General features: G+C 39.0%; 417 protein-coding genes, 18 tRNA genes, 3 rRNA genes, 6 pseudogenes, 3 riboswitches and 2 other annotated features (2 of these 449 running past the window's edge). Of the genes and pseudogenes, 77 read left to right on the top strand and 367 right to left on the bottom strand.

Annotated elements, in window-relative coordinates; translation table 11 throughout:
* On the bottom strand, window positions 1-493 hold the 5' portion of the coding sequence (locus tag DOK79_RS11965) for a hypothetical protein (RefSeq protein WP_206857970.1). The gene continues 44 nt to the left of window position 1, outside the view; the window shows 493 of its 537 coding nt (coding positions 1-493); it begins with the start codon at window positions 491-493; its stop codon lies off the left edge, out of view.
* Between the two features lie 193 nt (window positions 494-686).
* On the opposite strand from DOK79_RS11965, the gene DOK79_RS11960 reads away from it, so the two are divergent.
* On the top strand, window positions 687-1,646 hold the full coding sequence (locus DOK79_RS11960; protein WP_206857972.1) for a Gfo/Idh/MocA family protein: 960 nt from the start codon (window positions 687-689) through the stop codon (window positions 1,644-1,646).
* Between the two features lie 56 nt (window positions 1,647-1,702).
* Here DOK79_RS11960 and DOK79_RS11955 read toward each other — a convergent pair whose 3' ends face one another.
* Window positions 1,703-2,668, bottom strand: a complete 966-nt coding sequence (locus DOK79_RS11955) for an aromatic acid exporter family protein (protein ID WP_206857974.1) — start codon at window positions 2,666-2,668, stop codon at window positions 1,703-1,705.
* A 109-nt stretch (window positions 2,669-2,777) separates the two neighbouring features.
* Between DOK79_RS11955 and DOK79_RS11950 the strand changes: the two genes are divergently transcribed.
* On the top strand, window positions 2,778-3,374 hold the full coding sequence (locus tag DOK79_RS11950) for an FUSC family protein (protein ID WP_206857976.1): 597 nt from the start codon (window positions 2,778-2,780) through the stop codon (window positions 3,372-3,374).
* 108 nt (window positions 3,375-3,482) lie between these two features.
* On the opposite strand, the gene DOK79_RS11945 is transcribed toward DOK79_RS11950, so the two are convergent.
* Together DOK79_RS11945 and DOK79_RS11940 are read right to left on the bottom strand one after the other, a co-directional pair.
* Window positions 3,483-4,964, bottom strand: coding sequence for a flotillin family protein (locus DOK79_RS11945; RefSeq protein ID WP_206857978.1), 1,482 nt, complete (start codon window positions 4,962-4,964; stop codon window positions 3,483-3,485).
* A 13-nt stretch (window positions 4,965-4,977) separates the two neighbouring features.
* Window positions 4,978-5,502, bottom strand: coding sequence for an NfeD family protein (locus DOK79_RS11940; RefSeq protein ID WP_206857979.1), 525 nt, complete (start codon window positions 5,500-5,502; stop codon window positions 4,978-4,980).
* 126 nt (window positions 5,503-5,628) lie between these two features.
* Between DOK79_RS11940 and DOK79_RS11935 the strand changes: the two genes are divergently transcribed.
* Both DOK79_RS11935 and DOK79_RS11930 read left to right on the top strand, forming a co-directional pair.
* Complete coding sequence (locus DOK79_RS11935) at window positions 5,629-6,357, top strand: DNA/RNA non-specific endonuclease (RefSeq protein WP_206857980.1); 729 nt, start codon at window positions 5,629-5,631, stop codon at window positions 6,355-6,357.
* 9 nt (window positions 6,358-6,366) lie between these two features.
* A complete protein-coding gene (locus DOK79_RS11930) occupies window positions 6,367-6,741 on the top strand; it encodes a hypothetical protein (protein WP_206857982.1) in 375 nt (124 codons plus the stop codon).
* Window positions 6,742-7,074: 333 nt separating this feature from the next.
* Here the strand turns inward: DOK79_RS11930 and DOK79_RS11925 are convergent, their stop codons facing one another.
* Window positions 7,075-9,666, bottom strand: coding sequence for an HAD-IC family P-type ATPase (locus tag DOK79_RS11925; protein WP_206857983.1), 2,592 nt, complete (start codon window positions 9,664-9,666; stop codon window positions 7,075-7,077).
* 162 nt (window positions 9,667-9,828) lie between these two features.
* Here DOK79_RS11925 and DOK79_RS11920 point away from each other — a divergent pair, with 162 nt between their 5' ends.
* The gene (locus DOK79_RS11920) at window positions 9,829-10,617 is read left to right on the top strand and encodes a MerR family transcriptional regulator (protein ID WP_339093327.1); all 789 of its coding nucleotides are present in this window, start codon (window positions 9,829-9,831) and stop codon (window positions 10,615-10,617) included.
* 83 nt (window positions 10,618-10,700) lie between these two features.
* Here the strand turns inward: DOK79_RS11920 and nagA are convergent, their stop codons facing one another.
* The 4 genes from nagA to DOK79_RS11900 form a co-directional block, all read right to left on the bottom strand.
* Entirely contained in the window at window positions 10,701-11,849 is a 1,149-nt protein-coding gene (gene nagA, locus DOK79_RS11915; RefSeq protein ID WP_206857995.1) for an N-acetylglucosamine-6-phosphate deacetylase, read from the bottom strand.
* A gap of 74 nt (window positions 11,850-11,923) precedes the next feature.
* Window positions 11,924-12,760 (bottom strand): helix-turn-helix domain-containing protein, encoded by an 837-nt coding sequence (locus tag DOK79_RS11910; RefSeq protein ID WP_206858003.1) that lies wholly within the window; start codon window positions 12,758-12,760, stop codon window positions 11,924-11,926.
* Between the two features lie 390 nt (window positions 12,761-13,150).
* On the bottom strand, window positions 13,151-14,368 hold the full coding sequence (locus DOK79_RS11905; RefSeq protein ID WP_206858006.1) for a pyridoxal phosphate-dependent aminotransferase: 1,218 nt from the start codon (window positions 14,366-14,368) through the stop codon (window positions 13,151-13,153).
* A gap of 135 nt (window positions 14,369-14,503) precedes the next feature.
* Complete coding sequence (locus DOK79_RS11900) at window positions 14,504-14,665, bottom strand: hypothetical protein (RefSeq protein ID WP_206858007.1); 162 nt, start codon at window positions 14,663-14,665, stop codon at window positions 14,504-14,506.
* A 64-nt stretch (window positions 14,666-14,729) separates the two neighbouring features.
* On the opposite strand from DOK79_RS11900, the gene DOK79_RS11895 reads away from it, so the two are divergent.
* Window positions 14,730-14,812, top strand: a tRNA-Leu gene (locus DOK79_RS11895).
* Window positions 14,813-14,954: 142 nt separating this feature from the next.
* Here DOK79_RS11895 and DOK79_RS11890 read toward each other — a convergent pair.
* Window positions 14,955-15,230 (bottom strand): hypothetical protein, encoded by a 276-nt coding sequence (locus DOK79_RS11890; RefSeq protein ID WP_206858009.1) that lies wholly within the window; start codon window positions 15,228-15,230, stop codon window positions 14,955-14,957.
* Between the two features lie 154 nt (window positions 15,231-15,384).
* Window positions 15,385-16,077, bottom strand: a complete 693-nt coding sequence (locus DOK79_RS11885; protein ID WP_206858010.1) for a DNA-directed RNA polymerase subunit omega — start codon at window positions 16,075-16,077, stop codon at window positions 15,385-15,387.
* Between the two features lie 212 nt (window positions 16,078-16,289).
* On the opposite strand from DOK79_RS11885, the gene DOK79_RS11880 reads away from it, so the two are divergent.
* Both DOK79_RS11880 and DOK79_RS11875 read left to right on the top strand, forming a co-directional pair.
* Window positions 16,290-16,499, top strand: coding sequence for a DUF378 domain-containing protein (locus tag DOK79_RS11880; protein ID WP_206858012.1), 210 nt, complete (start codon window positions 16,290-16,292; stop codon window positions 16,497-16,499).
* Between the two features lie 405 nt (window positions 16,500-16,904).
* Complete coding sequence (locus DOK79_RS11875) at window positions 16,905-17,519, top strand: LysM peptidoglycan-binding domain-containing protein (RefSeq protein ID WP_207699347.1); 615 nt, start codon at window positions 16,905-16,907, stop codon at window positions 17,517-17,519.
* Window positions 17,520-17,637: 118 nt separating this feature from the next.
* Here DOK79_RS11875 and DOK79_RS11870 read toward each other — a convergent pair whose 3' ends face one another.
* From DOK79_RS11870 to DOK79_RS11835, 8 genes are all read right to left on the bottom strand, one after another.
* Window positions 17,638-18,159 carry a hypothetical protein gene (locus DOK79_RS11870; protein ID WP_206857404.1) on the bottom strand — a complete coding sequence of 174 codons (522 nt, stop codon included), beginning with the start codon at window positions 18,157-18,159 and terminating at the stop codon, window positions 17,638-17,640.
* Window positions 18,160-18,258: 99 nt separating this feature from the next.
* The gene (locus tag DOK79_RS11865; protein WP_206857405.1) at window positions 18,259-18,861 is read right to left on the bottom strand and encodes a hypothetical protein; all 603 of its coding nucleotides are present in this window, start codon (window positions 18,859-18,861) and stop codon (window positions 18,259-18,261) included.
* Between the two features lie 38 nt (window positions 18,862-18,899).
* Entirely contained in the window at window positions 18,900-19,256 is a 357-nt protein-coding gene (locus DOK79_RS11860; RefSeq protein WP_242542582.1) for an LPXTG cell wall anchor domain-containing protein, read from the bottom strand.
* A gap of 372 nt (window positions 19,257-19,628) precedes the next feature.
* Window positions 19,629-21,101, bottom strand: coding sequence for a helix-turn-helix domain-containing protein (locus DOK79_RS11855; RefSeq protein ID WP_206857407.1), 1,473 nt, complete (start codon window positions 21,099-21,101; stop codon window positions 19,629-19,631).
* Between the two features lie 312 nt (window positions 21,102-21,413).
* Window positions 21,414-22,898: a helix-turn-helix domain-containing protein gene (locus DOK79_RS11850; protein ID WP_206857409.1), complete on the bottom strand. Its 1,485-nt coding sequence runs from the start codon at window positions 22,896-22,898 to the stop codon at window positions 21,414-21,416.
* A gap of 413 nt (window positions 22,899-23,311) precedes the next feature.
* Entirely contained in the window at window positions 23,312-24,259 is a 948-nt protein-coding gene (locus tag DOK79_RS11845; protein ID WP_206857410.1) for an ABC transporter ATP-binding protein, read from the bottom strand.
* A complete protein-coding gene (locus DOK79_RS11840; RefSeq protein ID WP_206857412.1) occupies window positions 24,256-25,794 on the bottom strand; it encodes an ABC transporter permease/substrate-binding protein in 1,539 nt (512 codons plus the stop codon). Before DOK79_RS11840 ends, DOK79_RS11845 begins: the two co-directional genes overlap by 4 nt.
* A gap of 129 nt (window positions 25,795-25,923) precedes the next feature.
* On the bottom strand, window positions 25,924-26,139 hold the full coding sequence (locus tag DOK79_RS11835) for a hypothetical protein (RefSeq protein ID WP_206857414.1): 216 nt from the start codon (window positions 26,137-26,139) through the stop codon (window positions 25,924-25,926).
* A gap of 489 nt (window positions 26,140-26,628) precedes the next feature.
* Here DOK79_RS11835 and DOK79_RS11830 point away from each other — a divergent pair, with 489 nt between their 5' ends.
* Entirely contained in the window at window positions 26,629-27,294 is a 666-nt protein-coding gene (locus DOK79_RS11830) for a YitT family protein (protein WP_206857416.1), read from the top strand.
* A 90-nt stretch (window positions 27,295-27,384) separates the two neighbouring features.
* Here the strand turns inward: DOK79_RS11830 and DOK79_RS11825 are convergent, their stop codons facing one another.
* The 5 genes from DOK79_RS11825 to DOK79_RS11805 all read right to left on the bottom strand — a co-directional run bounded on the left by DOK79_RS11825 (window position 27,385) and on the right by DOK79_RS11805 (window position 31,612).
* Entirely contained in the window at window positions 27,385-28,419 is a 1,035-nt protein-coding gene (locus DOK79_RS11825) for a zinc-binding alcohol dehydrogenase family protein (protein WP_422392103.1), read from the bottom strand.
* A 152-nt stretch (window positions 28,420-28,571) separates the two neighbouring features.
* Window positions 28,572-29,264, bottom strand: a complete 693-nt coding sequence (locus DOK79_RS11820) for a hypothetical protein (protein ID WP_206857420.1) — start codon at window positions 29,262-29,264, stop codon at window positions 28,572-28,574.
* A 77-nt stretch (window positions 29,265-29,341) separates the two neighbouring features.
* A complete protein-coding gene (locus tag DOK79_RS11815) occupies window positions 29,342-30,295 on the bottom strand; it encodes a LacI family DNA-binding transcriptional regulator (protein ID WP_206857422.1) in 954 nt (317 codons plus the stop codon).
* 157 nt (window positions 30,296-30,452) lie between these two features.
* A complete protein-coding gene (locus tag DOK79_RS11810; RefSeq protein ID WP_206857432.1) occupies window positions 30,453-31,217 on the bottom strand; it encodes an alpha/beta fold hydrolase in 765 nt (254 codons plus the stop codon).
* Between the two features lie 8 nt (window positions 31,218-31,225).
* Window positions 31,226-31,612: a hypothetical protein gene (locus tag DOK79_RS11805; protein ID WP_206857434.1), complete on the bottom strand. Its 387-nt coding sequence runs from the start codon at window positions 31,610-31,612 to the stop codon at window positions 31,226-31,228.
* Window positions 31,613-31,749: 137 nt separating this feature from the next.
* Between DOK79_RS11805 and DOK79_RS11800 the strand changes: the two genes are divergently transcribed.
* Both DOK79_RS11800 and DOK79_RS11795 read left to right on the top strand, forming a co-directional pair.
* Window positions 31,750-32,298, top strand: a complete 549-nt coding sequence (locus DOK79_RS11800; RefSeq protein WP_206857435.1) for a DUF2179 domain-containing protein — start codon at window positions 31,750-31,752, stop codon at window positions 32,296-32,298.
* A 137-nt stretch (window positions 32,299-32,435) separates the two neighbouring features.
* Window positions 32,436-33,047, top strand: coding sequence for a hypothetical protein (locus DOK79_RS11795; protein ID WP_206857438.1), 612 nt, complete (start codon window positions 32,436-32,438; stop codon window positions 33,045-33,047).
* Window positions 33,048-33,091: 44 nt separating this feature from the next.
* Here the strand turns inward: DOK79_RS11795 and DOK79_RS11790 are convergent, their stop codons facing one another.
* The 7 genes from DOK79_RS11790 to DOK79_RS11760 form a co-directional block, all read right to left on the bottom strand.
* Window positions 33,092-33,940: a DUF1803 domain-containing protein gene (locus DOK79_RS11790; protein WP_206857440.1), complete on the bottom strand. Its 849-nt coding sequence runs from the start codon at window positions 33,938-33,940 to the stop codon at window positions 33,092-33,094.
* 91 nt (window positions 33,941-34,031) lie between these two features.
* Window positions 34,032-34,958 (bottom strand): manganese-dependent inorganic pyrophosphatase, encoded by a 927-nt coding sequence (locus DOK79_RS11785; protein ID WP_206857442.1) that lies wholly within the window; start codon window positions 34,956-34,958, stop codon window positions 34,032-34,034.
* Window positions 34,959-35,042: 84 nt separating this feature from the next.
* Window positions 35,043-35,804: a pyruvate formate-lyase-activating protein gene (pflA, locus tag DOK79_RS11780; protein ID WP_206857444.1), complete on the bottom strand. Its 762-nt coding sequence runs from the start codon at window positions 35,802-35,804 to the stop codon at window positions 35,043-35,045.
* Window positions 35,805-35,940: 136 nt separating this feature from the next.
* Window positions 35,941-38,172: a formate C-acetyltransferase gene (gene pflB / locus DOK79_RS11775; RefSeq protein ID WP_206857446.1), complete on the bottom strand. Its 2,232-nt coding sequence runs from the start codon at window positions 38,170-38,172 to the stop codon at window positions 35,941-35,943.
* Between the two features lie 273 nt (window positions 38,173-38,445).
* Window positions 38,446-40,896 (bottom strand): DNA topoisomerase IV subunit A, encoded by a 2,451-nt coding sequence (gene parC / locus DOK79_RS11770; RefSeq protein WP_206857448.1) that lies wholly within the window; start codon window positions 40,894-40,896, stop codon window positions 38,446-38,448.
* Window positions 40,897-40,907: 11 nt separating this feature from the next.
* Window positions 40,908-42,953, bottom strand: a complete 2,046-nt coding sequence (gene parE / locus DOK79_RS11765; protein ID WP_206857451.1) for a DNA topoisomerase IV subunit B — start codon at window positions 42,951-42,953, stop codon at window positions 40,908-40,910.
* Window positions 42,954-43,233: 280 nt separating this feature from the next.
* On the bottom strand, window positions 43,234-43,659 hold the full coding sequence (locus tag DOK79_RS11760; protein WP_206857452.1) for a CoA-binding protein: 426 nt from the start codon (window positions 43,657-43,659) through the stop codon (window positions 43,234-43,236).
* 98 nt (window positions 43,660-43,757) lie between these two features.
* Here DOK79_RS11760 and plsY point away from each other — a divergent pair, with 98 nt between their 5' ends.
* Entirely contained in the window at window positions 43,758-44,393 is a 636-nt protein-coding gene (gene plsY / locus DOK79_RS11755; RefSeq protein WP_206857453.1) for a glycerol-3-phosphate 1-O-acyltransferase PlsY, read from the top strand.
* Window positions 44,394-44,518: 125 nt separating this feature from the next.
* On the opposite strand, the gene DOK79_RS11750 is transcribed toward plsY, so the two are convergent.
* The 12 genes from DOK79_RS11750 to DOK79_RS11695 all read right to left on the bottom strand — a co-directional run bounded on the left by DOK79_RS11750 (window position 44,519) and on the right by DOK79_RS11695 (window position 59,221).
* On the bottom strand, window positions 44,519-45,394 hold the full coding sequence (locus tag DOK79_RS11750; RefSeq protein ID WP_206857454.1) for an aldose 1-epimerase family protein: 876 nt from the start codon (window positions 45,392-45,394) through the stop codon (window positions 44,519-44,521).
* Between the two features lie 66 nt (window positions 45,395-45,460).
* Window positions 45,461-46,252, bottom strand: coding sequence for a GTP-sensing pleiotropic transcriptional regulator CodY (gene codY / locus DOK79_RS11745; protein ID WP_206857456.1), 792 nt, complete (start codon window positions 46,250-46,252; stop codon window positions 45,461-45,463).
* A gap of 15 nt (window positions 46,253-46,267) precedes the next feature.
* Entirely contained in the window at window positions 46,268-47,665 is a 1,398-nt protein-coding gene (gene hslU, locus DOK79_RS11740; RefSeq protein WP_206857458.1) for an ATP-dependent protease ATPase subunit HslU, read from the bottom strand.
* An 11-nt stretch (window positions 47,666-47,676) separates the two neighbouring features.
* The gene (hslV, locus tag DOK79_RS11735; RefSeq protein ID WP_206857465.1) at window positions 47,677-48,225 is read right to left on the bottom strand and encodes an HslVU peptidase proteolytic subunit; all 549 of its coding nucleotides are present in this window, start codon (window positions 48,223-48,225) and stop codon (window positions 47,677-47,679) included.
* A 24-nt stretch (window positions 48,226-48,249) separates the two neighbouring features.
* Window positions 48,250-49,188 (bottom strand): tyrosine recombinase XerC, encoded by a 939-nt coding sequence (gene xerC, locus DOK79_RS11730; protein ID WP_206857475.1) that lies wholly within the window; start codon window positions 49,186-49,188, stop codon window positions 48,250-48,252.
* A 235-nt stretch (window positions 49,189-49,423) separates the two neighbouring features.
* A complete protein-coding gene (gene trmFO, locus DOK79_RS11725) occupies window positions 49,424-50,749 on the bottom strand; it encodes an FADH(2)-oxidizing methylenetetrahydrofolate--tRNA-(uracil(54)-C(5))-methyltransferase TrmFO (RefSeq protein WP_206857484.1) in 1,326 nt (441 codons plus the stop codon).
* A 22-nt stretch (window positions 50,750-50,771) separates the two neighbouring features.
* Window positions 50,772-52,850, bottom strand: a complete 2,079-nt coding sequence (topA, locus tag DOK79_RS11720; protein ID WP_206857486.1) for a type I DNA topoisomerase — start codon at window positions 52,848-52,850, stop codon at window positions 50,772-50,774.
* Between the two features lie 127 nt (window positions 52,851-52,977).
* Window positions 52,978-53,835, bottom strand: a complete 858-nt coding sequence (dprA, locus tag DOK79_RS11715) for a DNA-processing protein DprA (RefSeq protein ID WP_206857500.1) — start codon at window positions 53,833-53,835, stop codon at window positions 52,978-52,980.
* A 55-nt stretch (window positions 53,836-53,890) separates the two neighbouring features.
* Window positions 53,891-54,658 (bottom strand): ribonuclease HII, encoded by a 768-nt coding sequence (locus DOK79_RS11710; RefSeq protein WP_206857502.1) that lies wholly within the window; start codon window positions 54,656-54,658, stop codon window positions 53,891-53,893.
* A complete protein-coding gene (gene ylqF / locus DOK79_RS11705; protein WP_206857504.1) occupies window positions 54,651-55,511 on the bottom strand; it encodes a ribosome biogenesis GTPase YlqF in 861 nt (286 codons plus the stop codon). The genes DOK79_RS11710 and ylqF overlap by 8 nt, the downstream gene beginning before the upstream one ends.
* Window positions 55,512-56,007: 496 nt before the next feature.
* Window positions 56,008-57,789: a glycoside hydrolase family 35 protein gene (locus DOK79_RS11700; RefSeq protein WP_206857506.1), complete on the bottom strand. Its 1,782-nt coding sequence runs from the start codon at window positions 57,787-57,789 to the stop codon at window positions 56,008-56,010.
* Between the two features lie 91 nt (window positions 57,790-57,880).
* Window positions 57,881-59,221 carry a PTS sugar transporter subunit IIC gene (locus tag DOK79_RS11695; RefSeq protein ID WP_206857576.1) on the bottom strand — a complete coding sequence of 447 codons (1,341 nt, stop codon included), beginning with the start codon at window positions 59,219-59,221 and terminating at the stop codon, window positions 57,881-57,883.
* Window positions 59,222-59,385: 164 nt separating this feature from the next.
* Here DOK79_RS11695 and DOK79_RS11690 point away from each other — a divergent pair, with 164 nt between their 5' ends.
* Window positions 59,386-60,243, top strand: a complete 858-nt coding sequence (locus DOK79_RS11690) for an AraC family transcriptional regulator (protein ID WP_206857515.1) — start codon at window positions 59,386-59,388, stop codon at window positions 60,241-60,243.
* Window positions 60,244-60,339: 96 nt separating this feature from the next.
* Here DOK79_RS11690 and DOK79_RS11685 read toward each other — a convergent pair whose 3' ends face one another.
* Window positions 60,340-61,110 carry an aminoglycoside phosphotransferase family protein gene (locus DOK79_RS11685; RefSeq protein ID WP_206857524.1) on the bottom strand — a complete coding sequence of 257 codons (771 nt, stop codon included), beginning with the start codon at window positions 61,108-61,110 and terminating at the stop codon, window positions 60,340-60,342.
* 224 nt (window positions 61,111-61,334) lie between these two features.
* On the opposite strand from DOK79_RS11685, the gene DOK79_RS11680 reads away from it, so the two are divergent.
* Entirely contained in the window at window positions 61,335-61,679 is a 345-nt protein-coding gene (locus DOK79_RS11680) for a DUF3788 family protein (RefSeq protein WP_206857526.1), read from the top strand.
* 132 nt (window positions 61,680-61,811) lie between these two features.
* Here DOK79_RS11680 and DOK79_RS11675 read toward each other — a convergent pair whose 3' ends face one another.
* Complete coding sequence (locus DOK79_RS11675; protein WP_206857528.1) at window positions 61,812-62,444, bottom strand: helix-turn-helix domain-containing protein; 633 nt, start codon at window positions 62,442-62,444, stop codon at window positions 61,812-61,814.
* A gap of 210 nt (window positions 62,445-62,654) precedes the next feature.
* Between DOK79_RS11675 and DOK79_RS11670 the strand changes: the two genes are divergently transcribed.
* A complete protein-coding gene (locus DOK79_RS11670) occupies window positions 62,655-63,134 on the top strand; it encodes a hypothetical protein (RefSeq protein WP_206857530.1) in 480 nt (159 codons plus the stop codon).
* An 87-nt stretch (window positions 63,135-63,221) separates the two neighbouring features.
* Window positions 63,222-63,620, top strand: coding sequence for a VOC family protein (locus DOK79_RS11665; RefSeq protein ID WP_206857541.1), 399 nt, complete (start codon window positions 63,222-63,224; stop codon window positions 63,618-63,620).
* 53 nt (window positions 63,621-63,673) lie between these two features.
* Here DOK79_RS11665 and lepB read toward each other — a convergent pair whose 3' ends face one another.
* The 14 genes from lepB to DOK79_RS11595 all read right to left on the bottom strand — a co-directional run bounded on the left by lepB (window position 63,674) and on the right by DOK79_RS11595 (window position 76,564).
* On the bottom strand, window positions 63,674-64,225 hold the full coding sequence (lepB, locus tag DOK79_RS11660) for a signal peptidase I (protein ID WP_206857543.1): 552 nt from the start codon (window positions 64,223-64,225) through the stop codon (window positions 63,674-63,676).
* 258 nt (window positions 64,226-64,483) lie between these two features.
* Window positions 64,484-64,711, bottom strand: a complete 228-nt coding sequence (locus DOK79_RS11655) for a YozE family protein (protein ID WP_206857545.1) — start codon at window positions 64,709-64,711, stop codon at window positions 64,484-64,486.
* A complete protein-coding gene (gene msrA / locus DOK79_RS11650) occupies window positions 64,708-65,226 on the bottom strand; it encodes a peptide-methionine (S)-S-oxide reductase MsrA (protein WP_206857547.1) in 519 nt (172 codons plus the stop codon). Before msrA ends, DOK79_RS11655 begins: the two co-directional genes overlap by 4 nt.
* Before the next feature lie 31 nt (window positions 65,227-65,257).
* On the bottom strand, window positions 65,258-65,914 hold the full coding sequence (locus DOK79_RS11645) for a YpmS family protein (protein ID WP_206857548.1): 657 nt from the start codon (window positions 65,912-65,914) through the stop codon (window positions 65,258-65,260).
* Window positions 65,907-66,803, bottom strand: a complete 897-nt coding sequence (locus DOK79_RS11640; RefSeq protein WP_206857550.1) for an SGNH/GDSL hydrolase family protein — start codon at window positions 66,801-66,803, stop codon at window positions 65,907-65,909. Before DOK79_RS11640 ends, DOK79_RS11645 begins: the two co-directional genes overlap by 8 nt.
* 247 nt (window positions 66,804-67,050) lie before the next feature.
* Window positions 67,051-67,893, bottom strand: a complete 843-nt coding sequence (locus DOK79_RS11635; RefSeq protein WP_206857552.1) for a DegV family protein — start codon at window positions 67,891-67,893, stop codon at window positions 67,051-67,053.
* Window positions 67,894-68,142: 249 nt separating this feature from the next.
* Window positions 68,143-68,655, bottom strand: a complete 513-nt coding sequence (locus DOK79_RS11630; RefSeq protein ID WP_206857555.1) for a dihydrofolate reductase — start codon at window positions 68,653-68,655, stop codon at window positions 68,143-68,145.
* Between the two features lie 14 nt (window positions 68,656-68,669).
* On the bottom strand, window positions 68,670-69,617 hold the full coding sequence (locus tag DOK79_RS11625) for a thymidylate synthase (protein WP_206857557.1): 948 nt from the start codon (window positions 69,615-69,617) through the stop codon (window positions 68,670-68,672).
* Window positions 69,618-69,628: 11 nt separating this feature from the next.
* Window positions 69,629-71,515, bottom strand: coding sequence for an ABC-F family ATP-binding cassette domain-containing protein (locus DOK79_RS11620; protein ID WP_339092129.1), 1,887 nt, complete (start codon window positions 71,513-71,515; stop codon window positions 69,629-69,631).
* A gap of 204 nt (window positions 71,516-71,719) precedes the next feature.
* Complete coding sequence (locus tag DOK79_RS11615; RefSeq protein WP_206857566.1) at window positions 71,720-73,816, bottom strand: cation:proton antiporter; 2,097 nt, start codon at window positions 73,814-73,816, stop codon at window positions 71,720-71,722.
* Between the two features lie 12 nt (window positions 73,817-73,828).
* Window positions 73,829-74,104: a hypothetical protein gene (locus DOK79_RS11610; protein ID WP_206857568.1), complete on the bottom strand. Its 276-nt coding sequence runs from the start codon at window positions 74,102-74,104 to the stop codon at window positions 73,829-73,831.
* A 224-nt stretch (window positions 74,105-74,328) separates the two neighbouring features.
* Complete coding sequence (locus DOK79_RS11605; RefSeq protein ID WP_010735761.1) at window positions 74,329-74,784, bottom strand: hypothetical protein; 456 nt, start codon at window positions 74,782-74,784, stop codon at window positions 74,329-74,331.
* Window positions 74,785-75,000: 216 nt separating this feature from the next.
* Window positions 75,001-76,206, bottom strand: coding sequence for a CCA tRNA nucleotidyltransferase (locus tag DOK79_RS11600; RefSeq protein ID WP_206857569.1), 1,206 nt, complete (start codon window positions 76,204-76,206; stop codon window positions 75,001-75,003).
* A complete protein-coding gene (locus tag DOK79_RS11595) occupies window positions 76,193-76,564 on the bottom strand; it encodes a nucleotide pyrophosphohydrolase (protein ID WP_206857571.1) in 372 nt (123 codons plus the stop codon). Before DOK79_RS11595 ends, DOK79_RS11600 begins: the two co-directional genes overlap by 14 nt.
* Before the next feature lie 239 nt (window positions 76,565-76,803).
* On the opposite strand from DOK79_RS11595, the gene DOK79_RS11590 reads away from it, so the two are divergent.
* Both DOK79_RS11590 and DOK79_RS11585 read left to right on the top strand, forming a co-directional pair.
* Complete coding sequence (locus tag DOK79_RS11590; protein ID WP_206857573.1) at window positions 76,804-77,685, top strand: YitT family protein; 882 nt, start codon at window positions 76,804-76,806, stop codon at window positions 77,683-77,685.
* A 210-nt stretch (window positions 77,686-77,895) separates the two neighbouring features.
* Complete coding sequence (locus DOK79_RS11585; protein ID WP_206859623.1) at window positions 77,896-79,191, top strand: ISL3 family transposase; 1,296 nt, start codon at window positions 77,896-77,898, stop codon at window positions 79,189-79,191.
* A 142-nt stretch (window positions 79,192-79,333) separates the two neighbouring features.
* On the opposite strand, the gene DOK79_RS11580 is transcribed toward DOK79_RS11585, so the two are convergent.
* The 3 genes from DOK79_RS11580 to DOK79_RS11570 form a co-directional block, all read right to left on the bottom strand.
* The gene (locus tag DOK79_RS11580; RefSeq protein ID WP_206859311.1) at window positions 79,334-80,095 is read right to left on the bottom strand and encodes a class I SAM-dependent DNA methyltransferase; all 762 of its coding nucleotides are present in this window, start codon (window positions 80,093-80,095) and stop codon (window positions 79,334-79,336) included.
* 42 nt (window positions 80,096-80,137) lie between these two features.
* Window positions 80,138-80,521 carry a GNAT family N-acetyltransferase gene (locus DOK79_RS11575; protein WP_206859312.1) on the bottom strand — a complete coding sequence of 128 codons (384 nt, stop codon included), beginning with the start codon at window positions 80,519-80,521 and terminating at the stop codon, window positions 80,138-80,140.
* Window positions 80,522-80,605: 84 nt separating this feature from the next.
* Entirely contained in the window at window positions 80,606-81,112 is a 507-nt protein-coding gene (locus tag DOK79_RS11570; protein WP_206859313.1) for a GNAT family N-acetyltransferase, read from the bottom strand.
* Between the two features lie 791 nt (window positions 81,113-81,903).
* Here DOK79_RS11570 and DOK79_RS11565 point away from each other — a divergent pair.
* Window positions 81,904-82,839, top strand: a complete 936-nt coding sequence (locus tag DOK79_RS11565) for an alpha/beta fold hydrolase (RefSeq protein WP_206859314.1) — start codon at window positions 81,904-81,906, stop codon at window positions 82,837-82,839.
* A 185-nt stretch (window positions 82,840-83,024) separates the two neighbouring features.
* On the opposite strand, the gene DOK79_RS11560 is transcribed toward DOK79_RS11565, so the two are convergent.
* The 10 genes from DOK79_RS11560 to DOK79_RS11515 all read right to left on the bottom strand — a co-directional run bounded on the left by DOK79_RS11560 (window position 83,025) and on the right by DOK79_RS11515 (window position 93,470).
* On the bottom strand, window positions 83,025-83,585 hold the full coding sequence (locus DOK79_RS11560; protein WP_206859315.1) for a YpiB family protein: 561 nt from the start codon (window positions 83,583-83,585) through the stop codon (window positions 83,025-83,027).
* Window positions 83,586-83,590: 5 nt separating this feature from the next.
* A complete protein-coding gene (locus tag DOK79_RS11555; RefSeq protein WP_206859317.1) occupies window positions 83,591-84,865 on the bottom strand; it encodes a tetratricopeptide repeat protein in 1,275 nt (424 codons plus the stop codon).
* Window positions 84,866-85,912 carry a hypothetical protein gene (locus tag DOK79_RS11550; RefSeq protein WP_206859319.1) on the bottom strand — a complete coding sequence of 349 codons (1,047 nt, stop codon included), beginning with the start codon at window positions 85,910-85,912 and terminating at the stop codon, window positions 84,866-84,868.
* Between the two features lie 223 nt (window positions 85,913-86,135).
* The gene (locus tag DOK79_RS11545; protein ID WP_002290178.1) at window positions 86,136-86,411 is read right to left on the bottom strand and encodes an HU family DNA-binding protein; all 276 of its coding nucleotides are present in this window, start codon (window positions 86,409-86,411) and stop codon (window positions 86,136-86,138) included.
* A 244-nt stretch (window positions 86,412-86,655) separates the two neighbouring features.
* Window positions 86,656-87,966 carry a ribosome biogenesis GTPase Der gene (gene der, locus DOK79_RS11540; protein WP_206859321.1) on the bottom strand — a complete coding sequence of 437 codons (1,311 nt, stop codon included), beginning with the start codon at window positions 87,964-87,966 and terminating at the stop codon, window positions 86,656-86,658.
* A gap of 213 nt (window positions 87,967-88,179) precedes the next feature.
* On the bottom strand, window positions 88,180-89,412 hold the full coding sequence (gene rpsA, locus DOK79_RS11535) for a 30S ribosomal protein S1 (RefSeq protein ID WP_206859322.1): 1,233 nt from the start codon (window positions 89,410-89,412) through the stop codon (window positions 88,180-88,182).
* A 135-nt stretch (window positions 89,413-89,547) separates the two neighbouring features.
* Window positions 89,548-90,228 (bottom strand): (d)CMP kinase, encoded by a 681-nt coding sequence (gene cmk, locus DOK79_RS11530; protein ID WP_206859325.1) that lies wholly within the window; start codon window positions 90,226-90,228, stop codon window positions 89,548-89,550.
* A gap of 124 nt (window positions 90,229-90,352) precedes the next feature.
* The gene (locus tag DOK79_RS11525) at window positions 90,353-90,988 is read right to left on the bottom strand and encodes an SAG1386/EF1546 family surface-associated protein (protein WP_206859330.1); all 636 of its coding nucleotides are present in this window, start codon (window positions 90,986-90,988) and stop codon (window positions 90,353-90,355) included.
* Window positions 90,989-91,072: 84 nt separating this feature from the next.
* Window positions 91,073-92,464, bottom strand: a complete 1,392-nt coding sequence (locus tag DOK79_RS11520; protein WP_206859332.1) for a RecQ family ATP-dependent DNA helicase — start codon at window positions 92,462-92,464, stop codon at window positions 91,073-91,075.
* The gene (locus DOK79_RS11515) at window positions 92,451-93,470 is read right to left on the bottom strand and encodes a helix-turn-helix domain-containing protein (RefSeq protein WP_206859334.1); all 1,020 of its coding nucleotides are present in this window, start codon (window positions 93,468-93,470) and stop codon (window positions 92,451-92,453) included. The genes DOK79_RS11520 and DOK79_RS11515 overlap by 14 nt, the downstream gene beginning before the upstream one ends.
* A 29-nt stretch (window positions 93,471-93,499) precedes the next feature.
* Here DOK79_RS11515 and DOK79_RS11510 point away from each other — a divergent pair, with 29 nt between their 5' ends.
* Entirely contained in the window at window positions 93,500-93,721 is a 222-nt protein-coding gene (locus DOK79_RS11510) for a ferredoxin (protein WP_206859335.1), read from the top strand.
* A gap of 199 nt (window positions 93,722-93,920) precedes the next feature.
* Here DOK79_RS11510 and DOK79_RS11505 read toward each other — a convergent pair whose 3' ends face one another.
* The 5 genes from DOK79_RS11505 to DOK79_RS11485 form a co-directional block, all read right to left on the bottom strand.
* Window positions 93,921-94,652 (bottom strand): alpha/beta hydrolase, encoded by a 732-nt coding sequence (locus tag DOK79_RS11505; protein ID WP_206859336.1) that lies wholly within the window; start codon window positions 94,650-94,652, stop codon window positions 93,921-93,923.
* A gap of 280 nt (window positions 94,653-94,932) precedes the next feature.
* Window positions 94,933-95,316: a type II toxin-antitoxin system death-on-curing family toxin gene (locus DOK79_RS11500; protein ID WP_339093325.1), complete on the bottom strand. Its 384-nt coding sequence runs from the start codon at window positions 95,314-95,316 to the stop codon at window positions 94,933-94,935.
* Between the two features lie 20 nt (window positions 95,317-95,336).
* Entirely contained in the window at window positions 95,337-95,573 is a 237-nt protein-coding gene (locus tag DOK79_RS11495) for an AbrB/MazE/SpoVT family DNA-binding domain-containing protein (protein WP_104775664.1), read from the bottom strand.
* 223 nt (window positions 95,574-95,796) lie between these two features.
* Entirely contained in the window at window positions 95,797-97,137 is a 1,341-nt protein-coding gene (locus tag DOK79_RS11490; protein ID WP_206859339.1) for a M20 family metallopeptidase, read from the bottom strand.
* Between the two features lie 375 nt (window positions 97,138-97,512).
* Entirely contained in the window at window positions 97,513-99,036 is a 1,524-nt protein-coding gene (locus tag DOK79_RS11485) for a YfcC family protein (RefSeq protein ID WP_206859341.1), read from the bottom strand.
* Between the two features lie 519 nt (window positions 99,037-99,555).
* Between DOK79_RS11485 and DOK79_RS11480 the strand changes: the two genes are divergently transcribed.
* Window positions 99,556-100,851: an ISL3 family transposase gene (locus DOK79_RS11480; RefSeq protein WP_206859623.1), complete on the top strand. Its 1,296-nt coding sequence runs from the start codon at window positions 99,556-99,558 to the stop codon at window positions 100,849-100,851.
* Between the two features lie 261 nt (window positions 100,852-101,112).
* Here DOK79_RS11480 and DOK79_RS11475 read toward each other — a convergent pair whose 3' ends face one another.
* The 14 genes from DOK79_RS11475 to DOK79_RS11410 all read right to left on the bottom strand — a co-directional run bounded on the left by DOK79_RS11475 (window position 101,113) and on the right by DOK79_RS11410 (window position 116,785).
* Window positions 101,113-101,724: an ECF transporter S component gene (locus DOK79_RS11475; RefSeq protein ID WP_206858857.1), complete on the bottom strand. Its 612-nt coding sequence runs from the start codon at window positions 101,722-101,724 to the stop codon at window positions 101,113-101,115.
* Window positions 101,725-101,851: 127 nt separating this feature from the next.
* Window positions 101,852-101,974: riboswitch (FMN riboswitch) on the bottom strand.
* An 83-nt stretch (window positions 101,975-102,057) separates the two neighbouring features.
* On the bottom strand, window positions 102,058-102,774 hold the full coding sequence (locus DOK79_RS11470) for a pseudouridine synthase (RefSeq protein WP_206858859.1): 717 nt from the start codon (window positions 102,772-102,774) through the stop codon (window positions 102,058-102,060).
* Window positions 102,774-103,349, bottom strand: coding sequence for an SMC-Scp complex subunit ScpB (gene scpB, locus DOK79_RS11465; protein WP_206858852.1), 576 nt, complete (start codon window positions 103,347-103,349; stop codon window positions 102,774-102,776). The genes DOK79_RS11470 and scpB overlap by 1 nt, the downstream gene beginning before the upstream one ends.
* The gene (locus tag DOK79_RS11460; protein WP_339093323.1) at window positions 103,333-104,103 is read right to left on the bottom strand and encodes a segregation/condensation protein A; all 771 of its coding nucleotides are present in this window, start codon (window positions 104,101-104,103) and stop codon (window positions 103,333-103,335) included. Before DOK79_RS11460 ends, scpB begins: the two co-directional genes overlap by 17 nt.
* The gene (locus tag DOK79_RS11455) at window positions 104,096-104,464 is read right to left on the bottom strand and encodes a GNAT family N-acetyltransferase (RefSeq protein ID WP_206858841.1); all 369 of its coding nucleotides are present in this window, start codon (window positions 104,462-104,464) and stop codon (window positions 104,096-104,098) included. Before DOK79_RS11455 ends, DOK79_RS11460 begins: the two co-directional genes overlap by 8 nt.
* Window positions 104,465-104,482: 18 nt before the next feature.
* Window positions 104,483-105,370 carry a site-specific tyrosine recombinase XerD gene (xerD, locus tag DOK79_RS11450; protein WP_206858858.1) on the bottom strand — a complete coding sequence of 296 codons (888 nt, stop codon included), beginning with the start codon at window positions 105,368-105,370 and terminating at the stop codon, window positions 104,483-104,485.
* A 96-nt stretch (window positions 105,371-105,466) separates the two neighbouring features.
* On the bottom strand, window positions 105,467-105,940 hold the full coding sequence (locus DOK79_RS11445; protein WP_206858839.1) for a Fur family transcriptional regulator: 474 nt from the start codon (window positions 105,938-105,940) through the stop codon (window positions 105,467-105,469).
* Between the two features lie 104 nt (window positions 105,941-106,044).
* The gene (locus DOK79_RS11440; protein ID WP_206858838.1) at window positions 106,045-106,908 is read right to left on the bottom strand and encodes a CvfB family protein; all 864 of its coding nucleotides are present in this window, start codon (window positions 106,906-106,908) and stop codon (window positions 106,045-106,047) included.
* 224 nt (window positions 106,909-107,132) lie between these two features.
* Complete coding sequence (locus tag DOK79_RS11435) at window positions 107,133-109,175, bottom strand: cell division site-positioning protein MapZ family protein (RefSeq protein ID WP_206858837.1); 2,043 nt, start codon at window positions 109,173-109,175, stop codon at window positions 107,133-107,135.
* Between the two features lie 289 nt (window positions 109,176-109,464).
* Entirely contained in the window at window positions 109,465-110,574 is a 1,110-nt protein-coding gene (rpoD, locus tag DOK79_RS11430; RefSeq protein WP_010735787.1) for an RNA polymerase sigma factor RpoD, read from the bottom strand.
* Window positions 110,575-110,597: 23 nt separating this feature from the next.
* A complete protein-coding gene (gene dnaG, locus DOK79_RS11425) occupies window positions 110,598-112,436 on the bottom strand; it encodes a DNA primase (protein WP_206858836.1) in 1,839 nt (612 codons plus the stop codon).
* 168 nt (window positions 112,437-112,604) lie between these two features.
* On the bottom strand, window positions 112,605-114,974 hold the full coding sequence (locus tag DOK79_RS11420) for a cation-translocating P-type ATPase (RefSeq protein ID WP_206858835.1): 2,370 nt from the start codon (window positions 114,972-114,974) through the stop codon (window positions 112,605-112,607).
* A 242-nt stretch (window positions 114,975-115,216) separates the two neighbouring features.
* On the bottom strand, window positions 115,217-115,999 hold the full coding sequence (locus DOK79_RS11415) for a DUF368 domain-containing protein (protein WP_242543335.1): 783 nt from the start codon (window positions 115,997-115,999) through the stop codon (window positions 115,217-115,219).
* A 156-nt stretch (window positions 116,000-116,155) separates the two neighbouring features.
* Window positions 116,156-116,785 carry a lysozyme family protein gene (locus DOK79_RS11410; protein ID WP_206858832.1) on the bottom strand — a complete coding sequence of 210 codons (630 nt, stop codon included), beginning with the start codon at window positions 116,783-116,785 and terminating at the stop codon, window positions 116,156-116,158.
* A 211-nt stretch (window positions 116,786-116,996) separates the two neighbouring features.
* Here DOK79_RS11410 and DOK79_RS11405 point away from each other — a divergent pair, with 211 nt between their 5' ends.
* Both DOK79_RS11405 and mprF read left to right on the top strand, forming a co-directional pair.
* Window positions 116,997-117,713 (top strand): alpha/beta fold hydrolase, encoded by a 717-nt coding sequence (locus DOK79_RS11405; RefSeq protein WP_206858830.1) that lies wholly within the window; start codon window positions 116,997-116,999, stop codon window positions 117,711-117,713.
* 24 nt (window positions 117,714-117,737) lie between these two features.
* Window positions 117,738-120,323, top strand: a complete 2,586-nt coding sequence (mprF, locus tag DOK79_RS11400; protein ID WP_206858828.1) for a bifunctional lysylphosphatidylglycerol flippase/synthetase MprF — start codon at window positions 117,738-117,740, stop codon at window positions 120,321-120,323.
* An 80-nt stretch (window positions 120,324-120,403) separates the two neighbouring features.
* Here the strand turns inward: mprF and fic are convergent.
* Both fic and tuf read right to left on the bottom strand, forming a co-directional pair.
* Window positions 120,404-121,003, bottom strand: a pseudogene (fic, locus tag DOK79_RS11395) (protein adenylyltransferase Fic).
* A gap of 286 nt (window positions 121,004-121,289) precedes the next feature.
* Window positions 121,290-122,477, bottom strand: a complete 1,188-nt coding sequence (gene tuf / locus DOK79_RS11390; RefSeq protein WP_206858827.1) for an elongation factor Tu — start codon at window positions 122,475-122,477, stop codon at window positions 121,290-121,292.
* A 500-nt stretch (window positions 122,478-122,977) separates the two neighbouring features.
* On the opposite strand from tuf, the pseudogene DOK79_RS11385 reads away from it, so the two are divergent.
* A pseudogene (locus tag DOK79_RS11385) lies at window positions 122,978-123,335 on the top strand (YxeA family protein).
* 144 nt (window positions 123,336-123,479) lie between these two features.
* On the opposite strand, the gene DOK79_RS11380 reads toward DOK79_RS11385, so the two are convergent.
* On the bottom strand, window positions 123,480-124,484 hold the full coding sequence (locus DOK79_RS11380; RefSeq protein ID WP_206858826.1) for a nucleoid-associated protein: 1,005 nt from the start codon (window positions 124,482-124,484) through the stop codon (window positions 123,480-123,482).
* A gap of 159 nt (window positions 124,485-124,643) precedes the next feature.
* Between DOK79_RS11380 and DOK79_RS11375 the strand changes: the two genes are divergently transcribed.
* From DOK79_RS11375 to DOK79_RS15525, 4 genes and pseudogenes are all read left to right on the top strand, one after another.
* Window positions 124,644-125,495: an aldo/keto reductase gene (locus tag DOK79_RS11375; RefSeq protein WP_206858825.1), complete on the top strand. Its 852-nt coding sequence runs from the start codon at window positions 124,644-124,646 to the stop codon at window positions 125,493-125,495.
* 22 nt (window positions 125,496-125,517) lie between these two features.
* Window positions 125,518-125,763 carry a hypothetical protein gene (locus tag DOK79_RS11370; RefSeq protein ID WP_206858824.1) on the top strand — a complete coding sequence of 82 codons (246 nt, stop codon included), beginning with the start codon at window positions 125,518-125,520 and terminating at the stop codon, window positions 125,761-125,763.
* Window positions 125,764-125,949: 186 nt separating this feature from the next.
* Window positions 125,950-126,324, top strand: a pseudogene (locus tag DOK79_RS15530) (hypothetical protein); the annotation flags it as partial.
* Window positions 126,325-126,432: 108 nt separating this feature from the next.
* Window positions 126,433-126,690: pseudogene (locus tag DOK79_RS15525) on the top strand (hypothetical protein); the annotation flags it as partial.
* 94 nt (window positions 126,691-126,784) lie between these two features.
* Here DOK79_RS15525 and DOK79_RS11360 read toward each other — a convergent pair.
* From DOK79_RS11360 to DOK79_RS11340, 5 genes are all read right to left on the bottom strand, one after another.
* Window positions 126,785-128,389 carry a phosphatase PAP2/LCP family protein gene (locus DOK79_RS11360; protein ID WP_206858822.1) on the bottom strand — a complete coding sequence of 535 codons (1,605 nt, stop codon included), beginning with the start codon at window positions 128,387-128,389 and terminating at the stop codon, window positions 126,785-126,787.
* 20 nt (window positions 128,390-128,409) lie between these two features.
* Complete coding sequence (locus DOK79_RS11355) at window positions 128,410-129,549, bottom strand: FtsW/RodA/SpoVE family cell cycle protein (protein WP_206858821.1); 1,140 nt, start codon at window positions 129,547-129,549, stop codon at window positions 128,410-128,412.
* Window positions 129,539-130,684 (bottom strand): FtsW/RodA/SpoVE family cell cycle protein, encoded by a 1,146-nt coding sequence (locus DOK79_RS11350; RefSeq protein WP_206858819.1) that lies wholly within the window; start codon window positions 130,682-130,684, stop codon window positions 129,539-129,541. The genes DOK79_RS11355 and DOK79_RS11350 overlap by 11 nt, the downstream gene beginning before the upstream one ends.
* 84 nt (window positions 130,685-130,768) lie before the next feature.
* A riboswitch (M-box (ykoK) riboswitch) is annotated at window positions 130,769-130,936 on the bottom strand.
* Window positions 130,937-131,172: 236 nt separating this feature from the next.
* Window positions 131,173-132,468 (bottom strand): ISL3 family transposase, encoded by a 1,296-nt coding sequence (locus tag DOK79_RS11345; protein WP_207115953.1) that lies wholly within the window; start codon window positions 132,466-132,468, stop codon window positions 131,173-131,175.
* 382 nt (window positions 132,469-132,850) lie between these two features.
* Entirely contained in the window at window positions 132,851-135,295 is a 2,445-nt protein-coding gene (locus tag DOK79_RS11340; RefSeq protein ID WP_206857679.1) for a hydroxymethylglutaryl-CoA reductase, degradative, read from the bottom strand.
* Window positions 135,296-135,749: 454 nt separating this feature from the next.
* Between DOK79_RS11340 and DOK79_RS11335 the strand changes: the two genes are divergently transcribed.
* Window positions 135,750-136,907, top strand: coding sequence for a hydroxymethylglutaryl-CoA synthase (locus DOK79_RS11335; protein WP_206857688.1), 1,158 nt, complete (start codon window positions 135,750-135,752; stop codon window positions 136,905-136,907).
* Between the two features lie 31 nt (window positions 136,908-136,938).
* Here the strand turns inward: DOK79_RS11335 and DOK79_RS11330 are convergent, their stop codons facing one another.
* Window positions 136,939-137,661: a class I SAM-dependent methyltransferase gene (locus DOK79_RS11330; RefSeq protein ID WP_206857691.1), complete on the bottom strand. Its 723-nt coding sequence runs from the start codon at window positions 137,659-137,661 to the stop codon at window positions 136,939-136,941.
* A 198-nt stretch (window positions 137,662-137,859) separates the two neighbouring features.
* Window positions 137,860-140,526 carry a cation-translocating P-type ATPase gene (locus DOK79_RS11325; RefSeq protein ID WP_206857693.1) on the bottom strand — a complete coding sequence of 889 codons (2,667 nt, stop codon included), beginning with the start codon at window positions 140,524-140,526 and terminating at the stop codon, window positions 137,860-137,862.
* Window positions 140,527-140,863: 337 nt separating this feature from the next.
* On the opposite strand from DOK79_RS11325, the gene cls reads away from it, so the two are divergent.
* On the top strand, window positions 140,864-142,315 hold the full coding sequence (gene cls / locus DOK79_RS11320; protein WP_206857695.1) for a cardiolipin synthase: 1,452 nt from the start codon (window positions 140,864-140,866) through the stop codon (window positions 142,313-142,315).
* A gap of 81 nt (window positions 142,316-142,396) precedes the next feature.
* Here cls and thiD read toward each other — a convergent pair whose 3' ends face one another.
* From thiD to DOK79_RS11305, 3 genes are all read right to left on the bottom strand, one after another.
* Window positions 142,397-143,212, bottom strand: coding sequence for a bifunctional hydroxymethylpyrimidine kinase/phosphomethylpyrimidine kinase (gene thiD / locus DOK79_RS11315; protein WP_206856446.1), 816 nt, complete (start codon window positions 143,210-143,212; stop codon window positions 142,397-142,399).
* A gap of 172 nt (window positions 143,213-143,384) precedes the next feature.
* A complete protein-coding gene (locus tag DOK79_RS11310) occupies window positions 143,385-143,825 on the bottom strand; it encodes a universal stress protein (protein WP_206856444.1) in 441 nt (146 codons plus the stop codon).
* 192 nt (window positions 143,826-144,017) lie between these two features.
* Window positions 144,018-145,415, bottom strand: a complete 1,398-nt coding sequence (locus DOK79_RS11305) for a glycoside hydrolase family 1 protein (RefSeq protein WP_206856442.1) — start codon at window positions 145,413-145,415, stop codon at window positions 144,018-144,020.
* 153 nt (window positions 145,416-145,568) lie between these two features.
* Between DOK79_RS11305 and celB the strand changes: the two genes are divergently transcribed.
* Window positions 145,569-146,840: a PTS cellobiose transporter subunit IIC gene (gene celB / locus DOK79_RS11300; protein WP_019723475.1), complete on the top strand. Its 1,272-nt coding sequence runs from the start codon at window positions 145,569-145,571 to the stop codon at window positions 146,838-146,840.
* A 133-nt stretch (window positions 146,841-146,973) separates the two neighbouring features.
* On the opposite strand, the gene DOK79_RS11295 is transcribed toward celB, so the two are convergent.
* The 5 genes from DOK79_RS11295 to DOK79_RS11275 form a co-directional block, all read right to left on the bottom strand.
* Entirely contained in the window at window positions 146,974-147,951 is a 978-nt protein-coding gene (locus DOK79_RS11295; protein ID WP_206856440.1) for an ABC transporter ATP-binding protein, read from the bottom strand.
* Window positions 147,952-148,060: 109 nt separating this feature from the next.
* Window positions 148,061-149,488, bottom strand: a complete 1,428-nt coding sequence (locus DOK79_RS11290; protein WP_206856436.1) for an ATP-binding cassette domain-containing protein — start codon at window positions 149,486-149,488, stop codon at window positions 148,061-148,063.
* A 6-nt stretch (window positions 149,489-149,494) separates the two neighbouring features.
* The gene (locus tag DOK79_RS11285; protein ID WP_206856432.1) at window positions 149,495-150,391 is read right to left on the bottom strand and encodes an ABC transporter permease; all 897 of its coding nucleotides are present in this window, start codon (window positions 150,389-150,391) and stop codon (window positions 149,495-149,497) included.
* Window positions 150,392-150,402: 11 nt separating this feature from the next.
* Window positions 150,403-151,332 (bottom strand): ABC transporter permease, encoded by a 930-nt coding sequence (locus tag DOK79_RS11280; RefSeq protein ID WP_206856431.1) that lies wholly within the window; start codon window positions 151,330-151,332, stop codon window positions 150,403-150,405.
* Between the two features lie 190 nt (window positions 151,333-151,522).
* Window positions 151,523-153,079 carry an ABC transporter substrate-binding protein gene (locus DOK79_RS11275; RefSeq protein WP_206856430.1) on the bottom strand — a complete coding sequence of 519 codons (1,557 nt, stop codon included), beginning with the start codon at window positions 153,077-153,079 and terminating at the stop codon, window positions 151,523-151,525.
* A 654-nt stretch (window positions 153,080-153,733) separates the two neighbouring features.
* Between DOK79_RS11275 and DOK79_RS11270 the strand changes: the two genes are divergently transcribed.
* The 3 genes from DOK79_RS11270 to DOK79_RS11260 all read left to right on the top strand — a co-directional run bounded on the left by DOK79_RS11270 (window position 153,734) and on the right by DOK79_RS11260 (window position 156,347).
* Window positions 153,734-154,456: a UTRA domain-containing protein gene (locus tag DOK79_RS11270; RefSeq protein ID WP_206856428.1), complete on the top strand. Its 723-nt coding sequence runs from the start codon at window positions 153,734-153,736 to the stop codon at window positions 154,454-154,456.
* A gap of 293 nt (window positions 154,457-154,749) precedes the next feature.
* Window positions 154,750-155,730: a ring-cleaving dioxygenase gene (locus DOK79_RS11265; RefSeq protein ID WP_206856427.1), complete on the top strand. Its 981-nt coding sequence runs from the start codon at window positions 154,750-154,752 to the stop codon at window positions 155,728-155,730.
* 14 nt (window positions 155,731-155,744) lie between these two features.
* A complete protein-coding gene (locus tag DOK79_RS11260) occupies window positions 155,745-156,347 on the top strand; it encodes an alpha/beta hydrolase (protein WP_206856422.1) in 603 nt (200 codons plus the stop codon).
* Between the two features lie 235 nt (window positions 156,348-156,582).
* Here the strand turns inward: DOK79_RS11260 and DOK79_RS11255 are convergent, their stop codons facing one another.
* From DOK79_RS11255 to DOK79_RS11220, 9 genes and pseudogenes are all read right to left on the bottom strand, one after another.
* Window positions 156,583-156,846, bottom strand: a complete 264-nt coding sequence (locus tag DOK79_RS11255) for a hypothetical protein (RefSeq protein WP_206856420.1) — start codon at window positions 156,844-156,846, stop codon at window positions 156,583-156,585.
* Between the two features lie 381 nt (window positions 156,847-157,227).
* A complete protein-coding gene (locus DOK79_RS11250; RefSeq protein ID WP_206856417.1) occupies window positions 157,228-157,533 on the bottom strand; it encodes a hypothetical protein in 306 nt (101 codons plus the stop codon).
* A gap of 9 nt (window positions 157,534-157,542) precedes the next feature.
* On the bottom strand, window positions 157,543-158,787 hold the full coding sequence (locus tag DOK79_RS11245; protein ID WP_206856415.1) for a lipase: 1,245 nt from the start codon (window positions 158,785-158,787) through the stop codon (window positions 157,543-157,545).
* Window positions 158,784-159,191: a hypothetical protein gene (locus tag DOK79_RS11240; protein WP_206856413.1), complete on the bottom strand. Its 408-nt coding sequence runs from the start codon at window positions 159,189-159,191 to the stop codon at window positions 158,784-158,786. The genes DOK79_RS11245 and DOK79_RS11240 overlap by 4 nt, the downstream gene beginning before the upstream one ends.
* A gap of 74 nt (window positions 159,192-159,265) precedes the next feature.
* Window positions 159,266-159,546 (bottom strand): annotated as a pseudogene (locus DOK79_RS15520) (lipase); the annotation flags it as partial.
* Window positions 159,543-159,950 carry a hypothetical protein gene (locus DOK79_RS11235; RefSeq protein WP_206856410.1) on the bottom strand — a complete coding sequence of 136 codons (408 nt, stop codon included), beginning with the start codon at window positions 159,948-159,950 and terminating at the stop codon, window positions 159,543-159,545. The gene DOK79_RS11235 and the pseudogene DOK79_RS15520, both read right to left, overlap by 4 nt.
* A gap of 55 nt (window positions 159,951-160,005) precedes the next feature.
* The gene (locus tag DOK79_RS11230; protein WP_206856407.1) at window positions 160,006-160,413 is read right to left on the bottom strand and encodes a hypothetical protein; all 408 of its coding nucleotides are present in this window, start codon (window positions 160,411-160,413) and stop codon (window positions 160,006-160,008) included.
* A gap of 69 nt (window positions 160,414-160,482) precedes the next feature.
* Window positions 160,483-160,659, bottom strand: coding sequence for a hypothetical protein (locus DOK79_RS11225; protein ID WP_206856449.1), 177 nt, complete (start codon window positions 160,657-160,659; stop codon window positions 160,483-160,485).
* Complete coding sequence (locus DOK79_RS11220; protein ID WP_206856406.1) at window positions 160,656-161,027, bottom strand: hypothetical protein; 372 nt, start codon at window positions 161,025-161,027, stop codon at window positions 160,656-160,658. Before DOK79_RS11220 ends, DOK79_RS11225 begins: the two co-directional genes overlap by 4 nt.
* A gap of 505 nt (window positions 161,028-161,532) precedes the next feature.
* On the opposite strand from DOK79_RS11220, the gene DOK79_RS11215 reads away from it, so the two are divergent.
* The gene (locus tag DOK79_RS11215; RefSeq protein WP_206856404.1) at window positions 161,533-162,753 is read left to right on the top strand and encodes an MFS transporter; all 1,221 of its coding nucleotides are present in this window, start codon (window positions 161,533-161,535) and stop codon (window positions 162,751-162,753) included.
* Window positions 162,754-162,870: 117 nt separating this feature from the next.
* On the opposite strand, the gene DOK79_RS11210 is transcribed toward DOK79_RS11215, so the two are convergent.
* From DOK79_RS11210 to DOK79_RS11180, 7 genes are all read right to left on the bottom strand, one after another.
* Entirely contained in the window at window positions 162,871-163,533 is a 663-nt protein-coding gene (locus tag DOK79_RS11210) for a DUF624 domain-containing protein (RefSeq protein ID WP_206856402.1), read from the bottom strand.
* 12 nt (window positions 163,534-163,545) lie between these two features.
* The gene (locus DOK79_RS11205; protein ID WP_422392102.1) at window positions 163,546-164,286 is read right to left on the bottom strand and encodes a carbohydrate ABC transporter permease; all 741 of its coding nucleotides are present in this window, start codon (window positions 164,284-164,286) and stop codon (window positions 163,546-163,548) included.
* 109 nt (window positions 164,287-164,395) lie between these two features.
* A complete protein-coding gene (locus DOK79_RS11200; protein WP_206856399.1) occupies window positions 164,396-165,292 on the bottom strand; it encodes a carbohydrate ABC transporter permease in 897 nt (298 codons plus the stop codon).
* 207 nt (window positions 165,293-165,499) lie between these two features.
* The gene (locus DOK79_RS11195; RefSeq protein ID WP_206856397.1) at window positions 165,500-166,765 is read right to left on the bottom strand and encodes an ABC transporter substrate-binding protein; all 1,266 of its coding nucleotides are present in this window, start codon (window positions 166,763-166,765) and stop codon (window positions 165,500-165,502) included.
* Window positions 166,766-166,800: 35 nt separating this feature from the next.
* Window positions 166,801-167,934 carry a glycoside hydrolase family 88 protein gene (locus DOK79_RS11190; RefSeq protein WP_206856396.1) on the bottom strand — a complete coding sequence of 378 codons (1,134 nt, stop codon included), beginning with the start codon at window positions 167,932-167,934 and terminating at the stop codon, window positions 166,801-166,803.
* 11 nt (window positions 167,935-167,945) lie between these two features.
* Window positions 167,946-169,733, bottom strand: a complete 1,788-nt coding sequence (locus tag DOK79_RS11185; protein WP_206856394.1) for a DUF2264 domain-containing protein — start codon at window positions 169,731-169,733, stop codon at window positions 167,946-167,948.
* Complete coding sequence (locus tag DOK79_RS11180) at window positions 169,651-170,079, bottom strand: hypothetical protein (protein ID WP_206856392.1); 429 nt, start codon at window positions 170,077-170,079, stop codon at window positions 169,651-169,653. The genes DOK79_RS11185 and DOK79_RS11180 overlap by 83 nt, the downstream gene beginning before the upstream one ends.
* 199 nt (window positions 170,080-170,278) lie before the next feature.
* Between DOK79_RS11180 and DOK79_RS11175 the strand changes: the two genes are divergently transcribed.
* Entirely contained in the window at window positions 170,279-171,334 is a 1,056-nt protein-coding gene (locus DOK79_RS11175; protein WP_206856390.1) for a LacI family DNA-binding transcriptional regulator, read from the top strand.
* A 132-nt stretch (window positions 171,335-171,466) separates the two neighbouring features.
* On the opposite strand, the gene DOK79_RS11170 is transcribed toward DOK79_RS11175, so the two are convergent.
* Together DOK79_RS11170 and DOK79_RS11165 are read right to left on the bottom strand one after the other, a co-directional pair.
* Window positions 171,467-173,140 (bottom strand): heparinase II/III family protein, encoded by a 1,674-nt coding sequence (locus DOK79_RS11170; protein WP_206856388.1) that lies wholly within the window; start codon window positions 173,138-173,140, stop codon window positions 171,467-171,469.
* 3 nt (window positions 173,141-173,143) lie between these two features.
* Window positions 173,144-173,992, bottom strand: coding sequence for a discoidin domain-containing protein (locus DOK79_RS11165; RefSeq protein ID WP_206856386.1), 849 nt, complete (start codon window positions 173,990-173,992; stop codon window positions 173,144-173,146).
* Between the two features lie 698 nt (window positions 173,993-174,690).
* On the opposite strand from DOK79_RS11165, the gene DOK79_RS11160 reads away from it, so the two are divergent.
* A complete protein-coding gene (locus tag DOK79_RS11160) occupies window positions 174,691-176,202 on the top strand; it encodes a helix-turn-helix domain-containing protein (protein WP_206856384.1) in 1,512 nt (503 codons plus the stop codon).
* A 320-nt stretch (window positions 176,203-176,522) separates the two neighbouring features.
* Here DOK79_RS11160 and DOK79_RS11155 read toward each other — a convergent pair whose 3' ends face one another.
* The 24 genes from DOK79_RS11155 to DOK79_RS11040 form a co-directional block, all read right to left on the bottom strand.
* Window positions 176,523-177,521, bottom strand: a complete 999-nt coding sequence (locus DOK79_RS11155; RefSeq protein WP_206859611.1) for a hypothetical protein — start codon at window positions 177,519-177,521, stop codon at window positions 176,523-176,525.
* 862 nt (window positions 177,522-178,383) lie between these two features.
* A tRNA-Leu gene (locus DOK79_RS11150) sits at window positions 178,384-178,467 on the bottom strand.
* A 12-nt stretch (window positions 178,468-178,479) separates the two neighbouring features.
* Window positions 178,480-178,551: transfer RNA gene (locus DOK79_RS11145), tRNA-Gln, on the bottom strand.
* A gap of 9 nt (window positions 178,552-178,560) precedes the next feature.
* Window positions 178,561-178,633, bottom strand: a tRNA-His gene (locus DOK79_RS11140).
* 64 nt (window positions 178,634-178,697) lie between these two features.
* A tRNA-Leu gene (locus tag DOK79_RS11135) sits at window positions 178,698-178,782 on the bottom strand.
* 16 nt (window positions 178,783-178,798) lie between these two features.
* A tRNA-Cys gene (locus DOK79_RS11130) sits at window positions 178,799-178,869 on the bottom strand.
* 38 nt (window positions 178,870-178,907) lie between these two features.
* Window positions 178,908-178,979 (bottom strand) — tRNA-Gln (locus tag DOK79_RS11125).
* Window positions 178,980-178,988: 9 nt separating this feature from the next.
* Window positions 178,989-179,061: transfer RNA gene (locus tag DOK79_RS11120), tRNA-His, on the bottom strand.
* Window positions 179,062-179,063: 2 nt separating this feature from the next.
* Window positions 179,064-179,137, bottom strand: a tRNA-Trp gene (locus DOK79_RS11115).
* Window positions 179,138-179,143: 6 nt separating this feature from the next.
* Window positions 179,144-179,224: transfer RNA gene (locus DOK79_RS11110), tRNA-Tyr, on the bottom strand.
* A 1-nt stretch (window position 179,225) separates the two neighbouring features.
* A tRNA-Phe gene (locus DOK79_RS11105) sits at window positions 179,226-179,301 on the bottom strand.
* Window positions 179,302-179,346: 45 nt separating this feature from the next.
* Window positions 179,347-179,419 (bottom strand) — tRNA-Asp (locus tag DOK79_RS11100).
* Between the two features lie 9 nt (window positions 179,420-179,428).
* A tRNA-Val gene (locus DOK79_RS11095) sits at window positions 179,429-179,501 on the bottom strand.
* A gap of 15 nt (window positions 179,502-179,516) precedes the next feature.
* Window positions 179,517-179,588 (bottom strand) — tRNA-Glu (locus tag DOK79_RS11090).
* Between the two features lie 16 nt (window positions 179,589-179,604).
* Window positions 179,605-179,693, bottom strand: a tRNA-Ser gene (locus DOK79_RS11085).
* A gap of 39 nt (window positions 179,694-179,732) precedes the next feature.
* Window positions 179,733-179,806 (bottom strand) — tRNA-Asn (locus DOK79_RS11080).
* 12 nt (window positions 179,807-179,818) lie between these two features.
* Window positions 179,819-179,934: ribosomal RNA gene (rrf, locus tag DOK79_RS11075) — 5S ribosomal RNA — on the bottom strand.
* Between the two features lie 90 nt (window positions 179,935-180,024).
* Window positions 180,025-182,939, bottom strand: a 23S ribosomal RNA gene (locus tag DOK79_RS11070).
* Window positions 182,940-183,171: 232 nt separating this feature from the next.
* Window positions 183,172-184,731: ribosomal RNA gene (locus tag DOK79_RS11065) — 16S ribosomal RNA — on the bottom strand.
* The 16S, 23S and 5S rRNA genes sit together here with 15 tRNA genes alongside, the layout of an rRNA operon.
* 736 nt (window positions 184,732-185,467) lie before the next feature.
* Window positions 185,468-186,970: an ATP-binding protein gene (locus DOK79_RS11060; RefSeq protein ID WP_206858440.1), complete on the bottom strand. Its 1,503-nt coding sequence runs from the start codon at window positions 186,968-186,970 to the stop codon at window positions 185,468-185,470.
* Complete coding sequence (locus DOK79_RS11055; protein WP_010735834.1) at window positions 186,967-187,653, bottom strand: response regulator transcription factor; 687 nt, start codon at window positions 187,651-187,653, stop codon at window positions 186,967-186,969. Before DOK79_RS11055 ends, DOK79_RS11060 begins: the two co-directional genes overlap by 4 nt.
* Before the next feature lie 178 nt (window positions 187,654-187,831).
* Complete coding sequence (gene gndA / locus DOK79_RS11050; protein WP_206858437.1) at window positions 187,832-189,253, bottom strand: NADP-dependent phosphogluconate dehydrogenase; 1,422 nt, start codon at window positions 189,251-189,253, stop codon at window positions 187,832-187,834.
* Window positions 189,254-189,456: 203 nt separating this feature from the next.
* Entirely contained in the window at window positions 189,457-189,636 is a 180-nt protein-coding gene (gene rpmF / locus DOK79_RS11045) for a 50S ribosomal protein L32 (protein ID WP_010735836.1), read from the bottom strand.
* Window positions 189,637-189,693: 57 nt separating this feature from the next.
* Entirely contained in the window at window positions 189,694-190,263 is a 570-nt protein-coding gene (locus DOK79_RS11040; RefSeq protein ID WP_206858433.1) for a YceD family protein, read from the bottom strand.
* 231 nt (window positions 190,264-190,494) lie between these two features.
* Between DOK79_RS11040 and DOK79_RS11035 the strand changes: the two genes are divergently transcribed.
* Window positions 190,495-191,385 (top strand): LysR substrate-binding domain-containing protein, encoded by an 891-nt coding sequence (locus DOK79_RS11035; protein ID WP_206858473.1) that lies wholly within the window; start codon window positions 190,495-190,497, stop codon window positions 191,383-191,385.
* A 74-nt stretch (window positions 191,386-191,459) separates the two neighbouring features.
* Here the strand turns inward: DOK79_RS11035 and pyk are convergent, their stop codons facing one another.
* The 3 genes from pyk to dnaE all read right to left on the bottom strand — a co-directional run bounded on the left by pyk (window position 191,460) and on the right by dnaE (window position 197,816).
* Window positions 191,460-193,244 (bottom strand): pyruvate kinase, encoded by a 1,785-nt coding sequence (gene pyk / locus DOK79_RS11030; RefSeq protein ID WP_206858430.1) that lies wholly within the window; start codon window positions 193,242-193,244, stop codon window positions 191,460-191,462.
* A 128-nt stretch (window positions 193,245-193,372) separates the two neighbouring features.
* Window positions 193,373-194,335, bottom strand: a complete 963-nt coding sequence (gene pfkA, locus DOK79_RS11025; protein ID WP_206858461.1) for a 6-phosphofructokinase — start codon at window positions 194,333-194,335, stop codon at window positions 193,373-193,375.
* A gap of 166 nt (window positions 194,336-194,501) precedes the next feature.
* On the bottom strand, window positions 194,502-197,816 hold the full coding sequence (gene dnaE, locus DOK79_RS11020; RefSeq protein ID WP_206858428.1) for a DNA polymerase III subunit alpha: 3,315 nt from the start codon (window positions 197,814-197,816) through the stop codon (window positions 194,502-194,504).
* 177 nt (window positions 197,817-197,993) lie between these two features.
* On the opposite strand from dnaE, the gene DOK79_RS11015 reads away from it, so the two are divergent.
* Complete coding sequence (locus tag DOK79_RS11015; protein ID WP_206858426.1) at window positions 197,994-198,185, top strand: YjzD family protein; 192 nt, start codon at window positions 197,994-197,996, stop codon at window positions 198,183-198,185.
* Between the two features lie 49 nt (window positions 198,186-198,234).
* On the opposite strand, the gene DOK79_RS11010 is transcribed toward DOK79_RS11015, so the two are convergent.
* The gene (locus DOK79_RS11010; RefSeq protein ID WP_206858424.1) at window positions 198,235-199,431 is read right to left on the bottom strand and encodes a multidrug efflux MFS transporter; all 1,197 of its coding nucleotides are present in this window, start codon (window positions 199,429-199,431) and stop codon (window positions 198,235-198,237) included.
* Window positions 199,432-199,582: 151 nt separating this feature from the next.
* Window positions 199,583-201,019 (bottom strand): NCS2 family permease, encoded by a 1,437-nt coding sequence (locus DOK79_RS11005; protein ID WP_206858422.1) that lies wholly within the window; start codon window positions 201,017-201,019, stop codon window positions 199,583-199,585.
* A 294-nt stretch (window positions 201,020-201,313) separates the two neighbouring features.
* On the opposite strand from DOK79_RS11005, the gene DOK79_RS11000 reads away from it, so the two are divergent.
* Window positions 201,314-202,123: a Cof-type HAD-IIB family hydrolase gene (locus DOK79_RS11000; RefSeq protein ID WP_206858419.1), complete on the top strand. Its 810-nt coding sequence runs from the start codon at window positions 201,314-201,316 to the stop codon at window positions 202,121-202,123.
* A 46-nt stretch (window positions 202,124-202,169) separates the two neighbouring features.
* On the opposite strand, the gene DOK79_RS10995 is transcribed toward DOK79_RS11000, so the two are convergent.
* The 7 genes from DOK79_RS10995 to DOK79_RS10965 all read right to left on the bottom strand — a co-directional run bounded on the left by DOK79_RS10995 (window position 202,170) and on the right by DOK79_RS10965 (window position 211,500).
* Complete coding sequence (locus tag DOK79_RS10995; RefSeq protein ID WP_206858416.1) at window positions 202,170-204,326, bottom strand: peptidoglycan D,D-transpeptidase FtsI family protein; 2,157 nt, start codon at window positions 204,324-204,326, stop codon at window positions 202,170-202,172.
* 400 nt (window positions 204,327-204,726) lie between these two features.
* On the bottom strand, window positions 204,727-205,572 hold the full coding sequence (locus tag DOK79_RS10990) for a MurR/RpiR family transcriptional regulator (protein ID WP_206858414.1): 846 nt from the start codon (window positions 205,570-205,572) through the stop codon (window positions 204,727-204,729).
* A 177-nt stretch (window positions 205,573-205,749) separates the two neighbouring features.
* On the bottom strand, window positions 205,750-206,154 hold the full coding sequence (locus tag DOK79_RS10985; protein ID WP_206858412.1) for a VOC family protein: 405 nt from the start codon (window positions 206,152-206,154) through the stop codon (window positions 205,750-205,752).
* Between the two features lie 42 nt (window positions 206,155-206,196).
* On the bottom strand, window positions 206,197-207,000 hold the full coding sequence (locus DOK79_RS10980; RefSeq protein WP_206858403.1) for a helix-turn-helix domain-containing protein: 804 nt from the start codon (window positions 206,998-207,000) through the stop codon (window positions 206,197-206,199).
* A 146-nt stretch (window positions 207,001-207,146) separates the two neighbouring features.
* Window positions 207,147-209,081: a threonine--tRNA ligase gene (gene thrS / locus DOK79_RS10975; protein WP_206858401.1), complete on the bottom strand. Its 1,935-nt coding sequence runs from the start codon at window positions 209,079-209,081 to the stop codon at window positions 207,147-207,149.
* Window positions 209,082-209,398: 317 nt separating this feature from the next.
* The gene (locus DOK79_RS10970) at window positions 209,399-209,578 is read right to left on the bottom strand and encodes a 2-hydroxymuconate tautomerase (protein ID WP_002287649.1); all 180 of its coding nucleotides are present in this window, start codon (window positions 209,576-209,578) and stop codon (window positions 209,399-209,401) included.
* A 110-nt stretch (window positions 209,579-209,688) separates the two neighbouring features.
* Window positions 209,689-211,500: a heavy metal translocating P-type ATPase gene (locus tag DOK79_RS10965; RefSeq protein WP_206858400.1), complete on the bottom strand. Its 1,812-nt coding sequence runs from the start codon at window positions 211,498-211,500 to the stop codon at window positions 209,689-209,691.
* 195 nt (window positions 211,501-211,695) lie between these two features.
* Here DOK79_RS10965 and helD point away from each other — a divergent pair, with 195 nt between their 5' ends.
* Entirely contained in the window at window positions 211,696-213,978 is a 2,283-nt protein-coding gene (gene helD, locus DOK79_RS10960) for an RNA polymerase recycling motor HelD (RefSeq protein WP_206858398.1), read from the top strand.
* Window positions 213,979-214,050: 72 nt separating this feature from the next.
* Here the strand turns inward: helD and DOK79_RS10955 are convergent, their stop codons facing one another.
* The 13 genes from DOK79_RS10955 to DOK79_RS10895 form a co-directional block, all read right to left on the bottom strand.
* Window positions 214,051-214,689, bottom strand: a complete 639-nt coding sequence (locus DOK79_RS10955; protein ID WP_206858396.1) for a hypothetical protein — start codon at window positions 214,687-214,689, stop codon at window positions 214,051-214,053.
* Between the two features lie 351 nt (window positions 214,690-215,040).
* Complete coding sequence (locus tag DOK79_RS10950; RefSeq protein WP_206858394.1) at window positions 215,041-215,760, bottom strand: YebC/PmpR family DNA-binding transcriptional regulator; 720 nt, start codon at window positions 215,758-215,760, stop codon at window positions 215,041-215,043.
* Between the two features lie 97 nt (window positions 215,761-215,857).
* Window positions 215,858-217,039 carry a nucleotidyltransferase gene (locus tag DOK79_RS10945; protein ID WP_206858391.1) on the bottom strand — a complete coding sequence of 394 codons (1,182 nt, stop codon included), beginning with the start codon at window positions 217,037-217,039 and terminating at the stop codon, window positions 215,858-215,860.
* Between the two features lie 77 nt (window positions 217,040-217,116).
* Window positions 217,117-217,878: a class I SAM-dependent DNA methyltransferase gene (locus DOK79_RS10940; RefSeq protein ID WP_206858388.1), complete on the bottom strand. Its 762-nt coding sequence runs from the start codon at window positions 217,876-217,878 to the stop codon at window positions 217,117-217,119.
* A 1-nt stretch (window position 217,879) separates the two neighbouring features.
* Window positions 217,880-218,239 carry a ribosome silencing factor gene (gene rsfS / locus DOK79_RS10935; RefSeq protein ID WP_206858452.1) on the bottom strand — a complete coding sequence of 120 codons (360 nt, stop codon included), beginning with the start codon at window positions 218,237-218,239 and terminating at the stop codon, window positions 217,880-217,882.
* Window positions 218,240-218,258: 19 nt separating this feature from the next.
* Window positions 218,259-218,843 carry a bis(5'-nucleosyl)-tetraphosphatase (symmetrical) YqeK gene (yqeK, locus tag DOK79_RS10930; protein ID WP_206858386.1) on the bottom strand — a complete coding sequence of 195 codons (585 nt, stop codon included), beginning with the start codon at window positions 218,841-218,843 and terminating at the stop codon, window positions 218,259-218,261.
* On the bottom strand, window positions 218,833-219,480 hold the full coding sequence (locus DOK79_RS10925) for a nicotinate-nucleotide adenylyltransferase (protein WP_206858379.1): 648 nt from the start codon (window positions 219,478-219,480) through the stop codon (window positions 218,833-218,835). Before DOK79_RS10925 ends, yqeK begins: the two co-directional genes overlap by 11 nt.
* Before the next feature lie 12 nt (window positions 219,481-219,492).
* Complete coding sequence (gene yhbY / locus DOK79_RS10920; protein WP_206858376.1) at window positions 219,493-219,804, bottom strand: ribosome assembly RNA-binding protein YhbY; 312 nt, start codon at window positions 219,802-219,804, stop codon at window positions 219,493-219,495.
* Window positions 219,805-219,819: 15 nt separating this feature from the next.
* The gene (yqeH, locus tag DOK79_RS10915) at window positions 219,820-220,929 is read right to left on the bottom strand and encodes a ribosome biogenesis GTPase YqeH (protein ID WP_206858366.1); all 1,110 of its coding nucleotides are present in this window, start codon (window positions 220,927-220,929) and stop codon (window positions 219,820-219,822) included.
* Window positions 220,926-221,453, bottom strand: a complete 528-nt coding sequence (locus DOK79_RS10910) for a YqeG family HAD IIIA-type phosphatase (RefSeq protein WP_206858336.1) — start codon at window positions 221,451-221,453, stop codon at window positions 220,926-220,928. Before DOK79_RS10910 ends, yqeH begins: the two co-directional genes overlap by 4 nt.
* A gap of 312 nt (window positions 221,454-221,765) precedes the next feature.
* Complete coding sequence (locus DOK79_RS10905; protein WP_242543327.1) at window positions 221,766-222,500, bottom strand: amino acid ABC transporter ATP-binding protein; 735 nt, start codon at window positions 222,498-222,500, stop codon at window positions 221,766-221,768.
* A gap of 13 nt (window positions 222,501-222,513) precedes the next feature.
* Complete coding sequence (locus DOK79_RS10900; RefSeq protein ID WP_206858335.1) at window positions 222,514-223,203, bottom strand: ABC transporter permease subunit; 690 nt, start codon at window positions 223,201-223,203, stop codon at window positions 222,514-222,516.
* An 11-nt stretch (window positions 223,204-223,214) separates the two neighbouring features.
* On the bottom strand, window positions 223,215-224,033 hold the full coding sequence (locus DOK79_RS10895) for a transporter substrate-binding domain-containing protein (protein WP_206858332.1): 819 nt from the start codon (window positions 224,031-224,033) through the stop codon (window positions 223,215-223,217).
* Window positions 224,034-224,377: 344 nt separating this feature from the next.
* On the opposite strand from DOK79_RS10895, the gene DOK79_RS10890 reads away from it, so the two are divergent.
* Window positions 224,378-225,673, top strand: a complete 1,296-nt coding sequence (locus DOK79_RS10890; protein WP_206859623.1) for an ISL3 family transposase — start codon at window positions 224,378-224,380, stop codon at window positions 225,671-225,673.
* Between the two features lie 112 nt (window positions 225,674-225,785).
* Here DOK79_RS10890 and DOK79_RS10885 read toward each other — a convergent pair whose 3' ends face one another.
* The 13 genes from DOK79_RS10885 to DOK79_RS10825 form a co-directional block, all read right to left on the bottom strand.
* Entirely contained in the window at window positions 225,786-226,241 is a 456-nt protein-coding gene (locus DOK79_RS10885) for a hypothetical protein (protein ID WP_206859610.1), read from the bottom strand.
* A 329-nt stretch (window positions 226,242-226,570) separates the two neighbouring features.
* Complete coding sequence (locus DOK79_RS10880) at window positions 226,571-226,741, bottom strand: hypothetical protein (RefSeq protein WP_206859609.1); 171 nt, start codon at window positions 226,739-226,741, stop codon at window positions 226,571-226,573.
* Window positions 226,742-226,975: 234 nt separating this feature from the next.
* Window positions 226,976-227,761, bottom strand: a complete 786-nt coding sequence (locus DOK79_RS10875) for an acetyl-CoA carboxylase carboxyl transferase subunit alpha (protein WP_206859607.1) — start codon at window positions 227,759-227,761, stop codon at window positions 226,976-226,978.
* A complete protein-coding gene (accD, locus tag DOK79_RS10870) occupies window positions 227,754-228,623 on the bottom strand; it encodes an acetyl-CoA carboxylase, carboxyltransferase subunit beta (RefSeq protein ID WP_206859606.1) in 870 nt (289 codons plus the stop codon). Before accD ends, DOK79_RS10875 begins: the two co-directional genes overlap by 8 nt.
* A gap of 1 nt (window position 228,624) precedes the next feature.
* Complete coding sequence (locus DOK79_RS10865) at window positions 228,625-230,004, bottom strand: acetyl-CoA carboxylase biotin carboxylase subunit (RefSeq protein ID WP_206859604.1); 1,380 nt, start codon at window positions 230,002-230,004, stop codon at window positions 228,625-228,627.
* A 7-nt stretch (window positions 230,005-230,011) separates the two neighbouring features.
* Window positions 230,012-230,431, bottom strand: a complete 420-nt coding sequence (fabZ, locus tag DOK79_RS10860; protein ID WP_206859602.1) for a 3-hydroxyacyl-ACP dehydratase FabZ — start codon at window positions 230,429-230,431, stop codon at window positions 230,012-230,014.
* A 19-nt stretch (window positions 230,432-230,450) separates the two neighbouring features.
* Window positions 230,451-230,933 carry an acetyl-CoA carboxylase biotin carboxyl carrier protein gene (accB, locus tag DOK79_RS10855; RefSeq protein ID WP_339092070.1) on the bottom strand — a complete coding sequence of 161 codons (483 nt, stop codon included), beginning with the start codon at window positions 230,931-230,933 and terminating at the stop codon, window positions 230,451-230,453.
* A gap of 2 nt (window positions 230,934-230,935) precedes the next feature.
* Complete coding sequence (gene fabF, locus DOK79_RS10850) at window positions 230,936-232,171, bottom strand: beta-ketoacyl-ACP synthase II (RefSeq protein ID WP_206859593.1); 1,236 nt, start codon at window positions 232,169-232,171, stop codon at window positions 230,936-230,938.
* 12 nt (window positions 232,172-232,183) lie between these two features.
* The gene (gene fabG / locus DOK79_RS10845) at window positions 232,184-232,921 is read right to left on the bottom strand and encodes a 3-oxoacyl-[acyl-carrier-protein] reductase (protein ID WP_206859588.1); all 738 of its coding nucleotides are present in this window, start codon (window positions 232,919-232,921) and stop codon (window positions 232,184-232,186) included.
* Window positions 232,922-232,931: 10 nt separating this feature from the next.
* Entirely contained in the window at window positions 232,932-233,852 is a 921-nt protein-coding gene (fabD, locus tag DOK79_RS10840) for an ACP S-malonyltransferase (protein WP_206859587.1), read from the bottom strand.
* Window positions 233,853-233,960: 108 nt separating this feature from the next.
* Window positions 233,961-234,185, bottom strand: a complete 225-nt coding sequence (locus DOK79_RS10835; protein ID WP_034688440.1) for an acyl carrier protein — start codon at window positions 234,183-234,185, stop codon at window positions 233,961-233,963.
* A 51-nt stretch (window positions 234,186-234,236) separates the two neighbouring features.
* Complete coding sequence (locus tag DOK79_RS10830) at window positions 234,237-235,199, bottom strand: beta-ketoacyl-ACP synthase III (RefSeq protein WP_206859586.1); 963 nt, start codon at window positions 235,197-235,199, stop codon at window positions 234,237-234,239.
* Window positions 235,200-235,208: 9 nt separating this feature from the next.
* A complete protein-coding gene (locus tag DOK79_RS10825) occupies window positions 235,209-235,649 on the bottom strand; it encodes a MarR family winged helix-turn-helix transcriptional regulator (RefSeq protein ID WP_206859584.1) in 441 nt (146 codons plus the stop codon).
* Between the two features lie 310 nt (window positions 235,650-235,959).
* On the opposite strand from DOK79_RS10825, the gene DOK79_RS10820 reads away from it, so the two are divergent.
* Window positions 235,960-236,916: a GIY-YIG nuclease family protein gene (locus DOK79_RS10820; protein WP_206859582.1), complete on the top strand. Its 957-nt coding sequence runs from the start codon at window positions 235,960-235,962 to the stop codon at window positions 236,914-236,916.
* Window positions 236,917-236,946: 30 nt separating this feature from the next.
* On the opposite strand, the gene DOK79_RS10815 is transcribed toward DOK79_RS10820, so the two are convergent.
* The 6 genes from DOK79_RS10815 to DOK79_RS10790 form a co-directional block, all read right to left on the bottom strand.
* Window positions 236,947-237,177 carry a YkuJ family protein gene (locus DOK79_RS10815; protein ID WP_206859581.1) on the bottom strand — a complete coding sequence of 77 codons (231 nt, stop codon included), beginning with the start codon at window positions 237,175-237,177 and terminating at the stop codon, window positions 236,947-236,949.
* Between the two features lie 85 nt (window positions 237,178-237,262).
* Entirely contained in the window at window positions 237,263-238,150 is an 888-nt protein-coding gene (locus tag DOK79_RS10810; protein ID WP_206859579.1) for an NAD(P)-dependent oxidoreductase, read from the bottom strand.
* 87 nt (window positions 238,151-238,237) lie between these two features.
* Window positions 238,238-239,461: a glycosyltransferase family 4 protein gene (locus tag DOK79_RS10805; RefSeq protein WP_206859577.1), complete on the bottom strand. Its 1,224-nt coding sequence runs from the start codon at window positions 239,459-239,461 to the stop codon at window positions 238,238-238,240.
* A 24-nt stretch (window positions 239,462-239,485) separates the two neighbouring features.
* Complete coding sequence (locus DOK79_RS10800; RefSeq protein WP_206859575.1) at window positions 239,486-240,526, bottom strand: glycosyltransferase family 4 protein; 1,041 nt, start codon at window positions 240,524-240,526, stop codon at window positions 239,486-239,488.
* A gap of 168 nt (window positions 240,527-240,694) precedes the next feature.
* On the bottom strand, window positions 240,695-242,422 hold the full coding sequence (gene ptsP / locus DOK79_RS10795; RefSeq protein WP_206859573.1) for a phosphoenolpyruvate--protein phosphotransferase: 1,728 nt from the start codon (window positions 242,420-242,422) through the stop codon (window positions 240,695-240,697).
* Entirely contained in the window at window positions 242,422-242,688 is a 267-nt protein-coding gene (locus DOK79_RS10790) for a phosphocarrier protein HPr (RefSeq protein ID WP_002287602.1), read from the bottom strand. Before DOK79_RS10790 ends, ptsP begins: the two co-directional genes overlap by 1 nt.
* Window positions 242,689-243,219: 531 nt before the next feature.
* On the opposite strand from DOK79_RS10790, the gene DOK79_RS10785 reads away from it, so the two are divergent.
* Window positions 243,220-245,457: an ATP-dependent Clp protease ATP-binding subunit gene (locus DOK79_RS10785; protein WP_206859571.1), complete on the top strand. Its 2,238-nt coding sequence runs from the start codon at window positions 243,220-243,222 to the stop codon at window positions 245,455-245,457.
* A gap of 196 nt (window positions 245,458-245,653) precedes the next feature.
* Entirely contained in the window at window positions 245,654-245,974 is a 321-nt protein-coding gene (locus DOK79_RS10780; RefSeq protein WP_206859565.1) for a DUF1827 family protein, read from the top strand.
* Window positions 245,975-245,995: 21 nt separating this feature from the next.
* On the opposite strand, the gene DOK79_RS10775 is transcribed toward DOK79_RS10780, so the two are convergent.
* The 5 genes from DOK79_RS10775 to DOK79_RS10755 form a co-directional block, all read right to left on the bottom strand.
* Window positions 245,996-246,217, bottom strand: a complete 222-nt coding sequence (locus tag DOK79_RS10775) for a flagellar motor switch protein (RefSeq protein ID WP_206859564.1) — start codon at window positions 246,215-246,217, stop codon at window positions 245,996-245,998.
* A 233-nt stretch (window positions 246,218-246,450) separates the two neighbouring features.
* Window positions 246,451-247,746, bottom strand: a complete 1,296-nt coding sequence (locus tag DOK79_RS10770; RefSeq protein WP_206859623.1) for an ISL3 family transposase — start codon at window positions 247,744-247,746, stop codon at window positions 246,451-246,453.
* Between the two features lie 240 nt (window positions 247,747-247,986).
* Window positions 247,987-249,567 (bottom strand): peptide chain release factor 3, encoded by a 1,581-nt coding sequence (locus DOK79_RS10765; protein ID WP_206859471.1) that lies wholly within the window; start codon window positions 249,565-249,567, stop codon window positions 247,987-247,989.
* A gap of 245 nt (window positions 249,568-249,812) precedes the next feature.
* The gene (locus DOK79_RS10760) at window positions 249,813-251,189 is read right to left on the bottom strand and encodes a hemolysin family protein (RefSeq protein ID WP_206859472.1); all 1,377 of its coding nucleotides are present in this window, start codon (window positions 251,187-251,189) and stop codon (window positions 249,813-249,815) included.
* Window positions 251,190-251,316: 127 nt separating this feature from the next.
* A complete protein-coding gene (locus DOK79_RS10755) occupies window positions 251,317-252,441 on the bottom strand; it encodes an AI-2E family transporter (protein WP_206859473.1) in 1,125 nt (374 codons plus the stop codon).
* A 133-nt stretch (window positions 252,442-252,574) separates the two neighbouring features.
* Between DOK79_RS10755 and DOK79_RS10750 the strand changes: the two genes are divergently transcribed.
* Window positions 252,575-253,009, top strand: coding sequence for a GNAT family N-acetyltransferase (locus tag DOK79_RS10750; RefSeq protein WP_206859479.1), 435 nt, complete (start codon window positions 252,575-252,577; stop codon window positions 253,007-253,009).
* Between the two features lie 60 nt (window positions 253,010-253,069).
* On the opposite strand, the gene DOK79_RS10745 is transcribed toward DOK79_RS10750, so the two are convergent.
* The 3 genes from DOK79_RS10745 to recX all read right to left on the bottom strand — a co-directional run bounded on the left by DOK79_RS10745 (window position 253,070) and on the right by recX (window position 255,670).
* Window positions 253,070-253,603 carry a nucleoside tri-diphosphate phosphatase gene (locus tag DOK79_RS10745; RefSeq protein WP_206859481.1) on the bottom strand — a complete coding sequence of 178 codons (534 nt, stop codon included), beginning with the start codon at window positions 253,601-253,603 and terminating at the stop codon, window positions 253,070-253,072.
* 92 nt (window positions 253,604-253,695) lie between these two features.
* Window positions 253,696-254,877 (bottom strand): A/G-specific adenine glycosylase, encoded by a 1,182-nt coding sequence (mutY, locus tag DOK79_RS10740; protein ID WP_206859483.1) that lies wholly within the window; start codon window positions 254,875-254,877, stop codon window positions 253,696-253,698.
* Window positions 254,870-255,670 carry a recombination regulator RecX gene (recX, locus tag DOK79_RS10735; protein ID WP_206859485.1) on the bottom strand — a complete coding sequence of 267 codons (801 nt, stop codon included), beginning with the start codon at window positions 255,668-255,670 and terminating at the stop codon, window positions 254,870-254,872. The genes mutY and recX overlap by 8 nt, the downstream gene beginning before the upstream one ends.
* 105 nt (window positions 255,671-255,775) lie before the next feature.
* On the opposite strand from recX, the gene rlmD reads away from it, so the two are divergent.
* The gene (rlmD, locus tag DOK79_RS10730) at window positions 255,776-257,152 is read left to right on the top strand and encodes a 23S rRNA (uracil(1939)-C(5))-methyltransferase RlmD (RefSeq protein ID WP_206859487.1); all 1,377 of its coding nucleotides are present in this window, start codon (window positions 255,776-255,778) and stop codon (window positions 257,150-257,152) included.
* A gap of 108 nt (window positions 257,153-257,260) precedes the next feature.
* Here the strand turns inward: rlmD and DOK79_RS10725 are convergent, their stop codons facing one another.
* From DOK79_RS10725 to DOK79_RS10715, 3 genes are all read right to left on the bottom strand, one after another.
* Window positions 257,261-257,977, bottom strand: coding sequence for a YcjF family protein (locus tag DOK79_RS10725; RefSeq protein WP_206859489.1), 717 nt, complete (start codon window positions 257,975-257,977; stop codon window positions 257,261-257,263).
* Between the two features lie 183 nt (window positions 257,978-258,160).
* Window positions 258,161-258,739, bottom strand: a complete 579-nt coding sequence (locus tag DOK79_RS10720) for a lytic polysaccharide monooxygenase (protein WP_206859492.1) — start codon at window positions 258,737-258,739, stop codon at window positions 258,161-258,163.
* 367 nt (window positions 258,740-259,106) lie between these two features.
* Complete coding sequence (locus DOK79_RS10715) at window positions 259,107-260,657, bottom strand: fibronectin type III domain-containing protein (RefSeq protein WP_206859500.1); 1,551 nt, start codon at window positions 260,655-260,657, stop codon at window positions 259,107-259,109.
* A gap of 380 nt (window positions 260,658-261,037) precedes the next feature.
* Between DOK79_RS10715 and DOK79_RS10710 the strand changes: the two genes are divergently transcribed.
* Window positions 261,038-261,508, top strand: a complete 471-nt coding sequence (locus DOK79_RS10710; protein ID WP_206859507.1) for a TspO/MBR family protein — start codon at window positions 261,038-261,040, stop codon at window positions 261,506-261,508.
* Window positions 261,509-261,616: 108 nt separating this feature from the next.
* Here DOK79_RS10710 and DOK79_RS10705 read toward each other — a convergent pair whose 3' ends face one another.
* The 8 genes and pseudogenes from DOK79_RS10705 to DOK79_RS15510 all read right to left on the bottom strand — a co-directional run.
* Window positions 261,617-262,162 carry a carbohydrate-binding protein gene (locus DOK79_RS10705; protein WP_422392101.1) on the bottom strand — a complete coding sequence of 182 codons (546 nt, stop codon included), beginning with the start codon at window positions 262,160-262,162 and terminating at the stop codon, window positions 261,617-261,619.
* Entirely contained in the window at window positions 262,141-262,857 is a 717-nt protein-coding gene (locus DOK79_RS10700; RefSeq protein WP_242543365.1) for a hypothetical protein, read from the bottom strand. The genes DOK79_RS10705 and DOK79_RS10700 overlap by 22 nt, the downstream gene beginning before the upstream one ends.
* A 395-nt stretch (window positions 262,858-263,252) precedes the next feature.
* Window positions 263,253-264,461: an LCP family protein gene (locus tag DOK79_RS10695; protein WP_206859502.1), complete on the bottom strand. Its 1,209-nt coding sequence runs from the start codon at window positions 264,459-264,461 to the stop codon at window positions 263,253-263,255.
* Window positions 264,462-264,885: 424 nt separating this feature from the next.
* A complete protein-coding gene (locus DOK79_RS10690; RefSeq protein WP_206859503.1) occupies window positions 264,886-266,358 on the bottom strand; it encodes a Mur ligase family protein in 1,473 nt (490 codons plus the stop codon).
* Between the two features lie 17 nt (window positions 266,359-266,375).
* Window positions 266,376-266,615, bottom strand: coding sequence for a hypothetical protein (locus DOK79_RS10685; RefSeq protein WP_206859504.1), 240 nt, complete (start codon window positions 266,613-266,615; stop codon window positions 266,376-266,378).
* 11 nt (window positions 266,616-266,626) lie between these two features.
* Window positions 266,627-268,297 (bottom strand): hypothetical protein, encoded by a 1,671-nt coding sequence (locus DOK79_RS10680; RefSeq protein ID WP_206859505.1) that lies wholly within the window; start codon window positions 268,295-268,297, stop codon window positions 266,627-266,629.
* 78 nt (window positions 268,298-268,375) lie between these two features.
* Complete coding sequence (locus tag DOK79_RS15515) at window positions 268,376-268,744, bottom strand: LPXTG cell wall anchor domain-containing protein (RefSeq protein ID WP_422392107.1); 369 nt, start codon at window positions 268,742-268,744, stop codon at window positions 268,376-268,378.
* A 1,014-nt stretch (window positions 268,745-269,758) separates the two neighbouring features.
* Window positions 269,759-271,609: pseudogene (locus DOK79_RS15510) on the bottom strand (adhesive domain-containing protein); the annotation flags it as partial.
* Window positions 271,610-272,137: 528 nt separating this feature from the next.
* Here DOK79_RS15510 and DOK79_RS10670 point away from each other — a divergent pair.
* Window positions 272,138-273,592, top strand: coding sequence for a helix-turn-helix domain-containing protein (locus tag DOK79_RS10670; protein WP_206858320.1), 1,455 nt, complete (start codon window positions 272,138-272,140; stop codon window positions 273,590-273,592).
* A 134-nt stretch (window positions 273,593-273,726) separates the two neighbouring features.
* Here the strand turns inward: DOK79_RS10670 and DOK79_RS10665 are convergent, their stop codons facing one another.
* From DOK79_RS10665 to DOK79_RS10655, 3 genes are all read right to left on the bottom strand, one after another.
* Window positions 273,727-273,927: a cold-shock protein gene (locus tag DOK79_RS10665; protein ID WP_010735910.1), complete on the bottom strand. Its 201-nt coding sequence runs from the start codon at window positions 273,925-273,927 to the stop codon at window positions 273,727-273,729.
* A gap of 126 nt (window positions 273,928-274,053) precedes the next feature.
* Window positions 274,054-274,656: a superoxide dismutase gene (locus DOK79_RS10660; protein ID WP_206858307.1), complete on the bottom strand. Its 603-nt coding sequence runs from the start codon at window positions 274,654-274,656 to the stop codon at window positions 274,054-274,056.
* Between the two features lie 80 nt (window positions 274,657-274,736).
* The gene (locus tag DOK79_RS10655; protein ID WP_206858305.1) at window positions 274,737-275,210 is read right to left on the bottom strand and encodes a GtrA family protein; all 474 of its coding nucleotides are present in this window, start codon (window positions 275,208-275,210) and stop codon (window positions 274,737-274,739) included.
* 188 nt (window positions 275,211-275,398) lie between these two features.
* Between DOK79_RS10655 and DOK79_RS10650 the strand changes: the two genes are divergently transcribed.
* Complete coding sequence (locus tag DOK79_RS10650; protein ID WP_206858303.1) at window positions 275,399-276,208, top strand: DUF1189 domain-containing protein; 810 nt, start codon at window positions 275,399-275,401, stop codon at window positions 276,206-276,208.
* A 37-nt stretch (window positions 276,209-276,245) separates the two neighbouring features.
* Here DOK79_RS10650 and DOK79_RS10645 read toward each other — a convergent pair whose 3' ends face one another.
* The 9 genes from DOK79_RS10645 to mltG all read right to left on the bottom strand — a co-directional run bounded on the left by DOK79_RS10645 (window position 276,246) and on the right by mltG (window position 284,826).
* The gene (locus tag DOK79_RS10645; RefSeq protein ID WP_206858301.1) at window positions 276,246-277,193 is read right to left on the bottom strand and encodes a phosphoglycerate dehydrogenase; all 948 of its coding nucleotides are present in this window, start codon (window positions 277,191-277,193) and stop codon (window positions 276,246-276,248) included.
* A 222-nt stretch (window positions 277,194-277,415) separates the two neighbouring features.
* Complete coding sequence (locus tag DOK79_RS10640) at window positions 277,416-277,718, bottom strand: HesB/YadR/YfhF family protein (RefSeq protein ID WP_206858298.1); 303 nt, start codon at window positions 277,716-277,718, stop codon at window positions 277,416-277,418.
* Window positions 277,719-277,733: 15 nt separating this feature from the next.
* Entirely contained in the window at window positions 277,734-278,399 is a 666-nt protein-coding gene (locus tag DOK79_RS10635) for an NAD-binding protein (RefSeq protein ID WP_206858275.1), read from the bottom strand.
* 189 nt (window positions 278,400-278,588) lie between these two features.
* The gene (mgtE, locus tag DOK79_RS10630; protein ID WP_206858271.1) at window positions 278,589-279,980 is read right to left on the bottom strand and encodes a magnesium transporter; all 1,392 of its coding nucleotides are present in this window, start codon (window positions 279,978-279,980) and stop codon (window positions 278,589-278,591) included.
* Between the two features lie 147 nt (window positions 279,981-280,127).
* Window positions 280,128-280,302: riboswitch (M-box (ykoK) riboswitch) on the bottom strand.
* A 122-nt stretch (window positions 280,303-280,424) separates the two neighbouring features.
* A complete protein-coding gene (locus tag DOK79_RS10625) occupies window positions 280,425-281,057 on the bottom strand; it encodes a response regulator transcription factor (RefSeq protein ID WP_206858255.1) in 633 nt (210 codons plus the stop codon).
* Window positions 281,054-282,127 carry a two-component system sensor histidine kinase LiaS gene (gene liaS / locus DOK79_RS10620; protein ID WP_206858251.1) on the bottom strand — a complete coding sequence of 358 codons (1,074 nt, stop codon included), beginning with the start codon at window positions 282,125-282,127 and terminating at the stop codon, window positions 281,054-281,056. The genes DOK79_RS10625 and liaS overlap by 4 nt, the downstream gene beginning before the upstream one ends.
* A complete protein-coding gene (gene liaF, locus DOK79_RS10615) occupies window positions 282,124-282,855 on the bottom strand; it encodes a cell wall-active antibiotics response protein LiaF (RefSeq protein WP_206858249.1) in 732 nt (243 codons plus the stop codon). Before liaF ends, liaS begins: the two co-directional genes overlap by 4 nt.
* Window positions 282,856-283,029: 174 nt before the next feature.
* Complete coding sequence (greA, locus tag DOK79_RS10610) at window positions 283,030-283,509, bottom strand: transcription elongation factor GreA (RefSeq protein ID WP_206858238.1); 480 nt, start codon at window positions 283,507-283,509, stop codon at window positions 283,030-283,032.
* A gap of 141 nt (window positions 283,510-283,650) precedes the next feature.
* Complete coding sequence (mltG, locus tag DOK79_RS10605; RefSeq protein WP_206858235.1) at window positions 283,651-284,826, bottom strand: endolytic transglycosylase MltG; 1,176 nt, start codon at window positions 284,824-284,826, stop codon at window positions 283,651-283,653.
* Window positions 284,827-285,044: 218 nt separating this feature from the next.
* Between mltG and DOK79_RS10600 the strand changes: the two genes are divergently transcribed.
* Window positions 285,045-286,199 carry a serine hydrolase domain-containing protein gene (locus DOK79_RS10600; RefSeq protein WP_206858226.1) on the top strand — a complete coding sequence of 385 codons (1,155 nt, stop codon included), beginning with the start codon at window positions 285,045-285,047 and terminating at the stop codon, window positions 286,197-286,199.
* A gap of 110 nt (window positions 286,200-286,309) precedes the next feature.
* Here DOK79_RS10600 and DOK79_RS10595 read toward each other — a convergent pair whose 3' ends face one another.
* From DOK79_RS10595 to map, 27 genes are all read right to left on the bottom strand, one after another.
* Window positions 286,310-287,269, bottom strand: coding sequence for an NAD-dependent epimerase/dehydratase family protein (locus tag DOK79_RS10595; RefSeq protein WP_206858224.1), 960 nt, complete (start codon window positions 287,267-287,269; stop codon window positions 286,310-286,312).
* A 28-nt stretch (window positions 287,270-287,297) separates the two neighbouring features.
* Entirely contained in the window at window positions 287,298-288,704 is a 1,407-nt protein-coding gene (locus DOK79_RS10590) for a lipopolysaccharide biosynthesis protein (RefSeq protein ID WP_206858217.1), read from the bottom strand.
* 202 nt (window positions 288,705-288,906) lie between these two features.
* Window positions 288,907-290,124 carry a CDP-glycerol glycerophosphotransferase family protein gene (locus DOK79_RS10585; RefSeq protein ID WP_206858211.1) on the bottom strand — a complete coding sequence of 406 codons (1,218 nt, stop codon included), beginning with the start codon at window positions 290,122-290,124 and terminating at the stop codon, window positions 288,907-288,909.
* A gap of 19 nt (window positions 290,125-290,143) precedes the next feature.
* Window positions 290,144-291,538: an O-antigen ligase family protein gene (locus DOK79_RS10580; protein WP_242542410.1), complete on the bottom strand. Its 1,395-nt coding sequence runs from the start codon at window positions 291,536-291,538 to the stop codon at window positions 290,144-290,146.
* Between the two features lie 39 nt (window positions 291,539-291,577).
* Entirely contained in the window at window positions 291,578-292,558 is a 981-nt protein-coding gene (locus DOK79_RS10575; protein ID WP_206858195.1) for a glycosyltransferase family 2 protein, read from the bottom strand.
* The gene (locus DOK79_RS10570) at window positions 292,558-293,613 is read right to left on the bottom strand and encodes an NAD-dependent epimerase/dehydratase family protein (RefSeq protein ID WP_206858193.1); all 1,056 of its coding nucleotides are present in this window, start codon (window positions 293,611-293,613) and stop codon (window positions 292,558-292,560) included. The genes DOK79_RS10575 and DOK79_RS10570 overlap by 1 nt, the downstream gene beginning before the upstream one ends.
* A 12-nt stretch (window positions 293,614-293,625) precedes the next feature.
* Window positions 293,626-294,327, bottom strand: a complete 702-nt coding sequence (locus DOK79_RS10565) for an IspD/TarI family cytidylyltransferase (RefSeq protein ID WP_206858190.1) — start codon at window positions 294,325-294,327, stop codon at window positions 293,626-293,628.
* 251 nt (window positions 294,328-294,578) lie between these two features.
* Window positions 294,579-297,314: a DUF5776 domain-containing protein gene (locus tag DOK79_RS10560; RefSeq protein WP_242542411.1), complete on the bottom strand. Its 2,736-nt coding sequence runs from the start codon at window positions 297,312-297,314 to the stop codon at window positions 294,579-294,581.
* Entirely contained in the window at window positions 297,315-298,172 is an 858-nt protein-coding gene (locus DOK79_RS10555; protein WP_206858188.1) for a LicD family protein, read from the bottom strand. It lies immediately after the preceding gene.
* A gap of 122 nt (window positions 298,173-298,294) precedes the next feature.
* Window positions 298,295-299,335: a glycosyltransferase family 2 protein gene (locus DOK79_RS10550; RefSeq protein WP_206858181.1), complete on the bottom strand. Its 1,041-nt coding sequence runs from the start codon at window positions 299,333-299,335 to the stop codon at window positions 298,295-298,297.
* A 17-nt stretch (window positions 299,336-299,352) separates the two neighbouring features.
* Entirely contained in the window at window positions 299,353-300,744 is a 1,392-nt protein-coding gene (locus DOK79_RS10545) for a sugar transferase (protein WP_206858180.1), read from the bottom strand.
* Window positions 300,745-300,953: 209 nt separating this feature from the next.
* Window positions 300,954-303,092 (bottom strand): glycosyltransferase, encoded by a 2,139-nt coding sequence (locus DOK79_RS10540; protein ID WP_206858178.1) that lies wholly within the window; start codon window positions 303,090-303,092, stop codon window positions 300,954-300,956.
* A gap of 31 nt (window positions 303,093-303,123) precedes the next feature.
* On the bottom strand, window positions 303,124-304,710 hold the full coding sequence (locus DOK79_RS10535; RefSeq protein WP_206858176.1) for a methyltransferase domain-containing protein: 1,587 nt from the start codon (window positions 304,708-304,710) through the stop codon (window positions 303,124-303,126).
* On the bottom strand, window positions 304,700-305,920 hold the full coding sequence (locus DOK79_RS10530) for an ABC transporter ATP-binding protein (RefSeq protein WP_206858174.1): 1,221 nt from the start codon (window positions 305,918-305,920) through the stop codon (window positions 304,700-304,702). The genes DOK79_RS10535 and DOK79_RS10530 overlap by 11 nt, the downstream gene beginning before the upstream one ends.
* An 11-nt stretch (window positions 305,921-305,931) precedes the next feature.
* Window positions 305,932-306,738: an ABC transporter permease gene (locus DOK79_RS10525; protein ID WP_206858173.1), complete on the bottom strand. Its 807-nt coding sequence runs from the start codon at window positions 306,736-306,738 to the stop codon at window positions 305,932-305,934.
* A 261-nt stretch (window positions 306,739-306,999) separates the two neighbouring features.
* Window positions 307,000-308,229: an EpaQ family protein gene (locus DOK79_RS10520; RefSeq protein WP_206858171.1), complete on the bottom strand. Its 1,230-nt coding sequence runs from the start codon at window positions 308,227-308,229 to the stop codon at window positions 307,000-307,002.
* Between the two features lie 119 nt (window positions 308,230-308,348).
* Entirely contained in the window at window positions 308,349-310,379 is a 2,031-nt protein-coding gene (locus tag DOK79_RS10515; protein WP_206858164.1) for a DUF7657 domain-containing protein, read from the bottom strand.
* A gap of 46 nt (window positions 310,380-310,425) precedes the next feature.
* Window positions 310,426-311,277, bottom strand: coding sequence for a dTDP-4-dehydrorhamnose reductase (gene rfbD / locus DOK79_RS10510; RefSeq protein ID WP_206858162.1), 852 nt, complete (start codon window positions 311,275-311,277; stop codon window positions 310,426-310,428).
* A 383-nt stretch (window positions 311,278-311,660) separates the two neighbouring features.
* Window positions 311,661-312,689: a dTDP-glucose 4,6-dehydratase gene (gene rfbB, locus DOK79_RS10505; protein ID WP_206858160.1), complete on the bottom strand. Its 1,029-nt coding sequence runs from the start codon at window positions 312,687-312,689 to the stop codon at window positions 311,661-311,663.
* Between the two features lie 23 nt (window positions 312,690-312,712).
* Window positions 312,713-313,285 (bottom strand): dTDP-4-dehydrorhamnose 3,5-epimerase, encoded by a 573-nt coding sequence (gene rfbC / locus DOK79_RS10500; RefSeq protein ID WP_206858158.1) that lies wholly within the window; start codon window positions 313,283-313,285, stop codon window positions 312,713-312,715.
* A 13-nt stretch (window positions 313,286-313,298) separates the two neighbouring features.
* The gene (gene rfbA / locus DOK79_RS10495) at window positions 313,299-314,165 is read right to left on the bottom strand and encodes a glucose-1-phosphate thymidylyltransferase RfbA (protein ID WP_206858151.1); all 867 of its coding nucleotides are present in this window, start codon (window positions 314,163-314,165) and stop codon (window positions 313,299-313,301) included.
* Window positions 314,166-314,262: 97 nt separating this feature from the next.
* A complete protein-coding gene (locus DOK79_RS10490; RefSeq protein WP_206858328.1) occupies window positions 314,263-314,973 on the bottom strand; it encodes a glycosyltransferase family 2 protein in 711 nt (236 codons plus the stop codon).
* A 4-nt stretch (window positions 314,974-314,977) separates the two neighbouring features.
* The gene (locus tag DOK79_RS10485; RefSeq protein ID WP_206858144.1) at window positions 314,978-315,805 is read right to left on the bottom strand and encodes a glycosyltransferase; all 828 of its coding nucleotides are present in this window, start codon (window positions 315,803-315,805) and stop codon (window positions 314,978-314,980) included.
* Window positions 315,805-316,605 carry a glycosyltransferase gene (locus tag DOK79_RS10480; RefSeq protein WP_206858141.1) on the bottom strand — a complete coding sequence of 267 codons (801 nt, stop codon included), beginning with the start codon at window positions 316,603-316,605 and terminating at the stop codon, window positions 315,805-315,807. The genes DOK79_RS10485 and DOK79_RS10480 overlap by 1 nt, the downstream gene beginning before the upstream one ends.
* Entirely contained in the window at window positions 316,605-317,735 is a 1,131-nt protein-coding gene (locus DOK79_RS10475; protein ID WP_206858133.1) for an MraY family glycosyltransferase, read from the bottom strand. Before DOK79_RS10475 ends, DOK79_RS10480 begins: the two co-directional genes overlap by 1 nt.
* Before the next feature lie 77 nt (window positions 317,736-317,812).
* Window positions 317,813-318,736, bottom strand: coding sequence for a YihY/virulence factor BrkB family protein (locus DOK79_RS10470; RefSeq protein ID WP_206858130.1), 924 nt, complete (start codon window positions 318,734-318,736; stop codon window positions 317,813-317,815).
* Window positions 318,737-319,419: 683 nt separating this feature from the next.
* On the bottom strand, window positions 319,420-320,184 hold the full coding sequence (gene map / locus DOK79_RS10465) for a type I methionyl aminopeptidase (protein ID WP_206858129.1): 765 nt from the start codon (window positions 320,182-320,184) through the stop codon (window positions 319,420-319,422).
* Between the two features lie 162 nt (window positions 320,185-320,346).
* Between map and DOK79_RS10460 the strand changes: the two genes are divergently transcribed.
* On the top strand, window positions 320,347-320,790 hold the full coding sequence (locus DOK79_RS10460; protein WP_206858114.1) for a flavodoxin: 444 nt from the start codon (window positions 320,347-320,349) through the stop codon (window positions 320,788-320,790).
* A 112-nt stretch (window positions 320,791-320,902) separates the two neighbouring features.
* Here the strand turns inward: DOK79_RS10460 and DOK79_RS10455 are convergent, their stop codons facing one another.
* Window positions 320,903-321,472 (bottom strand): TetR/AcrR family transcriptional regulator, encoded by a 570-nt coding sequence (locus DOK79_RS10455; protein ID WP_206858113.1) that lies wholly within the window; start codon window positions 321,470-321,472, stop codon window positions 320,903-320,905.
* A gap of 261 nt (window positions 321,473-321,733) precedes the next feature.
* Between DOK79_RS10455 and DOK79_RS10450 the strand changes: the two genes are divergently transcribed.
* The gene (locus DOK79_RS10450; RefSeq protein ID WP_206858111.1) at window positions 321,734-322,966 is read left to right on the top strand and encodes an aminopeptidase; all 1,233 of its coding nucleotides are present in this window, start codon (window positions 321,734-321,736) and stop codon (window positions 322,964-322,966) included.
* A 53-nt stretch (window positions 322,967-323,019) separates the two neighbouring features.
* Here DOK79_RS10450 and DOK79_RS10445 read toward each other — a convergent pair whose 3' ends face one another.
* Window positions 323,020-323,184, bottom strand: a complete 165-nt coding sequence (locus DOK79_RS10445) for a hypothetical protein (protein WP_206858109.1) — start codon at window positions 323,182-323,184, stop codon at window positions 323,020-323,022.
* Between the two features lie 121 nt (window positions 323,185-323,305).
* On the opposite strand from DOK79_RS10445, the gene DOK79_RS10440 reads away from it, so the two are divergent.
* A tRNA-Arg gene (locus DOK79_RS10440) sits at window positions 323,306-323,379 on the top strand.
* 158 nt (window positions 323,380-323,537) lie between these two features.
* Here DOK79_RS10440 and DOK79_RS10435 read toward each other — a convergent pair.
* The 13 genes from DOK79_RS10435 to sfsA all read right to left on the bottom strand — a co-directional run bounded on the left by DOK79_RS10435 (window position 323,538) and on the right by sfsA (window position 335,461).
* Window positions 323,538-323,816, bottom strand: coding sequence for a zinc ribbon domain-containing protein (locus tag DOK79_RS10435; protein ID WP_206858107.1), 279 nt, complete (start codon window positions 323,814-323,816; stop codon window positions 323,538-323,540).
* Window positions 323,817-323,850: 34 nt separating this feature from the next.
* Window positions 323,851-325,029: a GNAT family N-acetyltransferase gene (locus tag DOK79_RS10430; protein ID WP_206858105.1), complete on the bottom strand. Its 1,179-nt coding sequence runs from the start codon at window positions 325,027-325,029 to the stop codon at window positions 323,851-323,853.
* Between the two features lie 262 nt (window positions 325,030-325,291).
* A complete protein-coding gene (locus tag DOK79_RS10425) occupies window positions 325,292-325,705 on the bottom strand; it encodes a DUF3284 domain-containing protein (protein ID WP_206858104.1) in 414 nt (137 codons plus the stop codon).
* Window positions 325,705-325,887, bottom strand: coding sequence for a DUF3188 domain-containing protein (locus tag DOK79_RS10420; RefSeq protein ID WP_010735959.1), 183 nt, complete (start codon window positions 325,885-325,887; stop codon window positions 325,705-325,707). The genes DOK79_RS10425 and DOK79_RS10420 overlap by 1 nt, the downstream gene beginning before the upstream one ends.
* Before the next feature lie 23 nt (window positions 325,888-325,910).
* A complete protein-coding gene (locus DOK79_RS10415; RefSeq protein ID WP_206858102.1) occupies window positions 325,911-326,132 on the bottom strand; it encodes a hypothetical protein in 222 nt (73 codons plus the stop codon).
* Window positions 326,133-326,270: 138 nt separating this feature from the next.
* The gene (locus tag DOK79_RS10410; RefSeq protein WP_206858100.1) at window positions 326,271-327,731 is read right to left on the bottom strand and encodes a PTS sugar transporter subunit IIC; all 1,461 of its coding nucleotides are present in this window, start codon (window positions 327,729-327,731) and stop codon (window positions 326,271-326,273) included.
* A 112-nt stretch (window positions 327,732-327,843) separates the two neighbouring features.
* Window positions 327,844-328,164 carry a PTS lactose/cellobiose transporter subunit IIA gene (locus DOK79_RS10405; protein ID WP_206858098.1) on the bottom strand — a complete coding sequence of 107 codons (321 nt, stop codon included), beginning with the start codon at window positions 328,162-328,164 and terminating at the stop codon, window positions 327,844-327,846.
* Window positions 328,165-328,190: 26 nt separating this feature from the next.
* Window positions 328,191-328,508 carry a PTS sugar transporter subunit IIB gene (locus DOK79_RS10400; RefSeq protein ID WP_206858096.1) on the bottom strand — a complete coding sequence of 106 codons (318 nt, stop codon included), beginning with the start codon at window positions 328,506-328,508 and terminating at the stop codon, window positions 328,191-328,193.
* 151 nt (window positions 328,509-328,659) lie between these two features.
* A complete protein-coding gene (locus DOK79_RS10395; RefSeq protein ID WP_206858093.1) occupies window positions 328,660-331,362 on the bottom strand; it encodes a sigma 54-interacting transcriptional regulator in 2,703 nt (900 codons plus the stop codon).
* Window positions 331,363-331,546: 184 nt separating this feature from the next.
* On the bottom strand, window positions 331,547-332,047 hold the full coding sequence (locus DOK79_RS10390; protein ID WP_242543326.1) for an RNA-guided endonuclease InsQ/TnpB family protein: 501 nt from the start codon (window positions 332,045-332,047) through the stop codon (window positions 331,547-331,549).
* Between the two features lie 379 nt (window positions 332,048-332,426).
* Window positions 332,427-333,704 (bottom strand): DEAD/DEAH box helicase, encoded by a 1,278-nt coding sequence (locus DOK79_RS10380; RefSeq protein ID WP_206858086.1) that lies wholly within the window; start codon window positions 333,702-333,704, stop codon window positions 332,427-332,429.
* Complete coding sequence (locus DOK79_RS10375) at window positions 333,701-334,717, bottom strand: Gfo/Idh/MocA family protein (RefSeq protein ID WP_206858084.1); 1,017 nt, start codon at window positions 334,715-334,717, stop codon at window positions 333,701-333,703. The genes DOK79_RS10380 and DOK79_RS10375 overlap by 4 nt, the downstream gene beginning before the upstream one ends.
* A gap of 15 nt (window positions 334,718-334,732) precedes the next feature.
* Window positions 334,733-335,461 (bottom strand): DNA/RNA nuclease SfsA, encoded by a 729-nt coding sequence (gene sfsA, locus DOK79_RS10370; protein WP_206858082.1) that lies wholly within the window; start codon window positions 335,459-335,461, stop codon window positions 334,733-334,735.
* Window positions 335,462-335,632: 171 nt separating this feature from the next.
* Here sfsA and DOK79_RS10365 point away from each other — a divergent pair, with 171 nt between their 5' ends.
* The 3 genes from DOK79_RS10365 (at window position 335,633) to zwf (ending at window position 338,564) form a co-directional block, all read left to right on the top strand.
* Entirely contained in the window at window positions 335,633-335,977 is a 345-nt protein-coding gene (locus tag DOK79_RS10365; RefSeq protein ID WP_206858071.1) for a DUF4828 domain-containing protein, read from the top strand.
* A gap of 401 nt (window positions 335,978-336,378) precedes the next feature.
* Entirely contained in the window at window positions 336,379-337,026 is a 648-nt protein-coding gene (locus DOK79_RS10360; protein ID WP_071865938.1) for a metal-dependent transcriptional regulator, read from the top strand.
* A gap of 14 nt (window positions 337,027-337,040) precedes the next feature.
* The gene (gene zwf, locus DOK79_RS10355) at window positions 337,041-338,564 is read left to right on the top strand and encodes a glucose-6-phosphate dehydrogenase (RefSeq protein ID WP_206858325.1); all 1,524 of its coding nucleotides are present in this window, start codon (window positions 337,041-337,043) and stop codon (window positions 338,562-338,564) included.
* Between the two features lie 81 nt (window positions 338,565-338,645).
* Here zwf and ileS read toward each other — a convergent pair whose 3' ends face one another.
* The 17 genes from ileS to DOK79_RS10270 all read right to left on the bottom strand — a co-directional run bounded on the left by ileS (window position 338,646) and on the right by DOK79_RS10270 (window position 356,782).
* Window positions 338,646-341,444: an isoleucine--tRNA ligase gene (ileS, locus tag DOK79_RS10350; RefSeq protein WP_206858069.1), complete on the bottom strand. Its 2,799-nt coding sequence runs from the start codon at window positions 341,442-341,444 to the stop codon at window positions 338,646-338,648.
* 244 nt (window positions 341,445-341,688) lie between these two features.
* On the bottom strand, window positions 341,689-342,396 hold the full coding sequence (locus DOK79_RS10345) for a DivIVA domain-containing protein (protein WP_010735972.1): 708 nt from the start codon (window positions 342,394-342,396) through the stop codon (window positions 341,689-341,691).
* A 20-nt stretch (window positions 342,397-342,416) separates the two neighbouring features.
* Window positions 342,417-343,199 carry an RNA-binding protein gene (locus DOK79_RS10340; protein ID WP_206858061.1) on the bottom strand — a complete coding sequence of 261 codons (783 nt, stop codon included), beginning with the start codon at window positions 343,197-343,199 and terminating at the stop codon, window positions 342,417-342,419.
* Between the two features lie 33 nt (window positions 343,200-343,232).
* On the bottom strand, window positions 343,233-343,502 hold the full coding sequence (locus DOK79_RS10335) for a YggT family protein (protein ID WP_206858059.1): 270 nt from the start codon (window positions 343,500-343,502) through the stop codon (window positions 343,233-343,235).
* A 30-nt stretch (window positions 343,503-343,532) separates the two neighbouring features.
* Window positions 343,533-344,135 carry a cell division protein SepF gene (locus DOK79_RS10330; RefSeq protein ID WP_206858057.1) on the bottom strand — a complete coding sequence of 201 codons (603 nt, stop codon included), beginning with the start codon at window positions 344,133-344,135 and terminating at the stop codon, window positions 343,533-343,535.
* Window positions 344,135-344,821, bottom strand: a complete 687-nt coding sequence (locus tag DOK79_RS10325; protein ID WP_206858055.1) for a YggS family pyridoxal phosphate-dependent enzyme — start codon at window positions 344,819-344,821, stop codon at window positions 344,135-344,137. The genes DOK79_RS10330 and DOK79_RS10325 overlap by 1 nt, the downstream gene beginning before the upstream one ends.
* Before the next feature lie 15 nt (window positions 344,822-344,836).
* A complete protein-coding gene (gene ftsZ, locus DOK79_RS10320) occupies window positions 344,837-346,084 on the bottom strand; it encodes a cell division protein FtsZ (RefSeq protein ID WP_206858049.1) in 1,248 nt (415 codons plus the stop codon).
* A 21-nt stretch (window positions 346,085-346,105) separates the two neighbouring features.
* Window positions 346,106-347,434 carry a cell division protein FtsA gene (gene ftsA, locus DOK79_RS10315; protein ID WP_206858048.1) on the bottom strand — a complete coding sequence of 443 codons (1,329 nt, stop codon included), beginning with the start codon at window positions 347,432-347,434 and terminating at the stop codon, window positions 346,106-346,108.
* 154 nt (window positions 347,435-347,588) lie between these two features.
* Window positions 347,589-348,752: a cell division protein FtsQ/DivIB gene (locus tag DOK79_RS10310; RefSeq protein WP_206858046.1), complete on the bottom strand. Its 1,164-nt coding sequence runs from the start codon at window positions 348,750-348,752 to the stop codon at window positions 347,589-347,591.
* A 14-nt stretch (window positions 348,753-348,766) separates the two neighbouring features.
* Window positions 348,767-349,855 (bottom strand): undecaprenyldiphospho-muramoylpentapeptide beta-N-acetylglucosaminyltransferase, encoded by a 1,089-nt coding sequence (gene murG, locus DOK79_RS10305; protein ID WP_206858044.1) that lies wholly within the window; start codon window positions 349,853-349,855, stop codon window positions 348,767-348,769.
* A 26-nt stretch (window positions 349,856-349,881) separates the two neighbouring features.
* Window positions 349,882-351,243: a UDP-N-acetylmuramoyl-L-alanine--D-glutamate ligase gene (murD, locus tag DOK79_RS10300; protein WP_206858043.1), complete on the bottom strand. Its 1,362-nt coding sequence runs from the start codon at window positions 351,241-351,243 to the stop codon at window positions 349,882-349,884.
* Window positions 351,244-351,255: 12 nt separating this feature from the next.
* Window positions 351,256-352,218: a phospho-N-acetylmuramoyl-pentapeptide-transferase gene (mraY, locus tag DOK79_RS10295; protein ID WP_206858041.1), complete on the bottom strand. Its 963-nt coding sequence runs from the start codon at window positions 352,216-352,218 to the stop codon at window positions 351,256-351,258.
* A 16-nt stretch (window positions 352,219-352,234) separates the two neighbouring features.
* A complete protein-coding gene (locus tag DOK79_RS10290) occupies window positions 352,235-354,427 on the bottom strand; it encodes a penicillin-binding transpeptidase domain-containing protein (protein ID WP_206858039.1) in 2,193 nt (730 codons plus the stop codon).
* A complete protein-coding gene (ftsL, locus tag DOK79_RS10285; RefSeq protein ID WP_206858037.1) occupies window positions 354,428-354,826 on the bottom strand; it encodes a cell division protein FtsL in 399 nt (132 codons plus the stop codon). It lies immediately after the preceding gene.
* Window positions 354,827-354,830: 4 nt separating this feature from the next.
* Entirely contained in the window at window positions 354,831-355,790 is a 960-nt protein-coding gene (gene rsmH, locus DOK79_RS10280) for a 16S rRNA (cytosine(1402)-N(4))-methyltransferase RsmH (protein WP_206858028.1), read from the bottom strand.
* A gap of 21 nt (window positions 355,791-355,811) precedes the next feature.
* The gene (mraZ, locus tag DOK79_RS10275) at window positions 355,812-356,243 is read right to left on the bottom strand and encodes a division/cell wall cluster transcriptional repressor MraZ (RefSeq protein WP_206858322.1); all 432 of its coding nucleotides are present in this window, start codon (window positions 356,241-356,243) and stop codon (window positions 355,812-355,814) included.
* Window positions 356,244-356,413: 170 nt separating this feature from the next.
* On the bottom strand, window positions 356,414-356,782 hold the full coding sequence (locus tag DOK79_RS10270; RefSeq protein WP_206858021.1) for a DUF3397 domain-containing protein: 369 nt from the start codon (window positions 356,780-356,782) through the stop codon (window positions 356,414-356,416).
* A 210-nt stretch (window positions 356,783-356,992) separates the two neighbouring features.
* On the opposite strand from DOK79_RS10270, the gene DOK79_RS10265 reads away from it, so the two are divergent.
* Window positions 356,993-357,949 carry a magnesium transporter CorA family protein gene (locus DOK79_RS10265; RefSeq protein WP_206858019.1) on the top strand — a complete coding sequence of 319 codons (957 nt, stop codon included), beginning with the start codon at window positions 356,993-356,995 and terminating at the stop codon, window positions 357,947-357,949.
* A 71-nt stretch (window positions 357,950-358,020) separates the two neighbouring features.
* A complete protein-coding gene (locus tag DOK79_RS10260) occupies window positions 358,021-358,137 on the top strand; it encodes a DUF4044 domain-containing protein (protein ID WP_010735989.1) in 117 nt (38 codons plus the stop codon).
* Window positions 358,138-358,250: 113 nt separating this feature from the next.
* Here DOK79_RS10260 and recN read toward each other — a convergent pair whose 3' ends face one another.
* The 20 genes from recN to rplU form a co-directional block, all read right to left on the bottom strand.
* Entirely contained in the window at window positions 358,251-359,930 is a 1,680-nt protein-coding gene (gene recN / locus DOK79_RS10255; RefSeq protein WP_206856670.1) for a DNA repair protein RecN, read from the bottom strand.
* Between the two features lie 17 nt (window positions 359,931-359,947).
* Entirely contained in the window at window positions 359,948-360,397 is a 450-nt protein-coding gene (locus DOK79_RS10250) for an arginine repressor (RefSeq protein WP_206856668.1), read from the bottom strand.
* Between the two features lie 101 nt (window positions 360,398-360,498).
* Complete coding sequence (locus DOK79_RS10245) at window positions 360,499-361,320, bottom strand: TlyA family RNA methyltransferase (protein ID WP_206856666.1); 822 nt, start codon at window positions 361,318-361,320, stop codon at window positions 360,499-360,501.
* Between the two features lie 8 nt (window positions 361,321-361,328).
* Entirely contained in the window at window positions 361,329-362,216 is an 888-nt protein-coding gene (locus DOK79_RS10240; protein WP_206856664.1) for a polyprenyl synthetase family protein, read from the bottom strand.
* On the bottom strand, window positions 362,216-362,440 hold the full coding sequence (locus DOK79_RS10235) for an exodeoxyribonuclease VII small subunit (RefSeq protein WP_206856663.1): 225 nt from the start codon (window positions 362,438-362,440) through the stop codon (window positions 362,216-362,218). Before DOK79_RS10235 ends, DOK79_RS10240 begins: the two co-directional genes overlap by 1 nt.
* 1 nt (window position 362,441) lies before the next feature.
* Window positions 362,442-363,782, bottom strand: a complete 1,341-nt coding sequence (gene xseA / locus DOK79_RS10230; protein WP_206856661.1) for an exodeoxyribonuclease VII large subunit — start codon at window positions 363,780-363,782, stop codon at window positions 362,442-362,444.
* Window positions 363,779-364,633, bottom strand: coding sequence for a bifunctional methylenetetrahydrofolate dehydrogenase/methenyltetrahydrofolate cyclohydrolase (locus tag DOK79_RS10225; RefSeq protein ID WP_206856658.1), 855 nt, complete (start codon window positions 364,631-364,633; stop codon window positions 363,779-363,781). The genes xseA and DOK79_RS10225 overlap by 4 nt, the downstream gene beginning before the upstream one ends.
* A 94-nt stretch (window positions 364,634-364,727) precedes the next feature.
* On the bottom strand, window positions 364,728-365,177 hold the full coding sequence (gene nusB / locus DOK79_RS10220) for a transcription antitermination factor NusB (protein WP_206856657.1): 450 nt from the start codon (window positions 365,175-365,177) through the stop codon (window positions 364,728-364,730).
* Complete coding sequence (locus DOK79_RS10215; RefSeq protein ID WP_206856656.1) at window positions 365,170-365,595, bottom strand: Asp23/Gls24 family envelope stress response protein; 426 nt, start codon at window positions 365,593-365,595, stop codon at window positions 365,170-365,172. The genes nusB and DOK79_RS10215 overlap by 8 nt, the downstream gene beginning before the upstream one ends.
* 214 nt (window positions 365,596-365,809) lie before the next feature.
* A complete protein-coding gene (locus tag DOK79_RS10210) occupies window positions 365,810-366,874 on the bottom strand; it encodes a M24 family metallopeptidase (protein ID WP_206856655.1) in 1,065 nt (354 codons plus the stop codon).
* A 151-nt stretch (window positions 366,875-367,025) separates the two neighbouring features.
* The gene (locus DOK79_RS10205) at window positions 367,026-367,271 is read right to left on the bottom strand and encodes a GlsB/YeaQ/YmgE family stress response membrane protein (RefSeq protein ID WP_010736004.1); all 246 of its coding nucleotides are present in this window, start codon (window positions 367,269-367,271) and stop codon (window positions 367,026-367,028) included.
* Window positions 367,272-367,348: 77 nt separating this feature from the next.
* The gene (locus tag DOK79_RS10200) at window positions 367,349-367,723 is read right to left on the bottom strand and encodes a DUF956 family protein (RefSeq protein WP_206856654.1); all 375 of its coding nucleotides are present in this window, start codon (window positions 367,721-367,723) and stop codon (window positions 367,349-367,351) included.
* A 292-nt stretch (window positions 367,724-368,015) separates the two neighbouring features.
* Window positions 368,016-368,930: a PTS system mannose/fructose/sorbose family transporter subunit IID gene (locus DOK79_RS10195; RefSeq protein ID WP_206856653.1), complete on the bottom strand. Its 915-nt coding sequence runs from the start codon at window positions 368,928-368,930 to the stop codon at window positions 368,016-368,018.
* 16 nt (window positions 368,931-368,946) lie between these two features.
* Window positions 368,947-369,753, bottom strand: coding sequence for a PTS mannose/fructose/sorbose transporter subunit IIC (locus DOK79_RS10190; RefSeq protein WP_206856651.1), 807 nt, complete (start codon window positions 369,751-369,753; stop codon window positions 368,947-368,949).
* A gap of 32 nt (window positions 369,754-369,785) precedes the next feature.
* On the bottom strand, window positions 369,786-370,757 hold the full coding sequence (locus DOK79_RS10185) for a mannose/fructose/sorbose PTS transporter subunit IIA (protein ID WP_206856648.1): 972 nt from the start codon (window positions 370,755-370,757) through the stop codon (window positions 369,786-369,788).
* A gap of 102 nt (window positions 370,758-370,859) precedes the next feature.
* Entirely contained in the window at window positions 370,860-371,351 is a 492-nt protein-coding gene (locus tag DOK79_RS10180; protein ID WP_206856647.1) for a mannose/fructose/sorbose PTS transporter subunit IIB, read from the bottom strand.
* A 163-nt stretch (window positions 371,352-371,514) separates the two neighbouring features.
* The gene (locus DOK79_RS10175; RefSeq protein WP_206856644.1) at window positions 371,515-374,373 is read right to left on the bottom strand and encodes a sigma-54-dependent transcriptional regulator; all 2,859 of its coding nucleotides are present in this window, start codon (window positions 374,371-374,373) and stop codon (window positions 371,515-371,517) included.
* Window positions 374,374-374,764: 391 nt separating this feature from the next.
* Window positions 374,765-375,058, bottom strand: coding sequence for a 50S ribosomal protein L27 (gene rpmA, locus DOK79_RS10170; protein WP_010736011.1), 294 nt, complete (start codon window positions 375,056-375,058; stop codon window positions 374,765-374,767).
* An 18-nt stretch (window positions 375,059-375,076) separates the two neighbouring features.
* Entirely contained in the window at window positions 375,077-375,415 is a 339-nt protein-coding gene (locus DOK79_RS10165) for a ribosomal-processing cysteine protease Prp (protein ID WP_206856642.1), read from the bottom strand.
* Between the two features lie 28 nt (window positions 375,416-375,443).
* Entirely contained in the window at window positions 375,444-375,752 is a 309-nt protein-coding gene (gene rplU, locus DOK79_RS10160; RefSeq protein ID WP_019723824.1) for a 50S ribosomal protein L21, read from the bottom strand.
* 20 nt (window positions 375,753-375,772) lie between these two features.
* Window positions 375,773-375,852 (bottom strand) — a sequence feature (ribosomal protein L21 leader region).
* Between the two features lie 127 nt (window positions 375,853-375,979).
* Between rplU and DOK79_RS10155 the strand changes: the two genes are divergently transcribed.
* Window positions 375,980-376,624, top strand: coding sequence for a uracil-DNA glycosylase (locus tag DOK79_RS10155; RefSeq protein ID WP_206856640.1), 645 nt, complete (start codon window positions 375,980-375,982; stop codon window positions 376,622-376,624).
* A 69-nt stretch (window positions 376,625-376,693) separates the two neighbouring features.
* On the opposite strand, the gene DOK79_RS10150 is transcribed toward DOK79_RS10155, so the two are convergent.
* The 4 genes from DOK79_RS10150 to DOK79_RS10135 all read right to left on the bottom strand — a co-directional run bounded on the left by DOK79_RS10150 (window position 376,694) and on the right by DOK79_RS10135 (window position 380,103).
* Window positions 376,694-377,068: a MerR family transcriptional regulator gene (locus DOK79_RS10150; protein ID WP_206856638.1), complete on the bottom strand. Its 375-nt coding sequence runs from the start codon at window positions 377,066-377,068 to the stop codon at window positions 376,694-376,696.
* 91 nt (window positions 377,069-377,159) lie between these two features.
* The gene (locus DOK79_RS10145) at window positions 377,160-378,794 is read right to left on the bottom strand and encodes a SulP family inorganic anion transporter (protein WP_206856636.1); all 1,635 of its coding nucleotides are present in this window, start codon (window positions 378,792-378,794) and stop codon (window positions 377,160-377,162) included.
* Between the two features lie 124 nt (window positions 378,795-378,918).
* Window positions 378,919-379,278: a DUF1304 domain-containing protein gene (locus DOK79_RS10140; RefSeq protein WP_206856635.1), complete on the bottom strand. Its 360-nt coding sequence runs from the start codon at window positions 379,276-379,278 to the stop codon at window positions 378,919-378,921.
* Between the two features lie 219 nt (window positions 379,279-379,497).
* On the bottom strand, window positions 379,498-380,103 hold the full coding sequence (locus DOK79_RS10135) for a GNAT family N-acetyltransferase (RefSeq protein WP_206856633.1): 606 nt from the start codon (window positions 380,101-380,103) through the stop codon (window positions 379,498-379,500).
* Between the two features lie 145 nt (window positions 380,104-380,248).
* Between DOK79_RS10135 and DOK79_RS10130 the strand changes: the two genes are divergently transcribed.
* Window positions 380,249-380,785: a TetR/AcrR family transcriptional regulator gene (locus DOK79_RS10130; protein ID WP_206856631.1), complete on the top strand. Its 537-nt coding sequence runs from the start codon at window positions 380,249-380,251 to the stop codon at window positions 380,783-380,785.
* Between the two features lie 77 nt (window positions 380,786-380,862).
* Here the strand turns inward: DOK79_RS10130 and DOK79_RS10125 are convergent, their stop codons facing one another.
* Entirely contained in the window at window positions 380,863-381,213 is a 351-nt protein-coding gene (locus DOK79_RS10125) for a hypothetical protein (protein WP_206856630.1), read from the bottom strand.
* Window positions 381,214-381,454: 241 nt separating this feature from the next.
* Between DOK79_RS10125 and DOK79_RS10120 the strand changes: the two genes are divergently transcribed.
* Window positions 381,455-382,144 (top strand): type II CAAX prenyl endopeptidase Rce1 family protein, encoded by a 690-nt coding sequence (locus tag DOK79_RS10120; RefSeq protein ID WP_206856628.1) that lies wholly within the window; start codon window positions 381,455-381,457, stop codon window positions 382,142-382,144.
* Window positions 382,145-382,406: 262 nt separating this feature from the next.
* On the opposite strand, the gene DOK79_RS10115 is transcribed toward DOK79_RS10120, so the two are convergent.
* The 3 genes from DOK79_RS10115 to DOK79_RS10105 all read right to left on the bottom strand — a co-directional run bounded on the left by DOK79_RS10115 (window position 382,407) and on the right by DOK79_RS10105 (window position 384,060).
* Window positions 382,407-382,480, bottom strand: a tRNA-Arg gene (locus tag DOK79_RS10115).
* A 286-nt stretch (window positions 382,481-382,766) separates the two neighbouring features.
* Window positions 382,767-383,450: an O-methyltransferase gene (locus tag DOK79_RS10110; RefSeq protein WP_206856625.1), complete on the bottom strand. Its 684-nt coding sequence runs from the start codon at window positions 383,448-383,450 to the stop codon at window positions 382,767-382,769.
* A 79-nt stretch (window positions 383,451-383,529) separates the two neighbouring features.
* On the bottom strand, window positions 383,530-384,060 hold the full coding sequence (locus DOK79_RS10105) for a signal peptidase I (RefSeq protein WP_206856623.1): 531 nt from the start codon (window positions 384,058-384,060) through the stop codon (window positions 383,530-383,532).
* Window positions 384,061-384,260: 200 nt separating this feature from the next.
* Here DOK79_RS10105 and DOK79_RS10100 point away from each other — a divergent pair, with 200 nt between their 5' ends.
* Window positions 384,261-386,093: a hypothetical protein gene (locus DOK79_RS10100; protein ID WP_206856616.1), complete on the top strand. Its 1,833-nt coding sequence runs from the start codon at window positions 384,261-384,263 to the stop codon at window positions 386,091-386,093.
* A gap of 78 nt (window positions 386,094-386,171) precedes the next feature.
* On the opposite strand, the gene DOK79_RS10095 is transcribed toward DOK79_RS10100, so the two are convergent.
* From DOK79_RS10095 to DOK79_RS10045, 11 genes are all read right to left on the bottom strand, one after another.
* Window positions 386,172-387,176 carry a lipoate--protein ligase gene (locus tag DOK79_RS10095; protein WP_206856614.1) on the bottom strand — a complete coding sequence of 335 codons (1,005 nt, stop codon included), beginning with the start codon at window positions 387,174-387,176 and terminating at the stop codon, window positions 386,172-386,174.
* A gap of 13 nt (window positions 387,177-387,189) precedes the next feature.
* Window positions 387,190-387,930 (bottom strand): MBL fold metallo-hydrolase, encoded by a 741-nt coding sequence (locus DOK79_RS10090; protein ID WP_206856610.1) that lies wholly within the window; start codon window positions 387,928-387,930, stop codon window positions 387,190-387,192.
* Window positions 387,931-387,991: 61 nt separating this feature from the next.
* A complete protein-coding gene (locus DOK79_RS10085) occupies window positions 387,992-388,789 on the bottom strand; it encodes a DUF975 family protein (protein ID WP_206856609.1) in 798 nt (265 codons plus the stop codon).
* Entirely contained in the window at window positions 388,789-389,871 is a 1,083-nt protein-coding gene (locus DOK79_RS10080) for a M42 family metallopeptidase (protein WP_206856608.1), read from the bottom strand. Before DOK79_RS10080 ends, DOK79_RS10085 begins: the two co-directional genes overlap by 1 nt.
* A gap of 213 nt (window positions 389,872-390,084) precedes the next feature.
* Window positions 390,085-391,350 (bottom strand): D-alanyl-lipoteichoic acid biosynthesis protein DltD, encoded by a 1,266-nt coding sequence (dltD, locus tag DOK79_RS10075; RefSeq protein WP_206856607.1) that lies wholly within the window; start codon window positions 391,348-391,350, stop codon window positions 390,085-390,087.
* Between the two features lie 2 nt (window positions 391,351-391,352).
* Window positions 391,353-391,586: a D-alanine--poly(phosphoribitol) ligase subunit DltC gene (gene dltC, locus DOK79_RS10070; RefSeq protein WP_206856604.1), complete on the bottom strand. Its 234-nt coding sequence runs from the start codon at window positions 391,584-391,586 to the stop codon at window positions 391,353-391,355.
* Window positions 391,587-391,613: 27 nt separating this feature from the next.
* Complete coding sequence (gene dltB / locus DOK79_RS10065) at window positions 391,614-392,819, bottom strand: D-alanyl-lipoteichoic acid biosynthesis protein DltB (protein ID WP_206856601.1); 1,206 nt, start codon at window positions 392,817-392,819, stop codon at window positions 391,614-391,616.
* Window positions 392,819-394,321, bottom strand: coding sequence for a D-alanine--poly(phosphoribitol) ligase subunit DltA (dltA, locus tag DOK79_RS10060; protein ID WP_206856599.1), 1,503 nt, complete (start codon window positions 394,319-394,321; stop codon window positions 392,819-392,821). The genes dltB and dltA overlap by 1 nt, the downstream gene beginning before the upstream one ends.
* 10 nt (window positions 394,322-394,331) lie before the next feature.
* Complete coding sequence (locus DOK79_RS10055; RefSeq protein WP_206856597.1) at window positions 394,332-394,481, bottom strand: teichoic acid D-Ala incorporation-associated protein DltX; 150 nt, start codon at window positions 394,479-394,481, stop codon at window positions 394,332-394,334.
* Window positions 394,482-394,711: 230 nt separating this feature from the next.
* Window positions 394,712-396,772, bottom strand: coding sequence for an ABC transporter permease (locus tag DOK79_RS10050; protein ID WP_206856595.1), 2,061 nt, complete (start codon window positions 396,770-396,772; stop codon window positions 394,712-394,714).
* Complete coding sequence (locus tag DOK79_RS10045) at window positions 396,762-397,529, bottom strand: ABC transporter ATP-binding protein (protein WP_206856594.1); 768 nt, start codon at window positions 397,527-397,529, stop codon at window positions 396,762-396,764. Before DOK79_RS10045 ends, DOK79_RS10050 begins: the two co-directional genes overlap by 11 nt.
* 323 nt (window positions 397,530-397,852) lie before the next feature.
* On the opposite strand from DOK79_RS10045, the gene nrdD reads away from it, so the two are divergent.
* Window positions 397,853-400,042: an anaerobic ribonucleoside-triphosphate reductase gene (nrdD, locus tag DOK79_RS10040; protein WP_206856593.1), complete on the top strand. Its 2,190-nt coding sequence runs from the start codon at window positions 397,853-397,855 to the stop codon at window positions 400,040-400,042.
* A gap of 161 nt (window positions 400,043-400,203) precedes the next feature.
* The gene (gene nrdG / locus DOK79_RS10035; RefSeq protein WP_206856592.1) at window positions 400,204-400,806 is read left to right on the top strand and encodes an anaerobic ribonucleoside-triphosphate reductase activating protein; all 603 of its coding nucleotides are present in this window, start codon (window positions 400,204-400,206) and stop codon (window positions 400,804-400,806) included.
* An 83-nt stretch (window positions 400,807-400,889) separates the two neighbouring features.
* Here the strand turns inward: nrdG and dinB are convergent, their stop codons facing one another.
* The 10 genes from dinB to dnaX all read right to left on the bottom strand — a co-directional run bounded on the left by dinB (window position 400,890) and on the right by dnaX (window position 409,152).
* Window positions 400,890-402,026: a DNA polymerase IV gene (gene dinB, locus DOK79_RS10030; protein WP_206856676.1), complete on the bottom strand. Its 1,137-nt coding sequence runs from the start codon at window positions 402,024-402,026 to the stop codon at window positions 400,890-400,892.
* Between the two features lie 203 nt (window positions 402,027-402,229).
* Window positions 402,230-403,099 carry a 16S rRNA (cytidine(1402)-2'-O)-methyltransferase gene (gene rsmI / locus DOK79_RS10025; protein WP_206856591.1) on the bottom strand — a complete coding sequence of 290 codons (870 nt, stop codon included), beginning with the start codon at window positions 403,097-403,099 and terminating at the stop codon, window positions 402,230-402,232.
* Between the two features lie 137 nt (window positions 403,100-403,236).
* Window positions 403,237-403,584 (bottom strand): DNA replication initiation control protein YabA, encoded by a 348-nt coding sequence (locus DOK79_RS10020; protein WP_010736045.1) that lies wholly within the window; start codon window positions 403,582-403,584, stop codon window positions 403,237-403,239.
* Window positions 403,577-404,401 carry a PSP1 domain-containing protein gene (locus DOK79_RS10015; protein WP_206856590.1) on the bottom strand — a complete coding sequence of 275 codons (825 nt, stop codon included), beginning with the start codon at window positions 404,399-404,401 and terminating at the stop codon, window positions 403,577-403,579. The genes DOK79_RS10020 and DOK79_RS10015 overlap by 8 nt, the downstream gene beginning before the upstream one ends.
* 39 nt (window positions 404,402-404,440) lie before the next feature.
* Window positions 404,441-405,379 carry a DNA polymerase III subunit delta' gene (holB, locus tag DOK79_RS10010; protein WP_206856589.1) on the bottom strand — a complete coding sequence of 313 codons (939 nt, stop codon included), beginning with the start codon at window positions 405,377-405,379 and terminating at the stop codon, window positions 404,441-404,443.
* An 8-nt stretch (window positions 405,380-405,387) separates the two neighbouring features.
* Window positions 405,388-405,717: a cyclic-di-AMP receptor gene (locus DOK79_RS10005; RefSeq protein WP_010736048.1), complete on the bottom strand. Its 330-nt coding sequence runs from the start codon at window positions 405,715-405,717 to the stop codon at window positions 405,388-405,390.
* Complete coding sequence (tmk, locus tag DOK79_RS10000) at window positions 405,714-406,376, bottom strand: dTMP kinase (protein ID WP_206856588.1); 663 nt, start codon at window positions 406,374-406,376, stop codon at window positions 405,714-405,716. Before tmk ends, DOK79_RS10005 begins: the two co-directional genes overlap by 4 nt.
* Before the next feature lie 89 nt (window positions 406,377-406,465).
* Window positions 406,466-407,062 carry a recombination mediator RecR gene (gene recR, locus DOK79_RS09995; protein WP_206856587.1) on the bottom strand — a complete coding sequence of 199 codons (597 nt, stop codon included), beginning with the start codon at window positions 407,060-407,062 and terminating at the stop codon, window positions 406,466-406,468.
* A gap of 23 nt (window positions 407,063-407,085) precedes the next feature.
* Complete coding sequence (locus tag DOK79_RS09990; RefSeq protein WP_206856585.1) at window positions 407,086-407,397, bottom strand: YbaB/EbfC family nucleoid-associated protein; 312 nt, start codon at window positions 407,395-407,397, stop codon at window positions 407,086-407,088.
* Window positions 407,398-407,415: 18 nt separating this feature from the next.
* On the bottom strand, window positions 407,416-409,152 hold the full coding sequence (gene dnaX / locus DOK79_RS09985; protein ID WP_206856583.1) for a DNA polymerase III subunit gamma/tau: 1,737 nt from the start codon (window positions 409,150-409,152) through the stop codon (window positions 407,416-407,418).
* Between the two features lie 673 nt (window positions 409,153-409,825).
* On the opposite strand from dnaX, the gene DOK79_RS09980 reads away from it, so the two are divergent.
* The 5 genes from DOK79_RS09980 to DOK79_RS09960 all read left to right on the top strand — a co-directional run bounded on the left by DOK79_RS09980 (window position 409,826) and on the right by DOK79_RS09960 (window position 415,044).
* Window positions 409,826-411,073, top strand: coding sequence for an SPFH domain-containing protein (locus DOK79_RS09980; RefSeq protein ID WP_206856581.1), 1,248 nt, complete (start codon window positions 409,826-409,828; stop codon window positions 411,071-411,073).
* Window positions 411,074-411,090: 17 nt separating this feature from the next.
* Window positions 411,091-412,284, top strand: a complete 1,194-nt coding sequence (locus DOK79_RS09975; RefSeq protein ID WP_206856577.1) for a TFIIB-type zinc ribbon-containing protein — start codon at window positions 411,091-411,093, stop codon at window positions 412,282-412,284.
* The gene (locus DOK79_RS09970; protein WP_206856576.1) at window positions 412,281-413,087 is read left to right on the top strand and encodes a TPM domain-containing protein; all 807 of its coding nucleotides are present in this window, start codon (window positions 412,281-412,283) and stop codon (window positions 413,085-413,087) included. The genes DOK79_RS09975 and DOK79_RS09970 overlap by 4 nt, the downstream gene beginning before the upstream one ends.
* A gap of 304 nt (window positions 413,088-413,391) precedes the next feature.
* The gene (locus tag DOK79_RS09965; RefSeq protein WP_206856574.1) at window positions 413,392-413,697 is read left to right on the top strand and encodes a hypothetical protein; all 306 of its coding nucleotides are present in this window, start codon (window positions 413,392-413,394) and stop codon (window positions 413,695-413,697) included.
* 27 nt (window positions 413,698-413,724) lie between these two features.
* Window positions 413,725-415,044, top strand: coding sequence for a PTS sugar transporter subunit IIC (locus DOK79_RS09960; protein ID WP_206856572.1), 1,320 nt, complete (start codon window positions 413,725-413,727; stop codon window positions 415,042-415,044).
* Window positions 415,045-415,156: 112 nt separating this feature from the next.
* Here the strand turns inward: DOK79_RS09960 and DOK79_RS09955 are convergent, their stop codons facing one another.
* The 4 genes from DOK79_RS09955 to DOK79_RS09940 all read right to left on the bottom strand — a co-directional run bounded on the left by DOK79_RS09955 (window position 415,157) and on the right by DOK79_RS09940 (window position 421,779).
* On the bottom strand, window positions 415,157-417,367 hold the full coding sequence (locus DOK79_RS09955) for a M60 family metallopeptidase (protein WP_206856569.1): 2,211 nt from the start codon (window positions 417,365-417,367) through the stop codon (window positions 415,157-415,159).
* A gap of 48 nt (window positions 417,368-417,415) precedes the next feature.
* Window positions 417,416-419,620, bottom strand: a complete 2,205-nt coding sequence (locus tag DOK79_RS09950) for a M60 family metallopeptidase (protein WP_206856567.1) — start codon at window positions 419,618-419,620, stop codon at window positions 417,416-417,418.
* A gap of 281 nt (window positions 419,621-419,901) precedes the next feature.
* The gene (locus tag DOK79_RS09945; protein WP_206856565.1) at window positions 419,902-421,092 is read right to left on the bottom strand and encodes an MFS transporter; all 1,191 of its coding nucleotides are present in this window, start codon (window positions 421,090-421,092) and stop codon (window positions 419,902-419,904) included.
* Window positions 421,093-421,191: 99 nt separating this feature from the next.
* Window positions 421,192-421,779, bottom strand: coding sequence for a nucleotidyltransferase family protein (locus tag DOK79_RS09940; RefSeq protein WP_206856563.1), 588 nt, complete (start codon window positions 421,777-421,779; stop codon window positions 421,192-421,194).
* Window positions 421,780-422,206: 427 nt separating this feature from the next.
* On the opposite strand from DOK79_RS09940, the gene DOK79_RS09935 reads away from it, so the two are divergent.
* Together DOK79_RS09935 and DOK79_RS09930 are read left to right on the top strand one after the other, a co-directional pair.
* Window positions 422,207-422,944: a winged helix-turn-helix domain-containing protein gene (locus DOK79_RS09935; protein ID WP_206856562.1), complete on the top strand. Its 738-nt coding sequence runs from the start codon at window positions 422,207-422,209 to the stop codon at window positions 422,942-422,944.
* A complete protein-coding gene (locus DOK79_RS09930; protein WP_206856561.1) occupies window positions 422,941-424,020 on the top strand; it encodes a nucleotidyl transferase AbiEii/AbiGii toxin family protein in 1,080 nt (359 codons plus the stop codon). Before DOK79_RS09935 ends, DOK79_RS09930 begins: the two co-directional genes overlap by 4 nt.
* 117 nt (window positions 424,021-424,137) lie before the next feature.
* Here the strand turns inward: DOK79_RS09930 and DOK79_RS09925 are convergent, their stop codons facing one another.
* The 5 genes from DOK79_RS09925 to DOK79_RS09905 form a co-directional block, all read right to left on the bottom strand.
* Window positions 424,138-424,401 carry a type B 50S ribosomal protein L31 gene (locus DOK79_RS09925; RefSeq protein ID WP_010718705.1) on the bottom strand — a complete coding sequence of 88 codons (264 nt, stop codon included), beginning with the start codon at window positions 424,399-424,401 and terminating at the stop codon, window positions 424,138-424,140.
* Between the two features lie 96 nt (window positions 424,402-424,497).
* The gene (gene rho, locus DOK79_RS09920; RefSeq protein ID WP_206856560.1) at window positions 424,498-425,793 is read right to left on the bottom strand and encodes a transcription termination factor Rho; all 1,296 of its coding nucleotides are present in this window, start codon (window positions 425,791-425,793) and stop codon (window positions 424,498-424,500) included.
* Window positions 425,790-427,061, bottom strand: a complete 1,272-nt coding sequence (locus DOK79_RS09915) for a UDP-N-acetylglucosamine 1-carboxyvinyltransferase (RefSeq protein ID WP_206856559.1) — start codon at window positions 427,059-427,061, stop codon at window positions 425,790-425,792. The genes rho and DOK79_RS09915 overlap by 4 nt, the downstream gene beginning before the upstream one ends.
* Window positions 427,062-427,236: 175 nt before the next feature.
* A complete protein-coding gene (locus DOK79_RS09910) occupies window positions 427,237-428,106 on the bottom strand; it encodes a class II fructose-bisphosphate aldolase (RefSeq protein ID WP_206856558.1) in 870 nt (289 codons plus the stop codon).
* A gap of 263 nt (window positions 428,107-428,369) precedes the next feature.
* Window positions 428,370-429,980: a CTP synthase gene (locus tag DOK79_RS09905; RefSeq protein WP_206856557.1), complete on the bottom strand. Its 1,611-nt coding sequence runs from the start codon at window positions 429,978-429,980 to the stop codon at window positions 428,370-428,372.
* Between the two features lie 342 nt (window positions 429,981-430,322).
* Between DOK79_RS09905 and DOK79_RS09900 the strand changes: the two genes are divergently transcribed.
* Window positions 430,323-430,628 carry a DUF898 family protein gene (locus DOK79_RS09900; RefSeq protein WP_206856555.1) on the top strand — a complete coding sequence of 102 codons (306 nt, stop codon included), beginning with the start codon at window positions 430,323-430,325 and terminating at the stop codon, window positions 430,626-430,628.
* Window positions 430,629-430,773: 145 nt separating this feature from the next.
* On the opposite strand, the gene glnA is transcribed toward DOK79_RS09900, so the two are convergent.
* From glnA to DOK79_RS09870, 6 genes are all read right to left on the bottom strand, one after another.
* On the bottom strand, window positions 430,774-432,114 hold the full coding sequence (gene glnA / locus DOK79_RS09895; RefSeq protein WP_206856554.1) for a type I glutamate--ammonia ligase: 1,341 nt from the start codon (window positions 432,112-432,114) through the stop codon (window positions 430,774-430,776).
* A 35-nt stretch (window positions 432,115-432,149) separates the two neighbouring features.
* Window positions 432,150-432,545 (bottom strand): MerR family transcriptional regulator, encoded by a 396-nt coding sequence (locus DOK79_RS09890; protein WP_010736065.1) that lies wholly within the window; start codon window positions 432,543-432,545, stop codon window positions 432,150-432,152.
* Between the two features lie 169 nt (window positions 432,546-432,714).
* Complete coding sequence (hflX, locus tag DOK79_RS09885) at window positions 432,715-433,959, bottom strand: GTPase HflX (RefSeq protein WP_206856553.1); 1,245 nt, start codon at window positions 433,957-433,959, stop codon at window positions 432,715-432,717.
* The gene (gene miaA / locus DOK79_RS09880) at window positions 433,956-434,879 is read right to left on the bottom strand and encodes a tRNA (adenosine(37)-N6)-dimethylallyltransferase MiaA (RefSeq protein ID WP_206856552.1); all 924 of its coding nucleotides are present in this window, start codon (window positions 434,877-434,879) and stop codon (window positions 433,956-433,958) included. Before miaA ends, hflX begins: the two co-directional genes overlap by 4 nt.
* Window positions 434,880-434,886: 7 nt before the next feature.
* The gene (locus tag DOK79_RS09875; protein ID WP_206856551.1) at window positions 434,887-435,621 is read right to left on the bottom strand and encodes a glycerophosphodiester phosphodiesterase; all 735 of its coding nucleotides are present in this window, start codon (window positions 435,619-435,621) and stop codon (window positions 434,887-434,889) included.
* A 140-nt stretch (window positions 435,622-435,761) separates the two neighbouring features.
* Window positions 435,762-436,226, bottom strand: a complete 465-nt coding sequence (locus DOK79_RS09870; RefSeq protein WP_371740687.1) for a hypothetical protein — start codon at window positions 436,224-436,226, stop codon at window positions 435,762-435,764.
* 244 nt (window positions 436,227-436,470) lie between these two features.
* Here DOK79_RS09870 and clpP point away from each other — a divergent pair, with 244 nt between their 5' ends.
* A complete protein-coding gene (gene clpP / locus DOK79_RS09865; RefSeq protein ID WP_010736070.1) occupies window positions 436,471-437,064 on the top strand; it encodes an ATP-dependent Clp endopeptidase proteolytic subunit ClpP in 594 nt (197 codons plus the stop codon).
* 83 nt (window positions 437,065-437,147) lie between these two features.
* On the opposite strand, the gene DOK79_RS09860 is transcribed toward clpP, so the two are convergent.
* The 3 genes from DOK79_RS09860 to DOK79_RS09850 form a co-directional block, all read right to left on the bottom strand.
* Window positions 437,148-437,636 carry a gamma carbonic anhydrase family protein gene (locus tag DOK79_RS09860; protein WP_206856549.1) on the bottom strand — a complete coding sequence of 163 codons (489 nt, stop codon included), beginning with the start codon at window positions 437,634-437,636 and terminating at the stop codon, window positions 437,148-437,150.
* A 74-nt stretch (window positions 437,637-437,710) separates the two neighbouring features.
* Window positions 437,711-439,471, bottom strand: coding sequence for an ABC transporter ATP-binding protein (gene efrB / locus DOK79_RS09855; protein WP_206856548.1), 1,761 nt, complete (start codon window positions 439,469-439,471; stop codon window positions 437,711-437,713).
* Window positions 439,468-441,198, bottom strand: a complete 1,731-nt coding sequence (locus tag DOK79_RS09850) for an ABC transporter transmembrane domain-containing protein (RefSeq protein WP_206856546.1) — start codon at window positions 441,196-441,198, stop codon at window positions 439,468-439,470. Before DOK79_RS09850 ends, efrB begins: the two co-directional genes overlap by 4 nt.
* Window positions 441,199-441,588: 390 nt before the next feature.
* On the opposite strand from DOK79_RS09850, the gene DOK79_RS09845 reads away from it, so the two are divergent.
* Window positions 441,589-441,801, top strand: coding sequence for a DNA-directed RNA polymerase subunit epsilon (locus DOK79_RS09845; RefSeq protein ID WP_206856544.1), 213 nt, complete (start codon window positions 441,589-441,591; stop codon window positions 441,799-441,801).
* Between the two features lies 1 nt (window position 441,802).
* Window positions 441,803-443,482: a ribonuclease J1 gene (gene rnjA / locus DOK79_RS09840; RefSeq protein WP_206856543.1), complete on the top strand. Its 1,680-nt coding sequence runs from the start codon at window positions 441,803-441,805 to the stop codon at window positions 443,480-443,482.
* 144 nt (window positions 443,483-443,626) lie between these two features.
* Here the strand turns inward: rnjA and DOK79_RS09835 are convergent, their stop codons facing one another.
* From DOK79_RS09835 to DOK79_RS09780, 12 genes are all read right to left on the bottom strand, one after another.
* Complete coding sequence (locus tag DOK79_RS09835) at window positions 443,627-443,827, bottom strand: cold-shock protein (RefSeq protein ID WP_206856542.1); 201 nt, start codon at window positions 443,825-443,827, stop codon at window positions 443,627-443,629.
* 149 nt (window positions 443,828-443,976) lie between these two features.
* The gene (gene radC / locus DOK79_RS09830; protein WP_206856541.1) at window positions 443,977-444,669 is read right to left on the bottom strand and encodes a RadC family protein; all 693 of its coding nucleotides are present in this window, start codon (window positions 444,667-444,669) and stop codon (window positions 443,977-443,979) included.
* Between the two features lie 58 nt (window positions 444,670-444,727).
* A complete protein-coding gene (locus tag DOK79_RS09825; protein WP_206856540.1) occupies window positions 444,728-445,387 on the bottom strand; it encodes an HAD family hydrolase in 660 nt (219 codons plus the stop codon).
* Window positions 445,377-446,690, bottom strand: coding sequence for a glutamate ligase domain-containing protein (locus DOK79_RS09820; RefSeq protein ID WP_206856539.1), 1,314 nt, complete (start codon window positions 446,688-446,690; stop codon window positions 445,377-445,379). The genes DOK79_RS09825 and DOK79_RS09820 overlap by 11 nt, the downstream gene beginning before the upstream one ends.
* A 122-nt stretch (window positions 446,691-446,812) precedes the next feature.
* Window positions 446,813-449,458, bottom strand: a complete 2,646-nt coding sequence (locus DOK79_RS09815; RefSeq protein WP_206856538.1) for a valine--tRNA ligase — start codon at window positions 449,456-449,458, stop codon at window positions 446,813-446,815.
* Between the two features lie 47 nt (window positions 449,459-449,505).
* Window positions 449,506-449,718: a binding site (T-box leader), on the bottom strand.
* Window positions 449,719-449,828: 110 nt separating this feature from the next.
* Complete coding sequence (locus tag DOK79_RS09810) at window positions 449,829-450,482, bottom strand: redox-sensing transcriptional repressor Rex (protein ID WP_206856533.1); 654 nt, start codon at window positions 450,480-450,482, stop codon at window positions 449,829-449,831.
* Window positions 450,483-450,671: 189 nt separating this feature from the next.
* Window positions 450,672-451,883 carry a tRNA uracil 4-sulfurtransferase ThiI gene (gene thiI / locus DOK79_RS09805; protein ID WP_206856531.1) on the bottom strand — a complete coding sequence of 404 codons (1,212 nt, stop codon included), beginning with the start codon at window positions 451,881-451,883 and terminating at the stop codon, window positions 450,672-450,674.
* 19 nt (window positions 451,884-451,902) lie between these two features.
* On the bottom strand, window positions 451,903-453,045 hold the full coding sequence (locus DOK79_RS09800; RefSeq protein WP_206856528.1) for a cysteine desulfurase family protein: 1,143 nt from the start codon (window positions 453,043-453,045) through the stop codon (window positions 451,903-451,905).
* 185 nt (window positions 453,046-453,230) lie between these two features.
* Window positions 453,231-454,952, bottom strand: coding sequence for a septation ring formation regulator EzrA (locus DOK79_RS09795; RefSeq protein ID WP_206856525.1), 1,722 nt, complete (start codon window positions 454,950-454,952; stop codon window positions 453,231-453,233).
* Window positions 454,953-455,149: 197 nt separating this feature from the next.
* The gene (locus tag DOK79_RS09790) at window positions 455,150-455,704 is read right to left on the bottom strand and encodes an HAD family hydrolase (protein ID WP_206856522.1); all 555 of its coding nucleotides are present in this window, start codon (window positions 455,702-455,704) and stop codon (window positions 455,150-455,152) included.
* 31 nt (window positions 455,705-455,735) lie between these two features.
* Window positions 455,736-456,575, bottom strand: a complete 840-nt coding sequence (locus DOK79_RS09785) for a Cof-type HAD-IIB family hydrolase (protein ID WP_206856519.1) — start codon at window positions 456,573-456,575, stop codon at window positions 455,736-455,738.
* Between the two features lie 124 nt (window positions 456,576-456,699).
* Window positions 456,700-457,533 (bottom strand): DUF72 domain-containing protein, encoded by an 834-nt coding sequence (locus tag DOK79_RS09780; RefSeq protein ID WP_206856517.1) that lies wholly within the window; start codon window positions 457,531-457,533, stop codon window positions 456,700-456,702.
* Between the two features lie 153 nt (window positions 457,534-457,686).
* Between DOK79_RS09780 and DOK79_RS09775 the strand changes: the two genes are divergently transcribed.
* Window positions 457,687-458,655: an asparaginase gene (locus DOK79_RS09775; RefSeq protein ID WP_206856515.1), complete on the top strand. Its 969-nt coding sequence runs from the start codon at window positions 457,687-457,689 to the stop codon at window positions 458,653-458,655.
* A 94-nt stretch (window positions 458,656-458,749) separates the two neighbouring features.
* Here the strand turns inward: DOK79_RS09775 and DOK79_RS09770 are convergent, their stop codons facing one another.
* From DOK79_RS09770 to DOK79_RS09760, 3 genes are all read right to left on the bottom strand, one after another.
* Window positions 458,750-459,499 carry an acyl-ACP thioesterase domain-containing protein gene (locus DOK79_RS09770; protein WP_206856513.1) on the bottom strand — a complete coding sequence of 250 codons (750 nt, stop codon included), beginning with the start codon at window positions 459,497-459,499 and terminating at the stop codon, window positions 458,750-458,752.
* 16 nt (window positions 459,500-459,515) lie between these two features.
* Entirely contained in the window at window positions 459,516-460,349 is an 834-nt protein-coding gene (locus DOK79_RS09765) for a fructosamine kinase family protein (RefSeq protein WP_206856511.1), read from the bottom strand.
* A 182-nt stretch (window positions 460,350-460,531) separates the two neighbouring features.
* Window positions 460,532-461,373, bottom strand: the 3' portion of a protein-coding gene (locus DOK79_RS09760; protein ID WP_206856509.1) for an aminopeptidase C. Its footprint extends 487 nt past the window's final position; 842 of the gene's 1,329 nt are visible here — the last part of the coding sequence; its start codon lies beyond the right edge, outside the window — the gene reads right to left on this strand; it ends in the stop codon at window positions 460,532-460,534.

Here is a 461,373-nt window from a genome sequence, read left to right as displayed (position 1 = left end):
CCAGATTTTCATTTACCCAATCTAATAACTCGATTTTCTCTCCTTCGATTTGCTTTTGAACTTCTGCTGGTAATCGGAAATTCAAAATATCATCATAGCCCCACTCATCATATTGAATACTGACTTTCAAGTCAAGATATCCATTGGAAATTTGATCATTTTTTAAAGGAACCAATTCGACATCCGCACTGCCGCTGCCAACCCATTTCTGAGCAATACGAGTTTTGATTTGCTTATATTCTGCTACTGCAACATTTCTTTTTTCAGGGAAAATGATGGTTTGACGTAAAATTTTCTGTGTCAGCATCCACTCATAATCTGTAAAGAGGTTTTTAACTTTTTGCATTGCTTCTGATGGCAGATTTTGTTCGCCACGCTTCCAGCCTTGCCAAGTTCCTTCGTCCACCAATAGATAAGTATCTAAGAAATTTTGTTCTGTTTCAAATTGTTCGAGTAAAACACTCATAATAAGATCAACGTATACTTGATGCATGGTAATTCCCTCCTCGTAATTATTTTACTTAAATTAAATTGAAAAATCATCCACTTGTACATTTTTTTCCTCTTTTTTTAGAAAGCGAATCGGCAAAACGAACGAATCCCCTTTTTTTGTTATAATAATAGTGAACCCAAGGTTATTCAACTAAATACCCTTACAATAACTATAGCATGAGGAGAGATGAAAAATGAAAAAATTTCACTGGGGCATCGTTGGTCTAGGATCGATTGCCCAAGAATTTGCAGAAAGCTTCAATCAGCAATCAAGTGAATTGGTTGCTGTCGCATCACGTACACTCGAAAAAGCACAAACGTTTGCTACCCGTCATGCCATTAAAAAAGCTTATGGCGATTACCAAGATATGTTACAAGATCCTGAAGTGGATATCGTCTATATCGCCGTTCCTAATCGTCAACATATCGATTACATCCTTCCTGCCTTAGAAGCAGGAAAACATGTTTTATGCGAAAAAGCGATCACTATGAATAAAGCAGAACTTCAAAAGGCCATCCAGTTAGCAGAACAAAAAAATCTGATTTTGGCAGAAGCAATGACGATTTTCAATATGCCTTTATATCAGCAACTTCGTTCAATGATCGACTCAGGCAAATTAGGGGCACTGAAAATGATCCAAGCGCCTTTTGGCAGTTACAAAGAACCTGATCCAACCAACCGTTTTTTCAATCCTGATTTAGCAGGCGGTGCTTTGCTGGATATTGGGACTTACGCTGTTTCATTTGCACGTTTCTTTTTAAGTTCACAACCTGAAGTCATCGCTTCTCGAATGATTCCATTCAAAACAGGCGTCGATGAACAATCCGTGACCATTTTACAAAATAAAGAAAATGAATTAGCGACGATCAGCCTCACTTTCCAGGCAAAAATGCCAAAAGTTGGTATTGTCGCTTTTGAAAATGGCTATCTTTCGATCAATGATTATCCTCGCGCAGATCAAGCCGAAATCATCTATACAGATGGCACAAAAGAATTGATTGAAAGTGGCAATCGTGCACAAGCAATGAATTATGAAATTGAGAATATGGTAAAAATGATCGAAGGCGAACTCCCTAATCGCTCGCTGTATTTAACCGCCGAAGTCATTGCACTGTTAGACGAGATGCAAGAACAGTGGAAGAAAAACGGATAAATAAATATAAAATAAGACGAAGCAGATGGTCATTAGTATCGCTTCGTCTTATTTCTTCACTTTTCAGCATCTACGATCATCTGCTGAGAAAATTCTACTTTTATTTCAATAAAACTTTTAAATGATTGTAAAAACTGGAATAACTCCGCACGAGCTTCAAATTCACTCCGAGTAGTAGGTAATGGCATTTGACGATACAATCCATACACCTCTTCGATACGTGCTAATATTTCTTTCCCATCATTCGACTCAGAAAATGTTTCGGCTGTATAAATCAATAATCCATAGATATGGTCGCTATACGGTACCGGCTCATGGATATACTCTAAATTCTCTTGCATGTCTTGGATCACATTGATCTGTGCTCGACGCATGGAAAAATAAGTTTCATAGTATTGATTTTGTCTGAGCAAGTTATTCTCTTGATGATCCCGCGCATATGCTTGACTTTCTCGAATAAAAACTTGCAATTCTTTACATAATCCTTGATTCTCGTAGACACCATCAGAAATCAGAAAATCTGCCATATTCCTCAAGAGTTGTCGAAAACGCTCTTCAATGATCACTTGATTTTCTTTTAGTCGTTTTTTACTATCTGGCATGTAAACATTTGACAACAAAGCGAAACCTACCCCAATCATCATCAGAGCCGCTTCATTTGCAATCAATTGCCAACTCATACTTTGTTCACTTAGATAATGCGTGATCAAGACTGAATTCACAACGATTCCTTCTGTCAATTTGAACCGCACAGCGATCGGAATAAAAAATAAAAGAAAGACACTGAAACTGATGATTCGATAGCCTAAAAAAGTAAAACACAAAAAGGCAATAAATGTAGCAATGATAAATGCAGCGATTCGATAAATACCAGTCATCAATGTCGAGCGACGAGTATTCCCCACACTCAACAAGGCTATAATCCCGGCAGACGGCCAGAAGAGCAAGGAAAAATAGTTGGCAACTACCATCGAAGCAAAAACGCTAATGACCGTTTTTACCGTTCTCATTCCAATTCGCATGATCGGCTCCTTTCTTTTTCTTGAATTATACTAAATTCATCCATGAAAAACTAGCAATCCAAGGTAAGTTTAGTTATGATATTGTAAAGAACATAAAGGAGAGTATACTATGCAATTTGGACGCTTTCGACTTGGTATGCGTACAATGAAGAGCGCTTTAGCTGTTTTCTTATGTATTTTGATCTTCCATCTCTTTAATCGTGGCATTCCAATGATTGCTGCCCTATCTGCTGTTTTTTCCTTACGCCAAGATTTGACGACTACCTTTTCTTTTGGTCGCTCACGAATCATCGGGAATCTACTTGGTGGCGGATTAGGAATTTTCTATTTTTTTGTCAAAAGTTACTTCCACAATGATTTTTTAGTTGAACTGATCGTGCTCCCACTGTTAGTGATCATCGTAATCGTCTTATCTGACGGGATCAATAATAATTCTGGAATCATTGCTGCTATCGCAACATTATTGCTGATCTCTTTAAGCATCCCCCAAGGCGAATCAGTCTTCTATGCTGTTGAGCGGGTTTTTGACACCTTTATCGGGACATTTATCGCCATCGGGATCAATTTCTTCTTACGTCCACCAGAAGTAGAAAAAAAAGAAGAGATTGTCGAAGACTTAGAAGAATTAAGAAAAAAAGAGCAAGCCTTGCTTGAAAATCTTGAAGAAGTAAAAGCGCAGATCCGTAAACAAAACGAACAAAAATAGCAAACGATAAAAAAACTCAGAGAAAAATTGTAGTGACCTTCAAAAGTTAGTATCTTGGTCTAACTTTTGTGGTCAGTACAACTCCTCTGAGTTTTTTTCATTCAACGCCTATTCTTTCGGTTCGTTTGATCCTTCATAGACATTCAATTGTCGAGAATTTCCGCGAGTAGAAAGATTTTCTATAATGTCTTTGATGTCCAATCCAGTTGTTTCTTTCAATGTTTCTTGTGTCGTAGACAACAAGTTTGTGGCATAGCTCGTTACCCGATTAGCACCGCCTGTTTCACCTGAGGCACTACCTGTATCAACGACAGAGATTTTTTCAATATTTCCAAGAGGTTGTGCCGCTTCACGCATCAATTGAGGCAACATTTCGATCACCATGCTAAGCACAGCCGCTTCTCCATATTCTTTGAACGCATCTGCGATTTTTTGTTTTGCTTCAGCTTCGGCTTTCCCTCTTGCTAATGTTGCTTCCGCCTCAGCTTGCCCAGCTAAACGAGTCTGATTTGCCTGAGCTTGCGCTAATGCTTCGATTCTAAATTGTTCCGCTTCTGCCTCTGTCACTTCTTTGACTTTTTGCGCTTGCGCTTCTTGTTCTTTCGCATAACGATCAGCATCTGCTTTTTTCTTCACTTCAGAATCATATTGTTTTTCACGACGAATGATTTCTTTTTCTTCTAGTTCGATTTGTTTTTGACGTTCAACGACTTTTACTTGCATTTCTTGTTCGATTACTTGTTGTTGCTCCCTTGCGCTTTCTAAATTATACGCTTGGTCAGCTTTTGCTCGTGCCACATCTTGCTCTTGCTTGTAAGCAGCTAGTTTCAATTCTTTTTCTTTCAGAGACTCAGCGATCTCTGTTTGACGTTGTAATTCGGCAGCTTGTGATTCTTTTTCTGCTTCCGCTTTTTTGATCCGTGTCTCTTTTAGTGCTTCCGCTTCTGCAATATCTGCATCACGTTTGACCTGAGCAATCCGTGGTTTCCCTAATGAATCCAAGTAACCATTCTTATCACGTACTTCTTTGATCGTGAAGGAAACAATGATCAAGCCCATTTTCGCTAGATCCACAGAGGCCACTTCTTGTACGCTTTGGCTGAATTTGTCACGATTTTGATAAATTTCTTCCACTGTCATCGAACCTAAGATCGAACGTAGATGACCTTCTAAGACTTCACGAGCCTCATTTTCAAGTTCTTCACGCGTTTTCCCTAAAAATTGTTCCGCAGCTGTCGCAATTTCTTCTACAGAAGAACCGATTTTGATGATCGACGTGCCGTCACACATTACTGGAACCCCTTGTTCGGTATAAACTTCTGGGGTAGATACATCTAATTTACTTGATAATAAACTGATGCGATTCGAACGTTGAAAAACTGGCAGTACGAATGCCCCGCCACCACGAACGATCTTGATTTTGTTGTTGCTCTCATCCGCATGGACATTTTTACTTCCTAAATAACTACCACTGATGATCAATGCTTCGTCTGGTTTTGCCGTTTGGTACTTGGCTACAAAGACGATCAATAGCATCAAAACGATCAATACTGCTAAAACAATTGCTACAAACACTCCAGATATTTCCATTTTTTCCACTCCTTCACATTTTCAACATACTTTCGTACGGCGTAACGTAACAAACACGATCTTTTACTTCAATGATCAGTACCTTTTCTCCTCGTTTGATCATTGTCTCCTGAGGCGCATAAAAGCAAGCGGGACGACTGATCGAACCAGTAACACTTTTCAGTTGGATCTCACCCATTCCTTGGATCGGTATCGGCGTCACCACCGTAGCGATTTGACCTTCCAATGATTTTTCAGAAGCCGATAGCGATGACTCTGCATGCTTCATTGGCATCAAGACATAAAAATTCAACAAAAAGACTAAAACGGTTGCAATAATGGCGCTGATAACGAAAATCACTAACGAGGACTGGTCGGTCAAGGATTCGCCCAAATACCCTAACAAGCTAGTAAAAGTCAACCAAGGAACGATCAGCATCGGATCGATAGGTCCATCGAAATCAAAGACATCTCCAAAAATAACAAGTAACACTGCAATCCCGGCACATATGAGTAGAACGTACCAGTAAATCGTGATGATTGCGATTCCTCCTATCATCTCATTCGCCTCCTTTGTGTACAAGAATATCATATCATAATCACCTATATAATTACTCTACTTTGGATAAAGTTTTTACTTTTAGTCCTTTTTATTTTGCCTTATACTAATAAGCGAGGTGAAAGAATGAAAAATTTAAAAAAACTATGGGGAACATTGATTTCTTTAGTTGTTTTGGGTGCAATCGGATTTATCGGAATGGACTTAGTGAACGAAGAGCCAACAGTCACCACTGACTACAGTGAATCTGCTTCTTTAAATAAAGAATCTGGTGAGAGCGTAACAGAAAAAGAAAATGCAACACAGAACTCATCTGAACAAAGAAACAATGGCCTACCGCAAGAAGAAGACTTAGCACCAACTGGAAACAATCCTGGGCCGCAAGACTTAGGGCAAGCATCATTCACCGCAAATGATTTTTCAACGAACCATGGATGGATCGAGTATCATGCGCTTGATCAGCTAGGACGACCAACTGGTGCGGATGCCTTACTGGAAAAATCAATGATCAACACAGGAACTAGTGCAAATCGTGACATCCGCCCTCCTGGATTTATTTCTGGGCCGAGATATGATCATTCTCGGGGACATCTGATCGCTAAACAATTCGGTGGCAGTGGCGACGATAAGCGAAATTTAGTTACTTTGTTTCAATTTCCCGTCAACGATCCTTATATGAATTTTTATGAACTAAAGATCCGTAAAGCATTGAACCATGGGGAAACTGTTCGTTATCGTGTTACTCCGCATTACGCTGGCGATGAACTGATCCCTGAAAGTGTCGAGTTAGAGGCAAAAGGAACAGGCAATAATCCAACGATCGACTTTACTGTGTTGATCCCAAATAAAAAGTAGGTGAAACGATTGTTTGAACAATTGAACAAAAACGGTACATTGGCACAAACACTTACATGGCTTGAAGAGAAAGAACTGACCGATTATGAAGAACTTGTCTTTTTTCCTTCTTCAAAACATTTTAAAGCTAGTATTCTACGGACGATCGATTATACATCACTTAATGAAGAGGATCTCGCGAAGCTCCTTTCATCCTTTCACTTGGTTGCTCGTACGATCGATGGCGATTACGTCTTGGCAAATGATGATACGGTCTATTTACTTCCTCGCTCGCACCAGAAAGAAGAAATCCAGCAATTCAATGGGAGTTTAGCCGATCTACTTATAAGATACGCAAACTCTTCAAAATCGATCGTCGATTTTTTTGATTTTCCCGCTAATTAGATTAGAGTAATCTACAAATAAAAAAATCGGAAAAAAACCTTTATTCTCGAAAAACAAAATGTCGTCCACGAAATCTTCCTTGCGAATTTCGTGGATGACATTTTTTGATGTTCCATGTGCTTGCTAATATTTCCTTAGAAATTAGCGAGAAATGAAGCTTATCTATGGATTGATGATTTGAATGTTTACACAAAAAAGCGATCGAAATGACCCATCATTTCGATCGCTTTGCATTTTTTTAGCTCTACATTCGTTGTAGAAGTATTTAACAGCTACTTTTTCGAAGAAATTCTCTCTAGTTTACCTATCTGGTTTCATGGAGAAAGTAGACGATCAAGCATCAACTCTGTAACTTCTAGCTGATAAAATATATTTTTCGATTTCTACTAAGAAGAATAAAAGTAATCCTGGTAAAAGACTGATGACTACTTCTGCATTTGATAACAAGTTAGTTCCTAATGCCATTCGCAATGGTGGGAACCAGATCATCGCTGCTTGAAGCAAGACCATGATCCCAATTGAATAAAACAATGCTGTATTTTTCCATAATCCTTTGTCCAAGCTAAACTCACTGATTCGGCGGCAATTGATCATATAGAAGGCTTGACCAAAGACCATCGCATTGATCAACACCGTTTGACGGGCATCATTTGAGACATATTCCATCGCAGTCAAACCTAAGATCGTTAAGATCATGCCCACATATAAGATACGCATCAACGCATATCGCGAAAGGATTCGCTCATCTAGTGGTCGTGGTCGGCGACTCATTACTTCTTTTTCCGCTCGTTCAAATCCTAACGCATAAGATAAAGTGATTGAAGCCACTAGGTTTAACCAAAGAATTTGAACAGTCGTTAATGGTAATGGGAAGTTTCCAATCAATGAGAACAGCAACAATAACCCTTGTGCCAAACAGGTTGGCAAGTAAAAGAGAATGGTTTTCTTCAAGTTATCGAAAATCCGACGACCTTCTTTTACTGCGTAAGCAATCGTCTCAAAATTATCATCGACTAAGACCATATCCGCCGCTTGCTTACTCACATCGCTCCCTTTGATTCCCATAGCGATCCCTACATCGGCTTTCTTCAATGCCGGTGCATCATTTACACCATCTCCGGTCATTCCTACAATTTCACCTTGTTCTTGCAGATAAGACACGATCGCTAATTTATGTTCTGGTGTCGTTCGAGCAAACACATCATTTTCACTTACTGCTTGTTGCCATTGTTGCTCTGAAAGTTGATTCAGCTCTTTTCCTGTGATCGCAGTTTGATGATTTTGCAATCCTAATTGTTTTGCGATGGCTTTAGCCGTCAATGGATGATCGCCAGTGATCATTTTCACACGGATTCCTGCTTGCTGCATCGATTTTACAGCTTCGATCGCTGATTCTTTCGGTGGATCGATCACACCACACAGACCGATCATTGTTAACTCTGCATCTAATGAATCATGTGATAAGTCTGCATCACCGATTTCTTTCATAGCGAAAGCTAGAACACGTTGCCCTTGACTTGCCAAATCTTCATTTTTCTTATTCCAACGTTTTTTATCGATGGCTTGAATCGTACCTCTAGCATCCATTTGTTGGCCAGCTTTTTCAATCAATACATCAGGCGCCCCTTTGACGAACAGGATGTTTTTGCCATTGATCTCATGGACGGTACTCATATACTTATACGCTGAATCGAATGGGATCTTAGCGATTGGCGAATAAATCTTTGCCTGTTGCGTGTTTGTATAACGTAATAATGCAAGTTCAGTTGCATTTCCAGTTTCAGGACAAGCGCCATCTGCTAATTGTGTTTCTTGACAATTGTGCATCGCTTGGAACAAATACTCCTCAACTTTTGTACGTGATGCTTTTGTAAATGATTGAGGCGTGTACCAATCATTCAATGTCGCAATGTGGACCAAAGACATTTCATTTTTTGTCAATGTTCCTGTCTTATCTGAACAAATAACCGTCATTGCTCCTAATGTTTCTACAGTAGGTAATGTTTTTACGATCGCATTTTGTTTTGCCATTCGATTCACACCGACCGATAAAATAATGGTTAAGATCGATGGCAAGCCTTCTGGAATCGAAGAAACGATCAAAGCGATGATCGCCGTCGCTATATAGCCCCACGTCATGCCGTAGTAAAAATAAGAAACGATCGCAATCAATAAAATCAACGCACTGATTCCTTTAAAAATACTTGTATTCATTTCTTTGATTTTTTTCAATAATGGTGTTTCTTGCTCTTCAACCGTCGATAACGAATGACTGATCTTACCGATTTGAGTATTCGGACCTACTTCAACAACGACGCCTAGCCCATTTCCAGATTCAACTTTTGTGCCAGAAAAAGCCATATTGATTTGTTCCGCTAATTCTGTGTTTTCTGGTAAACTCTCGCTAGTTTTGCTGACAGAATGTGTTTCTCCTGTTAAAATTGCTTCATCCACTTGCAGGTTGAATGATTCAATGATCCGAACATCCGCTGGTACGATATCTCCAGCAGTCAAAACTACTTGATCGCCAACGACCAACTCAGTCGGATCGATTTCACGTTTTTTACCGTCTTCCAAAATCACTGCTTTATCACTCAATAATCCTTTGATACTATCTAAAGATGAGGCTGCTTTCCGTTCTTGGAAATAACCGATCATTGCATTTAGAAAAACAACTAAAAAAATCATCCCGCCTTCCATCAATGCTCCGGTTGCTACTTTCAAGATTGCAGCACCTAATAAGATGTACATCAAAGCATCGTGGAAATAAGATAAGAATTTTTGCCATTCAGGCGTTTGGTCTTGCTCTTCCATTTTATTTTTTCCAAATTTTTGTTGTCGTTCAAGACGATCACTTTCTGAAATAAAATCTGTGACTTGAACCCGTTCGAATGTTTCCTCAGTTGACTTGTTATACCACTCCATACTTTTTCTCCTCCAACAATTACTAATCTAAAATAAGCTTACAGGTTAGAGTAGCTCTAAGGTCAATGCTTTTTTTGACATTTTTTTAAATAACTCGCTTTTTCTAACCAACTAATAGTAAAATGAGAAACAGAGACAAGCTATAAATAAAATCAAATGGAAGTGAATCGATTGAAAATCAATGAATTAGCAAAATTATATGATATTACCCCACATACTTTACGGTACTATGAAAAAATCGGTTTGATCCAACCAGATTATGACGATAATGGCTATCGTAACTATTCTTATAAAGAACTAGAACAACTAAACACGATTCGAGATTTGCGATATTTCGATGTTTCTCTACCAGATATCGTCGAATACCTTAAAAATAAAAACATTGAACGCACAAAAGAACTTTTACGTTTTGAAATTGATTCTTTGCATCGCTTGATTGAAGAATCTAAAGAAAAAATCGCCTTACTGGATGATCGCTTACAGTTGATCTATGAAGTAGAAGACACTCCTTTTCATCAACCGATCGTGATGGAGCATCAATTGCGTCAAGTGATCAAAGACGATGAGATGACGACAAGTGATGATGTCGATTATGCGTTGAAGCAACTGCACAAAAAGCATGAAAAACATCTTAGTGCCAATAATCAAAATCTATTTGGAAGTATTTTACATGAAGATACGGATCCTATTGCCTATCAAGTCTTCTATTTCTATCCAGAAACTGCCTCGCTGATCAATGAAGTATCCACTTTGCCCTCAGGGAAATACTTGACTTACACATACCAAGGAGGCTATGAGCAACAAATCATCGGTATTCAAGAAATGAGAAAATATGCGGAAACACACAAACTAGAACTAAAAAGTCCATTTTATGAACTATACCTCGTTGATTTCCATGAAACGAATGACCAAGATGAATTTATTACTCGTTTAGAAGTATTGATCCAGTAACGATCCTATAAAAACAACACAAAAATAGCCAAAAGAGAATGAAGCTACGATCTGCTTCTTCCCTTTTGGCTGTTTTTCATTTTTTATGCATGGTAACGTTCTACACCATCTAAATAAGTGGCATCTAAAGTCATGTCAGGATTCAAGACGATGAAATCAGCATCTCTTCCTTTAGCAATCTTTCCACATGTATCGTCGATCTTACAGCTGACCGCTGGAACGTAAGTAGCCATCATGATGGCTTGCTCAGGCGTAGCTAAGCCCCAATCAACTACATTCTTGATTGCTTCTTTTAATCTTAAAATACTTCCAGCTAGATTACCAGATTCTAAACGAGCTGTTCCGTCTTTAACGACAACTGGAAACTCACCTAGATTATAGTTGCCATCTGGCATGCCGCCAGCCATCATACAATCCGTGATCAATGCAACATGATCATGTCCTGCTTTTTCCATCAAGATTTGAGCAGCATTTGGATGGACATGGTGACCGTCACAAATCAATTCAGAAAACACGTGGTCTAATGACAATAATGCACCAACCATCCCAGGTTCACGATGATTCAATCCACGCATACCATTAAATGCATGAACAAACACGCTTGCTCCTGCTTCAACTGCGGCTTGCGCTTCGTTGATCGTCGCATTACTATGACCTAACGCCACGACAACGCCTTCATCGGTCACTTGTTTGACAAACTCTTCAACACCTGAACGCTCTGGAGCTAAGGCGATTTTTTTGATCAAACCACCAGAAGCTTCTTGCCATTCATTGAAGACAGCTAGATCTGGATCGCCAAAATAACTTGGGTTTTGTGCGCCTTTGTGTTCCTCTGTAAAGAATGGGCCTTCAAAATAGATTCCTTTGATTTTAGCACCAGGAGCTTCGTGATACATTTTTCCAATGGTTTCTGCTACGTCTTTTAGACGTTCTTTGCTAGAAGTCAATGTGGTAGGTAAAAATGCAGTGACTCCACAAGATAATAATCCTTCTGACATGGCTTTAATACCTTCAGCGTCATTATCCATAACGTCGTGATTCATAAACCCATGAATATGCGTGTCTACAAGTCCAGGGGCAATCCATTTGCCAGTTTGATCAATGATTTTTACTTCTCCTGTTGGTTTTTCTGAAAGATACTCTCCAAAAAGTCCATCAGTGATTTCAAGATATCCAGCATTTTTCACACCAGATGCCAAAAAGAATTTGTCAGCATAGATATAAGTTCTCATTCTATTCTCTCCTTTGATGATCTACCTTTAAATTACTCTTATTTACGAGAGAAGTCAAGAATGGTCTACACCATTTATATACTTTTTGCGATTTTTTTTACAGCTTGAGCTAATTCTTCATAAAACAACGCTTTTGATAGTTCATTTTGTTGCTTATATATCAAACTTTTCAGAATAAATAAATCATTTAAATAATAATAGCTATTTTTTTCTTGTGCCCAGCGAATGCCTTGATTCACTTGTTCAAGCGCTGCTTCACTTTCTCCTTGATGAAATAAAAAACTTCCGTAATTATAAAAAATTTGTGTCAGCTCGCTTTTGTTATGATCGTTCATTGTCTCATGCAACAGTTGAACGCTACGGCTTAAATAATATCTTGCTTCCGTACTTCTCCCCGCTACACCATAGACTTTACCAATACAGCTGATCAATTGGATCTCAATATCGCAGACGTGGATTCGATCTTTTTGACTTGAATAAGTCAATGCTTCTTTTAAGTAGCTGAGCGCCTGTACTAAGTTTTTCCTTAACGTAAATTCACAAACGCCTAAATAATAGTAATACCGTTGAAAATCTTCAGCGGAATACAGGTTCTCTGTTACTTTCGCTGATTTTAGTTCTTGCTCTAATTTACGATAATCTCTTTTTAGAAAATAAAGATCTAGAAGATCAAATTGTCTCGTTGCTGCTCGAAATTTATCTTTGGATAAATTCATCACATAATCGATCGTCACTCCAAGTCGATGGCAGATTTGCGCCATTACCAATACATTCGGTAACTCTTCGTTATTTTCAATTCTACTCAGCACACTTTGAGAACAAATGCCTTGTGAAAGCATTTGTTGGGTCATTTTTTGTTCTTTTCGGATTTCTTTGATGATCGTACCAAAGGAATCGACTAACGCTTCCATAAGTATCCTCCTCTAAAAAATATGCGTATTCGCATGACTACATGTATTGTACTTGACTACTTTGCAAACTTCAAGAAAAGACCAACAGCAACATTTTTGGTTTTCAAATAGTTGGCATTAAAAAAGCGTCTCGGTGTCGGGACGGCTTTTAGGTAAAGTCATATTTACTTGTAAATAGGTTAAAACAAACACTTATTCCCACAAGTTCAGTAAACCCATGGATCAAATGAACGCATTGGATTTTTAAGAAGTAAGCAATCACCCACAAAAATCACTGTGTTCCATTTTCATCGGTCACCACTTACTTCTTAAAATCCGCTTTGTCCCGCGAGTTATCCACTCACGAGTCAAGTGCTTTGCGTACATGTAATCGTTAAGCTATCAACTTTCCTATCTTTGTTGATACGTTGTCAGGAATTCGCGCATTTTTTTTGCTGTCACTTTTAAGTCATCTAATTTAGGCAAGTACACGATTCTGAAATGATCAGGATCTGGCCAATTAAAGCCACCTCCATGAACAAGCAAGATTTTATGCTCATGTAGAAAATCTAAGACGAACTGCTCATCATTTGAAATATTGAAGCGTTTCGTGTCGATTTTCGGGAAGATATAAAAGGCTGCTTTTGGCTTAACTGCTGATAGTCCAGGTATATCATTGATCGCATTATAGATATATTCTCTTTGTTCGTAGATCCGTCCGCCTGGCAACAATAATTCATCCACGCTTTGGTAGCCACCTAAAGCAGTTTGGATGATCTGTTGCGACAAGACATTGGAACAAAGACGCATCGAAGATAACATGTTCAACCCTTCAATGTAACCTTTGACATTTGATTTGTCTCCACTTAATACCATCCAACCAACACGGAATCCTGCCACACGATGAGATTTTGATAATCCATTCAAGGTCACAACAAACAAGTCAGGTGCCAACGTTGCAATTGGAATATGCTCTAATCCGTCCATCACTAAACGGTCGTAGATTTCATCTGAATAAATGATCAATTGATATTCTCGGGCAATTTTCACGATTTCTTCAAGTAGCTCTTTTGGATATAAAGCCCCCGTTGGATTGTTTGGATTGATGATCACGATCGCTTTTGTTCGACTCGTTACTTTTGATTTGATATCGTCAATATCTGGATACCACTCTGCTTGCTCATCACACACATAATGAACGGGCTTTCCTCCAGCTAACGAAACGGAAGCGGTCCATAAAGGATAATCTGGCATAGGAACCAATACTTCATCACCATTGTCAAGCAACCCTTGCATACACATCGTGATCAACTCACTGACGCCATTACCAGTATAAATATCATTGATCGTCACATTTGGGAATTTTTTTAACTGGCAATACTGTTCGATTGCCTTTCGCGCAGAAAAAATCCCTTTTGAGTCTGAATAGCCTTCTGAATCTCTGGCATTCATGATCAAATCTCGGATCACTTCATTTGGTGCTTCAAATCCAAACGGAGCTGGATTTCCAGTGTTCAATTTCAAAATACTGATACCCTCTTCTTGCATTCGTTCTGCTTCTTCAAGAACAGGCCCGCGGACATCGTAGCTTACGCCTTCTAATTTATTGGATTTTTCAAATTCTCTCATAGTGATCCAATCCCTCGTTTCAAAAAAAGTTAGAAATTTCTGATTATACTCATTTATTTCCATATCATACTCCATTCATCTGGATTTTGCCACCGTTTTAAAAAAATCCTAGATGAAAATCAACTTTTTTTGAGTTTACTTCTCTTGGCGATCATTCCAAAGATTTGCTGCCCAATCCATAGCGATCCCAATGATCACCCCTAAAAATATCCCCATGGCTAACTTCCCAAATGCTAATCCGATGATGATGCCTGCTATCATTCCTAAAATCGAGAATTCTCCATCATACTTATTCATGATTTTCCTCTTTCTTATCTTGACATCTATTTCGTTACTCGCTATGATTATATTGTTGTTTCTTGCAGACGTGATGGAACGGCAGACATGCAAGATTGAGGGTCTTGTGAGCGTAAGCTCGTGTGGGTTCAAATCCCATCGTCTGCATAATGAACAAAACTCATGGTTCAAGCCATGAGTTTTTTTGTTTTCATTTTTAAAAGAGGCAACGCATCAGAACATTATTTATCTTCTACCTATATATAGGTAAACTTATTGGCTACTTCTTTCACCATTTATTCTTGTTGAATCACTTTACTAGTTTTTGTCTAGGAAAGGGGCTATTTTCAAAAGCGACGACAATGTTTGGTTTTTCTAATACCGTGTAGTCTTTGACAACAAATTGTTTGCGGTTGTTATAGTAGCCTTTTACAAAGATTTTCATCCCATCATCGACATCGGCAATAAAATTCAAGCTATGGCTCGCAATCAAGCAATTCTCTGTTCCTAAAGTAAAACGGATCAATGGTTTTTCTCCTAATTTTAACAATCTGATTTTCGAGACCGTTCCATATTTTCTTTCCATTGTCATCTCCCCCTCCCTTACTATTATACGAACAAACGTTCAGTTTTTCAAGTTTTATTCTCTACTAGGAAACAACTTTTACAGCGTACTTACTATCTATATAAATACGTCACGACCGTTTCTTCTCGCTTTTCTTTTATCGATTTAGATCTCATTACTTGCTGACTTGTCGATCAACGATTTGTTGAGACTTTGCCGCTGTCAACTTCGCATCACTTCTCGCTTTTTCTAATTGAGCAATATAACTTCTTAAACTACTATTTTCTGCTGAAATAGTTTCTAATTGTTTTTTAGTGGTTGCTAACTCGGATTGTAAGTTTGTTTTCTCTCGGCTTAGTTGAGCGATTTGTTCATTTAACTGATTGACGCTATTTTGCATTTCCGTATATTTTACTTGGATCTCTTGGAGTCTTGTATTCCATTGGCTGTTCAAATTATTGATTTCGCTTATTTTTTGACTAATTTCATTGATTTTATTGTTGATTTCAGTTTGTTTGTCTTTTAGTTGGTTTTCTTTACTAGTTAACTGATTTTGTAAGTTTGTTTGCTCTGCAACTAATTGACTTTTTTGCGTTTCTAGATCAGAGATTTTAGACTGATATTCTTGTGCTTTCGTTTGTGACTCTTGAAGTTCTTGATTTTTAGTCGCTAATACACTAGTTAAATCGGTGATTTTTTGTTGATGACTTGTTAATTGCTGATCAAGTTTATCAAGATTCTCGTTGATTTTCGCGATATCAGCTTCACCTCCCCAAAATAAAACTTCTCCTGCAAAACGCGTACCTGTATAACCAATAGCTCCCAACAACAACGCAATCAATCCACCAATAATCCATTTCTTTTTCATGTTCTTCTCCTTAATGAAATAATTATTTTATAACCAGATAAATCTAATCTTTTGCCTTCCTAATGTCAAGACATATCTGTATCACATTTCTATGATTCTGTATAAACGTTGAAATAAAGGCACCTAAGGATTAAATTACAAGCAGTATTTTAGTAGTAATCCTTTAATTGTTTTATAATGGTAGTAAGTCATATAGGAAAGGGGTAATTTCAATGAAAACGTTAGATATGATTGCTTTAACATTATTGATCGTTGGAGGATTGAACTGGTTATTGGTTGGTTTATTAGAATTTGATTTAGTGGCGATGATTGCTGGTGGTTCAACAACAATTTTGGCTAAAGCTATTTATATAATTGTCGGGATTTGCGCTATTTACTGTTTGAAATTCTTTCCAATGATCTCCAATCGTGTTGAAAACTAATAGTTGGGATTTGATTTTTAGAACATGGAGCATCTAGTTGCTCTATGTTCTATTTTTATTTTCAAAAATCTCTGATTATCCTCTCGAAAGAGCATCTTCATGAGTCCAGATGATTACTTTATATCGCCTTTTTTACTCTTTTCAATCAAAAAATCACTTATTTATTGTTAGCTTAATACTTTCTTAACTATATCATTCTTCAAAAAATGAGAACATACATTCTTTTATTCAAGCGAAAGAAAGCGTTTTTCAATTACATATGTTTCGTTAATTATTACAAAAAAGGTAGTTTTGTCATAAACTGTTACGTTTCTATCACCTATGAAATGTTGCATCATGTTAAAGTATTACTCGTTAGCGAAACAGCTAATCAAATAACTTTTTAAAACACGAAGGAGATCTTTCATGAAATCACTTAAAACAATTCTTTTTGGAACAACTTTGGCTGCCGGCGCTGCTTTATTTATGGGTACTTCTGCACATGCAGACGAAGCCTACACTGTTCAATCAGGTGATACTTTATCAACGATTTCTCAAAAATACGTTGGTGACAACTCCTTGATCCAAACAATTGCCGAAGCAAACTCAATCTCAAACATTCACCTGATCTTTTCAGGTCAAGAACTAACTATTCCTACTGGCGAACAAAAAACAGCTCCTGTAGCTACTCAAGCTCCTGCTGCTCCTGTTCAAGAAACTACTCCAGTTGTGGAAACACCTGTAGTGGAACAAACTCCAGTAGTTGAACAAGCACCAGTTGTTGAACAAGCTCCTGCTGCTGAAGTGGCAGTTTCGACTGGTACAAACGATGCGAAAGAATGGATCGCACAAAAAGAATCTAGCGGTTCTTACACAGCAACAAACGGACGCTACATCGGCCGTTACCAATTAGACTCTTCTTACTTGAATGGTGACTACTCAGCTGCCAACCAAGAAAGAGTTGCAGAACAATATGTTGCCTCTCGTTATGGCTCTTGGGACGCAGCAAAAGCTTTCTGGTTAGCTAACGGTTGGTACTAAGAACGAGTGATTTTATCACTTAATAATGAGCTAAAATAAAAAAAGGAAGGACCGAAAATAGATAATCTATTTTCCGATCCTTCCTTTTTTTTTATAAGATTTCTTTATTTGACGACCATCAACTAATGGTAATCGTACCGTCAATCGTCGTTGTATTGACCAATTGTTGTTCGTTATAAATATTGTATAAGATTCTGACATCATGGCTGCCCTCATCAGGTAGATTCTCAAAAGGAATAGAGTCTATTCGATTGTTTGGTGGAATCAATCCTGATTTGTACAATATTTTATTGTTTGAGACTAAATAATACTCTACTTGGATATTGAATGCGTTCTGTCCGTTATTACGTACATCGACACTCGCTTTTCCTTGTGCATCGATTTCTATATCATGCTTCAAGAGGATACGCATTTTGTCTTTGTCCACTTGATCTTGCATTGCTTTTAAAATATCTTCATTACTCAATCTTGTCAGGTTATCATCTAAATCTGGCAATCCTACCACTACTTGAGGAGGAGATTGATTAAAATAAAGGTATCCGCCAATCCCTGCAATCAAACTAAAGATAAGCAAGGAAAATAAGATATATGTTCTCTTCTTTTTACTACGATTGTTGTTTTTAATATTACTATGTGCCATTTCTCTCAACCTCCTTTCTCAATTTCTAGTTGAAAAGTATATTTATTTAGATCCTTTTCTAAAAAATTAGGTAATGGATACTTCTCAATATTTCTGAACTTAGTTAGCTAATGCAGTGAAATGGAATGACATCGTATATGCAGGTGTCACGATCACGTTTTGTTGGAATGGACTAGTGATCGCCCCTTCAAATCTTAAAGCTTTTGTTTGTCCTGTTCCGATTGTTGTTAAATAAGTACGAGTATTCAAGAATTGTCCAGAAGCACTTTGCAAGCGAACTGCCGCTTCATTTAGTGGTGTAAAGAACAAGTCTTGAGTGATACCAGTTGAGCTTGTCTCCGCAAAACTATCTACTTCGATCATTACTCTATGTGAAGTTGAATTATTTGTCATTGAATATAACGGCGAAACGATTTCTGGTTGAGGCGTGCCGTCATCTGCCATCGAATTCGCATATCTTACAGTCGTAGGAACCGTGATATCGATATAGCGTTTATCTTCCGGATCAACTGGATCCCACTCACCGATCCAACCTGAAACTTGAACGTCTGCTTTATCGTCACCTTTGATCGTCTGACCAGGTGTATTGTCAGGTTGTCCAGGGATCCAGCCCAAATCAGCAGCAGCAGCATTTAAAGATCCAAGTCCTAAACCACTCAATAAGATAGTTGATACGATCGCTAAATTACTTAGCTTTTTCATATTATGTTTCTCTCCTTGCAGAAATAATAAACATTATTTCAATTAATTTTTTGTAGTCGATCTTCCTTTTGATTGAACGTATAAAACGATCCTATCGAAAAAAGAGTAAGCAATAAACCGATCAAGGCAATTCCATTGGTCAAATGTTCACCAGTTTGTGGGAATTTAGAGGAAGAACCTTTACTTTTACTTGACACTGGAACTGTAGCTTGTTGTTCCTTTTTTTGTTCTCCATTTTGGGTATCCTGCCCTGTGTCGTCTTGATTTTCGGAACTATTTCCTAAATCGCCGATCGTTGCTTCGACATGAACCGTTTGTATTTCTGATTGTTGAGCATGATAGATCGTTGGACTCATAACACATAACAGCAACGCACCTACCATGTAGTACATCATTTTTTTTATCTTACCCTTCACCTCCTATGTAAACGACACGTTTCCCACAAAACAATTATCCTTAAAAAACTAGCACTTTTAAAACCAAGTTTAACCGTTAGTTTGGTAAATAAAATAAGAATATGCAGTTATTTTTACTGCAGATAAATATAAAATACAATTGCTATTATCAACTATTTAACCACATATAACAGCGTTAAAATAGCATTCTTGTATTTCTAAGAACCTTCGCTAAATTTAATAACATATTATTTTAACCAACCAGTCCGAACTTTTCTCAATATTTCCCTATTTGAGAAATAGTTGTGTCATGAAATGCAAATTTTAATAGAATGTCCCTTATTAAGGATGTAGCCGTTTTTTCAAACCGTCTTATATCTCTGCAAGTTCATCCACTTTGATATGATAATAATCCACCAATTTGTTGATGATTGCTTCATCTAAGTAGTTAGATATTCCAAGAGTAGGCACTTCAAAAAAATCATTTGAATAGATGTCTGTCAGGACACAATCAAATTTTTGTAAATAGCCATTTTGTATTTTCGTCGCAGGATTTAAAATCTCAATATCAATATTATGTCTAAAGTAAAACTGGATTTCTTCTTTGAGCATACGCATATGATCATAAGAACTATCTAACAGCAGTGCGACATGAAGTTTCACCTTTTGTTTACGTACTTGAATCCATAGATCTGACCATGATGTCAATAATTTAAAGACAGATTGATGGATCATTTCATCTATGTAAATGTGAAATGATGGTCCTAATGTTTGATAGATCTCAAAAAAACGGTCTTCTAAATCTTTGACAAGTGTTGAACTATCTCTTTTTACATTTAGGTAAAATTCTTTTTTCTTATTATGTAAAATATAGGTTGGCTTTACTGTGTTCATCGTTGTCCAATAAATATCATGAGTCAATTGATCTCGATTCTCACAAACGACCCCGAACTGTTTTTCTAAATAGCCGATCACTTTATTAATTTTATTTTTTTGATCCACTGCATCAACTTCAATATTTAGATATTGTAAACGCAAAGTCGGATGGATCGGTTGATAAAACTCGTAGAATAGCTGTTGGAGATTCTCCTCTTTCAAATGAACAGCGAAATTTTCATTGATTCGGCCTAATAATTCTGTTTCATTGGCGAAATGCTGGAAAATAAAAGGCACGTTCCATGAGAGTAAATTATATCCTTGCTTTAGTCGGATAAAACAGATGAATAAGTGGAATTTCATATTTCCTAAAAACAAATGATTGTCATTATTGACTAATGCCCAAATCGTATTCTCTTTCACAAACACTTCGATAATATCATTGATCAATGAGATATCTTTCATTTCCATCATATTCTCAGGCAAATTATATTTTTCTGAAAAAAACGCAGAAAAAAAATCTCTGATATTCCCTTCATTTCCAACAATTTCAAGATGATTATTGATTTTAAAATCATACTTACTGATCACTTGATTGATTCGATTGATAATACGCGATACCTGTGTTTCAGATATATATAGACTATCACTTAGGTCATCTTTTGAAGCTACTTTCTTAAAAAACAACGTTTCAAGTAAGGTATATTCCAAACTTTTACTTAATATTTTTGAATATATGAATGCTTTTGGTGTAGTTAAATTTTTCTTTAACAATACTCCTGATCTAAAGGAGGTTTCAATCGTCAGTGGTTCGATCATCTCGTTGATTTGTGAAAGATCATTTCTTGTCGTCTTCTCTGAGCTTTCGATCATTTCAGCTAATTCGGCTGTTGTCACCCACTGAGTTTCCCATAATATTTCCAAAATCTTCAACTGACGTTTTAAACGTCCATCTAAGATTTCTCTCATTTCTTTTCCACCTCTCCAAACAAAAAATATTGAACGTCTACATCATTTTTAACATAGTGATTTCTCTAAAAATAATCTCAATCTACCGACTGCTTGGTAAAATAACGCTAAAAGTCATGAAAATTTGTTTTATCAATGTCAATAATTCTATCATTTAAAAAATGGTATAGTTAATAAAAAGACAGACCACTTCTCTATATCGACCATCAGAATTCGTGTATATCTCCTTTCTACCCTATTACGATTGCTAAAAAACAAGAAAAGATATGCCAGTTTATGGCATATCTAATAAATTGGATTTTAAAGTATATTTTAAATCACTAGCTCTTTCCTAAATAACTGGATACTTTCTTTTCTCTTTATAATAAAAGTATGTAATTTGTTGATAAATTCATTATCGAAATAATGTGGGATGCCAATGACCCTTGATTGCTCGATTGCGCCGCGAATCGTAAAAATATCCGTTAGTACACAGTCGTATTTCTCTAACTTAGCCTGACTGAATTGATCGAACGGCGATAAGATGTCAACCGAATAAGCACTTCTGAAGTGCATTTCAATTTCTTCTTTCAACATGCGCAAATGACCGATTGGAACATCCAAGATCAATGCTGCTTTGATTCTATGCGTTTTTTTCATCTCGATACGAAAATCCGACCACTGAGTCACCAAACTGTATATCGATTGATACACCATATTTTTCTTGTCAAAAGGTTTGAGATCAAGATCTTCATAGATTGCTGCAAAACTTTCTTTTAATTCAAACATGATCGTTTGATTTTCACTCATCAATTCCAAGACGAATTCTTCAATCACATTGTTCAAAATAAAAGTTGGCCCAATGATTCGAAAACTACTCCATAAAATATCACTGATCAAAGTATCGATATGGCCACACTCAATGTTGAATCGTTGTGATAAATCTTTGATCAGTTGTTCCATTTGATTATGTAATGATGATTGTTCGATACCTAACTGATGACAGGTTTTTGTCACTTTGAAAGGTTCGCAATAATTTGCAAATAAGTTATATAATATGTCTTCGTTCAATTCTATCTCAAAGCATTCTTGACATTTTTGTTTCAATCCATCGTCATCCAAAATAGTTTGATAGTTAAACACGGTTGCTTTCTTCTCTATAAATTCTCCCTGCCGACAACGGTATAATGCAGCTAGTACTTTTAAATGGATTTTATTCAACAGAAAATGATGTTGATCATTCATTTCAATGATCGTTGCGTTTTCTTCATAGAAACGTTGGATCAACCGATCGATCAACTTGAATTCTTCTTTTAAAAGCAAATTTTCCGCTGAAAGATATTTTTCATACATCAGGCTAGCAAACAATTTGCGAATATTTATCTCTGAACCTTCGATTTTCAATTCATGACTGATTTGTATTGAAAATTTATCTAATACTGAATTTAGCTTTGTCAGTAATCGATTTAACTGCGTTTCTGAAATAAATAGCCGATCGCATAACTCGCCTTTAGTCAGATTCGGATGGATAAAAATTTCTTCGATGATCTGACATTCGATGCAGTTTTGTAAGAACAAAGAATAAAGATGTGTCTTTGATACACCCAGTGTTTTATCTAAGAAAACACCATGTTTAAAAGAAGTCTCAATTTTAAGTGGCTTGATTATTTCATTCAAATGTTTGATATCTGTTCGTATCGTCTTCTCCACTCCCCCGATGACCTGGACGATTTCTGATACAGTTAACCATTCATTTTCCCACAGCAATTCTAGTAATGCTAATTGCCTTGTACTTTGTTTATTTAATATTCCTTTCATTTTACTCCCCCAAATCTAATAAAAAAGCACAGTTATAATCAAAAAAATAACACCCCACCTGTGTCTTTTTTCATTTTTTTATGATATTAAAATTCAAAACTATCCCCTTGTTACTACTTATACTACATTATTTTAAAAAGTATGTACTATTACTTAATCATAATTTTAGAATATAAATCTTCTTATGTCTACAGAAAAATGAAGATAACATGAGATATTTTTAATTATTAATTAAAATACATCCATCACACTAAAAGATCGAGTAAAAGCTGCGTTCATTTCAACTTTTACTCGACCATTTATTTATTTCGTTATCTTAAAGATGTTTTAAATAACTTTAGATGATTCCTCCGTTATCTGGTTAAAGTTATATACATAGAAAATCCACTTTATCACAGAAGTATTCAAGTGAATCAACCTTTCTTCCCACTTAAAAACGCAAATACATTTTTTCTAGAGATTTCTCCAATCGGTGTCTCTTGTTTATATACGCTGACTTTTTCTACTTCTTCCAATTGAGCAAACAATTGCTGTAAAGGTGTATCAAGTTCTACCGCTCTTTGTTGTTCAGTGATTTCCTTTTCAAAAAAACCAGCCAAAATGACTTGTTCAACTGTCTGAGCTTTGTCTTGGATCGATTCCTCGAAGAAGCTACGAACAAAATCATTCTCAGGGTGTAGTAATAATCGTTCTGGGGTATCACATTGGATCAATTCGCCTTCTTTCATTACGGCGATTCGATTGCCTAATTTTATGGCTTCTTCCATATTATGTGTGACAAAAACAATGGTTGTCCCTAACTCTTTATGAAGTGAAAGAACTAGCTCTTGCAAGGAAGCTCGGGAAAGTGGATCAAGCGCACTGAACGGTTCATCCATCAAAATCACCTCAGGATTAGCAGCCAATGCTCGGACGATCCCGACACGTTGTTGTTCTCCTCCTGATAATTCTTGGGGCATTCGATCACGATAGATGTCTGGATCTAAGCCAACTTTCGCCAGTAACTGATCCGACGTTTCAGAACGTTTCTGTTTTTCCCAACCTAACATCTCAGGGATCACTTCAATGTTTTGTTTCACAGTCATGGTTGGGAACAATGCGATTTGTTGCAAGACATACCCCATTTGCCAACGCATTTTTTGCAAATTATAGTTTTTCAAAGATTTACCTTTGAAAAACACCTCTCCGTTACTTGGTAAAGAAAGTCCATTGATCATTTTTAGCGAAGTCGTCTTCCCGCTTCCAGAAGGACCGACCAACACAAAGATCTCCCCTTCTTCAATGGAAAGATCTAATTGCCTAATGGCGTACTTGTCACCAAAGTTTTTTTGTACGTTTTTAAATTCAATCAGCTCGGTCAATTATTTCCCTCCTTCACCAATCCTTGGTCAACTAGAAATTGTCGTGCGACTTCAGCAGGTTGTTTTTTCTCGACATTTACTTGATAATTCATCGTTTGCATCTGTTCTTCCGTGATTTTTCCGCTAAGCTTTTCTAAAGCAGTCACAACTTCCGGATGTTCATTTGCAAAATCTTCATTCATCAATGGTGCACCTTGATAAGTTGGGAACAAGCCGCGATCATCTTCCAGAACGATTAAATCATATTGCTTTAATTCACTGTCGGTCGAATAGGCATCAACGACATTCACGTCACCATTATTTATTGCTTGATAGCGTAAACTTGGCTCCATACTTTGAACGCTAAGGAAGTCCAATTGGTAAAGCTCTTGTATTCCTTTATAGCCATCTGCACGGTCAATAAACTCTAAAGTGAAACCTGCTCTGATTTGATTTTCAATTTTAGCTAGATCAGAGATCGTACGCAACTGATTTTCTTCTGCAAAGTCACGTTTCACAGCAAGTGCATAGGTGTTTTGGTATGCCATTGGTTTTAATAGTGTCATTGAGAACTGTTCACTCAACAGTTTATTGGCTTCTTGATAGGTTTCCTCTTTTGTTAATTTTTTCTCCCTTAATGTATCTGGAACTTGAACTAAACTCTCCAATACTGTTCCTGTAAATTCCGGGTAGATATCGATTTGTTGATTTTCTAAAGCACTGAATAAGAAACTCGTTTTCCCGAAATTAGGTTTTAACTCGACTTCCGCGTCAGTTTCTTCTTCAATCAGTCCTTTATACATTTGGATCAAGATATCTGGTTCGGCACCGAGTTTACCAGCAATCGTGATTTTTTCTTGCTTAAAGAAGCTGGTCTGATAAATGGAAGCCCCGGCGACCACAGTCAAGATCAACCCTAATACAAGCATTGTATAACGTGGTCTCAGATGTTGTAGTAAACGGATCAAACTACTGAAAATGATCGCTAATAGCGCAGAGCTGATCGCCCCGATCAATGTTAATACCGGTGTATTCCGATCGATCCCTAGTAAGATAAACGTTCCTAGTCCACCAGCACCGATCAATGCAGCTAATGTTGCCGTCCCGATGATCAACACTAAAGCTGTTCGAATTCCTGAGATGATTACAGGAAGTGCAATGGGTAATTCTACTTTGATCAATCTTCTAAAACGCGACATGCCAAAAGCAACCGCAGCTTCTTCAATTGACGGATCAATCTCTGCTAAGCCAATATAGGTACTTTGAAAGATGGGTAATAATGCATATAAGATCAAAGCAATCAATGCTGGTAATGTCCCGATCCCCACAAATGGGATCAATAATCCTAAAAGTGCAAGTGAGGGAATGGTTTGCAGTACACTTGTGACTTGTAATAAAAATTCTGCCATTCGTTTGTGGCTTACTGCCCAAATAGCCAATGGGATCGCAATCACTGCGGCGATCAGTAAGGCAATCAATGATATAGATAAGTGCTGGAATGTAGCTGCAAGTAACTCTTCTTTTCTCTCACTGAGCGTTTCGATAAACGTATTCATATGACCTTCCTTTCCGTTCTCCTTTAAGTATAAACATAGCCAAGCAAATTCCCAACTAAGTTGTTTTAAAAAAAAACTTGCAATCGAGTCGTTGGTGAGAACCGATTGCAAGTGGCGTTTTCTATTGAGTTATTTGGAATGATAGGGTGTTCCCTGCTGATAAAAATTTTCTTCATATCTGCGTTTTCGTTCGGTTTGTCGATACTTTTTTTCATCCCACATTACAAACCACAGTACAAATGAAGGCAGAAAAATCAACAATGCTGTTTGTAACCCATAATTACCTATAATAATACCAAAAAATAAAATCAACAACATTGCACCTAAACGTCTCATTGATTGCATATTCGATCACCTCTAAGATTTTATACCGAACGATTGTTCGCACTTTTATTATACGAACAATCGTTCCCTTTGTAAAGTAGAAGTTTTCTTTTTGAGCAAAAAAAAACAGCCAGTAACGTTTAAAATCTCGTGGGGGAGATACTTGTTTACTGGCTTGTTCAATAAATATTATACTTTATCTTGAGTGTCCGTGACCAAAAAAGTAAAAATCGGTTGTTTTGACATCATAATCGTTAAATTTCATAAGATAATCGCTGTTTTTTATATAGAAATGCTTCTTTTTTACTCATGCACTACTTTTCTGGTTTTCAAAATAAAGGACGATGGGATGTTTACCAAGAATTTTTCCAGTTTTCATCGAGAAAATCTTGAAGGAAATAAAATATACTTCTTTATGTATATTTTTTTCCATTTTCCTATTGAATAAATAGAGTTGTTCAGTGTAATATAAAGATTGCTGAAAATTTTCAAAAAGAAAAGAGGTTAGAGATGAAACATATCAAATTTTTATTAGACTTATGCGGAATTATTTTAGGGGCAGCTCTTTACGGATTGGCAGTCACTGGAATCAATCTCCCTTCAAAATTAGCTGACGGTGGTGTTACAGGTATTGCTCTTTTACTAAATCATTTATTTGGCTTTGCGCCCTCTATCACCTCGCTGATCATAAATTTACCTTTATTGCTGGTTTCCTTATTTATTTTTGGAAAACATTCATTTATTCGAACGATAGTCGGAACATTTTCTTTGGTCTTCTTTTTACATGTATGGGAAAATCTGAACGTTCATTTTGCTGTCGGAAACTTGCTTGTGAATAGTCTAATGACCGGGGTTCTTTCGGGGATCGGTTGCGGGCTAGTCTTTCGTTTTGGAGGAAGTACAGGCGGAACAGATATCATTTATCAAGCGATTGAAAAATACTACCATGTAAATATTGGCAAAAGCCTATTTATTATCACTTTTGGTATTTTAATTGTCTCTTTGATGTATTTGGATTTCACTCATTTTGCGTATACTCTTTTAAGCTGTTCGATTTTATCTTATACATTGAATAAAGTGAAGTATCTCAGAATCTCAAATCCTTTCAAAAAAATCACATCTACAACAGCAACAGTGAATCCATTAGAACCTATGGAAGAACCTTACTTAGATTAAGCCATTTTCATACAATAAGAGCTACCTCCTTTAAATAGCATGACTATTTAAGGATGTAGCTCTTTTTTTCTTGTCAGTTGTTTTGTTGAATCAGTGAGCCGCCTTTGGGAATCCACCAGAGACTACTAATTTTCCTTGTTGGCTTCCTTTACTAACTGCCGCCATCGCTTGTTCAAGTGAAGCTCTGGTGATGCCCTTTGAGTAAACCGTTGTGACATGACTATGGAGCTGGTTCGCTTCAAAGAGTTGCGCCAATTTCTTTAAAATCGCTCCTTGTGTGGCGATTTCTTTGTCATGATCCGTTTTTGTAAACACATACTCCCAATGGAAGCTGATCGAGTCATTTTTAAAGCCATTTAGATCGATTTTTTCTTTTGTATTGACGATCATCCCGATATGCCCGAGTGGTTGAATGATTCTTTCAATTTCTGATACATAGGGTTCGATATCATAGAGTACAGCGATATGATCCACACCTTCGACCCCAACTTCTGCTAATTGGTCATAGAGAGAATGATGGTAATCCAGAGGAACATCTACACCATTTTTTTCCAGCCATCCAAAGTTTTGCGGGCTAGCGGTAGCATAGACTTTCATACCTGCCCATTTTGCTAACTGTGTCATGATCGAACCGACACCACCGCCTCCGTTGATCACCAATAACTCTTTGCCTTCATTTCCTCCTTTTTGCGGAATCAGATGAAATTTTTCAAATAGCAGTTCATACGCAGTCAATGCAGTCAGCGGGATCGCAGCGACTTCTTCGTCCGTCAGATTCTGTGGTGCTTTCGCAACGATGCGCGCATCAACTAATTGATACTCTTGCTGACTGCCTCCGCGTTGCGTCGTACCGGCATAATAGACACGATCATTCACTTCAAAATCCGTCACAGCTGTACCTACTTTTCGTACATAACCCACGCTATCATAACCTAAGACTGTAAAGGTTTCTGCTTTAACGATTTCTCTTCGCTTTGTATCTACAGGGTTGATTGAGAGAGCAACGACTTCAATCAACAAGTCATGTTCGCCAGGTTCTGGCGTCACGATTTCTTCTTCAACCAATCCTGGGTAAGGTGTGTCACGAGTAAAACCAAATCTTTTCATTGATGAGGAAACAGCCATCATCTTTCGCCTTCTTTCCGTTCAAGTTATCTGATCGATCGACAAAAAAGCTGTTTCACTCCAACATTCAAACAATTTAGCACAAGCCTTGCCTGTTTTTCATTTGACTGAATCGTTGAAGGAATCAACTTTTTTTCGTAATTGATTGATTCTTAGTTGAAATAGCCATTCCCGTTCAAAGAATCGCCTTGTTCATTGATCAAGCCTTCCAATGAACGATCTAGTACCCCATGACTTTTTTTACTTGGATGTTTCTTTTCGTCCATTGTTACGCTTTGTTTTCCATCATATGGGGTGTTTTCTGCTTCAAATAGAAGATACGCATTCTTTTCTTTTTTGATCGAAGCAATCAGTTCTTCTTCAGAGATTTTATTTTTCTTCTGATCAGGAATGATTGAAGCTGGCACATATTTAGGTACAAAATAAGACCGTTCTCTTACAGAGCTATTGAATACGCTTCGCGATGAAGACTTTTTCTCTTGTGGTGGTCTTTGCTCTGACGTGCTGTTCCGACGAGCATAACCGAAACTCGTCTGACTGTTTCGTTTTGTTTTCGTCGTATTGCTTTGTCTGTAATCTGGCAAATTTTGTTTATGTTTGGCTAGATTTTCTTTTTGTGTCGAAGCATGTCGAACATTGACTGTCGCATGACTGTTTTTTTCTTTTTTTGAGTAATCCTCAAAATGAAATTCATTGATTTGTTCAAACAATGGCTTGTCGCTCGTATCTGTCATCAGATCATCTTGACCGTCGAACAATACGCGTCTATTTTCATTTTTCAACTTCACGCCGATGTGATCATCATAGGCAGGGAAGCGAAAATGTTTTCGTTTGATTTCTGTCATGTAAACCATCCTTTATAAGTGGACTTTCTCTTATAATAGCATAAATCTTGTATTTTCTATAGCTAAGCGTTAGTCGCTTATCGCTTTCTTGTCGTTTCACGAATGATCAACTCGGGGAAAAAATGGCGATAGCCTTGACTCGCTCCTTTTTCGCTAATTTTTTTCAGTAGCATTTCGCCGCAAACTTCACCCATCCGAATAATGTCTTGCTTGACGGTCGTCAGCTTGGGCGAACTGATTTGATCAAGAAATACGCCATCAAAACCAATCACTCCAAATTGTTCTGGTAATTGCCCGCCTACTTGCGTGATACCACGAACGATGCCTAGTGCCAAGCGATCAGAGCTACAAACAAAACAAGTCTTATCTGTAAATTCATCCCAATGCTCGGTGATATATTTTTCTGGTGTGGTCGAATGATTATCAAAACGTAACATTCTCGGTATTAAGCCAGCTTCTTCCATTACTTTTAAATAACCCGCTTCTCTAGATAATTCAAAAGGCTCTGCTTCATCGATACCAATATACACGACCGTTTGGTAACCAACTTCTAAAGCATATTGGGTCGCTTTGGCAGTTCCATATTGATTGTCGCTATCGACATAATCGTAGCCCATGCGATTCTCGCCAAATAAGACGACTGGCTTTTCCAAGCGATTGATCCAATCAAAATCTCTTTCACGCACACCCGTAATGATATAGCCATCACAAGACCCCACATCAAACGCATCATTGGTCACTAATTGTAAGGAATAATGTTCTTTCCCAATTCTTTTGGCGATTCCCATAAGTAAATTCATATAATAAGGTTCTGTCGTATCGATTTCTTCAAGAATAAACAACTTGATGATTTGCGAACGGTTTGAAACTAAGGCTTTTGCTGCAATATTTGGGCGATAATCAAGCTCAGCCATCGCTGTAAAAACTAATTCTTTTAGTTCATCCGTCACTTGCTCTGGATGATTGATCACCCGAGAAACTGTCATTTTTGAGACATTTGCTCGTTTAGCTACATCTGCTAACGTTGGCATAAAATCTCCCCTTCCATGCCTAAATACATAACTATAGTCATTATAGCAAAGAATCAAGAGAAAAATGAGCGAATCTTATGTAAGAACAAAAAATAAACCGTCTACCATAGAGAAAACATCTTTCTCATTGATAGGCGATTCTTCCTGCTTTTTTCTTTTATTGTAAAGTACTCTCCATCATGTCACTCAAAAACTCTGCAGCTTCTTCCATCAATGGGACTTCTACCATATGACGTTTCTCCGAAGAGGCACGAAAGACGATGCCCTTGCCGTAAGACTCATCCTTATTTTTTTCTACAAATTTAGCTACTTGCTGATAAGGGATTTTCTCATCTTTTTCGCCATGCCAGAAAAACAAAGGACGTCCGGCTAATTTTTCTGGGTGCATCGATAGATCGTAATGATTGACCCATGAAATCAAGTCGAAGTAATCATCTGGCAACTTGTAGTGGTATTCTTGCGCTCTACGTGAGATTTCTTTACCATATTCAGGTGGTGCTGGTGATCCCATCAAGCAGATACCGCCAGTGATCTCAGGGTGCTTTGCCAATAAGGCACATGTGGTCATGCCACCCATCGATACACCACCCACTGCCAATTTGTCTGAAAGAAGTTCACGTTTTCTTAAATGTTCGATCAATGTATCGAATTCAAATAGATTCCCGTAAATACTACTCCAAAAAGTAAAGGAAGGGATTTTTGACACCGGTTGCTTCCGTTCTCCATGATTCATGGCATCGGGGAGTAAGACTCTCATTCCTTTTTTTGCCATTTTTCTTCCTTGCGTCAACACAAGTTCCTTACTCGTCTGCCAGCCATGATAATAGATCACTACTGGGATTTTTTCTGACTTCAACTCTTTTTGGACCACTTCTAAGACTGGGATATTTTTTATTGTTCGTTTCAAAATAATTGGATTCACTGATCGATTCACCTGATTTTCATAAGATTGGCTGAACGTAATGACAGCCATAGACCTAACATCACTTGTACAAGACATAATAGTCCAAATGTAGTTGTGTAAACATCCATTCTTTTTACAAAGAATAGCATGGCGAATACTCCTGTGATCCCTAACCCTATTGATAGTACTGGGTAAATAGACATTTTAAAAAAACTAGCAAAACTGCCAAAAATATTTCCAATAAATACCATTAAGAATAGAAAAATACTTAATATTACCCCGTCTGTCAATGAGATTGGGAATAACAAAGCATTCGCTTCGACTGGTTGTTGGATTGCATTGTTGCCTAAATACATACTAAGAAAAATACTACATATATGACTGACTCCAACGACCTTGTTCATTCGCTTCATCGCGCTCACCTGACTCTCTTTATAATTCTATTATAATCATTTTATCATTTTTTTAAAGTAATAAACGTTTATTCTTTTCTTCATTTGAATTATTTCTGATATGATGAGTATAGAGAAATCAGAAAGGAGTTCTTACCATGTTCGATCCAAAAATGTTAGCGATGATCTTTTTCATCAATTTCGCTTACATCACATTAAATACATTACGCTTTATGCTGACCATGAAAGGCTATCGTTATATCGCGCCTTTAGTTAGTATGGTTGAGATCATTATTTACATCGTTGGTTTGTCGCTGGTCTTAGACCGCTTAGATAACCCTTTGAACTTATTCGTTTACGCACTAGGTTATGCTGTGGGTATCAGTGTCGGGATCGCCATCGAAGATAAATTAGCACTAGGCTATATCATGGTAACAACGATCTTGCCAGCGAATACGTCTGAAGATAAGAACTTACCGATCATTCTTAGAGAAAATGGCTTTGGTGTGACACAAACTTCTGCGACAGGACTTGAAGGTGAGCGTTTAGTATTAGAGATTCTTTCTCCACGTAAAAGTGAGCGCGAACTTTACCGATTGATCAAAGAAGTGGAAGAGCGGGCTTTTATTATCTCTTATGAACCAAAATATATTTCTGGTGGGTTCTGGACAAAAAAAGTGCGCAAACGCCGAAGCAATGTAAAATAAATAAATGTGAAGTAAATGATGATCTGATGAAGCCCTTTCATCAAATCATCGTTTATTTATTTGTTTTATTAAAAATGTCGACAATTCCTCATCATTTTGTTATTATAATGTATATCATTAAATTTATGGGAGTCCTTATGCAAATACAACAAAGAACAACGACCTATTTACATTGGGGATCTGTTTTTGCCTTTTTGAGTGCCTTGCTTTTTTTCTTTTACGCTTACTTCAAGACATCCAGCATACCTTGCAACTCATTTGGCTGGTTACTACTAGACCATTCTGAGCTTAACCAATCGAGCGACAATCCAACATTCTTGATTTTGTCTACCTTATGTGGTCTCATTTTCTCGTTATGCTTCGCGGCCTACTTTGCAAAGAAAAAAATGAATACATTTAATGAAGTGAACATCATTTTCGTCATACTGAAATCACTGAATCTCTTAACCGCTATGTTGTATACGTTCAATCAAGATTCACTATTTTTCTTCATCATCAATGGTTTAGTGGTGATTTTGACGATATTCACTTTCTTTATTTTTTCATTGATCACTAAGCAATTAAGGATGCCGATGCTTATCCAAATGAGTACTTTTTTCTGTTTTTGCTATAGTATCGTCGCATTGTTCATCTTGGCATTTGCACCATCGATCAATTCTGCAAATATTCAAATCACTAGTAATATACTAGATATCTTGTTTATCGGTAATTTAGCTTATATGATGTGGCACTTTCGAAAAACAGCATGACTAAAAAATCACTGTTCATCCAAATAGGGAGAACAGTGATTTTTTTAAATCATTTTTTTGATGTAAGAATAAGATTTTACCTCTAGCTCCTTCATCAGCGCAACCAACGCTTGTTCTTTGATAAAGGCACGTTCCACACTCGTTTGAGCCAATAGTCGCTCTTCCAACAATGAATCTTTCTTATTATCGACTACAGGCAGCAGTAAGTGATACTGCTCATTGTGAGCCAAGACATTTGCTAATAATAACGCATCTAAAAAAATCGACTCACGGCGTTTTTTGTATTTGTTTTCACAAACCCGTTCGATGATCACTTCTACTTGATCAAAAAAATATGCTTCGTTCACATCGCCGATCAACTGCCCCAACGCCTGGAACTCTTCAGGTAATGTCGTCTGCTGTTTTTGAAGATGGAAATAAGTTGGCAAAGAAACTTCGTTCTCTTGTTGGAGCGTTACAAATCGGTAATTTTCATTGCCTGCTTCTAATCGTTCGATCGTTGGAACTGAAAAGGCGGTCGCATAAAAATAATCTGTTTCAGTCTCACGACAGAAATGCCAGATCTCTTCTGCCAAAAAGAGCGCTCTTTGACTTTCTGGCTGCTTCAGCAATTCTTGCATCAATTCTTGGGTTAACTGAGCGATTTCCTCTCGAAAATCTTTTTGATCATACACTGGAAAGGCACAGCGATAACGCCGATTCTCTCGAATGATCAAGCCGTTGTCGATCATTTGGTCAAGAAAATGTTCCATTTTTTTCTGGGGAAATTCTTTTTTTAGTTGTCGCAAGATGATATCTTGTGTGCCTTGACTGATCAGATAGTCGATCATTGGTTGAAATAGTGGCTGTGCGATCAGTTTCCGCCGATCATCTTGAGAATGAAAATATTGCATCGATTTACCTGCTTTCTATGTGGACGTTTAAATAAAAAAGTGAGAGGTTCCAGTCAACTGGTCACACTCCCACTTCTTTCAATCTCGTCGCTTAATTGAAAACTTCTGTCAATTGAGGGACCACTTGTTTTTTACGTGAAACGACCCCTTGTAAAAATGCGCGATTGTTTTCTAACTTCACATTAAATGCTTGTTCAACTTCTGCTTTTCTTTCACCGGCAATCAATAATTCTGAATTGCTGTTCAAGATGTCCGTTACTACAAGGACGAAAAGATCATAACCGTTTTCAGCAATCTCAGCGTTCATCGCTGCTTCAAGCTCTGCTTGACGGTCCATCACTTCGTTTAAATCAACTGTATTGACTTGAGCGATGCGCACGCTTGAGCTCGCCATTGGGAAACTTTTTGCATCTAGGTCAAGTAATACTTCGGCTGCTTTATCGCTAAGGTTTGTCCCTGCTTTTAGCATCTCCAAGCCGTATGCTTCTAAATCTACACCCGAGATCTCAACTAGTTCTTTTGCAGCCAACTGATCTTCTTCTGTTGATGTTGGTGATTTGAACAATAAAGTATCTGAAATGATCGCAGATAACATGATTCCAGCGATTTCTTTAGGGATCTCAATTTGGTTTTCTTTGAATAGTTTTAAAACAATAGTACTTGTGCAACCAACTGGTTCAGCACGATAGTACAATGGATTTGCTGTTTCAAAGTTTGCGATACGATGGTGGTCAACTACTGCTAAGATCGTTGCTTCCGCAATGTCAGCTACACTTTGTTGGAATTCATTATGATCCACTAGCATCACATCTGCTTGTTCTTCTTTGATTGATGAGATCACACGTGGTGCATCTAATTTGAAGTAATCTAGTGCAAATTGTGTTTCTTCACTTGGTGTGCCTAAAGCAACAGGCTCCGCATTTACTCCTAATTGATTTTGCAAATATGAAAATGCAATCGCTGCTCCAATTGCATCTGTATCAGGATTTTGATGACCAAAAACTAAAACTTTTGACATTTGACTCGCTCCTTTTTCTTTTCTCCTATTCAATAATAGCAAAAAAACGGAAAGAAGCAATACTTATCTTCCTTCCGTTAACGTCTATCTAGTTAAATATTTTGTGTAATCTTCTATATGAAGAAGACGTTTCGCATTTTCAACTCGCTCTTTTGTCGGCGGTTCGATCCCTTCAAGTGGATACGCCAAACCAAGAGTCTCCCATTTGTATCTACCCATTGTATGATAAGGAAGGATTTCCACTCGATCGACATTCTCAAGTGTTTTGATGAACGCATCTAGGCGAATCAAATATTCATCATAGTCACTACGTTCAGGGACTAAGACATGACGGATCCAGACTGGTTTTTTGATATCTGAAAGATACTGAGCCATCTCCAGAATATTTTCATTGCCCCAGTGAGTCAATTTCTTGTGTGCTTCATTATCAATATGTTTGATGTCAAATAACAGTAAGTCCGTATAGTTCATCAACTCTTCAAAACGAGAAAAGAAAGGCTCATCATACGAAAATGGTTTCCCACACGTATCGATCGTTGTATGGATGCCACGTTCTTGCGCTTTTTGGAATAATTCGATCAGGAAATCGATCTGCAATAAAGGTTCACCACCACTGATCGTGATCCCTCCTTGCTTGCCCCAATAAGAACGATAGCGCTCTGCTTGATCTAAAATCGCCTCTGCGGTATATTCTTTTCCTCCACCGATATTCCAAGTGTCTGGATTATGGCAAAATTCACAACGCATCCGACAACCTTGCATGAAGACGACAAAGCGAACGCCTGGTCCATCTACAGACCCAAATGTTTCAATCGAATGGACATAGCCTATTGTTTGTTCTTCCATCTTAATCACTTCTTTTCTTTAATTTCTTTCGTCTCGAGCCACGGACAATGTTTTTCAACCACAACCTCTTTGTAAAAAAGGAAGACAAAAGCTCATGCGGAACTTTTGTCTTTCCTTTTACACTACGTTGGTTGTCTTACATTCTGTCGTGTGACGTTCTCATCAATACATCTAATTGTTGTTCTCTTGTCAAGTCACGGAATTTAACGGCATATCCAGAAACACGGATCGTTAAGTTTGGATATTTCATTGGGTTTTCCATTGCATCACGTAACAAGTCGTTACTGAATACGTTCACGTTCAAGTGGTATGCGCCTCTTGAGAAGTAACCATCTAATACGTTACGTAAGTTGTCGATTCTTGTTTCTTCGTCTTTCCCTAACCCAGAAGGATTGATCGTTTGTGTGTTAGAGATTCCATCTCTAGCATGTGCATAATTGAATTTCGCTGTTGAATTCAAGCTTGCAAGCAAACCATTTTGTTCTGCTTGGTAACTTGGGTTTGCACCAGGTGCCAACGGTTTACCAGCTTCACGTCCATCTGGTGTATTACCTGTATTTTTTCCGTAAACAACGTTTGACGTGATTGTCAATAATGAAGTTGTCGGAGTTGAATTACGGTAAGTTTTGTGACGTTTGATTTGGCCCATGAAGTATTCTAATACCCATTCAGCGATTTCATCAGCACGGTCATCGTCATTTCCATATTTAGGGAAGTCGCCAGTCACTTCAAAGTCAACTGTGATCCCTTGTTCATTACGGATTGGTTTTACTTGTGCATATTTGATTGCAGACAAGCTATCTGCTGCGTGAGAGATCCCTGCAATACCTGTGGCAAATGTACGTTTCAAGTCAGTATCCATTACAGCTAATTGTGCAGCTTCATAAGAATATTTGTCGTGCATATAGTGGATGATGTTTAGCGTATTTACATAAAGCTCAGCTAACCAATCCATGATATTCATGAAGTTGTGTTTCACTTCTTCAAAGTCTAATGTGTCGCTTGTGATTGGACGATATTCAGGACCTACTTGCGCTCCTGTCATCTCATCAACACCACCGTTGATCGCGTATAACAATGCTTTCGCTAAGTTTGCGCGTGCTCCGAAGAATTGCATATCTTTACCAACAACAGTTCCAGATACACAACATGCGATCGCACAGTCATCTGAACCCCATTGTTCGCGAAGTAAGTTATCATTTTCAAATTGGATCGAAGAACTTTCGATCGCAATTTTACTTGCATACGTTCTGAATCCTTCAGGTAAGTTTTCTGAATATAAAACAGTCAAGTTTGGTTCTGGTGAAGGTCCCATGTTTGTTAATGTATGCAACATACGGAAATCATTTTTCGTTACTAATGAACGTCCGTCTAAGCCCATACCAGCAATTGATAATGTCGCCCAGATCGGGAAACCAGAGAACAATTGATTGTATTCAGGCGTACGTGCAAATTTCACCATACGTAATTTCATCACAAGATGGTCGATCAATTCTTGTGCTTCTCTTTCAGTGATCACGCCGTTATCTAAGTCGCGTTGGATATAGATATCTAAGAAAGCAGAGATACGTCCGATAGACATTGCTGCTCCGTTTTGAGATTTGATTGCTGCTAGGTAACCAAAGTATAACCATTGAACAGCTTCTTTCGCATTTGCAGCTGGTTTTGAAATATCATAGCCATATTTTGCAGCCATTTCTTTCATTTGAGCCAATGCACGATATTGTTCTGAGATTTCTTCACGAAGACGGATCACTTCTTCGCTCATTGTATGGTAGCCAGTATTGTCATGGTCTTTTTTCTTTTGAGCCATTAAATAATCGATTCCGTACAATGCGATACGACGATAGTCACCGATGATTCGGCCACGTCCGTATGCGTCAGGAAGTCCAGTGATGATCTTGTTTTTACGTGCAGCACGCATTTCTGCTGTATAAGCATCGAACACACCTTGGTTATGTGTTTTTCTCCAGTCTGTGAAAATATGTGTCAACTCTTCTTTTGGCTCATAGCCATTACTTGTCAACGCATGGTTTGCCATGTTGATACCGCCAAATGGCATGAAGGCTTGTTTTAATGGTGTTTCTGTTTGTAGACCTACGACTTGTTCTAAGTCTTTGTCTAAGTAGCCAGCTTCGTGAGAAGTGATCGTTGACACGACATCTGTATCCATATCGTAAACACCGTTGCGTTCAAATTGGATATCATTCAATTTTTGTAATTTTTCCCACAAGTTGTCAGTTGCTTCAGTCGGTTTTTCTAAAAAGCTATCATCACCGCGGTATTCTGTATAGTTGTTTTGGATAAAATCGCGTGTATCCACGCCTTCTTTCCACTTCGTTCCTTTAAATCCATTCCATTGTTCCATCGTATGGACCTCCCGTTTCTGTTTTATGTAACAGTTTTTACGTGATAAGTATAACACATGTTGCTCCCAATGCAAGGGTTTTCTTGTTTTTTTAGTAACAAATAAAGTGTATATAAAATAATATTAGTTATTAAAGTTGTTAAATCAACATTTACAGCTTGTGAATCTATTCATATTTTGTTTGTGCAAGTATTAATTTTCTTTTAATATAAAAAGAATAGCCCGAAACTGTAATAATACAGTTTCGGGCTATTCCATAAAAAACTATAACAGTTAATCCTCAATCTCGATCATTGGTGAATCGATGACCATCTGCACTTCTCCACCTTTTTTCTCGTCGATGACAAAAGAGCCATTAGATGTACGGTCTCCGATCGGATAGTCCGTCGGATCGATCGTAGTTTCTTGTCCTTTTTGATTGATCATAGTGATCGTTTTCGCGTGTCCTTCAGACATATAAACGACTCGATGTGGTTGTTTCTTCAGTTCTCGTAAAACAGCTACGCCTCGTTTGGCACGAGAAGTCTGACTGATTTCTTGCGCAAGCATGCGTTTTACAGCACCTCGCTGACTAATGATGACGATTGGCGTATCGCCTTCTGCCAAGACGAGTAAGCCATTCACAACATAATCTTCTTCTTTCAAGTTGATCGATTTGACACCTGCGGCTTTTGTGCCAACAACAGGTACTTCCGTCAATGGGTAACGTAGGCCCATGCCTTGATGAGTAACTAAGAAAACATCCCGATCTGTCTGTTCTTTTTCAAGATAGACAGCTACTAATTCATCTTCCCCAGCTTTAAACTTCATCCCACTCAACGGACGGCTCTTATACGTACGCCATGGTTCAAAATCGGTCATCCGTGTCTGTTTGATCAAGCCATTTTTACTGATGAATACAAATGTTTTTTCAGAATCGATCTTCTGATATGGGAAGACCGCTAAAATCGATTCATCGACCGCAAGATTCAAAATCGTTTGAGAAATGTGCTCCCCAGCATCTTTCCATTTCAAATCTGGCAGTTCATGGACGGGACGATAGATCACATTGGCTTTATTCGTGACTAACAAAACGTGATCCAAGGTGTTCAGTTCACCTGCATATAGCAGATAGTCCCCTTCACGCATTCCGATTTCTTCTGGTTTTGAGGCACTGTAAGAACGGAGACTCGTCCGTTTCACATACCCTTCACGCGTCACACTGACGATGACATCTTCTTGTGCAACCAGTACTTGTGTGTCGATCTTGATTTCTTCGATTTCCTCTTCGATCATCGTCAAACGAGAGGAAGCGTACTTCTTCTTGACTTCACGAAGTTCTTTTTTCATGACAGAAAACAGCTCTTTATCATTTGAAAGAATTTTATTCAATTCTGTGATCAGAGCGATCAATTCTTGCGATTCACGACGCAACTCTGTGATGTCTGTATTCGTTAAACGGTACAGTTGTAACGTAACGATGGCTTCCGCTTGTTCTTCTGTAAACTGGAACATTTGGACTAAATTAAGTTTTGCGTCTTTTTTATCTTTACTTTCACGGATCGTTGCGATCACTTCATCTAAAATCGATAAAGCTTTCATCAGACCTTCGACGATATGTTGTCTTTTTTGAGCTTTCTCTAGGTCAAATTGACTACGCTTAGTGATTACTTGTTTACGATGCTCGATATAACTACTTAAAATATCTTTCAAGCCCACTTGATGAGGCGTCATGTGATCGATTGCGACCATATTGAAGTTATAGTTGATCTGCAATTCGGTATTCTTGAATAAATAGTTCAAGATCCCTTGAGCATTTGCATCTTTTTTCAATTCAACAACGATCTGTAGACCTGTACGATCACTTTCGTCACGAACTTCTGCGATCCCATCGATTTTTTTATTCAAGCGGATCTCATCCATTTTTTTGACAAGTGTCGCCTTGTTCACTTCATAAGGGATCTCAGTGATCACGATCTGTTGTTTGTTTCCTTTGATTGATTCAATCGAGGTCTTTGAGCGTAAGATGACTTTGCCACGACCGGTTTCATAAGCTTTCTTGATTTCATCTTTTCCTTGCAAAATACCTCCTGTTGGAAAATCAGGACCAGGAATGAATTCCATCAATTTGTCTAAGCTTGCTTGTGGATGGTCGATCATATAGACCGTCCCATCGATGACTTCAGCAAGATTATGTGTTGGGATCTCAGTCGCATACCCCGCAGAAATACCCGTTGAGCCGTTAACTAACAGATTGGGATATCTTGCTGGTAATACGGTCGGTTCTTTTTCAGTATCATCAAAGTTCCAAACAAGATCGACCGTATTCTTTTCGATATCAGCGAGCATCTCACCACTGAGCTGCGATAAACGCGCTTCTGTATAACGCATGGCCGCTGGTGGATCACCATCCATACTTCCGTTGTTGCCGTGCATCTCCACAAGTACTTCTCGCAGCTTCCAATCTTGACTCATACGAACCATTGCATCATAGATACTACTATCTCCATGAGGGTGGTAATTACCCATGATATTCCCAACAGATTTCGCTGATTTACGGAATCCTTTGTCAAACGTATTGCCGTCCTTGTTCATCGCAAATAAAATACGGCGTTGAACAGGCTTCAAGCCATCTCGGATATCGGGCAACGCACGTTCTTGGATGATATATTTCGAGTAACGTCCGAAGCGGTCACCCATCACTTCTTCTAACGTTAACTCTTGGATTTCTTGACGTTCTTCCATTAGGTGACCTCCTATTCTACATCAACTGATTGTTCATTTTGGTTTTCTTCTATGCGTTCTTCATCTAGCAATTCATTAGAGACTGAAGAGGAAGTATCCGTTTCTTCTTTTTTGTCTAAAATGCTGCGTTCTTCTTCTAAGCTGAATTGCACATGGTTTTCGATCCATTTACGACGTGGTTCGACTTTATCGCCCATCAGCGTTGTTACTCGTCGCTCTGCTTGTGCGGCATCGTCGATCCTAACACGGATCAATGTCCGAGTCGCTGGATCCATCGTTGTTTCCCATAATTGTTCGGCATTCATTTCACCAAGACCTTTATACCGTTGCAACATATAACCTTTGCCGATGTTTTTGATCACTGCCGCTAATTCATCATCCGTCCAAGCATATTCGATCACTTGTTTTTTCCCTTGGCCTTTTGAGACTTTATACAAAGGAGGTAATGCAATGTAAACTTTGCCTGCTTCGATCAAAGGTTTCATATAGCGATAGAAAAATGTCAACAATAAGACTTGGATATGGGCACCATCGGTATCCGCATCGGTCATGATGATGATTTTGTCATAGTTACAATCTTCAATGGAAAATTCAGGGCCAACGCCCGCACCGATCGTATAGATCATCGTATTGATTTCTTCATTTTTCAAAATGTCTTGCATCTTAGCTTTTTCGGTATTGATGACTTTTCCTCGAAGTGGTAAGATCGCTTGGAATTTCCGATCTCTTCCTTGTTTGGCTGAACCACCAGCTGAATCTCCTTCGACAAGATACAATTCATTTTTCTTAGGATTTCTCGACTGTGCTGGTGTCAATTTTCCAGAAAGCAAAGATTCGCCTTTTTTCCGTTTTTTGCCATTACGGCTTTCTTCTCTCGCCTTACGAGCCGCTTCACGTGCTTCTCTGGCTTTGATTGCCTTGCGGACCAACATCTGACTCATCTCGCTGTTTTCCTGCAAGTAGAAGCCCATTTGCTCGCTCATGACATTATCAACGACGGAACGAGCGATCGGTGTCCCCAATTTTTCTTTTGTTTGCCCTTCAAACTGAAGCAAATGTTCAGGTACACGGATCGATAAGACTGTTGCAAGACCTTCTCGGAAGTCACTACCTTCTAAGTTCTTATCTCTTTCTTTCAACAAGCCGACTTTTCGGGCATATTCATTGTATGCTTTGGTCATCGCTGTTTTCATACCGACTTCATGCGTACCGCCATCTTTCGTTCGAACGTTGTTGACAAACGATAGCACATTTTCAGAATAACCGTCGTTATATTGATAAGCCACTTCGACTTCGATGCCTTCTTTTTCGCCAGAGAAATAGACCACTGGAGTCAACGTATCTTTTTCTTCATTTAGATACGCAACAAATTCTTTGATTCCTTCTTCGTAATGAAAGACTTCTTGAACCTTTTCGTCGCCTCTTAGATCGGTTAATGTGATTTTTACACCTTTCAACAGAAACGCTGATTCTCTTAAACGTTCAGACAAGGTATCATAAGAGAATTTAGTGGTTGAGAAAATACTATCATCTGGTAAGAAATGAACAGACGTACCATTAGCTTTTTTCGTTTTACCGATTTTTTTCAATGTTCCGTCTGGTTTTCCACCTTGCTTGAATGTTTGTTGATATTCGATGCCATCACGAACGATCGTCACCGTTAACCATTTAGACAACGCATTGACGACACTGGCACCGACACCATGCAGCCCACCAGAAGTTTTATATCCTCCTTGGCCAAACTTACCGCCAGCATGCAATACGGTGAAGATGACTTCAACCGTTGGAATCCCTGAAGCGTGCATTCCAACTGGCATTCCACGACCACTATCTGTAACAGTCACACTGTTGTCTTCGTGGATCGTTACAGCGATTTCATTCCCGTAGCCTGATAAAGCTTCATCTACGGCATTATCAACGATTTCATAGACTAAATGATGCAAGCCTCGGCTATCAGTCGACCCGATATACATCCCTGGTCGTTTTCTTACTGCTTCTAATCCTTCAAGAACTTGGATCGAGGCATCATTGTATTCATTTTTAATTTTCTTTGCCAAGGCAAACGCTCCTTCAATAATACTTGCGGGATAACCGCACCACGCTTATCATACTAGAAAAGTCCTCAAAAAAAAAGAGGGAAGGTCAGAATTACAAGAAACAACCAACTCTCCCGCTTTTTCATCCTTTTCTATCAACTAGACCGATGGCAACGATCCTTTACTCTTTTTTAAAAATCAACAATCGGTCAACATGCGTTCTTCTCATACTTAGTTAACAGGTTTCCGAGAAGTTACTTTATTGCGTATCTGAACGTGCTCTTCTGATACTTCTCGTGTTTTATTGTTCCATCTTCGCTAGCTCGATCTTGATGCAGCGATCCATGACGATGTCATTTCTTCCAGCAGCTTGGAGCATTTCAGCAGCTTCTTCATTTTCAATACCTAGCTGTGCCCAGAAGACCTTCGCATCTGTTTTCAAGAAATCGGCTGCCACTTCCGGTAAAAACTCACTACGACGGAAAATATCCACGATATCGATCGGTTCATTGATATCCGTCAGTTGTGCAACAACAGGTTCACCAAGCACTTCTTCACCTGCTAAAACAGGATTGACCGGAATGATACGATAGCCGTGTTCTTGTAATAATTGCGCAATTTGGTAACTTGTCCGTTCAGGCTTATTACTTAAACCAACGACTGCGATCGTTTTTGCTTCTTGGAGATAACGGAAGATGGTTGCTTGTTCTGGATTTTTAAATGACATATGGATGACTCCTTTCGATCGTTCAATTTTTTTCGATTGTTTGAAGCATTCTTTCATGCTAAAATATACATTAGTTTCAACTTGAAAGAGGTTAAAAAATGAAAATAATCTTATTGTTTATTGTAGCATATCTTTTGGGTTCCATTCCATCCGGAGTATGGGTTGGTAAAATCTTTTTTAAAAAAGACATCCGCGAACATGGTAGTGGGAATATGGGCACGACGAATACTTTCCGTGTTTTAGGAAAAACTGCTGGAACAGTTGTATTGTTCATGGACATTTTAAAAGGAACTTTAGCCACTGCTTTACCAGTCATTTTCCATGTTACTTCCGTCAATCCACTATGGTTTGGGGTATGCGCGATCTTAGGACATACATTTCCGATCTTCGCAAAGTTCAAAGGTGGCAAAGCGGTAGCAACAAGTGCCGGTATGTTGTTAGGCTTCAATCCACTCTTCTTTATTTACTCGTCTGCGATCTTTGTGATCAGTTTATATTGTACAAGTATGGTGAGCTTAACGAGTATGATCAGTGCGGTCTTGATCACTTTATCCACGATCTTTTTGCCGTACGTTGCGCCAGCGATCTTGCCAGAACCAAATTTACTTTTGACACTCATTGCTTGTGGTGTCTCCGCTTTTATTTTTTACCGTCATAAAGACAACATCAAACGAATCAAGAATAAAACAGAAAGCCGGATCCCATTCGGTTTGAATAGCAGTAAAAAGAAATGATCGCTTTCGATCAATGAAAAACAATGCCTTCTAACACATTTGAGCGCCAACTAGCGACTCATTTGTTCAGAAGGCATTTTTTATTGTCGAACTAACTGAAAGCGAAAGGTTTGCTAGAGCTTAGGTTATTTCACAGTGATCGAATATTTCGTCTTGAATAATTCGTGCGCACCCAATTGATTGATTCCCGCTTTTTCGATCAACTGACCAGTACTGTTGACGGTATCAGCAATCCCGAACCAAGGCTCGATGCAGACAAAGGGCGCTTCTTTTGGATACGGCGACCAAATGCCGACATAAGGCATGTCTTTGTAGCTTAGGGTGACACTGTGACTTGATTTTTCACTACGGATACTATACGCATTCAAGCCTCTTGTTTCGAATACTAACGCATCTTGATCAAACAGATCACGCATCAATGCAAGATTCGTATTCGTTTGACCGATCGTTTTTTGTTCCATATCGATGAATGGTCCAGATAATGGTAAACGTAAACGTGATTTTCTAGGAGAAAAAGCCAAATAGAAATCTTCAAACGTCAACCCTTCTTCTAATGGCACATTGAATGCCGGATGACCGCCAATGGAGAAATACATCTCTTCTTCCCCAATATTTTCAACTTGGTAATGAACAGTGATCCCATCTCCGCCTAGTTCATAAACTAATACTAGTTCAAAATCAAACGGATAGTTTTCTTTTGTTTCAGGGGTACTTTTCAGTACGAACTTCGCACGTTCTTTGTCGTGTTCAGCAACTTCAAAATCCATGTCACGAGCAAAACCGTGTTGTCCCATCGAATACGTTTTTCCTTGATACGTATACTGATCGTTTTTCAAACGTCCAACGATAGGAAAAAGAACGGGGGCATGTCTTCCCCAGTACTTAGGATCGCCTTGCCATATATATTCCAGATCATGTTCTTTCGATTTCAAACTGATCAATTCTGCTCCATGTTCCGAAATCTCAGCAATCAGCTGATCATTTTGAATTATAACAGTCATCGTCATCCTCCATCTTTTCTCAGACATTTACTGCGTCAAGTAGTAAATGTCTGAGAAAGTTTCCATTTAATAACTATGCTTCGTTAGCTCGTCTTTAAACCGAGCATTCAATACTTTTAAATACGTCCCTTTCATGCCTAGTGAGCGAGATTCAATGATACCAGCTGATTCAAGTTTACGTAAGGCATTCACGATCACCGAGCGAGTGATGCCGATCTTATCTGCAATATTTGAGGCAGTCAAACGTCCTTCGTTGCCTTCTAACGCATCAAAAATGGCTTGTACTGCTTTCAATTCGCTGTATGATAACGTATTGATCGCCATTTGGACAGCAGTCGTACTACGGACATCTGCTTCGATATCTCGTGATTTTTGATAAAGGATCTGCATACCTACTACCGTTGCGCCATATTCTGCTAACACAAGGTCTTCATCGGTAAATGCTTGCTCCATTCTTGCTAAAATAATGGTTCCCAATCGTTCACCGGCACCAAAGATCGGCACAACTGTCGTTAAGCCAAAAGGATATTTTTCACGGCTTTCAAAAGGAAATGCCGTCATATCACTTGTAATTGGGATATTTGCTTCTGTTTTTGTGATCAAATCGACCGTTTCCGTGTACGCATCAGGAAATTGTTTTTGTACAAACATTGTCTTCACACGATCATTATTCACATCGTGTCGTTCATTGTAACCAAGTAGAACCCCTTCACTGCCAATGATATACGTATTGCTATCTAAAACAGCACCTAAAGTGACCGCCATTTTATCGTAAGGTAAATCCGCCTGCATATCAAACGTATTTTTTTGTTGCAATAATTTGTTTATCTTTCGAGTGTTCGTCAACAAATCCGTCATTTTTTTCCTCCGATTTTATAATATATAGCGACTCAAGTCTTCATTCGCCGCAATTGATCCTAATTTATCATCGACATAGGCTTCTGTAATGGTGATTTCTCCCATTTGCATTTCTGGTGCTTCAAACAACAAGTCTTCCAACAATTTCTCTAAAATCGTGTGCAAACGACGTGCGCCGATATTGTCTGTATCACGGTTCACATCATAAGCGATCTGAGCAATGCGTTCGATGGCTTCTTTCGTAAACGTAACAGTTACATTTTCGGTACCGATCAATGCAATATATTGTTTGACTAACGCATTGTTTGGTTCAGTCAAGATCTTGACAAAATCCTCAGCTGTTAAATCATCTAACTCAACACGGATCGGGAATCGACCTTGTAATTCAGGAATCAAGTCACTTGGTTTTGACAAGTGGAACGCTCCTGAAGCGATAAACAGAATATGGTCTGTTTGTAATGCGCCGTATTTCGTATTGACTTGTGATCCTTCTACGATCGGCAAGATATCTCTTTGCACACCTTCTCTTGATACTTCCCCAGATTGTTGGGATTTAGAGGTGATCTTATCGATTTCATCAATGAAGATGATTCCGCTTGATTCAGCCAATTTGATTGCTTCGCTGTGGATATCCGCATCATTGACTAATTTGGCAGACTCTTCTTTGATCAATAACTCCAATGCTTCTTTGACTGTCACTGTACGTTCGATTTTTTTCTTAGGTGTCAAAGCACCTAGTGTTTCGTTCAAATCGATCCCCATTTGTTCCAGTCCATTGTTCATCATTGGTGCAGGTTTCTTTTGATCTTGTACTTCGATCGTCACTTCTCGGTTGTCAAGCAAGCCTTTTTGCAATTGCTCTAACACTGTGCGACGATTCACTCGAATCTCTTCGGTCACTTCTTCTTGCGTTTCTGCCGGTTGTTGCGAAGCGTTGAACATATTCATCATTTGTTCAAATTGGTTGTTTGATTGTTTTTGCTCTTTTTTGATGCCAGGTACAAGAATTTTCACTAATTGTTTTTCCGCATTTTTCTTCGCTTGCGGGCGAACGCGGCTATATTGACTTTTTTCAACGATTTGGATCGCATTTTCGACAAGGTCACGAACCATTGACTCAACGTCACGTCCTACATATCCAACTTCCGTAAACTTCGTTGCTTCAACTTTGACAAAAGGCGCATTGACGATCTTCGCCAAACGACGCGCGATCTCTGTTTTACCAACCCCAGTTGGTCCGATCATCAACATGTTTTTTGGTGTGATGTCTTGTTGCATTTTTTCGTCTAATTGCAGACGGCGATAACGATTTCTAAGGGCAACTGCCACTGATTTTTTTGCTGCTTGTTGGCCAATGATATATTGATCTAACTCACTGACGATTTGTTTTGGTGTTTGTTTTAATTCATACATATCCTTCACCTCTATAATTCTTCCACAATAATGTTGTGATTTGTAAAGACACAGATATCTGCGGCAATATTCAGCGCATTTTCAGCAATTTCTTTTGCACTCATGTCATTTTGAGCATAGTTCTTCATTGCTCGTGCGGCAGCTAAAGCAAAGTTTCCACCAGAACCGATGGCTAAGATGCCATCATCCGGTGTGATGACTTCACCTGTACCTGAAACAAGCAACATTTCTTTATCGTTCATCACGATCAGCATCGCTTCTAATTTTTGCATCGATTGTTGTGTGCGCCATTCTTGGGCTAATTCAACGGCTGCTCTTTGCAAATTTCCGTTATATTCATTGAGTTTGCCTTCAAATTTTTCTTCTAAAGTAAACGCGTCGGCAACACTTCCAGCAAAGCCGACAACTACTTCTCCATTGTAGATACGACGTACTTTTCTAGCACTGCCTTTCATGACGACTGATTCGCCCATTGTGACTTGACCATCGCCAGCCATCGCGAATTTACCGTTTTTTTCAACTGCACAAATGGTTGTTGAATGAAACTGTGATTCTACCATAGTTGTTTCCTCCTAAAAATGTGGTCACGCTCGTGGATGGAACGAGCGATAATTTTTTTGTAAACTTTCTTTTGTAACATGCGCATAGATTTGGGTCGTTGATAAATTTGCGTGACCTAAAAGTTCTTGCACCGTACGCATATCCGCACCGTTGTTTAATAAGTGTGTCGCAAAAGTATGACGTAGCATGTGAGGATGGATATCGCTATCCAAACTACTTTTTTTGATGATTTGGTTTAATACATATTCAATACCAGTAGGTGTGATCGGTTCTCCATGATGATTTACAAAGACATGGTCATGTGACTTATGGTATTTCGTCATTAAGAAGCTGCGTCCCTTGGCAAAATACTCTTGCAAAGCATCTTGCGCAAATGAACCCAACGGCGCATAACGTTCTTTATTTCCTTTTCCATGGATCAACATCACCTCTGTCCCAAAGTCGATGGCAGACATCGTCAATTGGCTACATTCACTCAGACGGATACCTGATCCGTAGAGAACTTCAAGTAACGCTCGATCTCTAAGTGCTAGAGGACTATCCCCAGTGACACTTTCGAATAAACTTTGCATCTCATTCTCATAAAAAAAACGCGGTAGTTTGACATTTTTTTTCTTTAAGTGAACATACGAAAATGGGTTTTCTGCAATTTTTTCTTCACGCAGAAGGTATTGATAAAAGGAACGTAAACTTGCGATTTTTCGACTGACTGAATTTCGACTGTATGATTTATCTGACAGATAGCTCAAATACACTCTCACGTCCAAATAGCTTACTTTCAGCAGATCAGATTCGCCCGATTCCGCTAAGAATCGCTGAAAATCGTTGATATCTTCTTCATAGGCTGATTTTGTTTTTTCTGAATAACCACGCTCAATAATTAAATAACGTAAAAAATCTTCTTGCAAAGTTGATTTCATTCTTTTTACACCTACCTTTTGATCCCAAAATAAATTTAGCATAGCCCTAGAGAAAAAACAAACAAATTGTCAGAATTTAATCAATATTTCTAAGTTTGTTCACAATTTAACCAATTTACTTGACAAATAAGGGGTGAGGCAACTAAAAACCGCATTAAAGAACCTTTGTTATCTTAAATAGTGACTCAATTCAAGAGGACTGCCGAGAAATAAGCCGAAGCACTCAGAAATGGTGAACACCATTCAGAGAAACTTCGACTTATTACATAACATCCGTTTAACGAGAAGCAAATTCCTCATTCAATAATTCTTGCTTCACTTTTTCATTGGCTGCTAAAGCACGTTCGGCAATTGCTTCGTAACGAGACTTCTTATCACGGATACGTTCAGGCAATTCTGGGAACAATCCATAGTTTGCATTCATTGGTTGGAAATGTTTGCCTTCTGCATGGGTAATGTAGTACGCCATACTTCCCATCGCTGTTTCCTGCGGTAAAACGACAGGTTCCAGTCCTTTGGCTAGACGAGCAGCATTGATTCCTGCAAGTAAGCCACTTGCCGCACTTTCAACATAACCTTCTACACCGGTCATTTGTCCTGCGAAAAACAGATCCTCACGCTTTGTTGATTGGTAGGTCGGTTTCAATAGCTCTGGTGAGTTCATGAAACTATTTCGGTGCATTACACCGTAGCGTACGAACTCTGCATTCTCTAAACCCGGGATCATACGGAATACACGCTTTTGTTCGCCCCATTTCAAATGGGTTTGGAAACCTACGATATTGTAAAGAGAAGCGGCCGCATTGTCTTGTCTTAGCTGGATGACTGCGTAAGGTCTTTTGCCTGTTTTTGGATCTTCCAAGCCAACTGGTTTCATTGGACCAAACAACATTGTCTTAAAGCCGCGTTGCGCCATTACTTCGATTGGCATACAGCCTTCAAAATATTTTTCTTTTTCGAAGGATTTCAATTCTGCGACTTCAGCATTCACTAACGCGTCATGGAAAGCTTTGAATTCTTCTTCTGTCATTGGACAGTTCAAGTAAGCAGCTTCCCCTTTGTCATAACGTGATTTTAAATATACTTTGTCCATGTCGATCGTTGCTTTATCAACGATCGGTGCAGCAGCATCATAGAAATAAAAGCCGTCTGAGCCATTAAATGCTTTGATGCTTTCTGCTAAAGGATGAGAAGTCAAAGGTCCTGTAGCAACTACTGTGATCCCCTCTGGAATCTCAGTGATCTCTTCATTCACTACTGTGACTAGAGGATGCTCTTTGACCTTACGAGTGATCGTTTCAGAAAATGAATCACGGTCAACCGCTAACGCACCACCCGCAGGAACTGCTGTTTCATCGGCAGAATGGATGATCACTGAATCTAAGCGACGCATTTCTTCTTTTAATAAGCCAACTGCGTTCGCCAGACTATTCCCTCTCAAAGAATTTGAACAGACTAATTCAGCAAAATTATCTGTATGATGGGCTTCTGTCTTTTTCACTGGTCTCATTTCATATAACTTCACAGGTACACCTGCTTGAGCGATTTGCCATGCTGCTTCGCTTCCTGCTAGGCCTGCACCTACAACATTCACGTTTTCCAACTAAAAACCTCTTCTCATTTCTTTATTTTTGCACATCTTCTTCGTAATCACCATTCGTACAAACGACTTGTTTACCGCCTTTGACTTTTTTCTCGACTAGATAATGATCACATTTCGGACAATTTCTGCCGATTGGTTTTTCCCATGACGTGAATTCACATTCAGGGAAGCGAGAACAGCCATAGAAAAGACGATTTTTCTTAGATTTACGTTCGATAACTTGTCCTTCATGACAAACTGGACAAGTGACTCCGATCTCTTTAACGATCGGTTTGGTATTACGGCAATCCGGAAAATTACTACATGCATAGAATTTACCATACTTCCCTAATTTTATCACCATAGGATGCCCACACAAATCACAATCAAAGCCAGCTGGTTCATCTTTGATCTGGATTTTCTCGATTTTTTCTTCGGCATTCGATAATTCTTTTTCAAATGGTTTATAAAAACGATCGACGACTTCGATCCACTCTTCTTTTCCTTCTTCGACTTTATCCAAGTCATCTTCCATTTCAGCTGTGAAATGGATATCCACGATTTGCGGGAAGAATTCGCAGATCAACGAATTGACGATTTCTCCTAATTCGGTCGGTTCAAAACGTTTTTGTGTCAATTTCACATAATAACGTCGTTGGATCGTATCTAATGTTGGCGCATAAGTCGATGGACGACCTACCCCATTTTCTTCCAACGCACGGATCAATGTCGCTTCACTATAGCGTGCAGGTGGTTGAGTGAAATGTTGTTTCGGTTCGATATCGACCGATTGCACTGTATCGCCTTCTGCTAACTCTGGTAAAATATTTTCTTTGTCTTCTTTCCCATCATCGCGACCTTCAACATAGACTTGCATAAATCCTTTGAACTTGATCTTTGAGCCGTTCGCAATGAATCTGACATCGTTTTGTTCCAACGTCACTTTCATCGTATCTAAGACAGCTGGTGTCATTTGACTGGCAACAAAACGTGACCAGATCAACGTATACAATTTTAATTGGTCTTTATCCAAGTATTGTTTCAAGTCATCAGGTGTACGCAAAGCACTTGTCGGACGGACCGCTTCATGGGCATCTTGTGCGCCTTTAGAATTTGCTGCTTTACGTTCTGAATGACTCGAGAATTCTTTCCCATAAGTTTCTTCGATAAATGTTGCGACTTCCGCTTTTGCAGTGTCAGCGATCCGTGTGGAATCGGTACGCATATAAGTGATCAACCCGATTGTTCCTTGTTTACCGAGTGAGATTCCTTCATACAACTGTTGCGCGACCATCATCGTTTTACGTGTTCTGAAATTCAGTTTACGTGCCGCTTCTTGTTGCAGACTACTTGTCGTAAAAGGATTCGCTGGGTTTCGCTTGCGTTCTTTCTTTTCGACTTTTGTCACAGCAAACTCTTTGCCAGTGATACGGTCAGTCACTTCTTTTACAGTTTCAGCATCAGAAAGTTTTTTCTTTTTCCCGTCAACTCCCCAAAAGTTCGCTTTGAATTTCTTGCGTTCTTTCTTAAAGTTTCCGTCAATACTCCAATACTCTTCCGGTGTGAAATCACGGATTTCTTTTTCGCGTTCAATGATGATCTTCAATGCAATCGATTGAACCCGACCAGCACTCAATCCTTTTTTCACTTTACGCCATAAGATCGGACTAATCGAATAACCAACGATACGGTCAAGCGTTCGACGTGCTTGTTGCGCATCAACAAGATCCACATCGATCGAACGTGGCTCTTTAAATGCCGCCTTGACTGCATCCTTGGTGATTTCATTGAAGACAACCCGATTCTTATCGTTTAGATCCAAGCCTAATAAATAGGCCAAATGCCAAGCAATTGCTTCCCCTTCTCTATCCGGGTCACTTGCGAGGTAAACTTTTTGTGCTTTTTTTGCCGCTGCTTTGAGACTCTTTATTACATCGCCTTTACCTCGAATCGAGATATAATGCGGTTCATAATTATTTTCAAAATCGATCCCCATCTTACTCTTAGGTAAGTCACGAATATGTCCTACACTAGCCATTACTTTATAATTACGGCCAAGATATTTTTCAATCGTCTTGGCTTTTGCAGGTGATTCTACGATCACTAAATATTTATATGCCATTCCTGAATGGACTCCTTTCCATTTTCGGGTTCCTACTATATATATGCCACAAGGACTTTTTACAAATCGTAGCTTATCATATCCATTCAGAAAACGTTTGTCAAGGAAAGCAATAATAAATCAATCGTTATGATTCCAATTCATTCAGGATATCTTGGCCCGAAAATGTACATATTGCTCCATCTTGGATCAATTGGTGACAGCCAGTCGATTGTCCTGTCAAAATATTCCCAGGGATAGAAAAAATTGGTCGTCCGATTTCTAACCCTTGCTCTGCGGTAATCAGCGATCCGCTTTTTGCTCTTGCCTCAATCACGCAAATCCCTTGCGACAAAGCAGCAATCAGTCGGTTTCTCATTGGGAAATGAAATTTTTGAGGACGCGCATCTGGTAGAAACTCACTCAATAAAAGATGATTACGCGCAATCTCTCGTTGCAGTTGTTGGTTTTCTTTCGGATAACTCTGGTTGATCCCGGTACCGATCACTGCGATCGTCCTACCTGATCGACGCATCGTTACTTGATGCGCATAAGTATCCACGCCTTTTGCACAACCGCTAACGATCACATAGTGTTGATCGATCACTGGGGCAAGAACTTCTTCAACTATTTTTTTCGCGTACCCAGAAGTTTCTCTACCCCCAACAACAGCAATCATTTTTCGTTGCAACAACGAAAGGTCTCCTTGGTAAAACAAGATGATCGGAGGATTTGCCAAGTGAAGCAGTTGGGGAGGGTAAATCGGATCAAGAAAAGTTATGTACGGGTTCCCTCTTATTACTTGCCGCCACGTATCGTTGATCTGCTGCCAATTTTCATAAAATTGCTCTTTTGAACGATGGAAACGAACGACTGTCAGTATTTCATCGATCGAAAGCCACGCTTTCTTCTCCACCAATAGATGCTGGATTACAAGCCATTTTTGTGGTCCGCTCAGACCTTTGACCAGTGCTAATTTCGTAATAAATTCATTGTGAAAAATCATAAAGCGCCACCTTTTCTAATCTTTTTAATAAGATACGTGAAAAGCGGCGCATTGTTTATGATAAATATTGTTTGACTGGTGCAAAGCTTTTACGATGGATCGGTGTAATACCGTGTTGCGCTAATCCTAAGAGATGCTCTTTGGTACCGTAACCTGCATTTTTCGCAAAACCGTAGCCAGGGTATTGTTCCTCATATTCCTTCATCAATCGATCACGATAGACTTTCGCAATAATACTTGCAGCTGCGATCGAGATCGAGCGAGCATCCCCTTTGATCAGTTTATTTTGTGCAATCGGTAAATCTAACGTCATTGCATCGATCAATAAATACGTAGGTTGAGGGGTCAATTGTTTCACCGCTTCACACATCGCTAATTTACTTGCTTCGTAAATATTGACACGATCGATCGTCTGTTCATCGATCACACCGATACCGATCGAGAGAGCTTTTTCTTGGATCTGCTCGTACAATTCTTCCCGCTTTTTCTCCGAAAGTTGCTTTGAATCATTCAAACCATAGATTGAAACATCGTTAGGTAAAATAACTGCTGCGGAGACAACAGGACCAGCTAACGGACCTCTGCCGACTTCATCGATGCCAGCAATCAGTTGATGCCCTTGTGCGTACCCTTCTTTTTCATAGAAAGACATCGTTTCATATTTTTCTCGGATCAGTGCTTCTTTTGCCAAGCGCTTTTCAAAAGAGAGCAACGCTTGCTGCACACCTTTTCGCTCATCCAATCTTAGTTGAGTGACCACTGGATCATCTAAGGTTGTGATTTGTTTCAGTCTTTCTTTGATGCTTTGGATGGATTCACTCATGCGTAGTCTCTTCCATTTCCTCACAGCGATCCAAAGTATAGCGGCCTAGTTTTCCTTGGCGAATATCAAAGACCACTAGCTCGCTCCCACGGTCATAATCATCTCGATACCCTCTACGTTGCGTGATCGTCATCAAAAGTTCAGGTGCGATTTGTTGCTCTTCTTCTGGTGACAATCCATAACGTTCACTGATTTTATTTGGGTAATAACGGGCAAAGAAATCTAAACCGTAAATCGCTAGATCATCAAGATGGACCAATTGATCTTTGATCGCGCCAGTCAATGCTAATTTCTTCCCGATTTCCTCATCTTCAAACTTAGGCCATAAAATCCCCGGTGTATCTAAGAGTTCTAATTCACTACCTAAACGAAGCCATTGTTGCCCTTTCGTCACACCAGGTTTATTTCCTGTCTGCGCGATTTTTTTACCAACTAATCGATTCATCAAGGTCGATTTCCCTACATTGGGGATACCTAAAACCATCGCGCGGATCGCTCGAGGTTTGATCCCACGAGCTGCATCTCTTTCCCGCTTTTCTTTCAGTGCTTCTTTTGCAGCAGGAATCAACGCCTTGATTCCTTTACTTTCCTGTGCAGTGATTGCTAAGGCTTGATGTCCTTGTTTTCTAAAATATTGTTGCCATAATTTTGTTTGTTGTGGATCGGCTAAATCTGCTTTGTTCAACAGAACAAGTCTTGGTTTTTGTTGAATGATCTGGTCTAGCATTGGATTACGTGAAGATAAAGGCAAGCGTGCATCGACTAGTTCAAAAACGATATCGACATACTTCATTTTTTCTGAAACTTCACGTCTGGCTTTCGCCATATGCCCTGGAAACCATTGGATAGTCATTACTTTAAGGCCACTCCTTTCATATCAAGGTTTTAAGAGCGTTTTTCCCATAAATCCAAGTAACGTGTAACTGGGGAGAACGATGGATAACTTATCTTTTCCATAAAATAAAAAGATTATCCCTGAACAATCTCTTATAACCAAGTATCTTTCGCATTTTACCATAAATCAGTTAAATAGTGAATATCTGCCATCTTTCCCTTCATACAGCAAGCTTCCCCCTGATCGTTCGACTATTCCCACGATTCATCCTCAAGTAATCCGTAGAATCAACTATACTACGTTCTAAGCGCAGCTATGTTTTAAGGACTAGAACTTTTAAAAAAGAAAAAACACGTAGTTTCTTGTCTACGTGTTTCCAGCAATGTCATATATCTTTTTTTAAACGTCTTTCCATCCAAATATATAAGAGTTAGTTGCCGTTATCCACTCCATAGCCTCGATAAAGTCAAAAGGAGAAGGACACATTCCCTAGTTGAAACCCTAACGTTCAAATTTACTTTTTGCTGATCATTGGTTGCTCACAAAAGATAAGTTCCTTGATCTCTACCCCATCGGTTTCAAAAATCACGATTTCGTTTGATCCTTTTTTCAAAAATTCTTTTGGGCAGTACAAAGAATGGATCGGGCCATTTTGCCAGTACCGTCCTAGATTGATGCCATTGACGATCACTACACCTTTACCATAATCACTACAATCGATAAAAGTATCACTAAGGGTTTCCAACGCGAATTCAACCTGATAAAAAGAAGGTTGTGTGGCATTTTTATTTGCTGTGTAATCGATTTTTTGTAGTTGCTCTTCGGACAACGTCAACGCATATTGCAAATATCCTTGATGGAAATGGATATCGTGCATGATTCCACCACGTATGCCCTTTGCTTGCGTAGGACTATTTAATTTGAAGCCATAGTTTACCCGACCTAAGTTTTCCACTAAAACGTCCAGTTCAATCCACTCTGTCTCCGGCATACCATTGATCATCATTTCTTCGCCGAGCGTTTCTTGATATTGGATTGCTTGTAGCCTGCCGTCAACGAAAATATGCAAACGATCACCGGCGTCAACGACTTTTAATTTGTTTTCATGATGATAGTTTTTGATACTGGCTGAATAAAGTATGTAGCCATAGCCAGTACCTGCTTCTTCCATCGTTAATGGATATATCGTCTCTTGTGGTGTCATGATCTGATCTTTGATTGCGAGTAACGATACACTGTTGGTCACTGGATAAGTTCCTAATGTACCGAAAACCTTCTTGCGAGGCTCAGCTTGCCATACTTCAGGACAGACTTCTTTAATCGCTCTTTGCACATGGAAATATTTCTCAGTTGGCTCACCAGCTTCGGTCAATAACGCATCATAGTCATAACTTGTTATTTGCGGCAAATCAAGAACCCCACGAGCGGAACAACCATTGTAAAAACCAAAGTTAGTTCCTCCATGAAACATATAAAGATTCAAAGAACCTAACGTCAACATCTCTTTGACTTCATTCGCTAGCTCTTGCCCGTCACGCTTGATGATCGGTTCGCCCCAACGATTGAACCAGCCATCCCAGTATTCCATGCACATTATTGGCCAATTTTTCTCATGCTTTGCCATAAATGCTTTCATCACTGCAACATTTTCTTTGGAATGACTCCCAAAATTTCCAGTCACGAATACATCCTCTTCAATCAATGTACCCGCATCCAATGCTTCTTCCCATGCCCCGTCTGAGGTAAATAACGGAACATCGATCCCAAACTCTTCCATCAATTGCTTAGTTTGGCGCAAGTATTCTTTTTCCATCCCATAAGAACCGTACTCATTTTCGACTTGCATCATGATGACTGGTCCACCATGAGTCACCTGTAGAGGTACTAATTTGGGCAAAAGTACACTGAAATAGGTGCGTACTTTTGCCATGAAATGTGGATCAGTCGAGCGTAATCGTCTTTTTTCTTTCAAGAGCCATGCTGGTAACCCACCGAATTCCCATTCGGCACAAATGTAGACGGATGGTCTTAGGATGACCATCAAGCCCAGTTCTTGTGCCAATGACACAAAAGCAACGATATCTTTCATCCCCTCAAAATCATAGACCCCTTCGATCGGTTCATGTAAATTCCAAGGAATATAGGTTTCTACCGTGTTCGCACCGAGAGCTTTCAAATTGTATAAACTGTCTTCCCACTGTTCCGGTGTCATTCGAAAATAGTGGATCGCTCCACTGATCAATTTTACTGGTTTTCCATCTAATAAAAACTCTTCTTGTATCTCAAACATTTGCATATTTACTTCTTTCTGGTCAAAATTTCCATTTTTTAATTTAAAAAGTTACTTTTTCACTTGGGTGATTTGTTTATTTATCAAGTAACTAAAATTATACCGCTTCCTTATCCGCCATTTTGACAAATGGTAAATAGATCAGAGTAGCTAAAGTTAAGTTTACAAGTGATAAGACAATGGCTCGCCAATCAAAACCGGTTGAAAAGAAGCCATATAAAACAGGGGGCATGACCCACGTGACATTCTGTGTCACTGGAGAAACCCAGCCTAGATCAGTTGCTAAATATGCCACACTAGACATTACAGCTGGACAAAGAATGAAAGGAATAAACAAAAGTGGATTCAATACTGTAGGTAGTCCATACATCACTGGTTCCCCAATATTGAACAGACATGGAGCAACGCCTAATTTAGCCACTTCTTTGTAATGACCATTTTTTGAGAACCAAAAAATAGCGATCAACAAACCTAACGTCGCATACCAAACATACGAACCATATGAGGCACTTGTCCAAACATATGGAATTGGTTCATTGTTTTGGAAAGCTTCTAAGTTAGCTAGCAAAGCGACGCCAAAAACGCCCTCCATGATCGGTGCCATCACATTTCCACCGTGAATACCAAAAAACCAGAAAAATTGCGTCAATACAGCGACTAACACTACAGCAAAGAAGCTTTGCGATAAACCTAACAATGGCGTTTGTAACACTCTATAGATCCAATCGATCAGTAACGAGCCAGTGATTTGGCTGAAGAAATAAGTGATAACACCAACTATATATAAAGAAACAAGAGCCGGAATGATCGATAAAAAAGGTTTGGCAATCGCAGGAGGAACTGTCTCTGGTAATTTTATCGTCCAATTTTTCCCCATTAATTTACAGAAAACAATCGAAGAAAGAAAACCTACGATTATCGCTGTAAAGTATCCATTTGAATTGATTTGCGCACCAGGCAGTAAACCTGTGATCGTCACATTCAAGTTATTTCCTGTTACTGTTATGCCATCGATTCCTTTAAATAGACTTGAAAGATCAGCATTCCCAGTATTCGTTAGACTATAAGTTGAAGTCATAGAATTTCCAATCGAAATAATAAAGGCCGATAAAGCAACTAAACCAGAAGATAATGTATCGATATTGTATATTTTCGCAATATTTACACCTAAACAATAAATAAAGAGTAAAGCAACAACTGAGATACTTCCTTTAAAAACTAAACTATTGATATCCACCCACCATTGGAACATCGCTGTGATATTTTCTAAATTGAATTGACTAGGAATGTCAACTAAAAATGCATTGATCAGTATAGCAATCGAACCTGTCATTACTACAGGCATCGTTCCTATAAAAGAATCTCTAAGCGCAACTAAAAATCGTTGGTTACCAATTTTAGTCGCAATGGGTAAAATTTTATTCTGAATCCCATCCATTATTTTACTACTCACTCTATTCACCACTTTCAAAAATATAAAAAAACATATTGGAAGCGCTATCCATGAAAAGAGTATACATTCGAATTGAACTTTTGAACATGATATTTTATACTTAAAACATGGAATTTTCTTCATAAATGATAATTTAAAGGATGGAAGTAATGGAAGATTTTTGGTACCATAGTCAATCAATTGCAACCCCTATTTCGCTCTCTCAATGCGGATATGAATCTTACCAAGCAAACTCTACTGTTCGCAGGTATACTGTTCAGCAAAAATGGATATTTCATTATGTCTTATCTGGCAAAGGTTTCTTAGAAGTAGATGGACAACATTATGAACTAAAAAAAAATAATGTTTTCTTCTTTTTCCAAGGACAAAAAGTGAGATATTATACAGATAAAGCACAGCCATGGACACTGATTTGGTTAGGTGTTCAAGGAGAAAAAATTTTTGATTTTCTAGACGAAACAACACTCGTAAATAAGCATACCGCAACCTTAACTGATGATATGACGAGCAATATAAAAAAAATCATGCTAGAGATCATACAAGATAACAGAGAACAGATCGATGAATCTGAGTCTTTAAAAGAGCTTCGAAATACAGCCGCTTTATATGATTTTTTGTACCGGATCAAAAAGACTTTTTTACTACCTTCTTTAAACACAAATAGACCTACTGAGGTTAATATTGTTGATTACATAAATAATCATTATATGGACAATATTTCCCCGCTAAACATCGCTGAACATTTTAATATAAGTTATAGCCAATTGTACAAATTATGTATGTCTAAATTTCATTCGAGCCCTAAAAAAATAATCACTAACCACAGAATGAGAGTCTCTGTCGATCTACTACTCGATTCTGATGCAACCATCAAAGAAATCGCGCACAGGATTGGCTACAAAGATGAGTTTTTGTTTTCAAAAACTTTTTCCAAAAACATGGGTTACTGTCCTTCCAAATTCAGAAAACTAGATAAAGAGCAATTGAAAAATATCCGATTTAAGTAAACGTGATTTCTAAACGACTTCAACCAGGCGGCACCCACCAATATTCGTGGATGTCGCCTGGTTACTCGAGTATGCTTCTTCAAGCAAGTTCATCTTTTATTTTCTTTGTAACTCTTTTAAAATCTTTTCCTCATTTTCTAGCAACCAATGAATATCTTGTTCATATTTTTTGGTATGCCCATCTTGAATATTTGTTTGAAAATTTGCTTCGCCACTTTCGGCTGCATAAGTAATGAACGCAATCATATAAGCGAGGCGTTTGACCATCGTAGGAATCAAGTCTGGATAGGCAGATTCATGAAGGCCATAAGCTTCAATAAATTTTTTCAACCGAAGACAAGCTTCGTCCGTGATCAGGGTTTCTTGTGCCGACTCCAAAGGTACCCAACGATAGGCACCATAGCTCACATCCCAAATTCTTGAACCGGGAGCTATTGTGTCAAAATCAATGATACCAATGGCTAGACCATTTTCTGTTGTCACATTATATGGAGCAAAGTCATTATGGCACATCACCTCAGGCTCCCCGAATGACTGGAGCATCCATTTTTCTTCCCCGCTCAAAAAAGCAAGATAGGCTTGATTTTGATCGTGAAAATTTCTTAGCAATCGCCCTGCGGAACAAATAGCAGCATCCGTCAACAGTTGTGGTGGTAACGGATAGTCATAGACCTCACCAGCCAGATAAGAAACCACTTCATTTCCTTGTTCATCATAGCCATACGGTTCTGGGACATAATCTACACCTTTTTCTCTCAGATACCTTAAAAACTTTTGAACATCCTCTGACCAAACTTTTTTTGGACGAATCACATGCTCTTCTTGGATAACTACACCGTCACGTCCTTTTGGTTTCTTTTCGATCATCTGAATCCTCACTTTCAGCTCTTTTAATCAGTTTACCATATTGATTCCCCTATATATTTGAAAAACATGCGAATGGACGATGGTTTTTCAAATGATCTCTCATTTGTTATAATCATTTTAAGAAATCGTTTACATTAAAACGAAAGAAGCTGACTCTTCTATGCAACGACTGAGTTAATTTCTGAAGATCTCTCTACTTAATAAATAAAAAAAGGAGAAAGTATATGCTTAATTACGAAAACTTTGATAAAGAAACTCAACCTACAGAAGCTGAAATCAAGGAATTTACCGATCCCGAGCTTTTTTCGAAACTAAATGAGTACCTGACTGAAGGATATAAGATCAAACCCAAGTATGCTTACTCAAACTGTAGAATGGACAAAAATATTTGGCGAGGTTGGAATATCAAATACCGCAAACATGGTAAAATACTTTGCACCATTTACCCTCAAGCAGGATACCTTTTGGTTCTGATCCCTGGCCGTTCCTTTGAAGTTCGTGATGAGAAAGTTTTGGAAGAAGCAAAACTGGCAGTCATTCAGCGTTATGAGGAAATAAGCACAAAATGATCCTATCCTGACATCGACCAAAAAACTCTGCATAATCTAAAAAAGCAAGTTTCGTGCAGTGATTGAATCAGCGATCACTTCACGAAGCTTGCTTTTCTAACTAAATTTTTTCACTAGTACTTGATATTTTTTCTATTGTGCATGATTGATATTGACTTTTTTTACTCTTGTAAAATTGCTAAGGTCGATCTCAACAAGACCGTCGTGATCGACTCCATGCTTGCTGATCTCAGAATTTTGCATTTTATAAATATCCAAGTTAACTTCTCCCAATTGCTCACTACCATCTACGTAATAACCTGCATAGTGATTTTCATCCGGTAAATCAAAGACGATCGATAATTTTTTATCTGATAGATTGATCTCTTTAATATCTTTTTTGTTGAAAAGCACCACTTCACCAGATGTAGTCGTCTTTGCTTGAGCCCATTCGATTTTTGGTTGATTCGTCACAAAATACAAAATCCCCATTGCCAAAAAGATCGCAAAACAAGTTGATATACCGACCACCATTTTCTTCAGTCGTCGTTTCTGTTTCAGCTCCGATTCGACTGCTTCCTCAATTGCATCTGTATTCTCTAGTAGTTCATCTAAAGAAACAGCTAAAAGTGCCGATATTTCTACTAAGGTATGTATATCTGGATAGTTTCTACCTATTTCCCAATTTGAGATCGCTGATCGACTGACATTCAATTTTTTTGCCAAATCTTCTTGAGTGATCCCTAACTGTTTTCTTTTTTCTTTTAAGATTTTTCCAAACTCCATTTCATCTCCTCCTTCACTCTATCTAACATTTAACCATTTAATAAAAAAACTTGAAAGATATTTCTAGTGTCTAGTATGATCTTTCGAAAAAATCGGATGCCACAATCTGTGACACACGTTAAAATAAGGTTTTTCTGGTTGAAATCTAGCAGTTTGACGCTTATCATTTAGTAGTAAACGTTTACCAAAAAATAACAGTAAGGAGAATTTATGAGAAAACTATTCTTGACACTAATGCCTCTTTTATTTTTTTACGGATCAATGATAGGCCCCTCTGTTTCTGCCAATGAATTAGTGAGTCCACCAGAAAACGTCGAAATGCAAACGGAGGTCATGTTGTACAATTTGACTCCTGGGCTTACAAGAGGTACCAGTTTACCAACAGCCAATTGGAATGTCGCGTCATCAGGTAGAAATACGATGTCTGGCACTTATAGTGGCGGATATTACCTTTATTCTAACTACAATATCTTAGGTAAGAATACGTATAATTATTACTTCCATAACCAAGGTCGTGGAACATTGGAAATTCGAATGAGAAACTCAGTGAACCATGCGGTCTTAAAAACACACTTTGTTTCCTCTGGTTCTACAATCACTAGTAGCCTAAATATGACGGACCGAAATTCAAGATTCTACTACGAATTTTACAGCACAGTTGATTATGTTTTTTCTGGATATGTCCAGTAAGAAAAGAGTCTCTTCCCCAAGCTGAATCTTTTGACAACGCTTACTTATTGGCGCATGATAGAGGAAAATTGAAAGGAGCTGTATCAAATGGACACAATGGTTTTAGTCAATTTCCCTGTACATGATGTTAGTCGATCAGTCGAATTTTACACTAAACTTGGATTCAAGCAAAACAAAGAATTTTCAACTGAGGATGCTAGTGCAATGGTTTGGAATGACACATTTTGGATCATGCTCTTGACACATGACTTTTACAAAAAATTCTTGAAAGATAAAGATATCGCAGATACAAAGAAAACAAGTGGCGCACTGATTGCTTTTAGCTTAGCTAATGCCGCTGAAGTCAAACGTTTTGGTGAAATCGCAAAAGAAAATGGTGGTAGCTACCATACAGTTGATATGGGGATGCCTGAGGAAGAAATGTTCTCCCTCGAAGTCCAAGATCCCGATGGAAACACGTTGGAACCAATGTGGATGAATATGTAAAAAAGAAGAAACATCTCCAATAAGCGACATATTGGGGATGTTTCTTCTCTTTTTTATCTGATCCATTTGATTTCATGTAATGGATAATAAACAAATCTGGCTTTGCCTAAAATATCCTCTCGTGCGATTGTCCCAAACGAGCGGCTGTCTTTTGAGACTCGACGGTTGTCTCCTAGAACGAAATAGCTATCTTCTGATAATTCAGTGTAACCTGTCAATTCTTCCAATGTGAAATCCGTGGTATAAGGCGCGCTCTCATGATCTGAGCGGATGTTTTTGCTTAAATAGGGTTCTTCGATTGGTTGTCCATCGATTTTTAGTTGATCGTTCTCATAACTAATCGTTTCTCCGGGTAGACCAATGACCCTTTTGATATAGATCGTTCCATCAGCTAGTTGGAAAACAACAACATCAAATCGTCGGATTTCTGAGAACTTTTCCATGACAACCATGTCTCCTTGTTTAAGGACATTCTCCATTGAGTTTCCTTCCACTGGTACTGGGATCAGAATAAATCCACGCAAAATAAAGGCAATCACTATGGAACAAAGTAAAAATTTGAAAAATAACCAAAAACGGTCAATATAACGTTGCTTTTTTGTCAAAGCTAATCAATCCATCCCTCGTAAAATCTAAACCTATTAGTAGTATTATATAAAATAAATACAGAAAAAGCGAATGGTTCAATAGCCATTCACAAACTAGTATAAAAAAAGACAGACAAAAGCCCCCATTTATGGAAATGTTTGGGCTCAATCAAAATATCTTTTTTCCAATGTTTTGATCGAGCCAAATTGGTTTCCAAAGCAGGACTTGTCTGCCTCACCACATCCATTTGATCGCTTAGTTCGTATGTTCAGCTACTAAGCAGGATGGTTATTTTCTAAATAATGATCCCAAGCGGTATCAAAGATATCCATAGAGGGTAAATAGTCAACATTCATTTCTAAATAATCAGAGATTTCTTCATAACTTGTACTGTGTTTGGGAAACTGGATGTCCTTGCCCGCTTCTGTCGCAAAAGTCGATAGTGCATCCGTCGGTTTTCCGCCACGAAGAGTCATCAGATAGTGATAGAAGCTACGATTCATTCGTTCCCCTCCCAGTTGGCAGCAATAAATGCCGCCCGACGTGCATGATTACGCTCAAAATTTTCTGGATTTTTTTTGTAGTAATCTTGATGTTCTTCTTCTGCTAAATAAAACGTCTCAGCTGGTTCGATCGTTGTCACGATCGGGTCAATAAAACGACCACTTTCAGCAAGTTGTTGCTTGCTTTGTTCAGCTTTTTGTCGTTGTTCTTCTGTGGTATAAAAAATCACAGGGCGATAATTGTCGCCACGGTCTTCAAATTGACCAAACGCATCTGTCGGATCTGTTTGTTGCCAATAAAGTTCAAGCAATTCTTCGTATGAGATCAATGCTGGATCATACAAGATCTCAACTGCTTCGGTGTGTCCTGTTGTTTTAGCTTTCACTTGTTCGTATGTTGGATTTGGCACATTCCCTCCAGTGTATCCAGACATGATCGTATGGATGCCAGGTAATGTATCAAAAGGTTGGATCATACACCAAAAACAACCTCCTGCAAATATTGCTCGTTCCATGCTGATTCCTCCTTTAAAATAAAGATTTCGCTTAATTGGTACTTGATTCAGTTGTTTCTTCTGTCGTTGAGGAATCTTTTGGTAAATACAAACTAAATCGGATATCATCATTCACTAAGTCGATTTTATCCGCTTTGATATACATTCCGTTTTGCATACGGAATTGATCTAAGCGCAACATGATCGTTAAGTCTTCCGTATTGATCTCGATCCATTCAGGTAGTTTGTAATTTCGTTTGATCATATTCATCACATCTCTGATTGGTAAATTCAACGTACCGATCGATAAGCTTTTTGCTTTTAACTGAACATTGCCATTTTCCATTACATAAGGATCAAAATACAAGTAAAAATCAATCGGAAATCCTAACACTTCAAATGTTCCATTAAGTAATGCTTCATTTTCTAAATAAAATTTGTACTTGATATCTTGCCCTTCTTGAAAATCGGTCAAGAAAAAGCTGATGAGTTGATTGACTTTTTCTTTTTGTGTATTGATTGTTAATACTGGATCGCCTTGTCTTTCCGTGATCGCTGGCACTTCTGGCAAATCAGGTTCGCGATTGGCAAAGATCCGTGTACCTAAAAATATCGTTGAACCGATAATAACGCCTAATAAGATCAAAAATGCGTATTTCCAATAGTTACGCTTTTTTGGTGTTTCAACTGTCGTACTGCGTTTATCCATCCTTGTTTCCTCCCTTGACCAGCCATTTTTCATGCGTTTCGATCAATTGATCTCTTACGGCATTAGCCATCAATTGATAACCTAAGTTATTAGGATGAAAATGATCTTCTTCATATAATACATTATTTCTAGTCCCGCTAGAGCTATCACTTGAAGTTGTCTGATCAGAAGCTTCGGTGATACCAACCTCTTGATTCAACCCTTGATACAGTAAATCATTAATGGGGATAAAATAGCTATTCGCGGACTCATCTACTACTTGTTGTGTCCCTTCATTCCAATTATCCACGATCGTTTGCATGTCCGTGATCTCAGGGAAATTCAAATAAAAAGGATTGTAGATCCCTAAAATATAGATCGGTACTTGTTTATTCAATGAACGGATCTCTTCAATGATTTCTTTGACATTTTCTTGATACTTCTTGATTGGTTTATCGAATGAGTCAATACTGATACCAAAAAGATTGTTTTGGATCACTTTCATTAAATCATTCCCACCAACAGTCAAAGTAATGATATCTGCTGTTTCGATATTGCTTTTTATCTCTTCATTTTTTTTCAGTCTTTTTAAAATTTGATCGCTTCGTTCTCCATTTACCCCGTAGTTTTCAATTTCAATGGCTGTCAAACCATATCTGTCTTTGATATCATTTGCGACTAACGGAACAAAACCACCTTGTTTCGTTTGGTCACCTACGCCTTCTGTCAACGAATCGCCGATAGCGACATAGTGTAGCTTGTCTTTTTGATTCGATTCAGAAGTCACAGATGATGCCGGCTTTAACAAAGGCTGAGCTTTGGGCACACTCAAAGATAGTCCGACAAACAGAAAAACTGCGGTCAATAAAGGAATCAAAACGATCATCAATCGTTGATTGTTTCGTTTCATTCTTTCACCTCTAGACCATGATTGTTACTTATATTACCAAAAATTCGATTAAAAAAATAGCCCTTTTCTGAAAAAAGAAAGAGCTTGTTTCTCATTTGCCAAAGGAAGCGCAGTCTGTTAAATCTTTCAGTTGCCTCTTCCTTTTCATATACTGTTATCGCTCGGACAAATTAGAAAATACAGATCATTAAAAAACAAAATTGTCTGTCTTTTAATGATCTGTCCCTTTATGCTTTTTTACCTTCCATCAATCAACGTAATACATGATTGCGAAAGCATTTTCCCCTGTATGGGTAGCAATCACTGGATTTGTATGCAATACGGGGATATCCATATCGGGGAACAATTCTTTCAATCCCTCTTCGAATTCACGTGCAAGCTCTTTTGCTCCTGCGTGAGAGATACCGATTTGGCGAACGTTTGGCAAAGCCTTCAGTTCTTTTTTCAAGCTTTCGAACCACTTGTCGAAAGTCTTTTTCCCACGACCTTTTGTCACAGGAATCAACTCTGAATGAGCAAAATTCATTACGACACGAATATTCAACATACTTGATAATAACCCAGTTGCACGACTGATACGTCCACCTTTCACCAAGTTATCCAATGTAGAAATACCGATATAAAGCTTTGTATTATTTTTGATCTTCTCGATTTCAGCAAGAATCTCTTCCGCTGACTTTCCTTCTTTTGCCATTTCAGCCGCGCGGATCACTTGGAATGATAATCCTTGGTCTGTCGTGTCACTATCGATGACTGTTACTTTTGTTTTTGTTAAGTTGCTCGCTTGTCTTGCTGCTTCAACCGTTCCACTTAGACCTTTAGTCATATGGATAGAGATCACTTCACTCCCGTCTTGACCTAATTCGTCATAAGTTGAGATAAATTCTCCGATCGGCGGTTGGCTTGTTTTAGGCAATGCCTTTGACTTCGCCATCATTTCCATAAATTTCTCTCCGCCTAATTGATCGTCATCAGGATATACAACACCATCGATCATTATTGATAATGGCATAACATGGATGTTCAAATGATCTCGTACTGCTTTTTCCATTGTACAAGAAGAATCTGTTACTATTTTTACGTTTGTCATTATTTCACACTCTTTCTTTCACAAAGTGCCTATCATTTTTCAGGCAGGTCCTCTTCCAGTATACCAAAGAACTTCTGTTTTTTCATCAAATTCGATAAGGTTGTGACAGAAGTAGGCAGCTGTGAGAAATAACCGTGCGAAACCAAAAATCAACCTTCTTTTTAGTCGAATGAAAAAAGCGGCAGCAACCTAGATGAATGAAAATCTTTCTCGGTTGCTGCCGCTTATATCGATAAATGCGAGGAGATGCTACATCTCTTCAGCTGCGTGTTCTTCTTTTCGTTTATACGTCTCGAACTGATGCGCATAACTATTTTTTTCGTCGATTTCTCCCGGACTGATGTTGATCAATGACCAAGCTTCCCAGTCAACGGCAGGAAAATACGTATCTCCTTCGAAAGAATGATGGATCACTGTCCGATATAAAATCGTGCAGTATGGTAAGAATTCTTCATAGATTGCTGATCCTCCAGCAACGAATAAAATCCCATCTGCTTCTTTTTCATACGCTAATACTTCATTGACATCATGCATCACTTGTACGCCCTCAGCTGTAAATTCACGGTCCCTAGTCAAAACAATCGTTTTACGATTGGGTAATGGTCTACCGCCCATCCCCATAAATGTTTTTCGTCCCATGATCAATACATTCGCTTCGGTCATTTGCTTAAAAAATTTTAAATCATTCGGCAAATGCCATGGAAGTTTGTCTTCTTTTCCAATCAGACCATTTTCATCCTGTGCCCAGATTGCAGCGAACATCTTCTCATCCTTTCTTAGACCGCGATAGGTGCCTTGATTGAAGGATGCGGCTCATATCCTTCAACTTTGATATCATCCATTTCAAAATCGAACACAGAATCCTTTTCTGTATTCAATACAAGTGTCGGAAACGAACGAACTTCTCGAGATAATTGCTCTTTCATTTGTTCTACATGATTTGAATAAAGATGAGCATCCCCTAAAGTATGGATAAATTCACCGACTTCTAACCCAGTTTCATGCGCAATCAGATGTGTCAGTAAAGCATAACTAGCAATATTGAACGGCACACCTAAAAATACATCACCACTGCGTTGGTACAATTGACAGCTCAATTTGTTGTCATTCACATAAAACTGGAACATCGTGTGACAAGGCGGTAAAGCCATCGTTGGCACATCTTCTGGATTCCAAGCTGAAACGATCAATCTTCTTGAATCAGGTGTTTTCTTGATTGCTTCGATCACTTCTTTGATTTGATCGATGAAACTGCCTTCTTTCGTTTCCCAATGGCGCCATTGATACCCGTAAATATGACCAAGATCACCATATTTCGCTGCAAAATCTTCATCTTCGACGATTTTTTCACAAAACTTCTTGCTTTCTTCCTGATACACTTTATTGAATTCTGGATCAGACAAACTGCGATGACCAAAATCTGTCATGTCTGGACCTTGATAGTCCTCGCTTTTGATATAGCGCTCAAATGCCCATTCATCCCAGATATGGTTATTATTTTGTAAAAGATAGCGGATATTCGTATCTCCTTTTAAAAACCATAACAGTTCACTTTTGATCAAGCCAAAAGGAACACGTTTTGTCGTTAATAAAGGGAAGCCCTTTTGAAGGTCAAACCGCATTTGATAACCAAATAAACTCAATGTTCCAGTCCCCGTACGATCACCTTTTACATGTCCTTCAGATAACAACTTTTCACCTAGTTCAAGATATGCTTGCTCCATCTTATGCCCTCCTAATTATCTGCCCATTCACTTAAATATTCCCAACGTGACATTTTTTCTTCTAGCATTTCCTCAGTTGTGGTCACTTCTTTTTGTAACTCTTGCAAACGTGTGAAATCATCACCTTGATGGTTCATTTCTTCTTGTAATTCATCCAAACGATTTTCTAGTTCTGCAATATCATCTTCGATCGTTGCCCATTCTTTTTGTTCCATATAAGAAAGTTTTTTCTTTGGCTCAGATTTTTTTTCTTCGGTCTTCACTTTGACTTTTTCCGGTTGCGCTTGTTGGTCTTCTTTACGTTTGACTAAGTAGCTCGACATGTCGCCATAGTAAAGCTCTTGTTTGCCATCCCCTTGAAAGACTAGTAGTTTATCAACTACCTTATCCAAGAAATAACGGTCATGGGAAACAGTGATCACTGCCCCTGGGAAGGTACGGAAATAATCTTCCAAAATCGTCAAGGTGGCAATATCTAAATCATTTGTCGGTTCATCTAGCAACAAAACATTCGGTTGCTGGATCAATAATTTGAGTAAATACAAGCGGCGTTTTTCTCCACCTGATAGCTTCCGGATCAATGTCCCGTGCATGAATCTAGGGAACAAGAAGCGCTCCAATAGTTCAGCAACACCAATTTGCGTCCCATCAGCTGTCTGGACTTCTTCTGCCGCTTCTTGTAAATAAGCGATCATCCGTTTATCTGGAGACATTTTTTCATTTTCTTGCGTATAGTAGGCTAATCGCACCGTTTCACCGATCGAATAGCTGCCACTATCTAAAGATAATTTTCCTGCTAAGATATTCAACAGCGTTGATTTTCCTGCGCCGTTTTCTCCAGTGATCCCTAACCGTTCGCGCGATTGGATCAATAAATCTAAGTGTTGGAGCAATGGTTTTCCCTCGATCGAATAGGAACCATCCTTGATCTCGATCACTTTTTTCCCTAAACGCTGTGTGGCGATATTTAATTCAATATCTGTGTCATGATTGACTTGATATAAGTTCTCTTTTAAGTCTTCAAAGCGATTGATACGTGCTTGCTGTTTCGTGCCGCGAGCTTGTACACCCGCACGCATCCAAGAAAGCTCTTGCTTATATAACCGTTTACGCTTTTCTTCTTGTTCAACTTCGACACGGTCTCGCTCGGCTTTTTCTATAAGGTAGGCTTCGTAATTGCCTTTGTATTCATAAAGATTTCCAAAAGCAAGTTCGAAGATCCGATTCGTCACACGATCTAAGAAATAACGATCATGGGTCACCATCAATAAGGCCCCACGATATTGTTTCAAATACGATTCCAACCATTCGATCGCTGCATAATCTAAGTGGTTCGTCGGCTCATCAAGTAACAAAAGATCCGGTTCATCGATTAAGACTTGTGCTAAGCTAACACGCTTTTTTTGCCCACCCGAAAGCTCTCCGATTTTCTTTTCTAATTGGTTGATCCCTAATTTTTGTAAAATGATCTTGGCATTCGTATCCGTTGTCCAAGCATCGTCTTTATTCATTCGCTCTTCTGCCAATGCGTATCGTCTTTGGACTGCTTCATCATCACCATTTTCGGCTAATGCAATCAACGCTTCCTCATAGAGTCGCACGGTTTGGATCAATGGGCTCTTGCCCTGAAAAACAGCTTGTAGGACCGTATCATCTTCTGAAAAAGAATCGGTTTGCGACAAATATCCGATACGGTAATCATTTGGATAAAAAACAGTCTGTTGATCACCATCTCCACTGTCAAGTCCAGCAATAATATTCAAAAGACTTGTTTTACCAGTTCCGTTGGTGCCAATCAAACCAATACGATCATGTTCATGGATCAAAAAGGAAATCTGATTGAATAACTCTTTTTCTCCATATGTTTTTTTGAGGTCAGTTATTTTTAGCTCTTTCACCAGTACTCCCCCTTATCTTGGATATTGTAACATAAATCAATTGGATAAAAGATAATTTTTTTTTTCGATTATTCTATTTTTTGATTTAGTCGGAGACATTCGTCCTCTCTCCCTATTTAAAACCCAATAAACTAGATTACAGACGCGCCCAGTTCAACCCTTTTTCTGTCACATTTTCAGCAAAAAAAGAGGCGCTGTGTTTTGTCACAGCTTCCTCTCTTGATCTTGTTTTAATTGAAGTTTTTTGGCTTTCGCTTGAAAAGCAAATCGGAATGAAAAACGTTCTGTTGGCTGATTCATGGTATAAGACTCCAACAGATTGATATTTCTTCTGTACTCATTCGCAGAAAAAGTCGTGATCGTTTCTGCTACTTCATACTCATCAATCACTTTTCTTTCTAAATAATAGCCTCTTAACAGTTTTTTCGTAAATAACCGATCTTGTTGGATCATCCAAGTGGAAATCAAGTTGCCACTCATCATCCGAATGCCTTGAGCTTTTCTTTGTTCGATAAAGAACCCAATCATCGTATCATCGTACACGTCCGTAAGATTCTCTAAACTTTCGATGATCAATTGTGTATTCTTTTGATACGTCTCTCGGATTTCTTGAATATCTTTTTCTGAGATCATCGTTTGCCGATCGGTTTGACGTCTTTGCCAAAACATCTTAGGATGAAGAACGATACGCATCAATCTGCGTACAACAATGAACCAAAAACCAATGAACGACAATATTTGGCTCGTGATCGAATGCTCGAAATTTGCAAGAAATCTTGAATAAAAACGATAACCGTTGGAAGACAGCTTACCAGAACGATAACGTTCATCCAACCCATCTCGTTCAATGGATAAAATCAATGCTTGGATTTCTTGTACTTCTTGTTTCTCGTCCCCACTTAAATCAGATAAATAAAGTTCACTGATTCTTTCCTGATAGGTCTCAATCACTGCTTCTATCGCTAAATATTCTTTTGATCCTGGTTCTTCCACTTCTTTTTCGACACGTAATGTTTCAATGACTTCTTCTAAGATCATCAATGCTTTTAAGTCAGTCGTTGCTGCTTCTTCTGTTTCAGTCAACATCGGCAACACGATGATCCCAATGATCAATGTCACTAAAATAACTCCCGCAGTTAAAAACAAGAGCAATGAACGTTGATTAAATGCCATTTGATTGATCGTGAATGGCAAAATGAAAATAGTTGCTAAACTGACTGTTCCTTTTACCCCGCCAAAGGTTAAAATCAAGACTTCATTCAATTGTTTTTTGAAGCTTTTAAAGCCGCCTTTGAACATGTAAAACAAACTGATCGAAACAAAGCGAATCACGAACAGCATGATCGAGATCAATAAGATGATCATCAACAACAAGTGATTCGGATATAAGCCATCTCCCCAAACTGGCGTAAAGACTTGTGTTAGTTCGATTCCTAAAAAGATAAATACCAGCGCATTCAATGTGAAGGCGATCGTTGTCCAGGTACTATTTGACAACGTTGATAACTCCGCATCAAACACCGATATTTTTTTGAATCCTGAGGCTTGCAATACCCCTGCAACCACTGCTGCAATAATTCCTGAAACATGAAAGACTTCGGCTAAAACATACGCTAAGAAAGGTAACAACAATTCAATCAATAAGTAACCAGTCACGTCGCGTGCAGAAGCCTTCTCGATCAAACCAATGATCTTTCTTTTCACCCATACAAGTAAAAAGCCGACGACTGCCCCGCCAATACTTGATAAGATCAATGTCACGCCTGCATTTACCGCAGAAAACGATCCCGTGATCAAAGCAGCTAAAGCAAATTGGAAGGCTGTTACACCAGAAGCATCATTCAGTAACCCTTCACCTTCTAAAATATGCATCGCTTTTTTCGGAATGTTCACGCGCGTAGAGAGCGAACTGACTGCGACCGCATCTGTCGGACCTAACGCCGCACCAAAAGCAAAACAAGCGGCTAAAGGAACACTCGGTAACAGAAAGGACAACGTTGCTCCAACGCCAATCAAAGTCAAAATCACGCCACCAAAAGCTAGAAATAATATCGTATCGAAATTTTTCAAGATCGAAGCGATATCTGCTTTTTCTCCTTCTCTAAAAAGTAAGGGTGCGATAATCATCACTAAAAATAACTCGGGTTCAAAATTAATGGATTCACCCCATTCGGTCAATCCTAAGACCACGCCAAGAAATATTTGGATCAGTGGTGCAGGGATCATCGGCAAGATACGACTTGCTATATTGGATAGCGTGATCGTGACTGCAAAGACAATCACTAACTCTGCAAATTCCATGCTTGATCCCCTTTATTTTTTATTTTGTGCAAGAACTTTCAAATATTGCTCTTTTTTCTTTAAAATTTTACTTTCTACAACTTCAGCTTGAGTCACTCGTCCATCTAACTCACATTGCACACGTTTTGACTCCAAACGTAACAAGTCATGTTTCAAACGTTCCAATTGACGATACATCAAAATATTTCTTTTACGCAATTTACACAAGATTTGACGACGATCTTCCATTGAAAAAGAACCATAATGATCTACCAACCGTTTTTTTTGTTCTTCAAAACTTTCTCTCATTTTCAAGATCTCCTATATTCAAACTGCACCAATTATAGCAAAATGTTTTTAGAATGCAACTAAAAACTTCCTACCTTTACGATTACTTATTGGTTTTGATTCCAGAAGCTCATTCTAGTCCAATCACCATAAAATATCAATTGTAATTTTAAAAAAATAGAAGAAAAGCACGTACAAAACCTATTCAAAAGTTTTGTACGTGCTATTTTTATTGATGAGCGATCCTATTCGAAATACTCACCGTAAACATCGTCAACACGTTGTTCCGGGTTGATCACAATATATAGGTTACCAGTTTTTTCACTGATTTTTGTTGATTGGTATTGGTTATCTAATCCCTCTGTTCCTTTGTCCAAGTAAGGGAAGTATACAAGGTCAGGTGTACCATTGCGATACAAGATTTCCATACGTTCGATATCTTCATATTTCAATGCGCGATTGAACATACCCATTTCCAAACCACCTAGATTGATATCATGAGTAGCTACTGAATCGCCTTCATGGAAAATCTCGATTTTAAAGCCTGCACATGGATGGATCTCGATAAATTCGCTCCCATTGATACGGCCAAAACTTGTTGTGATTTGTTTGATCCAAAGGTCGCCGATATGACGACGATTGATTGTCCATGTTTCGCCGTTACGGAAATAAAATTTTAGCGCTGTCATTTCTTTGCTCATTAAAAAAATCTCCTTTTTTGACGCATTATATTCTGTTCCATTACTAGTTTAGCATAAAACAACAAGAGTGGTCATCTCTCATGTTTGCTTTTCTGCATGCTTTTTTGATAACAATCCTCATCTAAAAGAAAAGGAGGGCATGGGGAAACATCTTGAATAAAAGAAAGATGCTTCTATAGATAACTTCCATGTCCCCTCTTACTCAACAAATGATCACTAGACTTGTTGCTCTTTCAGGTAAGCCAGTAAATCAGCCTCTTCATTTTTTACCTGATTATTCACTACAGCTGATTCCGCAAGTCCTAAAGCCTCACTGACCCATTTTCCTGGTTTTTTCTCACTTGCAGCTAATAGGACTTTTCCATCGATCGCTAACTCACTCAGTGACTTGATCGGTAGCGCCTCATAGCTATCGATGACAGTTGTTGTATCCGGTGTTTGGTCAAAGTAGATCATCAATTCTTCCACATCAAGCGATGCTTCTTTGCCAAGATGATAGATCTCTAAAGGCGTTAAAGGCCGTTCTAATCGTTTCGTCAATCCCTTGACCAAACGCTGTACCTCACGGATCATTTGGTTTGAACATTTCCATGCTTTCAAGAACGGTGCTACCTCTTGCTCTGAACGACCGATTTGATTAAGCAGTAACGCCCATGCTTGGCTTTCTTTTTTTAATGGCACAGACGGTAAATCAGCAAACCGCAATAATCCTTCGCCCTCTTCCTTCAATTGCGGACAATAGATGTAACATTTCGTTTCAACAAAAGCTGTCAATCCGTTCGTACGAAAATTCCCCAAAAGCATTTTGATAAATTCAACATTCATTCGTTCAACAGAAATTTTTTCCAACAAGGCATGATTATCTTCAATCGCCTTGGCGGTTTCCGCTTCCAACTTGAATCCTAATTGACTAACAAAACGAAGGCCACGCATCATGCGCAATGCATCTTCGTGGAATCGCTCAAAAGGTCGACCAACAGCTCGTAATACCTGATTTTCCAAATCAGCTAAGCCATCGAATAAATCAATGATCTCCCCATCCTCTTTCAGCGCAAACGCATTGATCGTAAAATCTCGCCGTTTCAGATCCTCTTCTAATGTACGAACAAACGAAACGCTATCCGGACGTCGATAATCCTGATACGTTGATTCTGTACGAAATGTCGTGATCTCATACTGTTCCTCTTCATGCAAGACAAGGACCGTGCCATGTTCGATCCCGATATCGATCGTTTTGGGGAACAGTTGCTTGATTTCTTCTGGAAAAGCACTCGTCGCAATATCGACGTCGTGGATTTTTTGACCTAATAAAGTATCACGCACACTGCCACCCACAAAGTACGCTTCAAATCCAGCAGCTTCTATTTTTTTTAATACTGGGATCGCTTTTTGGTATTCGATCGGTAATTCACTTAGTCTCATTTTTACTCCTTCTATCTTCAGTTTGTTCGTCATCTTTTCGAGCAAACCGATGGTGGTCTCTTTGATTGAACTTCGCCATATTTTTTTCAAATACTGTTGTTAAATCAATATCTAATGAATTCGCCATGATCATTGTTACAAATAAAACATCGCCTAATTCTTCTGCAACTGAGTTACTAGGCTCTGTCGCTTTTTTGCTCTTTTCTCCATATGAGTGGTTGACTTCTCGTGCCAACTCTCCTACTTCTTCAGTTAACCGTGCCATCTGAGCCAATGGCGAAAAGTACCCAACCTTGAATTGCTGGATGTATGCATCGACTTCTTGCTGCATACTTTTTAGTGAACGCTCTTCATTCATTAAGAATCCTCCAATCCTCTCTTCCTAAAAAACTTTACAGCAAAACCCCAAGAAGTGCAATTGTGAAAACAAAGAATACGTGCTACATTATGTTAGGTATACTTAATTAATTCTTAGTGCCAAGCGAACTTAGTCTTTCTATTTAAAATAAAAAAGACCAATTTCCCGATCGAACGTTTCATGTCAAAGGTCGCTTGTTGCAGGATCAATCATATTAAATAGTAGAAAGTGGGGATTCGATGACATCATTGAAAACGATGAAAGAAGTTTTTTTTATTATTTTAGGAACAAGTATTTATGCTTTTGGACTAGTGTATTTAAACATTGCCAATAATTTAGCAGAAGGCGGAGTTTCAGGTATCACACTGATTTTACGTGCTCTTTTTCATATCGACCCGGCTTATTCTACTTTGGTGATCAATATCCCTTTGATTCTACTAGGCGGAAAAATCTTAGGCAGACGCGCACTCGCCTATACTGTCTTAGGTACCGTTTCGCTCTCTGTCTTTTTATGGATTTGGCAAAGGATTCCTTTACAAATCAACTTAGAACATGACTTACTGATCGTCTCCTTACTTGCCGGGCTGATTGCCGGTGTCGGCAGTGGAATCGTCTATCGCATGGGTGGTACAACTGGAGGAAGTGATATCATCGCTCGCATTCTCGAAAAAAATCACGGGATCTCCATGGGACGTTCGCTCTTAGCTTTAGACGTCATGGTTTTACTTGCTTCATTGACGTATATCGACTTGAAGCGCATGATGTATACCTTGATCGTCTCCTACGTCTTTAGCCGTGTGATCGACTCGATTCTTGACGGCGGTTATTCTGCAAAAGGAATCTTGGTTGTCTCAAATAAAAGCGAAGAAATCGCACCGTTGTTGATGACTGGGCTACAACGAGGGGTCACATTTTTACATGGAGAAGGCGGCTTTTCTGGTATCGACAAAAAAATGATCTATATGGTCGTTAGTTCACGTGAATTGAACGAAGTGAAACGTATCATCAACGAAATAGATGAACATGCCTTTCTTTCGGTCTTGAATGTTCATGAAGTCGAAGGAGAAGGTTTTACGTATCTCAAGCCCCAGACAAAGCGGTTTAAAAAAATGATGAATTAAACCCTATAGCTTTTATTTTCTGATCAAAAGTTGCATATGAGACTAATAATATTTTTATATCAAGTAGAAAAACGGCTCTATAATAAAGTGGACTGATGAATCAATTCTGATTCGTCAGTCCACTTTTTCTTTTTGGGTATTAAAAAACATATCGTTCTCTAGTATGATTAAATCACCACAAAATAAACAACTGAGAGGACGATATGCTCTATGGAAAATTCTATCAAAAAAATGCTCCGATTAACAGATAAATATTTAACCATCCAAGATGTTTCTTACGAAACGTTCCATCAAACCAATACTTTAGTTATTGACGCAGTGTTAGCTCCTCCTACTTCTGCTTGTTTGACTTGTGGCTCTGCCGTGAGAGATTCGAAGGGGAAAACGGTCATTGTCAAAAATGGCAAGAAAATGACCTGCATTCGTTTCGATCAATTCAACCATTTACCGCTAATCATGCGGCTGAAGAAACAACGTTATCACTGTAGAAACTGCCATACCCATTGGACAGCCCAAAGCTATTTTGTTCGGCCAAATCATTCGATTGCCGAGCATGTAAAAATGAAAATCATTGCTTTACTCACCGAAAAGGTCTCCTTATCTTTTATCGCAAAGCATTGCCAGGTGTCTATTCCAACGGTGACGCGTATTTTGAAGTCGTTAAAAACCTATTTACCAAAACAAGCCAAGCGCCACCTGCCCAAAGTATTGATGGTCGATGAATTTCGTTCCCATGTATCCTCAGAAGATAAGATGAGTTTTATTTGTGCCGATGGGGAAACCGGGCAATTAGTTGATATCTTACCCACTCGAAAATTGTCTCGGTTGACCACTTATTTCCAGACATGTGTGAATCCATCTGACGTCGACTATTTAGTTACTGATATGAATGCGGCGTATTTTCAACTAACAAAAAAAGTATTTCCTCATGCCAAACTGGTCATTGATCGTTTTCATGTGATCAAACACATGAATCAAGCGTTCCAAGATTTTCGTGTCCGTGAAATGAAACGCCTGATTGCTTCGGGCAATCGGACAATGCCAAGGAAATTAAAAAGCCATTGGCGCTTACTCACCAAAAATCGGAAGAATATCAACCACACAGAATATAAAACTTGGCGTAGCTTTCGTGCCCCAAAGTATCCTTACCTGACAGAAGCCATGGTGCTTGACCGTTTATTAAGTGCTTCAACTGCCTTGAAAGTCGCCTATCAAGCGTTCCATGAACTAGCGGATGCCTTTCGTGACAAAGACCACGAGTCATTTTTCACTCTCTTGCATCAGTTACCAGAAACATTAGATAAAGAATTTCGGCTAAAACTACAAAATCTTCTGAGCTATGAAGAAGGGATTCGTCATTCTTTGATTTATCCTTACTCTAATGGGAAAATTGAAGCAAAAAACACCCACATCAAAACACTCAAACGAGTGTCTTATGGCTTTAAATCATTTGAGAACATGCGCATCCGAATCTTTTTGACGAATCAAGTCATTCACGTCAAATAACGAAGAAAATCCGGAGAAGAAGTGTTCACTTCTTCTTCCGGATTTCACTTGATTGCACTCATCAGTCCTTATTGACAAAGAGCCAGAAAAACTACTATCTTGACCATTAAGATAGTAGCTTTTTTCGTTATTCATGCGAAGCTTATTCTATGATTTTCGTAGCTTCAAACGTGATTGTCTGAGAATTATTTTGCGGATATTCTCGGAAGTGATGGTCTGCTGAAACCACAATATCTTTGAAACCGACTTTTTCCAAAAGCAAACGAAACTCTTCTACTCCGTACCATTTTAATGGAAAGATCTCAAGCTCTGATTCAGTCATCTTGCCTTCCTGATACTTTTCATAACGATTGTGGTAAGTTATCACTTGCTTGATTGGATCAACCTTTACTAATTTTTCTTCTAACGTAATCAGATCATTTTGCGCATTCGTAAAGATTCTTTCGCCAACAAAACCTTTTTCAAAGCTCTCCGGCAGAAAAATATCCAAGATCAGCTTACCATTATTTTCAAGATGCTGGTAGAAGCACGTCAATGCAGCCATGGCTTTCTCTAATTCATCCAACAGCAAAAAAGAACCAATAGGAACAATCACAGCTTCATAGGTTTGATCCAGTGAGAAATTAGTCATATCTAATTGATAGATTTTAGGGTCAAGTCCTTTTTTGCGACAGTTTTCTTTTAATAAAGCCAACATGTACTCTGAAAAATCAAACCCTTCAATGTCCAAACCTTTTTCCAACAATGGAATCAAAATCCGACCATTTCCAGCTGCCGGCTCCAAGATTTTTCCTCGGACATCTTTTAATCGTTCATAATAATAATCAACATCACTGTATGGTCGATCAATATCTTTATCGATTTCATATACCTCTGCGGATAGTTTCCCATATGAATTAGCCATTATTTCACTCCTCGTACTTGATTTGATGTAAAAAACAAGTGCTTACGCTTTGACCTGATAAACGACACCTTCTGGTTCATAGCCTAATTTCTTATAATAAGGAAGTGCATCATTCGCTCCCGAAACATAGACCTCTTTATTAGGAAACTGTTCACAGACGTAGGTCATCAATTGTTTGCCAATAGCTCTCCCTCGATGCTCCTTATGAACGAGTAAATCGACGATCCAAATCACAAAATCATTGAGTGTTCTAACAAAACCAATAATTTGATCGTTTTCTACTACGATATACGTGACGGATTTCTCTAAAGCCTCCACGTAGTTTGCTTGATTTTCTGGCAACCAGTAGCCCCACTCCTCCCCTTCCTTTTTGAATAGCTCAAATAGCTGATCTTGGTAGTCTGAGGTATATTCTTTTATTTTCATTTCTTTTTTCTCCCCTATGAAAAAGTAGATTTTTAGTTTTAAACATGAAAGTGGAAACTAAAAACAGAAACACTTGCTTACTTTCTAAAGATCCTTCCGATAATCGCCATCTTTGAATTTAACAAAACCATTGCTCACCAAAACTCGGACGGAAGGAGTATTCTCTTCTCCTGGGTCAGCTAATACTAGACGACCACCCCTCTTTTTCACTTCTTCAACCAAGCGTTGGATCATCATTTTGCCTAAACCTTTTCCCAACAAAGATTCTTCCCCGATGAGATAGCTCAACTCATAAGCTTGGTTTTCTACGAGTGTTCCAGTTAAATCACTATAAACTTCCTCCACATAATCTGGAACTGTAGAGATATCGATACATTGCGCAAATCCAATCTTTTGATTATTCAAAACAATCACAAATTGATTGATCTGTTCACTTTCTGAAATATCAGCCATTTCATCTAACCAATCTTGTTTATCCGCTTCTCCAGAAGGACAAAACCATTTGTAAATAAACGGTTTCTCCAACCAGCTTTCGAATAGGGGTAAATCTGAGGGTGTAAAAGGCTGTATCAGAACATTTTGATTTTTCATTTGTAAAAATCTCCTTGGATAGAATTTATGCTACATTTAACTTAACACTATAAATAGGTATGAAAAAGGGATTTCATTCTAGAAAGGCTAAAACTTTATCATGCTAATCTTATTAATTTTATATAAAAATTTGCCTAAATTGAATTCATCTTTTTCATACGTCAATAAAATAGATGAGATACCACGATTATATTTTTTTAAATAACCTCAATAAAAATAATGGAGTATATTTCTTTATAGAACATGCTCTGACATTCCCACCATGGAATACCAATTCATACACTTTTTTACTTTATGTAGTATCTCCTTTGTATGAATAGGTAAAATCAGTAGCACTTCCTTATACAGGATCGTACCATATAGTACTTTCAATTTGATTCATATTTTTTTATCCGAAGAGAAAGCTTTATGAACTACATTGATAACTCTCATAAAAATCTTTAACGTGCGAGGTACCAAGAATATAACCTAGAATTCGTTCAAACAGTCAACTATGTCAGTATTCATAACATTCTAACTTATTTTTAAAAACCTTTTTAAAGTCTTTTTATTTGGGAGTCCTCGAAACTAGGTACTGTACTTGAATAATTTTTTGCCAGTTTCTCGGATTTATCTGAGTGGTAACTTTTTAAAATCATTTGTCAGATGAAATTAATTCCGCTATCATGATATTTATAGTGTATGATTTCTCAACATTTTTTTGTTAGAAATTAAATAAACCAACTTTTGTACAGAGTGTTGAAAACGTTTCACAAAAGAAAGAAGGATGCAGACGATACGGAGGAAAAGCAATGACAACCAAAAACTTTCAAACAGAGTACATAAACATCAATGGACTTTCACAATACATGTTGCACTATCCAAAAGAAGGAAGCAAAGATGTTTTATTGATGCTACATGGTGGACCTGGTGCCCCAAATTCTTATATTAGCTATTATCTCGAGCCTTATCTTAATTTTTGTCATGTGGTTTATTATGATCAGCGCGGTTCTGGAAAGACACAAATCAAAAGTAAAACAAAACTCAAGCACCACACATGGAAATTGATGATCGAAGACCTACGAGAAACCGTTCGACACTTGAAACGAAAATATAAAACTGACAGAGTGATCTTATGCGGGCACTCTTTTGGAAGCATGTTAGGCGCAAGCTTCTTAGAAAAATATCCAGAGGAAGTACTGGCATTTATCGCTTATGGCGTAGTCACTGATGTAAACGCACAAGATCAGCACTTTTATACAACTTTAAAAAGTAATGTTTTAAAAAATGGTAGTAAAAAAGATATCAAAAAAATTAATACTGTGAACCCATCATTTCCTTCTGTCAACAGAGAAGAATTTACCAAAGGCGTCAATGTATTATCCGAACTTCAACTGAAGTATGGCTATTACTACAACGACTACATGGCGATTTTCAAAAAAAGCCCCATCTTAGGTTTCAAAGATTTCCTTCAATTTCCTAAAGGTGCAAAGTATGATTCAAAACTAATCGCAGAAGTTGAGTACCAATATGACATCACACATATGACAACTTATCAGGTACCTGTATTTTATATTCTTGGCGAAAAAGATGATTGGACTTCAAGCGTTATCGCAAAAAAATACTTTGATACGATCAACGCCCCTGTCAAAGATCTTTACTGGATCAGCAATGCCGGCCATTTCGTAGATACCGATCAACCGCAGGAATTTAGCGAAGCAATCAAAGATATTTTGACACAAATTTGATGATATATACTTCTATAGGAAATTCGCAACCGAAAGCCTTCAAATGATCTAAAAAACATGATAAAACCTAGCACACCTCTACAAAGTATATGCAAGGTGTGCTAGGTTTATAGATTCTATAGTTTTTTATGTTGATACTTACTTGTCAGAGCTATACATTCCTGTAACTCGACCTTTTCTCACCCTCAACTCTTACTCTTCTGAGGAGATTGAAGGATCATCCGATTCACTTCATCTGATAGTTCTAAGAACGCATCTTTGTTGCCTTCTTCTAATGCTTGATCGATTTGTTGATAGAGCATGTTCAGCTTTGCTTCTTGCTCTTTTTCTTGGAAATAATGCTCGACTATTTCTGTTGATTCTTCGCTGATTGCATCTTCCCACGAGGCTAACGGATTATCTTCGATGATTGCTAAATATTCTTTCGTTTGCCACGCATTCTCAAAGAGACATTCGACGTAGAGCGGGTTTTTCCAGTTCAGACGGATCTCATGGAAAATCTGATCGGTATCAGTAAACTCTTTTCCGTCTAAAAATAACTTCATCGGCTCTCCTTCATAAGAAAGATCGGTGATCTGTAAACCACGTCTTGTTAGGTTTGCTCCTTCAACAAAACGTACATTGTGTAAGATTGCTTCATGATTTGCCAGATAGTTCAAAATCCAAAATACTTCTCTGCGACTGAAAGAAACATGGTTAACCATCCAAGTTAAGAAATTCTTCTTTTCTTTGACATCAATCAACATTTTCATCACCTCTCTGTTAAATCATCTAATAGGGACAATACCTCCATATCACCTGGTTCATAAGTTAAATATTTTGCCAGTAATTCACGTGTTTTCGCTAATTGACCTTCTTCACGTAAGAACAAGGCATATTCTTTTAAGAAATCTGGTTCATGGTCTAATTCATTTGCAGCTTGTTCATAATGGACTGCTGCTACTGCAAAGTCTTCGAGTTCATTATAGGCATGTGCGAGATTCCATTCTGCATATGGATTGGCTACTTCTTCCATTTGATTGACGGTTTGAACAACGTCTTCATAACGCTCTTGATCCAAGTAAAGATTACTCAACGTCAACAATGTCTCATCTTGCTTGTCACCAACATTCAAAGCATCAAGCAATAATTGCTCTGCTTTTTCTGTGTCGTGTAAGCGAAACGCATTTTCAGAAGCTAAGTGATAAAGTTCCACTTGGAAAGGATTTTCTTTGATCCCGTCTTCTAAGACTTGTTGTGCTTCTTCGATCATTTCTTCTTCTTGAAGTGCCTGACCTAGATAGAGATACAAAGATTGATACTGTGGATTCAATTCACGTAATTCTTGTAAATAATTGATTGCTTTTTCGTTCTCATTCAATTGAAGATTCGTGAACGCTAATTGGAACAAGCGATCATCTGTCCGTTCTTCGGCTAACGCAGCTTCTAACGGTGGGATTGCTTCTTCAAAATTCCCTTGCATGCTCAATGATTGCCCTAAGCGTTCTTGCATGGAAATGTTAGAGATTTCCTCGATGCCATTTGCGAGCAACATTTCGTAAAGTGCAGAAGCTTCATTGAAGCGATCAACTGAGAAGCGATCAACTGAAAAATACAGTTCAGCTAATGCAAATTGGATCAATGGTTCTTCTGGTAATAATTTTGCTGCTTCTTTTAATTTTGCTTCACTTACTTCAGGAATGCCGATTACTTGATACAAGTCGGCGATTGCTAATAATGCTTGTGGATAGTACTCACTATCTTGCTGGATTTTTTCTAAATAGTCAAATGCTTGATCGATCTCATTGTCTTCGATGGCAATCTCAGCCAACGGAATATTCCATTCATCATTTTCAGGTGATACAGTTAGCAAGTGTTCAAAGATTGATTTTGCTTCTTCTAAAAAACCGATCGCTAATAATTCTTCACCTAATTCATGTAAGACATCTGCTGGATCATCTTGGAGTGCCTTTGCCAAATATTCGTTTGCTTGTGTCAAATTTTCGTCTGCTAATGCTTGCAGCATTTTTTCACTATTTGTCATCATCTAAATCCCTCTAATCTCTTGGACGATCCGTTCATAGGATGCCATTGTTTTCAATAGTTCTTGCTCATTTGGCAACTGATATCCATCTATTATACCAATTTTTTCCAAAACGAGAATTTTTTTGCTCTTTTCTGCTAAAAGCAGCACATTTTCCAGATAGCCCATTTTAGGTATTTCTTCAGGCCACATGATAGGATAGCCTAGATGCTGTAACCAGATGAAAAAGTTCTTCAACTGGAATGAGAGTGTTTTGATTTCTGAATTCCAGACAAGCTGCATCAAGATACCTAGAAATTTTTTCATACTCGCTGAAAGTAAGTGCCCATTTTCAGTCAGATAAAAAGCTTGCTCAAATAGTTTACCATAATTTGAGACCTGTTCAGCATCTTCTTGATAAAAATAGATGATTTCTTCTAGCATACCAGCAAAGGGACGATTGAATAATTTTTCGCGATTCGGATAATTTTTGTAAAGATTCTGGAGAAATGGATGATCACAAACTAGCCCGCAACAAATAAAAATCAAAAAGTCGATTTGCTTTCCTTCAATTTGTTTTTCGCTGATCGTTCGATCATAAATGATCCGTTCTGGAAGGTTCGTTGTTTGAAGCGCCGATTGGTTCGGGCCATGTAAAATGTCACGTTGTGGATTCAATGCCCGCGCCATTGAACGAATCGAAACGGGAATCAGCCAAAGTGTGGACTGAAGATAGGTATGTTTTTGAAAAAAGCCAGCCAAGTCCATGATTCCTTCATTGCCAAAACCAATCACTAAAAGTGCTTGATTTTCGGGGTACCGTTGCGCAAATGATAAGAGACTATGCAATTCAGATAACTGATTACACTGCGTATTGCCACAAATATACCAATCAATCGCTAACTTGTTAGGAAACGACTGGGTCATTTTTTCAGCATACAGATCATAGTAACGTTGGTTCGTCAAAAATAAAATCGGTTGATTGATCGCTTCTTTTTTCAACTGGCTGACGAATGTCTCGCCATAAAAAATGGTTGTATGTTCTTCTTGGTAGTGATAGGATAACTCCATGTTGTCCTCCCCTTTTCTTTTATTCTACCATTAGTAAGTAAAATAAAAAAAGAATAAGAAAATCTAGCTATTCTTCTAGTAAAAATCCGTTTATTTTTTATATGTACATACATTCATTAGGTGTGCCAGAATATTGAGCTGCTACTTTTTTGCTACTTTTATCCCTTTATATAAACAATAAAGCGCCTGTAGCCTTAGCCACAAGCGCTTTTTTTCAACTGTCTTATTTAACAGCATCTTTTAATGCTTTACCTGGTTTAAATGCAGGTACTTTGCTAGCTGGGATTTCGATTTCTTCACCAGTTTGTGGGTTACGTCCTTTACGAGCCGCGCGTTCGCGTACTTCAAAGTTACCAAAACCGATTAATTGAACTTTTTCGCCGTTAGCTAAAGCATCTTGAATAGTTGAAAATACAGCGTCTACTGCTGCAGTTGCGTCTTTTTTAGTTAAATCTGTAGCTGAAGCAACTTTTTCGATTAATTCTGCTTTATTTGCCATGGATAGATTCACCTCCTCCAACAAGAGATATGATAGGAACATCATTTAGTTAAAAACTTTCTGAGTGGTCCAGAAGTTTAAAAGAAATATTGATTAAGTTTCAATATTCTGTTATCACGATATCATATGAATCGCTTAATAGCAAGGTTTTTGGCATTATTTAACCGCTTTTTTTAGTCATAAAAACGTAATACAAAAATATGCTTATTTTTTTTGAAAAAAACGGTCCACTATGGTAAAATGCCTATTTTCTTCGACGTGGGATGATTCGGATCGAAGTTCCTTCAAATGTAAATGCTTTTCTGATTTGATTTTCTAAAAAGCGCTCATATGAAAAATGCATCAATTCTTCTTCATTGACGAAAACAACAAAGGTTGGTGGTTTTACTGCGACTTGCGTAGCATAGAAAATCTTCAAACGTTTTCCTTTATCCGTTGGTGTTGGATTGATTGCCACAGCGTCCATGATCACATCATTCAAGACGGCGGAAGAAACACGTAAGTTTTGGTTCATGCTGACTTCTTCGATCATTTCAGGCAAACGCTCTAATCGTTGTTTTGTCACAGCTGAAACAAATATGATCGGTGCATAATCTAAATAACGAAATTCTTCTCGGATCTCTTGCTCGAAGTCACGCATCGTGTTGGTTTCTTTTTTGACTAGATCCCACTTGTTGACCACGATGATCACACCACGGCCTGCTTCGTGCGCGTAGCCCGCTACTCGTTTGTCTTGTTCACGAATGCCTTCTTCTGCGTTCAAGACCATTAAAACGATGTCTGAGCGGTCAATGGCACGCATGGCACGCATCACGCTATATTTCTCCGTCGTTTCATAGACTTTCCCACGTTTACGCATACCGGCTGTATCGATCATCATGAATTTTTGTCCATCTTCAGAAACAAAATGCGTATCGATCGCATCACGCGTTGTGCCTTCGATATCAGAAACGATCACGCGATCTTCACCTAAGATCGCATTGATCAAGGAAGATTTCCCAACATTTGGGCGACCGATCAAACTGAATTTGATAGTATCGTCCTCTTCTTCTTCGGCTTCTTCATCGAAGAATTTCACCGCTTCATCTAAGATATCTCCGATACCTAATCCATGACTTCCTGACACTGGATAAGGGTCTCCTAGTCCTAGTGCATAAAATTCATAGATGTCATTTCTCATTTCAGGATTATCGACTTTGTTAACGGCTAAGATCACCGGTTTGTTGCTGCGGTATAAAATTTTTGCTACGACTTCATCTGCATCGGTGATTCCTTCGCGTCCACTAACGACACAAACGATCACATCAGCTTCATCGATCGCGATTTCTGCTTGGTGTTTGATTTGATCCATAAATGGTTCATCGCCTAAGTCGATCCCACCAGTATCAATAATACTGAAATCACGACCTAACCATTCCCCTTTAGCATAAATACGATCACGAGTAACTCCTGGAGTATCTTCGACAATCGAAATACGCTCTCCGGCGATACGGTTAAAAATCGTCGACTTACCGACGTTTGGGCGACCAACGATTGCAATTGTTGGATTTGCCATATTTTTTCCTCCTCACATGTTTCCAATCTCACTTAGTGTACCGAATACTTCACGAACTTTCAAGCTTAGATCGGTGAACATTTAAGTATTTTTCAGGATCGTGGTTTATTACAAAAAGAAAATGGTCCGGGGCGTAATCCCCAGACCACTTGTTTCGCACATGTACAACTTCCCTTGATGCTGAAAATTCGCGCTTCAGGAACGATCATTCATTTATTTTTCAGAATCATCCGTTGCTGTTTCTTCTACTTCCCCTTTTAATGCTTCACCTAAGATATCGCCCATCGTAAATCCTGTATTTTCTTCAGGCAACTCATACGATTCAACTTCTTTCGGTTCTTTTTCAGAAGTAGGTTTTTCTTCTAATGCTTTGATACTTAAAGCAATTCGATGTTCTTCTGGATTGACTTCTAAAACTTTCACTTGAACATCGTCACCTTCATGAAGTACTTCATGTGGTGTTGCGATATGTTTATGAGAGATTTGTGAAATGTGGACAAGTCCTTCAACTGTTGGGAACACTTCAACAAACGCACCAAAGCTTGTTAGTCGTTTGACTTTTCCATCAAGTACAGCGCCTACTGGAGCTTTTGTTTCGATATCTGTCCAAGGTCCAGGCAATGTGTCTTTGATCGATAATGAGATACGTCCTTGCTCAGGATTGATTGAAAGAACTTTTACTTTCACTTCATCGCCTACAGCTAAAACGTCACCAGGTTTAGCAACATGTCCGTGAGAGATCTCAGAAACGTGTACTAAGCCATCGATCCCACCTAAATCAACAAACGCACCAAAATCTGTGATACGAGCGACGCGTCCTTCGATCACATCGTCTTCTTTGATCGTTGATAGTAATTCTTTTTTCTGTGCTTCTTTTTCCGTTTCAACGACTGCTTTGTGTGAAAGGATCAAGCGATTTTCTGATGGTTCGATCTCAACGATTTTGAATGTCATTGTTTTTCCTTTGTATTCAGAAAAATCAGCAACGAAGTGATCTTCTACCATTGATGCTGGAACAAATCCACGAACACCGACATCGACCACTAATCCACCTTTGACAACATTTGTCACTGGTGCTTCAATGATATTTCCAGCTTGGAAATCTTTTTCGATATCCTCCCAAACTTTTTTCGCATCTAAACGTCGTTTTGATAAAAGGTAACTTCCGTTTTCTTTGTCTTTTCCGATCGTGCTGATCACGACTAGATCTAACGTATCGCCAACCTTTACCACTTCGTTGATATCTTCGACTGGTAAAGTAGATAATTCTTTTGCAGGAACTACACCTTCAACACCCGTTCCTTCGATTCCAACGATGGCTTGTTTGTCTTCAATGACTAAAACTTCTCCTTTGACGACATCACCAACGTTCACTTCTTGAACGCTATTCATTGCATCTTCCATTGATTGGTTGTTTTCTGTCTGATTTTGTTCAAATTCTGTCATAACACTTGTCCTCCTAACCAACATTCTGCCGTTACCTACTACGGTACTGCTTTTAGTTTAATTGATTATTAAAAAAAAATAAAGCGATTTCGTTTGTTTTCCTCCAAAATGGTCGTATTCCCACGTTTTTGTCCATTAATCACGACAATATCCCTTTTGATTGATGACTTCTTTGATTTCTTGGACCACTTCTGGGATCGATTTACCTGTTGTATCGATCCGTATTGCATCGTCTGCTTGCTTCAGCGGTGACACTTTTCGCGTCGAATCGTATTCATCGCGTGCTTGTATTTCTTTTGTCAACTCTTCTAAGTCTGTCGGAATGTTTTTTTCAAGGTTTTCCTTGTGTCGTCTTTGTGCTCGTTCCGTTACACTAGCTACTAAGAAAATCTTCACTTCTGCTTTTGGTAAAACAGCTGTGCCAATATCACGACCGTCCATGACCACGCCGCCATCTTCCCCGATCCTTTGTTGGATACTCACTAACGCTTTGCGTACATTTGAATGTGCAGCAACTTCAGAGACCGCTCGTGTGACATCTGGTTGTCGAATCGCTGAAGTCACATCTTGCCCAGCCACAAGGACATGTTGACCATCTGCCTGTTGTTCAAATGAAATAGGGTATTGGTTGATCAAATCGACTAATCCTGTTTCATCAGAGAAAGCGACTTGATGTTTGATGGCTAAATAGGTAACTGCACGATACATCGCTCCTGTATCTGTATAGATATAGTTTAGTTCATTGGCGATGATCTTTGCTACCGTACTTTTGCCTGAAGAGGCAGGTCCATCAATTGCAATACTAATTCGTGTCATTTTTCATAACTCCCTTTTCTCAAAAAAAAGGGGCTGTGGCTAAAGCCACTGCTCCTTATTTAATTACATTTTATGAAGATACTCTGAGGAAAAACAACTCTTCAGTATTATCTTTTTGCTTCGCTTATTGGACTCTTAGTTCTTGTCCTGGATATAGCATGTAGTTGTTTGGATCGATTCCATTCAATTGGAACAATTGATCGACTGTGATGCCGGCACGTTCAGCAACTTGTCTAGGACCTTCACCAGCTTGAACGACTGTTGTCGAACCTGAAACGCCAGTACCTGCTTCTGGTGTTGAAGTTGGTGTTGTTTCTTCTGGTGCAACAGTAGTTGGTGTCGTTTGTTCTGGTTCTGGCACTGTTGAAGTTGGTGTTGTTTCTGGTGTCACAGCACTTGTTGGTGTTGTTTCTCCAGCTACAGATTGTGTTTCTGATGTTGGTTCACTTGAAACTGTTGTTGATTCCACCGTTGATTCGACAGTTGAACTTTCTACGATCGATGAAGTCGTTTCAGTAGAAGAAGCTTCTGTCGCACTGTTATTCGACCCATTTCTGATCCAGAAGTAAGCTCCTGCTGGAATCGCAATACATAAAACAAGCAAAATCAAAAATAGCGATAAGAATAATGTGTTCCCTTTCTTTTGCTGTCTTTGAGTACTTCTTGAAGATGCTTCATCCTCTGTATCATAAATTGGTTGTTCCCATGGTTCTTGTGTTTCGTTATTTTCTGATGATTGATGTCTATCTTTTCTACTCACCTTATTGACCTCCTAAATTCTTTCCCAGTTATTATACCATAGGATAAACTTGATTGTACGAAAAAAATACTTCGCAACATTTTTTTAAAATAAATTTAGTAAAATTGTTTGCCAGTCTCCTGCTTCTGCAATTGGACTAGTTTGCCTCGTCTCACTTTGAATGAATAACGCCCCGTCTCGGTCACAACAGTTTTTAGTTTTGTCTTTGAGCGTTTCACCGAAATAGGACAATAGTCGTTCTCGTCTACAGCCCGTTTCGTGAATATAGGCAAGCATCTCTTGCAGCTGTTTTATTTTGACTTTCTCTTGTTTTTTTAATTCTCGCAGCCAAACATCAGGGCTTTGCATTTCATTGACTACAGTAAGCCATTTTTGTTGGATCTCATCGAAATGGGTCGCATCTGACTGTCCGGCTAACAGATGTTCTTCAAAAATCTGGCGTTGTTCTTTGGATAGTTGTTGGAAAAAGTAATGAATCCCTTCATCTCCTGGCTTGTATAGTAATACAGCGCTACTTGGACGTTGATCCCTACCCGCTCGCCCAATCTCTTGCATGTAGTTTTCCAAACTATCTGGCAGATCATAATGGACTACATATCGAATATCGGCTTTATCGATCCCCATGCCGAATGCATTCGTCGCAAATAGAAATCGCAGTTGATTTTTACTGAATTGTTGTTGGAGTTGCCGGCGTTGTGAAGCATCTAAGCCTCCATGATAGTAGCCTACTGCATAATCCTTACGAAACAATTGATAAAGACGTTCGACTTCTTTTTTGGTCGCACAATAAATGATCATTGCGCCATCAGCTTGTGCCATCAACTGGCGTAATTGTTGCTCTTTCTCCTCTGTTTGGCTGACAAATAAAGCGATATTTTCTCGGTTGACTGAATGCTTGACGACGACTGGTTTTGTTTGGAAGAGAATGTTTTCAATCTCTTGTTGTACCGGAAGAGTCGCTGTTGCGGTCAAGGCTAAAGTCGTTGGCGAACCTAACTCTTTTCCGATTCGTCCGAGCGATTGATATTCAGGACGAAAATCGATCCCCCACTGTGAGACACAATGCGCTTCATCGATGACATATAAAGCAATTTTTTGTTGCTTCAATGCATAAAGTAATTCAGATTGATTCAACATCTCTGGACTAACAAAAACAAATTTATACTCGAACAAATGGGCTAAGACATATTTCTTTTCGCTTTTGCTAAGTAAACTGTTATATGCAATTACTCTTTTTTCTCCTCGCTTTTGCAGTTGCCCGACTTGGTCTTCCATTAAAGAAAGTAAAGGAGAAACGATCAATACCAATCCTTCTTGTAAATATCCTGTCAATTGATAACATAGACTTTTGCCGTTTCCAGTTGGTAGGATCGCTAATACATCTTTTTGATTCAAAAGAGTCGAAATAATTTCTTCTTGTCCTGGACGAAAAGAGGAAAAACCAAAGTATTGTTTTAGTGGATCAACTAACTCCATATTTACTTCCTCCTTTGAATCTCTCGATTTGTGCTAAACGAAACTCTCCATAATCGACCGTTTGAACATCAAGGTCTTTATATTTGAGTGTGAGAAGGGGGCGATCTAAAGAAGCTAAAGCTTTCCTTGTCTCTGAATGAATTAGACGCTCAAAAGGAAAATCGTCAAAAAAGATCGCCCATTCGATCAAGTGATCGTTGATCGTCCCTTTCTTCAAAGCTCGTTTCGTCATCACTTCTTCGACTGGATCACCCGCTAAAATCAATGCTCTTGTTGTCAGCATGCTTTGATTATAGTTTTGGGAAAGCAAGGTTGAAAGCAAATCGTATAACAGGAAATCTTTGTGCTGTTCGATGATTACTAGTAATCCATGAATACACTGATCTTGGTAAATTTGCTGTTCCACCGCATCTTCCAATGTGGTCAATTGGTAGGCAAGCAAACCTGTTTGCTTTTTGCCAGAAAATTGATTCGCTAAGAAATTTGCTTGTTTCTCGGTCATCTGTGAAAAAACAGTTGAAAGCTCACTTGGCAATCGAGTGATCAACTCCGTTCTGGAACATTTTGTTTCTTTCAGCCATTTCTTGACTTGATAGGAATAAAAGGGGCCAGTCTCAGCTGGTAGATAAGTGGTTTCATTCGCTGATAAATGTGATACTACTTGTACAGCAAATTTCAGTAAACGCCAGCTCGTCTGAGCGGTGCGGCCATACTTATCATAATGTAATCCAGTCAATGATTTACTGCTTCCTCGCAGTCTGCCTTTTTCTGTCAGTTGTAATTCATTGCCCTCCCGTGACAAAAGTCTTTCATCGATCATTTGTTGGATTTGCGCATCAAATACCGTTTGTTTGAGTGAAGGAAAACAGCCATGTGCAAACAATAAACCATTGAAAAAACCAAAAAGCAATACTGATGATGTACGCTTACCAGTCAATAATTGATAGAGTGAGCTTGCGCGTAACTTGTCACTCGAAGAAAATAAAGATAAAATAAACTCAGTCATAGTAATCCCCTTACGTTAGGATGGTGAATATGTCATTATTATGTAAATTAGTTCCTGAGCGTTGTATCGCATGTGGTCTATGTCAAATCGAGGCGTCTGATATCTTCGATTATGACGAAGAAGGAATCGTCTTATTTGCACAAGAGCCAGAAGCACATCAACAATTCGTTCAGCCTTTAGAAGAAGTCAATGTAACCAAAGCTTATCAAAAATGTCCGGTTCGAGCAATCTTACTCGAAAAAGAACATTGATACTTTTCGTTCAACTAACTCCTAAATGAGCGGGTGTGACAAATCAGTGACCCTTTCTTATAACCGAATTGGCGACAAAAGAATAGAACCTCGATCAATGAGGCGGTATCCCTAAAAATTATTTTTCCATTTTTAGGGATACCGTCTTGTTTTTGCAGTAACTGCTTTTGTTCGATCCATTTACTTTACATGATCGTTCTCACTTGATGTGGTTCAACCAATTCATCATGGTCGTCACAATTGCTGTCTGTTGGTCTTGATTGCTGATCGTTGCTTCGCCATCACCTTTTTGATGACCATAACTACCAAAACCACCATGGTTTCCGCCGGCAATCGAAACAAATTCTGTTTGTTCAGGCAAGTAAGCTTTTGCTTCTTCAGCGGCTTCTCGGTTCATTACTTCATCTTCACTTCCAGTAATACTGATGACTGGAAAATCTGTTTCGGCCAACGTTCCCTTTTCATCTGGATAACTTGCCATGAAATAAACACCTTTTAGTTGCTCATCATCCAAGTTTGCATTCGCATAACGACTCGCCATTACGCCACCTAACGAATGACCGCCAATCACAAAATCTCGGTCTTTGAAATCCTCTCTGATTTTGTCCGCTTTATTTCCACTTAGAATGGCTAATTCAAAAGGCATTTTAGCAATTGCTACGGTGTAGCCATTTTCTGCCAATTGCTCTGCCCATATGCTATAACTTTCTGGTTCAACGAGCGCTCCAGGATAAAAAATCACGACTGGCCGTTCCTCCGTTTTTTGTGATTCGAATAATAAATAATCCTCTTTATCTACTCCTTGCTTGAACGATTGCTCTGCTTGAGCAGTTGGTTCGTAGACACTTTGCTGCCAATAAACATACCCTCCTACAGCACCTAATCCAAGCACGATCACTAATCCCAGCAGGACTCGTTTGAATATTTTCAAAAAATCACCTTCCATCCATCATCTTTCATTTGGTACTTCTATACACTAAATAAAATACGAAAAAAATGCAAATGATTTTATGCAAGTTGTTATTATTGGATCGAATCGTTAGGAGCAACAATGCAAAATGAAAGCCACCACTATTTTGATAAAGTTCCTCAAATAGTGGTGGCTTTCCTACATTGTTATATCAGATTCAATTTATGTATTCACTGTTGTGCATGACCGCATCTCATTTACTCTAGAAAATGATCAATCAACTAGAAATTCGATGTGGGGACTACTTTGAAGTAACTTTCCCTGACTGAATTAGGTAAGTCGAAACAGTTCGTTTTAATTCATCAAATTCTTTTTTACTAGTAGTAATATCTAAAATGAATTTAACTGCCTCTTGCTGGCTAAAATTTGTTGTATATCCATTTGCTTGAAAAAAAGTAATCATCGATACAAATGCTGTACGTTTATTTCCATTATAAAAAGGATGCTTTGTAGCTAAATTAATTGTAAGTATAGATGCTTTATCAAATATCGTAGGATACAAATCTTTACCAAAAACTGACTGTGCAGGTTGATTTATTGCCATATCTAGTGCAGTAGCATCTTTTATACCGATTGTCTCACCTTGAGAATATGCTAAAATTACTTTAGCATTTATCTTTATGATATGATTTTAAGTCAAATATATCATAGGTCGACCAAATCTTTCAATGCTTGATCATATTGATTCATCACAGAGTCAACAATAGTATCAATATCAATTTCCTCTTGTGCTTTTACTATCCTTACTGCTCCATCTGTATCAAATATATAACTAATAGACTCTCCAGTTTTAACTCCAATATACTCTTTTACTTCATTTGGTATTGTTGTTACATCACTATTTCCAGATTTTCTGATTTTATATTTACGAATTTTGTCCATTAACTTTTTCCTTTCTGTTTATAATACATTTAATATGTAGATACATATTATCATAGTATCTACATTCCAACAAATTTCTAAGTATGAGAAATAGCTATTATTCTTGTTACTTAATTATGGATATTTAGTTCTTAAAGAAAGCCACCACTATTTTGATAAACTTCCTCAAAATAGTGGTGGTTGCTTTTTATGACTATTCTTAGTTTCTCAACTAATGAATGGCTTACTTCCCACACAAGCGATAAACCGCTTCTGCGTAAATTTCCATCGCTTTGTACATGCTGCTCAATTCCCAGCGTTCATTCGCTTGGTGCATGAAGTCTGGTGTATCAGGGAACATGGCTCCGAAAGCGACACATTGGTTCATCGTACGTGCAAATGTTGCTCCACCAGAGACAAATGGTTCCGTCATATCTCCTGTGATTTCGCGATATGTTCCTAATAAGTTTTGGATCAATTCGCTATCTAAAGGAACATATAATGAATCTAGGAAGTCAAATTCTTCATAAGATAAATCGTATGCTTTGATTTTTTCTGTCATTTTTTCAACAAGATCATCTTTCTTGAAAGTGACAGGAATACGCATGTCCACACCGATTTTTGTTTGTTCAGGTGTGATTTCCAAGCTGGCAAAGTTCATTGTCAATTCACCGGATTGTTCGTCGACAGTCTTGCCAACCACATTTTCACCAGTCGCATTTTCTTGAACTACTTCGCCTAAAAACGCGATTGGGGCGAAATCAAAGACTTCACTTAAAGCAATCGCTAAACGAGAAATCGCATTGACACCTTCGGCTGCATCTTTTGCGTGGATACTTTTTCCTAAAACAGTGATCGAGTCACCATGATCTTCAAAATCGAAGTTGTGCTTCGTCAATGCTTCTTTTACTTCTGCTAATTTTTCACCTGAATATGGTGCTGAATCAGGCACTACGTTTAGGGCGCCACCTGCATTCACACTGAATTCGTTTGTTCCAGGACCTGTCAAGTAAGCTTGCAATAAGCCTTTTTCTGCATAGATCAATGGAAATTCTGCATCTGGTGCAAAACCTTGAGTGATGCCTTCTTCTTTTTCATTGTATTTATCTAAACAACGCCAAAGATTTTCTTCATCCGTTCCGAAGATAAACCGAATGCGTGTATTAAATTCTACTCCAGCATCCATCAATGCTTTTACCGCGTACATTGCAGCAATTGACGGGCCTTTATCATCTTGTGAGCCACGGCCGACTAACCAACCCTCTTTGATTGTTGGATCAAAAGGTTTAGATTCCCAGTTTTTTTCATCGCCCGCAGGAACTACGTCCATATGGCATAAGATTCCAAATAATTCATCACCTGAACCTACTTCAGCATAACCATAGTAGCCTTCAGGGTCTTTAAATGTTTTGAAACCTAAGCCTTCACTGATTTCCAACACTTTATCTAATGCTTCGACTACTTTTTTCCCAAAAGGATGTCCTTCTCCAGAATCAGACTCATCTAATACAGATGGAATTCTGATCAATTCACTTAATGATTCTAATGCTTGTTCATGATGTTGTTCTGTTACAAATTGTTTCATCAACTTTGCCTCCTCATTATTTTAAAAAAGATGACGCTAGAAAATACTGCTTTGTTCCGATACTCTCTTGTTAGAATCATTGTGACATCAGTTATCCAAAAACCTAGATGTGTAAAAGCTCACTCCTTCGGAAATAAGCGACAAAAACCCAAAAATCTAGTTTCGGGTTTTGTCGCTTATTTCTTAGAGCTGAGCGTTTCTGTCACCATTTCATCAACAGGATCACTCGTTTTTTCAAAGGCCTTATTTCTATCGACGATCGCTTACCTATAAGTGATACATCGTGTAGGTCGAATAAAGTGTTCGTATCATTTTATCCAACCATAACTATTGTTCATTATTTATCATAGAACTTTCTTTGCTATTTGTCTAGGATTAGAACATTGCTGCTACGCCCAAGATCACACAGATTGCAACGAATAAAATAGCAATCAGTTTTCCAGTGAATTTCCACCAGATTGAGATATCAAAGCGAGCGATCGCGATCGCACCCATTACGATAGCAGAAGTTGGCGTGATCAAGTTAACTAAACCAGATGCTGATTGATATGCAGTGATAACTAGATCTTTACCAACACCAGCAAATTCTCCCATTGGTCCCATGATACCCATTGTCGCAGCTGCTAAGCCTGAAGTTGATGGAATCAAGAATGACATAGGGATGTAGAAGATAAATGTCAGAATCAAGAAGACGCTTGATGACAATGAGCTTAATCCTTGTTCTCCCCAATGTAGGATCGTATCAGTGATCAACCCGTTATTCATTACTACTTGGATACCACGAGCAACAGCTACAACGATCGCTACACCGATCAAGTCTGAAGCTCCTGCTAAAAATTCTTTAACAAAATCAGATTCTTTCATACCGTAAGTGATCGCTACAACGATTGACATCACTAAGAATAACATAGTGATTTCAGGGAAGTACCAGTCACCTAAAGGCAACATGTTTTTACCTAATACAGTACCAACTACTGGCAGACCAGTGATCCAGTTTGTCAATGATTCAAAAATCGTGAAGTTTTCGTTCAATGTTGTCCATGGAATCAAACTAATGATCATGATACCAAAAGTAAGGAAGAACAAAACATTTACATGTTTTTGTTTCTTCGTGATCATTTCTTGACGGTTGATTGCTTCAATATCAAAATGTTTCATGTCTTCTTTACGTTGGTCGTAGACTAAAGATTTGGTTGGATCTTTTTCTATTTTCGAAGCATAACGGTAAACGTAAATAATCGAGATTGCTAGTAAGACAACAAACATGAAGAAACGTAAACCGATTCCTTCACCCATTGAAATACCAACTGCTTGTGAAGCTACCCCAGTTGCAAATGGGTTAACTGTCGATGCCAAACAGCCGACTTGAGAACCAACTAATACGATAGCGACCGCTGTAACAGTATCAAAACCAACTGCCATCATTACAGGGATCAATAATGCATAAAATGGAATTGTTTCTTCTGCCATTCCATAAGTTGATCCACCTAAAGCGAATAATAGCATCAAAACAGGGATCAACATTTTTTCTTTTCCTTTGAAGCGTTTGACAACACTTGCGATCCCAGCATCTAAAGCGCCGGTTTTATTGATGATTCCTAGGAAGCCACCGACAATCAAGATAAAGAATGAAATTGGAATTGCCGCAGGGGTTTCTTTTGTTAATTCACCAGCTGGCACACCTAACATTCCGTTGACCGGAGCCATAAAGATATCCCAAAGTCCTTGTGGATTTTGTGGGACTCTTTCATAAGATCCCGCGATAATTCTTCCTGCTTCATCCACACTGTAATGTCCAGCTGGGATGAACCATGTTAGCACAGCGATGATGGCAATAATAATGAATAAGACCGAATACGCTGAAGGCATTTGAAATTTCTTCTTCGTTGTTTGTTCCATTTTCTTCTTCCTTTCTCGTTTCAAAAAATCAGTAATACATCGTTATTTTATCAAAAAGATGATAAGAACAAAAATAATAACTAGTAGATTTGAGAAGTTTTATTCAAAACCCTCGTTTTTTGCCCCTCCTTTGTTAAAATAGTTGAAATGCTTTACTCGTACTAATTGTAGCGTTTTCGTCCGGTGTTATATCTTGTCCATTTAACAAACAAAAAGAGAAGGATTTCACATAAAAACGTATAAAATACATTTTTATACAAAAACCCAAAAAATACTCAGACACGATTTATAAAACGCTTACACAATGTCAGTTATTGAATTTTTTTTCATATAAAAATATTAAGAAAAACTTTAGAAAATAGATGATAACTACAATAAATTCGGCTCTATAATAAAGTGGACTGATGAATCAATTCTGATTCGTCAGTCCACTTTTTCTTTTTGGGTATTAAAAAACATATCGTTCTCTAGTATGATTAAATCACCACAAAATAAACAACTGAGAGGACGATATGCTCTATGGAAAATTCTATCAAAAAAATGCTCCGATTAACAGATAAATATTTAACCATCCAAGATGTTTCTTACGAAACGTTCCATCAAACCAATACTTTAGTTATTGACGCAGTGTTAGCTCCTCCTACTTCTGCTTGTTTGACTTGTGGCTCTGCCGTGAGAGATTCGAAGGGGAAAACGGTCATTGTCAAAAATGGCAAGAAAATGACCTGCATTCGTTTCGATCAATTCAACCATTTACCGCTAATCATGCGGCTGAAGAAACAACGTTATCACTGTAGAAACTGCCATACCCATTGGACAGCCCAAAGCTATTTTGTTCGGCCAAATCATTCGATTGCCGAGCATGTAAAAATGAAAATCATTGCTTTACTCACCGAAAAGGTCTCCTTATCTTTTATCGCAAAGCATTGCCAGGTGTCTATTCCAACGGTGACGCGTATTTTGAAGTCGTTAAAAACCTATTTACCAAAACAAGCCAAGCGCCACCTGCCCAAAGTATTGATGGTCGATGAATTTCGTTCCCATGTATCCTCAGAAGATAAGATGAGTTTTATTTGTGCCGATGGGGAAACCGGGCAATTAGTTGATATCTTACCCACTCGAAAATTGTCTCGGTTGACCACTTATTTCCAGACATGTGTGAATCCATCTGACGTCGACTATTTAGTTACTGATATGAATGCGGCGTATTTTCAACTAACAAAAAAAGTATTTCCTCATGCCAAACTGGTCATTGATCGTTTTCATGTGATCAAACACATGAATCAAGCGTTCCAAGATTTTCGTGTCCGTGAAATGAAACGCCTGATTGCTTCGGGCAATCGGACAATGCCAAGGAAATTAAAAAGCCATTGGCGCTTACTCACCAAAAATCGGAAGAATATCAACCACACAGAATATAAAACTTGGCGTAGCTTTCGTGCCCCAAAGTATCCTTACCTGACAGAAGCCATGGTGCTTGACCGTTTATTAAGTGCTTCAACTGCCTTGAAAGTCGCCTATCAAGCGTTCCATGAACTAGCGGATGCCTTTCGTGACAAAGACCACGAGTCATTTTTCACTCTCTTGCATCAGTTACCAGAAACATTAGATAAAGAATTTCGGCTAAAACTACAAAATCTTCTGAGCTATGAAGAAGGGATTCGTCATTCTTTGATTTATCCTTACTCTAATGGGAAAATTGAAGCAAAAAACACCCACATCAAAACACTCAAACGAGTGTCTTATGGCTTTAAATCATTTGAGAACATGCGCATCCGAATCTTTTTGACGAATCAAGTCATTCACGTCAAATAACGAAGAAAATCCGGAGAAGAAGTGTTCACTTCTTCTTCCGGATTTCACTTGATTGCACTCATCAGTCCTTATTGACAAAGAGCCATAAATTCTCCTATGTATCTTATTTTTTGTATCAAAATATACTTGTTTATATTCTTTATAAATAACTTGATAACTTTTTTAGCAAAAAAAACTTGAAAGCAGCAACTGCCACTTTCAAGTTTACTTGTATATTCTAGCGTAAGATGTAAAGTATCTTTTGGAAGAGTTTCTTACTTTTTATTTTGCCATACTCTGGCGTTTTTCTAGTTGGTGTTGTTTTCTACTTAACCAAGGTAGTAATTTTGCGTGTAAGACTAGGAATGCAACACTTACTAGGAAACCTTTTATCAGGTTGAATGGTACAATACCGATTGCAATATAATTAGCCATCGTTGTATTTAACATTTGATCCGCTGACAACCCAAAAAATAGTAAATAAAGTGGTGTGATCACAAAATAGTTCGCAATACTCATGAAAATAGTCAATGAAAGTGTTCCAGCGATTACTCCCAAAATTTGATTTTTTCCTTTTTTCATTCTGTTTCTTTGGAAAATGTAGTAGATCGGTAAAGTGAAAACTGTTGTTGAAAAGAAACTAGCTACGTCGCCGACTAGATTCGCTGGACTAAAACCGGTCGTGATCAAATGTAAGAGCGAACGCAAAAATGCTGTAACGATTCCTGCGAATGGTCCAAATAAAAACATACTGATCAATACTGGGATATCACTAAAATCGATTTTCAAGAAATTAAACGCTGGCATGATTGGAAATGAAAAAAGTTGCAAAACCAATCCGATTGCAGCAAATAATGCGACTGCAACCATTTTTTGTACTCGGGTGTTCTTCATGTTGAAATCCTCCTGTTGGGATTCCTCTTCAGCGAACTATTTAGCAATGCAAACACAAACAAAAAAACTCTATTTTCGCAGGGGAAAATAGAGTTAGAGTCATTTGTACACACGGATGCCAAATAAGCTCTATCTTCTTTATCCAGACTTTACTGTCGGTATCGGAATTTCACCGATTCAGCTACTCGCAAAAGTAGGTCGTGGACTATAACCACCGGTCGGGAATTTCACCCTGCCCCTGAAGACGAACCATATCTAATTTTTGTTTACTTTTTTATTATACTTAGTTCATCCCAAAAAAGCAAGGGATTTAGTCTTACAAAAAGTAAGTTGTTACTTTGATTGATTCAATAGCTGACTGATTTCTTTTTTATTCAGCTCACGATACTCACCAGGACGCAAGCCTTGTAAAGTCAATTCACCGTATTTTTCACGTTTTAATTTTTGGACAGGTAAACCAACGGCTTGCAGCATATTTTTTACTTGGTGGTTCCGTCCTTCGTGGATCGTTAATTCTACGATGCTATGATTGGTATGCGGATCAACAGATAAAATGGCATACTTTGCAGGTGCAGTTTTCTTGCCTTCGATCTTGATCCCTTTTGTCAAAGGATTCAACGCTGATTTAGTGGCGATCCCTTTGACTTTGGCAACATATACTTTATCGACTTCATGTTTTGGATGGGTCAATCGTTGTGCAAAATCGCCATCATTCGTTAGTAAAAGAATGCCCGAAGTATCATAATCTAGTCGTCCAACTGGGTAGATGCGTTCCTTGACCATTGGTAAAAGATCAGTCACTACTTTACGGCCTTTGTCGTCTGCTACAGCAGAAATGACGCCTTTTGGTTTATAAAGTAAATAATAACCATATTCTTCTTGATAGATCGGCACTTGGTCTACTTCCACTGTATCGTGTTTGCCTACTTTCACACCAAGCTCTTTTACGACTTGACCATTTACTTTCACTCGACCAGCTAAAATATATTCTTCAGCTTTACGGCGAGAGGTGATTCCCGCATGAGCAATTACTTTTTGTAATCTTTCCATCATTCATTTTCTCCTTCATGCACGCCATCGAAAAATAAATCAAGAGGTGCGTCTTCTTCCAGTGAACGTTCGATATCTTGAATATCAGGTAGATCGGTTAATGATCTTAGCCCAAAATAATCTAAAAAATGATTCGTTGTCCCGTATAAAATCGGTCGACCAGGTCCATCGACCCGACCTTTTTCTTCGATCAATTGGTGCGCCGTCAAGCGTTGGATTGCTCCAGAAACTTGAACGCCACGAATCAGCTCGACCTCGCTTCGCGTGATCGGCTGTTTATAAGCGATGATTGCTAATGTTTCAACAGCTGCCTGGGATAAAGTATTCGATGTCCCTTGCGCATATCTTTTGACGATCGGCGCCAACTCTTTTTTTGTCGTTAACACGATTTGTTTTTCTGTTTCAAAAAGATGCAACGCCGTATTGTCATTTGCTTCATAACTAGCTGCTAATTCCGCCACTAAAGCAGCAGTTTCTTCTCGTGTATGGCCCAACAAGGCACTTAATTCTTCGATTGTGGTTCCTTCTTCTCCTACTATAAAGAGGATTGCTTCAAGTTCACTTAATTTCGTCATGTTGTGTATCTCCTACTGCTGGATAAAGCATGATTGATTCGTAATTTTTTTCTTGCTGTGCCACGATCTGTCCGTTTTTCATCAACTCTAGAATGGCCAAAAATGTCGTAACGACTTCATTTCGCGAAGGTGTTTCAAAAAACGATTCAAACGAACAACCACTCTTCAAAGAAATGATCCGTTGTTGGATGAATGTCATTCGTTCTTCGATCGTCGCATCATCGGGCGCAATCGTCTTCTCTTCTTTTTGGGCAAATTTCTTTCGTTCTAAAATCTTTTGCATCGCCTGAAATAAATCGATTTTTTTCACTTGTCCGCGTTTCAATGGTTTTTCTTGCCCTAATAATTCATCGATGGCAGAAGGTTCTTTGGTGAAATACAGACTACGTTCTTCTGCTTTTTCTGTGAGTTTCTCTGCTGCATACTTGAATTTACGGTATTCTAACAGCTGATTGACTAATTCCTCACGAGGATCTTCTTCCCAAAATTCTTCTTCGTCATTAAACGCTTCTTGGATTGGCAATAAGGTTTTACTTTTGATCGCCATCAGCGTCGCTGCCATTACAAGATATTCTCCTGCGACAGCTAACTCAAGTGTTTTCATCGTATGGATATAGTTCATATATTGCTCCGTGATCGTAGCGATCGGGATATCGTAAATATCGATCGACATATCTTGGATCAAATGAAGGAGTAGATCTAATGGACCTTCAAAGACATCTAACTTGATATTGATTTCTGTCACATCATTCACTCTTTCCTTCATTGATCCATCTGCTTAAATAAGCTTCCGTGATATCGGTTGGGTGGATCAGTACATCTGGGTATTTTTCTTGCAATTCATTCAACATTTGAAAACCAATATTTTCGCCACGATAGGAAGGATTCAGTGAAATATCATGAATCGTCATCTGGTCTTTTTCGTTCCATTGCACGCCAATGATTCCTTGGATATTTGTGGAATCTTCAGGTGTATAGAAAAAAAGTTCATGATCTTCAGCAGATTCATACGTATCGATCTCTTTTAGTAAACTTGATTCTGCATTCAACTTCTTATGAAAGCTTAATAGTCCCATCGCGATTTTACGGTTTTCTTTACGATAATGTGTTAACATTTTCTCACCATCCTATAACTATGCCCTTGGGAAATGCTGCTTGTAGACATCTGTCATTCTTTTTTTCGTGATATGTGTATAGATTTGTGTCGTTGAAATATCTGCATGGCCTAAAAGTTCCTGAACTGTACGCAAATCTGCCCCGTTCTCTAATAAATGGGTCGCAAAACTATGTCTTAACGTATGGGGCGTAACTTCTTTGAAAATCCCCGCTTCTCGAACGAGTTGTTTTAAATTTTTCCATATTCCTTGTCGCGAGAGGCCCGAGCCGTGATGATTCAAAAAGACATGCATTTCGGATGGGTTTTTGACCAACAAAGGTCGGACTTCATCTAAATAACGTTCTAACCATTGGATCGCATAATCACCTAATGGAATGATCCGTTCTTTATCTCCTTTTCCTAAAGTCTGTACAAGTCCTAAAGATAAATGTAAGTCACCTAACTTCAGCCCGACTAGTTCACTGACACGCATCCCAGTCGCATACATAACTTCTAAAATCGCGCGATCTCTGATCCCTAAACTTTTTGTTATATCAGGGGTTTCAATCAAGCGCTCGACTTCTTTTAGAGATAACGTATTTGGTAATTTTTGTGCTTTCTTTGGTGTCTCGATGTGTTGCATTGGATCTTGTTCTGTATATCGTTCTTGTCGCAAAAATTGATGGAATTTTCTTAAACTTGTGATCATACGTGTAATCGTTGCAGAAGCTTTATTTTCTTCATGCAACGTTTCTAAATACTGAATGACGATAAACCGATCAATCTTTTGCCAAGACGTTATATCGTGTTCTTTCAAATAGCGTAAGTATTGATTCAAATCTCGTTCGTAACTTTTTCGAGTATTGAACGATAACCCACGTTCGATACTTAAATAGCGAAGATATTCATTGATTTCTTCTTCCATCATTCTCACCTCATGCTTCTTTATCATATCAGATAGCCTTTGGTTTCGGTAGTCTATTTTTTGGTAGACACTTCAAAGAAAAAGCCGTCTATCAATTCAGACGGTCTTTCTTTCTTTTTTCTTATTATAGCATTCTTGGCAAATGCCATGAAAGGTCAAACGATGATCTTTGACAAAAAAGTGATAGCGTTGCTCGATGACTTGTTCCACTTCACTCAGCAAGTCTTCTTCCACTTCCTCGATCGTTCCACATTCTAAGCATAGTAGATGATGATGAAAATGCTTCGCCCCTTCTTTTCGCAGATCATAACGTGCCACGCCATCATTGAAGCTGACTTTATCGATGATCTTTAGATCTGTCAAAATCTCTAACGTTCGATAAACCGTAGCCAAGCCGATCTCTGAGTTTTTCTTTTTAACTAAAAAGAAAACTTCTTCTGCTGACAAATGTTCTTTTTCATTCTCTAAGAGGACAAGCAAAGTTGCTTCTCGTTGTGGGGTCAGTTTAAACCCTGATTCATGTAGCTGTTGCTTTGTTTTTTTCATTACTGACATTGTATTCATGCCCATTTTCTCAACCCCGACAATTTATAATGATTATAATTAAGATATCCATTCAACCGTTCTAGATTAAAATTATTATAAGCTAGACGAGAAAAACATGCAAGTCATTCTCAATTAGATTTTTTTGCTAATTTTGTCACACCATCTTCTTGTTTGATCAATCCTTGTTTCAACAAATTACCTAAAGCTCGCTTAAACGCACCTTTACTAATACCAAACGCACGTAGAATTTCTTCTGGGTCTGATTTGTCCGTAAAGGCAATTTGTTGATCTGCTGAACGTTCTAAGATCGTCAAGATCATTTGTGCATCATCAGAGATCGTTTCGTGTGCACGTGGTTTCAACGAAATATTCAACACGCCATCCGGTCTAGCACCAACGACACGTCCTTCTAGTTTCTCACCTAAACGTGGTTCACGGAAACGTTCGGAAGGATGAATGAACCCAATATAAAAATCATCCGTCAATAAATACGTACCAGTCAGTTTTAAACGATAAGCCGTACCTGAAATATTTTTGTTTTTTAGTTCTTCCGATCCATGCTTACTTAGTGATTTGAAGATTCTCTCTTCTGCAAGACTTCCCCAAATGCGGTCTTTTGCATCTACTCGTAAAGCAATCATCAATTGATCGCCTTTTTTCGGCCACAATTCAGTCATTGTTGGCAATTCGTCTAAAGAAACAACAAAATCTTTGTCTGGTAGACCAATATCAACAAAGACACCTAAATCTTTTCTTGAAGAAGTGACAGTTCCAAAGGCATAATGTCCGATACGACTTTTAGGAATCACCGTTGTAAAACGATTTTCTTGTTTTTGGTTTTGATAACCAAACCCTTCGACTGCTTCGCCGATCGTATGCTCCCCTTCCTCTTTACTCAATCGGAAAGTTTGTCCGTTTTTTTGGACAAAATAGTTTTTTTCATTTTCGTCAATTACCATTGCGGTAAATACGTTTGCTAATAATTCGTTCATTTTCTTCTCCTTTTCTAAAAGGCCTCTGTATTCCAACATTTCTTTGCTATCATAACATAACGGCTTCTTAATGGATAGAGATTCTCCATAAAAGGTTGCGTTGACAATGTTCAGTCAGAATAAGCCGTAAAATCCGAAATATCCTCATATTTTGGATTCTACGGCCTATTTTTAATGTTGTAACAGAAGCATTCATGCGTTTTGGAGGCTATCAGACCACTGATCTAATTACTCCCGTTGCCGCCAAACCAGCCAGTTTTACAATTTATCGTAACGATATAAAATGGTAACGCACTCTCGCCGATGCCATTCATCAAGGATGATTTAGTAGAAGTCGCATAAAGGTTATAGTAGCCTTCGCCGTTTTCGATGCGAGCTTTCTCTAATCTATAGCCACCTTCAACGATATATCCTCGGGCAATGCTAGTTGCGATCACTTGTTCTTTGACTCCAGGCGCCCAATTCCAAGCCGGATTTGAAGCATCTGCCACGTCACTAGCCCTTGTTTCCATGATTGGTCGGTTTGCTGCGTTTGTCGCTGGAGTCGTTTGTGTTGACTCCGTTTGCTGTTGGGCAGCTGCGTCGGCTTGTTCTTGTGCTTCAGCTTGTGCTTGCGCTTGTTTTGCTTCTTCTGCTTTTCTGGCTTCTTCTGCTTTCTTCGCTTCTTCAGCCTTTTTCGCTTCTTCTTTTTTCGTTAATGTTTCATTGACTTTATCTAGTTGAGTCACAAGTTCTTTGACTAACTCTGCATTTTTCACTTTCGCAACTTCGGCTTTTGCAGAATCGTACTGCTCTTTCGTCGCTGAATCTTTGACTTTTCCATCTGCATAAACAACCGCAGTCTTTTCTTTAGCTGTTTGTAGTTGTTGGTATTGGTCTGTTGCTTCAGCGACTGCTTTGTCGATCAATTGTCCAAAAGCTGTATCTTCTGTATCGATTGTTTGGACTGCTTGATCAGCTTTTAGTTTTGGTTCTGCAATCAATTGGTCATCTTCGATCACAGGTGTCGTAAACCATTCGTTGACAGTTTGGATCTGTTTGATCTTTGATTGGATGTCTTCAAAGTTATTTTCCAGCTCTTCATAGCCTTTTTCGTCTTTGACTTCATTCAATGAAGCTCTTAATTTTGACAAGTCTTGATTGATCATACTTGTACGAATAAACTGTTCATCATCATCTAGATAAAAGGCAGATAAGTCTGATTGTAAATCAGCTATTTTATCTTGTTTTCGTTGTGTTTCTGCCGCGATTTCTGCTTGGACTTTTTGCTGATGATCATAATAGAACCAACCACCTGCACCAAGCAAAAGTACTGCCGCACTTGTCAGATATAGACCTTTTTTAGATTTCTTTGGTCCTCGATCATTTGGTGATTCTTCGTTTTTGATCGATGCACTACTTGCTTCTTGTTTCTCCACTATTGGCTGTTCAGCGGGTGTTTCCACCGCCTCAGTTGTTTCAGGAGATTCTATCGTTTGCGGCGCATCGGTTAACTCAGCTTCTGTACTTTCAACCTTAGAAATTTCCTCTTCTGTCGGTTCTTCCGTAGAAACTGGATCATTTTCTTCTATGTTTGTCGTTACGTCTACTTTTTCTACTGTACTTGTTGAAGAATCTTCGACCGCTTTATCTTCAATGATTGTTTCTTCTTCAGTTGTTTCTTCTACTGGTAACTCTTTTGTTGCATCCGCTTGAGATTTTTCAGGAACAACTTGGTCGCTTGTGTCTTCCGACAAACGAATATCGACTGAATCCTCACCCGTTGCCGCCGCTGTTTCGATCATTCGAAGCAGCTCTTTGGCATGTTCTTCTGTTGTATCTTCTCGGTGTGCTTTGATATAAGCAGCTAAAATGGAATTTTCTTCTTCACTATTCACTGCCTCTTTTAGTTCAGCCACCCGTTTTTTCTGTTGGGCTTTTTCGATTTGCTCAGATGTAGCAACGCTGTCTGCATCCGCCTTTTTTTCGTCAAGATGGGTGGTTTCTTTTTTATCTGTTGGTTCATCCTTAGATTCATTGCTCGTGTCAGTTGAGTCAAATAATTCCATGACAGACTCCAATGGCAGATCTTTTAGTTCTGACCATTCGATTGGATCATTTACGATACTGTCTGGATAAACTTCCTCAGATGTTTCATCTGACGATTGATTATCATCTGATTCAGGTAATTGTGTCAGTTCATCTTGTTGTGGTTCAAAGTCACATTTTGGACATTTCGTTTGATCTTTGATTTCTTCTGATCCACATTTTGGACATTTCTTAATCACTTAGCGATCGGCTCCTTTACTAGGTTTTCGCTACCATTAAATCTACCATAATCTTACCCACACGCCAATAGGATATCATGAGGATTTTATAAAAAAACAAATAAGTTATTCAACGAAAAATAAATAACCGATGTAATAAACTAACCTGTTTAAACGAACGTTTGTTGAAAGTCATTTGAATCGTTCGATAAAAAACAAACCCTCAACAGCCGGAGAGATCTCCTACTTTGAGGGTTTACGATCATTCAAGCAAAATAGTTTGCCTTTTTGCTAAAAAATCATTTCTTGCTTATTCCAAGAAATCTTTTAATTGTTTTGAACGAGATGGATGGCGAAGTTTTCTCAACGCTTTTGCTTCGATTTGTCGGATACGTTCACGAGTTACCCCAAAGACTTTACCCACTTCTTCCAAGGTACGTGTACGGCCGTCATCTAAGCCAAAACGCAAACGTAAGACATTCTCTTCACGGTCAGTCAAAGTATCTAAAACATCTTCTAATTGCTCTTTTAACAATTCATATGCCGCATGTTCCGCAGGACTAGTTGCTTCTTGGTCCTCGATAAAATCGCCTAAGTGTGAGTCGTCCTCTTCACCGATCGGCGTTTCTAATGAAACAGGCTCTTGAGCGATTTTTAAGATCTCGCGTACTTTTTCTGTAGGAAGGTCCATTTCAGCACCGATCTCTTCTGGCGTTGGTTCTCTTCCTAAGTCTTGTAGTAACTGACGTTGGATACGAATCAATTTATTGATTGTTTCGACCATATGCACCGGGATACGGATCGTACGAGCTTGGTCAGCGATCGCACGTGTGATGGCTTGACGGATCCACCAAGTAGCGTAAGTTGAAAATTTGAATCCTTTACGATAGTCAAATTTCTCAACAGCTTTCATCAATCCCATGTTACCTTCTTGGATCAGATCTAAGAACTGCATACCACGACCAACATATCTTTTGGCAATACTTACGACTAAACGAAGGTTAGCTTCAGCCAAGCGTTGTTTTGCTTCTTGGTCACCTTCTTCGATCTTCAATGCTAATGCTACTTCTTCTTCTGCAGTTAAAAGGGAGACGCGGCCAATTTCTTTGAGGTACATCCGAACAGGATCATTGATTTTTACGCCTGTCGGTGCAGAAAGGTCTTCTGTTTTTGCTTGTTCTGCTTTTTTCTCTGCACTTTTCAGACTATGGATCGATGGTTCACCATTTTCGTCAACGACGCTGATACCTGCGTCCTCCACTTTTTGGATCAACTTATCCATTTCATCTGCATTTAAAGTGAATGGTGTCGCAAGTTTATTTGATAAATCATCATAAATCACTTGCCCTTTTGGTTTATTTTCTTTAATGAATGCTGCCACTGCTGCTTCATATTTTTTAACATCTGTTCCATTTGCCATAAAAGAAGGCCCCCTTTAAGTAGCTATTCGGCTTGTTTTAACTGTTTCGTTAAATTAATGATCTCAATCGTCAATTCCAATTCTAACTGCTTGTTCCCTGTTCGTCGTGCTTCTTGCTGCATCTGTTTTTTCGTTATGATTTCTTCAGCTAAGCCCGATTTACTGATCACTCTCAGCAAGTCTTGGATCTCACGTGGCGTACTTTCTTCAGCCATTCGCATATATTCGATCTCGACCACTATCCGCCTTAAATTTTCATCTTGCAAAAAGTCTAAAAACTCCGCAAGTTTGAATTCTCCATTTTGAGATACGTACGCATCAAATAAAAAATAAATCTCTGCGTAAGTATCATGAATAAATTGAACGCCTTGTTCCTTGAGTAGATTACGCACAGCAAGTTCTTTGAACGCTCGATACAACAGCATCTGTTCTGCCTTTTCAACCTGCGATAATGGTCGTTTTTGTCTGACTGTACCAGATTTTACGACCGGCGCTTCTGCTGCTGGTTGCGATGGCTCTTGCTTACTTGGCTGATTCTTTCGTCGCAGATCCCGTATTTGTTTTTGCATCGTTTCACGACTCAGCTGAAATTCTGCTGATAACTGCGTCAAATACATGTCTTGCTCAATCGGCGAAACAACCTTACTCAACTCACTTAATACTGCTTCAAGATATTCGATTTTGTCTTTTTCATTTTCTAGGTTTTTTTCATGCTTCAAATAACGTGATTTAAAAGCAAAAATGGTTTCTCGTCCATGTAAAACCAATTCTTGAAAAGCCTCTTCCCCGTACTTTCTCAAATATTCATCCGGATCGAGCTTTTCTGGGATCGCCACAACGGACAGTTGCATTCGGCTATTTTGACGCAGCAATTCGATTCCTCGATTGGTTGCTTCGACGCCGGCACGGTCACCATCATAACAAAACACTAATTCTTTTGTTAATTTTTCCATCTGTTGGATCTGTTGCGTTGTTAAACTTGTTCCCATGGAGGCCAAACCAGTCTTCACACCCGCTTGCCAAGCAGCGATAACATCCATGAAGCCTTCGAATAAGATGATCTCACCCGACTTGCGGATCTCACTACGGGCTTTGTCTAAGTTGAACAATACTTGCCTTTTGTTGAACAGTTCCGTTTCAGGGCTGTTCAAATATTTGGGTTGATCTTTCGTATCATGTTCACCAGGCAAATAACGACCAGAAAAACCGATCGTACGACCTTGTCCATTACGAAGCGGAAACATGATCCGCTGATAAAAACGATCCGACATCCGACCATCATCATGCGTAACAAACAAACCGGATTGTTTGAGCACTTCCTCAGAGTACGCTTCATTTTGGAATACTTGCTGTAAAAATGAGCGTTCATTTGGTGAAAAACCGATGTTGAATTCTTCGATCAATTCGATCGTCAAGCCACGTTCGAGTAAGTAGTTTAAGGCTGGCTCACCTACTTTAGTGTGTAACAGCATGTGATGATACACTTCAACCGCTTTTTCATGGGCCGCAATCAGTTTGCCGGTTGCTGTATCTGTTGGAGTAGTCAGCGTTTGTTGACGCCATTGATCTTCGAGCTGGATCTGTTCTAGATCCGCTACCTTGATCACTGCTTCAGGAAACGACAAACCTTCCAATTCTTGAAGAAACGTAAAGACATTACCACCTTTTCCACAGCCAAAGCAATGAAAAATCTGCTTATCTTCTGCAACCGAAAACGACGGTGTGCGTTCTTCGTGAAAAGGACAGAGACCTAAATAATTTTTCCCAGATTTTTTTAACTGGACGTATTGCCCAATCACCTCAACGATATTCGTTTGATTACGAATCGTTTCAATGGTCTCTTGAGGAATCCTTTGAGCCATCTTCTCACCCCCTGCATTAGTTGATATCTCATACTCATTGACAAGACATTTCAGGAGAATAACCGGTAAAAAATCGCACTAACGAAAATCAGTGCGATTTTAAAGGACACAATTATACATGTTTCATTGTACCATAATCCTATACTTTTTCAAGTGATAGATACCGGATTAAATGACATTTTCTTTTACTTTGATTTGAGGTGCTTTATTCGCATTTACTTTATTCAATAATCTGTTTTGAATGCCTAATTTCCAGTAGCCCAAACGTAACGCGACATTTAAAATCATGAAGCCAATAAAGTAAGGCCAAGTGCTTCCTAGTCCAAGGTTGACTTCTAATAGATGATGGAAAAGTAGTGCCGCCACATAGATACCGACCACTGTTGTCACTGCCAAAAAGATCCGTAATGGATTGAATGGCAAGCAGGCCTTGATAACTGCTAGACAGCTGATTCCAATCAACAAATAATACATCAGTGTGGTCGTTTCTCCAGACGTCCATCCTTGACTATGTCCAATCAAGTAGATTGCCACAGTATTGAAAGCGACAAGCAACGCATTCGGTAAAGCATTGACCAACGCAGTAGGCAGATAACGATAATCGACTTTTCGTTTGTCATTTTCAAACGATAAGAAGAAAGATGGATATCCTTCAATCGCAAGATCGATCAACGTGATCTGGATCGGGATAAACGGAAATCCGATCGCTGTTACTGCACATAAAATCGATAAGATAAATGAATAGATCGTCTTGATAAAGAAGATCCCCGAAACTTTCGTCACATTATTCACGACACGACGTCCTTCAAATAACACTTCAGGTAATGTCGTGAAATCTGAATCAAGCAAGACAAGATTGGCGATTTGACGGGTCGCTCCGTCTCCTTCTGCCATGGCAATGCTACAGTCAGCTTCACGTAAAGCTAATACGTCATTTACACCATCACCTGTCATTGCAACGGTTCGTCCACTTGCTTTCAGCTCGTTGACCAACAATTTCTTCTGTTGCGGACTTACTCGTCCGAAGACGGTGTATTGGTGCGCTGCTTTTCTTACTTCTGCTTCTTCTGTCAAATCAGACAGATCGACATAAGATTGATAATTCGGCAAACCAGCACGGCGAGCAATATTAGACACTGTAAAAGGATTGTCTCCAGAAATTACTTTCAGGTCTACTCCTTCTTCGTGCAAGTATGCTAACGTTTCTTGTGCGTTCTTACGGATTGGGTCATCGATTTCAAATAATGCAATTGGTTCGACTCCTTGAGGTTCAGCTGACGACAACGTTTGATTCGGCGCCAGTCCTAACATCAAGACACGAAATCCATTTGCTTGTGCTTCAACTAAACTTTCTGGCAATTGATCTTCTGCTACCAATCGTTCAGGGGCACCGACATAGATGACACCTAGTTCAGGAAATTCCATCGCTCCCCATTTGCGGTCCGATGAAAAAGCTAATTTTTCGCCGACATCGTAGCGATTAGAAATCTCGAAGTACTCTCTTAACGCACGCATCGTTACGTTGTTATCGCTACTTTCAGCAAGATACGTACCCATGATCGTAGGGATCATCTTTTCATAAGCTTCATTTAATGGTTCTACTCGTTGGATGCTCATTTTCCCTTCAGTGATCGTCCCTGTTTTATCAAGACATAATGTATCTACGTGTGCCAAGGTTTCGATCGAGTACATATCTTGTACTAAGATCCGCTTCTTCGCTAGTTTAGTGACACCAGTCGTCAAAGCAATACTGATCAATAAGACTAATCCTTTTGGCAACATTCCCAGTAAGGCTGCCGCAGAGGCCACAACTGACAATTGGATCGACGCATTGCGGATGAACAAAGCTTCCAAGAATAAGATGATCCCTAAAGGAATGATCACAAAACTTGTAAATTTCGATACTTTTCTGATTGATTCCACAAGTTCTGAACGAATCTCTTTGTGGGTTTTTGCTTCATTAGTCAATCGGACAGCATAATTATCTGCCCCGACACGAATCACGGTCGCAAAAACAGACCCGCTGGTAAGGAAACTACCTGAAAGCAATTCCGCCCCTGTCTCTTTGACGATCAGATCAGATTCACCAGTCAATAAGGCTTCATTCGCTTCTGCTCGTCCACTAACTACTTGTAGATCTGACGGGATTTGTTCTCCCGCACCGATTTTTACAAGATCGCCTAAGACCAGTTCTTTTGTTGCGATCTTCTGCTCTTTTCCATCACGTATTACGGTTACTTCAGCTTGAGAAACAATCGATAAACGACGGACAAGATTTCTCGCATGGATCTCCTGATAGATCCCCATGGTGATATTTACAAAAATGATTGCTAAGTAAGCCATATTTGAATAAGCGCCAACTAATAACAAGCAGAGCCCTATTCCTAAGTTCAAAAAATTGAATAACGTTAAAATATTATCGCTGAAAATCTGTTTCGTACTTTTCGTTGCATCCTCTTGGTAATCATTTTGCTGACCAGAGGCACGTCTTTGACTCACTTCATTTTCTGTAAGTCCCTTTAATTCTTTCATATCCATATCACGCCAACTTTCAAAAATAATCACTCCAATTAGTCTAGCTGTTTCTACGATTAAAAACAACTTGTTTTTTTTACTTTTAAAAAAAGATAGAAAAATCAAAAACAGTATGTCTGTTTCCTATCTTTCTATCTAATATGATGTATGACTTAAAATTAACCATAGCATACGTGGATCTTACAGCTGATTGATCGTCTATCTGAAAAGCGACGAAATACACGACTTTTTCCGCTCATATGATTTTACTTGTACTGCTCTTCTAAACGGCTCATCCACCAACCTAACGCAGCACCAGCAACGAATAGTACAGGACAAGCTAAGATACCTAAAATCCCAAGTCCACTGTAATTTGTTGGGATGATCATGATCGTTGATGCAAAAACAATGCCTAGAATAAAATGGAATAACTTGCTGTAAGCTTTCGAGAAAATAAAGTCCATCACTTTAGATAAACCTAAGACACACACGATCCCACCGATCGCAATAGGAATGATGACTTCTAGACGCACTTCCTTAAATCCATCCGCCATGGCTTTGTACAGCCCCATATAGACTAAAAAATTCGATGGGCTTAACCCAGGAACGATCATTCCTAGACCAATCAAACCGCCTGCCATCAACCAAGTATAGACATTTTGTTCTACTTGACCATCGAAAAGGCGTGCGCCATATAATAAGAAAAGATAGCCTAAAATAAATGTCACGACCATGATGAGTAAATCTGTTTTATTTCGTCCTTTTTTACCTGATTCTTTCCACAATGCTGGTACCGTTCCGGCGATACAACCGACAAAAAACCACAATATCGTTGTCTCATAGGCACCTAGTAAAAAACTAACTAAAAAAGACAATAAGAATACACCAGTGACACCGCCTAAACCAACTGGTAAAAAGAACAAGAAATTTTCTTTAAAGTTTCTCGTGATGTGCGCCAAGAAAGAAATCAACCGTTCGTACATCCCGAATACTGCTGCTAAAGCACCGCCACTGACTCCTGGCAGGATAAACCCTGAACCGATAAACATCCCTTTGAAGAATCTTAATCCCCAATCTTTCGATGTATTCTCTCTTTTCTCTATTATTTTCTGATTTTCTTCCACTCGTCCAAGCACTCCTTCTTTCTATTCATTGTATTTCACTTTTTGTCATACTTTCATTTGCAGTCCGTTCGATCAAAGAGCCTAAAAGATTTTTTCGTACCATTCAAGCAACTCTTGATTCATCTTGACTACATCTGCATAAAACATATTACCACCATTATGGTATAAATATCCGCCATTATAAAGTAATGACTGGATTCGCCAATAGCGATAGGTTTTTTTATCATGATTTCCTAAAAGCGGACTCAGCACATCTCTTGAATACTCTTCAGCTAGACTGACTGTATTCTTTCCGCCTCTTTCTTTGACATAAGCAATATAATCTTTGCCAAAATTGTACGCTTGGATCGCTGTCGGAAGGTCGCAACCTAATGCTTCTGCCTCAGCTATCATCTCTGAGAGGTACTTCACCCCTTGGTCAATACTTCCCGCTTGTGTCGTGATCGCACCCATTTGGCCATAGGCACTCTCTGAACTTTGCATCAAATCGATGCCCTTTCCTCTTGATTCAGTCAGTATGATTGCCTTCACTAGATTCTCGTGCTCTTGCATTTGATACTTTTCTAGCGCTGTCGAAATTTCTGTCTGATAGTTTTCGACACGCTTGATCGATTGATACGTTCTACCTAACAGAAAAAGAATCGTTGCCAAAATCGTGAAGACAAATAGACCTACGATCATGCGGAAGATTGATTTTCTTTTTTTCTTCATCCAAACCCACCTAGCTATTTGACATCTTTTTTTATCTTACTATTTCTTTTCATTCTTGGCTATTTTTTATCTGTTTTTTCTTATTTAATTTAATAAAAAATGAATGTTTTATTTCCACTCTCATCTTACGAAAATGATCGTTCGTTTTATAGTGTTTCGATTTCTAAAATTAGATAAAGAGCGTTATAATCCAAAATAGTAGGTGATAAATGTGAAAAGAGAAAAGAAATTTGCAAAAATGCCAGATGGAACTGACATCTATTATGAGAAAAGTGGAAATGGCTTTCCCCTGTTTCTACTTCATGGAAATGACGGAAGTGGTGATTTTTTTTCAAAGCAAGTCCCTGTTCTAGAACAATATTTTACGATCTATCTCATAGATAGTCGTGGCCATGGACATTCAACTAATCAAGCGGGAACGTTGAATTTTCGTTTGATGGCAGATGATCTATTGACAGTGATGCTAGTAGAACAGATTGCCCAAGCAAATATTTTAGGATTTAGCGATGGCGCCAATCTTGCCTTAGTTTTTTCAAGTAATTATCCCGATAGAGTCCACCGCTTGATTTTGAATTCCGGGAATACACTGTTGAATGGGGTCCTTTGGTCTTCTCGACTACTCAGTGCTTTTCACTACTTCTTTGTGTGGCTGCGCTCGTTGTTCCAGCCTAAATTGCGTCAGCATTTATTAGTCATTGATTTATTACTTCATGATATTGGGCTCACAACACAGGATTTAGAAAATATCGCTTGCCCCGCACTGATCATTGTCGGAAAAAAAGATGTGATCAAACTGAAACACTCGCTTTATCTAGCGAAAACGATGCCTAACGCTTCATTTGTCCTCGTTTCAGGACAAGGACACCAATTGGCACGTCAAGATCCAGAACGCTTCAATCAGGAAGTTTTAGACTTCTTGACAAAATAAATTTGAAAAACAGTAGGTGATTTTTTGTTCAAGCAAATCATCGAGTGGTTCAAAAGCCACTTGAGACTTATCAAAACGATTTTTTTGATTTCCGTATTAGTTATTATTATTCGCGAATTGATGACGATCAGCACATTGTTATCTGCTGACCAGTTAGCTCAAACTTTTTCTACGATCCCTCTTTGGAAAATCGGCGTGATGTTTTTGATTGGGTTGATTTCGATACTTCCCATGATTGGTTATGATTTGATTTTCAACAAGTTACTCGATCAAAAGCAAAAGCCATTATACTTATTTGAAACAAGCTGGATGATCAACACGATCAATAACATTGCGGGATTTGGCGGCTTCGTCAGCATCGGGTTACGTTCCGAATTATATGGTCAAAGAAAAGACAGTAAAAAAGTCATGCAAGCTTTATCTAAAGTATTTTTGTTTTTGATGGCTGGTTTATCCCTTTATAGTTTAGTTTCTTTTTTCATGGTCTTTTTCACACCTGTCGCGCCATTTCTAAAACAATATTGGATCTGGTTGATTGCCGGCGGATTGTACTTCCCAGTCGTGTTTCTTTTTACGACGCTCAAAAAAGAAGGCTACGTTGGCGGCCTTTCATTCAAAATCCAAAATCAATTGTTACTTGTGTCCTTACTTGAATGGACGGGTGTCTTAGGGTCATTTCTTGCCGTTGGTTATTTGATGGAGATCCCCATCGATTTATGGCAGACGATTCCTTTATTCATCGCCGCTTCCGTTATTGGGATCATCTCTATGATCCCAGGAGAAATCGGTAGTTTCGATGTAATGATGATCTTTGGTTTATCGGCTTTAGGCATTCCAAAAGAAACCGTCGTGATCTGGATCTTGCTTTACCGGATCTTCTACTACTTTATTCCATTTTTCATTGGATTGATTTTCTTCTTCAAAAATGTCGGTGTTTCGATCGATCAACGTTACTCTGGTATTCCAAAACAATTGGCGACACAGATTGCTCGAAAGATCCTTGTCGTCTTGATGTACTTTTCTGGCATCATGTTGGTTCTTTCGGCAACGATCCCGCAAGCATTTGCTGAGTTTCGTTGGTTGCATCATCTCAATCCAATAAAGTTGCATTTTATCGTACAGTTCCCAAGCATTTTGCTAGGTTTCTTGTTTGTCATCATGGGACGAGGGATCGCTGCCAGAGTCAAACGGGTGTATTGGCCAACCATTTTGCTGATCCTTATTTCATTGGTCTATGTTGGATTGAATGATCTAAGCACGACTGGGATCATATTCCTACTGTTGCTGTTAGGGATCGTGATTGCTTCACGCAATGAATTATTTAGAGATCAATTCATCTACTCATGGGAATGGCTGACGATCGATGGATTGATCGTCGGTGCCTTGACCGTTTTATATATCGTGATCGGTGTGTATAATATGCCGACTTTCCCTCATCGCAATCATCGATTTATTTCATTTTTTCTGTTCCCATCAGAAAAAATCTGGTTGTCAGGTTTCCTAGCAATCTTAGCAGTTACCTTTATCCTGATTTTGTTCGTCCACTATCTCCAAGGGAAAAAAGCGCAGGTCGGACAGGAATTAGATGAAGAGGTTGCACGAACTATTTTAGAAACTTACGGCGGTAATTCGGATAGTCAATTGATTTTCTTAAAAGATAAACGAATGTTTACTTATGAAAAAAATGGCGAAGCCACAGTTTTATTGCAATTTGCTAGTTATAACAATAAATGCGTAGTGATGGGCGACCCTTCAGGTAAAAAAGAAGATTTCCCTGAAGCAATTGAAGCGTTTATTGCAGAAACAGATCGCTTATGTTATTTACCAGTCTTTTATGAAACGAGTCAAGAACTAGTCATGATCCTCCATGAATTTGGCTATGACTTTATCAAAATGGGCGAAGAAGGACATGTATCGTTAGCGGACTTTACGACTTCTGGGAAAAAAATGAAAGGAACTCGCGCGATCCTAAATCGTATCGAACGAGAAGGCTTTACGTTTGAAGTATTACAACCCCCATTTTCTTCCCAACAAATGGCTGAGCTAAAAAGAATCTCCGACCGTTGGTTAGGTAGTCGTAAAGAAAAAGGCTTTTCACTAGGATTCTTTTCAGAAGACTATCTACAACGCGCACCGATTGCGGTCGTTAAAAACGAACAAGATGAACTAGTCGCTTTTGCTTCGATCATGCCGACTTATACGAATGATAAAGTAGGAACCATTGATTTGATGCGCTACGATCCAGATACTGCCCCTTCTGGCAGCATGGACTATTTGTTCATCCATCTCTTTGAATATATGAAAGAAGAAAATATCCAATGGTTCAATTTAGGGATGGCACCTCTTTCTAATGTTGGAACTTCAAGAAAAAGTTTCATCCAAGAACGAATCGCTTATTTGGTTTATGAATTTGGTTCTCACTTTTATTCATTCCAAGGATTGAGAGAATATAAAGACAAGTATGCGACCAACTGGAAATCTCGCTATACACTTTATTCAAGAGATAGCTGGATCGCTTATGTGATGATCACCTTATTGATCATTGATAATGCACCTGTTGATCAAAAATCAAAGCCATTGAATGGCGTAAAAAAATGGTTTCGTAAATAAAAAAGGATGTCTGATTTTGTCGTTTTAAAGCAAAATCAGGCATCTTTTTATTCATAAAAATTATTTTGTTTCATCTTCAATCAAAGCTCATCAATGGTATATTCAGAATAACCTTCATAAAAATAACTCACATCGATGCCTTTCATATAAAGTTCACGATCGGAAATTTTATCCGTCAACGCGTTAGAGATCAAATAGCTGATTTCTAAGTCATTGATCGGACTACGTTCCATTGCAGATAAATAATCAGACTTATCAATCAAATTCCAGTCAACCACTTTCTGTATCTCAGATTTCAAAATGATAGCTAACCAAATTCTCGTACTTCTACCGTTCCCTTCACGAAAAGGATGAGCAATGTTCATCTCTACATATTTTTTGATGATTTCTTCAAAAAGTAGATTGGGGCATTTCATCGATATGTCTTAAAGCATGTTCCAAATACATAACCGGCGCAAATCGAAAATTTCCCTTGGCAATATTTACTGAGCGAATTTCCCCAGCAAAATCATAGATTTCAGAAAATAAATAGTCATGGATTTCGCATAGCCCTTTGAATGTTCCAATCGCTACTTCATCTATTCTTCCAGAATCATATAATTTTTTTGCTTACTGATTTTTTCTTCAGCTTTTGCTAACTCAACTTGACTGGTCAAGCCTAATTTATTTTCTAAAATCATTGAATTCCCCCTCACTTTTTGTCATATTTTTTAGAAACACAGATAAATCTATTATAACAAATTTATAGACATCGTAAAAACAAGAAAAATCGATGGAAAGCAACAGCTCTGATACGAGTCGTTTTGTGCTTTTAAAAAAATAAAGCGGGAAACCCCAAAAATCCGAAAATTTTAGAGGTCTCTCGCTTATTGATTGGAGCTGAACACTTCTGTTACAACCCCCGGACATACTATTCGAGCAAATACTATGTCCAAGTTTTTTAATTGTTGCTTTTATGAAAACGACTTACGCTTCGATTTCTGTTACCATTCCTGAACCGACCGTACGTCCACCTTCACGAATGGAGAAAGTGGTTCCTTGTTCAATTGCCACAGGATGGATCAACTCAACATCGATCGTCACATTGTCTCCAGGCATAACCATTTCTGTTCCTTCTGGTAACAAAATAGTACCTGTTACGTCTGTTGTACGGAAATAAAATTGTGGACGGTAGTTATTGAAGAACGGTGTATGACGTCCGCCTTCTTCTTTCGTCAATACATATACTTCCGCTTTGAATTTTGTATGTGGTGTGATTGAACCTGGTTTTGCGATAACTTGTCCACGTTCAATATCTTCTCTTTGGATACCACGTAATAAGATTCCTACGTTGTCTCCTGCTTCACCGTAATCCAATGTTTTACGGAACATTTCTACTCCTGTCACCACCGCTTTTTGTGTTTCAGGTTTGATTCCGATGATTTCAACTTCATCCCCCACACGAACAGCTCCACGGTCGATTCGACCAGATGCGACGGTGCCTCGGCCAGTGATTGAAAAGACATCTTCCACTGGTAAAAGCAATGGTTTATCTGTATCACGTTCTGGCGTTGGGATATATTCATCGACTGTATCCATCAACTCATTGATTGCTGCTTCTGCGTCTGGATCACCTTGCAATGCTTTCAATGCAGAGCCTTTGATAACAGGTGTATCATCACCAGGGAAACCATATTCACTCAATAGTTCACGGACTTCCATTTCTACAAGATCGATCAATTCTTCATCATCGACCAAATCAACTTTATTTAAGAAAACAATCAAATATTTCACACCGACTTGACGAGACAAAAGGATATGCTCACGTGTTTGTGGCATTGGTCCGTCTGTCGCAGAAACGACTAAGATCGCACCGTCCATTTGAGCGGCACCTGTGATCATGTTCTTCACATAATCCGCATGTCCTGGTGCATCGATATGCGCATAGTGACGTTTATCCGTTTCATATTCAACGTGTGCCGTATTGATCGTGATCCCACGTTCACGTTCTTCCGGAGCTGCATCAATGCTTGCATAATCTTGAGGATTTGCTAAGCCTTTTTTCCCTAATACTGTCGTGATTGCAGCAGTTAATGTGGTTTTCCCATGGTCGACGTGGCCAATGGTCCCGATGTTTACATGTGCTTTACTTCTATCAAAATGTTCTTTTGCCATAATTAACAAACCTCCTAAATAGTCTTATGCACTGAATGATTTCAGCTCATCGTCCATCACAACCTTTTTCCGATCGAACTCGAAAGCCAGTCGAGCTTACTTTTTGTAAGTTATGAACAAAAACTATTATACGTCAAACTTGGTCAAAGTCAACCAAGTTGTCTCGAGCAATCAAAGACCTGAAAACACTAAAGTGATCCAAGGATTCAGACCCCAAAAATAAGTGTTAAAAAAGCAAACAATGCTTATTGTCCTTTTCTTTTATTCTGTGTTATCATTCGTCTATAAAAGCCGTTACTTTTCACAAAACACGACTCTAAAGAGATTGAACATCAATTAGCTAGCTGGTTGCTAACTTGTCACCTATTCTTCCAGTACAGGAAGAAGAAGCCAAGAAACACTTAAAAATTCATGATTTGACTTGACCCATTTGTCAGATGCTTCATAATTAAGAGAGCAACCAAGTAAACTGATAACTAGTATCTGAGGTGGAAAAAATGATGAAAAAACTAATCGGGGTATTCGTTGTACTAGGAATTTTCTTAGGAGGAAGCTTTATCGCCTATGATTATTTTTATGGGTGGCGAAACCTATTATACAAAAATCACAACAAACGGAGAAAAAGAAGTCGATTCAGCGGATGATGGCATGGACATATCAGTATATGTCTATGATCAAAATGCATATAACGCACAAGGGGAAGAAAAAGCAATCACTTTACGAGAAGCACGAGAACGACCTTTGAAGATGGATGCCTATTTAAAACTACTCGTCAATCCACGTAAAGGCGTGATCAGTTGGGAAGAAGTAAAAGCGCCTGACGTCCCTGAGAAAGCCTTAGATCAATTAGATCAATGATCGACAACTCTCCATTAAAACAAAAAATGATGATCTAGCAATCGCTCACTTACAAAAAAGCCACCACCCACAAAATTCTGAAGATTTCGTGGGTGGTGGCTTTTTCTTGCATCTAGACACTTTGTTCTGGACTGCTAGCTAGCTTTATAAACGATTCAGTACTTCATCAACGTTTTTGATCATCACTGAGATCGTGCCGTCAGGATTATTGACAAATTCAATCAGATCCGGATTACGATAAACATCGACTGGCACGATCAATTCAATGCCGTTAGATAAACGGAATTTTTGTTTACCAAATTTTTTCTCTGAAATTTCTTGCACTTCTCTGACTGGTGGTGCTTCTGGGATAAATCCTTGCTCTTGGACTTCTTCTTGGAATGCCAACTTAGCGGTGATATTTTCTTTGAAGACTTTTTCTGCAATCAGTTCATGATCCAGTCGCCCTTTTTCTTCGATCGTATCATACACCGCCTCTTTTAAGTCAGCCATGATATCGAACTCTTCCGCTTCAAATTTTTTGCCAAGTTGCTTTGCGACTTTTTTGATCACTTTGACATTATCTTCTAAAGAAGGCGCTGGCACGCTCTCGATCACTTTACCAGAGAAGTACCATTCTTTTTTACCAGAAAATTCATAGCGCTTTTCAATCAATTCATAAGTCAAATCGGATAAATTGACTGCCAATGCTTCGTCTGCTTTCTGCGATTTCGACCCAAGAATCGCTCGATTCAAAATCAAACGATTGTCTATGCCTGCTTCATCTGCTTCTACAAAATGAGTATACGCATCCCGATAATTGACTTTCAATAAAGCTAAATACATCACTGTATCCACTTCATACAAAACAACGAAGACATCCGCACTAGGGGCTTCTTCACTTTCCGCATAAATGTCAAACCACCGCTGCACCAAGCGTTCGCTTTCTTCAATAAAATTTTCTTGGCACTGTTTCAAGTTTTGTGAAAAAGGACTTTCTTCCGTTAGTTGCCCTGTTTTCGTTTGTGCAGAAGAGATTTTTTGGATTTTCTTTTGTAGGAAATCACGGACAAACTCTTTCGTAAGATCCAATTCTTGTTGTGAAAATACAGGGGAACCTGTTTCTCGATCAATAATATGCAAAATTGCTTTTTTTAAATAGATATCCATCGTTTCATTCCTTTCTGCTCTAGTTTACGGAAATTCAACCAAAAATGCCAGAGACAAAATAGCTCGAGCAAAAAAAAATTATATAACAAACAAAATACATTTCTTTTTTTTGAAAATAAGCTACACTTAAAGTGTACTAAAATCAAAGGAGCTGAAAGTATGAATTCATTAACATCTACTTATCGTTTATCAAACGGCTATGAAATCCCTGTTGTCGGTTTCGGTACTTGGCAAACCCCTGATGGAGACGTTGCTGTTTCCTCAGTAAAAGAAGCTTTAGCTGCGGGTTATCGTCACATTGATACCGCTCAAGGTTACAAAAATGAAGAAAGTGTTGGACAAGCTATCAAAGAAAGTGGCATTCCCCGCGAAGAGATTTTCTTGACAACTAAGCTTTGGAATTCAAACCACAGCTATGATTTAGTGATGTCCTCATTTGAAGACTCTTTAACAAAATTACAAACAGACTACGTGGATCTATTCTTGATCCATTGGCCTAATCCAGTCTCATTCCGTGAGAATTGGCAAGAAGCTAATGCCGAAACATGGCGTGCGTTTGAGGAATTATATGAAGCCGGTAAAATCAAAGCAATCGGTGTCAGCAACTTCTTACCTCATCACATGGATGAATTAGCTAAAACAGCAAAAATCATGCCGATGGTCAATCAAGTCTTTCTTGCACCTGGTGAATTACAACCACCTGTTGTTGAGTATGCGCAAAAACATGACATCGTTCTTGAAGCTTACAGCCCTCTTGGAACGGGTAAAATCTTCGATGTTCCAGAAATGAAAGAAATCGCTGAAACTCACAACAAGAGCATTGCCCAAGTAGCACTGCGTTGGTCATTACAACATGGCTTCTTGCCATTACCTAAATCTGTTACACCAAGCAGAATCAAAGAAAATACTGAATTATTTGATTTTGAACTGACAGAAGAAGAAATGAAAACGATCGACCAATTAGATGGCGTCGTTGGTAAAGCAAAAGATCCAGATACTGCACAATTCTAAAGATAAAGGATAGTGATATTTTATGAACCCCGTGGACCGCTTAAATCGTTTACCAAAAACTGTGACCCAAACATTTGATCCAGATTTTATCTTTTTGATCCGACCAGAAAAAATCCAGCATTTTCCAGCTAGAAACTGGTCAAGAGATGAAAAACTTGCGGAAATAAAAAAGCGCTTGGATCATTCATTGATGACGATGCAATGGCAAGGACACGAGGTCATCTATTCACCTGAATTAGTCACCTTTGTCTTACTGCCCAAAAAATAACTCTATTAGCGGGCTGTCAAATCAGTCAACATGCTTTTTACAGCTCCGTTTGGAACTGGGATTTTTCATTAAATCCCGGTTCTTTTTTCTTTTCTATAGGAGGAATAAAAGTTTTTTCTTGATAAACCTTTTCATTTGCTCATTTTTTTCTTATAATCGAAAGGGTATGAATGAAGGAGAGTATTTATGAAGAAAAAACAAAAACAGAAATTATTAAAACAATTCCGTCCTTCTTTAGATGGAATTCGCACACAATTATTCCGCTCATTGGAAGAAGAAAGTTTACGTCGTTATGGGTTACCATTGCAAGTTATGCTTGATCCCAAAAACCGTCATGTCCTAACAATTGGCTTAGCTGGACAAGCAAATGAAGACACACGTATCAATGTCCCGATCGACGATAATTTTACAGCTGTCTTGAAACGTATTCGTTCAGGTGAATCAACGATTTTTGAACGTTTCCGTGATAACTTGTTGATTGAGATCGTTTCTTACTGGAATGATCAACGGATGAAAAAAGATCAACCAACTGCTCAACCCGTAGCAACACCAGTTACTAACGAAGCGCCAGTAAAAGAAGCACCATCAAAAGAAGTCGATAAAGTAGAGACAGCTTCTCAACCAGTCAGTGAAGAAGTAAAAACGGATGGACAAGCAAGTGACGAAAACGCTTCGACAGATGCGTTGACTTTTGATGACTTTGCCAAACAAGTAGCAGAATATCCAAAATTCTCTGCTGAAAAAACAGCAGATGCTGTCGTGATCAACGAAACAGTCAAAGATGACACACGTAAACTAGCGGAGATCTCTATGTCCGCAGTCAATGAGTTTACGATCGAAAAAGCGTTGGAACGCAAATACAAAGTGAAATTGACACTCGTTCCACTGATCGAACAATTTGCTGCTACACCGATCAACGAAAGATAAACGTGAACAAATAGATTTCTAATTAAAAAGCAACGGAAATGACAAAAATCGGTCATTTCCGTTGCTTTTTTTCTTTCACAGGTTTGATCAAGAGTTACTCTTGATAAGAGAGGCTCTGGCCATTTATTTCTAATTGTTCATGAAGCAGTTGCATCACTCTCATCCGTTCCTCTTCTGGAATCTTTTCATAGTAGATCCCTGCTTCTCCTAAGATTCCATCGCCAATATACTGCTCCCCTTGTAACTGATGATTGGTGATATTTGATAACGCGGTATGATAGTCATTCATCATTTCGATCATTTGATCTAAGGACATATCTGTCGTACCATTTTCACCTACTACTTCTAACAGTTGACGATAGTTGAACAGACTTTTAACGGATAGAAACTCATTGACGAGAATATTGACCACTTCTCTTTGCCTTTTTTGTCGACCGTAGTCCGACTCTGGATCTTCTGCCCGCATTCTCGCATATTGCAAGCCTTCCCAACCATTTAATTCCAACTCACCTTCCGGATAATGGATATCTTCTGCTGTAAATTCAAACGCATTATTGACAGTGATTCCTCCCACAGCATCGATCAAGGCTTCTAATCCATCCATATTCAAGGACACATAGTGATGGATCGGTACTTCGAGGTAACGTTCAACGGTATCCACCATCTTATCGATCCCGCCATATGAATGGGCGTGATTGATTTTGTCGATCTTCCCGTCCATATCTGCAAGCTCAACAAACGAGTCTCTAGGAATACTCGTGATCGTTGTTGTTTTCTTTTGATTATTCAAAGTGACTAACATGATCGTATTCGCCCGATAATCCGTTTTTCGGATGGAATTATTGGCGATACCTAAAACTAAAATACTAACTGGCGTATCTTTTTCACGTTGGACGGTTTCTCTTTTCAATGGCTGTTGCATCGAGGTCACCGTCTGTTTTGCATCATAATAAAAGCGAACACCATAGGCGACGCCAGAGGCTACCAAGAAAAAAAGAACCAACATGAAGGCTAACAACCCTTTTTGCTTTCTACTGAACACTCGTTTTTGCTGATGTTTTTTTCTGACCGTTTTTTTAGTGATAAAAGAGAAAAATAAACTATAGCATAAGAAAACGACTAAAAAACTGAGCAGGAAACCTGCGAAGATATCACTTGGATAATGTACGCGCAAATAGATCCTAGAACAAGCGATCAATACTGGATAAAGAGCAGCTACCCAAACGAATTTACTTACCTTTTGTTCTCGATAAATAATGTACATCGTGATCAAAAAAACTAAGAATAATGTCATCGACAAAATCGAATGACCACTTGGAAAGGAGTAAGACGATCTAGAAACCAATTGTTCCACATCCGGTCGCGTCCGATGAATCGCTTGTTTCAGAACATAACCGACAAAACTCAATGTTAAAACCATAGAAACTGACCAAACCGCCAGTTTATGGTACTGCTTCCTCCAACTAACTATCGCAAGCAAGCCAGTGAAAAATAAAGTAGGTAAAATCGTTGCAAGCTTTGCAAAATTGCTGAAAAAAGTGGTTAATCCAGGGATTTCTATTAAATGATCTCGCTGATAAATCGCTAAATCGAGTTGGTTGAATGCTGTATTTTCTGTGATAACTAGTGTGGATAAAGTCGCCAATAAGACGAATGATACAAGTGCTACCACCAATGTTCCTTTTGGTATCTGTTTCATAATAACTTCCCTTCTACTTCTCAATCATACTTTTTAAACCCTAAAATAATACCCAGTCCACAACCAATGACCAAAAGGGAAGTTCCTCCCTGACTTAAAAATGGTAAAGGAATCCCTGTTAGTGGAAGTAAACCAATCGCCGCTCCTATGTTTTCAAACACTTGGAATAGCAACCCGAAAACAAAGACGACTGCGAGATATACGTTTCCTTTATTGTTTGTTTCGATTGCGCTATAAATGATTTGATAAAAAAGATAAAAATATAAAAAGAGTACTGAAACACTTCCTAAAAAACCAAATGACTCAGCAACTACCGTAAAGATCATATCTGATTCACGAACCGGTACGTATACTGGATTGATCGATGAAGCTCGTCCACTAAATCCGCCTGCCCCAATCGAAAGCAAACTTTGTGATTGCTGATAGCCAATTGATTGACTATATGCAAATGGATCGACCCATGCCCGTACCCGATCTAACTGATAAGTCTTAAAATTCAGACGATATAAAATCTGGTTGCCGTATTCAGTAAATACTAATGCAATCAAAATGGCCCCGAGAATCACTAGAACAGCAGTCATTGTCGTCATGATCTTCCAATGGACCCCAGCGATCATGAATAATGCCCCCAAGCAAATGACAAAGACTAAACTTGTTCCAAAATCTTTTTGCATGTACATCAATAAGAAGGTCGGCACACTAACGAGTAAAATCTTGCCGACATAAAACAGATCTGTTTTGACAGTCCGGTGCTTGACATTTTGTTCATAGATCAACGTCACATAAACCACGACTAGAATAAACGTCAACTTTACTAGCTCGGAAGGCTGAAAGGAGAAACCACCGATTCTTAGCCAACGTTTTGTTCCTGTGATTTGAAACATCACCGGGTCATAAAAGCGATGCAAAAGTGCCATCACTACTAGAGAAAAAGCATAAAAATACGGAGAATATTTTAAAAAAACAACTGTTTTCACGCGCTGCATGATCAATAACAACGCTAAGGACATCAGACAAAAGACAATTTGTTTGAACACAACACTTCTGACTGGAACTTGATCATATACTGCTGCACCATATTGTACGGCAACACTCAATAGATAAAAAAGAAAAATCGGTAAAAATAGTGCGTAGTTGAATTCATTGAATTTAAATTTCATTTCTGGCACCTCGTGAAGACAGTTTCAGGCACACTCCTAATAGCAGTGATAAAATCAAATAACTTGATCCCCCATAACTGATAAAAGGTAATGGGATACCGGTCATTGGGATCATGCCACTGATACTCGCAATATTGATGCTCGTCTGTAACAATAGCAGCATTCCTGTTCCCAAATAGATCAAGCCGATTTGTTGGTTTGGCTCGTTGGCGCTTAAAACAAATAAGCGCAAGATGATTGAAAATAGCAATGCCAAAATCAGTAGGCCAACAATCAGCCCTAACTCTTCCAAAATAATCGAAAAAATAAAATCCGTTTCCGCTACTGGTAAATATCCTTTTTTGGTAATACTATTCCCTAGCCCTAACCCAAAAAGTCCACCGTTATACATGGCATAATAAGATTGGCTCATCTGGAATCCTTTGCCATATGGATCTAAAAAGGGATTAAATGCAATCGTCAAACGATCATATGTGTGTGCAAAAAGGCTTGGTAATAAATCATTGCTTCCTAGCAAGTAGATGATTCCTCCGAGAACCAAAAAAAGACTGAGTAATCCTGCAAAAAACACTAAGATATAACGAACTGGTAATTGCACCGTGGTGATCATGATTGCTGCTAATAAAATCAATAAAATTGCACCAGTTACCTTTGGTTGGAATAAAATCAGCAGAGTACATAAAGAGATGATCAAAAATGGTTTTTTCAGTTCATTCAATGATTGCTTCGATGTTCTAAAATAATGAGCTAAATAAAAGATCATACCGACATTCACGATTTCTGCGGGTTGGAATTGAAAGCCAGCAATGGAGATCCACCGTTGCGCCCCACTGATATTGACACCGATTCCTGGTACTTTCGTCAACATCAATCCGACGATACCGATCCCCATCATTATTTTTACGATTCGATGATCGAGTATGAATGCAGGTCTGATTCGATAAATGAAAAAAATCATTCCCCAACTCAGTCCTACGAATACCAATTGTCGAACTAAAAGCTGTTTCGTACTTTGATCGAATGACATCAGACGAAACGTACTCGCACTATAGATCATCAGCAGACCGATCACACTGATCAGCAGATATGGTACGAGTAAATATAAGTCTAATTTTTTAATATCTTTTACACCCATCCTATATTTCTCCTTTGTGTTACAGCGGAGATACGTCACTTACCCATCTTGAATAAAAAAAGCCAAACGAAAAATACGATTGGCTTTTCAGTCTCATCGTGTGAGTTTTGACACTAAACAACGTAAAGATTTCTCTTAGCTATCTTATGAAGAGCCTTAATCCGACAATTCCTGTTTTACACATTGGCGTCTTTCGACGTTTCTGCGCAATAGCCTATGTTTGTTTAGGAGTCTCGCCTAACAAGTTATTCTATTTGAAAAAAAGTATACCTGTTTGATTATTCATTCACAAGAAAAGCTCGAATAACCATATGAAACTTTAGCTTTTTTTAATTAAATATAAATTATTTTTAAAATTTAATAATAACTGTTCTATAATTTCTGGTTGAAATATACAAAAAAACGGCTCTTTGTCAATAAGGACTGATGAGTGCAATCAAGTGAAATCCGGAAGAAGAAGTGAACACTTCTTCTCCGGATTTTCTTCGTTATTTGACGTGAATGACTTGATTCGTCAAAAAGATTCGGATGCGCATGTTCTCAAATGATTTAAAGCCATAAGACACTCGTTTGAGTGTTTTGATGTGGGTGTTTTTTGCTTCAATTTTCCCATTAGAGTAAGGATAAATCAAAGAATGACGAATCCCTTCTTCATAGCTCAGAAGATTTTGTAGTTTTAGCCGAAATTCTTTATCTAATGTTTCTGGTAACTGATGCAAGAGAGTGAAAAATGACTCGTGGTCTTTGTCACGAAAGGCATCCGCTAGTTCATGGAACGCTTGATAGGCGACTTTCAAGGCAGTTGAAGCACTTAATAAACGGTCAAGCACCATGGCTTCTGTCAGGTAAGGATACTTTGGGGCACGAAAGCTACGCCAAGTTTTATATTCTGTGTGGTTGATATTCTTCCGATTTTTGGTGAGTAAGCGCCAATGGCTTTTTAATTTCCTTGGCATTGTCCGATTGCCCGAAGCAATCAGGCGTTTCATTTCACGGACACGAAAATCTTGGAACGCTTGATTCATGTGTTTGACCACATGAAAACGATCAATGACCAGTTTGGCATGAGGAAATACTTTTTTTGTTAGTTGAAAATACGCCGCATTCATATCAGTAACTAAATAGTCGACGTCAGATGGATTCACACATGTCTGGAAATAAGTGGTCAACCGAGACAATTTTCGAGTGGGTAAGATATCAACTAATTGCCCGGTTTCCCCATCGGCACAAATAAAACTCATCTTATCTTCTGAGGATACATGGGAACGAAATTCATCGACCATCAATACTTTGGGCAGGTGGCGCTTGGCTTGTTTTGGTAAATAGGTTTTTAACGACTTCAAAATACGCGTCACCGTTGGAATAGACACCTGGCAATGCTTTGCGATAAAAGATAAGGAGACCTTTTCGGTGAGTAAAGCAATGATTTTCATTTTTACATGCTCGGCAATCGAATGATTTGGCCGAACAAAATAGCTTTGGGCTGTCCAATGGGTATGGCAGTTTCTACAGTGATAACGTTGTTTCTTCAGCCGCATGATTAGCGGTAAATGGTTGAATTGATCGAAACGAATGCAGGTCATTTTCTTGCCATTTTTGACAATGACCGTTTTCCCCTTCGAATCTCTCACGGCAGAGCCACAAGTCAAACAAGCAGAAGTAGGAGGAGCTAACACTGCGTCAATAACTAAAGTATTGGTTTGATGGAACGTTTCGTAAGAAACATCTTGGATGGTTAAATATTTATCTGTTAATCGGAGCATTTTTTTGATAGAATTTTCCATAGAGCATATCGTCCTCTCAGTTGTTTATTTTGTGGTGATTTAATCATACTAGAGAACGATATGTTTTTTAATACCCAAAAAGAAAAAGTGGACTGACGAATCAGAATTGATTCATCAGTCCACTTTATTATAGAGCCAAAAAAACGTAACAAAATCCTTGTAATAACAAGGACTGTTACGTTTAATCAGAACTATTGAAACTCCACCAAAGATGATAAAACAAAAAAGATGTTATGTTTGTTTATGAAAAACCTTAAATTCAGATGATAAACATTTGATGCCAAGTATTCGTTGATGTTTTTGTTCATCCAAGGTGAGCCGTTATAATAATGATAATTATTTGCAATCATTGCCTTGCTGTCCACCTTGCGTGAACTGACCGCTACTTTTTATCCGTACGAAGAGCTTCTAAGGCAGCTAAAGCGTTTTGTTGATTGATGTTGCCTGATTCTCTCAGTTTTGCTGCTACTTGTTCGATCTCTTCCCCTTTTGCACCAACTGTGATCGCCAATGCTCTGGCTTGTAACGACATATGTCCCTTTTGGATGCCGTCACTGACAAGAGCACGTAATGCAGCAAGATTTTGCGCTAACCCGACTGCTGCGATCACTTGCGCCAATTCTTGTGCAGAATCGATCGCTAACATGTCTAAAGAAGCTTTCGCTTTAGGCAAGACTCTAGACGCCCCTCCGACAGTTGCCACAGCCAAAGGAACAGTCAATTTTCCTACTAAATGATCCTCTTTGATCTGCCAGTCGGTCAATCCTTGGTAATGCCAATGCCCATTTCTGGCAGCATACGCATGGATTGCCGCTGCAGCTGCCCGTGTATCATTTCCTGTTGCCAAAATGACCGCTTCGATACCATTCATGATTCCCTTATTATGGGTCGTTGCCCGATACGGATCTAACTTAGCATATTCGCTTGCTTGACGAATCTTTTCAGCAATCAACTGACCCGTTTCTTTGTTCTTTGCTAACCGCTCAAAAGGAATCGTACAAGTGGCGATCGCTAAAGATTCTGTCGCTAGATTGCTCAAGATACTAAACAAGATTTCTTCTTCCGGAAACCATTCTTTCAGTCGAAGGGCAACACCTTCCAAAATCGAATTGATGATATTGGCACCCATCGCATCTTTGACGTCAACTAAAAAATCCAATGAAAGATAGGCATGTTCACTTCCCATAAATTCACGAGTAGAGATTTCACGCACACCTCCGCCACGCTTGACGATCGAAGGGTAACTTTCGTTTGCACAACTGAATAGTTCTGCTTTTCTTTCTTCAATGACTTCAGTGATTTTTCGATAATCACAACGTCCGGTCATAACGATTTGCCCACGCATCAAGCGTTGCGGGATTTGGACGCTGATATCGCCACACATCTTTGCGCCATTGCTCGCTGCCGCAATCACAGAAGGCTCTTCTGTTGCCATTGGTATCCATTTTTTCTGTCCATTCAACTGGAAATTCAATGCGACACCTAATGGGATCTCTACTTGACTGATTTGATTTTCGATCAAATGATTGGCGATGTCTTCTGCTAACACAGATTCTTTCAAATGTGTCGCGTCTTCTTGCGAGATCACTTTTTCTTGAACTAAACGCTGTCTACGTTGTTCCGGTGTCAGCTCATAAAACTTTTTTTTTTGATCGTCACCAGCTTCTTGCAGATTGGCTTCTAAAAGAACCGCTAATCCAAGACCCCCACCAATACATAAAGAGGCAACGCCATAGCGTTGTTGTGTTCTTCTCAACGCATAGCTTAACGTTGTCAAGATACGCGCACCACTAGCGCCGATCGGGTGACCTAAGGCGATCGCGCCACCATAAATATTGACTTTATCTGCTGGGATATTCAATTCACGATTCACAACGATCGATGACGCCGCAAACGCTTCGTTGATTTCAAATAGATCGATTTCATCAATAGAAAGTTCTGATTTTTCCAACAACGTATTGATTGCTTTGATTGGTGCAACGCCCATGATACTTGGATCGATACCGACTTCAGCCACTCCTTTGATCGTAGCTAAATACGGTAACCCATACGCAATTGCATAATCTTTAGAGGCTAAAATCAAGACAGAGCCTCCATCGTTCAAAGGAGAAGCATTGCCGGCAGTAACCGTACCGTCCTCTGCAAAAACGGTCCGTAACGTACTTAATTTCTCTAACGTACTATTGCCTCGTACGGCTTCATCCGTCGCAAATACTTCTTCATTTTTTGAGATTGGAACGATCTCTTCCTTGAAAATCCCTGCTTCACTCGCTTTTGCCGCTTTTAATTGCGAGTTGAGTGCATATTGATCTTGCTCATTTCTTGTCACAGAAAATTGTTGTGCCACATTTTCTGCAGTCAATCCCATATGTGTATTGGAGAATGCATCAGTCAACCCATCATTCACCATGCTTGAGATTTCTTCAGTCTTCTCATTTTCTAGATCTGCCACTTGTAACATTGGCGCTCTAGTCATACTTTCAACGCCACCGGCTATTACGAGATCCGCTTCGCCTAATTGGATCTGTTGCCGTGCAAGAATCACAGATTTCATACCTGATCCGCAAACTTCATTGATTGTCATTGCTGGCACGCTCACAGGAATCCCGCTATTGATCGCAATCTGTCTTGCAACATTTTGACCGTTTCCTGCTTGAAGCACATTACCAAAAATGACTTGATCGATTGCTTCTTTTTTGACTCCCGTTCTTTCAAGAATCTCTGTGGTGATCATTGTTCCCAACTCAACAGCAGAATAACTGCTTAAACTGCCACGATACTTTCCAATTGGTGTTCGTGCAGCATCTATAATAACGACTTCCTTCAAGTTAAGCCACCCGTTGCCAAAACTATAAATCGTCTAAATGTATCTTAAAATGTACTGATGATTTATAGGTGTTACAATCTTTTGAGCAAACGGATTTCCTCCTTATTTCTCTCAGATTTACGAAAAACGTCACGCTGTAACCGACGAGACGTCCTTCAAAAAATGTTTATCTATATCAAATGGATAGAAAAAATATTAATATTTTCGTAAAAAATGAAAAGACACTTCCTATATAACAGGAAAAAATGGACAGTTGCTCACTATGCTAACTATCGATTGTCTCCTACAAAAATATACCATTCTTTACCGGAAATACAAATATAACATACACCTTTTAAAAAAAGCGCTATATTTTTTTACAAATCCTTAAAAATTAGCTTTTTTGTATTTCTTTTTAGGATTTTGTGATACTTTAATAAAGTAAGTTTTTTATCATGAGTAAAGAGGTGTTGAAATGAAAATAGGGATTGATCGTCTTTCCTTTTTTATTCCTAATTTATTTTTAGATATGACTGAATTAGCAAACAGACGTGGAGATGATCCTGCCAAATACCATATTGGGATCGGTCAAGATCAAATGGCTGTCAATCAGGTTTTTGAAGACATCGTCACGCTAGGAGCAAACGCAGCCAGCAAAATCGTCACAGAAGAAGATCGTGAGAAAATCGATATGGTCATTGTAGGTACCGAGTCAGGTATCGACCAGTCAAAAGCAAGTGCTGTAATTATCCATCATTTGTTAAAGGTCCAACCTTTTGCTCGTTCATTCGAAGTAAAAGAAGCTTGCTACGGGGGAACAGCAGCTTTGCATATGGCAAAAGAATATGTAAAAAATCATCCAGATCGTAAAGTTTTAGTGATTGCCAGCGATATCGCTCGCTACGGTCTAGCAAGTGCTGGTGAAGTGACTCAAGGTGTTGGTGCGGTCGCGATGATGATCACACAAAACCCTCGAATTTTATCCCTTGAAGACCATAGTGTCTTTTTGACCGAAGATATCTATGATTTCTGGCGTCCAAGCTATAGCCAATATCCGGTAGTTGATGGCCCTTTATCCAACTCTACCTATATTGAATCTTTCCAAAAAGTTTGGAATAGATATAAAGAAACAACCGGTCGAACACTTGCTGATTTTGATGCGCTTACGTTCCATATCCCTTATACAAAAATGGGGAAAAAAGCGTTACAAAGTGTGATCGAAGAAACAGATGAAACAACACAAACACGTTTGATGTCCCGTTATGAAGAAGGCATCACCTATAGTCGTCGGATAGGTAATCTATACACTGGTTCACTTTATTTAGGCTTGATTTCTTTACTAGAAAACTCCCAAGCATTAAAAGCCGGTGACCGCATTGGCTTATTCAGCTATGGCTCTGGTGCTGTGAGTGAATTTTTCTCTGGCTATCTAGAAGCAGACTATCAAAACTTCTTATTCAAAGAAGAGAATCAAGCAATGTTAGATAACCGTGAAGCATTAACGGTTGATCAATATGAAGAAATCTTTAACCAAACATTACCTGGACACGGTGAATCAGCTGAATATCATTCAGACCTACCTTATTCGATCTATAAAGTTGAGAATGATATTCGTTTCTATAAAGAGAAATAACTAATATAAAAAAACTGACCTTGATCATTGACTAATAGATAGTCAATAATCGATAGGTCAGTTTATTTGTACTTAGAATTGTTTCATCAGATTGAAATAGTTCTTGAAGATACGATTGAAAGCGTGGATCATCTTGGATTTCTGCGTAATAAGCGCGTAAAAATGAAAGATTTATTTCTTCTTGGGAAACATAAGTAAATTCTTTCCTCTTATACGGAATATGCTTTTTGGACAAATACTCTTCAAATCGGTCCATTACAACCGGTGAACTGTTAGGATCAGATTCCTCGATATCAAAATCCCTTTCAAGCGGCACGAACACATCATCTTCTGATAAAACTACTCGTAAGATCAAACATGCTTTCGTCGCTTTTCTACGTAATTTTTCCAATTGCTCACAGGACACCAACGCAGGATTTGCTGCTGAAAAAACAAGCTCATACGTCTTATTTTCATGTAAAAATTCCGTAAATTCTTGAAGAATGAACTGACAGTTTGTGATACTCATTTGTCTTGCTTCATGCTTTGCATAAGAAAGCATTTCCTCTGAAAAATCAATCAACTCATATTGCTCTATTTCTTTTGCCAATGAAAGATAGCGCCCTGCGCCACCCGCTACATCTACGAAGGATTTCGCTGGCAATAACTCTTCATCTCGTAAATAAGCAGCAAGATCCTGTACGATCATCGTATTGGATTCTTTCTGCGAATCATAATAGTCTTGTGCAAACTCATTCCAATCTTCTTTATTCATTGGAGGTTTTTACTCCTTTCGTTTTCACTTTTCGGAATAAATGTCTTTGGTGCAAAAAAGAAACATTTCAAGTATAAGTATAAACCAAAATCCACGAAAATCGAATGATCTCCGTGGATTTCTTTTTGATTATAGAAGCTGAAACGATTGTTTTAGTCTCGGCTACACGTTATCGAGAAAAATCCCTCTCGTCCGTGATTATTTATTTCCTTGCACACGTACCAAAATCATCTTAGTGATTTCCATCAATACGATCGTTACAAGCGCGATTCCGATACAAGTGAATACTTCAGTCAATCCAAATGCTGCTGGGATCGAGAAGACTTCTTTTAATCCTGGAATCATGGCAATGCAGTATAGTGCGCTACATACAGCCACCGCTAACAACACACTGCGGTTTGAGAAGAAACCAGCTTGGATCGCTGTTTGCGTGTTTGAACGTGCAGGGAATGTTTGCAATGTACGACACCAAATCAAGGTAGAAAATGACATTGCTACACCGAATTCAGGTGAATGTTGCATCCCTAACCATTGAGCAAAAATAACCGCAATACCGATCAAGATCCCACGATAAGTCACAGAGATCAATGTTTTATCCGTAAAGATACCTGAATTTGGATCTCTTGGCGGACGTTTCATTGTCGCAGGTTCTGCTTTTTCTGTTCCTAAGGCAATTGCTGGCAACGAGTCATTGACTAAGTTGATGAACAACAATTGTAACGCTGTAAATGGATTTGACCAATCCGCAACTAAAGCAAAGATGATTGCGATGATCGCACCTAAGTTTCCTGAGAACAAGTAAGAGATGGCTTTTTTGATATTATCAAAAACATTACGTCCTACTTCTACCGCGCTAACGATCGATGCAAAGTTATCATCTGTCAGAACCATTGCCGCAGCATCTTTCGCTACGTCAGTACCTGTACCCATGGCAATACCAATATCTGCTTGTTTCAAGGCTGGCGCATCGTTTACTCCGTCACCAGTCATTGCAGAGATATGGCCTTTTGTTTGCCAAGCACGCACGATACGGATTTTATTTTCCGGTGATACACGTGCATAAACCGTTACTTTTTCTAACACTTCATTTAATTGGTCTTCTGTAAGATCATCTAATTCTGTACCAGTCAATGCTTGGTCACCTTCAGCAAAAATACCGATTTCTTTTGCAATGGCTACCGCAGTCGTTTTGTGGTCTCCAGTGATCATGATCGTTTTGATCCCAGCACTTTTCGCTTCTTTGACCGCTTGAGTGACTTCGTCTCTTGGCGGATCGATCATTGCCATGATCCCCACTAAGATCAAATCATCTTCATCATCAAATGATAAGTCCAAGCTATTGATTGGACGATAAGCAAAGGCTAAAACACGCAATGCACGTTTTGAAAATGCTTCGTTTTGTTCTTGGAATTTTTTCATCAATTCATCTGTCATTGGCACGACTTCGCCATTTACTAATGCCTTCGTACTGCGACCAAAGACGATATCTGGTCCACCTTTGACAAATAAGAATTTGTCTTGATCGATTTCATGGGCAGTTGACATCAATTTTCGATCGGAGTCAAACGGTAATTCTGCTTGTCTAGGATTGCTTTGACGGATCTCACGGTAAGGTTGATTCAATTTTTCACTGAAGTCAATAAAAGCAACTTCTGTTGGATCCCCTAATTTTGAACCATCTTCACTGATTGATGCATCATTTGCTAACACACTGATTTCAATCAAACGACGTTCATCGACCGACCAGTTTTTCGGATCATTTGAAAAATCACCCGTTGCTCCATTCGCTAAGTAATAGTCAACAACTGTCATTTTGTTTTGTGTCAATGTTCCTGTTTTATCTGTACAAATGATACTCGTTGAACCTAATGTTTCCACCGCTGGTAATTTACGGATGATCGCATGTCGCTTCGCCATTTTATTTGTTCCTAATGACAACACGATCGTTACGATCGATTGCAATGCTTCTGGGATCGCTGCTACCGCAACCGCTACAGCAAACATGATCGCACTAACGATATCCGCCGTCATATCTCCAGTTCCGCCACCCATGTAGATACGGAATAACTGGATACCTAAGATCACCAATGATAAGCCTAAAATGGCTAAACTTAACTTCTTACTGAATTTATCTAAACCACGCTGTAATGGTGTAACTTGTTCCGTTGTTGATTCTAACAAACCAGCAACTTCACCGATTTCGGTGTTGTTTCCTGTTGCCGTAACTAAAAATTTCCCACGACCGTAAGTAATGATCGTTCCACTAAACACCATGTTCGAGCGATCACCGATCGGCACAGTCTGAGTGATTTCTACGACTTCTTTTTCTGCTGATGTCGATTCACCAGTCAACATACCTTCATCGACTTTCAATGAACCAGCTTCTAATAGACGTCCATCCGCCGGCACATAGTCACCAGCATCAAGTAAAACGATATCGCCAACTACTAATTCATTCGCCGGAATCGTCATTTCTTTTCCGTCACGGATCACTTTTGCATCCGGTGCAGACAGGTTTTTCAATGCTTCAAGTGAACCTTCTGCTTTTTTCGTTTGGATCACACTGATCACTGAGTTCAACATCAACACGGCAAAGATAACGAAAAATTCGATGTAGTCGCCCATTACCATTTGAATCAATGCAACCACGAGTAACACGATGACCATAGCATCTTTGAATGTTTCCAAAAACAGCTTCCAGGTTGGCTTCTTAGGTGCTTCCTTCAGTTGGTTCAAGCCATCTCTTTCTAATTTTTCTTTTGCTTGCGTACTACTCAACCCGTCAGGTGAGCTTTGCGTTTGTTGCATCAACGTGTCGATCGATTCTTTGTAGACCGTTGATTGAGTGTGTTCCTTGTTTTCCAACTTTCATCCCCCATTTTAGTTAGTGTTTCCGCTATCGCCTGAAAAAAAAGAGACCTAAGACAAATGCGGATTTGTCTTAGGTCTCACCATTTCATACAATACCAGAAAACCATTTGGTTAACTTACTGTTGATATTATCACAACAAATGTTGTCGGTTACTCCCCTAAGGAGATATTCAACTGTATTTTTATACTACATGATTCATTTTTAAAATGCAACAACTTTCGCTTATCGTGCCTGATATTTTCAAAAAATTTCCATCTTTATTTTCTTGATAATAGGCTTCTCCCCTTTCTCATGCTATACTGATGTTATTAAATAAAGGAGGTTTCACTCGTGGTAGGAAGCATTATTACTTTTTTATATGTACTGAACGCACTTATTGCACTTGTAACTATCTTGATCAAGCCTCGAGATGTCGCTGCGATCTGGGCATGGTTGCTCGTTTTGTTCGCTTTACCTGGTTTTGGCTTCGTTCTCTATCTTTTCTTTGGTCGCGGATTGACTGACAAGAAAAAATTCCACCTTCGTCAGAGTGATCTAACAGAACTGGAAAATTTCCAAGACTTCAAGGGAGATACCTTAGAACATTATGACCCCATCATCCAAAATGAAGAACATCAACATTTCGTTGATTTCTTCTCATCCTTGAATCAAATGCCCCTCACCCGAAAAAATGCAGTCACACTGCTGACAGACGGCCAAGAAAAATTAACTGCTGTGCTAAAAGATATTGAAGCAGCTAAGCATTCCATTCACATTGAATATTATGCTTTCGTGACTGACAATATCGGACAGCAGATCTTGACACTATTAGAAAAGAAAGCCGCAGAAGGCGTGGAAGTTCGCTTACTTTACGATGCGTTTGGTTCACATGGCACAAAAACAAAAGATTTCAAGAAGTTGGTCGAAAATGGTGGGCATGTCCACACGTTCATCACTTCGCAACGCGCACTTTTACGCTTTCGTTTGAATTACCATGATCACCGAAAAATCATTGTGGTTGACGGCAAGATCGGCTACACCGGTGGCTTCAATATTGCCAATCAATACGTCAATCATACAAAAAAATTCGGCTACTGGCGTGATACACATATTCGTATCTATGGTGCCGCAGCCTCTTTACTACAACTACGCTTTTTAATGGATTGGAACGTCTCTGTTCCAGATCAAAAAAAAGTCGGTTATCATTTAGATTATTTTTACAAAGTCGACAAAAAAGATCAGGATCAACTATACCAGACATCGATCCAACTTGTTTCTAGTGGACCGAACAATGAGCGTGAACAAATCAAGTTATCATTTATCAAGCTGATCAGTTCAGCAAAAAAACGGGTCTGGATCCAAACACCTTATTTAGTTCCTGATGAAAGTGTGATTGCTGCGTTAAAAATCGCGGCGGCTTCAGGTGTAGAAGTAAAAATCATGATCCCAAACAAGCCAGATCATCCATTCATCTATCGCGCGACACAGTACTATGCACGTCAACTGATCAAAGAAAATATCCAGATCTTGGTTTATGAGAATGGTTTTTTACATGCAAAAACACTGATCATGGACGACGAAATCTGCATGGTCGGCTCAGCCAACCAGGATATCCGCAGCTACCGCTTGAATTTTGAAAGTAGTGCGATCATCTATGATCCAGCTTTCCTACAACAATTAGCTGATCAATTCGTACTTGATGAAAAAGCAAGTATCCCGATGACGACTGAAACAGTCAAAGAAATGTCAAATTGGTTGTTGTTCAAGCAACAGATTTCAAGGCTTTTCTCACCGATTTTGTAATCCTTGATGCGACAAAACAAGCTGGACTACTCAAACTATTTTTGAGCAGTCCAGCTTGTTTTGTCGCATCATACTTTCATCTTATTCGACCGCTTCAGCCGCCCAATGATTGATCGGGCCATATTTATGTCCGACAAAAATTTCTTCTTTGATTGCTTGATTGACATATTGTTTCGCCGTACGAATCGCTGCTTCAACAGTTTCACCTTTTGCTAATTCAGCAGCAATACAGGCAGACAAAGAGTCACCCGTGCCATTGATGCGATCGGTTGCGTAAAATGGAGCTTCCAACCAAAATGTTTTTCCTGAAGCCAAACGAACATAATCCTTGACTGTTTGTTGGTTTGTATCGCTCGCATGATGGCCTTTGATCAAAACATTTTTAGGTCCCATCTTTTGGAGAATTTGAGCCGCTTTGGCATAATCTTCTTCTGTGTTCAATTTGAGACCCGTCAGTTTCTCCGCTTCATAAAAATTAGGTGTCACTACTTCCGCCAGTGGTAAAAGTGCTGTTTTCAACGTACTCAATGCTTCTTTTTCCAATAACTGGTTGCCATGCTTCGTCATTATCACTGGATCAACGACTAAAGGACCAAAATCATACTTCTGAACATTTTTGACCACTGTATTGATCAATGCAGCATCCGCCAACATCCCGGTCTTTGCTGCTTTGACCTGATAATCCTCTGCGATCAGTTCAAACTCTTTGTCGATAAAATCCGTTGGTAAAGGGACACTCGCACCGATCCCATAAGAATTCCCAGCTACACAAGCAGTCAAAACAGATACTCCATAGACCTTTCTGGTAAAAAACGTATGCAGATCGGCTTGCATGCCTGCACTTCCATCGCTATCTGATCCAGCAATCGTCATTACTTGGACATATTGTTGTTCCATTTTATCCATCTCCTATTTGAAATACGTTTGTCTTTTTTATCCTAACGCATTTTCTGTTGGAAAACAAAAAAAGGGATGTGCGTTGGGTCACGCGACATCCCTTAAATAGATAAATCGTATGGGAAAGCTTGCTCCTACAAGGATCATGTAGAAGTCCTCGCTTCAACATCACTTATTTTACAACTAACACATTACATGGCGCATGGTTGACCACATAAGAAGTGGTTGAACCTACTAATGCACGTTCGACAGCGTTCAAACCAGTCGCGCCCATGACGATCAAATCGATCGGCTCTTCTGACTCGTTGAAGTTTGCGATCAATGTTTTTGGATAACCGTATAATACATACGTTTTAATATCGGTCAATCCTTTTTCGATCGCTAAATTTTGGTGTTCCTTCATTTGTTTATCTGCCACTTCATCTAATTCTTCTTGTAAACTTGTTGTGACAAAAGCAAAATCACCAAAATAGTTTCCTGACACCTCATTCACATACAAAATATGCAATTTCGCTTGATTGCGTTTTGCTGTGGCAATTGCCTCAATAAATGCTTTTTCTGATTTTTCTGAACCGTCGATTGCTACTAAAATATTTTTATACGTATCTACCATTGGAACCGCCTCCTTCTTTACTTTTAGTGTAGCACGATTAGAACCGAAGGACAATTCTTAAGGATATTGCATAATAAGAGTGAACGAGTACATAAAAAATAAGGCGGAAAATCTTATTTTGGGATTTTCCGCCTTATTTCAAACAATTTATCGTATTTATTCAGTGATGTTTCTTATTTATTTAATGATCGATCACGCGTCAAAGCCATTATTATCCGCTACTTCTTTGAACCAATGACCAGATTTTTTGATCGTCCGCTTACCATCTTGATCTAGATCGACCGCGATAAAGCCATAACGGTTTTTATAAGCATTTGTCCAAGACCAGTTATCCATACAAGTCCACATATGGTACCCTAAACAATTTGTGCCTTCTTGAATCGCTTGATGCACATATTTTAAATGATCTGTCACAAACTCGATGCGATAATCATCTTCAATCATTCCTTGTTCATTGACATAACGCTCTTCTCCTTCAACACCCATGCCGTTTTCAGAGATGAAACATTTGATATTGCCGTAATTTTCTCGCGTATTTGTCAAGATATCATAGATACCTTTTTCATAGATTTCCCAACCGCGATAAGGATTCATTTTTTTATTCGGCATATCATAGTTGTCAAAATAATCATCTGGTAATGGTGCGCGATCTTTGTCGATTGGCGTTTCTTTCGCTTTGATACGTCGTGGCTGATAATAATTGATCCCTAAAAGATCCACTTTATTTTCTTGGATGATCGTCAAATCTCCTTCTTCCATGACAGGCATGATATCCAATTCTTTAACGATATCGATCAACTCTTGTGGGAACTCACCTTTAACAGCTGGATCAAGGAATGAACGATTGAAAAAGGCATCCGCAATTGCCGCAGCTTTCACATCTTCAGCGTTATTTTCATCACGTGGGTAACTTGGTGTCAAGTTCAGGATAATACCGATCTCTCCATCTTGTCCTGTTTCATGGTAGATTTGTATCGCCTTTGCACTTGCCAAGTTTTCATGGAACCCTACTTGAACTGCTTCTTTGAAGTCCACATGATTAGGATAATGGAATTGATAAAGGTAGCCACCTTCTACAGGTACGATTGGTTCATTATGCGTAAACCATTTCTTCACAAGATCTCCGAACAATTCAAAACATGTTTTGGCATACTCAGCATAAGCTTCGACAGTTTCTCTTGCTAACCAACCACCCTTTTCTTGTAAAGGCATCGGCATATCAAAATGGAAAAGATTGACGAATGGTTCAATACCTTGTGCAATCAGTTCTTCAAAGTACGTGCGATAGAAAGTCACTGCTTGTTCATTTACTTCTCCTGTACCATTAGGAAGCAAACGGCTCCACTGGATCGATGTGCGGAACGTATTATGACCAGTCGCTTTCATCAATGCAACATCTTCTTTATATTTCGTATACACTTGAGAAGTCTTGCTTGGTCCTACTTGATTGAAAAACTTCTCAGGTTCCAAGTCGTACCAATGATCCCAAATGTTTTCTCCTTTGCCATCTCCTGTAACACGTCCTTCTGTCTGCGGGCCGCTAGCAGCTGAACCCCACCAAAAATTTTCTGGAAATACATATTTTGTCATGTTTTGTCCCTCACTTAATTTTCTTTTGATAACGTAATCATACCAAACCATAAAAATAAATCAATACTTTTTAAATAAATGACTAGACATTTATCCAGTTTGAAGTTATACTCATTTTGTAATCGATTGCAAATTATAATAGAGGTGAATAAAATGAACGGTTTTATGGATAAACTAGCTCAGAAAATCATGCCTTTAGCGAACCTTCTAGGGCAAAATCGTTACTTGACAGTGTTACGGGATGCATTTATGTTATCTTTCCCTTTAACAATGTTCGGATCGATTGTTGTCGTTTTCAATAACTTACCATTCTTTAGTGATGCAACTAAAGGAACGCTATCAAGCTTATTTGGAAATGGGCAAAATGCAACAATGAGTATCATGTCAGTCTTTGTTACTTTTGGTATTGGCTATTATTTATCTAAATCATATGATGTTGAAGGTATTTTTGGAGGCGCTGTCTCATTTGCCAGCTTCTTGATCTTAACGCCTTTCGTCATGACAACTGTCGGTGGCGAAGAAGTATCTGGTGTGTTGACTCTTGATCGCTTAGGCGCAAAAGGAATGTTCATCGGTATGATCGCTGCTTTCATCGCAGGTGAAATCTACTGCCGCATCACAAAACGTGGTTGGCAGATCAAAATGCCCGCAAGTGTCCCACCAGCTGTAACAAAATCATTTGCTGCATTGATCCCAGCGGTTGTGACTTTGACTGTTTTCTTGATCATCAATGCAGTTATGACTGGCGTTTTCCATGCAAACTTACATGATGTCGTTTATGAAGTCATCCAGAAACCATTGACTGGTTTAGGAAGTAGTTTACCTGCTACTTTGATTGCTTTGTTCTTTGTACAATTCCTATGGTTCTTTGGTCTTCATGGTCAAATCATCGTCAACTCTGTAATGGACCCTATTTGGAACACGTTGATGCTTGATAACTTAGAAGCTTACCAAAATGGTCAAGAATTGCCTCATATCATCACGAAACCATTTATGGAAACATTCACTGTAGGAATCGGTGGATCAGGGATGACTTTAGCAGTCGTTCTATTGATGGCATTTGTTTTGAAGAAAAAACAATACCGTGATGTTGGTCGTTTAGCTCTTGCTCCAGGAATTTTCAACGTCAATGAACCAGCCATTTTCGGTTTGCCGATCGTATTGAATGCAACGATCTTGATTCCTTGGGTTGTCGCACCATTAGTCGTAACAACTTTCAACTATCTAGTGATGGCAGCAGGAATCGTACCCGCTCCAACTGGTGTCTCCGTTCCATGGACAGTACCGATCATTGCGAGCGGTGTGTTAGCTACAAACTCATGGTTAGGCGGCTTGCTACAAGTCATCGATTTTGTGATCGTCGCTGTCATCTGGTATCCGTTCTTGATGATCTTAGATAAACAACCTGATATGGATGTTGTCTGATTTGACGAGATCAGAAGCTAATTTTTGAAGTCGAAACAAACATTTTTTTAATGACAATCAAAAAGGCCTCCACGAAATTTGCTCATTGCATTTTCGTGGAGGCTTTTTTATTAATTAAATAGTATCTAAATCCTTATTTCTCTTGCTTGTACATTCGACTGTCCTCCCAATCGGGTACGATTTCTTTCAAACTTGCTGCGACATAATGGTTTTCGCCGACTTTTACCCAATCAGGATCAACAGATTCAGTTGCTTTGAAATTTGTGAAATCAAATCGTTTATTTTCTTTATTATAAAAATCAATTGGTTCAGATTGTTTTTGTTGGATATCCGTTCTTAAAAACGCTGCTAATAAGCGACGTGTATATGGATGATGTGCATTTTTGAAAATGTCTTCGATTGATGCACTTTCTACGATTTTTCCGCCATGCATGACGATCACATCATCTGCCATTTTACTGATGACACCAAGGTCATGCGTAATGAATAAAATACTCGTTCCTAGCTTATTTTTCAACTCATCCATCAACTTTAATATATCCGCTTGGATGATGACATCTAAAGCAGTCGTCGGCTCATCAGCAATCAATAGTTTCGGATTACAAGCTAACGCCATCGCAATCATCACTCGCTGGCTCATCCCACCTGAAAGCTGATGCGGATATTGCTTTGCCACCCGATTGACATCGGTGATCTTGACTGCTTCTAACAACTCATACGCTCTCATTAAAGCTGCTTTTTTACTTAGATCCTGATGTAACCTCAACGCTTCGATCAACTGTGCTTTGATTGTGAAAACCGGATTCAAACTCGTCATTGGCTCTTGGAAAATCATCGAAATCTCATTTCCGCGAATCTGTAGAAGCTCTTTCTTTGAAAAATCCCGAATATTTTTACCTTCAAAGCGGATCTCCCCTTCAGCAATGTATTGATTGCGCTGAAAGAGTTGCAAGATCGACATCGCAGTTTGACTTTTCCCACTCCCACTTTCGCCAACGATGCCCAGCGTTTTTCCTTTTTCAAGAGAAAAAGTAACACCTTTGACCGCTTTGACTGTTCCACGTTTTGTATCAAAATAGGTGTGTAGATTATTTACCTCGAGTAACTTCATCCAAACCTCCTTCTTAATCTGTTGTGACAATGCCACCCAGTTTCTTATAAGATTTCAGCCACACAGATTATTTCTACTTCGAATGGTATCGATTGTCTCTTTTCTGTCATTAGTTTAATGTGCATTTTACAAAATGATCTGGTTCTACTTCGACCCAATCGGGATCTGTATCTTGCTCTTTTGAATAGTAAAAGGCAAACTCAGGGTAGGTTTCTTGAAGATCCCACTGCTGCTGATCCTCATCAAGTGTCGGGATCGCATTTAGCAATTGTCTTGTATAAGGATGGACAGGATTTTTGAAGATCATGCTTGCTGGTGCTATTTCTACGATATGTCCAAAATACATGACTGCGATACGATCGGAAATAAATCTCACGACACCGAGGTCATGCGTAATAAATAAATAGGTCAGGTTAAGTTCCTCACGTAACTCTTGAAGCAAGTTGATGATTTGCGACTGAATAGAAACATCTAATGCAGAGACTGCCTCATCACAAACAATAAATTTCGGTTTAAGAGCGAGTGCTCTTGCAATGCCGATCCTTTGACGTTGCCCACCGGAAAATTGGTGTGGATATCGATCAATAAATTCTTTCTTCAGCCCACATTTTTCCATAATATCAATGATATACGCCTCATACTTTGGATCTTTTTTATTTTTGAAAAACTGATGGATCAATAGTCCTTCTCCGATGATCTCCCCGACAGTCAAGCGTGGGTCCAACGAGGAATATGGATCTTGAAAAATGATTTGTAAATCCTTGCGTAATGCTTGCGATTCCTTCGAAGTTAAATTAGCAAGGTCAATCCCTGAGTCTAACTGTTGCTCAAAGTACTCAAAATCTTTATTGCCCATTACTTCTTTTCTCAGTTGTGAAACTGTTTGGTTGATAACCGCTAACTCTTCTTGTTGCTGTTGAAGCGTTTCTTCGATCCGGTCAATTTCTTTCTGATCGACAGATGCCCCCATTAATTGTTTCTGTTGGTTGAAAGTAAGACTTCTTTTACTTTTAGCAATACTCGATGCCACTTGATAGTGAGCCAATAATGTCTTACTCACTTTTTTTAGATCTTCGTGTAAAATCAATCCTCCTACAAGTCGTAACATATTGCCATAGTCATTTTCAAAAACAGCCTTTTTTAGACGTAATTGCTCCGTTACATGATCCGCTTCTGAGCTATTTCTACTACGCTTATTTTCAAGTTCAGCTATCACACTTCTTGCTTTCTCAAAAGACTTCATTTTTTGTGGAAGTTCTTGATAGATTTTTTTCATATATAAAGGTGTAAAGTCCTCTAAGGTTTCTCCGTAATAAAGAGTAGAGCCGCTCGTTTGTCGTTGTAATTGGATGATGGTACGACCAAATGTTGACTTGCCACAGCCACTTTCACCAACAATCCCTAGTGTCTCGCCTTTTAGGATATCTACTGAAATATCCTTGTTGGCTTTTACATAATCTTTCCCAATACTAAAAGGATTTTTTTTCTTGATAGGAAAATGTTTTTCTAGATTTTTGATGCGCAAAATAGTTTCCATAGCCAATCACCTCTCTCTCATTTTCGGATCAATGGCATCACGAATACCATCTCCGATCAAATTAAAGGATAAGATTGTCAAAACAATCGCCATTCCTGGATAGATCGTTAAATAAGAATGCGTACGAATATAACTACGGCCAAAATTCAACATCGTTCCCCACTCCGCTACAGAAGCTTCCATCCCTAAACCAATAAAGCCTAAGCCGACCGCTGATAAGATCGCCGTTGCAACTCCCATTGAAGCTTGAACAATCACTGGTGACATCACATTTGGCAGAATATGCTTGAAAATCAATAAATTGGCATTTGCACCTAACGCGGTTCCTGCTTCAATAAACTGCTTTTCTTTGACAGACATTACACTGGCTCGAATGATCCGAGCAAATATGGGGATATTCGCTAAACCAATCGCAATAATCATATTCATTAAACTTGAACCAAAGGAAGAAACGATCGCAATCGCTAATAAGATGGAGGGAATCGACAACAAGATATCACAAAACCGCATGATCAATGTATCGATCCAACCTCTAAAGTAGCCAGATAGTACGCCTAAGATCCCGCCAAAAAACAAAGCCAACAAGACCGAGCAACCCCCAACTGTCAATGAGACACGTGTACCATAAATCAGTCGGCTCAAAACATCACGACCTAAATCATCTGTCCCTAACCAATGCGTACGATTGGGAGACTGCAAAGCATTACTAAGATCCTGCTCTCTCATTCCATAAGGTGCAATAAAATCAGCGAAAATCGCAACAAAGATCAATAAACAGATAAAAAATAAGCCGAACATAGCACGTCGATTGGATTTCAACGCTTGCCAAATCTCTTGTCTAGATCCTTCAGACTTGCCGGCAATCGATTCTGTTTTTGCTAAATTATTTTTTCTAAGAAACATAATTTCCTCCTTTAGTCATATGAGGTTTTTATTCGTGGGTCTATATAGGCATAAAGAATGTCTACACATAGATTGACCAACGTGAAAATAAATGCGATAAACAGGACCCCACCTTGAACGATCATCGTATCTCTTGTTCTGATCGCATTGACCATCAAGGTACCGATCCCATTGATACTGAAAACAGTCTCTGTTAGAACTGCGCCTCCTAACAAAGCGCCAAATTGCAGCCCAATGATCGTCACGACAGGGATCAATGCATTTCTCAACGCATGATGAAACGTCACCGTCGAGTCGCCGACTCCCTTAGCTTTTGCTGTTCGAATATAATCTTGATCTAAAACATCCATCATACTTGACCGAGTAATACGGGCAATGCTTCCAATGGAAGAAGAGGCTAATGCAAACACAGGCATGATCATTTGTTGCCAATTACTAAAACCCGTTGCAGGCAACCAGCCAAGTGTTGATGTAAATAAAATGATCAATAACAAGGCTTGCCAAAATGTTGGCATTGAGACGCCTAATAATGAAATGAACATAACGACGTTGTCGATTTTTGAATACGGTCGAGTCGCCGATACGACCCCCATCGGAATCCCGATCAACGAAGCAATTAAAATACTCCACGTCGATAGTTTGAGCGTATTCGGTAGACGAGTAAGAATTTCGTCAAGCACCACTCGTCCTGAAACATACGATCTACCGAGATCAAAATCGATGAACACATTCCTGATATAGCGGAAAAATTGTTCGATAAAGTGACGATCGAGTCCCATTTGGCGCCTCATTGCCTCATATTGTTCTTGCGTTGCTCCTTCACCTAAAACCATCGTTACTGGATCGCCAGGTGATAAGTACATAATCGTGAATACAATAAAAGTGACCCCCAACAACACCGGGAACAACCATAGTATTCTTTTTACAATGTATTGGAACATCTTATCATCTCCTTAAAGAGGTAGTTACAGAAGGGTTTATCTTTAGAAAATAAGCGCAAAAACCCGAAAATGATTCTGCCGATTTTGGGTTTTCGCACTTATTTCTGCATGCACTACTTCTGTAACACTGTTTATTCGATTTCAGAGGTAAAAGATGACTAATGCCACCGCTCCTCCTCTAAACATACCTTTAATTTTTTGACACAACATTTAGGAAGTAACTTCCTGTTGGATGGTGTTCAAATCCTTGGACCCAATTACGAACACCAGACACGTTTTCCCTTGTTTGTAAATATACCCAAGGAACATCTGAATTGATGATCTCTTGTACTGTATGATAATACACTTCACGTTCGCCTTGTTCAGATGTGTAACGTGCAGCTTCTAATAATTCATCTACCTCTTCATTATGGTAGAAAGAGCGATTTCCTGATTCACCAAAATTACTAGAGTGGAACAACGGGTGCAGTCCATAATCGGCATCTGTTGTGATTGTCGTCCATCCTAATAAAAACATATCCGCTTCTCCAAGAGCCGTCGCATCAAGAAATGCGCCCCATTCCATCTGATGAACTTCAACCGTAATTCCTAGTTCTGCTAAAGCTTCTGAAACAATTTGAGAAACTCGAATTCTTTCTTGGTTGTTATCGCCGACATATAAAGAGAGAGAGAACCCACCATCTGGATAGCCTGCATCTGCTAATAGTTCTTTCGCAAGGTCCATATCATATGGTGTCGCTTCTAAATCGCCATTGAATCCAAAAACTAGTTCATTGATCGGACCACTCATCGGCGTCCCAATCCCCATATGCACCGTCTCAATGATCGATTCAACATCAATTGCATGTGCGATTGCTTCACGAACGCCAACCTCTTGAAGGGGCGTGTCATTTTGTAAATTGAAACCTAGATATTCTGTTCCTAAGTTTTCAGTATTCAATAAAGTCAAATCATCATTTTCCTCAACGGTACTATTATCTGAAGGAGAAATATCATAAGCAATATCAACGGTTCCTGATTCCAATTCAATCAAACGAACACTTGAATCTGTGATCGTGCGAAACTCAATTCGTTCCACTCCATCAACATCGTCCCAATGATCAGAAAAGCGTTCTAACGTCAGTTGGCTCCCCGTCACCCATTCAGTAAACTCAAATGGTCCAGTACCTACAACACTGTTGATCCCATAATCTTCACCAGCTTCTTCTACAGCAACTTCACTTAAAATACCGACAGCTGGATGAGCAAGGTGAGTTAAGAAAGGACCAAAAGAATCATGGGTACCGATACGAATCGTATGATCGTCGATTACTTCGATCGTCTCAGGATCAACCGAACCGATAATATGACTGATCGAAGGAGATTCAGTTGCGCGGTGTAACGTATAAGCAACATCAGAAGCCGTTAATGGTTCACCATTATGGAAAACAACATCTTCCCGTAAGATGAACTCATAAATATTTTCTTCCACTTCTTCCCAATCTGTAGCTAATCCAGGTACCAACTCTAAATCGTTCGTTTGCTTGATCAACGTCTCATAGATTTGTCTTGCCACTCTACTTGTCGCCTGATCGTTTGTTTGATGAATATCTAATGTCACCGGATCTGCACCAGTAGCCACTACTAAGACATTGGGATCAGGACTACTTGAGCCTGATGCGCTGTCTCCATCACCAGTTCCACATGCACCTAAAAACAATGCACCTGTTAACAGCAATAAGAATCCTCTTGTTTTACGATTTTTCATACGTATCCTCCATTTCACAGTTTATTTTCTCTAACCTATTTTTCATTTAAAAGATAACGATACCAAAATATTTTTAATCGTATTCTAATTTAACTAAAATCCACGCGCTATCTTTTTGCCAATACCCCAATAAACAACAGAGATTATCTTAAATGATAATCTGTCAAATTGTTTGCTTGAAAATATTAAAGCTCATTATATATTAATCTTTTTCTTATGTAAACATAATTTTTAGAATTTTTTCTTTTTTTTGAATCTTTATACTTTTGACTAAAAATACTTTAAAATGACATTTTATGCGATAAATATCCATACATAGCGATTTTTCTGAGTATTGTTACATTTGTTTTTTTTTGAAATTCAACTCTTAATAAAGCTTGTTTAAAAGTGGGAAATTGAGGTAGCAATTACTTTTTTCTTTAGCATTTTTTAGATAATCGTTTAATCATTTATAGGTTCATTTGTCCCATCCATGATCAAAACCTACTATATAAAAAAATCAGCGTTTTTCTTGATCACGTAGATTAACGATCTTTGCTCTTCCCTTTACAAATTTATAAAATCAATTCATGTACACGGTCATCCACACTTCTCATGCTTTTATTGGTTGTCGGGGCTATGATCTTTCGTTATACTCAAAGTGAGGTGAAAAACGTGCCAAAATATGAAGAAATCGCAAATATCTTAAGAGATCGAATTCGTTCAAAAACTTATCCACCAAATAGTTTTTTACCAAATCAAGTGGATCTAGTCGAAGAATTCAATGCTAGTCGAATGACGATCAAAAAAGCCATCAACATTCTAGCCATGGAAGGACTCGTTTACTCGCAACGAGGATCAGGAACTAAGATTTTAAGCCATCCTTATTTAAACAAAGATACTTCTCCTGCGAATGAATACGAAGGATTAAGTTTACAAATGAAACGACGCCAACGCTCCCTAACAAGTCAGATCATTCAATTTGACGTCGAGTTCCCTAATGCTTTTATCCAAGAACGTTTGATGATCGATGCAGAACAGCCAGTTTATAACATTCATCGCTTGCGTATCTTAGACGATGAACCGTATATTTTAGAACACACTTTTATGCCAGTCCAACTTGTTCCAGGATTAAAGAAAGAACATCTTTTGTCATCCATCTATGATTATTTGCACAAAGAACTCAATGTCCATTTTGCTGGTGCTTATCGTGCAATCTCAGCAGACAAAAGTTCCGCATTTGATCAACAGTATTTAAATTGCGCCGAAACAGACCCAGTACTTGAGGTCCAACAAGTCGTCTACCTAAAAGACGGTCAACCGATCGAGTATTCCTCAAGTCGCAATCGCTTCGACGTCCGCAATTATTCACTGTTAGATGTACGAGCAAATCAGTAGCTGAAGTGAGGAATCCAGTATTCACTTCAAAAAAGCAACGGCCACATTCATGAAGTGCGCCCCCTAAGTTAGATCTTGTGGTCTAACTTAGGGGGCGTACTTCATCAACTATCGTGACCGTTGCTTTTTTTATTAAGCCAGCTTATTCGTCTTCTCATTTTAAAATCAAACAAACAAACCCCCTCTCTTTCAAGTAGCAGGACATATTTATTGCAATATCTCTCGTAACATCCTATACTGACCTTAACAACATTTACTTACTTTTTGTAAGTTTAAAGAAAAGAGGATGAATTATGGATACAACAATTCGAGGCGTCCACCATGTCACAGCAATGACATCTAGTGCACCAAAGATCTACCGTTTCTTTACAGACATTCTAGGAATGCGCTTGATCAAAAAGACAGTCAATCAAGATGATATTGAGACTTACCACTTGTATTTCACTGACGAACATGGCTCTGCTGGGACAGATATGACCTTTTTTGATTTCCCAAACCAGCCAAAAGGAACGAAAGGAACGGATACGATCGCTCGTACGTCGTTTCGTGTACCTTCCGATACAGCGTTAGACTATTGGTTGGACCGATTTGAAAAATTCCAAATCACTCATTCTGCGATCAAAGAACGTTTTGGCAAGAAATATCTTGAATTTGAAGATTTCGACGAACAAGCGTATCAATTGATCTCAGATGAAAAAAATACTGGCGTTCCTGCGGGAGTTCCTTGGAAAAACAGTAGTATCCCGATAGACATGGCAATCACTGGACTCGGTCCAGTCATCGTTCGTGTAAGTGATCTTGAGCCCATTCGAACGGTATTACTTGCTTTACTCGGTTTTAAAGAAATCGATCGTGCAGATGACTTTTATTTATTTGAAGTGGGTGCTGGCGGAAACGGTGCTAGTATCATCGTCGAACATCGTACCGATCTACCAAAAGCAATCGAAGGTTATGGGAATGTCCATCATCTCGCTTTACGTGTAGCTGATCATGAAGCACTACAGTTTTGGATCAATAAAATCAACCAAACCTCTTTACCTAGTTCTGGATTTGTTGATCGTTTTTACTTTGAATCTGAATATTTCTTAGCTTCTACTCACGTCTTATTCGAACTAGCCACAGATGGTCCTGGATTCTTTGGCGATGAGCCTGCTGAAACAGCTGGAGAGATCCTTGCTTTGCCCCCATTACTAGAAGGAAAAAGAAAAGAAATCGAAGCTTATGTTCGTCCATTTGACACTCGAGACGCCAACCAAAAACGGGTAGATCAATGACAGGAGTGAAACATTTGAAGTATCTTTACAGACAAGGAAAAACAACACAAAAAAAATTGATCTTACTTCATGGGACTGGTGGAGATGAACACTCGCTTTTAGAAATTGCAGAGTTTCTTGCACCTGAAAGTACACTTTTATCCTTTAGAGGGAATATCAACGAGCAAGGGATGAATCGTTTTTTTAAAAGAAACGGATTGAATCAATTCGATTATGACAGTTTAGCTGAAGAATCCTCAAATCTGTTAAATGAAATCAAAACAATCAGTCACTCCCATGAGATTCCATTAACAGATTGGATCGTTGTCGGATTTTCAAATGGCGCAAATATTGCCGCTCACATCATGTTGGCTCAACAAACAGAATTAAACAAAGGACTTTTCTTCCATCCGATGTCTTTAGACAAGTATCCTGAGAAAACAGAACTACCTGATACTTCTGTCTGGTTATCTTACGGCAATGGAGATCCGATCGTTTCGAACACTTCATTTAGTCAATTAGTTAACGAATTTGATTCACGAGGCGCTAAAGTAACAACACAAACCACAGATCAAGGGCATCAATTGACCATGGATGAGTTGACACACGCCAAGCAATGGCTAGATACTTTAGACTAACCCTTTGCGTTTTATTTCAAAGTTTTGAAATCAACTACGTTACCCAGAATCGAAAAAAGAACTTGGGAAAACAAATCGTTTTCTCAAGTTCTGTTTTTCGCTTTTAAAATCTATTTATTGATCAAAATGTCGCTATATCTTCTTTTAGTTCAAGTAAATCAATCCTAATAAGAAACATCGATTAACCAAGACTCCCCGCCAATGTTTCTCCATCCTCAGGATAAAACAGATTGGCTCATTCGAATACTTTTAATTCCTTTTCTTGCTCATCGAATACTTCTATTACTCTTTTTGCGAACCCTCCTTTGACAGAATCCTCCAACTGACCACGACTGCTCGAGAACGCTTTTTCTGCTTCTTCTACCGCTTTCTTATGAGTTTTATCCGTTTCTTTCTTTTCTGCCGTCAATTTTTCCTGCATGGCAATTCCCACGGTTTGAACATTCCATTTCTCTAAAGTTTTTCTTAACTCATTTAACAAATCTTCCAAATCAACCATGACTTCCCGTTGCCAAAAATCTATAAGTAGTTTTTCAAGATAAAGTTATCTTACATCTAATTTATAGAGGTTATATATTTTGACAAACTAGTTCCCCTCCTTGTCTCTTATTTTTGAGAGACCTTACGCTATAACCGACGAAAACGTTCCTCAATCTTTCTTAGTTTGCTCCCTTGAGTGATACTTTTTGTAGGCTGCTTCATATGAAAAAATCGTAAAACAGGCCAAATTCGAATGTCACTAGTTCACTTTTTCTCATCCACTTTTATCGAGGAAAGCAGGTTTGACTTTTAGTATAATTTCTCCTCAATCAGAAGATACGTGCTATTGTTCCAATTCAACGACATGTTGAGATGGTTTTATGTAGTTATTACTTTCTTATCACTGGCTTAATTTTCGATAAGCTGCTTGGTACTCTCGTTCTAAATCATCAAATCGTTGATGTAACAGACGTCGTTCTGAATTTAATGCTGACTTATACCGCTCTTCTGCAATCTGATATTGTTTCCTTGCTCTCATCAACGGTTCGTTATCAAGGGCTAAACCATTCAGACTTCGCCTTAACAGTTGCTCAGATTGTTCAACCACTTCTTCTCCTTTTCGGTTGAAATAACGCAACAAGTCTTCCTCTTCTTCTAGTTTGATTCGTTTTCTCTGATAATCCGCTTGCAACTCTTCAATCGTCATTTTCTTTTCTCACCCCTTTAGTTGATTGGCTAATTCTTGGTCTCGTGCGACTAAATCATTGATTTTATTTTTGATCTCTTTTGCCAATTCATCATAACGTTCACCTTTTCGTCTTGCTTTTTGGATTCGTTGTTGACATTTTTCCTTTGGCGTCATTACGTGTGTTTCCCATGTCACTCCTACAGATGCCAATGTTTCTTTAACTTCCCAAGCATCCAAAGAAGGTGCAGCATGTTCCGCTCTCCGTACTTCTTCTGCCCAATTCATTTCGATTCGCTCAATACTGCTCTGATTGATTCGTATAACTTCCTCCATTGCATTTTTAATCTTTCGTCCCATCGTCTCTACAACGGCCTTTGTTTGACTATGATTCAAATAAATTCGCTCATTCGCTGATAAACTTCCTCCACTCGCAGTAAACTTTTCACGCCATTTTTTCAACGTACCCAAATGACTTGAGAAATCATTCATTGCTTTATTTTTTTCCTGTTGTATACTTGCTTTCGTATTATAGTCGTTCTCTGGAATGATCAGATTTCCTTGTTTATCAAATCTCCAAACATCTAAACCATGATAATCAAACGGATTTATTAACCCCATTTCCATGCTTACTTTTATTTCTGCCTCTGTCCCATCTCCCATTAGATTACCAATGAAATCACCCCGGTTCCGATAATTCGTCAACATCCCTGGATTTTCCTTTACCCATTTTTTTGCTTCTGGAGATAATAGTTCGTAAGGATCTGGCCCATTGAACCCAACATTTTTCCATTGGTTTTCAGCTGCGACATACAAGGCTAGATACTGTCCTAATGAATGACCTGTTGTAGAAATTTCAGCATCTTTATACTCATTCTTTACCTCTTTCGCAAACTCAGTAGCAGACGTCAATTGACCCAAAAAACGTGCTTGTCTGGTTACTAAAGAAACCACTCGATTATCTGAGCCATCGAAAAGACCAATAATCGTTCGTAAGTCTGTTTCTATATCCTTAAAATCTGACTTATTTGTTCCTGCATAAGAAATCACTACTTGGGAAGTATCAACGTTACCTTTTTCATCCAGCGGAGCTAACGCCATAGCTTGCATGCCATCTGTTTTCGAGTTTTCTTTGAGTTTTAGTATTTTGAATTCAGCTCCACCGAAATTGCGAAATGATCCTTCTTTTAAATCAGCATTATATTCAGGGTGGTTAGGATCTATTCGATAAACCCTATTACTTATACTATTATAATTTTTATCCGTAATTGTCATACATAATCCTCCTCACCATTTGAATAAATCACTTTTATTTTGTTTTTCGTAATTCCTTTCGTTTGTATACTTCTATCCTCTATTCCGTAATCAAGAATCTCACGGCTATGTTTTCCAAAACCGTATGAAAAATACACTGATTGTTGTTTGGTATTTGTCATAGTAACAAACATGTCATAAGAACCTGTCATGCTGAAGTACCCTGAACGCTCAATTTTTACCTCTAAAATATTCGCAAATATTTTTTTTAAAGCTTGGACCGATTCTTTTTCTGCCATTAACAATTCCTGTGCTTTTCTTTCTTCTCTCTTATCCATATATACTTTCCCTCCGATTCCGATTATTACCAAACTGAGCATTACTGCGATACCTATTAACAATTGTTTATTCATTCGTTTTTTCATCATCCATCTCTCTTTTAAACTATTATCAATACACTAGAACCACTATTTTATCAAAAAAATTCACTAATCGTTCATAAGTCTGTTTCTAGATCCTTACAATCTGATTTATTTGTTCCTGCATAAGAAATCACTACTTGGGAAGTATCAACATTCCCTTTTTCATCTAGCGGAGCGACTGCCATAGCTTGCATGCCATCTGTTTTCGAGTTTTCTTTGAGTTTTAGTATTTTAAATCTAGTTCCGCCAAATTTCCGTATTGCTCCTTCTTTTAAAGTAGGGTCATATTTTTTGTTTTTAGGATCTAGTCGGTATATTGATTACTTATTTTATTATAGTTCTTATCAGTAACTATCATACATACTCCTCCTTACTATTGGAATAAATCACTTTTACTTTATTCTTAGTAATTCCTTCAACTTGTATACTTCTATCTTCAATTCCGTATGTATCAATTTCTCTACTATTCTTTGAAAAGTCATACGAAAAATAAACAGCCTGTCCTTTTGTGTTTCTCATAGTGACGAGCATGCCATACGAACCTGTCATATTGTCATATCCTGTTTGTTCAATTTTCACTTCTGCAATATCTGCAAATGTATTTTTCAAAGCTTGGACCGATTCTTTTTCTGCCATTAATAATTCTTGGGCTTTTCTTTCTTCTCTCTTATCCATGTATACTTTCCCGCCGATTACGATCATTACCAAACTGATCATTACTGCTAAACCTATTAGCATCTGCTTACTCGTTCGTTTTTTCATATGTCCTCTTTTCTTAGACTATCGCCAATACACCAATCTGCCTATTTCATCATGATCAAACATCTTCTTCCTGACCATTACTATAAATTGCTTTTATTTTCCTTGTCGTTATTCCTTCTTTTTGTATATCTATATCTTCTATTCCATAAGCGCCTAGTTCATTGGTTTGTGCGATAAAACCATAATCAAAATAGACTGACTCTCCTTTAGTATTAGTCATTGTAACCATTGCCCTATAAAATCCTGTCATCTCATTTTTATCAAATTGTTCAATTTTCACTTCTGCAATATCCGCAAAAGTGTTCTTCAAAGCTTGAACCGATTGTTTCTCTACCGCTAACAATTCTTGCGCTTTTCTTTCTTCTCTCTTATCCATGTATGCTTTCCCACCGATTACGATCATTACCAAACTGATCATTACTGCTAAAACTATTAGCAATTGCTTACTCGTTCGTTCTTTCATATATCCTGTCCCTTTCAAAGTATTATCAATGCACAAGACCGACTGTTTTATCAAGTGGCGTGACTGCTATTACTTACATACCCTCTGTTTTAGAGTTTTCTTTGATTTTAGGATTTTGAATTTATAACCTTCAACAACTTTTATAGAACCTTCTTTATATGTTGAATCATATTTCTTTTTATCATTCGGATCTATCCAATAAACTCTATCACTAAAAATTTTATATTGTTCATCTGTAATGCTCAAAGTATTTCCTCCTTTCCATTTGTATAAATCACTTTTATTTTTTCAGTAGTTATCCCTACTTTTTGAACCTCTTCATTTTCTAATCCATAATCCCCAATATCATCATTTTCTTTCCAAAAGCCATATGAAAAATAAACAGATTGACCTTTGGTATTTTTCATTGTTACAAACAACCCATAAGAACCCGTCATATCATTTTTAACAGAACGTTCAAATTTTATCTCTGCAATATCCGCAAATGTATTTTTCAGAGCTTGCACTGATTGTTTCTCAACTACTAACAATTCTTGCTCTCTTCTTTCCTCACTTTTATTTATAAATACTTTCATTACAATGAGAATCATTACTAGACTGATAATCACAGCCATAGCTATTAGAACTTGTTTGTTTGTTCGTTCGTTTTCTCATCTCTCCCTCTTTTCCTTTCAAAAGCAAAAGTTTCGCTTCTCTATTCAATAAATACGTCAAAGACCATCAAAATACGAAAAACTGAGAAACATCCTCTAAACATTTTATCAGCTACTTCCTTATCAAAATAAATCGTTATTTAATAGTTGCTCGTTTTTTGCAAATCCAAAATCAATGCGATTGATCCATCTTTATGTTCAAAGTTTCAATTTCACTACTACATCTTAGATCAATTTATTACATAGCTCATCCTATCATTTTTGTATTGTTATTTATTACATTTCTAATAAAAGATCTTTTTAGTATCATAACCGTTTACATGAGTACTTCCCTCCTATTTATTCTTTACAAATTTTTTCAAATATGATAAATTCGTCTCAGCAATTAGGACACATTCTCCGAAAAACCCTTTTGGGCATATAAATTGTTAGAAACCTAATTTATATCCAAAAGGAGAGAATAGAAATGTCAAAAATGATGTATGATGAAAAGAATTGGAAAAAGAACATAGCATACTTACTAACTTCGCAGGCCATTTCAATGGTCGGAACGATGTTGGTACAGTATGCTATTATTTGGCATGTCACATTATCAACACGATCAGGAATGGTGGTTGGTTTGATGAGCGCGATTGGTATCTTGCCGATGGTTTTAGTCATGCCTTTTGCGGGAGCGCTTGCTGATCATTACGATCGAAAAATAATCGCCATTTTATCTGATAGTTGCGTCGCACTGGCTTCTTTATTCATGGCGATCCTGTTCGTTGTGAACAACGCGATGGAGAAAAATCTTCTTTTATTATTGGGGTTGATATTCATTCGCTCTGTCGGCCAAGGATTTCAAACGCCTGCTGTCTCTTCGATCATTCCACAAATCACCCAAGAAAAGCACTTGGTACGGATCAATGGAATCGATCAGACGATCCAAGCTATGATGATGCTTGCAAGTCCTGCATTGGCAGCAAGTTTGCTTACTATTTTGCCTTTAGATGCGATACTACTGATCGACTTTTTGACTGCGGTTATTGGTGTGACTATCCTGTTTTTCCGAGTAAAAGTTCCACCGTTGAAATCTGCAAAAACAAATAAAATACAAGTTTTAGCAGAAATAAAGACTGGTATCAGTTACCTTCGTACGCACAAAATCCTGACTGCATTGATCGTTGCTGGTTTTATGGGAAGTGTGTTTTCGACACCTGCTGCCAATTTAGCGCCATTACAAATCACTCGTAATTTTCATGATGGAATATGGCAACTATCGGCAGTAGAAATTGGGTTTGCTTCAGGAATGTTGGTAGGCGGGTCAGTGATGAGTACATGGGGAGGCTTTAAAAATAAAATCCATACGATTGCATTAGGCTATTCATTGTTGGTCATCCCTTTTATTTTGTTAGGTGTGGCATCAAATTTCTGGCTGTATTTCGCCATGATGATAGCAATTGGTTTTGTTGTACCCATTTCACGTACTGCAATGGTTTCGTTCTTTCAAGCAAAAACGGATAACGAACATATGGGCCGAATCATGAGTCTAGTCACGATGGCGATCAGTAGTGCTTCTCCAGCTACGATGTTGGTACTGGGACCATTATCTGATATAGTTTCAATCGATTGGATAATGATTGGAAGCGGACTACTACTGATGCCACTTATCCTATGGCTAGTAGTCGGAAAAAACTTTCGATGCTAATATCGATTGGCCTTTTCCGTTTTTCTTCAAACCACGGATAAATCAATAGCCCCCCAAAGTCAGATTTTGATCGAACTTTGGGGAGCTACTTCTCTTTTCAATTTTTTTCTTCAATAACTATTGATTTAGCTCTCGATATGTCTGCTTGCAGTTAAGATAAACCAAACCTAAAAATAAATTTGGTGTGAGCAAGAAGCCAAACTGTGGTTTAACGACCATCACGATTAGCAAAAGAACCAACAAAACAGCGTTCAATAGACTGATGTACCATTTTTTCAATACATAATATAGTGATACATGGTAGATTTTTCGTATGGAGATCTTCGGATTCTTTACTTGGAGATAAAAGTTATTGAGGATCAGGCTAATCGCCAAAATGATCAATAAGAAAAAGAAAGGAATGACCCATTTCCCCATTGGTTGATGGATGAAAAAAAGGATATCGACATAAGAAATCACGATCACAAGATATCCTGGACCACCTAAGTACATACTTTTTTTCCAGAGTCCGCGATACAGTTGGAAAAACGTTTTGACTGGTACGTCATTTCCTTGGATATCATTAGCGAAACAAGCTAAAGTTGTTAAGATCGCAGGTAAGAAAAAAAGTATACTCCCTAACAAAAAGAGACTATTTCTACTATCGATCGCAGTTGTCACTACGACCAGAAAAAAGGGAAGATTCACAAGAAAAATACATAGATTGCCCGCAAGAAAACTATAAGCTAAACGAAACAGCTTCATATAAACATTCGTTTCAAACGTTTGTTTTTTAAACATAGCTTTTCCTTTCTATCCTTTGACGCCAGAAGAAGCAATACCTTCAACAAAATATTTTTGCATGACTAAAAAGACGATTGCGACTGGTAAAACAGACAAAACGGATGCCGCCATGATCAGAGCATATTCTGTATCGAACAACCCAACAAACATTTTCAATCCTAATTGGATCGTTTTATTTTCTGTTGATGACAGATAAATAAATGGTCCCATATAGTCATTCCATGTATTGACAAAAGTGATGATCGTCAAGCTAGCTAAAGCTGGTTTAGTCAAAGGTAAGATGATCCGGCGATAAATGCCCCACTCGGTCAGCCCATCGATCCTTGCACTTTCACAAAGAGAATCGGGAATACTACTATAGTATTGTTTCAATAAAAATACGCCAAATGCACTAAATGCTTGTAACAATATCAAAGAAAGCAACGTATCTGACAACCCTAATTGTCTCATCATGATAAATTGTGGAATCATGTAAGATTGCCAGGGAACAGCGATCGTACCGATATATGCAAGAAAAAGGAGGTTTCTTCCTTTAAAGTGCATTTTCGAAAAGCCATAGGCAGCAAAACTTGATGTAAAGAGTTGGATCAATGTGATCACAATACTTAAAATCGCTGTATTTTTGAAAAAAGTCAGTAACGGAATGCGTGTCCAAATGACTGAATAATTTTCTGGATGCCATGTCTTAGGTATCCATTGGATCGGAACCGAAAAGACATCATTGTTCGCTTTGAATGATGCAGAGATCATCCAGATAAAAGGAATCAACGTGAGCACTGAAAAAAATACAAGCAACACAAACACGAGTATTTTCTGAAATGATTTTTTGTCTGACTGATTGTTCATCTGTTCGCCTCCCTTAGACTTTCTCTTGAATCTGATTCCATTTGAACTGGATCACCGTAATCACCAATACGATCACAAACAAGACCATAGCAATTGCTGAAGCGTAACCGAAATTGAATTTTACGAATGCTTCACTATAGACTTGGTAAACTAACACATTTGTTGCACGACCTGGTCCTCCATCGGTCATCACTTGGACAAGGTCAAAAATCTTGAAGCAGTTGATAACCAACATGATCGTGACAAAAAATGTTGTGGGGCGCAATGCAGGTACGGTGATGTGTCGGAATTGCTTCCACTTGTTTGCACCATCCATCGCTGCTGCTTCATATAATTCTTTCGAGATCCCTTGTAATCCAGCTAAGTACAAAATCATATAATAGCCCATTCCTCGCCAGACACTAACGATAATGATCGCTGTCAATGCCCAATCTGAACTAGACAACCAGCCTGGAGGATTTTCAATGAATACACGTAAAAACTGGTTGATTGGTCCCATCGTAGGATGAAACAACATACTCCACACCACTGCAATTGCCACTAATGAGGTGACATAGGGGAAGAAAAACGCCGTCCGAAAAAACTTGACTCCTCTTATTTTCTGATTCAGTAAAATGGCTAAACCCAACGAACAAACCAAGGTCAACGGAACAACGCCAATCGTGTACAGAAAAGTATTTTTTAGCGAGATCCAAAACGTATCGTCCGATAACATTCGAGTGAAATTTTGCAGACCAACAAATTCTGGTGTACTAAAGGAATCCCATTTCATAAAGGCTAACACTAATGAAAAAACAACTGGTACTAAAGTAAAAATCAAAAATCCAATAAAGTTTGGCGCAATAAATGACCAAGCAATCAACGTATTTTTACGTTTTAATTTATGTGAAGCTGACTTTGTTACTTCCATAGCTAGATATCAAAAAAACCAACTGGTTCTTTTGACGCTCCCCCTTTCATTAAAGGCAATGACAGGCATTTATATCAGCTATACACTGAAGGTGCAGTATGCCCACCTTCAGCATATAGTTGGCAATCGATTAAGGGAAAATCAACGTTTACCCTCGATTATTTGATGTGAATCTTGTTCACTTACAACACATAGTCACAGACCTTTTTATTCGCTTTCTTGTTTCACTCGTTTTTCCATATTATCAATCGCTGATGTTGGTGATTCGTCGCCTACCAAAATCAGTTCATGCTCTTCCTGTAAGATCCTGTCAATCGCTGGGCCGTTCGTATCGACTGGAAACTCGATAGCAATATAATCTGGCTCAAATGCTTTTTGTGAAATCTCATCATTTGGCATTCCTTGACGGCTGAAGTACAATTCATTGATCGCATCTGTTCGATAAGAAGGGACGACACCTACTTCTGCTAACACTTTAGCACCCGCTTCTCCCGAGCAAAAATCAAGGAACTTTTGCGCTAGTTCTTGTTGTTTTGAGTTTTTATTGATCGCAAAGGCTGTGGGAGAACCAAATGTTTGGATTTCCTGTCCTTTTTCATTTTGCGGCATTTGAGTGATGCCCCACTCCACATCTGTTGAACCAGCATCAATATTTGTCAACAAAGCACCCATGTACCACGTGCCCATGTACATCATGGCAGCCTTGGAGTTTTCAAATTGTGATTGATAGGTCACATTCGTTGACTTAGCTGTACCAAAATCCATTTGAGCTTGCTCTTCTTGCATCCGCAATACACGGTCATAGTACTCATCTAAAAAATCATAATCTGGCTCGACTAGATTTTTATTATTTTGCGCAGCTGCAATTGCTTGAACAGTCGAGCGCCACGTGTGTTGGTATGCACCGTATACTTGCTCTTCCGGTTTTGAAAGTTGTTTCGCCAAGTCTTCGTATTCTTCCCAAGTCAAATTATCTGGATAAGGTATCCCTGCCTCATCGAATAATTTTTTATTATAGTAAAGCACCCAAAAGTCTGTACGATAAGGTTGCGCATACGTTTTTCCATCAATGTTATACATCTCGTAGCTTTCCATGGCAGGGGCTGTATCTAAATCTTTGATGTGCGTAGACAAATCAACCAATTGATCTCTTAATGCGTAATTTGAATAAGACAATAGATTTTTCATCGTCAATACGTCTGTCGTATCGCCACTTGCTAACATCGTCGTCAATTTTGTATCATAATCATCTGAAGCAATATCCACGGGTTTCACTGTTACTCCAGGATTTTCTTTTTCAAATGCTCGAAAAAGTTTGTCAAATTCTGGTGTCGTTTCATAATTCCACGTACTGACTGTCAACACTGTTCCTTCTGATTGGTCTTGTGCTTGATTTTCATTTCCGCATGCACCTAACCAAAGCCCTCCACTAACAAGTAACGCAGCAATAACACTTTTTTTCAAAAACTTCATGTTCCAAATCCCTCCGTTTCATTTAATCGTCGTTTTTACCAGTAACTGTACCAAGCTGTTGTAAGTCGTACCAAGGCTTCTACATAATAGTAATCGCCCCAGATCATGCACTCTTTCACTCCTTTATTTGATTTTTTGTCATACACCCCTTCGAGTAACAAGCCATTCGATTGTGGCGAATCCACACTTGTATACCCTTTTGATAACGTTTTCATAATTGCCACAGCAACAGCTTGATATTCATCTTTTTTCGGATCAGTCAAAGGTAGTTGCTTTGCGAGTTCCAATAAGCCGCAAACGGCGATTGCCGCAGCAGAAGTATCTCTTTCTTCTCCGCTGCCATCATGAAACACCAGATCCCAGTAACAGATCTTGTCTTCCGGTAAGCAATCAATGAAATAGTCCGCGAGTTTTTTCGCTGTTTCTAAAAAAGTATGATCGCCAGTATGATTGTAACTCAAGGTAAATCCATAAATCCCCCATGCTTGGCCACGTGCCCAGCAAGAATCGTCTGCAAAGCCTTGTTGCGTTTTGCCGCCGATTGCTTCGCCAGTTTTAGGATTGAAATAATACGTATGATATGTTGTAAAATTATCACGAACGATGTAACGCTGGGTTTGTTTGGCGTGTGTATATGCAGCTTCTTTATATTTGCCCTCTCCAGTCATCGCTGAAGCAAAATATAGCAGTGGCAAGTTCATCAAGCAATCAATGATCATACGGCCGCGTTGTTGTTCATCATTCAAATCCCCCCACGCTTGGATGATCTGTGTTTTTGGATCATAGCGCTCCATCAAACGATCGGCGGCTTTGACCGCTAATTCTTTTGAGGATTCCCGTTGATTCACTTGATAATCAGCGATCGCAGAGAGCGTATATAAAAAGCCGATATCATGTGTTTCAAGCGCAATATCTTTTTCAAGACGTCGGCGAAAAGAGGCGAGTTGCTTTTCAATCGTTGGATCGACTGCTGGATCGTTCGTCAGTTCTTTGACCAAAAAGAGCATCCCTATCCAGAAACTAGCTGTCCAATCCGTATTTTCCTCTGGAGCATAGACAAGGTCTACGCTCGCAGCAGGTGGTACGGTCTCTTGAAAAAGTGTCAGATTTTTTTTGATTTTATCAACGACAAAATCAATGTCATGTGTCAACCATTCAAATTGTGTCATTCCTACCTCCATTATCTAATCGTTAATTCGATCGTTTGATTCTTTTGTTGGATCAATAATTTTTGTCCTTTTTGTTCAATGACTGGCTGGTTCACTGTTTCATCAGGTAAAGTTCCTGAAATGAGTGACACAAGCAAGTGGTTTCCTGGTGCTAACTCAGCTGAAACAAAAGGCAACATCGTACGTGGGAAAAAGAGATTCGTGTTTGGTTCCGTTCGCACAATATCTGCGTTTTCATAGCCGATCATTCCTTTGACGGTTGATGTTCCTATACTCGTTTTTGCTTCAATACTTTGCTCAGTTGCTTTGGGCAAGCTTTGTTCGAAAGGAACACTAAAGCCGCCATCATATGCTTGAATCATATCTTTTGTTTCAATTTCATGTACTCTGACGTGACAGTTTTCCAGTGGCACGATCGTGGAACGAATCTTGACATCTTCCCACGGTGACCATTCATGGATGATACGATCAGGTAGAACAGAGAAAGCTGTATCTAATCCCTTGGGACGGAAATAATGCCCATCTTTTGCTAAAGCCAGCGTACTGTCATACGCACCTTCGTAATACCAATAATCAGACTTCGGTACGCTAAAACCAAATCGTGTTGAATAGACGAACTTGCTATATTTTGCATGAGGAAAGCTTTGCTGATTCACAAACTGACCAGCTGGAAAAGCTTGCAGATGTGTCAATGACTGATTATATTGGTAAAAATTTTTACTTTCCGGTAATGCCAATGTCTTTTCTTCGATTTGTAATGGCTGGATTTCTGCTTGCCAATAAGGGTGTTCGTCTGGAACAGCTAAAAGAATGAAACTTTTCATTGCCCAGTAAGGAGAACCCGGTCCATTATAGCCTTCCCCAAAGACTAGATTTTGATAATGATAACCAACTGTCAGTAGGCCATCCGTCGAGAAAGTCTCTTTAGTCATCCAGTTTTCTAAATGGCGACTGATCAATCCTTTGATTTCACCCCAAGGTAATGCTTCGACATCGGCAAAAACTAATGCACTAAAAAAGCTGACTTGGGCAAAGCGATAGGTCAAACTACGACCAAAAGGTAATGCTTCCCCACTCGCATCAAACCAGTATTTGAATGTTTGAGCAAAAAGAACCGCCCGTTCCTTTATCCATTTTGTGCGAACTGGATCTTCATCAGCCATAAAATGGGCATATACTAGACTATAATAATGGATCGCAAAGGAGATATAGTAATCATGTTGTGTCTCAGCTCCATCAAAATACCACCCATTGCCACTATAAAACTGTTCGATCACATCAAAATCTTGCTCGATTTGTTGCTGTGAATATGGTTTTCCACATTTTTTTAAAGCGATATTCACTAAAATACGGAAGAAATACCAATTATTTTTGGGGATTCGACGCGCATTTACTGAGAATAACCACTCCGCAAGATTCGTCTGTTCCAGTGAAGACAGCCGCCCCCAGATTTTTTCAGGATTCAAAAGCAAGGTTGTACTTATAGAAGCCATCTCAACAATCAATTGATCGTAATCGGTTACGGCTCCCCAGTAATCATCACTTTGTGGATCAGTTCCTGCGATGAGCCCTTTCAAATAATCTGATAGCAATTCATCATCGTCTTCATCGACCAAGTAAGGTCCAAAGCCCCATAACGGTCGTAAAAAAGCTTCAACCTCCCTTGTTGCCTCTGAATAAACCGTCCCATGTGTTCCTAGTTTTAATTTACCTGGTTCATTTTTGTAGTAAGGACGTAAAGGTGTCATTAGCTGGCGGAAATTTTCTTGCCATTGTTGTTTTGTACGAAATTGTTGCATTTGTTTCCTTCCTCTCAATTAAAATTCCTTTGATAAATCCATAATATTCGCCGTAAACGATGACTTCATCGCCCACATCGATTTTAGCTGTTTGCTCATTAAATATTTGATAATCACTCGAACCACTGCGAAGAATAAAGCGATCCCCTTTTTCTATTTCATTTCCCCTATCCGCTTGAATGATTTTTCCTTCGATTTTCACCCAAACATGTAAGGGAACTTCTCCTGATTGATATTCTTTTTCAGTAAAAACATGTGCTTTTTGTTGTATTTCTTCTTTGACTTGATCCTCAAAAGCGATCTCTTGTTGTCGATTATTTGCTTGACATCCCGTACAGAAACTCATGATAAGAATGAATGGTACCCCAAAGAGAAATCGTTTGATTGTCCTATCCTCCTTATTGAAATCGTTTTCTTTTACTAAATTTTACCTAAAATTAGTAAAAAGTCAACATTTTTTTGGTAAAAAATAAATATTTTTACTTGCCTTTTTACTGAAATTACCTATACTATAATTAATAAAGTCTATTATCCGGAGGTAGCTTATGGCGACGATCACCGATATCGCAAAGGAAGCAGGCGTATCGATCTCTACTGTTTCACGCGTATTGAATTATGACGACACACTCTCAGCAACAGAAGAAACCAAACGAAAAGTTTTCGAAATTGCAGAAAAGCTAAATTACACCAAATATAAAAAGAAAGCCAGAAAAAGTGGCAACTTAAATCCAGCGACTGAGCTTTCGAAAAAAAATGGTGTCATTGGTTTGATCACTTGGCGCACGAGTGACGAGGAATTAGAAGATATTTATTACATGTCCATTCGCTTAGCTGCGGAAAAACGCGCAGTCGAACTTGGTTATCATGTAACAAACTTCTCTCAAAACGAACAACATCAACTACAAGCAGTCGATGGCGTTTTAGCAATCGGTAAATTTACACAGGAAAAAATCGATGAATTAAATACCACTGCGCCGAATCTCTGTGTCGTTGGATCAAATTTTCCTTTTCACGATTATGATTGTGTCAATACTGACTTCGGTCAAGCTACGGAAGTCGCCCTTCATCATCTGCTCGATTTAGGCCATAAAAAGATTGCTTATATCGGTGCAGAAGAAAGTGATAATCTCTATGGTTTTCGAACCTACAAAACACCAACAACAAATACGTATATCGACATGATGAAACATCATCATTTGTTTGATGAAAACTATTTTTTTGTAAAAGAAAACAGTTCACTTGACGTTAAAACAAGTGAAGCATTAACTGAAAAAGCCTTGGCACATTGGCAAGGCGATTTACCAACTGCCATCTTAGCCGCAAACGATGCTTTTGCTATCGGCATCATCCATACATTGAATGCGCACGACATTCAAGTTCCCGAACAAATCAGTGTGATGGGCATCAATGATTTATCTATTTCTCGCTATATCACGCCTCCCCTTTCTACAGTGAGAGCTTATACAGAAGAAATGGGCGAAACAGGGATCAATCTCTTACATGAGCGCATCCACACACCGGGCATCGCAAAACGCATCCTTTTAGATACAGAATTAGTCGTCAGGGGCTCAACGACACGTCCTGTTGAAACCAGACGTTGAACAGTGATCATCCCCGAGAATAAGCCAGAAAACCCCAAGTTTGAATATAGGGTTTTCTGGCTTATTTCTTACGAAGCTACTTCTGGAATGCCTTTTTATTTCTCGTTAGACGTCCTCCGTATAGGGTTGTTGTCATTTACTTGTAATCGTGCACTCGATTTGGATCGTTCCTGCTCGCTCCAACTGATAAGTTGCTTGAATCAACGTAGCTTCTACTTCTTGACCGTAATGATTGAAATATGTCTGTCTGATCAACTGAACAGGTCTTGAAAAAAGCATCTCACACTTTTCCTTTTCCCCTACAATGCACACCGTTCCTTCTCTAACTTCAACTGGATGAATTGTTATAAAATTTTCAACTACCTCCTGATTTTCTTTGTCAGATACGAAAACATCCTTTAGCATTAATTGTCGTTTGGTACGATCTACTTCTAACGTTCGTTCCATCTGAAGCAATCTTGCCTGTCGAGGATAAATATGAGTTAATTCGGTCTTAAAAATACCGCCAGTTCTTGTTCGTTGAAAACTCGTATTTTCCGCTGACACGGTACCCGAAAGCTGGTAAGCATCAGCAATGATCGGCACACTATGTCCAAGTGCATTGTTAACTAAAAAACGATAGCGCTTTTTTTCGTCAAAATAATCTTTTGTATACTCACCCGCTCCAAGATCTGTTAAAAACAACGTTTCTTTTGTACCGAAAATGAAATGACCGATATCAAGATGATTATGACTTTCATCATTGCGTCCTCCTTTGGCTGCAAAAACCAAATTTTCTTTTGCAGATTGAAGAACACCCCATGCCACATCATCAAAAAAATGAAAGATTTCTTTTGAACTATCTCCATTGTACTGCTTTGTCCAAAGTAAATTACGTAATAAAGGAGCAAAGCGATAGCAATGATCAAAATCCAACTCATTCATCGCTTTGATTTCTGGAATTTCGACACGAAACCTTTCATGACAGAAGCTCAATAGTCCACTAGGCAGCTCTGCTGGATGATAATCAGAAAACGGTACTCCCTCTTTTTCATCGATCATCACGTAAAAAGGAAAAGCCGCGATTCTTTTTACTTTGTCATCTGATAAATAGCGGTCATCCTCGTAAACTTGTTGATATTTTTCCGCAAAATAGCAATAATAACCAAACCCATAAGCCCAGTAACTGATACCTTCTTCACAGGCACCATCATTTCCAAAGCTGCGTAGATAAGATTGGATACAGCGATCAACCTTCACTAATATTTCTTTTTGTAACTCAGCATTTCTTTCTAATAAATCCAATGCCGCCATTCCGATCGAACCACCGATTACCGCACTCCAATTGTTTTCCAATGATTCAAACGACCATGTCTCTTTTATCAAAGGAACAAATAAACGTTGAGCAACTTCTGTCCTGATTCGAAAAGTCAACGTTTCAGACAATTCTGTCGAAAAAAGACAGACGATTTCTGCTAGCATTTGCCCCGTCTCGGCAGCAAATAAATCGATCCATGTGGCGGCATCTAAACGAAAGTGATCGCCCTCGATCGGTAAATGAGCGGGTAAACTCCAACTATATTCGTTACAGATTTCCCATAGGACTTGTTCCAATTTTTCAATAACTTCTACTTCTTTTTGTTGTAATAAGGACAATGTCAAGACACTTACTTGTTTACGTCTGGCAAAGTAGGCAGTCTCAAAAGACAATCGCTCACCAGTCCGTAAGAAATCCCTATAGCCCGAAACTGGCAAATTAGGTACTGTTGGATTCACAAGATATTCTTTTTTTGCTTCTAATAATTGCATCAAAAAGCGCTTTTTCATTATCTATCCCTTCATTGGCTGATCATTCTTACCCCAAAATTCAATTTGCGTTAGTGCCGGAAACGGTGATGGATCTTCTGCTTGGATCAACTTACAAAAACGTACAGTTCTGGTCTTTTTCTGAGCAAATGAAAAATGTTGTGGATGAGCAGTTTTCTCTGTTGCAAATGTTTCACTTGTACCATCGTCAAACTCGATCGTTACATTCGTCCAGTAACTATCATGCGGAAAATCTGCACGCCATGTGAAAACAACTTTATCCAACTGGACATCTCGCCCAAAATCGATCGTCAAAGCTGCATCAGCTTGCTGATTGATCCCCCAAGATTGAAACGGATATGAGCCATGAGAGTGATTGGCATAAACACCATCGATTGCGTTGCAAGCAAAGAAAGTTGCATCATTCCTCGTTTCCACATTCGCACTTGCATGAGGATAAGCCCCAGATTCTTCTTTTTGATCATGCGGATTCAGCGCTAAATTACGATACATTTTGACCTCATCCTCAGAAGCACAGCGAACACTGATGTAATGACGTCCTCCAGAAAAACGAGTCTCCGGTCTAGCTTTGATACGATTCGACTGAAACGAAACTTCATACGTCCATTTATTTTCTGGTAAATACACAAGCGAAGGTTCTAAAGTTTCATCTAATTTAACCCATAAATAACTCCCTGACTCTTCCGTTTCAACAACGATCTGATCCCCTTCTTGGTACTCAAATTTTCTCATGGACAAATGCACAAAATTTTCCGCAGATTCCACCAGGTCTTTCTCGATCTCCTCTTCTCCTTGAAGATGCTTTCTTGGCACACCCTCATTATCATAAATTGCGACTGTTAACTTGGTCATTTTCTACCTCCTACGAGCATTTTTATCTATTATAACGTGACTAGCAAGAAAAGAAAACGATTTATTTTACTAAATATTTAGTAATTTAATTGAAACACATGAAAGAAGCGTTTTGACCTCAATAATAAGATAGAGAATTGAAAATCGTTTTTCATAATATCCATTTCAGGAGCCACACGTTAGCTAATGAGCCAAGCCCTTCATATCTTTCCATTTTTTAAACACCAATTACTCTTTTAAAAAAAGCTAGTATCCCAGTACCTTTTCAATCGGATGGAACTTTACTATTTATCGCCCTGAGAATATTCTTTTATTTCGAAAAATTAGATAAAAACAAATAAATAACCCTTAAAAACTAATTAAAATCACATTTATCTAATTATCACTTTTATAAACTATAATAGAAAACGTATTCAACATAACGTTTTTTCATATTAAAATAATATATCTTACTAAATTAAAACTAAATTATATTGCAAATACATACTGATAATCATGGAAAAAGGAATAGTATATATAGCAAAATCATCAAAAAATATTTGATTTGCAAAAAAGTTAAATAAAAATGTGAAAATAATGATAAAAACATTGATTAAATTTTAAATAACGAATACACTAATAGTAATAACTAAATTCTTATTTAAAAAAAATGTAATTATTTTTTCTCCTATCATTGTCTAAAAAGAAAGGCTGCCAGTATGAATAATTTACCTATGACATTACAATTAGATAATCAATTCAAACGACAGTATAACTTGTTACAGTTTATACGTACGCATCAGAATAAAAATTTAACGCTTAGTGATCTATCTCAGGAATTAGGTACATCAAAGCCAACTTTACGAAAAGATATCGACATTATCAATAGTTCTTTGCCTACGAACGATTTTCAATTAACCTACAATGACCAAGGTTTCTTACAAATCACTCAACAAGAAATCTCTGTCGATTCAGTGATCACTCGGTTAGCAAAAGACACGACGATTTATCGTATGATGGATTTATTGCTCCATGATAAAGCCTACACTACAGAAGAATTATCCGAACACTTAATGATTTCTCGCAGCTCGATTTTTAACATTATACGCCATATGAATGAAGTGCTAAAAGAATACCGCGTATCGATCGCAACAGGTCCACTAACCTTTATTGGTAAAGAAGAAGATATTCGCTTTTTACTCTTTTCATTTTATTCTAGTTTTGGCGATAGTCAGATCATTGATTCTGATAGTAATCACCATGCACAAACGATTATTGAACATGGTCGAAAAAGTGGGATCACTTTTCTTCATTTTAGTCATTTTCGTTTCACTCTTTGGTTATCCATCGCTAAAGTAAGAGGGCAAGCTAAAAAATTTTGCCATTTGAAGGAAAGTACAGCCGAATTAGTTAAAAAGAATCGGGGATATCAAGTTATCGAACCATTGATTGCCTTATATTATTCCTCACTATTCAAGCTAGCAATCCCTGAATCAGAATCTTTATGGCTCTATCTCGCCTTTTTACATTGTGTCTCTTACTCAAAATGGCAAGGCTTAGACGAAGAGCGAGTATATGCTTTTCGCCGAGAAGAAAGTGCGCCAGTCGTTGCAGCAGTTCACCGTTTTTTATTACAGGTTTTCCCTAAGCAGATGCTAGATGACGGCTCTTTAGAAAAAATGGAGGCCTTTTTGATCAATACAAGATTACTTTCAAATATGAGTACGTCTTATGAAATGACTTCCGTTACTTTGATTGATTTAATGAAAGAAAAATATCCGGAGATTTATCAGCTTTGGTTTCGCCAATTAGAGCGTTTAAAAGCAAATCCACTATTTGAGTTCACTCATCTTGATCACTTAGCTGCTAGTTTGACTACGTTTCATGCAACGATTTTACGTATAAAATCACAGCAGCCCCTTAGAGTCATTGTAGCGCTGCAAAGCTGTCCATCGATGGATGACTACATCATTCAAGAAGCAGAATTACTCTTCTTGCGACAAATCTCTGTCAAATTTTTGATTGAGCAACCAGTAACTATAAAAGAGATCAACGATCATCAAGCCAGTCTGATCATCTGCAACTATGATTTGCACTTAAATGAAGATTTACCTTGTCCAATCCACCGCCTACCTAATATCCCTTCAAAAGAGGATTGGACGCTTCTAATGGATAAAATCACTTATTTAAATTCAGCTACTTCTACAGCAAACAATACAGGTTATTTTTAGGCACTTTATTTTTATTTATAGAAGAATACCCAGTGAATTATTTTGAGATCTCAAATAATTCACTGGGTATTCTTCGTGGCTCAACTTATTGGTTTGTTTGTATGTATCGATGCCGACAACGTTTGATAAGAAAATACCAACATCCAGGATAAAACAGCACGATCCTGAGATGAGTAGATTTTGAGTTTGAGCACTCTTGTTTTGCTAAAACCCTTTTGTTTTACTTAGATGATCGCCACCCTTGTATCTACTTTGATAGGTTTGATTACATGATTTATTTCCACCATAGATGAATGACCTAAAATACGTTTTACTCTAGATCAATCGACGGATTTTTTCTTTTTTCTATACAGCAATACGTATGGAACTATACAAGCTAAACTATTTAACAAAAGTACAACTATCCGCTTTATTGCGATTAAATATAATGGAACATAATGTAGGCCTTCACCTATCATCTCAAATAAAAGAGTAAAACCAGATTGAGTATACATGAATGTTATCATCAAATTAAATAATACAACAACCGTATAAGCAATTAGTGAAGTGAGCTTGATCCATTTGTTGTGATTTCCTAAAAATAGTAAGCTTATCAATCCACCAACTATTGTTATAATAGTAGCAAATAGCAGTATATTATCAATAAAATGCATAATACTATCATACTTAACTAGATTTTCAATTGATAAAACTAGCAGTAAGAATATTGTTGGAATGATCGAGATGACTACAGCACTCTTCTGATAACCTAATCCACCTTTAGTCCAATTACTCACTTTTAGAATTTTTATATCTTTGACTATTCGATATAAACTAACGACTGTTCTCTCCTCATCAAGTATGTATATGTGATTCGCCAAAATCATGAATATTAGTGATAAAATATAATAGATGATCAACAATCCGATAGTAACAAACTTTAAAGGAACATTTGCTGGCCTTGAATTTACGCTCCCTTCATCTAAGTAGATAATAGCTGGAGAGTTGATTAATACGATAATCCAAAGTAGTACTGTCCCAGTACTCATATTGAAAAAGAACATAGATTTTGACTTTAAATTCTTTTGATAAGGTAATAGTAGATTTAACCATGGCAGTAAGAATACAAGCAAATACAACCCGAATGACAAGTAAACAAACCAAAAATATGCTCCACTCAATAAATAAAATTGAGCCACCTGAGCGGTTCCAAGAGCAAGAATAGCAGTTGAACCTAAAGCAACAACGATTCTCCAGCTTTTTTTTAGATCAAATTTTTTATGTATCCCCTCAAGTACATCATATATATGTATTTTTATGATAATATCGTGTAAAACCATAGTAATGATCCATTGCACTATAGCGATACATAGATAAACAATGGGGAGCAACCACACTAAAACTAAAAAAATTTCATCATCTCCTTTATTAATAGCTTTTCTCTAGCTTGTTTAGTAACATTTAGCCATCAATTGTACTCAATTTTGAATAAATGAAATAAAGTATATAAATACCTAAAAACACCAACTAGATACTCGCTCTTGATAAATAAGAACTGTTTATATGTATGATTTTAAATGAGTTTCCACTAGTTGTAAACACTATACTATTTTGTACTCCCATTGATTCGATGAATGGTTCAAACTGACTTTCACTATATATAGATGCTAGGAATGTCTAAGGTTCGATGTCGTGTAAAACGTGCCCCAGATAACTGTTTTTTTCGGCTCTTTGAAACAGCCAGCATCACTCCGAAAAGTTATCAATCAGAAATTATTTTTTCGTTTTGGCTACTAGCCACTGTAGCAAACCAGGTTCTTTTCATCAAGCAGATGGTTTTCTGCGCCCACAGAAGAATCACTGATTTTCTTCAAGTTACTCCACTTTCTCCATTAGAGAGTAATTTCCCGCTTGTTCTTTCTATCCTACAAACTTGAAATCTAGACTTTTATCCTTAGAAATACACATGGCGTACGCTTGCTTCTTGGTGGGATTTCTGACTAAACCAATAGCTTTAGATAGTTTTCTTCCTAATTACGTTAAAAAGAGAATAACAGAAGATTAAGTAAAATTGAAGCCCACTTCTTTCTCCTATAATAGAGATACAACTTTTACATGGTATTACAACATAGGTACTATCATTTGGATATAAAAAAAGAACCTCTTAATGTAAGATATACCTACACTAAAAGGTTATTGTGATACCGGCGGCCGGGGTCGAACCGGCACGATCGTGAGATCACTGGATTTTGAGTCCAGCGCGTCTGCCAATTCCGCCACGCCGGCAAATAGATGAAACTGGGGTAGCTGGATTCGAACCAACGCATGAGGGAGTCAAAGTCCCTTGCCTTACCGCTTGGCTATACCCCAATGAAAAAGGGCGAATGATGGGAATCGAACCCACGAGTGTCGGAGCCACAATCCGATGCGTTAACCACTTCGCCACATCCGCCATGATAAAATAATCTGTTATTTAATTTGCGAATAAAAAACTAAGATGTGGTCATCTTAGTTAATACCGGCGGCCGGGGTCGAACCGGCACGCCCTCAACGGGCACTGGATTTTGAGTCCAGCGCGTCTGCCAATTCCGCCACGCCGGCAATGTAATTAGTACTAAGGCGGTAACCGGATTTGAACCGGTGATGAAGGTTTTGCAGACCTCTGCCTTACCACTTGGCTATACCGCCATTATACTATTTTTAGCTATAAATTAATATTTATAGGACTGGGGTAGCTGGATTCGAACCAACGCATGAGGGAGTCAAAGTCCCTTGCCTTACCGCTTGGCTATACCCCAATGAAAAAAGGCGAATGATGGGAATCGAACCCACGAATGTCGGAGCCACAATCCGATGCGTTAACCACTTCGCCACATCCGCCATGGCAGGGGCAGCAGGAATTGAACCCACACTAACGGTTTTGGAGACCGCTGTTCTACCTTTAAACTATGCCCCTATAAAATGGAGGAGAGTGGATTCGAACCACTGAACCCTAAGGAACGGATTTACAGTCCGTCGCGTTTAGCCACTTCGCTACTCCTCCATGGTGGCGCGGGACAGAATCGAACTGCCGACACACGGAGCTTCAATCCGTTGCTCTACCAACTGAGCTACCGCGCCATAAAGAATAAATTAATAAATTGTTTGTTAATTGAATAGAAATGACGGTCCCGACGGGAATCGAACCCGCGATCTCCTGCGTGACAGGCAGGCATGTTAACCCCTACACCACGGAACCAAATCATTATGGAGGTTAACGGGATCGAACCGCTGACCCTCTGCTTGTAAGGCAGATGCTCTCCCAGCTGAGCTAAACCTCCAATGTATCCAATTAATGACCCGTACGGGATTCGAACCCGTGTTACCGCCGTGAAAGGGCGGTGTCTTAACCGCTTGACCAACGGGCCAGTAAAAAATCAATTACGGAGAGTAAGGGATTCGAACCCTTGAGACAGTTTGCACCATCTACATGATTTCCAATCATGCTCCTTCGGCCTCTCGGACAACTCTCCAGAGTGAAAGAAGCTCATTACTCTTCTCATAAATGAGAACTCCGGCAGTAGGACTCGAACCTACGACATCATGATTAACAGTCATGCGCTACTACCAACTGAGCTATGCCGGAATAATAATACCAGCGTGGCGGCGTCCTACTCTCACAAGGGGCAACCCCTCACTACAATCGGCGCTAAGAAGCTTAACTTCTGTGTTCGGCATGGTTACAGGTGTATCCTTCTCGCCATCGCCACCACACTTGGTGTTATCTATTTTTGAGTAAATCTTGTTCACTCAAAACTGGATTTGAAGTATCAGTAAGAAACTCTCCGAGTTTTTCATTTTATTTTGGTTAAGTCCTCGATCGATTAGTATCAGTCCGCTCCATACATCACTGTACTTCCACTTCTGACCTATCTACCTGATCATCTCTCAGGGATCTTACTTTCTTAAAGAAATGGGAAATCTCATCTTGAGGTGGGCTTCACACTTAGATGCTTTCAGCGTTTATCCCTTCCCTACATAGCTACCCAGCAATGCCCTTGGCAGAACAACTGGTACACCAGCGGTAAGTCCATCCCGGTCCTCTCGTACTAAGGACAGCTCCTCTCAAATTTCCAACGCCCGCGACGGATAGGGACCGAACTGTCTCACGACGTTCTGAACCCAGCTCGCGTGCCGCTTTAATGGGCGAACAGCCCAACCCTTGGGACCGACTACAGCCCCAGGATGCGACGAGCCGACATCGAGGTGCCAAACCTCCCCGTCGATGTGGACTCTTGGGGGAGATAAGCCTGTTATCCCCAGGGTAGCTTTTATCCGTTGAGCGATGGCCCTTCCATGCGGAACCACCGGATCACTAAGCCCGACTTTCGTCCCTGCTCGACTTGTAGGTCTCGCAGTCAAGCTCCCTTCTGCCTTTACACTCTTCGAATGATTTCCAACCATTCTGAGGGAACCTTTGGGCGCCTCCGTTACTCTTTAGGAGGCGACCGCCCCAGTCAAACTGCCCATCTGACACTGTCTCCCACCACGATCAGTGGTGCGGGTTAGAGTGGCCATAACGCAGGGGTAGTATCCCACCAGCGCCTCCATCGAAACTAGCGTTCCGATTTCTACGGCTCCTACCTATCCTGTACATGCGGTACAGACACTCAATATCAAACTACAGTAAAGCTCCATGGGGTCTTTCCGTCCTGTCGCGGGTAACCTGCATCTTCACAGGTACTAAAATTTCACCGAGTCTCTCGTTGAGACAGTGCCCAAATCGTTACGCCTTTCGTGCGGGTCGGAACTTACCCGACAAGGAATTTCGCTACCTTAGGACCGTTATAGTTACGGCCGCCGTTTACTGGGGCTTCAATTCGTACCTTCGCTTACGCTAAGCACTCCTCTTAACCTTCCAGCACCGGGCAGGCGTCAGCCCCTATACTTCATCTTACGATTTTGCAGAGACCTGTGTTTTTGATAAACAGTCGCTTGGGCCTATTCACTGCGGCTGATCTGACGATCAGCACCCCTTCTCCCGAAGTTACGGGGTCATTTTGCCGAGTTCCTTAACGAGAGTTCTCTCGCTCACCTTAGGATTCTCTCCTCGACTACCTGTGTCGGTTTGCGGTACGGGTCGTTGTTTTCTCACTAGAAGCTTTTCTCGGCAGTGTGACGTCAGGAACTTCGGTACTATTATTTCCCTCCCCATCACAGCTTGTCCTTAAAGTTAGAAGCATTTGACTCCTATCAAGACTTACTGCTTGGACAGACATTTCCGATCGTCTGCATTCCTTAGCCTCCTGCGTCCCTCCATTGCTCAAACAAAAACAACGAGTACAGGAATATCAACCTGTTGTCCATCGCCTACGCCTGTCGGCCTCGGCTTAGGTCCCGACTAACCCTGGGCGGACGAGCCTTCCCCAGGAAACCTTAGTCATTCGGTGGACAGGATTCTCACCTGTCTTTCGCTACTCATACCGGCATTCTCACTTCTAAGCGCTCCAGCAGTCCTCACGATCTACCTTCAACGCCCTTAGAACGCTCTCCTACCAATGCACCTAATGGTGCACTCCACAGCTTCGGTAATATGTTTAGCCCCGGTACATTTTCGGCGCAGGGTCACTCGACTAGTGAGCTATTACGCACTCTTTAAATGGTGGCTGCTTCTAAGCCAACATCCTAGTTGTCTGTGCAACCCCACATCCTTTTCCACTTAACATATATTTTGGGACCTTAGCTGGTGGTCTGGGCTGTTTCCCTTTCGACTATGGATCTTATCACTCACAGTCTGACTCCCGGATATGAATGAATGGCATTCGGAGTTTATCTGAATTCGGTAACCCGAGATGGGCCCCTAGTCCAAACAGTGCTCTACCTCCATCATTCTCAAATCCGAGGCTAGCCCTAAAGCTATTTCGGAGAGAACCAGCTATCTCCAAGTTCGTTTGGAATTTCTCCGCTACCCACACCTCATCCCCGCACTTTTCAACGTACGTGGGTTCGGTCCTCCAGTGCGTTTTACCGCACCTTCAACCTGGACATGGGTAGATCACATGGTTTCGGGTCTACGACTACATACTCAAACGCCCTATTCAGACTCGCTTTCGCTGCGGCTCCGTCTCTTCAACTTAACCTCGCATGCAATCGTAACTCGCCGGTTCATTCTACAAAAGGCACGCCATCACCCATTAACGGGCTTTGACTTGTTGTAGGCACACGGTTTCAGGTTCTATTTCACTCCCCTTCCGGGGTGCTTTTCACCTTTCCCTCACGGTACTGGTTCACTATCGGTCACTAGGGAGTATTTAGCCTTGGGAGATGGTCCTCCCGGATTCCGACGGAATTCCTCGTGTTCCGCCGTACTCAGGATCCTCCTAGGTGCCTTTCAAATTTCGTCTACGGGGCTTTCACCCTCTTTGACTGACTTTTCCAAGTCATTCGACTATCTGAAAGAACTACCAGATCGGAGTCCTACAACCCCAATGAGCAAGCTCATTGGTTTGGGCTTTTCCCGTTTCGCTCGCCGCTACTCAGGGAATCGAATTTTCTTTCTCTTCCTGCAGGTACTTAGATGTTTCAGTTCTCTGCGTCTACCTCGTATACGCTATGTATTCACGTATACGTAACATCCTATAAAAGATGCTGGGTTCCCCCATTCGGAAATCTCTGGATCATAGCTTACGTACAGCTCCCCAAAGCATATCGGTGTTAGTCCCGTCCTTCATCGGCTCCTAGTGCCAAGGCATCCACCGTGCGCCCTTATTCACTTAACCTTATCAACCTTACGGTTGAGTTTTGATCTTTCTTCTAGCGATAGAAGTCCGATCAAGAAAAATAAGCAATTGAACTTATTAAAAAACTCATTCAACGCGGTGTTCTCGGTTTGTATTACTTACATTTTTTACTTCAATATCCAGTTTTCAATGAACAAAAATTTTGAGAGTAGACCTCTCAAAACTGAACAAAGTATCGACAAACGTGTGTAGTCTCCGTAATATTCCTTAGAAAGGAGGTGATCCAGCCGCACCTTCCGATACGGCTACCTTGTTACGACTTCACCCCAATCATCTATCCCACCTTAGGCGGCTGGCTCCAAAAGGTTACCTCACCGACTTCGGGTGTTACAAACTCTCGTGGTGTGACGGGCGGTGTGTACAAGGCCCGGGAACGTATTCACCGCGGCGTGCTGATCCGCGATTACTAGCGATTCCGGCTTCATGTAGGCGAGTTGCAGCCTACAATCCGAACTGAGAGAAGCTTTAAGAGATTAGCTTAGCCTCGCGACTTCGCGACTCGTTGTACTTCCCATTGTAGCACGTGTGTAGCCCAGGTCATAAGGGGCATGATGATTTGACGTCATCCCCACCTTCCTCCGGTTTGTCACCGGCAGTCTTGCTAGAGTGCCCAACTAAATGATGGCAACTAACAATAAGGGTTGCGCTCGTTGCGGGACTTAACCCAACATCTCACGACACGAGCTGACGACAACCATGCACCACCTGTCACTTTGCCCCCGAAGGGGAAGCTCTATCTCTAGAGTGGTCAAAGGATGTCAAGACCTGGTAAGGTTCTTCGCGTTGCTTCGAATTAAACCACATGCTCCACCGCTTGTGCGGGCCCCCGTCAATTCCTTTGAGTTTCAACCTTGCGGTCGTACTCCCCAGGCGGAGTGCTTAATGCGTTAGCTGCAGCACTGAAGGGCGGAAACCCTCCAACACTTAGCACTCATCGTTTACGGCGTGGACTACCAGGGTATCTAATCCTGTTTGCTCCCCACGCTTTCGAGCCTCAGCGTCAGTTACAGACCAGAGAGCCGCCTTCGCCACTGGTGTTCCTCCATATATCTACGCATTTCACCGCTACACATGGAATTCCACTCTCCTCTTCTGCACTCAAGTCTCCCAGTTTCCAATGACCCTCCCCGGTTGAGCCGGGGGCTTTCACATCAGACTTAAGAAACCGCCTGCGCTCGCTTTACGCCCAATAAATCCGGACAACGCTTGCCACCTACGTATTACCGCGGCTGCTGGCACGTAGTTAGCCGTGGCTTTCTGGTTAGATACCGTCAAGGGGTGAACAGTTACTCTCACCCTTGTTCTTCTCTAACAACAGAGTTTTACGATCCGAAAACCTTCTTCACTCACGCGGCGTTGCTCGGTCAGACTTTCGTCCATTGCCGAAGATTCCCTACTGCTGCCTCCCGTAGGAGTTTGGGCCGTGTCTCAGTCCCAATGTGGCCGATCACCCTCTCAGGTCGGCTATGCATCGTGGCCTTGGTGAGCCGTTACCTCACCAACTAGCTAATGCACCGCGGGTCCATCCATCAGCGGCACCGTAAAGCGCCTTTCAAACCGAAACCATGCGGTTTCGATTGTTATACGGTATTAGCACCTGTTTCCAAGTGTTATCCCCTTCTGATGGGCAGGTTACCCACGTGTTACTCACCCGTTCGCCACTCCTCTTTTTCCGGTGGAGCAAGCTCCGGTGGAAAAAGAAGCGTTCGACTTGCATGTATTAGGCACGCCGCCAGCGTTCGTCCTGAGCCAGGATCAAACTCTCATAATATGCTAGTTCCTCACAGCGATAGCTGATGTGGAACTGTAGTTCGAAATTTACTTTCGAACATCATAATAGTTCATTTGTTAAGCTCAATTTGTTTGCTAGCATATTGCTTGCTTGTTAAAAATGTTTGTTGTCTTGAATTGAATCAAGACGCCCTACACATTTGGTTTGTCTTACTTTGTTCAGTTTTCAAAGGTCTAATCTTTCTTGTTTCAACAACTTTTATATCTTAACACTTTCTTAAAAGATTGTCAACAAGTTTTTTCTTTCTTATTTAGAAAGTTTGTTGCCGTCATTCCTTAGCGACTTGATTAATATATCATCTCGTTTGTTATTTGTCAATAACTTTTTTCGTTGATTTATTAAGCTTTATATCACTTTTAAAATTAGCGACTCAGTTATTATAACATAGCTCCAAAACCTAGTCAACAGTTAAATCAAACAATTTGTTGCAGTAGTTTTATCTGCTTTGTCAGAACAAATAATAATATATCAAGGACTCAAAAAAATTGCAATAGAAAAAATGCGATTTTCAATGAATATTTTTAAAGCCGAATATTCAGCGTTTTTCTTTTAAAATCAACAGTTTTTTACTGTTATTTAATTGCATACAGCTGAAATCAAAGAATTAAAGTTCGCCTCTTTTTCAGACATCCTCCGCAAAGATCTGATTATTAGAGCAAAAGACGGCTCGCTACGTTCGATAAATCCATAAAAAAAACAAGTAAAGTATGATACTTTACTTGTCCTCTGTTCTTACGATCGGTACAAAAATCCTAAAAATCGTCCCTTGACCAACCACACTCTCAGCTAATATTCGACCTTTATAGCTTTCGACAAGTTGTTTGGCGATAGACAACCCTAAACCATTTCCACCTTTTGTTCGTGCTCTCGCTTTATCGACCCGATAAAAACGGTTGAAAATTTTCTTCAGGTCCTCTTCAGGGATTCCTTCACCAAAATCTTGGATGGCAATCTCAAATTCGCTAAGTGTTGATGAGATTGAGATATGAACTTCTTTTCTAGTCGTTGAATACTTCACCGCATTATCTAAGATGATGATGATCAATTGCTCAAAATGATTCCTAAATATTTGTAGTGTTACTTCCTTAGCTAAGTCATCATCTAGTGTAATGACATAGTCTGGATAAAGTAATTTAAAATTATTGAATACTTGATAAGTCACTTCTTTTGCATTCGTCGTTTCATTGGCATAATAAACATCTACTTGTTCTGCCCTTGAAAGATCCAGCATTTCTTGTACTAAACTTTTCATACGACTGATTTCTTGCATACTTGCGGTCAATGACTCTTCTAGAATTTCAGGATCATCTTTCCCCCAACGATTCAACAGGTTGAGATGCCCTTCAATAATTGCTACAGGGGTTCTTAATTCATGAGAGACATCTTCTACAAATTGTTCTTGCTGCTCAATATACAGACGCATACGATCAAGCATTTCATTGAAGATCTCAGCAAGGTCGGCGAGTTCATCATCTGTATCGATCTCTGGCATGTGGATATCTGATTGCGGATCTTTACGAATCGTATCCATGGTGTCTCTTAATACTTTTAACGGTTTCAAGAAGTATGAAGATAAGAAGAAGCCTAAGATACTACTTAATATCAAAGAGACGATCTCTAACACGATCAACGTCAACAAGAGATTGTTTCTTATGTCGTAGAAAGATGAAAGTTCGTAAAAGGTTTGAGTATACCCGATTTTTTCTCTCGTTTGTTTAGAATAAATAGGCTGGATCGATAAAAAACCAGTTTTTCCATCTAAGGTAACGATCGTTGGAATCTTACGCGTTGTTTGAATCAATGAACGGCTTTTTTCATGTGTTTTGAAAATCAGCTTTTCATCAAGATCGTAAACGTATAGATCCATTGAGGCTTGACCAAGTTCAGAAATAAAGGAATCGATCTTCATCAAGTTTCCTTCAATGATCGCTGTATCATCGCCAGTGCCACCAGTTTGGTCAGCATTCGTTAAATTGCGATAGGCACTGATCAACGTCAACTCTTCGTCTGAATTTGATAAACGAGAAGCTGCTTCAGAAATCGTATGTTCCACGTTCGCTCGTTCTTTTGCTACGATCAAGTTGATCGATGACTTATAAGTGATCACCGCAAAGATCGTAAAGACGACAAATATGAAGAAAGAACTTGCAAAGGCCCACTTGATTGTCAAGGATGGACCTTTAAGTTCTCTTTTTTCTGTTTTATTGTAGTTGCTCACGAGCGCATCACGTAACCAGTCCCACGTACTGTTTGGATATAACTTTCCTCACCAGGAACGTCGATCTTATTACGAAGATAACGAATATACACATCCACTACGTTCGTTTCTACTTCGGTTTCATAACCCCAGACTTTATTCAATAAAACATCACGGGCAAGTACCACATTGACATTTTCCATTAAAGTAAGTAATAGCTCATACTCGCGTTTTGTTAATTCAATGACTTCATTGCCACGACGTACGACTCTGTTTTCTTTTTCGATCGTCAAATCGCGATAAGTGATCGTTGTTTGTTTGGCTACGTTTTTATCTCCTTCGATGTCGATACGGCGTAATAAAGCACGCAGACGTGCCAACAACTCTTCGATCGCAAATGGTTTGACGATGTAATCATCTGCCCCGTGATCTAGACCTGAAACTCGGTCGATGACAGAATCTCTTGCAGTCATCATGATGATCGGTGTATTTTTTGCTTGACGCACACGACGACAAACTTCAAGTCCGTTCAATTCAGGTAACATCAAATCTAATAAAATCGCATCCCACTCATTATTCAAAGCGGCATCAAGACCTGTCCGTCCATTGTAATGTACTTCAGCATTATACCCTTCATGCTTTAATTCTAACTCGACAAATCGGGCTAAATTTTTCTCATCTTCAATGATTAGAATATTACTCATTCAATTTTATCCTTTCTCTCTCCTAGGCTTCTAAACTCCATTATTATACCGATATATATTTTTTTAATCTAAAATCATTTTATCATGGAATACCATTTTTAAAAAGAGCTGAAGTCGTTCTCTATAAATTGACCTCAGCTCTTTCTTTATTACTTATTTGTTTCGCATGTTGAAGAGTTTAATCTTCGTTATACCATGAGTAATGGAAGATTCCTTCTTTGTCAACACGCTCATACGTATGTGCCCCAAAGTAATCACGTTGTGCTTGGATGATGTTTGCAGGCAAACGTTCGGCTCTGTATGAATCAAAGTAAGCAATGGCTGAAGAGAATGTTGGAACTGGTACGCCTGCTTGAACGGCTAGAGCAACAACTTCTCGTACGGCTTGTTGGTATTTCTTAGTGATCTCAACAAAGTAGTCATCCAATAAAAGATTTTCAATGTCAGGATTAGTATCGTAGGCATCTGTGATTTTTTGCAAGAAACGCGCGCGGATGATACAGCCGGCACGCCAGATTTTTGCGATTTCACCAAATGGCAGATCCCAACCATAATCTTTTGATGCGACACGTAGCTGTGCAAATCCTTGGGCATAGCTCATGATTTTACTGAAGTACAATGCTTCACGAATTTTTTCGATAAATTCTTTTTTATCGCCTTTGAATTCAAAGTCATTTGTATGTGACAAGATTTTGCTTGCTTGTACACGTTCTTCTTTGTATGCAGAGATATATCGGGCAAATACCGACTCAGTGATCAATGGAAGTGGTACACCAAGGTCTAAGGCACTTTGGCTTGTCCATTTACCTGTCCCTTTGTTTCCAGCAGCATCAAGGATCACATCTACGATCGGTTGACCTGTCCCTTCATCGTCTTTACGTGTCAAGATATCCGCAGTGATCTCGATCAAGTAGCTGTCTAATTCGCCTTCATTCCATTCTTTGAAGATATCTGCCATCTCATCAACAGATAGACCTAGAATATTTTTCATCAAGTCGTAAGATTCAGCAATCAACTGCATATCGCCATACTCGATCCCATTGTGGACCATTTTCACGTAATGTCCTGCACCATTTGGACCAATGTAAGTCACACATGGCGTACCATCTTCCGCTTTTGCAGAGATTTGTTCAAGGATCGGTGCAACTAACTCATACGCTTCTTTTTGTCCACCAGGCATGATCGAAGGTCCTTTTAACGCCCCTTCTTCTCCACCTGAAACACCAGTTCCGATGAAGTTGATGCCAGAGTTAGCTAACTCTTCGTTTCTACGGATCGTATCTTGGAAGAAGGTATTTCCACCATCGATCAAGATATCGCCTTTGTCTAAGTGTGGTAATAATTCTTGGATGGTCGCATCGGTTGCTGGTCCTGCTTTGACCATCAAAAGGATACGACGTGGTTTTTCGATTGAATCAACAAATTCTTCGATCGTGTATGTTGCTTTGAAGTTTTTGTCTGGATGCTCTTCTACCACATCTGTTGTTTTTGCTCCTGTACGGTTGAATAGAGCAACAGAGTAGCCGCGGCTTTCAATGTTAAGGGCTAGATTTTTACCCATGACGGCCATACCGACAACGCCGATTTGTTGTTTTGACATATAAACTCCTCCTACATATGGGATATTCTCCCTAATCTCTCTCATTATAGCTTAACATGGCTTACTTGCAAACCAAATAACTACGAATCGGTCATGTTTCTTATCTTATATATTCGAAATCCAATTGTTATTTAAGAATCAAAAAATAAACCCCAAGGCTCCATGGTTAGCCTTGAGGTTTTACATTTTCTAAATAAAATGTATTAAGCTTCTTTAGACATTACGTCCTTACCATCGTAGTAACCACAACTTGCACATACGTGATGGCTTTTTTTCATTTCACCACAGTTTGGACATTCGTTCAATCCTTTGATTGTCAATTTGTAATGAGTACGACGTTTTGCTTTTTTAGCTTTCGATGTTCTTCTAGCTGGTACTGCCATTTTGCTACACCTCCTTGTAAAGTCTCGTATCAAAATTTGATACAATATATTCCAATCTTACGCTTTATCATCTTCTTCTGATGCTGAATCAAAAAATTCTGATAGTTTTGCAAGACGAGGATCTACTTTTGTCTCAGCTTCTTCCGTTTTGCGTCTTTCGTACTCTTCTTCAGATAGCACTTCCCAGTCATTTCCTTTCGGTAATTCAGTGGATTGCTCTTCTTCTTCTGTGAGTACACGCATCGGAATCGCCAATAAAATGTTGTCTTCGATCGACTCTGTCACATCAAGATGTGTTCCTTCGATCAAGAGAATCTCTTCTGAAGGTAACTGTGCATCTCTACGTTGGTATTGTTCCATCGTCATAAACAATTCATCCACAGACAGTTTGATTGGTAATTCAACTGGGGTCAATGAACGAGTAGACGGAACAGTCAGTGTCGTCTGCGCAGTGTAATGAACGAGATAGCCTTTGTTATCTACTGAGACTAGACCTTCGACTTCCACAGGCGCAACATCTAAAATTGAATCGTCTCGCTTCATAAGAGCCTTTTTTACGTCAAGGGTCTCATGAAAAGTTAACGGTGTCTCTTGGTATTTTCTCAATTCCAATAAAGACCATTTCATAGTTTCATCACTCCTAAGCAACAAAAGCTATTATACAGGGCAAAAAGTCGGTTGTCAATGAAATTTTCTTGACACCTTACACTTCATAAAAAAACATTTAGCTTGTTGGGACAAGGTTTCGATATACTTATTTTTGTTCTCACTGATTTTCTTTAACTTGTTTGATTTGATAGTCGGAAAATTATGGATTACAATAAACATTATTTATATGTTGAGGGAGCGAATCGTTTCATGAATACCAGAGATCTTGAATATTATGTTCAAATCGTCAAACAAAAAAACTTCACCAAGGTCGCTAAGTTTTTCGAGGTCAGTCAGCCAACGATCACTTATGCCATCCAACGCCTTGAAAAAGAACTTGGTGCTACGCTCATTACAAGAGATCGTTCCCATCATGAACTGATCATCACTCCTGCTGGCAAGCAATTGATGATCCACGCACAATCAGTCTTACAAGAAATTACTCTTGCCAAAGCTGAGATTGCACAATTACAAAAGAAAAAATTGCGTTTTGGCATGCCGCCTATCATTGGTAACGAGTATTTCCCAAAATTATCGAGCTACTTTATCAAGTACCAATTGATGGCACAGATCGATATCGTTGATGGTGGTTCTCGTGATCTATACGGAATGATCCATCAAGGTCGTATCGATATCGCAATCCTCGGGTCCACACAACCGATTGTCGATCATAAGCTTGAAGTCGAACGATTGTTAGATAAATGCTTTATGATCGTCGTTTCTCCTTCACACCCTCTAGCAGAGCGCACAAGCGTTTCTTTTAAGGAGTTAGCAGATGAACAATTTGTTTTGCTAAATGAGCACTACGTCCATCCTGCTGCATTTACGAAGCTTTCTAAGCAAACGCATATCGAACCAAAGATTGTTTATCAAAGTAACGATTTGAACATCTTGAAAAGCATGGTCCGGGAAAATATCGGCATCGGCTTTTTGACGGAGATCGCCATCCACCCTGAAGATAATTTGGTCGCTATTCCTCTGGCAGATACTGATCAACCACGTTTTTTGATCTCATTAGCTACACGTGCGCAACAGTTGCCAACCGTCTTACATGAAAACGTGATTGAAGTGATCCACGAATTCATGCAAACACAAAAATAGTTTACTCAAACGAAACATTGGATCACACAAAAAAAGAGTGCTGAGATTTCTCTCGGCACTCTTTTTGATGTGGATTAGATAGCTGTTGTTTCTCCGCGATATACAATACCACGACGAGCATCAACAGTAATCAATTCTCCGTCTTTGATTGTTGAAGTTGCGTCTTTCGCACCAACGATCACAGGAATATCTTGTGCAATCCCTACAACTGCTGCGTGAGAAGTCAAACCGCCTTCTTCAACAACAACTGCTGCTGCTTTTTCGATTGCAGGCATGTATTCTTTGTCTGTTGAAGGAACAACTAATACCATACCGTCTTTCGCTTTTTTGATTGCTTCTGCTGCTGATGAAGCAACGACAGCGTTAGCTACTAAAGATTGTTGTCCGATTCCTTGAGCTTCAAGCAATTTTGAACCAATCATTTGGATCTTCATTACGTTTGTTGTTCCACGTTCACCAACTGGTACACCAGCAGTGATCAAGATCAAGTCGCCTTCTGAAGCAAAGCCTAGTTCAACTGCTTTTTTCGCAGCTAATTCGAACATTTCGTCTGTTGTTGATGGTTTTTCTGCAACTGTTGGATATACACCCCAGTTAAGCATCAAACCACGTTTTGTGCGTTCGTCAAATGTAACAGCTAAGATGTCAGCATCTGGACGGTATTTAGAGATCATTTTTGCTGTATAACCAGATTCAGTTGCAGCAACGATTGTTTTAACGCCTAAGTTTTTCGCAGCACGAGCAACAGATAGACCGATTGTTTCTGTCACATCAGTTTTATCAAATTCATTTAATTGGAATGAACCTAATTCTGATAATGCCATTTCAGCTTGTTGGTCGATACGAGCCATTGTTGCAACAGCTTCAACAGGATAGTCACCATTTGCTGATTCACCTGATAGCATTGTTGCATCAGTTCCGTCAAATACCGCATTCGCAACGTCAGAAGCTTCCGCACGTGTTGGACGTGGGTTTTCTTGCATTGATTCTAACATTTGTGTTGCAGTGATTACTGGGATACCCGCAGCGTTACATTTTTTGATGATACGTTTTTGCACCATTGGTACTAATTCAGTAGGGATCTCAACACCCATATCTCCACGAGCGATCATCACACCGTCAGAAACTTTGATGATTTCATCGATGTTGTCGATACCTTCTTGAGATTCGATTTTAGGGAAGATTTGAACATGTGTCATGTCTTTTTCTTCTAAAATTTCACGGATGTCTAATACGTCTTGCGCTTTACGAACAAAACTTGCTGCGATGAAGTCGATGTCGTTATCAAGTCCGAAACGGATATCGTCAGCATCTTTTGGTGTAATACCTGGTAAACTGATTGATACGCCTGGTGCATTCACACCTTTACGTGATCCTAGCATACCTGCATTTTTAACTTCTACAACTAATTCGCGTGTTGCTTCGTCTTTTTCGATGATTTCCATGTCGATCAAGCCATCATCGAATAAGATGTGTCCACCTACATGTACGTCTTCAAAAAGACCTGGGTAAGTCACAGCGATTTTTTCTTTTGAACCAACATGTTCAGGGTCCATTGAGATGCGTGTTTTGTCGCCTACTTCAAATTTGATGTAGCCTGCGCGGCCAAAATCTTCTTCAGTTGTACCTTGAACTGTTGTACGGATTTCTGCACCTTTTGTATCTAAAAGGATACCGACATCTTTACCAGTTTTTTTAACTGCTTCACGAACCATTACCATACGAGATAATTGTTCTTCATGGTCACCATGTGAAAAGTTGAAGCGGAAGACATTTGCTCCAGATTCAATCAATTTAGAAATAGTTTCTACTGAATTACTGGCTGGTCCTAATGTACTAACGATTTTCGTTTTTTTCATTTTACAAAACTCTCCCATTCAAATTGTTTATTTAAAGCCATTCAAAGCTTAAATATCTGTTAGATATTGAGAAGACTTGCTTCTCACTCCCATGTATATCTAGTGATTTATCTGACTGCTTTCCTTTATTAGAAAGAAAGTGAGTTGTTCAAGTCGTATAATGATAAATCTGGTTGGTGTTTGTTGTTTTCTAATGTATCGATGATATCAGCTTCAACGATGTCGTTGTCACGGATTCCGATACACAATCCACCTTTACCTTGTTGCAATAATTCAACAGCATGTGCGCCGAATTTACTTGCTAATACACGGTCACGTGCAGTTGGTGAACCACCACGTACAACGTGTCCTAAGATCGATACACGTGTATGATAATCGCCATATTCTGACAATTTTTCTGCAAATTCGTTTCCGCCCATTACGCCTTCAGCTAAAATGATCAAGCAATGTTTTTTTCCGCGATCGCGTCCGTCTTGGATTTTTTTAGCAACGACTGCCATGTCAAAATCATGTTCAGGGATGATGATTTCATCTGCTCCACCAGCAACACCTGACCATAAAGCGATATCTCCTGCATTACGACCCATTACTTCGATCACAAACGTACGAACGTGTGAAGTTGCTGTGTCACGGATACGGTCGATTGATTCTAATACTGTGTTGATCGCTGTATCAAAACCGATCGTGAAATCAGTTCCTGGAATATCGTTGTCGATCGTACCTGGTACACCCACTGCTGGGAAGCCACGTTTAGTCAATGCCATCGCGCCATGGTAAGAGCCATCGCCACCGATCACAACAAGTCCTTCGATACCGAATTTTTTCAATTGTTCGATTCCTTTTAATTGTCCTTCTTCTGTTCCAAATTCAGGATAACGTGCAGAGTATAAGAATGTTCCTCCGCGTTGGATCTTATCACCGACGTCTGCAACATCTAGGCGACGGATATCTCCGGCAACTAGTCCAGCAAAACCATAATTGATCCCGTAAACTTCCAATCCTTCATATATACCTTTACGAACGACTGCACGAACTGCTGCATTCATCCCAGGAGCATCTCCACCACTAGTTAAAATTCCGATGCGTTTCATATTCATCTTCACCTCATTAAATTACTTTATCCTAAGCATGACTTAGGTTTATAACCTTCTTTGTCTTAACCACGACTAACATTCTAACATTATTTTGCTCACTTGTCTTGATTTCCTGATAAAAAAATGAAAAAAAATGAAAGCAAATAGTATGTTTTACCGTAAGTTATTTGAAAACAACATTTTCTTCTTTTAAAAGGTAAGCTAATTGCTTCTTAAGACTGTCTGAGCCGTCGAGCCAAAAGGCTTCAGATAAGACGACTTTTCGTTGGTCTTTTTCATGATACATGACAACAGGAATGTATCCTGGGAATTTCTTGAACAGTTCTTGCAGTTTTTTCATCGTATCAGGCTGATCTGCTTCTTCTCTGATCCGCAAATAACACGTTTGCTCTGGATATTGTTGTTCCAGTTCTTCAGGGTCAGCGACCACTTCTGCGATCAATTGCAACTCTTGATTATATTTACTGATTTCTGAACGTCCTTGCACGTAAATCACTTGATTTTCTTTGAATAGCGGTCGTGCTTGACGATACAGCTCAGGAAAGACAGTGATCGCCAGTTCCCCGCTACTATCTGTGCCGCTGACAAAAGCCATCAATGCCCCTTTTTTCGTTCGGATCTCTCTTACTTCTTTGACCATCACTAAGACGTTGGTTGCTTGTTTAGGCACGATCTCTGTGACCAAATGGACTCGCTTTGCTAATTTCAGTCGTTCGTAACCTTCTGTTGGATGACCGGATAGATAAACACCCAGATATTCTTCTTCCAATTGCAGTTTCTCTTCGAGGGTATAATCAGCAACTTCTTCTTCTTTTAAAGCCATGATATCCAATAAATCTAAACTACCGCCACTATATAAGATGTTTTGGATCTTACCTTCTAAATCCAACATCAACTGTCTGCGATTTGCTGCTAATTCATCAAACACACCAGCTGCGACCAACGTCTTCAGTAAGTCCAACTTCAGCCAACGTTTATTGATCCGTATCAAAAACTGATCCACGGAACGAAACGGCCCTTCTTCTTTTCGTTCACGGATGACCTCTTCAACAAAATCTCTACGAACCCCTTTGATTGCGGTCAATCCAAAGCGGATCGTTTCTTTGTCTGTCAACTCAAAACCATAAAAACTTTGATTGATCGATGGCGCTGTCAGTTTTAGTTTATACTTTTTCGCCTCAGCAATGTACTCTTTTAGCTTTGCAGTATTGTGACGAACAGAATTCATCAAACTTACAAAAAATGCGCCGGGATGATGTGCTTTTAGATAGGCCATTTGAAACCCGACAAAGGAATAAGCAAACGCATGGGAACGGTTGAAACCATAGTTTGCAAAGCGTTCGATGTATTCGTAGACTTCATTCGCTTTTTCGCTATGGTATCCTTGTTGGACTGCCCCATTCACGAAATGATCTCTTTCTTCATCGATGACTTCTTTTTTCTTTTTACTGATTGCTCGCCTTAAAATATCCGCTTGGCCAAGAGAGAAGCCCGCCATAGTTGAAGCAATTTGCATGATTTGTTCTTGATACACGATGACGCCATACGTATTTTTTAAAATCGGCATCAATGAATCATCAGGGTAATGGATTTTTTCTTTCCCTTTCTTCCGAGCAATAAATGTATCGATGTTCTGCATTGGTCCAGGTCGATATAACGCATTGACCGCCGCGATATCCTCGATGTTTTCTGGTCCTAGCCTTCGTAGAACATTCCGAATCCCCGCAGATTCAAATTGGAAAACACCAGTTGTTTCTCCTTGCTCAAAAAGCTGTAATGCTTTGGGGTCATTCAATGGGATTTCTTTTAGTTGGATTTCTTTGTTCTCGATTTGTTTGATTGCTTTGACTGTGTAATCAATGATCGATAGATTTCTTAATCCAAGGAAATCCATTTTTAGCAATCCGATTGCTTCAACATCATTCATTGTATACTGAGTCAAATATGCTTCATCTGATCCTTTTTGTAAAGGAACTAACTCTAAAAGATTTTTATCGCTTAAAACGACTCCCGCCGCATGCGTGGAAACGTGTCTGGGCAATCCTTCAAGTATTTTAGCTGTTTGGAACAACAATTGATTTTTTTCGCTCGCCTGCACTAATTCAACCAGTTTATTTGATGTGCGATAGGCTTCAGCCAAAGTCATTTTCAATTGATTAGGAATTGCTTTGGACCAACGATTGGCTTCGCTTTGCGATAGACCAAAGACGCGAGCGACATCTCTTAAGACCATTTTAGCTGCCATGGTTCCGAAAGTTGCGATCTGTGCCATATGATATTGCCCGTATTTCTCTCGGACATAGATCAGCACTTCTTCTCTTCGGTTATCCGGAATGTCTAAATCGATATCGGGCATCGTAAAACGTTCAGGATTCAAAAATCGTTCAAATAGTAAGTCATACTCCAGTGGATCTACATCGGTGATCTCTAGGACATAAGCAACTAATGAACCCGCAGCTGAACCACGCCCAGCACCTGTCACGATATTGTTCTCGTGAGCAAAAGCCATGACATCCCAGACAATCAAGAAGTAATCATCAAATCCCATTTGGTGGATCACTGACAATTCATAATCCAAACGCTCTTGATACGCCTTATCAACTTGTGCCACTCGTTTCTTTAATTGATTTTGACAAAGTTCTTGCAAATATTCTCCAGCAGAACGATTGTCTGGCACAGGATAATGTGGAAGTAACTTTTGATGGAATTGAAATTCAAACGTGACCGATTCAGCTAACTGATGCGCATGCTTTATCGCCTCTTCTAAGCCTGCTGCTAAAAATCTTTGACGTAATTCTTCTTCAGCGATCAGAAATCCTCTGCCTGAATCCCGAGTTGTTTGTCGTACTTCCTCAAAAGAAAGTTGTGTTCCTTCACGAAGATGTTTCATTGTTTCCAAAGAAAAAAGCTCTTCTTGATGTAAGCTGGCAATCGGATGTAAGGCACAAAGTTTAAATTGGTTTGCTCGTAAATAAGCAAGCCATTCCGGCGCTTGCGTTGGTGTTTCTTCTGTCACACCGACATAAAAATGGGAAGACAGTACTTTTTCTTGTAACATTTGCCAGTGCTTATCAAATGAAGCGGACACACCATAATCGTCAGCAAGCGAGTGTTTTGTTGGTAAAACGACTAGCAAATGGTCGAGTTCGTTGATTTCATGAAGCTCAATGTTCTCCTGGATCATTTTTTTACTCGAAAGTTTGATCAATTGTTGATAACCTACAGCATCTTTTGCATAGAGTAATAATTCATAGTATCGTTCTTCAAATAAATAGGTAAGATTTAATCCAATGATCGGTTGGATTTTTTCATCCATACAGATACGGTAAAATTCTGCTGCGCCAGATAGCACATTCTTATCTGTGATCGCTAATGTATGATAGCCTAGTTTCTTTGCTTCTCGGACGTATTCGTTTATGCGAATCGTACTTTGCAACAAAGAATACGAGGTGATCGTATAAAGTTGTGGAAGAAACATTTTACATACCACCTTTTCATTTAACTTTCTGTTCTTCTGTCCTTATCGTTCTTATTTCACTCAGATGAACGTGTCGTTTATTCCTTTTTGACGCCACTCATTGCCTTTGGACGCTTGTTTCTCCCTTTACATTCCAAAAAAATCTGGTAAACTGAACTTAGAAAAGAGGTGTTTGATATGCGATATATCGTCACATTGTTTTGGGCAGTCATTTTAGGTCAAGTGGTTGGCTATATTGGTGGTGCATTAACGAGTAGCCCTTATGATTTTACTATGACGACTATTATTTCATTAGTTGCGGGATTGATCGTCATTTTGATCAGCGCTGCTGCAACACCTAAAAAAGAAACGACATCATCACATTCCTAAAAGCCGAACAGATTGGAGTATTCTCCAATCTGTTTTTTATTTTGCTTGATCATAGTTTTTGATGTAATACTTTTCTAAAATTGAACAGTGATAAAAGGATATTGGTTAGAACAAAAAGACTCGTCACAATAAACACTGCACTATAATTGTACGCATGGGCAATCGTTGAACCTAGCATTGGTCCTAAAACCTGACCAAAGTTCGTAAACATCTGGTTGTAACTGTATACTCGGCTAACCCCTTCTTCAGGTGTGATCTTGCTAATCAATGTATTGATCGATGGCATCAACGCACCTGTTGAAAAACCTAATATGAAGCGTAAAATTCCTAGTTGTAATGGTGTCGTTACAAACGCCATTGGTAAATAGCAACATAAAGATAAAACCAACCCTGCTAATAGAACTTTTTGATTTCCTATCTTATCCCCTAGCTTCCCAAGTCTTGGCGAAGAAAAGACGGCTGATACTCCTGAGACTGAAACAATCAAGCCACTCACAAATAAAATATTTGATGTATCACCGCTGAGTTCTCGAATATATAATGTCAAAATCGGACTGATCGTCGTGATCCCTAACTGTAAAATCAACGTAGTGATAAACAAACCGACTAAAACAGAAAAGTGATCCATTTTAGCAAAGACTTCTTTCGTACTGATCAGATCTTTCTTCTCAACCGGTTGGAAATCTTCTTTTACCATGAAAATCGTTAAGATCGTGGTGATCAGTAATAACCCTCCAGTAATCAAAAAGACATTTTCCATTCCGAACCATTGCGCCAAAGCGCCCCCCATCGATGGACCGATCAATGTGCCTGCAACTGCTCCAGTAGAAAGTGTGCCTAACGCCCAGCCACTTTTCTCTTTTGGTGCTTGTGAAGCAATCATCGCTGTCGCATTAGGTATGTATCCAGATAAAATCCCATTAAAGAAACGCATGACCAAAAGCCAATACGCATTTGGTACAAAGGCTAGTGACCCCATAGTGATGGTCATTCCGGCAGCTGCTCGGATCATCATCATTTTTCTTCCTTTACGGTCAGCTAAGTTCCCCCAAATAGGCGCAACGATTGCCGCAGCAAAAGCTGTTACTGAAATCGCCAGTCCCGAAAATAATTCGATTTGATCCTTTGGTGTACCTAGTTGTTCAACGTATACTGGAATAAACGGCATGACTAAACTGATACTTGAACCAGTAAAGAAGCAGCCTATCCAAGCTACAAATAAATTTCTCTTCCATTGAATCTTCATTCATCACCCTTCTTTCGTCTCTATTATCATACCTATTTTTCTACCTGTGTGCAACGTATGTGCCGGTATCGTTCGTTTTTGCAAAAGAGGAACTAGACCAAAAAAATAGAAGCAAAGAGTCAACCGACTCTTTACTCCTATCAATTGTCATTTAAATAACTGCTAAAATAACAAAGTTGAGGATGAATAAAATATCAACAACCCATAAAGCAAATGAAATCTCGTTTGTTTTGCCTTTGATGACTTTCATGATCGTATAGAAGATAAAACCAGCGGCGATTCCGTAAGAGATGCTGTACGCTAATCCCATAAAGATCGAAGCAAAAAATGCCGGTAAGGCTTCTTCCATATCTAACCAATTGATGTCAGCAAAAGATGCCATCATCATCACACCTACTAAGATCAATGCCGGAGCAGTTGCTTGTGCTGGCACGACAGCGATCAGTGGAGAAAATAAGCTACTTAAAGCAAATAATGCGGCTACGACAACTGAAGTCAAACCTGTACGACCACCAGCACCGATACCAGCTGCTGATTCGACATACGTCGTTGTATTCGATGTTCCGAAAATCGCACCAATCGATGTCGCAATCGCGTCAGCGAACAACGCTTTATCCATTTTAGTTTTGAATCCTCGTCCGTCTTCCAAAGCTTCCTCATCTTCTTTAGAGAAAATACCTGTACGTCGTCCAGTACCGATGAACGTACCAATCGTATCAAATGTATCGGATAAACTAAACGCAATGATCGTCATCAGTACTTGTGGGATCTTAGAGCTATCGCTGAATAAAGATTGCATCCCTTCCGCACCAAATGCTGCACCAAATGTTGTGCCTAGTTCATTGATTGAATTGCCTAAAGAATTTTGTTCCCAATCAATCGTTCCTAGATCGACAACCCCCATCAAAATTCCGATGATCGTTGTGACTACGATACCGATCAAGATTGCACCACGAACATTTTTAACAACTAAGATCGATGTCAAAACTAACCCAATGACAGCTAATAGGATCGGCGCATTATTAAAGTTTGCCAGTTCAGGTACGATTCCGCCATTGATCGTCACATTTGTTACTTGACCGTTGTCAACGACAGAGCTAGTGATTGCTGATTGATCCGCAGAAAACGACAAAAGCCCAGCATTTTTGATTCCAACATACGCAACAAAAATCCCAATACCTCCACCGATTGCATGTTGTAAACTCTCAGGAATCGCATGGATGATCATTTTACGAATATTGGTAACGGTAATAAATACATTGATCAATCCACAGATAAAGACCATAGCTAATGCTTCTTGCCAAGAATAACCTAACCCAAAGACTACTGTAAAAGTAAAGAAAGCATTTAGTCCCATGCCTGGTGCTTGTGCATATGGCACATTGGCAAATAACCCCATCACTAAAGTACCGATGATCGATGCGATGATCGTTGCTAAAAAGACTGCTTGAAACGGCATCCCAGAAGCTGATAAGATCGTCGGATTAACAAATAATATATAACTCATGGCAAAAAAGGTCGTTACACCTGCCATTACTTCTGTTGGTACGTTTGTATTATTTTTCTTTAGTTGGAAAAACTTTTCCATAAAAATTTCCACTCCCTGATTTTTTCTAACGGACTACATAATAATATGTAAAATAAATCCAAATCCATTCCCCCGTCGAACATTTATAAATTATATAGAGATTTCATTCGTATTTCAATAGAAAACTATATAAAAAGTTAGTTTATTCTAAAAACGTTCGTGTTTTACCGGTTTTTTTCTCCTTCTTTTCTCTCTTCGCTCATTAGAATCTCCTTTTCAGAAAATTTTTCACCTTGTTTATTCATTGAAATATGCTAGACTGAAACAAATCGTTGTTTGAAAGGAATGACAGCATTGAACAAAAAATTGATTGCGATCGACTTGGATGGAACAACTTTGAATCCTGATTCGATCATTACGAATAAAACCCAACAAACATTGAGAAAAGCCATTGATGCTGGCCATCATGTCAGTATTGCAACAGGTCGTCCTTATCGAATGAGCTATCAGTATTATCAACAGTTAGAATTGACTACCCCAATGGTCAACTTTAATGGTGCGCTCGTGCATATCCCAAACCAACAATGGGCTGGCGAGCAAGAAACACTGATCAATAAAGAAATCGTTTTTGAGATCTTAGCGCAAAAAAATCAATTGAACCTAGACTTTATCGCTGCGGAGAATCGCGATACTTTCTTTATCGATACGTTTGATTTTTTTGATGCAAAATTCTTTGCTTCACCAAATCCTAAACCAGAAAATCTACTGTCTCCTCGAAATCTAACAACTAATCCTACGTCCTTATTGGTACGTACGGAAAAACAATACGCCGAACAAGTTTCTGCTGAACTGACACGGCAATTTGGAAAACACGTAGATGTAAGGACTTGGGGAGGTCCGATGGCGATTTTAGAGATCGTTTCAAAAGGGATCGAAAAAGCAAAAGGAATCCATCAAGTGGCGAATCATTTATCGATCGAACAAAAAGATGTCATTGCTTTTGGTGATGAGCATAACGACTTGGAACTTCTCGAGTATGCCGGCTGGGGTGTTGCGATGGCTAACGGTACGGAGCAACTCAAAGGAGTAGCCAACGATGTCACTGAGCAAACAAACGAAGAAGATGGTCTGGCAAGTTACCTTGAAAAGTTCCTTTCATTATAAAAAAAATAGTTCAGAAGATACGTTACATATCTTCTGAACTATTTTTTTATCTATTTGCCATGAACATATCGTAATAAGCATTCATGATCTCTTTTGCAATGATCGAATTCATCCGATCTTTTTCATCTAGAAGGTTTGGTAATACGACACTTACTGCGATCTCAGGATTTTCTGTCGGGCCATATGCAACGATATTACTATTGACCGTTGCAATATCGGGATGTCCTTCAGCAACCGTTTCGGCGGTCCCTGTTTTAGCAGAAAGATCCATCTTTGCATCTGCTAATGAGCGAGCAGTTGTGTAGGCATTTGTGCCATGAACCACTTGATGGAAACCTTCACGTAAAAGCGCCATGTTTTCAGGTGAGATATCCACTGTATTTTCAACAACTGGTTCCATTTCCTTTTTCACTTCGCCCAGATTACCATTCTCGTCATTGCCATAGATTCCTTTGACCAGACGAGGTTGGATTCTTTTTCCGCCATTTGCGACGGTTGAAGCATATTGCGCCAATTGGATCGGTGTATACGTATCAAACTGTCCAAATGCCAAATCGGTAAAGTTACCTGGTGTGAACCAGTCTTGGCCATTATCCTCATTGAATTTCTTCATGGACTCAACAGAATGTGAAATCCCCGCAGACTCATTCGGTAAATCAATACCTGTGATCGTTCCAAGTCCGAATTGTTTGAAGCCCTCACGCAATTGTTCATATGCTTGTGCCTCTTCACTCAAACTAGGTAAGCCCATATTCGGTACGTATTCTAATCCTAGCATTTTTAAAGCGACTTTGATCATGTACGTATTTGATGAAAGCTCTAGCGCTTGAACGACATTCAACGGTACGGAACCGCTACGATTGAAGACGGAACTTTTTTCAGAAGAGCCTTGCAGTCTGATCGGTTCGTCAACTAATACTTGATTGCCACTGATCACACCACTTTGCCAACCGGCTGCCAACGTCCCTGCCTTCACGACAGATCCTGGAACAAACGCATTGGTGATCGTACCAAGTGCATTTTCAGTCAAATCTTTTGAACCTTGTTCATGGCTAAAACCAGCCATTGCCAGAACATCACCCGTTTGTGGATTCATCGCAACGACATAGGCACCTGGTGAATATTGGGCTTTGCCATTATCGACTAATTTTTGATAATTGTTTCGAAGAATCTCTTCGACTTTCGCTTGGAACTCTGCATTGATCGATAACATCAAGTTCGAGCCTTTTTCTCCGGCATAAAGTTCTTTTTGTTGGATCACATTTCCATTATTATCTAACGTCACTTCATATTGTGTCTTTGTTCCTTGCAGAACATCTTCATATTGTTTTTCTAAATAACTTTGACCCACTCGGTCATTACGTGAATAACCTTTTGCCAAAAATTCTTCCACTTGATCAGCCGGTAATCCTTGTCTTTCTGAAGTCACACTTCCTAGGATACTCTTTATTGAATCCGCCGCATTGTACTGGCGTACCCAGTCAGTTCCTGTTGAAACTCCCGGAAGATCTGAAGCGTGTTCTGCTACGATCGCCAATTCTTGATCTGTCACATCAGAATTTTTGATAAAGACTGTATTCAATTCATAAGCGTTATTCATTCGTTTGAAAATCGTTGCAGCTTTCAACTGTTCTTCATTGAAATTGATTTCCTCATCGGTCACTTTGTCTACCGTTGCCTGGTATTGTTCACTAGTACTCAACTCTTTTTCTTTCGCCGACAAACGTTCGGTCGCCTCTTTCAAGTGAGCAGGATCAGCTAACCAAAAATCCTTCTTATCACGAGTCGTCAAATTTTCATCTACTGGCATGTCGATCAATTGCGTCAGTTTATTTGCTGTTTTCAGCAAGTCCTCGGCTGTCATGTTTCTGCCTCTCGTAAATGTGATCGCCTGATTGGCTTGATTCGTCACTAGTGCTTTTCCAGTCGCATCATAGATCATCCCACGAGGTGAGCTGACTTGCACCGTCAAAGATGAAGAAGATTTGACTTTCGCTTCTAATGTCTCACTGTTCACGATCTGCAAATAACCTAATCGAGCAATCAATGACACGAACAACGTAAATATAATGAAAAAAAGAAAATTTAAACGAAAAGGAACGTGTGAACGACGAAACGTCTTGTTTTTCGGTTCTTGAGTCCCTTTTTTTATTCGATCTAACCAAGAATTATTTGTATTTTTTTTCATAAAACTTTTCATCATTCCTATCTTTTGCATGGTTGTAACAGAAGCTTCCAACTACGAAAAATAAGCATTGCAAACCTAAAATATCTTCTTATATTTTGGCGTTGCAGGACTTATTTTTGAAAGAGTTGCTTCCGGAACACCGTTCTTTCGATTTGAGGGGACGACAGATAACTCATGTCATAGTGCCTCCATTGTACCTAAAAAAAACAAAATTAAAAAGTAAAATCCCAATCCGCAAGAAATTCTTTAATTCTCACCTCGAAAAAACCCGATTTGTTTCACAAACAAGAAATGTGTCACAAAAAACAACTTTAAAAATCTTTAAAAAATATGGTTGTTTTTGAAAATAAAGTTTTCTTTTACCGTGAAACAATGGAAACTAATCTGACATTGTGGAAAACTACCATCTGTTATTTCATTTTCGTTTGACATAATTCTTGATTGCTTCTTTGGTTTGCATGACTTTGTCGGTCAATTTTTCATTCTTCGCCATGTAGAAATAAAAAATGATATCGATCGTTGCAAATTGCGCCAGCAAAGAGTTTGTTGCCGCACTACGATTCGTGATCTCTTTAGGTCTTGATGTTTGGACAACGACATCAGCCAATTTGCTTAATTGGTTGTTCCCAAATTGTGTCAAGGCGATGACCTCGATCCCTATTTCTTTCGCTAACTGAGCAAGCATCACTACTTCTTTGCTGTTCCCAGAGTTAGAAACAAGCCATAGTACTTTTTTAGTATCGTTACTTACTAGTTGTGGCAATAACACATGGATATCTTTTTCAAAGATGATCGGTTTTCCTACACGAGACCATTTTTGGAGAATGTCCTCCACAACTAAAGAAGACGCACCTACTCCATAGAGATAAACGGTCTGGGCTTCTTCCAGACGTTTCACGACACGTTGGATCATCTCTTCTTCTAAAATATCCACGGTTTCTTTGATCGCCACTTGCGCATTGTTTCCTAACTTATGCTTGATCGAATAAAATGACTCGTTCGGTTCGATGTCACTAAAGCCTTCTACAATACCGGCTTGTAGTTCCGTAGAAACATTGATTTTGAAAGCCGTCAAACTTTGAAAACCAAGTTTTTTAGAAAAGCGAACCACTGTAGGGGCACTTACCCCAGCACCTTCTGCTAATTCATTAGCTGTCATCATCGGAATTTTTTCTACATGTGTCACGATATAATCGGCTAATTTTTTTTCCGCCGAGGAATACTCATTCATCATACTTTCGATACGACTAATTACGCTCATCTGCTACACTTCCTTCTTTCTATCAGTCTATATGATTATAGCATACTCAAAGGAAAACAAATCTGCTTCGGAACAAGAAAATCAAAAACATTCATTCGGCAAAAAAAGAACCCTAAATACGCGTGAACTCAGATATCACTTGTACTTTAGATTCTTTCTTATACATTTTTTAAATGCCTAAAAACCATCATTTAGTTCAAATAAATTACCTTCTGGATCTCTAAAGTAGGCACTCATAAAGCCGCCCCAAGTCTCCATTTTCTGTGGCTCACCTAAAAAAATCACGCCATTTGCCTTTAACTTCTGATAATCTTTTTGAATATCTTTCGTAGGGAGCGTAATCACTACTGTATCAGATGCTTTTTCTCCAACAGATGGCGTGTAGCCATTGATTAAAGACATTTCTTCTGCCAAAGTCATATCAAAACAGTTAGGTTCTCCTTCAGCCATTGCAAATGACGTATACGGACCTTTGCTATCTCCCCATGTAGGGACTAAACCTAATTTTTTTGTGTAGAAGTCATAACATCGTGCATAATCTTTTTGAATCACTAAACCTATTTTTGCCTGATTAAAGTTCATCTATCGACCACTCCTTTTATAAGTTACTCTCATTGTAACAACTCAACGAAGTAACGTATTGGATAGAAGCGACATTTTTCGCTGCTCGCTTAATTTTATGAATTCACTCGGTGTGAGGCCGATATTTTTTTTGAACTCATTGATAAAATGAGATTGATCATAATAATTTTCAACAAGCACTTTTCGATCCGTTGGTTGTGTGAATAAAATCGTCAAACTATGGTGAAATTTGATGATCGATAGCCCCATTTGCGGCGTGAGACCGTAGTGCTTTTTGAATAAGCGCTGGACTTGGCGTGGACTCAAGCCCATATACTCATACAATTCTTGAGTAGATGACATTTTTTTTACATATAAATCTTCAAACAGCTTGATGTATTCATTATTGATAATCAGTTCGGCTAAACCAGACAAATAGCCAATCAGCGTTTCTTTCATTTCTTCAATCGTAAGAGTAAAAAATTGTGTCGTATCAAAATCAAGCGCCACTTCCTCAAGCGGTAATACTTTATCCATTGCCTCAGTTGCCTCTCGGCCAGTCAGTGCAAAAAAAGCACCTGGCTTTAAACGAAAACCAATATAGTGTTCGGGAAAATTCGAGATAAAGTTGAAGTCAGTTTTACTTGAACCGGTATAAAAAACAGATTTTTCCAAGACATTCACAATCAAATCGATGCAACCATCAGCGATGATCACATCGTTCATCGTGCCACTAAAATCAATTGCAATCGACTCCCACATACACACCAAGACATCTGCTAAGTCAGGGAGATATATTTCTGTATAGTTGATTTTTTCTTCGTATTCTTTATGGAATAGATGATGCGGTTGGATTGGCTGGTACATTCTCTTCTCCTTCTTTATTCAGCTACTTCTATCTTACCATGATTTCGTTTTTCCCATCAGCAACGATCAGCTAGATAAAAAAAACAGGGAAGAACATTTTTGTCCTCCCCGTTTTGTATTCACTTATAACTTTTTAAAAATTCGTCTTAACGGCTGTAATTATGAACTTCTTCTGACATCGCATCAACAAAAATATTCAAATCTTCTACAGCTGTTTCTTTACTTCCGTAGCGGCGGATATTCACTGTTGCATCTGCCATTTCTTTGTCACCAACAACGATTTGATATGGAATTTTTTGTGTTTGTGACGCACGGATCTTATAGCCCATTTTTTCATTGCGGTCATCGACTTCTACACGTAAGCCTTTCATTTGTAGACGTTCTTTGATTTCATAAGCGTAATCGCCATGCGCATCAACCGAAACTGGGATGATCGTTGCTTGGATCGGTGCCAACCAAGTTGGGAATGCTCCTTTGTATACTTCAGTCAAGTAAGCGACAAAGCGTTCCATCGTTGAAACGATTCCTCTATGGATAACGACTGGTCGATGGTTGTTTTCGCCATCTTCTCCCACGTAAGTCAAATCAAAGCGTTCTGGTAATAAGAAGTCCAATTGGATCGTTGATAATGTTTCTTCTGTACCCAAGGCTGTTTTTACTTGAACATCTAATTTTGGTCCATAGAAGGCTGCTTCTCCTTCTGCTTCAAAGTACTCAAGCTCCATTTCATCCATCGCAGCTTTTAACATGATCTGTGCTTTTTCCCACATCGCATCGTCATCGAAATATTTATCTGTATTGTTTGGATCACGATAGCTTAAACGGAAACGATAGTCTGTGATATTGAAATCTGCGTAGACAGCGACCATCAACTCCAACGTACGTTTAAACTCATCTTTGATTTGATCTGGACGGACAAATGTGTGGCCATCGTTCAATGTCATTTCACGTACACGTTGCAATCCAGATAACGCACCTGATTTTTCATAACGGTGCATCATACCAAGTTCGGCGATACGGATCGGTAATTCACGGTAAGAATGGATCGTGTTTTTATAGACCATCATGTGGTGTGGACAGTTCATCGGGCGTAAAACAAGCATTTCGCCATCTCCCATATCCATTGGTGGGAACATATCTTCTTGGTAATGGTCCCAGTGTCCTGAAGTTTTGTATAACTCAACGTCACCCATGATCGGTGTATACACATGTTGATAGCCTAAGCTGATTTCTTTGTCCACGATGTAACGTTCGATCGTACGACGGATCGTTGCACCTTTTGGTAACCAGAATGGTAAGCCTGAACCAACTTCAGGTGCTACCATAAATAGCTCCAATTCTTTTCCTAATTTACGATGGTCTCTCTCTTTGGCTTCTTCACGCATTTGGATAAATTCTTTAAGAGCTTTTTTATCAAAAAATGCTGTTCCATAGACACGTTGCATCATTTGATTATTTGAATTTCCGCGCCAGTAAGCACCAGCAACCGATAATAATTTAAAGACTTGGATACGTCCAGTTGAAGGGACATGTGGGCCACGGCATAGGTCGATGAATTCTCCTTGTTGGTATGCAGTGATCACTTCATCTTCTGGTAATTCACTGATCAATTCCACTTTGTAAGGATCGCTTGCAAAGATTTCTAATGCTTCTTGTTTTGATAACACACGACGTTCGATTGGCAAGTTTTCTTTAACGATCGCCATCATTTCTGCTTCGATTGCTGGTAGATCTTCGGCACTGACTTGGTTTTCGCCGTTGTCTGTATCGTAATAAAACCCTGAATCGATTGCTGGTCCTACACCAAAGTGGATATTTGGATACAAGCGACGCATTGCTTGTGCCATCAAGTGAGCACTTGAGTGACGAACCAAAGCAAGGGCATCTTCATGATCTGGTGTCACGATCTCGATTGAGCCATCTTCTTCGATCCCACGGTTCAAGTCGATCAGTTCACCATTCACTTTACCAGCCAAGGCTTTCTTTGCTAAACTTTTAGAAATACTTTCTGCAATCTCTGCAGTTGTGATCCCTGGCGCAAACTCTTTTACAGCACCATCGGGAAATGTCATTTTTATCATAGGGGATTCCTCCTTTAATTTTTGTTTTACCACTAATAAAAAAAGTCCTAGTATCTATACAGATACTAGGACGAAAAATTCGTGGTTCCACCTAATTTTGAATACGATGTTCGTATTCCTCAAGCGTGATAACGGTACGACCGCCTTTGTTTCAACAAAGGTTTCGAAAGTGGTCATCCTTTGGTTTTCTTCTGGAAAATTTTCAGCCTAGCTTTTCCTCTCTTATCGAAGACTCTCAAATTCAGTTGTCTTTCTCATCAATCATCTATGAATTTATTTAACCACTATTGTTTGAAAAAATCAAGTCTCGAATCAACTTATTTTTTCCATTCACCATTGACACCATATGTGCCTTTTTTCATTTCGTTGATGATCACATGAATGTGTTCTTTTGGTGCTTGCGTATTTTTGTGGACAGCTTCGGTAATATCTTTCATCATGTTTTCTAATTGTTCGGGGCTACGTCCTTCGACTAATTCGACATGTACGAATGGCATGTTTTCAACTTCCTCTCACGGTTCTTTTTTTGTTTGATCAAGTGTTACTTCTCTCTTTGCATCATACCGTAAAAAGATTTTGCTGAAAAGTCCTTCTTGCGATTTTGTCCTTAATTTTGCGGGATGACCCGATTTCGTTTTTGAGGTGAGGATTTTTTGGCACGCAACGCACTTAAAATGGAAACTGTATCAACAACTTCTTGGAGCATGGCACCAAACAATGCTGGAATGACTCCTGTACTTGCAACAAGCATCAAAAAGACACAAACAAAAATACCAATCAAAACAGACTGTTTCGCTACTTTCATCGTATCTCTAGAAATCATCACTGCTTCGGCGACTCGCTCCAAGTCATCTTTCAAAATGACAACATCTGCGCTTTCACTTGCTGCGGTAGAACCATGTGCCCCCATGGCTATGCCTACATCAGCTACTGTTAAGGCAGGCGCATCATTGACACCATCTCCCACCATGGTGACAGGGCGCTTTTCTTCGGGGATACTAGTTAAAATCGTTAACTTATCTTGTGGTAAGCAACGAGCATGGATTTCAGTCAAGCCAACTTTCTCAGCAATTGACTCAGCAACCGTATGCCCATCTCCTGTTATCATCAACAAATCTTGAATCCCTTGTGCTTTCAAGTTCGCAATCGTTTCCTTTGCTTCTGGGCGAATCGTGTCAGAGAAATAGATCGTCCCCGCATATCTTTCATCGATCGCCACATAGATCGCAGTTGTATCGGTTTTAGATTCAGGTACGCCGATAAACTTTGCATTTCCTACTTTGACATGACGTCCCTCGACTGTTGCTTCGATCCCTTGTCCTGAGATTTCTTTTAAATCAGTGACTGGTAATAGTTGTGGAACTGCTTGAACTAAAGAACGGGCTAAGATGTGAGCAGAACCTTGTTCCGCACTTGCTGCCACGCGCAATAATTCCGCTTCTGAAAATTGAGAAACTGGATCAACGCCAGTGACTGCAAGAATACCTTTGGTGATCGTTCCTGTCTTATCAAAAGCAATCGTTTTTGTTTCAGCTAATTTTTCAACAGCAGTCCCAGTTTTGACCACGATCCCGCTTTTACTTGAACGACTCATACCCGCCACTAATGCGACAGGGGCAGCTAAAATCAATGGACAGGGCGATGCTACAACTAAAACTTGCGCAAAGCGTACAGGATCCCCACTGACCCACCAAGCAATTCCACCGATCACGTAAGCAATCAAGGTAAAAGGAACAGCATAACGATCTGCCAGACGAACAAAGCGTGCTGGTTTTTCTTTCGATTCCTCCACAAGCTTGATGATGAGTTGGTACTGACTGTCTTCTGCCCGCTTTTCAACGATCATCTGAACAGACGAATCGCCGTTGACCGAACCAGACATCAATTCATCATCGATCTTCTTGACTATCGGTTTCGATTCACCCGTCAACGATGCTTCATCAAAAGTAGATTCGCCCTTTATCACTCGTCCGTCAGCCGGAACGATTTCTCCTGGTTTGATTACCAATCGATCGCCAACCTCAAGTGCATCTACTGAAACATCAAGTTGTTTATCCCCTTCCAATTTATGGGCAGTTCGAGGCGTATTATCTAATAGAGATTGTAATTCTTGACCCGCTTTTTTCTGCGCATAGTCTTCCAGACTCTCGCCACCTGTCAGCATGATCAAAATCATCAAACTCGCCCAATATTCATTGACAAGCAACGTCGCAACGATTGCCGTGATTGCTAAGATATCTACCCCATATTTCCCTGAACGTAGCGTTTTGATCATTTCAATAAACATCAAGAAGGCGAGTGAACCACCTGTGACAGCAATGATGATAAACGCAAGGCGAGGACGATCGAACATAAACTCACTGACCAGTGCCACCACACCGATCAGTAGTGTCATCGCAAATTTTTTATAATGTGTCATTTCGTTCAGCTCCTTTCTCCATCTTTAGAATACCTGTTCTCTTAGGCCATTTAAACTAAAAACCCCTAAATGAAAACAACTATCACTCTCAAATACTTTACGATTATTTTTAGTTGACTCTCCGATGTACCTTTTTTAATCAATCTGTGCTATACTTTTAATTCGTTATTTACGGCGGAAGGAGTAAACGATGCAATGAATGAAAGACAATTAGAACAACAGCATGTGGAAGAAACCACTCAAATGATCCAATTAGAACAACGCCTATTAAATCGCAAATTAAGCGACTTGACAGAAAAAATGAATGATTCCACAAAGGAAACAGCGAATCACAAAATACGTAGTGGCTCTAACGAATCTTTTTACGAGTCAGTAGTCGAATACCGCCAACATGAACAAGAACTACTTTTAAAGTACCACACATTAGAATCGCAACAAAAACGCCTACAAACTTTAGAAGTGATGAAAGAAAATCCTTACTTTGCCCGCATTGATTTTAAAGAAGAAACAGAAAAAGAAACCCTCTATCTAGGTATCGCTTCATTAAGAGATACGGATGAAGAAACGATCGTGATCGACTGGCGTGCGCCAATCGCTAACCTCTATTATGAAGGGGAAATCGGCCCTGCTTTTTACGAAACCGATGTAGAAAAAATCGATGTGGAACTGCTATTGAAACGACAATTCAAGATCGTTGATGGGAAAATCGTCTCGATGGTCGATACATCCGAAGTCATCAATGATGATTTTCTGTTAGAGATTTTAGATGATGCTTCTAGCGCTCATATGAAGAACATTGTTTCCACGATCCAAAAAGCCCAAAATGCAATCATTCGTGACACAAACAGTAAAGTCATGCTGATCGAAGGGATCGCTGGCAGTGGTAAGACTTCAGCGTTACTTCAACGAATTGCGTTTATTCTTTATCACAATCGAAAATGGTTAGATGCCGAAAATGTCTTATTATTCTCGCCGAATCATCTATTTTCTGATTACATCTCCACTGTTTTACCTTCTCTAGGTGAAAGTGGTGTACCAACACAAACATTCAAAAATTATTTACAACAGTTGTTGCCTGAATTTGATTTGACAGAGGAAGAACAACAAGAAGTCGGTTTTCTCTCTGGTGACAATGATCCGATCAAAACATTGAAATCTGGCTTGACTTTCGTTGAGCATCTCGATACTTACATTCAAACAATCACTGATTTTGGTCCTTTGTTCCGTGAAATGAAAATCAATGGTCGAACCATTTTATCAAAAGAAGCGATTCGAAGATGGTATCAAGAAACAAATGAATTACTCCCCTTGCATCAACGCCTGTCCTTGCTGCAAACAAAACTATTGAAAAAACTAGGCGGACTGCAAAAGGATGAAACTCGTCAGAAATGGGTCAAAGAGCTTGCAGAAGAGCAACTCCAAGAACTATATGCCACCGATCCAAACTTAGAATACACCGAACAAAAAGAAAGATCATTGCTCAAAAAATTAGCGAACCAAATCGTGAAAAAAAGGTTTCGTAGAGTTCATCGTGGGATCTTGCAGTATCAATTTGTCAACTTACCCAAACAGTTTCTTCACTTTCTACAAACAGTGCCTAAAGAGCTGTTAACGTCACATGGCGTCAGCGAAAGTGCTTGGGGTGAACACCTACAAGTAGTCAAGACAAATTTACGTACCAGAGAGCTGCCACAAGAAGATGCCGTTTTATATTTTCTACTGATGCGTCGTGTCCATCCTGTATCAGTCACTCAAAAAGCACGGTATATCTTCATCGATGAAATGCAAGATTTCGCACCTTCACAAGTCGCTTTGCTCCAATCGATTTATCCAAATGCTAACCTAACATTTTGTGGAGATCTAAATCAAAATGTCTTTGGTAATGAAACGATCACTGGTTCGTTAGAGGCGCTTTTCCCAGAAAAAGAAGTGACACAGTTTCAGTTAACCACGAGCTATCGCTCTACGAAACAGATCACTGATTTTGCGAATCATTTCTTAGCACATGATAATGTGGTAGAAACAACCGCTCGTGAAGGACGTTTGCCATTGATCGTCCAAAGTGATTCAGCCTCAAGTAAAATCCAGTGGTTGGAACAAACGATCACAGAGACGAAAGAACAAGCAAAATATTGGCGCACTGCGATCATTGGCAAAACAATCGCTGAATGTGAAACTCTTTATGAACAATTGCCTGCTTCATTAAAAGACCAAGTCCAGTTGATTGCGGATGAATCTGATTTTATGAAACGTTCGATTATTCTTCTCCCGGCTTATCTAGCCAAAGGATTAGAATTTGACCGAGTCTTTTTGTGGAATGTGGATGACGCACATTTTAATTCTGGCCATGACAAACAGATTTTATATACGATGTGTACACGCGCCATGCATGAATTAATCCTCTTTACATCCGCTAAAGATGCTTCTTTTCTGCAAACATTGGCTACTGAACATTATGAGTCTCTCACTTTAGATTGATTCTTTGCATAAAAAAAACAGAGATTTTCTACGTGACGTGTAGAAAATCTCTGTTTTTTATTCATCTATCGATCACAACATCAATTCTGTGTTTGGGTATTTCAAACGAACAAGTGAGACGATCATTCGCAGTTCTTCGATATTTTCCGGATATTCTGGGTCAAACACCTTGCTGTGTCGACCGATCCCGCCATTATCGATCAAACGATAAATACGATTCCAATCCATGAATTGTTCGACCGTCTGGAAATTGCTGATCGGATAGCCGCCACTGTCCAATATTTCTGAGACACGAAAGGCCAGATAAGCAGTATCGATGACTGTCTCTTTTTTTGGTGCCATTTTTGTGCTTGTTTCAATCAATATCTTTTCTGGTTGATGCTTCAGACTCCAGTCCAACAATAAAAAGAAAGCTTCCATTCGATAATCTTCTTCAAACAACTGAAATGCTGAGTCAGAACGTCGAAAAAGCAATGGGATCAAATATTTTTTTTTATAGATCAGCATAGGTGCCCGATCAACCATACATTCTAGATAACGATTCAAATAGCCTGTGCCTATATAGTTTCCTAAACGATAGCCTTCTACGCCATAAGGTGCATATTTTTGAGCAAGCTTTGAGCAATCAGCGATATTGACTGCCAATTCTTCTACTTTTTGGTAACCGCTTAGAATACGTTCGAAAGGCTCTAGATTAATTTTTGCTTCCATTATTCTTTCCCCGCCTACATCAAATTACTATTCGTTTACTCACGATACTTTAATAATAACACAGGTTGAAATAGAAATGATAATAAATCACAAAAAAACTGTAACAAATAACACGCAATTTTTAATTTTACTACGACTTCTTTGTTGTCTTTTCTAAATTTTTTAAGCCTCTGCTTCTTTTTTCACTCTCACCGAAAAGTTCCTTTATCAGAAAAAATGGAGAGATAAAAGATCGAAAGTAAAACATGACATTGGGTTTTTGGGTATGATAACAACTGCTTAGTCTTTCAAAGAAAATAAAAAAGAACTTGAAAATGGTTCTTTCAAGCCCTTTTTATCAGTGTTACTCTATTAATCTTCTAACGCTACATTATGGAAGACATGTTGAACATCTTCTAGGTCTTCTAATACGTCAATCATTTTTTCGAATTTTTCTAAATCGTCACCAGTCAATGTGACTTCATTTTGAGGGATCATTTGGATCTCAGCAATAGAAAATTCAGTGATGCCTTTTTCTTTTAGTGCTTCTTGGATACTGTGGAAATCAGGCACTTCACCGTAAACGATGATTTGTCCATCTTCTTCCATGACATCACGCACATCGATGTCTTTTTCCATCAAGTACTCTAAGATCTCATCTGCATCTTCGCCGGCAAAACCGAAAATCGCCGTATTATCGAACATATAAGAAACTGCACCAGATACACCCATATTACCACCATTTTTACCGAATGCGGCACGCACATCAGCGGCTGTCCGGTTCACATTGTTAGTCAACGTGTCAACGATGACCATTGAGCCATTTGGTCCAAATCCTTCATAGCGCAATTCAGAGTAAGTTTCATCTCCTGAACCTTTCGCTTTTTCGATTGCTCGATCAATGATATGTTTAGGTACATTGTAAGTTTTAGCGCGTTCAATGACGAAACGTAGTTTTTGGTTAGCGTGTGGGTCAGGGTCACCTGATTTTGCTGCTGCATAGATTTCAATTCCGAACTTCGCATAAACTCGGCTGTTGTTTGCATCTTTAGCTGTTTTTTTAGCTACGATATTGGCCCATTTACGTCCCATAGTTTCACTTCGCTTTCTGATTTGATATAAGATAGATACTTTTGATTCGTGCGGGAACACACAAAACGTCCTGTTTCATTATACTTGTGAATCAGGTTTATGTGAAGCTTTTTTTCTCTTCGATCGTTTCAATAAAGACTGGTTTTCGCCCAAATACTTGTTCCGCTACCTCGCCACCTAAGCGATAGATTTCATCACTGCGAACGAGTAGTTTTGCTACTTGCGCTTCTTTTTTGCCGATTTTAGAAAAGAGTGCGCATGCTTTTTTAGTTTTGAGACATGCCCGACCTGCTGATGTAAAGCCTAACACATGGATATATTCTTGCAATTGTTGTTCCTTCATTTCTTCATTTTGGATATTCAACAATACATAGCAAGACAAACGTTGGATCCTCGTCCAAGTATAACGTTTTGTTTTGACTTGTTCGACAAACTCAGCAAACGTAGTGGCAGTCTTTGCCGCTTCTAACATTCGAATTTCTATACCTTCCGTCATCTGATAGATTTGTTGCAACGAGTCGACCGTGGAGGATAGAAGTCGATATTTTAACAAGGGCCAATAGGATGCCCATGTTTGTAAACTTCCTGTCGTTAAAAACGTCTCTGTTTCTGAGGGGACTGTGGCAGAAATCGAGCGATGTTCTGTTAGTGCTTTACGAATCGCCGTGGCACTAGCAATCGTTTCTTCAGACAATTCTTTATCATGATACCCTGCCCCTTTACGATTGATCGGGATTAATTTCATCGGATGTTCATAGGTCGCATTTTCTTTTGCATAGCTCAACCCTAGGATATGATTAGGTGAGGAAAAATCAAGCGAGATCTCTGGATAGACTTGTTTGAATACTTGTGTCATCTTTTGCGGATAACTCATCGTCTGATCAGGCAACGCTTGGAAAGCTTTAGTGATTTGATCTTGATGTTGCATGACAAACGTTCCAAATGTTTGATAATCAAACGCCTTCTCGTCCTCTGTGCCAAAACATAAATAATCACAACCTAATTTTTGCAATAGTCGAACTGCACCTTTCGCAAAGTAATCAGCCGATTGTACCGCCCATTCGATCGGTAGTTCTACCACTAGATCTACTCCGTAGTGCAACGCCACTTCTGCACGTTGCCATTTATCAATGATCGCCGGTTCCCCTCGTTGCAAAAAATTTCCGCTCATCACCGCAATCACCACGTCTGCCCCAGTTTGTTCCTTAGCTTGTTGTACATGGTAAAGATGCCCATTATGAAATGGATTATACTCCACAATGATGCCGCAAACTTTCATTTTCTTTCCTCCTTCCATCTAGTAAAAAAGAAGAGACAAAGCTTTATGATCCAGCCGTCCCTTCTTTTTATTTTTAACTACAGTTCGTCTGTATCGCTTTCGTCCTTATGAGCAACAAAAAACCAGCGTCTTGATTCTTCGTTAGGTGTCTCATCTGTAAAATCAGCACATACTTCAACTTTCGCAAAGCCACTATTTTCCAGCATACGCAAGTAATTCTCTAACGGATACGTGCGTTCTTGGTGTAGTTCATCTTCACGAATAAACGTACCTTCTTTTTCTTGAGACTCGACGAAAAATGTCAAATAATGTTCAATGCTATGTTTTTCTTTTCCAGCATAACTATCCCAAAGAAAGGCAAAATTGTCTCCTTGGTAATGATAACTATACTCTGGAAACACTCGATCGATCTGATAAACGGAATGAACATCAAACAAGAAACGACCGTTCTCTTCTAATGCCTGAAATACCTCATCAAAGACTTGTTGCACTTCTTGATCATTTTGCATATAGCATAAAGAATCAGAGAAACAAGTGATTGCTTGGTACTGTCCACTTTCGGAAAGATCTAACATATTCCCTTCCACAAATTGCACTGTTGCTTCTTCTTCGTAGGCCCGTTGACTGGCGATCATCAGCATTTCTTCTGACAGATCCAAACCAGTCACATTGTAGCCATCTTTGGCAAAAGCGACCGCTAATGCGCCAGTACCGCATGCAAGTTCAAGGATATTTTTAGTTGTTTCCGGTAAATGCCGTTTAGAAAAAGCCAACCATTGATCATATAACCCGTCGTCCATTACTTCATCGTAGATAAAAGCAAATGTTTCGTATGCCATTTTAATCCAACCATTCGTTCAAGTCGACAAGTGGTGCGTCTGACCATAGCTTTTCTAAATTGTAGAAACCGCGTTCTGGTGCATGGAAGACATGGATGATCAAATCACCAAGGTCGATCAGGATCCATTTGCCACCTTCTTTTCCTTCTACGCGTTTCACTTCATACTTGTTTTCTTCTTCTTTTTCGATGATTTCTTCCACGATGGCATTGATTTGACGTTCACTGTTTGCTGAACAGATCATGAAATAATCAGCCAATAATGAGACTTCACGGACGTCCAAAGCTAAAATATCTTCTGCACGTTTTGAATCAGCTGCTTGAACAGCGATTTTTAATTGTTCTTTACTATCGATGATGATTTCCTCCTATATTGGCTAGCTATTTTGCTACCCAATGATTGTATGTTTCGATTGTTTTTGGATATATTTGTTGTTCTTGCGCAATCAGATGCGCTAAAGTATGTTTGGTTTCGAATGCGACTGCTTCGTCAAGATCGATCATCGCAAGTTCACGAGCTTCTTTAACACCTGGAAAAGAACGTCCAGGCTCGATGTAATCAGCAACATAGATGATTTTATCGAGTAAAGACATCTCAGCGGCTCCCGTCGTATGCACACGAATGGCTTGCAAGATCTCCTCATCCGTGATGCCTAGTTCCCGCTCCACAAAAGATGCACCGACCAAGCCATGCCAAATGGCATTCCCGTAAGCGAGCAACTCAGGATCAAAGTGATCCCGTTCGATGACTAGTTTAAACTCATCATCAGGACGTTCTTTCGCATAATCATGTGTCAGTGCAGCGATACTTGCTTTTTCTGGTGAGCAGCCATATTTTTCAGCAAGAGCGATCGCCGTTTGTTCGACACCTAAGACATGTTTGAACCGTTGCTCACTCATTCGCATTTGGACTTTTTGCATCAAGACTTCTCGAGTATATGCCGTATAATCTGTACTATAATTCATGTTGATACAAGCCTTCTTTCTGAATATAATCCAAGACTTTATCTGGGACCAAATAACGGACTGAACAACCTTGTTGGATCTTCTGCCGTATTTTTGTCGAACTCAAATCGATTTCCGGAACATCGACCCAGATCACTGGGTACGGTGTTTCCACTTGATAACCGCGACGGTGGATTCCTACAAAGTGGACCATCGTCAACAATTCATCGATTTTGTACCACTTTGGCAAATATTCGACCATATCGCCACCAATGATAAAATAATAGTCCGTATCCGGATTATTTTGCGTCAAAGCCTTCATCGTATCATACGTATAGCTCTTGCCACCTCGTTCGATCTCAATCGTTTCAATCGTTAAAAAAGGATTGTCTTCGATCGCAAGTTCAAGCATGTTTAAGCGGTGTTCTGCCGGTATTGTTGGCTTTTCATCCACATGAGGTGGTTGATAGGAAGGCATTAAACAGACATGGTCTAGTCCTAAATTCTGTCCTGCTTGTTCTGCCATGACTAAATGGGCCAGATGCACAGGGTTGAAAGTTCCTCCCAAGATCCCCACCTGTTTTCTTTTTTCATAAAGATGGGGCATTTCTTTTGGAAATACTTGAGGTCGAACAAAGGATCTCGCTTGCGATTTCATCTTCGTCACTCCTTAGATTGCATGTACTTCTTTAGATATCCGTTGATATTTTTCTTTGGTCGAAGCTTTGTATAAAACAAGTACGCGTCCGATGATCTGTACCACTTCACAGGCGATAGCTTCTTCTAATACTTGTGCCACATCTTCCGCGATCTCGTCTGTGTTTTGTAACAATGATACTTTGATCAATTCTCTTTTTTCAAGGGCTTCTTCGATTTGAACGATCATCGCTTCATTGACTCCACCTTTACCGATTTGAAAAATCGGTTGTAGATGATGGGCTTGACTACGTAAAAATCGTTTTTGCTTTCCTCTTAAACTCATGCTTTTCCTTCTTTCTTAAATGAGTGCTTTTCTTCTTAACACGTGTACCCCTTTTGGCGCCCAACCTGCAATGACTGCCGGTTCTGTCACAGTGATCCACCCTAGTCCTGCAAAGACGATATCTGTCTTTTCTTTGACAGAAAATTCAAAGCGAACAAGTTCAGGGAAGTCACCGACTTCATTTGGACGTGGTGGTTGCAATAAGCCACCTACATGTTTTTCATAAAAAGCATCTGCTTTTTCCAATTTTGTCCGATGCAAGTTGACATCATTTGATACATAGGCAATAAATGAACCACGTTTCCCACTAATGAAGTCGAATCGAGCTAATCCACCAAGGAAAAGTGTTTGGCCTTCATTCAGCTGATACACTTTAGGCTTGATTTCTTTCGTCGGTGCAATGATCCGTAAATCTTTTTTGCCTAGATAGTGCGCCATTTGATGACGATGGATGATCCCTGGGGTATCGATCAAAAACTGACCATCATCTAATGGAATCTCGATTTTGTCTAACGTCGTTCCTGGAAATTGCGACGTGGTGATCACTTCTTGAACGCCTGCCGTGTTTTTGATGATCTGATTGATCAGCGTCGATTTCCCAACATTCGTTACACCAACGATATATACATCGCGGCCTTCACGATATTCTTCGATCTTCTCAAGTAGCGTCGTCATCTCAGGTGCTTTTTTCGCACTTGTCAATAAGACATCGACAGGTCTTAACCCTGCTTCATGGGCACGCTCATTCATCCATTGGATCATTTTTGATTTTTTCAATGATTTAGGTAGGATATCGACTTTATTTCCAACTAAAAGGACTGGATTATTCCCGACAAAACGATGTAATCCAGGGATCAATGATCCGTTAAAATCAAAGATATCGACTACATTCACGATCAATGCGTCTTTTTGCCCTAATTCATTTAGTAATCGTAAGAAATCATCATCCGTCAATGACACATCTTGGATCTCATTATAATGTCTCAAACGAAAACAACGTTGACAATAGACATCACCTGTTGCCAGCCCTTTTTCAAGCGCGGCTTTTGGTGTATAGCCTAACTCATCAGGGTGTTCTGTTTGGATCATCACACCACAACCGATACATTGTAATTCTTCGTTCATTCAATGCCACCTCGCCAATCCATATCTGGATGTTTCTTTACTAAATAACTCATGATCTTACGCTCCCAGAACCGATTGAACTTCGTCTTCCAACTATCTGTATCAATGATTGGTTTGACTAAGACACTACGGATACCGGCACTATTGGCGCCACGAATATCGGTCATGATCTGATCACCGACCATGATGATCTCCTCATCTGCCAAATCTAACATTTTCTTCGCTTTATTGATGCCGACTGGTAAAGGTTTCAATGCTCTTGCGACATAAAGCAGCTCAAATTTTTCAACTGCACGAGCTACCCGTTCTGAGTTGTTGTTAGAAACAACGACTACTGGTATACCCGCATTTCTCATTTCTAAAATCCAACTGAACAATTCTTCTGTCCCGTCTGGATTATTCCAAGCAATCAGTGTATTATCAAGATCCGTTAAAACGGCTTTGATCCCTAGTTTTTTCAGTTGTGCAGGGGTAATTTTATAGACGGCTTCTACCATCCATGTAGGTTTATAATTTGAAAACATGTTGTCTCCTCATCTGCAAAAAATGAAGGAGCACGAAATGTACTCCTCAACCCCATATTATACTGTAAAATCTAAAAAAAAACTACCTCTATACATCAAACCTTTTACGTATGGTTATGACAGAAGTAATCAGCGGCAAGAAACCAGCAACCAACTTCCAAAATAGTTTCCTATTATTGGGGAAGTTGGTTGCTGATTTTCACAGGGATTCTTTGTATTCATTTTTTTAGATTGCTTGAGGACAAAAATCATCATCTACAGGCAGACTCGAAACAAGCATCCAAATCTTCCTGTCTCTTATCTCTTTTCTGACTATAAGACTTTTGCTAAGAAATCGATCGTCCGAGGATGACTCGTTCGTTCAAATACTTCGTCAGGTGTTCCTTCTTCAAGGATCTGTCCTTGATCCATAAAAATGATCCGATCCCCCACTTCTTTTGCAAAGCCAATTTCATGAGTGACAATAACCATCGTCATTCCTTCTTGTGCTAATTGCAACATAACGGAGAGCACCTCACCGACCATTTCTGGATCAAGCGCCGAAGTAGGTTCATCGAACAACATGACATCAGGTTGCATCGCCAACGCTCGCGCAATCGCAATCCGCTGTTGCTGTCCGCCTGATAAAGAGTACGGATATGCAGCCGCTTTGTCTGACAATCCGACTTTTGCCAATAGCTCCAAAGCAATCGCTTCGGCTTCTTTTCTTGGCATTTTTTTCACCTTGATTGGTGATAAAGTGATATTTTCTAATACTGTCATATTGGGAAATAAATTGAATTGCTGAAAAACCATCCCCATTTTTTCTCTTGTTTTAAAAATATCATGCTGTTTATGCGTGATGTCCGTTCCTTCAAACTCCACCGTACCCGATGTAGGAGATTCGAGTAGATTCAAACAGCGGAGAAACGTACTTTTTCCTGAACCTGAAGGGCCGATGATCACCACGACCTCGCCTGCTGAAATAGTAGTAGAAATACCTCTCAACACTTCTGTTTCTGCAAATGATTTATTTAACTGCTTGATCGTCAATATTGATTTTTCCATACGTTGTTCTCTCCTAACGTTGATACCCTTTACCGAGTTTTTTCTCCCAACTACTCAACAACCGCGAAGTCACAAAAGTCATAACGAAGTATAACCCTGCGGCAATAAAATAAGGTTCTAATGGGATATAAGAGTTTGAGATCACGATTTGAGCAGATCCCATCAATTCATTGATACCGATCACTGTCAGCAGGGAAGAATCTTTGATCAATGTGACAAACTCATTTCCTAATGGTGGCAAAATATTTCTCAACGCTTGTGGGAAAATGACATAACGCATCGCTTGTATGGGACGTAACCCTAACGAATAGGATGCTTCTGTTTGTCCCATATTGACAGCCGCGATTCCTCCACGAATGATTTCAGCAACATATGCGCCAGAATTTAGTGATAAAACGATGATTCCAGGTATCAAACGACCTAAGTCGATCGTCAAAATACCTACTGACCAGTCAACAGCTGGAAAGAAACGTTGTAATAGAATGAACCCGATCATGATCTGCAACAACATCGGTGTGCCTCTCAATAATTCGATATAGCTATTAGCCAACCAATTCAAAGGCTTGACTTTTGAGCGCTTCATCAATGCCATTGCTAAACCAATCAACGTTCCAAAGATGACAGTCAAAATCGAAATCACGATCGTAACAACCGCACCTGATAGAAAATAGGGTAAGTATTTATCTAAAAACGAAAAATTCACACGGCTTCCCTCTATTCTGTCGCTGTTTGTTCAGCTAATTCATGATTTTTTTTGATAAATTCATCGATCTTGCCTTCATCGCTCAACTTTTTGATGATGCGATTCAACTCTTCTTGTAATTCGGTACTACCTTTTGGTAAAGCAATAGCAAAGGCTTCATCGTCTGACTGTTCCAAAGGGATATCAGCGATCACCAAGTTAGGATTTTGAGCGATATAAGCTTCGGCGATCGTCTGTTCAACGACCATTCCATCAAGTGAACCTTGATTGATCTCGATCACCATATTTGGCACCTTGTCGATCGTAACTACTTTAGCCTCTTTGATTTGTTCGTTGATCACTGCTTCTTGGATCGAACCTTTTTGCGCACCTAAGCTCTTACCTGCCAAGCTATCCATGCTTGTTAATGTACCTTGGTCTTTTTTGTTGATCACGAGCACTTGTGGCGGATTGTAATAGTTGTCGGTGAAATCAAATTGTTCTTTGCGTTCTTCAGTCGCTGAGATTGCTGAGATCGCTACATCGGCTTTTCCTTCTTTTAAAGAGGCTAACACTGTATTGAAACTCATATCTGAAAGCTCCAGTTTCACACCAAGTTCATCGGCAATAGCATTTGCTAAATCAATGTCCGATCCGACGATTTGATCTTTCCCATCAACGATCGTATGAAATTCAAACGGCGCATAATCAGCAGACGTCGCAACTTTCAATACTCCACTTTCTTTGATCGCCGTCAATTGATCGGTTGATTCAGCTGCATTCCCATTCCCACAAGCGCCTAATGCGAATGTTGTAACTAAAAATAAAATAATTCCTGAAATCTTTTTCATTGTCTCGCCCCTTATTCATTTTGTTCTGTCATTATAGCATGAAAATTTCAAAAATAAACTATTTTTTGTATATTTATTTAATTTATTTCGATTTTATGCTTTTAAAATGAATAATACTAGCGAATAAAGAATATTTATTTCCATCCTTTGCTTCAGGTAATGAAAAAAAAGCCGAGTACTAGGTCTCAGCTTATATCATTCTTTATTGGCTCTATAATAAAGTGGACTGATGAATCAATTCTGATTCGTCAGTCCACTTTTTCTTTTTGGGTATTAAAAAACATATCGTTCTCTAGTATGATTAAATCACCACAAAATAAACAACTGAGAGGACGATATGCTCTATGGAAAATTCTATCAAAAAAATGCTCCGATTAACAGATAAATATTTAACCATCCAAGATGTTTCTTACGAAACGTTCCATCAAACCAATACTTTAGTTATTGACGCAGTGTTAGCTCCTCCTACTTCTGCTTGTTTGACTTGTGGCTCTGCCGTGAGAGATTCGAAGGGGAAAACGGTCATTGTCAAAAATGGCAAGAAAATGACCTGCATTCGTTTCGATCAATTCAACCATTTACCGCTAATCATGCGGCTGAAGAAACAACGTTATCACTGTAGAAACTGCCATACCCATTGGACAGCCCAAAGCTATTTTGTTCGGCCAAATCATTCGATTGCCGAGCATGTAAAAATGAAAATCATTGCTTTACTCACCGAAAAGGTCTCCTTATCTTTTATCGCAAAGCATTGCCAGGTGTCTATTCCAACGGTGACGCGTATTTTGAAGTCGTTAAAAACCTATTTACCAAAACAAGCCAAGCGCCACCTGCCCAAAGTATTGATGGTCGATGAATTTCGTTCCCATGTATCCTCAGAAGATAAGATGAGTTTTATTTGTGCCGATGGGGAAACCGGGCAATTAGTTGATATCTTACCCACTCGAAAATTGTCTCGGTTGACCACTTATTTCCAGACATGTGTGAATCCATCTGACGTCGACTATTTAGTTACTGATATGAATGCGGCGTATTTTCAACTAACAAAAAAAGTATTTCCTCATGCCAAACTGGTCATTGATCGTTTTCATGTGATCAAACACATGAATCAAGCGTTCCAAGATTTTCGTGTCCGTGAAATGAAACGCCTGATTGCTTCGGGCAATCGGACAATGCCAAGGAAATTAAAAAGCCATTGGCGCTTACTCACCAAAAATCGGAAGAATATCAACCACACAGAATATAAAACTTGGCGTAGCTTTCGTGCCCCAAAGTATCCTTACCTGACAGAAGCCATGGTGCTTGACCGTTTATTAAGTGCTTCAACTGCCTTGAAAGTCGCCTATCAAGCGTTCCATGAACTAGCGGATGCCTTTCGTGACAAAGACCACGAGTCATTTTTCACTCTCTTGCATCAGTTACCAGAAACATTAGATAAAGAATTTCGGCTAAAACTACAAAATCTTCTGAGCTATGAAGAAGGGATTCGTCATTCTTTGATTTATCCTTACTCTAATGGGAAAATTGAAGCAAAAAACACCCACATCAAAACACTCAAACGAGTGTCTTATGGCTTTAAATCATTTGAGAACATGCGCATCCGAATCTTTTTGACGAATCAAGTCATTCACGTCAAATAACGAAGAAAATCCGGAGAAGAAGTGTTCACTTCTTCTTCCGGATTTCACTTGATTGCACTCATCAGTCCTTATTGACAAAGAGCCTCTTTATTCAGATTTTTTCTTTACTCAACTATTCCCCATCCTCTGACACAAAACTATATTCAATCTTATGTGAGTCAGCTAAACGATTCCCACTTTCATCTACCCAAGAGAATTCTTTTCGATAATCCTTCCCGACTAATGTTGTCGTTTTCTTCTCCTGATTGACTTCAACTGTGACATGTTTGATTTCTTTAACAAACGTTTGAAAAAGTTCAGTCGTTTTTAGTTCTTGTTCTGCGGTTGTAAAATCAGGTGTCAGCAAACTTTTGATTTCTTGTTCTTCACTGCTTGATAGTTTTAAATCTGCGGGATCTTGATCAAGGTTTTGTGCCAGTTGGATTTCTTTCATGATTCCTAAATTCCCCTCTTTAAGGGTATAACTTCCTCTGTTTTGTAAAGTTCCACCATTCGTTACTTGAACGATCTCGGCGTTTTTTAATTGATCCTCATCCGATTTAGAGCAGCCACTAAAAAATAGCAACATAGAAAACAACACTCCGCAAAAAAGAACATTAAATGATTTTCTAAACACACTATCAACTCCTTTTAAAAAAGGATATCACACTTTTTAAAAATAACAAAAAATAATTTTGATTGTGATTATAGAGAATAAACTGACTATAATGGATCTATAGCGAATATAAAGGGAGTAATAGTAAACAAAATATTTTGGATGATATTATTTTTTTTCGTGTTGTTAATCAGCTATTTGACTTCAGGATAAATTAAAACAGACAGCCCCACCGTAACTTTCTTTTAACTGGTATATTTGATTACACAATAGCCTAGTAGTTTTTATTTTTTTATACCATATTATTCTATGTAATTTTCTAAATACACTTTGAGTTGCCTGAGAATAGTTTTAAATCTTAGATGTTTAGCATATTCTCTGTCTTTAATATCATTCTTCCAATAAATATCATTCATTTTTTTATTTGCAATTATTTCATCAACAATAAAAAGTCCATCTAAATTAGAATACATTATCTAACCACCCATACAACTACTTGTTTTATCATTTAACTCGTAAAACAACTATAAAAACAAGTTATTATCAAAAAAATATATGTTTATCCTAATTTATTTCTTTTTTTAACTAGTAAACCACACAAATAATCACGTTAAATATACAAATCATAAACCAATTACTATAGCTTCATATGATAAATCAGAAAAAACTGTAGAGTAAATTCTCTACAGTTTAAATCAAAAATCTTCTTAATATTTACGAAAACGTTGGTAGCGTTGTTCGATCAATTCATCGGTGGGTTTCTGGCAAAGTTCGGTCAGTTTTTCGATCAATGCTTTTTGCATCATGCGAGCGACTTTTTCTTTGCTTAACGGCTCCCCGTTGAATGTTTCTGGAATCACGCGATCGATGACGTCTAATTCTAATAATTCACCAGCGGCAACTTTCATCAATTCAGCGGCTTCAGCAGCTCGGCTGCCGTCTTTCCAAAGAATCGAAGCAAATCCTTCTGGTGATAAAACTGCATAGATCGTTTGTTCTAACATCCAGACTTCATCGGCTAACGCCAAGGCTAATGCGCCTCCACTACCGCCTTCACCAATAATGATACTGATGATCGGCACCTTCAAATCAGACATTTCTAACAGATTACGGGCAATCGCTTCTCCTTCGCCACGTTCTTCTGCGCCGATTCCACAATAGGCACCCGCTGTATTGATCAACGTAACGACCGGACGATTGAATTTTTCTGCTTGTTTCATCAAACGTAGTGCTTTACGGTAACCTTCTGGATGAGGAGAACCGAAATTCCGACGAATGTTTTCTTGCAAGTCTCGGCCTTTTTGGATACCAATGACAGTCACTGGTTTGCCGGCTAATTTCGCCACTCCTCCAACGACAGCTTCATCATCACCAAATAAGCGATCACCATGAAACTCTTGGAAGCCTTCAAAAATCGTTTCAAAGAAATCAAGACTTGTCCAACGATCTTTTGCACGTGCCAGTTGGACGATATCATGAGCAGTTTTATTCATGGTTGATCCATCCTTTCTGCGTATGCAATTCTAGTAATTGATGGATCGTCTGCTTGAGTTCTTTTCTTGGAACGATTTGATCCACAAAACCATGCTCGAGTAAAAACTCAGCTTTTTGGAAGTCTTCAGGTAGTTCCTGTTTGATCGTTTGTTCGATCACTCGGCGTCCCGCAAAGCCGATCAAGCTTTGTGGTTCAGCTAAGATGACATCCCCTTCCATCGCAAAGCTGGCAGTGACTCCTCCAGTCGTTGGATCTGTCAATACCGTCAAGTAAAATAGCTGCTTGTTGCTGTGACGTTTGACAGCTGCTGAGATCTTGGCCATTTGCATTAGAGAAAAGATTCCTTCTTGCATACGAGCGCCTCCAGAGGCAGTAAATAATACGACAGGCAATTGTTTCGCCGCGGCACGTTCAAATAAGCGTGTGATTTTTTCGCCCACGATCGTTCCCATGCTTCCCATGATAAAATTAGGGTCCATGACACCGATAGCAAATGGAATGCCTTCGATGGTCGCTTGACCAGTTAAAACTGCTTCATGTAAGCCAGTTTTTTCTTGCATCTTGCTGATTTTTTTTTGATAATCAGGAAAATCAAGTGGATCTTTGGTGACCAAGTCCGTATCCCATTCTTCTAAACTTTTCTCATCGATGATCAGCGCTAATCGTTGCCACGCACCGATCCTAAAATTGTAACTGCAATGTGGACAAACTTTTTCTTCCCCGATATCTTTCGTATAGATAATATGCTTGCAATTGGGACATTTCGCCCACATATTATCAGGGACCGACGGCGCATTTGTTGGCTTGATTTCTCGATTAGGATTGATTCGAATGTATTTTTTCTTTTTGAATAAAGCCATCTTATTCGTCTCCTATCTCCGTCTCGGGAATCCAATTCGGTAAAAATTCTTCTTGTAAGAATGCGGTACTGTAATCTCCGGCAATCACTGCTGGATGACTGATCAGATCCATTTGGAACTCGGCATTCGTGATCACCCCATCGGTCACGATCTCGCTCAACGCTCGTTGCATTTTCATCAACGCATCAAAACGTGTGTCGCCATGTACGATGACTTTAGCAATCATCGAATCGTAATAAGGAGGGATCGTGTAGCCTGAATAAACTGCGCTGTCTACCCGTAAGCCCATACCGCCAGCTGGCAGTAATAGATCATTGATTTTCCCTGGTGAAGGAGCGAAATGGAACGCTGGATTTTCTGCATTGATCCGGCATTCGATGGCATGTCCTTGAAAAACGATCTCTTCTTGTTGGATCTCTAATGGACGTCCAGCCGCAATCTCGATTTGTTTTTTGACTAAATCGATATTTGTGACCATTTCAGTTACTGGATGTTCGACTTGGATGCGGGTATTCATTTCCATGAAATAAAATTCACCGGATTCATCCATCAGAAATTCGATCGTCCCTGCATTTTCATAGTTCACTGCCTTTGCAGCACGTACTGCGGCAGATCCTAAATGATTTCGTTTTTCTTCAGAAATCACCACAGACGGGGATTCTTCTAATACTTTTTGGTTGTTCCGTTGCAATGAACAATCGCGTTCGCCTAGATGCAGAACGTGCCCAAATTGGTCACCCAATACTTGGACTTCAATATGTCTTGCGGGATAAATGATTTTTTCTAGATACATTTCATCGTTACCAAAAGCTGCTGCTGCCTCTTGTTGGGCAGATGAAAAATGTTGTGGTAACTCTTCTTTTGATAAAACTTTACGGATTCCCTTACCACCACCACCAGCGGCGGCTTTGAGCATCACTGGATAGCCGATTTTTTCTGCTACTTCAAGTGCTTCTTCAACAGTCGACAGCACACCATCACTACCTGGGATCACTGGGACATTGGCTTGTTGCATCAACTGGCGTGCGTTGATTTTATTCCCCATGTCATCGATCGTTTTGCTTTTAGGTCCAATAAAGACGATATTACATTCTTCACACATCGAAGCAAATCGACTATTCTCAGACAAGAAACCAAATCCAGGATGGATGGCTTCTGCTTTTGTTACGATGGCTGCACTTAAAACTGCTTGTACATTCAAATATGAATCAGTCGCTCTTGCAGGACCGATACAGATTGCTTCATCTGCTAATTGTGTGTGTAATGCCTCCGCATCCGCTTCAGAATAGACCGCAACGGTTTGGATTCCAAGCTCACGGCAGGCACGAATGATCCGTACGGCTATTTCGCCGCGATTTGCTATCAAGACTTTTGAAAACATAACTCACCTATCCAATCATAAAGGTTAATTCAGCTTCAGCAACTTTTTTGCCATCCACTTTTGCAATTCCTTTGCCTATTCCTGCAGAAGATTTGATTTTAGTGATTTCGACTTCTAACATCAACGTATCTCCAGGAGTCACTTTTTTACGAAACTTGGCTTTATCTAATCCGCCAAAGTAAGCAGTTTTTCCTTTGAACTGTTCCAATGATAAGAGGGCAACTGCTCCTGCTTGAGCCATTGCTTCAACGATCAAGACACCTGGCATAACAGGCTCTTCTGGAAAATGTCCTTGGAAAAAAGGTTCATTGATGGTCACATTTTTTTTGGCTACGATCCGCTCGCCTTCGACCATTTCTTCCACTCGATCGATCAGTAATAATGGATAACGATGAGGGATGATTTTTTTGATTTCTTGAATGTTCATAGGTCTAGTTCTCCTTGCCTTAATTTGGTTGAACGATAAAGAGTGGTTGTCCGTATTCTACGACCTCTTCATTGTCGATCAAGATTGCTGCGATTTCACCGTCTACGTCACTCGTTACTTCGTTCATCAATTTCATCGCTTCGATGATACAGATCACTTCGCCTTTTGTGACTTTGTCTCCCACCTTTTTAAAAGCTGGTTTATCAGGAGAGGGTTGTAAATAGACGATTCCTACGATCGGTGATTTTACTTCCACACCGTCGACTATTGGTGCAGCTACAACTTCTGGCTGAGTAGAACTGCTTTCTTCTTTTGCTGCAACTGGGGCAGCTGGTTGTGGTTGTGATTCGGAAAACATGGGTGTCGGAACGGGTTGTCCCATTCCTCGACTCATTTCATTTTTATTCATATATAATTCAAATTGTCCGTCTTTCAAGTCAAATTCTGTTAACGTGGATTGATCAAATTGACTGACTAATTCTTTGATTTCATTGATCTTCAACATTATTCCTCCCAGCGTTTCATACATAGCACAGCGTTATGTCCACCGAAGCCTAATGAATTACTCATAGCATAAGATAGTTCGGCTTCTTTGCTTTCATTGATCACCACATTTAAATCAATTTCAGGATCTTGTTTCTCTACATTGATATTTGGTGGAATGAACTGATGCTCTAACGCAAGCAATGTCGCAAGTGCCTCGATACCTCCAGCGGCCCCTAATAAATGCCCAGTCATCGATTTCGTACTGCTGACATAGGTTTCTCTGAATGATTCCCCTAAAGCGATCTGGATCGCTTTTGCTTCTGCTTGGTCGTTGGCAGGTGTACTTGTTCCATGCGCATTGATGTATCCTACTTCTTTCGCATCGATTCCTGCTTCTTCCATTGCTAGTTTCATTGCTTTAGATGCGCCAGAACCATCTGGTGTTGGAGCTGTCATATGGTAGGCATCACAATTTGAGCCATATCCAACGACTTCACCATAGATTTTTGCGCCGCGAGCTTGTGCGTGTTCCAATGATTCTAGAACTAACACACCTGCTCCTTCACCCATGACGAAACCATTACGGCCTTCGTCAAATGGAATCGAACCACGTACTGGATCTGTTGATTCGGATAGAGCAGTCAATGCCGCGAATCCGGCGATTCCCATCTCACAGATCGTTGCTTCTGTTCCGCCCGCAAGGATGATATCTGAATAGCCATGTTTGATATTACGGAAAGCTTCTCCAATGGCATTCGTTCCACTGGCACATGCGGTCACGATCGACGTACAAATGCCTTTAGCACCTACACGTAAGGCAATATTCCCAGCTGCCATATTAGCGATGGACATTGGAACAAACATAGGTGAAACGCGGTTTGGTCCTTTGTCATGCATCCGGATGACTTGACTTTCAATCGTTGGTAATCCACCGATCCCAGAGCCGACAATAACACCAAAACGATCTTGGTTGATTGCTTCTTTTTCGATCCCGCTCATTGCTAATGCTTCCATTGCGGCATAAATACCATAAATTGAAAACATATCCATCCGTTTGCTGTCTTTTTTTACAAAATATTTATCAAAAGGAAAGTCTTTGACTTCACCTGCTAATGTGATACCTGTTTCTGAAGCATCAAATTTTGTGATCGGTGCAATACCATTCGTTCCAGCTTTTAAACTAGCTAAAAAACTTTCTGCATCATTCCCGATCGGTGAAGTGACTCCATAACCTGTGATTACTACTCGATTCATTAATTTTCCTCCCTATCCGTGCATGACCAATCCGCCGTCAACATTGATGACTTGACCTGTGATATACGAACTTTTCGCTAAGAACAGTGCGGCTTCCGCAATGTCTTCTACTTGGCCAAAACGTTGCATTGGAATTTGTTTTTCTGCTTGCTCTCTTACTTTCTCAGATAGGACATCTGTCATATCCGTAGTAACAAAACCAGGCGCAATCACATTACAAGTGATTCCTCTTGTCGCAACTTCTCGTGCCACCGATTTAGTAAAACCGACAACACCTGCTTTACTCGCTGCATAATTGGCTTGGCCTAAGTTACCGATCAATCCAGAAACACTTGAAAGATTGATGATTGCTCCTTCTCTTTTTTTCATCATTTTTTTCAACACGTGCTGTGTCATATTGAAAGTGCCTGTTAAATTGATATCTAAACATTTCTTGAAATCATCTGCATCCATACGTAAGACAAGTTTATCATTAGTAACTCCAGCGTTATTCACCAGAATATCGACAGAACCCAATTGCTTTTCTGCTTCTTTGATCATCTCTCCTGCTTTATCATAATCGGAGATATCGCCTGAGATCCCCACGCACTCCACACCGTATGCCTTGATTGCATCGATTTTTTCGGCTGGGATCTCTCCACGACCGTTTAGGAAGATATTTGCCCCTGCTTTGGCAAAAGCTAAAGCAATGGCTTCGCCAATTCCTCGTGTACTGCCTGTAATAAACACATTTTTTCCAGTTACGTCCATAACTTGCCTCCTATGACAATTGATTGATTGTTTCTTCGAATGTTTGCTGATTTTCAACACGTGTGACTGCGATCGATTTGTCGATCTTTTTCATAAAACCACTTAAGACTTTACCCGGTCCGACCTCAACGACTTGTTCGATCCCTAAGTCTTTGAGTTTTTCGATACTTTCATAGAAACGAACAGGTTTCATCACTTGTTGTTCAAGTAAAGCTGGGATACTTTCCTTTGTCATGATCTCCGTTGTTGTATTACTGATCACTGGGATCTTAGGTTCCGAAAAAGCGATTTTGCTTAGTTCTTCTGCTAGCTGTCTAGCAGCTGGTTCCAAGATGGCTGTGTGGAAAGGACCACTGACATTCAGTGGGATCATCCGTTTGATGCCTTGTTCTTTTAGTAAAGCAACCGCTTGATCCACTGCTTTTTCTTCACCACCAATGACGATCTGCTGTGGGGTGTTGTAATTTGCTGGTGAAACGATCCCTATTTGTTCTGCCTGTTTACAACAGTCTTCGATCACGTCCGCTGGTGCATTCATGACTGCGACCATTTTTCCACTACCTGTTGGTGCAGCGGCGGTCATGAACGTACCTCTTTTTTCGACTAACGCCACGGCTTCTCTAAAGGAAAGAGCGCCACTTGCCACTAATGCAGAATATTCACCTAAACTAAGTCCCAAGACAGCCTGAGGAGTGATTCCACGTTCTACTAATAAACGATAAAAGGCAATGCTGACAGTCAAAATAGCAGGCTGTGTATAGACCGTTTGATCTAAACGATCATTTGTTGAAAAACAAAGCTCTGCCATATCATAGCCTAAGATCTCACTTGCTTCATCAAAGGTCTTTTTCACGATTGGCTCATGGTAGAGGTCTTGACCCATTCCTTGGTATTGTGCACCTTGTCCACTAAATAAAAATGCTGTTTTCATCATCGTTCTCCTATTTATATTCAGGATAAATATCTTCTTTTCATTTAAAAAAAGGCTAAGACACTCCTTTTTCGGAAAATGTCCCAGCCCCCAACCTAATCTTGATGATTATGCAGTTTGTTTTTCAACATAAGTGACTAAATCTTGAACTGTTTTGATGCCATCTTCTGTTTCGATTTTCACATCAAATTCATCTTCGATCTCGTTGATGATTTGGAATAAATCCAAGCTATCTGCTTCAAGGTCTTCTTGGATGTTTGTCGTTAATTTGATTTCTTCTGCGTCTTTTCCTAATTCTTCCGCAATGATTTCTTGAATTTTTTCGAATACCATATGATAATTCCTCCGATATTGTTTCTTTTTTATATTTTTATTTTTATCAGTTTATAGTTCCATGAGGATACTTCCCCATGTCAATCCTCCACCATAACCTGTAAATACCACTTTTTGTTTTTGTCCTAATGTGATTGCTCCGCTTTCTACTGCCTCATCTAAAAGAATCGGGATGCTTGCTGCGGAAGTATTACCGTATTTATCCATGTTCGTTAGAAACTGCTCTTGTGGGACTTTGACCTTACGAGCAATCTTTTCGATGATTCGCAAATTTGCTTGATGCAAAAGCAGATAATCAACAGCTGTGCCTTGAATGATCTCTTTGATGTTCATCGCAACGTCTCTTACAGCAAAATCAAAAATATCTCGTCCGACCATTTTTAAATAGTAAGAACCTTCTGAATCTTCCGTGTATAAAGGCGAATGATTTGGCAGATAACCGGAAGTGAGGGATTGCGCACGCGAGCCATCTGCCGCTAGCGATTCTCTCAATAATTTTTGTTCTGGTCCGGCTTCTAATAAAATGCCTCCTGCACCATCACCAAACAAAACAGCGGTTGAACGATCTGTCCAATCGATCAGTTTGGATAATGTTTCGCCGCCAATCACTAAACCCTTCATTGAGCCGCAGCGAATCAATTTCTCTGCTACACTCAATGCATAAACAAATCCCGAACAAGCTGCGCTGATATCAAAAGCGATTGCTTTTGTTGCGCCGATCCTACCTTGAACTAAGGTCGCTACAGATGGGGATGTATAATCGGGCGACATCGTAGCTACGATGATAAAATCAAGTTCATTCGGATCAAGTGCTCTTTTTTTTAGCAATTTTTTGGCAACGAGGTAACACAAATCGGAAGTTTCCTGGTCGGTTACACAATGTCTCTCCTTGATTCCTGTACGTGATGAGATCCACTCATCCGAAGTGTCCATCATTTTTGAGAGATCATCATTTGTGATGATTTTTTCCGGTAAGACACTTGCCGTTGCTGTGATCGTTCCAAATTGTTCCATTAAACTTCCTCACTTGTAATCTCGCAAGAAATCATGCAAGTTTTTCAATGCAGACAGCAAAGCTTGTTGTTCGTCGGCAGCCAGACCGTCTATGATGTTTTTGACCATTTCACGATGGAAATGCTGATGCACGCGGTAAAGCAGCTTTCCTTTTTTTGTTAACCCCAGCTTCACCACTCGTCGGTCGTCTTCACTACGGATACGCTCAACATAGCCTTTTCTAACTAACTTGTTGATAGCAGTGGTCAAGGTCCCAACAGTAATCGACAGTTCTTTGGCTACTTCTGAAGTTGTCTTTTTCTTGTACATACCGATTGCCTCGATCGTATGCATCTCTGTAATCGACAGATCTTTGAATTGTGACTTTTTTAATTCGGATTCTTCGATCGTCAAAATATCATTGAAGACACTAACGAGATAATCATTTACTGTATTAAAATCAGGTTCCATGTTCCACCATCCACTAAAATTAGTTTGATTATCAAATCTTTTGATGTTCAAACTATATCTTAACTTTTTTCAAAATGCAACCTTTTCACTAGATTTTTTTGCATTATTAATTTTTTTTAATTTTATTTTCATGACAAAAAGCCTTACTACCAGCATTTGTTTATCAAACAATTAAAATCAGGTTCAAAAAAAATATTTTGATTATCAAAGTATCTCTTTAATTTATTTATAAAATATCATAGCTTATATTGTTCATTTTTGTAAATCTGTTATAATCTTTTTGATTTCAATTTCAACTAGAGGAGCACTTATGCAACCAAAAGAGAAAGTAAAAAACCTCCCTTTATTACCTGGGGTTTACTTAATGAAAAATAGTGAAGGAAAAATCATTTATGTAGGTAAAGCGAAAAATCTAAAAAATCGTGTAAGTACGTATTTTTATCAAAATAAACAACACTCAAAAAAAGTCTTGCGCTTAGTTCGTTCGATTGCCGATTTTGAGGTCGTTGTCGTCGATACAGAACTAGATGCTCTATTGTTAGAGTGTCAATTGATCCAACACTATCGTCCAATCTACAACCGACAAATGAATTATTTCGATAACTACAACTACTTACATATCCAACCTGATGGCCTTTCTCTCACGAATGTGCCCACTGCAAGAACTTACGGTCCGTTTCGACTTTACAAAAAAATGCCGAGTATCCTTCGCATCATCGAAGAAAACTATCAAATGCCGTGGCTTTCTGAAATCAGTCATTTAGCCTTACAAGCCCAACTTCCAGAATTGAAGGATTGGACTTTTGAACAAAAGAAGAAAGAGATCCAAGGGTTGTTACAAGGGAGAAATAAGAAATTGATCAGCTATTTAAAAAAACGTCAATTGCATTTCATTGAACAACTAAATTTTGAAAAGGCGGCTATTCTTCAAAGGGATATTGAATTGGTCACCTATTTTACACGTAGAATCCAGGAACAAAAAAAGTTTTTGCGTACGCCGAAAATCACGCTGAGCATGCCGTTAGCTAGCGATGAATCCAAGATGAAGCATTTCCTGATCTGCTATGGTCAAGTGGCTGATACAGCGATTACAGAGCCAGGACAAGCACCTCATTTTTACTATGAAAAAGATAATACGTTGTCACTCAAGCGTCAACTATCTCAAGCGGAAATCGATCCTGTTCAGATCTTGATCAGTTATCAGCGTAAATTAGTCAAAGCCGAACAACAAATAAAAAAAGAGTCTGGAATCCAACCAATCGGCTGAATTCCAGGCTCTTTTAGCTAGCTCGAAATCTTATTGAATCAAATCATAGATCTCCATCGCAACGATATCGACATTGTCGAATTCGTATTGTTGATGTGTGTCTGTCTCAGTAAGTTCAAATGTTTCGGTCGCTTTATCATAAGTCACGGTACATTTTTCTACGCCTTCTTTTTCAAAGCGACGAACTTGCAGTTCATTGTCTGCTGATTCGACCATAGCCTCCAGTCGTTTAATGATTGCGACTAATTGTGAATGTGCCATCGGAGGTCCTCCTTTTCTTAGTTCTGTTATATTGTATCAAAAGCATCGTCGACTTGCATTGATTTTCTCCAAAAAAACTGGTTTTTTAAGATTTTTTTTTCGGCTGCTTTCCATCTTCCCACCAAAGCTTGATCAACGCTTGTGTTCCGTCATTCTCAAAACCCTTTTCCGCTAGCTGTTCATATAGTTTTCGGGCTTCTTTTGTCGCCGGTAAATTCAGTCCTAATTTTTCTGCTTCTGCCAAAGCGATCGTCAAATCTTTGATAAAATGTTTGACAAAAAAACCAGGCGAATAATTTTCCTGTAAAATACGTGGCGCATAATTGCTCAATGACCAATTGGCTGCACTGCCACCTGAAAGTGTAGCGATGACTTTTTCTAAGTCTAAACCAGCTTCTTGCGCATAAACAAGCATTTCTGTCATGCCAGTCATCGTACCAGCGATCATGATTTGGTTTGCCATTTTTGTATGCTGCCCTTTTCCAGCTGAGCCATGCAACGTAAATGTCGTTCCAAACTCTCGGAATAACGGTAATATTTCCTCGTAGACATGCTCTTTTCCGCCGACCATGATCGTCAAAGTACCATTCTTAGCACCTAGATCGCCCCCTGAAACTGGTGCATCTAATGCTTCTGCTCCTAGCTCTTGCGCGCTTGTTGCAATCTTTTCTGCAAGGGTTGGAGTGCTTGTCGTCAAATCGACGACTGTCTTACCGCTCAATCCAGCTCGGAAAATCCCTTTTTCACCATAATAGATTTCTTCTACATCTTGAGGATAGCCAACCATCGTAAAGACGACTTGGCTTGTTTCAGCTACCTGTTGCGGACTATCCGCCCAAGTTGCTCCTTCTTCGACGAGTGGTTCCGCTTTTGCTTTTGTGCGATTATAAACAGTAAGTTCATGACCTGCTTTTTGTAAATGACGAACGATCGCAGTTCCCATAACTCCTGTGCCGATAAAACCAATTTTCATCTTGTGCCCTCCTAAACGATAAAATCCTTGTTTCTATGCTAGTATACGCTAGAAACAAGGATTTTTTTAGAATTATTCACTGTTTTTTTATCTTTTGAAGGAATTTAATTTAATTTTAATTCGTTCGATCGATGCTTCTTCTTCTTTTTTACGCATTTCTTCTTTGTAATAAACAAGCATATCTTCATAAAATTCGATCATTGATTGGCCGAAATGAGTAGCTGAGATCTCAAAAAGTTTTTTCTCGAAGATTTCTGGATCTTTTTCTACTTTGCTTTCAATATAATCAATAAGTGCAGGAGCAAAGTCTTCATCTCGTTCAAATGTTCGTCCAAGAGAAGCATGATCAAACAAACGATTCAAATAATCGTTTCCTTCAACAACACATGGTGTACCAGCCGCCATTGCTTCTGTGTACGTCAATCCTTGCGTTTCAGAGGTAGAAGCACATACGAAATAATCAGCCGCACGATAGTAAAATGCGACATCGTTATTATCGACTTCTCCGGTGAATTGAACTACTTCATCGAGATCCAGTGAGGTGATCAATTCTTTTAGTTGATCTACATAAGGACCTTTACCAACAATGACCAAGCGTGCCTCAGGATACTTTTCAATGACTTCTGGAAACCCTTGGATCAATGCTTGGATATTTTTTTCATAAGAAATCCGACTCAAAGACAAAATCATCAAACCATTTTCTTTGATCCCTAAAGATTCACGTAACTCGTTGGTTTGTTCTTGTGTGATTTCTGGACGTTTGAACTTATCAATGTCGATCCCTGTTGGTATCACTCGCAATGGCGCTGTCACGCCATAGCTACGCAACGTTTCGATCACACGTTCACTCGGACAAACGACACCTGTCGTATGATTCACAAATAACCGTGACAAGTATTTGACATGGGATTGTCGAATCACTTTTCCTTTTGCAATGTAGTGGAGATAATCTTCGTACATCGTGTGATACGTATGGATCGATGGGATTTTTAATTTTTTGGCCACCATCTTTCCAAGAATGCCAGCACCAAATTCAGTGTGCGTATGGATCAGATCTAATTCTAACTCTTTCGCTACTAAATAGGCATACCACATTCCACGTACCACGACTCGTCGTTCTTTGAATGATACAAATGGAACACTCGGCATACGGATCACATCTTTTTCTAACTTGTCTGCATTAGGGTCTGTTGTCGTAAATATATAGACGTCATGCCCCATTTTTTCGAGTTCTTCTTTCAATGTCTTGATCGATGTAGCTACGCCACTTACCTGCGGAAAATAGGTATCGGTAAAAAAGCCGATTTTCATCTTTTTTCGCCTCCAAACTACCTTTTATTTTGATTCTTCCATTTGTTCACTTGAAGAATCAGATGCTTTCAACACTTCTTCATAGACCGATTGAAGCTGCTCACCAATTCTTTCAATACTTCGTTCTTCAGCTGTTCGATAGCCAGCTTCGACTACGCTAGGAACTTCTTGTTGTACGATTTTTTGAATCAGTTCACAAAACTCTTCATTGTTTCGTCCCATATAACAATTTTTTTGATCTTCGAGCCAACCTTCATAGACAGGGATATCACGTACTAACACATTTTGTTTACTTGCTAAAGCTTCAAGCACTACGATTCCTTCTGTTTCTTCATAAGAAGGGAAAAAGAATAAATCCGCTCCTGAATAAGCGCCTTCGATGATCTCGCCTCGAATGTAGCCTGGAAAAATAACATTATCAGGATGATCTTCTTTTACGATTTTACGGATGTTGCTTGGGATCGAATACATTGGCACATGACCAAACCAGATAAATGTATAGTCTGGCATCTGTTTTGCTATTTCAACAAAATCAATGATCCCTTTTCTAGCAAAAAAGAGTCCAACACAAATGATTACTTTTTGGTCAGGTAACAGATTGAAATACTGCCTAAATTTTTGTTCTTTGACAGGATCAGGTTGATATTTCTCTAAATCGATCCCGTTGGAGATTGATTGGATAGGCAAATCGATCCCATAACTTTTCAGTAATTTTTTTGAATAGGGAGTTGGTGTGATCAAGTAATCCGCCTTTTCATACAGACCAACTAAATATTTTTTTACTAACGGCGATAATTGATTCGAACCGATAAAGGAATTACGAAAATCCTCTTCTGTTGAATGCGCATGATATATAATTTTCTTGCCGTTTCTACGCGCTTTATTGATCATATTATGACTATTGATACCATATGTATTGATGTGCAAAATATCATAGTCTTCCTTACTATCTAAAGTATAGGAGATCCCTACATCCTTAAGAGCACGTTTTTGATGATCAAGTGCACGACCAATGCCGGACTTAGAAAGTATCTTCTCACTTTCAAAATATAGTAATACCTTCATCTATGTTGCCCCCTTACTCTTATATTATAACACAGCCTGAAACCTGTCACTCAACCTTAAGTCCGATTTTTTCCCAACAAAGTTGTAAGATAGCGCAGAATTTAATTTTGCTTATTGCATAAAAACAAAAAAACAGGCACAGCCAAATACTGTACCTGTTTTAAAAAATCAAGCTAGATATTCATTGACAAGCTCTACGACTTCTTCCATTGTATCGCACTCATTAAGCGCGCGATCCGCTAGTTCAGCCATTTTGCTTGTGTCTAAACGTTTCATCAAGCTACGTGTTTTCAAGATCGATGTTGCACTCATTGAGAACTCATCTAATCCCATACCAACAAGTAAAGGAACAGCCATTTGATCGCCGGCCATTTCTCCACACATACCAGCCCATTTACCTTCAGCATGTGCTGCATCAATGACGTTTTTGATCAAACGTAGGATTGATGGATTGTATGGTTGGTACAAGTATGAAACACGTTCGTTCATACGGTCAGCTGCCATTGTGTATTGGATCAAGTCGTTTGTTCCTACTGAGAAGAAGTCAACTTCTTTAGCAAATTTATCCGCAATAACGGCTGCAGCTGGAATCTCGATCATGATCCCTACTTGGATCGAATCAGAAACTTCAATGCCTTCATTTACTAATTTTTGTTTTTCTTCTTCAAAGATTGCTTTTGCACTACGGAATTCTTTTAGTGTAGCAACCATTGGGAACATGATACGCAAGTTTCCATGAACAGAGGCGCGTAACAACGCACGCATTTGCGTACGGAACATGTCGTCACCTTGTTCTGACAAGCTGATACGTAATGCACGGTATCCTAAGAACGGATTCATCTCATGCGGCAATTGCAAGTATGGTAGTTCTTTATCTCCACCGATATCCATTGTACGAACAACGACAGGTTTTCCTTCCATTCCTTCCAATACTGCTTTATAAGCAACATATTGGTCTTCTTCAGTAGGAAAATCTGGTGAATCCATATAAAGGAACTCAGTACGGTAAAGTCCAACTGCTTCGCCTCCATTGTTATGCACACCGACTAAGTCTTTTGGTGTACCAATGTTGGCTGCTAATTCAAAGTGTTTGCCATCGGCAGTCACTGTTTCAGCATGTTTCAGTTTTTCCCATTCTGCTTTTTGTGCAGCATAATCTGCACCGATTTTTTCAAATTCAGCTTTTTGTTCTGCTGTTGGATCAATGACTACATCGCCTTCGATTCCGTTAACAGCTAACATTACGCCTTCTTTCACTTTCGCAGTGATTTCTTTTGTTCCAACGATTGCTGGGATTTCAAGAGAACGAGCCATGATCGCAGAATGCGATGTACGTCCACCGATATCTGTTACAAAAGCTTTTACGAAGTTACGATCTAATTGTGCAGTGTCACTTGGCGTCAAATCATGTGCCACGACAACTACTTCTTCATTGATCATTGAAGGGTTTGGTAAAGTCACACCTAGTAGATGTGCTAAAATACGTTTTGCAACGTCACGAATATCTGCTGCACGTTCTTGCATGTAAGCATTATCTTCCATTGCTTCGAACATACCGATATACATATCAGTTACTTCTTTAAGAGCAGATTCAGCATTTACGCTGTTATCTTTGATGTTTTGTTTGATTTGACCTATCATTTCAGGATCTGAAAGAACCATTAAATGTGCGTCAAATACTTGCGCTTCTGCTTCACCTAAGCTTTGCGCTGCTTTTTCACGAATTTGTTGTAATTCTTCAGTTGATTTTGCTAAAGCACCATCTAAACGAGCTTCTTCAGCTGAAGTATCCTCAACTGTCGTCTTACTGAATGATAAATCCGGTTGAACTAGCAGGTAAGCTTTTGCAACGGCTACTCCGTCACTAGCGGCGATCCCTTTTAGCATTTCAACCATTATTCAGATAAGCCTTCTTTCTTCATTGTTTCAACGATAGCTGCCATAGCGTCTGCTTCGTCAGCACCTTCAGCAGTGATAGTAACATCAGAACCTTGACCTACACCTAAAGACATTACGCCCATGATAGATTTTAAGTTTACTGATTTACCTTTATACTCTAAGTTTACATCAGAGTTAAATTTGCTTGCTGTTTGTACTAATAGTGTAGCTGGACGTGCGTGGATCCCAGTTTCTGCTACTACGTGAAATTCTTTCTTTTCCATATTAATCGGTCTCCTTTAAGTGAGTGTTGTTTTTATGTGAGGGTTTTCTTTTTTAGCAATCCATGATAGAGCTAAGCAGATGAACCCTTTCATCTGTAAAGATTACCATTTTTTTTCCTTAGTTACAACAGTTTTCATTTAAATTGAGAGAAATTCCAGTAAAGTATCTTGCTGATTTATCTCATGCTTAGTTTCTATTCCTTCTGTTTTGATAGAAACCTTGTTTTTTTATCTTCGCTTGATCTTCATGATACTATTCTTCCTATAAAGTATTCGTTTTCTGTATTGTGAATTCTGAAAATTATCAGCAAATGAGGCTTGACGCCTACCTGATTTAATTTTTTCCACGATCCAAAGAATCAATTACTTGCGTCTCAGCAAAAATTCAGTATAATTAAAACAAATGGTCAGTAATGGTCAATTGACTTTGACTTTCTCAATGGGTTTGATCAAGTGTTATTCTTTTACCCAAAGAAATACGCGAGGTAAAATAGACCTATCGACCAATGTTTGAAAGGACGTGAATATTTTATGCTTTGTCAAAACTGTGGAAAAAATGAAGCAACGATTCACTTATATGCGACTGTTAATGGGCAACGTACACAACTTGACTATTGTCAGAGCTGTTATCAAAAAATCAAAAATCAGCAAAATGGAGGTCTAACGAGTATGGCTCAAAATGATCCATTTGGCTTTGGAAGTCTGGACGATCTATTTCGTTCGATGTCTCGTCAAATGCAACAACAAGGCAACTTTGAACAAACACCACCTACCCAATTCGGCGGGAACAATAATTTCAACGGGGGGCAACCACCTCAAGGACCAGCTTCGGATGGGCTTTTAGGAGAATATGGGATCAATATCACAGAAGAAGCACGCCAAGGCGAAATCGATCCTGTTATCGGTCGCGATGATGAAATCAAGCGTGTGATCGAGATCTTGAATCGCCGCACCAAAAACAATCCAGTATTGATTGGCGAACCAGGTGTTGGTAAAACAGCTGTCGTTGAAGGACTTGCACAAAAAATCGTTGATGGCGATGTCCCACAAAAACTGCTGGACAAAGAAGTCATTCGCTTAGACGTCGTTTCACTTGTCCAAGGCACAGGGATCCGTGGTCAGTTTGAAGAACGTATGCAAAAACTGATTGAAGAAATCAGACAAGCCGAAAATGTCATCCTATTTATTGATGAAGTCCACGAAATCGTTGGGGCTGGTTCAGCCGGAGATGGCAATATGGATGCCGGCAACATTTTAAAACCTGCGTTAGCGCGTGGTGAATTACAAATGGTCGGTGCAACTACATTGAATGAATATCGAATCATCGAAAAAGACGCAGCGTTAGAACGACGCATGCAACCCGTTCGTGTGGATGAACCTTCCGTAGATGAAACGATCAGCATTTTAAAAGGACTACAAAATCGTTACGAAGATTATCATCATGTCAAATATACGGATGCAGCGATCGAAGCTGCGGCTAGATTGTCGAATCGCTATATCCAAGATCGCTTTTTACCAGATAAAGCCATCGACTTGCTAGATGAAACAGGCTCTAAGAAAAACTTGACGATCCAAATCGTTGATCCAAAAACGATCGAAAAGAAATTGGAAGAAGCAGAAGAACAAAAACTATTAGCTTCTAAAGAAGAAGATTTCGAAAAAGCGGCTTATTACCGCGATCAAATCAATAAATTGAAAAAAATGCAAGAACGTCAACTTTCAGAAGAAGAAATTCCTGTGATCTCTGAAAAAGATATGGAAAAAATCGTCGAACAACGGACAGGAATCCCTGTTGGTGAATTAAAAGAAAAAGAACAAACACAATTGAAAAACTTAGCTGACGACTTGAAGAAACATGTTATCGGACAAAATGATGCAGTTGATCGCGTAGCAAAAGCGATCCGTCGTAATCGAGTTGGTTTGAGTAAGAAAAAACGTCCGATCGGTTCTTTCTTATTTGTCGGTCCTACCGGTGTCGGTAAAACAGAATTAGCGAAACAACTTGCATACGAATTATTTGGATCTGAAGAATCAATGATCCGTTTTGATATGTCAGAATACATGGAAAAACACAGTGTCGCTAAATTGATTGGTTCTCCTCCAGGCTATGTCGGCTATGAAGAAGCTGGTCAATTGACTGAAAAAGTACGTAGAAATCCGTATAGCTTAGTACTACTAGATGAAGTAGAAAAAGCGCATCCTGATGTCTTACACATGTTCTTGCAAATCTTAGATGATGGACGATTAACAGATGCTCAAGGACGTACTGTCAGCTTCAAAGATACGATCATCATCATGACAAGTAATGCGGGTACCGGAAAAGTAGAAGCAAATGTCGGCTTTGGTGCCGCTCGTGAAGGTGTGACTCGTTCTGTCTTGAATCAATTGAACAACTACTTCACACCTGAGTTCTTGAACCGTTTTGACGGCATCATCGAATTTATCGCATTATCAAAAGAAAACTTGATGACGATCGTTAGTCTTATGCTTGATGATGTGAACCAACTGTTAGCTGCACAACAGTTGCATGTTGATGTTCCTACCAATGTCAAAGAAAAATTGGTCGATCTAGGATACGATCCAGCAATGGGCGCACGACCATTACGTCGAACGATCCAAGAACAAATCGAAGACGGCATTGCTGAATTCTATCTTGACCATCCAACGATCCATGATCTTAAAGCAAAATTAGATAAAGACGATAAAATCGTCATCACGTCTAAACCTGAACGTTTAGTCAAAGAAGCAAACAACGAACCGACAGAATAATTTCATGCTAAGAAATCAGCAAAAAATCGAGCGGAGAGTTTGCCACTCTCCGCTTTTATTTTGATTTTTGAAAAAAATAGTAACTAAATTTTCCTAATTCTTTTATTTTTAAAAAGACAAAATGCTGTTCAATTTACTAAAAAAAAATTATACTTAAGGTAAGTTATTTCTTAAATACATAAGAGAGGTGAGCGCCATGAAACTAGTTAATGTAACAAACAGCCATTCACGATTAGTTTTAAATCAGTTGGAAAATACAGATGCACATATGGTCAAGGTATATACTGCCGGAAATACAACTGTTATTTATACAGAAGCTCCTGAGCATAATGAAATCGTCCTAACAAATGAAAACCGTAATATCCAACCAAAAGAAATTGAAGAAATCCAACACTACTTCTTAAAAAAAATCCATGACGCTGAGTACCATCCTGAAGACATCCAAGTAATCGAGTTACCTGGCTTAGTAGAGATCTCTATTCCAAAAAGAAATCTAGATGCACCAATTGCTATGTAGACATAAAAAATAAATCACGAATCAAAAGGGTTTTGTCGAAGTCACTTGGCATTCCCTTTTTTTGTTTCTCCTATTTTCTCCTTCTCTTCCTTTCACGGAGCGATCCGCTTGGATGATCGAACGGATCTCTTGGACGATGCGTTCATTTTTTTCCCAATTCTCAATATCCAGCATTTGACACACTCGCCGCATTTTTGCTTTTTTTCTCTCAATACGCTGCTTTTTCTCCATATCTGTTTCCATTTATTTCCCTTCTTTCTTTGCTTATTTTTTATATATGTACGCAAAAACATTCTAATCTATTTTTTTATTTGATTTTAATTGATTTTTTCAAAAAAACCAAAAAAAGGGTTAAACTTCAACAAAAAAACACACGATCGTTCACTGAAAACGGCTCTTTGTCAATAAGGACTGATGAGTGCAATCAAGTGAAATCCGGAAGAAGAAGTGAACACTTCTTCTCCGGATTTTCTTCGTTATTTGACGTGAATGACTTGATTCGTCAAAAAGATTCGGATGCGCATGTTCTCAAATGATTTAAAGCCATAAGACACTCGTTTGAGTGTTTTGATGTGGGTGTTTTTTGCTTCAATTTTCCCATTAGAGTAAGGATAAATCAAAGAATGACGAATCCCTTCTTCATAGCTCAGAAGATTTTGTAGTTTTAGCCGAAATTCTTTATCTAATGTTTCTGGTAACTGATGCAAGAGAGTGAAAAATGACTCGTGGTCTTTGTCACGAAAGGCATCCGCTAGTTCATGGAACGCTTGATAGGCGACTTTCAAGGCAGTTGAAGCACTTAATAAACGGTCAAGCACCATGGCTTCTGTCAGGTAAGGATACTTTGGGGCACGAAAGCTACGCCAAGTTTTATATTCTGTGTGGTTGATATTCTTCCGATTTTTGGTGAGTAAGCGCCAATGGCTTTTTAATTTCCTTGGCATTGTCCGATTGCCCGAAGCAATCAGGCGTTTCATTTCACGGACACGAAAATCTTGGAACGCTTGATTCATGTGTTTGATCACATGAAAACGATCAATGACCAGTTTGGCATGAGGAAATACTTTTTTTGTTAGTTGAAAATACGCCGCATTCATATCAGTAACTAAATAGTCGACGTCAGATGGATTCACACATGTCTGGAAATAAGTGGTCAACCGAGACAATTTTCGAGTGGGTAAGATATCAACTAATTGCCCGGTTTCCCCATCGGCACAAATAAAACTCATCTTATCTTCTGAGGATACATGGGAACGAAATTCATCGACCATCAATACTTTGGGCAGGTGGCGCTTGGCTTGTTTTGGTAAATAGGTTTTTAACGACTTCAAAATACGCGTCACCGTTGGAATAGACACCTGGCAATGCTTTGCGATAAAAGATAAGGAGACCTTTTCGGTGAGTAAAGCAATGATTTTCATTTTTACATGCTCGGCAATCGAATGATTTGGCCGAACAAAATAGCTTTGGGCTGTCCAATGGGTATGGCAGTTTCTACAGTGATAACGTTGTTTCTTCAGCCGCATGATTAGCGGTAAATGGTTGAATTGATCGAAACGAATGCAGGTCATTTTCTTGCCATTTTTGACAATGACCGTTTTCCCCTTCGAATCTCTCACGGCAGAGCCACAAGTCAAACAAGCAGAAGTAGGAGGAGCTAACACTGCGTCAATAACTAAAGTATTGGTTTGATGGAACGTTTCGTAAGAAACATCTTGGATGGTTAAATATTTATCTGTTAATCGGAGCATTTTTTTGATAGAATTTTCCATAGAGCATATCGTCCTCTCAGTTGTTTATTTTGTGGTGATTTAATCATACTAGAGAACGATATGTTTTTTAATACCCAAAAAGAAAAAGTGGACTGACGAATCAGAATTGATTCATCAGTCCACTTTATTATAGAGCCCTGAAAACAGGAACTATCGTGTGTTCGTTCTGATGTGTGGCTTTGAAAATATTTTTGCTGTATTACACTACGCGTAAACCACAAAATCAATGAGAACTGCTTATTACATCAAACTTTTCAATTTCACATTTGGATATTTGTCTGCAAACCAGCGTTCTGCAAACTGGTTCTCAAATAGGAATAGCGGTTGATCAAAACGATCTCTTGCTAAGATGTTTCGACTTGAACTCATCTTTTCATCTAGATCCTCTGGCTCGATCCAGCGTGCGATCTTATTGCCCATTGGTGACATGATGACTTCTGCGTTGTATTCATTCAACATCCGATATTGGAAAACTTCAAATTGCAATTGTCCAACAGCACCAATGATGTATTCTTCCGTCACATAGGTTTTGTACAATTGGATCGCCCCTTCTTGTACTAATTGGTTGATCCCTTTGTGGAATGATTTTTGTTTCATCACATTTTTTGCTGTTACTTTCATGAAAAGTTCTGGTGTGAATGAAGGCAATTCTTCATAAGCTACTTTTAGTTTTCCTTCATATAAAGTATCACCAATCTGATAGTTTCCAGTATCGTATACTCCAATGATATCTCCTGCTACAGCATTTTCAACGTTTTCTCTGGCATCTGCCATAAACTGAGTGACATTACTTAATTTCAATTTTTTATTCGTTCGTTCTAGGAAAACATCCATCCCACGTTCAAATGTGCCTGAACAGATTCGTACAAACGCAATACGATCTCGGTGAGCCGGGTTCATATTTGCTTGAATCTTAAAGACAAAACCAGAGAATTCTTCTTCGTATGGGCTGACTACTTGATCTTCACGTGTTTTATGGCCATAAGGCGATGGCGCAAATTCAACAAACGTTTCTAAAAAGGTCTGTACACCAAAATTAGTTAAAGCTGAACCAAAGAAGACTGGTGTTTGCTCTCCGCGAGCGATTTTTTCTTCATTGAATGCGTCACCTGCTTCTTTTAACAGTTCTACTTCATCAAGGACTTGTTCGTACAATGAATTATTTCTTAACGGATGATTTTCCGGCAGATGCCCGTCCTCATCTAATTGAGCTAAACGTTCATCTTGATAGTTTTCAGGGCGATAAAATTCGACACGGTTATGGTGGATGTCATACAATCCTTCCAGTCCTTTACCCATACCGATCGGCCAATTCATTGGATAAGATTCGATATCTAATAATTCTTCCAATTCTTCTAATAATTCAAGCGGCTCTCTACCGTCACGATCCAATTTATTGATAAAAGTGAAAATAGGGATGCCTCTTTTTTTGACTACTTGGAAAAGTTTTTTAGTTTGTGCTTCGATCCCTTTTGCGCTATCGATGACCATGACTGCGCTATCGACAGCCATCAAGGTACGATACGTATCTTCTGAGAAATCCTCATGCCCTGGTGTATCTAGAATATTGACTCTTTTTCCATGGTAATCAAATTGCATCACTGAACTTGTGACAGAGATCCCACGTTGCTTTTCGATTTCCATCCAGTCGGATTTTGCAAAATTCCCTGTTTTCTTTCCTTTGACTGTTCCTGCTTGGCGAATCGCTCCACCGAACAAAAGCAGTTGCTCGGTAATCGTTGTTTTCCCTGCATCCGGATGGGAAATGATCGCAAATGTACGACGATTGTCCACTTGCTGTTTTAATTCTGGATTGTTCATAAATTTACTCCATTCTTCATTTGTCTATTGCTTCATCAAAGAGAAATCCTTCGATTATTCGACAGATCCTCTATCCTTTTCTTCAACTCAAATAGTATAGCATGGATCTTCTGTTTGAAAAAGTCAGCGAAACAGTTTTACTCTTTCTTTTCATTATATATCTCCAAAAAAAGAACAGATACATCACTTCATAAGACAAGTAATATATCCGCTCTTTGTTTAGTTAGAAAATAGTTGAAGCTGTGTTATCTTCGAGGCTCGTCATCTTCAAAATCTTTTTTGAAGTAACGACGTTCTTCATCAGGTTCAGCTTCTATTTCTTCTGGATCATGGAAAATCACACGAATTTTAAGCACTCGTGAGCCTTCCATTTCTTCAGAGATCAACGTGATATTTTCAACATCAAATGACAGCTTTTCTCCTTCATCAGGAATCATGCCTAAAGCCGTGATCAAATAACCGGCCATTGTATCCACATCACTCATATGAAGATTGCTTTCAAATGCTTCGTTGAATTCATCGATCAGCATTCTGCCTTGGATGATATATTCGTAGTCACCGATTTGTTCGTAGAGGTTTTCTACTTCATCAGATTCGTCATCGATCTCTCCGACGATTTCTTCAAGCAGATCTTCTAATGTTACTAAACCAACAACCCCACCATATTCATCTAAAAGGATCGCCATTTGATTTTGTGTTTTCTTCATTTCATATAATAGATCATCAATAAAAATCGTTTCTGGAACAAAAAGTGGTTCTTGGATGATTTTTTTGATCTCTAGATGTTCAAACCCAAATTTATGGGCCGCTTTTAATAAGTTTTTCGTGTGGAGGATCCCAACGACTTTGTCTTTGTCTTCATTATAAACAGGAATCCTTGAGTAATTTTCAGATAATACTTCGTTGACATTTTCTTCAATGGAGTCATTAATGTCGATCATAAAAGCATCTGTTCGAGGAACCATTACTTCCCTTGCTACTTTTGTGTCTAAGGAAAAGACACCTTGAAGCATTTCCAACTCTTCGTTGTTCAATACCCCTTCGTTTTCAAGCATATACCGCATTTCGTCGCGGGTCATCTTTGAATCTTCATCATCAAAAGTCATTGGTGTTATCCGTGCCAATAAGCTAGTAGATGCAGACAGTAACCAAACGAAAGGTTTCGCTACGACACCGATCAAACGGATCATACCAGAGGTGAAATTCGCTACTTCCTCTGATTTATTCAAAGCGATCCTTTTCGGGTACAATTCTCCAAAAACAATCGAAACATAGGTCAAAATAGCCAGTACGATAATATTTGCAATACTTCTTGCTGCGGCACCGCCACCTAGTAGTGGGGCTAATCTTACGGATAAAGTATTAGCTAAAGATGCACCAGATAAAATATTGACCAAAGTGATTCCTACTTGGATAGTGGATAGGAAGTTATTTGGGTTCTGCAATATTTTTAAAAGCTTTTTAGATTTAACATCTCCTTCTTCCGCTTTTTGTTCGATCCGATTTTTATTGATCGATACAACTGCAATTTCGGAAGCTGCTAAAAAAGCATTGATCAATGTCAAAATGATCAATAATAAAATTTGCGCTAACAGCGACTGACTCTCAGGGTCAGCATTCATAATCGCATTCTCTCCTTATTCATTTATATTTTTTATATTTTTATAGAAAAAAACGTGGCTAAAGGTAGCCACGTTAAAATGGTATCATAAAGCTATTTTCTTTGCAATAAAAACAGCCAAAGGTTTCTTAGGACTCAAGAGTCGTCGCAATTTTTTTCTTGTTCTCATTTTGCTTGTCTTCTTTGACGATCTTGACGACATAAGAAATGATTGTTTTACAGATTGCATAAAAAGGTACACCTAAGAAAATCCCTAATAAGCCAGCAATGTTTCCTGCAACTAATAAAACAATGATTATCGTTAGTGGATGGATCTTCAACGATTTACCGATAACATTCGGATAAATGATGTTTCCATCTAATTGCTGAACGATCAAAACGACCCCACAACATAATAATGCTCTAAACGGATCATTGAATACTGTGACTAAAAAGGCAGGAGCTAATCCTAAATATGGTCCTAAATAAGGAATAAGGTTAGTCAACCCAGCAATCACACCGAAAAGAAAAGCATAATCGACCCCTATTGCAAAATAACCTAGAAAAGTAAATGTCCCAACGAATAAACATTCGATTGCTTGCCCACTAATATAATTAGCTAGCGTCTTATTTAACTGTCCTAATAATTCAACGATTTGCTCTCTTCGCTTTTCCGGGAAGAAACGCTTGATATTCGGGACAAGCTTTTCACCGTCTTTTAGCATATAAAATAGAATGAATGGTGCGGTGATAATAACGATAGTTGCTGAAGCAATCGTCCCAACGATCGACCCTAAGCTGTTGGATAAGCCGCTTAAAAATTGTTGGATGATCGTGCCATACGAAATATCCAATTGTTCAAAGTACTTATTGATATCCACATCTCTGAATACCGACCATTGAGCAACTTCTGATAACCAAGTCTCTACTTGGCGAATAAAATTAGGCGTGTTCGAAGCCAAAGAAGAAATCTGTTGCACTAAACTTGGTATCACACTTAACAAGATCCAAACCAAAGCAGCTACTAGTAACAACAGCACAATGGCGACTGCCCAGATTCGTTTCATTTTGGTTTTCATCAGTAATTCAACGATTGGATTTAAAATATAATATAAAAAACCAGCAATCAAGACTGGTGCAAATAATGTGGAGAAGAATGTTCCGATTGGTTGGAAGATAAAGTTGATTTTTGAGGAGACCAAGATCAACGTTGCTAAAATCAACAACTCAAACGACCAAAACATTAACTTTGATTGTCTTAATTTATCGAACAAATAATTCCCTTCTTTCCTTTTTATGCTAGTATATAACATTCTTTTAAAAAAATCTGTTATTTTTAATTTATTTTATGCACTTTCCATTCCAATCACTTTACAGTATACTACTGGAAAGAAAGGTGGCTGTTTGATGAAAGTAGTTCATACAAAAGATACGATGAGTGCGATTTATCTTGATGCTGTAAGTATCAGAAACCAAGTTTTCGTTGGCGAGCAAGGGGTTCCTCCAGAACGAGAAATCGATCAAGACGAGGCATACTGTATCCATTTCGTTCTTTATTCAGATGAACAGGAGGCAAAAGGGACCGTACGGCTACTCCCACTTGAAAATGGTCAGATAAAAGTACAGCGTATGGCGATCCTTGCCCAATACCGTCAACAAGGACTTGGTCAAATACTCATCAGAGAAGCGGAAGATTTCGCAAAAAAACAAGGATTTGATACGGTAAAATTAGGCGCTCAATTGTCAGCTATCCCGTTTTATGAAAAACTCGATTATCATCCATATGGCGAGATCTTTGAAGATGCTGGCATTCAACACGTCAATATGAAAAAGACTTTATGACGCACTCAAGTAAAAACAGTAAGCAAAATGAAGATTACTTCATTTGCTTACTGTTTTCGTTTACTTTTGCGACAATTGCTTGTAACGGTCATACCAAATATCAATATAGCCTTCTGAGAAAGGGCCATCTCCATTATTGATCCAGTCAACCAAAATCTTCACGTTCTCTTTTAAAATGAAGTCAATATCACTTGGATAATTCATCATTTGACTATGCATCTCATATTCATCGACATCTAACAAGCGCTTCTCGCCATCAGGAAAAACCTTGATATCTAAGTCATAATCAATATATTTTAATGCTTCCTCATCTAATAAAAAAGGTGAAGCCAGATTACAATAATAGGAAACCCCCTTTTCTCTAATCATTGCTATTACATTGAACCAGTATTTTTTATGAAAATATACAATCGCTGGTTCTCGCGTCACCCAGCGTCGGCCATCAGACTCTGTTACAAGAGTATGATCGTTGACACCGATCATTGAGTGTTCGCTTGTTTTCAATACCATAGTATCACGCCACGTTCGATGCAATTTGCCGTCGTGTTTATAACTTTGGATCGTTACAAACTCTCCTTCTTTTGGAACTCCCATCGCAATCCTTCCTTAGCAACATTTTGTGCTTTGTGTTGGGGTGTTCATTACACCGACATCGTAATTATTATAGCAATAAAAATCATCTTTGCCTAGAAAGGATTACTATTGTTTCGATTTTTATCGAGCTGCTGGACTAGCTTCATTTGCACTTTTGGAAAAACCACTTCTTCAAACGAGGTTGGGAGCAACCACTGTGTTTGTTTTCCGCTCTCTGACAAGTCTTCTTCGTTCTTAGGTAACCGACCGTAAAATAGTAAAACATGCCATTTCAAATGACTGAAGATATGCGTCACTTCGCCTAAGTGGCGCTTTTGCCACACGACTTTATCAGCTTGGACAAAAGGCAAGGCTGAAGTTTCTTCAGCCACTAGAGCTTCATCGAACAAACTGATTTCATTCATCGCTTGCCATTTTGTCTGAAGTTTTTCATATTCTTCTTTCGTCACTTCTACCATTGGAAATGTCCACATATCAGCAAGTAATTTTTGTTGGTCTCTCCGTTCAAAATAATACGCGCCTGCAGAATTTTCGATTGCTGCACAAATATAGTAAACATCTCGCGGTTTCGCTTTTTTCGTCTTGACAGGAAAAGCAGTTTGGACTCCTTTTTCCTTTGCTAAACAGAATGCTTGGATCGGGCATTCTTCACATTTCGGAGAAGTTGGGGTACAGATTGCTGATCCTAGATCCATCATCGCTTGATTGAATTCACCTGGATGTTTTTCGTCAATGATTTTTCTCATTGCTTGATCAAACACTTTCCGGCTCGATGCCTTCGCAATATCTTCTTCAATACAGAACAAGCGACTCACGACACGCATCACATTCCCATCGATCGCTGGTTCAGGTAAATCAAAAGCAATACTCGCGATCGCTCCTGTCGTATATGGGCCAATCCCTTTCAATGTACTGATTTCTTCCGGCGTTTGCGGCATTTTTCCGTCAAAGTCTTCCATGATCTGTTTGGCAGCGGCTTGAATATTTCTTGCCCGAGAATAATAACCTAAGCCTTCCCAAGCTTTCAATAGTTTCTCTTCTGGTGCTTGCGCCAATGCTTCAATGGTGGGGAACCATTCCATAAAGCGGTAAAAATAATCAATAACTGTATCGACTCGAGTTTGTTGCAACATGATTTCTGATATCCAAATACGATAAGGATCTTGATTGTATCGCCAAGGCAGATTCCTTTTCTCAAGTTCATACCATTCGATGAACCGTTCTTGAAATTCTTTTGTTTTTTCTGAAGACCAGTTTTCCCATTCTCTACTCACTTGCTTCTTCTTCCTTTTCTAAAATAAAGCGTTGGATCATCTCAAAATCAAATCCTTTTTGATAGAGACTCTGCTTTACTTTCATCTTTCTTTTTTGAGGTTCAAAACGGCTATTCTTACGCCAGATTTTCTCCCCTTGTTGCACTAAGCGCTCGTACTCAGTATCTGGATCCGTTTCTTGCGGCAATGTTTGCATGGCTTCTTGGATCACATCATTGGTAAACCCTTTTGTCATCAATTTCTGTTGGATATTCCGTAATAAATCTTTTTGACTCTTTGCACGGTTTTTTTCGTAAGTCTTTTCCGCTGTTTGTCGGGCATTTTCTACCTGTTCTTCAAATGGGTACTGGCTTAATGACTGTTCGATCACTTCTGGCGAGAGCCCTTTTTGTTGCATTTGCTGTGCTAATTTTTTCGGTCCTTTATCACTCAAACGCATATTCGTTCGCACGTAACTTTCACCAAAAGTTAAATCATTTACTAAACCTAGTTCTTTTAATTTTTCAACGATCTTATGTCGATCTTCTTGCCCGACCTCTTTATCTTTTAAATAGATCCGAATCTCTTTTTCTGTTCGGAGTTGGTAACTCAAATAATTCAATGCTTGTTGTAAACCAAAATCATACCCTGTACTTTTTTTGATTTCTGCTAATTTATCTTTTGTTAATTCTTGCCCTTTTAATAAACGATAGCGTACTAAAATATCTTCTGAGACTTGTAGTACTTCGCCATCCGATAGATCAACTTGATAAAAAGGCCCTTTGCCTTTACTGATTCTTGTGATAGAAAGCAACTTATCCCTCCTCGAACATATATTCCTATCATAACATAGAAAATCCCCAACTTTCGCTATAATATGGTAGAATATAGCCACATAATGATAAAAAGGGAGATACCTATGCCAGAAGCAATTGTTAAAAACGGCCAAACGATCACATTAAAAATCAAACGTTTAGGGATCAACGGAGAAGGAATCGGCTATTTTAAACGCATGATCGTCTTTGTTCCGTATGCCCTTCCGAAAGAAGAAGTCGTAGTAAAAATCACTAAAGCAACTCCTCGCTACGCAGAAGGACAATTGGTCAAAGTCAAAAAAACGAGTACTGACCGCGTGACTGCTCCGTGTCCAGTCTACTATGAATGTGGCGGTTGCCAATTGCAGCATTTAGCGTACCATGCACAACTCGATTTCAAAAAAGATTTGCTTTTACAGTCCTTAGAAAAATTCAAACCCGCCGGCTATCGTGATTATCCATTGCTACCGACGATCGGAATGGACGATCCTTGGCGTTATCGTAATAAAGCGCAATTCCAATTAAGAAAAAATAAACAAACAGACAAAATCGAAGCTGGACTTTATCAGGCAAATTCGCATCACTTGGTGGCGATCACTGACTGTTTAGTTCAAGAACCTGCAACGCAAAAAGTGATGAATACAGTCGTTGATTTGTTGAACAAGTACGACTTACCGATCTATGACGAACGCGCTGATAGTGGCATTTTCCGTACGATCATGGTCCGAGTTGGGGTCCAGACTGGAGAACTGCAAGTGGTCTTTATTACTAGAAGTCAAAAATTCCCACAAAAAAATGCGCTGATTCGTGAAATCAATCAACAACTACCTGAAGTCGTTTCGATCATGCAAAACGTCCAACCTTTGAAGACCTCCCTTGTGATGGGCGACGAAACGAAGCATCTTTGGGGGAAAGAAGCAATCGAAGAACGGATCAATGAAGTAACATTTGATCTTTCACCTCGTGCATTTTTCCAGTTGAATCCTCAACAAACTGAAGTTTTATATGGTGAAGGAATCAAAGCTTTGGCTATCCAACCTGAAGAAACGATCGTAGATGCTTATTGTGGCGTGGGAACAATCGGTTTGAGTGTGGCAAACAAAGCAAAAGAAGTTCGCGGAATGGATACGATCCCCCAAGCCATCGCAGATGCTCAAAAAAATGCAGAACGCCTAGGTTACCACAATACGCGCTACGAAGTAGGAACTGCAGAAGAGCTATTACCCAAGTGGTTGAATGAAGGATTTCGACCGGATGGGATCATTGTTGATCCACCACGTACTGGCTTGGACGAGCAGTTGATCCACGCAATTTTAAAAAACCCTCCGCAGAAATTAGTTTATATTTCATGTAATGTTTCGACTTTGGCGAGAGACCTCGTCCAATTAGCGAAGGTATTCCAAGTAGAGTATTTACAATCCGTCGACATGTTCCCGCAGACTGCTCGTTGTGAAGTCGTCGTGAAATTAACAAAAAAATAAGCAACCCCCTCAATTTATAAAAATAAGCATTTTCCTCTATAAAATAGGATAAAACTATTTCAGAGGAAAATGCTTATTTTTTTGTATCAAATTATTTCCGATCATGCCTTATTTCATTTGCTTTTTACGTTTCAATAAAGTAAACAATGTTTGCACTTGGCCTTTGAAAGACATCACGTCATCAAAGATATCTTCGCCATCATTCAACATTTTTACTGTGATCCAACCGAGGGATTCCGTGATCGTACTAGCAACGGTTGCATTGATCGCAGCCCCGGCCACTGTTCCCACCGCCGGGATGACTTTGATGATATTGCCTACTGCACTTCTTCCAAGACTAACAACGATCAATTCTTTTGATACGCTTTTACCTAAAGATTCCGACCACGATTGCCCGAACAACTTGTGGAGACGTCCCATCATCGTCAACTGGACAGGTACAAGTAAGAAAGCATCCGAAAAAGGAATCGGCGAACAACCGATGATCGCCGCAGTCAATGATGCTGCATGGATCGTCGCATGACATTTTTTCCGTAATGGTTCGTCTACTCCTTTTAAAAACTCTTCAAATAGACGATCAAATTGTGTTTTGCTTTTTGCTAATGTTTGTTCTGCTCGGCTTTTTGATGAATCAAAACTCCGTAAAATAATTGCAGATGTTTTTTGAGGAAGTCTTTTCATCGTCTCTGCAAAAAAAGAAGCAAATTCTTTCTCTTCCTCAGGTGTTTGCTCGAATGTTTCTTCCAATTTTGGTTCTTCATTTTTGATTACAGCGTCCTCAATCACGTCTTTGTTTTTCTTAGATTTTCGTAAAAATTTTTTCATTTGATTTCCTCCGTGATCCGTCCATTTTTGTTATCCTTACTTCTATCATACAATACAAGCGAGGCTTAGCCAAAAAATGAGATCATGAACGGAAAAATAAACACCAATGAAGCGAAAACGAATAGTCTCTTCATTGGTGTTCTTTTATATGATCAGTTAAAAAGGTTTCTCTTTAAGTATTGCCTATTGGACGTTGACATCGATAACTTGATAGAATGCATTTGTTGTATCTGAAATATTCCAAACAGCTAAAATCACGTTGTAGCCTTTTCTGTCTTGAGGCACAGTGATTGTTTGGTTCACTGTTTTTGGTGGAATCGTTGCTTTATCATCGATTTTTGCAATCAATTCAAAATCGCTGAATTTCAATGGTTGATTTGGATTCCAACCTGATTTCGTCATATAGTAGTCCCAAGTACTCGTACGGTGTTGTGCAGTCAAGTTCCAAGTGATATTCAATGAACCAGGATTGATTACACTTTTATGCCAGCGCGTTGCTGTTTGTTCATCCAAAGGTTCAAATCCACTGACACCAGCACTAGCGATTTTACCATCGATAAATGTATTTTTAGTCGCTTCAATACTTTGTGGTTCCCATTGCGCACGACCAACGTTCTGATTTAAATTTCCTGCAGCAGCTGTACCAAAATAAGCACGACTACCTGGAGATGTTACATAACCATGTGCGTAACCCGATGTTCCGAAACCAAACAAACCTAACATAACAATACCAACAAACATCATAACACTAAACTTTTTCATAATTGAACCTCCTCTTTTTGATAGGTTCATTGTAAACGTTTTCTAAATATAAAACAAACGTTATGCTTTTATAATTTTGTTCGACTGAATACAAATTCCAAATACATTAAAAAAGATTGTTTTATCAACGTTTTCTTAGTAATTTAACTCGCATTAATTAAAAGTACACCTGTTCTATAATTAATATTTTCTTAATATTTAAAATAAAATATGTTTTTTCAAAAAAAATAGAAGAGCACTTCATGCACTCTTCTATCTTATTCATCTATTTAAATAATAACTTGAATCTTGATCAAAAATCCGAGCGATTAGTAAAAATTATAAAATATCATCATTTTTATCTATAGAGTAATATGAAATTTATCTATTAGTTAGTTACAAGTTTCCAGGGGCCATAAGGTCCTGATTCACTTGGGATATCATTTTGTGTCCAATATCTTGCTTCATAAATCAATCCTTCGTATGTAACACGTTCCCCACCTAAGTAAATCGTTGTAGGATCCCAAGTTGGAAGAGTTGATTCAGATTCTTCAAGTGTTGTAAAAGTATAGGTTGCTGCATCTGAAAGATTTCCAGAACGATCTTCCGCGATGACTTCCACTGTATATGTCGTATTACTCTTTAATTTTTCAAATGTATGAGAAACAGCCATTGTTGTCGCTGCAACTGTTTCGCCTGCGCCTGTCAATTTTAGGTTATAGCGAGCGATGCGATCATTGTCTGTTGATGCTGTCCAATTGATACGTGCGCGTTGTGTTGTAATAAAATCTGAGCTCAGATTTGTTGGTGTTGATGGTTTTTGCGTATCTTCCGGCATTTCGGAATTATCTGTGAATCTTTGACCAACCGTTAAGAACTCATATTGATTTTTCACTTGTCCTTGCCCGCCGTCTACTTTTGCATCACGGTTCATTGACCAGTAAGAAACCATGCCGATTTTACGTTCTTTTGCATGTTGTACGACTAGATTGAACATGTCTGTTGTAAAGTAAGGATGTTGTTCATTCTCAAATCCGACAGAAGGTGTTGTACCTAACTTGGCATATGCTTGCTCATCAGTCAATGTTTTACCAGCATACTGCTTGTAATGATTTTTCAGTTGGACCATTGTATTATCGACTGCATCTAATGAACCTTGTGCATAATCTGGAACGCTAGATCCATAGCACATCGTCATGATATTAACATTTGTTAAATCCACGCCTGCTTCTAAATATGCTTGTAATACAGCTAAGCCGGTTGAAATCAAACCTGTCGGCATAACTGGCAGTGTCAGAGTAACATCAACACCAGTCGCATCTTGAAGACGTTTTACTGCTTTTGCATTTGCTAGATTCTCGTGATATCCCATTGCTGCTGCTTCTACATCAAAATCGATGCGTGTAAAACCATACCCTTGGATCACTTCCATGTAGGCATCATAAAGCATGTCTTCATCTTGCGTTACTTCCCAGAATGCACCGGAATTCAATCCACCGAATGATACCGCAGCATCTCCGCCTACTTCTCTTAATTCACGGATCGATTGTTTGATTCCTTCGTATTGCCATTGATCGCTGTCACTTTCACTTAATCCAGCAAAACTTCCCCAAGCCCAATCAACTTTACCATTTTTGATTCCTCTTGCTTGCATAAATCCTAGATTAAAGAAACGTTGACCGGTTTCTCTTGCGATCGCCGCCATATTCAAGGCACCCTTATTCGATAGCTCTGCATCTGAAGTGTAAGCAGTGATATCCACGAACGGTGCGACAACTTGTTCTGGCCACTCGATTCCTTGCCCTACACCAAAATCAGGTGTTGCGCGAATTGTTTGTTCTGTTGCTGCCCCTTGCTCTTCATTCAAAAATAAAGGTGCAACTAGCAAACTACATAAAGCTGCTCCAGCTAATACTCTTTTTAACCCTTTTTTCTTCATCTTTTTCAAACTCTCCCCATTCAACTAATTCATTTCCCTATTTTTCGTAATCGATTACAAAATCCATGATATCAGACAGACAATAATAATATAACATTTTATAAAAGAAATTAGAGTTATTTAATCGTTTTCTTTTCTTTTTTTAGTCAAGTTGGTAAATTTAAAATCCAATGTACGGTATTGCAACAACGCTAATATATCAACGTTTAAACCATTTTTAAAAGGGAATCAAGAATCGTTCAAGTCTACTACCTAGCAAAATGGTTGCTATATTAGCTAAAAATAAAATAACTTAAAAAATACACAAGCATTAATAGGTGTTGTTATAAAATGTTGTGGTAAACTGTTTAAAGAAAGGAGTTTATCTTATGACATACACTATGAATCGATTAAAAGATTATCGTTTATGGGTTTGTATTATCGGAATCGTAGCCTTAGGTTTCTTATCTGGTATCCTTAGTGGTAACCCAGGAAGCTATTATTACTCATTACAACTCCCAGCTTTTGCACCACCTAGTTGGATTTTTGGCCCAATGTGGACAGTCCTCTATGTTTTAATTGGTATTTCATTGTACTTCATTTTAAATACACAAAATCAGAAACATCGTACTAGACTACTCTGGCTCTTTACTATCCAACTCATCTTCAACCTTTTGTGGTCGGCTATATTCTTCAATCTTGAAAATACTTTGATTTCTGCTATCGATATCACTTTATTGATGATTTTCTTAACCGCTTTGCTGTATCATTTATGGTTGCACAACCGCGCAGCAATGTGGTTGACGATCCCTTATTATTTATGGGTATTTTTCGCATCCATCTTGAATTACGCGATTTTTATTTTGAATTAATAGAGAGATTTTAGCTGATAACAACTTATTCGCTTGAATCATTGAACGATGAAAAAAGCTACGTGAGCAATTCACGTAGCTTTTTGTTATTAACTATTATTTAATATTTTATCCAACCTGTTTCCAAGGACCGTATAACCCAGATTCACTTGGAATATTGTTTTGTGTCCAATATTGTGCTTCATAAACGATACCGTTATATGTCACTCGATTTCCTTGTACATAAACTTTATTCGCATCCCACGCGGCAATCTCATCGCCACCTTCTGGCGTTCCTGAAATCAATTCCCAAGGACCATACAAACCTGACTCACTTGGAATATTGTTTTGTGTCCAATATTTGGCACGGTATAATGCACCTTTATAAGAAACAACATCACCGCTTAGGTAAACTTTTGTCGCTTCCCATGCAGGAGCCTCTCCTGGTTCTCCCGGCTCGCCAGGATCTACTACATCCGCTAAAGTTGTAAATGCTACTTTTGCCGTATCTGAAATATTTCCAGAACGATCTTCTGCATTGATTTCTACAGTATATTCTGTATCATCTTTTAAGTTTGTGAATGCGTATGAAAGAGAAGTAGTTGTGACATTGATCGTTTGTCCATTCCCTAATAATCTCAAGTTATATTTTGCTACACGGTCATTGCTTGTAATACAGATAAACCAGTTGAGATCAAACCAGTTGGCATTACTGGCAATGTCAATGTAACTTGAACACCTGTTGTATCTTGTAGACGTTTGACCGCTTTTGCATTCACTAAGTTTTCTGAATAACCCATCGCACCTGCTTCAACGTCAAAATCAACACGGGTAAAGCCATAGCCTTGGATCACTTCCATATACGCATCATACAGCATATCTTCGTCATGACTGACTTCCCAGAAAGCACCAGTGTTCAATCCACCAAATGAAACTGCAGCATCTCCACCAATTTCTCTTAATTCACGGATCGTTTTCTTGATTCCTTCATATTGCCATTGATCGCTGTCGTTTTCACTTAATCCGGCAAATCCACCCCACGCCCAATCGATCTTGCCATTTTTGATTCCTTTTGCTTGCATGAAGCCTAAATTAAAGAATTTTTGTCCTGTTTCCTGTGCGATTGCTGCTAGATTCAACGCGCCATTGTTCGATAGGTCTGTACCTGAAGTGTAGGCAGTCATATCGACAAACGGTGCAACGACTTGCTCTGGCCATTCGATTCCTTGACCTACGCCAAAATCAGGTGTTGCTTTAAGTGTTTGTTCTGTGGCTGCACTTTGTTGTTCATTCAAAAACAACGGTGCAACGAGCAGACTACATAATGCAGCTCCAGCTAGTAATTTTTTTAGACGAATATTTCTTTTCATTAGTATGTATTTCCCCCATCAACATTTTTCTTGTGCTATGTACTTCTCTTGCACATCGATATCATAACAAATTAAAAATAAAAATATAACATTTTTTTATAAGAATTAACGTTTTTTAATTTAAGAATAAAAATTCTGAAAAACAGTTCAAGTCTCTATTATGATTAAAACCAGAGACAAAATCGAATTGAGTGCTGATAAATAGGCAAAAACGTGAAAAAAAAATATCTACTAAATATATCGAATATTTTTTTATTTTAAAAACAATAATTTTAAAGGATTATAAATAACGATTTAATAACGTAAAAAATAAAAAAATATCGGAATTTAAAGGAAATTTCCTCTAAGTTCCGATATCGATTTATTTGATTCACGCTGTTGGTCACAAAGCTTTGTTAATAACCATTACCTGTCCAAGTCTCTGTGTTTTGATCGTTTTGTTGTCCACTGTATGGATCATAGTACTGTTGGTTATATTGATTTGGGTCATAATACTGAGAGGTGTCTTCTGAGTATGTTGATTGCTGACCATACGTATCAGTGCCGTATTGATTAGTGTCTTGTGAATAAACAGATCCATCTCCAGTTGTGCTGTCGGCAGTGGTATCTCCTTCAACATTTTCTGAGTCATCATAAAACATCATATAGGCATTATCGTTTTTCAAATTAGGTAACGTATCACTTGGCTCGATCTCTAATTGTTTCTTCAGTTGATTTTGGATCGATAGCAAATCATTTTGACCTAAGATTTGATAGTATACATCATTGATCGTCGCGTCTTTTCCTTTTAGTTGGTCTTGTTTGATCGTCTTGAAAGCGTCGGTATAATTCGTTGCAATGTCAAGCATATCATCCCAATCTAAATCGGTCGTCACATTGTTTCCAGCTGCATCTAAAAGTTTGCGGTAGTTACTTACACCATCCAAGCTGACTACTTTGTTGACGATTTTTGTCACTACTTCTCGTTGACGTGCTTGTCGGCCAATATCGCCTTCCGGATCCTCATGACGCATTCTTGCATAAGCCAAGCCAGTTTCACCATCAACTGTTTGCTTGCCTTCTGGTACATGGACACCATCTAACGTAAAGTCGATCTTATTGTCGATTTCGATCCCGCCTACTGCATCGATCAAATCTTTCATCCCATCCAGATTGATCGTGACGTAATGGTCAATAGGAATATCGAGTAATTGTTCGATCGAATCCATTGCCATCTCGACGCCACCAAATGCATAAGCGTGATTCAACTTATCGACTGTCCCGTAACCGACAATGTTCGTATAGATATCTCGGTCCAAACTAATGATCGTTGATTTTTTTTGTTGTGGATTGACGGTCACGACCATCATCGTATCGGATCGACCTTGCTCCGTACGACCAAGCCCTCCTGTGTCTAATCCTAATAATAATACTGAAAAAGGTTCCTGGTCATCGATACTCACTCGATCCGTCCGTTTTGCTGATACACGGTCAGATTGTTTTGAGATTCGATTGACTGTCTGGCTTGCCTCTCCCATAAACTTGATCCCATACGCTGAAACTCCACCGATGAGTAGTACGATAATTCCTAATAAAGTCAATATCACTTTTTGCCACCGCTTCATAATACACCTCTGTCATACATATTCTTAACTATTCTCTCATACACCCAATCATTCAGCAATTCACCCACTAAATCCTAATAAAAGTTTAAAAAGTAGTGTTTATCTTCGTGATTTATATGTATTTTTTGTAAAATTCTTAATTATCATACCATAGGGCGCTCTTTCAGAAAAGAAAGAATACTATTCTTTTTATACGTTTTATTGGATTTTTATGATTTTTTACTAAATAAATAAACGACGAAAGTTTTTTTCTGAAGTTTATTGAATTCATTCAACCAAGCTTCATCAATGAAAAAAACGGAGAGTAGCGAAAATGGAATAACCTTTTTCGACTTCTCCGTCTTTTTAAGAATTCTTAAAAGTGGCTATTAGTGAAAAGTTAGCTTGACTAACTTCCTTGCTTTATTCTTACTTTCGTCTTTGCTCACGCCATTTCTTTGAAAGAAAAACGACGAATATACTTATCGATTTCATGGAAATCACTTCCTGTGACAGATCCCTTTGCCAAGACTAAACTATCATTTGTCAATTGTTGTTGGATACTTTGTGTCAACTCAGGTAACGTTTCAAACCACTGGTAGTTTTGCTTATGTTTACTTTGTTCGTTGAATAATTCTCTGAAATGTTCCCCATAGCCAAAAACATGATCTGCTGGTACATCTGTTAGTTCTTCCATCACTTGTTGATGAATACTTGCAGAAGTATTCCCCAGATCAGCGATCTGTCCCAAAACTAAGATCGACTTTCCTTCATAAAACGGGCGAACTGCTTTAAAGTATTCGATTGCATTTTTCATAGAAGGTAACGAGGCATTGTGCGTATCATCAATAAAAGTGAAAGTTGGTTCATTCGAATAAAAGCTTTTTTCTAAAACCTTAGGTAGTGGTCTGAATGTCTCAAAAGCAGAAATATAAGCCGAAACATCCCCCTTGATTTTCCAAATCGCAATCAGCGTCGCCAATGCATTGGAAATCATACCGGATGAAGGAACGCTCAAGCGGATCTTGATTTTTTGATCAAAGAAATGGACACCTACTTCACAATATTCTTTCTTCTGTTCAATCGATGACACATGTACCACTCTACTAGTGTCATACAATGAATAAGTCAAAATATCCGTCGTTTTCTTTTCAGCCGCTTGAACTAGGATGGCTAATTCTTCTGCACCCATATCAGTATTGATGATCGCTGTTCCGTTCTCTTTTAATCCGTCAAAAATTTTAGACTTATAATAAGCCACATTATTGGTTGTTTTTAACGAACTGAGATGGGCTTCTCCTATAGAGGTAACGATTGCTATATCAGGTTGTATCAAATCAGACATTGAACCAGTATCGTAGGTATTGAGCGCATTGAGCGATACTTCTAAATTCAGTAAATCAAAATCACCGACTAGCTGACCTAAATAAAGAGGAATCGCAAATCTCACATTGTGATTGCCCCGATTTTCTAGAACTTTTTCCTCTTTGAACGCATGGGTAATCATCATTCGTGTGGATGTTTTCCCAGCTGAACCAGTAATCGCAATCACCGGTTTTTTAAAGTTTTGACGCATCTTATTAGCAAACTCCAATAAGAAACGCCAACTATCTTTTACAATAAACTGCGGTGTGGTCACAGAAGGGTCTTCAATCGGATGTTCCGTGACGATCAAAGCAAACTGATTTTCTTTTCCTTTGATTTGATCATTTCCATCTGCCCATTTGACTGGACGCATCTGATTGATATATTGTCGGCGCTCATTTGTTATACATACAAACATCGTTTTAGAATAATCCTTCATACGTTTTAAATGTCCTGAAAAATATTCAAGTTGATTGACCTCTTGATCTAGCTCAGTATATTCTTCGAAATATGAACCCTCGATTTCACTAAGCAATTGTTTGATCGTATTCATCTTTCCACCTACTTCGTTCACCATTTTCCACGCTTGGGTCTTGCCTGGTTCACATATCTTTTTGCTTTTTGATCGATCCGCTTAGGTGAGTCATCTGCATCAACTTCCCAAGGGTAAAGTCCTTCTTCATTTTTCTCATATTGGCTTAAATCCGTTTCGAATGAGTCTGCTTGATGATGTTTCTTCTTTTTTAAACGATAACCTAAATAAGAAATCCCAATCAACGCCAGTGCAGCAAAACGAATAAATGCGACCATTGTATTCCCTCCTAATCTTTATAATGACTACGATAGTTGATCAAGCCAGATAAAAAATGCTCTGCATCATCTATTCGCATACGGAAGCGATCGTGTCTTGCAAAAAAACCATAATCGATAGTCGCAGGTTTTTTAAAGAAAACAGCAAATTCCGGAAACATGACCCCCGTTTTTATTTCATGAGACACACGCTTTTTCATGACTGTATCAATTCTTTCTTTGACTTCTAAAAAGTCTGTTGGTGTCTTGAACAGTTCATTTTTAAATTCACTTTTTTCCAGTTTTTTCATCATTTTAGAAGCTGCAACGAGTAATTCCAACATCGTCGGATAGGCGGTGTCACGTTGCTCAATAAAGTCGATATTCACAAGGGCATTTTTGATCCCAAAACGATAATACGTGATTTTTTCTTTGTGCTTCAACATCTCGTTGGTTGCGTAACTCAACCAATGATCGTGATATTTTTGATAGTTTTCAGTAACAAAATGTTCCATTAAGATTTCGCATGTCTCGAAAATAGCTTGTTCATTTAAAATCTCATAGGCCCTTAGTAACGAGAATAACGCCTCTCCATCATAATAGATGATACGGAAACGTTCTTTGATTGCTAGGTCTTTATCTAGAACATGGATCGTTTGATTATCTTTTGTAATAAATTTTTGAGAAATCGTACGAACAAGTTGCTTCAAATACGTTTCGAAAGAATCATCTTTAGAAACTTGGATATACTTTGCGATTGCTAGTATCGCAGTTGCCTGAGCGCCTAATTTGTATTCGACTTCTTTTCCTAGGAAATCTTTGATCAAAAAATAACCTTGTTCATTGATTGTGAGTTGCTTGATTCCCCAAATAAGACCTGCTTTTGCCTCTAGCAACATTTCCTCATCTGAGAAATATTCAGCCGATTCAACCAATGCATACAATGATGAAAAATGTCTAACTGAGTTATAGCCTTTGATTGGTTGATCATAGCAAGGATAATAGCCGTAGATGAATTGTCCAGTATCCATCAATTGTTTTTTCAAATACTCGCTTCCTTTAGCTATAACTAAATCAGTCATCTCGTTCAATGTTTCTTCCGTGATCGTTCGCACACGATTTCCATTTCCATAATCTTCAAGAGGAATGATTTGATCATTTTCGATATAATAAGCTTTAGTTTTAAATAGATAGACATTTGAACGCTCTAAGTAACTTAGATCCGACTCCTCGCGATTATATTTTCGCTTGACATAACCTCGATAGTTCTGTGGATCAATGTGGAGATTCGGATGATTCTTTCCAACGATATGTTTATTATCCGGTTTGATAACAGCGTTTCCTACTAATTCTTCTTTTAAAAAAGAACGTTTTCTTATCCCATCAAATCGTAAATTAAAGTCGATATAATTATTGCGTTTTATTTTTTTCAATTGTTGTTGAAGTAATTCAAAGGTGATTTTTTCTTCTTCCGTAACAAGATCTACCCTTAGATAGGCATTATTATCCCATCGATTCGTTTGATAAGCAGTTAGAAGATTATTCCACAGCTGAGAGACACTTTTCCCATAAAACTCCATCGTTTTTCCACGTTCTTTATTCTCACCAGTAGTAATGATGGCAATTTTTCTTTCTGTTTCCATTTCAGTCGTATCCAAAATATCTTTTAACATCGAGAGTCTACTACGTGTTTGTACTAGCACTTTATCACCCCTATAAGAAATAGCTATGACAACCAGACAATACTCTGATTGCCATAGCTTATTTCTAACTCATGGTAGTTATTCTTTTTCTTTGTTTTTTCTAGATTTCCAGATACCAAGCCCTGAAAGCATCGCTGTGATTGCGCCTAACCAAGATGTTGCGATAGACGAATGCTCGGCTGTTTTAGGATACATTTTTGGAGTCATTTGTCCGGCATTTGTTCTATTTCCATTAGTAGACATTCCAGAAGGATACGTTCCTGATCCACGAGTTCCAGATAAGATTCCGTTTGGATCACTATCAGAACCATTTCCTGGATCACCCCAACTTCCATAACCAGGACCATTGCCGTTTCCACCTGAACCGCCTATACCACCTGCGCCACCTGTACCGCCTGTGCCACCTAAACCGCCTGCACCACCACTTTGTCCATCAATACCGCCCACACCAGGATCGCCATCGGCGTCGGCATCAGCATCAGCATCAGCATCAGCGTCGGCATCGGCGTCAGCATCGGCATCAGCATCAGCATCGGCATCGGCATCAGCATCCGCGTCGGCGTCAGCATCCGCATCAGTATCAGCATCGGCATCGGCATCCGCATCGGCATCAGCGTCGGCGTCAGCATCCGCATCAGCATCAGCATCGGCATCGGCATCAGCGTCGGCATCGGCATCGGCGTCAGCATCGGCGTCAGCATCAGCATCGGCATCGGCATCCGCATCGGCATCGGCATCGGCATCAGCGTCCGCATCGGCGTCGGCATCCGCATCAGCATCCGCATCGGCATCCGCATCGGCATCCGCATCGGCATCAGCGTCGGCATCGGCGTCGGCATCCGCATCCGCATCGGCGTCGGCATCCGCATCGGCATCCGCATCGGCATCAGCGTCGGCATCGGCGTCAGCATCAGCATCCGCATCGGCGTCGGCATCGGCATCCGCGTCAGCATCGGCATCGGCGTCGGCATCGGCATCGGCATCAGCGTCTGCATCAGCATCAGCGTCGGCATCAGCATCAGCATCAGCGTCTGCATCCGCATCAGCGTCGGCATCAGCGTCGGCATCAGCATCCGCGTCGGCGTCGGCATCGGCGTCAGCGTCGGCGTCAGCATCCGCATCAGCATCGGCATCCGCATCGGCATCCGCATCGGCATCCGCATCGGCATCGGCGTCCGCATCGGCATCTGCATCCGCATCAGCGTCTGCATCAGCATCGGCATCGGCGTCGGCATCAGCATCTGCATCCGCATCAGCGTCGGCATCTGCATCCGCATCGGCATCAGCGTCCGCATCCGCATCAGCGTCGGCATCCGCATCAGCGTCGGCATCTGCATCCGCATCGGCATCGGCGTCGGCATCGGCATCAGCGTCTGCATCAGCATCAGCATCGGCATCAGCGTCGGCATCGGCATCGGCATCAGCATCGGCGTCAGCATCCGCATCGGCGTCCGCATCGGCATCCGCGTCGGCATCGGCATCAGCATCGGCATCGGCATCAGCGTCTGCATCAGCATCAGCGTCCGCATCCGCATCAGCATCGGCATCAGCATCGGCATCGGCATCAGCGTCTGCATCAGCATCAGCGTCCGCATCCGCATCAGCATCGGCATCCGCGTCAGCGTCGGCATCCGCGTCGGCGTCAGCATCCGCATCCGCGTCGGCGTCGGCATCTGCATCGGCATCTGCATCGGCATCAGCATCAGCATCAGCGTCAGCGTCAGCGTCGGCGTCAGCATCCGCGTCAGCATCAGCATCGGCATCAGCATCAGCATCCGCGTCGGCATCGGCATCCGCGTCAGCATCGGCATCAGCGTCGGCATCAGCATCCGCATCAGCATCCGCATCAGCGTCAGCGTCCGCATCGGCATCAGCATCGGCGTCCGCATCAGCATCGGCGTCGGCATCGGCATCAGCGTCGGCATCGGCATCGGCGTCAGCATCCGCGTCGGCGTCGGCATCCGCGTCGGCTTCTTCATCGTCAGGGATAATTGCAGCTGTCGGTAAACTTGGATTATCAGCTTGGTCATAAGCAATTAACTGAATATCATCTAATGGAGCTACATCTTCTTGAGAAATTGGTATCGTAAAGTTTCCAGTTGCATCTGCTTGACCTTCAGCAATCAAATTTCCAGCATCGTCATAGATCCTAACTGTTGCATTCGGATCAGCCATCCCTGTCACTTCATACCCATCCGTCGAATTACCTGTGACCTCAACGTTGTACGGTGCAGTTACCTCTGCTGCCTGATAAAAAACAGGAGTATAGCCGTCAGTATTTGAAGCAACATTAATATTCAATAAATCAGATTTTACGACTGTTCCTACAAATCCTGCTTCATATGGCACAGAAAGATCTACACCCGCAGCGGTAAGGTCCGCGTATGAAGGGTCTTGGATCGTTGTTGGGATAATCACCGTTGTTCCGCCTAAGATACTTGCATCTGCGACTGATCCAATCAAGGAAGAGCCAACATTCACTAATGGAAGAAGTGCAGCATAAGCAACATTAAATACTGGTTTTACTGTAGCAGCTAGTGCTGTATTGATCGTCGTAGCAGCTACTCTTGCCAAAATACCACCATTATTAGGAGTGGCTTGCAATGCTTGGACGGCGCTGTTCAAATCAGTTAAGATCTTACTTAAATTCTCTCTGATTATCGTTTCTAATGCGCCATCAAGTTCACCATAAATATACTCATCACCTTGCATCTGCAATGGTATTTGTACTTCAGCAGATGTCAGTGTACTTAGATTTTGCAATAAGTTTAATTGTTGATAAACTTGAGCCAAATTCACACTAGCTAACGGATTTGCATTTACCAACGTTCCAATTGTCTGGATCAATGGTGTAACTGCGCCATTCACTGCATTGAGCAATGGAGCTAATTCATCTGTAGGCAATAAAATATCTGTCCGGACGGTTGCATTCCCGTTTGGCGCAACCAACCCTTGCATTTCTTCAGGAATTGCTAATACTGCCCGTCGATTCCCATTTAAGAGACTAACATTGATCCCATTATCACCAGATATCGTAAAATTCACATTTCTTGTTGCCCCTTCAAGAGTATATGGGGCTGTTGTTGTCGTTCCACTTGAGTTCGTTGTAGTTAAATTATTAAATAATTGTCCACTGATAATATCGGCATGCACTTGGTGACTACCGATCGTAAATAACGGAGTGGTGACCGAAATAGGAGTAAGACCTAACATCATTCCGGCAGCAATCGATGTACCAACCAAAATGGATTTTTTAGAACGAGACTTTGCTCGTGCTTTTTGATCCATCGTCTTTCTATAGTCCCTCTTCATCCTTATTCCTCCTAGAGCAGATTCGCGTATCCATTTTCTCCCCCACAGATTAAATCAACACAAAATATGCTTTCTAATGAAACACTCCCTCAAATAATTTTTATCAAAAGACGCCTTTTTCAATCATTTCTGTATTTACAACTTAAGTTATTTTGAATTTTAGCAACCGATAAATAAGAAATCTATTATTAAGCTCTTATAGAAATTTAAATAACTAGAAAATCAAAAAAAATTTTCTCAACAAAAATAAATCAAGTTATATTTTGCATAAAATTTCATTTTTTCGATTGATTATTTTATACTATTCTATAAATAAATATTAAATAATTTTGTTTATTTAATTGGCGAAATTATCTAAAAAAGTAAATTTAAAATAACTAAAATAATAAATAAAAACCCTTTCCATTAACCATAAACGATATATAAAATAATAAATTATTATTTATTTTTGTATTTCAACCAATCAAATAGCAATATTTTTTGATTGATTGATTACCTATTCTATTAACATATGAGGTGGGAAATAATTTGAAAATTTATAGATTATTGGAAAAAAATATTAAAACCCAACTAAAAATTTTATGTAGAATGTACCAGTCGGAAACTAGCTGCTCTATAGAAGAACTCGCACTTTTTGCAAAATCTGACAAACGTTCCGTCAACAATTACTGTATTCGCATTAGCGAACTCTCAGAAAATAAATGTATTCAGAAACAAAAGAACAACTATCAGTTCATTGGCAACGAGAAAGATTATCGCCGTCTGAAAGTAGCGATCATTGAAAGCTCATCGATTTTTCAAATCATTAAAGCCGTTTGTCTCAACTCTTCGATCAATTTAAGTGAGTATTCTGCAAGATATCAACTAAGTGAATCGTTTCTAAGAAAACAAATCGGCGAGATCAATTTACTAATCAAAAAATATGATCTCCAACTCAAAACAAAAAGAGGGGAAATCTTTATTTCAGGAACCGAGGACGCCACTCGGTATATGATCTACACGCTTTTGTGGGAAGTATACCAAGGAATCGACTGGCCTTTTTCAACGATTAACTTTGACGATGTGTTTTATGTTATGGAGAATTGTTTTAAGCTTGTAAAACAAAAATTGAACAAAATCAAACTGATCGAATGGTGTTTTATTTTAGCAATTAATTTATGCCGCTATTCTCAAGGAAATACGATCGATAAGGACCGGCTTCCTGCTTTTTCAGAGGAGTTATGGAAAAAATTCAATGATGAAATAAAAGATCTCAAATACTTATATTCCGTTCTAGATCTTCCAGAAGAGGAATTAAAATTCCTATTTTTATGGGCTCAAACGCGTCCTTCATTTTATCTTAGGAATGAAATCCTTTTACTTGCTATAAAAATACATTCGAAACATGAAACCCCTATCAAAGAATATCAAGATCATTTTTATAAAATTCTATCAGCTATAGGGTTAAGTCCTCATAAAATCAATCAAAAAAGAAGCTTGCTAAATGCCACTTTGATTGCCAATGGGATCAATGATTATTTCTTTCACCCTAAGTCTAGTAAGAAAAAAGAAGTAACAACTTCTGTTCAGCAAAACTATCCGCTATTTTACGATAAAGTTTCTCAGATGTTGTCAGAGTTAAAGAGTGAGAAACCCTCCCTTCAATGGGTACAGCTTTGGAATCTGTTCGAAGCATTATTTATTGTGATTCCACCTACGTTTTTTGATAAAGAAATAAAAATACTTTTGGAAACAGACTTACCTCTAAGTATTGAGCTTATGTATATGAATGCCTTACAAGAACAATTGAAACTTTATTTGAAAGTTTTATTCATAAATGATCTTTTGCTACAACCTGATTTGATTATCCGGACAAATGATGAAACAGTTCAATTGACGATACTCGAAGAAGATATACCTTCAATTACTTTGACTAATACATCGACGATCCAAGTCGATCATAAACTGATTGAACAAATCAAAAGCATGTTTTACCAAAAATGACCTATTTCATGTTTCCTGTAGCAATCGAACTACTTTTTCTCATCCCGGGAAAAAGAGTACAAAAAAAGAAGATAGAACATCGTTCTATCTTCTGAAATGACTATAGTACATATAGCCTTTTCTTCAACAAATTCTTATAATTTAGATACTTCAGCAGCTTGAGGACCGCGCGCACCTTCAACGATAGAGAATTCTACTTCTTGGCCTTCTTCTAAGCTCTTGAAGCCATCGCCTTGGATTGCTGAGAAATGTACGAATACATCGTCTCCGCCGTCTACTGTAATAAACCCAAATCCTTTTTCATTGTTGAACCATTTTACTGTTCCGTGTTCCATAGATATATAGCCTCCAAAAAAGTTCTTGCAAGTAACCTTGCAAAAACATTATACCGAATTTAGAAAACGCTCGCAAGCATTGCCCCGTTAATTTTCTAAATTCGATCATAAAGGAAAGAGGCTGTTTTATCCTGCAAAATGTTTGTTTACTTCATCCCAATTTACAACATTCCAGAAAGCTTCAATGTAGTCTGGGCGTACATTTTTGTATTTCAAGTAGTAAGCATGTTCCCATACATCTAAACCTAAGACAGGTTTTTTACCTTCCATTAAAGGAGAATCTTGATTCGCAGTAGAAGTGATTGCAAGTTTGCCATCTTCAAGTACTAACCAAGCCCAACCAGAACCGAAACGTCCTGCTGCTGCTTTCTTGAATTCTTCTTTAAATGTAGCAAAATCTCCGAATGCTTCGTCGATTGCATCTTTGATTGCTCCTGTTGGCTCGCCGCCAGCATTTGGTGCCATGATTTTCCAGAAGAATGAATGGTTTGCATGTCCACCACCATTATTACGTACCGCAGTTTTGATATCTGAAGGGATCGCATCCATGTCAGAAACCAGTTCTTCCACAGTTTTTTCACCTAGTTCAGGATATTTTTCAATCGCTGCATTTAAGTTTGTCACATAAGTATTGTGATGTTTGTCATGATGCAAATGCATCGTTTCTTCATCGATATATGGTTCCAATGCATCAAATGCATAAGGTAGATCTGGTAATGTGTAAGTCATAAAAAATTCCTCCTCAAATTTGTTACATATCTTTACATTAAAAGAGTAACAAAGTGAGGGGAATTCTTCAATTGTTATGCCTAGTCTTCTAACTTTTTGTTAGTTTCTATTGGCTCTTCGATAATTTCTGTCTTGTTAAAAATAAATAATTTGCTAAAGATATAATTTGCCAATACGACTAATACTTGCGTAATGATCTTAGCCACATAGTCATTCATATCCAATCCTTTGATCATCAAGATCATCGCACCCATATCAAGGCCATATGAAACGATGCGATAAAAAACAAACTTTGCAAACTCAATAAAAAAATGCGTATAACTCGGTGATTTTGATTGGAATACCCAAATCTTGTTTGTGACAAAAGCAAATAATACTGAACAGATCCATGAGATCGTATTTGATACTGGCATAGATAAATGGAAGAGTTGCTGCACGATTGCGTAACTGACAAAGTTGACAACTGTCGCTAATCCACCAAAAAATAGATAGATAAAAACTTCCCAATATCCTTTACTTTCTAAATAGCTTTTAAACTGAACATAAACCTTCATTTTCCTACCTACCTTACATATCATTCTTTCCTATCATACTCTATCTGCTGATAATTTTCATCTTTGGGAAACAATGAATGATAGAAATTTAACCTTATCTATCGTGAGAGATTGTTTTAGAACTCTTGTAATTCATAGCATACTCCGCTAGAATTGCTAGTGATGACAATTCTAGAGAAGGAGTAATTATGACAACAAAACAATTAATCGTTAGCTCTTTTGCTCGATTCACAGAGCTTAAAAATGCTAAAAATGTATCATTTGGTAAATCATTAGTTTACCTCTTATGCCTAAGTATACTGATGGCATTACCTATTTCATACCAAATTTTTCAAGTACTAGACACGATCAAATCAGATGGGCAAAAAATTGCGTCTGAAATACCAGATTTTACGATCCATGATGGACAAATCGATTCCACAACAAATGAAGGGTTCATTTATCAAACAGATTCGATCATCTTTACCTTTGACCCAGAAGGAAAACGCACTCCCGAAGATATCTCTTCTGATTTGATAGGGAATTTCCTAAGTGTCGGCCTTTTAAAAGATAAATTAGTGTTAGCTTTACCAAATTCTGGCACGACCTCAGCATTACTGAACAATAATCAATTTGAACTCGAATATACGAATAGCGCATTAAAAAATCTGACCGGAGACAGTTTACGTAGTACATTAAGTGAAGCAACGATCCCTTTTTGGATCAAAGCACTAGTGTTTTTGATCTCCATCTATCCTAGCTTTTTAAATTTGATCATCACTCTACTTATGGCAAACTTTGCAGCGTATGTTTATGCAAGATTGCGTTTAGCTAAAGTAACCTTTCTTGATTGTCTAAAAACGATGATCTACGCGATTTCATTACCAACGGTTATCGCAACAGTACTAATGATCTTTTTACCGGCTTTTGATACAACAGCCTTTATTGCATTTGCCGGCATATTCATTTTTGCTCAAGCAGTCAAAGGTTGGCCAAAAATGCAATTACCAAAACAATAAAAAAATCGCTGGAAGAGAAGCTCTTCCAGCGATTTTTTTAGTACCCTTCATTCAAGTCGATTTCATTTACTTCCAACTCTTTGTTCTCAATATAAGATTGTAGGTTTTTCAGAAAAATATCCATGAACTTTGTTTGGAAATGCGGTGTCTGACCTGCAATGTGAGAGGTGATCAAGACATCTTCTCTTTCCCATAGTGGGCTGTCTTCAGCAAGTGGTTCTTCCTCAAATACATCTAAAGCTGCAAAAGCTAATTCTCCATGCTCTAACGCTGTGATCAAATCAGCCGTTTTTACAGAAGGACCACGACCTACATTGATGAACACCGCCTCTTCGTCAAACGCTTCAAATACTTTTGCATCAAATAAACCTTTTGTTTGATCTGTCAAAGGCAAAATATTCACCACGATCGTTGCTTTCGGCAAGATTTCTTTTAAGCGATCAAGTGGGTATGTCTCTTTGAAGCCCTCCACTGGGTGTCCAGAAGTATTGATTCCGATACATTCCAAACCAAAGACACTTGCATGTTGTGCTAATTTTTTCCCAATATGACCAGTGCCGATAATCAGTAGTTTCTGGTCTTCTAATGCTTGGTAATGGATCGCTGAACCTAGCCATTCTTTTTTGAGCTGCGCTCTTTGGGCCTGGAACAAACCACGAGAATAACCTAAAATAATGCCCATCACATGCTCACTGATCGATTCTACATGGATACCGCTAGCATTAGAAAGTAAGATCTCTTTATCCGCGAATTCATTCAACGGAAGATTATCTACCCCAGCAGAAATCGATTGGACCCATTTTAAGTGATCAGAAGCGAATACTTCTTCTTGGTACTCTCGATTCCAACCGATACTAACCTCTATCTCAGAAAGTTCGTCGGATGCTACTTCTGTTTGAAATGAATAGTCCGGTGCTATTTCTTTCATTTTTTCGATAAATTCTTCCCGAAACGGACGTACTGAATAAATAATTTTTTTTGTCATCACACCCCATCCTCTCTAGTTATCAGTCTAGCTTAAACCGACAAAAGAATGAAGCAGGATGCACTTCGTCGCTTGAACGACTTTTTCCTATAATCAAATTGGACGATACGGACTTGAGCCTATGTTGATTGCAAAAAAAGCCTAACTACTCCGAAAGCATTTGAAAAATGCCTTTTGATTAGTTAGACTTATCTTTTTTAAGACTGAACGTTTCTTCACACCTTAGATATCTGTTGTTTCTTGGAAATGATACGTTGGTTCATCTAATTGCGGATCATAATCAACAATCAGATCATATCCTTTGAAAAACCAATCATCGGCTTCATCAATAAAGAATAATAGACCATCGATCGTTTCTTTTTTGATTGGACGTTCCGGTGACTCAACAGACATACCGATTGAAAATCCCTCATGCACATCTGTTTTTCCGTATACTTTCCCAAAAAAACGGATGCCGTAATTTTCAGGTAGATCTACTTCACTTTGAAACCATTTTTTTGCTTTGTCCGTTACTGTTAATTGCATGTGATGATCCCCTTTTTATTGATTCATTTTATCATCGAGTATATCTACATCTTCTGTTTCTCCGATAACTAGTAAGTTGTCATTTTCTCGCACATATTCATCTGCGGCTGGTGAAACAACAACGGAACCGTCGAAGCGACGGATCGCAACTACAGTCAAATCAAAACGCTGTCTGAAATTTAATTCGGCTAACGTTTTGTTGAAAAACTTCGGATTTGATACGCGAATCTCCGCAAGAGAAAAGCGATCTGATAACTCTAGATAATCCAAGATATTTTTGGAAACGAGATTGTGGGCGATCCGTATTCCCATATCTCTTTCTGGATGAACGACTCGATCTGCCCCGATTTTTTCAAGCACTCGGGCATGGTACTCATTTTGTGCTTTGGCTAAGATATTCGGCACACCCATTTCTTTGACCATCAAAGTCACTAAAATACTTGCTTGGATATCTTCGCCAATTGCAATGATCACATGATCAAAATTTCTGATCCCTAAAGAACGTAAGGTCATTTCATCCTGTGCATTCGCAACAACTGCGTGTGTTGCGATATTCATATATTCATTCACTCGGTCTTCACTGCTGTCGATGGCTAATACTTCTTGACCAGCTTCGACAAGTGTACGACAGATACTGCCGCCAAAACGACCAAGCCCTACGATTGCAAAATTCTGTTTCACTTTTTCCCTCCTTTTTCCATTACGCTTCAAGTATAGCAAAGCCACTCTAAAAACAAAAGTACTCCAGCTTTGCCTCGATCAGAAAAGAATGATTTCAATTTATTCCTAGTTGAGAAGATGACTATTTATGAATCAAAGGGTCTAATTTCTTTATGCTCTAAAAAGTACGGACAATCACCAGTTGATTTTTTACAACAAGTATCCTAAGAATACATTGACTGAAACAAAATAAATGAACAATCCAGCAATGTCTTTGATCGATGTGATGATCGGTGCAGAACCAGCTGCTTGATCAATATTCAATTTCAGCAAAATGAATGGGATCAAGAAGCCAAGTGCAGCAGCTAAGGTCATTGCAAAGACCAGTGAGATGCCCACAGCTACACCTAATAATGGAATCCCTTGCCATACGGAAGCAACGATTCCAGAGACGATTCCTACGACGACCCCTAAACTTAAACCAATGCCTGTTTCTTTTAAAAAGTGCTTAACAAATGTATTGAGATCGATGTGACCTAAAGATAATCCACGAACAAAAACCGTTGAGGACTGAGTCCCAACATTTCCTCCCATATCCATGATCAAAGGAATAAAAATAGCAACAGCTGCAACTGACTCTAACGTTTGCTCAAACTCATCGATGACTAGACCTGCTAGCATCCCTGCAACCAATGTGATGGCTAAGAAAGGCAAACGAACTTTCCAGATTTGCCATAAGCTACCATTGATCAGCACGGTACTACGGTCGGCTTCTACAGAGGCGACATCTGCTAAACCCGCTGCATTGAAGATATCCTCCGTTGTTTCTTGTTCTAAGACATCGATGGCGTCATCTACTGTCACGATACCGACTAGCCGTTTCTCTTTATCGACGACCGGAATAGCAATCAGATCCAACTCTTGCAGTAAATGGGCAGTTTCTTCTTGGTCTGTATCTGTAGTTACATAAGCAACATGCTTGATCATGATTTCTTCAATAAGCTGATCCCCTTCTGCAATGACTAGATCTTTTAGTGAAAGAACACCTTCAATTTTTTTCGCCATATCTGTCACATACAAAATATAGATTGTTTCCATTTCTTTCGCTAATCTTCTGATTTTATGCAGTGCTTCTTCTACGGTCATTTCTTTTTTGATCGAGATGAACTCAGTCGTCATGATCCGTCCGGCTGTCTCCTGTTCATAGCCCATCAATAGATTCGTTGTTGTGCGCTCTTCCTCAGAAAGCTCTGCCAATAATTTTTTAGTTACACTTGCTGGTAATTCGTAAAACAATCTTACCCGATCATCCGGAGCCATCTCATTGACAAAATCGATGACGCCCTCATCTGTAAAAGAACGAAGTAAATGTTGTTGGACAGCTGGCTCAAATGTTTCGAAGATTTCGAGCGCTTTTTCTTTTGACAATAACCGAAAGACAATTACTTGTTTATTTGAAGGTAATGTCACAAATAATTGGATCAATTCTACTTTCTCGATCGTTGCTAAATACTCTTTCAACTCTTCCAGTTTTTTCTGCTCAAGATAATTAAGAATCGTCAATTGTGTTTCCTGGTTGGCTGTATCATTCAATGTTCTCATATCGCATTCTCCTTTGTTACATCGTTTTTTCGATATAAACTTGTTGGATAGATGGATTCGTCTGGGAAAACATAGAATACATAAAAAGACGGCCTCCAAAAGAAGCCGTCTCATAAGATCCCATCATTGTGGTTCTAGTGTTTACCTGAACGAACTTCTCGTCTGAGCTTTAGCACTAAAAGACGTAATTCTGGAATATCATCCAGATAGCTACGTTAAGCACGCCTTAAGCCGACGTTGCCTGTTATACCCTGTGGCGTCTCTCGACGTTTAAGGGCAGTAGCCTGTGTTCTTTTAGGAGCCTCACCTAACAAGTTTTTATAATTAAACCCTACAGGTAAAATTGGTTTTTGTCAATAAGAGGATTAGCATTTGATAAAATAATCTCAAATATAGCTAATCAATTTCCCAGAAAGTAAAGTTCCGCTGATTTCATCTATACTTTTACTTTACTAATCCGTGTTTGAACGCATAAATTGCCGCTTGCGTGCGATCTTCTACTTCTAACTTGGCCAAGATATTAGATACATGTGTCTTGACCGTTTTTAAAGTAATAAACAATTCATCGGCAATTTCCTGATTGCTTTTTCCTTCAGAGATCAACATAAGAATCTCATTTTCACGATTGGTTAAATCATCATGCAAGATCGGCTCATTGCGTCGACTCATTTTTTCCATCATTTTAGTAGTTACTTCAGGTTCAAGTACACGTTCCCCTCTTTGGGTCGCGCGAATCGCATCAGCGATCTCATGCGCTGTGGATGTTTTGAGTAAATAACCTGTGGCACCAGCTTCAATGGCTGGATATACTTTTTCATCATCGATAAAACTTGTAACGATGATGATTTTTGCTTCTGGCCAATCTTTTAAAATCGCTTTGGTCGATTCGATCCCATCCATTTCTTCCATCACTAAATCCATCAAGATCACATCTGGGCGAAGTGCCATCGCTTTTTCATAGCCTTGTCGTCCATCTTCAGCTTCCCCGATCACTTCGATATCTCCTTGGATCGACAAATAGGAAGAAACGCCTAAGCGTACCATCTCATGATCATCGACTAGCAATACCTTTATCATTTTTCCGCCTCCTTCATCAAAGGAACTTTGATTTCTACGCTTGTCCCTTGTCCTTTAAAACTAATGATTTTTACTGTTCCACCAATACCCGCTACACGTTCTCGAATATTATTTAGACCATAGCTACCGGTTTTTGTTTCATTCATGTTAAAGCCCGTACCGTCATCGATCACTCGCAATAAAAGATTGTTATCGATCTTATGCAGATAGACTTCTAGCTCATTTGCTTTCGCATGTCGTAATGTATTGGAAAGTAGTTCTTGCACGATCCGGAAAAGATGATCTTCGATGGAAACAGATAACGAAATATCTTCAACATCCCATTTCAATGCAATCTGGATCTTGTTTTGTAATTCTTTCAATAGTTGTTCGATTCCTTGCTTCAAACTCTTTTCTTCAAGATTGACTGGACGCAAGTGAAGAAGCAACGCACGCATCTCTGACTGTGAAGCATTGATGATATCCGCTACCATCCTTAATTGTTTACGAAACATTTCTGGCGTATCACTTTTTTCAGCCTGTTCTGTCAACGCAGACATCATCATCATGGCTGCAAATAATTGCTGGGAAACCGAATCATGTAATTCACGAGCTAAACGATGTCTTTCTAATTCTAAGATTTCTTCTTTCGTTTGTCCATCCACATACTGAGGACGACTCGTCAATATTTGGAGCTCACTTGAAACCTCGATCATTTTTTCTTTGATCTTAGTGATTTCTTTTTCAATTTCTTTGACATATATATCGTCCGATGCGCTCGGCAATGAATCGTTTAACACTTTTGCCTCATAATTACCAGAAGAGAGTGCTCGCAATTGTTCTTCGATTTTACCATACCGTGCTTTTTGTAAAATAGAAACGATCAAAAAAACAATCAAACCGACACCTGAAGAAATCGCTAATAAGTGAAATATCAATGGGACGTATAAAATTCTAGCACTTAACAAAGTACGCCAAAAATGAGTTTGATTGCTTGCGTAAAAATAAGTAAAAAACGAAAATAAAATGACGATAAATGAGGCAATCGAAGCATAAATAGCTAACATCGGTCGAGAGAGTTTCTCTATCATGCTCGAATCACCTCAATATCCCCAAGTAGTGTGTTCGTAATGATCTTCAAACGACGTGGATTTTCATCGTAATCGTTGCTATAGATTTTGATCGACTCATTCTTCAATGAGAATTGTTCTTCTTCAAATTGGACGTTTCCTACTAACGTTGCGTGTTCTAAACTGATCGCAATCCCTAGAGGAACCAAAATACGCGTTCTGCCAATGCCTTTTCTAACAATAACGATGTTATCATCTTTAGGTAATAAGGTATTTCCTAAATCGATGATCGTATCACCTGAAATAAGAGAGATATTGATATCATCCCATTCATACACATCATTGCCGATCCGTTGGTTACCAAATAATTGTTGTTTTTTTCGTTCATTATTGTGAGATTTTAATTGCTCTGTTTGGACCATCACGATTTGCTTTTTTCGCCAAAAAGCATTTTTCGTTAGATCGATGCCTGAAATCTCCACACCTTTAAGACCAATGAACAAGACAGCAAAGACTGCCATTACCCATAGCGCTGGACTGTTGATCAAACTGAAGAAAATAACTAATCCACCTAGTACAAATTGAAAATTTTGAAAACCAGATCTCGGTGATTTTCGCAATGCAAGATAGATATTAAAAATACCAAATAAAACTAATAGTAATAACTCAACATTATTTACGATCTGCCAAACTGCAAAGATCAAAAGTAATGCTTCTACTACTATAAAAAAGCGCCAAGAGCTATTCATCGCTATTTTCCTTTCTATTTCATTCTCTTTTTTATCATACCTATTTTTGTTTCGATATGCTATAGGACTTTAGATGTAATATCCTTCTTATAACAAAAAAGGCCTGGGACTTTGAGTCATGATCCCAGACCTTTTTGTTTAGACAGACGCATGGATCTGTGCCTGAAAATTTACTTATGCTTGCGCGACCTTGACGATTTTTACTTGCATATCGCCACCAGGTGTTGAAATCGTTACTTCATCATTTTTATATTTACCGATCAAAGCTTGTGCAATTGGTGAGTCGTTTGAGATCTTTCCTGAGAATGGATCTGCTTCGGCACTTCCTACGATCGTGTATTCTTCTTCTTCGCCATCTGGCAATTCGATGAAGGTCACTGTTTTACCAATAGACACTTCGTCTGAATCGACGCCATCGTTATCAATGATCTGTGCAAAACGGATCATATTCTCGATTGTTGTGATGCGTCCTTCTACAAAGGCTTGCTCATCTTTTGCTGCCTCATATTCTGAGTTCTCAGATAAATCACCAAAGCCACGGGCGATTTTGATTCGTTCAATGATCTCTCCCCGTTTAACTGTTTTTAATTCTTCTAATTCTTGTTCTAATTTCGCTTTTCCTTCAAGCGTCATAGGATATACTTTTTCTGCCATGTATAACTCTTCTCCTTTATTCTATGGAATACCGCAAAAGGTAATCTTTTACGGACTACAGTCCAAAAAAGATTACCATGCTTTTTCTAAAATGTAAATGTTTTTCTAAAAAATAAATAAAGATCTATTTAGCGTTCTTTTTTAGCTATTTACGTATTTGTGTACTAACTCCATATGCTCTTCATAGGTCTTTGCAAAATAAACCTCACCTGTAGTGATATCTGCAACAAAATAATAATAGTCGTTTTCTGCTGGTTCGATCACTGCTTGGATAGCTGCTTCACTCGGACTGTTGAATGGCCCTGGTCCATAGCCCGTATTCGTATAAAGATTATAAGGCGAATCAACAGCTGTATCTTCATACGTCACAAATTCTTTGTGTTCGCCCAACGCATATAGAATAGAAATATCTGATTGTAATGGCATCCCGATATCGATCCGGTTATAGAATACTCTTGCGATATTTTTACGATCTGATTCAGATACCCCTTCTTTTTCGACCAATGAAGCAAGTGTCAACACTTCTTGAACAGTATGGTTTTGCTGTTTGATGGTTGAGAAATAAGGCTGCAACACTGTATTTGTTTTATTGACCATTTGGATGATCAAGTCTTTGAGTGACATATCTTTATAGTAATCATAGGTCGCAGGGAATAAATATCCTTCTAAGCGATATTTAGCATTTTCTGCTTTCGCTGCACTTTCTAATAGTTCTGGGAATTTTTGAGTCAACTCATTGAAAAATGATTCGTTTTTTAACAGATCCAAAAACTCTTGTTTATCTTTACCAGTGACCTTAGCAACACGTTCTGCAATCTGTTCTGCATCGATCCCTTCAGGTATCGTGATCTTCCCATCTGCTACTTCCGTTGGTTCGGATGTGCCACCTTCTTGGAGCTGTTTCCCTATTTCATCTAATGTCATGTTCGGCGCCAGTTGATAAAAGCCAGCCTGGAAGCCAGTCATATTCTTAAATTTTGTATAATAATTAAATACGATACCGCTTTTGATGATCTGGTCTTGTTCTAAAATCTCTCCAATTTGCTTATTTGAAGAGCCGCTAGGTATTTCGATCGAAACCAATTGATCATTGTTTGAATCTAAAGGTTTTAATCCACTATCGATATAGCGATATACCGTAAAACCAAATACACATCCAATAATTAGCAACGTAAGCGCAATCACTAAAATTATCTTTCCTACGATTTTATCTTCTTTTTTACGCAGGTCTTTTCGTTTACTGACTACATCTGTCGAATCAGTTGCATCCTTTTGTCTTCGTTTCTTCTCATCTGGATGTTGTTTGTTTTCTGACAAAACAACTCCTCCTTACTATCAACTTCATAACTTTATTCATTATACATGAAATTTAGGCAGAGGTGAATTATTTTTAACAATTCTTATGTCAAAATTGTAAGTAGTAAATCAACTCGATTCGACTTAAAATAAAAAAATAAAACGATTTTTATTCACAAAATAACAGTAATCTGCTTATTTTCATCAATAAGCTCTTACAAAAGAGAGGATTGATACATTTGAAAAAAAGAAAACACGTGGAAAGAAAAAGAACTACTTTATTTTCCTTTCCCCAAAAAATATGCCTATTTGTTTTAGTCATCACTATTGGAATCATTTCGTGGACTGTCTATGAAAAAATCCAAGCGAAAGTATCAGCTACGATTCAAGTGACGAATGATTCACTTGATTTGACTGATAACGAACAAGCGCTTGCTGATCAGATCGATCAATTATTACAAAAAAATAAATACGTTGGATCTGTCTACATTCGTAAAAACGATCGAGTGATTCTGGAAAAGGGCTATGGATACGCTAACGAAGAAGCACAGCAACCTAATACTCCCTCTTTGTACTATCAAATCGGTTCGATCCAAAAAGCGATGACTGCTCTGCTGATTTTAAAACAAGTGAATAGTGGAAAGCTTTCTTTAGATACGAAGTTAGCTGAATTTTATCCTCAAATCAATGGTAGTAAAAAAATCACGATCAAAGATTTACTATACATGCGGTCAGGATTAAAAAGAACCGCTTCGCCGACCGTACCGATGAATGACCAAGAGGTGATTCAATTCGCTTTGAATCATCTCGAATATACCAATGACCAAACGTATAAATATGAACCTTTGAATTTCACTTTATTAACAGGTATTTTGATAAAACTGACTCATCAACCATATGAAAAGCTGATCTATGATGAACTGATTACTCCTTTACAGCTAAAACAAACCTCTTTTTATGATCAAGTCAAAAACACTTCAGAACATGCGGTCTCTTATCAAATGAGTCCAGACGATGATTATCATCAAGCTTTGACTGAATCAGAGACAGATATTCGCAATGAATTAGGCACTGGGAATATCAGTATGTCTGTCTATGATTTAAATGAATTTTTTACAAAAGTATTAAAAGGGAAATTGATCCCGAAAGACTTGCTCTTTTCTCTTTGGGGAGAGAACTCGAGTGGGCGTCCCTATAATGGCGGAGTCTATAGTGCAAAGGATACGATATTTGCGCAAGGAAACATCAATCGTTTCCATGCTGTATTAGCAATGAAAAAAGATACGTCTGACGCGGTCGTGATGGAAAGTAATATCCAAGCAGATAAAAAATATAAAACAACCGCCACCGATCTAAGAGATCAAATTTGTAAATTGATGGGAAATAATGAATAGCCTATTTAAGTATCATCAATCATAGTGAAATAAGAACGAATAGAACCTTATATCAATCAGCGTTTCTTGATACAAGGTTCTATTCATTTCATTCGTTAAACTGTTACGTTTTATGCTTCAATTGAGTTGATCTCTGTAGCTAAATATTTTCTCATGCCATCCAGTATACCGTGTTCAGGATGATAACCCAGTCCTGATAATTTCGTGATATCGGCTAAAGAATCGTGGATATCTCCTGCTCGTTCCTCTTGATAGTCTAACAATAATTCTACTTCAAGAATTTGATCGATCGTCTGGATCAATTCTAGTAGCGTTGTACTCTTCCCAGTTCCAACATTGAATTGTTGTCCTAATGCTTTTTCTTCTTTTGAAACAAGTAACAAAGCTTGCACGACATCTTCTACGTAGACAAAATCTCTTGATTGACTGCCATCTCCGAATAAAGTAAATGACGCTTTTTCACCAGCCAGTTGCTTTTTGTAGCGGTCAACTAAAATCGAGATCACACCACTATATGGTGAATTTGGATTTTGATTTGGTCCATATACATTGAAGAAACGTACCGCAGTTCCTGGCACATTATACAGATGACAATAATCTAATACATATTGTTCTGCAGCAAACTTATCGATGGCATAAGGTGTCAACGGACGAATGACTGATTCTTCTTTTTTCGGTAGTGTTGGCTCATCTCCATAGACAGCTGCGGAGGAACTAAAGACGATCCGTTTTAAATTTGGTTGATATTTACGGATCAATTCCAACAACATCAAGACGCTATCAAAATTCACTCGATGCGTTTCCAATGGACGTTCAACAGAATCCGCGACACTGGCTACAGCTGCTAAATGGAAGATATAATCAAATTGTTGCGTGCTTAATAGTTCTTCCATTGTTTTTTCATCAGCTACGTCGCCTTCAACAAAGGCAATGTTTTTAGTGAAATCAAGATTTTCTTTATTTCCCATAGATAGATCGTCAATGACAACCACTTTATTATTTTCACTCAAATGATTGGCTAGTGTAGAACCGATGAAGCCGGCTCCTCCTGTTACTAAAATAGAATTCACTTGAACTCACTCCTCTATTTCTGATAGTTTATTTTCTTGAATGCACAATGCGTTTAGCCGTCTTTAAAAGACCTTTTACGATGTCCATATTAACAAATAATAAAGCAATTAAGCAAATCAATTCTAATCCAATCAACAACAAACCATCAAATAAAAAGATCAATGCCACTTGAGCAGCTAAAACTACATGATTGACCACGATATTCCATACATTTATTTTTACAGTGATGAATTTGCTTGTATCATAAATTCGAATCATCCAACCAACAAATAAGCTGATCATTGAAGCAAATCCGACACCTATCAAGCCAAAAGATGAAATAAATAGGAAATTAAGAATGACACTCAGTAACCCGGAGATCAACGAAGTATTCATTAATCCCTTTGTTTTCTTTTCTGCAATATAAAACTGTCCGTAAAAACCAATAAACCCAGAGTAAATAGCAGAAATCAATAGGAATGGCGTAACTTGCCAACTGATGAAAAATGAACTTTGGACTAAATTACCTAAAATCCACTTTAAAATCACCATGATTGATGAAGCGGTGAAAAACAGTAAAAATGAGTAATACTTAAATATGTTTGCATGAAATTCTCCACGAGACTCTGAGTCTCGTTCATCCACAAGGGAAATTTGCCATGCTTGTGAAAAGACAGATTGCATCATAGAGATAACTGAAGGTATTTTATTAGCGACAGCATAGATACCATTCGCACTGACTCCTAGAAAATACAAAATAAAGTATCGACTCGCACTATTTACAAACCACCATAACACGTCGTTAGGAATAGTCGGAATCGAGAAAATCAGCATTTCTTTCATAAATGATTTATTAATAAGCTTAACGGAAAAATCTTTGAAATATGGAGTAGTCACTGCTAAATAGATGAATGAGATTATTTCTGCAAGTATCAATGATATCAAATACCCATTCAATCCCATTTTTAGCACTACAAGGAAGTAGATGTTCAATAATCCGATTGCTAATGTCTTGATCATCCCATTAAAAGCGAAAATACGTACTTGGCCATTTCCTCTGGCAAACTGTGCAATGATTTGTGTAAATACTTGAAACGCTAGCAAAAACATAAAAGCTAGAAGTATCTGATCAAAAGCACCAGTCATTGCCATTAATGGATAACATAAAGCTGTAATAATGATACCGATTATCGCAATGATCGTCGCATTCGTTACGACTGATTTTTTATCTACATCTTTATCCAATGCAAATCTTAAAACTGCGACAGAAATTCCTCCTGATACAATTGGGATCATCAAGCTGACTGTCGTTGTTACTAAGTCAACTTTCCCGTATTCTTGTGTAGTTAGATAATATGTATAAAGCGGGACCAATACGAATGATATCAGTTTACTTCCTAAATTACCTACTGCAAATATAAAAGAATTTCCGACTAATTTTTTGTATTTACTCATACTTCTTATACGACCTTTCAGAATAAATTTGAGTTTGAGTTTATGCTATGACTGTTCAGTATATTTCCGAAGAAATCATTTTGACACACCCGTGGATCAAGTTTAAAAAAGCCCCTTTGAACCTCTTTTTATTTCGTTTTTAGAGGTCCATAGGTGACTTAGGTGACGGTTGTAACAATCTCAAACTCTATCTTATCTATAACTATTTAGACATCTCAAGCAACAAACGATCTCCTAGTGTTTTACTTGCATGACCTGATTCGGAAATATTTAAGTCCTTTTTAAATTCTTGCATTTTAGATAGGTACTCTTCCAAATCAAAATCCTCAATACTTCTAATGAATGTTTCTTGACTTCTGATCAACGGAAATGGCAAGTCTGCTAAGTCCATCACCAGACCTCTATTTTCTAAATATTGGTCATAGTCATAGGCATAGATAAAACACTTTTTATCCGATACTAAAGCTTCACCGATAGTGGAAGAATAATCCGTGATCAATATATCTGTGGCACACAATAATTCTTGCATATCATTATAATCTGAAGCATCAATCAAATTGGAGTTGTCTAATTCTCCTAAAATTTGCTTTTTATTCTCCGTATCATTGGGATGAAGACGGATAAGCATCATATATTCGACACCAAATTTATCTGTGAAAGCTTTTCTTACCTGCTCTAAAAAATCTGGACTGACTTTTATCAGTTCCCCTGCTCTAAATGTCGGTGCATATAAAACAATTTTTTTATCTGCTGGAATCTGGTAATAATCATAGACTTTACGGATGATCGTTGGGTCGTTATTGACGATCACATCATTTCTAGGTACGCCCTCTCTAAAGATCTCTCCATCATACCAGAACATTTTGCCGATATCTTTAAATAGATCAGAGCTTTCAAAAACCAATAGATCGCACATTTGAGAATCTTTTTTTGCCAATTTCACGTATCTAGGTTTTAATTTGTCGGCCGCATTATTCTCGATTCGTTTTAATCCAAACCCTGCATGCCAAGTCTGAAGATAGAATTGTCCTTTTCTTTTAGGTGGATAAAAGCTTTTACGGCAATTATCGATCCAGATCTTAGCAGTAAACATTTCAATCAATGCTCGAACCGATTTGTTTTTCACTAACCTTATCGTATCTGGAAAGAGTTCCGCCTGCTGTTGAAGAACTTCTGGCTTACATAACCAAACAATATCTAAATCATCTTTCTGAGATAATAAATATTCACAAATATACTTAGGATTATCTCCATAACCTTTTCCAAAATAACTAGAAACAACAATTTTATTTCTATTTAAAGGTCGCATGACTAAAAACGGATAACAACAATAAAAAATAGCATATCTTCCTACTCGTAAGAAGAGACTTTTAACTACAAAAATCATTCGAGTGATTTTATTTTTTAGCGACGCTATCATATAACTTTTCCTCACATTCTTATTGATTCATTCCATCGCTTTCTTTTAGCTTGCCGATAACTTCACCAAGTAAAAACCAGAATAAGAACGCGCCAGAAATATTAACAAGAATCATTTCATTATGGAAGAATCCAGAAAATGCTAATGCGAATACACCACAAATACAATAAATCATTCGTGTATTCAACAAATTAGTGATTGGCTTGAATAAGAAGCCGATCACACGAACTGCTTTACTCACAATAAAAGCGACGAATGTTAGACCGCCTAGTATCCCAGTTGATGCTAACGTGTTCAAATATGCATTGTGTACAGAAAAATTACGTTGCGCAATATACGTATTTGGCAAAACATCTTGTGCGTAAGCAATCATATTTTTAGGAGAAGTACCAAATAACCAACTTGATTGGAAAATCTCTACCGCACTTTTCCAAATGGTGAAACGTAAATTAGATACATCTGTGCTTTCGGCCACGTCTGGTCTCGTCAAGTTGACTCTACCTGGTGCAGTTCCAGTTTGTTTTTTCTCAAAAAATTGCGGGAAATATGACCAACCGATTTTGATCAACTGAGCTGCGCCAAAAACAAGAGCCATAACAGCTACACCACTTAAAATCGAAAGAAAAATATTTAAAAGAAGATTCATTTTTTTATTTAATTGATATTGATACATCGAAAAGAAAACAAAAACAAAGGTCGTCGCTAATAGCGTGATCAAACCATTTCTAGAGCCTGATAAAATGATATAACTGATATTTAAGAAGATTGAAAAATAGATACCAGTCAGTAACCATTTGTTTGAATATTTCTTACTAAAGATATAATACAAGCTAAGAAAAATCGTTACGACACACATAACTGAACCATAGTTTGGATCAGAGAATACACCAAACAATCTGCCTTCCAACATACCTATTCTCAGTGGATTGACTCTGGTTAATTGAACTGAATAGTTATACTGAGTCAAGAACATCCCTAATGAAACGATCACTAAGCTTGTCCAAATCACGATCAAAGTCCCACTGACGATCGATAATAATTGATCGGTCTTATTTCTATCACGACTGATGCCATTATCATATACAACAAAGAAATACAACGCTTGCCATACAATAAACTTGATATTACCAAATAAACCATACTTCATATTTATCAAACTCGAAATACACATGATCACGATAAATAAAAGTAGTAATATATCATACGTCCAACGATTTTTTTTCAATACTCTCGTAATAAAATCCGCTAGTAATACAATTGAACCAAATATCGCTAATATAGAAAACAATACACTATCAATTGTAGAAGGGAGTAAACTGTACGCACCTACTGCTCTACTGATGAGCATGACCAATAATCCTACTATAAAAATATTTTTACCTTTTTGAAGATAATCATCTCTTTTTGTTTCCATAAAACTCATTCTTCTCCTGTCACATTCATTTTTCAGCCATCAACCATTTTTCTTTGTTACATAATTATACTTTATCTTAGCTAATGTATCATAACATAAATTACTTATCATTAATGCAAGCATCGATAGTTTTCGACTTTTTGTGAATATTGGATTTTTCATTACAAAGGTGAAATTTGACTTTAGAAACTTCACTATAGGTTTTCTGACTTCTTTCGATTCACTCTTCTCACTGATTGCTATCTTATCTAAAACATCAAAATACGCCCAACAAATCCTGCGATGGATGGAATCTGATAGTTCTGGATAAGCTTTCTTCACTAACTCACCATTTTTTTCCCATGCTTCAATGACGTCAAAATTTTTAGTTGAAAAAGATAATCCAGTAATACTATCATTTCTTCGATAATAATAATATTTTTGCTCAGTATTCGTGACTACCTTATTACATTGAAGTAATAGATCAATGATAATGAAGGCATCTTCTACGATTTTGCCAACAGGATAACGAACGGTATCAAAAAGTTCTTTTTTATAAAGTTTATTGACCGCATATGCATACACATCGGTACTGTCTAGAACAGCTTGTATCGCATCTTTTTGATCTAGAACTTCAACTAATTTTAAATGATTGACCTTTGTTTCTTTGTTCTCATACACATCGATCATACCTATGGTAGCTATATCAGCATCATAATCTAATAACTGATTATATAATATTTCAAACATATCTTCAGCAATATAATCATCACTATCAATAAAGCCTAAATATTTCCCTTTGGCAATCTCAATACCTGCATTACGTGCGCTGCTTAACCCGCCATTTTTTTTATGGATGACCTTTATTCGTTTATCTTGAGCTGCATATTCATCACATATTTTCCCACTATCATCTGGAGAACCATCATCGACTAAAATGATTTCAATATCAGTAAATGTTTGAGCAATAATAGAATCGACACATTTTTTCAGATATTTCTCTACTTTATATACAGGAACGATTATACTGATTTCACACATCAAACTTCATCCTTAACTAACTGTACTGTGTGCGCTAGCGATTCTTCAAGTGTAAATACTGAATCCCAACCATTTGCTTTTAATTTTTGATTGTCTAATATTGCTGTACTTGCTTTTGAGAAACCTTTGCTTTCAGTTTCATCAGGTAGTTCAAAGATAACTTTTTTATTGTTTATTTCTGCCAGTTTTCCAGCAAGATCTCTTAATTGTAGGTCAAAAGCCTCTTCTGACACATTATACGCTTCTCCGCTTTTCCCGTGGATCATCAAATGAAGAATAGCAGATACTGCATCCCCTACATAAATGTAAGAAAAATACTGTTTGCCTTCGCTTTTTAAAACAATATCTTCTTCTCGAGCTGCATTCAAAATAAATTGTGAAGAAGCTTTAGAATCAGATAACAGCATCGTAGGTCCAAATGTACGACATAGTCTTGGGATGACAATATCTAAGTCATGTTTTGCGATATACGCTTGGCATAATGATTCACTGACTCTCTTACCTTCAGGATAACCAGCTCTTAGCGTATTACAATCGATATAACCACAGTAGTCTTCCTTAAATTTATCTACATCGCCTCTATTTTCACCATATATTTCTACGGTCGATAAAAATAGCGTTCTTGTAGCATTCGTAGCTACTGCATGTTTTAAGACTTGTTCCGTACCAGCCAAATTCGTCATGATCGTTCCGATTGGATCGGTTGCATAAGCCCTTGGATGTGTGTTACTAGCTCCATGGATGATATAGTCGGCTTTGATAGAAGGATCTAAAGGCTCAGTAACATCTCCTTCTACGATCTCAAAGTTATCACTTGATTGGTACTTTTCAAATCGTTCTTCTAGTTTTTTGCGATTTCGTCCCATCGCATATACTTTGATCTCAATGCCTAACCGTTCATTTGCTAACATGATCGTATCGACTAGAAACGATCCTACCATTCCAGAGGCGCCAATCATCAAAAGTGATTTCCCATTTAAGTCTTTGATCGCCTCGACGTGGTCGATCACTTTTTGCAAATCTTTTATATATAGCGGATTTGTATTTAAAGCCATCTATCACACCACCTAGTCTTTCATCTTTAAATATGCTTTGAACAAATCTAAATCTTCTCTGGTTGTCAACTTGATGTTTTTATCTGAACCAGCAGCAAAATAAAGTGTTTCTCCTAGATCTACCATCATGGTATTTGTATAAGAAGAATCAGTCATACCAATATCTTCTTTTACTGCTCGATCGTATGCAGCTAGCAATTTACCGTACTGGTAGGCTTGCGGTGTTGACACACGTCGTAACGTATTGCGGTCCACATATTGTTCTGTTGTTTCTTCTGTTTTTTTGATAAAAATTTGTTCGTTATATGGAAGTGAAGTTACACCATTTCCAAACTCTTTACATTTTACGATGACATCAGATAAAACAAGTTCATCTACTAATGGGCGGATACCGTCATGAATGATGATCGTATCGTCATCTTCAGAATAATCTTTCAAGAATTGTACGCCATTATTGATCGATTCTTGCCCTTTAGAACCACCAGTGATCACCCACTGAACTTTGCTGATATTGAATTCTTTGATGTACGCCCACATTGTTTCTTCCCAACCTGATTTACAAACCACTAATATTCGATCAATTTGTGGATGGTGTTGGAATGATTCCAAGGTATAGATAATAATCGGTTTTCCTTCAATATTGATAAATTGTTTTGGGATATCTTGTCCCATTCTTTTGCCCACTCCACCGGCGATAATAACAGCTGTAATCATTCGATTTAAATTCCTTCCTTTTACAAGTACATGAAGTATTTGTCATATTTAATATTCTAATAATAATCCAGTGTTAAACTGCATTCAACCTTTTACATTTTCTCACAACTACCAACAAGTTTCAATGTTTTCTATAGTACGCCAGACAAAATGTCCGATCAACTCAAATTTTTTTCAATCGATTTTTACCCATAATAAAGAACCAGGAACATAAAATAGATGATCTTTTTCATATTCCTGGTCTTATCCTATTAGTTTACTTTTTTTACATATGCTTGATTTGCTGTCACGTACCCATTAGCTGTTTTCAACCTTGGCATACCTGACGCAGTATATTCGATGCCTTGGATCGTTAAAATCGTCCCTTTTTTTATGGCGCTTCCTTTTTGAGTGAAGTTCAGATCTTTATAGTAACAATCATCTGTCAAAAGTTGTACGCGACCAGGGTTCGTTACAAAGTAATTATTGTTACTGTTTGCAGCAGCTGTCACATACGTTTTATTTGCTGTGATATAGCCGTTTGCTGTTCTTAATCGAGGAACACCATTCGCTGTAAATTCGATGCCTGATACATCGATGATTCTGCCTTTTGGAATAGTCGCCCCAGGATTGTTAAAAGCAAGATCAGAATAATAGCGATCTTCTCTTAACATGATGATTTTTCTTGGATTTTCCAAGAAATAATTATCGCTATTAGAAACTAAGGTAGTGACGTAAGATTTATTTGCTGTCACATAACCTTTCGCTGTTTTTAAACGTGGAATGCCACTGCTAGTAAAGACGACATCTTGTACTTGGATGACTTCATCTTTTAAGACAGGGTCGCCTTTTTGGCTAAATGCAACATCTTTATAGTAGCTATCGTTCTTCTTCATAACTACTTGATTGATATTACTGTAGTAATAATTATTGATGTTACTTGGTACTTCTTGGACATAATTTTTATTTGCCGTTAGATAGCCTTTTGATGTGATCAAGCGTGGAACAGCATTTTCACGATATTCGACACCAGTTACATTGACTAATGTTCCTTTATTGACTGAAGCCCCTTTATGCAAGAACTCAGGATCACGATAATAAGCGTCATTCGCTTTTAAAACAACCTGTGTAGGTCGTTTCGTGTAGTAATTATTGATGTTTGATACTGCAGCGATCACGTAGTCTTTATTCGCAGTAAAATAGCCTTTATTAGTTTTAAGTCGCGGGATACCACTCTTCGTTTTTTCGATACCTGTAACTTTTATAACTGTGCCGGCTGGAACAGATTCACCTGCTGAAGTAAATGCAACATCTTTATAATATTGATCATTTTTTAAAGTGATGATTTGTCCAGGATTCGTTGTATAATACAAATCAGACACTTCTAAGAATTGCTCAACTATACTTTTATTAGCTGTTAAATAGCCGTTCTTGGTTTTAAGACGGAAAATGCCACTTTGCGTATACGCTAAGTCTTCTACTTGTACGACCGTCCCTTTTGCCACTTTATTCAAGCGTTGTTTGAACTCTGTATCTGCATAATAGTAATCATCCGCTTTTAAACGAACTTTTTTAGGATTCGTTGTAAAATAAGAATCAATATTGCTTTGAGCCGCAACAACATATGATTTATTCGCCGTCAAATACCCTTTATCTGTATATAAGCGAGGAATACCACTAGCAGTTGTCTGAATACTCTTAACAGTCACTAGCGTATTTTTTTTGACTCTAAGGCCTGGATCAGTAAAATTCACATCATTGTAAAAGTTATCATCTTGTTTGACAATGACTCTACCAGGATTAGTCGTGTAGTATTTGCTCAAATCAGGACCAGGATTTGGCGCACTGAAAAACGTACTGTAACTCATGGAGATATCAAATGGTCTGTTTTCATAATTAGCAAGTCCTGGGAAATGCATATTAGAGGACCATTGCCATGCCCCATGGTCATTGTTCCATTGCATCGATTTATCTGGAGAATAAGGATATTGCGCGACCCATACACGATCTTTCCCAAACGCCGAAGTGTTGATATAGCCGTTAGTGATCCAGTATTTTCCTACATATAAAGCTGCATTTGAAAAACCTTTTGCCTGTAGTTGTCTGTTAAATGCTAACGAATTGTTATGGGCATCTCTCCCATTGTTGATCAATGTAGGATCTTCTGCATCGTTGAACATGATCGTATTTTTATTAAGTCCCAGCCGAGTGGCAGCGTCAGCAAAATAATTTGCTTCGGCTTGTGCAGTTTGAGTTGATGTATACAAGCTGTAATGGTAAGCAGAGACTGTTAATCCAGCAGCTTTTGCGTTGTTGATTTGACTAGCAGCGTAAGGATTCGTATAAGAGGTCCCTTCCGTTAATTTCACCGATACTGAAGTCACACCATAACTTTTTATTTTTTGGTATTCCGCTACGGAGATATTCCCATTCCAACTAGCCACATCAATAAAATGTTTGCCTGGAAGATTAGGATTGTTCGCATAGACTTTATCGATCACTGATGCGGCACGCAGAGAGATTCCACCAGATTGCATGGCATACGTGCCTTTTTTATGGTTTGTTCCTTGTTTCCCCACTTCGACATCTTCAGTGGACTGTTGCTCTGTACTATCATCAGTTGATTCTGTCGTCGGTTGATCTGTCGAGCTGCTCTCAGTTGTTGAAGAACTGGTTTCACTGTCGGCAGTAGTAGAACTAGCCTCTACAGAATCACTTGTTTCATCTGTCGTTGCCGAACTTTCTGATACTGTCTCTGAAGTGGTTGTACTTTCCTCTAAATCCTCAATTGAACTACTCGAAGTACTACCTGTTGTCTCTTCCGTAGTAGTATCACTTTGTTGTACAGCTGATATATCTTTACCCGTTTTAGCCTTTGAAAACTGAATTTCATTCGCAGACATACCGGGAGCAAAACCATTCAATAGCATCGTGCACAAAAGTGTTCCGGATAAGATTTTTTTAATGCTGATTCTTCTGGGCAACATTCTTGTATTTTTCTTTACCATTTATTTCTCCTCGTTTTTATTATGTCTTTTTTTGTATGATGTTTTTGTGTCAAGAACAACCGCCTCATGATGCGGTTGTTGGTCTTCTTTTGGAGGTAGCTCCATATACTCGCCAAAGACTTGTTTTAAGTAGCGATCATAGCCGACTGGAATTGGCATCTCGGTATCTTCAAAAGGAACAAAAATGGCAGATTTAAAATCAGCTAATTCATAGATATTCCCCATATATTTGGGTCCTACACACAACTCGGTCACATATTGAGTTGAGCCAAATGGATATTTACTCATTTGTTTCTCAGCAAAGCGCCAAATCTTGTACCGCGCTTTTTTGGAGCTAAAGATATTTAGAAGGACTCTACTTCCAGTAGCTAAAAGTCCGCCGTGTTTTTCTGGTACTACTTGCGAGCAAAATAAAGCATAGATCAATGCCCATATTTTTTGGATTTTTCGTTTATACCCACTTTCTGGAGCGCCATCTAATGGAAATATATCGATGGGGATACCATGTGGGATATCCAGATCTTCTTGATACGTTTTTACAAATGTTGTTTCTATATCACGAATAGTCATAAATGAATTATGATCATTGTATTCTAAAGTAGCAAACAACAATGGATAACGATCCTTATTTGCATATTTCTCCCATAGGATCTTCAATTTCTCATAGTCTTGCCTCGGCATGAAAAAATCTAAATCGTCGTCCCAAGGTATGAATCCTTGATGACGAATCGAACCAATACATCCACCGCCACAAAAATAACATACAAGACCATGCTCATTACAAAATTCAACAAAATATTTTGATATTTCAAGTACGACTTTTTGCACATTTTTTAGTTCTACATCATTACTATACATTATTACAGCCTCATCTATTTTTAATTTCTTATATATTTTCGCATAAGCTCGTGTTTTTTACAAGTTGTCAATTAGTTAAACAACATTACGAAAAAGCACGCTCAAACGTTTGAGCGTGCTTTTTAATACGATCGTTTTAAGAAAGCCATCAATCCTGGCATTCTTTCCTCTACAAAACTACCTAAACGAACAGCGGATAAAAATATCGGCGCAGGTAAGTTGTACAGAAGTTTTGTGACTTTTTTGGCTGTAGAATCTGTCAGTGCGATATTTTTAGCTTCTACGATCACTGGATCTGCCAAAACCCTTTTGGCTTCACTAGTCTTTTCTTTAGAAGTTTGATCAGAATTTCCGTAAATGGAAAAAATCACTGAGGTAGTTCCTTTTAATAAAAGTGCAGCCATTCCGGGTTTGTTTATCGAATTTGTGACGGTGTTTGCTAACAGATAAAATTCTTTGAAGGTTTGGAATTTATTAGGGTAATACTTATTAGTAATGCCTTGCCCTCCAACAAACTCATAGGTATATGCAACGGTTGGATTCATGACCACATATTGACAATGTCGATAGTAGTCCAAATTAAAAATACGATCCTCACAGCTACGATAATTTTTAAATCGAATATTTTGTCCCATTACAATATCTCTGCGATAGCATTTGTTCCATACAACATACATGAGTTGCTGATTCATCAAATGATACATGTCTTTAATAAATGTTTCATGGTTTCGGTAAATGGCTTCGGATACTTGATTCACTTTTTCGGATACGACTTTTTCATTATCCATCGTTCGAAAAAGAAACGAGCTGACGATCAAATCTGCTTCTGGATGATCAGTCAGTAACTGATCGTAATTTTTTAAAATCGAGCGGCTCGGTTCATCATCTGCGTCAAATAATAAAATATACGTTCCTTTTGCTTGTTCGATTCCAATATTTCTCGCAATACCAGGGCCATTATTCTCCGTGGTGATCAACTGAAAGATCGGATTTTCTTCAGTCAATGTCAGAATCATTGTTTCAGTTTCATCGGTTGAGCCATCATTGACGATGATCACTTCGTAATCATCGTAGTCCAACGTTTGTAATGTTTCAATCGTTTTCTTTATCGTGGATTGCGCATTATAGACCGGCACAATAATGCTAAATTTTGGTTCTATCATTTTATGTGCCTCCCACTTCACTGATAAATTCGTTCTTTTGGAAAATCGATTTCCGCTAATGAGTTAGCATTTTCATCTTCTTCTAATCCTTGAGAAGACATTTTATCAAAAAGGATCTTGATCGTTTGCAATAGGATCTTTAAATCCATCATCAATGAATATTTTTTGATATATAACAAATCGAAACGCAATTTGCTATTGTAGTCGGAAACATATTTACCATACACTTGCGCATATCCGGTAATACCTGCTCGGACATTATGTCTCAAATAGTAATAAGGATTTTCTGCATTGAATTGATCCACGAAAAAAGGTCTTTCTGGACGTGGTCCCACGATAGACATATCCCCTTTTAAAACATTGAAAATCTGTGGCAATTCATCAAAACGCACAGCACGAATAAATTTACCTACAGGTGTCACCCGTGCGTCGTTGCTTTTAGCTAAGACAGGTCCAGATTTAGCTTCTGCTGTCGCTGCCATCGAGCGGAATTTGTAAATAGAAAATTCTTTTTGGTTCTTAGTGATACGGACTTGTTTATAGATCACTGGTCCTGGCGAAGTCACTTTGACTAGGACTGCTGTGAGCAACATAAATGGTGATGCAAGGATCAATAAAATAAGCGAAACGACGATGTCGAATAAGCGTTTGAATAATTCATATTCAGGTTGGATCCTAAATCCTGAAGCTTCAATGATGCTTTCATCTTCAAAGTTCATGATGTTCGGGTTGATCATCGTTAGATTCTCAAACGTCGTATTCAAGAATAGTTTCTTTTCTTTTTTTGTGATCAATTGATAAATCTTGATTTTTTCATTTTCTTCGATATGGGAAGATAGATACACGATATCGATCTCATCGATCATCTTTTTGATATTCTCATAATAATTATCGATGACCACAGCTTCGACTTTATGTTTGTTGTTCTTTTTAGATTGAAAGTTTTGGATCGCTGGAGCGACATCTTTTTCAAGGCCTACGATCACTACTTTTTTATCTCTACTTACTCGTAAATATAATTTGTAGATCAAAATGCGATACAGACTCAGTAATATCGTCCCTACTACAAAGGATAGCAAGATGACTGCCCGTGGAAAAGCAAACCAGCGACCAGCAAATGTCACGATCATTACACCGAATGATATCAATACTTGTCCGATCACGGTCACAAATATAATGTCACTGATCATTCGATTATAAAAGACATACGCCCCTAACAAAATATTCAACGCGATAAAAATAATGGAAATAAATATTGCAGAATGTTGAAAGGTCTCAAAATTCCGCATTGGGATTTCTCCTTGAAATTTCAATAAGAAACTTATATACACTGCTGCATTGTATACCAAGACATCCATCATGATAATAAATATCCGACGGGCAGCATTCCATTCTCCATTTTTATTCATGTATACACTCCTAACCACAAAATAATACCTCTATCATCTTACCATAGCCCTCTTTAAAAACATAGTGGATAACCAAATTGTAACCTAATTTCAAAGTAACTGATGGTAGATTCAGCAATATGTCCGAGCCAAAACTGCATCGATAAAAATATACCTTCAGCAAAGCTTGACACATGGTCAAGATTTGCTGAAGGTATAGGATACAAGCATCAATCTGGTCGTAATGAAAAATCGCCGATTCCTTGTTTTGTCAAATTATCATTATAGAAAGGATCGTGTGCGATATATTTTGGCCATTTATCTTGCATTTTTTTGATCTCACCAGCAAAGCGCTTTTGCTTTTCTGGTGTATCTTCATACCCGCGAGATTTCGACTCAAAGTGATATAGCTCGACTTGATGGGCGTATACATTATTTCGACCCAATTCATAGATTTTCAGACATAAGTCAACATCATTGAATGCTACTTGTAATGTTTCGTCAAAGCCATCTACTGCAAGGAAATCTTCTGCTTTCACCATCATACAAGCTGCTGTTACTGCTAAATAATCAACATCGATCACTAGGCGTCCAAAATAACCACAATGTGTGCGCTCGTAATTGTTCAGTGCATGTCCAGCAACTCCACCGATCCCAACTAATACGCCTGCATGTTGCGTCGTATCATCTGGGTAGTAAAGTTTTGCACCCACACAGCCGATTGAATCAAACTGAGCATAAGAAACCATCGTTGTCATCCAATTAGGTGCGATTACTTCCGTGTCATTGTTCAAGAATAAGTAATACTTTCCGCTGGCTTTTTCTGCAGCCAGATTATTGATACGAGAATAGTTGAATGGGATATCGATCAGTTCGACGATAAACCGTTCTTTTAACTGTTCCCTGTATGAGTCAAAAAGATTTTGCATATTAGGATCAGTACTACCATTATCCGCTACGATGATCTCGTAGTTTGGATAGGTCGTTTTTTCAATGATTGAATCAATACACATTTTCAAATCATCATACCCGTTTTTGGTTGGGATGATGACACTGACTAGATCCTCTTCTAAGACATCGTATGTGATCTCATAGAATCCTGAAATTCGCCCTGGACGCACTTGACCTTTGATATTTCTGCGAGCTAACGCATCTGTTAAAGCTTTCACGCCAGAATCATAGATATAGCTTTTCGCTTCACCACTACTTGCTGTTGATCCTGGAATCGTTCGCCAATGATAAAGTACACGATCGATATGATAAATATGATCTGCTGGGATCTTTTCTGTAAAACGAAGAACTAGGTCATAATCTTGAGACCCTTCATAGCCTTTACGGAAGCCTCCTAATTCTTTGACGATACTTAATCGATAAACACCTAAGTGAGAAATATAGTTATTTCCCATTAAGGTATTTGGTGACCAATCTGCCTTAAAGTGAGGATCAAAACGATTGCCATCGGCATCAATCTTATCTTCATCACTATAGATCAAATCAAGTTCTGGATGATCGTTCAACACATTGACTACTTCAAACAACGCATTTACAGGAAGTTCATCGTCATTATCAAGTAATGCCATGAATTCTCCTTCTGCGATCTCAAGTGCGGAGTTTGTTGCTAAACTGATATGTCCGTTTTCTTCACGAAAAACGACTTTGATCCGTGAGTCTTTTTGCTGATAACGTTCTAAGCACTTATGGATTTTAGGATCAGTTGAAGCATCATCACTGATACACAACTCCCAGTGATCATACGTTTGAGCAAGCACTGAATCGATACATTTTTCTAACCATTTGATTTCAACGTTATAAACCGGCATGACGACAGAAATCAATGGACGATACCCAAATGCCTGCGCTTTTGCCTTTTGCTCTTCTAAATCGATTTGTTCGTGCTTTGCAATCCATTGTGCGTAATCGATCGAACCTGGTTTCAATTCCATTTTTGCACGACGGATCGCTTTTTTAAACCCGTATGTCCGTGCATAATTCAACCCTTTTTTCAATAAACGTTTTTTCATCTCTAAACTTGATTCAATACCATCATCATAAGGATAGCGCCCATTCAACTTGACGGAGATCCCATTTTGATGATCTTTTGTTCGAAAATCTAAAATTGCTTTCCCCTTTAGCTTTCCAGATAATCGAAGGTTGAACCCGCTTTGAGTTTTCACATCTAGATTATAGAGATGATTGATGTCCAAACGCACGACTGGCGTATTTTCCGCTATGACGTCTTCCTTTTCGACTTGGATCGTCGGAATTTCTTTTGATACTTCATCGATTGCCCAACCAACGATCAATAAATCGCCAGTTGCCCGCTCCCGAGTGATCTTATCGATAAATACAGCAATTTCTTTTTTTTGCACTGGTTTAGTACTCCTTTACCTAATAAGTTATTTACATTTCAACTAGCCAAGACTGCCCATTTTCTGCAATCAATTCAATCAAAAATGATTTTTCTTGTTCACACGCTATCTGGATCTCAAAACCAGCTTTTGTGTGGGGAGGAAGGTTTTCGGCTTCATTTACTTCGATACGCTCGATTTGCTGAACCTCGAAGAATGGTGATTGATCGACAGACAGCTTATAAGATAAAGGTTTGCGTTCTGCATTTGAAATTCCCCATCCAATGATTTTGAGTAATTTTGTTTCTGGATCCCAACTTTTTTCGTCGATACAAAGAGAAAGGTCTTTCGCTTGGACTTTTTTCGCAGTTTCTTTTGGTTTCACCAAACGTCCTTTAGGCTTGATCGCCCAATTGTTAGCTTGCAATAACTCAGAATATCGTTCAGTCATGATCTGTAAGACATTCGTTAACTCTTTATTCTCCGCTTGTAAATGTTCATTTTCTTTTGTGAGTGCCTCGTTTTTCGCAGACAGTTCTTTTTGAACATCAGCCATTGGTTTGATCACAGTAAGTACTTCAGCCATCGTTTCTGGTAGCTCACCGATAAACCGATAGTGACAAGAGATTTTGATAGACTCTCCACTAATACCGGTCAATTCAAATTTGGGTACATCTGATCCGTCAAAGATATAGCAATCTGTGGTTGTTTTGATGATTGCATTCGATGCAATGAAGTCAAGCTTTTCTCCATCTATTTCAACACTGAATTCTAGGTAACTTGGTTGCTTTTCAAATTGAAAAACAAAACTTGTAGGCTCCTCTGTCAATGGAAAAGTCAATATTTGGTTTTCTCCCGTATGATTATTGAACGGGATCTGTAACGTTTCTTCTTGTGTATTCTTTTTGGTGATTTCCATCATTTTAACGTAATTTGAATTTTGTGGCATGTTGATCTTAGCTTCCACATTCGGTTGTTTTTTCAATGAAAAGAAATACTGATACACTTCGCCAAATGGGCGCATTTTGAAGTCATAACGAACTGCTTTTGGTAAGTCTGTATAGGCTGACTTCAATTCAGTATCTCCCACCGCTAGATACAAATAGTCTTCGATGTTGATATGCAAATCAGCTTTTTCAAATACTTTTTGAAAGCCTTCGTGGGTATAAAATGAATTATGTGTTTCATCAAGTAACCCAAACGAAGCCCATGGCAACTCATTATTAAAGAGATGGATCAATACAGAGTTATGCACGAGATTAGGAAACGTAATCAAAATCTCGCCATCTTCATTTAGAAATTCTCTGACCTTTTTCAAAGTTTTTAAAGGATCAACTAAATGTTCCAATACATCAGCAAATAAAATATAATCAAATGTTTGACCATCATAATATTTTGCCCATTCAAAACTTTCAATATCGCCATAAAAACCATCTTGGGCGATTTCATTCACATAATCAAATAGTTCTTTGTCTAATTCAACGATGCTTACTTCACAGTTTTTAGCACCAATCAAATGTTTCGTCATGCGGCCATTGCCTGGACCGAATTCCAAGACTTTGCTTCCCGGTTTGATTTGGCCGACAATCTTGCCTACGCTACTTTGTTCATCTAAGTCCATCTCGAAATCATACTTCATTGTTTTGATCTCCTTCTTTCCAATGGTGATCCAAGACCACGATTCCTTCACCAATATAAGAACCCGTCACAAATAAGTTCATATATTTGGTTTTATAAACTAAAGGAACGGTCGCATTTTCTTCAAAAACAGCCACATCGAAATAGTATTCGCCGGCAAGCAGCCCTAACTTATTGTATTTGAGATAAAAGACATTTTTCCCTTTTTCCCAAGGGATCGTGATATCGTCCAATAAAGTATTCAATCCACAGACATAGAAATTATCAACCGTTCGCAAGGCGATCCCTAGAACAGGTTTCTTGATCGTATCGTCTTTCACGTCATAAGTGACTTTGACATACAGATCTTCCCCTTGTTCTAACATATCGATTGGTTGCTTGTTTTTGTCTAATAACTCAGCACTTAATACATCCACGATATCTGGTGCAGCAAAACGCTCCACTTGATTTTTATTCCGATCAACGGTTTTGACTGATTTTTTCTTCAAGAAGTTTTCGTAATTGGTCGTCACGTCCATCGTATCGCCATATTCGACGACTTCTCCATTTTTTAACCAGTAAGAACGATCGCAGAAACGACGGATCGAGCTGATATCATGAGAAACAAATAAAATCGTTTTCCCAGAATTTTTGATTTCTGTAAATTTTTCCATACATTTCAATTGGAACTCCAAGTCTCCGACTGCAAGTGCCTCATCGACGATCAAAATATCTGGATTGACATTGATCGCAACCGCAAAAGCCAAACGGACGAACATCCCACTTGAGTAAGTTTTAACTGGCTGGTAGACATGATCCCCGATATCAGCGAACTCAATGATATCATCAACCATCGCATCGACTTCTTCACGAGAAAAGCCAAGGACCATCCCATTCAAATAAATATTTTCATATCCTGAATATTCGGGATTGAAGCCTGAACCTAATTCAAGTAAAGCAGAAATCTTCCCTTCAATCTCCATCGTGCCACTAGTTGGCGTCAGCACGCCTGTAATGATTTTGAGCATCGTGGACTTACCGGATCCATTTTCACCGACAAAACCGATCATTTCACCTTTTTTGATCTCTACATTAATATCTTTCAATGCGTAGAAAACATCATGGTATGATTTCTTGAACGGATTCAATGCTTCTCTAAAACGATCACTCGGTTTCGCATACATATTGTATGATTTAGTGATGTTGTTTAATTTAATTGCATATTCTGTCATAACTATACTCCTTACAGCACATCTGAAAAATGTGGTTTCAATCTACGGAACACTAATGAACCGATTACGAACATAATCAATGTCACTACCCAAAAATATAATGTATACGTGCCATGTTCCCAGAACCAAGCTTCACTTAGGAAAGATTCACGGTAACCTTGGACAATATAATACAATGGGTTCAACTTCAAGATTTTTATGATTGCTGGATTAAATTGACTAGTACTCCAAAGAATCGGTAATGTCCACATAATCAGCTGTAATAAAATCGTGATAAATTGCATGATATCAGGTAAAAACGGTTGGATAGATGCAGTCAACCACGTTAGACCGGTCAAAAAGGCCACCATACAAAATAGATAATAGATCAATTGGAAAGACATGACTGTTGGAAAAATACCATGCCCCATCGCTACGACTAATCCAATCAAGATAAAGAATAAATGTGTATACAAATTCGAAAGGATTTTAGTTGTTGGTAGAATACGGATATTGAATACTACCTTTTTTACTAAATACGTATATTCTCGGAAAACCAATGTCGTAGAGGTAAAAGCATCTGAGAAAAAGAACCATGGCACCATCCCAGTGATCAGATAAACGATGAACGGATACTTGCCATCTGTCATTGCCGCTCTTAACCCGAAACCAAAGACTAACCAATAAATAAGAACCGTAAAGACGGGATTGATGAACGCCCATAGAATTCCTAAAAATGAACCCGCATAACGTGATTTAAAATCGTTTAGCGAGAATTGAAGTAATAGCTTTCGATTTTGATAGATATCCTTCATAAATAAAAACAAATCTTTAAACATTTGTGTTCCTCCAAGCAGTTTCAGTTAATTACAGTCAACAGCCATTTTACCACATTTTAAGCCGAGGACTGCGATATTCGTCGTTTCTTAATTTTCTATTAAGCAAACTTTTTGTCAACGTTACTATTTTACAAAAGATGATACTTAATTGCAATGAAGCAAAAAACGTGGATCTGCCAAAAAAATGGCTGACCCACGTTTATTTTATTGATTGAATGAAACTTGATCTCTAGGTTGAATCCCTTCATCTCGTTCAAGTGTTTAGTGATAACGAGCAACTCTCGAGGTTGCAAACTGATTTTCATCGTGTATTTTTATTTGCTCTTCTTTAGGTTTGTCGTAACGATGACTTGCCATGGCTAACAATAGATAGCCGATAGGAACCCAAGGGAAAGAAGTCAATGTATCTTCCATGAACGACTGGATCATGATTGCCATGAAAGCCCATAAGAAAGTCAGTTGTCCATTTGACAAATTAGCCTTTAAGGTCAGTCTACCAATAAACACAAGTAACAAGATACCGGTAATCGCTATACCTATCAATCCGTATAAGTTCAGAATCGAGTTATAGCTGTTATGATTTCCTAGAACTTGTTCACCACGGTAAAAAAGAAAAGGTTTCATCCCAACCATCAATTGCTCGAACCTCTCAGAAATCGTTTGGTAGAATTTCAGCCAAATTTCTTCTCTTCCGGTGAAAAGATTGACATCTTCAGAAGTTGCTGCTAAATAGGAAATCGGTAGTGCTAAACTAAAAATGGCTAAATAGCCGATAAAAGGTGCCCGAATAAATTTAAAGAATTTCTTAGGCCAGATATCTAGTAGTACAAAAAGGATAATGGCAATCAAGGCAGAGCGTGATTGACAGACCCAGATACCTAGAAATGCAGCGATAATCGCTGGTATGCTAAGAATCCGAATATACCAACGTTCAAATGAACTAGCGAAACCGCTGATCAATAGTCCAAGCATCATCAATGTGCTACCGATCGTATTCGTATTGATCCATATATCTGATAATTTATTATCTTGATTCCAGATACTTTGTCCTTCAGGAACTTGGATCTCTGTGAAAACTCGATAGACTGTCACAGCTAAGAAAAATGAGAATACAAGCAAATAGATTGCGCGATCTACTTTGTCGAATTCGATCCACTTTACAGACAATCCAAATAGAATAAGTATTGGGATCAAAAGATTGCCAGCCAAAGAACCTTCTCGTACCTCACTAAAATACGTATAAAAGCAAAATATTACGACTGCTGCTCCTAAATAAAAAAAGTCAAATCCTCTTGCTTTATAGATATTCAAGCCAGTTAAAACAAATACGCCAAATGTTACAAACTGTGCGCTATGTTCATATAAAAATAAAGTAGCTGGTGTCCCTATACCGATCGTCCAGACAGAAAAAAGGGCGATAAGCATAAGTAACAAGATCCCAGTACTCATTTTATTTATGAATTTTTCTACAAATGTTTGAATGGTTTCCACCTCCTCTTCTAAGAAGTTTTTTTAAAAAAGGATCGTTGGATCAATGCCACCAAAAATGGTTTATCACTGATCCAACAATCAGCTTAATCGCACACATCTTATTCAATCAACAAGTTTTTTTATTGACCTGTTGTTTGTGTTTGCCAAGTAGCGTAATTTGGGTATGCTACTTCAAAAATCATGTGTCCATCGTCGTCTGGTCCATATAATTTAGTAAACTGTGCTTCATTACGTTGGTTATAGTCATCTAAAGGACGTTTCGTTACAACGTATTTGATACCTAATTTTTCAGCATCATCAAAATTCAGTGTCACTGAGAACATGTCTGGACGATCGAGTTTAAAGGCTGTATCTTCTTTGGCAATAAAGGCTCTCGTATGAGCGTACCGGTTGTAGAATCTCTCATATTCGCCTTCTGGATCAATCAATTGCCAAGCGGCTTTATCTGGATAGAAACGTACCGTATTGAATGACTTCACTCCTAGCGTCGGCGTGAAATTATACAGTTCATCTTCTGTTAACCATAATTGACCAGGATCTTGTTGATCGATTCTTTGGATCTCCTTCGCCAATGTTTTTTCAAAGATTGCACCCGTTCCTTGGACAACTGGATTCACAAAGAAACCAGAAGCAATGATCAACGCGCTAAATGAAAGATAGAAAAGCACGCGTTGTCGAAACAGTGCAAATGCTAAAAGAAGGGTTCCCAGCGCAATCACACTGATCAGTTCGATCTCAGAAAAGTATCCTTCCATCTTAGAACCTTGTAATGCATAGTAATAAATACCAGCATTCGCAATCAATAAGACAAATTTATACCATGTAGGGATGACATCATGCTTCCAAATATAAGCAATGAACCAAATCGATAATAGACAAGCAGCAAAACTGAACGTCAAAATCGCTCGGAAAGGCGGCACAAATGATAACAAGGTCAATTGAGCCATCGTTCTAGATAAGCCGACAGTGATCCAAAAAATGGTGAAGAGACAAAAGATCATCAAGATGCGACCGATGATTTTTCGATCTCCGTCTTTTTTCCCAAACAATACGAATGGACTTGCCAACAAGACAGTCGGGAAGAAATGGTAAAAGAGTGCCACTTCTGAATTATTTGAGAAGCTGATATCCTCAAAGGAGATTTTCCAGTTTGTTAAGAAATAGAAAAACTCACTAAATTTGAATTTCCCACCCGTACTCACTCGATTTCCTGGATACAACGTATTCAAAGCGGCCATCAATGCATCTTTTGAGATTGACCAAAAATGCCACATGACAACGCCAATAAACAATAGCGCTGCAGTGATCAAGACAGCGTCAAACCAATCCCATTTTATTTTTTTGCGGTAATAGATCAATAACCCGATAAAATAAAAAACTAACAAATAGGCTAACATGACCTGATGGGCCGGATAGATCACTAGGATAAAGCCGATACCGAATATGACCACCAGCAACATCATCAATGCACGCAGCCATTTTTTTTCATGTTGATAAAAGTAATGATAAAAGGCGACCATCAGTCCAATCGTAAAGAAGATCAAATCGCCAACGTGTTGCATGAACCACCATTGAACAGCGGGTGCGAATGTCAAAGCAAAAGCACCGATCAATGAAAGTGGCTTGTTTCTTTTTGTTAGGATCATCAGCAGTTCAAATCCTAACAAGACCATAACGACCAATTTCATTGCCCAATAAAAAGATAACCCTCGATCTCTTCCTAAAAAGAAGAAGCCCCAGTTGAATGGTTTACCTATCACAGTAATATCTTTTACCGGTGAATTGTAGGCAATGATCATATTTTGTCCATTCAAAGAATAGTCTTCGTTTATGACCGGATAGCCTGTTTCTGCTTGAGAGAGATAAAAAGGCGTTTGTACTAACCATTCATCCGAACGTACTTCACGGTTTTGACCAAATATCACGTCCGTCTCTTTTCCATCATCTCTTTGCGATACGTAAGTATCCCAACTACCGATCGAACTGCCGTTCAAGTTGAAGGTTACAACAATCACGATTACTAGTAACCCGATCAGATAACGTAGTTTCAAGAATATATCCAAAAATGGATGCGTCTGTTCCTTCTCTACTTGCCTTGACTTATCTTGCCGTGACTTATCTCGCCTTGCGCTTCTTGTTTGTTTTTCCATAAAATTCTCCAATTTCTTTGTTGTTTCTTTTTTCTAAGGAAAAACCTTATTTGTTCAATTTTTCAGAAGCTTGTAACATTTGTTCAAGTGCTTCTTGCCACGTTGGGATCTCAAAACCAAGATCTTCTGTTTTTTTCAAGCTCATCACGGAATATTGTGGACGTGTCGCTTTTTGTGGATATTCTGCCGAAGTCACAGGGGCTACTTCTACTGCTTCGTCTTTTAAGATCTCTTTTGCGAATTCATACCATGAACAACTATTCTCATTTGAAAGATGATATACGCCATATGGCACTTGTTGTTCGATCACATAGACCATGAATTCAGCTAATGTGCGCGTCCATGTTGGACGGCCAAATTGGTCGTTGACCACAGTTAAGCGATCATGCGTTTGTGCCAAACGTTGCATCGTGTAAACAAAGTTATGACCATATACGCCAAACACCCATGAAGTACGAATAATATAATAATCTTCTAAAAGTTCTTGAACTGCTTGTTCACCTAATAATTTTGTACGTCCATATTCATTCAATGGATTCGTTGCATCATCCACTTGGTATTCTTCATTTTCTTTTTTACCATCAAAAACATAATCCGTACTGATGTAAATCAATTTAGCATTTACTGCTTTTGCTGCCAGCGCCACATTTCTCGTGCCGTCCACATTGATTTTTTCATCTAATTCTTTGCCTTCGTCTTCTGCTTTGTCGACGGCTGTATAAGCTGCACAATGGAAGATGACCTCTGGTTTTAAGTCTGTGATATAAGCCATTGTTTTATCTGCATCTGTGATATCTAATTCTTGGGCATCTGTTGAAACATAAGATAACCCTTTTTCATCTAATAAATGTCGTAACTCTGTACCAAGTTGACCATTTCCACCTGTTAATAAAAACATTACGCTATCGCTCCTTGAATATTATTTTTAACGTGTTCTTTGTAAAAAAGTGTGAGTAGTTATCTTGTTTTCTTTTTGTACATGCTTGGTTCATATATATCTGTTTGTTCGAAGACATAGATGTTTGTTATGTGTTCAGAACCAAACTTATTCTACCATATCGGTTCTCGCTTTTCGAGAGGATGAGCATCCACCAAGCGTACTTAAAAATCTTTTGCATGGAAAAAGGGGCAGCGTCCATTAAACGCAGTGCCCCTTCAACGACTATTTAAAAGAGGTTGAGTTTCTCTAGCTAGCCATTCAAGCAAGAAAAACATCTGATCAGAGAAGATCATCCGCTCTAATCAACGCAGCACGTCCGAGGGAGTATGAATGCTCTCCTCTTATTGTCCATTTTTAGCGTAAGCTGCTTCAACTGCTTCTTTTTCTTTTTTCCACCATTCTTGGTTTTCTTCATACCATTTGATCGTTTCTGCTAAACCATCACGGAAATTAGTGAATTCTGGTTGCCAGCCAAGTTCTTGACGAAGCTTTGTTGAATCGATTGCATAACGCAAATCATGACCAGCACGATCTTTTACATGTTCATAAGCATCCATTGGTTGCCCCATCAACTCTAAGATCATTTCCATCACAGTTTTGTTATCTTCCTCACCGTCAGCACCGATCAAATACGTTTCGCCAATATTTCCTTTGGTTAAAATCAACCATACGGCAGATGAGTGGTCGTTCGTATGGATCCAATCACGAACATTTTTCCCTTCTCCGTACAACTTAGGACGAATACCACTCAAAATATTTGTGATTTGACGTGGAATGAACTTTTCAATGTGTTGATAAGGCCCGTAATTGTTTGAACAATTAGAGATCGTCGCTTTTAAGCCAAATGAACGGACCCATGCTTTCACTAATAGATCAGAACCAGCTTTTGTTGAAGAATATGGGCTTGAAGGATTGTAAGGTGTTTCCGCAGTAAACTTCTCACCTTCGCCCTCACCATGACCTGGTAAGTCTTCACGTAATGGTAGATCACCGTAAACTTCGTCCGTAGAAACATGATGATAACGAACATCATATTTTCGGCAAGCTTCAAGCAACGTATACGTTCCAATGATATTTGTGTGTACAAATGGGAACGGATCTTTCAACGAATTATCGTTGTGTGACTCAGCCGCATAATGAACGACTGCGTCTGCCTTTTCAACTAATCGATCAACTACTTCCGCATCAGCGATATCTCCGACCACTAGTTCCACACGGTCAGCTGGTAACCCAGCTAGATTTTCTTTGTTTCCTGCGTAAGTTAGTTTATCTAAAACTGTCACATGTACTTCCGGGTGGTTTTTTACAACATAATGAACAAAATTTGATCCAATGAAGCCTGCTCCACCAGTAACAATGATATTTTTCATTTAATATTTCTCCTCATCAAATGTTAGATTTCACCATAAACAAATGGGTTTTCTGCTTCAAATTCTTTCAGCGTAGGATGATTATGATCTTTTTCAGACATGATTGCTTTTGAAAGATCGATCGGCCAATCGATTGCTAAGTCCGGATCGTCAAATGCGATGCCACCGTCTGCTGCTGCATCATAATAATTGTCACATTTATAAAGGAAGTTCACGTTTGGTGTCAACGTCACAAAACCGTGGGCATATCCTTTAGGCACAAGTAATTGACGATGGTTGTGCTCAGATAGGATGTAGCTTTCCCACTGTCCATAGGTTGGACTACCTTTACGAATATCGACGATCACATCTAAGACTGCACCTGAAGTGACACGGATCAATTTCGTTTGAGCCGATGCTCCTTTTTGAAAATGTAAGCCGCGAATCACACCTGCTTCAGCTGATAAAGAATGATTATCTTGAACAAAATCAAAATCTAAGCCATGTTCTGCAAATTTTGCTTTTGAATAGCTCTCTGTAAAGAAACCTCGATGGTCGCCAAAAACGTCCATTTCAATGATTTTAACATCTGTTAATTTAGTATCCGTCACTTTCATCACTAAAAACTCCTTATTCAGCAGCCAATCTTAATAAGTATTGACCATATTGATTTTTTTTCAGTGGTTCTGCCAAAACTGCTAGTTGCTCCTTGTCGATGTAGCCCATTCGATAAGCAACCTCTTCTAAACAGGCAACTTTCAAGTTTTGACGTTTTTCGATCGTTTCAATAAATGTAGAAGCCTCAAGTAAGGATTCGTGTGTACCTGTATCTAACCAGGCAAAGCCACGTCCCATGATTTCTACAGAAAGCTTGCCTCTTTCTAAATAAGCTTTGTTGACATCTGTGATCTCAAGTTCACCACGTTCAGATGGTTTGATTTCTTTTGCAATTGAAATCACATCGTTATCATAAAAATAAAGTCCAGTAACCGCATAGTTTGATTTTGGCTCTTCTGGCTTTTCTTCAATGGAAAGAGCTTGCATATTTTCATCAAATTCGACTACACCAAAACGTTCGGGATCATTGACATGATAACCGAAAACAGTCGCTCCACTCTCTTTTGAGGCAGCACGTTGCAGCATTTTTGATAGTCCACCACCATAATAGATATTATCTCCTAAAACAAGACAAACACTATCATCACCAATAAATTCTTCCCCAATGATGAAGGCTTGGGCTAATCCATCTGGACTTTCTTGAACAGCATATTCAAGATGGATACCTAAATCATGCCCATCCCCAAATAATTCTTTAAAGCGTGGGGTATCTTGAGGGGTTGAAATAATCAATATCTCCTTAATACCTGCCAACATCAAGATAGACATTGGGTAATAGATCATTGGTTTATCGTATACTGGCATCAACTGTTTCGATGTTGCCTTTGTTAAAGGATACAAGCGTGTTCCGCTTCCTCCCGCAAGGATGATTCCTTTCATGAATATAAGCGCCCCTTTATTTTTGATTTTTACTTTTGTTATTATCTCATCAATCCAACTAATTGTCATGGATTTCTTGCGAATTTAACAATATCTTTTAGCGATGTTTTCTCCATTTTCGCTGAACGAGTGCTTGGATCAAATGCAATCGCCATGCGATTTTCTGTCGCCAGCTACTCTTCGTTTCAATTTCACTTGCATTGAAATCATGTCTCCGATAAAGAGTCAAAGGTTCTCGAATAAAAGAAGTATGGCTACCAGCAAGCAACCCGATCCACATATCATGCATCGGTACATTATCAGGTATCGGTAAAATCGTTTCTTTTAATGAAGAACGAAATGCCATACCGGCACCAATGTAATTACTACGGATCAAGTTGATCAACCAACCTTCTTTTGATTTTCTAAAAGTAAAGTAAGATGGATGGATCTCATTCAATTCGCTATCTACGATCACTAGATCTGAAACAACTACTAATTGATCAGGATGTAAATGAAAAGATCGTGTGATTTTCTCTACTTTTCCATCTAACCAGACGTCATCTTGATCTGCTAAAAAAATCAGCTCTCCTTGAGCCTGTTCGATCGCAAAGCCAAAATTTTTGATCAACCCTTGTTTAGGTCCTTCAAAAAGTTTGATACGCGGGTCATTATTTGCATATTCCGTTAAAATCAACCAAGTATCATCAACTGAGCCATCATCTGAGATAATCACTTCATCCTCTGGAGAAAGTTGTTTTAAGATACTATCTAACTGTTCTTTTAAATACGCACTACCATTAAAAGTTGCTATACAAACCGATCGCATCATTTCACACCTTCCAATTCTCAACAAACGAACGTAAAGTCATTCGCCAAATTTGACGATTCTTGACAGTCAAAAATTGCTTGGCCATCCTTAATACTAACTGCTTTCGATGTTGAGCCAAGTGCTGTTGATCATATTTCTGATAAAATCTTGATTCAGCAGTCAAAATCGACTGATAGCGTGTTACGTTCACTTTTTTATAATCTAATACTGAGAGATCATGGTTCATTCTAGTATTTAGAACGACTATTTGCTTGTTCAATTGCTTGATTTGCCAAAAGAGCCAATGATCTAAAAAGTCGAGCGGAAATTCTGTGTTATAGCCATTGATCTCTCTTAAAAAAGTGAGAGAAAAAACAGCACCTGAATTGATCGCCATGATTCGCCGAGGTGTCGTCACAGGTTCTTCGATCACTTCGAAATGACGATTGATGTATTGGTCAGCCCAAACTGGCGAAATCTGTCTTGGCCCAGAAAACACCATAGGAACAGCAGCGACTTGTTCCTTATTCCAAGAAATTTGTGCAACAGTTTCAAAATAAGTTGCATCGATCTCTGTATCCTGATCCAACGTCACCAATGTCTGCACTTCATCAGAAACATGGTCAATAGCATAATTATAGGCAACAGCAAGACCTGGATTCGATGGATCATGGTGATACTGGACATTTTTTTCAGAATAAAGTAAATCATCATGCGCCACTGGGCTATTATCGAAAATAATTAGTTCAATTTTTCCAGCTTGTACAGCTGTTTGTAGACAATCATAAGAAGGAGATTGGTCGATTTTTTGGTGATACAAAACGATCACTACTGCTACTTCAGGTGACATTAGAAAAAAGTCCACCCCCACTTATGGAAGAATTTCATCATTGAACTTAAAAAGATGCGAAAAAGCTTAAAATTCCGATGTGCTCCTTTTCCATACAAATGGACGACGGTGGAAAGAGGTGTATAAAGTATTTTTTCATTCGCTTTTTCAAAACTCAAGCAAAGATCATTATCTTCAAAATACATAAAGTAACGGTTATCGAAGCCGTTGACTGATTGGAATTTTGCAACATCTACTACCATAAAACTACCAGAAATCATTCGAACATAAGAATCATGATCGTCCGGTAAATCACGGCATTCAAAACGAGTCAATCGACGATCAAACATTTTTTTAACAAAATCAAAAGGGATAAAGCGCAAGATATAATCAAATAACGCTAAACGCTGTCTAACTAAGTATTGGGTCGTCCCATCTTCATTCAAGATTTTAGGCGCCAACATCGCACATTCAGGGTGTGCTTCTAATCGTGCAACAAGATCGATCACCGTCTGTTCATCCACTAAGATATCGGGATTGAAAATCACCGCATATCGTGCAGAGCTTTGAAGTAATGTATGATTATGCCCATAGCCAAAGCCGCGATTTTCGTTATTGAAATAAATATTCATGAACGGATATTTTAAATACTCGCGTAAACGAGCTTGATACTCAGGTGACGAGTTATTATCAAAAATTTGAAATTCAACTGCCGGTTGTTCACCGATCGTTGCAATGATCGTATCCAATGTCTGAAATATTTTTTTACTATTTGCTGTGACAATGCTGATTAAAATCGGCTTATTTTTATTGTTCTCCATTAAGGTCTTTTCCATTTCTTAAAGTATTTCTGCATCACTTGTGTACGATATTCTTTATTTCCTAAAAAGCGTAACGTTTTTAGAATAAACTGGTATTTTTCATTGATCAATCCGATCAATTCAAATAATAAAATAGCAGCAAATAACATCACTAAGAACAAGGCGATCGTACCAAAGCTTCCTGTATAATTCATGATCATCGCAGTGAACGAGAACATCAAAGCAATGGAGTAAATCGTCAAAACAGCCCCTTTATGGGTAAATCCTAAAGCGAGCAATCGGTGATGCAAATGCTTCTTATCTGCCGTAGAAAACGACACACGGTTCGCTTTCCTACGAATGATTGCAAAAAAAGTATCAGTTACAGGCACGCCCATGATGATCAACAAAGAAATAGATGAAACAAACGTAACATTCTTCAATCCTTGCAGTGATAATACAGCCATCATAAAACCTAAGAAAAGTGCCCCAGTATCCCCTAAATAAATTTTAGCTGGGTAAAAATTGTAAGGGAAAAATCCTATGATACTCGCGACTAAACAAAAAATAACAATAGGTATATATACTGTTGATGCGTGTAAAAAAAAGTAGCCAATAATGCCAATGGTCATTAAGCCAATCAATGATATTCCTGCCGCTAAGCCATCTAAACCATCAATCAAGTTGACTGCATTGGTGATACCAAAAATCCAAAACACGGTGACCGGAAAACTAAGCCAACCTAATTGGACATAACCGATGAACGGCAACGTAAAAGAATCGATCCTGATATCCGCAATGAAATAGACGATCAATGCCGCTAACAAAATCCCAATACTTTTTTGTTTTGGTGATAATTCGTATTTATCATCAAGCAAACCAGTCAAAACGATAACCGATGCCGCTAATAAAATCGGAAGAATATAAAATTTAGGGATAATATCTTTGAACAAAAATAAACTAGATATCACGAAAGTAACAAAGATAGGTAAACCACCAGCTGAAGGCATCGGCACTTTGTTTATTCGTCGTTCATTCGGTTTATCGACCATCCCAGTTTGTACTGAAATGATTTTGAAGATGGGGGTCAATATCAAAGACAATAAAATTGTCAAAAAAATCCTTATTACCATACTAAAAGAAACCAGCATATGGGCACCTACTTTATTTAAAGAGTCAATAATAATTATAAAACACTGTCGCTATTTTACAATAAGAACTCGTGTTTCTATTTTTTTTTATGAGAAAATTTATTTTTTAGTTTATTAAACCATTTTGACGTAACATTTTTACGTTCTTTTATTTCATTTCCTGTTATGTACTCTTGCACAACAGCATTGATGATTCCGCCAAGAATAATGATCGTGGCAGCAAAATTTAACCAAAGCATCAAAACGATAAAACTTCCGATGATTTGATAACCGCTAACACGCGTAGCGAAATAACGAGCATAGATCCCAAAAACTTGCGATAGTAACATCCAGCCAGTTGTTGCAAAGACAGCCCCTGGAATCACTGCTTTAAATTTCAATTGCGCATTTGGGACGATCAAATAAATCAAAAACATGATCACGAACAAAGCGACCAAAGTAATCGGCCATTTCAATGTTTGGAATTGGTCAATAAAATTAACAGGTATTTTAAATATCGGTTGTATCGCCTCTAAAATCATTTGTCCTAATCCAAGAACTAATGTGACGCCACTAATGGCAATCATAAATAACAAGATGACCACTAAAGAAAAGAAACGGACAATGATAAAATTTTTCCTATTTTCTACTCCGTAAGCTTTATTCATTGCAATCTGTAATGCATTGATACTCTGGCTTGCTGACCATAATGCCGCAATTGCCGAAACTGACAACAAACTACCAGAACTTTGCGTCAACAAATTTTTCACCGCAGGACCGATAAACTGATAGATTGTTTCAGGAATCACTTGGCGAATATAAGTCAATACAGTTTCTTGATCGATTTGAAGATACGGCAGAATATTTCCAAACGCAATGATCAATGGAAACAAAGATAATAGTAAATAATAAGCAACAACTACTGAAGTCGTCCCCATTTCCGAATCAACGATCCTCTTTTGCGTCGTCTCAATAAAACGCATTAAATTCTTATGTTGTTTTATTTTGTCCAAAATATTCATAGTAATCTCCTGTTCAAGGTTGTGAAAGAAGCGCTCAGCACTGAGTAATAAGGCAGAAAAATCGAAAATGGCTTTTTCATTTTTGATTTTTTTGACTTATTATTGAAGTGTTGCTTCTTGAACACCGTTTATCATAGGTTGTGAGAAAGCCGTTCAGCTCCGAGTATTAAGGCAGAAATTGAGAAAATAGCTCCTCATATTTTTTCAATTTTTGACTTAATATTGAAGGAGCTGGCTTTCGAACACCATTTATCTAGGTTGTGAGAAAAGCGCTTTGACCTGAGCAGTAAGATGGAAAATCAGAAAATAGCTTCTCATATTTTTTGATTTTTCAGCTTAATGTTGAAGGTCAGCTTTTCGAACACCGTTTATCAAGGTTGTAAAAGAAGCGCTCAGCACTGAGTAATAAGACAGAAAAATCGAAAATGGCTTTTTCATTTTTGATTTTTTTTGGCTTATTATTGAAGTGTTGCTTCTTGAACACCGTTTATCTAATAAAGACACCTCCAATTCTAAACTTCAAATAGGAATCGAATCGATTGTTTTATCTATCGTTCAATCTCTACTTTAATATTGTAGGCGTCAGTATTTGAACTACTTTATTTATCTCTTGAAAAATTTGGTCACCGAAAACATTCTCTAGTTACTCAAACAGTTTTTCAACTGATGATTTTGGGAACGAATCAGTAAGTTCCTTCTTCACCTTGAGAAGTTAAAATTCTTGGACCGTCTTTGGTGATGGCCAATGTGTGTTCATATTGACATGATAATCCACCATCTCTAGTATATGCAGTCCAGCCATTTGGGTCCATTTTCATTTTCCACGTTCCGGTATTAACCATTGGTTCGATCGTGATGACCATGCCCTCTTTTAATCGTAATCCTTTGCCTGGTTGACCATAATGTGGAACAGCAGGTTCTTCATGGATCGTTGGTCCGACACCGTGACCAATGAAATCGCGAACGATGCCAAGGTTTTCCCCTTCTACATATGTTTGGATCGCGTGTCCGATATCACCGATGCGATTACCGACTTGTGCCTGTTCGATACCGATGTATAGCGCTTTTTTAGTTACTTCCATCAAGCGATCGATCTCAGGGGTTGATTCACCAACTACATATGCCCAACAAGAATCAGAGATTCCGCCTTTTAAGTCAATACACATATCTACCTTTACTAAATCACCGCTTTTAAGTGGTTTTTTTCGAGGAAATCCATGACAGATCTCATCGTTGATGCTGATACATGTCGCATATTCATATCCTTCAAATCCAATTTGTGCAGCGATTCCGCCATGACTCTCAATATAGTTACGTACAAATACTTCGATATCCCAGCTAGTAATTCCTGGTTTAATGAAATCTCGCAGATTTTTATGTACATCTGCTAATAATGCACCAGATTCTGCCATTGCTTCGATCTCACGTGCTGATTTTAATGTTATCATCTATTCTCGTCTCCTTTTTACAAATCCTTTTTATTTTAACATAGTAGTAAGTATTTAGCCAAACACCTTAGTACGCTTACAAATCTTGCTTCCTTTTTCTCAAACTTTTGGTATAATTGATAATTGTTGAAATGCTATTCATTAAAATTTAGGAGGCGCCTTATGGCTTTAGCAAAAATCGTTTATGCAAGTATGACTGGTAACACGGAAGAAATCGCTGATATTGTTGCAGAGGCTCTAGAAAATATGGATATCGATGTCGAAATCAATGAATGTACACAAGTAGATGCGGAAGATTTCCAAGAGGCAGATATCTGTGTAGTTGCTACTTATACATACGATGACGGTGATCTACCTGACGAAATCGTTGACTTCTATGAAGATTTACAAGAACTTGAACTACCTGGAAAAATCTATGGGGTTTGTGGTTCTGGAGATACTTTCTATGATGAGTTTTGTAAGTCAGTTGACGATTTTGATGCTGCCTTTGCAAAAACTGGTGCTGTCAAGGGTGCTGAAAGTGTCAAAGTTGATTTAAATGCGGAAGAAGAAGACATTGAAAATCTTGAAGCATTCGCGAAATCTCTTGTATCCAAGTTATCTTAATCACAAAAAGAAGGATGTGTTTACCACATCCTTCTTTTTGTTTAGAAGCATTACGTTTTGTAAATCAAGGCATTACTATCAAATGGGGTCGATCAATTTTCAAATAAACGAATCAGTCTACTTCAATCGGATCTTTTAAGCTTAGAATGGCATTGATACTATCTTGGATCATCTTTTCGATCTGTATATCAGTCGGATGGATGATATTCGATGACATCAAGGCTGCGATACCTGTTGCAATGATCCAAGTCCCGTTGAGAAGCGAAACTAGTTTATCATTTGGCAAGTCCATGTACTTTGGATCTTCTTTCACTACGTCCATAAAGTAATTATAGGAGAAATTTTGCATCTCTCTTCCGCCACCATACTCTTCCAAGTAAAGGGAGCTATATAATTTCTTTTCACGATTTGCGAAATGGATGTAATTCAGCGCTAGATCGACAATCGTGTTGCCGGTATGTTCTACAGGAAAGACTTCGTATTTTAGATAATCGTAGATTTGCTCAAACAACGCATGTTTCAAATCATCCATATTTTTAAACTCTAAATAGATTGGTTGTGTAGAGCAGTTCATTTTATTTGCAATGTTTCTCGCAGTGAATTTTGAAAATCCTTCATTGGCTGCAACTTCATAGGCGGCGGCCAAAATCTGCTCTTTCGTTATTGTTTTTTTTCTTGCCATAATTTTCTAATCTCCTTGAAATTTTTTATAACGCTTCCACCATTGATTAGTACTATTGTACCATTTTTTTCTAATAAGCAAAACTTGTTTTTTTATTTTTTTGCAAATTTTTCTGCCTTTATTGACGGATATTAACGCATTTTTTTGTTTTCTAATTAAAAACAAATGATTATTTTATCAGATGTTTATTTGTTTCACTTCTAATTAAATGTTATTATATAATGAGTAATTACCAAAAATACGATGAGGAGGAATTTAATTATGTCACCTGATTTTAATGAAAATTTAGAAAAATACGCACGTTTAATTGCAGAAACAGGGGTAAACGTGTCGAAAGGGCATACAGTAGTCTTACAAATCAATGTAGAACAAGCTGATTTAGCTCGCCTGATCACGAAAGAAGCCTACCGTTTAGGAGCAGCTGAAGTGATCGTTCAATGGACGGATGATATCATCCAAAAAGAATTCCTGACTCATGCAGCAGATGATCGAATCACAGAAGTCCCACAATACAAAATCGATCAAGCAGATGATTGGATTGAAAAAGGCGCGAGCAGAATCAGCGTCGTCTCTTCTGATCCAGACGCATTCGCAGGTGTCGACAACGACCGTGTAGCAAGTTACCAATCAGCAGTTGGCAAAGCATTGATGAATCTAAGAAAAGCAACGCAATCAAATAAAGTAAGTTGGACAGTCGTAGCTGCTGCTGGAAAACAATGGGCAGCAAAAGTCTTCCCTGACCTTCCAGAGGAAAAACAAGTCGACGCATTATGGAATGAGATTTTCAAAACAACACGCATTTATGAAGCAGATCCAGTGATTGCTTGGAAAAATCACGACGAAAAATTAGCGGCAAAAGCGGCAGAATTGAACAAAGAACAATTCTCAGCTTTACACTACACTGCCCCAGGAACAGACATCGTGATCGGTTTACCGAAAAACCACTTATGGGAGGGTGCTGGAAGCTATAATGCTCGTGAAGAAAAATTCATGGCAAATATGCCAACCGAAGAAGTATTCACTGCACCTGATAGCCATCGTGTTGATGGATACATTTCAAGCACAAAACCTTTGAGTTATGCAGGAACGACTATTACTGGAATGAAATTTACTTTTAAAGAAGGAAAAGTTGTTGATTTCTCAGCAGAACAAGGGCAAGAAGTCTTAGCAAAACTTTTAGATACAGATGAAGGCGCACGACGTTTAGGCGAAGTTGCTTTAGTGCCTGACCCTTCACCGATTTCACAATCAGGAATCATCTTCTACAACACATTATTTGATGAAAATGCGTCAAACCATTTAGCACTTGGTTCAGCTTATGCGTTTAGTGTCCAAGGCGGAACAGAAATGACCGATGACGAATTGGCAGCTGCAGGCTTGAATCGAAGCCAAACACATGTCGATTTCATGGTAGGTTCTGATCAAATGGATATCGATGGTATTCGTGAAGATGGCTCAAGAGTGCCGATTTTCAGAAACGGCGACTGGGCTTGATAAAAACAAACAGACCTGGACATGATGTCCAGGTCTGTTTGTGTATACACGCTTTACAATAAATCTTCTTTTTTAGTAAACGTAAATTTGCGACTTTCTTTGTGTTCTGGTTTGTCTTCTTCATGTTTTTGTATCGCATCTTTCGTAATTTCTTCCCGTTCTTTTTTTGTTTCATCCAAACGTTCCGCAATTACTTCTTCTTTTGGTTTCTCAGTCATAATCAAAACCCCCTTCAACACCCTCATTCTACCACTCTAGATTCCTTTATTGGAAACGTTTTGCTTCAAAATCAGCTTGCAACTATTCCTTTAAAACGCTAAAATAATAGTGTTACTACTTGTTCCTGTAGCTCAGTAGGATAGAGCAATCGCCTCCTAAGCGATAGGTCGCTGGTTCAATTCCAGTCAGGAACGTTTAAGAACTTATCAAAGTTTGCGCCAAAAGTATTCGATTATAAGAAATAAGACCAAAACCCTCGTTTTAACTTTTTTGAGGTTTTGGCCTTATTTTTTTATGCAAAACATCGATTCAGAAATAAGAGGATATCGTTGGATCATAAGCGGACTGGTCTTTAGCCATTTTTCCACCTTTTTAACTCTGGGAAGAAGCCTTGCATAAATTCACGGGCTTCTTCTTTTGTCTTGCCTTGTTCTTTAAGCATTCCTGATTCACTCATATGTTTCACGCTCACGTCTATCATTTCTTCCATTGTATAATCAGTTAAAAAGGCACCGTCTTTGAAGCAGTAGCTGCAATACTCGACATTCTTGCTTTTATCTTTATTTGTCCCTAAAACTTCCTCTGAATCAAGCGGCATGCCACAACTTTGACAATACTTCATCTCTTGCATCTTCCTAATCCCCCTATCAAACTATTCTTACAACTTAGAAATAATCATTTAAAATTGGTTGTTGACTCGGCAAAGCTTGACTGAGTTCAGCAATCAATTTGTTTTCAACTCTGATTTTTTCATGAAAAGCAAGCGCTTCAACTGTTTGATATCCTAGCAGTAATTGTGTCATGCTTTGGATTGTTCCACTGACCACAGGTAATTCCGTCTGTTGGACTTTCTTTACTTCAAGTACTCCATTGACATAAGTAATGTCAAAAAAGCCTTCATTCCATTTTGCATATGGATCTTCTGTTACATGGAGCACAAAGTTGATGTCCTGCTCAAATGGATAGGTTTGCATAAATTTCTCGATGTCGACGATCCTTCCCATCATATACGGTGTGACCGTTGTTTTTGCAAATGGATTATCTAATAAATAATTTTTACTGTGTCCGGAAAAACCACAAGTATATTCAAATGAAGCAAATGCGCCATTATGGGAACCGATGAATCGCATCAATCCTCTCAACGCTTCATGGTTCAAGTAACCCATTTCGACAATGACAAAAGTGGGCGCTTCCAACTTATAAACAACATAACCTGAAGCATTTCCCTCACGGTCATAGTACAGTGCATAATGGTTCTCTTCTCGTTGCTTGAACTTGTAAGAATACCACCAATCTTCACGGACTAAACCGCCTCTTTTACTCTCGGGCATGTTTGCGTAGATGGAACGTATCGCTTCCACAGATTCTTCAAACGTTGTGCGTTTCATGAAGCCCGTCGTTTTTTTTACTGCCGGCATATCACGGCTATCTAGTTCATAGCTGATTCGGTCAAATAATTGCTCGTACCCGTAGCGACGATAAAAAGGATAAGAAAATGGGGCTAAATACGAAAGTGCGACATTTCTTTCGCGACAATCTTCAAGGATTTTTTCCATGATCCGATTGATGCCACCTTGTCCACGTGCTTCGGGATAAGAAGCAACATAGCCGATCCCAGCCATCAAATAAGTTTTTCCGTGGAAATCCACTGAAAAAGGTGTCGCCATCACTTGACTTGTCAAATGCCCTTCTGGATCTAGAAAGCCATAGTTCCATGAATTTTCAACGATCAGCTTGAACCGTCCACGTCGTTCTTCTGTATCTTGCGAATTAAAGGCATAGGTCGCTAAAGCATACATTTCTTCTAACGATCCATTTCCTAATTCTTTTATAACATCCGTCATATTTCCCCTTCTCCCTTTAAATATCTATACCAATTGTACTATTATTTTCTTAATAATAATAGTAGGTGGATTACCATCGCTTTAAAAAGTATACTTGTCAAAAACACGCTTCTAAAAAATAGCGCTAAAAAACCAAAAAATAGAATAGCCGATTCTTGGTTTTTAGCGCTTATTTTTTTGGATCAGAGCATTGCTTTCACAACTTATTCTCTTTTTGATCATCAGTTATCCTCTTTGTGCTACGGTCAGATTCGCTACCCGTTTAATAGGATTCTTCAATCATTCCTAGCATCTTTTTAAAACGTCTCTTTTTAAAGTACATCAACATTGTTCCTAAGATCATATCATTCATTTTCTGCAACATTCCGTGTGATTCCATCTGTTCCGTATAATGGACTTCACAAGATTTCTCATCGATCGGCTTGATTTGATAATGAACGACAAAATCATTTTTTGTTGTTGAGGTACGAAATTTATAAGATTGGTTATCAATGACTTCCTCAATTATAATGCGTGCACGATTATTTTGAGAGAATTGTTTGATGTATTCAAGATTCTTTAACTGTTTGCGTGTCACTGATTTCCCAGTGGCTTTACGGACATCGAAAAGAACAGAATCCATCACTTTATCATAGAAAAACGATGCCGGAATATTTAGTGTTTTAACGATTTCCATTAGTTCTTTTTCTCCTTTGCTTCTTCTTTTTTCTTACCTTTTAAAAAGAAGTAGATTCCTAGTCCTGCAAAAAACAACCCAGTGACCATACTATAAATATCATATTGTTGTGTTCCGGGATTTAAACTATATAGTATGATCAGTGAACCAATACTACATAAAAACAATCCATTTTTTATCATTTGAACCACCCTTATCTTGTTTCTTAGACTGCTGCTGCTTGGAAATATAATACCGTGCCCCATGGTTGAGCTTTGATTAATTCTTTTGCTGTTTTTGCAGCTGCTTCTTTATCTTCTGCACTTGTTTCAAAGAATAATTTGATTCCTTGTTTTTCTTTGAATGTAAAGGACATGCCGTCTTCATTGTATCCTTCTAATAATTCTTTGATTGCATCTTGTTGCATCGCACTAGCTATTGAAATCATTTGTTTTCCTCTTTTCTTTTTCTATTGGTTTTATTCTTCTAGTTTCTATACATATTCACTCGATTTCCTTCTGAATGAAGTGAGGGCTAGGGATTTGACGGATCGTCATCGCCCATAGCCCCTACTCCTTTTAGCAGATTATTTTGGCTCCCCTGCTGCTGGATCCATCTTATTCGCCGACATGACGAATGGTGCCCAGATCAAGAAGGTCACGACCATACATACTAATGTAACGATCGGTGCCCGCCAGTCTGCTCCTGTTGCAAGGAATGATAGCAAGAACGGTGGGACGACCCAAGTTACTTGTTGGGACACCGGTGCGACTAATCCTAGATAAGTTGCTACCCATCCGATGGTTGTCGCAACAACTGGTGCAACTAAGAATGGGATGAACATGATCGCATTCAAGACGATTGGTAAACCGAACATAACTGGTTCATTGATATTGAAGATACCAGGTCCAATCGAAAGTTTTGCTACAGTCAAGTAGTCTGCGCGTTTTGATAATAGTAAGATAGCAATCAATAGAACGATTGTACCACCTGATCCGCCAAACCATGCAAATGCATCAAATGAACCACGTACCCACATGTATGCTTTACCATCTTCGATCGCATCCAATACTGCGGGAGTTCCTGTTTTACCATTGTAACCTTTTTGGAAGATATCGATATTGATCAATTGTGCTTGACCCCAAATACCTTCTAATACTGGTGCCAATACGTTCGGGCCATGGATACCAAAGAACCAGAAAATCTGAACGAAAATTGTAACGATCAATACTGCGCCGATACCTTGTGACAAGCCCAAGAATGGTTCTGCAATATATTTTTGTACTAAATCAATGATCAATTGACCATCCGCAACACGTCCAACAACATAATTAATGATAGCGATGACATATAATGAAATCGTTGCTGGTAAAATTGCTGCAAATGCTTTAGAAACTGCCGGTGGTACTGAATCTGGCATTTTGATCGTAATATTTGCAAGCATCAATTTACAGAAAATAATAACCGAGATTGCGCCCATGATCATTACTGTAAAGTAGGCGTTACCATTTAAATGATCTAGTTTCAACCAACCCCATAAACCAACTGATAGTGTACCATCAGCAATCGTTGCGCCAATTTCTGAACCATTGATCGCGTCTGCAACATTTTGCGGTACATTGACATTTAACGCAGCTGATAATGACGGGCCAAAAGCGATTCCTTGAATCAGTGTTGCTAACCCAACGATCCCTCCAGCTAAGTCATTGACGCCATATGCACGGGCTAGATTATATCCCCATGAGAAGGCAAAGATCAGTCCGGCAATTGCTAATGTCCCATTCCAAACGAACCCATTGATGCCGATGATCACATTCAATACGGCAAAAAAACCTTTGTCTGCTGCTAAGCTGTCAGCATACGTACTAATAAATTGCTGTGGTAAATCACGAATAATTGCATTGATCATTACAGCTACTGATCCAGCCATTGTTGCAGGCATTGTACCGATAAAAGCGTCACGCAATGCCACTAAGTGCTTTTGCGCGCCGATTTTTCCGGCAACTGGAAGGATGTATTTTTCCATCCAACTTGTTAATCCATTCATTATTACTTCCTCCTATAAGTTTTTTTATATAAAGAATAACTCCTTATATCAAATTAAAAAAAATCCGTTCAAAAATTTTTTTCTTCTTCCGTTCAAAAAAGAAGGGTCTTAGTTATTCAACGTAAGTTCTACGATATAAATCAATGATCTCTTTTGCAAGGTCTGTGAATGCGATCGATGTCATCAAATGATCCTGACTATGCACCGTCAACAGTGTCACTTGCATATGATTTCCTTGTGCTTCTTGTGTGAGCATTTGAGTTTGAGAATGATGCGCTTCGACAAGAGAGGCTTCAGCATCACGGATTTTTTGTTCCGCTAAATCGAAGTCGCCTTTTTTCGCAGCCGCAATCGCTTCCATTGCATCGCTTTTTGCATTTCCGCCATACATGATCAATCCCATGATGGCTTCTAGATTCTGTTGATCTTCCACTATTCTACCTCCAGCTTTCCAATTGATTATTTCATTAATTTTTCAGCTTGCTCAAGTACTTTCGCGCCGTTCATCATGCCATAATCCTGCATGTTGATCACATCTAATGGAATTCCTTTTGGTGCTAATTTTTGTTCAAATTGTGCTTTCATAAAACGAACTTGTGGTCCAAGTAATAATACGTCCACATTTTTAGCTTCAAGGTTATTGTCAGCATCTGAAGCTGAAACCGCGAAGATATCTGCGTCCATTCCTTTTTCTTCTGCTGCTTTTTGCATTTTTGTTACCAATAAACTTGTACTCATTCCTGCAGAACATACTAACATGATTGTTTTTTTCTCCATTTTTTCCACTCCTTCAAATTTGGTTTTACACTATAACTATAACGCAAGAAGCATGCCAAACACTAAATCTCAAAAATAGCGTTTTCATAACTATAAATAAGCAAATACAGTGCACACACTAACGATTAGTGTGTGCACTGTGCGTTGTTGATTATTTTTTTATTTTATTCTCTATAAACATTTGTGTAATAAAAGCAATTTCATGCTCAGGGATTTTAACCCCATATTTACGTTCGATCCCGATTAGATTCGTTCGTACGATGTCCATCTCTAACCGATAGATTTTCGCAAAAGTCGCAAAATCATCGAATGTCCGCAATTTTTCATGCTTGATAAGACCGTCGATCAGAAAAGCGACATGGATCACGATTCCTGTGTCTACCCCAGGCTCAATGATGATCGATAAATCGGTCTGGATCTGCTGAACGGCTTTCTGTAGGGATTGGATCAATCGCTCGACAGATGAAATAGCGTTCAAAGAATCTTTTAACGAATCAACGATTTTAGCTGTTGGTACTTCATCATCTGCAATCCGTTTCAATGTATTGAGTTTATCATCATCAAATACGTCATAGGCAGAAAAGAATGGGATATTTTGGTAGTCCACTTCAACCGTTCCTGCAATCGCTTTGATTTCATATTCTTCCAGTAATGCATCGATATGCCGTTTAAATGATTCTCGTTCTAAAAATTGCATTTGGATTACTTCCACTTTGTCTTGATTGATCACTGGCACGATACGTTGATAGAGTTTTGCAGCCACTCCTTCTCCAGTAAAACAAGTCACGATGACTGCTTTTTTCCGTTCGAGCTGCTCTTGGTTTTCGATCTTGAACTGGTCCTTAACGATCGATTCAAATGACATTTGAATGTTTTGGTAGATATCTTCTAAGCTTCGGCCAACATTCGCCATACGAATGGCTTCGATCACGATCATGGTACTCGTCATCGTGATTGCTTTTGTACGTATGCCAGTTTCTTCATAGATCAGATCACTGAATGTGTTGAGCGACCCCATATCAGTTAGTAAAATCAATCCATTTGTCAAACTGCTTTGGCGATTTTTTACATATCGCAATACTTCTTCATACATCGATTGGACTTCCATCTCTAAGGGCATATTGAACGCTTGACCAATCGTTGTTCCGAGAAGATCTTGCGCCATTTCCAGCATGCTTGAAGCGGTTTGTCTGCCATGCATCAGAACTAACACATCGACTTTGTTTTCTTTAACTGGCTCACTTTCGCCTAAATTGATAGAAAGAAACATACTGATAAAGCCAATTTCATCAAAAGGTATCTCCACTTGTTGATCCTCTTCAATGATCGTGGATAAATCGATGGCAACTTGAAACTCTTTTTTAAATTTCTTTCTTATATTATTCAAATCAGGGTGAACGATCATATGACCATCTTTGACACGATCCAATGTGCTTTGTAAATGTAAGGCAAATGCAAAGCGTGCTTTTTGATTATAGATCCGATCTAGTCTTTGTTCAGCTAAGTCATACAACTCATTCGTCAAGCGCCAGATGTCTTCTGGAATCAAATCTTTCGGGATCGTACTTTTCGTCAATTCTTTGACATAGGTTTGGAAATATTCATCGACATCTTTAGAGATCAAAGATTCTAAATTAATATTTTCTCTGCCTGATTCAGAAAGCGACATCACCTTTTCTTCAATGTCATTGTATACTTGCATATTTCTTTCTGGATCGCGAGACCAAACGACGTCAGCAAACCCTGGCTCAAACGTCAAGTATTGACTCTTACTATCCATAAAACGATCCAATCGTTCAGGAACCTCTTTGATGCGTAATAATCCTTTTTGGACTTGTAAGGACAACTCTTCTTTACGAATGACTAATTTTTCTTCCTGATGCATCCGATAATGGAGGAAAGACTTGGCACAGACTAATTTCAAGTCACGTTTTACTTGGCCGATGTTGCCTTCTGCATCGTATAACATGAAGGCTAGAATTGCTTCTTTTTCGATATCGATCCGTTGATTCAATCGATTGGCTTCTTGTTTGATAAACAATGAAATGATTTCATAACGCTCATCGAGTGAACGAGAGGCTAGATTGGGCAAAGTGATCGCCATTGGGATCCTACGATTGAATGTAGTCAAAAAACTTTCAGATGATTCTGTTGTTGCGCCAATGATCTGGACAGATGCTTCATGGACTTGAGCGCTTTCACCTAAAGGACGATAAACACCTTTATCGATAAATGTGAAGAGCATCTCTTGTCCTTCTGGCGGTAAGCGGTGGATCTCATCTAGAAATAAGATCCCGCCATCTGCTTTAGCCATCAATCCTTGACTATCTTGTGTTGCCCCGGTGTAAGCACCCTTTTTTATTCCAAAGATATGGCCAAACAACAGTTGCGGGTTTTGTGCATAGTCCGCACAATTGAATGAAATAAATGGCGCATCAGGGGAAAGCATCTCCGAATCGATAGCAAAATGATACATACATTCAGCAAACATCGATTTCCCTGTTCCTGTTTCACCAAAAATAATCGTATGCAATCCTCGCGGCGGATACAAAATCGCGGCTTTGGCCTGTTGGATACTTACTTTTAGCGATTCATTCTCTCCCACTAAGGTTTCAAAAGTAACTTGTGTAGAAGCGTCTACATGAACTTTGTCTGAAGCTGTTTTTTTGGGAGGCATAGAATAAACTACAGGTCTGCCAGTACTTTTTACAATATAATGCGCTTTATATAAATCACTCAAATAACGACTTGCATTACTACGGTCAATCTCTAATTGCTTTGCAACATCTGTTGCTGTCAATCCTTGATGATTTTCCGTGAGTAAATCCAAGATTTCTTCCTGTCTTTCGTTCATGCTAACTCTGCTACTCAAAATATAGACAAAAATACCTATATCGAGATTTCTCTACTACTCACGTAGTTAGAATTACTGTTTCATCGAATGCCGCCTCGTCACTTCCACACTACTACGGTTTGTCTCATTCTCCACAGTCGTTAATTCCCGACTAAGCCATCGGTACATATACAAAGTTGCGTGCTTATACAATTACTTTGTATTCCTTCACATCTTTCAAATTCATGCACGCGTTATGATCCCTATCTGCTACATAACCACAGTTCTCACAATGATAGGTACGCTCTGATAACTTTAACTCTACTTTCTTATGCCCGCATTTATAACATAGTTTTGAGCTAGGATAAAATCGATCGACCAGTCTTAACTCAATATCATAGACTTTACATTTATCTGCTAATTTTTTACGAAAAGCATAGAAAGATTGCTCTCCCACAGCTTTTGAAAGATGCCGGTTTTTCATCATCCCCTTGACATTCAAGTCTTCAATTGTGATATAAGCTGGTTTGGTTTTTACTAACTCTGCCACAATTTTATTCGCTCTGTCCCTACGGATATCTGTAAACCGTTTATGAAGTTTTTGTACTTTCAAGACTTGTTTTCCAATATTTTTGCGAGTAGCTTCTCCTCTCTCCCCTTGATTTTCGTTGACACGCTTTTTTTCGCTTTCGTATTTCCTCGACAGCTTGCGTTGTTGTCGATTTAATGGTTCGATTAATGATTTCTTTTTGTTCTTCTGTTGGAAAAATTCCTGTTTTGTATGCCACGAACATCTTTATCACCTTCAATCTCTTTTTATACTTATGTAGTCCATAAAGACGGCAATTAAAAACGTGAATAATTGAAATTACACTTTCAATTAATTCCTGTTGTGGCGAGAAATCTGAGTTATTCCATACGATAATAGTCGTATTAATCTTTGAGCATGATTTCTCACCTAAGAAAAAACCATTGCATATAAAACTACCTTTGTGTATTTCGGTGTATAAAAATGACTGCTGTTTAGTTACTCCTTTAAACAAACGACCTGTTTCCATTTTCAATATATTAACACAAAAAGGCGCTTATTTGCGCCTTGCTCCTTTATTTTTGTCCTTTTTCTGCTTGTTTTTACGTTTTACTTTAGGGGAAACAGCTGTTTTTTTCGTTGATCCGTCACTAGTATCTTTCTTTCCAGCCTCTTTCTTTTTAGGGAGCGTTTTTGTTGGGGCTTTTTCAGGCGCTTCTGTTTGCAGACCTCCCCCATATATATATAGTTCTGTTAATTCTGTTTCTGTCTGTCGAGTAATTTTTTTGAGGTCTCTCAGCGTGTGATCATTCACAAAAGTGATCACTTGTCCCTGTTGACCCATTCGGCCAGTTCTGCCAGCACGGTGTAAGTATGACTCCTCCGTGACTGGAACATCGATATTGACCACATAAGGAAGTTCAGCGATATCTAACCCTCTAGCTGCAACATCTGTTGATAACAACATGCTGATCGTGCCATCTTTAAATTGATTCAATGCCGCTTTTCGTAATAACTTGTTTTGATCAGAGGCTAAACTCGCGACAGAAATCCCTCGATAACTCATTTTTTCTTCCATCACACCTAGTTCACTCAATTGGTTGAAAAACACAAGAGCTTGGAAACCTTCCACATGGGCTAGTCTTCTTAAATAATCTTCTGTTTTTCGTGCCGGAACACGAATGAAGTAGTGACTAAGTCCTTTTCTTGAATCATCCATTTTAGTGACATCGATGACTTTCAGCGATTGTTTAGTCAACGCTTCGATTTGTTCGATCGAACGATCGGCTGTAGCTGAAAAGAAAGCTAATTGGTAGTCTGTTGGTGCTTGATGCATGATTTGATCGATAAATGGTCGATTTCCTTCATCAAACAGCTGATCCGCCTCATCAAAAACAATCGTTTTGATTTGATATGCTTTTATTTTTTTTGCTTTCATCAACTCTAATACACGACCTGGTGTACCTATCAACACTTCAGGTTTCTTCTTTAGTCCTTCGATTTGTCGTTTGACGTTTGCGCCACCAACGACAGATTGGACAGAGATCGCTAATTCTTTCGCCCATTCCCGTGTGACATCGGCGACTTGGATCGCCAACTCCTGTGAAGAGGCAAGGATCAGCAAAGTACTTGCCTCCCCTTTCTTCACATTCAACAATAAAGGCCATAGATAGGCTAATGTCTTGCCCGAGCCGGTTGGAGAAACGGCAATCAAACTTTTACCGTCTTTCAAATCAGTAAATACTTCTTGTTGGATAAACGATGGGGTAGTGAAACCTTTGTCTGCCCATTTGTTTTGCCAATTAGTTGGAAAATGTTTTAAAAAATCGTTCATTCAGTCGTTCCCTCTTTATCTGCATCAAATTCAATTCCACCACTGATCCGTAAATCATAAACGACTTGATTCACGTTTCGTGCAAGCTCGACCCATTCTTCATAATGTAGGCCCCATTGTGGATCTTTTGGATTCATGATCACATGTGCAAAATCTTCTGCTTCTTCACTCATTGGATTTTCAGAAGCAACGATATCTAATTTTTCGATTTGTTCGTGATTACGATCATGATATTCTGCTTGTTCGATCGCATTGACACCATTCATGATCACCGTTCCACTATCAAAATAAATTTCTGAAGGTAGATACGAATCACCAATCTTACCTGGTTGGATCGCTACATCAAACGTAGCATATCTTAAAATCCCCCAGCCAAGTCCATCGACACCAGTTGCTATTTTTCTTGGGAAATAATGGACTTCTTGTGGTTTGCCAAACCAACCTACCGCTGCATACACAAGGTAAACACCTAGATCCATCATTGCTCCACCAGAAAAATGTGGCGAAAAGATATTCGGTTCTTCGCCGTCTAACACTTGATCATAACGAGAAGAATATTTCATGTAACTGAAATTCGCACCAATGATCTCATTTTTCAATGGTAGGAATTCTGCAATCTTTTTAAAACCTGCTTCATGGATATTTCTTGCAGCTTCAAAGAAAAAGACTTTCTCTTGGTTCGCTAAATGGATGATTTCTTCCATTTCTTTAGGTGTACTGAATGCTGGTTTTTCTACAATGACGTTTTTCCCCGCCAGAATCGCTTGCTTTGCATGCTGGAAATGTAAACTATTCGGGGAAGCAATATAAACCGTATCCATATGCTCTAACTCAAAAAAGACAGTTAAATCTGTTGCAAAAGCGATGTCTCCTTCATACTCTGCACCAAATTGTTGAGCTTTTTCTAAGTGTCTTGAATAAACTGCTGTCAATTCATATTTATGTGTACCTAAAGCCGCTTGTACAAATTGATGGGTAATCCAATTTGTGCCGATTATACCTAAATGGATCATTTTTCCGCCTTCTTTCTATAAATTAGGATCTTCAAAAACTGTCTCCAAATCAAATGGGATCGCTTGTTTCACACGCACTTGATTTTCTGTCACTTGACAGTTGTATACGACTACGTTTACACCTGCCTGTTGAGCAGCACGAAAAGCAGCAGCTAATTCTGGCTGCATCTGCTCATGGATCGTTGCTCGATGTAAGTGTTCGAATTGTGCAATAAATACGATATAGGACTTGTAGCCTTCTTGATAGGCGTGAATCAATTCATTGACGTGTTTAAGTCCGCGGATCGTTGGCGCATCAGGAAACGCGCCGACTGCTTTATTTTCTAACGTCATTCCTTTGACCTCAACAAACGCTTTTTGACCACAGCTTGTTTCTAAATAAATATCAAATTTAGACTTGCCAAAAGTCACTTCACGTTTGTAAGTCACAATCTCTCCGTCTAAGTGAGGTAATTGGATCGTTCCAGCTAAAATCCCATCGATTGCTAGTTGGTTGGGCAGCTGACTATCGATATTGAACCAGTGTTGTCCCTTTTTGACGGCAATCAAATCATATGCTGTTTTACGCTTCGTTCCTGGAATGTGTACCAATGCAACCTCAGCACCAGGTAGTAGCAGTTCTTTTCCTCTACCTGTATTCTTAACATGGGTTTTGAGTACTTCGCCTTTTTGGTTTAAACAGAACGCAATAAAACGATTTGGTCGTTCAATAAAGTAAGCAATTTCAACATCTTGGTAGTACAATATTCATCACCTGTCTCCCTACTACTGTATCCTACCATAATTTTGCTAAAAACACTTAAAAAACCAGTCGAAAGTCTTAGAGAAATCATTCACTTTCTTTAGTAAAATATAAGAAAAGGAGCAACAGGCAAAATATGCTTCCAATATACGTAAAGACAAAGGAGTGGTCACATGAAAAAAAGAATCCTCTATTTCCTGCTTGCCGGTGTCGCGACACTTGCTGGGAAAAAAGTACTTGATCGTAAAATAAAAGAAGCACACGTCGATGACCTGACTAAATACTGTGGGGCTTGGTCATTCGTTGATAAAAATCAAACATACCATGAATTAACCATTACTTCTGACTATTCTTTTTGGCTTGATGACCGTTCTTTAGGTACGCTGTTAGTCGAAGTTACCTCTGAAAAACTGATCGTTAGAGACCAGTATGGCTTTTATCTGACCTTTTCTTACAATGATATGTTACTGTACGATGAAGCAAATGATTCAGCTTACTTGTTATCAAAAAAATCATAATTAGACTGGCTGACTGAATACGACGCTCGCTCTCCCTCTATCCCTTCAGTAGATAATCGCATTTCTTTTCCACTATAAAAACAAGACAAATGATTTAGAAACTCCCCCATTTTCTAAACCATTTGTCTTGTTTTGCAAGTTTCCTTTATAGAACTTCCTTATGATAACAATCACCCATCAGATTATGCTATGATGGGAGAAAAGAAATCGTTCGCTGAATGCTTTATTTTTAGATCTATGACCTCACACAAAACCTTAGAATTATAGGAAATCGATTGGCTACTATCACTGAAAAAAATCATTCGATTTGCTCTTACTTTTTTTCTCATAAAATAGTCAATTCGTGTTTTTTTTGTTACACTTACAAGTGATGGTTTCTTACCATGAAAGGATGATCGCATATGACACCAAACCGAGAAGATTATTTAAAAATCATTCTGGAATTAGGCGGTGACACAACTAAAGTCAACAATAAACAAATCGTTTCTAGCCTAGCAGTGTCCCCTGCTTCAGTAAGCGAAATGATTTCTAAACTCGTAAAAGAAAAATTAGTCGAACACTCTCCTTATCAAGGTGTACAATTAACTGACAGCGGGCTGATAAAAGCAAGCAGTCTGATACGTAAACATCGACTATGGGAAGTTTTTTTAGTCGAGCATTTAGATTACAACTGGAATGAGGTACATGATGATGCAGAAGTATTAGAACATGTGACTTCTGAACAGCTTGCGGATCATTTAGAAAGTTATTTAAATCATCCTAAACATTGTCCTCATGGGGGGATTATCCCTGAGAAGGAACAAGTTGTTCATGAAGAGCGTCGACAAACACTTGAATCATACCCCGTCGGTACAAAAATACGGATCGCACGTGTCCTTGATGAAAAAGAATTGTTAGACTATTTAGTGACAATTGATGTCAACATTGATGAAACTTATGAAATAACTGATGTAGCCGCTTATGAAGGGCCAATCACTATCCAAAATAAAACCAAAAAAATTCCTGTCAGCTTTAAAGCCGCCAGTACAATTTTTGTCGACAAACTGTAAAGGAGATTACGCAAATAATGAATGAAAAAAACGTATTATTTACTATATTTGGCGGTACTGGAGATTTAGCACAACGTAAATTGTATCCTTCGCTTTTTCGTTTATACAAAAAAGGCAACCTGAGTGAACATTTTGCTGTGATCGGTACAGCACGCCGCCCTTGGAGTGACGAACACTACCGTGAAGTAGTCAAAGGAACGATTGCATCATTGAATCCTTCGCCAGAAGAAGCCGAACGATTTGCTAGCCATTTTTATTACCAATCTCATGATGTCAACGATTCTTCTCATTATCAAACATTGAAAGAATTGTCAGATCGTTTAGATGAACAATATCACTTAAATGGCAATCGGATGTACTATTTAGCAATGGCTCCCCAATTTTTCGGTACGATCGTTTCTCATTTGAAATCTCAGAAAATCGTTACAGAGACTGGATTCAATCGATTGATCATCGAAAAGCCTTTTGGTTCTGATTACCAATCTGCCTTTGAATTAAATGAGAAAATCCGTCAAGTCTTTCCAGAAGACGACATTTTCCGCATCGACCATTATTTAGGAAAAGAAATGATCCAAAATATTTCTGCGATCCGCTTTGCCAATAATATTTTTGAGTCTCAATGGAACAACCGCTATATCGATAATATCCAAATCACTTTTGGCGAGAGTTTAGGTGTCGAAGATCGTGGGGGATACTACGACCATAGCGGTGCATTAAAAGATATGGTCCAAAACCATATTCTCCAAGTACTGGCGCTATTAGCAATGGAACCGCCTGTCGCTTTTTCTGAAAAAGAAATTCGTTCAGAAAAAATCAAAGCCTTAAAAGCGATTCGTGTTTATGAAAAAGAAGAAGTTTTAGAAAACTTTGTCCGAGGTCAATATGCCGCAGGACAATTGGACGATCAAACGTTCAAAGGATACCGAGAAGAAGATAATGTTGATCCAGAATCGACAACTGAAACATTTGTTGCCGGAAAATTCACGATCGATAATTTCCGTTGGTCTGGTGTACCTTTCTATGTACGTACGGGGAAACGTCTAACTGAAAAAGGAACACGTATCAATATCGTCTTTAAACAAGTTCCTGTCAATGTGTTTAAAACATCGATCGATGAACCATGTAATGACACGACATTACCACCGAATGTCTTGACGATTTATATCCAACCAACAGAAGGTTTTTCATTCACATTGAATGGTAAAAAAGTCGGCCAAGGTTTTGCGACTGATCCAATCAAACTAGAATACCGTAATAGTGCTGAAATGGTCGAAAATAGTCCAGAAGCCTATGAAAAACTGATGCTAGATGCGTTAAATGGCGATAGTACCAATTTCTCTCATTGGGAAGAAGTTGCACAATCATGGCATATCGTTGATATCATTCGTCAAGTTTGGGATCAAGTACAACCAGATTTTCCAAATTACAAAGCTGGTTCCATGGGTCCTCAAGCAGCCTTCGAACTTTTAGAAAAAGACGGCTTCGAATGGATTTGGCAGCCTGATCATTGGTACCGTGAACGTGGCAAGTTGGATTGATCATTCAGCCACTTTGTCTGCTACTTTTAATCTTTATACAAAAAAGCGACCAAACACAAAATGTGTTTGGTCGTTTTTGACTTATTTCTCTTCAAAACCTTCTGCAACTGCTTCTGGATAGAACTCTTCAACAAGCTGTGCGCAACGTCCGCATAAGTGTGGTAATTTTTCATGGGAACCAACATCTTTACGGATCTGGCGACAACGATCACAAGTTTCCCCATCTGCTTTTTCGACTAAGATTGCCACATCATCAAAGACTAAAGCATTTTCAGATGCTTCCGTATTTTCTGGCATGATCGTAAAGTAATCTGGTGAGATGATCAATAATTGTGGAATATCAGCAGCAACTGCTGTTAATAAATGTGCCACTTGTTGATTCGGATAGATCGTTAATTTTGCTTCTAATGATTTACCGATCAATTTACTATTTCTTGCTTCTTCCAACGCTTTTAAGACTTTGTCACGGAAATCCATGAAGGCTGTCCATGTGTCCAACAACTCATCTTGGTTCGCATATTCAACATAGCTTGGTAATTCACTTAATTGAACATATGCTTCCTCTTCTTTTAAGAATGACCAGATTTCTTCTGCTGTATGAGGAATGATCGGCGTTAGTAATTTAGTCAAGGCAACTGCTGTCTCATAGAATACAGTTTGCATGCAACGACGTTGATAATCATTTTCTGCTTCGATATAAACCACATCTTTGGCAAAATCAAGATAGAAAGAAGATAGATCAACTGTTAAGAAATTCATTACCGTACGATAGATTTGCATAAAGTTATACTTGTCATATCCTTCTTCACGGATTTCTTTGATCACTTGATTTAAACGAACTGTCATATATTTATCGACTGAACGACGCTCTTCATACGCCACTGCATCTTTCTTCGGATCAAAATCATCCGTATTTGCTAATAAGAAGCGCATCGTATTTCTGATCTTACGGTAAACTTCCGCAACCTGACCTAAAATATCCATTGATACACGAACATCGGCTTCATAATCCACACTAGATACCCATAGACGTAGAATATCCGCACCGAATTGTTTGATTACTTTATCTGGAACGATCGTATTACCTAAAGATTTACTCATTTTCCGACCTTCGCCGTCTAATGTGAACCCTTGAGAAAGAACTGATTTATATGGCGCAACTCCATTGATCGCTACACTTGTCGTAATACTTGAATTGAACCAGCCACGATATTGATCGGAACCTTCAAGGTACATATCTGCCGGGAAAGATAATTCAGGACGTTGACGTAAAACTGCTTCATGGGAAGAACCTGAATCGAACCAAACATCCATGATATCTGTTTCTTTGGTGAATTCGCCATTAGGTGAACCTGGATGCGTAAAGCCTTCTGGAAGTAAGTCTTTCGCTTCTTTTTCAAACCAAATGATTGAACCATGGGCCGCAAATAACTCAGCAACATGTTCAATTGTTTCTGGCGTAATGATCGCTTCTCCATTTTCAGCGTAAAAAATCGGTAGTGGTACACCCCAAGCACGTTGACGTGAGATTACCCAATCGCCACGATCACGTACCATATTAAAAAGACGTGTTTTACCCCAAGGAATGATCCAATCAACTTTTTCAACTTCATCAAGGATGTTTTGACGGAAGTCATTGATTGAAGCAAACCATTGTGGTGTGGCACGATAAATGACAGGTTTTTTAGTACGCCAGTCATGCGGATAACTATGTGTGAAGAAATCCAATTTCAACAAAGCACCTTTTTCTTGCAATAAATCAGTAATCATTGGATTTGCTTTATCATAAAAGATTCCTTCAAAGCCAGGTGCTTCCTCTGTGAATACACCTTTAGAATCAACTGGTGAAACTACAGGTAACTTGTAGCGATTTCCAGCAATGTAGTCATCTTCCCCGTGTCCAGGTGCAGTATGAACTAAGCCAGTACCGGCATCTAACGTTACATGATCTCCCAAGATCACTAAAGATTCACGATCATAGAAAGGATGTGTCGCTGTCATGTATTCCATTTCTTGTCCAGCGAATTCTTTTAAGACGTTGACTGCTTCCCAGCCGATAGCTTGTTGCACAGTTTCCAATAAATCTTTCGCAACAACAAATTTGCGGCCATCTGCTTCGACTAAAACATACGTAAATGTTGGATTTACAGCAATCCCTTGGTTTGCTGGTAATGTCCATGGTGTAGTTGTCCAAATTACAAATGCAGTGTCTTCACCTAAAAGATCTTTGCCATCTTTGACAGTGAAAGCAACATAAATTGAAGGAGATTTGACATCTTTATATTCAATTTCTGCTTCAGCTAAAGAAGACTCACTAGATGGTGACCAGTAAATCGGTTTTAATCCTTTATAGATATAACCTTTTTCAGACATTTTACCAAATACACGGATCTGCGCAGCTTCATATGAAGGATCTAACGTCACATAAGGATTTTCCCAATCCCCAGCTACTCCTAATCGTTTAAAGTCTTCACGTTGTTTGTCTACTTGTGAAAGTGCGTATTCGCGACATTTCTCCAAGTATTCTGCCATCGTCATTTCTTTTCGTTTGATCCCTTTGTTCGTCAATACTTGCTCGATCGGCAAACCATGTGTATCCCAGCCGGGTACGTATGGTGCGCGAAAACCTGACATTGATTTTGAACGGATGATGATATCTTTACTGATTTTGTTTAACGAATGCCCTAAATGGATATTTCCATTTGCATATGGAGGGCCATCATGAAGAATGAAGCTTGGTTTGCCTTCATTCAACGCTTGTCTTTGTTGATAGATTTGATTTTCTTCCCATTCTTTTTGCCATTCACCTTCACGGTTTGGCAAATTCCCACGCATAGGAAAACTTGTTTTTCCTAGTTGCAAGGTTTCTTTCATTTTCATACAAACACTCCTTAACTATAGTTTACAGAACGCAAAAAAGCATGCTCATCCTAGGGACGAACATGCCGTGGTACCACCCAAATTTAGTTACGATCGTAACTCTCAAAGACCGATAACGAGGTCAGCCGCTATTTCTTACTGATGTTCAGAAATAAATCAAGTAGAGGATCTTTCACTTTGCAGGGTCTTACCAATCTTACACTATCATCGGCTCGCTTTAAGAATGTCAAAATGCTTTTCTGTTCTACTCTTCTTCGTATTCTCCAGGAATGATCGAAAGGTCGATTGCTTGAGTATCAAAAGCAGTCACTGGAGACTCGTATACTCCTGTTTCAGAGTGTACATCACTTTCATTTTCATTGTCAAGCTGTTTTGCCAAAACTTCTTTGATTACTTCATGGCTATCTGTTACATAACTAGAGAAAGGTTGTAAGATCTCATCCCATTCTGGACTTTTTACTTGTTCAAGCTGTGACTCTAACATCAAGCTGATTCGTTGATGGAAGACACGAGTTTTCTTCTTCAAATCTTCTGTTTCTGTAGCTAATTGTCTTGCTTTTTCAGTCGCATCTGTCAAGATACGGCGTGCTTTTTCTTCTGCATCTGTAGTTAATTGGTGCGCACGCTTTTCAGCATTTGCAACCATTTCGTCCGCTTTGTTTTGTGCAGAAGTAACGATCACTTCTGATTCTTTACTTGCACTTGTTTTTACTTTGTCCGCTGTATCTTGTGCCACGATGATCGATTGATTCAAGGCATCTTTCAATTCATTGAAGTATTCAAGTTTTTCCTCTGAATGCTTCACTGCTTTTTCTAATTCACGGTTTCGTTGTGTCACTTCTTCGTAATCACGAACAACTAAATCTAAGAAATCATCTACTTCGTCTTGATTATATCCCCGCATTTTAGTTGGGAATGTTTTATTTTGAATATCTAATGGAGTTAAAGCCATGAGTAAACCACCTTCTTGTTTTATTTACGTAATACACCAAACAACACCCTGCACTTGTCTTTTTTCGTTTTCCCCTCAAGGTCTTGGATTTGTATTCTACCATATCCTCTGATCGAAACAATGTCTAATAACTCAAGTAGAAAGTCCGGTTTGGTATTTTCTGTCCAGTTGACTTTTACTTTTCCTGCTTCGATCAGTTGCTTCGAACGCTGTCTGGAAATATTATAGATTTCCGAGATCACACTGTCCAGTCTAAGTGAAGTCACTGTTCCTCTTTCTTGCGTCCAACTATCTTTTGGCAAGACCATATCTGTATACTTGATTTCCTCTAAGCGAACAGCTACTTTTCCGATCTTAGTCACTTGATTAACGACAAAGTGATCGACTTCATTTGCAATGAACACTTGCCATCGTTCATCATCTGAAATAATATCACCGAAGTAAGAACGTTTGATTCCAGTACCTACTAGCGTGCCTAGAATTTTCCCATGACTTAAATTGGCGAATTTACTCGGATAATGGACTTCATATAATGACATTTCAAAATCATCGTCAACAGGTTCATAGTAATCTGGGAAAATCAAGCAACGTTTTCGCTCCGCTTGCTCATATCCACCATACAACTGAAAACGCAAGTCACTGTTTTGGCGAATCAGGGTCTCTAAGATGTAGCACTGTCTCGGATCAAGAAATTCTGTCAGATAAGGTGCATACTGACTCTGGACCTGTTCGATCCAATCTCCGACAGAGTCGATAAAAGAACGTTCATCTACTCGGAAATGCTGATACACATTCGCATCCACTTGATTCCCTCCTATATCCCTGTTTGTTCTACATTAAAAAGCCATGATCAAAATCCAGTCAACGATATGTGCCAATCCTTGCACGGCCAGATTTAAAATCACAATCGATGCTAAGATCGTAAAATCGATTGGTCCAAATCTTAATGGCAAACGATCAAATAGGCTGATATATGGTTCACAGATTTTTGCTAATATACGTCCGAGATTAGACTGGTATCCACCAGGAAACCAAGATAATAACGCGTAGACTACTAGGATCATGCTATAAAAGTACGCAGCTCGTGAAATTAAATTAAGTAACATAAAAAGAATATAAATGTTTGCTCCTCCTCATTACAGATCAAACATACTTCCATCTGCGAAAGATTGAGCCGTCGAACTATCGATTTCCAGACCAGCAGGGGTACATAAGAAAATCTCATCCCCTACTCGTTTAATATCGCCATCTAATGCATAGACTGTCCCAGTTAGGAAGTCCACGATACGTCTCGCCTGTTTTTCTTCTACTAACCGAAAGTTGACTAACGTTGCTTCTCCTGCAATGATTCTTTTGGCAATCGTCATTGCTTCAGAGTAAGCACGTGGTTCCATCACTGTGATTTTTCCCGCTAATTGTGTTTTAGGTTGCGCGGATGGTCTCGTTTGTCTTTGCTCTTTTTGCGTATTTTTTGTAGAAGATTGATGTAATTCGATTACTTTCTTTGTTTCGTTCGTCGGCACATTCTCACGACCAACAGGACGAGTTGTCGTAGTTGAGCGTTGTTGTTTTTCAATCGGCTGTGAAACAGCTGGAGAATGTTGTTGATACTGTGTTTTTGTTTTAGTTGGTTGCGGGGCAACCTTTTGTTGTGTTTCAGGATAATCTTCGTATTCGTACTCTTCTTCATCAGCTAATCCGAAAAAATTAGCAATTGCTCCTCTGTTTAAAAGTGGCATTATTCTTCCTCCTCGTCTTTGAATAGCGCTGTTCCTACACGGATAAATGTAGCTCCTTCTTCAATTGCAAGCTGAAAATCTTGGCTCATCCCCATGCTTAGTTCGGTACATGGTGCATGTGTGTATTTTTTTGATTGGACAAGATCACGCAATTCTCTCAGCGTTTCAAACACTTTACGAATTTGTTCAGCAGAAGCATCCTTAGGGGCCATAGTCATAAGTCCCACTATCTGAATATCAGGAAAGGCTGCTAAAGATTCTAAGAAAGGTAGAAGTTCATCTGGTGAGATACCATGCTTAGAGGCTTCACCAGATACATTCACTTCCACAAAGCAAGCTAACTGCTTTTCTAATCTTTTTTGGATCTCTTCTGCCAATTTTAAACTGTCCAACGCATGAAAGTAATCAATTTCATTTACAATCAATTTTACCTTTCTGCGCTGTAAATTACCAATTAAATGCCACTTTACTTCAGAATGTTTAAGCAAATCTTGTTTTTTTTGCAACAATTTATCGACACGATTTTCTGCACAATGGGTCACTCCAGCAGTGATCAATTCTTCTGCTTGGGGCGATCCAACAGATTTTGTAACAGCTACTAGTGTAACTTCTTTCGGGTCACGATGAACAAGAGCACACGAATCCTGAATGTCTTGCTTGATATTCTGCAAGTTGTCAGCAATCATGTGCTCTTCCTCCTTTTATTTTTTACGACGGAAAAACGGCGGTGTATTCAATTCGTCGTCACCTTTTGTTTTTGTTTCTTCACGATTGAATGTATCAAATTCTTTTTTCTCAATAGTTTCATAATTAGACTCATCCACTTTAGGGCGAACATTTTGTTCGCGACGGATGTCCCAATCACCAAAACTGCTTTCATCTTCAGCAGTGATCGGTTTTGCTTGGTCCATGTCTAATCGATTGCTTTGAGCAGAAGATTGCGTTTGTGTTGGTGTTTGTCTAGCTGGACGACTAGACTTTCGTTCCTTTTTTGTTTCATCAATACCTGTAGCAATGACCGTTACACGGATCTCATCGCCCATTTCTTCATTGATCGATGTACCTAAGATGATATTTACATCGCCAGTTGCTGCATTAGCGACGATGTCTGAAGCGTCTTGTGCTTCGAACAATGTCATATCTAAGCCACCAGTGATATTCAATAGGACTTGTTCTGCCCCATCGATCGATGTTTCTAATAATGGAGAAGAGATAGCTTTCTTCGTTGCTTCGATCACGCGTTCTTCGCCACTTGCTACTCCGATACCCATCAAAGCAGTTCCTTGGTTTGCCATAACTGTCTTCACATCAGCGAAGTCCAAGTTTACGTAACCTGGAGCAGTGATCAGATCAGAGATACCTTGAACACCTTGGCGTAAGACATTATCTGCCTCACGGAATGCTTCAAGCATCGGTGTCTTTTTATCAACGACTTCAAGAAGACGGTTGTTAGAGATGATCAATAATGTATCCACGTTTTCTTTCAAACGAGCGATTCCTTCAGCGGCGAAACGACCACGTTTTGGTCCTTCAAATGTGAATGGACGAGTCACTACACCTACTGTCAATGCGCCTAATTCTCTAGCGATACCCGCAACGATCGGTGCTGCACCAGTACCAGTTCCGCCACCCATACCAGCAGTGATGAAGATCATGTCAGCACCTTCAAGTGCTTCACGTAAAGATTGTTCACTTTCTTCTGCTGCTTTTTGACCAACTTCTGGTTGTGAACCTGCACCTAAGCCACGTGTATATTTAGGGCCTAATTGAATCACTGTTTCTGCTTTTGAATTTTTTAATGCTTGTACGTCTGTGTTGGCAGTGATGAACTCAACACCTTTAACGTTTTCTTCAATCATACGGTTTACAGCATTTCCGCCTCCGCCACCGACGCCGATGACTTTGATTACTGCGCCGTCATTGATGTTATTATCAATTGAGAATTCCATGTTTTTTTCCTCCCACGATGATTAATCAAATATATTGGTAAAAAATCCTTTGATTTTACTTGTAACGTTTTCCCCAGATTTTTTTTCTTCTGGTTCTTCGTTATACGTTGTTTCTTCTGCCACATCATATTGTTCATAAGATGTGTGAGCTTCCGGCTCATTGGTTGTATAATGAACAGGTGCTGATTCACCCATTACAGCGATTTTAGCTAATTGATAGACTTCACTTAAATTCGCAGAGTAATCAACGATACTGATCACGTTTGTAAATACCGGATTTCTTAGACCCATTTGATTTGGTACATAAAGTTTTACATTTACGCCAAATATTTCCTGTGCCAAATCAACTACACCTGGAAGGCTTGCTGCCCCACCAGTTAGAACGATGCCGCCAGGCAGTTCTAACGCTTCGATTTGATCCAACGCTTCTTTTGCTTTGTTGAAGATTTGTTCCATACGAGCTGAGATCACTTCTGATAGATAATGCTCATCGACTCTAACAGGCTCTGTTTGGCCGATCACATCTACCGGAAATTCTTCTTGCTCTGAAGTACGTTCTGGGTAAGCATCCCCATAATTTATTTTTAATGCTTCTGCATTGTTGAATGACGTATTCAAAACGATAGAGATATCTTTTGTAACAAACTCGCCGCCTTCTTGATCCAGGCTTGTGAATTTCAACTGTTTGTCGTGCATGACAGCAGTGGTTGTTTGTCCGCCACCCATGTCGATCACGATCGTACCAAAATCTTTTTCTCCATCTGAAAGAATCGATTCAGTCAATGCTAAAGGTGTGATCACTAATTCGTTCACGATCAACCCTGCATTCTCAACACACTTGCGGATGTTATGAATGATTGTTTTTGGTCCTGTAAATAATAGACCGTACATTTCTAATCTGACACCGATCATCCCGCGAGGATCTTTGATGCCTTCGAATCCATCTACCGTAAAGTCCTGTGGTAAAATTGACACGATTTGACGTTCAGGAGGTATTGAACGAACCAGTGCAGCTGAAGCCACGTTACGGACATCTTCATCGGTGATTTCTTTTGAATCTCCGTTTACTGCAATCATCCCTTGGCAGTTTTCTACTTCAAGCATGTTTGCTGGTAGACCCACACTTACACTTTTGATTTGGATGCCGGCTTTTTCTTCTGCCTGACGCACTGCTCGCTGTATCGCTTGAACTGTTTTGTCGATATCAACGATGATGCCTCGGTTAATCCCTTCTGATTTTGCGTTCCCTACTCCAATAATATTCATTTGGCTGTCGATATATTCAGCCACGACAACTTTGACAGATGTCGTTCCAATATCAAGGCCTACGTACATTCCTGTTTTTGCCATGAATGGGATTCCCTCCTACTTAACTATTCCATATACATGCGAACAAATAACGTCCGTTTTAAAAATATACTTTATAGATATATTCACTGTTTCCAATTTTACCATAAATTACCAGTTTTTAGAAAGTAGATTATCACATTTTACAATGGTTTTCTTAATTTTCATCCAAACTTGACGAAGATGGGGTCGTATTTTCATTTGTCGGATTCATTTCGTCTTGATTCTCGCTGATTTCAGGCTCATTTTCGCTTGTTTCCGGTACAGAAGTTTGGTTTGTGCTTTCTTCTGTTCCTGCTTCTGTTCCCTCTTCTGATTCTTCTTCATCGTTATTTGAGTATGGGTAAGAGAAAATCCCTACTTCCATATCGATCACGCCATTTTCTTCCATTTCACTTGCTACTTGCGCATAAAAATTCATTTGTGTCGCTAAATTACTAATGTTGACGATCACCTGATTGCCATCATTCATATTTAGCTGGATCAAATTTTTATTAGTATCACGAGGCGTATACTTGATTTCTGAAATGGCTTTTTGCAATTCTGGTGATAGCTTATTATATTCGGTTGCTAATTCTTTGATTTTTGTTGAATCTGTGAATCCTTCTAAGATCGGTAAGTTCTTCGTAGGACTTTCAACCGTCTCATCTAACACCGTGCCATCTTCGATCACAGGATGATATTTCCCGTCCGTTAAAATCAAGGCGATCTCTTTGTATTCAGTGACAGACAGATCAAATGTATTGATGCCACTAAAAGCGATCGTAGCAGATTTTATCCGTGGTTGTTCTTTTTTCAACTGGTCGATATAAGTTTGGCGGTGCCAATACTGTCCCCAGATATGCTGGTTCATCTCTAATTGCGTATCATTCAATATTTCTTCTTTGGAGACGACCTCGTTTCCCGAAATAGAAACTGCCTCTAATTTACTTAAAGGAGAAACATAATAAATCAAAAATAACAAAGGAATCAACAGAATGGAAATGATTAAGCTCAGCCTACGATATAAAACTTTGTTTCGGTAATTCTTCAAGTTAGGTAAACGATCGATAAACGAACCATTATATGGTGCGCCGTCTTTCTTATGTTCGATTTCTTCATAGTCCAAGAAGTCTTCTTCAACAAGCGGGTCTTCGACTTTAGAAGGAATAGTAGCTTCTTGTTGCTCTTCCTTTTGATCGCTTTTTTCACTTGTTTCCAGCGGCTTCTCTGACTGCTCTTTATGTTCTTCTAAGTATTCACGGTTGGCCATTTGCCAAGGCGTCAACTTTTTTTCGTCGTTTGACTGCTCCGGCTTTTTTGTTTCTTTTTTCTTACTCATCTATGACCACCACCTTACTCTTTGATTAACGATTTTGCCAGTTGATACAAGCGCTCCGATGCATCCGGTATACCTAATGTTTTAGAAGCAGTTGACATGTTCTTTTGTAATGTTTCATCTGTCATGATCTCAGCGATCGCGGCGCCTAATGAATCACCGTCCAATTCTCCATCTGCAATCATCTTGGCTGCCCCAACTCGAACTAAGCTCATCGCATTTTTAGTTTGATGGTCGTTCGTCACATAGGGACTCGGGATAAGGATCGAAGGTAACCCTAAGGCAGTCAATTCAGCAATCGATGTTGCTCCTGCTCGACCAACTAACAAATCACTTGCCGCCATCACTTCAGCCATATCATTGATATAAGGTTGGATGCTGATGTTTGCTTTCGCTTCTCCAAGTGTTTCCTTAATGCTTTGATAATAGCGATCACCTGATGCGTAAAGAATCTGATAGTCAGTAGCAGTAAACGTGTCTAAATAAGAAGTAACAGCTTGATTGATTTTTAATGCCCCTTGGCTCCCGCCAAAAATCAAAACTGTTTTTTTCTCAGGATCAAGGTCGAATTTTTTTAGAATATCAGTTTTCATCGTATCTGCAACTTCTTGGGCACGTGGATTACCGATCAAAACCGATTTATTTTCTGGAAAAAATGTTGCTGCATCTTTAAAAGAAAGGGCGATCCGATCCACGTAGCGACTTAAAAATTTATTCGTCATTCCCGGAACACTGTTTTGTTCATGGATGATCGTCGGAATCCCTAACTTAGCAGAAGCATAGACAACTGCCCCCGATACATAGCCACCCGTCCCGATCACGATATCCGGTTGGAATTCTTTTAGTATTTTTTTTGCTTGATGGATACTTTTTAAAAATAAATGGATCGTTTTGACATTACCTAGTGAAAACTTTCGCTGAAATCCTTGGATCTCTAAGGTATGAAAAGGAATCCCAGTGGTTGGGACGATTTTATTTTCCAAACCACGTTTTGCACCTACATACATAAACTCGGCGTTCGGCTCTTGTGTTTTCACATAATTGACGAAGGCTAGCGCGGGATAGATATGTCCACCGGTTCCTCCACCTGTTACCAAAATTTTCATAGTTATTATCGCTCGTTTCTACTTTTCTATTTTAATTTTCTTACGGCTTCCATAAAGCGATCGCCTCGGATCTCAAAGTTAGGGTATTGATCCCAGCTTGCATTAGCAGGTGACAATAAAACCACGTCTCCCGGGTCGCTATTTTCTAAAGCTAATGGAACCGCTGCTTCCGCAGATTCTGCCGTATAGATCGTCGGGATCCCTGCTTTTTCACCCGCGTCTTTCAATTTCTCTTTTGTCTCACCAAACGTGATCAAGCCTTTGACTCCTTCAAGCGATGGAATCAATTCATCAAATGAATTTCCACGATCAAGTCCACCAGCAATCAAGATCATTGTTTCTGGTTTGAAACCACCTAAAGCCATCTTCGTTGCTAAGATATTAGTCGCTTTCGAATCATTATAAAATTTACGTCCTTGGACTTCACCAACATACTGTGTACGGTGAGGCACGCCATGAAAATGACTCAACGTTTCTTTTATTTCCTCATTTGATATGCCATGTTGTTTTGCCACTGTAATCGCTGCTAGTGCATTTTCAACATTATGGGCGCCTGGAACACCGATTTCTGAGGTATCCATCACTTTTTCTTTATCGTAATAAATGACTCCTTCAAAAGAATAAGCGCCTGTTTCCAAAACTTGATCTGTCGCAAAAGGCAATACTTTTGCCTTCGTTTTTCTACTGAGTTCTTGTAATTCTTTTTGGTTCCAATTCAACACGAGGTAATCGTCTGCTGTCATATTTTTTTGCAAATGCCATTTGGCTTTGACATAAGCTGGACGAGAGCCGTGATAGTCGATATGGGCTTCATAGATGTTCGTGATCACTGCAATATGTGGACGAAGATCAGTGATTCCCATCAACTGGAAGCTTGATAGTTCCATGACGATTTTATCTTCTGGACCAGCCTCTTGTGCCACACTACTTGCAGGAAACCCGATATTCCCTGCTAAACGTGCAACACCCGCCGATTTCCCTGCATTCAGCAATAAACCGATCATCGTAGTGGTCGTTGTCTTTCCGTTGGTTCCTGTGATACCTATAATTGGGCATTCCGCTACTTCGTAAGCTAGTTCAACTTCCGTAATTACCGGAATACCCATTTCTTGAGCTTTTGCAACTAATGGTTGTGTGTAAGGAATACCAGGGTTTTTGACAATCATCGAAAATTTTTCATCTAATAGTTCGATGGGGTGACTACCGGTCACGACTTTGATCCCTAAAGATAGCAATTCCTGTGCTTCAGGATTTTCATCAAATGGTTTACCGTCATTAACGGTGACAAGTGCGCCCAGTTCATGTAATAACTTGGCCGCACTAAATCCGCTTTTTGCTAATCCTAAAACAAGGATTTTTTTATTTTCATAAGTTGTTATTTTTTTCATTCTCGTCATCTCCTACCATACGATCCATAATGTGATCAATGAAGTAATTACACTTGTTATCCAAAAGACAGTGTCGATCTTCCATTCTGACCAGCCACTCATCTCGAAATGATGATGGATCGGTGACATTTTAAAGATTCTTTTCCCCGTCAATTTGAAAGAAGAAACTTGCAACATCACACTAGCTGTTTCAATGACATACATCAATCCGATCAGCAATAACGTCCATTCTTGATTGAGCATGATCGAGATTGCCGCTAATAAGCCACCTAAAGCCAAAGAACCGACATCACCCATAAAAATTTTGGCTGGCTTACGATTGTAAACGAAAAAACCTAGTAAACCGCCCAAAACACTTAAACAGATGACTAATACGTCATACTGTTGTTGGTGCCAAGCAATCACTGCATAGGTCAAAAATGAAATACTGCCTAATCCAGCCACTAAGCCGTCGATCCCATCTGTCAAGTTGACCGCATTGGAAAAGCCGACTAGCCAAAAAATCGCAAATACTCCGTACAACCAACTTAATGGCAGATCGATGCCAAAAAAGTTCAGTGTTCCTGGATAACCTTCCCCACGATAAACGAGATAAAAGATGATTCCACCTGCGATTTGTCCGATCAGTTTTTGCTTTGAATTCAGTCCCATGTTTCTTTTCTTGAAGATTTTGATAAAATCATCCAAGAAGCCGATTGCCCCGTATAAAGCAAGGACAAAAAGTAAGATGAAAAGAGTAGGTGTCAACTGTTGTTGCCAAGCACCTACCCAGATACCTGTCAAGATCGCACTGACTAAAAACACCAATCCCCCCATCGTTGGAGTTCCGGCTTTTACATTATGCCATTTAGGTCCCTCCTCACGAATGGCTTGGCCTTGTTTTTTCATTTGAAAATAACCAATAAATAACGGCATTGTTGCAATCGTCATTGCACAACTACTCGCAATGGGGATCAATGTTTGTGTCAAATCCATGCTCTCTTCTCTCCTATTATTCTTTTAGATGGAAACTCAAGGTTTCATCAGATATTTTTTCATATGGTGCAAGGCTTTGTTCCGTTGCGTAACCATCGCCATGGAACGTCACTTCTACACCAAGTATTTTTCCTAGTTTCATGATATCTGCTTTTGACCAACCTGTTACATCAGGCATCAGTGCAGTACCACCAGTATATAAAATCAATTTTTCTCCAGATATCAGCTCATCACCATTTGCTGTGGACTGTGCTTGCACCTTGTCTCCATCACCGATGACTACTGGTTGCAACCCGCTTTTTTGTGCATCTGCGGCCGCAATATCAGGATTTAAGTTCCGGTAATCAGAGACTGTCACATTGCCAGTCTGCTTTTCTTCTGGTGTAGCTGTTTCAGCTTCTTTGAAATCCATCGCTCGTTTTAACAATGGGTTTGCGATTTTTGCTAAAGCTGTACGGTCATATGTCTTAGGATGTTTCATTGTCAGATATAACACATATTCAGGATCTTCAGCTGGTATCATTTCGACGATCGAATATAGATAAGCTGTTTCTCCTGTTAGGTAGCCTCCTGTATCTGAGGCAATCTGAGCAGTACCAGTCTTAGCTGCGATGTTATATCCTGGAACACTATACACGCCATACGCACTACCATAATTTTCGTCTTCAATGACATCGCGCATATATTCACGTACTTTTTCTGTCGTTTCTTTAGAAAACGGCTGTCCTAACACTTCCGTTTCAGTAGATACTTCTTCTCCGGTATTTGGATCAACGATTTTACTGATATAACGTGGTTGGATCATCGTGCCATTATTTGCGATTGCGCTGAAAGCTTTCATCATTTGGAAATTAGTCACACCGATCGCTTGACCATAGGCACTCATCGCTTGGTCAACGATATTGGCCGTCGGTAAAGCACCAGCTACTTCATCATCTAATCCAGAGTGAGTGCTTTGACCAAATCCTAATTTCTGCAAATAGTTATACCATTTACCACCCAAGCGCTGTTCAAGCATCACCATACCAACGTTACTAGACCAAGAAAGAGCTTGACGCATCGTCAGCATCCCTTTTTTACCAAAGTCATGGTCATTGATCGTTGCATCAGCCACTTTGATCTGTCCAGATAAGAACGATTCATTTTCATCAAATTTACCTTCTTCGATCGCAGCTGCTGTTGTGAATACTTTGATCGTCGAACCTGGTTCATAAGAATCTTGTACAAGGATATTACGCCATACAGCATCTTCCCCCGTCAATCCTTCCATCGTTTCAGGGTTGAACGTTGGGCGTTGAGCCATGGCAGTGATTTCACCTGTTTTAGCTTCCATCAAGACAGCTGTCAATTCTTCGGGTTGGTATTCTTCATTCACTTGGTCCATCAACGTTTCCAAGTAAGTTTGCAGACGACTATCAAGGGTCGTATAGATATTTTTCCCATCGGTTGCCGGTTCTTCTTCTGCTACGGTTCCAGGTAATGGATTTTGGAAGTTATCTTTTTGATAGTAGATCTTTCCATTTTGTCCACTTAAGATGTCATCATAAGCAGATTCGATTCCCAGACGTCCGACTAAACCAGTCTCTTTTTCATCAGGTACAGCGTACCCAATAAAGTGGGAAGAAAAGACACCACTTGGATACATACGTGCTGGATGGTTATCAAAATAAAGGCCAGTAACATTGGCCGCTTTCATTTCATCTTCAATGTTTTGTTTGGTTTCTTGGGTGATATTGCGCCCATAATTACCAAATTCTACTTGATACAAATTTTGATCGGCTCCATCACGGAGGACCTTCAATGCTTTGCTTTTTTCCATTGAAAGGTTTTTACTGATGATATCAGCAAGCGTATCAAAATCTTTTTCTTGTGCAAATAATTTTTTGTCTCCAGACGTATAGGTTTTGGAAAGAATCGCTTTGATCGAGTAAGAAGTAGCATCTTCTGCTAAAGCTACCCCATTACGATCAAAGATCGTGCCCCTTTTTGCCTTGACCACTTCACTTCCTTGGTAAAGCTGGTTCGTTTTTTCTTCTAATGAAGTGCCTGCCACATGACCACCGATCACGATGTATGCAAAACGAACGGCAAATAAAAAGAACAATCCAATACTCGTAGCAAATAAAATGATACCTACTTTTTTGCGATTGTTCATCGGATTTAGATTTTTCTTTTCCATAAACCGCCGGAATTTATTTTTAAGACTCATTTACTTCACTTTCCTTAAATTGTCGTCATTGATTGACAACCCTTTTTCTTCTGCGATTTGTTTGACACGTTCGGTACGAGAAAGTTCACTTTTCTCTTGTTCCAAACTTATTTTTTGTTGTTTCTTCTCATTGGCTTCAACTTGTATTGAACCGATTTGTTTTTCCATGCCACTGATATTGGTTCTTAACATGACTGTCAACACACAAAGTGCAACGACGGAAAAAGCAATACACACTACTGCAAGCTTTTCAAAAATAGAGATTTGCTTCAAGCGCTTAGCTGGCGATTGAGGAAGAATGATTTCTTTCTCAGAGGGTGAATCTGGCAGAGGTTGCTCTGGTAGTTCAATTTCTTGTAAATCATATGGATATTGTTGGACTTTCTTTAATTCTGCCATTCTTCTACTCCTCTTTCTCTCTTATTTTTTCAGCGATACGCAGTTTTGCGCTACGAGAACGATTGTTTTCTGCTAATTCTTCTTCAGACGGTAACATCGGTTTTCTCGTGATCACTTTTAATTCCGGTTGGAACTCATCAGGTACGACCGGTAAACCCGGTGGTAGATCTTTGACTGTACTATATTCTTTGAACATGTTTTTGACGATCCGGTCTTCTAATGAGTGGAAAGTGATCACACTGATCCGACCATCGACCTTCAATAAACGGATAGCTTGTTCCAAGGAAGCTTCCTCAGCTCCTAATTCATCATTGACTGCAATTCGTACAGCTTGAAAAATACGTTTTGCAGGATGACCGCCTTTTCGTCTTGCTGGGGCAGGAATCACGTTTTTGATGATCTCTACTAACTCCCCGGTTGTTTCAATCGGATGATCTTTTCTCACCCGTTCAATTTCTCTGGCAATTTGTTTTGAAAACTTTTCTTCTCCATAACGAAAGAAAATCTTCACTAATTCGTTGTATGGATATTCGTTGATCACATGATAAGCTGACAATGGTGCCGATTGATCCATCCGCATATCTAAAGGCGCATCTTGATGATAACTGAACCCACGTTCCGCTTCGTCTAGTTGCGGCGAGGACACGCCTAAATCGTAAAGGATCCCATCGACTTTAGAAACGTATTCCGTCAGACGCTCTTCAAGTTCACGGAAGTTTGCTTTGATAAAAGTGACCATACCTTTTTCGACATACTCAGCCAAACGGATTTTTGCGTGATCGATTGCCTTTTGATCTTGATCAAACGCATAAAGATGACCCTCTGTATTCAATTGGCTTAATAAGTACTCGCTATGTCCGGCTCCGCCGAGTGTACAGTCCACATATATTCCGTTCGGTTTGATCGCAAGTCCATCTACCGTTTCTTTTAACATGACTGTATAGTGTCGAAATGTTTCAGTCATTAGTCAGCCTCTTCCTATTTCTTATAATCCGAAATCGATCATGTTCTCAGCGATTTCATCAAAGTTTTCTTCTGCAGCTTCTGAAAATTCTTGCCATTTGGCTTCATCCCAAATCTCAATTCGGTTTGACACACCAACAATGACACACTCTTTCGTAATTGTTGCGTAGTTTCTTAATGTATTAGGGATATTGATACGTCCTTGCTTATCTAGCTCGCATTCTGTAGCTGCTGAGTAGAAAAAGCGCACAAACGTCCTAGCGTCTTTCTTTGCTAGAGGCATATCGTTTAGTTTCGATTCTAATTCGTTCCATTCACTCATTGGATAGCCGAAAAGACAACCATCTAAACCACGAGTCAACACGAATTGTTCGCCTAACTCCTCGCGCAATTTTGAAGGCACGATCAAGCGACCTTTTGCATCAATATTATGCCGATATTCGCCCATTAACATCGAAACTACCCCCAATCCTCCACTAACTAAAATCAGTCTACCACAATCCCCCACTTTCTACCACCTTTTATGGGAAATCTGAGAATAACTTTTTTATTAGTAAAAAAAATTTTAACAATCAGGCTGCAAAAAGATTTTTAAAAGTCTTTTAACAGCCTGATTGCGTCATATTAGAGAAATGAAAGGATGTTCAAGACGATCAATACGACATACATGACTAAGGTAACCAAAAAAGTAAGTCGCCAAGTCATTTTGAAATAACGTGAATACACGATTTCGTCATAGTAATAAGCTTGGAATAACGCAATACAGATTGCCATCAAAAGGATTGTGATCAATAAAAAAGGCAAAAATGAAGACGTAGCGGTATTACGAGACAATGCGTGGATACCTCCCCACAAAAAGGGAACGGCTAAATCAGGTGCTTTGACTTTAAAACGGCGAGTCAGAGCAAAGATTTTAACTAGAAATTGACAACCAAAAATCACGATTGCCGGAAAGATGTACCAAAATAATACAAGTGGTGAAAAACTGCCCATACGACAAATCTCCTTTTTAATCGTTGCGTTAAGTATACGTGATTTAGTTTACACAACGATTTCATTTAGTTTAAATTTATACTGTTTTATTACTTTACTATAGCCCTTTTTTACAAATCAACTCATTGCTGGTCAAAGGATAGTCTCTTTCAATGTGTTCTTTTCAAGAATTAGTTATAATAGAAGAAAGAAGTATTGAGGAGGTTCCCAATGATAAAGTATTTCACACTCGAAGACCAAAAATTGATTGACTCATCGGAAGAAACTGCTGAAACCGTTTGGTATTGTGTCGAGCGTCCTACAGGAGAAGAGATCGATCAGTTGATCAAACAATTTCAGATACCTAGAGATTACCTTACGTCTGTCTTAGACGATGCAGAAAACTCACGGGTAGAAGAATTCAATCAAGAAAAATTAACGAAACCAGCATTATTGTTGTTACAATACCCATTTCCAAAGACAAGTCCTAGTGGGTATTTCCAAGTAGACACCTATCCGTTCTCGATTATTCTCACGCCCAAAAAGAAGCTTATCACAATTACCAATCATGAACCACTTTTTTTGAAGAAAGTGTTCCAACAAACGTTTCATAAAAATGACCTTTCGGCAAATCTAAATATTTTTATGCAGATGCTTTGGCAAATTACTCAATCTTTTAACACCTACTTATCTTCATTACTTGCTCAATGTGATTTGCTTGAAACGCAATTAAAAGTTTCAACTGAAAATAAACAGCTATATCAAATCATGGATATCCAAAAAAGTTTAGTGTACTTCAAAGAAGCGACAGCCTCCAACCTTGAAGCCTTACAACACTTAGCCGAAAATCAAGCTGTCCAAAATAATCACGCTTTGATGAATCATCTAAGAGACGTGATCATCGAAACCGAACAAGCGAAGACAACTGCTCGTATCCGTTTAAAGCTAGTCGAGCAAATGAACCAAACTTTTTCAGCAATCATTTCCAACAACTTGAATAATATTATGAAAATTTTAACTTCTTTAACGATCATCTTAACAATCCCTACAATTATCGGAAGTATTTATGGGATGAACATTAAACTACCAATTGCTGAAAGGGATGATGCGTTTCTCTGGCTGATCTTATTGACCGTGATCATTTCCCTGTTAACCACTTATTATTTAAAAAAAGGGAAGTTTTTATAGAGATGCCCTCTTGTAGAATAGGCGAAAAGCATGTAAAATTAAGTTAACAATAATAAATCGAGGTAATCACGATGCGAGAAAAAAAACAAACGAGTACTTTTGCGAAAGTGACCAAATTAGTGATTTGGACAATGTTGATTTTGACAATCGGTTCAGTCGTTTTAACTGCTGTAATCAGTGTAATGTAGATAACTGCTAATAACCTTAGTCTCTTTATGATTAATGATAAAAAAAGCAGAGCTTGGAAATCATTTCTGATTTCCAAGCTCTGCTTTTTTAGTTGAATGCTTCTTGCATCGTTTTATTTTTTCGCTAAGCGCAGTAATTCTTTGGCATGTTCGATCGTTAATGGTGTGATCTCACTACCTGCCAACATTCGCGCAATTTCATTTTCTCTTTCAGCCGCAGCTAGTTCGGCAACGGATGTTCGTGTTCTTCCACCGACTACTTCTTTTACAATGTAGTATTGATAATCCGCTACAGCAGCTACTTGGGGTAGATGTGTGATGCAGAGTACTTGAGAATACTTAGAGATTTTCAATATCTTATCTGCAATGGCTTGTGCCACTCGGCCACTGACCCCAGTATCTACTTCGTCAAAAATGATACTAGTCACCCCATGCTCAGAAGAAAAAATGGTTTTCAATGCAAGTAATACTCGGGACAACTCACCGCCTGAAGCAACTTTGACCAGCGGTTTCAATGGTTCTCCTGGGTTCGTCGTGATATAAAATTCAACGACATCAATCCCTTGCTCGTCTAATCGTCCATCTGCTCGGTTGGAAAAACGAACTTCAAATTCGGTATTTTCCATATACAGGCTCTTCAATTCACGTAAAATCGATTGCTCCAACTCACTTGCAATGGCTTTTCTTGCTTGATGAAGCTCATTCGCACACTGAAAAGCTCGTTCTTCTTTTTGAGTGAGTTCTTGCTTCATTTTATCAAGCTGACCTTCTGTAAAGTCGGAAGAATCTAGTTCCTCTGAAATTTCTTCGTAGTAGGCTAAGATTGCTTCAACTGAATCACCGTATTTACGTTTTAATTGTCGGATCGTTTCCATACGTTGCGTTACTTCTTCTAAACGATTTTCATCCAGTTCAAGTAAATCGATTTGTCTGCTCATATCCCCTACTGCATCTTGCAACAAATAGTAGGCACTCTGGATATTCTCAAAAATCGCTTCGTATTCTGGATCAAGATGCGCGATACTCTGTATTTCAGAAACAGCCATCCCGACACCATCAAGACTGCTTTGTTCCCCTTCACTTAATGCGCCGTAACCCGTAGCCAAGCCATCAACGATTTTTTGATAATTACTTAACTTATCGCGCTCTTCTTTTAGTTTTTCTTCTTCACCAACTACTAGTTGTGCAGCTGCGATTTCTTCTTGTTGAAAGTTCAACATATCGATGCGTTGCACATAGTTTTTTTCGTTTTGTTGGATCTTACGTACTTTTCTTTCTAGTTCACGATATGCTTCATAAGCTTCTTGATACGTTCTTTTCTTCTCTTGGAACGTCGCATCTCCAAAACGATCAAGTAAAACAAGATGCGATTCAGGTTGTAGTAATTCTTGGTGTTCATTTTGGCCTTGGATATCCACTAAGTAACCACCGACACGTCTTAGATTCGCCAATGTAACAATATGCCCGTTGACCCGACAGACATTTTTTCCTGTCAATGACATATCACGGCGAACAATCAGGTTTGAGCCATCCGACTCGATCCCCAATTCTTCCATCAATGATTCAAAACCCTTTTGCTTTGGCCATTCGAATAATCCTTCAAGAATACATTTATCCGCACCTTGACGGATATAATCACTTGATCCGCGACCCCCTGCTAATAAGCCTAAAGCATCAATGATAATTGACTTACCCGCACCGGTTTCTCCTGTTAAAGCAGTCATTCCTTCATGAAACGACAACCGCAACTCAGGAATAATCGCAAAATTGGTGATACTGATTTCTTGTAGCATTGCAATCACTCCTTAGATTAAAGGTAATGCAGAAAATCTTTCTTTAATTGAACAGCATCTTCTTCCAATCGTGTGATCATCAACACATTGTCATCATCATTGATGATCGAGAATAATTCTTTTTTGTAACGCTTATCGATCAGATTTGCAGCAGCTGAAGCATTACCCGGCAAAGTTTTCAAAATAACGAATTTCTCCATCTGGTCAACAGCTACAAATGCGTCTTTCAATAATTTTTCTAACTTTGTGTTCACATCTTCACTTGTTTCAGCAGGCAAACTATAACGATAGCCGCCATCTACAGCTGGAACTTTGATCAATTTCAGCTCTTTGATATCTCTTGAAATCGTCGCTTGCGTGACAGAGATTCCTCTATTTTTTAGTATTTCTACAAATTCTTCTTGTTTACGTATATCTTGTTCATTCAGTAATCGAGTAATCAAACGATGTCGATCTTTTTTTCTCATGCTCAATCCGCTCCTTCGCCAATCCTTCTTCTATCAATGATAGCTTATTTCAAGCGCTTAATAAAGAAGAACTCATAGTCTTTTTTTATCATTTTTCGAGACTATCGCTTATGCGTAAATTGTTCATGAGCCATTTCAACGATTTGAACTGGATCAACGTTCGCATAGATTGTTCCTTTATCTGATACTTTTTTCAAGTGCGCTAAAAATTCAATATTTCCTTCTCCACCAGTGATTGGAGAATAACTTAGATCCAATACATCAAAACCATGTTCTGTAGAAAAAGTCAAAATGTCTTCGATAACTTGTTGATGTGTTGCAGCATCACGGACGATGCCATTTTTGCCAACAGCTTCTCTGCCTGCTTCGAACTGTGGTTTGATCAATGCGATCACTTCACCTTCTGGTTTTAAAATCGCATGTAAAGGTGGTAACATCAGTTTCAAAGAGATGAATGAAACATCGATAACTGCCACTTCAGGAACACCTTGATCAAAATCTTCTGGTTTTGCATAACGAAAATTAACGCGTTCCATCACTACCACTTTGGGGTCTTGGCGGATTTTCCATGCTAACTGATTATAGCCCACATCTAACGCATAACTCATCTTTGCACCATTTTGCAGTGCTGCATCTGTAAAGCCTCCAGTAGATGCCCCAATATCAAGCAATACCTTATCCTTTACTGTCAGATCAAACTGCTTTAATGCCTTCTCTAATTTTAACCCACCACGAGATACATACGGCAGTTTTTTTCCTTTGACTTTTAGTTCACTGCTCACAGGGATTTTCTCTCCTGGTTTGTCAAAACGTTCATTTTTTTCATTATAGATCAAACCAGCCATCACAGAACGTTTTGCTTGTTCTCTCGTTTCAAATAGCCCTTGTTTGACAGCTAATACATCTACTCGTTCTTTTTCCATCCTTTTCCTCACTTCTCATCGAATCGTTTGACCAATTGACGAAGGATGTCTCCATCAAATGAACAAACTTCTTGTTCTAACTGGGCAATGATCTCATTAGCGGAATGGATTTCTTGTTGCAAGGCAGCTCTTGTCTGCTCGATTCCTAATAAACGAGGGTACGTATTTTTATCCGCTCGCTCATCCTTGCCCGCTGTTTTTCCTAACGCTTCAGTCGTGCTGGTTACATCCAATAGATCATCGCGGATTTGAAATGCTAAACCGAGATGTGCGGCGATTTTTTGTAATTGAAGCAAGACTTCTTCTGGTTGTTCCGCTAAAATACCCCCAGCTAGCAAAGCATAGCGTATAAGACGTCCAGTCTTTCGCTCGTGGATCAGTGCTAATTCTTCTAGCGTCAACTCTTTCGTTTCACCTTCGATATCTGCCGCTTGACCTGCTACCATTCCTTGGGTTCCAGCGCTAACAGCTAATTGCTGCAATAACAATAATTTTGGTGAATTGGCTAAGTGAGTCATACTGATCAACTGAAAGGCCCCTGTTAGTAAACCATCGCCTGCTAAAATCGCTAAAGCTTCTCCGTAAACTTTATGGTTCGTTGGCTTGCCTCTGCGCAGATCATCATTATCCATCGCAGGAAGATCATCATGGATCAATGAATAGGTATGGATCATTTCTAATGCGGCTGCCACTTGGTAAACCGAAGTGTCAATCTTGGTACCAAATGAAGAGACAGTTGCTAGTAAAGCAAGTGGTCGGATTCTTTTTCCGCCCGCATGGATCGAATAGACCATACTTTCCTTCAGGCGTTCATCCGACGTATATTCCGTAATGAAAGAAACCATTTCTTCTTCTACCAAAGGCAGGTGGATCTCAGAAAAATCAGTTAGTTCCATCATGCTCCCTCTTTCTCGTCAAAAGTGATTTCTTCATTCGTTTCAGTCATCATTTTTGTTAATGTTTCTTCCGCTTTCGAAAGTGTATCTTGACATTGCTTACTCAATTCCATTCCTCTTTTGAACGCATCTAACGCTGATTCTAAAGGGACATCTCCTTGCTCTAATTGCATGACGATTTTTTCTAATTCTTGCAATGATTCTTCAAATGTTGGATTTGCCATCTTATTCTGTCTCCTTTTCGATCTGTTCCACTTTGCCTTTGACCCGTCCATCTGCATAATGAATGACTAATTCATCACCGACTTGGATCTCTTCGACACTTTTTGCTACTTGATCATTCAACGTCGTGTAGCTATATCCTCTACCCATGATTTTTAAAGGACTAAGTAAATCAAGTGATTGAACCGCTTGTTGAAATTTTTGTTGCTGTTGTTGCATATATTGTTGGATTTTTTCTGCTAATCGTTTTTCTAAGTAGCTTGTTTCTTGCTTGGCTGCTTTCACTCGATAAATTGGTGCGACTTGTTGCAACTGATGACTTAAATTCAACGTTTGTTTTTCTTTTGCATGATAAATTTGCTGCGTCGCTTGATACAGACGTTGCCGCAATTGATCTAATTTGATTGTTTGTCCTTCGTAAAGTCGTTCAGGTTGACGAAAAACATAAGATTGTCGCGCTCGAGCAAATCGTTCTTGCTTTCTTTGGATCTGACGTAAAAAACCTTGTTCTAAGCGTGCTTGTCGTTCTTTGATCCGCATCAACTCTTCAGATAGCACTGGTACAGCCAATTCAGCTGCCGCAGTCGGTGTCGCTGCTCGAACATCTGCAACTAAGTCGGCAATCGTCGTGTCTGTTTCGTGTCCGACAGAGGAAATACTTGGCGTTTTGGCTTGGTAAATGGCACGAGCCACTCGTTCCTCATTGAAAGGCCAAAGATCCTCGATCGAGCCGCCTCCGCGCCCTATGATCATCGTATCGAAATTCCCTAGCTCTTCTACACGTTGGATATTGCGAACGACATCATCTGCGGCCTGATTTCCTTGGACAACTGTTGGGAACAAAACAAGTTGCGCAATCGGATAACGACGTTTGACCGTCGTGATGATATCACGAATGACCGCACCACTCGGACTTGTTAATACGGCGATCCTTTTGGGAAATCTCGGTAGCGCCTGTTTAGGTCCGGCAAATAGGCCTTCTTTCATCAATTTCTCTTTTCGTTCCTCTAACTCTTGGTAGAGCGCACCGACACCATCCGGCTCCATATGTTCTACGTAGATTTGATAAGAACCACTGGCTTCGTAAAGAGAGATACGACCGATCACTAATACTTTCATGCCCTCTTTTGGTTGGAAACGTAACTTTTGAAAAGCCCCCTTGAACATGATCGCAGAAATTTTTGCATGATCATCTTTTAAGCTGAAGTATTGATGCGCATTTGCTCGCATACGGAAATTTGAGATTTCACCAGTTAAATAAACTCTTTCCAAATATGGATCTGCTTCGAATTTTCGTTTTAAATATTTGGTTAACGTGGTGACCGTGAGATACTCTTGCGTCATAACTCGCCTCGCTCCGCTTCAGCTGATTGCACCGTTTGTGCCATCAGCATCGTGATCGTCATTGGTCCTACTCCTTTAGGAACAGGTGTGATGAAGCTTGTAAGAGGAGCGACTTCATCAAATTTGACATCACCAATCAATTTGCCTTCCTTATCGCGATTCATACCGACATCGATAACGACTGCACCAGGTTTGACAAAATCCTTCGTTACAAAGTGACCGCGACCAATAGCTACCACGAGGATATCTGCTTCTCGCGCTAATGCTGGAAGGTCCTTCGTTTTTGAATGAGCGATCGTGACTGTCGCATCCGCCATCAATAAAAGTTGTCCCATTGGTTTACCAACAATATTACTACGACCGATCACTACAGCACGTTTGCCTGTTAAATCGATATTATAAGCTTCAAACATTTTCATGATTCCATAAGGCGTACAAGGGATCTTATCCGGATTTCCTGCAAACAAGCGTCCTAGATTTAATGGATGGAAACCATCGACATCTTTTTTAGGATCGATAGCCAATAATACTTTTTCTTCATCAATATGCTCTGGCAATGGCAACTGTACCAGTATGCCATGGAAAAGAGGATCGCGGTTGTATTTCTCGATTTCACTCAATAGTTCATCTTCTGAGATTGTTTGATTATAGCGTTCTACTTTTGAATAAATGCCTAATTGATTGGCTACTCGCTCTTTATTGCGAACATAGACTTGGCTTGCCGGATTTTCGCCAACTAATAAAACAACTAATCCGGGATTGATCTGTCGTTCATTAAGCTCTTTTACTTTTAAAGCAAGTTCTGCTTGCATTTTTTCTGCTAATTCTTTTCCATTTATCAGTTCTGACATACGATCACTCCCAGATATTTTTGCTTTCATTCTACCATAGAAATCTCTTGTAACATAACCTGATTTCTTGACCATCATAGAAAAAAGCTAGGACTTACGCCCCAGCTTCTAATTCTTTCAACACATTCGATAACATACCATTCACGAACTTACGTGAGCGGTCGTCACTGAAGGTCTTCGCTAACTCGATTGCTTCATTCAATGCAACGGTTGCAGGTACGTCATCCACGTACATCATTTCGAAAATCGCGATTCTTAAAATAATCAAATCCATTTTGGAGATACGGTTGATCCGCCAATTATTTTTTAAATGCTTTTCAATGATCGTGTCTAACGATTCTTTTTTTGCACAGACGCCACCTACTAGTGTGTCTAGATATACCGGAACAAATTCTGATTGCTCTTCATTGATCATCTCTTGGTGATCCAACTCGATCGCATTGAAAATCGCATCTTCTTTCGTCAGATCAGTATTGAAATCTAATGGGAACAATGCCTGTAATGCCATCTCGCGGATTTCGTGTCTTGATAACTCTTTATTCATTTTCTTCCTCTTCGTCCTCAAAAAGTTCATCGATTGCTGGTTGTTCCAATTTTTCTGGCACAACTGCTACGACATGGATATTGACTTCAGCTAGTGCAATGTCGGTCATGAAAAGTACTTCTTGGTTCACTCGATCTTGCATTTCCATCGCTACTTTTGGTACTGAAACGCCATATTCTAAATAACAATATAAGTCAACTTTCAAACCTTCTTCATCATTGACTAAATATACACCTTTACCATGCGCTGCGCGACCTAGCAATTCTGTGACATTGCTAGCAAAAGTTCCACGCATCCCGTAGACACCTTCGACTTTAGAAGCTGCAATACCGATAATGACTTCGATTACTTCTGGTGCAATCACGATTTCTCCTAAATCTTGATTAGCATGTAAGACTAAGTTTTTTTCGTCTGCCATTTTTATTTATTCCTCCTTTTGCCTACGTACATCCCTCACTTCAATAAGCTCCGTTCATGTACCTAGGAAAACTGTCGCCTGTAAATCAGTCATGCGTGAAAAACGCGCCGTTTACAATCGCTTGATTTCTCTTATAGTGTATCATTAAATGAGCCCATTTTCTATAACAAAGTCTGAGTTTTGACATTTACATTTATTGAAAAAGGCTAATCGATCATAAAATAATCAATTCTTTTGGTGAGTGAGTCAACACCCGATTTCCTTCAGCCGTGATCAACAGATCATCTTCGATCCGGACCCCGCCAATTCCTGGTAAGTAAATACCTGGTTCATCTGTGATGACATTACCAACAACAAACGGCTTCTCTGCACGAGAAGATACATTAGGCCCTTCGTGGATCTCTAACCCAATACCGTGGCCAGTCGAATGACCAAATGCTTCACCGTAACCATGTTTACTGATATAGTCTCTAGCCACTGCATCAAGCTGGATTCCTGTCACACCTGGTTTAGCAGCTTCTAACACTGCTAATTGAGCATCCAAGACGATTTGATAGATTTCTTTCAGCTTTTCTCCTGGATCACCGATCGCAAAAGTACGAGTCATATCAGAAACATAGCCTTCGTAGTAACAGCCAAAGTCGATCGTGATCAAATCCCCTTGTTCAATGATCTTTTTGCTAGCAACACCATGTGGCATTGCGGAACGAACGCCACTTGCCACGATCGTTTCAAAAGATACACCGGATGCACCTAGTGAGCGCATATAGAAATCTAATTGGTTCGCAACTTCGATCTCTGTCATGCCTGGTTGGATCATTTTTAGGATATGATCATACGCCATGTCAGCGATACTACATGCTTTTTCAATGATCACTAATTCATCGTCATCTTTTACTTCACGCAATTCTTCGATCATGTCAGAAACAGGGATCAATTCTGCATCAAGTAATTCTTCTAATACCGAATACTCTAAAAATGATACTGTACGTTCTTCAAACGCTAGATTTTTCAAACCTTCTTTGTGCGTCAAATCTGCTACTTCTTCAAAGATAGGGGCAACATTTTTGATGATCTCAAAGCCTTGTGCTTGTGCTGCTGCTTGTTCTGTATAACGAAAATCCGTAATAAAAAAAGCTTTATCTAATGTGATCACAGCTAAACCAGTCGTTCCGGTAAAGTTTGTCAAATAGCGGAGATTGTAAGGACTTGTCACTAAAAATGAATCTAGATTCGCTTCTCGCATTTTTTTGCGTAACTTTTCTACTCGTAACATCATGTGTAAATTCCTTCTTTCTTTGCACTCTTTTTATCATTATAGCAAACTTTCTTTTTTATAGGCATAAGAAAGATAAATTCCCTCAATAGAAACGAACAAAGCGTTCTGACTTGAACTTTCACTCAAGTCAAAACGCTTCATACTTTTATTTCTAAGATCTTTTGCCAAAGAAAAATGAAACAACTGCAACTAAGATCACTGCCCCTAAAATAGATGGAATAAGTGCCATACCAGCAGCGCTCGGTCCCCAGTTGCCAAAAATCGCTTGACCGATCGTTGAACCAATCAAACCAGCAATAATATTTGTGATGCATCCCATTGAATTTCCTTTACTTGTGATTGCTCCAGCAATCGCTCCAATGATCGCACCAACAATCAATGTCCATAACCAACTCATCGTATAACCTCCCTCTTTACTTCTTAAGTTTATCATAAGAAATAAAAACCAAGCAAACGATGAGGGTTCGCTACAGATCATTTACGCTTAAAAATACCAATCACACCTCGTTTGACTACGTCGAACAAACTGAGAGAGCGCACCATGTGACTTGGGTCGACATATTTTCGAACTGCTCGTAAAACTTCCTTGGGGCGCTTAGCAGAAAATGAATACGTCCCATTTTTCTTTGTTCGAATCGCAAAACGGGGAATCCATTTCCCTTTGAACATCACTGAGGCAATTACTACATCGACCTCTTCCCAAGGGATCTGCACAAATTTACGTGCATCGCGATCGTTGTAAAATTCAAATCCTTTATCCCCGATCATGATTTTTCCATATTCTGCTACCCCTAGATAAGAGGTGGCATTCATCGTTAAGTCCACTTTTGTATTCAGCGATTGGACCATTTCAATCACTCCATTTCTAATCAATCTAAAGTTATATTAAGTAAAAGAAGGTAGGTCAGAAGCGGTTGACCTCACTTATACTCACAAGTTTTCGCTTCTATATCAAGGTCATCTTATCATAAATTATATGCCTTTTCGAGCATAGACACTACCTTCAACGAACAGTTTCTCCCATTCACTCCCTGATGTAACAGGACGATTGAAGAGACCAATCTCGATACGTTTCAAGAAAAAAGCTGCAACAAAAATCAATGATTGATTTCTGTCACAGCTTATCTTTTATTCCTTTAGATTACATTAAACCGATCAAGTGGAATACGATACCCACTACGAATAATCCAAGAATGATAACGATTGGTGAAACTTTTTTCTTCAATAACCACATACAGAACAATGTTAGTAACAATGCAGCTAATCCAGGGATCAAGCTGTCTAAGTTGTCTTGTAATGTTGTTACTTTGTATTCAGATAGAGAAAGTCCAGCTGCTTGTTGTTCCAAAGCACTCTTGATTCCTTCAGCACCTGCAGGTAAGCTGCTCCAGTCAATGAACGCGCCATCGTCAAGTTTAACTTCTGATACTACTGGTGCGAAACCAATAGATACCCAACGGTTAACTAATGAACCTAAGATGAACATCCCTAAGATTGAAGCACCTTTAGTGATATCTTGCAACAATCCACCAGATAAATCTTCTGTGATTTTAGAACCAGCTTTGTAGCCGAATTCTTGTGTGTACCACATAAATGCCATACGGATGATATTCCAAGCAACGAAATAAATGATTGGGCCTAAGATGTTACCAGCCATCGCTAGAGAAGCTGCTAAAGCACCAAGGATCGGTCTTACTGTAAACCAGAAGACTGGATCACCGATACCAGCTAAAGGACCCATCATACCAACCTTAACCCCTTGAATCGCAACATCATCAACAGGTGCGCCATTTGCACGTTCTTCTTCTAGTGCAAGAGTTACCCCGATGATTGGTGAAGCAACGTATGGATGTGTGTTGAAAAACTCTAAATGACGTGTCAACGCAGCCGCACGGTCTTCTTTTGTTTTATATAATTTCTTGATCGCTGGGATCATTGAGAATGCCCAACCACCATTTTGCATACGTTCGTAGTTCCAAGATCCTTGAAGGAAAGTCGAACGCAACCAAACAGAAATACGATCTTTTTTAGATAATTGAATTCTTTCTTCTGCCATTTCGTGAACGCCTCCTTTAATAGTTATCGATGATATCGCCTAGTGGGTCACCAGTATTTGAGCTTCCGCCGTTACCTGAACCACCTTGTTTAGAAAGTGCCAAGTAAATAAGAGCTAAAGCAATACCGATTGCGCCTAGACCGATAAGAGTGATTTCTGATACAGTTGCCAAAACAAAACCGATTGCAAAGAATGGCCATACTTCTTTTGTAGCCATCATGTTGATAACCATTGCGTAACCAACGGCAACGACCATTCCACCACCGATAGCTAATCCGTCTGTTAACCAAACTGGCATAGATTCAAGTAAGCTTCTTACTGGACCTTCACCGATTGCTAAGATCAAACCAGCAGGGATTGCAATACGAACACCTTGCATACAGATTGCAACAATGTGCCATAATTCAACTTTTCTAAAGTTACCTTCTTTTGCAGCAGCATCCATCAAATGAACAAACGCTGTCGCAATCGTACGACAAATGATTGTTAACAATAAACCAGCAACAGCTAGTGGCACAGCAATCGCGATCGCTGAAGAAACGCCGGCTGAACCTTGACCACCTAAAACTAAAATAATTGCAGATGCAACAGATGCTAAAGCAGCATCGGGAGCGACAGCGGCACCGATATTTGCCCAACCTAGCGCGATCATTTGTAATGTACCACCTAAGATAAGACAAGGAACTAGATTTCCAGTTACTAAGCCGATCAACGTACATGCAACAACTGGTTGATGGAATTGAAATTCATCAAGAATTCCTTCCATACCAGCTAAAAATGCGACGATGATGACTAAGATCACTTGAATAATATTTAAATCCATGATAGTAATCCTCCATTTTTTCTGATAATTAATTAAGCACGATTTTTCAATTCATCTTGCGCTTTTTTCAAAATTTCATCCATGTTTCCTTTAGAGTCATTCGGTACTTTACGTACATCGAATTTCACGCCAGATTCTTTCAATTTATTGAATGAGTCAATATCATCTTGACTGAAAGCAAGTACTTTATTTGGTTGTACTTTACCTGGAGAATGCGCCATTGAACCGACGTTCACTGTTTCTAGTGGTACGCCACCTTCAACTGCACGCACGACATCTTGAGGATTTTCAAACAATAGCAATGCGCGTTGTCCACCAAAATGTTGATCGTCTTTTGCAAGTTTGATCATTTGTTCAACTGGTACAACGTGAGCTTTTACCCCAGGAGGTGCAGCTTGTTGGATCAATTTTTTACGTAATTCATCTTTTGCTACAGCATCAGATACAACGATGATACGTGTTGGTTTTGTTGTTTTTGTCCAAGCAGTTGCTACTTGTCCGTGCAACAAACGTGAATCAATACGTGCTAATACATAAGTGAATTTACCAGGTGCTCCTGAAGTACTAGCTTCTTGTCCTGCAGCTTTAGTTTCTACTACTGGCTCTAATTCTTCTGGTTTGACTTTCACACCTTCTTTTGCTGTTTCAATGATATGAGCAGCAATTTCATGCGCTGATTCCATTGAAAAACGTGAAGCATATGCTTCGATCAGCATAGGCAAGTTCAAACCACTTACGATTGCCCACTTATCTTTGTGTTCTTCAAATAATGTGTTTGATTGATTGAACGGAGTTCCGCCCCATAAATCAACTAAGAATAAGACTTCGTCTTGGTTATCGAAGGAAGCGACTGCTTCTTCTAATTTGGCTCTCAAGTCATCTGGACCTTCACTCGGTTGTAAAACAACAGCTTTGACGTTTTCTTGTTCGCCAAAGATCATTGAACCCGACTGTAAGATTCCTTCAGCAAATTGCCCATGACTTGCAAGGATAATCCCTACCATATTTATACCTCCTACTTCTTTTTGTTGTAACAAAATCAAAAATAAAAAAATAAGTGCTTTCCTCTTACAACAGATACATTTGACCGTTACGCAACAACAATTTTATGCTTTTTTGGCTTTGGTCAGCAATTCCATCAAAAAGATTTTCCGATCTGCGGGTACTTTCCGAATCTCCAGTTCGACACCTTGTCCATCCAAAAAATGGAAGGCTTCAATATCTCGTTGATCGACGGACACAAAATTTGTGATCATGGTTTTCCCTTCAGAAAAACTCATTCCTCCGATATTTAGAGAATTCAGTCGGATACCACTTCGGACAATTTTTTCAACGTCTTTAGGATTCGTAAACAAAAGCATCACTTTCGTTCTCGCTAAGAGTCCGCTCTCAAAAATCTGGATCATCTTTTCGACTGTGATGACATTTGCCATGATCCCTGGAGGAGCAGCTTCTTTTAAAAGAAACTTTCGTAACTTATCTTTTGCTACTACGTCACTGATGACGATGATACGTTCAACGCCAGTCAATTTAGACCAGACAGTTGCAACTTGCCCATGGATCAAACGATCATCTATACGTGCTAATCGAATATCCATTCGTAAATCTCCTTCTTTTAAAATCACTACGCAAAACATCTTCCTACTCGTATAGGAAGAATCTCCGTTAAGCACACTTTATTAAAAGCAAGAACCGTGCCAACTTTAAAAAGATACACTGCTTTATTTAATGGTTTCTTATACAATACACAAAAAAGATACACTACAATAGTGTATCTTTTTTGTGTATATCCTCATTAGTGTATTCTTTTTTCTCTAAATGGTTGTTGATCATCTTCAACAGATAATACACTTCTTCCAACGGAAATTTCACTTTGATCTTTTCTTCTAAATCGTTTAACGGCTCAATTACTTTTACATACAACGGGTCATTTTCAATCAAATGATCCTCTTGTCTTTCGACAGAAAGCGGCTCATCTAAAATGACACGCTCGATCATTCCTGCTGTATGCAAGACCAAGTTGATCATAAATCCGTATTCTTTGACGTCGATACCTGCTGAATCCATTAAGCCATCTGCAAATCTCCAAAGAGGATCGATCAACTTTTCTCCATTGATAAATGTAAAATTCTCAGCGATAAATGACACACATGTCGTTTTAGCTGTCTCTTCATTCAACAACACATCTTCCGTTTCGTCTAATTCTGACTCCAATAATAGTTGATCTAAAATCACTTCAATATTTTGATCAATAAATCGCTCTAAAGGAATAAATGGTGCAGCGATGTGTGGATCAGTGATTCCTGTCGTTGCAATGATTTGATAGTTTTTTTGAATCTCTGGTAGTTTTGTTTTCAAATCAACGATCGACAATGCAATCACTTCTAATTGGGCTTCTTGCCTTTTGCTGACTGCTCGTTCAATCAAAGATTTGATCCGTTGTGCCGTTCCTTCGCCTGACGCACAGATCGCCACTACTGCTTTTCGTTGTTTATCCGTCACTTCTTTACTGACCTCTCCAGATGAAACCTCAGCATAACCTCGAAAATTCTTCAAGGATTCATAAAGTAGATCAAGGTCTGTTCCTAGTACAGAAACTTTACGCACCGTTTCTAAAACTAAAGAAGTCGTGACCATATCGACCGTTCGGACTGGAATACCAGTATCTTGTTGGATCTGTGTATTGAAGGACGCAAGTGACCCCATATCTACTAAAAGAATCGTTCCACTTCCTTCATCTACTTCTTGCACACTACGTTCGATCCGACTCAATGCCGTTTTCGGGTCCATATCTAGCGGCATATCCACTGCACGAACATTATCCGCATCAAGCAACTGTTGCACCACTTGGACCATACTGCTCGCCGTACTATTGCCATGTGCAGCTACAACGACACCGATCCGACCGCTTGCTTGATTCGCTCGTAACGAGACAAGTAAAACGGTCAAATAGTAATCTTCACTTTCTGGGATATCCACTTGGAAATACGCTTCGATATGTTGCCGTACTTCCTTGGCCAACGAATATTCCTCAGGGAAATCGATCGCCATTTCACGAATATTATCATTCGTATGACGCTCTTCCCCTAAATGGATTCGTTTTAGAAAAGAACTGATATGAAGACTCATCGCATAAATAAAGTTTTGTTGAAATTCATAAGGTAATGATTGTTTGACCATCATATAAATCTGATTCGTTACTTCAATGATTTTAGGATCGACAAACTCTGCTAACTTATTGTCAGCATTAAATGAAAATCCATGATCTTTGTAGAATGACTTTAAATGGATATTGATATCCGTTGAGATAAAATGATTGATGGCTTCTTGGTCCAATCCGTCTGACTTCAGCAATGCTGCTTTATCGCCAATAATATCGTATAAATTGTAAGGTAACTCATAAGAGTCCGCCTGTAACTGCATCACATCATCGTTCGGAAATACTGTGATTTTTGGGTCAAGAATCTTAGATAACTCTGCCATCTCTTTCCGATTACTTGCCAATTGGATCAACCCACTACGAATCCCTTCCGTCAAATCATCGATCGTGATCGATATTTCAGGTTTATTCATGTGATTCAAAAATCCACGCGCACAAACTAATTGGATATTCGACTTCAGCTGTCCGATATTCCCGTAAGTGACACTCCCTATTAGCGCTTTCACAACATCTTCTGTCAAAGAGATTTTTCTTTGTGTACGATTGGCTTCGTGAGCAATCATGATTTTGACTAAATCGATTTTTTCATTTGCTGGACGTCGATCAAAAGCAGGCAACTTGATGTTGATAGGGATACGACGAACGAACGTTTCAAGTAGTGCCGAACCTGGATCTTCCGTCGTGGCACCGACGATCCGAACATTCGCTTCATGAGATTTTGTTGTTTCACCCAATCGACTATACGTGCCATGATCCATAAAGTAAAAAATCATTTCTTGTCCTTCAGGAGGCAGGCGATGGATCTCATCCAAGAAAAGCATTCCACCATCTGCTTGGTCAATGATCCCCATTTTCTCTTCTTCTGCACCTGTAAATGCACCTTTGACATAGCCAAAAAGATGACTCATCAGTAATTCAGGGTTATTCGCGTAATCGGCACAGTTGAAGACGATCAGTTCTGTATCATCTTCCACTACATGGTTCGTTTTAGCAAAATGAAACATCGCATGAGCAAAATAGGTTTTTCCTGATCCCGTTGGCCCAGTGATCAAACAGTTCAGTCCTCTTGGCGGATATAAAATCGCCGCCTTGGCTTGCTCCACTGAGTTTTTCATACTGCCATTTGCCCCGATGATCTTGGCAAAGATATCCTTCGTATCTACTTGAAGACTCGGCTTTTTCACACCAGTCATTTCTTCTTTATAACTTGGTACATATTTGGTTAATGGTTTTTCTGTGATTGGACTCTCTTGGTAGACATACCGAACCGGACGACCATCCATTTTCTTTAGCTTTCCTTCGCGTACTAGTTTGTTAAGATCTTTACTGCTATTGGTACGCTGGATACCCAAAACTTCAGCAATCTCTTGGGTCGTTACGCCTTGATCATTTTCTTCTATTGATAAATGAGCGGTCTTTTCTTTGACATACGTATAAATTCGGTCAATTCGTTTTGCCAATTTTTTCGCCCCTTTTCTCTTGTCCTTGAAACTTAATACTATTGATTTAATCACTATTCGTCAACTATTTATATCAAAAAGGAAGCAAGATACATTCAAAACGACAAAGAACGTTCGTTATTTATTTTCCGAGAAAATAATGCACTTCTGAAATACTAAGATCTTTTAGATATCACTAATAACTGTCTGGATATTTTTATTTTTTTCGCATTCTCTTTTCCATATATAGCTGAAGAACATTGCTAAACCACTAATGATAGATGCCCTTCATTCTATAGAGACAAAAAAACCACCTCTTACTGAGTCGAAACCGGCCCTCATGAGAATAGTTTGATTTAAATCATAAAAAAACCCTATCCCTTGCTACGCAAGGAATAGAGCCAACTGTTCATTAAGCTTCTTGAGCTACTGGATAAACAGACACTTGTTTTTTGTCGCGGCCTTTGCGTTCGAAACGAACAACACCGTCAACTTTAGCAAATAAAGTGTCATCTCCACCAATACCTACGTTCACACCTGGATAAATTTTTGTTCCGCGTTGGCGGTAAAGAATTGATCCACCTGTAACTGTTTGTCCGTCAGCACGTTTAGCACCTAGACGTTTTGATTCTGAGTCACGGCCGTTAGATGTAGAACCGCCACCTTTTTTGTGGGCGAATAATTGTAGATTCATTGTTAACAACATGGTCTGCACCTCCTATTTTCATTTGATTGTTTTTGTTTGGATATGTTCTGGGTTGTCAGCTTCGATCGATTGTAAACCTAATAGGAGATTCTCCAATAAGATTTCAGCAATATTGTTTTGCTCTTGTGTCAATGGTGAAATTACTTCGACGTACAAATAGCCGCCTTCTTCTTCATTCATTTCAACAATCGGTTCGAAACCTGCTAATGAAGCAATCCCGTTGACCGTGCTGATCGCTAATGCAGAAACACCTGCACAGACGATATCACTTCCGTAAGGACCGGCATCAGCATGCCCAGTCAAAGTAAATGAAACGATTTGACCAGCGTCATTTCGTTTAAATGTCCCTTTGATCATTGTTTAGGCCTTCTTTCTCAAACGCAGATTAAGCGTTGATCGCGTCGATAACCACTTTTGTGTATGGTTGACGATGACCTTGTTTGCGGTGTGAGTGTTTTTTAGGTTTGTATTTGAAAGTTACGACTTTCTTTTGTTTGCCGTGTTTTTCAACTGTACCTTCAACTGTTGCACCAGAAACGGTTGGAGCGCCTACTTTCGTAGTTTCGCCACCTACTAAAATAACTTCGTCAAATACAACCTTTTCGCCTGCTTCAACGTCAAGTTTTTCGATGTAGATCGTTTGTCCAACTTCAACTTTAACTTGTTTACCACCTGTTTTAATAATTGCGTACATGCTTTAAAGCACCTCCTTATTTTCATACTTAGACTCGCCATCCAGAGTGACAGGGTGACCTGTGCTTCATTTAACTCGTTCTGTGCGGTTGTAGCTGTGGAGACCACAATTACAACATTACTAGAATACCAAATCTGGCTTTATTCGTCAACTACTTTTTTATGTTGCCAATCATTCGTCAATTGATCGATTTCTTTTTATAATGGATAAGAACAGGAGTTGATGAGATGGATTATCCAAAACAATTGATTGACGAAGCCACGCGCCGTATCCAAGGGTATCACGTAGAAGGGTTTGTTGCAGGCCAAGGTCCTATGCAGCCTAAGTTGATGCTAGTCGGCGAAGCACCAGGAAAAACAGAAATTGAGAACCATATTCCATTTAGCGGTCAAGCTGGCAAAGAGTTGATGAATGCCCTGCAGTCAGTCGGTTTATCTCGAGAAGAAGTGTATATCACGAGTGCTGTTAGAAGTCGCCCCTACCGTATCGTCCAACGGATCAATGGACGGACTCAAAAATCAGAGATCGTCTATCCGAATCGAACGCCTAGTAAAGCAGAAGTGTTTGCCCACGCACCGATCTTGGATTATGAATTGCAACATGTTCGTCCCCAATTGATTGCCACATTAGGTAATATTGGGTTGCAGCGCTTGTTAGGAAAAGACTATACGATTTCAAAAAATCACGGGAAATTGTATACGGGCCCAGTCTTAGAGTTGAATCAACAACACGATGCTTACCAGTACTCCAACAAGCAATATAAGGTACTGCCACTCTTTCATCCAGCTGCTATTTTTTATAATCGAACATTGACAGACACTATTTTAGCGGATTGGCAAACACTCGGAGAACTACTTCACCAAAAAATATAAAGACAGCAAAGAACCAACCAATCCCTTATTTTAGGCGCAATTGCTTGGTTCTTTGTTTCGTCTACCCGATCAGGCAAAGATTTTATCGCCTTTTACCAAGTCTTCGTTGTAATGGGCGATTTTCTTTTGAAGACGATCGTAGCAAGCTTGCATCTCTGCCATCTTTCTTTCCAATTGGGCGCTTTCTTCCATCAGCAAGTCTCTACGAGCAAGGATCGTTTCTTCACCTGCACCATATAAACGGATATACTCGGTCAAGGACTCGATCGACAAACCCGCGCTTCGCATACATAGTGTGAAGTCGACCCAGCGTAAATCTTCTTCGGTATAATCACGGATGCCCCCGGTTGTTCGATTTACCGGTGGAATCAGTCCGATTCGCTCATAGTAACGCAATGTATCCGCAGAGATGCCTTTTTCTTCACTGACTTGTTTGATATTCATTTTATTTCTCCGCCTCCCAGAAATCTGTTACTTTATTTTACCTTACCCCTTGTAACAGTCACAAATCTTTTTTGTCTCGCACATCATCCGACTACGCTTCACCGTCGATCACATATTTTTTGTGCAAGGAGGATAATGCATGGGCTACAGTGCGATGCTGTTCCGTCTTTTGTTTTTCCCAGAGATGTTCCAATTGCTTTTCAACTTCTGGCTGTAACGAAGTGTAAATGATCGTCTGCCCTTGTAAAACAGCTTTTTCTTGAAATTCTTCAAATAAGCTTTGAGCCGTCAAATCAATACTCGGTACCCCACGCATCGAAAAAATGATTCCTTCTTTTTCTTGTAACTGTGCTAAGGTTGCCTTCAAGCGTTCAGCAGACATGAAGAACAAAGGCCCACTGATATAAACCACCGCCCAATTATCTAACTGTCTTGTTTCTGGTAAGTTCACTCGTTGCCAATCGACTTCTTCAATCGAAATCGTGATGGCTGCGCTCTTAGCAACAAAAAATACACATCCGCTGATGATTCCGATAACGATTGCTATACTTAGATCAAAGATCACTGTACACCCCATCGTCAAGAAAAATAAGAGGATCGCTGACCAGTATTTTTTAGCAAATAGTTCTTTGATCGTTTCCCATTCGTTCATACGCCAAGCAGTAACGATCAACACACCTGCTAGTGCTGGCATTGGGATATTCGACATGATCGGAGCAAAAATCAGCATAGATAGAAACAAGACGATGGCGTGGATCATCCCAGCTAATCTTGTTTGCGCACCTGATTTGATCGCTACACTCGTTCGAGCGATTGCTGCTGTCGCCGGAATCCCACCAAAAAATGGCAACAGTAGATTGCCAATCCCCTGTGCAATCAATTCTTGGTTGCTATCTAATTGACGATTCGCCATACGTCCTGCCGAAGCACCGCACAACAAACTTTCGATCATCCCTAATAACGCAATACTGATTGCAGGGACAAGTACTGTTTGGAACGCTGAAAGGCTAAAATCGCCAAGGGACAACCGATTGTTACTGATCAATGTTTGAGGAATTTCTCCTACCGTTGCGATTGGCCAATCAACAAGCATCATCAAAGCAGTTGTAATGACGATCGCTAGTAATGAACTTGGTATTTTTTGTCCCCATTTTTTAGGATAGAACACCATCCCGATGATCACCAAACTCCCCATTAGAAGCGTTGGAAAAGAGATAGCAAAGCCTAAATCTTGATAGCTAGTCAACTTCTCCATGACATTCGCACCTTTAGACGAGACTCCGAATAAATTATCCACCTGCCCCAATGCGATAATAATCGCGATCCCAGAAGTAAATCCGGTGATGACTGGCGCTGGAATAAACGAAGTCAACGTTCCAAGCCTAAAAATACCCGCAACTAGTAAAAAGCCGCCAGCTAAGAAAGTGGCTAACAAAACCCCTTGCATCCCTTGCTTAGCCGCAATAGACATCAAGATAGCCGCCATCGCACCAGTCGGACCAGAGATTTGATAGAACCCACCTGACAAACCACCAATGACTAGACCGGCAATGACAGCTGTAATCAACCCAGCGGCCGCATCAGCCCCACTTGAAACACCAAACGCCAATGCTAAAGGCAAAGCAACCGCAGCAACGGTGATTCCTGCCAATACATCTTTTTGGAATTTTGAAAGATCATAACCAGTAAATTCTTTTCTCAATAAACGCATATAATTCTTCAACAACACTACTACCCCATTTTCATAAAAAATTTATAAAATGCACGTTATAGGATAGCATATTCTAGCGACCAAAGTAAGGTTTTTCACAAACTTTCATGTTTTTTACATTGAATTCTCCGCATCATTCTTAAAAAAATAGCGTAATGAGTGCAATCAGCGCTAATCCACCTTGTTTGACAATGATCAAGCGATCACTCGTAAAACTGCCATAAGCCGCAACAAGTAAGATATAAATCAATAATAGCCCTGTGATTTCTTTCGGTGCATTTGAAAAATAAGCACCGTATATCAAAGCCACGCCAAGTAAACCGTTATAGATCCCTTGATTCTTAAATAAAGTCTGCACTGACTGCCGTTGTAATTCTTCTTTTGGCATATTGAATACTCGACTAGTTGTTGCAGAGACTGTCGCAAATGTTTCAATGTACATGATATAAAGAAACTCCAATGCAACAAGGGTAACTAAAATCTGAGATAAAAGTGTCATCTATTTTCTTCCTTTCTAAATCAGTGATCGATCCTATTTTTAGTTGGCTCGCTGTGATTCTCCGCCAACTAAAACGATCTCCATTTAGATTATAAAGGAACTCTTGTTTTTTTACTTTAACTTCTGCTCGTGACTCATGATTGGTAAAAGAAAAATAAACGCCGACTCATCAATGAGTCAACGTTAAGAGTAGCATATATATTAACGTCATTTATTCGATCATAAAGTTGTGCTTAGTAAGTAACAAGTCATTGGTTCTCCTTCACCTAGATCGATTGGTTGACGACCGAAAATCTGGAATCCTTTTTTCAAGTAAAATTGGTAATTACAATTAGAGTCTGTATAGAGATATACACGTTTATCTTTGTAACGTTTCTTGATTTCTTCTAACAAGCGTGAACCGATCCGCTTACCTTTCAAAGCCGGATCAACCGCAAAATAAGTGATTTCACCCTCTGGATGATTCGATGCAAATTCATGATACATTTTTTGATTGGCTTGGTCATATGCTCCTATCGCACCTTGGTAACCAGTCAAGCCGATCATTTTTTCTACCATGTTGACAAACAACCGTCTCCCCCATGAAACAGGTACTTTCTTTTCTCCATCGAAGCGAGCAAATATAAAGCCAACAAATTTTCCATCCAAATAAGCACCCAGGGTGACTGTTGATTTCATCAACATTGCTGACAATGCGTACTGGCGATAGAGATAAAGCGCGATCGGATTTTCTGTATAACTCGAATAGTTCATCCCTTGCGCCGCAAATTTACTTGCTGTATCTAAGTCTTTTTTATCGATTGAACGAATCGTTAATTTTTCCATGTTCATCTTCTCCTTTAAAACAAAACTTTATTTCTTGATGTAACTTTATTATAATTACTCAGAAAGCCACTTCCTATAGGCAATTGTTCAACATCTGTCCAATAATGAACATTTAGGAAGATACTGTCTAAAAAAGGAGATACGCATGGACCGTCGAAGCGCCAAAACTAAACAAGCAATCAAACAAGCCTTTTTGGATTTAACGAAAGAAAAACCAATCAATAAAATCACGATCGCGGAGCTTTCACAACAAGCAGATATCGGGCGAGGAACGTTTTATACTCATTATGAAGATATTTATGATCTTCGTTCAAAAATCATTGAAGAATCGATCTGTATACTGACAGATATCTTCGATCAAACTTACCCAAAAAAAGAGCAATATGACTTTCGCAACTTTGTCCATGCTTTAGTCAATCATGTAGATGAGAACAAAGCTGTTTTCCACTTTTTCTTCAATGATTTCATGGATGATGAACTCTCCGCTCAGTTGACACACATCTTGATAAAAAGAGTCCTGGACGAAGAACAATTAGATGAAAAGGATATCAAAAACAAAGTAGAAGTTCTTTTCTCGATTTCAGGAATCACAAACGTCTTAGCTGAATGGAGCAGTGGTCACTTAAAAGTAGAAAAAGACGAACTGATCACTATTTTAGATGACATCATCACGCGATTCTGATCAAAAAAAGAAGAACACTATCACCTACGGTTGTATAGTCGTTCTTCTTTTCTTTATTGAACCCGTAAATACATACCTTACTGGATTTGCATTAAAAATTCTCTTTGTTCATCCCCTAAAGGAATGATTTTTTTTATGATTCGAAAGCGCCACTTCTTCCCTCCAGCAGAAAAACGCCAGACAACAGATAGTCCACCACCTAAAGCCACATCTTCCTTTTCAATCTCTGCTCGTTCATAGGTGAGATGATCAATGACTTTCGTTTGAAAAAAATTCAAAAATAAAATCGTCACATTCTTCTCATTGATCAATAAAATCACTTTACTACTAATACTATCCATACTCTGCGATTCCGCTAAACAACGGACCATTCCTTGTGACCTGTATGGACGTGTCAAACGATCCATCCATTTTTTTGTGATTAACATTCGTTTTTCCTTTGTCCTCTCCTAAAATATGCCCATTCGATTTTCGACTCAAGAAACGCTAGTCACTATCTGCTCAGACAGTTTCTTTTGATACTTTATTTTATCATAGATATCTGGTTTTCCTACACCAAGAAAAAAGCTCTCTCATCTAGCTCTAAAAAAAACAGCAAATGATTTCAATATCTTTTAGATCAATGATACAATCGCACTTTGTTGATTTTATTATAGGAGGAGTTATTTAATGTTCACGATGTTTCAAGCTGTCACGTTCAATCCGTGGCGGTCGCTCTTAGCACTCATTCTTTTGATTTTGGCTGATTGGGGCATGATGACCGCTAATCCGGTCTTCTCAGGGGCTCTAGATTGGACCTTTTTACCTATCGGAGGTCTGCTTGCTTTGATCTCGCTGATTGGTTGGAAAAATACACAGTCCTTATTTGAAAAACTAAGAAAGAAAGATTGGAGCTGGATCATTTTTGTTATTATCAGTGGTTCTCTACTTTCAGATATTTTTATCTTGATCGGAAAACTGCTCAATCAAACAATGGCTGCGAATGCTGGTGGAGCCAACTGGTACGAAGGATTAAGTATTGGCGGAGGAATCCTATATCTATCTCAACTTAGTGTGAGCCTGATTGGTGAAGAACTTTATATTGCAGCGATCTTCGTCCTAACTTTTCTATTACTTTCCAGATTTATGCCTACTAAAGTTTCTATTTTGACCGCTAGTACGATTTCTCTACTCGTTTTCGGTCTCAGCCATTATGCAGTATATGGTGGCAATCTCTATCAATGTATTTTTGTTATCGGCTTAGCTCATGCACCTTCCCTCTACGCATGGCTAAAAACACAAAACTTATGGATCCCGATGCTCGCGCATATCTTATATGATTTGATTTTGCTTTTTATCATTTTATTGTTTGGTATTTAGCATGTTGATTTCTTACAAATATGTACAGAAAGAGGGGATGACGGGTGGGGCAGCTCCAAAAAATAAGCATGAAGAACCGAAAATTACTCGACGAATTTATGGGGGTTTCACACTTATTTCTGAAGGAGTGATTCTGGAACAACATTTTCGTGGTTTTAAGAATCGCTGCTCCATACTCTTATACTTTTCTCACCTTTTGGCACTCATTTGGCACAATATACAAGAAAAACCGCTAGAAACAAAAGTTTCTAACGGTTTTTTACGTCACAGGAGGGATTCGAACCCCCGACCGTCCGCTTAGAAGGCGGATGCTCTATCCAGCTGAGCTACTATGACAGCTTTAGCGGAACAAAAATAATTATAGATAAATAGACAGCTTCTGTCAATACAAAATAGTTATTTTATGAAACAAAAATTTTTATCGTACTTTATTCACATCGCCTTTACCTAAAAAAACATTTGTCATTATTAAGTTTCGGCTACGAGAGAGTAGTTCGACACCAACTATCAACATAGCGCTTGATCAATCCTTTAGGCTCCATCTGTTAAAGAAATACTATAAAAGCACCTAGGTTCGGTTACGAACGGATAGGTGCTTCACGCTTAATTACACTATATCAATTTATAAATCGATTGTTTCAGCCTCTTTCGTGATCAAAATCACACCGTCTCCCAAAGGTAATAACGTAGAGGTCAAATCTGGATGTGCCATAACTACACGTAAAAATTCATTCAATTTACGATGGATTGCTCGTTTCCCTCTCGGAATCTCTTCATCAGCTAAAAGAATCGTTCCTCCTTGGAAAATATCATCAACCATCAAGACGCCACCTTTTTTCAACACGCGTAAGCATTCTGGTAAAAATTCGATATATTTTGATTTTGCACTATCCATGAAAATAAAATCATAAGGGCCAGTCAAGGTTGGCAAAATATCGGCTGCTTGCCCTTCTAATAATGTCACTTGATCGGTCAATCCTAAACGCTCATACGTCGCTTTCGCTTTTCTGATCATCACATCAAAGCGATCGATCGTTGTCACATGACCATCTTTTCCGATCACTTGTGCCATTAAACTAGATGAAAAACCAATCGCTGCTCCAATTTCAAGCACTTGTTTTGGTTTGATCTGTCCTAATAAAAACTGTAAAAATACGACTGTTTCATGAGGAATGATCGGCACTTCTGCCACATGTGCTTCCTCTTCAACTTTCCCTAATTCTCCGGTCAACTGTTTTTGTTCTGTCCGCATAAAGTCCAATAATTCTTCTTTTACAACGGGACGATGCATCATTTCATTACGCATACTTCCACTCCTCTTCCAAACATTATACGAAGAAACCTATCTTTCGACAAGAGGAAGAATCGATCGTTAAAAAATCAATCTATTGGATATCAGAAAAGAAATCAGTTTCTTTCTCTCGGCGCTTCTTCAATTCAAGGTAAGTGTGCCAAGCAGTAATTGAGGACAAGCAAACAGCAATGCCTAAGAAAACCCATTTCATCCAATTAAATGCATGTCGTGAAAACAGCAATCCGATGTAAGGAATCTTAAACACAGGTGTTCCAATAATATTGCGGTCTCGAACGGCTTCGACTTCAATCTGCGTTTTCCCATCGGCTTTCGTATAAAAATAGCGATGTTGGTCTTCAATAGCAACGACTCTTCTTGTCACAATATGTTTACCAGAATTCTCATAGTAGGTAATCACATCGCCAACTAATAACGTATCCACCTTTCTTTTTTGTACATAGATCAAGCTTCCTTCTGAATAGGCTGCGCCCATTGCTTGATCGTCGATGATATGTGGGGTCAATCCAAATACACGAGGAAGCAACACGACACATAAAATCATTGCTAATAAAGACACTAACGTAATTGAGCTAATAAAGGTTATTTTTTTATAGATAGGCACATCGGACCTCCTTCGTAACATTTCATTAAATACATAATATAATAACAAGATATTTATTACAACATTAACACTCAAGCATTATCTTATTAAAGAAAAATAAAACTAATTGACAAAAAAATGTGTTGACGCAGATAAAAATTGACTCTAAAATAAAAAAAGTTTACTCTTGAATTAGAGTACTTACAAAAGGAGATTCGTCTATGGTTCTTTTTAATAACATTCGTAATAAAAATGCACCATTCTCTATAAAACTCAAATGGAGTATAATCATTACATTAACTACGTTATTTATAATCAGCATTACTTATTTTTTCCATTACATTTTCACTCCAGTTGACAGCAAACAAATGTCACAGATCGAAGACTCATGGGTGTATTATTCTGAGTATGATCCATATTTCCAGTTCGATAGCAGCCATATCGACTACATGCCATCGATCGATAAAAATGAACCATTTATAATGGAGACGACTCTACATAAAGATTTGGATGATGCCAATCTGTTGATCAAAGGTAATCACCAATGGCTAAGTGTTTCACTAGATGATACTCTACTCTACAGTCGATCAAAAGATAGTGAAAGAAACAACCCTGGATTATCATTATCGATCATTGATCTTCCAGAATCTTATGTTGGTAAGACATTGAAAATCGTTGTTTCCTCCCCCTACCAGAATTATTCAGGACTGACACCAAAAGTTTATTTAGGAACAACCAGTCCTATGATCAGCTTTATTTTTTCACAGTCGATCCCTCAAGTCATTGCGATGATCCTGGCTTTCGTTATCGCCATCGGATTATTGATCTGGACGAGCTATATTCTCTATAGACACAAGAAATTGGATCGTTCATTATTGATTTTAAGTCTATTTTCTTTAGTTCTTGGGTTTGAATCTATTTCGGAGGATATCTTGAGTGGGGTTCTTTTTGAGCCAATCGTTCATTCAATTTTTTCTCACTTATTCGCTATTTTGACTTCTATACTGATCATTTTTTACTATCAATCAAAAATGACGAGCTACCAGAAATGGTATGGCTACTTCTGCTATTTCCAAGCATTTCTTTTTGCCAATATCATTCTTTATTCGTTATTGTCCGATTTTGAATTGCCTGAATTGATGCCATTTGCAAGTGTCGTCAGTGTGGTCAGCACTTTAGTTACTTCCATCGCAAGTATCGGAGAAGCATATAAAGAAAATCGATTTTTCACTGTTTGTAGTCCTTGGATCGTTTTGATCGCTATTTTTCATTGTATGTTCTATATCCAAACAGCTTTAGGTATCGGGCATACGATCATCAACTGGTCCACTCTTTTATTTGCGATCATCCTGATTGTTATTGTTGCATACAACATCATGGAAAATGTCATGAAAATCGATAGTTATCATAAAGAACGGCTTTTCTTACAAACTAAAACTGATTTGATTGAAACACATTACGCGAAAATCCAAGCACAGATCCAGCAAATCGATCATGCTAAAAATGACTTTGTTGCCCGGATGGAAGCACTCAGTCAGTTGATCGATGCAGATGAACAAGATGAAGCAAAAGCTTACTTAAAGCGAATCGTACAAGAAACAAAACAATTGGATCTGTCCCTATTTCCGACAGGGCACCAACTGACAAATTTGATTCTGGCGAGATATCAAGAAGTGGCGACTAAAAAGAATATCAAAGTCGATTTCCATACACACATTCCCGCTTCGTTACCGATCCAAGATGAAGATTTCACGCAACTGCTTATTCATATTCTCGAGCACTCGTTCCGAGAGACTCAAGCCATTGAGAATCCTTTGCATCGAGAAATCTATTTATCGATCCAAGAAATCAATTCTCAAATCCAGATCCACTGTGAACACAGCATACAATATGAGAAAAATATTTTTTCAAAAGATGTGACAGAAGAATTGATGCGACAGGAGCAGTATGACTTGATGATGATCCAAACTACGCTCGATAAATACAGCAGCACCTTGATCCAAGAAAAAGATAAATGGGTCGATCGTTTAAAAATCAATATCTCTCCTAGCTAAATAAAGACCTTCAAAAGCAGTCAATAGACTGTTTTCGAAGGTCTTTATTTGATGTTTTAGATTTTATCATACACTCATTTAGTACAAGAGCTCTAATAAGTCCTGGGCTTCGATCGCGCCAAAGTATTTTTTGATATCGATCGTTTCAACTGCTTTTTGTAAAGTAGGTTTGTCATACTTTAAGCCAGTCAATGCTTGTTCAACATCTTTGATATCTCCTAGACCAAAGAAATCGCCGAAGATTTTTACGTCATCAATGATTCCTTCTGAAACATTTAAATGTACCTCGATCGAACCAATCGAGAAGCGTTTTTGACGTGAGAAGTTGAAATCTGGTGATTTTCCGTAATTCCAGTCCCAGTTTCGATAGTATTGTTCAGAAATTTGATTGATTTTCTCCCAATCCTTTTCTGTCAATTCATACGTTTTTACTTCTTCTACCGAAGACACACCGAAGATTTTCAAAAGAATATCTTCACGGAATTCTTCCGTCGTCATTCCTTGTTTTTCTTCAGGTAAGAAAGGTTTGATATTTGTGACACGGGAACGAATGGATTTGATTCCTTTTGATTCGATCTTTTCTTTTTTGACTTTTAACGCATTCACTACTTCGTCAATATCTGAATCGAACATGATCGTTCCATGCGCAAACATTCGTCCGTTTGTAGCGTACATGGCATTTCCTGAGAACTTCAAACCATCGATGACTAAATCGTTGCGTCCTTTTAATTCCGCACCAGAAATGCCTAACTCGTGTAATGCTTGGATGATTGGTTTAGTCACCTTCGCAAAGTCCCGGAAAGAATCTCCGTCATCCGGCATGATAAAACTGAAATTCAGATTACCAAAATCATGATATACTGCGCCACCGCCGCTTAACCGACGTACCACATGGATACCATGTTCTTCCACGTACTCACGATTGATCTCTTCGATCGTATTTTGATTTCGTCCGATAATGATCGACGGTTCATTGATATAAAACAGCAAGATTGGTTCTTCTAATGGCATCTCTTGTAGTAAATATGTTTCGATTGCTAAATTTACTCTTGGATCATGGTTTTCATTTGGTACAAAAATCATTCTTCTCGTCCTCCTAGATATCGAACACTTTATCGACTTCCGCTAAAGCAACTTCGATTCCTTCTCCAGCTGCTTGTTTCGCCTCGTCCTTTAATTGTGTTAAGTCACCGAATTGTGGTAAATGTGTTAAAACCAGTTTTTTGACCTTTGCCGCTTTTGCGATTTCTCCAGATTCTTTTGAAGTAAAATGCGCCTGATGTCGTTCATTTCCTGCAAAAAGATACGTATCCGCCAAAAATAAATCAGCTTCTTCAGCAAACGGTATGAAGCTCTCCAAATAACCGGAGTCTCCTGTAAAAACAAATACTTTACCAGTTGCTCTTTCGACAATGCGCATCGCATAACATACCACTGGATGAATGGTTTCCATGAAAGTAATAGAAAAAGGACCAATTTCAAGTTCTTTTGCTGGATCGTAGGCGAATCCTTGTGAAACTCCAGGCATCGTCAATTGTTCAAAATGACTAGTATCTTTTGCGTGCCCATAGATCGGCAATATTTTTTCCTTGTCTCTGTTTGGATTCAATTGCCACTCGTATTGTAAAACGCCTAGATCTGCGATGTGATCGTGATGGTAATGGCTGATGATCACTGCATCTAAATCAAGTGGATCAAGATGATCTTCCAATTTTACAAGTGTCGTACTGCCTGCATCGATCATTAAATTAAATTGATCGGCTTGCAACAAATAACTCGTCGTTCCTTGTTTTTTGTAAGGATATGCACCTAAGCAACCTAAAACGGTTAATTTCATGACTGATTCCCCCTCAAAAACTTATGCTACCACAATTTCTTATTTTCATAAGAAAAACTGCTTATCCTAAGGAAAAATATTCCATAGGGCTTCCTTTTTCGATACGGGCTTGTTCATAAAATTCTGCAATCGACACATTGACGTAAACAATCACCCAAAGTAAACCGAAAAATAGGGCGATGAATCCGAGAATATACCAACCAATAAAGGACAGTTGTAAAAGCAGATAGGTCCAAATACGATCCTTCAATAAAAACCAGGCATATCTCAAGCTTTGAATAACTGTCAATTTTGGATAGTCGAACTTTGTCCATGCAGCAAACTGGAATAAACCCATAACGACCGTCATCGCAAATAAAGATACGAAGAACAATAAGGTTGTAAGGACCGCAAAACTCAAATCGATCGTATAATCAGGCATGATTTGTTGAGGCGCAGTATTCCCATTAAAAAGTAGATCAACATACGTATTGAAGCCACCAATCAAAAAGCCCGGTAAAAAAATGATGCCGTTGATCAGCCAATTCACAACTGCATTGAAAAGATTGATAAGTAAAATCGGCACAAAATATTCTTTCTGAAAAACAGCAAACAACAGATTCGGTTTTGCTTGCCCACCTCTGACCACCACCAACGAGATATAATAGACCCCATAAGTGAACGCAAAGACCAACACATGCTGGAGCAAAAAATTGAAAATATTAGATTGTGTGCTACCCGTTGGGAAAAAGCCGCCAAAAATCTCTTGAAGGACGATCCCGATCACGATTGAAAGAAAGATGATCCAGGCATTGATCCCCCACTGACCTTCTAGTGATGCCCGCGCCTTTTTCCGATACTCAGATACCTTGATTTTCATTACTCATAACTCCGGATTTCTGCTACTTTTTCACTATCCAAACGTTTAACTACTTCAGTAACTAATTTCACTGTATTGAAATAATCCTCTTCATGGATGATCGATGTGTGAGAATGTAAATAACGAACTGGAACTGTGATAGCAATAGATGGCACGCCGTTACGTGACACATGCATTTGACCAGCGTCTGTCCCTCCACCTGTGATCACTGTATATTGGAAAGGAATGTCCATTTCTTCTGCCACTTGGATCACAAAATTCAATAATTTTTTATGTGGGATCATTGAAGCATCGAAAATCAAAACCTGTGGTCCTTTACCTAAAACAGAGTCTGCCTCCTTAGGTGACATACCTGGTGTATCTCCAGCAGTTCCTGTATCTAAAGCAATCGCAATATCAGGATCAACTAAATGTGTACTTGTACGAGCGCCTCTCAAGCCGACTTCTTCTTGGACATCACTACCGGCAAACAAGACATTTGGATGGCCTTCTTTGGCTAGATTTTCAAGTACACGTAGCGAAACAGCAGTTCCAATGCGATTGTCCCAGGCTTTTGCTAACAAGAATTTTCCATCATTCATTCGACGATATTCAATGTAAGGAGTGACCATATCTCCAGGACGAATGCCCCACGCTGTCGCTTCTTCTTTGCTTGTCGCACCGATATCAATAAACATATCTTTGATATCGTAAGGTTTATTTCGGACTTCAGCTGTTAAGACATGCGGTGGTTTTGAACCAATCACTCCATGGATGATTTTTCCAGCTTGAGTCTTGATTTCTACTTGTTGTGCCAACATCACTTGACCCCACCAGCCACCAAGTGTTTGAAATTCAATAAATCCTTTATCTGTGATTTTCGTAACCATGAAACCAACTTCATCCATATGTCCTGAGATATATACTTTAGGACCGTTGCCAGAATCATGTTTTGCGATGATACTACCTAAGCCATCATAAATAATCTCGTCAGCGAACTGCTCTGCATATTTTTTGTAGACTTTTCGTACTTCTTCTTCATTTCCTGGTACACCACGCGCAGCTGTTAAATCAATCAATAATTGTTCTTCATTTTTATTCAAACGCTTTCCCTCTTTTCTATACTTAATAGTAGAATTATATCATTTTTCATTCGTTTTTGGGCAGGATATTTGTTTGATTTGTTCCGCCTTATGTTATTGATTTAGTCTGTCCAGCATGCCAAAAATGACCCGTAACATCCTTTTTATTTGGATGTTACGGGTCATAACTTGATCTTACTTACATGAATGATACTACCGTGTTGGTATTTTGACTTATTTTTCTGGTAGCGTTTCTGGGGATTGCAATTGCCAATCCTTACTATAGAAAGCATCATCCATGTGATAGCTACTCTTCGCTTGCTTTTCTTCTAAAAATGGTTGAATGTATTGATCCGCCGTCAACCAGCCTTGCCAACCAAGATGGATCGTATCTTCCATAAAATAAGGAACACTCGCCATTTTTGTCAAATCGGCGATATGTTGGAAACCTTGTTCCTTTAATTGATACTTGATTTTTTTCGCAAATCCTTGCAACATCTCTTGCGACAAGCCAGTATACTCACTCCACTTTTCATTCACTGGTGGAAGAATGAATAGGGCTTCCGCTTGTTCATTCGCTAATTGTTGCAACAATAATTGGAAATCAGAATACTCTTTGGAAAAACGATAATCCCAATCTTTTTGCGAATCTTTCAACTCATTTAAATGGTTTTTGATCCGAGTAGTATAGAACTCGTTTTTTAGGGCAAAAGGATTATTTTTCGTTTCGCTGGAACCAATCTGCGTCGCAAGTTTTGCCAATTGCTCTTTTTCATAACTCGCAGGTAATGGTTTTGTTGCTTGATCGATCCTGTTTTGTTTGTCTGTCAAACCAATACCACTAAACAATTCATCCTCACGTTTCAAGATATTCCATTTGTCTTCTAACTCTGCAAGCTCTTTATCTCCTGGTGTGAGTCCTTTTTTCACTGTATTTAAAATTCGTGCGATTTCCTCATCATCGGAAACGATCGAAAAACTTAATAATCGTCTGGCCAAGTAACGATCTGTAGGTGTGACTTTTTTTATTGAGAACAACCAATCCAATGTCTGTAACTCCGAATAATGTGTACTGAAATAGTCTTCCTTCACACCTTCTTTTACGAACCATTGAGGCGACACGACCACCACGACTTTTTTATTCTTAAGTTCCTTACTGGCTGAGCGCATCATCATGAATTGGCTCAGTGATTGCGTTCCAGGCGCACCTAATAAAAATGGCTCGTAGCTTCGTTCATATTTTTGGGCTAATACTGAAGGATGAAAAGGACTGATTCGACTCAGTTCACTCGATCCAAGAAAAGGGACATACTGCTTCTCAGCAAAAGCTGTGTTTTTGATTATGTCCCCTCGCAACACATTATCTGACATTGAACTGGCTGCTTTATGGATGATTTCCGGATCAGATACATTCACGCGATAAGATGAGGTGAAAAATACCGCAATCAATAGAAATGCCAGTATCACAGGTCCAAAAATCACAAACAGCTTTTTCTTCATCTCTATCCCTTCAATTCGTTGACTTGGTCAATGATTTTATTTGGTGTTGCCCATTCTTCTCGATCGAATTCTGATACAGGGATCTGAACATCAAGTTGGCCATCAAGCTCCACTAATAATTGGACGGAGCCTAGCGAATCTAATAAACCTTCCCCAAATAGATCCATTTCTTTGTTTTCTTTCACTTCATCTGTCCCTGTAATTTCTGCTAAAATCGTTAAAACTTGTTCTTCCATGTCTATTCTCTCCTTTGAGTTAATTATTTACTTGAAAAATAGTTGATTTAAAAATCCTGAAAAAATCAATAAACTAACACATACTGCTTGAAATGTCATAAAAACAGAAAATGCGTGAGTAAAACGATTCGAAGGAAGTTTCTTCTTCCGTTTTTTCTTATAGCGAATCCATGCGTCTGTCAAACAAATCAACGTCGCATGATAAATGCCATACAAAATGTAGTACCATGTCAAACCATGCCAGACACCCATCAGTAGAAACAAGGCAAAGTAACCGATATTGGACGTCACGATTTTGCTCTTGAACCATTTTTTCTTCATCAAGAAAAACATCAACCGCATATAAACGTAATCTCTAAACCAGAAGGATAACGACATATGCCATCGATTCCAGAACTCTTTGATGTTCCAAGCTAAAAATGGTTTGTTGAAGTTGATTGGTGTATCGTACCCCATCAAATAGCTTGTGCCGACCGCAAAGAAGCTATAACCGGCAAAATCAAAAAAGAGATACAAACTATATACGTACATGTAGCCAAGTAACGACCAGGAGATCCCACCATGAGCTAAGGCTCCTTTTGATACGATGGGTAACAATACCTGTCCAAGATAGTAACCGATGATGAATTTGTATAAGAAGCCCATAAACAAATGGTGGACTCCTTTCTCCAACAATTCCAGATATCGTTCTTTTGTTGGTGGTTGCACTTGGTCTTTCTCAAATCTTCGATAACGATCAATCGGTCCTGAAGAAATGGTTGGGAAAAATAGTAAGAACTGGATATAACGATACGGATGATAGGTCTTGATCATGCCGTCTCTTATTTCCATGATCATTTGTACCGATTTAAATGTTAAATAAGAAATCCCTAAAAAAATAAACAGAGATTCTTTACCTGATAAGACAAACGGTGTGATCTTTGTGATCACTAAAGGTAAAATTGCGAGAACTACCGCCAAATAAAACCAAATACCTTGATTACTTTTTTTTCGATAAGTGAAATAGCACCAGACAAGTATCGATTGCCAGACTACATAGCCAATCAAGGCAAGTCCTTGTTGCCAATACGTTCCTCCAAAACTGATGAATAAGAAAAAGCAAGTTACGACGGCTTGATAAATCGTTAAACGTTTCTGAAAAAATAGCAAAGAAAAAATGATTGGTGCTAACGCGAAACCCAACATTAGAAAGTAATACGGCTCCGCATAAGGAATCATATGTGGGAGATTCATCACCTATTCACCTCAGCAGTCAGTGCTTTACGGTCGATCTTGCCGTTGTTCGTTTGGGGCAATTGGTCAATAAAAATCACTCTTTGCGGAATCATATAATCCATCAAAAAGTCCGATAATCCTTGCTTGATCGAACGAGCCAATTGATAGTTGGCATCTGGAGTCTCTTCATTTAGCACAACAAACGCCACTAATTGTTGGACTTTTGACCCTTGATATTTAGGAACAACGATTGCTTGATTGATCCGCTCATCCTTTAGCAACGCATGCTCAATATCTCCCAACTCAATGCGATACCCGTGCAATTTTACCTGTTGATCGATTCTTCCTTCAATAAAAAGTAAGCCATCTTCTGCTAAATAGCCTGCATCGCCAGTTCGATAGCTTTGCCGCCCACCTGTTGTTTGAAAGAACACTTCTTTCGTTTTTTCTGGATTATTCAAATAGCCTTTTGAAACACTAGGTCCGGTTATCAAAATCTCCCCACGATCGCCTTCTCCTTTTTTCAAAATCGATACAGCCGTATCTGATTTGACATAGCCGATCGGTAACCGTTCGTAGCGAGCCAATATCTCCTTGGTGATCAATACACTAGAAATCGCCACGGTTGCTTCTGTCGGTCCATACGTATTGTAAATATCAGCTAAAGGGAAACGAGCTACTAATGCTTGGGCAGTTTTCTTCGTCAATTCTTCTCCGCAGAAAATAAATGTAGACAGTTCTGGCAAATGTATCGCATCGAATGCTGGGTCCATCAAACACATATCGACAAAGGAAGGGGTTGATACCCAAAAATTCAGTTCTAGTTGTGGTAAAACTGTAAATAGTTTTTGAAAATCTTGAACGATTTCCTTAGATAAAGGACTGATGATCCCACCAGAAACCAATGCCGGATATAACGTGAATACCGAGAGATCAAAAGAAAAAGGTGCTTGTGCTAAAAAACGTTCCCCTTCTTTGATGGGAAAATCCGTCAAGACCCAATCCACGAAGCTGACTAAATTATCGTGACTGATCTGTACGCCTTTTGGTTCGCCTGTCGTACCGGAAGTAAAAATCAGATAGAAATTTTCATTCTCTTTTACCGGCTGCTCAAATGGATATTCGACCATCAACGTAATGATTGAATGTAAACAATCTTTATGAATGACTGGTATCTCTGTCTCAATCTCCCAATCATTTAAACTAATGATCATACTAGGTTCAGCCACTCTTAAAATGGCTTCGATCCGCTCCTTCGGTGTTTGGGCATCAATCGGTAAATACGCATGTCCTGCTTTTGATGCACCTAAAAAAGCCACGACCATCTCAAACTCCAGATTGCCAAACACCACGATCGGGCCTTTCTCCAGCAATCGTTTTTCTAAGTAATAACCTAATGCGTCCGAGGACTGCTTCAGCTCTTTATATGTGTAATTTTTTTCTGATGTCTGATACGCGATTCTCTCCGGGTCTGATACTCCCCAAAAATCGATCGCTGCCACGATTCCTTTTTTCTTCATCGTTTCCCTCCTAGAATTCGTTATATATAAAAGTTCCACCTTGGATATTTTTGTAATGATACAAATAAATGAGTACCAATAGTATTGCAGAATAGACAAGGGTCCGAAATATAAATGTTCGCCAATATCGAACGTGCGGTCGCTGCCACCATTGTTTCATCTCTTTTTCCTCCTAATCAAATCCTTAGTCAAATTCTACTCATCCATGTGAAAAAAATACATCTGTTTTACTAACAGAATGCGCTTTATAGCTAACAGTTTTGTCACTAACTAGCAATTGCGCAAAAATAACCAATAGAAAAAGTGAGCGATACGAAAATCATTTCGTATCGCTCACTTTTTAAGTTGAATAGTTATTGTCTCCACTAGATGTGCTTTTGATGGTTCTTCTTATTCCTCAATGATCCGACAATATAAGCGACTCGTCACCACGTAAAAGAGCAGATAAATGACGATCAATACGCCACTGACAAAATATGCCAACCAATAATCTGCGCCTTCGACATATTGGGAAAACACGTTGATTGCAAAAACTGCATGTGTGATCCCTAAGATCATCGGCGGAAAGAACATCAATGCATTTTGTTCATAGATCATCCGATTGGTTTTACGCTGAGCAATACCTAATTTTGTCAACAACTGATAATTACTACGTTCCGTTTCAGCCTCCGATAATTGCCGAACCATTAAAATACTACCAGTAGTGACGATCACGATCATCCCTACAAACAAGGCGACAAAAATATTGATGCCAATTTGGCGATCGATTGCACGCAATCTAGGATAGCGCGCATTATAATTCAAGCGTGAGGACTGACCAGTCAATTTCGTTTCTGAATACACACTAGCCTCAGCTTTAGAAGGGTCCGCGTGAATGTTTCCAATCAACCCTTGATCAGTGATCTCGTAACTATAATAGATCGTATGTGTCCAATTGGTCGGCAATTCCTCATTGATTCGGTCGATAACTTCTTCTTCATTCCCACCAGTCACATTCCAGTTGATGATCTGATATTCTAATCCATCGACACGTTCAAAGATTTCCTGATTAACGACTAAGGTCGGTCCATAATAGGTCATGCTTTCATCTCCTAAAAATCCAGGAAGTACTTGTTGGATCACTAATTCCTGCTGATCAGGTAGATGGATCTTTTTCCCATAACTGGAAAAATTGCGAAACATCGATTCGACTGCATCTAACATAACAGCGTGATCAGTTTCCGTTAATTTGATCTCTGGCAAATTAGGTTTGAGTTCACGAAAAGCCTGATATTCATTTTCTGAGATCAAATTCACCGGTTTGATTTCATTACCCGCAGAGAACGAACCAATATTCATGTCATAATAGCTACCTACTACTTTGTAATGAAAGACGATTTCGTCTGTGATTTTTTGATTTTCTTCTCCTAAAATCGGTCGAAACTTACTAGCTATTTGAGTATCCAATTGGTAAGCAACAGGCGTCGCGATTTGTTCACCGTGAGCAATAAGTGTCGATATCCCCGTCATTCCACCGATCATGGCCAGTGATAAACCGATAACTAAAGTGATCAGAGAATTCATGCGCCAATTTTTTAACTGGTGGATCTGTGTGTTCCCGATCAATAAAAAATTAGTTCCTTTATACTTGAATTTCGATTCACTCAATAAATGGAACAATAATCGAAAAGAATAGCAAAAGAACAGGTACGTACCTAGCAAACAGACAAATAGGATCGAAAATGGAAAAGCGATGATCAATCCGAGACTGACTCTTGTTTCATATAACCGGGTCAATACTTCTCTAAAATTCAATGCAGCGAAATAACTGCTAGAGATCATCAATAGACCAACGACCCCTAATAAACGATGCCTTGTCCGTATACGCATCATCGAACTTTCGACTTGTTCTTTCTCCCCAAAGCTGCGAGTCATTGGATAACTCCAGATCTTCCATAACGAATAAAGGGAGACCGCTGCAAGAATGACGAAAAAGACAACGACGGTTTCAACGATCGAAGGAATAGAAACAAAAAAGCGACTCGTGATGTCCATCTTCATCATTCGTACTAAAATCATTTGGAACAATTTTGAGAAAATACTGCCTAACAATATCCCTAAGGCACAAGCAAAAAAACCAATGATCATCGTTTCCAACACATAAATCGAGGAGATCTGAAACTTATTGATCCCAAACAATTGATAGATACCTATTTCTTTTTGCCTTCGGTTGAGAAAAAAACGATTCGCACTGAGAACGAAAAAGAGCAAAACAACAGTAATGATCCAGCTACCTAGATTCAATGTATTATCAATAGAAACATCTTGACTCGCCCGGCGGATCAATGATTGGTCATAAGTCATTGCACTAAATGAATAATAGATCATCGTTGATAAGGTCAAACTAAAGAAATAAACAAGGTAGCCTCTTGACTGTTTTAGAAAACTCTTTGCGGCTAATTTATAAAGCATTGATTTTACCGCCTCCTCCAATCGTCGCCTGCATGTCGATGACCTTTTCAAAAAATTCTTTTCTTGTTCCTCGACGGATGACTTCTGAAAAAATCACCCCATCTTTGATGAATAAAATCCGATTGCAGTAACTAGCAGTATAAGGATCATGCGTAACTAACAAGATCGTTGTTTTTTCTACTTCATTGATCGTTTTCAAGTAATTCAGCAATTCTGTCGCTGATTTTGAATCCAAAGCCCCAGTTGGTTCATCCGCAAAAATCACCTCTGGTTTCACCACTAAAGCTCTTGCTGCCGCAATCCGTTGTCTTTGTCCGACTGACATTTCATCCGGATAACGCTTCATTAATTCTTCGATCCCCAAAAGTTGCGCAACATGTAATACTCTACGTTCCATTTCATTTTTGGCAATATTTTCAACAGCTAAAGGAAGCAAAATATTGTCTTTACCGTTCAATGTATCGATGAGATTGAATGATTGAAAGATAAACCCAATTTTTTTACGTCTAAAATCGCTTAGTTCATGTTTTTTCATTTTAGTGAGTTCATTCCCTTGGATCAACACACTTCCCATCGTTGGCAGATTGATCGTTGATAATATATTCATCAAGGTCGTTTTTCCAGCACCACTTGGCCCCATGATCCCAATAAACTCTCCCTCTTCAACTGAAAAAGAAATATTATCCAGCACTTTGACTGGTGTTTTACTACTTCCATAACTTTTACTTAGATGTTTTACTTCGATTATTTTATTCATCATTTTGTCCTCCACCATTATCCTTAATTGAATAGTAGCATATCCTTCCATTTTTTTCCCTTTTGATTTTGTCACCCCATCACACACGAAAATTACCTTTGAAATTTTTTTATTCAATTTTTTTATTCAAAAAAAAATAATTCGTATTTTTCAAAAGCTGATACCGTACGTTTTCACTTTTTTTCACAAGATAATATACACCATATATAGTATACTCATTCAATTATGCAGTGATAAAACACTATATGTAGCAGATAATCAGTTGCTCCTTTCTTCAATTTGTTTTATGATAGACAAGAACTATTTTGTAGGAGCTGAAGAAAATGAAACGAACAGATCAAGAAATGGCTGTACTCGAAAAACAGCCTGAAACAAAACAAATGACTGTCATCAAACGTGATGGACGCGAGGTACCTTTTGATGAGCAGAAAATAAATGCCGCACTGATCAAAGCAGAAAAGAAAATTCATGGTTCCTTATCTCCTATTACGTATGAAAAGATCCAATCCATCGCTGAACTTGTGATCAAAGAAATCAAAGATCGCTTCGCACATAACGTAAAAATCTACGAGATCCAAAACATCGTGGAACATATCTTGCTAGAAAAAAACGAATATGCCTTAGCAGAAGAATATATCAACTATCGAACAAAACGCGATTTTGCTCGCAGCAAGGCGACAGATATCAACTTTTCAATCGAGAAACTGATCAATAAGGATCAAAGTGTTGTCAATGAAAATGCGAATAAAGACAGCAATGTTTTCAATACACAGCGTGACTTGACTGCTGGGATCGTAGGGAAATCAATCGGATTAAAACTACTCCCACCACATATTGCAAATGCGCATCAAAAAGGCGATATCCATTATCACGATCTGGATTATCATCCATATACTCCGATGACAAACTGCTGTTTGATCGACTTCAAAGGGATGTTGAACAATGGGTTTAAAATCGGTAATGCTGAAGTTGAATCACCAAAATCGATCCAAACAGCAACTGCCCAGATCTCACAGATCATTGCAAATGTTGCATCTAGCCAATATGGTGGTTGCTCTGCCGATCGAACAGATGAATTACTTGCTCCTTTTGCAGAATTAAATTATAAAAAGCATCTGAGCGAAGCCAAAGAATGGATCGAAACATCAGAACGTCAAGAAGCCTACGCAAAAGCAAAAACGAAAAAAGATATTTTTGATGCGATGCAAAGTTTGGAATATGAGATCAATACGCTATTCACTTCAAACGGACAAACCCCTTTTACTTCACTTGGCTTCGGTCTAGGTGAAAACTGGTTTGAACGAGAAATCCAAAAAGCAATTTTACAAATTCGAATCAACGGACTCGGCAGTGAAAAAAGAACGGCGATCTTCCCTAAATTGATATTTACGCTAAAAGATGGCATCAATTTGAAACCGACTGATCCAAACTATGACATTAAACAACTCGCATTAGAGTGTGCCACAAAAAGAATGTATCCAGATATTCTAAATTATGACAAGATCGTTGAATTGACTGGCAGCTTCAAAGTGCCAATGGGCTGTCGTTCCTTCTTACAAGGCTGGAAAGACGAAAATGGCGAAGAAGTGAATGTAGGACGAATGAACCTAGGTGTCGTTACATTGAACTTACCACGGATCGCTTTAGAAGCAAATGGCGACCAAGAAAAATTCTGGCAATTACTGTCAGATCGTTTATCGATCATGAAAGATGCCTTAGTTTATCGTGTTGAGCGCTGTAAAGAAGCCATCCCTGCTAACGCTCCGATCCTTTATATGTATGGTGCATTTGGCAAACGATTATCTCGGACAGACGCTGTAGACGAATTATTCAAAAATCGTCGTGCAACAGTTTCAATGGGCTACATCGGACTTTATGAAGTTGCTGCTTCTTTCTTTGGCGGTGAGTGGGAAAACAATGCCGAAGCCAAAAACTTCACTCTTGATATCGTGAAAAAACTCAAAGAAAAAGCAGATGATTGGGGCAATGAATACGGTTATCACTTCAGCGTGTACTCTACGCCAAGTGAAAGTTTGACCGATCGTTTTTGTCGATTAGATACCGAAAAATTCGGACTCGTTGAAAATATCACTGACAAAGAATACTACACAAATAGTTTCCATTATGATGTGCGTAAAAATCCAACACCATTTGAAAAACTTGAGTTTGAAAAAGACTATCCAAAATACTGTTCAGGCGGCTTTATCCATTACTGTGAATACCCAGTCTTACAACAAAATCCTAAAGCGTTAGAAGCTGTTTGGGACTTTGCCTATGATAAAGTCGGCTACTTAGGTACCAATACACCAATCGATCATTGTTACCAATGTGGATTTGAAGGAGATTTCCAACCAACAGAACGCGGTTTTGAATGCCCAGAATGCGGCAATCATGATCCAAAATCATGTGACGTAGTCAAACGAACATGTGGTTACTTAGGAAACCCACAAGCCCGCCCAATGGTCCACGGCAGACACAAAGAAATCTCGTCACGCGTCAAACATATGAAGTAAGGTTGTGAAAGAAGTGTTGCTTCTTGAACACCGTCGATAAAGTTGTGAAAGAAGCGTTCAGCACTGAGTAATAAGACCAGTGCATCCGATTTTCTTACACTCTCTACAACTTTAAAGAACCTTTATAACGAATACCATTTTATAATGAAAGAAGTTTTACTATGAGAAATCCTAAACCAAAAGAATGGCTGGCCCAAGATTATAGTCATGACTATATCGCCGATTATAAACCGTTCAACTTTGTGGATGGCGAAGGTGTTCGTAACAGTTTGTATGTCAGTGGCTGTTTATTTGCTTGTGAAGGTTGTTTTAATAAAGCTGCTCAGAATTTCCGTTACGGCAAACCATTCACTACAGAATTAGAAGAACAGATCATGGCCGATCTGCGCAATGATTATGTACAAGGATTGACCCTCTTGGGCGGTGAACCTTTTTTGAATACAAATGTTTGTCTACGTATAGTCGATCGGATTCGCCAAGAATTCGGTCATCGCAAAGATATCTGGTCATGGACCGGCTATACATTTGATGAATTATTACAGGATTCTGAAGATAAACTTGAACTGCTCTCGAAAATCGACATTTTAGTCGATGGTCGTTTCGAATGGTCAAAACGAGATTTCAAATTGCAATTTCGTGGAAGCAGTAATCAGCGAATCATTGACGTCCAACGATCACTCGCTGAAAAACAAGTAGTCATCTGGGACAAATGTACAGATGCGACACAAACGTATGAACAAATAAAAAAACAAGAGTTAATTTAAACATACTCTATTGCTTTCTATAAATAGCGAATGCCCCAACTAAGCCTAAATACACTTTTATTTTAGCTTAGCTGGGGCATTTCCTATTCTATTTCAGATTCCATATCATTCGTCTCCCACAAAGGTAAAACAATATTCTCATACGTCATCGGGTCTAAATTCGTCAACGTGATACCTAGTAAACGAATCCCCTTTTCGATTCCTAAGATTTCTTCCCATATCAAGCTTGCTTGATAAAACAGCGCTTCTTTTTTATAAACATATTCTGGCAATGTCACTCGTTTCGTTACCGTGGAATAATCAGTGTAGCGTACCTTCAAAACAACCGTTTTTCCATGCTTCTGGACACGTCTTAACGAGGCTTCGACTTTCTCAGCTAACTGCCTCAACTGCCCGAGAACTTCCTCTTCTGTTCGTAATGGTTGGCCATACGTATGCTCTTTTCCCACTGACTTACGCTCTCGTGTGACGTTGACTGGTGAATCATGGATACCTCTCACTTTTCGATACAATGAATACCCCATTTTACCGAACTGTTGGATCAACATCATTTCGCTGCATTTATAAAGGTCTTCCCCTGTAAAAATACCTAATTCGTGCATTTTAGGGACCGTTTTTTTGCCAACACCATGAAATTTTTCGATTGGTAAAGCTTTTAAAAAATCTATCGCTTCTTCGGGGGTGACAACTGTCATGCCTTTAGGTTTTTGAAAATCTGAGGCAAGCTTCGCTAGAAATTTATTGTAACTGACACCAGCAGAACAAGTCAGATGGACGGTTTGCCAAATATCAAGTTGGATCATGCGAGCAATCTTGATCGCCGATTTACAATCGATTTTATTATTCGTGACATCTAAATAGGCTTCATCAATACTTACCGGCTCGACCAAGTCCGTGTAGCGATAAAAAATCTCTCTGACTTCTTTTGATATCTCACTATATTTTTGATGATCTCCCGGTTTGAAGATCGCATCTGGACAAAGCTCGTAGGCTTTTTGGGCACTCATAGCAGAATGGATACCGTACTTACGTGCTTCATAGTTGGCCGTGGTCACTACTCCACGTCCACCTGTATCACTGGGATGTCTGGCGATCACTAATGGTTTCCCACGAAGCTCAGGATGATCCCGTTCTTCAACAGACGCGAAAAAAGCATCCATATCGATATGAATGATTTTTCTAGACGTATCATTATGTAACGGAAACTGTAGCTCCATCAGACTCACCCCACTCCATTATACACGAACCTTTGTTCCCTTTCAAGTGAGGTGGTACTTCTGTAACTAACTATGTCTATCTTACTCTGTTTATTTTCTGAGAACAAAAAAGACTATTCAAAAGGTATCTGGAATAGAAGTAACCTCTTCGAAGAAACACTTCTGTCCCAACCTCAAACTTTTGAACAATCTTTTTCGCTAAATTTCTACTCATCTAGTTCATGGAACTGACGATAAACTTCTTGTTTCTTGATCCCATTTTTTACTGCGATCGTTTTGATTGCCGCATTCGGCTTTTCACCTTGATCAATCAATTGTTGAACTTGCTCTTTCAACGTACCTTGAAGTTGTTCAGTCGGTGCAATTTCTTCATTGCTTCCTTCAACGAGTAAACAACATTCTCCTTTGATCGGCTGATTTTCTAAATAAGCCAGTAATTCTTCGATGTCTCCACGTAAGTATTCTTCGTGGATTTTCGTCAATTCACGGCAAAGTACAACTTGACGATTACCAAATACTTCTAACATATTAGTCAACGTTGCGGCTACACGATAAGGTGATTCGTAAAAAATCAAGGTTGCTTTTTGAGCGCCAAGAGAGGTCAGTACCTCTTGCTGTTCCTTTTTCTTTCTAGGAAGAAAACCATAGAATAAAAATGGTTGTGGCACCAGTCCTGAAGCAATCAATGCAGTTATTCCCGCTGTCGGTCCTGGTAACGCAACGACTGGAATATCTTCCTTGATACAAGCAACAACCAGCTCATGTCCCGGGTCACTGATTGACGGCATTCCCGCATCACTTACTTGTGCAATCGTTTTGCCTTCTTTTAACCAGTCGATCAATTGTGGAATACGTTCCTTATAATTATGTTCATGCAAACTTTTTTGAGGTGTTGAGACCTCGAAATGGTTCAACAGTTTTTGTGTATTGCGTGTATCCTCACTCGCGATCATATCAGCTTCCTGTAATGTTCGCACACTACGGACGCTCATATCCTCTAAGTTCCCGATCGGTGTAGGAACAAGATAGAGCGTTCCAACTACATGATTCCCTTTAAAACTCTTTTGATTATGCATATGATTCTCCTTATTAAACAGAGTAAAGGAAGTTACTCTCATTTAAAATTTTATGGATCGTTCAACGACGAATACCGCAAAACAAGAATGCTTTGCGGTATTCACCAACCGTGAAAAAAGCAACTAGATCAAATGATCTAGCGTCCACTTTCTCGATAGATCACTTCTAAACAGAACGCACAAGGTTCATCATTTTCACGTCTTGAACCATACAAATCATAACAAACATGAAATCCTTCTTCATAAATCTTTTCCAGATTCATTCGGGATTTTGATAGTTCTTGTTTTGCATTTTCAGCTGGAGCTTGCGCCACTTGGTTCAATTCACGTAGATGTTCACGTAATCGTTGATTTTCCATTTCTAACGTGGTATTTTTCTCAACGATCTCATGCAGTGCATGTTTCATCTCGACTAGTTCAGTCAATGTATTTCGTAACTCTGACTCCAATTGGTTCAACCCATCATATAATGATCTCTTATCCATTCATCTCACCTACTTGGATGAAATTTTTTAGTTCATCCCATTCATATTCAACAGGATTCTCCCGTCCGTTCAGTCGCACACTCACTAAGCGACTGAGCAGATTTAACCCTACGACTTTCCCTTTACCATCAGGAGTTTCAAGTATTTTCCCAAAGTCAGGGAGTTCTTTTTTTGCGGCTTCATATGCTTCACTTTCATACTGTAAACAGCACATCAAGCGACCACACAAGCCAGATATTTTAGTTGGATTCAGTGATAAACCTTGTTCCTTTGCCATTTTGATCGAAACAGGAACGAAATCTCCCAAGAAAGACGAGCAACATAGCGGTCGCCCACAAGGCCCAATACTTCCGATCATCTTCGCTTCATCACGAACACCAATTTGTTTCAATTCGATCCTTGTACGAAAAACAGCAGCAAGGTCTTTCACTAATTCACGAAAATCGATGCGCCCATCTGCCGCAAAATAAAAAGTCAATTTGCTTCGGTCAAATGTGTATTCAACGTGGACGATCTTCATTTCTAATTTTCTAAATCTAATCTTTTCTTTCGCAATCAAAAAAGCTTTTTTTGAATCTTCTTCGTTTTTTTGGCTTTTTTTCAGCTCAGCAGTCGTTGCTTTATGCAAAATGGGATTGATGGTTTCAGGTAAATCTTCCAGATCAATATCTCTTTTGGGAATAGCAACCGTTGCGATATGTAAAGTTTGCTGAGACTCGACTAACACTTTATCATTGTATGAATATTCTGAATCTCCGGGTGTAAAATAATAGACATGACCAGCATCTCTATAACGGACACCTACTACTTCTACCATTTGCGGCCTCCTTGATTTCGCAAAATATAAATTGACAAATCAAAAAATCGTTTGTAATACGAATTGCTCAGCGACGGCTTGAAAACTCACATTGCTACGCAGTTTTTGTTCTGCGACCAAAATGCGTTCAATCGTTTGATTCAGCCGTTTGACTTTACCATACTCCCCAGATGTTATCGCCTGTTTTTGAGCTTCCTGATAATAATACATCAAGATTGAAAAACCGGTAAATTGTTGGCTTTTCTCTTTAAATGCTTTCACCAATCGTTTTTGGACATAGATAAATGCTTGTGTATCTCGTTTATCCAAGTAGACAAACCATTGATAAATCAAGTCCTTAGCCTCATTAAACCATTCATCATCTGAGATTTCAACTGCTTTTCCTAAACTGTTCGTCAAGAACGCTAAAAGTTTCGCTTTTTCCGCAGAAATTTGCTGTTCTTGTAATTTTTGGATCAATGAACCTTTTGATAATTCTTGGAAATGGAGTGTTTGACAACGAGATTGGATCGTCGGTAAGATGCGACCGATCGCTTCCGTTTCTAAAATCGCCAGAAAATCACCTGGTGGCTCTTCTAAAAATTTCAGCAAGCTGTTTGCCGCACTCGCGTTCATTTTCTCTGCTTCTTGGATCAAGAATACTTTTTTTCTTGATTCATATCCGCTTCGACTAAACTCTGTCTGTAAGCGTCGGATCTGTTCGACCTTGATCGATTGACCTTCCGGTGAAAGAACAAGTACATCCGGATGCTCTTGATTTTTTATTCGTTGACAATTATTACATACGCCACAAGGCTGTTGTTCGTTCATTTGCGTACAATATAAATGTTGCGCTAACCAAATGCCCATCTCATGTTTTCCTGTGCCCTTTTCACCTTCAAAAAGATAAGCATGAGCGAGACGCCCATGCTCAAAACTTCGTTGAAGTTGTTGATACACGAGAGGTTGCATTTGCGCAAGTACAGTTTCTTCAGCCATACTTCCTCCTAAAAATGGTGGAATCCTTCAACTGGTAAGACAAAGACTGTTGCTCCGCCTACTTCAACTTCTACAGGATAAGGAACGCCACCGTCCATTGAAATATCTAACGTTACTGGAGTAGAAACAAATTGTTTTCTTGACTCGCACGTTTTTTTGATGATCTCTAATGCTTCTTCGACACGATCGTCTTCGATACCCACGATAAATGTGCTGTTTCCGGCTTTAAGGAACCCACCAGTCGAAGATAATTTAGTGGCACGAATATTGGCATCGATCAATTCGTTGGACAAACGGTTGCTATCTTTATCTTGAATGATTGCTAAAATGATTTTCATTTACGTTCACCTTCCTGACTTTCAAAATATTGTGGAAATTGGTTGATAATTGCGTGGTAACTCAATTGTAACACTTCTTCAAAACTATTTCTTGCATCGATCTTATGGATACGTTCCGGATGTTCCTCTGCCAGTTTCAAGTACGCATGACGCACACGCTGGTGGAACTCTAATCCTTCTGAATCTAAGCGATCGATTTGGTTTTGTCGATTTTTTGCGATGCGACGTAACCCTGTGTCAGAGTCCACATCAAGATAGAGAGTAAAATCAGGCGTTGTCCCTTCTGTAGCAAATTCATTCAACTCAGCAATCTCATCGATACCGATCCGTCGACCAGCACCTTGATAAGCCAAAGAACTATCGACAAAGCGATCACATAAAACGATTTTCCCACTTGAAAGTGCGGGTAAAACTTTTTCGACTAAGTGTTGTCTTCGCGCAGCTGCGTATAACAAACTTTCTGTCCGTTCGTCCATGCGATCATTTTTCGGATCAAGGATCACTGCACGAATTTGTTCAGCGATCGGTATTCCTCCTGGTTCTCGAGTTTGAATGATCTCTGTTTTTGCTACTTCTTGTAAAAGAGGAAATAACTCATTGATGATACTTGTTTTACCTGCACCATCCGGTCCCTCGATCGTAATAAATAAGCCGTTCACACTTTTGCCTCCATCTCTTCTCTTGCTTCTATATTGTATCGGAAAAGTCTTGTCGATCAAATTGACATACTCAAATGTATGTCAAAAAATTATAATTCACGTCTACCTTCGACCGCTTTTAATAAAGTCACTTCATCCGCATATTCGATATCGGAACCAACAGATAAGCCATGAGCTAAACGTGTGACTTTGATCCCCGCTGGTTTAATCAAGCGTGAAAGGTAGATTGCTGTTGCTTCTCCTTCAGTTGTTGCATTGGTGGCGATGATCACTTCTTGGACTTCTGCATCATGCAGGCGTTGCAAGAGAGGAGGAATATTGATATCTTCTGGCCCAGTGCCTTCCATTGGAGACAACACCCCATGTAGTACATGATACAACCCGCGATACTCCCGCATTTTCTCCATCGCCATGACATCTTTTGGTTCTTCGACGACTAAAATGATGCCACGATCTCTTGATGGATCTTTACAGATCTCACAAGGGTCCTCTTCTGTGATATTTCCGCAAATACTGCAAAAATGCAGATCACGTTTGACGCTCAATAATGCCTTAGCAAATTCGTTGACTACTTCATCCTTCATATCGATCGTATAAAAAGCCAATCTTGTCGCTGTTTTTTGACCAATACCTGGTAGTCTCATATAACTGTCGATCAGTTTTGCAATTGGTTCTGGATATTGCATGTTCATTTCCCCTTCAGGAAAACTTAAAAGGGTAAGCCCTTAGTATATTTTCCCATTGTTTTTTCTGATTCTGTATCGATTTTTTCTAATACGTCATTGACAGCCATCACGATCAAATCTTGTAGCATTTCTGTATCTTCTGGATCAACGACTTCCTCTTTGATCTGGATATCTTTCATTCGACGATTTCCAGTGAAAACTACTTTGACTAAATCATTCGTAGAGCTACCAGTAAATTCTGTTTCATTTAGTTTTTCTTGGGCTTGTCCCATTTCTTTTTGCATTTTTTGGACTTGTTTCATCATCCCTTGCATATTTCCCATTCCGCGCATCATTGTTATCGCTCTCCTTTTCTAATCATCGATTACTGTGACTGCTGAACCAAAAAGTTCTTCAGCTTTCGTCACTACATTTTCTTGGTTTGTTTGTTCTTGAGGGATCAATTCGATCTCATCCGACTCATCATCAGACGCAAACGATTCTTCTGCTCCTCCGTCTTTTACTTGAACAAGGTAATTCTTTCTTAGACCTGGCCAGCTTTCCCTTGTGATATACACAGGTTCAGGCGCATAGTCTTTGATCATTCGGCTAAGTTGATTATGGATCGCTAATTGCAGTTCTTCATCATTTGCTGCTCGTTGACAGACGATCTCATAATCAAACGCAATGACAAGCCCACTTGGACCAGCCGCAACTGGTTCACTCGCTTTTAACATTGCTCGTTGCGTGACCGACAAACTCATCAAAAGATCATCCCAGACTTCTTTTACATCATTCAAGTGTTTTCTTGTTGCTTCTTTTAATACATTATACACCCGTTCAGTCGGAATACGGTACGTACTTGGCTGTTTTTTCTGAACAGGTGCTTGTGTCGTTTGCTGATTGGTCGCGACTTTCACCGTACCATTTTTGATCTCTTTGATCTCTTTTTTTAGTTCTTGGATCTCTTGTTGGAGTTGCTTCACTTGTTGCTGGTCGGTTTCACTTGGCGCTTGTTGACTGACAGCTGCTGAAGCTTGTGCCAGTTTCACAGTCGCAACCTCTAAATAAATCGTCGCACTATTCGTAAACCGTACCTCATTTTGTGTATCACTCAAAATTTGGATCGTCTGGAACAACCGCTGTGCTGGAATCTCCTTCGCTAATGTCGTAAATGTTTCTGTTTTGACATGTGAAGTTTCCTCTAACAAATTCGGTGCTTGTTGATACATCAATAAATCACGACAGTAAGACAGCAGATCTTCCAAAAAGCGTCGCGACTCTTTTCCTGCCGCTAAAATTTGATTCAATTCTTGTAAGGCTTGTGGGATCTCTTTGTTGAAACAAGCCGACAGATACGCATCCATCATCTCATTTGTCAAACTACCTGTGACTTGCATCGCATCATCCAACGTGATCGTCCCATTACTAAAGGAAATCGCTTGGTCAAGAATACTCAACGCATCGCGCATCCCACCTTCTGCTGCTCTTGCGATGACAGTCAGTGCAGGTGCCTCATAGGTGATCTCTGATTGATCCAAGATATATTCTAAGTGTTCGGTGATATCCGCTGCATTGATTCGCTTAAAGTCAAAACGTTGTGTTCGAGAAATGATCGTTGCAGGTATTTTGTGCGGTTCGGTCGTTGCTAAAATAAAAATAACACTTTCTTTTGGTTCTTCCAGTGTTTTTAGTAAGGCATTGAATGCCCCAGTTGAAAGCATGTGGACTTCATCAATGATATAAATTTTGTAAGCGGCTTTTGTCGGTGCATAATTTGCTCGGTCTCTGATGAAACGGATCTCTTCGACACCATTATTACTTGCCGCATCGATTTCAATGACGTCTTCTTGCGTTCCAGTCGTAATCGACTGACACATCTCACAATGATTACAAGGTTCACCATCTTTACTGTTTGGGCAATTGATCGCCTTGGCAAATATTTTTGCCGCACTTGTTTTCCCTGTCCCTCTTGGTCCTGTAAACAAATAGGCATGTGAGGTTTTATGGGAAACAATCGCATTTTTCAATGTTTGTGTCACAGCTTTTTGTCCAACGATATCTTCAAATCGCTGTGAACGCCACACACGATAAAGTGCTTGATATGCCATAAGGATCCCCCTTCTTTTGAAAAATTCACTATCTTTTATTATACGTGATTTAGGATAAAAAAACTACTATAGTTTATTAGGTTGTGAGAAAGCCGGGCAGCTCCGAATAATAAGACGGAACGTGGGAAAATAGCTCCTCATATTTTTTCACGTTGCGGCTTATTATTGAAGGAGTTGGCTTTCGAACACCGTTTATCTAGGTTGTGAGAGGAGCGGTCAGCACTAAGGCATAAGACAGAAAAATCGAAAATGGCTCTTTCATTTTTGATTTTTTTGGCTTATGACCGAAGTGCTGCTCCTTGAACACCGTTTATCAGAGGTTGTGAAAAAAGCGCCTTGACCTGAGCAGTAAGATAGAAAATTGCAAAATAGCTCCTCATATTTTGTAATTTTTTAGCTTAATGTTGAAGGTCAGCTTTTTGAACACCGTTTATCAGAGGTTGTGAGAAAGCCGGGCAGCTTCGAATAATAAGACGGAACATTGAAGGAGTTGCTTTTGGACATCTTTTATCTAGCTTGTAAAAAAATGGTCAACTTCATATATAAATAGGGAATGTGGGAAAATAGCCCCTCTCTTTTTCTACATCTTTCGACTGAGAGCATTTTCATACTCCTATGGTATAATACAAACATATACTTAGTAACAAATAATTGATCAAAGGGAGGACTTTTTATGGGACTTATTAAAGCAGCAACTAGTATGATCGGCGGCGGATTGGCAGATCAATGGATCGAGGTCATTGAACCAGATAATATGAGCGATACAACAGTCATGACTAAAGGTGTCAAAGTACGAAAAGATGACAAACGTGGTTCAAATCGAAAAGGAACAGATGACGTATTGACAGATGGTACTGTCGTTCATGTTTATCCAAATATGATGATGCTCTTAGTGGATGGCGGAAAAATCATCGATTATACGGCTGAAGAAGGCTACTATACGGTGAAAAACGATGCCGCTCCTTCTATGTTCAATGGTTCATTGAAAGGTGCAATCGCTGAAACCTTCGACCGTTTTAAATTTGGTGGCGTCACACCACAAAAACAACAAGTATTCTATATCAATCTCCAAGAGATCAAAGGAATCAAATTTGGCACAAGCGCGCCATTGAATTACTTTGATAATTTCTATAATGCAGAGCTATTCCTACGTGCACATGGAACGTATTCTATCCACATCACTGATCCGATTTTATTTTATACAAATGCGATCCCTAAAAACAAAACACAAGTTGAAATCGCAGATATCAATGAACAGTATTTAGCAGAATTCTTAACTGCTTTACAATCAGCAATCAACCAAATGTCTGCTGATGGGCAACGGATTTCTTATGTCCCATCAAAAAGCTTGGAACTAAGCAAATACATGGGAACAGCCTTAGATGATTCATGGCGTGAGCTTCGTGGCATGGAAATCGTTTCTGTCGCAGTTGCTAGCATCTCTTATACAGATGATTCAGTCAAACTGATCAACATGCGTAATGAAGGGGCAATGTTAGGTGATCCAAGTGTCCGTGAAGGTTATGTCCAAGGCTCGATTGCTCGTGGGATGGAAGCCGCTGGTAAAAATGATGCCGGTGCAATGACAGGCTTCATGGGTATGGGCATGGGGATGAATGCCAATGGTTCTTATCTGGCACAATCCTCACAAAACAATCAAGACCAAATCAAACAACAACAAGAAAAACAAAATCAACAAACCGCTCAAGGCACAAATGATACGTGGACTTGCCCTGTCTGTGGCACCGAAAATACAGGGAAGTTCTGTTCAAATTGTGGCGGGGCAAAACCTGTAGCGAATAGCCAACCAAAGCTTGAAATGAAATGTAGCGAATGTAATGAAGTGGTGGATCTTTCAAATGGTATTCCTAAGTTTTGTCCTAATTGTGGAAAACCATTCAAAGGTATCCCACTCGACTAGTTGAAAGGGGTGCCCGAATGGATGTTTTAACACATAAATGCCCCAATTGCGGCGGACCATTGACCTTCGATCCAAAAGATCAAAAATTTCATTGCGACTATTGCTTGAATGTCTATACAGAAGCTGAAGTCAGTCAATATGAAGAGGAACAAAAAGCGGCCCGCAATATCGATGGGAATCAAGAGCAACCAGCTGCAAGTGATGACTTCACTTTTACTGCTGAAGAACAACTTGATCAAATGGATGAAACGGAACGACAAGCATTTGCAGATGCTGGCGGAGTGTCTGATGCAGAAGCAACCGCTGAACAGACAACTACTGGCGAACAAAGCAGTATGGAACTATTTTTATGCCCGAGTTGCGGTGCAGAGATCGTTACAGAGGCAACGACTGCTGCTACCTACTGCTACTACTGCCATAACCCAGTTGTGTTATCTGGACGTCTGAGCGGTGACTTTTTACCAAACAAAGTTTTACCTTTTGCGGTAGAAAAAGAAGAAGCAATCAAACAATTTCTCGCCTGGACAAAGAAAAAATGGTTTGTGCCAAAAGCCTTTTTCAATCAAGATCAAATCGATAAATTGACCGGCGTTTATTTCCCTTATTGGGCGACCGATGCTGAACTGGACGGTTCCTTGCAAGCCAATGGAACAGTTATCAGGATCTGGCGTGTCGGCGATATCGAATACACCGAAACAAAACAATATGCTGTCCAACGTGAAGGGAAACTTTCATTTAAAGAATTAGTGAAAAATGCCTTGTCAAAAAATACTCAGCAAAAGATGGTGGAAGCGGTCCAGCCATTTCCATTAGACAAAGCGATTGATTTCAAGAGTCAATATCTGGCAGGTTTCCAAGCAGAAAAACGTGACATTGAGTACCAAGCGATCAAAGCAGATATCCAAAATGAGCTACGTGACTATTCGGAAAAATTGTTGCGGGATACAGCAAATGGCTATACTACGTTGACCGGGGTACGAACTTCTACTCAGATCACCGGCGAAAAAAATGAATACGTGCTGTTACCTGTTTGGCTAGTTACTTACCGTAGCAATGACTCCGATAAGAAAGTCTACTATTATGCCATGAATGGTCAAACTGGTAAGGTCAGTGGTGTATTACCAATCAGTCATAAAAAGCTAGCTTTGACCTCTTTTGGCATATTCGCCGTTTTAGCCATCCTCTTTATGATTGGAGGCTACTTGATATGACCAAGACAAAAAATAGTCTTTATCTTTTCTTTTTATTAGCGGTTAGTTTACTATGGACACCGATCGTAGGTGCAGCTACTCCAACGGTCAATGACGAAGCAGGTCTATTTACAAGCGACCAAATCGCAACATTGAACCAACAGGCACAAGAAATCAACGAAAAGATCAAAGGTCAGGTATTTATCGTAACTACTGACTCTAACTCTGAAGAGCCTAGAGACTTTGCTGACAACTATCTGCGAAACGCAATAGGAAACGATCAAAATGGTTCTGTTTTACTTTTAGATATGGGTCAACGAGAAATCTATATCTCTACTTCTGGGAATATGATCGACTATTTGACGGATCGCCGGATCGATTCGACCTTAGACGATGTTTATGACGAAATGACGAATGCGAATTATTTCGCGGCAGCTCAGGCTTATCTGACTAAAGCTTCTGGCTATGTGGATGAAGGTGTGCCTGGTGGTCATTACCGCGTAGATGAAGCGACAGGTAAAATCACTCGATACAAGGTACTAACTACGATCGAGATAGTGATTGCACTTGTCTTAGCTGCTGTATTGGGCATCGCTTTTTATGTCATAAACGTCTCTCGCTACCAATTGAAATCAGGGACATACAAATACCCATTTCGTGAAAAGGCTAGTATCAAGTTAACGGACAAAACGGATCGTTTGACGAATTCGTTTGTTACGACCCGTCGTATCCCTAAAGCACCACCACCAGGAAGCGGTGGCGGTGGCAGCACGACTCATTCGAGTGGTGGTGGGACCTTTGGTGGCGGTGGTCGAAGCTTTTAACTAGCGCTCTCAAGATTATGACGAAAATACTCATCTCCAAGAATAAGCGTGAACCCCGAAAATTGTTCTTCAATTTTTCGGGGGTTCACGCTTATTTCTGTAGTCGGTTTTAAGGGATACAAGGTGACTAATGTTTCAGGCTCGTTTTTTTGTGCGTTTATTTTACACTAACTCCTATTTTTCTCTGTTAAAACAAATCATTAGAAATAAAATTACTTGATTACAACAAATATATTGATTTTAAATTTCATATAGGTATACTTAAATTATGTAAACGCTTCAAAAAAAGAAAGGAGGTATTAAAATGAACAACAAAGAAACATCGTCAGCGGTCATTCATTTTGGGATCAAATCATCTTGCTATTTGCTTCTTGCTTGTATGTTCGGGGGAATCTTCATTCCATATTTATTCTATTTATTGCACTGGGAAGTTCGACTTGGTATCTTACTTTTCCTCCCCGTCTCTTTAGCTACTGTCATCACCAGCAATCATTATTTTATTTCTACGAAAAAAGGCATCACTAAAGGCTGTATCCGCACATTTTTCTTTGCCACAGCTTGCTTGATGATCGTCGCCTATCTTTGGTTGTACAAAGGGATCATCTTTTAGAATTTATTGATAAAAAGGAGTGTTGAAATGTTAACGAAATTCACAGAAGTCATTGAGCGTTATTTAGCTGGTCCAATGGCAAAAATTGCAAACCAACGTCATTTACGCGCTATTCGTGATGGGATCATCGCCACTTTACCACTGATCATCGTAGGCTCATTTTTCTTGATCATTGCTTTTCCTCCCTTACCACCTAGCTGGGGAATCTATCAGTTCTTGTCGGAAAATGCCGCAACGATTTTACTACCTTATCGCATGACCATGTATATCATGTCTCTTTATGCCACATTTGGAATTGGCGCTAGTTTGGCAAAAACCTATAAACTCGATGTCGTTTCTGGGGGGTTATTAGCAACGATTGCTTTTTTATTAACATTCATCCCTGTCAACATTCCTCTTGAGGCTGCGGAAGCTGCTGGCACTTCTGGTTTTGTTTTGCCAATGGCAAATTTAGGTGGCGGCGGAATGTTCGTTGGTATCATTACCTCTATTTTTGCTGTGGAAGTTTATCGATTAACAGACAAATCTAAATTCAAAATCACCATGCCCGAACAAGTACCGCCAGCAGTTGCTCGATCGTTCGAAGCATTGACGCCAACGTTGATCGTGATTTTAGTTATGGCATCGATCAGCTATTATATCGGCTTTGATTGGCATACAGCCGTTTCAAAAGTTGTCAGCCCTTTGATCAGCGCTACCGACACGTTACCGAGTGTACTATTACTTATTTTTCTGATCACCTTTTTCTGGGCGTTCGGTATCCATGGTGTCTCCATCATCGGTTCACTTGCTCGTCCACTATGGTTACAGATCTTAGAATCGAATACGACCGCGGCGGCAGCTGGAGAGGCGTTGCCAAATATTGCGGCTGAGCCATTTTATCAATGGTTTGTGTGGATCGGTGGTGCAGGTTGTACGATTGGTTTAGCGATCCTGCTCGCCTTTACTGCCAAGTCGAAATACGCTTCAAAGCTAGGGAAAGCGATTATTACTCCTTCCCTTTTCAATATCAATGAACCAGTTATTTTTGGGGTACCGATCGTATTGAATCCAACATTGATCATTCCCTTTATCTTTGCGCCAATGGTTTGTGCAACTATTGCTTGGTTTGCGACAAAACTCGGCTTAGTCAGTGCAGTCACGATCACCGCACCGTGGACACTCCCTGGACCGATCGGCGCATATCTAGCAACCGGCGGAGACTGGCGGGCAGCTGTGTTAAACATTCTATTGATCATTCTTTCCATTTTTATGTATTACCCATTCGTCAAGATTTATGATAAAAATGAATTAGCAAAAGAACAAGCTTTAGAAGAAACTTCAAAGGATCGTACAGTTGCTAACTAGTTTATAATCTTAGATTCACGTCAAACAAAAAGGCAGTACTTACCTTCATTTGAAAGTAAGTACTGCCTTTTTTAATAATCGTCTAAAACTACTGTTTACGATAAATGTTTTGCTATTTCAATGCCCAAACATCGCTCGTTTCTGGATTCGCATTGGTATTCCACCATTTGGCTTGATACGTTTTTCCTTTGTATGTTACTCGATCGCCACCAGAATACGCTTTGCTCGCAGACCACTCTTCTATTTGTGTTTTATCTGTTTTTTCCCATGCTTGTGAAGTATCTGGACGTTCTCCTTTGATCCACCATTTGGCACGATATTGGATTCCATTGTAAATCACTAAATCGCCTGTCGTATACACTTGGTCGATGCGCCATGTATCTTCCAACACACTTTGATCTTTTGTAGTGATCGTGATTGCTTGGCTCTTTTCTGATTCATTCCCCGCCGCATCATAAGCACTTACTTGGTAAGTGTAAGCCGTGTTACTTGCTAAATTCGTATCTGTAAACGTCGAACCACTTACTGCATTAACTTTCACGCCATTACGATACACATTGTATCCTGCTACTCGGTTGTTATCCGTTGATGGCCCCCAGCTGATCTGCGCACTATTAGCAGTCACTGTACCAGCCGTCAAACCTGTTGGAATACTTGGTGCTTGTGTATCTTTTTCCTCTTGTTTCGTCACAACCGTGAGAAATTGTGTTTTTTCAGACTCATTACCTGCTTCATCAAAAGCACTTACTTGGTAGACATACGTGGTGTCACTCGCCAAATTCTGGTCAGTGTAATCCAATGTTTCAGTTGTTCCTACTCTCACACCATTCCGATAAATGCGATAGCCTTTGACTTTGGTATTATCTGTTGATGGGTTCCACTTCAACTTCACAGAATGACTTGTTACTTCTTCTGACGTAAGACCAGTTGGGGTCGTTGGCGCTACTTCATCGCCACCGTTTTCTCCCTCAATATTCCCAACATCCCCAGTCATCTCATCACGATATTCCCAAATTTTCTTTGTTAAATTCGGAAGTTTTGCCAGTTCTGTTTTAGTTGCTGTCGTCACTTCGATTCCCCACTTTTCAAAGAAAGGCTGCAAGTTTCTGCCACTGATTTTAGAAGCTGCTACAACGAAATACTGACGTTTATCTTGTTCTGATGGTAATGAGCGTTGCTCGTTACGGTACATTTTATGCAAGTTTGGATAGAAGTCATCACCGAAAGCAAGTTCTAATTGCCAGAACATCCCTAGTCTTACCCAAACATCTTGGCTATCGAATTGTTTTTGTCCAGTGCCATTCAAATAATTGAAAATAGGCGTGTAACGATTTTCTCTTTCTAATCGACTACGTTGACCTAATGCTTTTTCTGCACGTAAAGAATAGATATTCACAGTTACTTCTGCTAAATCTTTCCAATTCATACGGGTCAGTTGATATGTATGACCGAGCTCATGCCAGATTCCCCACTGTCCCATAGTCGTAGGATTTAATACCGTTCTCATAGCATCAGAAGTACTACTATATGCAGTATGTTGATAGAAGGCATACATGTAATAGCCCGATTGAATGGTTTCGCGCAAATGCTGGACCATTCCAATAGGCGTACGATGCGCTGCTGAGCTGCCATCCAAACCAGAGCTTTGGTTATGTAGCGAGATGACTTTCTCATGAGCCTCTAAGATTGATTTAGGGTCCTTTGCATCTTGAAGTGTTCGATTCGAACCAGTCACCAATACACGGTCACTTACTAACTCATAACCTACTGCATTCGGATCATTGGCAAGCATTTGGGTCCATTCCTGTTGCGTTGTTTCTCCAAGAATAAACCGTGGAATCTCTATTCCACCTTTGATTTCAATGCTTATTTTCCCTTGTGCTGTTTGACCTGATTCATTTCGAAAATGGATAAGGCCCACTTGAGAGCCAGAAATCACATTACGCCCTTTTACTAACTGTGTGCCGTTTGCAGAACCATCCGAGAAATTAGTTAACGCAGGCGTAGTAATCGTATACGTCGGTAACTTTGTTTGGTCCGTTGACTCATCCACATAGATCTCGATCACATCAGTTGCACGTTTATAGATTCCCGTTGATTGATTCGTACTTGGCCCATATGGATTATCTAAAATATTCCCCTTATATGCGTCCAGATTTTCACTTTGTTTAATCGTTAATTTCTTTGATACATTTTGATTCGTTGCATTAATTTCTACTGTCGCTTGTCCCGTTTCACCTTTGATTACTTCTTCTCCACTTACTGTATTCGAAAATATAACCATCCCCAACAACACGGTACTAAACAATACATATTTTTTCATTTTTATGAAATTCTCCCATTTGGTATTTTTATGTTTCTTGTTACTGAACTATTTGAGTACCCAGACATCACTTGTTTCTGGATTCGCATTGGTATTCCACCATTTTGCTTCATAAGTTTTCCCTTTGTAACTTACTCGATCGCCACCAGAATATGCCTTACTTGCTACCCATTCTTCTATTTGTGTTTTATCTGTTTTTTCCCATGCTTGTGAAATATCTGGGCGTTCTCCTTTGATCCACCATTTGGCACGATATTGGATCCCATTATAAATCACTAAATTGCCTGTCGTATACACTTGGTCGATGCGCCATGTATCTTCCAACACACTTTGATCTTTTGTAGTGATCGTGATTGCTTGGCTTTTTTCTGATTCATTCCCCGCTGCATCATAAGCACTTACTTGATAAGTATATGCTGTGTTGCTCGATAAATTTGTATCTGTAAACGTCGAACCACTTACTGAATTGACTTTAACGCCGTTACGATATACATTGTATCCTGCTACTCGGTTGTTATCCGTTGATGGTCCCCAGCTGAACTGCGCACTATTAGCAGTCACTGTCCCAGCAGTCAAGCCTGTCGGAATACTTGGTGCTTGTGTATCTTTTTCCTCTTGCTTTGTCACAACCGTGATAAATTGTGTTTTCTCAGACTCATTACCTGCTTCGTCAAAAGCACTTACTTGGTAGACATAAGCAGTATCACTCGCTAAATTCTTATCTGTGTAATCCAATGTTTCAGTCGTCCCAACTCGTACCCCATTTCGGTAGATACGATAGCCTTTGACTTTTGTGTTATCAACTGATTGATTCCATTTGATTTTTACAGAATTGCTTGTTACTTCTTCTGTAGCAAGTCCAGTTGGGATCGTCGGTGCTTCTTTATCATCGCTGTTATTATCTTCACCATCGATATTGCCAACGTCACCAGTCATCTCATCGCGATATTCCCAGATTTTTTTCGTTAATTTCGGTAGTTTTTCCATTTCAAGTCTACTCTCTGCTGTTACATCGATTCCCCACTGTTGGAAGAAAGGCTGCAAGTTTCTGCCACTGATTTTAGAAGCAGCTACAACGAAATACTGACGTTTATCCTGTTCTGATGGTAATGAGCGTTGCTCGTTACGGTACATTTTATGTAAGTTTGGATAGAAATCTTCACCAAAGGCTAGTTCCAATTGCCAGAACATCGCTAATTTTGTCCAAACATTTTGGCTATCAAATTGTTTTTGTCCAGTGCTATTCAAATAATTGAAAATAGATGTATAACGATTATCTCTTTCCAAACGACTACGAATACCAAATTCCTTTTCCGCACGTAAAGAATAGATATTGACTGTCACTTCTGTCAAACCATTCCAATTCATCCGATTCATTTGATACGTATGTCCAATTTCATGATACATGCCCCATTGCTCTTGACGTTCAGGCATCAACAAAGCATACATCGTATCCGCATGATAACCAGTATGTTGCAAGTAAGCATACATATAAGCACCAGCAGAATGCGTTTCACGCATATGTTGGACTAAACCAACAGGAGTACGGTGATTCGAGGCACTATTATCAAGACCGGAAATCTTATCGTGTGATTTGATGACTTTATCTTGCGTTTCTACAATATTGGTCGGATTCCTTACCAAATGAATCGATCTGCTTGATCCTGTAATCAATACACGTTCACCTAGTAATTCATATCCTGGTGCTCCTGGATGATTTGCTACGATTTGATCCCATTGTGCATTCGTTGTTTCACCAAGAATAAAGCGTGGAATCGTGATACCACCTTTGATTTCAATATTTACCTTTCCAGAAGAAGTTAATTGATCTTGTTCATTTTGAATATGGATAATACCAACTTGTGTTCCTGAGATCACGTTTCTTCCTCTATTTAATTGAATTCCTCTTGTCCAACCTTCAAGGTAGTCGGTCAATCCAGCGCCAGTGATCGAATAAGTCGGTAGTTTCGATTGATCTGTATTTTCATCAACGTAAATTTCGATCACATCATTCGCACGTTTATAAATCCCTGTTGATTGATTGGAACTTGGTCCATATGTATTGTTTAAAATATTTGCCTTATAGGCGTTCAAATTCTCACTTTGCTTGATTTCTAATTTCGTTGAAACATTTTGATTCGTTTGGATTGCTGTGGAAGTTTCATTTTTATCAATAACTTCATCTGCATGATTTATCTCTGAATACATAACCATCCCTAACAAAACCGCACTAAAAAGTAAAGTCTTTTTCATATCTAAAATAACACTCCTAAAATTATTATTTGTTACAAAATAACTATAACATCCATCTGAATATGTTATTTTCCAATTTTTCTTCCATTCGGAAAAAATAGGAGGAAGATTCGTTCCATTTATGCATTGATTAGCAAATGCCTATAATTAGATGATTCACATTAATTATTTCGATCAGTTGATCATCTAAAAAAAGTAGTGATTTCCATAAATTCTCACTGAAATAAAAAAACAGACCACATAAACCATGCAGTCTGTGAAATAAACGATTTCGATAATTTCTAAGTAAATAAATTTTTCTTCTTTTGTCCAATAGCCGAAACAAGTAGAAGAAGTATACCCGAAAAAAGATAGACGAGTTTTACACCAAACACGTCCGCAACTCTTCCCATGAACAGCATTGCGATAGAGAAAGTTCCCATGTAAATCATCCCTGATGCAGCATAAACAGCGAGGAGTTTTTCTTCTTTTGCTCTTTGCTGAATGACCGTTGCTTGCGGAATATTTTTGACTTGAAAAAATATTCCGATCAAAAAAGTACACATCAAAATAAATGGCGCATATTCAGTCGATAAGACTAGTAATGTGGCAATTCCGCCAAAAAAAGAACCTGCTACGATTGCTTTTCCTTTACTTCGATCGAACCAGTCTGGATTTTTCATCACGATCACACTTCCGAGTAACGCACCAACAAAATAAGAAGCATTGATGTAGCCCCACCACTTATCTGATTGCTTCAACACTTCGGAAACAAATACCAGAACAAGAGAAGAAACCCAAGCAGTATTAGCGATTCCTTCCAACGTGTCCATGACCACGACTGTCCGTATCAACGGTTCTTTCCACACATATTGCCACCCTTTTTTAAGCTCTTTCCACTTTGAACCTTGCGTTGCTTTTTGAACGGTCCGAGGTAGCAGTAAAAATAAACCAGAACAAAGTAAAAAAAGCCCCACATCTATCCAAACTAGTTCAGAAACCGAGAACCACACAAGCAAAGAGGCGCCCACCGCCCAACTACCAATGTTAACAACTTGAAGCATCGTGCTGAATAAGCTGTTTGCACGAATCAACGCCTCTTTTTCTACGTATTGAGGAATCAGCGCCATACTAACCGGTTCTGCACACCCATCTAAGAATGCAATGCAAGCAATCAAAAGATAGATCACACCTAGTTCAATTTGCTCAGACAAGTAGGAAAGATAGCCCGCTAAAATAAACAAAAAAATAGTCTTCATTAGCTGACTCAGCTTCAACATTTTATCAAGCGATAATTTCATTGATAACAAAGGAGTCAAAAATCCCGCCACCATCATCGCTCCTGTAACGATAACTGGCACAATTGCTGAAGCAAATGCCGAATTTGTCCAAGAATAAACAGCACTGATGACTGCTACCGTGTAGATCGTATCACCGATATTCGCTACCGCTTGACCGAGTATCAAGCACAGGAAAGCTTTCTTATTTTTCATTTTTATCTCCTTCAACCAGAGGAAACAATGAATAGCATCATCACTATTCATTGTATCTTTTACTCTTTTCAAACATATTTTTCTTCCTAAAAACAGCCACTACCAAGGAATAACGTTGAGGTCTGGCCATTTCTTTTTCCATTTTGCTACTTTCTGATCATAGATTTCTTTCGTGATCATTTTTTTATTCGGTCGCACGATTCCTTCAAATAGATCATCCAGTCCATAAGGAGAAAAAACCTGTAACTGTCCATTCTCATTTAGAGAAACACCGATTGCTGTAGCTGTAGTTGGCCAGGTAGAAATAGCTTCTTCTGAAGAACCATACGCCTGTATCGGAAAGCCAAATCGTTCTTCATACCAAAGATGGACCCTTGCTTCATTGATGATATCCAGCGAATAGTTTGAAGATTCGATTTCTCCTGCGATCTTTTTACTCGTTTCTAGTTCTTTTCCTTCACTCAAGTCTTCATCAAAATAGACAATATCGACATCACTTATCCCGTAGCCGATTGGCATGCCATAAAGCCGATTCCAAACGGATTGCACGATACATCCCGCTCCCACATATAGTTCTGGTATCGCCATGGTAGAAACCATTTGGATGATTTGATAAAGAGCAGTATCTTGTTTTAGTATCTCGTGAAGTGATTCTTTTTGAGTCTGCAACAGTTCATTTTTTGTCATGGTTTTTCCCGCCTTTTTTTAATAATGTTCCGGTTCAAACGATTATTTTCTTAAATAAAATCTTACAGGAAGCGGTTGCAGTTGGCAATAGAGCTTCCCACGTTTGATTATTAAACAGCAAACAAAGCGATCCTATAATAGAGTTGTACGGATAAAAAACAAATAATTTCATCATTGAACTAACAGGTATTCTCATAGCTTAATGCTTTTTCATTAGATTAGTAACATTTGTTTTACGTTCAAAAGAAGGCTCGCTAATTCTATTACTGAATATTTTATTATAAGTTCAAATTTTTAAATTAGAAATTGGATAACTAAACAAATATTAGGGTAATAATTTGATTTACACCCAATTATTTGTTAAAATAAATCAAACATTCGGGTTTTATGATTATTTATACCCAATTATTTGCCTAGGAGAATTATTATGTCTAGTAATCTATATAAAAATGAGTTAATTAACTATTTGAAAAATAAATCAGAAATTTCCACGGAAGAACTCCACATGTTTTATCGACAATTCACTCCTAATTTACCAATGAATACATTACGTTGGCGGATTTATACGCTTAAGCAACAAGGACTCATTTATAGTCCCAAAAGAGGTGTCTATGCACTCAGCGAAAAGGAGACGTTTACTCCAGCACCTAATGATAAAATTTTACACATAGCTAACCTTTTACAAACTAAATTTCCTTATGTGGACTTTAGCATATATTCCACACGATATATTGGTAATCTGTCTAATCACGTGTACCAGACAAACAATCTAATCATCGAAATCGAAATTGATACCTTAGATGCTTCCTTTCATTTTTTGAAGGATCAGTTCCCTAATACTTTTGTGTCCCCGGATCAAAAGATGTATGACTACTATATTAGTCCTTCAGAAGAAAATATTATTATCAATCGCTTATATGTTGATGCTCCTTTAAATAAGTTTGATGGAAACTTTTACATTCCTAAAATAGAAAAATTAATTGTCGATTTACTAGTAAACAATCCCATTATTCTCCCAATCAGCTCTGCAGAAATCCAAACAATTATCTCTACTATTCTAAATACGTATAATATTAATTATTCAACGCTTACCCGTTACGCAAAAAAAAGAAATGTAAACCAAGAACTAAAACAAATATTGGCTAAAAAAGGAGAAGAAGAATGATTAAAGAATCTAGTTTTACTGCTGACTGGTATTCATCTGTAGAAAAGGACTATCAAAAATTAGACCATAATTTATTGGACAAAGTAACACACGCTTTATATTTACTAGAAAAGCTTACAGATACTCAATTAGAGTTTATTTTTAAAGGCGGAACTTGTTTACTTTTATTGCTTGAAGAAATTAAACGATTCTCTATTGATATCGATATTGTTATTACTAGAACAATCTCCAAAGAAAAACTTTCTAATACGTTACAAACAATTATTGATTGTTCTCTCTTTACCCGATTTGAAGAACAATCACGCTATCAAACAGAGATTCCCAAGGCGCATTTTAAGTTTTTTTATCCATCACCATTAGATGGTACAGAATCCTATGTATTACTTGATATTTTATTTGAGTCCTCTCCCTACAATCAGGTAATAGAACTGCCAATCAATAGTCCTTTCGTAGTTACTTCACCACCAAACAAAGCAGTTCACGTCCCTGATATCGAAAACATTCTAGGCGATAAGTTAACTGCATTCGCCCCAAATACTACTGGTATTCCTTACAACAAGGGAAAAGAAATGGAAATTATTAAACAGTTATTTGACGTTGAAAGCTTATTTGACCAAGCAAATGATTTAGATAAAATAAGAGCCGCTTTCATCAAATGCGCGAAACAAGAACTTATCTATCGCGAATTAAGTAACATGGGTCCTGATGACGTCTTAGATGATATCCTAAAAACTGCATGTGTTATTGGAGGACGTGGTAGTAGTTATAAAGAGACATTCTTAAAATTAGAAGATGGAATCCGGAGAATCAAGTCTCATATCATTTGTAAAAACTATATATTAGAAGAAGCTGTGGTGAGTGCTTCTAAAGCTGCATATTTAGCTTGTCTGATAAAATCTAATCATACAACTATCGAACACTACGACTCATCTAAATCTTTGCCTGAACTAACCGGTGTTTTCCTCTTTAAAAAGATGGGAAAGATTAAAAAATTTAGTCCAGAAGCATATTATTATTTTGCGAAAGCTCAAGAAATCAGTAATTATATACATCAAACGGCTAACGATACTATTTAGAGATTATTTTTAATAGATACCCAGTTCATGAGCTTTACATAGAAATTTACAAAAAATAAAAAAAACAGACTATCCTCATGGGATAGTCTGCTAAACCTTGACTTAACAACGTTTTTATTATTCCGCAGCGTTTGCGTCTTTGAGACCGTATTTTTTGTTGAAACGGTCCACACGTCCGTCTGCTTGTGTGAATTTTTGACGTCCAGTATAGAATGGATGTGAGTCAGAAGTTACTTCGACACGGATGACTGGGTATGTATTACCGTCTTCCCATTCAACTGTTTCTTGTGAAGTTTTTGTTGAACCTGACAAGAATTTGAAACCAGTTGTAGAATCCAAAAATACTACTGGATGGTAATCTGGATGGATATTTTCTTTCATGCTATTCGCTCCTTTGCCCTGCTTCATTTGCTGAACCAGAGTTGATTTGTCGATTTACAACATTTACATCTTACCATGTTTCCTATGAGCTTGCAATTATCTTTTTAAATTTCTTGTGGGATTTTTTTTGCCAAAAGAAACATCTTGGAATTCTTTAAAAAATTGTTGGTTATTTTTAGTTTTTCGCAAGAAACGAATCAATTGTTCCGTATATTCTAATGAATCGCCAATCATATGCTTACGCAATTTCCAGATTTCTTCTAGTTGCTCGCTATCCATCAATAACTCTTCTTTACGCGTACCTGATTTTTTGATGTCGATCGCTGGGAAAATACGTCGCTCTGATAATTCACGTGACAATTGTAACTCTAAGTTCCCTGTTCCTTTGAACTCTTCATAGATGACATCATCCATCCGACTCCCTGTATCAACTAATGCCGTTGCTAAAATCGTCAAGCTACCGCCTTCTTCGATATTTCTGGCAGCACCAAAGAATTTTTTCGGTTTGTACAAGGCAGCTGGATCGATCCCTCCACTTAATGTTCGACCACTTGGCGGCACGACTAAGTTATATGCGCGTGCTAATCGTGTGATACTATCCATCAAGATAACGACATCTCGTTTGTCTTCAACTAAACGCATGGCACGCTCTAACACCAATTCAGAAACCCGAGTATGGTTTTGCGGTTGCAAATCAAACGTAGAAGAAACCACATCACCTTTGACACTGCGTTCAAGGTCAGTGACTTCTTCTGGTCGTTCATCGATCAATAAGACGATCAATTCAACTTCTGGATGATTTTCAGTGATGCCATTGGCGATTTCTTTTAGGATGGATGTTTTTCCTGCTTTCGGAGGAGCAACGATCAAACCACGTTGGCCAAATCCAATAGGGGAAAAAATATCGATCATGCGAGTTGCTATTTGTTGTGGCGTTGTTTCTAAGCGAAGCTGTTTCTCAGGATAAAGAGGCGTCAATGCTGGGAAATGCGGGCGTTCTTTCGCATCTTCTGGATCTTTACCGTTGACACTTTCAACATGCATCAACCCATAATAACGTTCTGATTCCTTTGGCGGTCTCGCTTTACCAGCTACTTTATCCCCGTTTCTTAAACTGAAACGACGGATCTGAGAAGCAGAGATATAGATATCTTCGACACTTGGACCATAATTGATCGGCCGTAAAAAGCCATAACCATCTTGTCCTACGATGTCTAAGATCCCTTCCATATAATAGAAGCCTTGTTTCTCAGCCTGTGCCCGGATAACAGCTAAGGATAATTCCTTTTTGTTCATTTTACTGTAATAAGGAATCTTGAATTCTTTTGCATAACTGTAAACATCTTTTAGCGTTTTGTTTTCCAGTTCGGCCATTGTCAAATAATCGCTCATTCGGCTTCCACTTCCTCCACCATTTTAATACTTGCTCCAATTGCAGTTAACTTTTCGATGATATGATCGTAGCCTCGCAAAATATATTCGACATTATAAATCGTTGTCGTGCCTTCTGCCATCAATCCTGCGATCACTAAACAAGCACCGGCACGTAAATCTGAAGCAACGACTTCAGCGCCATGGAGTTTATTTGGGCCATTCAAAATGATCATATTGCCTTCTACCGAAATATCAGCACCCATTCGTGCCAACTCAGGAACATGATTTACTCGTTTCGAATAGATCGTATCCACGATTTCAGCAGTTCCTGTGGTCATCAATAATAACGGTGTCAACGGTTGTTGTAAGTCTGTGGCAAAACCTGGATACGGATAAGTCATCACATTTGCTGCTTTCAAATCCTTTGAAGGATAGACTTCGATCTCGTCTTCACTGATTTTCATACTTACGCCGATTTCTTGAAGTTTTGCAATAAAACTTTCAAGATGCTCATAGATCACGTTCTTGATTTTTATGCCATTTCCTGCCGCAGCAGCCACAGCTAAATAAGTCCCTGCTTCGATACGGTCAGGGATCATAAAATGACGGCAACCATGTAGTTCTTCTACCCCTTCGATACGAATGACGTCCGTACCAGCTCCACGGATCTTGGCACCCATATTGTTCAATAATGTCGCAACGTCAATGATCTCAGGTTCACGTGCTGCATTTTCGATCGTTGTCTGTCCTTTTGCTTTTACTGCGGCTAGCATGATATTGATCGTTGCACCAACAGAAATCACGTCCATAAATACACGGTTTCCGTTAAGTGTTTTGTTTTCTGTTCGTAAATACATCGCACCGTGTTCATTGGTTACTTTCGCACCTAATGCTTCAAATCCTTTGATATGAAGGTCGATGGGACGGGGACCAAGGTAACAACCACCTGGTAAACCGACAACTGCTTCACCGAATTTACCTAATAATGTTCCCATAAAATAGTAAGACGCACGCAAACTATTGATCTTTCCACTTGGCATTGGTACTGAAACAACGCCACGAGGATCGATCTCTAAGACATTATTTGCAAAACGGACAGTCGCGCCCATGATCTCTAAAATCTCTATCAATGAATGAACATCTTGGATATCAGGTACACCTTCCAAGATCACCGGAGAATCTGCTAAAATCGCTGCCGGTATCAAGGCAACTGCACTATTTTTAGCACCACTGATCGTTACTTCACCGGTCAATGGACGATTTCCTTCGATAATTATTTTTTTCATTTGTTCCCCACCTTGTTTATTCCTCAAATTTTATACATATGTTTGTATTTTATCATAGATGAAACGAAGAAACGAGCATCGTTCGTTTTATTTAAACAAAAAAGAAGAGAACAAACGCCTGACTGGCACATTGCTCTCTTCTTTCAATTCTTGGAATCGATCTAGTTTTTATCGATTATGCTTTGTTAGCAGAACCGAACCAGTCGATATGAGATTCAGCATCTTTAACGATTGCTGCTTTACCTGGTGCTAATAATTTACGAGGGTCAAATCCTTTACCTTCGCGGTCTTTACCAGCTTCGATATACTCACGAGTTGCTGCAGCAAATGATAATTGGAATTCAGTGTTAACATTTACTTTAGAGATACCCATTGAGATTGCTTTTTCGATTTGATCTTGAGGAATACCAGATCCGCCGTGTAATACTAAAGGTACGTCTGAACCTACAGCATCAGCAATTGCTTGTAAGTGGTCAAATGCTAATCCGCTCCAGTTTTCTGGATATTGACCGTGGATGTTACCAATACCACATGCTAGGTAGTCAATACCTGTTGCTACCATTTGTTTACATTCTTCGATGTCTGCTAATTCGCCTGATCCGATGATTCCATCTTCTTCTCCACCGATTGAACCTACTTCACACTCAACTGAGATTCCTTTAGCATGAGCTCTTTCAACAACGTCTTTAGCTAATTTCAAGTTTTCTTCGAATGGTAAATGAGAACCATCGAACATAACTGAAGTATAGCCAACTTCGATACATTCTAATGCTGCATCGTAGTCACCGTGGTCTAAATGGATTGCTACTGGAACAGTGATGTTCATTGATTCAACTAAATTAGTGATCATGTCTTTACATACTTTATAACCACCCATGTATTTAGCTGCACCCATTGAAGTTTGGATAAGTACTGGTGCTTTTTTAGCTTCAGCTGCTTCTAAGATCGCTTGAGTCCATTCTAAGTTGTTTGTGTTGAACCCGCCGACTGCATAACCGCCTTTACGAGCAGCTTGTAAAAATTCAGCTCCTGATACTACTGGCATAATAAATTCCTCCTAAATTTTGTATAACTAAATTTGTTAAGACATTCCTTAACCAACGAACCTATTTTACCAAACATTTCAGTAGTTTTCTACTAAAATCAATAAAAATGAAAATTTTCAAGAAGCTTTTTTCATTTAAAAAACAGCCACTACTGAAATATCATTGGTAAAAGGTTCGCCACGAACATTTTTAGTTATTTATTAATAACAATTCTAATTATTTGACACCGCACGATTTTGACGAATCAAATAATTTCATCGGCCTATTTTGTTTCGCGTTCTGCTAATGAAGCACCAACAAACGCTTTGATCAATTTTTGCGGACGATTTGGACGTGAGATCAATTCTGGATGGAATTGACATCCTACAAAGAATTTTTTCTCTGTGATCTCAACGATCTCAACCAAACGATTGTCTGGAGAGACACCAGAGAACACTAAGCCATGTTCTTCAAATTGTTGACGGTATTTATTGTTGAATTCATAGCGATGACGATGACGTTCTTGCACAACTTCTGCATTATCGTAAGCTGCAGCAGTTGTCGTACCTTTTTTGACTTTACATGGGTAAAGACCTAAACGCAACGTACCACCCAGATTTTCAATGTTTTCTTGATCTGCCATCAAGTCGATGATGTTGTGTTCTGTTCCTGGAATAGTTTCTGCTGAAGCAGCGTCTTCTAGACCAACGACATTACGTGCAAACTCAACACAAGCCATTTGCATTCCTAAACAGATTCCTAAGAAAGGTACATCATTTTCACGTGCATAACGAATAGCTTCGATCTTTCCTTCGATACCTCGGTCACCAAATCCGCCTGGTACTAAGATCCCATCGGCATCTTTCAATCGTTCGTCGACATTTTCACTCGTTAGCTCATGGGCTTTTACCCAATCTAATTCGATATCCGCATCAAACGCAAAGCCAGAATGCTTCAATGCTTCTACAACTGAGATGTAGGCATCTGGTAATTCAACATATTTTCCGACCAAAGCGATACGTACTTTTTTCTTCAAGTTCAATACGCGATTTTCTAACGCTTTCCATTCTGTCATGTCTGCTTCTGGGGTTGATAGTTTCAAATGATCACAAACGATTCGATCCATTCCTTGTGATTGTAATAATAATGGGATTGAATATAATGTATCCACATCTGGCGATTCAATCACTGCTTCTGGTTCCACATCACAGAACTGAGCTAATTTATTTTTAACATCTTGAGAAACAGGTTGCTCTGTTCGAACAACTAAAATGTTTGGTTGGATACCTAAACCACGTAATTCTTTTACGCTGTGTTGTGTTGGCTTAGTTTTCATTTCACCAGCCGCTTTCAAATAAGGGATCAAGGTTGTGTGGATATACATCACATTATCAGAACCAACATCCGCTTTCATCTGACGTAAAGCTTCTAAGAACGGAAGTGACTCAATATCCCCAACTGTTCCTCCAACTTCAGTGATGATGATATCTGAATCGGTCATTTTTGCTGCCCGCATGATTTTTTCTTTGATTTCATTGGTAATATGTGGAATAACTTGGACAGTTGCTCCTAAGTACTCCCCTTTACGCTCTTTACGTAGGACTTCTGAATAAATTTTTCCTGTCGTCACATTGGAGTATTTGTTCAAGTTGATGTCAATAAAACGTTCATAGTGGCCTAAGTCCAAATCCGTTTCTGCTCCATCATCTGTGACGAAAACTTCTCCGTGTTGGTAAGGACTCATTGTTCCTGGGTCCACGTTGATGTATGGATCAAATTTTTGGATCGTTACTTTCAATCCACGATTTTTCAACAAACGGCCTAAAGATGCTGCGACAATCCCTTTACCAATCGATGAAACAACGCCGCCTGTCACAAAAATGTATTTTGTCATATGTTCAAAAACTCCTTCTTGTTTTATCTGCAGGAAAAGTCTAAGAAAATAAATAAGGCTCCCTATCCTTCAAAAGAATAGGGAGCGGTAATTTCTGTAAACTTCTGACCCTCTAAAAGGGTGCCCAAGGTGTATATTACAAGCTATCTAGGAGAAAGTCAAGTGTTCAATTGTGATTGAATCCGCTCACTTTCTTAAAAGACTTTAATTATTATTCGATTGATTAAAATAAGAAGTAAAACAGAATATAGGAAATATTGAGAAATTATTAGGAAAATACAAGAAGAAAATGTTACTATAATATTGAACTAAAAAAAATTTATCTAGAAAAGAGGAACATTTATGAAAGAATCTTATTTTGATGGTGGACTTGCCACTTATATTGGTACATCGATTTTAGCTTCACTTATCACCATTCTAACATTAGGTATCTGCGCACCTTGGGGATTTTGTCTCTTATATAATTGGAAAATCAAACATACTGTAATAAATGGAAAAAGGCTTTACTTTGATGGTACAGCAATGCAATTATTCGGTCATTGGATCAAATGGTTCTTACTCACTATCATCACTTTAGGAATATATGGTTTCTGGGTAAATATCAAGTTAGAACAATGGCGAGTGAAACACACACATACAATCAATTGATATTTACATATTACATTAAACAAATGACAGTAAATTAGTTCTTTAGAATCCATCGCAAAACTAACGAATATAATTACAAAAAAAGCCGAACCATGGCTATTACCCCATAGATTCGGCATTGTACACTTTTATTAGAAATCGTTGCTTAATAAAGTTCTAAATATTGTTCTCTTTCCCACTCAGAAACTGTTTGTCTGAAGGCTGCCCATTCCAGGCGTTTCGCTTCGACAAAGTTTGCAAAGATATGATTGCCTAACGCATCGATCATCACTTTATCTTTACGCAATTCTTTGATCGCATTGTGGATCGTTGATGGGAGATCTTGGATTTGCGCTTCTTCACGTTCTTCTTCATTCATCACGTAAATGTTGCGATCAACCGCTGGTGGTGGTGTCAATTCGTTACGGATTCCGTCTAATCCTGCTTGTAATAACACAGCCATCGCTAAGTATGGATTCGCCGCCGGGTCCACAGAACGTAATTCTAGACGAGTCGATAGACCACGAGATTCAGGCACACGTACCAATGGTGAACGGTTTCGTCCGCTCCATGCTACATAAACAGGTGCTTCATAACCTGGAACTAAACGTTTGTAAGAGTTGACTGTTGGATTGCAGACTGCGGTATACGCGCGTGCATGTTTCAATAAACCACCTAAGAAGTGGTATGCCGTTTGGCTTAACTCTAAATCGCCATCTTTATCATAAAAGGCGTTTCCTTCTTCATTGAACAAAGACATATTGCAGTGCATGCCAGAACCATTGATTCCGAATAATGGTTTTGGCATGAAGGTCGCATGTAAGCCATGTTTACGTGCAATGGTTTTTACTACTAATTTAAACGTTTGGATATTGTCACAAGCGTCTACGACATCCGCATATTTGAAGTCGATCTCGTGTTGTCCAGGAGCGACTTCATGGTGAGAAGCCTCTACTTCAAAGCCTAAGCTTTCTAATTCTAACACGATATCTCGGCGGCAGTTTTCGCCCAAGTCAGTTGGGGCAAAATCAAAGTAGCCACCTTTATCATTCAAAGTCGTCGTGATCCCGCCATCTTCGTCTAACTTAAATAAGAAGAACTCTGGTTCAGGGCCTAAGTTGAATGAGGTGAAACCAAGTTTTTTCATGTCATTCAATGAACGTTTTAGATTGCCACGAGGGTCCCCAGCAAATGGTGTACCGTCTGGATTATAAATATCACAGATCAAGCGTGCCACTTTCCCGTGGTCGCTTTCCCATGGGAAGATCATCCAAGTAGAAAGATCAGGATACAAGTACATATCACTTTCTTCGATTCTGACAAATCCTTCGATCGAAGAACCATCAAACATCATTTTATTTTCAAGCACTTTGTCGATTTGACTCACTGGAACCTCAACATTTTTGATCGTTCCTAAAATATCTGTGAACATTAAACGTAAAAATCGTACGTTTTCATCCTCAATGATTCGTTTAATCTCTTCGCCTGTGATTTGTTTCTTTACCATGGTATCTGTATCCCTCTTTCTATTTTTTATTCCATTCAGTCAAAGTATTGACGTTGTTGCAACCCTTGTGACTGATAATGTCCTGTTTTCGCTAACCCGCCTTGAGCTAAGATCTCATCACGGAAAATTTGACGAACGTCGTGATCGGTCAGCGGTTTTTTACTTTTTTCTTCTTGTTTTTTCGCCTGTGCCATTTCATAGACACGTTTGATCCCAGCCATATTCAGTCCTTCTGAAAGATAGTCTTTGATTTCTAGTAAAATATCGATGTCATTCAAAGAATACATGCGCCGATTCCCTTCGCTTCTCTCAGGATGAACAAATTCCTGTTCTTCATAATACCTGATTTGCCGAGCGGTTAAGTCTGTTAGTTTCATAACTGTACCAATTGGAAAAACCGACATTGAACGACGTAATTCCTTTTCTCCCATCTGACGTCTCCTTTCGTCCTATCAATTGACTAAAGTATACCAATCACAAAAAATGCTGTCAACCTCTCATGTAAGGTTTTCTTACATAGAAACCAAGTTTTTTTATAAAAAAACTTGGTCAACTCCTAAATGAAGCCAACCAAGTATATTTATTCTTACTATTTACTTTTTAAAATAACTCATCTTTTTTTATCCATTTAGAGTTTTTATTCGCAAACCCTCGTACTTCATAGCTATTTTCGTCTTCAATAAAATGCTCATCTAGTACAAGCGTCTGTCTTCTCAACTCACTTAGCAGTTGTCCTTGATCACTAGGTACCAGTTTTGTATATGGGACCATCAGCTCCATCAACTGTCGTTTGATTGCTTCAATCAAGCGTTCTTTCCCTTCTTGTGTTTGAGTCGAAACCAAGACATTCGGGAATAGCGTTGGCGTGAAGGTAGCTGGATCGATCAAATCAGATTTATTATAGACCGTCAAAACAGGCATTTCTTTCATCTCTAGCTCATCCATTAATTTTAAAACCGTCTGTTCTTGCAAGATCCGATCAGAAGAACTCACGTCAACGACATGTAATAACAGATCCATGCCTTGACTTTCTTCAAGGGTCGAATGGAACGCATCAATCAACTGTGTGGGCAAATCTTGGATAAATCCAACTGTATCCGTCACAGTCAGCTCAAGCCCTTCCGCAAAACGCCATTTTTTAGTGAGTGGATCTAGCGTGGCAAACAATTGATCTTTTGCATATGATTCTGCTTGCGTCAATAAATTGAGGATCGTCGATTTACCGGCATTCGTATAACCAATCAACCCAATTTGAAACACATCACTGCTTTGTCTTTTCTGGCGGTTGCGTTCTCGATGCGCTTCTACTGTTTTTAATTCTCTTTTTACGCCTAAGATCTTATTACGGATATGGCGACGATCTGTTTCCAATTTTGTTTCCCCTGGGCCTCTTGTACCGATTCCTCCACCAAGACGAGAAAGCGACTTTCCTTGCCCAGCTAGACGAGGTAATAAGTATTCCAATTGTGCCAACTCGACTTGAAGCTTTCCTTCTTTCGAACGCGCACGCATGGCAAAGATGTCTAAAATCAATTGGACTCGATCAATCACTGGGGCGCCTACCGCATCTGTGATCAGTTGGCTTTGACGCGGAGTCAGTTCATGATTGAAAATGACTAGCTCTGCTTCATAAGCATCTGCTAATTGTGTCAATTCTTGGAGTTTTCCTTTACCGATCAGCGTTTGCCGATCTACTTGAGGGCGCTTTTGCGTAAGGGTATAGACGACCTCACCCGCCGCCGTATCTGTCAATTGTGCTAATTCTTTCATTGATTCAGCAAAATACCGTTGATTTTCTTCTGTTTCTACACCAACGATGATCACTTTTTCTTTTGCTTCTTTCACGCGCTCACCTCTTTCAGCCAACCTTCGATGGCACTTTCGATGTTTGCAAGATCTGTCGGTTCTTTTAATAGATCAAACCAATTCGCCGTCAAGCGATTACGAAACCAAGTCAGTTGACGTTTCGCGTACCGCCGCGAGTTCAGTTTGATTTGTTCGACTGCTTCATCTAAAGTGATCTTTTCTTCAAAATAAGGAAATAATTCTTTGTAGCCGATTCCTTGGCTTGCTTGAACTGTTCCAAGCTCATAGACTTTTCTTGCTTCTGCAATCAGTCCCTCTACCAACATTTGATCCACTCGTTGATTGATCCTGCTATACAGGAACTCACGCTCGGTATCCAGACCGATCATATAGTAATCATATAAGCACGCTGGTGTTTCTTTTGGTGCCATGATACTGTAGCCAGTTGTCTCGAATACTTCCAACGCTCGAATCACTTTTCGTTGATTGTTCCAATGGATTTTTTCTGCTGCAAGCGGATCACGATCGTTCAAATAAGCCCATAGCTTTTCTTTTCCTAGTCGTTCCGCCATTTGTTCATATTTCGCTCGAACGTCTGGGTCTGTTTCTTCATTTGCTCCTAATTGAAAGTCGTACAATAACGATTGAATATATAAACCTGTACCGCCAACGATGATCGGCAACTTGCCCCTGTTGGTGATCTCAGTGATCAGTCCTCTACCTGTTCGCTGAAAATCCGCTGCCGAATACTGTTGATCCGGTTCGATCACATCAATCAAATGATGTGGGATTCCCATCATTTCACTCGGCTTGATTTTTGCTGTACCGATATCTAGTTGTTTATAAATTTGTAAGGAATCCCCACTGATGATCTCGCCATTGAATTTTTGGGCAAGTGTCACACTCAATGCTGTTTTACCAACTGCTGTGGGTCCTACGATCACTAATACTTTTTCCATATGACTCCTACTTTTTCTTTAATTGTTTCACATACCAGGCACGTTCAGGAAAATCTGTGATGAGCGCATCAACAGGTTCATTGAAGCCTCTTTCAAGATCTTCGGTCGTATTGACTGTCCAAAGGCGAATACGTTTTGGAAACTCTTGTAGTTCCTGAGAGTGTTTAAATGCCCAAGCCGCTTTAGGATGAAGCCCTTCGATAAAAGGCAATGTCTTAGCTAATTCGAATTTCTCCATTGAATCACTCATCAAAAGGTCCAACTGTGCATCAGGTTCGATGACGGATAAGCGTTCTAATGAACGAAGATTGAAACTGCAATACGCATGATGAAACGGCCATTCGTTTTTCGTCATTAGTTCAGATACTCGCGCTTCGATTCCTTCATATTCATACTTATCTGTTTTGATTTCGATCATCAATGTGCCTCGGTAGTTTTTTTGGAGAAGCAACGAGAGTACTTCTTTCAAGGTTGGGATCTTCGCTGCTGGAAATTCTTTACTGAACCAACTTCCTGCATTCAACTTCTTTAATTCTTCAAGGGTCTTTTCTCGCACCAGACCTTTACCATTCGTGGTTCGATCGACTGTTTCATCATGGATCACGATCAACTGTCCGTCTTTACTCAGATGAACATCAAGCTCGATCCCATCAGCCCCTACTCTTACTGCTTCAGAAAAAGCTGGTAAGGTGTTTTCTGGATGCGTTCCCTTACTTCCTCGATGTGCATAAATCTGTACCATAGTCCTCACTCCGATCATCCCTATTTTACCACAGGAACAAAAAAGAAAAAGCTCGGACTCATTATGAATGTCCAAACTTTTTCTATTATCGTTAGTATCTGCTTGCTATTTAGTTGAACAAGCGATATTTGAGCATTTACTTAGCTCCATACATCATCTTTTGAGAAAAAGCCGATCGGTTGTCTAGTCGTATTTTTCAACTGGGATTTTTTCTCATTGATCATTGCGGTCAAGTTGTCTGTAAAGTTTTCTAAAATCACACGACCACCTTTGTAAGCATAACCACCGATCTTCATTGTTTCATCCGGTGAAAGAATCACTTTGCGATGTGCGATATTTTGGAATAATTCGTCTAAAATATAATTGGGTAAATAAAAATTATTTTGTGCAGAAAATGATTGCAGATACGCAAAATCATCGATTGTGATATAACAATCGTCAAAAGCATCAAAGCTGACATATTCTTCTAATAAGCTTGCGCGCTTTTGGAGGATCTCATTGATTTTTTTATTCAATTGATTCAACGTTTCGATTTCTTTGACTTTTAGTTCCAATTCGCGTCTACGTTGCTCTTTATTCTCTAAATGACGCATCTGGATCGCCATCCCAAAATACACTAAGATCGCTCCTACTAATACACCGATAAAACCTGTGATAGCAATTACCAATTATGGTTCCTCCTTCTTATTGATTTCTTTTTTTATCATAACATAAACTGACTTTATGAGACTAGCTATCGGAAAGTTTTTTCATTTGACCTTTATTGACCAAAAATGTATACTACTTTGTAGGTAATCAAAATCAATTTATGTTACACTATTTCTAAACAAATCAAGGAGGAACCTTATTATGAATTTAATTCCTACAGTTATTGAACAATCCTCACGTGGGGAAAGAGCCTATGATATTTACTCACGTTTATTGAAAGACCGCATCATCATGTTGAGCGGACAAGTAACAGATGATCTTGCAAACTCGATCATCGCGCAATTACTATTTCTTGATGCGCAAGATTCTGAAAAAGACATCTACATCTACATCAACTCACCTGGTGGTTCTGTAACTGCCGGAATGGCGATTTACGACACAATGAATTTTGTGAAAGCAGATGTTCAAACAATCGTTATGGGGATGGCTGCTTCAATGGGAAGCTTCTTATTGACTGCCGGAACAAAAGGCAAACGATTTGCTTTACCAAACGCTGAAATCATGATCCATCAACCACTTGGTGGCGCTCAAGGTCAAGCAACAGAGATCGAGATTGCTGCACGTCACATCTTACAAACGCGCGAACGCCTGAATAAAATCTTGGCTGAACGTACTGGTCAACCAATCGAAGTGATCGAAAAAGACACAGATCGTGATAACTATATGACTGCTGAACAAGCAAAAGCATACGGTTTGATCGATGAAGTCATGGAAAACAGTGCTTCATTAAGCTAATCAACCGATAAGACCAATGAAAGAAGGACCGTCATATTCACATGACAGTCCTTCTTTTTTCGCTATACAAACAGGCGATCAACCTAGTTTTGCCATTCTTTGAAAAATCCGTCCGCATGTTTTTGTCCCATCTCGATATAATGCGCGATATTCTGTTTATTTTTGCGGATTTCTTCTTCTGTTAAAGGACGGATCACCTTGGCTGGTCGGCCAAAAGCTAAAACATTCGGCGGGATGATTTTTCCTTCGGTCACAAGTGACCCGGCACCGATCAAGCTGTTTTCACCGATGACTGCATGATTCAACACGGTCGCTCCCATACCGATCAACGCACCCTTTTCGATTTTACAACCATGGAGCATACATTGGTGACCAACTGTGACATTTTCAGCGATTTCGACTGGTGCATCATGATCAACATGGATGACTGTTCCGTCTTGAATATTGGTTCCATTGCCGATCTTGATCCAATTGCTATCACCACGAACCACTGCTTGGTACCAAATCGTGACATCTTCTCCTAATTCTACATCACCGATCACTGTCGCATTTTCTGCTATAAACCTTGCCATCTCGTTCCCTCTTTTCATTTTTATTGAAGAAAAAAGGTTCTAGAAGGCTGTCTGCCCCTAGAAACCTCTTTCCGTTATTCCGCAGATTCAGCAAACTGGCTATTATAAAGTTTCTCGTAGAAACCGCCTTTTGCTAATAAACTTTCATGTGTTCCTTTTTCAATGATTTGTCCTTGATCCATGACCAAGATCAAATCAGCCTCACGAATAGTTGATAGACGGTGAGCGATCACAAAACTCGTTCGTCCTTCCATGACTTTATCCATGGCTTTTTGGATCAACGCCTCTAGTCTCGTATCAACGGAACTAGTCGCCTCATCTAAAATCAATATCTTCGGATCTGATACGACCGCACGAGCAATCGTCAATAATTGTTTTTGTCCGAGAGAAACATTTTCTCCCTCTGAGTTGATTTCCATATCATATCCGTCAGGCATCGTCCGGATAAAATGATCGACGTTCGCTGTTTTTGCTGCATCAACGATTTCATAATCCGTTGCATCCAGCTTACCAAAACGAATATTATCTGCGATCGTCCCTTCATATAACCAAGCATCTTGTAGCACCATGCCAAATAATGAACGGACATCACTACGACTCATCGCTTTCGTATCGATTCCATCGATCTTGATCGCGCCATGTGTGACATCATAAAAACGCATCAATAAGTTGATCAATGTTGTTTTCCCAGCTCCTGTCGGTCCAACAACTGCCACCATCTGCCCTGCAGCTACTTCAAAATTAAGATCTTGGATCAATGGTTTCTTCGGATCATAAGCAAAATCGACATGTTCAAACGACACATTTCCTTGAATCGTTTCTGGCAAAGGAACATCGACTTTGTTTTCTTTTTCCTCAGGTTCATCTAAAATCTCAAAGACCCGTTTTGTCGCTGCTGAGGCACTTTGTAACACAGATGATAATTGCGTTACATTTCCCATTGGTTGGCTGATTTGCCAAATGTATTGGATAAACGCTTGTAGTTGCCCAACAACGATGACGCCCGAGATAACGTAAAAGCTTCCTAAAATCGCCATACCAATGTAAGTAGCGTACGCCGTCAACTGCACTAAAGGCATCATCAATCCAGAAATGAAGGCCGCTCTAAATCCAAAATGTTTTAACTTATGATTGACTTTATGAAAGCCTTCAAACGTTTCTTTCTCACGGCCATATACTTTTAACACGCTAAAACCAGTCATGTTTTCTTGAACATAGCCGTTTAATTCTCCTAAAGAGTTTTGCATTTCTTGGAAATACTTTTGAGAAGCATTGATCACTCGTTTAGAGATCCAAATCGATGCTGGGATCATGATCATTGAGATCAACGCCATGATTGGTTGGATATAAAACATCATCGCCGCTGCCATCGTAATTCCTAAGATCGCATTCACGACACCGATAAATGCTTGTTGTAAAGCACCGCTGACTGCATCTACGTCATTTGTTACACGAGATAAAATATTTCCTTGTTGGTTTTTATCAAAATAAGAAACCGGCAAGCGATTGATTTTTTCTTCAATATCTCTACGCAAGTCTTTCATTGCGCTTTGAACAACATTTGTCATTAATACACCCGAAAGTAATTGAGAGATACAGTACCCTGTACCAACTACTGCGATCCAAATCAAACAGTTAATGATATAAGAAAAATTGATGGATTCATTATTTGCTAGGTTTTTACTGATTTCTGTCGTTGGAAGACCTACGACGTAAGGAAGCGCTGCGTTGAATGCCACCGTCAAAAATGTAAATAACAGTACTAAGATAAACGTCAAACGATACGGACGGATATAGCGGGCTAAACGTTTAAAAGAAGCGAAGGTTTTTTTCATGCTAATTCCTCCTTCGATAATTGAGAAGCGGCGATATCGTAATAAATCGGACAATTTTCCAATAGCTCACGATGTGTTCCCATGCCCACTACTTCTCCTTCATTCATTACGATGATTTTATCCGCGTGCATGATCGTACCCACACGTTGCGCCACGATCAGTACGGTTGAGTCAGTGGTTTCTTTTTTCAACCTTGCGCGAAGTTTTGCATCTGTTTGATAATCAAGTGCAGAAAAGCTATCATCAAAAATATAGATTTCTGGACGGCGGATAATTGCTCGAGCAATCGCTAACCGTTGCTTTTGTCCACCGGAGAAGTTTGCCCCACCTTCAGAAAGATGTTCATCATATCCATCTGCTTTTTTGGAAATAAAATCAGTTGCCTGCGCAATATCAGCCGCACGCTCCATTTCCTCTTGTGTTGCATCTTCCTTACCGTATCTCAAATTTTCAGCGATCGTGCCCGTAAACAATAATGCTTTTTGTGGAATAAAACCGATTTTTTGTCTCAACTTACTCAACTGATACTTACGTACATCGACACCATCAATCAAAATCTCCCCATGTGTAACATCATAAAAACGAGGAATCAATTGGATCAACGTCGATTTACCACTACCGGTACTACCGATAAATGCTACGGTTTCGCCAGGTGAAGCGGTGAAACTCACATTACGGATCACTGGTTCTTGCGAATGACCAGGATAAGCAAACGTTACATTTTTAAATTCAATGTATCCTTTTGTTTTTGTTTCTGATACCCCAGTGGCATCTTCAACAATAGCAGGTGAAGAATCTAAAGCTTCTTGGATACGACTAGCAGATACTGCTGCCCGTGGATACATCATGAACACACTGGCAAACAACATAAATGAAAACAATGCGTGGAAAATATATTCAATAAAAGCAATCAAATTCCCTACTTGCAATTGACCATCTGCGATTTGCAGCGTACCACTCCAAATGATCAAGATCATCACGATATTGAATAAGAAGAAAAAGCCGGGTTGCGCAACCGCCATCAAACGAAAGAGACTCTTAGAACTTGATGCATAATTCTCATTGACTTTTTCAAATCTTTTTTCTTCGAATTTTTCATTTACAAACGCACGGATCACTCGCAAACCTGATAGATTTTCACGTAAGATACTATTGATCCTATCTAGATTCTTTTGTTGGATTTTTGATAAAGGTTCAGAGAACTTAGCAATCCCAATAACAGCCAACAATAAGAATGGCAACGCGCCAATAACATACAGCCCAAGAGATGGACTGGTACGCATAACCATATACAAACTAACAACAAACATCATCGGTGCCATAAAACCGATTCTCAAAATATTTTGTAGAAACAACATGATCTGGTACGCATCATTGGTCGTACGAGTGATCAATGACGACACACCTAATGTTTCATACTCTTGATGTGAGTAAGTTTGGATATGTTTGAATAGATCGTCACGAATGTCAGCCACGATATTCGTTGTGATCCTAGAACCAAAATAACCTAAAAATATATTCATAATGATCCCGATCACCGTGATCACGATCATTAATATCCCTTGTTGTTTCACATAGTCAAAATCATCATTGAGGATCCCGACGTCGATCATGCGTGCTAAAATAGTTGGTAAACCTAACTCGATCAAAATAAAACCGAATACACATATAAAATTCAACACCAAATATTTCTTGTAGCGCATGGTGTAATGCCACATTAACTTCACTTTATCATCTCCTTTGAATATTCTAACTATCTTGCCATTACTTTCAATAGTAGCACACTCTCCTCCATTAGAGAACACTTCTATTTTTTTAAAAGAAACTTTTCTGAAAAATATTTTTCTTTGCTACCTTTTTTCATTTTACGGTGACCGTTTTCTATACTTATCTCTTGATTTATGCTAGAATAGCAATTAACTATTGTATGTTTCATACAGAGGATCCGAGTAAAAAATATTCCAATTGGATAAGCAAATGCGAGGCTTGTCTCTTTAAGGAGAATCAAGTATTTTTCTTAAAGTATAAAAAATACAGGTGGCTAGTCCCCTCGTTTTGTGTTGTCCAAAAATACTACGCTAAATTACTGCATGATGCAGATAAAGGAGACATATATAATGATTTACAAAGTTTATTATCAAGAGTCAAAAATCCGTAACCCAAAACGTGAAGAAACACAGTCGCTATACATCGAGGCAAATAGCGATGTTGAAGCACGTCAACGAGTGGAAGAAAATACCCCATACAATATCGAATTCGTACAACTTCTAGAAGGCAACCATCTAGACTACGAAAAAGAAAACCCAGCATTCACATTAGTGGAGTTTTAAGATGAAACTTTCCATCAAAAATAATGAGACAGGCGTCTTTGCGATTGGTGGATTAGGTGAAATCGGGAAAAATACGTATGGGGTACAATTCCAAGATGAGATCATCATCATCGATGCTGGAATCAAATTTCCAGAAGATGAACTTCTTGGCATTGACTACGTCATTCCTGATTACAACTATATCGTACAAAACATACACAAAATAAAAGCATTAGTGATCACTCATGGACACGAAGACCATATCGGTGGGATTCCTTACTTACTGAAACAAGCAAATATCCCGATCTATGCTGGGCCTTTAGCTTTAGCACTGATCACAAACAAACTGGATGAACATGGTCTGCTTCGTGATGCTGTACTCAATGAGATCAATGAAGATACCGTGATCCGTTTCAGAAAAACATCAGTCAGCTTTTTCCGAACAACTCATAGTATTCCTGATGCTTTGGGTGTCGTTGTCAAAACGCCTTCTGGTAACGTGGTTGCCACTGGAGATTTCAAATTTGATTTCACACCTGTAGGAGAACCAGCTAACCTGCATAAAATGGCTCGTATCGGAGAAGAAGGCGTGCTTTGCCTACTCTCAGATAGTACCAATGCAGAGATCCCAACGTTCACAAAATCAGAAAAAACGATCGGCCTTTCAATTTTGAAGATTTTCGAAAAAATCGAAGGACGTATCATCTTTGCCAGCTTTGCTTCCAATATCTTCCGTCTGCAACAAGCAGCAGAAGCAGCTGTAGCAACTGGCAGAAAAATCGCTGTTTTTGGTCGTAGCATGGAAAATGCGATCGTCAACGGACAACGTCTTGGCTACATCAAAGTACCAGATGGTACATTTGTTGATGCGCATGAGATCAATCGCTTACCGGCAAACGAAACAATGATTTTATGTACAGGTTCTCAAGGAGAGCCAATGGCTGCCTTGAGCCGTATTGCGAATGGGACCCATCGTCAAATCCAGATCCAACCAGATGATACAGTGATTTTCTCTAGTTCTCCGATCCCAGGTAACACAACAAGCGTGAACCACTTGATCAACTTGTTGTCTGAAGCTGGTGCTGAAGTGATCCATGGAAAAATCAATAATATCCATACCTCTGGTCATGGTGGACAAGAAGAACAAAAACTGATGCTTCGTTTGATGAAGCCAAAATATTTTGTTCCGGTCCACGGTGAGTTTCGGATGTTGAAGATCCACGCTTCTCTTGCACAAGATACAGGAGTCCCAGCGGAGAATTGTTTCATCATGGAAAATGGTGATGTCTTAGCTTTGACAAGTGATTCTGCTCGTTTAGCAGGTAAATTCGTGGCTGGTGATGTGTATATCGACGGTAGTGGAATCGGCGACATCGGTAACGTTGTTTTACGAGATCGTCATTTGCTCTCTGAAGAAGGACTTGTCCTTGCTGTGACGACAGTCGATATCAAGAAAAAAGAGATCCTTGCTGGTCCAGATATCCTTTCTCGCGGCTTCGTTTATATGCGAGAATCAGGTGATATGATCAATGAAGCGCAACGTATCTTGTTCCACGCATTACGTGATGTGCTAAATGCACCCGATTGTTCGGAACACAAACTAAAAGAAGCGATGGTCGGCGCACTGCAACCTTTCTTGTTCGACCGCACAGAAAGACATCCAATGATCATCCCTATGGTGATGACTCCGGATCAAGACTAACTCAAAACCACCAAACGAAATCAATCGTCTGGTGGTTTTTTTGTGATGAAAAAAAAAGAGACTGTGTAATCACAGTCCCTTTTATCAACTAATTGATTCGCTCCATGAGAAAGCAAGCGTCATGTCAGTGTATTTTCGTATGGATTATGCTTTTTCAACATTTGTAGCTTGTGGGCCACGATCTGAATCTTCTACGTCAAAAGTAACTGGTTGACCTTCTTCTAATGTTTTGAATCCTTCACCTTGGATAGCTGAAAAGTGTACGAATACGTCGCTGCCGTCTTCACGTGAAATAAAACCAAATCCTTTTTCAGCGTTGAACCATTTTACTGTTCCTTTTTCCATTAATAATACCCTCCTCGTGCCAAAGCACTAATTTGATTGTAACATTGCTCGTGTACGATAGAGGTGCAACAGATGTTTCAACTTCTATTCCCAAACAAAATTACATTATAATTGTACACTTGGTTGTTTTTTTTTGCAAGAAAGCTACATCATTCTTTTTCCATTAATCCTTCTTCTCTCAAACTAAAATATTGTTTGCGCCCAATGATCAGATGATCAAGTACTTCGATGCCCATCATCTCTCCACATTCCTGGATGCGTCGAGTCAATCGCATGTCCTGCTTAGACGGAAGAACGTTGCCGCTTGGATGATTGTGTGCAATCACAAGCCGTGCAGCCGAATAGCGAACCGCGTAATGGAACACTTCCCGCGGATGTGCGATCGTCTGATCCAGCGAACCAATAAATAGTGTTTTTTTTAGCAAGATTTGATTTTTTGTATCTAAATAAATACAAACTAAATGTTCTTGTTTTTGATCTTTTAGCTCTAAAATCAATTCTTTTGCCAATGCGTAACTGGCATGGACCGTCTTCGTTTGTCTTAGTTGATCAACTTGGATGCGCCGACCAAGCTCGATCAACGCTTTGATTTCCAAAGCTTTGACGCGACCGATCCCACGAACAGCCTCTAATTCTGCTAACGTTGCTTGTCTCAAGAGCGCTAACCCACCAAATTTCTTCAATAACGTACCTGCTATTTCTAATACATTATAAGGATGCTGACCGGTTCGCAATAAGATTGCTAAAAGCTCTTGGTCTGATAATGCATCTTCGCCATAAATCTCCATTCTTTCTCTAGGCAGAGAAGTCGATGGAACTGTATGAAGTAAATTTGTTTCCATAAAAAATCCTCCTTTCCCGTGCGCTCAAAATAAGATACGGAAAAAGAGGTCATTTATTTTATTTATTTGCGATCAATGACGGAACTTCATGAAGTGAAGACACAATCGCTGTTGTTTTTGCAGCTAATTCATCAGAAGGTGCTAATAGATCTGGCACCATGATAACTGGGATGCCAGCACCATGAGCGGCTAGTACGCCATTTTGAGAGTCTTCCAATATCAAAGTCTCGGCTTTTTCTGTTCCCAAATAAGCATGGGCACGTAAAAAAATTTCTGGATCTGGTTTTGCACGTTTGACATTTTCAGCGGAGAAGATCGTGTCAAAACGATGGCGTAGATCATTTTTTTCTAGTAACAGCTCAATCACATGGCGCTGATTGCTTGATGCTACCACTTTTGGAATATCCTGTTCTTCCAAAAAGGTCAAAAATTCCAACACTCCTGGCTTTAATTCCACTTGTCCTGAAGCAAAACGCTCAAGTGTCTCTTGATAAGAATCGTCGATAAATTTTTGGACAGTTTCTCGACCAAAACTTGCAAAAATAGTATGGTAGTTTGCCCAAACCTCTTCATCAGATACCCCTAAAAATCGTAAATAAAGGTCTTTATCGTAGGGAAATCCCATTCGATCCGCTACTGTCTGAGATGCCTCATAGTATACGATCTCTGTATCAAATAATAAGCCATCCATATCGAAAATCACTGCATTAACTTTCATTTTTTCCTCCCAACTGTACAAGTAAATGTCGCACTTCAGAAATAAAATAGAGTGAACCTGTTACTACAAGAACATCTTCATCCGTCATCTTCTCCAAAATCTCCGCAAGTCCAAATTGCCACATTGAAACAATGGTGACTTGATCTTCCGTGCTTGCTTCGATATCCGTCAGCTCGATGGCTTTAGGATAATCAAAAGTGGTGACATAGATCGTTGCGTTTGGTATGTCTTGTAATTGGTGTAACATTTTATCAACCTCTTTTGTTCGTAAAGCAGAGAACAAAAGATGGATATGATACCCTTTGAATTCTTCTTTTAGATTTTGGACTAAACGTGCCATGGCATGCGTATTATGCGCCCCATCTAAAATCACTAATGGTTCTTCACTTAATCGTTCCATTCGTCCAGGCCATTGCGCCTTTTTCAAGCCATTCATCACGTCTTTTTCGCGGAATGGGAGATTCATCAATTTGCAATACACTTGATACATTTCAACTGCCATACCGGCATTTTCTACTTGGTGTTGCCCGATCATATGGATCATCAACTTGGGGATCTTACCATACTCATTTTGGAATGAAAAAATCTCGCCCCATTCTTCTGCCGGATGTTTGTAGGTAACCGTATAATCCTCTCCACATGCGTGATGTGGCGCATTTTTTAGTTTGGCTTGCTTTTCGATCACTGCCATCGCTTCTTGTACGATCTTCCCAGTGACTAGTGGCACATTTTGTTTGATGATGCCCGCTTTTTGAGCGGCAATCTCTTCGATCGTATCGCCTAAGATATCCGTATGATCCATGCCGATCGTCGTGATGCCCGTCAACAAAGGTTTTGCAACGTTTGTCGAATCGAGTAAACCTCCTAAGCCAACTTCGATGATCGCAACGTCGACTTGTTCTTCCAGAAAATAATCAAACGCCATCGCAGTCAATGTTTCAAATTCAGTAATGCCGGCTACCGCTTCAAATTGATCCATTTGCTCGACTAGCGGTTGATATTTCTTTACGAGTCGGATCAATGATTCATCAGGGATGCCTTGACCATTGATGGAAATGCGTTCATTGAATGATTCAATGTATGGGGATGTAAATGTTCCGACTGTTAAACCGGCTTCTTCCAATAAATATCTTAAATAAGTTACTGTTGAACCTTTGCCATTCGTTCCTGCAATATGGATCGTTTTGACTTTGTCTTCTGGATGCCCGACTACCTCTAATAAGGCTTCTACTCTGTCTAACCCAGGACGTGAGCCAAATGGTAATCGGCTATGGATCCAATTGATTGCTTCTTCGATTTTCACGTTTCCATTCCCCCATTCCTCTTCATTATAACAAAAAAGCCCACGTAAGAAACAACGAAATCCAGAAGAGTTTTTTTCTCAAAAAAAAAAAGAGGCAACTTTCGTCACCTCTCTTAATCGGTCTAATTGATCGATTTTAATTGTTCGATACGTTCATTTACAGCTGCTTGTTTTTCTAAATAATCTTTTTCTTTGGCACGCTCTGCTTCAACGACGTCATCAGGTGCATTGGAAACAAACCGTTCGTTGTTCAATTTCCCTTGTACACGTTTGACTTCACCTGTCCATTTCGCTAATTCTTTTTCTAAGCGTTGGATTTCCTCTTCAATGTTGATCAATCCCGCTAAAGGTAAGAAGATTTCCGCGCCAGTCAAGACAGCAGACATTGCTAGATCCGGTGCTGTCACTTCACTAGAGATCGTTAGCTCTTCTGGATTACAGAAGCGTTCGATATAATTAGTGTTCTCGATCAAGAATTGATCGATCTTCGGATCATTTGTTTTGATCAATAACGTGATCGGTTTTGATAATGGTGTATTTACTTCAGAACGGATGTTACGAACAGAACGGATCAGTTCTTTCAGTACTTCCATCCCTTTTGAAGCTGCTTCATCATCATATTCCGGTTGAACGACTGGATAGTCAGCAACCACTAAAGAAGTTCCTTTATGAGGAATGTGTTGCCAAATTTCTTCTGTTACAAATGGCATGATTGGATGCAATAAGCGTAAGATCTGATCGAGTGTATGGACAAGAATACTACGGTTGGTTTGTTTTGCTGCTTCGTCCTCACCATAAAGTGTTTCTTTACTCATCTCAATATACCAGTCACAGAAATCATCCCAGATAAAGTTATACAATTGACGACCTGCCTCACCGAACTCAAATTGTTCAAACAAGTCAGTCACTTTAGCGATCGTTTCATTCAAACGAGTCAAGATCCAGCGATCAGCCACTGTTTTTTCACCGGAAAGATCAATATCTTCTACTGTCATCCCTTCTACGTTCATAATAACAAAACGCGAAGCATTCCAGATTTTATTGATAAAGTTCCAAGAAGCATCCATTTTTTCGTAACTGAAACGTACGTCTTGTCCTGGTGCTGAACCATTCGATAAGAACCAACGTAACGCATCGGCACCGTATTTTTCAATGACTTCCATTGGATCGATCCCATTTCCAAGGGATTTACTCATCTTGCGTCCTTGTTCATCACGGATCAATCCGTGGATCAAGACGTTTTCAAATGGGCGACGTTCTGTAAATTCCAAGCTTTGGAAAATCATTCGGCTTACCCAGAAAAAGATAATATCGTATCCTGTTACCAATGTACTTGTTGGGAAGTAACGTTGGTAATCTTCATTGTTTTCGTCAGGCCATCCCATCGTTGAGAAAGGCCATAACGCTGAACTAAACCAAGTATCCAAAACATCAGGATCTTGTATCCAGTTTTCACTGTCCGCTGGTGCTTCCATACCGACATACATTTCACCAGTTTCCTTGTGGTACCACGCAGGAATTTGATGTCCCCACCATAATTGACGTGAGATTACCCAGTCATGAACATTTTCCATCCAACGTAAGAACGTTTGGTTGAAGCGTGGTGGGAAGAATTCCACAGCATCCTCTGTTTCTTGGTTTTGAATTGCCTTTTCAGCTAAAGGCGCCATTTTTACAAACCATTGTGTCGATAAACGAGGTTCAACAACTACCCCTGTACGCTCAGAGTGACCAACATTGTGGATCATCGTTTCGATCTTGATCAAACGACCGATCTCTTTTAGATCAGCGACAATCGCTTTACGTGCTGCAAAACGATCCATCCCTTGATATTTCCCTGCTAATTCATTCATCGTGCCATCTTCGTTCATGACATTCACTCGTGGAAGATCATGACGATTACCAACCTCAAAGTCATTTGGATCATGGGCTGGTGTGATTTTTACAACACCTGTTCCAAATTCCATGTCGACATATTCATCGGCTACGATCGGGATCTCTTTGTTAACTAAAGGTAAAATAACTTTTTTCCCAATCAGTGCTTGGTATCGCTCGTCCTCTGGATGAACCGCAATCGCTGTATCACCAAGCATCGTTTCCGGACGTGTCGTTGCGATTTCAACCACACCTGAACCGTCAGCTAATTCATAGCTCATATGATAAAAGGCGCCTTCGATTTCTTTGTGGATCACCTCAATGTCAGAAAGGGCTGTCCGTGCTTGCGGGTCCCAGTTGATGATGTATTCGCCACGGTAGATCAACTCTTTTTCGTACAAGCTAACGAATACTTTACGAACCGCTTCAGATAAGCCATCGTCTAAAGTGAAACGTTCACGGCTATAATCTAAAGATAAGCCCATTTTTGCCCATTGTTCACGGATATGACCCGCATATTCTTCTTTCCATTCCCATACTTGATCAATGAATTTTTCACGACCAAGATCATAACGAGAAACGCCTTGCTCACGTAGTTTTTCTTCTACTTTTGCTTGTGTCGCGATCCCCGCATGGTCCATTCCTGGTAACCATAACGTATCGTACCCTTGCATTCTTTTTTGGCGAATCAACATATCTTGTAATGTTGTATCCCAAGCATGACCTAAATGGAGTTTACCAGTCACGTTGGGAGGGGGGATAACGATCGAATAAGGTTTTGCTTTCTTGTCGCCACTAGGTTTGAATAAATCTTCGTCTAACCAGTTTTGATAACGTCCCGCTTCAACTTCTTGCGGATTGTACTTTGTGGAGAGATTCTTTTCTTCCGTCATACTGTGTTCCTCCTTTAAAATAAAAAAACGCCCTAAAATACTTTCGTATTTAGGACGTATAGATTACGCGGTACCACCTAATTTGTAATAGCTGCCTATTACCTCTCAAAGTGAGTTAACGATCACTACTCGTTCATCTCTACTCGATTCAAGATAAAAACTCCCAAGCTACCTTCACTAGCTTTCGTTAAGAACGTTCCACCATTCGTTCTCTCTCTCTAAACGTCGGACTAGTTACTCCTCTTGATCAACATCTTGACTCATTTTACAATGGTTAGAATCTAAAGTCAATAAAAGCTCTTAATGAATCACTGATTGATTTGCTGAAAGACTCCACCTTAGAACGTTCATTGATGTGCTCTCTGTGCTGTTATTTAGAAGAAAAGACTTGTGAATAATTCTCATCAAAATAAATCAATGTCTGTAATTCAGTAGTCAGATCGATGTATTGCATATGGACATGTGGCGGGACACTGACACGATCGGGCGCAAAATTCAAGATCGCAGTGATCCCACCTTTGACGATCTCATCGATGGCTGATTGTGAATACTTACTCGGCACAGTTGATATCGCCACTTTGATGCCTTCTTTTTCAACGATTTCACTAAAACGATCCATAGGGTATACCATCACGCCTTCGATCTCTTTCCCTGCAATGGCTGGATCATTATCAAAGACACAAACAATATTCAAATTCGCATTTCTTCTGAAATTATTATGCTTTAATGCTTTTCCTAAATTACCAAAACCAACTAAGGCGATTCTTTTTTCTTCTTCTGTATTCAAGATCCGATCAAACACTTCAATCAAATAGGGAACATCGTACCCATAACCGCTTCGTCCCAATTCCCCTAAATGAGAAAAATCTCTGCGGATCGTTGCGGAAGGTACTTGCGTGATTTCACTGAATTCATTTGATTTGATCCGTTGAACACCAGAATCATTCAACATATTCAAATAGCGTAAATATAAAGGCAACCGTTTGGCTGTTGCTTTGGGTAACGTTTCTGATTTTTCTCGCATATCGCTTCTCCTTGTTAATCATTTCACATAATCTCAGTTTAGCATGGAACGAGGAACCTCGCAATAGGCGGACGCTCAACTCCTTTTAAAAACAAATAAAATAAGCAAGAAAATCAAAAATATAAAAAGTTATTTTTTGATTTTCTTACTTATTTCTTGAAGTTGGACTTTTTTGCCTGCTACCAGCGTTTAGAGTAAGTCAGAAAACTCTTCTGCTTGTTGCTTCGTTGTTTCCGTGTGGATCGTTTCGATCTTCAATCCTGCCAATGCACGTTCGATCATGCCATCGATATCCAATCGTTCTTCATATTGATGGACTTTTTCAAGTCGCGGACGTGTCTTGGGTTGCGGTGGAGCAAAAATCGTACAGCAATCTTCAAATGGTTGGATGGACAAATCAAACGTATCGATTTGTTCCGCTACTTCGATGATCTCTAGTTTATCCATCGTCGCTACAGGGCGAATGATCGGTGTATTCGTAACCTCATTGATGGCTACCATACTTTGAAGTGTTTGCGAAGCCACCTGCCCTAAAGATTCCCCATTTAAAATCACCAAGCCATGACGAATACGGCGGATCTCGTCTGTTAAGCGAAGCATCATACGACGAGTGATCGTCATCCAGTAACCTTGTGGTACCACTCGTTTGATTTCTTCTTGCACTTCTGTAAATGGTACTTCGATGAACTCGATTTTTCCCACATAAGGCGTTAGTTTGACTGTTAGATCTTTGGCTTTTTGTAGCGCTTGTTCACTTGTATAAGGCGGACTAGCAAAATGGACCGCTTCGATCTCAACCCCACGTTTCATAGCATAATAGCCAGCAACAGGTGAGTCGATCCCTCCTGAAAGCATCAACATGCCTTTACCGCTTGTACCAACCGGCAGACCACCGGCACCTTTGATCGTTTCATAGGAAAGATAAGCACCATCTCGGCGTATCTCCACACGTAAGGCAATATCTGGCTTTCTCATTTGTACTTGGATATCAGGAAAAACATCGATGACTGCATCTCCTAAGGCTTGATTCAGTTCATTACTATTCAATTCAAAACTATGATCACTACGCTTTGCAATGATCTTGAATGTTTCTTTTCCTGTATAGATTTCTTGCATGATCTCCTGAACTGCTTGTTTTAAACTTTGTACGTCTTTTTCCACTCGCACGCTCGGTGAAAAGTTTTGGATCCCGAAGATTTTTGCTAACTTAGGGATGACTAGCTGACCGTCTACTCCATTTAAAAGGAGATGCATACGATCGCGCTCTGCATGAATCTTGATTTCAGGAAAATCGCTCAATGCTTGTCTGACATTTTGTGCCAACTGCATAATAAAACTTCTACGATTTTTTCCTTTTGTTGAAAGTTCACCATAGCGAACCATGATTTCACTGTACTTCAAAAAAACACTCCTCTGATTCTTAATTGATGACTGAAAATTTCTTATACAACTGCTTGAAAATAATCATGAATTGCTCAACTTCTGCCATCGTATTACTTTCGTCCAAGCTGACACGAATAGCGGAAGTAGCTAGATCATTGGGAACTTGCATCGCATGTAGTGTGCTACTTGCCATGTGCTTGCGAGAAGAACAAGCGCTAGTCGTAGAAACAAATATTTGTTTTTCTTCCAGTGCATGGACCAGTACTTCACCGCGGATTCCTTTTAGTGAGAAACACAAAATGTGTGGTGCATAATCGTCACCCTCAGAAAAAATCGTTACTTTATCATACGTATGTAAAGCTTCAATCAATGCTTGTTTAAGATACGCTGTTTGGTTTGGTTTTTGTGCTTTGATATCTAATGCTAATCGTAAAGCTTTAGCCATCGCGACGATTCCTGGCACATTTTCTGTTCCGCTACGTTGATTCTTTTCTTGCCCACCACCGGTCAATAGCGGCGATAAACGACGACCTTTTTTCCAATAAATAAAGCCAACACCACGAGGCCCATGGAATTTATGTGCAGAAAAAGTGGCAAAATCCACTCGTTCAGTCAACCACTCCGCCAAAGGTACTTTACCGATTGCCTGTACTGCATCCACATGAAAATGAATCTTAGGATGATCATTCAAAAAGGTACTGATTTCTTTGATTGGCTGGATCGCACCGACTTCATTATTGACCGCCATAACTGAAACCAAAATCGTTTCTTTACGTACTAATTTTTTCAGCTCATCTACGCGTACGATCCCTCTTTTATCGACAGGCGCAATACTCACTTCGATACCGAGCTTCGTTAATTGTTCAGCTGTTTCACTGACTGCTGGATGTTCAACGCCTGAAATGATCATATGGTTGCCATAGCCAAGTTTTTCCAGCATCGTTCCTTTCAGTACCCAGTTGTTTCCTTCTGTTCCTCCTGATGTAAAATAAATTTCTTCAGGAGAGGCAGAAACTAATTCAGCGATTTGTTTTCTTGCTTGCTGTAACAAGCGATTTGCCTGATTCCCTAAATCGTGTAGACTTGATGGATTGCCGATGATCCGCTGACTTGTTTTGACATATGCATCCAAGCTTTGAGGATAGATCGGTGTTGTCGCACTATTATCGAAATATATCATATAAAACCCTTCTTTTTTGAAATTCTTTTCTATTATAACGGTTGTCCATTACGCTTTCAAGAGGCGTTTGTTTGAGACAAGATAAAAACAATTGAACACTCCTCACTGATCGGTCTTGATGGCTCAGTTCCTGAAAAAAAGACAACACTTGGCAATTGCCTGTGTTGTCTTTTTTGATCACGCGATCATACTAAATCAGGATGATTGAAGTAAAAATCTTCAATTCGTTTGAATGCACCTGGTTCTGTGCGCTCTAATGCTGTGCCGATCTCATCCAAAGCTTCTTGATAGTGATATTCTTTATTGAATAAGTAATAACTCTTTTCAATCGCTTCTTTCACTTCTTCGTGTGTGTGGCGGTAACGGTTCGCATATTGCAACATTTGTTCGGTCAATGCTGCTGCATCCACTAGATCGTGAGTTTTCTTATCTAGTAACTCTAAGTCTTCTTCGCATAATGCGACAAGACGTTCGACTTCATCCATGTTGACTCTGATTTTATTCAACACAGTACTCAATTCTTCAATGCGTTCTGTTGCCACAAAGAAAAACTCTAGATAATCATTTGGCAAACCTGGTAATCGTTGTTTTTCAACAAACCGTTTAAGACTACGCAATTTAAATTCGAATGTATCGATTTTTTCTTGCGCTTCTTTTTCACCTTTTCTTAGTTCGTGTAAAGAATCGCTGATTTCAACCTGTTGGTTTTCAATATCTTCTAACACTTTGAAAACTTTTTTGTAGAACGTTCTCACTTCTGAGTAAGGAACTTCGTGTTGTTGCAGCTGTGGTTTGATCTGCTCGTTTTGACGTTCGATCTCTTCCACTTCTGTTTGGAAACCACGGACACGCCCGATCTCATTATGGTTCAATGTATAACTTTGAGCGGTATGATCTAATTCGATCAACAATTGACGATTGTTTTTCGTCGCATGTTTGATATATTGTTCGATCGTTGCTTGGTTTTTAGCGACAAAAGCCTGTGCTTCCATCTCACGCTCTAATATATCATATAGTGCATCGATCAGATTGGCCGTTTCACGATTTTCAAATTCTACAGTTTCAACTTCCGTTTTCTCAATATTGATCAACGAACGTTCGATTCGACGATTGATCGTTTCGATATCGCCAACTAGGTTTTCTTCTGGAAAAACATACTCCTCTTTGATCAAGCGGTCATACGTCTCTTGGATCTCCTCAACTTGCGCTGGGAAAGTCGTATTCAAATCTTCGAATAATGGAGGAATTTTTTTCATTAAAGCATCTACTTCATACGTGTGTTTTTCTGCTTTATCTAGCACTTCACGCGCTTCAACTGGATCACCAGAAGTGTTTAGAGTAACAAATTGTGTGAACTCATTTTCAATAGTTTTCACTTGTTTTTGTAACTCAGGTAAAGCTGGTCCGTATTGTTGTTCTTCCTCACGAATCGTTGCTTTTAATTCCTCATAAACGTCTAAAGCTTGTTGAACAGCCAAGGAATTACGTTCTTCTGTTTCACGCAACTCTTTCAGACCATCGCGAATCTCAGCAACTTCTTTTTCCATTTGGTTCATTGTTGCTTCGGCTTCTTCGACTGCTTTTTTCCCTTTTAAGAATCTAAAGCTCTCATTGAGATTTTCGACTTCAAAGATTTGACTTTCTAACTCGGCAAATGATGAGGTAGAGATGTCATTCCATTTTTGACTCCATTCACGAAAGGTATTTTGGCTTTGCCCCACTAGATGCATTTTTTTGACATCGTCAACTTCTTCAATCACAGGCAAGTCGAATAATTCTTCCTTGCGTTTTTCTAAGACGTCCAATCGATCTTGGTTTTTTTTCTTCATTACGTAACTAACCAAAAAAGCCAGAATGGCGACTATAATGATTGCAATGACGATCCCGATGATAACATTATTTCCCATTTAAGGTTCCTCCGTTTTCAATATGCATCTACTGTCTATATTTGTTTATGATCAGACGAATCTGATTTTGCATAACATTGTTAATACGTCTTTCGTGCAAAAAGACATCTATTTTATATTATAACACACTCTGTTCACTCATACACTACCTACGTAAAAAATCTTTTTTGCACGTGGATAATCTATATTTTTAGCAACTAATCGCTTGCTGACGGTTTTTCTGCGAAAGATTTTAGCTGATCCGCCCTACTTATTTGCTTTTGGATTTCTTTTGCGATCCTGTCTTCTGGCGCGTAATCTCTCTGCCAATTGTCCGGTTTCATTACTTTGTTCGTGATCGGATCATAATGAGGTTTGCCATCTGGAAACAGTTTTCCCATATTCGCTTGATGGACGATGTCAAAAATCTTGGTAGGATCAACGCCAAGTAACGAAAAAGAGCCATAGGTAAAATAAAGTAAATCTGTCAACGCATCCACTTGCTCGACTAAACTTTCTTCTCCCCAAGCCTTTTTTGTAAGCATTTTTTTCTCTGCTTGATCGAGTGCTTGATGCAAATATTGGACGGAATCATGCAATTTTTCTGCATCGCCACCACTCGCTGCTGCTACAAATTCAACTAACTCTTCGATTTTGAAACCTGCTCGATCATCCGCATGTTTTTTAGTAAAAGCAGTTGGTCGATCTGGGATTCTCGGATCAAACGTCCGATGAAATCGTTCCACTTTTTGATAAGGTGTTTCTGGTTCCATACTAAAATTCTTCCTCCTAACAGACACTCGTTCAGTGTACTACACCAAAATGCTTCAATCCTTTATAAATACCATCATCTTCATTTGTCGCCGTAACAAAATCAGCTTCTTGCTTCACAGCAGTTGGGGCATTACCCATTGCAACACCGATCCCCACACCTTTTAGCATCTCAACATCATTGTAATGGTCGCCGAATGCCATGATATCGGTCAATGCGATACCTTTATTTTCCGCAAACTGTTTGATTCCTAACAATTTAGAACCGCCTTTTGGAATAATATCGACCGTATAAGGATTTGAGCGTTGGAACGAGCATTCTGGAAATCGTTGGACAAGTTTTTCTTGTTCAGACGTTTGGCTCAATAAAATACATTGATAGATCGGCTCGTTCAATATCGCTAATGTTTCATACCGTTTTCGTTGCCGATGTGGACTGAAGACTTGTAAGATTTTTTTCAATAGACGTACCGGAAATTTTTTAGGCAAATGATTCACTATTTTTTTGATGACGATCGATTGCCCTAACATCATCGTCGTTGAACCATCCAGTTGTTCCCGTCCACCAAAAATGATTTGTCGATGATACGCATCCGAAAAGTGGACGATATCGTTCAATACTTTTTTGTCAAATGGCTGGTCGACGATCGTGTGATCACGATCAAAGACTAATTGCCCATTGTAGACAACAAACATATCTAGTTCAAGTTCATCAATCACTTCTTTGATTTTAACGGGGCTACGTCCAGTGGCGACACCACACAATATGCCTTTTTTTTGTAATTGTCCAATCGCATCTTTAGTTGAAGCCAACGCTTTAGCTTGATTATTGACTAATGTGCCATCGATATCAAAAAAAACTGCTTTGATCATGTAGTTCCATCACCTCTTTCGATTATTCGTTGATTAAATTTATGGTCCAATACTATCATTTCTGATTGATAAACATCGTTCATATTTTACATATATTGACAAAAATTGGCTAGAAACCAATTATTCAAAACAAATCGATTTGTTTTGGATTAAGCTCCTCTGGTTCGATTCCTAAGATTTTTTGTAACGCCAAGGCATTTTCGGCCGCATCTCCACCAGAGTTATTATTAAAAATCACACCGATCTGTTTTGTTGATCCTTCTACTTTTTTGATTGCCGCTGCTAGTTCTTGCAACTCTTCTTCAGAATATCGATACAACGTTCTTTTTTTTCGCCAATCCTGATCATTCGCTTGCCAACCTTGCTCATTTCTTCCATGAAAACGAAAAAGCGTAAAATCCGGATTTGTAACATAAGGATCAAAAGGAATCGTCGTATTTAATAGTTGTGGTTCATCAATGACCGCTAAGGAAAACATTGCTTTAGTCATAAATTGTCTTGTTCGAGATAGAAACTGTTCACTATACCAAGAATAATCACGTAACTCGATCGCTATCGGATAGCCGGCAAACCATTTTCTTAGTTTTCTTAAATACGCTACATTCTCTTTCGTACACTTGAACGAAGCGGGGAATTGAACGAGGAAACAAAAAAGTTTCCCTGCTTCATACATTGGCGCCATGACGTCTAAAAAACGCTCGATCATCTCTTCTTCTGATTGATAGTACTTCTGCCAGTCCCCTTGACCGCTAATACCTTGATAAGCTTTCATCACGAAGCGAAAAGATGCGGGTACTTCATTCACCCACTTCTCCACCGATGATTTCCTAGGGATCCCATAATATGCTGTATCTAATTCGACGAATGAAAGCACACTCGCATAATCGTAAAGCGTATTATTCTTTTTTCCTGTTAAGTTGTCATGTTCTTTAAATGAAGTCAAGCCAATTTTGATCACGGCGAATCACTTCCATTCGTTTAAAATTCATTATCTTCATTTTATATTCCTAGCCGATCGATTTCAATTGATTCATTCGTAGCAAAACTCTTTTATATAGTATACAATAATCAAGAAACCCTATGCAAAATTATTCGTGAGGAAGTTCTGAAAATGAAAAAAATTCTTATCTTACACACAGGCGGTACGATTGCCATGAAAGAAAATTCTTTAACAGGCGGCGTCAGTCCAGACGTAGCAAACCCACTATTAGATGCAGAAGTAAAAATCCCTGAGAATGTGGATCTGATCATGGAAGACATTTTTAATCTTCCTTCTCCCCACATCATGCCTAAACATATGTTACAACTCAAAGAAAGAATCAACCAAGCACTTCTTTCTGACATCCAAGGGGTCGTAATCACTCATGGGACGGACACATTAGAAGAAACAGCTTTTTTCCTGGATTCAACCATTGGCGACAAACTACCGATCGTCTTGACAGGCGCCATGCGTTCAAGCAATGAGCTAGGAAGTGACGGTTTGTATAATTTTGAAAGTGCCATTCGTGTAGCCAGCTGTGATGAGGCAAAAGACAAAGGCGTTTTGGTCGTGATGAACGATGAGATCCACTCCGCACGTTATGTCACTAAAACCCATACGACAAATGTCGCTACCTTTCGTACCCCTACCTTAGGACCAATCGGCTTGATCACTAAAAATCGCATTTTGTTTATGCAAGAATTACTTGAGGTACAAAGACTAGATATCGCGTCAGTCGAAGGAACGATCCCAATCGTCAAAGCCTATGCCGGTATGCAAGGTGATTTACTCGAAGCACTTGCACACACGAAAGTTGATGGCTTAGTCATTGAAGCATTAGGCGCTGGGAATCTTCCACCACAGGCATTGACTGCGCTAAAGAAACTTTTGGTCCAAAAAATCCCAGTCGTGTTAGTATCCCGTTGTTTCAATGGAATTGCTGAACCCGTCTACGATTACGAAGGTGGCGGAAAAGACCTCGCAAACATGGGGGTTATTTTTTGTAATAGTATCAATAGTCAAAAAGCCAGACTAAAACTTTTGATCGCCATCAATGGTGGCTTAGCAGAAGAAAATCTCATTCAATTTATGACCCAATAAAAGACGAATCGAGTAGTACAAGATGATAGCAGCGAGCGTTTCATCCTATTAGAAAAGGATGAAACACTTCTGTCATAAACTTGTACTACTCGATTTATTTTGTTACCTCTTTTTTCTCCCACAAGATATTCGCAACACAATACAGTTGTCCTTGCATTCTGATTTCATGCCTTGTTTTTACCTCTGTTCCAGAAGCGACTTGTTCATAATGGCTTTCAATCTCATTGCCATATTCAACTTCTTTATCAAAACGGATCAACACATGTTTAGGTGTGTGCGTAGTAAGAAAATCATACCCAAGAACATCAATGATCCAGTTGAAATACATTGCATTGTTCACGTGTTGATTACTATCAATATCGTAAAACCGCACGCGATAAGGTAACATTAACCCTGATTCGATTGGCTCAATTTTTTCTTGACGTTTGATTTTCTTGATTTTTTCACTCTCAAAAGGTGCAATGATCTCTTCATTAACGCTGCTCATCTTACGATTCACTAGATCCATCAAGACAAATACTGATTCGATCTCAACTAATTCATTGCCTTCCTCATCATGGATCCAAAAATTACGATAACAGAAGAATTTGTTGTACTGCATCGCTTGTGTAGTGATAGCGATATTTTCACCTACATGAGGCAAGCGATTGATTTTCATTGAATAATTTGTGATCACCCAAGTCAAACCAAATCCGCTAACAAAATCGGTTCCTCGATTTAAATGATCACTTTGATCTTCCGAAGTTTTGATAACAACTCCTAACATCGACGGAAACGTCATTGTTTGATTGATATCACATTCATAGTAAGATACTTCATGTTTTTTTGTATATTTTTGTGTCAAAAGAAAAAACCTCCAGTTACTTCTTCATTAATATATGATCGACCTGTGTGCCATAACTCTCGCCAAACATGTTGAGATGGGCTAACAAGTAATAGAGTTGGTACAGTGGCAGGCGAGTCTCCCACCCTTCGTCCAATGGCCAGCTTTCTTGATAAGCTTCCAAGAATTCTGGGCGAAATCCGCCGAATAACTGACTCATCGCAATATCTTGTTCACGATTCCCATAAGAAACTGCTGGATCGATAAACACTGGTCTTCCTTGTCTATCATAGAAAACATTACCACTCCATAAATCTCCATGCAAGAGGCTAGGAATGATCTTTTGATGAACTTCACGACTCAATACTTCTTCTTTCAACCGCCGATACTCTTTTTGGCGGGTGTCATTCCACCGATTATTTTTCTCAGCCACATCAATTTGAGCTTCCAAACGATTTTTAAAAAAGAACGTCCACCAATCTTCTTCGAACGTATTGATTTGTGGTAAACTGCCTAAATAATTATCTTTGCGAAACCCAAACTGTGGTGCAGTCGAACGGTGGATCTTTACTAAGTCTTTTGCAAGTTCACGTGGATCACCTTTTCCTGGTTCGATCCATTCCATCAATAGATATGCACCTTCATTTGTTTCCCCTAACATATACGTTTCAGGTACGCGTACATGTGGTGCCAACTCTTTTAAGCCATCCACTTCTGCTTCAAAAAAGCGTTTCGTCACATGAGGATGGATTTTTAAAAAATAAGATTTCTGTTGTTCTTCAATTCGATAGTTTTGATTTACATCTCCCCCAGTAATTGGTATAACTTTCCCACTTAAACGAATCTCTGCCAACACTTCTTGAATATCCATTTTCGCTCCTCCTTGCTATTTCGCAAGATCGATCATTCATCGATCAAGTACGCCCACAACAACTCCTTTATTAGTTAAAAGTATAACACAGGTATTTATAAAAACCTGAAATCAAGAAAACAAATAAAAACAGACACAGAAAACCATCGAGGCTTCTGTATCTGTTTTTACTGATTTCGTAATTAAGCTAATGCCCCCATTGGATCCCATGGTGCTAATAAAGTTGGCTCAGCATTGAAAGCTGCTAGTTGTTCTTCCGTCAATAAGTCTTTGCGGACAACGATTTGATACGTGTATTCATCCATCCACTCGTCGCTCATCACAAAGAATCCTTTATCTCCGACTTTTTCTCCCCAGCTGTTTTCCACTTTCCATTTCGTCGATTTTCCATCAACCAAATCCACACCAGTCAAGACCATCGCGTGAGTCATCAAGCTTTCTCCATGATCTAAACGCTCCGCTTTTGTCATAGAAAAATCTAAATCGAATAATTCATCCATCTCATAAACATCTGTTGCCATGATCCCACTATCTCTTGTAGAAGATTGACCAACATCACAACCAAACCACACAGACTCTCCTTGTTCCAGTTGAGCAATCGCCAAGTTTTTGAAAGTCGTCATGTCGACATTTAGATATTTGACTTCTTTGCCCCCAACGACATTCCCTAGCATTTCAACCGTATAAGAACGATCATAAGGTTTGTCCGCTGTAGGTGCATTGATGATACTTACATAATCATCCAAATTTACACCAATATATTTGTCGTAAAACATTTGAGGCGTCAATTGTTGATCGATATGATAATTTTTTTCTTCATCACGATACTCAAAATCAAATTCAGTTGGCGGTGTTCCCAATGAGATCGTTAGAAACTGATAGATGCCAGCTAGCATTTTTTCTTTTTCTACTTGGATCTCTTCACTTGTTTTTCCTTCTGCCACTAATTGACGCAATTTGATCGCGTCTTTACGCAATAATTTGTTCAAGTAATTATTTAAATCACGAGAATTTGAACTATTTG

It is taken from the genome of Enterococcus sp. DIV1094, from assembly GCF_017316305.2.
Lineage (GTDB): Bacteria > Bacillota > Bacilli > Lactobacillales > Enterococcaceae > Enterococcus_B > Enterococcus_B mangumiae.
This window is presented reverse-complemented; position numbering and strand designations above follow the sequence as displayed.

Bases quoted from the DNA above. Each gene is read 5' to 3' on its own strand.
- DOK79_RS11960 (WP_206857972.1), top strand. From the start codon at position 687: ATGAAAAAATTTCACTGGGGCATCGTTGGTCTAGGATCGATTGCCCAA.
- DOK79_RS11955 (WP_206857974.1), bottom strand. From the start codon at position 2,668: ATGCGAATTGGAATGAGAACGGTAAAAACGGTCATTAGCGTTTTTGCT.
- DOK79_RS11950 (WP_206857976.1), top strand. From the start codon at position 2,778: ATGCAATTTGGACGCTTTCGACTTGGTATGCGTACAATGAAGAGCGCT.
- DOK79_RS11945 (WP_206857978.1), bottom strand. From the start codon at position 4,964: ATGGAAATATCTGGAGTGTTTGTAGCAATTGTTTTAGCAGTATTGATC.
- DOK79_RS11940 (WP_206857979.1), bottom strand. From the start codon at position 5,502: ATGATAGGAGGAATCGCAATCATCACGATTTACTGGTACGTTCTACTC.
- DOK79_RS11935 (WP_206857980.1), top strand. From the start codon at position 5,629: ATGAAAAATTTAAAAAAACTATGGGGAACATTGATTTCTTTAGTTGTT.
- DOK79_RS11925 (WP_206857983.1), bottom strand. From the start codon at position 9,666: ATGGAGTGGTATAACAAGTCAACTGAGGAAACATTCGAACGGGTTCAA.
- nagA (WP_206857995.1), bottom strand. From the start codon at position 11,849: ATGAGAACTTATATCTATGCTGACAAATTCTTTTTGGCATCTGGTGTG.
- DOK79_RS11910 (WP_206858003.1), bottom strand. From the start codon at position 12,760: ATGGAAGCGTTAGTCGATTCCTTTGGTACGATCATCAAAGAAATCCGA.
- DOK79_RS11905 (WP_206858006.1), bottom strand. From the start codon at position 14,368: ATGAGAGAATTTGAAAAATCCAATAAATTAGAAGGCGTAAGCTACGAT.
- DOK79_RS11900 (WP_206858007.1), bottom strand. From the start codon at position 14,665: ATGAATAAGTATGATGGAGAATTCTCGATTTTAGGAATGATAGCAGGC.
- DOK79_RS11890 (WP_206858009.1), bottom strand. From the start codon at position 15,230: ATGGAAAGAAAATATGGAACGGTCTCGAAAATCAGATTGTTAAAATTA.
- DOK79_RS11885 (WP_206858010.1), bottom strand. From the start codon at position 16,077: ATGAAAAAGAAATGGATTATTGGTGGATTGATTGCGTTGTTGTTGGGA.
- DOK79_RS11880 (WP_206858012.1), top strand. From the start codon at position 16,290: ATGAAAACGTTAGATATGATTGCTTTAACATTATTGATCGTTGGAGGA.
- DOK79_RS11875 (WP_207699347.1), top strand. From the start codon at position 16,905: ATGAAATCACTTAAAACAATTCTTTTTGGAACAACTTTGGCTGCCGGC.
- DOK79_RS11870 (WP_206857404.1), bottom strand. From the start codon at position 18,159: ATGGCACATAGTAATATTAAAAACAACAATCGTAGTAAAAAGAAGAGA.
- DOK79_RS11865 (WP_206857405.1), bottom strand. From the start codon at position 18,861: ATGAAAAAGCTAAGTAATTTAGCGATCGTATCAACTATCTTATTGAGT.
- DOK79_RS11860 (WP_242542582.1), bottom strand. From the start codon at position 19,256: ATGATGTACTACATGGTAGGTGCGTTGCTGTTATGTGTTATGAGTCCA.
- DOK79_RS11855 (WP_206857407.1), bottom strand. From the start codon at position 21,101: ATGAGAGAAATCTTAGATGGACGTTTAAAACGTCAGTTGAAGATTTTG.
- DOK79_RS11850 (WP_206857409.1), bottom strand. From the start codon at position 22,898: ATGAAAGGAATATTAAATAAACAAAGTACAAGGCAATTAGCATTACTA.
- DOK79_RS11840 (WP_206857412.1), bottom strand. From the start codon at position 25,794: ATGAATACGTTTATCGAAACGCTCAGTGAGAGAAAAGAAGAGTTACTT.
- DOK79_RS11835 (WP_206857414.1), bottom strand. From the start codon at position 26,139: ATGCAATCAATGAGACGTTTAGGTGCAATGTTGTTGATTTTATTTTTT.
- DOK79_RS11830 (WP_206857416.1), top strand. From the start codon at position 26,629: ATGAAACATATCAAATTTTTATTAGACTTATGCGGAATTATTTTAGGG.
- DOK79_RS11825 (WP_422392103.1), bottom strand. From the start codon at position 28,419: ATGGCTGTTTCCTCATCAATGAAAAGATTTGGTTTTACTCGTGACACA.
- DOK79_RS11820 (WP_206857420.1), bottom strand. From the start codon at position 29,264: ATGACAGAAATCAAACGAAAACATTTTCGCTTCCCTGCCTATGATGAT.
- DOK79_RS11815 (WP_206857422.1), bottom strand. From the start codon at position 30,295: ATGCCAACGTTAGCAGATGTAGCTAAACGAGCAAATGTCTCAAAAATG.
- DOK79_RS11805 (WP_206857434.1), bottom strand. From the start codon at position 31,612: ATGAAGCGAATGAACAAGGTCGTTGGAGTCAGTCATATATGTAGTATT.
- DOK79_RS11800 (WP_206857435.1), top strand. From the start codon at position 31,750: ATGTTCGATCCAAAAATGTTAGCGATGATCTTTTTCATCAATTTCGCT.
- DOK79_RS11795 (WP_206857438.1), top strand. From the start codon at position 32,436: ATGCAAATACAACAAAGAACAACGACCTATTTACATTGGGGATCTGTT.
- DOK79_RS11790 (WP_206857440.1), bottom strand. From the start codon at position 33,940: ATGCAATATTTTCATTCTCAAGATGATCGGCGGAAACTGATCGCACAG.
- DOK79_RS11785 (WP_206857442.1), bottom strand. From the start codon at position 34,958: ATGTCAAAAGTTTTAGTTTTTGGTCATCAAAATCCTGATACAGATGCA.
- pflA (WP_206857444.1), bottom strand. From the start codon at position 35,804: ATGGAAGAACAAACAATAGGCTATGTCCATTCGATTGAAACATTTGGG.
- pflB (WP_206857446.1), bottom strand. From the start codon at position 38,172: ATGGAACAATGGAATGGATTTAAAGGAACGAAGTGGAAAGAAGGCGTG.
- parC (WP_206857448.1), bottom strand. From the start codon at position 40,896: ATGGAAGAACGTCAAGAAATCCAAGAGTTAACGTTAGAAGAAGTGATG.
- DOK79_RS11760 (WP_206857452.1), bottom strand. From the start codon at position 43,659: ATGTCATTTAAAAATCCAGAACAAGCAACCATCTTCCGTTATCTCCAA.
- plsY (WP_206857453.1), top strand. From the start codon at position 43,758: ATGAAAATAATCTTATTGTTTATTGTAGCATATCTTTTGGGTTCCATT.
- DOK79_RS11750 (WP_206857454.1), bottom strand. From the start codon at position 45,394: ATGACTGTTATAATTCAAAATGATCAGCTGATTGCTGAGATTTCGGAA.
- codY (WP_206857456.1), bottom strand. From the start codon at position 46,252: ATGACGGATTTGTTGACGAACACTCGAAAGATAAACAAATTATTGCAA.
- hslU (WP_206857458.1), bottom strand. From the start codon at position 47,665: ATGTATGAATTAAAACAAACACCAAAACAAATCGTCAGTGAGTTAGAT.
- hslV (WP_206857465.1), bottom strand. From the start codon at position 48,225: ATGGTAGAATCACAGTTTCATTCAACAACCATTTGTGCAGTTGAAAAA.
- xerC (WP_206857475.1), bottom strand. From the start codon at position 49,188: ATGCTAAATTTATTTTGGGATCAAAAGGTAGGTGTAAAAAGAATGAAA.
- topA (WP_206857486.1), bottom strand. From the start codon at position 52,850: ATGGCATATAAATATTTAGTGATCGTAGAATCACCTGCAAAAGCCAAG.
- dprA (WP_206857500.1), bottom strand. From the start codon at position 53,835: ATGATTTTTCACAATGAATTTATTACGAAATTAGCACTGGTCAAAGGT.
- DOK79_RS11710 (WP_206857502.1), bottom strand. From the start codon at position 54,658: ATGAGTGAATCCATCCAAAGCATCAAAGAAAGACTGAAACAAATCACA.
- ylqF (WP_206857504.1), bottom strand. From the start codon at position 55,511: ATGACTATCCAATGGTTTCCAGGGCATATGGCGAAAGCCAGACGTGAA.
- DOK79_RS11700 (WP_206857506.1), bottom strand. From the start codon at position 57,789: ATGCAAATGTTTGAGATACAAGAAGAGTTTTTATTAGATGGAAAACCA.
- DOK79_RS11695 (WP_206857576.1), bottom strand. From the start codon at position 59,221: ATGGATGGGATTCAGAATAAAATTTTACCCATTGCGACTAAAATTGGT.
- DOK79_RS11690 (WP_206857515.1), top strand. From the start codon at position 59,386: ATGGAAGATTTTTGGTACCATAGTCAATCAATTGCAACCCCTATTTCG.
- DOK79_RS11685 (WP_206857524.1), bottom strand. From the start codon at position 61,110: ATGATCGAAAAGAAACCAAAAGGACGTGACGGTGTAGTTATCCAAGAA.
- DOK79_RS11680 (WP_206857526.1), top strand. From the start codon at position 61,335: ATGCTTAATTACGAAAACTTTGATAAAGAAACTCAACCTACAGAAGCT.
- DOK79_RS11675 (WP_206857528.1), bottom strand. From the start codon at position 62,444: ATGGAGTTTGGAAAAATCTTAAAAGAAAAAAGAAAACAGTTAGGGATC.
- DOK79_RS11670 (WP_206857530.1), top strand. From the start codon at position 62,655: ATGAGAAAACTATTCTTGACACTAATGCCTCTTTTATTTTTTTACGGA.
- DOK79_RS11665 (WP_206857541.1), top strand. From the start codon at position 63,222: ATGGACACAATGGTTTTAGTCAATTTCCCTGTACATGATGTTAGTCGA.
- DOK79_RS11655 (WP_206857545.1), bottom strand. From the start codon at position 64,711: ATGAATCGTAGCTTCTATCACTATCTGATGACTCTTCGTGGCGGAAAA.
- msrA (WP_206857547.1), bottom strand. From the start codon at position 65,226: ATGGAACGAGCAATATTTGCAGGAGGTTGTTTTTGGTGTATGATCCAA.
- DOK79_RS11645 (WP_206857548.1), bottom strand. From the start codon at position 65,914: ATGGATAAACGCAGTACGACAGTTGAAACACCAAAAAAGCGTAACTAT.
- DOK79_RS11640 (WP_206857550.1), bottom strand. From the start codon at position 66,803: ATGAAACGAAACAATCAACGATTGATGATCGTTTTGATTCCTTTATTG.
- DOK79_RS11635 (WP_206857552.1), bottom strand. From the start codon at position 67,893: ATGACAAACGTAAAAATAGTAACAGATTCTTCTTGTACAATGGAAAAA.
- DOK79_RS11630 (WP_206857555.1), bottom strand. From the start codon at position 68,655: ATGTTCGCTGCAATCTGGGCACAGGATGAAAATGGTCTGATTGGAAAA.
- DOK79_RS11625 (WP_206857557.1), bottom strand. From the start codon at position 69,617: ATGGAGCAAGCATATCTTGAACTAGGTGAAAAGTTGTTATCTGAAGGA.
- DOK79_RS11615 (WP_206857566.1), bottom strand. From the start codon at position 73,816: ATGGAATTTGCAGAGTTAGTGATTGTCTTTGCAGTCACGATCACGCTA.
- DOK79_RS11610 (WP_206857568.1), bottom strand. From the start codon at position 74,104: ATGAGAGAAAGTTTTGAAGAACAAAAAAAACGGTTGGTAGATCATTAT.
- DOK79_RS11605 (WP_010735761.1), bottom strand. From the start codon at position 74,784: ATGAGCAAAGAAATGACAGCGCTAAAATTTTATTTCCGTAACGGCGAA.
- DOK79_RS11600 (WP_206857569.1), bottom strand. From the start codon at position 76,206: ATGAGACTAAGTGAATTACCGATCGAATACCAAAAAGCGATCCCAGTA.
- DOK79_RS11595 (WP_206857571.1), bottom strand. From the start codon at position 76,564: ATGAATGAAGAGCGTTCACTAAAAAGTATGCAGCAAGAAGTCGATGCA.
- DOK79_RS11590 (WP_206857573.1), top strand. From the start codon at position 76,804: ATGACATCATTGAAAACGATGAAAGAAGTTTTTTTTATTATTTTAGGA.
- DOK79_RS11585 (WP_206859623.1), top strand. From the start codon at position 77,896: ATGGAAAATTCTATCAAAAAAATGCTCCGATTAACAGATAAATATTTA.
- DOK79_RS11580 (WP_206859311.1), bottom strand. From the start codon at position 80,095: ATGGCTAATTCATATGGGAAACTATCCGCAGAGGTATATGAAATCGAT.
- DOK79_RS11575 (WP_206859312.1), bottom strand. From the start codon at position 80,521: ATGAAAATAAAAGAATATACCTCAGACTACCAAGATCAGCTATTTGAG.
- DOK79_RS11570 (WP_206859313.1), bottom strand. From the start codon at position 81,112: ATGAAAAATCAAAATGTTCTGATACAGCCTTTTACACCCTCAGATTTA.
- DOK79_RS11565 (WP_206859314.1), top strand. From the start codon at position 81,904: ATGACAACCAAAAACTTTCAAACAGAGTACATAAACATCAATGGACTT.
- DOK79_RS11560 (WP_206859315.1), bottom strand. From the start codon at position 83,585: ATGTTGATTGATGTCAAAGAAAAGAAGAATTTCTTAACTTGGATGGTT.
- DOK79_RS11555 (WP_206859317.1), bottom strand. From the start codon at position 84,865: ATGATGACAAATAGTGAAAAAATGCTGCAAGCATTAGCAGACGAAAAT.
- DOK79_RS11550 (WP_206859319.1), bottom strand. From the start codon at position 85,912: ATGGAGTTATCCTATCACTACCAAGAAGAACATACAACCATTTTTTAT.
- DOK79_RS11545 (WP_002290178.1), bottom strand. From the start codon at position 86,411: ATGGCAAATAAAGCAGAATTAATCGAAAAAGTTGCTTCAGCTACAGAT.
- der (WP_206859321.1), bottom strand. From the start codon at position 87,966: ATGGCAAATCCAACAATTGCAATCGTTGGTCGCCCAAACGTCGGTAAG.
- rpsA (WP_206859322.1), bottom strand. From the start codon at position 89,412: ATGACAGAATTTGAACAAAATCAGACAGAAAACAACCAATCAATGGAA.
- cmk (WP_206859325.1), bottom strand. From the start codon at position 90,228: ATGACACGAATTAGTATTGCAATTGATGGACCTGCCTCTTCAGGCAAA.
- DOK79_RS11520 (WP_206859332.1), bottom strand. From the start codon at position 92,464: ATGGAGTTAGTTGATCCACTAAAACAATACTTTGGTTTTTCCTCTTTT.
- DOK79_RS11515 (WP_206859334.1), bottom strand. From the start codon at position 93,470: ATGACTGAGTTTATTTTATCTTTATTTTCTTCGAGTGACAAGTTACGC.
- DOK79_RS11510 (WP_206859335.1), top strand. From the start codon at position 93,500: ATGTCATTATTATGTAAATTAGTTCCTGAGCGTTGTATCGCATGTGGT.
- DOK79_RS11495 (WP_104775664.1), bottom strand. From the start codon at position 95,573: ATGGACAAAATTCGTAAATATAAAATCAGAAAATCTGGAAATAGTGAT.
- DOK79_RS11490 (WP_206859339.1), bottom strand. From the start codon at position 97,137: ATGAAACAATTTGTAACAGAACAACATCATGAACAAGCATTAGAATCA.
- DOK79_RS11485 (WP_206859341.1), bottom strand. From the start codon at position 99,036: ATGGAACAAACAACGAAGAAGAAATTTCAAATGCCTTCAGCGTATTCG.
- DOK79_RS11480 (WP_206859623.1), top strand. From the start codon at position 99,556: ATGGAAAATTCTATCAAAAAAATGCTCCGATTAACAGATAAATATTTA.
- DOK79_RS11475 (WP_206858857.1), bottom strand. From the start codon at position 101,724: ATGAAGAACACCCGAGTACAAAAAATGGTTGCAGTCGCATTATTTGCT.
- DOK79_RS11470 (WP_206858859.1), bottom strand. From the start codon at position 102,774: ATGGAAAGATTACAAAAAGTAATTGCTCATGCGGGAATCACCTCTCGC.
- scpB (WP_206858852.1), bottom strand. From the start codon at position 103,349: ATGACGAAATTAAGTGAACTTGAAGCAATCCTCTTTATAGTAGGAGAA.
- DOK79_RS11455 (WP_206858841.1), bottom strand. From the start codon at position 104,464: ATGTTAACACATTATCGTAAAGAAAACCGTAAAATCGCGATGGGACTA.
- xerD (WP_206858858.1), bottom strand. From the start codon at position 105,370: ATGGAAGAAGAAATCAATGAATATCTTCGCTATTTAAGTATCGAACGT.
- DOK79_RS11445 (WP_206858839.1), bottom strand. From the start codon at position 105,940: ATGGGCATGAATACAATGTCAGTAATGAAAAAAACAAAGCAACAGCTA.
- DOK79_RS11440 (WP_206858838.1), bottom strand. From the start codon at position 106,908: ATGAACGAATTATTAGCAAACGTATTTACCGCAATGGTAATTGACGAA.
- rpoD (WP_010735787.1), bottom strand. From the start codon at position 110,574: ATGGCAAATGGAACAGATGTTAAAAAATATGAAGCAGCAGTGGCAGCA.
- dnaG (WP_206858836.1), bottom strand. From the start codon at position 112,436: ATGGCTCAAAGGATTCCTCAAGAGACCATTGAAACGATTCGTAATCAA.
- DOK79_RS11420 (WP_206858835.1), bottom strand. From the start codon at position 114,974: ATGGATATGAAAGAATTAAAGGGACTTACAGAAAATGAAGTGAGTCAA.
- DOK79_RS11415 (WP_242543335.1), bottom strand. From the start codon at position 115,999: ATGTTTATCGGTTCAGGGTTTATCCTGCCAGGAGTCAGTGGCGGTGCT.
- DOK79_RS11410 (WP_206858832.1), bottom strand. From the start codon at position 116,785: ATGAAGAAAAAAAGAAAATCAATCTTCCGCATGATCGTAGGTCTATTT.
- tuf (WP_206858827.1), bottom strand. From the start codon at position 122,477: ATGGCAAAAGAACATTTTGATAGAAGTAAAGCACATGTAAACATCGGG.
- DOK79_RS11380 (WP_206858826.1), bottom strand. From the start codon at position 124,484: ATGGATATCTATTTAAAAAAAGCAATTTTGCATATTATTGATCGAGAA.
- DOK79_RS11375 (WP_206858825.1), top strand. From the start codon at position 124,644: ATGAATTCATTAACATCTACTTATCGTTTATCAAACGGCTATGAAATC.
- DOK79_RS11370 (WP_206858824.1), top strand. From the start codon at position 125,518: ATGAACCCCGTGGACCGCTTAAATCGTTTACCAAAAACTGTGACCCAA.
- DOK79_RS11360 (WP_206858822.1), bottom strand. From the start codon at position 128,389: ATGAAACAGATACCAAAAGGAACATTGGTGGTAGCACTTGTATCATTC.
- DOK79_RS11355 (WP_206858821.1), bottom strand. From the start codon at position 129,549: ATGAAATTTAAATTCAATGAATTCAACTACGCACTATTTTTACCGATT.
- DOK79_RS11350 (WP_206858819.1), bottom strand. From the start codon at position 130,684: ATGGGTGTAAAAGATATTAAAAAATTAGACTTATATTTACTCGTACCA.
- DOK79_RS11345 (WP_207115953.1), bottom strand. From the start codon at position 132,468: ATGGAAAATTCTATCAAAAAAATGCTCCGATTAACAGATAAATATTTA.
- DOK79_RS11335 (WP_206857688.1), top strand. From the start codon at position 135,750: ATGAAAATAGGGATTGATCGTCTTTCCTTTTTTATTCCTAATTTATTT.
- DOK79_RS11330 (WP_206857691.1), bottom strand. From the start codon at position 137,661: ATGAATAAAGAAGATTGGAATGAGTTTGCACAAGACTATTATGATTCG.
- thiD (WP_206856446.1), bottom strand. From the start codon at position 143,212: ATGGAACAACAATATGTCCAAGTAATGACGATTGCTGGATCAGATAGC.
- DOK79_RS11310 (WP_206856444.1), bottom strand. From the start codon at position 143,825: ATGGTAGATACGTATAAAAATATTTTAGTAGCAATCGACGGTTCAGAA.
- DOK79_RS11305 (WP_206856442.1), bottom strand. From the start codon at position 145,415: ATGACAAAATATGTATTTCCAGAAAATTTTTGGTGGGGTTCAGCTGCT.
- celB (WP_019723475.1), top strand. From the start codon at position 145,569: ATGAACGGTTTTATGGATAAACTAGCTCAGAAAATCATGCCTTTAGCG.
- DOK79_RS11295 (WP_206856440.1), bottom strand. From the start codon at position 147,951: ATGAAGTTACTCGAGGTAAATAATCTACACACCTATTTTGATACAAAA.
- DOK79_RS11290 (WP_206856436.1), bottom strand. From the start codon at position 149,488: ATGGAAACTATTTTGCGCATCAAAAATCTAGAAAAACATTTTCCTATC.
- DOK79_RS11285 (WP_206856432.1), bottom strand. From the start codon at position 150,391: ATGTTTCTTAGAAAAAATAATTTAGCAAAAACAGAATCGATTGCCGGC.
- DOK79_RS11280 (WP_206856431.1), bottom strand. From the start codon at position 151,332: ATGTTCCAATACATTGTAAAAAGAATACTATGGTTGTTCCCGGTGTTG.
- DOK79_RS11275 (WP_206856430.1), bottom strand. From the start codon at position 153,079: ATGAAAAATCGTAAAACAAGAGGATTCTTATTGCTGTTAACAGGTGCA.
- DOK79_RS11265 (WP_206856427.1), top strand. From the start codon at position 154,750: ATGGATACAACAATTCGAGGCGTCCACCATGTCACAGCAATGACATCT.
- DOK79_RS11255 (WP_206856420.1), bottom strand. From the start codon at position 156,846: ATGGTTGATTTGGAAGATTTGTTAAATGAGTTAAGAAAAACTTTAGAG.
- DOK79_RS11250 (WP_206856417.1), bottom strand. From the start codon at position 157,533: ATGACGATTGAAGAGTTGCAAGCGGATTATCAGAGAAAACGAATCAAA.
- DOK79_RS11245 (WP_206856415.1), bottom strand. From the start codon at position 158,787: ATGACAATTACGGATAAAAATTATAATAGTATAAGTAATAGGGTTTAT.
- DOK79_RS11240 (WP_206856413.1), bottom strand. From the start codon at position 159,191: ATGAAAAAACGAATGAATAAACAATTGTTAATAGGTATCGCAGTAATG.
- DOK79_RS11235 (WP_206856410.1), bottom strand. From the start codon at position 159,950: ATGAAAAAACGAACGAGTAAGCAGATGCTAATAGGTTTAGCAGTAATG.
- DOK79_RS11230 (WP_206856407.1), bottom strand. From the start codon at position 160,413: ATGAAAGAACGAACGAGTAAGCAATTGCTAATAGTTTTAGCAGTAATG.
- DOK79_RS11220 (WP_206856406.1), bottom strand. From the start codon at position 161,027: ATGGCTGTGATTATCAGTCTAGTAATGATTCTCATTGTAATGAAAGTA.
- DOK79_RS11215 (WP_206856404.1), top strand. From the start codon at position 161,533: ATGTCAAAAATGATGTATGATGAAAAGAATTGGAAAAAGAACATAGCA.
- DOK79_RS11210 (WP_206856402.1), bottom strand. From the start codon at position 163,533: ATGTTTAAAAAACAAACGTTTGAAACGAATGTTTATATGAAGCTGTTT.
- DOK79_RS11205 (WP_422392102.1), bottom strand. From the start codon at position 164,286: ATGATCTCTGCATCATTCAAAGCGAACAATGATGTCTTTTCGGTTCCG.
- DOK79_RS11200 (WP_206856399.1), bottom strand. From the start codon at position 165,292: ATGGAAGTAACAAAGTCAGCTTCACATAAATTAAAACGTAAAAATACG.
- DOK79_RS11195 (WP_206856397.1), bottom strand. From the start codon at position 166,765: ATGAAGTTTTTGAAAAAAAGTGTTATTGCTGCGTTACTTGTTAGTGGA.
- DOK79_RS11190 (WP_206856396.1), bottom strand. From the start codon at position 167,934: ATGACACAATTTGAATGGTTGACACATGACATTGATTTTGTCGTTGAT.
- DOK79_RS11185 (WP_206856394.1), bottom strand. From the start codon at position 169,733: ATGCAACAATTTCGTACAAAACAACAATGGCAAGAAAATTTCCGCCAG.
- DOK79_RS11180 (WP_206856392.1), bottom strand. From the start codon at position 170,079: ATGAGTTTCTGTACGGGATGTCAAGCAAATAATCGACAACAAGAGATC.
- DOK79_RS11175 (WP_206856390.1), top strand. From the start codon at position 170,279: ATGGCGACGATCACCGATATCGCAAAGGAAGCAGGCGTATCGATCTCT.
- DOK79_RS11170 (WP_206856388.1), bottom strand. From the start codon at position 173,140: ATGAAAAAGCGCTTTTTGATGCAATTATTAGAAGCAAAAAAAGAATAT.
- DOK79_RS11165 (WP_206856386.1), bottom strand. From the start codon at position 173,992: ATGACCAAGTTAACAGTCGCAATTTATGATAATGAGGGTGTGCCAAGA.
- DOK79_RS11160 (WP_206856384.1), top strand. From the start codon at position 174,691: ATGAATAATTTACCTATGACATTACAATTAGATAATCAATTCAAACGA.
- DOK79_RS11155 (WP_206859611.1), bottom strand. From the start codon at position 177,521: ATGGTTTTACACGATATTATCATAAAAATACATATATATGATGTACTT.
- DOK79_RS11055 (WP_010735834.1), bottom strand. From the start codon at position 187,653: ATGAGTAATATTCTAATCATTGAAGATGAGAAAAATTTAGCCCGATTT.
- gndA (WP_206858437.1), bottom strand. From the start codon at position 189,253: ATGTCAAAACAACAAATCGGCGTTGTCGGTATGGCCGTCATGGGTAAA.
- rpmF (WP_010735836.1), bottom strand. From the start codon at position 189,636: ATGGCAGTACCAGCTAGAAGAACATCGAAAGCTAAAAAAGCAAAACGT.
- DOK79_RS11040 (WP_206858433.1), bottom strand. From the start codon at position 190,263: ATGAAATGGTCTTTATTGGAATTGAGAAAATACCAAGAGACACCGTTA.
- DOK79_RS11035 (WP_206858473.1), top strand. From the start codon at position 190,495: ATGAATACCAGAGATCTTGAATATTATGTTCAAATCGTCAAACAAAAA.
- pyk (WP_206858430.1), bottom strand. From the start codon at position 193,244: ATGAAAAAAACGAAAATCGTTAGTACATTAGGACCAGCCAGTAATTCA.
- pfkA (WP_206858461.1), bottom strand. From the start codon at position 194,335: ATGAAACGCATCGGAATTTTAACTAGTGGTGGAGATGCTCCTGGGATG.
- dnaE (WP_206858428.1), bottom strand. From the start codon at position 197,816: ATGTTTCTTCCACAACTTTATACGATCACCTCGTATTCTTTGTTGCAA.
- DOK79_RS11015 (WP_206858426.1), top strand. From the start codon at position 197,994: ATGCGATATATCGTCACATTGTTTTGGGCAGTCATTTTAGGTCAAGTG.
- DOK79_RS11010 (WP_206858424.1), bottom strand. From the start codon at position 199,431: ATGAAGATTCAATGGAAGAGAAATTTATTTGTAGCTTGGATAGGCTGC.
- DOK79_RS11005 (WP_206858422.1), bottom strand. From the start codon at position 201,019: ATGGAAAAGTTTTTCCAACTAAAGAAAAATAATACAAACGTACCAACA.
- DOK79_RS10995 (WP_206858416.1), bottom strand. From the start codon at position 204,326: ATGATGAAAAGTTTTATGAAAAAAAATACAAATAATTCTTGGTTAGAT.
- DOK79_RS10990 (WP_206858414.1), bottom strand. From the start codon at position 205,572: ATGAGCGTAATTAGTCGTATCGAAAGTATGATGAATGAGTATTCCTCG.
- DOK79_RS10985 (WP_206858412.1), bottom strand. From the start codon at position 206,154: ATGAACTTTAATCAGGCAAAAATAGGTTTAGTGATTCAAAAAGATTAT.
- DOK79_RS10980 (WP_206858403.1), bottom strand. From the start codon at position 207,000: ATGTACCAGCCAATCCAACCGCATCATCTATTCCATAAAGAATACGAA.
- thrS (WP_206858401.1), bottom strand. From the start codon at position 209,081: ATGATAAAAATGACATTTCCCGATGGTGCTGTAAAAGAGTTTGCGCCA.
- DOK79_RS10970 (WP_002287649.1), bottom strand. From the start codon at position 209,578: ATGCCATTCGTACATGTCGAATTAGTCGAAGGACGTAGCCCCGAACAA.
- DOK79_RS10965 (WP_206858400.1), bottom strand. From the start codon at position 211,500: ATGACACATTATAAAAAATTTGCGATGACACTACTGATCGGTGTGGTG.
- helD (WP_206858398.1), top strand. From the start codon at position 211,696: ATGAATGAAAGACAATTAGAACAACAGCATGTGGAAGAAACCACTCAA.
- DOK79_RS10955 (WP_206858396.1), bottom strand. From the start codon at position 214,689: ATGGAAGCAAAAATTAATCTAGAGCCTTTCGAACGTATTCTAAGCGGT.
- DOK79_RS10950 (WP_206858394.1), bottom strand. From the start codon at position 215,760: ATGGGACGTAAATGGGCCAATATCGTAGCTAAAAAAACAGCTAAAGAT.
- DOK79_RS10945 (WP_206858391.1), bottom strand. From the start codon at position 217,039: ATGAAAGTTTGCGGCATCATTGTGGAGTATAATCCATTTCATAATGGG.
- DOK79_RS10940 (WP_206858388.1), bottom strand. From the start codon at position 217,878: ATGGCATACGAAACATTTGCTTTTATCTACGATGAAGTAATGGACGAC.
- yqeK (WP_206858386.1), bottom strand. From the start codon at position 218,843: ATGAATTATAGTACAGATTATACGGCATATACTCGAGAAGTCTTGATG.
- DOK79_RS10925 (WP_206858379.1), bottom strand. From the start codon at position 219,480: ATGAAATCGCAAGCGAGATCCTTTGTTCGACCTCAAGTATTTCCAAAA.
- yhbY (WP_206858376.1), bottom strand. From the start codon at position 219,804: ATGAGTTTAAGAGGAAAGCAAAAACGATTTTTACGTAGTCAAGCCCAT.
- yqeH (WP_206858366.1), bottom strand. From the start codon at position 220,929: ATGAACGAAGAATTACAATGTATCGGTTGTGGTGTGATGATCCAAACA.
- DOK79_RS10910 (WP_206858336.1), bottom strand. From the start codon at position 221,453: ATGTTTTCAAATTATAAACCTACATGGATGGTAGAAGCCGTCTATAAA.
- DOK79_RS10905 (WP_242543327.1), bottom strand. From the start codon at position 222,500: ATGGAAAAATCAATATTGACGATCAAGCAGTTAAATAAATCATTTGCA.
- DOK79_RS10895 (WP_206858332.1), bottom strand. From the start codon at position 224,033: ATGAAAAAGATTTCAGGAATTATTTTATTTTTAGTTACAACATTCGCA.
- DOK79_RS10890 (WP_206859623.1), top strand. From the start codon at position 224,378: ATGGAAAATTCTATCAAAAAAATGCTCCGATTAACAGATAAATATTTA.
- DOK79_RS10885 (WP_206859610.1), bottom strand. From the start codon at position 226,241: ATGTTGCTATTTTTTAGTGGCTGCTCTAAATCGGATGAGGATCAATTA.
- DOK79_RS10880 (WP_206859609.1), bottom strand. From the start codon at position 226,741: ATGTATTCTAATTTAGATGGACTTTTTATTGTTGATGAAATAATTGCA.
- DOK79_RS10875 (WP_206859607.1), bottom strand. From the start codon at position 227,761: ATGAATAAAACTGCTCATGATATCGTCCAACTGGCACGTGCAAAAGAT.
- accD (WP_206859606.1), bottom strand. From the start codon at position 228,623: ATGGCTTTATTCAAAAAGAAAAAATACATTCGAATCAATCCTAATCGA.
- DOK79_RS10865 (WP_206859604.1), bottom strand. From the start codon at position 230,004: ATGTTTTCAAAAGTCTTGATAGCAAATCGCGGCGAAATAGCCGTACGG.
- fabZ (WP_206859602.1), bottom strand. From the start codon at position 230,431: ATGAACATTCAAGAAATCAAAAAAATCATCCCTCATCGTTATCCATTA.
- fabF (WP_206859593.1), bottom strand. From the start codon at position 232,171: ATGAATCGAGTAGTAATCACAGGTTATGGAGTCACTTCACCGATCGGG.
- fabG (WP_206859588.1), bottom strand. From the start codon at position 232,921: ATGGACGTAACTGGAAAAAATGTGTTTATTACAGGCAGTACACGAGGA.
- fabD (WP_206859587.1), bottom strand. From the start codon at position 233,852: ATGAAAACAGCATTTTTATTTAGTGGACAAGGTGCACAATACCAAGGA.
- DOK79_RS10835 (WP_034688440.1), bottom strand. From the start codon at position 234,185: ATGGTATTCGAAAAAATTCAAGAAATCATTGCGGAAGAATTAGGAAAA.
- DOK79_RS10830 (WP_206859586.1), bottom strand. From the start codon at position 235,199: ATGGAACAATTTGGAACGATCACAGCAACGGCAAGTGTCTTACCGGAA.
- DOK79_RS10825 (WP_206859584.1), bottom strand. From the start codon at position 235,649: ATGGAACCTGATTTTAATACAGTAAATGATTATCTCGTTAGTGTCTTC.
- DOK79_RS10820 (WP_206859582.1), top strand. From the start codon at position 235,960: ATGCAACCAAAAGAGAAAGTAAAAAACCTCCCTTTATTACCTGGGGTT.
- DOK79_RS10815 (WP_206859581.1), bottom strand. From the start codon at position 237,177: ATGGCACATTCACAATTAGTCGCAATCATTAAACGACTGGAGGCTATG.
- DOK79_RS10810 (WP_206859579.1), bottom strand. From the start codon at position 238,150: ATGAAAATTGGTTTTATCGGCACAGGAGTTATGGGAACTGCGATCGTT.
- DOK79_RS10805 (WP_206859577.1), bottom strand. From the start codon at position 239,461: ATGAAAATCGGCTTTTTTACCGATACCTATTTTCCGCAGGTAAGTGGC.
- DOK79_RS10800 (WP_206859575.1), bottom strand. From the start codon at position 240,526: ATGAAGGTATTACTATATTTTGAAAGTGAGAAGATACTTTCTAAGTCC.
- ptsP (WP_206859573.1), bottom strand. From the start codon at position 242,422: ATGGTTGAAATGCTAAAAGGGATCGCCGCTAGTGACGGAGTAGCCGTT.
- DOK79_RS10790 (WP_002287602.1), bottom strand. From the start codon at position 242,688: ATGGAAAAGAAAGAATTTCACGTAGTAGCAGAAACTGGGATCCACGCA.
- DOK79_RS10785 (WP_206859571.1), top strand. From the start codon at position 243,220: ATGCTTTGTCAAAACTGTGGAAAAAATGAAGCAACGATTCACTTATAT.
- DOK79_RS10780 (WP_206859565.1), top strand. From the start codon at position 245,654: ATGAAACTAGTTAATGTAACAAACAGCCATTCACGATTAGTTTTAAAT.
- DOK79_RS10775 (WP_206859564.1), bottom strand. From the start codon at position 246,217: ATGGAAACAGATATGGAGAAAAAGCAGCGTATTGAGAGAAAAAAAGCA.
- DOK79_RS10770 (WP_206859623.1), bottom strand. From the start codon at position 247,746: ATGGAAAATTCTATCAAAAAAATGCTCCGATTAACAGATAAATATTTA.
- DOK79_RS10765 (WP_206859471.1), bottom strand. From the start codon at position 249,567: ATGAACAATCCAGAATTAAAACAGCAAGTGGACAATCGTCGTACATTT.
- DOK79_RS10760 (WP_206859472.1), bottom strand. From the start codon at position 251,189: ATGAATGCTGACCCTGAGAGTCAGTCGCTGTTAGCGCAAATTTTATTA.
- DOK79_RS10750 (WP_206859479.1), top strand. From the start codon at position 252,575: ATGAAAGTAGTTCATACAAAAGATACGATGAGTGCGATTTATCTTGAT.
- DOK79_RS10745 (WP_206859481.1), bottom strand. From the start codon at position 253,603: ATGGGAGTTCCAAAAGAAGGAGAGTTTGTAACGATCCAAAGTTATAAA.
- rlmD (WP_206859487.1), top strand. From the start codon at position 255,776: ATGCCAGAAGCAATTGTTAAAAACGGCCAAACGATCACATTAAAAATC.
- DOK79_RS10725 (WP_206859489.1), bottom strand. From the start codon at position 257,977: ATGAAAAAATTTTTACGAAAATCTAAGAAAAACAAAGACGTGATTGAG.
- DOK79_RS10720 (WP_206859492.1), bottom strand. From the start codon at position 258,739: ATGAAAAAGTTTAGTGTTATGATGTTTGTTGGTATTGTTATGTTAGGT.
- DOK79_RS10715 (WP_206859500.1), bottom strand. From the start codon at position 260,657: ATGAAGAAAAAAGGGTTAAAAAGAGTATTAGCTGGAGCAGCTTTATGT.
- DOK79_RS10710 (WP_206859507.1), top strand. From the start codon at position 261,038: ATGAATCGATTAAAAGATTATCGTTTATGGGTTTGTATTATCGGAATC.
- DOK79_RS10700 (WP_242543365.1), bottom strand. From the start codon at position 262,857: ATGAAAAGAAATATTCGTCTAAAAAAATTACTAGCTGGAGCTGCATTA.
- DOK79_RS10695 (WP_206859502.1), bottom strand. From the start codon at position 264,461: ATGAAGCGGTGGCAAAAAGTGATATTGACTTTATTAGGAATTATCGTA.
- DOK79_RS10690 (WP_206859503.1), bottom strand. From the start codon at position 266,358: ATGAATACGATCAAACAATTGCTTAGTGAAATCGAGGGTTCATATTTC.
- DOK79_RS10685 (WP_206859504.1), bottom strand. From the start codon at position 266,615: ATGGTCGCATTTATTCGTTTTGCTGCACTGGCGTTGATTGGGATTTCT.
- DOK79_RS10665 (WP_010735910.1), bottom strand. From the start codon at position 273,927: ATGGAACACGGAACAGTAAAATGGTTCAACAATGAAAAAGGATTTGGG.
- DOK79_RS10660 (WP_206858307.1), bottom strand. From the start codon at position 274,656: ATGACTTACACATTACCAGATCTACCTTATGCATTTGATGCATTGGAA.
- DOK79_RS10655 (WP_206858305.1), bottom strand. From the start codon at position 275,210: ATGAAGGTTTATGTTCAGTTTAAAAGCTATTTAGAAAGTAAAGGATAT.
- DOK79_RS10650 (WP_206858303.1), top strand. From the start codon at position 275,399: ATGACAACAAAACAATTAATCGTTAGCTCTTTTGCTCGATTCACAGAG.
- DOK79_RS10645 (WP_206858301.1), bottom strand. From the start codon at position 277,193: ATGACAAAAAAAATTATTTATTCAGTACGTCCGTTTCGGGAAGAATTT.
- DOK79_RS10640 (WP_206858298.1), bottom strand. From the start codon at position 277,718: ATGCAATTAACAGTAACGGACAAAGCAAAAAAATGGTTTCAAAGTGAA.
- mgtE (WP_206858271.1), bottom strand. From the start codon at position 279,980: ATGAGAACATTGAATGATACAGCCAACCAGGAAACACAATTGACGATT.
- DOK79_RS10625 (WP_206858255.1), bottom strand. From the start codon at position 281,057: ATGATAAAGGTATTGCTAGTCGATGATCATGAGATGGTACGCTTAGGC.
- liaS (WP_206858251.1), bottom strand. From the start codon at position 282,127: ATGATAGAGAAACTCTCTCGACCGATGTTAGCTATTTATGCTTCGATT.
- liaF (WP_206858249.1), bottom strand. From the start codon at position 282,855: ATGAATAGCTCTTGGCGCTTTTTTATAGTAGTAGAAGCATTACTTTTG.
- greA (WP_206858238.1), bottom strand. From the start codon at position 283,509: ATGGCAGAAAAAGTATATCCTATGACGCTTGAAGGAAAAGCGAAATTA.
- DOK79_RS10590 (WP_206858217.1), bottom strand. From the start codon at position 288,704: ATGAGTAAATACAAAAAATTAGTCGGAAATTCTTTTATATTTGCAGTA.
- DOK79_RS10585 (WP_206858211.1), bottom strand. From the start codon at position 290,124: ATGATAGCGTCGCTAAAAAATAAAATCACTCGAATGATTTTTGTAGTT.
- DOK79_RS10580 (WP_242542410.1), bottom strand. From the start codon at position 291,538: ATGGAAACAAAAAGAGATGATTATCTTCAAAAAGGTAAAAATATTTTT.
- DOK79_RS10575 (WP_206858195.1), bottom strand. From the start codon at position 292,558: ATGTGTGAAATCAGTATAATCGTTCCTGTATATAAAGTAGAGAAATAT.
- DOK79_RS10570 (WP_206858193.1), bottom strand. From the start codon at position 293,613: ATGGCTTTAAATACAAATCCGCTATATATAAAAGATTTGCAAAAAGTG.
- DOK79_RS10565 (WP_206858190.1), bottom strand. From the start codon at position 294,327: ATGATTACAGCTGTTATTATCGCCGGTGGAGTGGGCAAAAGAATGGGA.
- DOK79_RS10560 (WP_242542411.1), bottom strand. From the start codon at position 297,314: ATGGTAAAGAAAAATACAAGAATGTTGCCCAGAAGAATCAGCATTAAA.
- DOK79_RS10555 (WP_206858188.1), bottom strand. From the start codon at position 298,172: ATGTATAGTAATGATGTAGAACTAAAAAATGTGCAAAAAGTCGTACTT.
- DOK79_RS10550 (WP_206858181.1), bottom strand. From the start codon at position 299,335: ATGATAGAACCAAAATTTAGCATTATTGTGCCGGTCTATAATGCGCAA.
- DOK79_RS10545 (WP_206858180.1), bottom strand. From the start codon at position 300,744: ATGAATAAAAATGGAGAATGGAATGCTGCCCGTCGGATATTTATTATC.
- DOK79_RS10535 (WP_206858176.1), bottom strand. From the start codon at position 304,710: ATGAAGTATGATTTCGAGATGGACTTAGATGAACAAAGTAGCGTAGGC.
- DOK79_RS10530 (WP_206858174.1), bottom strand. From the start codon at position 305,920: ATGACAGAATATGCAATTAAATTAAACAACATCACTAAATCATACAAT.
- DOK79_RS10525 (WP_206858173.1), bottom strand. From the start codon at position 306,738: ATGTTTAAAGATTTGTTTTTATTTATGAAGGATATCTATCAAAATCGA.
- DOK79_RS10515 (WP_206858164.1), bottom strand. From the start codon at position 310,379: ATGGAAAAACAAACAAGAAGCGCAAGGCGAGATAAGTCACGGCAAGAT.
- rfbD (WP_206858162.1), bottom strand. From the start codon at position 311,277: ATGTTTTTATTAACAGGTGGAAATGGTCAACTTGGTACAGAGTTACGA.
- rfbB (WP_206858160.1), bottom strand. From the start codon at position 312,689: ATGAAAAATATCATTGTTACTGGTGGAGCAGGCTTCATTGGATCAAAT.
- rfbC (WP_206858158.1), bottom strand. From the start codon at position 313,285: ATGAAAGTGACGGATACTAAATTAACAGATGTTAAAATCATTGAAATG.
- rfbA (WP_206858151.1), bottom strand. From the start codon at position 314,165: ATGAAAGGAATCATCCTTGCGGGAGGAAGCGGAACACGCTTGTATCCT.
- DOK79_RS10490 (WP_206858328.1), bottom strand. From the start codon at position 314,973: ATGCGATCGGTTTGTATAGCAACTTTTAATGGTAGTGCGTATTTAAAA.
- DOK79_RS10485 (WP_206858144.1), bottom strand. From the start codon at position 315,805: ATGTCACCTGAAGTAGCAGTAGTGATCGTTTTGTATCACCAAAAAATC.
- DOK79_RS10480 (WP_206858141.1), bottom strand. From the start codon at position 316,605: ATGGAGAACAATAAAAATAAGCCGATTTTAATCAGCATTGTCACAGCA.
- DOK79_RS10475 (WP_206858133.1), bottom strand. From the start codon at position 317,735: ATGCTGGTTTCTTTTAGTATGGTAATAAGGATTTTTTTGACAATTTTA.
- DOK79_RS10470 (WP_206858130.1), bottom strand. From the start codon at position 318,736: ATGAATATTTTGGACAAAATAAAACAACATAAGAATTTAATGCGTTTT.
- map (WP_206858129.1), bottom strand. From the start codon at position 320,184: ATGATAACATTAAAATCAGCACGTGAGATCGAAGCAATGGCAGAATCT.
- DOK79_RS10460 (WP_206858114.1), top strand. From the start codon at position 320,347: ATGGCTTTAGCAAAAATCGTTTATGCAAGTATGACTGGTAACACGGAA.
- DOK79_RS10455 (WP_206858113.1), bottom strand. From the start codon at position 321,472: ATGGCAAGAAAAAAAACAATAACGAAAGAGCAGATTTTGGCCGCCGCC.
- DOK79_RS10450 (WP_206858111.1), top strand. From the start codon at position 321,734: ATGTCACCTGATTTTAATGAAAATTTAGAAAAATACGCACGTTTAATT.
- DOK79_RS10445 (WP_206858109.1), bottom strand. From the start codon at position 323,184: ATGACTGAGAAACCAAAAGAAGAAGTAATTGCGGAACGTTTGGATGAA.
- DOK79_RS10435 (WP_206858107.1), bottom strand. From the start codon at position 323,816: ATGCAAGAGATGAAGTATTGTCAAAGTTGTGGCATGCCGCTTGATTCA.
- DOK79_RS10430 (WP_206858105.1), bottom strand. From the start codon at position 325,029: ATGACGGATGTTATAAAAGAATTAGGAAATGGATCGTTAGAAGAAATG.
- DOK79_RS10425 (WP_206858104.1), bottom strand. From the start codon at position 325,705: ATGGAAATCGTTAAAACACTAAATATTCCGGCATCGTTTTTCTATGAT.
- DOK79_RS10420 (WP_010735959.1), bottom strand. From the start codon at position 325,887: ATGATAAAAAATGGATTGTTTTTATGTAGTATTGGTTCACTGATCATA.
- DOK79_RS10415 (WP_206858102.1), bottom strand. From the start codon at position 326,132: ATGATTTCAATAGCTAGTGCGATGCAACAAGATGCAATCAAAGAATTA.
- DOK79_RS10410 (WP_206858100.1), bottom strand. From the start codon at position 327,731: ATGAATGGATTAACAAGTTGGATGGAAAAATACATCCTTCCAGTTGCC.
- DOK79_RS10400 (WP_206858096.1), bottom strand. From the start codon at position 328,508: ATGGAGAAAAAAACAATCATGTTAGTATGTTCTGCAGGAATGAGTACA.
- DOK79_RS10395 (WP_206858093.1), bottom strand. From the start codon at position 331,362: ATGAACGAAAGACAGGAAGAAATCTTGGATTTACTCACGGAAAATCAT.
- DOK79_RS10380 (WP_206858086.1), bottom strand. From the start codon at position 333,704: ATGAACGATTTTTTAAAACATTTTCCAACTAATTGGCAAAACAAATGG.
- DOK79_RS10375 (WP_206858084.1), bottom strand. From the start codon at position 334,717: ATGATCCATTTAGGTATAATCGGCACAAATTGGATTACCCATCAATTT.
- DOK79_RS10365 (WP_206858071.1), top strand. From the start codon at position 335,633: ATGAAAAAAAGAATCCTCTATTTCCTGCTTGCCGGTGTCGCGACACTT.
- DOK79_RS10360 (WP_071865938.1), top strand. From the start codon at position 336,379: ATGACACCAAACCGAGAAGATTATTTAAAAATCATTCTGGAATTAGGC.
- ileS (WP_206858069.1), bottom strand. From the start codon at position 341,444: ATGAAAATGAAAGAAACCTTGCAACTAGGAAAAACAAGTTTTCCTATG.
- DOK79_RS10345 (WP_010735972.1), bottom strand. From the start codon at position 342,396: ATGGCTTTAACTCCATTAGATATTCAAAATAAAACATTCCCAACTAAA.
- DOK79_RS10335 (WP_206858059.1), bottom strand. From the start codon at position 343,502: ATGTTACTTAATTTAATTTCACGAGCTGCGTACTTTTATAGCATGATC.
- DOK79_RS10330 (WP_206858057.1), bottom strand. From the start codon at position 344,135: ATGCCACTTTTAAACAGAGGAGCAATTGCTAATTTTTTCGGATTAGCT.
- DOK79_RS10325 (WP_206858055.1), bottom strand. From the start codon at position 344,821: ATGATTGCTGACAACTTGCAGAATATCAAGCAAGACATTCAGGATTCG.
- ftsZ (WP_206858049.1), bottom strand. From the start codon at position 346,084: ATGGAATTCTCAATTGATAATAACATCAATGACGGCGCAGTAATCAAA.
- ftsA (WP_206858048.1), bottom strand. From the start codon at position 347,434: ATGGCAAAAACAGGAATGTACGTAGGCCTTGATATTGGAACGACATCT.
- DOK79_RS10310 (WP_206858046.1), bottom strand. From the start codon at position 348,752: ATGAGTAAGAAAAAAGAAACAAAAAAGCCGGAGCAGTCAAACGACGAA.
- murG (WP_206858044.1), bottom strand. From the start codon at position 349,855: ATGAAAATTTTGGTAACAGGTGGAGGAACCGGTGGACATATCTATCCC.
- murD (WP_206858043.1), bottom strand. From the start codon at position 351,243: ATGAAAAAAATAACAACTTATGAAAATAAAAAAATCCTTGTTTTAGGA.
- mraY (WP_206858041.1), bottom strand. From the start codon at position 352,218: ATGGATTTGACACAAACATTGATCCCCATTGCGAGTAGTTGTGCAATG.
- DOK79_RS10290 (WP_206858039.1), bottom strand. From the start codon at position 354,427: ATGAGTCTTAAAAATAAATTCCGGCGGTTTATGGAAAAGAAAAATCTA.
- ftsL (WP_206858037.1), bottom strand. From the start codon at position 354,826: ATGGCAGAATTAAAGAAAGTCCAACAATATCCATATGATTTACAAGAA.
- rsmH (WP_206858028.1), bottom strand. From the start codon at position 355,790: ATGACTGAAACATTTCGACACTATACAGTCATGTTAAAAGAAACGGTA.
- mraZ (WP_206858322.1), bottom strand. From the start codon at position 356,243: ATGTTAATGGGCGAATATCGGCATAATATTGATGCAAAAGGTCGCTTG.
- DOK79_RS10270 (WP_206858021.1), bottom strand. From the start codon at position 356,782: ATGGGCAGTTTTTCACCACTTGTATTATTTTGGTACATCTTTCCGGCA.
- DOK79_RS10265 (WP_206858019.1), top strand. From the start codon at position 356,993: ATGATAAAGTATTTCACACTCGAAGACCAAAAATTGATTGACTCATCG.
- DOK79_RS10260 (WP_010735989.1), top strand. From the start codon at position 358,021: ATGCGAGAAAAAAAACAAACGAGTACTTTTGCGAAAGTGACCAAATTA.
- recN (WP_206856670.1), bottom strand. From the start codon at position 359,930: ATGCTACAAGAAATCAGTATCACCAATTTTGCGATTATTCCTGAGTTG.
- DOK79_RS10250 (WP_206856668.1), bottom strand. From the start codon at position 360,397: ATGAGAAAAAAAGATCGACATCGTTTGATTACTCGATTACTGAATGAA.
- DOK79_RS10245 (WP_206856666.1), bottom strand. From the start codon at position 361,320: ATGGAAAAAGAACGAGTAGATGTATTAGCTGTCAAACAAGGGCTATTT.
- DOK79_RS10240 (WP_206856664.1), bottom strand. From the start codon at position 362,216: ATGGAACTAACTGATTTTTCTGAGATCCACCTGCCTTTGGTAGAAGAA.
- DOK79_RS10235 (WP_206856663.1), bottom strand. From the start codon at position 362,440: ATGGCAAATCCAACATTTGAAGAATCATTGCAAGAATTAGAAAAAATC.
- xseA (WP_206856661.1), bottom strand. From the start codon at position 363,782: ATGACGCAAGAGTATCTCACGGTCACCACGTTAACCAAATATTTAAAA.
- DOK79_RS10225 (WP_206856658.1), bottom strand. From the start codon at position 364,633: ATGTCAGAACTGATAAATGGAAAAGAATTAGCAGAAAAAATGCAAGCA.
- nusB (WP_206856657.1), bottom strand. From the start codon at position 365,177: ATGAATAAAGAGTTATCAAGACACGAAATCCGCGAGATGGCATTACAG.
- DOK79_RS10215 (WP_206856656.1), bottom strand. From the start codon at position 365,595: ATGGCAGACGAAAAAAACTTAGTCTTACATGCTAATCAAGATTTAGGA.
- DOK79_RS10210 (WP_206856655.1), bottom strand. From the start codon at position 366,874: ATGATGTTACGAGTAGAAAAGTTACGCAAAAAAATGCGAGAAGCGAAT.
- DOK79_RS10205 (WP_010736004.1), bottom strand. From the start codon at position 367,271: ATGAGTTGGTTATGGACATTGATTGTTGGTGCGATCATTGGAGCGATT.
- DOK79_RS10200 (WP_206856654.1), bottom strand. From the start codon at position 367,723: ATGGTCCAATCGCTGAATACAAAAGTGGACTTAACGATGAATGCCACC.
- DOK79_RS10195 (WP_206856653.1), bottom strand. From the start codon at position 368,930: ATGGCAGAAGAAAGAATTCAATTATCTAAAAAAGATCGTATTTCTGTT.
- DOK79_RS10190 (WP_206856651.1), bottom strand. From the start codon at position 369,753: ATGGATTTAAATATTATTCAAGTGATCTTAGTCATCATCGTCGCATTT.
- DOK79_RS10185 (WP_206856648.1), bottom strand. From the start codon at position 370,757: ATGGTAGGGATTATCCTTGCAAGTCATGGGCAATTTGCTGAAGGAATC.
- DOK79_RS10180 (WP_206856647.1), bottom strand. From the start codon at position 371,351: ATGGATATTCGATTAGCACGTATAGATGATCGTTTGATCCATGGGCAA.
- rpmA (WP_010736011.1), bottom strand. From the start codon at position 375,058: ATGTTGTTAACAATGAATCTACAATTATTCGCCCACAAAAAAGGTGGC.
- DOK79_RS10165 (WP_206856642.1), bottom strand. From the start codon at position 375,415: ATGATCAAAGGGACATTTAAACGAAATGACGCTGGTCAAATCGTTTCA.
- rplU (WP_019723824.1), bottom strand. From the start codon at position 375,752: ATGTACGCAATTATTAAAACAGGTGGTAAACAAGTTAAAGTTGAAGTT.
- DOK79_RS10155 (WP_206856640.1), top strand. From the start codon at position 375,980: ATGGATTATCCAAAACAATTGATTGACGAAGCCACGCGCCGTATCCAA.
- DOK79_RS10150 (WP_206856638.1), bottom strand. From the start codon at position 377,068: ATGAATATCAAACAAGTCAGTGAAGAAAAAGGCATCTCTGCGGATACA.
- DOK79_RS10140 (WP_206856635.1), bottom strand. From the start codon at position 379,278: ATGACACTTTTATCTCAGATTTTAGTTACCCTTGTTGCATTGGAGTTT.
- DOK79_RS10135 (WP_206856633.1), bottom strand. From the start codon at position 380,103: ATGGAAAAATTAACGATTCGTTCAATCGATAAAAAAGACTTAGATACA.
- DOK79_RS10130 (WP_206856631.1), top strand. From the start codon at position 380,249: ATGGACCGTCGAAGCGCCAAAACTAAACAAGCAATCAAACAAGCCTTT.
- DOK79_RS10125 (WP_206856630.1), bottom strand. From the start codon at position 381,213: ATGTTAATCACAAAAAAATGGATGGATCGTTTGACACGTCCATACAGG.
- DOK79_RS10120 (WP_206856628.1), top strand. From the start codon at position 381,455: ATGTTCACGATGTTTCAAGCTGTCACGTTCAATCCGTGGCGGTCGCTC.
- DOK79_RS10110 (WP_206856625.1), bottom strand. From the start codon at position 383,450: ATGCGTAATGAAATGATGCATCGTCCCGTTGTAAAAGAAGAATTATTG.
- DOK79_RS10100 (WP_206856616.1), top strand. From the start codon at position 384,261: ATGGTTCTTTTTAATAACATTCGTAATAAAAATGCACCATTCTCTATA.
- DOK79_RS10095 (WP_206856614.1), bottom strand. From the start codon at position 387,176: ATGATTTTTGTACCAAATGAAAACCATGATCCAAGAGTAAATTTAGCA.
- DOK79_RS10090 (WP_206856610.1), bottom strand. From the start codon at position 387,930: ATGAAATTAACCGTTTTAGGTTGCTTAGGTGCATATCCTTACAAAAAA.
- DOK79_RS10085 (WP_206856609.1), bottom strand. From the start codon at position 388,789: ATGAAAATCAAGGTATCTGAGTATCGGAAAAAGGCGCGGGCATCACTA.
- dltD (WP_206856607.1), bottom strand. From the start codon at position 391,350: ATGAAGAAAAAGCTGTTTGTGATTTTTGGACCTGTGATACTGGCATTT.
- dltC (WP_206856604.1), bottom strand. From the start codon at position 391,586: ATGGAAGAACAAGTTTTAACGATTTTAGCAGAAATTACAGGGACAGAT.
- dltB (WP_206856601.1), bottom strand. From the start codon at position 392,819: ATGAATCTCCCACATATGATTCCTTATGCGGAGCCGTATTACTTTCTA.
- dltA (WP_206856599.1), bottom strand. From the start codon at position 394,321: ATGAAGAAAAAAGGAATCGTGGCAGCGATCGATTTTTGGGGAGTATCA.
- DOK79_RS10055 (WP_206856597.1), bottom strand. From the start codon at position 394,481: ATGAAACAATGGTGGCAGCGACCGCACGTTCGATATTGGCGAACATTT.
- DOK79_RS10050 (WP_206856595.1), bottom strand. From the start codon at position 396,772: ATGCTTTATAAATTAGCCGCAAAGAGTTTTCTAAAACAGTCAAGAGGC.
- DOK79_RS10045 (WP_206856594.1), bottom strand. From the start codon at position 397,529: ATGAATAAAATAATCGAAGTAAAACATCTAAGTAAAAGTTATGGAAGT.
- nrdD (WP_206856593.1), top strand. From the start codon at position 397,853: ATGAAACGAACAGATCAAGAAATGGCTGTACTCGAAAAACAGCCTGAA.
- nrdG (WP_206856592.1), top strand. From the start codon at position 400,204: ATGAGAAATCCTAAACCAAAAGAATGGCTGGCCCAAGATTATAGTCAT.
- rsmI (WP_206856591.1), bottom strand. From the start codon at position 403,099: ATGCATAATCAAAAGAGTTTTAAAGGGAATCATGTAGTTGGAACGCTC.
- DOK79_RS10020 (WP_010736045.1), bottom strand. From the start codon at position 403,584: ATGGATAAGAGATCATTATATGATGGGTTGAACCAATTGGAGTCAGAG.
- DOK79_RS10015 (WP_206856590.1), bottom strand. From the start codon at position 404,401: ATGGTAGAAGTAGTAGGTGTCCGTTATAGAGATGCTGGTCATGTCTAT.
- holB (WP_206856589.1), bottom strand. From the start codon at position 405,379: ATGGCTGAAGAAACTGTACTTGCGCAAATGCAACCTCTCGTGTATCAA.
- DOK79_RS10005 (WP_010736048.1), bottom strand. From the start codon at position 405,717: ATGAAAATCATTTTAGCAATCATTCAAGATAAAGATAGCAACCGTTTG.
- recR (WP_206856587.1), bottom strand. From the start codon at position 407,062: ATGCAATATCCAGAACCAATTGCAAAACTGATCGACAGTTATATGAGA.
- DOK79_RS09990 (WP_206856585.1), bottom strand. From the start codon at position 407,397: ATGATGCGCGGAATGGGAAATATGCAAGGGATGATGAAACAAGTCCAA.
- dnaX (WP_206856583.1), bottom strand. From the start codon at position 409,152: ATGGCATATCAAGCACTTTATCGTGTGTGGCGTTCACAGCGATTTGAA.
- DOK79_RS09980 (WP_206856581.1), top strand. From the start codon at position 409,826: ATGGGACTTATTAAAGCAGCAACTAGTATGATCGGCGGCGGATTGGCA.
- DOK79_RS09975 (WP_206856577.1), top strand. From the start codon at position 411,091: ATGGATGTTTTAACACATAAATGCCCCAATTGCGGCGGACCATTGACC.
- DOK79_RS09970 (WP_206856576.1), top strand. From the start codon at position 412,281: ATGACCAAGACAAAAAATAGTCTTTATCTTTTCTTTTTATTAGCGGTT.
- DOK79_RS09965 (WP_206856574.1), top strand. From the start codon at position 413,392: ATGAACAACAAAGAAACATCGTCAGCGGTCATTCATTTTGGGATCAAA.
- DOK79_RS09960 (WP_206856572.1), top strand. From the start codon at position 413,725: ATGTTAACGAAATTCACAGAAGTCATTGAGCGTTATTTAGCTGGTCCA.
- DOK79_RS09955 (WP_206856569.1), bottom strand. From the start codon at position 417,367: ATGAAAAAATATGTATTGTTTAGTACCGTGTTGTTGGGGATGGTTATA.
- DOK79_RS09950 (WP_206856567.1), bottom strand. From the start codon at position 419,620: ATGAAAAAGACTTTACTTTTTAGTGCGGTTTTGTTAGGGATGGTTATG.
- DOK79_RS09945 (WP_206856565.1), bottom strand. From the start codon at position 421,092: ATGAAAAATAAGAAAGCTTTCCTGTGCTTGATACTCGGTCAAGCGGTA.
- DOK79_RS09940 (WP_206856563.1), bottom strand. From the start codon at position 421,779: ATGACAAAAAATGAACTGTTGCAGACTCAAAAAGAATCACTTCACGAG.
- DOK79_RS09935 (WP_206856562.1), top strand. From the start codon at position 422,207: ATGTCTAGTAATCTATATAAAAATGAGTTAATTAACTATTTGAAAAAT.
- DOK79_RS09930 (WP_206856561.1), top strand. From the start codon at position 422,941: ATGATTAAAGAATCTAGTTTTACTGCTGACTGGTATTCATCTGTAGAA.
- DOK79_RS09925 (WP_010718705.1), bottom strand. From the start codon at position 424,401: ATGAAAGAAAATATCCATCCAGATTACCATCCAGTAGTATTTTTGGAT.
- rho (WP_206856560.1), bottom strand. From the start codon at position 425,793: ATGAGCGATTATTTGACAATGGCCGAACTGGAAAACAAAACGCTAAAA.
- DOK79_RS09915 (WP_206856559.1), bottom strand. From the start codon at position 427,061: ATGAAAAAAATAATTATCGAAGGAAATCGTCCATTGACCGGTGAAGTA.
- DOK79_RS09910 (WP_206856558.1), bottom strand. From the start codon at position 428,106: ATGCCAGTAGTATCAGGAGCTGAATTTTTACAAGCTGCTCGTAAAGGC.
- DOK79_RS09905 (WP_206856557.1), bottom strand. From the start codon at position 429,980: ATGACAAAATACATTTTTGTGACAGGCGGCGTTGTTTCATCGATTGGT.
- DOK79_RS09900 (WP_206856555.1), top strand. From the start codon at position 430,323: ATGAAAGAATCTTATTTTGATGGTGGACTTGCCACTTATATTGGTACA.
- glnA (WP_206856554.1), bottom strand. From the start codon at position 432,114: ATGGTAAAGAAACAAATCACAGGCGAAGAGATTAAACGAATCATTGAG.
- DOK79_RS09890 (WP_010736065.1), bottom strand. From the start codon at position 432,545: ATGGGAGAAAAGGAATTACGTCGTTCAATGTCGGTTTTTCCAATTGGT.
- miaA (WP_206856552.1), bottom strand. From the start codon at position 434,879: ATGGAAAAAGTATTAGTGATCGTAGGACCCACAGCAGTTGGTAAAACA.
- DOK79_RS09875 (WP_206856551.1), bottom strand. From the start codon at position 435,621: ATGGTACAGATTTATGCACATCGAGGAAGTAAGGGAACGCATCCAGAA.
- DOK79_RS09870 (WP_371740687.1), bottom strand. From the start codon at position 436,226: ATGGCGATCCAGATGCGTCATTTAGAGAATAAAGAGCAACGTAGACGC.
- clpP (WP_010736070.1), top strand. From the start codon at position 436,471: ATGAATTTAATTCCTACAGTTATTGAACAATCCTCACGTGGGGAAAGA.
- DOK79_RS09860 (WP_206856549.1), bottom strand. From the start codon at position 437,636: ATGGCAAGGTTTATAGCAGAAAATGCGACAGTGATCGGTGATGTAGAA.
- efrB (WP_206856548.1), bottom strand. From the start codon at position 439,471: ATGAAAAAAACCTTCGCTTCTTTTAAACGTTTAGCCCGCTATATCCGT.
- DOK79_RS09845 (WP_206856544.1), top strand. From the start codon at position 441,589: ATGATTTACAAAGTTTATTATCAAGAGTCAAAAATCCGTAACCCAAAA.
- rnjA (WP_206856543.1), top strand. From the start codon at position 441,803: ATGAAACTTTCCATCAAAAATAATGAGACAGGCGTCTTTGCGATTGGT.
- DOK79_RS09835 (WP_206856542.1), bottom strand. From the start codon at position 443,827: ATGGAAAAAGGAACAGTAAAATGGTTCAACGCTGAAAAAGGATTTGGT.
- radC (WP_206856541.1), bottom strand. From the start codon at position 444,669: ATGGAAACAAATTTACTTCATACAGTTCCATCGACTTCTCTGCCTAGA.
- DOK79_RS09825 (WP_206856540.1), bottom strand. From the start codon at position 445,387: ATGAAAGTTAATGCAGTGATTTTCGATATGGATGGCTTATTATTTGAT.
- DOK79_RS09815 (WP_206856538.1), bottom strand. From the start codon at position 449,458: ATGACGGAAGAAAAGAATCTCTCCACAAAGTACAATCCGCAAGAAGTT.
- DOK79_RS09810 (WP_206856533.1), bottom strand. From the start codon at position 450,482: ATGCGAGAAAAATCAGAAACGTTACCCAAAGCAACAGCCAAACGGTTG.
- DOK79_RS09800 (WP_206856528.1), bottom strand. From the start codon at position 453,045: ATGATATATTTCGATAATAGTGCGACAACACCGATCTATCCTCAAAGC.
- DOK79_RS09795 (WP_206856525.1), bottom strand. From the start codon at position 454,952: ATGGGAAATAATGTTATCATCGGGATCGTCATTGCAATCATTATAGTC.
- DOK79_RS09790 (WP_206856522.1), bottom strand. From the start codon at position 455,704: ATGGAACCAGAAACACCTTATCAAAAAGTGGAACGATTTCATCGGACG.
- DOK79_RS09785 (WP_206856519.1), bottom strand. From the start codon at position 456,575: ATGATCAAAGCAGTTTTTTTTGATATCGATGGCACATTAGTCAATAAT.
- DOK79_RS09775 (WP_206856515.1), top strand. From the start codon at position 457,687: ATGAAAAAAATTCTTATCTTACACACAGGCGGTACGATTGCCATGAAA.
- DOK79_RS09765 (WP_206856511.1), bottom strand. From the start codon at position 460,349: ATGGATATTCAAGAAGTGTTGGCAGAGATTCGTTTAAGTGGGAAAGTT.